The organism is Pseudomonas sp. LBUM1663, assembly GCF_059695905.1.
On sequence record NZ_CP166792.1, the window covers coordinates 2,739,797 to 3,201,169 of the forward strand.

Sequence of the window (461,373 nt, forward strand, 5' to 3'; positions counted from 1 at the left end):
CAGCGCCGTTGATGTGTTCGGAGATTGGCCCGACGTACAGCGGCGTGTTCATGAACGGAATCTGCACCGCGATCCCGATCGCATACGCTAACAATGCCTGCGGGTTGTAGCGTCCATAGATCCCGCCATCGACCTTGAAGATCGAGTTGATGTCGTACTGACCTTTGTGAATGGCATAGAAGTCGATCAGGTTGATCGCGGTCCACGGCACCAGCACCACGAGCAGCACCAGCACCATGTCGACGAAGTGGCCGATGAAGTTGGCGGAGGCGCCGACGGCGGCGAAGCAGCAGGCGGCGAGGACGATGACGGAGAGGACGGCGCGGCTTTTGGCGGTCGGGATCCAGCGGTAGGCGAAGGTTTGCACCAGGGTGATCAGCGACAGCACGGCGCCGTACAGGTTAAGGGCGTTGTGGCTGATGACGCTGAGCAAAAACAGCACAAGCATCAACGGGCCGATGGAGCCGGTGGCGAGCTTGACCGCATCCATGGTGTCCATGCCCACGGGTGTGGCGAGGACGGCGACGGCGCCGAAGATGAACGAGAGACTGGAGCCGAGCACGGTGCCCAGATACGTGGTCCAGAACGTCGCGGCCACGGGCACGTTGGCCGGCAGGTAGCGCGAATAGTCGGAGACGTAGGGCGCGAAGGCGATTTGCCAGAGCGCGGCGAGCGACACGGTGGCCAACCAGCCGGAGAGGTTGAAGCTGCCACGGGTGAGGAAGTCGGCGGTCTGCACGTGGGTGAAGATGTAGCCGAAACCGAGCACGATGCCGGCGCCGAGCACCCAGGTGCCGATGCGGTTGAGCACGTGGATGAACCGGTAGCCGATAATGCCGATGATGCCGGAACCGAGGGCGCCGATGACGATGCCCACGGGCACCGGGACGCTGTCGACCACGCCGTGCAGGGACTTGCCGGCGAGGACGATGTTGGAGGCGAAGAAGCCGATGTACATGATGCCGGCGATCAGCACCACCAGCAGGGCGCCGAGGGAGCCGAACTGGGCGCGGCTCTGGATCATTTGCGGGATGCCCATCTGCGGACCTTGCGCCGAGTGCAGCGCCATCAGCACGCCGCCGACCAAGTGGCCGACGAGGATGGCGACGATGCCCCACACCAGGTTGAGGTGGAACATCTGCACGCCGAGGGCGCCGGTGACGATGGGCAGCGGGGCGATGTTACCGCCGAACCAGAGGGTGAACAGGTCGCGGGTCTTGCCGTGGCGATCTTCGGGCGGCACGTAGCCGATGGTGTGTTTTTCGATGAGCGGGGCGGCGGTTGTTGCTGTGGTAACCATGACGGACTCCAAGGCAATTTGAGTACGTGGACGTACTTCGGTGAGCGCTGCACGGGGGCAACGCTTTTCTTGTTGGAGTGATGATGTGCGGTGGGGGCGGATAGATAAATTAGTAAGATTGTGGGTATAGACGTTAAAAAATGTATGCCGCCTTACACCCGAAAACCTGTGGGAGCTAGCCTGCTAGCGATAGCGATTTGACAGTCAAAACTGATTTGGCTGACAGATCGCTATCGCTAGCAGGCTAGCTCCCACAGGGATTTTTTGGGTGTTCGGAATCTTTGCTATTCAGTGATCGATAGCAGCATCCGTTGCAGCATGGCGTCGCAGGCATGGAGTTGTTCGAGGCTGACGAATTCGTCGGGTTTATGGCCCTGGTCCATGCTGCCGGGGCCGCAGACAACGGTGGGAATGCCGGCGGCGTCGAACAGGCCGCCCTCGGTGCCGAAGGCCACGGTGCCAAATGCTCGGGAACCGCAGAACATGGCGATCAACTCAGCCGCTTCGCTGTGCGCATCAGTCGCCAATCCGGGATATGCCGACAGCTGGCTGAATCTAATCTCGCTTTGTTCACTCACAGCACGCATGCGCGGCAACACCTGTTGCTCGGCATAGGCCTTCAACGCTTGCGCCACTTCACTTGGATCATGCGAGGGCAACGCGCGGATTTCGAAGTCGAAGCGGCAATCGGCGGGGACGATGTTCAAGGCCTTGCCACCGGAAATCACCCCGGTCTGCACGGTACTGAATGGCGGATCGAACCGCGCATCGTGATGCTCGGGGGCTTTGAGTCGGTTGCCGATCCGCCCCAGTTCACCGATCAGTTCGGCGGCGTATTCGATGGCATTGACCCCCAGCGGTGCGTAGGCGGAGTGGCACGCTTCACCGTGAACATCGCAGCGCATCGCCAGCTTGCCTTTGTGCCCGAGCACCGGTTTGAGTTCGGTCGGCTCACCGATAATGCACAGCATCGGTTTGACCGGGCGCTGCTCCAATTCTGCCAGCAACGAGCGCACGCCAAGGCAGCCGACTTCCTCATCATAAGACAGCGCAATGTGCACGGGCAGCCGTAGCCTCGCCTTCGCCAGCGACGGAACGAGTGCGAGAACACAAGCGATGTAGCCTTTCATGTCCGCCGTACCGCGCCCGAACAATTTGCCGTCGCGCTCGGTGAGTTCAAACGGCGCAACAGTCCACGGCTGGCCGTCGACGGGCACCACGTCGGTGTGCCCCGACAGCACGATGCCCGGCCGATCCACCGGGCCAATGGTCGCGAACAGATTGGCCTTGCTGCGCTGCTCGTTGTAGACCAGTTCGCACGGCACATCGAAGCCAGCGAGGTAGTCGCGGACGAACTCGATCAGGTGCAGGTTGGATTCGCGGCTGGTGGTGTCGAACGCCACCAGGGTTTCAAGCAAATCACGGCTGCCGCTCATCGGTCGTCTCCGGCGACGCCGTAGCCAGGGGACTTGTCGGGGGCGAGGGCGCGGTCGATGTAGTCCTGAACTTGTGGGCGATAAGCATCCCAGAGTTTTTCCAGTTGGCCGATCGGATTTTCATCCGCCCAATCGACCCGCAGGTTGATGATCGGCCAAGTCAGTTCGCCAACCACCACCATCGCCGCCGAATGCACCGGCCCGGCTTCGCCACCAGCGGCGATGGCGGCTTTCATCGCGGCGAGCAAGCGGTCGGCGAGTTGGCCTTCGCCGTGTTCGAACGCTTCGACCATGGCCTCGATCACCGCGCGGTCGGCGAGCATGTTGCCGGCGGCGACGCATTGTTCACCGGAGACGGCGTTGTGGTTGCCGAGGGTTTGCGCGCCGCTGAAATGCGCGGTCTGGCCGAGGTGGTCGATGGCGGTGATCTGACGGTACTGGCTGTAGCCGTTGCGGGTCAACACCTTGTCCAGCGCTTCGGCGGGCGCCAGGCCTTGCTCCATCAGGGCAAGCACTTCCGGGCCTAACGACGGCAGGGTGATGTTTTGTGTGGAGACAGCGCCGACGCCTGGCAGCAGCCAGGGGCAACGGGCACCGACGGCGATGCTGGAGGAACTGATGGCAATGCCGAACTGACCGGTTTCGGGGCATCGGGCGGCGATGGAGAAGGTCATGGGTTTTGCTCCTTGGTTGGCCTTGGCAAATGAGGTGTCTGTTTGGCCGCCATCGCGGGCAAGCCCGCTCCCACAGGGTTTTTTAGTGGCCGCAAAATTTGTGCACGACAACTAACCCTGTGGGAGCTGGCTTGCCTGCGATGGCCGCGACGCGGCCTACTTCTTTACTCAGGAATCACCGCAATCACATCAATCTCCATCAACCACTGCGGTTGCCCCAGCGCCGACACCACCAACCCGGTCGAAATCGGAAACACACCTTTCAACCACTTCCCGACTTCCTGATACACCGGCTCGCGATACCGCGGATCAATCAGATAAGTCGTGGTTTTGACGATGTGACTCAGGTCGCTGCCAGCCTCTTCCAGCAACTGCTTGACGTTGCGCATGGCTTGCTCGGCCTGGGCACGCGGGTCACCCAGACCCACCAGCCGGCCCTCGAAATCCGTCCCGACCTGGCCGCGAACATAAACGGTATTGCCGGCCCGGACTGCTTGGCACAGGTCGTTGTCCAGGCTCTGGTTCGGATAGGTTTCCTTGGTGTTGAACATGCGAATACGGGTATGGGTTGGCGTGGACATTTTTAGCTCCTGACAGAAAAAGGCTTAAGCACTGACCGTGGTTTTGAGGGCGACCGGGGCCTGTTCAGCCTCGCGTTGCGCCGCATCGTGGTAGTCGAGATAAGAGCGCTGAATCGCGATGTGGTCCGCCACGTACTTGGCGTCATGCCAGACACCCCAGATGAACGACGAGCCGCGACGGGACTGCCACGGCAGCCCGAGGAAATACACACCAGCCTCACTCGACACACCGCGCTGATGCTGCGGCTTGCCGTTATCGTCGAAGGCATCGACCTTGAGCCAGCTGTAGTCCGTGGTAAAACCGGTGGCCCAGATGATCGAAGTCACGCCGGCCTTGGCCAGATCGAGTTCAAGAATCGGGTGGGTCACGCACTCCGGATCCGGGAACACGTGGCGTGCTTCCGGTTCTTCCGGCAAGTCCAGGCCATTGCGTTCGATGTAGGCATCGGCGGCATTCAGCAGCGCCAGATAGTTCTCATCGCCACGCGCCAGGTTGTCGGCCAGGTTCGGCTGGAACGTTGCCACGCCACCGTTGAACGATTGAGTCAGACCGACCAGCGTCATGCCGCGATGGGCGAGTCCACGGAAGTCCACCGTGCGCCCGCCATGGGCGCCGCTGACCGCGATGGTCACGTGCTCCCGCCCCGGTTTCATCGCCGCCTGATCCCACTCGCCCAGCACACCCAGCCACCAGCAGAAATCACGGTTGCGGTAAGCGCGAGGAGGCCGGTCGTGGGCACCGACGGAGAGGTAAACCTTCTTCCCTGCACGCTGCAATTCATCGGCAATCTGCACGCCGGACGAACCCGCGCCGACCACCAGCACCGCGCCTTCAGGCAGTTGTGCCGGGTTGCGGTAGTCGGCCGAGTGGATCTGCATGAAAGGCTGATCTGTCGGCGCAATCGGCGGGATGACCGGACGCTGAAACGGCCCGGTGGCCGCCACCACGCGGTTGGCTTCAATCACGCCTTCAGAGGTTTCAATGGTGAAGCCCGGGCGACCGGCATTGCGCTCAACCTTCAGCACATCGACGCCGGTACGGATCGGCGCATTGAATTTCTTGGCGTAGGCCTCGAAGTAATCGGCAACGCGTTCTTTCGGGGCAAATTCGTCGGGACTGAGGTCGTCAAAATCAAGACCCGGGAACCGGTCATGCCACGCTGGACCATTCGCCACCAGCGAATCCCAGCGCCCGGTGCGCCAGCGCTCAGCAATGCGGCTGCGCTCCAGCACCAGGTGCGGCACCCCGAGTTTGCTCAAGTGTTCACTCATGGCCACGCCAGCCTGACCGGCGCCAACAATCAGCGTATCTGTTTTTATTTTTTCAGTGGTCATCTCAATACCCTTCGAAGTTGGAGTTAGGCCGCGAACGACCTGCCATTTCTTGGGCTCAAGACTAGGGATGACCCTGGTATCGGTAAAATATTATTAAGCTGGCATTTGAGTATAAATAACTGAGGCAGAGCGCTGTCTGGCGCTCGAGTCGATACGCCGTAGTGGTGCCGCGGGTTAACATGGCGCTTTATCAACCCACCAGACAACCGGTTCGGTACGTAATGGAGTGGATCGAGCATTGATCGAACGACGCCAATTCAGCGGAGGCATGAAGGGCAAGAACCTTCGCTATCTGAATGAACACCCTGATGGGACCCGGCAAACGGTCCGCGCAGGCTTTCTGCTGCTCGAACATTTCTCGCTGCCGGCGTTTACTCAAGCGCTGGATACGGTGGTCACGGCCAATCTGCTACGGCCTGAATCGTTCTCTTCCTGCACATTTGGTTTGAACGATGGCGAGGTCGTCAGCGATCTGGGCCTGGTCATTCGGCCCGATGCCCGTATCGATTGTGCAGCGGTCAAAGCGCTGGACCTGCTGGTGATCTGCGGAGGCTACAGGACTGAGCTCAAGGCCAGCGAAGGCTTGATCAGCCTGTTGCGGACCGCGTCAGATCAGGGTGTCAGCCTGGCCGGGTTGTGGAATGGTGCATGGTTCCTGGGGAAGGCGGGGTTGCTTGACGGATACCGTTGCGCGATTCACCCGGAACATCGCCCGGCGCTGGCGGATTTCTGCAAGGCGACGCAGGTCAGCAGCGAGCCCTACATCATCGATCGAGACCGGCTGACGGCTTCGAGTCCATCCGGGGCCTTCCACATGGCGCTGGACTGGATCAAAGGGCTGTACGGAAAAGCGCTCGTCGAGGGGATCGAGGACATCCTGGCGTTCGAGGAGTCCCGTTACCGACGGATCAAACCGACGGAAAATGTCTGTGTGAGCGCGCCGTTGCGCGAGGTGGTGAAGCTGATGGACGCCAACCTCGAAGAGCCGTTGGAGTTGGAGCAACTCGCGGTCTACGCGGGGCGTTCCCGCCGACAGCTTGAGCGTTTGTTCAAGGAGCAACTGGGCACCACACCGCAACGGTATTACATGGAGCTGCGGATTACCGAAGCGCGGCGGCTGCTTCAGCATACGGAGCTGTCCCAGGTGGACGTGCTGGTGGCGTGTGGCTTTGTGTCACCGAGCCATTTCAGCAAGTGCTACAGCTCGTATTTCGGCTACCGGCCTTCCAAGGAAAAGCGACTCGTCAAATAAGAGTCGCTCGGCCTGAGAAACCCTGATCCTTAATTGAATGCTGTCACTCAAAACAATGTTCAGCCGAGCATAAAACCTGTGGCGAGGGGGCTCTAGTGGCGAGGGGGCAAGCCCCCTCGCCACAAAAGCTCCACCAGGCCACAAATATGGGTGGCATTGCTTGGGAGAACAGCCTTAATGCATCTTGCTGTGATCAGCCATGCCCAGTGCCCGAGCCTCGGCGTCCACCTTGATCGTCTCTTTCTCGCCCTTGGCATTTTCAACGATCAAGGTCAGCGGGACTTTATCGCCTTCCTTCACCTGCGCCGTCAGGTCCATCAACATCACGTGGTAACCGTGGGGATCAAAACTCACCGGTTTGCCGGCCGGCAGCGCGACGGACTCGACCTGACGCATGCTCATCACATCGTCTTTCATGGTTGATTGGTGGATTTGTACGGTTTTGGCGACAGGCGATTGCACGCTGAGCAGCTTGCTGTCGCTGTCGGCTTGCAGCGTCATGAAGGCCCCGGTCGATGGCTGGCCGGCAACGGTCGCGCGGACCCAGGCGTCGTCCACTTTGGTTTGCGCCGATACCTGCCAGGCCATGCCGATCAGGGCGCATCCCAGGACCACTTGTTTTACACGTCGCGAGAAAACGGTGTTTGCGTGGATCGAATTCATCAGCAGACTTCCATGACGGTGAGCAGGTCTTCTGCGCACTCTTGAGCCGTAAGAGACGCGGACAGCCCCAGGCGCAAGTTGCCCCGGGAGTCGAAGACGTAGCTGGTCGCGGTGTGGGAAAGGGTGTAGGTCGAACCGCTCGGGATCTTTTCGAAGAACACGCCGAACTCCTTGGCGGTGGCGGCGGTTTCTTCCAGGGTGCCGTGCAGCGCCTCGAAACTCGGGTCGAACGTCTTGACGTAGGCGTCGAGCATTTGCGGTGTGTCGCGTTCCGGGTCGAGAGTGATGAAGATCACCTGCAGCTTCTCGCCGTCGCGGCCCATCAGTTTCTTGGCCTGTGCCGCGCGGGCCAGGGTCGTGGGGCAGACCGCCGGGCATTGGGTGAAACCGAAGAACACCATCGGCATCAGGCCGCGATAACTGGTGAGCATCTTCGTTTCGCCCTGGGCGTCCTTGAGCTTGAAGGTACGCCCCATGATCTTGTCGCTGAGGTCCTTGCCGTACTTGAACGACAGCTTGGAGCTGTCATCGCAGCCGGCGAGCAGGCCAAGACTCAACAAGCCCATACCGCGCAGGACCGTGCGGCGGGTAAACAACGTACTCATGGAAAAGCATTCCTGTGTTGCGACGGGAAATCTGTAGCGCCTGATGAGTCAAACGAAAAAAGCGCGTGGATATTAACAAACTGTGGCCGTGTTTCGCTCATTGTTGGACGAGGGGTGGTTTTGGTACAGGTGCAGAAACTGCTGAAAACTACGGATCAGCAGAAACGCCCGGGCCACTGACTACCCGGCCATAGCACGATCCTCTGTAGCCGCAGGCTTCGCCAGCTGCTACAGGTTATGCGTTGCGGTTGATGGCTGGTATTGGACACATTGTCGCGCGGACACATTCCAGATACATAAGTGCGCTTTCATGGGCGCGTCCCCCCATCACAATGAGAGCTTCGCCATGTTCCGTAAATTGCAGCAAGCCGCCCGCTTCCTCAGCCAGAGCGCGCGTTTGATGGTCGGCGTCCCCGATTACGACAACTATGTCGCCCAGATGGCGCTTAAACACCCGGACGAGCCGGTGATGAGCCATTCGGCGTTTCTTCGCGAGCGTCAGGAAGCCCGCTACGGCGGCAAGCAATGCACGACGCGTTGCTGCTGATTACTTGGGCGAACGCCGCGATCAACACAATATCCTCCCCATTTCGTTACGGCTGCTAAGCTTCGACGTTGCAGCGTCCGAGCCTTTGCGGGATCGGGCGTTGAGCGTGGCCATGGAGTACGACTTCAGTATCAATATCCACTTCTACATAGGTGGCGAGCGATTGTCGGTAACCTGCACGGAGGCAGGCAATGGTAATCAAGCACGTAGGCCATTCAAGTGCCGAGGGCGTTCCCGAGCCACTCGATCACGAAGAGATAGAGCGGGTGCTGGCGCTGTTGCTGGCCAGTCCGGTGTTTGCCAAGTCCAGGCGCATGGGCAGTTTGCTGCGTTTCCTGGTCGATCACGATCTTCAATTTTCCAATGTCCCGCTCACCGAGCATGCCATCGGCATCGCGGTGTTTCGCCGTGACCCGGCGGTTTACTGCACCGGCGACGATCCGGTAGTGCGCGTGCAGGTGGGCCGGTTGCGGCGCAAACTCGCGATCCATTACGCCACCCTGGGTCAGCAGGACCCGGTGCGCCTGAGCATACCCGCCGGTTGTTATCGGCTGGCTTACCAGCGGATCAGACCCAAAACCATCGCGACTCGCCATCCTGTTTTGCAGATTCAGCCATTTACCTGCATCACCCGCGACGGCGATGACTTCACCAAGGGCTTGTCTGAAGAATTGAGCTGCCGGCTGTTCGAGTCGTTCGAGCAGGCGCAAAGCCATGGCAACCACGTGTTGATGAAGGTGTCACACGCCAGCGTCAAGGCACTGGACGTTGTACGTGCCGGGCGCGGTAACTATTCCCTTGAGGGCAGCGTGCGGGTGGAACCGAGCCGTGTCCGGGCATCGGTGCGCCTGATTGATGTCGCACAGGGGCGGATCCGCTGGTCCGAGCAGTTCGATCGCAATCAACCTTACGGCATCGCGACCCAGGAAGATCTGGCGGAGTCCATCTGTCGGTCGTTGACGGGCTATTTCGCCCGGGGAAGTGGTGATGTTTTCTGAGTAGAAGGGGCAACCGCGAGGTTGCCCCCGGGTGAGACGATTACACGGTTTTCCATGCCCCGCCTTCGTAGAGGCGGGTTGCATCGTTAACGACAGTCAGGTCGATTTCGATGGCCTTGGACCGCGACGTGCTGAACATGGTGCTGGTCTGCACGTTCTGCTCGAACCACACGAGAATGGTCTCGACCGGGGTCAGAACAGTATTGCCGGTGACCACCTGGTTCGTGGCAACGTAGATCGGGGTGCTGACCTGCTTGCCGTCGATGCCGACCGACAACTGGTTGATGCCGGGGTGGATCGGGCCGTATTCGTTATCCAGAGTGATGGAAATGTCTGGGCCGCCGGTCACCGCATTGCCCAGCAAGCCTTCCGGGCTGAGTATCGATTGTTGCCCCAGACCAATCGTGACGATGTTGGTCGAGACCTTCACCGTCACGTCAGCCTGAAAAGTATTGGACCCGAACAGTTGGTATTGCGGGGTCCAGCTGAAGCCGTTGTTGCTCAGGTACTTGTCATAGGACTGCCAGACAACGTTATAGGCTTCGTTGCCGACCTTCTTGGCAAAGCACAGCTTGTAGCCTGACTGCTTGAGCAGAGTCAGGTCATCGGCTGCGATCTCGATGGTGACTGACTTTTGCGTGGCCGCCAGGGTCGACGTCAGCACCTTGCTGTAGTCCGACGTTTTCAGAGCCGTGGGGGCAATGCTCTGGAACGATTTGAGGGCCTCTTGCACATCATTGTGAAGTTGCAGAGCTTGCTTGCTTACAGCGCTCGACTTACTCATGGCTTTCCTCTTCCTTGGTTGTGTTAGGCAATCAATGGCCAGCGGGCAGCGAATCCGACAAGTGATCGGGGCAGCACCCTCTAAACACATTGACGGCTTTACAGTAGGCGCAGGATTCAGGGCGGCGAAGTGTCTTGGCGTTACAGCGGGGAGGGGTGTTAAACCAGCAAGGTAACAGCCTGCGTAACCGGGTTGTATCAAGGGATCCGCGAGGTGAACAGCGGGGCGGCCGTGCGCCCGCCCCGCCGTAGCCTTAATGCGCCGGTGTACTCACCTTCGCGTCGGCCCAGACAAAGTTCCAACTGGTTCGTTTGCCCTTGGCAATCTCGATCAGCTTGTTCTCATATACGGTGTGATTGACCGTGCCGGTGTACGTCAGCTTCCGGGCCGCGTTGTTCCCGGTGACTTCCCCGGGTTTGCCGCCAGATTCGGTCATGGCCTTTTTCATATCGGCTTCCGACGGGGCGCTGCTCTGGTTTTTTTCAACGGTTACGAAACTCATGGTGTCACCTCTTCCGTGATGGGGGGATCGGCGGACAGCCGCGTCGAGACGTTCTCGACCCGGCCAACACACCGAAGCCAATACTCTATTGGCTCGCCGGGCACCGCAGAAGTGACAACACGGTCGGTAAGGTAACACCGCAGATACAGCGAATAGCGCAATGTAACGGCGACGTATCAGCCAGCGACATCACTTCGCTTTCCAGTGACCACCGCCCGATTCGCAATCAATCTTCGATTGGGCCAAGTGTTCCGCGCCGTAGTAATACGTGGTGACCTGGGCATTGTCGGGGATGTTCAGCGACTTGCTGTTCTTGTCCTTGCTGGTGGAGTGAGGGTTGGCCAGGGATTCCTGGGTCAGGGTCGCGATGCAGGCGGCCTGATAATGATCGTCGCACTGTTCGACTTTTTTCTTGGTGCTGGTGAGCATCTCCTTGCTCTCGTTGCTGCATGACCAATCGATGGCATTCACCGCCATGCCTTCGTACTCATAGCAACTATGGGACTCGATCACCGGAACGGAGGGGCTTTGGGATCGGGTCAGGACGTCACAGCCTTCAGCGAATACCAGCGTGGGGCTCAGGCTGGCGAGCAGAAACAACAGTCTACGGTTCATCGGGAATTCCTCTCCAATGGCGCTGCTCGTGATCAAAGATCGGCGCTTATAGGGTTTCGAAAACACGATGAGGCGCGGGGTTCAATTCGTTTTACAAAGCGCTGGGGAATGTAGCAGCTGGCGAAGCCTGCGTTCGGCTGCGCAGCAGTCGTAAAACCTGAGCACGCGGTTCTCCTGAAACACCGCGTTTACCGATTTCACGACTGCTGCGCAGCCGAACGCAGGCTTCGCCAGCTGCTACGCAGGGGAAGTTGCGGTTCTACTGCGTAATAAATTCACGAATCACCTGAATGGTCGGCGTCGGCGCTTCTTCCATCAGCCAATGTCCCGCCCCTGGAATCACCACCTCGGTCACCTTGTCCGCCGCGTTGCGCATCACGATCGCTTCATTGTTGCCAAAGGATTTTTCCCCACCGATGGCCAGCACCGGCATGGTCAGGCGCGTTTTCATCGAGGCTTCGTTGTCCACCGCATCCTGACGAATACTGCGGAACTGGGCGAAAGCGGCGTGCATGGCGCCGGGGCGGGCATAGAGTTTGGCGTAATGCTGACGGGTGGCTTCATCGACCTTGGTCGGGTCGCCGGCGAACTCGTTCCAGAAACGGTCCAGGTAGATGCGTTCGCGACCGGCGACCAGGCGTTCGGCATCCGGCCCGCCAAAGTCGAAGTGCCAGAGCATCGGTGAGCGAACAATCTCGTTCCACGGTGGAATGCCCGGCACGGGCGCATCCATCACCACCAGGCGATCCGTCAGCTGCGGATAACGCGAGGCGTAGGCGAAGGCGACCATGGTGCCGATGTCGTGGCCGATGACCACCGCGTGCTCGATTTTCAACGCTGCCAGCACGCCACGAATATCCCCCGCCTGGGTCTTCTTGTCGTAGCCGCCGTCCGGGATCGACGACAAGCCCATGCCACGAAGGTCCGGCACCACGACGGTGTGGTCCTTGGCCAGATCGGCGGCCAGTGGCGCCCACATGTCGCCGGTGTCGCCAAAGCCATGCAGCATCACCACGGCAGGGCCCTTGCCGCCGACGCGCACATGAATCGTGGCGCCTTCGACCGGGATGTCCTGAACACGAAACCCGGCAGGAAAGGGCGTCACTCCGGCCAGGGCCGGAATGCTCAGTGCAAGCAAAAACGCGCTCAACAGGATACGAATCATCACCGGTGCCCCCGTCAGTATCCGGGGAAGGAACCCCGAAACAATATGGATGAGCGTAGACCGTTTGATCCGAAGCAGAAGTGCCCTCTCGCTCGCACGAGAGGACAGGTGCCAGCATCAGGTGTGATGAATCTCCCGATCCTTGGTTTCCGGCATGAAGAATATGCCCAGGACGGCCGTCATCACGGCGATGACAATCGGGTACCAGAGGCCGTAGTAGATATCACCCGTGGCCGCGACCATGGCGAACGCCACCGTCGGCAGGAAGCCGCCGAACCAGCCGTTGCCGATGTGGTAGGGCAGCGACATCGAGGTGTAGCGGATGCGCGCAGGGAACAGCTCCACCAGCCAGGCGGCGATCGGGCCGTAGACCATGGTCACGTAGATCACGAGGATGGTCAGGAGTAACAGCACCATCGGGTAGTTAGTTTTGGCCGGGTCGGCTTTCTCAGGGTAGCCGGCCTCTTTGAGCGCGGTGCCGAGGGCGGCGGTGAAGGCGTCGTTCTTGGCTTTGAAGTCGGCAACCGGCATGCCGGTGCCTTCGAAGCTCTGGACCACTTTGTCGCCGATGCGCACCTGCGCGACAGTGCCCGGTTCGGACTTCTCGTTCTTGTAGGGAATGGCCCGCTTCGCCAGCACTGTCTTGGCGAGGTCGCAGGAACTGGTGAATTTGGCCTTGCCCACCGGGTCGAACTGGAACGAGCACTGGTCGGGATCGGCGATCACCGTGACCGGGTTCTTCTCCTGCGCAACAAACACGTCGGGGTTACCGTATTGGGTCAACGCATGGAAGATCGGGAAGTAAGTCAACGCCGCGATAATGCAGCCGGCCATGATGATGCCCTTGCGGCCGATGCGATCGGACAGGCTGCCGAAAATGACGAAGAACGGCGTGCCGATCAGCAGCGAACCGGCTATCAGCAAGTTGGCGGTCTGCGGGTCGATCTTCAGCGTCTGCAGCAGGAAAAACAGCGCATAGAACTGCCCTGTGTACCAGACGACGGCCTGGCCGGCGGTGCCGCCGAGCAGCGCCATGATCACGATTTTCAAGTTGTCCCAGCGGGCGAAGGATTCGGTCAGCGGCGCCTTGGAGGACTTGCCCTCAGCCTTCATTTTCAGGAACACCGGCGACTCGCTGAGCTGCAAGCGGATGTACACCGAAACAATCAGCAGCAGGATCGACAGCAGGAACGGAATCCGCCAGCCCCAGGCCTCGAAGGCTTCGGTGCCGAGGGCGGTGCGACAGGCGAGGATCACCAGCAGAGAAAGGAACAGCCCGAGGGTCGCGGTGGTTTGAATCCACGAGGTGAAATAACCGCGCTTGCCTTTCGGCGCATGCTCGGCGACGTAGGTCGCCGCGCCGCCGTACTCACCCCCCAGCGCCAGGCCTTGCAAAAGGCGCAAGGTGATCAGGATGATCGGTGCCGCCACGCCGATGGTCGCGTAGCCGGGCAGAAAACCCACCACGGCCGTGGAGATACCCATGATCACAATGGTGATGAGGAAGGTGTGCTTGCGCCCGATCATGTCGCCCAGTCGCCCGAACACGATGGCGCCGAAAGGGCGCACCGCGAAGCCGGCGGCGAACGCGAGCAGCGCGAAGATGAAGGACGTTGTCTCATTGACGCCGGCGAAGAAGTGCTTGGCGATGATCGCGGCCAGGGAGCCATACAGGTAAAAGTCGTACCACTCGAACACGGTGCCCAGGGACGAGGCAAAAATGACTTTGCGCTCCTCCTTGGTGATGCCGTGGTGGGGCGCGCTGCCCGTGGAAGTGTTGTCGATTGCGGCCATGAGTCTTCTCCGTCGTTCTTGTTATAGGCCGGAGTCGCTCATTACCTTTTGCCGCACCCAGGCCCTTGGGCTGATGTCGTTGGAATACGGATTGCGCGAAGCATGCACACAGGTTGACGGCCTCGCATCACTGCAAGGTTTCCTGAAGCATAATCGGCTTCTCGCAGATATCCACTCGCCATCACGTTCAACCTCAGGGGCAGGCGCTGAGTCACCCTGACGCCTCACTTCGCAACCATTCGTTTAATCAATAATCACCATCAAGGAATGCAAGTTCTGTTTTTTTGTCATGAGAGGAGGATAGCGTCATACCAAAGTCGCCTCTGAAGGAACCTGCGCGATGAGAATCTCTACCTTGCTGGCCCTTGTCGCCGTATTGACCGGCAGTGTTGCCGCCACCGTGCCGGCCTACGCGGCCGACCCGTCCTGCCATTTCCTGCCGATGGCCGACAGCACCGCCCGCTTGCAGCACACTCAATCGGTGGGCGTGCTCTACAGCGAAAACACCCTCAACTCGATCGAATACCTTGAGCAGTACCATTCTGTCGCGCTGAAGGGGGCGAAGAACCCGGCGCTGGATTCGCGCATCAGCAACGCCTTCGTCAGCAGCTCCGATCCGAAACTGGCGATCAACTGGCTGATGGGCTCGCTGCAAAAACAATTCGCTTCGGTGACCGTCTACGACAATCTCGACGCCCTGGTGCAAGCCCACCCCGATGTGGTGGTGATGCTGGACACCTACAGCCGTCTGGTGTCCAAGCGTAACAACCAGGTCGAAGCGCGATTCCTGGCCAAGTTCTACGACTCGAACCTGCAATACATTGGTAAGGCTGAAGGATCACGTGAGCAGCAGATGCCTTCGGTCTGGGTTCATGGCAAAGCCGCCCCGGAGATTGCTGCGCAGATTGACCAGCAAAATGCGGTGCAGCTGAATGCGTTGAAGCAGTTTGATGCTTCGTTGAAGGCGTTGGTGACGCCCGGTGATGGGGCGCGAGTCGCTAGCAACTGACGTACATCCAAAGTGATCCATCAATCCGCCAAACTTATTTGTGAATTCCCCACATCGAGGTCTGACTGCCCTCGCCACAGCACTTTATGATCTCCACACATTGGTCTGATCGACCCCGTACCTGTGGCGAGGGAGCTTGCTTCCGCTCGGCTGCGCAGCAGTCGTGAGTCCAGTGCACGCGGTTTGCCTGAATGAATGCGGTGGCAGGTTTTGGGGCCGCTGCGCGACCCAACGGGAGCAAGCTCCCTCGCCACAGGACATTGGTGAATTCCACACACCGAGGTCTGATGGCCCCCTCGCCACAACACTTTATGATCTCCACACATTGGTCTGAACGCCCCCATACCTGTGGCGAGGGGGTTTACCCCCGTTCGGCTGCGCAGCAGTCGTAAATCCTGTGCCCGCCGTTTACCTGAATGAACGCGGCTGCCGTTTTTGGGGGCCGCTTCGCGACCCAACGGGGGCAAGCCCCCTCGCCACAGGTTTTGTGTGCTCGCCACATTAATGTCACCGCCCTTGGTGGGGGAGGCTGGTCAGATGATTTTCAGATTTATTCAAGTGCCGCGCTTATCAGGTGGCGCACGACCTCGGCCTCCACAGCGCCTTCGTTGCCACTTTCATCAAAAACCGCGCAACTCGCCGAACGGCCGCCATCAACGCAGCGGTAAACCGCAATGATGCTGCCCGGACCGGCTCCCGTGTGACCGCTCAAGGTCAGGCCACCTTCCACGCTGCTCTGCATCAGACCGAGGCCGTACCCCGGAACCACCCAGGGGCGTCCTGCCATCGGTCCGCCCAGTGCGCGTGCCGTTTGCATCTCTCGCAGCAATGATTGCGGCAACAGGTGCCCGCCCAATAAACGATCCAGGCACAGGGCCGCGTCAGCAACTGAACCGACCAGCAAACCGTGATAGACCCAGCCTGGGTCGTAAGTCGAGGCCGCTCCCATGTCCACGCCCTCCAGATCGCCTCGCGTGGTTGCAAGGCGCACCCGCGACAAACCGAGTGGAGACAACACACGTCGCGTCAGCGCTTCCCCAAGCGCGAGGCCAGTCACGCGCTCAATCAGTCTGGCGACGAACAAATAGCCGACGTTCGAGTATCGCCAACCGTCTCCCGGTGCATAACGCAAACGGGCAGCATCAAGCCGTTGCAGCATTTCAGCGGCTGACCAAGGTGCGTCATGGCGGGCCACGGCGGCGTGGTAGTCCGCGAGCTCACTGTAATCCGCCAATCCGGCTTCATGCCGCAGTAACTGGCGCAACGTGAACGGGCCTTCAGGCGCAACATCATCCAGACCGATCAACCCATCACGCACCAGCGACAATGCTGCGGCGGCGAGTACCGTCTTGGTGAAACTCCACCACGGCACGGTTGCGTCGGGCTGCTCAGGCGTGAGGAGTGAACCGTTTGAGACAAGGGCGAAATGCATGGGTTGACTGCTCTGGAGGGAGGCGCCGGGGGAGTTTGCCAGAAAACAAAACCGCGATTGTGTTTGTGCAATGGTTTGGCTAATCTCGCACAAACACGCAAAATCAGGCATAAACATGCAAGATCAGCATTCGGCAGCCGAGCTTCCTTCCGTGCGCCGGCAAAAAATCCTCCTGATCCTCGAACGCGACGGCAAGGTCATGGCCTCGGAATTGAGTCATCATTTCGCCGTTTCGGAAGACACCATTCGCCGCGATCTGTCGGAACTGCACAACGCCGGTCTGGTGCAACGCGTGCACGGTGGTGCGCTGCCTCGTCCCAAGGACACGGGCAAGGATTTCCTCACTCGAGTGGGTGAAACCGACGAGGTAAAAGTGAACCTCGCGAAACTCGCCGCGCGACACGTCCGGGACGGTCAGATCGTGATGTTCGATTCGGGAAGTACCACGCTGCAGATCGCCCGGTCCTTGCCTTCGAATATTTCCATCACGGCCATCACCACATCGCCATTGACCGCGATTACCCTCGCGCAATACCCAGGCATCAAGGTGATTCTGGCGGGAGGGCAACTTAACCTGGCGACGATGTCGGTCAGCGGTCACGAGACCGTGCGCTTGTTGCAGGGGATCAAGGCTGACGTGCTGTTTACCGGGGTGTGTGCGATTCATCCGGAGGTCGGCATCAGCTCGCTGCATTTTGATGAGGTGCCAGTGAAGCAGGCGCTGTTTGACAGTGCCTCTCAAGTGATCGCCGTCACCACGGCGGACAAACTGGGTGCGGTGGAGCCGTACATCGTCGTGCCGTGCTCACGTTTGCACACCCTGATTACCGAGCGTCACGTGGCGTCGGGCGACATCGATGACTATCGCAAGCTGGGCATCGAAGTGGTGCAAGCACGCGCCTGAGCGATCAGCCATGCCCCAGCGCAATCGCAAACGACACCACGATCAAGCACGCAAACGCAAAATTGATGTTCATGAAGCTTTCGCCCGAATTATCAGAGGTGGCGCCATCCTGAACTCGCCGCTGAAAAATAAAAAATTCGGTTTCATGATTTAAAAGATCAAAGCAATCGATAGCTGCGTAGCCCACACCTGCAAACAACCCGAAAGATCGCAGCCTAAACCAGGTATTTGTTGAACCAGGCCACGGTCCTGTCCCATGCGAGCTTCGCGGCAGCTTCATCGTAGCGAGGCGTGGAGTCGTTATGAAAGCCGTGATTGCAGCCTGCGTAAATGAACGCCTCGTAGGTGTTGCCCGAGGCTTTCAGCGCTTTCTCATACGCCGGCCATCCTTCGTTGATGCCCTTGTCCAGCTCACCGTAATGCAGCAGTAGCGGTGCCTTGATTTTCAGCACATCTTCAGCCTTGGGTTGGCGGCCATAAAAGGGCACGGCCGCCGCCAGTTCCGGGTAGGCCACCGCCGCCGCATTGGAGACACCTCCGCCATAACAGAACCCGGTGATGCCGACTTTTCCCGTGGTCTTGTCATTTTTCATCAACCAGTCAATGGCGGCGAAAAAGTCATTCATCAGTTTTTCCGGGTCGACAGTCGCTTGTAACGCCTTGCCTTTTTCATCGTTGCCGGGATAGCCGCCCACTGAACTCAGGCCATCGGGGGCGAGGGCAATAAATCCGGCTTTGGCGACGCGCCGGGCAACGTCCTCGATGTAAGGATTGAGCCCGCGGTTTTCATGCACCACCAGCACCGCCGGCACTTTTCCGGTGGCTTTGGCCGGGCGCACCAGATAGCCGCGGACATTGCCGTGGCCCTTGGGCGATGGATAGGAAATGTACTCGGGGAGGATGTCCGGGTCGGTGAATTCAACCTGCTCGGCGAGCGCGTAGTTCGGGCTCAGCGAGGCGAGGAGGGCGCTGGCCGTCAAACCGCCAAGGGTGAACAGCGCCGCTCGATCAAGAAACTCGCGCCGGTTGATCTTGCCGTGGGCGTAGTAGTCGTAGAGCTCCAGCATTTCCGGGGCGAAGTCTTTGGCGGTGAGACGGTCCATGGGGGCGCTTCCCGTTGATTCGAATTCTGAATCAGTAAAGCAGTGTTTGGCGCAGTGACTTAGTTTTCGAAGCACGACGCCAGGAACCCCCTCACCGCCTGCAACGACGTCGCAGTGATTGGCGATGACGTTCGTACTCAGCATCTGGTGCAGCCGTTGGTGTCGTCGCTGACGGAGGGGCGTCTGACTTGATCCGGCGTTGCAAGCCATAACCCGGGCTACTCGCCCGGGTTATAGACCGTTAGACGTCTAGCGCCCGCCCACCACCATACTGCTGAACGGCGCCACATACGCCTGCAACGTCACCAACCCACCGACCAATATCGCCAGCACAATCGAGTGGAAGAACACATAACGCAGAATCTCCCCTTCATGCCCGTACCAGCGAGTGGCCGTGGACGCGACCACGATCGACTGGGCGTCGACCATTTTGCCCATCACCCCGCCGGAACTGTTGGCCGCCGCCATCAGCACCGGGCTGATGCCCAATTGTTCGGCGGTCACTCGTTGCAAGCCGCCGAACAGCACGTTCGAGGCCGTGTCGGAGCCGGTCAACGCCACGCCAAGCCAGCCGAGGAGGGTGCCGAACATGGGGTAGAAGATGCCGGTCGCGGCGAAGGCCAGGCCCATGGTGGCGTCGAGGCCCGAGTAGCGGGTGAGGAAGCCGAGCGCGAGCATGGCCGCAATGGTGATGAGTGAGTAGCGCACCACCCACAGCGTTCGCAGGTATTGGCGCGCCAGTTGCGGGATGGAATAACCCATCAGCAGGCCGCCGACGATGGCCGCCAGGAGGATGCCGCTGCCGGTGCTGGTGAACCAGGTGAACTTGTAGATCGCTTCTTCGGTTTTAGGCACAGGCACCACCGGCGGCACCTTTTCGACCTGCTGGTGCAGGGTGGTAAAGGTCACGACTGGAGCGAAGATCGGATTCGCTTCGCGCATCGGTTTGCCTTGTGGATCGAGCTTGGCGGAGTTGGTCGCCGGATCGATCGCCGGGCGGGTATCGAACATGTTTTTGAAGCCCTGGGTGCCCCAGGCGAACACGAATACCGTGAGGATGATCCACGGCATCCACGCGCGCATCACCGCCGGTTTGGCATCGCTGGCAAAGGTCGCGTTGGCCTCGGTTTTTTGCTCATGTTCCGGGTCGATTTTCGAGTTGTCGACGCGCCCGGTCAGGGCGGCCGATGTGTGGATCGTGGCCGGTTTCCAGACCTTGAGGAAACCGGTCAGGCACGCCATGGAGATCAGCGCGGCGATCACGTCCACCAGCATCGGCCCGTGGTAGTTGGACACCAGGAACTGCGGCACGGCGAAACTGACCCCGGCGACCAGAATGGCTGGCCAGATTTCCAGCATTTTGCGCCAGCCGGCAAAGGCCCAGATCAACCAGAACGGCACGAGCACCGAGAAGAACGGCAACTGCCGGCCGACCATCATCGACAGCTCCATTTCATCCAGGCCGGTGACCTTGGCCAGGGTGATGATAGGCGTGCCCAGTGCACCGAACGCCACGGGCGCGGTGTTGGCGATCAACGCCAGGCCAGAGGCGGCCAGCGGCGAGAAGCCCAAGCCGATCAGAATCGCCCCGGTCACCGCCACTGGCGTGCCGAACCCGGCAGCCCCTTCAAAGAAGGCGCCGAAGCAGAAGGCAATCAGCAGCAGTTGCAGGCGTCGATCGTCAGTGATGCGCGCAAGGGAATCCTGCAGCACTTTGAACGAGCCGTTTTCGGTGGTCAGCCGATGCAGGAAGATGATGTTGAGCACAATCCAGCCAATCGGCAGCAGGCCGTTGGCGGCGCCGTAGAGTGCCGCCGAGCCAGCCATGTTCGCCGGCATGCCGAAGGCAAAAATGGCAATCAACAAAGCCGAGCCAAGGGCCAGCAAGGCCGCCAGATGCGCCTTGATATGGAAAAACGCCAGGGATGCCAGCATCACCACCACCGGTACCGCCGCCATAATGGTTGAAAGCACCGGGTTACCGAAGGGATCGTAAATTTGCTGCCAGACCATGTTCCACCTCTGCTTTTTATTGTTGGTTGTGCAGGCCCCGGGCGGGGTTGGTGGAATGGAGTATAGGTGGCATTACGCCGCTGTCCCGGGAGGTTCGTCGCAGCCTCGCGCTGCTCGGCAGCTGCTACAGGGGATGTGTGGAGTTAGAAAGGCCCGGAGTCGATTTCAATCGGGTGGGTCGCCATCCATTCCTTGAGATGAGCGACAAAGCTGCGGACAGTAGGGGCGATGTTTTCCCTTGAAGGGTAGACCGCATAGATTCCGCCTGAGGGCTCGACTGTCCAGTCAACGAACGCCTCCACCAGTTTCCCGGAGCGCAAGTCATCGCCGACATGCCAGTCCGCGAGCAGTGCGATGCCATGCCCGTCGAGCGCCATTTGACGCACGATTTCGCCCAGGCCGGATTCGAAACGGCTGCGCATTTTGACGGTTTTTTCGACGCCGTCTCGTGCCAGTGTCCAGCGATTTTCCTTGCCGATTATCAGCCCGTCATGCAGTGGTAACTCTTTTGGCGAGGTGGGCATACCGTGCTTTTCCCAATACGCCGGGGCGGCACACACCAGGCGCCGGGAGGGTGAAATCTTCTGTGCAATCAGGGTTGAGTCGGCCATGACGCCGTGGCGAATCGCGAGATCAACGCCTTCGGCCACCAAGTCGACCATCCGGTCCGTCGGGTCCAGGTCCACGATAACCTTCGGATAGCAACTCAGGTAGCTGCTAACGACGCCCGACAAGTAAACCAAGGCAAACGTGGCAGAGGCGGTGATTCTCAGGCGTCCGCTGATTTCGGTCTCATCGAACAAACCTCGTTCGGCGTCCTGGACGCTGGCGAGGATGGCTTGAGCATGCAGATAGAGTTTTTGCCCATCCGTCGTCGGGCTCAATTTTCGTGTGGTGCGGTTGAACAGCCGTCGGCCGACACGATCTTCAAGGGCGAGCAGGCGCTTGCTGCCGCCTGCGGCTGTCATGCCGAGGCGTTCAGAGGCGGCCCGGATAGAGCCTTCCTCAAAAACCGCGGTGAAAAGGCGCAATTCGTCGATGGAATCCAGCATTGGATTAACAACCATTAGGACCGAAAGATTCAATAACTATCGCCTATTGCTTTCGTTTTTTCGATGATAACTTTTATGCCAATGGCAACTGCCCAGTGAAACAATGAGGATCACGTCATGAGCAATACCCACGTAGCCCTGGTAGTCGGATCAAGCGGCATTATTGGCAGCGCGCTGGTTGAGGCACTGGTCAACGCCCCTGACTGGAAGGTTCGAGCCCTGCGCAAGACCTTCGTCGAAGGTGTCGAGACGATCGATTGTGACCTGAGTGATCCCCGAGCGACCCAGGCCGCACTGGCTTCTGCGTCTGACACCACTCACGTGTTTTACGCCGCGTTGCAGACCGACCCGGATCTGGCGCGCGAATCCGAGATCAATGCCGCCATGCTGCGCAACGTGCTGGATGGTTTGAAAGCGGTCGGCGCACCGCTTCAACGCGTGGTGCATTACCAGGGCGCCAAGGTCTATGGCGTTCATCTGGGGGCCAGCGTGGCGCCGTTTTACGAGGACGACCCACGCCACATTGCGCCGAACTTCTACTACGCGCAGGAAGATGTGCTGCGTGAACGTCAAGCCAGCGAAGGACTCGACTGGACCATTCTCAGGCCCGATGTGGTGGTGGGGGATATCGCCGGCAATCCGATGAACATTGCGATGGTGATCGGTGTGTTCGCAGCGTTGAGCAAGGCGGCCGGTGTTCCGTTGCGCTTTCCGGGTTCCATGCGTACCTACCGCGAAGTGGTCGCGCAAGTGACCGATGCCCATTGGCTCGCTCGCGCCAGCCTTTGGGCGGCCCTGGCACCGACGGCGCGCAATGAAGCGTTCAACCTGGTAGGCGAACCGTTCCGTTGGGAGCGCCTCTGGAGCAAAGCCGGGCATGCATTGGGTATGGACGTCGCGCCGCCTCAACCCTTTTGCCTCGCCAGGCACATGCCCGGCAAGGCAAAGGACTGGGAACGTCTGGCCAACGCCCACAACTTGAACCCGATGCCGTTCAACAAGCTGGTGGGTTGGCCGTTCGGTGATTTCATCTTCAACACCGAGTTCGACATGATTTCCGATATGAACAAGATTCGGCGTGCGGGTTTTACCGAAGTCGTCAACAATGAGGAGATCATGATCAACGCGTTGAAACGGCTTGCACAGAAGGGGGTTATTCCCGATTAACCCGTTACTCGGCTATCACCGACGAGAGGATGCAGCGATGACTGAACGCCATGAGGAACACAAGGAAACGCTTTCCAACGGATGCAGGATCGAGGTGAAAGCCGAGATATTGAGGGACGGCTCCCTGAAGATGTTCATCGGCGTTTACCGGCCGGATGGCTCGGTCATCGAAGAGGACAATGACCCGCGCCCGCATCTGTTGGACATGGAAGACGCTTTGGCGTGGGCAATCGAAAAAGCCAAAGACATCGGCAACCAACAACACACGTTGTAAGAGCGGTGAACCACCGCTCTGAACATCGCCCCTATTGCGTACCGAACATGGCTGTCCAGTAGATCCCGGCGTCACTCTTTGGATCAACCGCATAGGCCGCGCCCAGTTCGCGGAACTGTGGGTTCATCAGGTTGGCGCAATGCCCGGGGCTGGCCAGCCAGCCATCGACGACCTTGCGCGGGGTGTCTTGCCCGGCAGCGATGTTCTCGCCGACCTCCTGATAGTTGTAACCCGCCAGTTCTGCGCGATCCCCCGGTGTGCGGCCGTCGCGGTCCTTGTGGTCGAAGAAATTGTTATTGGCCATGGACCGGGTATGTTCCTGGGCCGCGGTCGCCAGCGTTGCGTTCCAGGCCAGCGGAGTGGTCGCGGCAAACGGTTGACGACCGCACTGGCGGGGTTGGGTACGGGCGGCGTTGAGCATTTCCAGGAGCTTCTGGCCTTCCACGGCGGCGTCGCCCAGGCGCGCGGTCAATAGCGGTCGCGCCAGCACAATGCGCCAGTCTCGACCCTCGTGGCTGACCCCGACATCGATGAATTGCGGGTTCAGCACCACTTGGCAAAAGCTCTCCTTGATCGCCGTGATGGCGGACTGCGCATCTCGCGGGCCGGACAAAGTGATCGCCTGCACGTTGACCATCGGGTACGACGCGCGGGCCATGGCCTGCTGCAACTCGACGGGCCCGCTGGCCGATAACACCAGACGCGAATCGCTCGTCAGCGGCGGCAATTCCGATGACGCCTGACCGGCGCAACGCTGCACCTGACTGCGGTAAACGTTGATCGACTCGACCAGTTGCGTCTCTTCGTTCGCCATGGCGGTGGCAGCGCACAGCAACCCCAGCGGCAACACGGCAAAACGCAGAGCGGATGACAGGACGCGCATGGAAATCTCCCTTGAATTGATTGCGCTCATGATGCGCGATTCCACCCCATGTCGCGCAATGCCTTTTTGCGCTTAGTTGTCCGCCTGCTGACATGATTTGGCTACTACACTTAAGCCAAGTCGCCAAACGGGCGCTTCCCTCGACGCCACACAGAGTGTCTCCGCCATGTTCCTCAAATGGTCAGCTACGTTTCTCGTCATTACCCTTATCGCAGGCCAGGTGATTGCCGACGACCAGCAGCAGAAAAAGGAAGTGGCTGAAGACAAGGCCCAAGTGCTTGAGCAGAAAGCCGCGGAGAAGGGCGGCGATCTGCCCGTACCGAAATCCGAGGCAATCACCCAACCTGAAGTCCAGGCGGTCGATCCTGTCGGCAAGTCACCGCTGGACGACCCCATCACCTGCATGGCTCGCTCCATTTACTGGGAGGCCAAAGGCAAGGACACCGCCGACATGGAAGCGGTCGCCAACGTGGTCATGAACCGCCTCGGCCACGCCGGTTTCCCCGACACCGTGTGCGCGGTGGTCAAGCAAGGTTCCGAGACCAAGAGCTGCCAGTTTTCGTGGTGGTGCGACGGGCGCCCGGACACGGTTCAGGAAGAGACGCAATATGCCTTGGCCAAGGAAATCGCGCGCAAGGCACTGAACAAGCAGCTCCCGGATCGCACCGGTGGCGCGATGTATTTTCATGACCGCACGGTGAAACCGGATTGGGCCAAGGAGTACATCAAAACCGCTGAAACCGGGATGTTCCGGTTTTACAAACCGCATGATGGGTCGGCGAAGTAGGTCGTCATTTAAAAGGCCATGGGCGCTCAATGGGCGCCCATGACATGCCGCTAGAACTTCGCGTAGTTCAACGCATCGACCAGTGCCGAACCCCCTATGCCGGTCAGTGACAACAACAGCGCTCTGACCAGGGGCTCTTCGGAGTAGCGTGAAAACGAACCGGTGTTGAGCGTCGCGATGCGGTCGCGGATCATCTGGAATTTTTCGTAGCGAACGGGATCGCGAGCTTTTGGCGTTTCCAGCAGATAGGTATCCAGACGACTCAATGCAACAGTACGTGCCTTTTCCGCCGCCCGGCGCAACGACAGCGCGGAGGCGAGCAGTATCAGCGCGGTCAGCAGAAAGGTGATGACGATACTGGGCGGTGTCGGCCAGTTATCGAACAAGCTGCTGCGAGACGCCAGCAGGATCAACATGACCACTGTCGGCGCATAAATCAGGCGGCTGACCGCCGAGGTGCGTTTGGCGATCAGCTGCAGATCCACCCACTCGTCGATGCAGGGATGCTTGAGCATGCCGAAGATTTTCTGATGTTCGCGCTGCAACGTTTTGGGCCAGATCGCATGATGCTCGCTCAGGTGGCGGATGAATCGCGTCAGCAGCAGATTGGCATCCACGACCCAGAACACCAGCACCTGAAAAACCAGGGTAGGAATCAGCCAACTGATGAGCCATCCCATCGATTCGCCACGTACGGGAATCCGCTCCATTGGCCAAATCACAAACAGCACACTGGTGACCACGACGAAAATCCACGTGGCGAGAAGGGCGCGCAGCATTCGGGCACCGAACGACCCGCAAATGCAATGCTCACCCCAGAAACGCGCGATGGAAATCATCTGCCGCCCGTCCCCGCAAGTGGCCTGTGGGGATGTGCAGGTCTTCGACCATTTGTCATTGGCGCTCATCAGCGGGAAAAAAATCAGTAGCAGGAAATGCCCCAGTTCGTTGCACCAGCGGCGCAAGTTCCAACGCCTGCCTCTGCGAATAAAACGTAGAACCTGCGCGCACAAACCTATTTGATATCGGCGCATGTAATTCAGTAAATGGTAGTTCTTTTCGATCTCGATCCTGTTGATGCGCAGGTTGCGCCAGCCCCATGCCAGTGCCGAGAGCGAGATCAGTACGGCGGCCACGCGCAGCGCCACGGTTGGCCAGGCACTGATGCCTTCAAACAGGAACATCGGTTCACCCAGCCCGTTGCCGGTCAATGTGCTGCGCATCTGATACGCCAGCATCAACGCAAGGATAAAGCCGACGAGGGGGACAACGATGTACCACGCCGAAGAGTCGTAAAAGCCACTGCCAGGTGTGGCAGTCGAGTCGTTGTGTGCCGACTGCTCGGAGCGGCGTGTCAGGTTCGAAGAAATAATTCCCAGCAGGATCAACACGAACGTGAACCAGAGAAACTCCGCGTGCCAGAAGCGAGTGGCAATAAATGCACAGGCTGCCGCGACCATATACAGCGTCATGGGCACACCGCGCACCCAGTCAAGCTTGGCGTCGGGCTCGACTTTCGTTCCCGAGATCCAGCGCCAGACAATGAACCCGGTGATTAAAAGCAGCATGAACGTCAGTGGCCCGGCCCAGAAGAACGATTGGGCATGCATGAATCGATCGCGCACGGACTGGGAGGCCACTGGATAGGGCGGGGGCGAGGGATCCTGAAGGCAGCGCAACGACATAAGGTCGTGTGGAAGTATGCCGTGGTCTGACTTGGATAAGAGTGTCGGCGCTTCGCAACTCGTGGGGCGTTTTAGCGTCACCGGGCTCGCCAGTGGGATAAAGCCGCTGATGCCGACTTCATAGATGCCGGGCGAGAGCAAATCCGATTTCGAGTAGTCGAATTTCGCTCGCTTGGCATCGAAGGATTGTGGCGCCAAGGCCGCCAGCACAGAAACAAACACCGAACTTTGCAGGCTGTCGCGAAACGGCGGCACGTCTTGTTGCAGGGCGCGTGTCAGCGCCAGTCCATAAGGTGCCGCCAGAATCAGGTTGCGGGTGGTTTCTGCCTGGCCTCGTTGCAACATGCGTGCGTCGAGGTCGGTGGAGAAGTACAACTTGTACGGCATGCGACTTTTGAGGGCCTGCAACACCAGCAGTTTGTCGTAGGCATCGACGCCCAGTATCGCGATGGCACCGATGCCGCTTTCGCCGTTGCGTCGATACGCTTCGTCCTCCCGGGCGATGTGGTCGGCGAGGCGTCGCAGGTAATCCAGCTGGGAATTGCCGTCGGCTTTCTCCAGTGGGCTGAGGTCGATTTTGCTCGCGTCTTTGGCGTTTTTGCTGGCATCGGTGCTGGCTGTTTTATCACTGCTCGCGGATTCCTCCGGGAGGCGTCCGTCCAGGCCTCGCAGATAGCTGAAGCGCAAGACCCATCTGTCGACCACCGTCTTGTCATCTTTCTCCGTCAGCCCGGCTTCACCCGCAACCCAGCCCTTGAAACTTTCGATCAGTGCCCGGCTGTAAAAACTGTCCCACTCGGAGATCAACGCGATACGGTCAGATGGCCGTGGCCAGCTTTCTTCCACGCATCTGGATTTGAATCGCTGCAAATTGTCTTTGCTGCAACGCAAACCGGCAGCCGGGTTTACGTCGCGCAGTTTCATTTCCTCCAGGATCAATTGCGTCATGGTGCCGTCGTCGCTGACAGTGCGCAGCAACTTCATGGGCAGTTTTTTTTGTGGTGGTGGCGTCGGAATGTTGATGCTGTTGTTGAGCGTTATGTTGTCGGCGGTGGCCAAGGGGGAGTAGATCTCGACATTGGCGGTTGCCTCGCCGTTGGCGTCATCCTGATACATGCCACGCAGGATGGTTGAGGTGGCGGGGCCGATGACTTTGAGGACGGTGTGATTGTCGGCCAGCGGGCAACCGTTCATCGCAGTCTTGCACACCAGGCTTTGGCGCAGTTTTTCCAGTTGCTTCAGCGGCTCTGAGCCCAGCGCGTCTTGTTTCAGCCAGAACACAACCGTCTGGTTCGCTGGCTTCGGACCTCCTTCAAGCCCTGCGGGCCGATCCAGTGGATTGGAGACAAAGATTTCATAGGGAACGTCCAGAAATTTATCGGTGGCCGAGGGATCAACCGAAAGGTCGGCCTTGAGTCTCAGACAATGGATGTACTGTTCCTGATCCGGCACCCTGTGCGAGTTCTTGAACCCGGCAAGCAGGGCATAGCGCGTACGACGCCGCCGCTCAACTTCGTCGGCATAAGGGCCACCTTCCACCAGCGCCACCATGATGTCCGGCGCAGAGGCTGTGTCAGCCGGCAAGGAAACTCCAGGCATGCAAAACTGCTTGGCATCCAGATTGTCGCTATCCTTCAGCTTCTTGCGATAACGCTCCAGCGCGTCGAACGGGTCCTGCCACAACCGCGCTTCAATGGGCAATTGCGCCTGAAACTGTGCACCGAGGGGCCGTGGTTCCAGAAACGGTTCACGGGTCAATGCAAACGTTGATACGACCAAACTGAGGATAACTGCGCTGCCTGGCAGCCAGAACGCCAGGTTAGTACCCGAATCCTTGTTGTTATCCATGGCCATTTCCTCGGAGTGTCGGCCGGTTGTTACTTTTAATGTATAGACCTGATCAAGATAGCGGGTGGCAGACTGAAAATAGTCTGCGTGTTGAGATTTTCGTTTCTGGCTGCTTTGTTGGGTGTGAATAAATGTCGGGGAAGTTGTCGGGTGTTAAACGAAGGCGCGATGTTTCGTGTTGAATGGTTACTGACTTAATACGTCGCTTGAATGGCGTGCCGGGTTAACCAGGGAAGGTCGAGTTGCAGTTCGTTGAGTGCTAATCAGAGTGCTTTGTAATCAGGCTACAAAATAATATTAGTGCGATGTCCAGTTTGATTTTTAGCGGGCTGCAGTGTGTCGGGCAGCGTTAGCGGGGCCGGTCTTGAGCCCGGCGCCTTGTCTTGCGACATTTCTTTAGTTTGGATTAATAAAGCTGTTGCACTGAGAGGGCGATTCCCGTTATCGGTGGGGCGTCGGGTTTTGAGTTGTACTTTTTGGATCCATTTCTGTCGGCGGCCAATCATACGTTTGTTACAGAAGTGTTGTGTAAAGCAGTCCATAGGAGATCGGTGCAAGTCCTTGTTAAATAAATATCCTGATTGTCAGAGCGTGAGTTTTATTTGGATCCACGGTGCTATCGGTAATGACCAATCGAAATATCGCTGACGGGCTGATTCCGAAATGTTCCATGGCCAATTCGGCGCGCTCCTATTATCACCACCATGATCGAAGTATGGGTGTGGTCATTTATCGAAACTCTGTAGCGTGCTATCTAAGTTTGGTTGTAACACCATCAAAACACTCGGTGCCGGGTTGAACTAGCCAACTTAATCAACGCACCGTCCTGCTACTGCGAAAAGAGGCGTGCAAACATGCCACACGGTTATCCCATCATTTACATCCGTGGTTACGCGATGACGGTCGACGAACGAAATGAAACCGCCGCGGATCCGTTCTGTGGTTTCAACGTCGGTTCAACGTTGTATCGCGCCACTGCCAATAAGGCTCAGCGACCCGAGAAGTTCGTTTTCGAATCGCCCTTGGTGCGCCTGACTACTGAATACCAATACCAGCATGTCTACCAGAATGGGCTGGACATCATGGATGAAGGGTGGGAACCGCCCAAGGATGACGAAGGCAAACCCATCCCCGGCATTCCTCCGCGCTCGATCGTGATACTGCGGTATTACGACGACGGATCGATTTATCTAGGGGATGGCAACGCTCGAAATATCGAAGAATATGCCAGACGGCTGAACGCCTTGATCCTCAAAATCAAAACCCTGGTGTGCCAGTATCGCGAGGCCGATGGTTCGGTCATGGACCCGAAAAAGTTTCAATGCTATCTGGTGGCGCATTCAATGGGCGGCCTGGTGGCCCGGGCATTCCTTCAAAGCATCGACTCGGACTTCGAAGAGGCACGCAAGACGGTCAACAAATTGTTCACCTTTGCCACGCCGCACAATGGCATCGATGTGCTTGGCTTGAACGTCCCCAGTTGGCTGACAGATGACCAGAAGAACACGTTCAACCGGGACATCATGGCGAGGTATCTGAATCTTCAGGATATTTCTCACAAGTTTAAGGGGCGGGTGGATCTGATACCCGCCAGTGCATTAAAACCGGAGCGGATCTTTTGCATGGTCGGCACCAATCGCGGTGATTACGAGGTGGCGCAAGGTGTCGTTCGGGCGTTTGTCGGCAACGGTTCCGACGGCTTGGTGCGAATTGACAACGCGTCCCTGTGGGGCTTGGATAAAAACCTTAAGCCGACCCAGGTAGCCACGGCTTATGCCTATCGCTCGCATTCCGGCTATTTCGGCATCGTCAACTCCGAGGAGGCTTATCAGAATCTGGTGCGTTTCCTCTTTGGAGACGTTCGGGTCGATATCAGCCTGTTGGTCGAGAGTGTTTCCTTACCCGCAGTCATTCAGGAAAAAGTGAATGATGGCGCAAAACTTGAAGCCGGTTATCAATTCGAATTTCGTGCCGCCCCCAAAGGCAAGCGCTGGTTTCTTACGCGGCGACAATCGATCGAAGACTCGCCGGCTTGTCGCTCGCATGAAGAGCTCACAGGCCCTGATAACGGTAAACGAACGGTGTATTTGTCCAGCGTATTTCTCTCCAAACGCGGAAAAGTTGATACGGACAAGGCACTTTCGTATGTGATGACCTTTGCCGCCAAAGTGCCGGACTACATCATCAATCATCGCTTCTGGCCCGATGCCCACTATGAAGGCACGGATCTTTTTCGAGGAACCGCCATCGTCAAGTTGACGCCACCCGAAAACGCGAACGGTGACTGGAATGTCAGCCTTGCCTGGATGGAAGACCCACACAGCGCAATCACTAAAACGGTCCATATAACAGGCGATGACTTTATCGAAATTGATCTGCCGTTTGATCAACCCCGAGCGCCCGGTATCAAGGGACTTCTGCGGTTGAAGGTCCGGCCGTGGGATTAATGCCCTGAGGAGGTCATCGACGGTTCTTACACAGCGCATGGCGACGGGCGTACAGTGCAGGTCGGCTGACTGTAAAGTCGGCACACCACCTTTAAGGTCATAAGGGGCCGTCGTCGTGCACACCATCGGACTCATCGTTTACCCCGGCTTCCAGGTGCTGGGCCTCGCCATGTGCGCCACCTTCGAGTTGGCCAATATGGCGGCCGACGAGCCGGTGTACAGCATCGCGTTGCTGTCCGAGCAGGGCGGCTCAGTGAAAACCTCTGCCGGATTCGGTGTGGAAACCAGCGCATTCGACCAACGCACGTTCGATACGCTGCTGGTGATGGGCGACAATCTGATCCGCCCGACATCGCCGGGCATGGTGGCGTTTTTGCGCAACGCCAGCCAGACCACCCGACGCCTGGGCTCGATCTGCACCGGCGCGATTGCGCTGGCGGAGGCGGGTTTGCTGGATGGTCGGCGGGCGACGACTCACTGGTGTCATGCGCCGGCCTTGCAGCGGGCGTACCCGAAAGTGAAGGTCGAAGAAGATCGCATCTTTATCAACGACGGCAACATCTGGACCGCCGCCGGCATGAGCGCTTGTGTCGATCTCGCACTGGCGCTGGTGGAAAAGGATCTGGGCGCCGAGGTCGCACGTGTGGTGGCCCGGCAACTGGTGGTGTATCACCGACGAGCAGGTGGGCAGTCGCAGTTTTCGGTGATGCTCGAACTAGAGCCCAAGACCGATCGTATCCAGGCCGCGTTGACCTATGCCAAACACAACCTCAAATCAGCGCTGTCGGTCGAAGAACTGGCCGGCGCAGCCAATCTCAGCCCACGGCAGTTCAGCCGGGTGTTCCATGCCGAAACCGGTCAATCCCCCGCCAAAGCCATCGAAAACCTGCGGGTGGAAGCCGCCCGGCTGATGATGGAAACCGGTCGGCACTCCATCGATGTGGTGGCCACCGACACCGGATTTGGTGATCGCGAGCGTATGCGCCGGGCGTTTATCCGGGCGTTCGGGCAGCCGCCGCAAGTGATCCAGCGCGCCAACCGAGCTTGACGCCGGACATGTCCTAAAAGGTGGTGAATTAGTCATTTGAGACGAAATATGATTGCCGTAATATTGATCTCGTTGAAGCCCATTCCCTCAGCGAGATCACCGCCATGTCGATTGTCAAAGCCGCCGCCGTCCAGATTGCTCCTGTTCTCTATAGCCGTGAAGGCACGGTAGAAAAAGTCGTTAACAAGATTCGTGAACTCGGCGAGAAGGGCGTGCAGTTCGCCGTTTTCCCCGAAACCATCGTGCCGTACTACCCCTATTTTTCCTTTGTGCAGAGCCCTTTCAAAATGGGTTCCGAGCACTACAAACTGCTGGAACAAGCCGTGGTTGTCCCTTCCGCAACCACCGATGCCATCGGCAAGGCAGCCAAAGAAGCCAACATGGTGGTGTCCATCGGCGTCAACGAACGCGACGGCAGCACGCTCTACAACACCCAGTTGCTGTTCGATGCTGACGGTACCTTGATTCAGGCGCGTCGCAAGATTTCGCCGACCTATCACGAACGCATGATCTGGGGCATGGGCGATGGCTCAGGCCTTCGTGCGACCGACAGCGCGGTCGGGCGTATCGGCCAACTGGCCTGCTGGGAACATTACAACCCGCTGGCCCGTTACGCCTTGATCGAAGATGGCGAACAGATTCACGCCTCGATGTACCCGGGCTCATTCGCCGGTCCGCTGTTCACCCGCCAGATGGAAGTCAGCATCCGCATGCACGCCCTGGAATCGGCTTGCTTCGTGGTGAACTCGACCGCGTGGTTGTACCCGGAGCAGCAAGCCCGAATCATGGCTGACACCGGCTGCGAGATCGGTCCGATCTCCGGCGGTTGCTACACCGCGATCATCGATCCTCAAGGTGAAGTGGTCGGCGCGCTGACGGAAGGCGAGGGCGAAGTGATCGCTGACATCGACCTGTTCCAGATCGAAATCCGTAAACGTCAGATGGACGGCCGCGGTCACTACAGCCGTCCGGAAATACTGAGCCTCAACATCGACCGTACGCCCCATCGCCATGTTCACGAACGCAACGACCAGCCGAAGCTGTCCGTCACTGCGCAAACGGAAGAGGTGTGATCATGAAAGTCATGGCCATCGGAACACTCAAACCCCTGACCGCCGAACAGCGCGTCGCTTACCTGCCCGCCGAAGTGCCCGCTACCTTGCAGCTGTACCTGGACGGCAAGATGGAACAGTTCTGGATGCGCGACAACGAAGCGGGGGTGATCTTCCTGATGACCGTTGATTCGGTCGATGAGGCTGATCGTTTGCTCAAGGCATTGCCGCTGGGGGCAGTCGATTTGCTGACCTTCGAACTGATGCCGATCGGGCCGCTGAGTCCGCTGGGGATGCTGATCAAGTAAGCGCGGTGCAAAAAAAAGGCACCTTCATCGCTTGATGAAGGTGCCTTTTGCGTTGGCGTCAGGCTTTACAACTCCTGCCCCAAAAAGATCAACGTATTGCCATGCGCCTCAGCCGCTGCACGCTGGTTGTAACTGTCGCGATGCGAGCAGTTGAAACCATGTTCGGCCTCCGGGTAGACAACAATTTCCACGTTGTCGTTGTTGTCGAAACGCTCGGCGATTTTTTCCACGGCTTCCAGTGAAATGTGGCTGTCCTGTTCACCGAAGTGCATCAGCAACGGCACCTCGATTTCGTCGGCGCGGTCCAGATGGTTCTGGATCCCGCCGCCGTAGTAGGCGACAGCCACATCCACCAGGCCATTGGTGGCGGTGAGGTAGGACAGCAAGCCGCCGAAGCAATAACCGATGGAAGCGATGCCGCCGTCCAGGCCAGGTTGCGCATCCAGCGCTTCGATGGCCAGTTTGATGTCGTTCTGCGCCTTGTCGATGTCGGTGGCGTTCATCAGTTCGACGGCGCGTTTCCAGCCAGCTTCGTCGTAAGTCAGTTCGATGCGGTGGCCATTGCGCCAGAACAGGTCCGGCGCAATCACCAGGTAACCATCGGCGGCGTATTGCTCCGCGACTGAACGGATGTGTTCATTCACGCCGAAGATTTCCTGGATCAGCACGATCCCCGGACCTTTGCGGGTATGCGGAATCGCCAGGTAAGCGCCGAAGGTGCCTTCGTCGCTGTCGATCTCGATCCATTGGGTGGTCACGCTCATGGTGGCTCCTGTCTACGCAAGTGAGTGGGGTTGAGGCTTATTTCGGCTGCGTGGCCTTATAGCTTGGCAGAGACTGCATACGTTTCCACCATCCGTCGAAACCGTCCACTGAAAACACCTGTGGCGCATCCGGCGTCATCGCGATGTAGGCGCAGCCTGGTGCCAGGTAAAAGTCACCGATACTGGGTTCAAGACCTGCGATATACGGATCGGTGCCTTTTATTTTCATCAGCTCGCGCAACACCCGTTTCGAGTTCTCGATCCCTTTGCGGCGCGACTCTTCATTCTGCCCGCCAATGAAGTCAGGAAAAAGATGGTAGCCGAACACCTGCACCAGGTTGCCGTAGCCATAGGAATCGTAGATGCCCTGGGCCATGTGGGTGCGAGCGCGGTCGTGGGCGTTATCCGGTGTGATGGAGGGCCCGGGCAGTACTTCGTCCAGATAGGCCACGATCGCGCCGGTTTCGATCACCCGGAAACCGTCATGGTCGATGACGGGTACCTTGCCGAAGGGGTGCCGCACCAGATGTTCCGGCAGGTGCGGCTCGCCTTTGATCACGTTGACCTGCACCTGGTCGAAGTCCGCGTCTTTCTCCGCAAGCAGCATTTTCACTGTGCGCACATAGGTACTGCCGTCAAAACCGTAGAGAGTGAGGCTCATGGCGATTGCTCCGTTTTTCAAGGGAGTGGAGGACGCGCCCGAACCTCTGGTCGGTCAATGCTGAGTGCGACGCCAGAAAAATCGGGCCAACAGTGCATCCAGGCTGAGCTTGCCGGCACCCGAGAGCAACAACGGCATCATGGCGGCGAGGTAGATCAGCGGCAGCTTAAAGTTGCCGTGACCCTTGTTGCTGATGGCGTAACCCTGGGCAAGCTCACTCAATGTAGACCAATCGGCCGGCCAGTGAACGGCAGCGGTCGCGACAATCGTAACAACGATCAGAATGATGGCCGATACCCGCGTTCCGAAGCCGACCAGGATGGCCAGGGCGCAGATCAGTTCGGCCCACATCGACAGTTCCCAGTTCAGCGTGGCCGGCACGTGGTTGAACGGAAACGGGAAGGCGTCCTGGATGTCGGCGAACCAGTTCTCTCCGTTCCATTTTTCCAGGCCCGACTCGAAGAATTCCCAGGCAATGAACAATCGCAGCGTCAAAGGCGCGAGCCAGCTGCCGGCACGGTCGAGGTTCAGGTGCAGGCCTTTCACGGCCGATGAAATTGAGGTGTTCATGAGCTTGATCTCCGTTCAGTCAGGAAGGCGGGGCAGCGGTTGCCCCGCGCAATCGGGTTACTCGCCGGCGCCGCACTTGCCTTCAGCGGGTTTTTCCGCAGTGTCGGCCTGGACCTGGCTGTAGCCGTGGGCCAGCTGTTTCATGCTGAACGCTTCGGATTCGGAAGCCGAAGCCACGTTGGACAGGGCCAGGCCGCCGGCGATGATCAGGCCGAGGGTCAGGGAAGAAGTCGAGAGCTTGAACATGGTGATACTCCGTAGCGTTGAGTGAGTTGAGCGCTTTGATCGGCTGGGCCAATCGACACGCACAGTTCATCAAGCGGGTGTATCTGCGATGTGTCTTTGGTCCGGGGTTTTATGGATGAGGTGTGTCGCAGGCGGGTCTGTACACACTCAGATACACAGCCCCTGGAACTCCTCAGCTAGAACGCAACCCTGTAGCAGCTGTCGAGCCCCAGCGAGGCTGCGTTCGGCGGCGAAGCAGTCGTAACCCCTGTGCATGCGATTCATCTGGACTACCGAGCCGCTTGTTCACGACTGCTGCGCAGCCGAACGCAGCCTAGCTGGGGCTCGACAGCTGCTACAGGGGTGGTGTTTCAGGAAACTGTGATCCAGCGCCGGCCAACAGCGTCTAGCCTCCGTGTCCCCGCAATCCCACGGGGCGAGACTTCGGAGCCCGGCATGCAAGCGCTGTTGAACGAGATCCTTGATGCTGTCCGGCCGCTGATCGGTCAGGGCAAGGTGGCTGACTACATTCCCGCCCTAGGCACGGTGCCGGCCAATCAGTTGGGCATTGCCGTGTATAGCAACGATGGCGAGCTGTATTGCGCGGGCGATGCCGACACCCCGTTCTCGGTGCAGAGTATTTCCAAGGTGTTCAGCCTGGTGCAGGCCATCGATCACTCCGGCGAGGCGATCTGGGAGCGCCTCGGACACGAGCCTTCCGGGCAACCGTTCAACTCGCTGGTGCAGCTGGAATTCGAGCGCGGCCGCCCACGCAATCCGTTCATCAACGCCGGTGCCCTGGTGATCTGCGACATCAACCAGTCACGCTTTGCCGCGCCGGCTCTGTCGATGCGCGACTTCGTCCGCCGGCTGTCCGGCAACCCGCAGGTAATGGTGGACGGCAAGGTCGCCGAATCCGAATATCAGCACCGCGCGCGCAACGCGGCCATGGCGTACCTGATGCAGTCGTTCGGCAATTTTCACAACGACGTCGAGGCCGTGCTGCGCAGCTACTTCAGCCATTGCGCGCTGCGCATGAATTGCGTGGACCTGGCCCGGGCGTTCTGCTTCCTGGCCAACGACGGGTTCTGCAAACACAGCGGCGAACAGATCCTCACCGCCCGCCAGACCCAGCAGGTCAACTCGATCATGGCCACCAGCGGGCTGTACGACGAAGCCGGCAACTTCGCCTACCGCGTCGGTTTGCCGGGCAAAAGCGGTGTGGGCGGGGGAATCGTCGCGGTGGTGCCGGGGCAGTTCACGGTGTGCGTCTGGTCACCGGAACTGAATGCCGCCGGCAACTCGCTGGCCGGTATGGCGGCGCTGGAATTGTTGAGCCAGCGAATTGGCTGGTCGGTGTTCTGAGGCATTAGGGCCTGAGCGGTTAATGACGCTCCGTGGATTTTCCTATACATTTTCCAGCCGCCCACAGCATGGTGAAACCGCTTCATGTCTTTTGCGCTCGAACGTCTAGTCGCTGGCACGCCGATCCCTTTTGCCGGTAATCGTGTCACTGTCGTCAGCCCCGAACTGGCCGCGCGCTTTCAGCCCGGGGACCATTTGCTGGTGGAGCAGGTCAGCGGCGAGTTGTTGCTGATCCCGGTGGCGGATCAGCAGGCGGCCGCCGTCGCCATCGAGCGCGCCGAAGCGGCGTTCAGCGCGCTGTCCAGCGTCTCGGATCAGGCGATCAGCACGTTCTTCGATCTGTTTGCCCAACGGCTGGAAACCCCCGATTGCTGGGCGCTGATCGAGGCCGCCAACCTGGCCGACATTGAGCGTGCCAAGGCCCGCGGGCGCTCCACCACGCGACTGCTGGCCGATGAGCGCATGCGCCGCGACATGATCGCCGGCCTGCGCGCCTGGCGCGATGCGTCGGCGACTCGCGGCAAGGTCATCAGTTGCGTCGAACACGACGGCTGGAAAGTCGAACAAGTGGTGTCGCCGCTGGGCATCGTCGCGTTTGTGTTCGAAGGCCGGCCGAATGTGTTCGCCGACGCCGCCGGTGTGTTGCGCACCGGCAACACTGCCGTGCTGCGCATTGGCAGCGATGCGTTGGGCACCGCTCAGGCCATCGTCACCCACGCATTGAACCCGGCACTCCGCGACGCCGGTTTGCCGAACGGCGCGGTGTCGTTGGTGGAAAGCGTCAATCACGCCGCCGGTTGGGCGATGTTCGCCGACCGTCGTTTGTCGCTGGCCGTGGCTCGGGGTTCGGGCCGGGCGGTCAGCCAACTGGGCAGCATCGCCCAACAGGCCGGCACCGCCGTCAGTCTGCACGGCACGGGTGGCGCCTGGCTGATCGCCGACAAAGACGCTGATGCCCAGCGCTTCGCCACCGTGGTGCGCAATTCTCTGGACCGCAAAGTCTGCAACACCCTGAACGTCTGCCTGATCCAGCGCGACCGCGCCGCTGAGCTGGTGCCGTTGTTTCTCGACGCCCTCCAGCAGGCCGGCACCGCCCGGGGCCAAGGCTGCAAGTTGCATATCGTCGAGGGCAGCGAATCGTGGTTGCCGACTGAATGGCAAACCGGCAGCGTTGAGGTGTATCGCGCCGAAGGCTACCAGACCGAGGCACTGGCCGAGCCGTTACCCGAGGATCAGTTGGGCCGCGAGTGGGAATGGGAAGAGACCCCGGAAGTCAGCCTGAAAATCGTTGACGACCTGGACAGCGCCATCGCCTTGTTCAATCGCTACAGCCCGCAGTTCACCGTGTCGCTGATCAGTGAAGACGGGGCGGCGCATGAGCGCTTCTACAACGCGGTCAACGCGCCGTTTGTGGGCAACGGGATTACCCGCTGGGTCGACGGCCAATATGCGCTGAACAAGCCGGAACTGGGGCTTTCGAACTGGGAGAGCGGTCGCCTGTTTGCCCGCAGCGCCATTCTTTCGGGAGACGGGGTGTTCACCATTCGCAGTCGTATGACCCAGACCGATCTGTCGGTCAAACGCTGAGCATTCCGGGCACAGGCAACGATCGCACTATAATTAAGGTGTGTTTGCGTCTGTGTTCCGAGTGAGGACTGCGTCATGAAACTTCATTCTTTTCGGCATTACTCCCACGATCTGGAAACGGTCGTGCACGACACATGGATTACCGGCCGGGTTAAGTCGGCCCTGGCCTTGGCCGAACCCAGCCTCGGCCTGCAGATCCATGTCAAAACCTTTGCGGGTACGGTGGCGTTGAGCGGTCGGGTCAACACCCATAAACAGTGTGAGCAGGCTGTTGCTCTGGCCCGTTCGGTGCCGGGCGTCGTGGAAATCGATGCCAGGGACTTGCTGACCCACGTGTTCACGCCGGGCAGTAATCCAGTTCCCCCTAACGCCGAAGAAACCGCCGAGCGTCGGCCATCATCGTCAGCAAAAGACGATCACTGATCAGGGCGACCTTGTGAGTGCAGCGCTCCCGTGGACCGGGAGCGCCGCGACGCGGGCATTTCAGATCAAGCAACAATCGACCGAATTTTTTGGGTTTCCCCCAGCTGAAGCAAAGGCCGAAAGGCTCGGTGAGCACCTTGCTGGAGGTGATTCGGCACACGGGCATCGCCACCATCCTCCCGGCACCCATCGCCACTCAGGACCGGGCTCTGCGCAAAATTCCATTGCTTGGGGATGCACCTACTCGCGGTGCGGCGCTGCTTCGGCGCAAGAACAACTATCACAGCGCGGCGTCAGTGGCGTTTATGAAACTGGTGTTAGGGGCGGTGGCGACGGAGTCAGTCGTCCAGTGATTGGCAGACGCCATTGGGGGCTTTGCCCGTGGAGCTCACGGTCACCGAGTCGTCATCGGCGAGAACGATCGAAATCGTGATGCCCGAACCCTTGGCTTCGAAGCGACGCTCGCTAATGGCTTTTGTGTCAGCTTCTTTGTTGTTGATCAACACCGGACCGTCCTGATCCGCGTGAATGATGATTTTTCCGGGGCATTCCACATCGAAAGAAGGAACACCTTCGACGCTGTTTGCTTGAGCAATAGTTGCGGTAGCCAGTAATAACAGGAAAGTCAGGGTACTTTTCATCGCAAGTCTCCATGGGCACAACAGCGAATACGCTTAACGATAGCTGTATTTACTACGCTCGCGACAAACAAAAAAAGGCCCCGCTCGATAGGACGAGCGGGGCCTTTTTTATTGATGAGCAGTGGGGGATATCAGTAGAACCGGTCAATCACCCGAACTTCGTTCTGGTTGTGCATCGAGGACCACGCCTGTTTCAGCGTTTGCAGAACATGACCGATGAAGTCCTTGTCAGCCGCGGCTTTTTTGCCGACATAGCCCTGGCCGCGACGGTACATCTTCAGTCGGGCCAACAGGTTCTGGTTGTTCTGGTCGAACTCCGCTTCATGGGCGTGCGGCGACAGGCAGTCGATTTGAACCTCGCCCGATTTGCTGATCCACAGAATGTGGCTGTCGTGGCTGTCTTTTTGCGTCGCGAACAGATGAGCCAGTTCATCGATAGTAGGTTGATTGTTCAGATTCATAATATGCCCCTTGACCAAGTTGGTGATCTTTCAAAGTTGATTCGCTAATACAGGTAGCCCATCGGTTAGTTGATCCCTGGCACCGAAACCAGGACGTCGGCGGTCGGCCGTCAATTCGACGGGGTCTCGCTTCTGTTGCATGTAGTCGTGTTGAATAACTGCTACGCAATAGCGTCACAACGAAGAGAAGCAGCGAAAACCTGGAGGCCACCGCCGACTTTTAAGGGTCGGCCACAAGCTTCATGAGGATTGATCGCCAGCGCTTCTCGTCCTTGTACTGGACGTTCGGGCCAGGTCAGCTTCTTCAATCTGCCTTGTGGGCAGCGTGTATCCGGGAAAAACAGCTCGGCGGTCAGACGAGCTTGCTCAAACATGTTGCTGTACTCCCGATCGGGGAGATGTCTGCATCATGCAAGGGCAAATCGGAGGCGTCAACCGTTATGTAGTGATTATTTTCAGTCACTACATATTGTCGGACAAAGCGCTTTGGAATTAAAAAGCAGCGCCGCAACGCCCTGGTCAGGACGATGGCAGAAGGTGTTGGAAGCGATAGAAGGTGCAGGGATAACCGTCTACCGACCGTTGATGCAGGGTGAATTCATCGCTTGCGAACTCGGGCATCACTTTGGCCCAGAAGCGCCGTGCAGGCGGGTTCGCGTCGATGTGGAAAATCTGCCATTGACCGGGGAACCGGCTCAAGAGGGTGGAAACGACAAACCTCGCGACACCTTGGCCACGAAAGCGCCGGCTGATGAACAAGTAGCCGATGTTGTGCTCGGCACCCTCGATATGAACGTCGTCGTCCACCGTCACGAAACCGGCGAGCTCTCCATCCACTTTGATCAGAAACGGCCGGGTTGCGGGGTTACGCCAGTAATCCAGAGTCGGCCGGATATTGAAGAAACCGTGCTCGCCGAGTTTCAGCGGTAGAAACTCGCTGAAGTCGTGCATATAGAACTGCATCAGGTTTTCGATCGTTTCCAGTTCGTCGCGTTGTGCGGCATGCAGTGCTATCGAGGGCATGCTGGGTTCTCTCCAGATCGAGGGCCGTCCGTGGCCCTTTCGGGATCACTCAGTGAGGCGCGAAGTCGTAAGTCCCGCCGGTCTTCAACGCAGCAACGTAAGCAGGGCGTGCCTGGAAACGTTCAACCCAGGCCGCTACATGAGGGTAGTTGCCCAGCTTGCCCTGGGCGCGGGCAATCTCGCCGATAAAGCTCATCTGGATATCGGCGGCGCTGAATGTGTCACCCAGCAAATAATCGGACTGGCTCAATGCCGTGTCGAGGTAGCCAAGGTAGTTGGCCACTTCGGAGTTGATGCGCGGATGCAGCGGTGCACCGGCTTCACCCAGACGCCCGACGTACAGGTTCAACATCAGCGGCAGCATGGCCGAACCTTCGGCGAAGTGCAGCCACTGGACGTATTCGTCGTAGGCGGGGGTAGAAGGATCGGGTTGCAGGCGCCCCTGGCCATGACGACGGATCAGGTAATCGATGATCGCGGAAGACTCGATCAGTTTCTGCGCGCCATCTTCGATGACCGGCGATTTGCCCAGGGCGTTGATCGCTTTCAATTCCGGCGGGGCCAGATTGGTTTTCGGGTCGCGTTGATAGCGTTTCAGCTCATAAGGAATGGCCAGTTCTTCCAGCAACCAGAGAATCCGTTGGGAGCGGGAGTTGTTCAGGTGGTGCACGATAATCATAAACAAGGTTCCTGTAGCAGCTGTCGAGTGAAACGAGGCTGCGATGCCTTTTCAGAAAAGGGGCCATCGCCGGGCTTGAAGAACACTAGACCATCACGGTCCATTCGAAGTGCCCTCAAGCTTTGCTGGCCGGTTTCGCCGCGCGTTTGGCGCCTGTCGACGGCTTGCGCTTGGCGGGTTTTCGTTTGTTTTTCCATGGGGTGGCGCCACGGCCGGCCGGGCTCGCCGGCCCACTGATGGTCAGGCTCAGGCCGGCGCAACGGGCGACCTGTTTGCTCATCCACGCGGCTTGTTTGGTGACGAATTCTTCCAGGCTCATCTCGCCGCTTTGCACCATGTCCAGCGCCTGTTCCCAGATGGCCGTGGTGCCGGGGTCGGCGATGGCGCGCGGTACGGCATCGATCAGGCTGAAGGCCGCCGGGGTCGCGGCCAGGGCCTTGCCGTTCTTGATCAGGTAACCGCGGTCGAGCAGGCCCTGGATGATAGAGGCGCGGGTCGCCTCGGTGCCAATGCCGGTGGTGTCCTTGAGCTTCTGTTTGAGCAGCGGGTCTTCCACCAGTTTGGCGACGTTCTTCATCGCTTTGATCAGGTCGCCTTCTGTGAACGGCTTGGGCGGTTGCGTCCAGAGGTCCTTGAGCTTCACATCGGCCACCGCGCAGTCACGGCCTTCGGCCAATGCCGGGAGTGTTTGCGGTGCCGGTGCCTCGCGACCCTTGGCCGGGGCGAGCGCCTCGGGCAGGGCGCGTTTCCAGCCGGGCTCGACGATTTGCTTGCCGACGGCGCGCAGGGCTTCACCGGCGCAGTCGAAGTCGGCCTGGGTGCGGTCGTATTCATGGTTGGGCAGGAACTGCGCCAGATAGCGCGCGCGGATCAGGGTGTAGACCGCCCGTTGCTTGCCCACCAGTCGGTCGAGATGCTTGGCCGCCGCCGTCGGGATGATGCCGTGGTGAGCCGTGACCTTGGCGTCGTTCCAGGCCCGTGAGCGGCGCTGTGGCTCCAGGAAATCGTTCAAGGCATTCAGCGACGGATCGGCTTGCCGGAGCGCGGCGAGAATGCCCGGGGCTTCGCTGTGCTGGCTCAGCGGCAGGAAACCGCAATCGCTGCGCGGGTAGGTGATGACCTTGTGGGTTTCGTAGAGCGCCTGGGCGATGTCGAGGGTTTCCTGGGCGCCGAGCCCGAGCTTCTTCGAACAGACTTCCTGCAAGGTGCCCAAGTCGAACGGCAACGGCGCGACTTCACGCATCCGCTCGGTGCGCAGCTTGACCACCCGGGCACTCGCCGCGCTGCTGATGGCCGCCGCCGCTTGCTGGGCCAGCGCCTGATTCAGGCAGCGATCCTGATCGTCACAGACGTCGGATGCCGCACGCCACTGGGCGGTGAACGCCGTGCCGTCGTGCAACAGCTGCACGTCGATGGCCCAATAGGCGACCGGCACGAAATCGGCAATGCTGCGGTCGCGATCCACCACCAGCCGCAAGGTCGGTGTCTGCACCCGGCCCACCGGCAACACGCCCTGATAACCGGACTGGCGGCCCAGCAAGGTGAACAAACGGCTCATGTTCATCCCGATCAACCAGTCGGCCCGGGAACGTCCCAGCGCCGAATGATAAAGGCTGAAGGTCTCGACCCCCGGTTTGAGCGCCGCCAGCGCCTTGCGTATCGACGCATCGTCCAGCGCCGACAGCCAAAGTCGCCGGATCGGCCCGCGATAGCGGCAATGCTCGACCAACTCCCGGGCAATCATCTCGCCCTCGCGGTCGGCGTCGGTGGCGATCACCAACTCATCAGCCTCGCCGAGCAGGCGTTTGACCGCCTTGTACTGGCTGGCGGTGCGCGGTTTGACCGTCATCTTCCACTTTTCCGGAATGATCGGCAGATCCGCCAGCACCCAGCGCTTGTAGCGCGCGTCGTAGGCATCCGGCGGCGCGGTTTCCAGCAGATGGCCGATGCACCAGGTCACCGTGACGTCCGTTCCCAGCCAGCAACCGTCGCCCCGACGCTTGGCGCCGAGTACCGCCGCGATGTCTTTGGCCTGGGAAGGTTTTTCACAGAGGTACAGCTGCATAACCACCATCGTTCATCAAGTGTGCAAGAGGCGCACAGAATGGCCGGTGATGAGCAATGGATCAATCATTATCTGTATGGATGTACAGCAAATCTGTTGCGTTTGTTTGCGCCAGTCAAAACGGCCCGTTCGGCTGCGAGGCCGTCGTGTCGGCGAATTTTGGGTTATACCTGACATTTCGCAGTCTCAGATTCTGGGGCCGCTGCGCAGCCCAGCGAGACGGTGCGGCTCTCCGACAAGCGCCCTCGCCACATGAGCGGGGCGCAAATCTTGTTCCCACAGGTCCATCACCGTCATGAGGAACGTATTCCATGAAAAGCTCCGGTCCCAGTCCTGTCATCACCATCGCCGAGCAGCCGGGCAGCCTGCTGGTGAAGTTTCATGGTATTCAGGTGGCCGCCTCCTCGCGTGCACTGGTGCTGCTGGAGGCCAATTATCCTCCGGTGTATTACGTTCCCTGGGAGGACATCGACGAACAGTATTTCGCTCGCACCGACCACACGACCTATTGCCCGTACAAGGGCGACGCCACTTATTACAGTTTGCAGATCCCGGGGCATGAGGGCGCTAACGCGGTGTGGCGCTATGAAGACCCCAAGGTGTCGGTCGAACAGATTCGCGGGTATGTGGCGTTCTATCCCGATCAAGTCAAGTTTGAGGTGCTCAAAGACGTTGAGTGAGGGTTCGTGTTGACGGTCATGCTGGTCACTCACGCGCGATGTTTCAGGCATACCTGCTTTTGTGGCGAGGGAGCTTGCTCCCGCTGGGCTGCGTAGCGGCCCCAAAAACGGGGCAACCCTACCGATTTTTGTGAGTGCTGCGCACTCAAGCGGGAGCAAGCTCCCTCGTCACAGGTTTTCATTGACTGAAGCGAGCTTAGGTGCACAGCTGCCCGTACTAATCGGGCGTGTTCACCTCAACGAACAGCCCCCACCAGCGTCGATTCATCAATCTGCCCAATCGAAGTCACCCCGGTCAGCGTCATGGCCACGCGCATTTCCTTGGCGAAAATATCCAGCATGTTTTCCACCCCGCGTTGCCCATCGGCCGCCAGCGCGTAGGCCATGGAGCGCCCCAGCAATATGCCTTTGGCACCCATGGCAAGCATCCGCACGACATCCAGCCCCGAGCGGATCCCCGAGTCGACCAGCACCGTCAAATCATTGCCCACCGCTTGCATGATCGGCGGCAATGCCTTGGTGGTGGACAGCACGCCGTCCAGCTGCCGCCCGCCGTGGTTCGACACCACAATCCCGTCCGCGCCAAAGCTGACCGCATCCTTGGCGTCCTGCGGGTCGAGGATGCCTTTGATGATCATCGGGCCTTTCCAGAAATCACGAATCCACTGCAGGTCTGCCCAGCTGATAGAAGGGTCGAAGTTGTTGGCCAGCCAGCCCATGTAATCTTCCAGGGTGACGGCCTTGCCCAGGTACTTCGAGATGTTGCCCAGGTCGTGCGGGCGGCCCATGACGCCGACGTTGAACGCCCAGTCGGGGCGGGTCATGGCCTGAAGCATTCGTCGCGACGATGCAAAAGGCCCGGACATGCCCGAATGCGCATCCCGGTAGCGGGCGCCCGGGGTAGGCATGTCGACGGTAAACACCAGGTTTTTCACCCCGGCGGCCTTCGCACGCTCCAGGGCGTTTTTCATGAAGCCCCGGTCTTTGAGCACGTACAGCTGAAACCAGATGGATTGCTGGCTCTGCGCCGCGACTTCCTCGATCGAACACACCGATACGGTTGAAAGGCACAGTGGGATGCCTTTTTTTTCCGCCGCTCTGACCGCCTGCACTTCACCTCGACGGGCGAACATACCCGTCAGGCCGACCGGTGCCAAAATGACCGGCATTGAAAGCGGTTGATCGAAGAGGGTGGTTTCAAGGCTTAGGGTTTCGACGTTTTTCAGGATGCGCTGACGCAGGCTGATACCCGTCAGATCAGCGCTGTTGGCCCGCAGCGTATGCTCGGCATACGCCCCGCCATCGATGTAATCGAACAGAAAACGCGGGAGTTTGCGACGTGCAGCCTCGCGGTAGTCGGATGCGGATGAAATGATCATGGGGCCTCGGTCTGTGGAATGGCGGGGCTGCCGATGTCGTTGAGCTTAACCTGTGGCGAGGGAGCTTGCTCCCGCTGGCCTGCGCAGCAGGCCTAAACCAGCCACCTCGGTGTCAGAACAATCGAGGCGGCTGGATCGGGGCCGCTTCGCGACCCAACGGGGATGAATCCCCTCACCACAGGGGATTGCAGTGACTTCAGTTGGTATCCAGATCCACGTTTTTCGTCTCACGCAGACAGATCATCCCCACCACCAGGCTCACCGCGGTAATCACCACCGGGTACCACAGCCCGTAGAAAATGTCCCCGGTATACACCACCAACGCAAACGACACGGTCGGCAGGAATCCGCCAAACCAACCATTGCCGATGTGGTACGGCAGGGACATCGAGGTGTAGCGGATGCGGGTCGGGAAGAGTTCGACCATCAGCGCCGCCAGCGGGCCGTAGCACATGGCGGAAATAATGATCAGCACCACCATCAGCGCCACGATCATGGCCTTGTTGACCTGTTGCGTGTCGGCTTGTGACGGATACCCCGCCAAGGTCACCGCGCCGCGCAGGGCGGCTTCATCATAGCCATCGATTTTCACGTCACCGACGCTGACCTGCACGCCGCTGCCGGCCGGTGCGGCTTCGGACTTGTAGGGCAGGCCCTGTTTCACGAGGAAGGTTTTGACCTTGTCGCACGGGCTGTCAAATTTCGCCTTGCCCACCGGGTCGAACTGGAAGGTGCAAGTGGCCGGGTCGGCCAGCACGGTGATCGGTGCCTGACGGCTGGCCTGGTCGATGGCCGGGTTGGCGTAGTGGGCGATGGATTTGAAGATCGGGAAGTACAACGCAGTTGCGAGCAACAGGCCGATCATCAGCACCGGTTTGCGTCCGACCTTGTCCGACAGCCAGCCGAAAAAGATGAAGAACGGCGCGCCGATGATCACGCTGACAATCAGCAGACTGTTGGCCAGGGCCGGGTCCATCTTCAGGAACTGCGTGAGGAAAAACAGCACGTAAAACTGCGCCGCATAAAAGGTCACCGCTTGCCCGGCGTTGATGCTGAACAGGGCGATCAGTACGACTTTGAGGTTTTCCCATTTACCGAAGGAATCGCGCAGCGGCGACTTGCAGAGCTTGCCTTCTTCTTTCATTTTCACGAAGGCCGGCGACTCGTGCAGGCTCAAACGAATCCAGGTCGAGATGCCCAGCAGCACGATGGAAAACAGAAACGGAATGCGCCAGCCCCAGACTTCAAACTGTTCGCCGGTGAAATAACGGCAACCGAGCACCACCAGCAGCGACAGCAACAGGCCGAGGGTGGCGGTGGATTGAATCCAGCTGGTGTGGAAGCCGCGTTTGCCCATCGGCGCGTGTTCGGCGACGTACGTCGCGGCACCGCCGTATTCACCGCCCAGGGCCAGGCCCTGAAGCATGCGCAGCAACACGAGGATAATCGGCGCGGCGATGCCGATGCTCGAATAGGTCGGCAACAGCCCAACGCAGAAAGTCGCCAGGCCCATAAGGATGATGGTCGCGAGGAACGTGTATTTACGCCCGATCATGTCCCCCAGCCGGCCGAACACCAGCGCGCCGAAGGGCCGCACGATGAAACCGGCGGCAAACGCCATCAGCGCAAAGATGAACGCCGTGGTGTCGTTGACCCCGGCGAAAAACTGCTTGCTGATTACCGCCGCGAGGGCGCCGTAGAGGAAAAAGTCGTACCACTCGAACACCGTCCCGAGTGACGACGCGAAGATGACTTTGCGAGTATCGGGGCTGGCGTCGACGCTGCGCGTGGCATCCAGGGGCTGAACATGTTCTGACATATCGGTATCCCTCACAGTGATTGTTTTTGTTGTTCCACTGGTGTTGCGTGTTCCTTGCAGCGGTGTTTCAACGTCCGTAAATCTTGCGCGATCCCCTGTGGGAGCGGGCTTGCTCGCGAAGGCGGTGGGTCAGTCGACACTTACGTTGAATGTAATGCCGCTTTCGCGAGCAAGCCCGCTCCCACAGGTTCGGTGTGTACCGCAGGGTTCAGGATCAGCTGCGCAGCCTTTTCGGCAATCATCAGCGTAGGCGAGCACGTATTACCCGAGGTAATGCGCGGCATGATCGAAGCATCGGCGACGCGGAGGCCGGGAATCCCGTGAACGCGCAACTCGGCATCGACCACCGCCTCCGCATCGTTGCCCATGCGGCAGGTGCCCACCGGATGAAAAATCGTCGTGCCTATCCGCGCCGCGGCTTCGTGCAGTTCTTCTTCCGTCTGCAAGCTGTCGCCGGGCAAATACTCAATAGGTTTGAACGCTCGCAGGGCCGGGGCGGCGACGATGCGGCGGGTCAGGCGGATGGCATCGGCGGCGACCCGCAAATCTTCCGGATGGCTCAAGTAATTGGGCTGAATCAGCGGCGCTTCCTGCGGATCGGCGGAGCGAATCTCCACGCGCCCCCGACTCTGCGGCCTCAAATCGCAAACCGACGCGGTAAAAGCAGGGAAGGCATGCAACGGTTCGCCGAAGCGTTCCAGCGACAGCGGTTGCACGTGGTATTCGAGATTGGCCGAAGTCTGTTCCGGCCCCGACCGGGCAAACGCACCCAGCTGACTCGGCGCCATCGACAGCGGGCCGCTGCGGTCGTACAGATAGCGCAGGCCCATGCCCATCTTGCCCCACACGCTGCCGGCGATCTGGTTCAGGGTGCGGGCGTTTTCCAGTTTGTAGATCAGTCGCAGTTGCAGGTGATCCTGCAGATTGCCGCCCACGCCGGACAGCTCATGAGCCACGCCGATCCCCAGTTTTTCCAGGAGTGGGCGAGGGCCGATGCCGGAGCGTTGCAGAATGCTCGGTGAACCGACGGAGCCCGCGCACAACACGATTTCCTTGCGCGCCTTGAAGGTTTTCGCCTGACCTTGGTAGCGGGTGCTGACCGCCGAAGCACGGCCGTTTTCCAGCTGCACGCGGTCCACTTCGACGTCGGTCAACACCGTGAGGTTGGGTCGATTGCGGATCGGTTTGAGAAACGCCTTGGCCGCGTTCCAGCGAATCCCGGCCTTCTGGTTGACCTGGAAATAGCCGCAGCCTTCGTTGTCGCCCTGGTTGAAGTCATCGATGCTGGCGATGCCGCTTTGTTCGGCGGCGCTGCGGAATGCATCCAGAATCGGCCAGGACAGCCGTTGACGCTCGACCCGCCAGTTGCCACTGGCGCCATGAAATTCCGAGTCGCCGGCAAAATGGTTTTCGCTTTTCTTGAACAGTGGCAACACGTCGTTCCAGCGCCAGCCCGGATTGCCGTCAGCGGCCCAGCCGTCATAGTCGCCGGCCTGGCCGCGCATGTAGATCATGCCGTTGATCGAGGAACAGCCGCCCAGCACTTTGCCGCGCGGGTAACTCAGGGCGCGACCTTGGAGGCCGGGTTGCGCTTCGGTCTTGAAGCACCAGTCGGTGCGCGGGTTGCCGATGCAGAACAGGTAGCCCACGGGGATGTGAATCCACGCGTAGTTATCGCGGCCGCCGGCTTCGAGCAGCAAGACGCGGTGTTGCGGGTCGGCCGACAGCCGATTCGCCAGCAAACAACCGGCCGGCCCGGCGCCGACCACGATGTAGTCGAATTCATCAAGGGAAGTCTGCATCCCTGACCTCGTATTGTTGTTCTTGTTGTCGGTCATCCTAGTTGTTAGCTTTCGTCAAAAGAATGTTAGTTTTTGCGCAGCCGCTGTGCGTTTTTAGACAGCGACTCACACAGCGTAACCCCAAGGACGACTCATGTTCGACTGGAATGACCTGCGGTTTTTTCTCGAGTTGCAGCGCAGCGGGCGTTTGCTTACCGCCGCCCGCCGTTTGAACACCACCCACGCCACCGTCGCCCGGCACATCGAGGCCATCGAAAAGAGCCTCGGCACCGCGCTGTTTGTCCAGCACGCCCAGGGCTACGAACTGACCCCGGCCGGCGAAGCGCTGCTCAAACACGCCGAAGCCATGGAAAACGTCGCGTTGCTGGCGCAAGAGGAAATCACCCAATCCACCGCGCCCCTGGGCAAAATCCGCGTCGGCGTCACCGAAGGGCTGGGCATCATGTTCCTCGCCAGCCGCATGAACGGCCTGTTCGAACGCTACCCCGGACTGGAAGTGGAACTGGTGGCGGTGCCGCGCTTCGTCAGCATCCTCAACCGCGAAGCCGAGATCAGCATCCACCTCGAACGCCCGGCCGCCGACATGCTGGTCACCCGCAAACTCACCGACTATCGCCTGGCGCTCTACGCCAGCCAGGCCTACCTCGACAAGGCACCCCCGCTGCACAGTCGCGAAGACCTCGGCCGCCACGCGTGGATCGGCTACGTCGACGACTTGCTGTTCAGCCAGGAACTGATGTTCCTCAACAGCTTCTGCCGCAACCCGCAGGTGGTCTTCCACAGCACCAGCGTCATCGCCCAGCAACAGGCGGCGCGCTCGGGGTTGGGGATTGCAGTGTTGCCGTGCTACATGGCCAGCGCCGATCCGCAGCTGGTGCCTCTGTTTCCCGATGAAACCATCGAGCGCAGCTACTGGATCAGCACGCGGCGGGAGTTGCACAAGTCGGTAAGGCTGCGGGTGATGTGGGATTACGTGGTGGAGTTGTGTGAGGCGGAGCAGGGGTTGTTGATGGGATAGCCTGGCAATTCATCACAAAACTCTGATCAGCCAAGCAATGAAGCAAACAATACAACCCCTGTGGCGAGGGAGCTTGCTCCCGCTGGACTGCGCAGCCATCCTGGCCTTCAATTCGAGGGATGACGACAAGGAGCGTTATCCGACACTCCGTCGCGAAACAGGGAGCTTGCAGCATGAGCGAAGATGCAAAAGTGAAAGGCCCGGCGTCGTACTTCCCGTCCATCGAGAAAAAGTATGGGCAGCCGATCAGCCATTGGCTGGAGCTGCTCGGGACGGTGAGTGGCAAGAAGCATATGGAAATGGTGGCTTGGTTGAAGGATGAGCATGGTGTGGGGCATGGGCATGCGAATGCGTTGGTGGCGCATTATTTGGCGAGTGCTAAAAAGTGAGGGAACTGTAAATGGCTTGCTGCGGGGTATGACTGTTAGAGGGAGGCTGGATGTGCCGCCGTCTTCGCGGGCAAGCCCGCTCCCACAGGGTTTGGTGTCGTTGTTGAGTGTTGCGGTCGACGCAAATCCTTGTGGGAGCGGGCTTGCCCGCGATGGCGTCAGCTGGCTCACCACATCCTGTCCGGATCACTCAAGCATTCGGCGGCAACTCGCGCGTGGTGCGTTGTAGCGGATCGCGGGGTTGGCTGTCGGGAATCGACAGCGTTGCGCGTAAGCCGCCTTCCGGGCGGTTGGTCAGGGTGATGCGTCCGCCCAGTCGGGTGGCGATGGTGTTGACGATGGTCAAGCCCAAACCCGCGCCATGGGCATTGCCACGGCTGTAGAACCGTTCGAACAATCTCCCACGATCCGCTTCGTCAATGCCGGGCCCCTGGTCCTCGACGCTCAGCGAATAGAAGCCGTCCGCCTGATTGAGCTGCACCGTGATCACCCCATGCTCAGGGGAAAAGTTGGCCGCGTTGCTGATCAGGTTGTTCAAGGCGATGTCGATGGCGGCGGCGTCGGCCACCACTTCAAAGGGGCGATCGGTGACCTCGAAGGCCAGTTCAAGGTTCTTGCTCAGCAACCACGGCGTGAGCTGCACGAGGCTGTCGCGCACGGTGTTGGCCAGGTCGATGCTGCGCAGTACCGGCGCGATGGCTTTGGGTTCGAGGCGGGCCATGGTCAGCAATTGATTGACCAGACGGCTGGTGCGGTCGACACCGGCAATCAAAAACTCCAGGGATTCGCGGCGCTCTTGCTCGGTGCCGGCCTCCAGCAGATTTTGCGCATGCACACGCAGCACGGCCAGCGGTGTGCGCATTTCGTGGGCGGCATCGGCGATGAAGCGCCGCTCGCGGCCCAGCACTTCCTGAATCTGCGCGAGCATGCGGTTGAGCGCCGCCTGCATCGGTTCCAGTTCACTGGGTAACGGGGTCAATTGCAGCGGCTCCAGCGAGCCGCTGTGCCGCGCGCGCAAGGTCGCCGCCATGTCTTCCAGTGGCTTGAGGCCCCAGCCGATGGCCATCCAGATCATCGCCGCCAGAATCAGACTGCCCAGCACATTGGGCCACAAGGTGTGCCGCACGATCCGGTCCACCAAGTCCGAACGCACGTCGTCCCGTTCGCCGACCCAGATTCTCAAGTCATTCTGTTTGTCATCCAGCAGGAACGCACGCCAGTGGCGGTTGTTCAGGTCGACCACGTCGCTGAAGCCGGGTTTGGTCGGCGGCGCGTTGAATGAGGGCGCACTGGCGGTGTGCACCAGCACTTCACCGTTGCGGTTCCACACCTGAAAGGCCATTTTCGATTCATAGGGATGGCCGTCAACCCGAGGCTCCGCTTCGCCCAGCGCCTTGTTGAAGGCCTGATAGAGATCGGCGTGTTCCTTGCTGGCCATCGGCATGCGCATCACACCCTGCAACAGCCGGGCGTTTTGCGCGAGTTGGGCATCGTAGACTTCGGCGATTTCGTGATTGCTGTCGTGCAGGTTGAACAGGCTGATCACCGCCACCCCCACCAGCATCAGGCCAATGATCAGCGTGAGGGTGCGGCGCCGGATTGACGTCATCGGCGCTCCTCCACCAGGTATCCGACACCACGAATGGTGCGGATCAGGTCGGTGGAGAATTTTTTACGCAGGTGATGAATGTGCACTTCCAGGGTGTTGCTTTCGGCTTCCTCGTTCCAGCCATACAGCAACTGCATCAGGTGATCGCGGGTCATGACCCGCCCCGGCGGCGAGAGCAATTCGTGGAGCAACTGATATTCCTTGGGCGTCAACGCCACCGGTTCGCCCAGGTAACTGACCTGCTGGGTGCCGGGGTTCAGGCTGATGCCGGCGTGTTCGATCAGCACCTGGGCGCGACCGGCACTGCGGCGCAACAAGGCCCGCAGGCGAGCCTTGAGTTCCGCCAGGTCAAACGGCTTAATCAGGTAATCGTCGGCCCCGGCATCCAGCCCGGCAATGCGGTCTTCGGTCGCGTCCCGGGCGGTGAGGATCAGCACCGGCAGGTTGGAGCCGCTGTCGCGCAAGCGCCGCAGCACTTCAAGCCCGTCCATGCGCGGCAGACCGAGGTCGAGTACCGCCAGGTCAAAGGTTTCACTGAGCAGCGCATGCAAGGCGCTGGTGCCGTCCTTCAGCCAGTCGACGGTGTAACCTTCGCGGCCCAGGGCTTGATGGATGCCCTCGCCGAGGGCCACGTCGTCCTCAATCAGTAATAAGCGCACACGGACTCCTGTCAGTCGATTTTCTTGTTCACGTCCACCAGCAACGTTTCGATCTCTTTGCGCCGCCCGGCGTCGGCGATTTCCCGGCCTGGTCTTGGGGCGGCTTGCAGGGCCTTTTGCAGCGCGACTTTAGCTTCGCTGTAACGTTTTTCACGGTAGAGGTGATCGCCCCAGAAGTACAGACTATCGATGCCGTTCGGGTTGAGTTGCAAGGCCTGCTTGAGTAACTGTTCGGCCTTGTCCGAATCACCGAAACCGATGGGCCAGCCGGGGACGCGGTCATACAACGCGCCGAGGCTGGTGTAGGCCGAGCCTTGCAGGGCTTTGGGGTCCAGCGCCATGGCTTTTTCCAGATCGGCTTTCGCCGCTTTCACCTTGCTCAGCGCACCGAGCCCACCCTGCGCACCGGCCCAACTGCTGCTGACGATACCGGACCAGATCCACGCTTCCGCCACCGATTGGCGTTCCTGGGTGAACGCCGAAGCCTGGGCCGCCAGTTTCTCGAAGGCTGCGGTGCGTTGCGCTTCCGGGACTTCGTATTGAATGTGCGCCCAGCTTTGCTGGATGCCCTGCAGGCGTTGCTGGTCGGCGGGCTCCAGCGCCCAGACGCTTTGGCTCAGAGCCCCCAGCAGCAGGCACGCGATGATGTTCTTCATGGTTTGAGGTTCTCGTTGTCGGGCTTCTGACTGAGGCGACGGATCAACGGCAATTGCTTGCGCAAGCCTCGGTCCACCAGATTGGGCAGCAGGCTGTTGAGGCGCACAAAAAAGCGCTCCGGCCAGCCGAGGTACAAGTCGCGCCGGTCACCGGCAATCGCATGCACCACCGCAGAGGCAACGGTTTGCGGGTCATCGACGTTAGCCTTGAGCGCATCGTTCAACGCCTGCGCCGCCGGGCTGTTCATGCTGGTGCGGGTGGCGCGTGGGGCGACGTAGAGCACGCTGACCCGGGTGTCCGCCAGTTCCCGGCGCAGCGCCTCGGAAAACCCGCGCAAGGCAAACTTGGTTGCGCAATAGCTGGCGTAACCGGGGTAGCCGATGGAGCCGTAAGTCGAACCGACGTTCACCACCATCGCACTCTCGGCTTGCTTGAGCAGCGGCAGCAGGGTTTTGGTCAGGCAGATCGGCGCGCTGATGTTCACCGCCAGCATGGCGTGGATGTCGCTGTCCTCCAGCTGTTCGAGCATGGCGAAATGATTGACCCCGGCGGCATTGATCAGCAAGTTGACCCCGCCAATCGCTTCGGCCGCGGTCAGCACCTTGCGTCGGTCGGACAGCACCGTCAGGTCGGCGCCGACCCAGCACAGGTGTCGCGGATAGCGTTCAAGCAAAGGCATCAGCGGTTCCTGATGCCGAGCCACCGCCAGCACCCGGGCGCCACTGGCACACAGGGCGGTGGCGATCGCCAGGCCGATGCCGCCGCTGGCACCGGTCAGCACCACGCGGGCTTCATGCAACTTCATGCAGGGCCTCCCCGTCACGCGGCAAGCCGCGGAACATGTCGGTGTAAAGCCGGTACACCACTTTGGAGGCGTGAATCACCGCCGCCTGGTCCGCCGGATCGTCGAGGGTATTCATCAACCGGCGATAGGTCTGCATGTGCTCAATGTCCAAAGAGCCATGGGAACTGAGGTAACTGAAGGCGCTCTCCGGCAAATCCAGACGCTCGCGGATGCTGCCAGCGGCGTGGGTGGCCAGGGCAATGCTGGTGCCTTCCAGCACGTTGACCATGCCGAACAGGCCGACCGGGTTGTCGCGGGCGATCAGGTCGTAGAGGTAGCTGACCATCAATTCAATCGGCAGGCTCGGACGACCGTCGCGCACGGCGTTGCGGTCACCGCCGCAGGCTTCGATGTCGTTGAGCACCCACTGTTCGTGACCGTATTCATCCTCGATGTACTCGCACACCGCTTCACGCAGCCATTCCAGGCGCGACGGCAATTTCGCACCGCAGGCCATCATCAACGGCACGGTATGGCGCACGTGGTAATAGGCTTGCGCCAGAAAAGCGCGGTAGCTTTCGAGGCTGACCTTGCCCTCAAGGGCATCGCGGATGACCGGCAGATTGAACAGTTCATGGCGTTCGTGTTGCGTGGCTTCTTGCAGCGTGTCGAAAAAACTCATGATGCGGATTCCTCGGAAAATACAGAGTCGGTCAGTTGCGCCCGGTAACGCTCGACGATGGCGTCACGGCGCGGGCGGCCATTGGCGGTGAGCAGGCCATTGGCGGGGGTGAAGGGTTGATCGAGACGGGTCCAGTGATGAACCTGGGCGTAACCGGGCAAGGCCTCGTTGGCCTCGGCGACGGCGGCAGCCAGTTCGGCGTCGGTGCAGTCCGGGCGATGGGGCCAGAGCAGCGCGTGGTTGTGCGGCATGGCTTCGCCGTAGACGAAGGCCTGGGCGATATCGCGGCGCTGGGTCAATTCGGCCTCGACCCATTCCGGGTTGACGTTGCGCCCGAAACTGGTGACGAATTGATGCTTCTTGCGCCCCTTGAGGTAGAGAAAACCGTCCGGGTCAAACTCGCCGAGATCGCCGGTCGGCCACCATTCATCGGTGTGCGGCGCCTCGCCCAGATAACCGAGCAAGCTCGAACCCTTGACCAACACTTCGCCGTCCTCGGCCAGGCGAATCGTTACGTGGGACAGGGGCTTGCCGACACTGCCGGGGCGGCGCGCTTCGGGGCGATTGAGGCACACCACCGAGGCGCATTCCGACAGCCCATAACCTTCGTAAACGGGTATACCGATGCGTTGTGCGCGATGCAGCAATTCCTCGGACACCCGCGCACCACCCACCGCCGCAAACCGCAACGAGAAAGGGCTGAAGGCTTTCTGCTCGGCGGCGCTGACCAACATCAGCAACAACTGCGGCACCAGGATCAGGCTCTCGGGCGCCCGGGTGGCCAGGCAACCGAGCAGACGCGGCACATCAACGCCGCTGGCCCCCTGAATTCCCAGGGTTTGCTGACTGGGCAAACTCAACGTGGCCCCGGCATACAACGCCGCATAGCAACCGAGGTTTTCCAGCAAAATCGCCAGGGGCAGCAGGGCCAGGTGATGCTGCGGATCGGTGGGTTTGCTGGCCTGATTCAGTTCGCGAGCGACCGTCAACAGGCTCTCGGCGCTGAGGCACACGCCTTTGGGCGTGCCCGTGGTGCCCGAGGTGAAGGTCAGTTTGGCGGTCCCTTCCGGCATACGGTTCGGGCCGCTGAACGTGCGGCGCCAGAACTCACCGGTTTTCTCGTAGCCGGCCGTTTGCAATTCGTCGTCCAGCGCGGGTTCGGCAATCACCCGTTCGGCCTGACTCTGTTCCAGGCAATGGGCGCGCTGAGCGGGGCTGAAAAACGGCGGCAGCGTCAGGCACGTCAAGCCTTCGAACAGCGCGGCCAAGTCCCAGAGCATCGCGTCGACGCCATTGTCCAACGCCAGCGCGATCACCTTGACCTGCTCATCGCGCAGGCGTTGCTGGCGATACACCACCTCGGCGTACAGCGTCGCGTAATCCACCGTCTGCTGGTCACCCCACAACGCGATGGCGCTGGTCTTGCGCTCGGCATGGCTGCGCAGGGTCTGTTTGAAACGCTCGGTTTCAGGCGACATGGCTGGATTCCTCAAGGGACGTCGGCAAACCCAGGCGATTGAACATCCCGATGTTGCGCAAATGAATGAAACCAGCGCGAATGTTGCCGACGTGCACCCACGGCTTGCTCTCGTAATAACTGCCCCAGTGCTGGCGCTCATCCCCCAGCCGCTCAGGGTCGGCCGCGCACAGCGTCACCGGTTCCAAGCCCAAGCGATGAAAGCTGTTCACCAGACCGATATTGCCGGTGAACGCCACCCATTCCAGTCCGCCCATGGCCAGCAAGTAAGTGATGGCGATGATGCTCATTCGCGCGCTGCCGGTGTCGCTGGCGGCCAGATTGCCGACCTCGACAATGCCGGCGCGATCCACCGGGCGGTCGGCCGCAGCACTGATCAGCGGCTCGATCGACTCATCCAGATAACGTTCCAGAAACAACGATTCGGCATTCGCCATGCGCACACCGGCCACCGCACACAGCGTGCCTTCAGCATCACGCATGCCAAACAGCTCCGGCATGAAATGCCGAATGTCGGCGCCATGGGCTTTACGAAAACGTTGTTGAATAAAGGCTTCGAAGACTGGTCGCTCGACGTCGTCCGGCAACGCTCTGGCCAGACTCATCGGCGGCGTTTCGGCCTGGCCGAAACGCAGGGGTAGAGGAATATTCCATTCAAAGTCAGGCATTGGAAGACGCCTCCCGGGTAAGTGTGGGAGAAGTATCGAAGGCATTTCTTAACGGAATCTGAAGGTGACAAAAAGATCATCTGCCGCTGTCTTCAGATTGTCTTAAGACTCGGCGGGCAGGGTGTGGCCCGTCGGTGCGGTAACACACCGCACCCCGGCCGCACGAATGACTCGGCAGCCGGCAATGACTTTTATGAGGCCCGTTATGACCCGCGACTCAGCAGTACAACGTTACGGAAAACTCTCGATCACCTTGCACTGGCTGATGCTGGCGTTGTTTGTGGGCGTGTATGCCTGCATCGAAATCAAAGGCCTGCTGCCCCGCGGCGGTCATTTGAGGGGAATGTTCCTCGGACTGCACGGCCTGTTCGGGTTGAGCATTTTCGCCCTGGTGTGGGTGCGACTGCTCGGACGCCTGACGCCTCGGCCACCGATTACCCCGGCACTGCCCAAATGGCAGACCGGCGTTTCGCACCTCATGCACCTGGCGTTGTACGTATTGATGATCGCCACGCCGTTATTGGCCTGGCTGATGCTGTCAGCTGGCGGCAAGCCGATGCCCTATTTTGAGTTCTACCTGCCATCGCCGGTGGCGGTCGATCCGGACCTGGCCAAGCAATTCAAGTACTGGCATGAACTGCTGGGTAGCGCGGGTTACTGGCTGATCGGCCTGCACGCAGCGGCGGGGTTATTCCATCACTACTGGGTCCGCGACAACACCCTGACCCGCATGCTGCCCGGCCGATCCAGTAATCCCATCAACCAGCGCCAGCGATAAACCCGAACCCGGTGTCGGCCAGACACCGGACGCGCTCATTACCACCCCGAGCCCCCGGACCTAACACAATCCCCTGTGGGAGCGGGCTTGCTCGCGAAGGCGCCAGACCAGACACCCCATATCCAAGCTCGGATGTTTTGCTCAACTGTTGATGCACTTAAACAGGTTTCAAAGCCCACGTTTAAAGACACTCAGTGTTACGTCCCAACGGCTACAACGCCTTGCGCCATTACCTACGCATACGCCAGAATCCGCCGGCTTGTGCGTCTAGGGCGTGGGTTCTATCGTGGTCTCGTCGCTGAAAAACAGCGATGGGTTTGGTAGACCCACAGCATCGACGCATAGCGTCACCTTCGGCGGTCCATTCTCAGGACTGCGATTTTATGGTGGTCAAGCGACGCTCGACGAGATTGAGACCTGTACCCCGTCGACTGCCAAAAGCGCAATCGACATTGCACGACTGACAAAACTGCATAGAAACCTGCCCAATGTTTGCTCTATTCAGAAGGAGCTATGAGCACGCAAAGAGCGTAGAGCGTATTTGGCGCTTGCAACATGGTTGGCCGCTCCTCTGCACGGAGCAAGAAAGTTATGCGCTGGACCTTCTGAATTCGCCGCATCCACCACTCAAGGTACTACGCCTGAATGTCTACATTTTCCAGGGCCGTAACTTGTGTGGTGCCGTCAAGTCTGATCGTATGAAGGTTTTGGTGCAGCGAGATGTAGGGATCTGCTCGCTCGCGGTTATTCATCGTTATTGATGCCAATCATCCCAATCTGCATCATCGCGTGAAACTGGTACTGGCCAAGTTGAGCATGTCCCTCATCTTCAACGAGACGCTTCCAAATCTCGTGGGCCTGCTCCGCGGACGCCTCGGCTCGTTCCACTTGACCGGCCCGGTTGAGCGCGTCAGCGAGAGTATAGTGCGCGAAGGCTAGGCGGTGGCGCGGTTCCCAATCGGCACCCACCGGCCGCTCCCAATGGAACCGATGATCCGCATCCTCTGCTTTTGGAGCGAGCCGCGAGGCGCGCGCGGCCACCACTGCCTCCAAGAGGAGGATTGAGCGGTCGGTGTCTCCCAGTTTGGTCAGCGTCACACCTAGGTTCAGCTTCGCAGACTCCAAATCCTCCGTCATCGCTTGAGAATTCTCGGCCGTTTCAAGGAGTCCGATAGCGCGCTCATAGTCCGCTATTGCGTTGTGGCTCTGACCGATACAGTCCAGCATGTTCGCTCGTTGCACGAGGGCGTTAGCCCGAAGCTTTGGTCCGATCAGGTCTTCTTCGACTTCGTTTGGCGGAATGTTGGCCTCAAACACGAACGCGAGTTCGAATGCTTCGAGAGCCTTGTCTGGTTCATCAGCGATGGAGAGCGCCACGCCACGGTCGACCAGCATCAAAAATTGCAGTCGGTAGAGACCTTCCTGGGCCGAAACCTTGGGTGGCACCGACCGCAGTGCGGCACCGAGTTCTTCAGTCGCCTTGTCGAGAATGGCGATCGCCTCGTGAGGCCGGCCCTCCATGTCAAGGCACACCGCCGCCTGCCGGAGAGACTCGTAGCGGTTGGCGATCAATCCAGCATCCGTCGTCACCGGAGTAGTGTCGGCCTCTGCGATCTGGGCCATCGCCTTCGCAGCCGCCTGTAGGTCTCCGCGTCGCTTGTGAAAATCGCTGAGGGCACGCGCCGCATGGGCGAGATCAGCGGTAAGGTCAATGCTGCCCAAGCGGATCAGCCCGCGATAGACCGCGCAGGCCCCTTCAAGCATCTCCAAGATTTTTAAGTCCTGAGCTGCAGCGGTCCGACCTGCGGACGCGGAGATAGCCGTCATGTCGTGAGGGCATACGTCCATGAGCTCGTTTAGGTGCTTCAGTCGGGCCTCATCCTGCACATCCTTTGACTCCTCTGCATCGATTTCGTCAAAGAGGAAGTCACCGCTCTGCAGCGCGATAGTGCGGGCCGCGTACCAATCCTGCGACAGCTCCTGGCGTGGCGCGTGCAGCACTGCTGGTCGTGCTCGGTCGTAGTCTCCGTCTGCCACCTGCGTCCATGCTTCGGACAGATCCGCTGCGATCTTCTCCAACGACACGCGGGCCGAGGCCTCTTCCTGCAAGCTTGTGAGGATCACCCGTGCCAAGCCGGGTGGCAGACCTTTTACCCAATCTTGCACTTCGACCCCGAGGCCGCGCCAGTCCGACCAATTCGCGTCGGGCATAGCAGCGGCGAGCAGGAGAGCGCCGAGGCTCCAGACGTCGGCAGCGACGTCCATCTCCTCCCCTCGAGCTTGCTCAGGCGAGGAGAAGGCAGGTGTGTGGCCGCGTGGCGCGTCCCAAAGGGTGTGATGCATCTTGTCGCCATCAATCGGGATTCGTCGAGATAGGCCGTAGTCGCAGAGCCGAGCCACCATGCCTTCGTCGTCAAGCAGCACATTGCTGGGTTTCAGATCACCATGCAGGAACCCAGCCTCATGCAGGGCAGCAAGCCCCCAGACGATCTGCATCCCGAGGTCGATGATCTGGGCGACGGGAAGCGGTCCGGCGCTCAAGCGGTCCGCAAGCGAGCCGCCTTTCACATACTCGGAGGCAATAAATAGCTCATCACCGGAGACCCGAAAGAATCGGTAGCGCAGCAGGTTGGGATGCTGAGGCAATTCACCCCAGGTACGCAATTCATGGCGTAGGGCGTGGATCGCAGCTGGATTAGCAGCACGGACGCGCTTTAGGGCGAAGGGAACGCCTATAACTGTATAGCGCATTCCCGCTCGACCTTGTGGCTTCATTTCAGCTAGGTATACCTCGCCGAAACCACCCGCCCCCAGGAGGCAGTTAATCTCATAGTCTCCAAAGATACTATCGCCGGGCCGCAGTGGGCCCACCTGCAGCACAGCAGTCTGAACTGGCGCGTCGGCGCTGACACCATCGTCTTCAAAGGAGACGTGCAGATCGGCAGTAGGCGGTGCGCTTGGCGAGCCAAGTCCCAATCGAGCGGAGATCTGACGCAGCCAACCCATTTTCATCCTCCTGACGGGTTAAACCCGAATGACTCGGTGAAGCTTAGCGGGTGGAGCCGAATTTGTTCGCGGGTGAAGTGTTGATACAACACCCGCCAGTAAAGAGATCGTTGATCACAAACTGTCTTCAGTTATAGGGAGGGGGAATAGTTGGACTTTGAACGAAGCTTCTAGGCCGTTCGGACTGAGCATAAAACAGTATTTTCTCCAGTTTCTCGGGCCCTAGCGCTCGGGCTAACACCGTTCTGGTGCCGCTTCGAGAGTCGTCAAAAAAGCTCATCAAGAGATGCCGTTCGTCAACAGTTGTCGCTCCCTCAGACATTGCAATTTCACGCGCTCTCGCGACGAGCGGATCGTCGAAAATCCTCCGGATCGGCGTGATCTGGCCAATCTCACGCTCATCCTCAGTTTGCTTTTGGATGGAGCGCCAGCACCAATCGGTCACTTTCTTGGCTGTTCCAGCACCTGCTGCGTCGAAGCAGTTCGCCGCAAACCTAGCGTTAGTGGACAGTAGAGCGAAAAGCTTGTGAAACGCACGAAACGGGACTTGTGCTACACGGCATGCGGACAACTGGTCGGTCAATCGACTTTCGATCTCCGAGGCAAGCTCAAGGCTCTTGCCGAGCGACTTAGAAAAATCATTCAGGAAGCGAACAAGAAGTCGATGCTGTAGCGCATCGGCGGAAGTCGGTTTTGCGATGGTGAAGTGGTTCGAGCCAGCAATCTTGACCGCGTCACCAAAATACTTGGCCCCCGCAAAGGGTTCGACTATCTGCTTACGGATCAGACCCGGCAGGAGGATGAACTTGTCTTCAATTAGCTCCTTTCCGACTATAGAAAGTCTCCGAGCTTCCTTGAGATTTGTGAACTCCTTGTCAAGGTCCATCAGCCAGGCATTCTGCTGTGAAAAGCGCAGGGCGTCGGCTTGTGAATGACCAAACAAACGTGCCAGTGGAGCGATGTAGTTCGCGTAGGATGAGCCGACTGACGGCGAAGCGACGAGAAATAGTCCAAGGGCGCAGTCGTGGAAGTCGTTTGCCCGTTCGACGAGGAGCTTTCTTGCGATAATGCCGCCCATGCTATGAGCGACAAAGACTATGCCCCGGCAATCAAAAATTCCGTCAAGCCGCATCAACTCCTTCAAAGTATCGACCACATCTCCTAGCCTATAGGAACCGCTGAAAATGCCCGTCTCGTAGCTAAATACATAGACGCCGATGCGTGCGAGAGCAGTCTCGTCTGCCAGGAGTGAAGGCCAAGAAGCTCCGGACGAGGCAGTCCAGCACGTATCTCCGGAAGACAGTACTCCGTGTAGGAAAATAACCGTCAGCCCATCAGATGGCTTCCTGATCCAAATACCTTGCATACAGTTGCACCTTCGAGAACTCGTGCGCAATTTCAAATAACTGTAGCTGACTTCGCCAGAAGGTTACGGTCAACCTTCTCGCAATGAAGATCGTTTTTTAGGAGCAATGACATCCAAGAGTAATCGGCCAGCCTTGGCTCCATATGTCATCGGCTTCGTTACATAGAGGGCGATGCCTGCCTCGTGGCAAGCCAGGATCTGTTCGCTTAAGTAACCTCGTTTAGCAACTACCGACAACGTATCTGACGCCATTGCTTCGCGGGCCTGCTTGGCCATCCGTGGCTATCAAGAAAGTTGTGAGCTTAAACCTATCTATCAAAATGGTTGGATTTGTAAATTGAGTTGGGGGTGTGATGGCGATGTTGAAATGCCATCACTGAAATAGTATGTTACTCAAAATCTAACTTCGGTCCACAAGGAAGACATCATGTCGCTCAAGGGAAAGATCATTTCCGGCTATCTCGTCATTGGCCTGATCTACGCGCTTTATTCCTGGATGTTCACCATCTACTCCCACGCCAGCTTCGCCTACAACCTGGGCAGAGGCCTGATCTGGCCGGCCGCAATGTTCCCTGCTTTCGGCGCGTTTATCGGCGTCATCGTCCTGCTCGTGGTCATCGGCGCGATTCACTTGAATCGTCGCTAAGCGATCCGCACCTCCAAACTCATCAAGGAAGAATGCTCATGAGCATGAGAAAGATAACGCTGGCTGTGTTGCTGGCAGCTGCACTGGCTGGCTGTGGAGCCAGTAAGGACAAGGCCGAGGAGCTGATCGAGACCAGCGGCCTGACCAAAAACTACAGCACCATCGTGGAAATGGCATCGGCCAGTTACGCTTCCCGCTACCCGATGCTGGAACGGGAACAGATTCGCAACGTCGTGCGGGACAAACTCGATCCGGACGAACTGAAAAGCGAAATGGTCGACATCTATGCCGATCACTTCGACAACGACGAACTCGATCTGATGATCCGTGCCAACAAGCATCCCGAACAAGCCATGGCCATCATCCTCGGCTCCAAACAAGGCCGAGCGCTCGCCGAAAAGGTGATGGAAGTCCAAAAAACCATTGCTCAAGACATGCAAGAGGCGATGGTGGACAGCGATGACGCAATCATCGATGAGCTGGATGATATGAAGGACGAGCTGAAGGGCTAAAGCTCATCATCGCGCCTGGTGTCTTGCACAGATGTCTTGCAGGATTTCCAGACCGTGGAAGTAGATGATCCGTATCCCGCTCGAAGTGGTGGGGCGGATTATCAATGCCCAGTCAGCGCAATGCGCCTGTAGCAGCTGTCGAGCCCGCGAGGCTGCGTCCGAGGGCGCGAGAATAATCCCGAACCCGATGCCGCCCAGACACCGGCCATACCCATTACCCCCCAAAACCTCGAATTCACCACAAGTCCCCAGTAGGAGTGAGCCTGCTCGCGATGGCGTCAAACCTGACACCATAAATTCCAGCCGAGAATTTTCCTCCCGATTTTTGATGCCTTAAACATGTTCAAGCGCACACGTTTAAAGACACTCAGTGTTACGTCCCAACGGCTACAACGCCTTGCGTCATTACCTACGCGTACGCCAGAATCCGCCGGCTTGTGCGCCTGTGGGGCGGGCTATATCGTTTCCCGGTCACTGAAAAACAGTGATCGGGTTTGGTAGCCCGGTTTCGTATCACGGCGCATAGCATCACCTTTTATGGTGGCCATGCGCGGGGTCCTTTCGAGGGCGCCGGGAACTGATACGACCGGTCTACCAACCCGCGTATGGCCGCCACCCATTCGTTGGTAGCGAGGGTGATGGCTCCCTTTTTTATAAACTCGTATCAGGAGTTTTATTCATGATCAAACCAACACCAAACCCACCGGACACCGATCCGGCATCCCCCTACGAATCCCTCGATTCCAAAAAACTCCACGAAGCCGCCGAACGCGCCCTCGACCACTACCTCAATCCAGGTGCCAACATCATGGCCAGCACCCACGAACCCGAACCCATGTTCCTCGCCAACCCCAAATACGACACCGAATCCCTTCTGGCCAACGCCAGCGAATCACTGGGCTCGGCGACGACCATGCTTAGCAACTTCGCGGCGTTGCTGGATAACTCACACCGCAAGACGTTGTTGGGTATTACGCAAGTGGTGATGTTGGGGGAATTGGCGGTGAATCAGGCGTTGGATAAGGTTGAGGTGAAGGAGTAAGGGCAATTCCCTCTGTGGTGGTGGGTTAGTCCGTCGTCACAGAGGGGAGGTTAGTAAGTCGGCATTAGTATTGTGACGCCTCCGCGTTCGGACGAAACCGGATCAGTACTGGCTTCAGCCAGCCAGTCGATATCGCGCCTCATGCCTATATCAACTAGGGATAATGCTTACTAGGTTGATGTTGTCCGGGTAGATAGTGGTTCGGTTCACGCCCTTATATGCGATTGTCGTATTATAAAACCGCTTGGTTTCCGCATCCTGACGCTCTGTGAATCCGTAACGTTGATGAGTGAAGGAACAAGCCACAAGGTATTTGTCTTCCTCCTCATCCCGGCCAACGATGCAAACCCAGTGATCACCCATTTTCCCATTCTCGGATTTCGCTTTGTCTGTCACGCAAATAACCACCACAGAATCGCTGAAATCAATGGTAGCCAGATCCGAAATTTCGACTTTCGATACTGAGGACTTATACCTGACGCCATCAGTCAGGGCTTCCATGCAAGTGCCGACAAATCTCTGTTTGAGTTTCGCATCAGTCGAATCTTTCAATTCACCAAAATCACTCCCTTCACCAAGGACGAAATTGTGCAGAGAGGGCGTACTACCGATAACCCGTCTCCAAGAATGTGAATTCTTCGATGCGAAATCCGAAGCTTTTACCTCGGGACTTTTGAGAGCCTTGTATCCATTGAACAAAGCGTAAATGAGGCAAAACCCATCAAAGTGACCTTGTGCAAGAATCCGCTGAATCTGTTTCAAAGCCGATACCCCTATGAATAAATGCAATTCCGACTGTTAAATTTCCCTAAAACCTTCACATATGGCCTATGGCGATACTGCTTCCCTTTCTGAAAGGCAGAAGACGACAAAAATTGCCTTTCGCGATCGCCAGTTATCGGCAGCAATCGGCCAAAAGCAGTTAATCGCCGCCTACAAAATGAAGGGCGATTCACAGCGCCCGCATATTGTTTACGTTAGGCGCAGCGACAATAAGCGCAATGCCCGCGGTGAAGCGTTGAAGCAGAGGGGCCAAGGATGAAGGACGAATATTTCTGCTCGGGCGTAGGGAAAGCTCATTGTTAGAGTGGATGTCCGCGTACTTATTCACATAGCCAGACGAGAACTCCACTCCATTTTGATACTTGTTCAAACGCGAGAATATCTATACACGCCTTTAATATTTTCCGCGAGATAACCTCCAACCGAGTCGGCATTTACCAACCCATTGAAGGCGCTTTGTGGTACATCGAAGTATTGGTAAAGCGTACCATTTTTAAACTCCACCTCTAAAGTTCCACTGTCTTCGTCGTAGCCTACAGACTCTACGTTTGCAGATGACACCGGGCTTCGTTCCATAATTACTCCTAAGGTTTTATCTTATCAATTCGGGGGTTCTGAGCTCGCCATGTTTCTACTAGTTCTTCATAGTTAGGACTGCCCTCCATTTTTATTCCCCATCCACCGGGAGAAAGAGATTCATCGATAGGAAACTCATCGTAAACTATAGGATCTTGGCTATCTGGTCGTCGATTTTTCGGCGGAGCTAGAATAGAGGTCCTCATAGGAAGCTTTACCGCCTCGCCTAAGATAATCGCCTCCCCTGTCCTCAAGATGGGCAGCATACTAGTCAATCCGTCCAGATTGTCTGAGAGTGCAGAGGTGATGTGCGCGCGATCTGTCGAATTGGTCAATCTAAGAGCAAAAAAGGTCCCGCACTGAGAAAGAATTGTAGGGTCTATTTCAGACGGACGTTGGCTGACGATCATTGCGCCTATACCGTATTTTCGCCCCTCTTTTACTATCCGCTGTACAATTTTAGAAGCCATACCCTTGAAACTGTCATTGAGATATATATGCGCTTCCTCCATGACGATTAATAAAGGACGGTGCCTGCCACCTTGAGATAGGTTTCTTGCCCAAAAAAGAGCTTCATACAGTATCCTTAGTACCGCCCCTATAGTGGTTTGCAATATATCTGGAGGGACGCCAGATAAATCTAAGATAGATATCGATTTTCTGCCAATCCAACTCTCAAGTAATTTGTCTAGATCAGTCACTACTGAACCGTCTGCTTCCGGCATCCAATCGCCGGGACGAAATATAAAGTCATACCTAGGTATTCGAAGTTTTGTGCCGAGCAGCAAAACATTTTTCCCTATGTTCAATGAGCCTGGCAGATAGTTGATTTTCTCCTCGTTGGCCTCGGTAACGATATTCTTGAATATTGGAGGTATCCCAGCAGCGGGATTTCCTCTTAGCTCCTTGCCAGCGGGGTCAAGTTCAAAGGCAAGATTATCCATCGGCTTTCCTGGGCGGCCTTTGTAGTAAGTTGCAAATGTCTCGATGAAAAGGTCGTACCACAGATGGTGAATACTAAAAGGAATAGGGGAATCAACACTAACCGAATCAAGGGACGCGCCAGTTCTTGGATACTTCGCGATCGACTCGGCTTTAAGTTTATGAACTCGCTCCATAACAACGTTTTTTTCTTTCTCGTTGCTGAACTCGCCAAAGCTAATTTCGCATAGCTCATCAAAATTTAACGCCCAGAATGGAATTCGCAGCTCGCTTTCTGCGAGTTTAGACGACTTAAATGAGTTTATTTTGAAGATGTCAGCCTTGTCTTTAAGGGCAGAACCATACTCCCCATGTAAGTCGAGCATAATAATTCGCGAGGAAGGGTATTTCTCAGTGTCGGACAGCGCATTCATAATGCTTGCCACCGTTGTGGACTTACCAGATCCTGTCGTGCCAACGATAGCGGAGTGACGAGTGACAAGCTTATTAATGTCAATCAGGGCCGGTATAGATTCAGCGTTTGAGATATGACCTAACTTTACGAAATATGGTCGATCTGGACGGCCATAAATTGTTTTTAGCTCCTTTTCGGATACTAAATGAACCTCATCCCCAATGGTGGGGTACTGTGATAGACCTCGTTGAAATGAACCATTTCTTTGACCCTCACCGACAAGCTGGATTCTCATCCATCTATTACTTTGATCGTCGATGCTGTTTTTATTTTCCGGTACAGCGCTTGCACCTACTTGACTGACAATTCCGAATAAATCAGAAAAGCCTATGGGTATTCTTACAAAACTACCAATCTGTCCGACCCTATATCCTTGGCCGTCGATATAAATGAAACCTGTTAATGACTGCTTGGATAATGAAATGCTAACCGCCGTCCCGTTTACATCTTGGACATCGCCCAAGTAGGTTTCTTTGCTAGCCATTAACTTCCCCCTGATGCTGAGCCGATTATCCTTTTCAAAAAGCTCGTAAAGACAGCAAAGTCACCAAGCTTGATAATGTTCTCTGTCTTGCCTGATGTGTTATCAATCTTGGTAGAAGTAATAAATGCTCTGATATCCAGGTCAGCATCGTCGTTTTCAGGAAATAGAGACCACCGCCCTGGGTTTGTACCAATAATGGCCTTGTTGAATGTCCAAATATTTAGATTGTGCTGGTTTTTTGCTAATCGATATGCCTCAGGGTACTTTTCTTTCGCTAACCCGTCAGGAAGCTGATCTTCGAAATTTCCATACATAAGCGCCAGCACCATCGCTGTAGGGTTTGCTTTTAGAGCGTTTATTATGGTGTCATTTAAATGGCCATCATTAAATGAGTAGCCTGACATTATGAGTAATGACGACTTTTTACGAATAAATCTATTTAGTTGATCTATGAGTGCGAGGTAAGGCATCTTCCGGCTTTCTTCATACTTCAAGTGCGAAGGATAAATCAGGTGGGATGCGTCCTCCTTTATCTCCGAAGATCGATAAACTTTCTTCTGGCCAGATACTTCTTCTTTGTACCAGTTAATTGATCCGTGAATTTTCCAAAGTCTAGACCAGTGAACGGGTATTAGATTGTCTTCTAGAGCTCGCAAGTCAAAAAACGATCTACGGGCACCCACGAACCCATCGAAATACTCGACCTCAAGATCCTCAAGTGATTGTTCCATAAGCAAGTCGTAATTCGTGGTAAATATTTCGACGGGAGTTTTTCTGTCTATAGAGCGTATCCACTTGCACAGCTGGTGATATGGAGTGTCTTGACTTGGAAGTAATACATCAATTTTTTTAACAATAATCTTGCAGATTTTTTTCTCAAGGTCTAAAAGACTAGCCTCACTTAAACCTCTAACGTCTCCGCCTTTGGATACAGTTAAGAGACTTCTTAAGAAGCTTAGTGTGTCTTCTATATTTTCAGAGTTTCGTTCTGCCTTAACCAGCTCAGCCAAAAGAATTTTATATTGAGCGTCTTTCACCAACTGACTGTTAATGTATTTTGTAAGGTTTGCTACATCAGGGATTAATGGCCATTCATCTGTTGGCATACTTACTGAGAGAGGACATCCCGCAGATAAAAAAAAGCCGATTGATTCATTATCTTGTGACAAAGATTGCCGAAGATATTTTAAATGCCTAATAGGATCATGAAAGCCTTCCATGTAACCGTTCCCCTCTGACATTGGTGTTTTGGCTGGTCACATTTTCAGAGGGGCGTAACATTGGCTTCCCGCCTGATGATTCCCTGCTTAGCCTGAACGTAGCAGGCAGCTAAAATAGACACAAGCGCTTTCATGGCTGGATGCCATCTACGACGGCCTATAAACTCGGTCATCAATGCGCGAACGCGCGAACTGATTGACGTATGGGCGACTTAGGAGGTGTCTAAAGCAGGGTTACACTCCCTGAAGTTTGAAGAAATCACCTTCAAAGGCACGGCTATCATCGATATTTTGAAGTGATCACGTGCCGCTTCGCCAAAGCCAGCTTAGTAAAGCGCCTAACGTAGGTACACGATGTCGGGCAGGCCTCAAAAAATCGCGCCAACAATTACCTCAATGCTCAGCTTGTCACCAATCACCAACTCGTTTAGTAGTACTGTCGACAAGCGAATTTCACTGACTACTTCTGGCCCTCAGCGGCGTAGTCGATCGTCCGCTTCTGGCCGATTGCTGCCTGTCGCGAAGCCTTGCAGCGTAATAGGAACAAAAAAAGGGGGACGGATGTATTTTCCAAAAGGGACGGAAAAAAACATTCGTCCCCTTTTTTGCCTCTCGCCTCCAGCCACCACCATGCCGAGTTAATGCCCCTCATGCCATGGCCATCAATCCACAGGTAGACTCCCTCACTTCTCATAGCATCGGAGGCATCATGAAGTACATTCTCTGGGTCGTTCTTAGCGGCGCGTCGCCCGTTGTATCGATTGATCATGCTGAGTACGAGAATCTGGAGGCATGTCAGTACGCAGCTGAACAGCTCAAGGAAGAAGTCGGGCAGGGTCAGATCGGTGTTCACACCAGATGCACACCCACGAAAAAGACAAAATAAAGCGCGACCATCAGGCGATGTTGTCATTTTTGATGTGCTGGCAAGATGGGGCTGGGAAGAGCGGGGTGGATTTACTTAACAGGCAATCGGTGCCGGTATGTGTAGCGGCTGCCGAGCAGCGCGAGGCTGCGTTTGAGGACGTGGTCTTCGCATGCCAGGAACGCGGTTTTTCTGAAAGAACCTGTTGCCTGTTCACGTCTGCTTCGCAGCCGAACGTAGCCTCGCGGTGCTCGGCAGTTGCTACAGGTTATGCGAGGACGAATAGAAGTCGCGAAGCCTGCCGATATCAAAAAATAAAACGTATTTAAGTCGGGGCCGAATTAGTTCCCGCATTTGGAATAGCCGACTCCCGTGATCGAACGGCATACAATGCCGCGAAGATGTCGCGGATATATTTTGGGCGTTCGGAGGCAGGAATGACCGGAAAAAAATCCAGCATGTCGATAATTGATTCATAGGCAAAACGCATTTCACGGTGATAACGCCAGCGGGCGCCGAACCCGAGGGCTCGCTCCATCGCAACAAATAGCCCAGCGAGGGCGGAGCACAAGGGCGCCACCCAAGCAGCGGCTGTGTTAGGAAGTAGTGTTGCCAGCGTCGTCAATAGCAACACCAGGATTGTGCCACCGTTAAACATGATTGGATCGGCCCAAACGTTATGTACCTTGGATGCGTCTATCAACCGCGCCTTCAACTGTTGAATCAATTCCGGGGGTAAGTCCTCTGCACCGCCTACATCGGGGGGGACGGGGACTTCAGGATTGGCGTCGTCTGCCATACGAATCGCTCCTATAGGAAGAGATCTATTCACCCGGCGGCAAAGTACCAGGCATGAGAATTCAACTATCGGGTGAGTGTAGATCATAGTGCGTCGAATGCGCTTCTTCGGCAGAGACCACGCTTCACGGTTGGTGTTGACTAGCACCTATCGCAGGTTGTACATCTCTCGCACTAAGCAATCATACACGTTGTCTAATAAAGTGAATCGGCCTTTGTTAATAGCAGGTTAGTGCATTATCGGGGCGCCGCATGAAGTGTTTATCCACTGCGCCGCCATATCAACGGTTTCTGGAATTTGGTAGATGCCATGCCTGTATCCGAGTCGAAAATTATCGACAGAGTTTCTACTCAAAAACACACCCTCGAACGGACAATCAATGGGGCCGTCTTCTACACTAAGATCAAGCGACGGTGAAAACAACATTAAGTCAAGTCCGAATCGTGTCGACGCCAAAGCAAGACCCATCGCAGATATCAGTATCACCAAAGCGGCGAGAGAATACTCCATCAGTATTACTATGAATGCAAATTGAGCGGGCAAGGTAAAGTAAAGCAATATGCGAATATTGTCATCTTTAGGGTTAAAAGAATCGATTGCGGGTCGAGTCAGTTCCAACAAATCGGGGCTATTTATAAATCCCATGAAAACAAGCAGAGGATAAAATTCCCAGATAATCGTAACAATAAACCAGAAGCTGTAAACTTTTTTCCATGCCCTGTTGAATATTGCATTGGCCAAATACGAAACCGCCGCGTATATCATCCGTTGAAAAAATTCTAACATTTGCCCAATCATTAAAGCTGTGTGGGCTTCATCCCCACTTGCACGAATAACAAGGCATCTGATTTTCAGATGTTGTTTTATTAAATACTCCTGCCAATCTGAATGCCACGTAAATAACTTGCTTGATCGCACTCGATTAATTAGGCGGAAAAATAATAGAATTGATAAAGCGAGAAGAATAAGAAAGATAAACATAGCGACGTAGTCGAGGCTGGTTTGTAGACTGGTAGGCCAGGTTGAGTAGTTAACGAGCTCTTTTGTCTTTTCCGCGAAACTGCTCAACACAACGAGTGGGAGAATGGTAAGCAAAAACAACGGGAACATAAGGATCTTTACAAAGCTGTTGTAAAGAAAACTCTCTTCGGGGGACTGTTTATGTGGGGATGCGCTAATAAAGGGCGTCGCCAAGGCAATTAATCCATCAATTGGTCTTTTCGTAACATTGCTGGCTGCTACGGCTACGTTGCCACCATGACTATGCGCAACCAAGAAAATCCGCTGGGCACCGGCGTCGTGTCGAGCATCAATAAGTTGGGCCAGTTTCACTGCGGCACCCCGCCTTGCGCGAATTCGGTTTTTTCCGCTCCATGCGAACTCCTCGATTTTAACGTTTAACTCGGAATCCAAAGCATGCTTCAAGTCCTCTGCGAATCGACCGGGACAGCTGCTCCAAATGGGACGTGGCGCCGAATGTGTTCGTCTAAAACAGCAAGTCAATCGACGCCAGATTGAAAAGAGAAAACCTCGGGGCCACGTACCGTGTACAAGAATTATGACTACGTCCACCAAGAGTTTCTCCTCGTAGGTAGTTTCTTCGGAGGCGACTTTACTTTTACTGGCTTATTCGTCGGCCGTCTGGGTGATGGAATTCGGATTTGTCGGATGCAATCTGCCGGCGCGGTATACGCTAACGACAGCAGGCATGGTGGGAGGGACTGCGCACGCTCCCACTGTATGCATCTGCAGATGCGATACATCGTTCCTGGCTCCGGCTGCTCACCCGGAGTTCCCACCTGATCCGTTACCTTGTCCGCCTTCTGGCGCCCAACGCAGTAGCGTAGTCCAAGAGTAACGAGATGCGTTTGAGGACGTGGTCTTCGCATGCCAGGGAACGCGGTTTTCCTGAAAGAACCCGTTGCCTGATTTTACGACTGCTTCGCAGCCGAACGCAGCCTCGCGCTGCTCGGCAGCTGCTACAAAAAAGTTAGGCGAGGATTTCGAAGGAGGTGGTGGCCAGGCGTTCGCCGTTTACCAGGATGTGCACTGCGTGTTTGCCCACATAGTGCTTCCGAGTGGTCAGCTCCTTAATCTGCTGCCCACGACTGACCCGTTCAGTCGCCTTGCCCGGTAGCGTCAACGCCTTCAGCTTGAACACCTTCGCCGAAGTGCTGCCATTGGCTTTGACGTAGTCAATCGCATAATCAATCACCAACCGCTGGCTCTCCGCCACCGTGGATTTCACCGCAAACGACAACATAATCTTCTCCCCCAACCGAATCACCGCCGGCTCTACCTTCACCCCAACAATCTCAACCTCCGCTTTACCACTCGCCCCAATAATCGCCAGCGCCCGCTGATTTCCCTGTTTGATCAAACTACGCAGCGCATGCTTGGTAATCCACGCGGTGTGCTTGTTCTCCAGCGACCACCCCTCAATCAAGTCCAGCACCCATTCCGGATGGTCCTTGGTAATGTCATTCAGGTGATTGGCCACGGACTTGCGCACGTAAAGGCTGTCATCCGCCTTGAGGTTGTCGAGAATCGCCGCCGCCAATGTCGGATCACTCTGAATCTGTTCCAACCGAAACGACCACGGCAACCGCGGTCGACTGCCTTCGCTGGCCAGGCGCCGAACATGCTCGTTCTCATCCCGAGACCATGCCTGCATCAGCGCCAACGACCGTTGCAGATCGCTGCGCAGAAAATACCGAATCGCAAATTCCGCAGAGCCAAACGCGGTGAAGTATTTGAGCGCTTCCATCGAGCGCTCGAAATCATGCGCGCCATACATCGCCACGTAATGCGGCAGCGAGATGCTGACAAATCCGCTGTTCAGGCGGGGGGCGAGGGCGCGCAGGACTTCGAGGGATTCGTCGTAGTCCAGCGGCAGCACGGCGTGCAGGCATTCGCTGACGCGGGCCATGCGTTGCATGATCGACAGGTCGGCGAGGCCGTCGTTGGCCAGTTTCAGGAAGGCTTTGGCGTTGAATGTCGGGTAGACCGACGTCATTTCGGTGGCGATGTGTTTGAGGCGTTCGGCGTTGAAGATTTCCTTCAGCGCCGGGGCGGGTTGTTCGGCGGCGGTCATGGTCGGGTCCGTTCGAGGGGGCCGGTCAGGTTATCGGGGTACTGATGAAGGCCTCAAGCTTTTCTGCTTGCGCGGTGAGTTCGGCGATATTTGCAGGATCATGGGTCAAATCATTCCGCGGGTGGACCGACGTTATATTCCTCGTCGGTGACCTTTTCCATCCAGACGACACTCACACCGTCCAGCGCTTCCTGGACTCCAATGTGGGTCATGGCGGTGGTGGCGCTGGCTCCGTGCCAGTGTTTGTGGCCCGGCGGGCACCAGATGACATCGCCGGCACGAATTTCTACGATCGGTTTGCCTTCACACTGCGTCCAACCACAGCCTGCGGTGACGATCAGCGTCTGACCCAGCGGATGGGTGTGCCAGGCGCTACGAGCGCCGGGTTCAAAGGTGACGCTGACGATGGACGCTCGGGCCGGTTCGGGAGGGGAGTTGAGTGGGTCCATACGGACGGTGCCTGTGAAGTACGCTTCAGGGGCTTTTATCGAGGGTTGCGAGCCTGCGCGCTTGAGGATCATGATCCGGTCCTATTGATAAATGAACAGGAAATTTGATGGGCCTCATGCTCCGCATACACTCTCTGCATGTCCTGGAGTAAAGCGACCCATGGAAGCCAACCGTTTTGGTGACATCGCTGCATTTGTCTGCGCCGTAAAGGCTGGAAGCTTTACCGCGGCGGCGGCCTCTCTCGGTCTGACCCGGTCGGCGGTGGGAAAAAGTATAGTTCGCCTGGAAAGCCGGATGGGCGCACGGCTTCTCAATCGCACGACGCGCAAACTGAGCCTGACGGACGAGGGGCAGGTCGCCTATGAGCGCTGGCGTCAGATTCTCGAAGACCTGGATGAAGTGGAAGCGACCATGGCCTTGCGCCGAGGGCGGCCCACCGGCACCTTTAAGCTCACGGCACCGCTGTCCTTTGGTCAGCGCCACATTCTGCCGATTCTGGATGCTTATCTGAAGCAGTGGCCTGAACTGCGGGCGGATGTCTGGTTTACCGATCGTTTTGTTGATCTGGTCGAGGAGGGCATCGACATCGCCATACGAATTGGCATGCCCAAAGATGACTCCCAATTATTTACCCGTACCGTGGCGTGGCAGCAATTCGCGACGTGTGCATCGCCTGCTTATCTGGCCCAACGCGGCGTGCCGCAAACGCCCGCTGACCTTGTCGGGCATGACACCATCGCGTTGTTCAGTGGCGAGCGGCCGACCGTCTGGCGTTACCAGACACCTGCCGGCCTTCATCTGTACGAACAGCCGGGGCGACTGAACATCGACAGTTCAGAAGCCACGCGAGAGGCGGCGCTGGCAGGCATCGGCCTGATTCATCTGCCGACCTACATTACGGGTAACGACCTGCGCGACGGCACGTTAGTTGAAGTGTTGAAATCCTTTCGCGCACCTCCTGATCCCATCAGAGTCGTCTACACCAGCAAGCGTCACCTGTCCCCCCGCGTTCGCAGGTTTATTGACCTGTTGATCGAGCGCTGGGAAACAGGCGTGCCTTGGGAAAGATAGCGATATTGGGGACTCAGTGGACCGTGTAACGGTCTCGAACTGCTGTTTATCGAGCCTGAGGAATCAATAAATATGTCAGTCATCGTCACTCACGGGACTGCCATCATGACTACCGCCACACACTTCTCGCCGCCAGCTCAACCTGCCACGTTACCGACCGCCCATCCTTCGCTTGAGCGCCATCCCGGGTTTCAACGCTTGTTTAAACCGCAAGCGCTTACGATTGGCCTGATTTTGCCCCTCGAAACCCACCCGGGCAGACCGGCGCCGACCATGCGTGATCACGTGGAGATGGCGCAACGCGCCGAAGCGCTGGGCTTTGGTGCCTTATGGATGCGCGACATACCTTTCTACGACCCGGATTATGGCGATGTGGCGCAGATCTTTGAGCCGCTGGTCTACATCGGTTACCTGGCCGCCGCCACCCGCAGCATTGTCCTGGGCACCACGGGTATTGTGCTGCCGACCCGTGATCCGATGTATCTGGCCAAGCAAGCGACGTCCCTCGATCAACTCAGTGAAGGTCGACTGGTGTTGGGGCTGTCCTCGGGTGATCGATACAGTGATTACCCGATGCTGGGCATCGATTATGAATCCCGTGGCGATCGCTACCGTGAAGCCTTTTCGGTGTTTCGAACCCTGATCGAGCAGAGCTTTCCGCGTTTCCGCTCCGAGCGATTCGGTGGCTCACACGGAAACCTGGACCTGGTGCCGAAAGCGCCGTATGGCCGCGTTCCCTCAATTGCTGTCGGCCAGGCGCAACAGAGCGTTGAATGGTTGGCTCAGCACCTTGATGGTTATCTTGCCGGCGTCCAAAGCCCAGAGCGGTTGGCATCGTTGGGCGAGAATTGGCACGCCGCCGTGCAGGAGGCCGAGAACCGCAACGCTTTCAAACCGTTGGGCCTGGGCGGCTATTTCGACCTCAGCGACAAGCCGGATCAGCCATTCCAGCGCATCCAGGGCGGCTTCCGGGCGGGGCGCAATGGCCTGCGCAATTACCTGGAGCACGCGCAATCTGCCGGTGTCTCGCATATCGCGCTCAACCCCAAGGTCAGCCGTCAACCCTATGGCGAAATCCTCGACGAACTCGGCGAGCACGTTCTGCCGTACTTCCCGTCACATGCCTGAGATCAGGCGGAGGAATCACTCATGTCATCACTTTTCGACTCTTATGACCTTGCGGGTCAGTTGCTGCCCAATCGCATCGTCATGGCGCCGATGACCCGCGCTCGCGTCGAGGGCACCGTGCCGTCTGAAGACATGGCGACCTACTACGCCCAGCGCGCCGGAGCCGGCCTGATCATCAGTGAAAGCGCGCAGGTTTCTCCGCAGGGACGTGGCTACCTGTATACCCCGGGGATCCACAGCGCAGCGCAAATTGAAGGCTGGAAGCGGGTGACTGATGCGGTTCATCAAGCCGGGGGACGCATGTTCCTCCAGCTCTGGCATGTGGGGCGCGTCTCGCATTCTTCATTGTTGGACGGATGCTCACCTGTCGCGCCTGTGGCCATGCCCGCCTCTCAAATGTTGGTGCATGCTTACGACAGCGACGGCAAGCCTGCGCAAGTTCCGGTGAGTGCGCCCGTGGCTTTGGATGCTGAGGGTATTCGGCAGGTCATTGCAGACTTTCGCCTGGCCTCGGCCAATGCCATGTCGGCAGGTTTTGATGGCGTCGAGATTCACGCCGGCAACGGCTATCTGTTTGAACAGTTCATCAACGGCGGCTTCAACACGCGTGAAGACCGTTACGGTGGTGCACCGATTGCGAATCGCCTGCGATTGCTGCTTGAGACGGTCGATGCGGTGAGTGCGCAGATCGGCAGTTCGAAGGTGGGTGTACGCGTGTCGCCTTTTGCCCACCTGGCGGACCTGCACCCGTTCGATGGCGAAGAGGCCACTTGGCTCGCTCTGGCCGGAGCACTGTCGCAACGCCAGATTGCCTACTTGCATGCGAGTCATCTCGGCACGCCGGACTTTCAAAAAGACTTCCGCGCAGCTTACGACGGCACCTTGATGGTGTCGGGCGGGTTCACCCTTGAAACAGCGCAGCAGGCCATCGAAGAAGGATTAAGCGACCTGGTTGTGTTTGGCCGGCCGTTTATAGCCAACCCCGATCTGGTCAATCGCTTGCGCCATGGCTGGCCACTGGCCGAAGCGGGAAGGGAGGCTTACTACGGCGGGGGAGCGCATGGCTACATCGATTATCCCGCGTACTCGTCGCCAGTCGCAGAAAGCGCATAGTGGACCCGTCGTGCAGCGCCGGGGCAGGTTGTTCGGCGGCGGTCATGGTTGGGTCCGTTCGAAGGGGCCGGTCAGGTTATCGGGGTACTGATGAAGGCCTCAAGCTTTTCCGCCTGCGCGGTGAATTCGGCGATACGCGGGAAGCGTGAGGCATCGACCTGATCCGGGGTCACGAGGTTGGTGAAGCTCCAGGCGACGGCGAGGGTGATGCCGTCTTGTCCGATCAAGGCGCCGTTTGCAAGTGGCTGCTTTTCCAGCTCGCGTTCAAGCGCTGAATAGGCTGCGGCGAGTTGGCCTTCAACGCGCTCAACCCACGGCTGGTATTGAATTTCGGCCGGACGCAGGTTGCGTTCGTAGTAAAGCTGCACTGACTTTTCGCACGCCGCCAACCCTAGCCCGATCAGGCGCCATGCGCGCAGCCGTTGCTTGAGGTCGCCGGGCATCAGGCTTTTGCCGGGGCCGGCCAGGGCTTCGAGGTAGTCGATGATCAGGGTCGAGTCGATCAGCACTTCGCCGTCGTCCAGCACCAGGGTCGGCGCCTTGACCACGGGGTTGATCTGCTGGAAGTGCTCGAAGTGGCGGAACACGGAAACCGATTCGTGCTCCAGGTCGATGCCCAGGTGCCGGGCGGAAATGGCCACGCGCCGCACGTAGGGCGAATCCAGCATGCCGATCAGTTTCATTGCGCCGCTCCTTCAGGTGTCCATGTCGGGATGGACTACCTTAGCTGAGGTTTTGCGACCTGCAAACGGCCTTGCTTAATCCTCGAAACCGACCTGCTCGTGTATCTCGTCGACCTTCAATTCCAGGCGATAGGCCACGGCGATGAACAGCGCCTGGCACAAGCACAACGTCGCGCTCAACGAGCGGAAGGCGAACGAGCTGCCTTCGTTGACCAGCAGCACGGTGTTGGCGCGTTTGGCCAGGGGCGAGAGGTTGCTGTCGGTGATGATCAGGGTTTTCGCCTGGTTGTGCTGGGCGATGCGCAGGCAGTGTTGGGTTTCCTTGCCGTACGGGGTGAAGCTGATGGCGATCACCAGGTCATTGGCGCGCACGCTGCGCATCTGCTCGCGGTAGCTGCCACCGAGGCCGGAGACCAGGTGGATGCGTTTGTTGGTGTGTTGCAGGTTGTAGACCAGGTAATCGGCCACGGCGAAGGAGCGGCGCACGCCGACCACGTAGATGTTGTCGGCGTTGACCACCAGGTCCACGGCTTTGTCGAAAGCCTCGTCATCGAGTTCTTGCCCCAGTCGCTCGATGCCGGACAGGGTCGCGTCGATGCACTCGCGGGCGAGGTCGCCGCCGCTGGCTTTCTGCGATTTGTTGGCGATCATGCTGCGAATGCGTTGCTGGTAGTTCTGCACCGGCGTGGTCTTGTGCGTGTAGGCCTCGCGGAACAGGGCCTGCATCTCGCTGAAACCGCTGAATCCGAAACGCTGGGAAAACCGCACGATGGCCGACGGGTGGACTTCGCACTCGCGGGCGATGTCGCTGATGCGGTCGACCATGATCCGGTCGCTTTGCTGGCTCATGTAGCTGGCGATGCGTTTGAGCTGGCGCGGCAGGCTTTCGTATTCGTTGGTGATCAGCTGCAACAGACGCTCGGCATTGATCGGGGGGCTGACGAGATCGCTGTCGGGCGTGCTCTCGGTCGTAGCCGGCTGATCGGTGCGGGACATAGGGAATCCTTCTGGCTTGTTCTTATAGGGCTGACATGTTTGTCGTCCCCTGACAATAGGTTGGCTGTGCGCAGTCTACAGGGTAGGCCGGAATAAAATCTTGAGCTTGCGGCCGGCGTGCGGTTTGCTGAAACGATGCACTGTGTCTGGAATGCTTTTGTAAAAGTTTATTGGAAAAAATATTCCACGTAAAAATTATTTGGAATAATTATTGATTGTTCGGTCCCGGTCGTTTTAGTCTGCATCCCACCAAGAGCGTTCGGCGCCTTCATCGCCCCGAACGCAGGCTGATAAAAATAACAGGAGCCAGCATGGGCCAGACTCGTTTTGCCAGTGGGCGTCAATTGGATCTGATTTGCCTGGGGCGCCTTGGCGTCGACCTCTATGCGCAGCAAGTCGGGGCGCGGCTGGAAGATGTTTCAAGCTTCGCCAAATACCTTGGGGGATCGTCCGCCAACATTGCGTTCGGCACCGCTCGGCTGGGGCTGAAATCGGCGATGTTAAGCCGGGTCGGGGACGACCACATGGGCCGGTTCCTGCTGGAATCCCTGGCGCGTGAAGGCTGTGACGTCAGCGGCGTCAAAGTCGATCCGGAACGCCTGACCGCCATGGTCCTGCTCGGTCTCAAGGACCGCGAAACCTTTCCTTTAGTCTTCTACCGCGAAAACTGCGCCGACATGGCGCTGCGGGCCGAAGACATCAGCGAAGCCTTTATTGCCTCCAGCAAAGCCTTGCTGATCACCGGCACGCATTTCTCCACCGACGGCGTCTACAAGGCGAGCATCCAGGCGCTGGATTACGCCGAGAAACACAACGTCAAACGGGTGCTGGATATCGATTATCGGCCGGTGTTGTGGGGGCTGGCGGGCAAGGCTGATGGGGAGACGCGCTTTGTGGCGGATCAGAACGTCAGCCAGCATGTGCAGAAAATCCTGCCGCGTTTTGATCTGATTGTCGGCACTGAAGAGGAATTTTTGATTGCGGGCGGTTCGGAGGATTTGCTCACGGCGTTGCGTAATGTGCGGCGTCTGAGCGATGCAACATTGGTGGTCAAGCTTGGCCCGCAGGGTTGCACGGTGATTCGCGGGGTGATTCCGGTGCGGCTTGAAGACGGGGCGATTTACCCTGGCGTTCGGGTGGAAGTGCTCAACGTATTGGGGGCCGGCGATGCGTTCATGTCGGGTTTCCTCAGCGGTTGGCTGGAGGACGCCAGCGATGAGCGTTGCTGCCAGTTGGCCAATGCTTGCGGCGGTCTGGTGGTGTCGCGCCATGCCTGCGCCCCGGCGATGCCGACCCGGGCCGAACTCGATTACCTGTTCAACAGCCCGGTGCCGATTACCCGGCCGGATCAGGACGAAGTGCTGCAGCGTCTGCATCAGGTCAGCGTGCCGCGCAAACAGTGGAAGCAGCTGTTCATCTTTGCCTTTGATCACCGTGGACAACTGGTGGAACTGGCGCACAAGGGCGGCCGCGACCTCAACGCTATCTGCGAACTCAAGCAACTCTTTATCAAAGCCGTGGAGCGGGTTGAAGCGGATTTGCGTGAGCAAGGGATCGAGGCTGATGTCGGCTTGCTGGCGGATCAACGTTTCGGCCAGGACTCGCTGAACGCCGCCACCGGTCGTGGCTGGTGGGTGGCGCGGCCGGTGGAAGTGCAGGGCTCGCGGCCGTTGGCGTTTGAACATGGACGCTCGATTGGCAGCAACCTGATTGCCTGGCCGCAAGAGCAAATCATCAAGTGCCTGGTGCAATTTCATCCCGATGACGAGCCGTTGCTGCGCCTGGAACAGGAAGCGCAGATCAAGGGGTTGTATCAGGCGTCCCAGGTCAGCGGTCATGAACTGCTGCTGGAAATCATCCCGCCGAAGGATCATCCGTCGACGTATCCGGACGTGCTGTATCGCGCGCTGAAACGCCTCTACAACCTGGGGATTTACCCGGCGTGGTGGAAGATCGAAGCGCAAAGTGCCGAGGAGTGGAAACAGCTTGATGAGTTGATTCAGGAACGCGATCCGTATTGCCGGGGCGTGGTGTTGCTGGGGCTGAATGCGCCGGCGGCGGCACTGGCCGAAGGGTTTCAGCAAGCGAGCCAGAGCCAGACATGCCGAGGTTTCGCCGTGGGCCGCACGATATTCCAGGAACCGAGCCGCGCGTGGCTGGCGGGTGAAATCGACGATGAAGCGCTGATCCGCCAGGTGCAGGACACCTTCGTCGAACTCATCGACGCCTGGCGCACCGCCCGCGCTTGAACAACGCACCTGATTAATGGAGCTGTTTGTGGCGAGGGAGCTTGCTCCCGCTGGAATGCGAAGCAGTCCCCATTCAACTGGCTCGGTGTATCAGCTAAACCGCATGCACAGGTTTTACGACTGCTTCGCAGCCGAGCGGGAGCAAGCTCCCTCGCCACAGGTGATCTGTTGAACATTTTAGAAAAAACAACAAAAGGTGCAGCCATGCCCGCTATCCGAATTGGCATCAACCCGATTTCCTGGAGCAACGACGACTTGCCGTCCCTCGGTGGCGAGACGCCGCTGAGCACCGCGTTGAGCGAAGGCAAGGAGATCGGCTACGAAGGTTTCGAACTCAACGGCAAATTCCCCAAAGATGCCAAAGGCGTCGGGGACGTGCTGCGGCCTTACGATCTGGCGCTGGTGTCTGGCTGGTATTCCAGCCGTCTGGCGCGCCGTTCGGTGGCCGAGGAAATCGACGCCATCGGCAGTCACGTCGAGCTGCTGGCGAAGAACGGCGCCAAGGTGCTGGTTTACGGTGAAGTGGCCGACTCGATTCAGGGTCAGCGCATCCCCTTGGTGGAACGCCCGCGTTTTCACACCGAGCAGGCCTGGCAGGAATACGCCGACAAGCTCACCGAACTGGCGCGTTTCACCCTGTCCCAAGGCGTGCGCCTGGCCTATCACCACCACATGGGCGCTTACGTTGAATCCCCGGCCGACATCGACAAGCTGATGGCATTGACCGGCAGCGAAGTCGGTCTGCTGTTCGATTCGGGTCATTGCTACATGGGCGGCGGCGAGCCGTTGCACGTCTTGCGCAAACACATCGAACGCATCTGCCACGTGCATTTCAAGGACGTGCGCAAACCGGTGGTGCAACTGGCGCGCAATAACTTGTGGAGCTTCCCGGACTGCATCATCAACGGCACCTTCACCGTGCCCGGCGATGGCGACATCGATTTCGCCGCGCTGCTCGATGTGTTGCTGGACAACGATTACCACGGCTGGTTGGTGGTCGAGGCCGAGCAAGACCCGGCCGTGGCGCCGAGCTATGTCTACGCGAAAAAAGGCTATGACACCCTGCGTGCGTTGCTCGACGAGAGGATTGCCTTATGAGCCTGCTGGTCAAAAGCAACGCCCGTGGCCGAACCATGGTCGAGTTGGGTAAAGATGAGCTGGAATACGTCGGCTTCGCTGCTTACCGCTTGAGCCTGGGCGAAACCTTGCCGGTGGCGGCGGGCGATAAAGAGCTGTGCCTGGTGCTGCTCAGCGGTCGGATCAGCCTCAAGGGCGAGGCGCCAGGGCAGGGCGCCTTCAATTGGGACAATATCGGCGATCGCCAGTCGGTGTTCGAAGACAAATCGCCGTTCGCCGCTTATCTGCCGCCGGGCAGTCAGGCTCAGGTCGTTGCGTTGAGCGATGTGCAGATCGCCGTCTGCGCCGCACCGGGCTCAACCGAAAAAGGCCTCGGCCCACGGCTGATCAAACCCGAGAGCATGAAGCGCAGCGTGCGCGGCAAGGGCGCCAACACCCGTTACGTCTGCGACATCCTGCCAGACACCGACCCCGCCCATTCGCTGCTGGTGGTGGAAGTGCGCACGCCGTCGGGACACTCGTCGAGCTACCCGCCGCACAAACACGACACCGACGACCTGCCGCACCAGAGCTTTCTCGAAGAAACCTATTACCACCAGATCAACCCGCCCCAGGGCTTCGTGTTCCAGCGCGTCTACACCGACGACCGCAGCATCGATCAAGCCATGGCCGTGGAAAACAGCGACCTCGTGATCGTGCCCAAAGGTTATCACCCGGTCAGCGTGCCCTACGGTTACGAGTCGTATTACCTGAACGTGATGGCCGGCCCGAAACGCGTCTGGCAGTTCCATAACGATCCGCAGCACAGTTGGCTGCTTGATCTCTGAATCTCACTTTCTGCACGGAGAACAAGAACAATGAGCAACGCCCCGGTCATCGGCCATTACATCGACGGTCAAGTGCAAGACAGCGGCAGCGAGCGGTTCAGCAATGTCTTCAACCCGGCGACCGGCGAGGTGCAAGCGCGCGTCGGGCTGGCCAGTTCGAAGACCGTCGACGATGCCGTTGCCTCGGCCCTGAAAGCGTTCCCGGCCTGGTCCGAGCAATCGTCCCTGCGCCGTTCGCGGGTGATGTTCAAGTTCAAGGAACTGCTCGACCGTCATCACGATGAACTGGCCGAAATCATCAGCCGCGAACACGGCAAGGTGTTTTCCGACGCCAAGGGCGAAGTCACCCGTGGCATCGAAATCGTGGAATACGCCTGCGGTGCGCCGAGCCTGCTGAAAACCGAGTTTAGCGACAATATCGGTGGCGGCATTGATAACTGGAACCTGCGCCAGCCACTGGGCGTGTGCGCCGGCGTCACGCCGTTCAATTTCCCGGTGATGGTGCCGCTGTGGATGATCCCGCTGGCGCTGGTCACCGGTAACTGCTTCATCCTCAAACCCTCCGAGCGCGACCCGTCTGCCAGTTTGCTGATGGCTCGCCTGCTGACCGAAGCCGGGTTGCCGGACGGCGTGTTCAACGTGGTCCAGGGCGACAAGTCGGCAGTCGATGCGTTGCTGCAACACCCGGACATCGAGGCGATTTCCTTTGTCGGTTCGACGCCGATTGCCGAGTACATCCACCAGCAGGCTACTTCGCGCGGCAAGCGGGTTCAGGCGCTGGGCGGGGCGAAGAATCACATGATCGTCATGCCGGACGCGGATTTGGATCAGGCCGCAGACGCCTTGATCGGCGCGGCTTTCGGCTCGGCCGGCGAGCGCTGCATGGCGATCTCTATTGCCGTTGCGGTGGGTGATGTCGGTGACCAGCTGATTGCCAAGCTGCTGCCGCGCATCGATCAGCTCAAGGTCGGCAACGGCATGCAGGGCGACAGCGACATGGGACCGTTGGTGACGGCGGAACACAAGGCCAAGGTCGAAGGCTTCATAGATGAAGGCGTGGCGCAAGGCGCGCAGCTGATTGTCGACGGTCGCGGGTTCAAGGTGCCGGGAGCCGAGAACGGCTTCTTCGTCGGCGCGACGCTGTTCGATCACGTCACGACCGAGATGAGCATTTATCAGCAGGAAATCTTCGGACCGGTCTTGGGCATCGTTCGCGTCCCGGACTTTGCCAGCGCCGTGGCGTTGATCAACGCCCACGAATTCGGCAACGGCGTGTCGTGTTTCACCAGCGACGGCGGCATTGCCAGAGCCTTCGCCCGCACCATTAAGGTCGGCATGGTCGGTATCAACGTGCCGATTCCGGTGCCTATGGCGTGGCACTCGTTTGGCGGCTGGAAGCGCTCGCTGTTCGGCGACCATCACGCCTATGGCGAAGAAGGCATCCGCTTCTACAGCCGCTACAAAAGCGTGATGCAACGCTGGCCCGACAGCATCGCCAAGGGCCCTGAATTCAGCATGCCGACGGCCAAGTGATTCACCTGTGCGGAGAACAACAATAATGAGCAAACCCCTGCGTTTCGCCCTGAACCGTATGGTCGCCCCACGCTTGTCCCTGCCCGCGTTCATCGACCTGGCGGTGGCCCTCAAGGCTGACGCCATCGAGATTCGCAACGACCTGCAAGGCGTCGAGATCGAAGACGGCACCGCGCCCGTGCACGTCCGCGAGTTGTGCGCGGCCCAAGGCATCAGCGTGCTGTCAATCAACGCGCTGTACCCGTTTGATGTGTGGAATGACGAGCGCCGGGCACAGGCCTTGAAACTGGCGGCTTATGCCCGGGATTGCGGCGCGCAGGGTTTGGTCATGTGTCCGCTGAATGATCGTACCGATATGCGCAGCGAAGCCGAACGCGCCGACGGGTTGCGCACTGCCTTGAGTGAACTGGCGCCGATCCTGCGCGATCACAGCATTCTCGGATTCATTGAGCCGCTGGGCTTCGAGGAGTGCTCGCTGCGTCTGAAGCGCACGGCGGTGGAGGCGATCAAGGCTGTCGGTGGGCTGGATGTGTTCCGGTTGGTACACGACACCTTTCACCATCACCTTGCGGGCGAGTCCGAGTTTTTCCCCGAACTGACCGGGTTGGTGCACCTTTCCGGCGTCGAAGATGCCGAGGCACCGTTGGCGACAATCCGCGACGGCCATCGGGTGCTGGTGGGCGAGGGCGACATCCTCGGTAACGCGGCGCAAATCGACACCTTGCTCAGCGGTGGTTACAGCGGCTACCTGTCGTTCGAACCGTTTTCCGACAGCGTCCATGGCCTGGCCGATATCGAACAGGCGATCGGCGCGAGCATGAACCACCTGCAAAAATCTCAAGGCTAATGAAGATCCCCTGTGGGAGCGGGCTTGCTCGCGAAAGCGGTGTGTCAGGCGACTTAGATGTTGAATGTGCCGCCGCTTTCGCGAGCAAGCCCGCTCCCACAAGGTTTCTTCGTGTATTGAAGGATCGGTTATGACCACAACAAGACTGACCATGGCCCAGGCCTTGGTGAAATTCCTCGATAACCAGTACATCGAGGTCGATGGCGTCCAGAGCAAATTCGTGGCCGGGATCTTTACCATTTTCGGCCACGGCAACGTGCTGGGCCTGGGTCAAGCCCTGGAGCAGGACAGCGGCGACCTGATCGTCCATCAGGGCCGCAACGAGCAAGGCATGGCCCACGCCGCCATCGGTTTCGCCAAGCAACAGCTGCGGCGCAAAATCTACGCCTGTACCTCGTCCGTAGGCCCGGGCGCTGCGAACATGCTGACTGCCGCCGCGACGGCCACCGCCAACCGCATCCCCTTGCTGCTGTTGCCCGGCGATGTCTACGCCTGCCGGCAGCCGGACCCGGTGTTGCAGCAAATCGAACAGTTCCACGACTTGAGCATCAGCACCAACGACGCGTTCAAGGCCGTGAGCAAATATTGGGACCGTATCAACCGTCCCGAGCAGTTGATGACGGCGGCGATCCACGCCATGCGCGTGCTCACCGACCCTGCCGAAACCGGCGCGGTGACTCTGGCCTTGCCGCAAGACGTGCAGGCCGAGGCCTACGATTACCCCGATTATTTCCTGCAAAAACGCGTGCACCGAATCGAGCGACGTCCGGCCACGGAAGCGATGCTTGGCGACGCCTTGGCGCTGTTCAAAGGCAAGCGCAAACCGCTGATCATTTGCGGCGGCGGGGTTCGTTATTCCGGTGCCAATGCAGCGTTGCAGGCGTTTGCCGAGCGCTTCGATATTCCCTTCGCCGAAACCCAGGCCGGCAAGAGCGCGGTGGTGTCCAGCCACCCGCTCAACGTCGGCGGGATTGGCGAAACCGGGTGCCTGGCCGCAAATCTGTTGGCCAAAGAGGCGGACCTGATCATCGGCATCGGCACCCGCTACAGCGATTTCACCACCGCGTCGAAATCCCTGTTTCAGCATCCGGACGTGCAATTTCTCAACCTCAATATCAGCCCGTGCGATGCCCTGAAACTGGATGGCGTGCAAGTGCTGGCGGACGCCAGAATCGGCTTGCAGGCCTTGGCCGAAGCCTTGAGCGATTACCGGTCCGCATGGGGTGATCAACCGCGTCAGGCCAAGGCTCAGCTGGATGAGGAAGTCGATCGGCTCTATCAGATCGAGTACCAGAGCCAAGACTTCACACCGGAAATCAACGACCCCATGGACCCGGCAGTCCTGCGCGAATTCATCGAGCTGACCGGTTCCTGCCTGACCCAGAGTCGTGTGCTCGGCGTGCTCAACGAAACCCTCGCCGATGACGCCGTGATCGTCGCCGCCGCCGGCAGCCTGCCCGGTGACTTGCAGCGCAGCTGGCGCAGCAAGGGCGTGAACACTTACCACGTCGAGTACGGATATTCCTGCATGGGTTACGAGGTCAACGCCGCCTTGGGCGTGAAACTCGCCGAGCCGGATCGCGAGGTGTATGCGCTGGTCGGCGACGGCTCTTACATGATGCTGCACTCGGAGCTGGCGACCTCGATCCAGGAGCGACGCAAGATCAACGTGGTGCTGCTCGACAACATGACCTTCGGCTGCATCAACAACCTGCAGATGGGTAACGGCATGGACAGCTTCGGCACCGAATTCCGTTTCCGCAACCCGGACACCGGCAAGCTCGATGGCGGGTTCGTGCCGGTGGATTTCGCCATGAGCGCGGCGGCCTATGGCTGCAAGACTTACAAAGTGAACACCGCTGACGAGCTGAAAGCCGCGCTGGCGGATGCGCGCTTGCAGACGGTGTCGACGCTGATCGACATCAAGGTCCTGCCCAAAACCATGATTCACGGCTATCTGTCGTGGTGGCGGGTCGGCGTGGCGCAAGTCTCCACCAGCGCCCGCACCAACGCAGTGGCCAAGACCCTGAATGAACGACTGGTCAAGGCCCGTCAGTACTGATTGCCCTGAATCGAACACCAAGGAGTCCTTACATGTCATTAAAGTTAGGCGTCATCGGCACCGGGGCCATCGGCCAGGATCACATTCGTCGTTGCAGCCAGACCTTGCTCAACAGCCAGGTGGTCGCCGTCACCGACATCAATTTGCAGCAAGCGGCCAAGGTCGTTGCCGACCTGAAACTGACCGCCGAGGTCTATCCCGACGGCCTGGCGCTGATCAACGCGCCGGAAGTCGAAGCGATCCTCGTCACCTCCTGGGGCCCGAGCCATGAAGCGTTTGTGCTGGCGGCGATTGCAGCGGGTAAACCGGTGTTCTGCGAAAAGCCCCTGGCCGTCACCGCTGAAGGCTGCCGCAACATCGTCGAGGCCGAAGTGGCCCACGGCAAGCGCTTGGTGCAGGTCGGTTTCATGCGTCCGTATGACGAAGGGTATCGCGCACTGAAAGCGGTGATCGACAGCGGTCAGATCGGCGAACCGCTGATGCTCCATTGCGCGCACCGCAACCCGACTGTGGGCGAGAACTACAAGACCGACATGGCCATCACCGACACGCTGATCCACGAACTCGACGTGCTGCGTTGGTTGCTCGACGACGATTACGTGTCGGTGCAAGTGGTGTTCCCGCGCAAGAGCAGCAAGGCCCTCGCGCATTTGAAAGACCCGCAGATTGTGTTGCTGGAAACCGCCAAGGGCACACGCATCGACGTGGAAGTGTTCGTCAATTGCCAATACGGCTACGACATCCAGTGCGAAGTGGTGGGGGAGACCGGCATCGCCAAACTGCCGGAGCCTTCGCAGGTTCAACTGCGCAGCGGGGCGAAGCTGTCGAACGCGATTTTGATGGACTGGAAGGATCGCTTCATTGCCGCCTACGACGTTGAGTTGCAGGCGTTCATTGATGGCGTGCGAGCGGGGCAGGTCGGTGGCCCGTCAGCATGGGACGGCTTTGCCGCCGCCGTCGCTGCCGACGCCTGCATCGAAGCCCAAAACAGCGGCCAGATCGTAAAACTCACACTCCCTGACCGCCCCCGTTTCTACGGTTGAGCACCGTCCCCTGTGGGAGCGAGCCTGCTCGCGATAGCGCCAGCACATTCAACATTAATGTCGGCTGACACTCCGCTATCGCGAGCAGGCTCGCTCCCACAGGGGGCGTGTATATCCGGCAGCTATTTATAAGGAGAACATTTTCATGCGCATCGGACTTGTCGGTTACGGCCATGGCGGCCGGTTTTTCCATGCTCCGCTGATCAGCAGTCTGCCAGCGGCGAAGTTCGTGGGCGTGGTCACTCGTTCCCCGGAACGCCGACAGTTGCTGGCGGCCGAACACCCCGGCGTACCGGCCTTCGACAGCATCGGCCAACTGGTGGAAGCCGGCGTCGATGTGCTGGTGATTTCCACACCGCTCAAGGGCCGCCCGGCATTGGTGCTCGATGGTATCGAACACGGCGTGGCGGTGGTCAGCGACAAGCCGTTTGCCGCCGATGCGCAGCAAGCCCAAACCCTGATCACCATGGCCGAGCGCCAGGGCGTACAGCTCAGCGTCTACCAGAACCGCCGCTGGGATTCGGACTTCCTCACCGTGCGCAAGCTCATTGAGTCCGGCGCCCTGGGCCAGGTCACCCGTTTCGAATCGCGGATCGAGCGTTACTCGCCGCAGTCGGTAAACAACGGCAGTGGCGGCGGCTTCCTGCGTGATCTTGGCAGTCATCTGGTGGATCAGGCGTTGCTGCTGTTCGGCCCGGTGAACCGGGTGTACGCCGAACTGGATTACCAGGAAAAAGGCCAGGCCTTCGACAACGGCTTCTTTGTGTCCCTGACCCACGCCAACGGAGTGGTCTCGCACCTCGGCGGCAGTTGCCTGCAAAACACCCCCGGCCCGCGTTTCCGCGTGACCGGCACTCAAGGTTGTTACAGCGTCGATGGTCTGGACGGGCAGGAAGCCTCGGCGCTCGCCGGGCTGTCGCCGAAATCCGAGGGTGAGCGCTGGGGCGTGGAAGAGCATCGCAGTTGGGGCTGGTTCGAACAGGGCGAAGTGCGCGAGCGCGTTCCCTCGGAGCGTGGGTGCTGGAATCAGTTCTATTTGCAGCTACAAACCGCGTTACAGAGCGGTGGCCCACTGCCTGTCGAAGCCCGTGATGCACTGGCGACCACCCGCGTTCTAGACGCTGCGCGGCTGAGCTTCGAGCGGCGTCAGGCGGTGGAATTAAACCCATTTGAGCGTCATGGAATAAAATCAGAATAAAATTCTAAAATGAGTTGATATAGAAATAATATTCCAATAAAGTCATTTCCAGCGAACTGCCTCGCACAGGTTTTAAACGCGTTTCCCGCTTGCCTGCTTACTGAAAATCGTCACGCCTCATCCATAAAACCAACAAGAATGTGGAGAAAGACTTTTCATGAAGACCAAGATCCGTTTTGCCTCACTGGCCTTGTCCCTGATGTTTGCCAGTGGCGCTGCACTCGCCGACATGAAGATCGGCGTCAGCATGTCCCAGTTCGATGACACCTGGCTGACCTACCTGCGCGAGTCCATGGACAAGAAAGCCAAGTCCTATCCCGATGGCGTGCAGCTGCAATTCGAAGACGCCCGCAGCGACGTGGTCAAGCAGTTGAGCCAGGTCGAAAGCTTCATCAGCCAGAAAGTCGATGCCATCGTGGTCAACCCGGTGGACACCGCCGCCACCAAGAAAATCACCGAAGCCGCCGTCAAGGCCGGCATCCCGCTGGTCTACGTCAACCGTCGTCCCGATGACCTGAAGCTGCCTAAAGGTGTGGTCACGGTAGCGTCCAACGACCTGGAAGCCGGTGAAATGCAGATGCAATACCTGGCCGACAAAATGGGCGGCAAGGGTGACATCGTGATTCTGTTGGGCGACCTCGCGAACAACTCCACCACCAACCGCACCAAAGGCGTGAAAGAGGTGCTGGCCAAATACCCGAACATCAAGATCGAGCAAGAACAGACCGGTACCTGGCTGCGGGATAAAGGCATGACCCTGGTCAACGACTGGCTGACCCAGGGCCGCAAGTTCGATGCGGTCGTGGCCAACAACGACGAAATGGCCATTGGTGCCGCGATGGCCCTGCAACAGGCCGGCGTCGACAAGGGCAGCGTGCTGATCGCTGGCGTCGACGGTACGCCGGATGGCTTGAACGCGATCAAGAAAGGCAGCCTGGCGGTCTCGGTGTTTCAGGATGCCAAAGGTCAGGCCGACGGCTCCATCGACACCGCTGTGAAAATGGCCAAAAACGAGCCGGTTGAACAGGCCGTGTGGGTGCCATACCGCTTGATCACGCCGCAAAACGTCGACACGTTCAAATAGGCCGTCCGCCCCATAACAACAATAAGCACGCAAGGTTGCCACCGCGACCTTGCTGATGGAGTACCTGATCATGTTCGCTTCAGCGACTGCTTCGAGCACCCCGTTGGTGGGTATCCAGCCAACCGCACTACCTGTCGATGAGCCGTACCTGCTGGAGATCATCAACGTCAGCAAAGGTTTTCCCGGTGTGGTGGCGTTGTCCGACGTGCAGCTGCGGGTGCGCCCCGGCTCCGTCCTGGCGCTGATGGGCGAGAACGGTGCGGGCAAGTCCACCCTGATGAAAATCATCGCCGGCATCTACCAGCCGGATGCAGGTGAGCTGCGCCTTCGCGGCAAACCGGTGGTGTTCGATACACCGCTGGCCGCGCTGCAGGCCGGGATCGCAATGATCCATCAGGAACTCAACCTGATGCCGCACATGAGCATCGCCGAGAACATCTGGATCGGCCGCGAGCAGCTCAACGGTCTGCACATGATCGATCACCGCGAGATGCACCGCTGCACCGCGAAACTGCTCGAACGACTGCGGATCAACCTCGACCCGGAGGAGCAGGTCGGCAACCTGAGCATCGCCGAACGGCAGATGGTCGAGATTGCCAAAGCCGTGTCCTACGACTCCGACATCCTGATTATGGACGAACCGACCTCGGCCATTACCGACAAGGAAGTCGCCCACCTGTTCTCGATCATTGCCGACCTGAAAAGCCAGGGCAAAGGCATCATCTACATCACCCACAAAATGAACGAAGTGTTCGCCATCGCTGATGAAGTGGCGGTGTTCCGTGACGGCGCCTACATCGGCCTGCAACGGGCTGACAGCATGGACGGCGACAGCCTCATTTCGATGATGGTCGGTCGCGAGCTGAGCCAGTTGTTCCCGGTGCGCGAGAAACCGATTGGCGATCTGTTGCTGTCGGTGCGCGACCTCAAACTGGACGGCATTTTCAAAGGGGTGTCCTTCGACCTGCACGCCGGTGAGATCCTCGGCATCGCCGGGTTGATGGGCTCGGGCCGCACCAACGTCGCCGAAGCAATTTTCGGCATCACTCCGAGCGACGGTGGCGAGATTCGCCTCGATGGCGAAGTGGTGCGCATCAGCGATCCGCACATGGCGATCGAGAAGGGCTTCGCGTTGCTGACCGAGGATCGCAAGCTCAGCGGCCTGTTCCCGTGCCTGTCGGTGCTGGAGAACATGGAAATGGCGGTGCTGCCGCATTACGCCGGCCACGGCTTCATCCAGCAGAAAGCTTTGCGGGTCTTGTGCGAAGACATGTGCAAGAAACTGCGGGTGAAAACCCCGTCGCTTGAGCAGTGCATCGACACCTTGTCCGGCGGCAACCAGCAGAAAGCCTTGCTGGCGCGCTGGCTGATGACCAATCCACGCATCCTGATCCTCGACGAGCCGACCCGCGGCATCGATGTCGGCGCCAAGGCCGAGATCTACCGGCTCATCTCCTACCTGGCCAGCGAAGGCATGGCGGTGATCATGATTTCCTCGGAGCTGCCAGAAGTGCTGGGCATGAGCGACCGGGTGATGGTCATGCACGAGGGCGACCTGATGGGCACCCTCGACCGCAGCGAAGCGACCCAGGAGCGAGTCATGCAACTGGCCTCGGGGATGTCCGCGGTTCATTAAATCAAAGGTGGGCACAGTTCTGTGGTGATTGAGTTTACTTGTGGCGCGGGAGCAAGCTCCCTCGCCACAGGCAATCACTGGTCACAGGGTATGTATTCGATGCCAGATTTCTATTGAAGGTGGGTTATGAACGCGATACTGGAAAACAAGCCAGCAACGGCACCGGTCAAGAGTCGCCGGCGCTTTCCGACCGAGTTGAGTATCTTCCTGGTGCTGATTGGCATCGGCCTGGTCTTCGAGGTCTTCGGCTGGATCGTGCGCGACCAGAGCTTCCTGATGAACTCCCAGCGTCTGGTGCTGATGATCCTGCAAGTGTCGATCATCGGCCTGCTGGCGATTGGCGTGACCCAGGTCATCATCACCACCGGTATCGACCTGTCCTCCGGTTCGGTGCTGGCGCTGTCGGCGATGATCGCCGCGAGCCTGGCCCAGACCTCGGATTTCGCCCGGGCGGTGTTTCCGTCACTGACTGACTTGCCCGTGTGGATTCCGGTGATCGCCGGGCTCGGCGTCGGGCTGCTGGCCGGCGCGATCAACGGCAGCATCATTGCCATCACCGGGATTCCGCCGTTCATTGCCACCCTCGGCATGATGGTCTCGGCGCGTGGCCTGGCGCGGTTCTACACCGAAGGTCAGCCGGTGAGCATGCTCTCGGATTCCTACACGGCCATCGGACATGGCGCCATGCCGGTGATCATTTTCCTGGTCGTCGCGGTGATCTTTCACATTGCCCTGCGCTACACCAAGTACGGCAAGTACACCTACGCCATCGGCGGCAACATGCAGGCGGCGCGCACCTCGGGGATCAACGTCAAGCGTCACTTGGTGATCGTCTACAGCATCGCCGGGTTGCTGGCCGGTCTGGCGGGTGTCGTGGCCTCGGCACGTGCGGCGACCGGGCAGGCGGGGATGGGCATGTCCTATGAGCTGGACGCGATTGCCGCGGCGGTGATCGGCGGCACCAGCCTGGCCGGTGGCGTCGGGCGCATCACCGGCACCGTGATCGGTGCGTTGATTCTCGGGGTGATGGCCAGCGGGTTTACCTTTGTCGGGGTGGATGCGTATATTCAGGACATCATCAAGGGGCTGATTATTGTGGTGGCTGTGGTGATCGACCAATACCGCAACAAGCGTAAACTCAAGCGCTGAGTCGTAGAACGGACAGCCAATGCGCCACGCCTGACCCGCGTGGCGCAGCCGTTTGTCTTCTCTATACAGCCGCTCGATTGAATTTCTTGCTATAAACGCACTCCGATAATCACCGCAGAGGCTGCCATAGAGCACTTTCCGGGCTTTGTCGGACAAATTCGCTGTCTTTTCAGTTGCTGAGGCCTCAAGTCGGCCTTAGACTGCCGGCCCTCGTAAATTGAGTGCCGGGTGGCGCTTGGAATAAACGGCGCCTTTCCGATGGCCAGACCTGGTCCACCGGAACGCTCCCTAATTCGCCTTAATGCACGTTTTTTTATAGAGATATCAATGACAAAGGACAAGTTGCTGGCCATGCCGGCGGATGACTACATGAATGCCGAGCAACATGCTTTCTTCTACGAGCTGTTGCAGAACATGAAAGTCGAAACCCATGAGCGCATCGAACAGAACCGCATCGCCATCGAGAGCCTGGACACTCCAGCCGATCCGGCCGACGCTGCTTCTGTCGAAGAAGAGCGCACTTGGCTGGTGAACGCGATTGATCGCGACCAGCGCATGCTGCCTCAGTTGGAACAGGCTCTGGAACGCATCAAAGAAGACAGCTTTGGCTGGTGCGACGACAGCGGCGAGGCCATCGGCCTGAAACGCCTGCTGATCAGCCCGACCACCAAATACTGCATCGAAGCGCAAGAGCGTCACGAACAGATCGACAAGCACCAGCGTCAGGCCTGATTCCGTAACGCTCCGCATCGCGGGCAAGCCACGCTCCCACAGGGTTCACATCGAACTTATGGGAGCGAGCTTGCCCGCGATGCTTTTTGTCGTCTGCGAAAACCTCAAGCACTTCTATTGATCTGCTGTAACGACCACTACTAATGGACCATAGATAATGGCCCTGTAGTGGCGTTTAATGCAGGCACAACAATTAGAAGGTACATGGGGTGACGAAGATGACGAGAGACGGATCTCTGGTTGCGGCAGTGCCTGCACCAGTGTTTTTGCCGAAAAACCTTTGGCTGACGCCAACCCTGCAAAGCATCGCCCTGATGCTCTTGCTGTGTGGCATGGCGCTGGGTGGCTGGTCGCTTTACCTTTGTCTGCCAATGGCGGTGCTGGTGATCTGGTTGCCTCGCCTGCGCTCGCGCGCCACGCCCGAAGCAACAACTGTCGACGGCGCCAGCGCCATCGCCGAGTTGACTCGCGATCTTTCCTATACCACCAGTCATAACGCCTTGTCGGCCGCGGGCGTGGCCTTTTCGGTCAAGCAACTGGCCGACAAACTGCAATCGCAACTCGACGCGGCGGCGCAAATCGTCAGCAATGCCGAAGTGATGATCGCGACCGAACAAGCCACTTCGAAACTCAGCCGCGAAGCCCTCAGTGCCGCCAGCGAAGCTCATCAGAGCAGCGCGGCAGGGCGCACGGAACTGATCGAGTCCATCAGCCGCATGCATCAGCTCAGTCAGCGCGCCAGTAACAGCCGTGAACTGATCGAAGCCCTGAGCCTGCGCAGTGACGATATTCAACGGGTCACCCTGGTGATTCAGTCCATCGCCAGTCAGACCAACCTGCTGGCCTTGAACGCCGCGATTGAAGCGGCTCGGGCTGGGGAACATGGTCGGGGGTTCGCGGTGGTGGCGGATGAGGTTCGCGGTCTGGCGGCGCGCACGGCGACGGCGACTGGCGAAGTCGGGGAGATGGTCGCCGATATCCAGCAACGCACGGCGCAGGTGGTGGAGCAGATCCGGCAACTGTCCAGCGATCTCGACACCGGTGTCGAGCAGGTCGAGCACACCGGCCAGCACCTGGAAAACATTGCGCGTCTGGCCGCTGGCGTCGAGCATCAAGTCGGGGAGATTGCCAAGGGGGCGGACACCAACCGCGAACAACTCGACAGCCTGTTCCACGCCATCGAACAGATGCGCAGCGACCTGGCGATCAGCGACCAACAGACTCAGCGCCTGGCTCAGGCAGCGGTGCAAATGGAGGGTCAGGCCGAAACCATCAGCGAGCGTCTGGCCGAAGTCGGACTGGATGACTACCACCAAAGGATTTATGACCTGGCCCGCGAAGGCGCCAGCCAGATTGCCGCACGTTTCGAAGCGGATATCGATCAGGGCCGTGTCAGCCTCGATGACCTGTTTGATCGCAGTTACCAGGCGATCCCGAACACCAGCCCGGCCAAGTTTCAGACGCGTTTCGATCGCTACACCGATCAGGTCTTGCCCGCCATCCAGGAACCGTTGCTGCCGCGCCACGAAGGCCTGGTGTTTGCCATCGCCTGCACTCAGCAGGGTTACGTGCCCACCCATAACAAAATCTTCAGTCAGCCGCTGACCGGCGATGCGCAGGTTGATACGCTACAAAACCGCACCAAGCGCAAATTCGCCGACCGCACTGGTATTCGCTGTGGGAGCCATCAACAGCCGGTGTTGTTGCAGACCTACACCCGTGACACTGGTGAACTGATGCACGACCTTTCGGTGCCTATCATGCTTAAAGGCAGGCATTGGGGTGGTTTGCGGTTGGGGTACAAGCCGCAGAGTCCTCGCTAGATGCTCAACCTGATAACCGGTGAGCAAGTCTGAAACTCAACTGTGGCGAGGTAGCTTGCTCCCGCTGGGCTGCGTAGCGACCCCAAGACGGGCCTGCTGCGCAGTCCAACGGGAGCAAGCTCCCTCGCCACAGGTTTATCGCAGACGGAAGACAGGCGAGCTAGTGAATCTGGTGCATGCGCAGGTTCAGGTCGTCGACCACCCGCGCCCAATCGGCGTCTTCACGCAATTGTTCTTTGAGGAAGCCTGCTTGTTGCGGCGTCCAGAACTCGGCATCGATGAGTTTCTTGTCGTCGGCCAGCGGCGAATGACTGGCGATGAAATCGTCGATGGCTTTCTCGCTGGAGTCCAGGCCGAGCTGGTCGAACAAGCCTTTCAAGTCGTGTGTAGGTGAATCCATCTTCATCTCCTTGCGGGTCGCGTCGAGTGCGAGATCTGAGGTGCGGCTTCATGGCATCTGAGGGGGCCGCGCTTCAGGAGTTCGATTGCGATGTGGGGAAGCAGGAGAGAGCATAGACTGCAAATCCGGCGATCAGGCTTTCAATGCACCTTCATCGACAGCAGTTTTCAGAGCCTGGGCAGCTTCTTTGGCGGCGATGGCGGCGACGTCCGAGGTCTTGAACCAGCGATCCTTCTCGACCTGGTGATACGTCACCGTGGTCAACGGCGGTTTGGCACGCATGACAATGACTGCCTGGAATTCGCCTTCGACCTCTCTGGCTTCGCCCCGGATAAAAAACTCACCGATATCAAATTCCGTCACGTAGCTGCCTTCCCTTGGAAATAGAGTGTTGTGTTGAATGCCGTCCGTCCTGGGGACGGATTTCATTGGTCGGGCAGTATGGCAGTAGTTGCCTGCCGGCGGCTGAGTTAAGTCGCCGGCATGACGAAACGTCTATAGACATGAAGGCAGGCGAGCGCGTCAGAGGCGAGATTCAAGTGAGCGGGCAAGTGCGCAGGCTTCGTTATGGCAGCCACGGAAACCTCTTACACGACCCGTGGAAATTTCCTTGATATGGAAGAAGGCGTTACCGGCCAGCACGACCTGGAAGCGTGGCAGCAGTAGGCTTTCAGGCTGCAATTGATGCGGCTGGAACGCCGCCGGGTGCAACGGGGCGTAATTGTTTGCGCGCGCTGCCTGGGGGGAAGCGAAGTGAGTCAGGGTGCACATGTGAAGTCCTTTTCATTGTTTTACCGACGTGTGTACGTCGTTTTGGGTAGTCTCGGTGAGCATCGCTGCTCTAGAATCACCTGCATTGGTGGGCGAACGGTGTTCATCTAAAGCAATTTTTTACTTGCGATATGTCGGAAAAGTGCTTTTTTTAGAGAGTTTTTTCCCTAAAGTTGGTAATCCGGTTTCCTCTGGCTGCAAGAAGGGCGTTTTCCTTCAACATCTGACGACTTTCACAGAGGACGGCGCGAGCGATATTCCAGTAATCTCAGTGACCTCGCGAGGCATGAGCGCTCTGCTCGGCTCAAGATTTCAACCCGGGTCTTACGGCAAAACTTCGGCATGGCCGCTTTTTTCTGCTGTGCGCCTTTTCTGCGTGCGGCATCATTTTCAGATGTGGGGATGTTTCCTTGGCAGTAAGTAATCTCGATATGCATGCTTTGTTCGTGCTGGGTGATTTGCGCGCAAAGCTGGTTAAACAGTTTCAGTCACGTTTCGTTTACATCACCGAACAGAACGCTGAAGGCATTTACATTGCCGAGATCGACACCGAAGATGCGCTGGTGGTCGATGACAAGCCGGGGCTGAAGCTCAAGGTCGGCGATCATTTCAGCGCTTCGGTTCTGCCCAGTCGTGAAGGCGGCAAGCTCGACATCAAGTTCCGTGAAATCAAACTGACGGTTTACGGGCTGGGCGATTACGCCTTTGTCACTACTGCGGAAGGTCACGCGATTGTGTTCAAGGAAGGTCATAGCGTGGTGATGGTCTTCGCCGCGCACCAGCAGTTGCAGGAAGGCCTGACCAAAACCCTGAAAGCCGTGACCGCCAAAGCCGCCAAGTGGCGCAAAGGCGAACTGATCACGTTCAAGGCCAGCGAGTAATGACCCTGACCCGCGCCGATTTCCACGAGCAGAACCAGGCCAGTGCGCACGTCGAAGCCCGACGACTGTTCGAGCACAAGGCTGTTCTGCAGGGGGGCTGGCTGACGTGGGTGGCGTCACAGATTTACACGCTGCGCCCGGCGGCTTACGCCAGCATGGTAAGAAGAGAGCTGGCACGCTTGCAGGAAACTTCCGAAAATTAAATCACACCCCTCGAAAGCAGGAACCTCTACTACAGTCAGTTGACTGAGTATTCAGAGGCTTGCGGTCTTCTGTCAGGCCATCCTGCTATTGCTGTGAACAGCACGAGGTGCAAAAGCATGAAAGGATTTCGACGGTTGTTGGCCGTTGCCCTGGCCACGTTAGGGGTGTTGAGTTCGCCCGTTCCGGTATCCGCTGCCCAGGCGCCGATCCACTTTGCCGACCTGAACTGGGAAAGTGGCAGCCTGATCACCGACATCCTGCGGATCATCGTCGAGAAGGGCTACGGCCTGCCGACCGACACCTTGCCCGGGACCACCATCACCCTGGAAACCGCCTTGGCCAATAATGACATTCAGGTCATTGGCGAGGAGTGGGCCGGTCGCAGCCCGGTCTGGGTCAAGGCTGAAGCCGAGGGCAAGGTCGTGAGCCTGGGCGACACGGTCAAGGGTGCAACTGAAGGCTGGTGGGTGCCGGAATATGTGATCAAGGGCGACCCGGCCAAGGGCATCAAGCCACTGGCCCCAGGTTTGCGCAGTGTCAGCGACCTGCCCAAGTACAAGGATGTGTTCAGCGATCCGGAAAGCCCGGGCAAGGGGCGCTTCCTCAACAGCCCGATTGGCTGGACATCGGAAGTGGTGAACAAACAGAAACTCACGGCTTATGGCCTGAACGACAGCTATGTGAATTTCCGCAGCGGTTCCGGCGCAGCGCTGGATGCAGAGATCAGTTCGTCGATCCGTCGTGGCAAGCCGGTGCTGTTTTATTACTGGTCACCGACGCCGCTGCTCGGGCGCTTCAAGCTGATTCAGCTGGAGGAGCCGCCCTTTGATGCCGAAGCCTGGAAAACCCTGACGGACGCTGACAACCCCAATCCGAAACCGACGCGCTCGCTGGCCTCGAAGCTGTCGATTGGTGTGTCTACGCCTTTTCAGAAGCAGTACCCGCAGATTGCTGATTTCTTCAGCAAGGTCGATTTTCCGATCGACCCCTTGAACAAGGCGCTGGCTGAAATGAGCGAAAAGCACACCCCGCCACGTCAGGCGGCGCAGGCGTTCATGAAGGCGCATCCTGAGGTGTGGCAGGCGTGGGTGCCGAAGGATGTGGCGGATAAAGTCTCCGCCAGTCTTCAGTGACTATTGTGGCGAGGGAGCTTGCCACAGGATTGGTGCCTGGCATCTGATCCTGTGGCATTCCGACAATGCTTTTAAAACCGGGTCTGAACCGCCAATTCAAAAGTCCGCGGTGTCCCGAGGTAATACGCCGGCGACACATGCGCAAACTCGGCATACACCTCATTGGTCAGGTTTCGCACCCGGCCGGTGACGGTGGTGTGCCGGTCGACCTTGTAACTGAGGAACGTGCCGTAAAGCGTGTACGACGGCACCGTCATAGTGTTGGCGCTGTCGGCGAACACCGAGGCCACATAACGCGCATCGACACCCCCTTGCCATTGCGGTGCGAAGTCATAGCTCAGCCACAGATTGCCGACCCGGTCCGGCACGTTGGTCGGCGTGTTGCCCTTGCGTGAAACCACCACACCGGCCGCATTCTTCTCGGTGAATTCGTCGTACTGCGCGTCAACCCATGCGAAGTTGCCCTCGGCCAACAGCTTGTCGGTGATCCGCAACGAGCTGGCCAATTCAATGCCTTTCGACGTCTGTTGACCCACCGGAATGCTGAGGGTCGGGTCCAATGGATCGGTCACTGCGAAATCCTTGCGCTCAATCGTGTACGCCGCCACCGTTGCCGAACCGCGCCCGTCCAGATAATCGAACTTGCTGCCGACTTCCCATTGCTTGCCCGTGGACACGTTGAAATCCTGCGTGCCATTAGGCTGTTCGGCGGCGGTGCTGTATTGCACGTAGACATTGGCGGACGGAATGAACTGGTAGGTCAAGCCGACCCGGCCGGTCACCGGATCCCAGCTGCGTTTCAAATGACGGGGATTGCTGGTGGTCACTGCCCGATGATTGGTCACGTCCAGATCGATGTCGTCGTAACGCACGCCGGTCAGTAACGCCAATTTGTCGGTCAGCGCCAGACGGTTTTCGGCGAACAGGGCTTTGGTGGTGACCTCGTTGGTCTTGTCGCTGACGAACCCCGGTCGGGTGCCGGGGATGTCATAGAAGTGCCCCGGCTGAAAGTTGTTCGGGTCGACGGTGCTGGCGCCTTTGACGTTCAGCGGCGAGTTGGTGGTCTGGTTGATCTTGTACTCGAAACCGCCAGACCAGGTGGTGTCCAGGCCAAACAGCGTGTTGTCATGGCGCAGTTCGAACTGGTTGCCGTTCTGCTCGCCCTGATGCCGGACCTGATACGCCGTGGAGCGATTCACCGCGCTGTTGTCGGCGTTGTACTGGTAAGTTTCCAGGTTGCGGTAATCGCGCTGGCTGTCGAGGTGGTACAGGGTGTTGCGCAAGGTGGTGCTGTCGTTGATCCGGTAGTCGATGATCGAGCGAACCCAGATCGTGCGTTGCTCGTAACGACCGTCTTCAACGTTGTAGTTGTTGAAGCGATTGTGCTTGTCGATCTTCAGCTCGCCGGCCTTGGGGTTGAGCACCGGCGTGCCCCAGTAAGGACTGTCTTCGTGCTCATCCTGATATTCCAGCGCCAGGGTGTGGGACAGGTTGGGCGTCAGGTCGCTGAGCAGCGAGAACGCGACGCTCCAGGCATCGCGCTCCTGACGGTCGATATAGCCATTGCCGGCGTTGTGGCTGACATCGAGCCGCGCGTAGTGCTGCACATCGGCGCCGGCTTCGCTGAGTGCGTGGTTGAGGCCGAACGCAGTCTCGGTGGTGTCATAAGTCCCGTAGCTGACGCGACCTTCGACCGCTTGTTCTTCGCGGGTCGCCAGTTTGGTCACGTAGTTCAATGAGCCGCCCACGGAGCCGGCACCATTGATCAGCGACGACGGGCCGCCCACCAGTTCGACCCGATCGTAAATCCACGCATCCACCGGCCGGGCGAGGCCGCTGGAGACGTTGATGCCGTTGAACATCTGGGTGATCTGGCTGCTGGTGAAACCGCGGTAGGAGATGAACCCGCCGAACCCCGGCGGTGCGCTGGCATTGACGCCGGGCAGGGTGTTGGCGGCGTCCTGGAAGTTTTGCGCGCCGTGGCGCTCGATGTCGTTGCGGTCGGCGATGGCCACCGAGGCGGGGGTTTCACGCACGCTCAGGCCCAGACGCGAGGCCATGCCGCTGGATTGATCAAGGCTCAACCCCGGCTCATCCGTCGCTTCGCCATCTATGGTTATGGGTGCGAGGTCGACGGTGGATTGCGCCCAGGCGTTTACAGACAGGCAGCCGCACAGGCTGGCCAGCAACGGGCTTACTAACAAAGAAGCATGTTTCATCGATGAATCCTGAAGACTTGTCTAGGAAACAGCGCACAGGCAAACGCCACGCGTTGGCGCAGTGGGCTGATCGGAAAAGGCGAAGAACTTCAGGCGAAAGGCGGGGCGCGAGGATTGGCCGAGGGCCAGGTGAGGCGGGCAGGTAGGTCGGCATTGGCGACGACAGCCAAGGGCGGGCTGTGTTGCTCCGGGAGGATCGCCAGCGTCAGGCTGGAGTTGAGCGCCGGGCCCATGCCGCCGGTGGAACATAGCGGGCAGCCGAAGGCTTTGGACAGGGTCGGCAGGTTGTCTTCGGAGGTGTTCGTTGAGGCCGGTGCCTGGGTGGCCGGATCAACCGAACAGAACTGGCCGCCGACGCCATTGAGTTGCATCCCGACCATTTGCCCGTGACCGATACTGCAGGCAAACACGTTGAACAGGACGCAGCAATAAAGCATCCAGGCTATCAATGTGCGGTCAGTTCGGGCGAGTTTCATGGAGCGGCACTTTACCACCGTCGATGACAAATACCCTTACAAAATCGTTCAATGAGGTTCATCCTGCTGCGACATTTCACGCTGGATGTCTGAATATGAGCCTAATGGTCGCGCAATGGATTGCTGCAATCTTTCTCTTGATCAGCCTGGTCCACCTGTACTGGGCGGCGGGCGGCAAGTTGGGTAGCGAGGCTGCGGTCCCGCGAATATCGCCAGAGGGTGGCGGGGAATCCAGGCCAGCGTTCAAGCCGTCGGGGTTTGCCACGTTGCTGGTCGCGGTGGGATTGCTGTTGATCGCGATGCTGGTGTGCCTGCGGGTCGGTTTGTACTTGCCGACGGTGCATCACTGGTCGCTGCAATGGGTAATCAGCGCCATTGCGATGCTGATGTTTGCCCGGGCGATCGGTGATTCGAATCTGGTGGGGTTCTTCAAGCAGGTCAAGGATTCGAAGTTTGCCCGGCTCGACACCTGGGCGTATTCGCCGCTGTGTGTGGTGTTGGGGGCGGGGTTGTTGGCAGTGGCCTGGATCTGAATAGCTTCGCGGGCAAGCCTCGCTCCTACAGGTTTTGGGTCGATCACACGTTGGTGATTTCCCACGATCCTGTAGGAGCGAGGCTTGCCCGCGAAGAGGCCCTGACATCCAACACAATTTTTCTGAACTAACTCCCGCTTTCCGTGCGCCGACTACTCACCTCAGCCGGCACATCATCCCCCGCCATGCGCTTGCGAAACAGCGCCGCCCGTGCCAGCAGCAACGTGGTCACCGGCACTGTGATCGACAACAGAATCGGAATCAGCCAGGCGTGCAGGACCGGCCCGGACTTGAGCGCCGAAAAATAAATGATCGAGGCCAGCGCCACGCACCACGCCCCCAAGGTCGAGGCCAGTGCCGGCGGGTGCATGCGCTGGAAGTAATCCTTCATCCGCACCAGGCCAATGGCGCCGATCAGCGCAAACAAACTGCCGAGCACCAGCAGGATCGCCACCGGAATTTCAACCCACAGAGACAGTTCCGCGTTCATTCGATCACCTCGCCACGCAGCAGGAATTTGGCCAGGGCAAACGAGCCGACGAAGCCGAACAGGGCGATCAGCAGCGCCGCCTCGAAGTAAGTGTCACTGGCGTACCGAATGCCCAGCGCCAGCATCATCAGCATCGCGATGATGTACAGGTAGTCCAGTGCCAGAACCCGGTCCTGGGCCGACGGGCCTTTGAACAGGCGAATCAGGGTCAGGATCATCGCCAGGGAAAAAATGAACAGGCTCAGCAGGATCGCGTTCGACAGCAATTCGCTCATTCGAAGATCTCCATCAAGGGGCGCTCATAGGTCGCCTTGAAGTGCTCGATAAACAGCGCTTCATCGTCCAGATCGAACACGTGCAGCAACAGGATGCTGCGGTCCAGCGCCAGTTCCGACCAGACCGTCCCGGGGACCACCGTGCAGATCATGGACAGCGCCGCGAGGCCATTGGCAGCGCGCAAGTCCAGCGGGACCTTGATGAACCGCGAGCGCGGTGGACGGCGACCGGCGTTGAGCACGCCCCAGGCCACGACGAGGTTGGACACCAGCACGTCGCGACCGACCAGGAAGAACAAACGCAGGATCACCCCCGGACGACGAATGCGGATCGGCAGCGGCCGCAGCTTGCGCATCATCAGTGGCGCGCAGAACCCCAATATTGCGCCGAGCAACAGGTTGCCGGGGCTCATCGACAGGTTCAGCACCAGCCACAACAGCCACAACGCCAGCGACAACCACGGTGCCGGAAACAGACGCTTCATGGCTGTACCTCCAGCATCGCCGCCTTGGCTTCCGGGCTCGGCACCACACGCGTGCCCAGCACCGCCATGACGTATTGCTGCGGGTTGTTCAACGCATCAGCGGCCGCCTGGGTGTAGCGCAGCAGGGGTTCGGCCTTGAAGGTCAGCGCGACGCTCAGCCCCAGCAGGACGATGATCGGCACGCATTCGAAGCGTCGCAGCAACGGTGATGGCCGCTCTTCGGGTGTCCAGAAACGCTGGATGCCCAACCGCGAGAAGGCAATCAACGACGCCAGTCCGGACAGGATCAGCAACGCCAGCAAACCCCACGCCGCGTTCGACACCGGCACATCGGTGCTATTGCCCAACCCCAACGGGTTGAGCAGGGCGCTCAGCAAGCCGAGCTTGCCAATAAACCCGGACAGCGGCGGCATGCCGATAATCAGCAGCGAGCAGGCAATAAAGCTCAAGCCGAGGAAAGCCATGGTCCAGGGAATCACCTGGCCGACCACGGCTTTCTGTTCGTCGTCGAGGTTGATGCCTTTGGGCGGTTGCAGGGATTCCATCGGGCGGGGCAGCAGGTCGCCGTCATCGAACAGCGGCATTTCATTGGCCGAGCGGGAGCGCTCGATCAACTCGGCCAACAGGAACAACGCACTCAACGCCAGGGTCGAGCTGACCAGGTAGAACAGCGCAGCGCCGATCAGGTTCGGCTGGGCAAAGCCGATGGCCGACAGCAGAATCCCCGCCGACACCAGAATGCTCAGACTGGCCATGCGTTCCAGCCGTTGTGCGGCGAGGATCGCCACGCCGGCGCAGACGATGGTCGCCATGCCGCCGTAGATCAGCCAGTCGCCACCAAAGTACGCCGACGCCCCGGCCTGGCCGGAGAACAGCAAGGTCCACAAGCGCAGCAAGGTGTAGACGCCGACCTTGGTCATGATCGCGAACATCGCAGCCACCGGTGCGCTGGCGGCGGAATAGGCCGGCACCAGCCAGAAGTTCAGCGGCCACATCCCGGCCTTGGCCAGGAACGCCACCGCGAGAATCCCCGCGCCGGCATGCAGCAGGCCGCGATCGGCTTCCGGCACCAGCGGGATTTTCAGCGCCAGATCGGCCATGTTCAGGGTGCCGGTAACGCCATAGATCAGCGCCGCGCCGATCAGGAACAGAGACGAAGCCAGCAAGTTGATCGAGATGTAATGCAAGCCCGACGACACCCGCGCCCGGCCCGAACCGTGGAGCATCAGCCCGTAGGAAGCCGCCAGCAATACTTCGAAGAACACGAACAGGTTGAACAGATCCGCCGTCAGGAACGCGCCGTAAAGGCCCATCATCTGAATCTGGAACAGCGCGTGGAAACTTGAACCGGCGCCGTCCCATCGCGCCATGGCGAACAGCAAGGCACTGACGCCGATGATCCCGGTCAGCACCAGCATCAACGCCGACAGGCGATCGACCACCAGCACGATACCGAACGGCACCTGCCAGTTGCCCGGCAGGTAGACGCCGATCGAACCGGGCACGCCCGTGGTTTGCGTCCATTGCAGCAACAGCACGGAAATCCCCAGGCCCAGAAGGCTGGAGAACAGGTTGATCTTGGCTTTCAACGGACGGTGTTTCTCGCCGAGCATCAGCATGAAAGCGGCGGTCAGCAGCGGCAGCAGAATCGGTGCGGCGATCAAGTGTGTCATCGCATTCATTCTTTAGGCTCCCGGCCATCGACATGGTCGGTCCCGGTCAAGCCGCGCGATGCCAGCAGCACCACCAGAAACAGCGCGGTCATGGCGAAGCTGATCACGATGGCGGTCAGCACCAGCGCTTGCGGCAGCGGGTCGGTGTAGTGCAACAAGTCCTGTGGCACGCCGTCCTTGATGATCGGCTCCTTGCCGATAAACAGGCTGCCCATGCTGAAGATGAACAGGTTGACGCCGTAGGACAGCAGGCACAGGCCCATCACCACCTGAAATGTCCGTGGTCGCAGGATCAGCCAGACGCCGGACGCGGCGAGTACGCCGATGGCGATTGCGATGACTTCTTCCATCAGACGGCTCCTTTGGTGGCGACGGATCTGGGCAGGGCCGCGGTCTTGTGACCCCGAACCGATTGGTGGGCGAGGGCGGTGAGGATCAACAGCGTCGAACCGACCACCACGGCGTATACGCCGATGTCGAAGAACAGCGCACTGGCGACGTGAATGTCGCCCAGCACTGGCAGTTCAAAATGCCAGGTGTGGGTGGTCAGGAACGGATACCCGGCCGCCATCGCGCCGAGCCCGGTGACCGTGGCGAACAGTAGGCCGGTGCCCATCCAGCGCAGCGGCCTCAGGCTCATTTGTGCCTCGACCCACTGGGTGCCGGCGACCATGTATTGCAGGATGAAGGCGACCGACATCACCAGCCCGGCGACAAAACCGCCGCCCGGTTGATTGTGCCCGCGCATGAACAGGTAGAAGGACACCACCACGGCAATCGGCAGCAGCAGGCGAACCAGCACTGCCGGGACCATCATGAAACCGAGTGCGGTGTCGCTGGCCTGGCGCGGGTTGACCAGGTCAGTGACCACGTCGGGCGCCAGCAGGCGTTGCTGGGCCGGCAATTGCAGGCTTTCTTTCGGCGGGCGGAAGCGGCGCAGCAGGGCAAAGACGGTCAGGGCCACGGCCGCCAACACGGTAATTTCACCGAGGGTATCGAAGCCACGGAAGTCCACCAGCATCACGTTGACCACATTGCTGCCGCCGCCCTCGGGCAGGGCGCGGCTGAGGAAGAACGAGGAAATGTGGTTCGGCGTCTGGCGCGTCAGCATCGCGTAGGACAACAACGCCATGCCGCCACCGACGACGGTCGACAGCAGCAAGTCGCGGATACGGCGGATGCGTGCCTTGCGCAGGGTGCTTGGCAGCGGCGACACCTCTTCGATCCGGCGCGGCAACCAGCGCAGACCGAGGAGGATCAGTACCGTGGTCACCACTTCAACCACCAGCTGCGTCAATGCCAGGTCTGGCGCCGAGAACCAGACAAAGGTCACGCAGGTCATCAGGCCGCAGACGCTGACCATGGTCAGGGCCGCGAGCCGGTGATACTTGGCCTGCCACGCTGCGCCGAGGGCACAGGCAATCGCCAACAGCCAGAGGGTCACGAATACGATCGAGCCGGGAATCTTCGGCCGGTCGCCCCAACTCAGGCTGCTGTGCAGCATCGGGATCAACCCGGCGAACACCGCCGCGAGGACCACCAGAAACAATTGGGTTTGCAGGCGCTTGGTGCCGATTCGCCGCTCCAGCCGACGGGCCAGGCGCATCATGATGACCAGGCTGCGCTCGAACAGGCGCTTGCCGTTGAACCGGCCAATGATCGGCGGGTATCTGAAACGCCCAAGCTTGAGCTGGTTGCGCAACAACAGATACAGCACGATGCCGCAGGACATGGCGATCAGGCTCATGATCATCGGCGCATTCCATCCGTGCCAGATCGCCAGGCTGTATTCAGGCAAGGTGCCGCCCACCACTGGCAGGGCCGCCGCGGACAACAACGGGCCGACCACCTGCGCCGGGAAAATCCCCACGACCAGACAGGCGAAGACCAGCAACTCAACCGGTGCGCGCATCCAGCGTGGCGGTTCGTGCGGGGTGTGGGGCAGGTCGGTGGCGGTCGGGCCGAAGAACACGTCAACGGTAAAACGCAGCGAGTAGGCGACGCTGAACGTACCGGCGATGGTCGCCACGATCGGCAAGGTCATCTCAACCCAGGCCGTGGCGTTGATGAACACGGTTTCGGCGAAGAACATCTCTTTCGACAGGAAGCCGTTGAGCAGCGGCACACCGGCCATCGAGGCGCTGGCGACCATCGCCAGGGTGGCAGTGAACGGGATCAGCTTGATCAGGCCGCTGAGCTTGCGGATGTCGCGGGTGCCACTTTCGTGGTCGATGATCCCGGCGGCCATGAACAGCGACGCCTTGAACGTGGCGTGGTTGAGGATGTGGAACACGGCGGCCACGGCGGCCAGCGGACTGTTCAGGCCCAACAGCAGGGTGATCAGGCCGAGGTGGCTGATGGTCGAGTAGGCCAGCAAACCCTTGAGGTCGTTCTGGAACATCGCGCAGTACGCGCCAAGCAACAGGGTGCAAGCCCCGGCGCCGCTGACAATGTAGAACCATTCTTCACTGCCGGACAGCGACGGCCAGAGCCGCGCGAGCAGAAACACCCCGGCCTTGACCATGGTCGCCGAATGCAGATAGGCCGAAACCGGTGTCGGCGCCGCCATCGCGTGGGGCAGCCAGAAGTGGAAGGGGAATTGCGCACTTTTGCTCAGGGCGCCGATCAGGATCAGGGGCAGCAGGATAGGGTAGAGGGCATGTGCGCGAATCAGGTCGCCGGCGGCCAGGACCTTGTCCAGGTCATAGCTGCCGACCACATGGCCGAGCAGCATGACCCCCGCCAACAAGCATAATCCGCCTGCACCGGTGACCATCAGCGCCATGTAGGCGCCGCGTCGTGCATCGGCGCGGTGGTGCCAGTAACCGATCAACAGGAAGGAAAAGAGGCTGGTCAGCTCCCAGAAAAACACGATCTGGATCAGGTTTCCGGAGATCACCAGCCCGAGCATCGCGCCCATGAACGCCAGGAAAAACGCAAAGAATCGCGGCACCGGATCGTCCGGCGACATGTAATAGCGGGCGTATAAAGAGACCAGCGTGCCGATGCCCAGCACCAGCATCGAGAACAGCCAGGCGAAGCCGTCCATGCGCAGGACGAAGTTCAGGCCCAGGCTGGGCAGCCAGAAAAATTCTTCACGAATGACGTCGCCATCGGCGATTTGCGGGTACAAGAGGGCAACCTGGATGGTGCCAATCAAAGCCACCAGGCCAGCCAACAAAGATTCGGTATTGCGCGCGTTGTGTGGCAGCAAAGCCGCCAGACAGCTGCCGATAAAAGGCAGAAGCAGTAGAACTATCAGGGACATAGGCTTCTAATCTGCGGAAGTTTGTGAAGCATCATACGTGCCAGCTCCCGGATCACCAAACGCCAAGCTGTCGCACAATCCTACAAAGGTAGATGGGAAAAGCCTGATTTACATTGTTTCAAAGGACTGTTTTAGCAGGTCCGGCCCCTTCGCGAGCAGGCTCGCTCCCACATGGATCTGTGCTGTGTTGAGGTTATGTGTACACAGCAGATCCCTTGTGGGAGCGAGCCTGCTCGCGATGAGGCCCTGACAGCCAACATCAATCCAAGCGATCAAATGACGACCGTTAGAGCTGCGCCCTAATCTGCCGCCCCAGTACATCCATCACATCACACCCATCCCGCAGCAACATTGCCGCAGCATGCGCGAGTTGCTGCACATCGGCCCCCTTGGCTTGAGTGATATCAAGACTGGCCAAGCTTTCCATCATTTGCGTCACAGCCAGAAACCGTGTGCCGCATTGCTGTGCAACACGTCCAGCGGCGCTTGAGTGGCGACCAGTAACACCGGTATGTCGCAGTCATTGTTGGTCATCGGCATATGCGGGTTCATACATCACCTCCCGCTTGGGTCGCGTGCATCCCGTCGATGGATGCTTGAACCAACGAGCGCGCAGTACCGAGCATTTGCTGGCTGGCCCAGCGTAATGAAGCTTTATGTTCCGGGCGGGTGGCGGAGGGGGCTTGATGGGCGAGGGCTTCGGCGCAGCTGAGGTAGACCGCGGCGTGTTCGAGGGCGTCGAGTAACGGGATGTCAGGTTGTACGGCGAAGAGGTGGTGGTCGACGTGGTCGCAGCGGGCGAAGGGGGTGGATTTGTGGTTGGGTTGGTCATGGGTGTAGCTCCTTGAGAAGAACAAGAGCTGCCACTAGATCGCCGTCAAACGAAATTAGGGTGGCAACTGCACGCAGGTTGACGGACCGGTCTCAAGGCACCCGGCGCATCCGAAGATGCCCCACGTACAGTTGCCATATGACTTTGCTGCGGACGATAAGGTACACGTGCAAAGTTAAGGAACTATACGTCTTGAGAGATACAGCCGAGCCGTTTTGACGCGTGGACTGACGTTGATACCCGTCACTCAAACGTGGCACTGAACCTGTGGCGAGGGAGCTTGCTCCCGCTGGGCTGCGAAGCGGCCCCAAAGAGGGACTGCTGCGCAGTCAGCGGGAGCAAGCTCCCTCGCCACAGGTTATTATTTTGATCAAGGACATAATCGTGGCGTTATAGGAAACAGGATGTTTACGAATAAAAAGTTGTTTTGCTGGTTGGGTGTTTTGTTACTGGTTAATGCGGCTGCACTGGCGTTTATTGCATCAAATGTGTCGAGGGCCCACGACCCGGAAATGATCAAGACTAAAGAGCCGTTGCTTATTGAGGGGCCGAATGGTGATGAAAACTACTACGTGCTTCCCCTCGGTACCACGCTTTATCATGACAAAAGCTTTCCTGAAGGGCATGACCGCTATGTCGTTTACTTGAATCACAAGGGGGCAATAGCACACGAAGAAGTGCCAATGAAGCCGGAATATGGAGGCTCGTTTATCGATCCGCTGTGGATGTCAAATATTGATGCCGATACGCTCAAGGAAATCTTCAAGCGCTTTCCGCTTTCCAAGGACGATGTGGCTGCGGCCATAAAATCCAACGGCTTCACCAGAGATGATCTCGCTGACATTATCCGGTCATTACCAGAGTAAGCGCGGGATCGGATTGATCCTGGAAAGTTGGAAGCTTGAACGTCGGTTGTGATGCTCATTCATTTGAATCGACGGGCTCGCTTTCCAACTCGTCCTCAATCATTTCGCGATCTTTACCCTTGGTCTTCAACTCACTCACAATCACCGCCGCCACAATCAACCCCGCACCCACCAGTGCAATCGCCGGCAACCGCTCCCCGGCGATCCTTCCGACAATCCCGGCCCAAACCGGCTCACCCGCATAAATCAACGTCGCCCGGGTCGGCGAAACGCTCTGCTGTGCCCAGTTCATCGCTACCTGAATCGCCGCGCTCGCGGCACCCAGGCCCAACGCGCTGCACAGCAACAACCATGAGAAATCCGGAATCACTTCCTGAGTCGGCACCACCATCAGGAATGCCAGCACCGACGTGGTCGCCAGTTGCACCACCGTCACCCGGCGCACATCGACCTGACCGGCATAGGTGCTGATCAGAATGATCTCCGCCGCAATCGCGACCGCACTGATCAACGTGGCGATTTCACCGGGGCTGAAGTTAAAGGAAGCGCCGGCCGGTCCGGACAACAGCATCAACCCGGTAAACGCCAGCATGATCCCGAAGCTCGGCATCAACCCCGGACGCCGCCCCAGCACCAGCCATTGCAGCAATGGTACGAAGGGTACGTACAGCGCGGTAATAAACGCCGACTGACTGCTGGGAATGCTCTGCAAACCCACGGTCTGCAAACCGTAACCGAGCATGATCGCCACGCCGATAAACGCCCCGGCCTTGAGTTCGAACAGGGTCAGGTCCCGCAGGTGACGCCAGGAGAACAGCGCGACAATGATCGCCGCCGCGGCAAAGCGCAGGCCGACAAAAAACATCGGCCCGCTGACCGTCATTGCATGCTGCACCAGCAAGAATGTCCCGCCCCAGACCATGGTGATCAGCACCAGCACGCACTCGGCTTTGCTGAACCGCGAGAAACGGGGAGAAGTGGGAGAGGCGTTCACAGACGTCATGACCTTGCGCGCTACCTGAGGGCGACGCACAATGCGCCGAATGTTGCGCAGTATACTGCCCAACCCTACCGAGTGAGCAATATAGTGCACAAAGATTCTACCCCGCGGGCTTCGGTCCTCCAGCACGTCAGCCAGAACGTCCGACGCCTGCGCCATGCCGCCGACATGAGCCAGACCGCGCTAGCCGAAAAGTCCGGGGTCAGCCGGCGCATGCTGGTGGCCATCGAGGCCGGCGAGAAGAACGTCAGCCTGACCACCCTCGACCGCGTGGCCGAAGCGTTGGACGTGGCGTTCAGCGATCTGATTCAAGCCCCGGATGCCCGCGACCCGAGCCGCATCAACGAAGTGGCCTGGGCCGGGAAAATTCCTGGCAGCAAAGCCGTCTTGCTGTCCAAGGCCACCGCCACCCGCGAGGTGGAACAGTGGGAATGGTGCCTGCAACCGGGGGAGGTATATCCGTCGCAACCGGATGCGGAGGGGTGGAGTGAGCAGATCTATGTGTTCGAAGGCTGCCTGACGTTGATGCTGGGCGACACGCCGCAGCACATTGCTGCCGGTGAGTTCTACATGTTCCCTAGCAACCAGCCCCATGGTTATCGCAATGATGGGCCGGTGGCTGCGCGGTTTGTCCGTAACGTGGTGATCTAACTGTTCGCCGATGAACACTGGACAGACACTTTGCTGTTCTGAAGCTACAAGTGCTTTTCTTAAAAATCTCCTAACCTGTTGAAATAAAACAGAATCAGGTTCGGGCACGACTTCTGCAAAGCTCTGGTGTATTCACCAGAACCCTGGAGTCGGCCCGTGACAACCCTAGCCCAACCATAACTTCGGCAAAGTCCTGAAGGACTGTAGTTTTGGCAATGCTTTCTCCAAGTCCAAATCCGAAAGCAAAAACGCTGGCGCCTTCGAAACGCGCATTCGCTCCGATCAAGACACGGCGCAAATCTACGGCAACAGGTTCTACGATACCGGCGCTGAAGACGCGTCCTACTTTGGTACTGCTTGATGAGCCTTCCATGGGTTTGGCGCCTATTATCGTCCAGGAGATTGTCGAGATCGTTGCGCAACTCAATCGTGACGAGCAGGTAAACATTGACCAGTGAGAACGCCATGACTCAAACCCAACGCGCACAGGCGACCGACGCCATCCGCCACGCGGACATCCTGATCGTCGGCGGCGGCCTCAGCGGCGCGATGCTGGCGGCGCAGTTGTTGCGATTGCCTGGCAAGCGTTCGGTGCTGGTGATCGAGCCGCGCGCCGAGCTTGGCCGGGGCGAGGCGTACAGCGCGGTCGAGCTGGGCCATACGCTCAACGGCAATGCCGCGCGCATGAGTGTCGACCCGGACAACGCCGATGACCTGACCCAATGGCTGACCGGGCACATCGCGGCCGGTGGCTGGCCGGAGTCCGATGAGCAACATGTTCCGGTCAGTGAGTTGTTTCCGCCGCGAGGGCTTTTTGGGGTGTACGTGCAGCAGCGTCTGGCAGAGTCGCAAGCGGTGGGGGCGGTGAACGGTTCGACGGTCGAGCATGTGCGGGCCGAGGTGGTTGATCTGCAAACCCGGGACGACTCGGTGCTGCTGACCCTGAGTGACGGGCAACGTTTGCAAGGCGCTTACACGGTGCTGGCCACGGGGATGTTTCCCGCTGCGCGCACACCGCAGACCGAGTCCAGCGGTTTGAACGCTGCGGCGCTTGATCCGTGGGATGTCGCGGCTATGCGCCGGTTGGATCCTCAGTCGACGGTGTTGATCATCGGTTCGGGCCTGACCATGGTCGATGCCGTGGTGTCGCTGGAGCAGGCCGGGCATCGCGGGCCGATCGAAGTGTTTTCCCGGCACGGCTTGCTGCCGCACGTGCGCCGGCAACCGCCGGCCTGGGGGGATTTTCTCGCCGAGGATCCGAGCATTCGCACGCCTCGTCAGCTGGTGCGCGAACTGCGCCGGCATTGCCGGGACGCCCTCGCTCAAGGCATCGACTGGCAGGCGCCGCTCGATACCGTGCGGGCGCATATCGGCCGGTTGTGGAATCAGGCGACGGACGTGCAGCGCCGACAGTTTGTGCGGCATGTGCGGCCCTGGTGGGAAAGCCATCACCACCGCTCGCCACCGTTGAGTGCAGAACTGGTGGCGCGGCTGCACAAGGAAGGGCGGTTGCGGATTCAGGCCGCGTCGTTCAAAGGGCTGGAATCGACGGTCGAGGGGCGGGTGAGCATCCGCATCCGCCGTCGTGGCAAGGTTGAAATCACGGTGGTCAGCGGCGCAGCGTTGATCAATTCCAGCGGCATCGAATACGACTGGCGCCGGGTGGCCCGACCGCTACCGCAGCAACTGCTGGCGCGCGGGTTGATTCGTCCGGGGCCGTTGGCGTTGGGGATTGCGGCTGCGGTTGATGGCGCCGTGCTGGACGCTGACGGACTGGTCGCCCAACGCCTGTTCGCCATGGGTCCGCCGTTGCGCGGCATGTGGTGGGAAAGCACGGCCGTCACCGACGTGGCCAGCCAGGCCAAAGCCCTCGCCGAACGACTCGCCCGGCCGCTGTAGCAGCTGTCGAGCTTGCGAGGCTGCGTTTGGCGGCGCAGCCGTCGTAAAACCTATAATTGCGGTTTACCTGAAACGCCGCATAGCCTGATTTCACAACAGCTGCGCAGCCAGTTCAGCTTCAGGTGCTTTGCACTATCCCAACCCCCTGCGGTCGTAATCTTCACAGGGCGGCGCGTCACTGCGCCGCCGCAACCTTGGAGATCCAATGAGCCAGGACGTCTTGACCACCGAAACCAATCGCCGTCAGTTGCAGCAGATCATCGCCGGTTTGTCCGATGGGGTGATTCTGCTGGAGCTCGATCAGACCATCCTGTGGGCCAATGAAGCCGCGTTGGCCATGCATGGCGTCAGTCGGGTCGGCGAGTTGGGCCTCAATGCCAAGGAATACGCCAAGCGTTTTGTCTTGCGTTATCGCAACAATCACCCGGTGCCACCAGAGAACTACCCGCTCAACCGCGTGGCCAAGGGCGAGACGTTTGCCGATGTCCTGGTTGAGGTGACTCCGACCCACGACGAAGAGCGCACCTGGGTTCACAACGTGCGCAGCATGGTGCTGGCCGACAGCGCCGGCGAGCCGGAGTCGCTGGTGTTGATCATGGACGATGTCACGGAATGGGCCAGCGCCGAGCAGCGTTTCGAAAAGACCTTCCACGCCAACCCGGCGCCGGCGGTGATCTGTCGTCTCAGCGATTTGCGTTACATCAAGGTCAATGCGGGCTTCCTGGAAATGACCGGCTATGCCCGCGACCAGGTGATCGGGGTTTCGACCTATGAACTGGACATTCTGGACGGGGCCGAAAAAAAAGACCTGGCCATCGAGCGTCTACGCGAGCACGCCACGATCCCGCAGATGCAGGCCGAGCTGAAGTTGCCTGACGGCGGCAGCAAGCAAGTGATCGTCGCCGGTCAACCGTTGGAGTTCAACGAGGAAGACTGCATGCTGTTTTCCTTCGTCGACATGGAGCCGCGGCACAAGGCCGAGGTTGCTCTGCGCCAGAGCGAGGAGCGATTTGCCAAGGCGTTTCGCCTGACGCCGGTGCCGACATTGGTTTGCGATGCGCAGGATCAGGTGGTGATCGACGTCAACGAAGCTTTCCTGGATACCCTCGCGTATCCGAGTGAAGAGGTGCTCGGAAAAACCGTTGCAGAGATCGACTTCATCGATGACAAAGGCGCGCGCACCCGGTTGTTTGCGGCGCTGGAGAAGGCCGGAAGCCTGGATCGGGTCGACGTCAAGGTTCGCAGGAAAGACTCGACCGTGATTGACTGCACGGTGTCGGCCGACACCGTGAACATTCAGGACAACCCTTGCTACCTGCTGGTGTTGATGAACATCACTGAACGCAAGCGCACCGAGCTGGAACTGGTGTCGGCGATCGAGGAGGTGATGAAAGATGCCTCCTGGTTTACCCGCACGCTGATCGAAAAACTCGCCAACGTGAAGAACATCAACTCGCCGCAATTACCCAGCGTGTCCTTCACCGACCTGACCGCCCGTGAGCGCGATGTGCTTGGCCTGATCTGCGAAGGCCTGGCGGACAAGGAGATCGCAGCACGCCTTAAACTGGCACCGAACACGGTGCGCAACCATGTGTCGACGGTGTATTCCAAGCTTGATGTGCACAGTCGCAGCGAGGCGATTGTGTGGGCGAGGGAGCGCGGTTTGTTCTCCAGCGAGTGGAGGCCGAAGGGGCAGCGATAAGGTGCAAATGCACTAGATGGGGCAGTGCAAATAGATGTTCTGGCGGGCGCTGACAATTCTTAGTCTTAAAGGGTGCGACACGGGTCCTTGACCGGTGTCGTGTCCTCTACGAAACAGCTTAAGGAACAGTCGCATGCTTGGCCAATTCAACAGGTTTCCAGTCGATGGGGTCAGCCGGCCCATGGGTGAATCGCAATGATTTATCTGACGCAATTGCGCGCGCAACTGGAACAGCACTTTTCCCCGCTGGCTTGTGAATGCAGCGTATCGGGTGACAACTCGGTGACGGTGAAACTGTATCACCCGGTGTCGGGGCAGGTGGATCTGGTGGTCAGTGGGTTGAATGTCGCGCACCTCAGGACCCCGGAAGCGATTACGGCGTTGATTGAGGAGCTGAGTTATGAGCTGGAGAGCAATAGTCTGGATCGGCGGTCGGATGCCGTTTCGTAGGAGCTGTCGTTTTTCAGCGTTGAAAAGGGGCTAAGTGCCTCATTTGCTGGCATTGGCAGCTGACTAGGCTATAAGAAATGCGAGGGTATTATTTTCTGTGACCAGTCCGCGGCTTCGCGGCAGGGGTGTCGGGTCGCGGAAAGTGTCGATGACTTATCGCGAGACAGCCTATGAACAGTCTTGGGAAACGTGCTTTTTCGCCTCTGTCGCTCGCCTTCTGCGTAGCGATTCTCAGCGGTTGCGCCAGTCCGCCACCTCCACCGCCCGCCGCTCCACCGCCTGTACCGCAGCGCACGTGTGAAACCAATGAACAAACCGATGTGATGGGCGACGCGAGAGTGACGGAGGAAGTGACCCGGCAAACGACGCTGACCCGTTGCGTCACTCAGTAGGTCTGAGCGACCGCATCGTTGCTTTCTTCGTCGCGTTGAGTACGGATTTGACCCGGCACCCTCACCGGTGCCGAAACCCGTGGGCGCCTGAACCTCAGACGTCCTCGATCCTGACCCAGCGTGATTCGCTTGCCGCCAACCGGATCGCGGTCGCCAGACGTTCCACTTCCCACGCTTGCTCAAAGTCAGTCCCACCCTGTGAAAGGCCGGCCAGGGCCATCACCACGTCATGTACTTCCAGCGTCTTGAGTTCGTTGTATCCCAACTGATGACCCGCAGCCGGGCTGAATGCCGCGTAACCCGGCAGGTTCGGCCCGGCGAGCAAGCGCTGGAAGCCGTCCTGGCCGGCGCGATACAGCCGCAGCTCGTTCAAGCGCTCCTGGTCAAACGCCAGTGTGCCTTCCGTGCCGCTGATCTCGAAACTCAGGTGGTTCTTGTAGCCATGCTTGAGCCAACTGCTGCTGAACGTACCGCGTGCGCCGTTGGCAAACCGCAGCAGCGCGTGGACCTGATCGTCGACCGCAATGCAACGTTGCTCCTGGCTGCCAGCCGTCGCAGGACGCTGCCGGTGTACGGTTTGAGCGTCGGCGCACACCGATTCGACATCGCCCACCAGATAGCGCGCCATTGCCAGCAAATGACTGCCTAGATCCGCCAGCGCGCCCCCCGCGTGCTCAGCATCACAGCGCCACGACCACGGTGAAGCAGGATCGGCCATGAAGTCTTCGCTGAATTCGCCCTGAAAACTGATGATCTGCCCCAGTTTGCCACTGTCGATCAGCTCCCGGGCCAACCCGATCATCGGGTTGTGCTGATAGTTGTAACCCACCCGCGTCACGACGCCCGCGACGATGGCGGCCTGACGCATGGCGTTGGCTTGCTGCAGATTCAACGCCAGAGGCTTCTCGCAATACACCGCTTTGCCAGCCGCGAGGGCGGCCATGGCCATTGGGTAGTGGAGGTGATTGGGGGTGGTGATGGCGACCAGATTGACCTTGGGGTCATCGATCAGATGTTGCCAGTCCGTGTGGGCGGCTTCGAAGCCCCAGGCGTCGGCGCAGTGCCGTGCGCGGTGTGGATCGGCGTCGGCCAGGGCGGTCAGTCTGAGCTTCAGCGGGAGCTCGAACACCGCGCTGACGTTACGAAAGGCCAGGGCGTGGGCGCGACCCATGAAACCTGTGCCGATGAGTCCGATGCCGAGTTCGCGCATAGCTGGGGCCTTTTGGGATTTTTGTTGTTGGGAATCTATTTATGGAATATAAATTCCCGTAAAGCAATCCTTGGAATAATAATTCGTTTAACGGTCTGTATAAGGGATCAGCGAAAGGGCGACAGCGCTGTGCGGTCAGGAAGAGTTGGCCGGAGGGGGGAGTCACTGGGAGCAAAATTCGGTGCATCGCCATTCCTGATCCTTATTGCCGCTTTGTCAGATTCTGAAATAACTCGTCTCGTATGAGGCGCTCCGAAACATTGTAGGATCTCATCCCCAATTTCTTTCAGGTCTATATGAGCACCCTCCTGGAACCTCCCAGTTGTTATTTTCAATCCGCACGCTGTATCCATTCGGTCTCCGCTATTCGGCGCAGGTCCCGTTTTCTAATATCGCTTAACCTCGAAATCCCGGCTGCAAGCTTCTCGGCGATGTCCTTCTCCAGGACTGACCGTGTCATCTCCAGGGCTTCACCTCCTTGCTTGCGCTCGGTGAAACCTCTCTTTCTTGCGCCTTCCCTGAACATCCAATTCGCTCCGTCGAGCAGGCGTTCGTGTGTTTCTGCCATTCACTCATTCGCCCCCACTCTACGAGAGACTGAATAATTCCTATGGAATGGATTGCTGATCCCACGGCATGGCTTGGCCTGCTGACCCTGATCGTGCTGGAGCTGGTGCTCGGCATCGATAACCTTGTGTTCATTGCCATCCTGGCTGACAAGCTACCGCCAGAGCAGCGGGATCGGGCGCGTGTCATCGGGCTGTCCCTTGCGTTGCTGATGCGTCTTGGCTTGCTGGCCAGCATCTCCTGGATGGTCACCCTGACCGAACCTTTGTTCGAGGTCTTCGACAAGACGTTCTCGGGCCGGGATTTGATCATGCTGTTCGGTGGTGTGTTCTTGTTGTTCAAGGCAACCATGGAATTGCATGAGCGACTTGAAGGGCATGTGACACAGCGTTCAGGCAATGCGGCCTATGCGATGTTCTGGCCTATCGTCGCGCAAATTGTGGTGCTGGATGCCGTCTTCTCGCTGGACGCTGTGATCACTGCCGTGGGCATGGTGGAACACTTGTCCATCATGATGATCGCGGTGATTTTCTCCATTGGCTTGATGATCATCGCGAGCAAGCCATTGACCAACTTCGTCAACGGACACCCAACCGTCATCATGCTCTGCCTGGGCTTCTTGATGATGATCGGCTTCAGCCTCACCGCTGAGGGCCTTGGCTTCCACATTCCGAAAGGCTATCTCTACGCAGCGATCGGCTTCTCGATCCTGATCGAGCTGTTCAATCAGGTGGCTCGCTCACGCCGCAAGAAGAACGTGCAAGGTCATCGCCCTATGCGTGAGCGTACTGCGCATGCCGTTTTGCGTTTGCTGGGTGGCCACAAGTTGGGGGCCGATGAAGTTGGCGAGGAAATCGCTGACATGCTGTCAGGCGCAGACGCCGAGCAGGTTTTCCATCGACGGGAGCGCGTCATGATCAGTGGCGTGCTGCAGTTGGCGGAACGCCCGATACGCGGTGTCATGACCCCGCGTGCGGAAATCGACCACATTGACCTGGCCGATTCCGCAGAAGAGATCCGCACCCTGCTGATGAACTCGCCGTACTCCAGATTGCCGTTGATCCGCGAGGGACGCGTTGATGAGCCTTTGGGGTTCGTCCACAAGAAGGAGCTGCTCAAAGAGCTGTTGGCCGGGCACCAGCCCAACCTGGAAACCATTGCCCGTCAGGCCATCAACTTGCTGGACAACTTCACGATTCTCAACGCACTGGAACAGATGCGCAAAGAGTCGACTCACATCGCGTTCGTGGTGAACGAATTTGGTGACTTCATGGGTATTCTGACCATGACCGACATCCTCGAATCCATCGCGGGTGAGTTGCCGGATGCCAGTGAAATCGAAGGCCCGAACATCGTTGCCGAGTCTGGAGGTTTCCTCGTCAGCGGTGCGCTGAATCTCAGCCAGATTCGCGAACACATTGGCTTCCAGGCTAAAGCGACGGATGACTATCAGACGCTCGCAGGGTTGGTCATGAGTTTGCTGGATCGTCTGCCGGTCATTGGCGACAAGCTCAATTGGCAGGAGTGGAGCATGACCGTTGTCGAGGTCGAAGAGCGGCGAGTGACAAGGGTGCGATTGCGTAAAGAGTGAGCCGGAACTTGCTCGGCAAAAGGCAGCCCTGAGGCTGCCTTTTGTTCATCCTGAGCACTGAATCAGGACAAGAACCCGCCATCCACGTTCAACGAAACCCCGGTGGTGTAGCTCGACGCATCGCTGGCGAGGTACAGCACCGCACCGGCCATCTCGCTCGGATCCGCTACTCGCTTGAGTGGGATCTGCTGCAACGCGGTCTTCAAGATCGCGTCATTCTTCACCAATGCCGACGCAAACTTGGTATCGGTCAGGCCAGGCAGCAGGGCGTTGCAGCGGATGCCGAACTGCGCGCATTCCTTGGCGAACACCTTGGTCATGTTGATCACGGCGGCCTTGGTCACCGAGTAGATGCCCTGGAAGATGCCCGGCGAGATGCCGTTGATCGAGGCGACGTTGATGATGCTGCCGCCGCCGTTTTCGCGCATCAGTTTGCCGGCTTCGACCGACATGAAGAAGTAGCCGCGGATGTTGACGTCGACGGTCTTCTGGAAAGCGCTGAGGTCTGTGTCCAGTACGTTGCAGAACTGTGGGTTGGTCGCCGCATTGTTGACCAGGATGTCCAGACGCCCGAACTGTTCCTTGATGCCGGCGAAGACCTGGCTGATCTGTTCCATTTCACCGATGTGGCAAGCGACAGCGGTGGCTTTGCCGCCGGCGGCGATGATTGCGTCGGCCACGTGCTGGCAGCCGTCGAGCTTGCGGCTCGAGACGATGACGTGGGCGCCTTGCTGGGCCAACAGTTTGGCGATGGCCTCACCAATGCCGCGGCTGGCACCGGAGACGAAGGCGATTTTGCCGTCGAGGTCGAACAACTGAGTCTTGGACATGTTTTTTCCTTGTTATTGGGCCAGGGAATGCAATCAGAGCTGCACGATCAGAGGCTGGATTTCGAGATGACTTGCAGGCTCATCTGCTCCAGCAGTTTGTTCATGTGAATGAACTGCGCGAAGCGTTTGTCCTGGGTCTGACCGTGGAAGAAGCGGTAGTAGATCTGCTGCACGATGCCGGCCAGACGGAACAGGCCGTAGGTGTAGTAGAAGTCGAAATTGTCGATCTGGATGCCAGAGCGCTCGGCGTAGTAATCGACGAATTCGCGGCGGGTCAGCATGCCCGGGGCGTGGCTCGGCTGGCGACGCATCAGTTGCACCGGCGCCGGGTCTGCGGCTTCGATCCAGTAGGCGAGGGTGTTGCCGAGGTCCATCAGCGGGTCGCCTAGGGTGGTGAGTTCCCAGTCGAGCACGCCGATGATTTGCATCGGGTTGTTCGGGTCGAGGATCACATTGTCGAAGCGGTAGTCGTTGTGGACGATGCTGGAGGTCGGGTGATCGGCCGGCATCTTGTCGTTGAGCCAGGCCTTGACCGCTTCCCACTTCGGCGCGTCCGGGGTCAGGGCTTTTTCGTAGCGATCACTCCAGCCTTTGATCTGCCGCGACACATAACCTTCGGGCTTGCCCAGGTCGCCCAGGCCGTAGGCCTCGTAGTCGACCCGATGTAGTTCAACGAACTTGTCGATGAAGCTTTTGCACAGGGCTTCGGTTTGCGCCGAGTCCAGGCCCAGTTCCGGCGGCAGTTCGGAGCGCAGGATGATGCCGTTGACCCGTTCCATCACGTAGAACTCGGCGCCGATCACCGATTCGTCGGTGCAGTGCACATAGGCCTTGGGGCAATACGGAAAACCGTCGCGCAGTTGATTGAGGATGCGAAATTCGCGGCCCATGTCGTGTGCGGACTTGGCTTTGTGACCAAACGGCGGCCGACGCAGGACGAACTCCTGCTCCGGGTATTCCAGCAGGTAGGTCAGGTTCGACGCACCGCCTGGAAACTGGCTGATCTGAGGCAAGCCACTCAAGCCCGGAATGTGGGCCTTGAGGTACGGATCGATCAGGCTGGCATCGAGTTCTTCGCCGGTGCGGATACGGGTGGACTGGTCAGTAAGCGCCATGCTTATCCCTTCTGCTTATTCTGGAGGCCTGCGATTATTGGCTAATCTAATGCGCGCACCCGGCACCCACAACCACGAACGGCCCTTATAGGTGAGCGTGTTGCCGGGCAATCATTGCTTTTGATACACCTGTTTGAATGGCCCTCAGGGCACAACGTTGCTCAGTGAGGCCGGCAGGGCAATGGGCGTCAACACGGGACTGCCGGAGAAGAACGCCACCAGGTTGCGCCCCACCAGTTCAACGGTGCCTTGGGTCGCTTCCGGGGACAACCCCGCGACATGCGGCGTCAGGATCACGTTGGTCAGTGCCTTGAATGCATCCGGCACATGAGGCTCGGCATCGAACACATCCAGCGCGGCTCCGGCAATGCGTCGCTGTTCAAGCGCGCTGACCAGGTCTGAGGTGGCGATCACCGAGGCTCGGGCGATGTTCACGACGAACCCCTTGGGGCCCAGGGCGTCGAGGACGTGTTTATTGATCAGGTGTTTGGTGCCCAGGCCGCCGGGCGTGGCAACGATCAAAAAGTCCGAGGCGCGAGCCAGTTCGGTTGGCGTCGAGCAGAAGGTATAAGGGACGTCGCTACGATGCTGGCGGTTGTGGTAACTCACGGTCATGTCGAAGCCGGCGGCGGCGCGTTTGGCGATGGCCATGCCGACCGCGCCGAGGCCAAGGATCCCCAGGCGTTTGCCGGCCAGGGAGGGGCGCATGATCTTCGGCCACTCGCCGCGGCGTACAGCGGCGTCGCAACGGGGAATGTCGCGAACCAGCGCCAGCAACATCGCCATGGCATGGTCGGCGACTGAAGAGGCGTTGACGCCAGCACCATTGGTGACGGTGATGTCCCGGTCGGCGGCGGCTTGCAGGTCGACGTGTTCGTAACCGGCGCCGATCACGCAGATGATTTTGAGGTTGGGCAGAGCGGCAATTTCATCGGCGTACAGGCCCAATGGACCGCGAGTCAGTACCGCATCAATCTGAGGGCCATGCCGTGTGATGGCGGCGGCGCGCTCGGGCGGCGTCGGGGCCAGAATCAGGTGAAAGCCCTGATGTTCGAGAATCGGCAAGTAATCGTTGATGGTTTCAACCAGTACCAGAACGGTTGCAGGCATGCTGGGCTCCTGTGGATATTGAATGTCGGATCTCGAATGTTGCTTCAGATTGCTGATTCCAGAGGAGTTTAGCAACGACCGGGGATTGCACACGCCGTTGATCAGACTGATTCATCTTGCGAGGTCAGAAAATGGCGGGCGGCGTCGAGAATCTCATCGGACAGACCATCCCCGCGTGTAGCGCGAGCCAGGGTCAGCGCACCGACCATCAAGGAATAATCCACCAAGGCTTGTTGGCGATTGGCTTCGGGCTGATCCGAACCCATCAAGGGGGTGAGCATCTGCAGCAAGGCTTCCAGCCCCTGAGTGTAGGTCTGGTGCAAACCGCTTTCGGCGGTTTCATGACACATGTCGCCGGCAAACGCCGTGACCGGGCAGCTTTCGCCCGGATTGTCGCGATTGGCCGCCGACAGGTAGGGCGCAATGATGCTCGTGCGGGCCGAAACGCTGTCATCGTTGGCGTCGATTTTCTGCTTCCAGCGTTCCATCGACTGGGTGAACGCCCGGGTGCAGGCCTCTTTCGCCAGCGCTTCCTTGGAGTCGAAATGACCATAGAACCCGCCATGGGTCAGGCCGGCCGCGCCCATCACGTCAACGACGCTGATCCCGTGCAGGCCGCGCTCGCGAAACAGCCGCGTGGCGGCTTCAACGATGATCTCGCGGTTGAGTTCGGCTTGTTTGCGGGAGACTCGAGGCATGGCGGCTCACAGGTAAGGAAGGTGTTTAGATGACTGGCATCATAAGGAACTGTAGGGCGCGTGTCAGTGAATGACTTTCGCGGCAACAGTCGGCCCGGTCGAAGGATTTTTCTTTCCCGATTGCAGGACGTATACGCCGCCGAGGATCAGCAGCATCGCCAGCAGGTCGAGGCTCTTGATCGGCTCGCCGACCAGCAGCGAGCCGATCAGCAAGGCAATCACCGGCGGTATATAGGTGACGCCCGAAGCGGCAAGGGCGCCGAGCCGTTGCACGATGAAGTAATAAAGGATGTAGGCGACACCGGTGCCGGCCAGCCCCAGGCCCAATATCACACCCGCCAACGCCACCGGGTCCAGCGAGATGCGCGCCATGTCGTGCATGTCGGTGATGAGCGTGATCAGCACCAGGGCGAAACCGATCTGATAGGTCGACAGCGCCAGCGGCGACAAACCCAGCGGCGTGATGAAGCGTCGGGCGTAGACAAACGAGCAGCCGACGCTTAGCGAGCCGGCGATCATGTACAGCACACCGCTGACATCGACACCGGTCGCCAGGCTGTTCCAGGGCCGGGCAATCAGAATCACGCCGACAAAACCAAGGAAGATGCCGAAAGCCGTGCGGGAATTAAGCGGTTCGGCACGCAGGAACAGCCACGCGGTGACGAAGGAAAACAGCGGAATTGCACCGCTGAGCATCCCGGCCACGCTGGACAGCAATAAGGAGGTGCCTTTGGCGAAGGCGTAGTAGTAAATCACCGTCGCCAACAGCGCCATCACCAGGAAATGATGGCTGTAGCGCAGGTGTGACCAACTCAGGCTTCGACGCGCAAGGGCGAATGCCAGGATCGGCAAGAACCCGAACAACACCCGCAGAAACACGATTTGGGTGGGCGTAATCCATTCTGCGGCCCACTTCATGAAAATGAAGTTGGTGCCCCAGATCAGGCCGAGCAGAGCGAACGCGATATACGCGGCCTGTTTCATGAGATGTCCTCCGGGGACCTTGTAAAACGCCAGGTGTGGCGACAATCAGTTGGCGTATTGAGCGATGCCATTGCCGAATGACCAGTTCTCGGGCTTGCCTTCCACCAGATTGATGAAGACATCTTCCAGGCGAACAGCCAGTTCAGCGTTGAGGCTTTCGGCGATGGTTTTGTAGAGCAGTTTTTTCTGCTCGAGGGTGCGGCCTTCCCGCAAAGTGATCTGGATGATCACCAGGTTGTCCGTGCGATTGATGCCCATGTAAACGGGGTCAAAGATGAAGTGGTTCTCGTCGTGTTCGGCGAGGATCTGGAAGTTATCGTTCTCGGGGACGCCAATAGTGGCATGCATGGCAGTGTAGATCAGTTTGCCGATGCGCTTGGCGAAGGTCGGGTCCTGGTTCTTCTTAATATCGACGCGAACGAGTGGCATGGGAGGTCTCCGTAAAAGAGGGCTGCCGGTCAGCAGGTGAATTGAAAATACATGGCGCCAATCCTTTGTTAAATAGATTTGTCAAAACATCTATTTAAAATCCGATCTAAGGCGGCCAAAGGTCGTGTGTGGCGAGAGGGCTTGCCCCCGTTGGGTCGCGAAGCGACCCCAAAAATGGGCCTGCTGCGCAGTCCAACGGGGGCAAGCCCCCTCGCCACAAAGATCTGATCCGCACAACCACTCCTCAGCTAAGTCTTTGCTTCTGTTCATTAATCCCGGACAATCGCGCCCCTGTTTCGGCCAGGGCGCTGCCCGTCGGATTTTTCCGACTCGTCCTGACCGGGTAGCAAATGACCGGAATGCGGAGATCCCATCGGATGAATGATCAGGCCAATAGCGTCGACGAACGCTATGTAGCGGCGACACCAGCGACTCTCACCAGCTGGAATCGCCATGACACCACCTGGATGCTCGGCCTGTTTGGCACGGCCATTGGAGCCGGTACCCTGTTTTTGCCGATCAACGCGGGCCTGGGCGGTTTCTGGCCGTTGCTGATCCTGGCGGTGCTGGCATTCCCCATGACCTTTTATGCGCACCGTGGCCTGACCCGCTTCGTGTTGTCCGGCCGCGAAGGCGCGGACATCACCGAAGTGGTGGAAGAACACTTCGGCATCAAGGCCGGTGCGCTGATCACCTTGCTGTACTTCTTCGCGATCTTCCCGATCCTGCTGATCTACAGCGTGGCCCTGACCAACACCGTGGGCAGTTTCCTCGAGCATCAATTGCACATCATGCCGCCACCGCGCGCCGTGCTGTCGTTGGTGCTGATCCTCGGCCTGTTGGCGGTGGTGCGTTGCGGCGAGCAGGTGATCGTCAAGGCGATGAGCCTGATGGTGTACCCGTTCATTGTGGCGCTGCTGTTCCTCGCGGTGTTCCTGATCCCGCACTGGAACGGCGGCATCCTGGCCACGGCGTCGACCCTGCCTGAACCGTCGGCACTGCTGCACACGCTGTGGCTGGCGATTCCGGTGATGGTGTTCTCGTTCAACCACTCGCCGATCATCTCGGCGTTTGCGGTGGACCAGAAGCGTCGTTACGGCGAACACGCTGAAGAACGCAGCTCGCAGATCCTGTCCCGCGCCCACATCTTGATGGTGGTGATGGTGATGTTCTTCGTCTTCAGCTGCGTGCTGACGCTGTCGCCGGGGCAACTGGCGGAAGCCAAGGCGCAGAACCTGTCGATCCTGTCGTACCTGGCCAACCACTTCAGCAATCCGACCATTGCCTTTGCCGCGCCGTTGATTGCTTTCGTGGCCATTTCCAAGTCGTTCCTGGGCCACTACATCGGCGCCAGCGAAGGCCTCAAAGGCTTGATCGTGAAAAGCGGCAAACGCCCGGCGCCCAAGACGCTGGACCGCATGACCGCCGCGTTCATGCTGGTGGTGTGCTGGATTGTCGCGACCCTGAATCCGAGCATCCTCGGGATGATCGAAACCCTCGGTGGTCCGGTCATTGCGGCAATCCTGTTCCTGATGCCGATGTACGCGATCCGCAAAGTGCCGGCGATGGCGCGCTTCCGAGGCCAGGCGTCCAATGTCTTCGTGACGGCGGTGGGCCTGGTGGCGATTTCGGCGTTGATCTTTTCCCTGAAAGATTCTTTGGGGTTTTGAGAGCGTCATCACGGGCAAGCCCGACTCCCACAGGAATTGCGCAGGACCTGTGGGAGCGTGGCTTGCCGCGATGAACGATAACGCGATCTCACGGAGTTAAAGCTATCAACAAACGCCGCTCATCTCTCGATGGGCGGCGTTTTTTATTGCGTAGAAGGACGCACCCCCTGACCCAGCGCAGCCGTTCCCCGGGATTAGCGGCTAAGCTTGCGGCTGCATCAGCGCGTCGTAGACCGTTTGCCGCAGGATTGCCCCTTTCTCTGGAGACGCTTTATGGCAGATGCCCACGGCGCATCGGTGCAACCCCGTGCCGATCCGCCAAACCGCTGGCTCGACGTTTTGGCCGGTGTGTCGATTGCCGGTTTGTTGTTGCCCGAGGCCGTTGCCTACTCCAGCATTGCGGCGCTGCCGCCCCAGGCCGGGGTGATTGCACTGTTTGCCGGGTTGCTGTGCTACGGACTGTTCGGCACCAGCCGTTTTGCCATTGTTTCCGCGACCTCTTCCTCGGCAGCGGTGCTGGCCGCCGCCACCGCCACGCTGGCCAACGGTGATTCAGGCCTGCGCATGACCCTGGCGATCGGCCTGGTGCTGGTGACCGGTGGTTTCTTCCTGTTGGCCGGGCTGTTCAAACTCGGCAGCGTGACGTCATTTATCGCCAAACCGGTACTGCGCGGCTTCGCATTCGGGCTGGCCGTGACCATCATCCTCAAGCAAGTGGCGAGCATCGTTGACGTGCGCTTGAGCAACGGCAATCTGATCCGTTTCCTGCCGCAATTGCTGGAGCAATGGCCGCAGTGGAATCGGGCTGGCTTGCTAGTCGCAGCGGTGGCTTTGCTGGTGTTGTGGGTGTGCGCACGTTTTCGGCGATTACCGGGAGGCCTGCTGGTGGTGGCACTCGGCATTGCCGCCGGGCAATGGCTGAACCTGCCGTCCTACGGAGTGAAACTGATCGGTGTGATCGACCTGAGCCTTGAAGTGCCCCGGCTGCCGGTGCTGCCGTTTGCGGACTGGCTGCACCTGGGGGAATTGGCGTTTGCCATGGTGATGATTCTGTATGCCGAATCCTATGGATCGATTACCTCGTTTGCACTCAAGCATGGTGACCGGGTTTCCTCGAACCGCGATCTGCTGGCCCTCGGTGCGGCCAATCTGCTGTCAGGCCTGTTCCACGGCATGCCGACCGGCGCCGGTTACTCCGCGACGTCGGCCAATGAGGCGGCCGGTGCCGGTTCACGCCTGGCCGGTGTGGTAGCGGCGGGGGTGGTGTTGCTGATTGTCTTGACCGTGTTGCCCTGGATTGCCTTGACGCCCGAACCGGTGCTGGGCGCCATCGTCATTCATGCACTGGCGCGCGGCTTGAGCCTGCAGCCATTGGGTCGGTATTTCATCTGGCGTCGCGACCGTTTGCTGGTGATCTGCGCGGTGGCCGCCGTGTTGGTGCTTGGCGTGCTGGACGGCTTGCTGGTGGCGGTGGTGATCAGCGTGGTGCTGATGCTCAAACAGATGTCATCGGCAGATATTCAAGTGTTGGGGCAAATGGGTGACGGCCATGATTATGTCGACCTGCAACGTCATCCCGATGCCCGGGCAATCCCGGGCGTGCTGATCGTGAGGCCCAGCGAGGCGCTGTTTTTCGCTAACGTAGAGCGCATTCTGGGCGGCGCACTGCATCTGGCCCGGCACGCGGAGCCGCCGGTGCATACCATCATTCTCAGCCTGGAAGAATCACCGGACCTGGACGGCACCAGCATCGAAGCGCTGGAAGCGTTCTTTTTGCAGGTGCGGGCGCTGGACATGCTGTTGATCCTGGCGCGGCTCAAGCACGAAGCCAAAGCCGTGCTCGCGAAATTACCGACGCAGGAACTGGAGCAGGTGATGCTCAGTGGCTTGAGCGTCGACGGCGCGGTGCAGCAAGCCCTCAATCCATCGCCATAACCTGTGGGAGCGAGCCTGCTCGCGATAGCGGTCTGGCAGCCACATCTATGTCGACTGACAGGCCGCTATCGCGAGCAGGCTCGCTCCCACAAGGGGGAATGTGCGAACCCAGCAGGCATAAAAAAACGCCGCTCATCTCACGATGGGCGGCGTTTTTTATTGCGTTGCAGCGTTAGGCTTGAACGACCGGGATGTTGGCGTTCGCAGCAGCTTCACGGAACTCGGCGATCTGGTCGAAGGACAGGTAGCGGTAAACATCAGCCGCCATGCTGTCGATCTTGCCAGCGTATTCCATGTACTCCTCGACGGTCGGCAGGCGACCCAGGATGGAAGCAACAGACGCCAGCTCGGCCGAGGCCAGGTAGACGTTCGCGCCGTCACCCAGACGGTTCGGGAAGTTACGGGTCGACGTCGACACCACGGTGGAGTTCGGCTCTACACGTGCCTGGTTACCCATGCACAGCGAGCAGCCTGGCATTTCCATGCGTGCGCCGGCCTTGCCGTAGATGCCGTAGTAGCCTTCTTCGGTCAGCTGGTGAGCGTCCATTTTGGTCGGCGGCGACAGCCACAGACGGGTTGGAAGCTGACCTTTGACTTGATCCAGCAGTTTACCGGCAGCGCGGAAGTGACCGATGTTGGTCATGCACGAACCGATGAACACTTCGTCGATCTTCTCGCCAGCAACGCTGGACAGCAGACGGGCGTCGTCCGGATCGTTTGGCGCGCAGAGCACAGGCTCTTTGATGTCGGCCAGGTCGATTTCGATGATTTCAGCGTATTCGGCGTCAGCATCGGCAACCATCAGCTCAGGGTTGGCAACCCAGGCTTCCATCGCTTGAGCGCGACGTTCCAGGGTACGTGCATCGCCGTAGCCTTCGCCGATCATCCAGCGCAGCAGGGTGATGTTGGAGTTCAGGTACTCGGTGATGGAATCTTTCGACAGCTTGATGGTGCAACCGGCAGCCGAACGTTCAGCCGAGGCGTCGGACAGCTCGAAAGCCTGCTCGATGCTCAGGTTGTCCAGGCCTTCGATTTCCAGGATGCGGCCGGAGAAGGCGTTTTTCTTGCCTTTCTTCTCGACGGTCAACAGGCCAGCCTGAATCGCGAAGTAAGGAATGGCGTGAACCAGGTCACGCAGGGTGACGCCCGGTTGCATTTTGCCTTTGAAGCGCACCAGGATCGATTCCGGCATGTCCAGCGGCATAACGCCAGTGGCGGCGGCGAACGCTACCAGGCCAGAGCCGGCCGGGAACGAAATGCCCATCGGGAAACGGGTGTGGGAGTCACCACCGGTGCCGACGGTGTCCGGCAGCAGCATGCGGTTCAGCCAGCTGTGGATGATGCCGTCGCCCGGACGCAGGGAAACGCCGCCGCGGGTCATGATGAAGTCTGGCAGGGTGTGGTGGGTGGTCACGTCGATCGGCTTTGGATAGGCCGCGGTGTGGCAGAAGGACTGCATGACCAGATCGGTCGAGAAGCCCAGGCACGCCAGGTCTTTCAGTTCGTCACGGGTCATTGGACCGGTGGTGTCCTGAGAACCGACGGTGGTCATCTTCGGTTCGCAGTAGGTGCCAGGACGAACGCCTTTGCCTTCTGGCAGACCGCACGCCTTGCCGACCATTTTCTGTGCCAGGGTGAAGCCTTTGCCGGTGTCGACAGGTGCTTCAGGCAGCTTGAACAGGTCGGTAGGGCCAAGGCCCAGTTCGGCGCGAGCCTTGTCGGTCAGGCCGCGGCCGATGATCAGCGGGATACGGCCGCCGGCACGAACTTCGTCCAACAGAACCGGGGTCTTCATTTCGAAGGTGGTCAGGACTTCGTCGGTGCCGTGTTTGCAGACTTTGCCAGCATGCGGGTACAGGTCGATCACGTCGCCCATGTTCATGTTGGTAACGTCGAACTCGATTGGCAGTGCGCCAGCATCTTCCATGGTGTTGTAGAAGATTGGAGCGATCTTGCTGCCGAAGCAGAAACCGCCAGCACGCTTGTTCGGCACGTTAGGAACGTCGTCGCCGAAGAACCACAGCACCGAGTTGGTCGCCGATTTACGCGACGAACCGGTACCGACCACGTCACCGACGTAGGCGATCGGGAAGCCTTGACCGCGCATTTCTTCGATCTGCTTCATCGGACCGGTGACGCCCTGGACGTCAGGCACGATGCCTTCACGGGCCATTTTCAGCATAGCGAGGGCGTGCAGCGGGATGTCCGGGCGGGACCAGGCGTCCGGAGCAGGGGACAGGTCGTCGGTGTTGGTTTCGCCGGTGACCTTGAACACGCGCAGGCTGATCTTGTCGGCCAGCACAGGACGGTTCTTGAACCACTCGCCGTCAGCCCACGACTGAAGCACGCCTTTGGCGTGTTCGTTGCCGTTCTTGGCTTTTTCCGCGACGTCGTGGAATGCATCGAACATCAGCAAGGTGTGCTTGAGTTGAGCGGCAGCAACTGGGGCCAGTTCGGCGCTGTCGAGCAGGTCAACCAGGGTCACGATGTTGTAGCCGCCCTGCATGGTGCCAAGCAGTTCAACAGCGCGTTTCTTGTCGATCAGAGGGGATTTTGCTTCGCCTTTGGCGAGGGCAGACAGGAAACCGGCCTTTACATAGGCTGCTTCGTCCACACCTGGCGGAATGCGATTGGTGATCAGGTCAACGAGGAAAGCTTCTTCGCCAGCCGGAGGATTCTTCAGCAGCTCGACCAGGCCTGCAGTTTGTTCGGCGTTTAGCGGCTGGGGAACGATACCCAGTGCTGCACGCTCTTCGATATGTTTGCGGTAGGCTTCAAGCACAGTTATTACCCTCATCAGTGGTCCCAAATGGGTGTCCGGGACGCTCATCCCGAAATTGCCGTACTCATGCGCTGCGTGGCGTTGTGGGCCACTTAGCCAGAATTACCGGCAATTCCTTACAGAAGCTGCTTTCAAAGTTTTACGCCTGCAGAACGGGGAGCTGATGAGGGTTGGCGTTGGGCTTTTCCCCGCTGGAAAAACCCATCGCCAACTCCGCTCTGAAGGAACGACTGTGCTCGTGACGCTTTGAAAACAGCTTCTAACGGACATTGGCGCCTTAAAAGGCTGGCTGATTCTACGGCAAAAAAAATATAAAGGTAAGTTAGCCCCTGAACTTTGAGGGGTGATGAATGTTAGACAAAGGGCTAACATGCCGGCCTGTTCTGCTTTCCCGTGTTCCCCTGACCTATGCCCAATCAGACCATCAAGACCCCCTGCGTCGGCCTCTGCTCCACTGTTTACGGTGATCTGGTGTGCCGTGGCTGCAAGCGTTTCCACCATGAAGTGATCAACTGGAATGGTTACAACGAGGAGGAAAAGCGCGCGGTGTGGCTGCGTCTTGAGCAGCTGTTGTCCCAGGTGATGGCCAGCAAGCTGGAAATCTTCGATCCCCAGCGCCTGCGCTTGCAACTGGAGCAGCGCAAGATCCGCTTTGTGCCCCATCAATCCGAGTATTGCTGGGCATATCAGCTGATCGCCCGTGGTGCGCGGGTGATCAACAACCTGGAAGCCTACGGGATGGTGTTGATGCCGGAGTTTCGCGACTGGAACCTGCCGGAATTGCGTGACGCCATTGATCGGGAATTCTTTTTGCTGTCGGAGGCGCATTACCAGCGCTACATCGCCCCCGGCTTCCTGAAAGACGCCTTCGGCGGTTGAACACATAACCTGTGGCGAGGGAGCTTGCTCCCGTTCGACTGCGCAGCAGTCGCAAATCGGCCAGTGAGTATTGTCTGAAACACTGCACCGGCTGATTTGGGGTCGCTTCGCAACCCAACGGGAGCAAGCTCCCTCGCCACAAATGCTTGTTGAATCTCAATGCTGAGTCACAATCTCCTCCAGATGATCCATGATCGTATCCGGCTTCAGCACCAGCACATCGCTCTCCACCGCATCCAACACCACCTCCGCCGTATTCCCGATCAACGCCCCGGACAACCCGGACCGCGCAACAGTGCCAATCACCGTCACCGCCGCCTGAAGCTTGTGCACCATGAATGGAATCAACACATCCGCCGGACCTTCCTCGATATGCAGGTGGTCATCATCGATATCGAACTCGGCCTGAAACGATCTGCACTGCTCGCGATAGCGCGCCTCGATGGTTTCGCTGAGCTGCAACGTCGGGTCTGCCGCCGACAGCATCGGTGACGGATGCGCGCTGACCACGTGTAACTTGGCCTTTGCCAGGCTGGCGATGTCGTAACCGTGATCGACGATCGCGGCGTGCAACGTGCGGTGGTCGCCATCGGTATTGCCGACGTCAATGGCCGCGAGAATGACCCCGCCGGTCCAGGGTTTCGAGGTTTTGACGAGCAGCACCGGCGTCGGGCAATAACGCAGCAGTTTCCAGTCCGCCGGGGTCAGCAGCGCTTTTTTCAACGGGCTGTCGGGGTAATGCTGTTTGACCACCAGCCCGCAGCCTTCCGCCTGCTGCACATCGACGATGGTTTCATGCAGGCTCTCATTCCAGGCCTGCTCGGTGGTGACGCTGTAGCCGTCCTCGATCAGGGCTGCCTTGAGCACGCCCAACATGCCGCTATGGTCATGCTTGCGATCGCACACCAGCAGATGCAGATGAGCCTGGGTTACGCCAGCAATCAGTTTGGCCCGTTTGAGCGCCAGGCTTTCCGAGTGTTCGGGTTCGATGACCACCAGGATGCTGCGAATGGCTTGCATGATCGGGATCTCCAGGAAGGTAAAAAATACTGCGTTGGACAACTATAGTTGTTCGTCGCCAACCCGGTACTTGATGCATATCAACGGCGGCGACTGGTGGTCTGGCGGCAGGCCGGTATAATCGGCGCCCTTCGATTCAGACCTTTTATTCCGTGAGCCCCATGATCCTTCCCGAAATTCACGAGTTCCTCGGCTGCCGAACCCCCGATGGCTGGGTCCAGGCCGCGCTTGCCGATCAGGAAACGTTGCTGATCGACCACAAGAACTGTGAGTTCAAGGCGGCCAGCACGGCGTTGAGCCTGATCGCCAAGTATCACTCCCATGTCGACCTGATCAACCTGATGTCGCGCCTGGCCCGGGAAGAGCTGGTGCACCACGAGCAGGTCATGCGCCTGATGAAAAAACGCAAGATCGAACTGCGTCAGCTGTCTGCCGGGCGTTACGCCTCGGGCCTGCGCAAAGTGGTGCGCAGCCACGAGCCGGTCAAGCTGGTGGACACGTTGGTGGTCGGCGCGTTTATCGAAGCCCGCAGCTGCGAGCGTTTCGAGGCACTGGTGCCGCATCTGGACGAAGAACTGGGCAAGTTCTATTTCGGCTTGCTGAAAAGCGAAGCGCGGCATTTCCAGGGTTATCTGAAACTGGCTTACCAGTACGGTGATGCCAAGGACATTGCCCAGGTCATTGACCGGGTCCGCGCTGCCGAGCAGGAGCTGATCGAATCACCGGACGTGGAGTTCCGTTTTCACAGCGGGGTCCCGGCAGCGGCGTGAAGATCTTTGCGTCTTAATTGTTAAAAACTCTTAAGAGTATGAAAGATCACTGAAAACCGGCCCGCGAGGCCGGTTTTTGCTGCCCTTCATCACCGTCCCGTCACCGATTGGCGCCATAATGCCGCCCACTTCACACAAGGGTTGGCAGACAGTCGTTATGGATAACCTGGGTTTTGGCAAAGTATTGCTGGTGGAAGACGACGAGAAGCTCGCCGGGCTGATCGCGCATTTCCTGTCCCAACATGGCTTTGAGGTCCGCCAGGTGCACCGCGGCGACCTCGCGTTGGCTGCATTCCTCGAATTCAAACCGAAAATCGTCGTGCTCGACCTGATGCTGCCGGGGCAGAGCGGCCTGCACGTGTGCCGCGAGATCCGCAGCGTGTCCGACACGCCGATCGTCATTCTGACCGCCAAGGAAGATGACCTCGATCACATCCTCGGCCTGGAGTCCGGTGCCGACGACTACGTGATTAAACCGATCAAACCGCCAGTGCTGCTGGCCCGCCTGCGTGCGTTGCAACGGCGTCAGGCGCCGGACAGCAGCGTGTACAGCGCCCTGGAGTTCGGCAACCTGAGCATCGACCGCAGCTGTCGCGAAGTGCGGTTGGCGGGCGAGCTCATCGAAATGACCACCATGGAATTCGAACTGCTGTGGTTACTGGCCAGTGCCGCCGGCAAGATTCTGTCCCGCGACGACATCCTCAACCGCATGCGCGGTATTGCGTTTGACGGCCTCAACCGCAGTGTCGACGTCTACATCAGCAAGTTGCGCGGCAAGCTCAAGGACAACCCGCGCGAACCGGTGTGCATCAAGACCATCTGGGGCAAGGGTTATTTGTTCAATCCGTTTGCGTGGGAGCTGTAAATGCTGCGGTTATTTCTTGGGCTGTTTCTGGTGATGACGGTCGGCCTGGTACTGGGGTTGCAAACGGTCGAGCGCACGTTCGATGCGCTTCTCGATGGTCAGATGCAGAGCTACAACCGCGAGGCGGTGCGTGGCCAAGCCTGGTCGCTGGCGGAGCAGTTACGCGATCTGGACAGCTCGGACCGGGAGCGCGAACTGGAAGCGGTGCGCCCGCACTATGGCTTGGGCCTGACGCTGGTCGAGAGCAGTCAACTGTCCCTGACCGATCAGGAGAAAGCCGAGTTGGCCCACGGGCTGCTGGTAATCCGTGACAAGTACACGCAGTTCATCTCGCGCATCGACGAGGGTTCGCAGTTGCTCAGCATCAAGCTGCCGGCCGAGCCCAGCCTGATGCCGTTCTACATTGCCGCGGCGTATCTGATGATCGCGGTGATGATCGGTTTGGTTTTGATGTTCTGGGTCCGCCCGCATTGGCGAGACTTGGAGAAACTGCGCCTGGCGGCCGAACGTTTTGGCGATAACGACCTGTCGTCGCGGATCCAGCTGTCCAAGCGTTCGAACATTCGTGACCTGTCCGGGCACTTCAACCTGATGGCGGCGCGCATCGAAGGCTTGATCGCCAATCAGCGCGAACTGACCAACGCGGTGTCCCACGAGTTGCGCACGCCGATTGCCCGGTTGTCATTCGAACTCGATCAGCTCAAGCAACAACCCGATCCGACCCAAAACCGCGAACTGATTGCCGACATGTACGCGGACCTTGGCGAGCTGGAAGAAATGGTTTCCGAGCTGCTGACCTACGCCAGCCTTGAGCGCGGCGCCACGGTCATCACCCGGGAAAACATCCAGGCCAACAGTTGGCTGGACAGCGTGGTCGGCAGCGTGGCCCTGGAGGCCGAGGCTGCCGGGGTGCAGTTATTGATTGTCGAGTGTCAGGTCGACGAGGTTCGTATCGAACCGCGCTTCATGGCCCGGGCAGTGATCAACCTGCTGCGCAATGCCATTCGTTATGCCGATGAGCGGGTGGAGGTGTCGTTGGTCCGTACCGGTGATCGCTACGAAGTGCGGGTCAACGATGATGGGCCGGGTGTGCCGGTGGACGGGCGCGAGAAAATCTTCGAACCTTTCTCGCGCCTCGACGCCAGCCGTGATCGCCGCACGGGTGGCTTTGGTTTGGGGTTGGCGTTGGTGCGGCGTGTGTCGCAATCCCATGGCGGGCAGGTGGAAGTGGGGGATTCGCCTTGGGGTGGGGCGTCGTTTCGCATGACGTGGGCGCATCTGGATTGATTGTGTTGAGCTCACCGGCCCCATCGCGAGCAGGCTCACTCCCACAGGGGAATGCATTCCAAGTGTGGGAGCGAGCCTGCTCGCGATGAGGTCATCAGCAAACCCGGATAGCTAAAAGGTGTACACCACCTGCCCACCGACCGAAGTCTGCATCCGCCGCTCGACAATCGGACTGTCCGCCGCATCACCCGCCAGATACTGCACGGCCAGCACCGTCGACACATTCCACTGCTCATCAATCGGCATCGACCAGGTCAACTCCGCCCCGCGACTTACCAGCCCGCCATGAGTGTCATGCGCCCTGAACTGACTGCGCGAAGCCTGGGCGGCGCTGACGCCATACCAGGTGCGCACGTAATGGCTGTCGCCAAACTGACTGTTCAGGCTGCCCGTGACCTTGCCGTAGTTACCCTCATAAAACGGTGCGCTGATGCTCAGCTTCAGGCGATTCCAGGCTGAGCCGGTGTCGTGATCGTCATCGTCCTTTTCCAGTGCATGCTCAAAACTGGCACCGAGAATGATCGGGCCCATGTGGTAAGTGCCGTCCAGACCCAGCGCCGGCCGCGACTTGATCGAGCCCATGCCGTTGAGCTCGTCCGAGCCTTCGAACCCGGTCTTGCGATCCTTGCGCACATCGCTCGCGCCGATGTACACGCTCAGGCCAAAGTCGTCTTCATCAAACGCCCAGCCCAATCCCTTTTCCGTGTCCAGAAAGAGGCCATAGGGACTGATCACCTTGGCGCCCAGCAGCGGCGCCACCACGCGCTCGTCGCTGCCGCTGTAACGCGGCACGCTGGCGGCACCGGCGCGCAAGGTGTATTGCCAGTCTTCAGCGCGTAATGAGTCGGCGGGAAGCAGCAGGCAAAACGAAGTCAACGACAGACACAGCGAACGTAACATGGGAGCACCCGAGGGGAGGTTGGATGCGCCCATGCTAGGCGGCTGCCGGCCGGCAATCTTTGAGAGCTTTGTCGGGAAACTGTCAAAGACTGTGAAGCGGCTTTAGCGGCTCAAACCCAGGCGTTCATGCCATTGGGCGATGGACTCCTCGGGGTAGACGTCGAATTGCTGGTCTGCAGGATGCGCATCGACTTCCACCCACGGCGCCTTGGAGCCGAGCATCAAGTGCGTGTGTTCCGGTGGCACCGGCAATGGAGTATCGATGGCCGAGGCAAACGGGTGGATCAGCTCAGGCCACTCAGGGCTGAACAGCCACAAACCTGACCCGCAAAGGCTGCAGAAATGCCGCTCGGCGCTGCTACTGTGTGCACGTTTGTCGCCTTCTTCCTTGAGTCGCGCGTGATAAATCGCGATGTGCTTGCGGCCGCGAACTTTCAGGCTCTGGGCATCGCCACCGAGGTTGATTGCATAACCGCCACCGCCTTGGGTCTTGCGGCAGATCGAGCAGTAGCAACGCTGATACGGGTAGGGGTGGGCACTGGTCAAACTGAACGACACAGCGCCGCAATGGCAGGCACCTTCGAGCTGCATGGGAACCTCCGACGAGGGTTGGTTTACCCCTGACAGCCTAGACCGTCAGCGAACGTCGACCGGCACCAGAATCGCATCGCCGGTCGCCACCAGTTTCAACTGGTCGCCGATTTGCGCGAACAGCTCGGCGCGGGCGAACACCTGTTTCTTGCCAGCCTTTACCACCCGGCCCCGAGCAATGAACACTTCACCGACGGCGGGCGCCAGGCAGTTGACCGAAAAGTGCGAAGCCAGCACGTTGCCAGCGACCGTCCCGGCTGCGAAACCACAGGCCGTGTCGAGCAGCGCGCCGATCAGGCCGGCGTGGAGGAAGCCGGCGTATTGCGCCATGTCGGCCTCGCGAAAAGCCAGGGTCAGTTCGGCTTCGCCGCTCGCGGCTGCGGTCACTTCGAAGCCGGCCCAGCGGTTGAAGGCTGAGGTTGAATTGATGTGCTTGAGTGCGTTTAGCATGTCGAATCCCTCCGGTTGAGACACCAACATGCGCCGGGTTTTGGGGGAAGTCATGGTGGATAAGGGCGGGTGATGGACCGCAGGATTTTTGGTGAATGTGCTGGCCTCATCGCGGTCCCGCTGGACGCCCACCCATGGCCCAAGGCAGCATGGTCGCCTTCACCACCGGGGCTGAACTCATGCGACGATTGCCTTCCCTGGCAGCACTCAGAACCTTCGAATGCGCTGCCCGCCATGCCCATTTCGGCCGGGCCGCCGCCGAGCTGTGCGTCACTGACAGCGCCGTCAGCCATCAGATCCGCCAGCTCGAAGAGCACTTGGGCGTCTCTTTGTTCATCCGCGAAGGCCGGCAAATCCGCCCGACCATGGCCGCGGGCCGGTTGATGCAAAGCCTGCAGCACGCCTTTGAACTGATCGGCGAAGCTTGCGATGAATTGCGCGACCCGTCGTCGCTGGCGGTGTTGCGCCTGGCGGTCACCGCCGAGCTCGCGCAAAAATGGCTGATGAGTCGGCTCACGGACTTCTATGCACGCTATCCGCACATCACCCTGCACCTCTACGAACAACCGATCGACGCCACGGCGCCGGGGGAAGACATCGATCTGGCGATCACCTACGGCACGGGCCCGGTCGACAGCAGCGCGTACTTCGTCCGTCCTTTGCCTGCGTTGCAATTCTTCCCGGTGTGCAGCCCCGGCCTGTTCAACCAGGGCACCCTGAAAACCCCGAAGGACCTGGCACGCCATTGCCTGCTGCACGACGATCAGGACGGCAAGACCTGGACCGCCTGGCTCACCAGTCATGCCGGCGATCAGCGTCCCGAACGCCAACTGTATTTCGCCCACGCGGGCCTGGCGCTCGAAGCGGCGGCGCAAGGGCAGGGCGTGGCCATGGGCGACAATCTGACCGCCCAGGAAGACTTGCTCAGCGGTCGTCTGGTCCGGCCGTTCACCGCCAGCATGACCGCGCTCGGGCAATATGCGCTGGTGTGCGAGCGAGTGCGCCTGGAGCGTCCGGCCGTGGCGCAGATGCTGGAATGGTTCAACGATCAGCTGATCGATTGATGAGTTGAATTCAAGTATTCCGAAATAATCATCGTTGGCGAGGAGGGCGCCGACGCCCTTAGCCTGTGGTCATTCCAACCCCCGCTGATGAGGTCTGACCATGGCACGTTTGCTCGATTCCACCCCGAAACTCGACGGCTTCCGCCTGCCCGGCGAATTCGAAACCAAGGCCGGTTGCTGGCTCGGCTGGCCGGAACGTACCGACGTCTGGCGCAACGGTGCCAAGCCTGCGCAGAAAGTCTGGGTGCAAATCGTCACCGCCATTGCCCAGAGTGAACCCGTGACGGTGTGTGCTTCCGCCGCGCAATTCGCCACTGCCCGCCGCCAGCTGCCGCCTCAGGTCCGGGTGGTGGAAATGACGTGCAACGACACCTGGTTCCGCGACAGTGGCCCGTGCTTTGTGGTCAACGACGACAGCGGTGAAGTGCGCGGCGTCGACTTCGAATTCAACGCCTATGGCGGTCTCGACGGCGGCTTGTATTACCCGTGGGACAAAGACGATCAGATCGCCAGCAAGATCCTCGAAATCGAACGCTTCGACCGTTATCGCGCGCCGTTGATTGCCGAACTGGGCGGGATCCAGAGCGACGGCCAGGGCAGCATCCTCACCACCGAGCAATGCCTGCTCAACCGCAATCGCAATCAGCATCTGGGCAAGGAAGAAGTGACCAGTCGTCTGATCGATTACCTCGGTGCCGAGCAAATTATCTGGTTGCCACGAGGGTGCAAGTTCGACGAAACCGACGGCCACGTCGACGATCTCGCCTGCTTCGTGCGCCCCGGCGAGGTGGTGCTGCAATGGACCGACAATCGCGATGACCCGCAGTGGGAAATCTATCAAGAGGCCTACGACATTTTGCGCAGCACCCGCGACAGCCGTGGCCGGGAGTTGATCGTGCACAAGCTGCCGCAACCGGATGTGCTGGAATGGACCGCTGAAGAAGCCGAAGGCCTGGACCAGCAAGACAGCACCCATAGCCGTCAGGCCGGGACTCAAATCTGTGCGTCGTACATCAATTACTACGCCGGCAACACGTCGATCGTGGTACCGCTGTTTGGTGATCGCAACGATCAGGCGGCGCAGGCGACGCTGGCCGAATTGTTCCCGAAACACACAATCGTCGGCATCGAAAACTCCCGGGAGATCCTCCTCGGTGGCGGCAACGTCGCCTGCATCACCATGCCGCAATACGCCGCCCCCGCCAGTAACAGGAAGGGAGTTTAAATATGGGCCTGCACAAACTGACTCAAGCAGTATTGCTGGTGCTTGCACCCTTGTGTGTGCAGGCCGCCGACACCGCGAAACCGGTGGTGAATCTGTACATCTGGGGCGAGTACCTGGCCCCGGATACCCTGACCAACTTCGAAAAGAAAACCGGCATCCATGTAGTGGTCGATCACTTCGACTCCCTTGAAACTGCCGAGACCAAACTGCTGACCGGCCGCAGCGGTTATGACCTAGTGCTGACGGCGGGGCAGCACCTGTCCCGGGCAATCCAGAGCGGGGCGATTCAAACACTGAACCTGCAACAGCTGCCGCACTTTGCCGGCGTCGGCGAGGAGTTCCGCCAGCACATGGCGGCGTTCGATCCCGGCAATCGTTACGCCGGGATCTACGCTTGGGGCACCACCGGCGTCGGCTATCAGGAAGAGGCGATCAAACAGCGTTTGCCCGACGCACCTCGGGACAGTTGGGCGATGCTGTTCGACCCGGCGGTGGTGTCGAAATTTGCCGATTGCGGGGTCAGTCTGCTAAACGATCCGAACGAGGTTTTCGCCGCAGTCATGAAGTACATGGGCCTGGACATCAACCGCCAGAACCTCGATGACCTGAAACTGGCCGAGCAACAATTGGCGAAGATCAGGCCATACATCCGCTACTTCGACAATGACCTGAACATCAGCGACCTCGCCAACGGCAATACCTGCGTGGCGATGTCGTGGAACGGCAACGTGGCCATCGCGGCCGGGCAGGCCGAGGCGGCGAACAAACCGTTCAAGCTCAGTTACCGGATCCCGAAGGAGGGCACGTTGATCTGGTTTGATGCCATGGTCATTCCCAAGGATGCCCCGCACCCCGAGGCCGGGCTGGCGTTGATGGACTACCTGATGACCCCTGAAGTGATTGCGCCGATCACCGACACCATTCACTACGCCAATGCGATTACGGCGGCGGACGGGTTGATTGATCCGGCGATTCGTAATGATCCGGGGACGTATCCGTCGGCGCAGGTGAGAGCCTCGTTGTATAGCAAGAATGACAATGGCAAGGCGTTCAACCGCGCGCTAATTCGGGCGTTTAGTCGGTTGAAATCCGGGTTGTGAGCGGCTTTGATTGATGCGGTGAATGGGCAATCGTCATCGCGGGCAAGCCCGCTCCCACAGGTTATGAGTCGGGCAACAGATGCTGCGTACACAAAAATCCTTGTGGGAGCGGGTTTGCCCGCGATGAACGATAACGCGGTCTACTTGCCGGTCATCCGCCACAAATACCAGGAAGCCACCGTCCGATACGGACGCCACGCCAAGCCAATCTCAACCATCTGCTTGCGCGTCGGCTGCACCTCCAGGCCCTTCAACCGGCGATACCCCTCACGCACCCCGAAGTCATCCGCCGGCAAAATATCCGGGCGATCCAGGCTGTAGATCAACAGCATCTCGACCGTCCAGCGCCCAACCCCGCGCAAGGTGATTAACCGCTCGATCAGCGCCTCGTCGTCCATCGCCAAAGCCGTGGCGTAATCCGGCACCACACCGTCCAGAGCCGCCTGCGCAATCCCTTGAATGGTCGCAATCTTGCCCGCGGAAAACCCGCAACTGCGCAGTGGATCAAAGCCTGTCGCCAGAATCTGCTCAGGCCTTGGAAACGTCGTCGACGGGAACAACGCTAGCAGCCGGCCGACAATCGCATCCCCGGCCTTGGCGTGCAGTTGCTGATAGGCAATCGCCCGCACCAGCGATTCATAAGGATCGCGAGCTGTGTGGGGCTCATGCAGGCAGGGGCCAACGGCGGCGATGTGGAGCCGCCAGTCGTCATCGATGGAAGATAGAAACTCGGTCGCGGGCAGGTAGGGATCGGGCATGACGATCAAGCGTTCCCGGCAGGTTTCAGCAGGGCGTTGATTTCCCCATACGTGAAGGCTTTGAGGTGGCTGCTGTCGAGCTTGCCGGTCTCCAGAAAACCTTTGGCCAATGAGGCCATGGCGCCATATAGAAATTCGGCGATGCCCGAGCCGGCACTCAGGCGCCGCACGCCGAGTGCTTGCAGCGCTTCAAGCGACGGCAAACCCGGCAGCCCGAGCACGTTCACCGGCAACGGTGTGCCCTGGCACAGCGCAGCGATCTCGTACTCCGCCGTGACGCCCGCCGCAAACAGCCCATCGGCACCCGCCGCCTGATACAACGCGGCGCGCTTGAGCGTTTCGGCGACGCGGTCTTCGGCAGGCACCAGGCCCCTTAAGTACACGTCGGTGCGGGCATTGATGAACAGTTTCACCTTGCGCTGATCGGCAATCTGCCGGGCGACTTCGATCTTGCGTGCCAGCAACTCAGGCGGGGCAGCACCGTCCTCGATATTGATCCCCACCGCACCGGCCGCGATCACCGCATCAACGACTTCGGCCACCCGCGTCAGTTCATCGGAATAACCGGCCTCGATGTCGACGGTCAACGGCACCGAGATCACCCGGGCGATGGATTCGACGGTTGATATCAGGCGTTCGAGGGGCAGGGCATTGCCGTCCGCATACCCATGCGCCCAGGCCACCGCCGCGCTGCTGGTGGCCACGGCTTTGCAGCCCAGTTGCTCGACGATGCGCGCCCCTGTGGCGTCGGCGACGTTGGTCAGAATCAACAAGCCGTCGTGGTGCAGTTGATGAAATGGCGTGTCCATCGAATGTCCTTCCTTATGACGTTTGCAGAAAATCAGGGGATCAGAATGCGAGTTGGTCAGTCACCTGCACGGCGGCTTTTTCCAGCCGGAGCAAAAACGCCTTGCGCGGTTGCCCTCCACCATAGCCCGTCAACGAGCCGTCTGCACCGATCACCCGGTGGCAGGGCAACACAATCGAAAGACGGTTATGCCCGTTGGCCAGGCCCACGGCGCGGCTGGCGCCGGGCTTGCCCAGTGTCGCGGCGATGGTGCCGTAGGTGCTGGTCTGGCCGTAGGGGATCTTCGCCAGTTCAGCCCAGACCTGCCGCGCAAATTCGCTGCCGGGCAAGTGCAGGGCAACGGTGAATTCAGTGAGTTTGCCGGCGAAATACTGCGCCAGCTCGGCTTCAATCTGCTGCAAATGGGCGTTGTGCCCCGGTGCTACGGCATAGCCATAACGGCTCTGCAATTCTTCGACTTCCCGGGTCAGCGCCGGTCGATCCAGAAACTCCAACAGCACCAGCCCACGGCGTTCGGCCATGGCGATCATCGGCCCCAGCGGCGTCGTCAGGCGCGTGAACAGCAGCGGCTCGCTGTTGGCTGCACGGCCCGGTGTGATGTGAAAGGATTTTTGAAACGCATCGCGAAAGCCGCTCAGGGATTCGTAGCCCGAGTCGAACGCCGCATTGTCGATGGAATCGCCTTGTTTGATACCGCCCAGCGCCATGCCCAGGCGACGGGTGCGCAACCAGGCGTGGAAGGTCATGCCGAAATGCTGCTTGAACCAGCGACGCAGTTTCAGCGGCTCGATGCCTTCGGCCACGAGCTGGGCATCGGTCCAGCGCTGGTCGGGATCGTTGTCGACCGACTTGAGCAACGCCTGCACCCAGTCCGGCGCAATGGCCGCGGCGTCCAGCGGTTTGCAACGCAGGCACGCTCGATAGCCCGCCGACATGCACTCATCGGCGTGAGCGAAGAACTCAACGTTCTCCGGCTTGGGCTTGCGCGCCGTGCAACTGGGGCGACAGAAAATCCCGGTGGTCTTGACCGCAGTGAAGAACACCCCCTCGTAGGCGGTGTCTCGTTCGAGCATGGCGCGAACCATCTCGGCGTGGGGCGGAAGCAAAGCGTTCTGTAGGTTCATGGGCTGAGCATAAGACGCGTTGACCGTCGCCTCCACCGGAAAATCGACAGGGAATTCCGCTGACTCAGATCGAACGTTGATTGACCCGCTTCGACAGTTCTTCGGCGCTCTCTTTACGTTCCGAATAACGGTCCACCAGAAAATCCTCGCGGCCACGCACCAGCAATGTGAACTTCATCAGTTCTTCCATCACGTCCACCACACGGTCGTAATACGCCGAAGGCTTCATCCGGCCAGCCTCGTCGAACTCCATGAAGGCCTTGGGCACTGACGATTGATTGGGGATGGTCAACATCCGCATCCAGCGGCCCAGCACACGCAGTTGATTGACCGTGTTGAACGACTGGGAGCCGCCACAGACCTGCATCACCGCCAGGGTTTTACCTTGGGTCGGACGAACCGCGCCCATCGTCAGCGGGATCCAGTCGATTTGCGCCTTGAACACAGCCGACATCGAACCGTGGCGTTCCGGTGAGCACCAGACCTGACCTTCTGACCAGAGCACCCGCTCGCGCAGTTGCTGGACTTTCGGATGGTCGCTGAAGGCATCGTCGGGTAGGGGGAGGCCGGAGGGATCGAATATCACCGTTTCGGCCCCCATCAGACGCAGAATTCGTGCGGCTTCCTCGGTCAGCAGGCGACTGAAAGAGCGTTCGCGCGTCGAGCCGTAGAGCAGCAGGATGCGCGGTTTGTAAGTGCTTTCGGTTGAAAGCGTCAGCAACTGCAGATCGAGATTGGGCAGGTCGTCGTTCATCACAGGGCTCCGATGCGGTCCAATTCGACTTTCAGTTCAACATCCGAAAGCCTTTGCAGATCCAGCGCGAAAAACGCTGCAAACCGCTGCTTGATCGTGTCGACGGTGGCGTTAAACGCGGCCTGAATCGCTTGCTCGGTGCCCTCCACGTCCGACGGATCGGCCAGGCCCCAGTGGCTTTTGATCGCCGGGCCCAAATACACCGGGCACGCTTCCCCGGCGGCTTTGTCACACACAGTGATGACGATATCGGGCGGGGAGTCGGCGAATACCGAAGAGTCTTTGCTGTACAGGCCTTCGGTCGAAATACCGAGGTTGTGAAGCGTTTGTACGGCCTGGGGATTGAGCCGGCCGCTGGGGAAGCTGCCGGAGCTCACCGCCGTAAAACCCACGGGTGCCATGTGATTGAACAGCGCTTCGCTCAACACGCTGCGGCAGCTGTTGGCGGTGCACATGAAGAGAACTGTGATGGGACGCATAGTCATTGCGGCGGCTCGTATATATGGATATCCGAATATACGGATGCTCGCGGAAAAAACCAACGCTCTTTTTCCACCTGCTAATGCTTGTGCCGGTGATGGATGTCCGGAAAGTGTGGATGGCTGTGGCGGATCGGCGTGTGCTGATGTTCGTGGCTGTGCGGTTCGGTCCCGTCCCACTGGAACGAATGCTCATGTTGATGATGCTCGTCATGCACATGCCGATGGCCATGGGTGAGTGCCACGTGCTGATGTTCGTGGGCATGATGTTCCCTGAGGTGTATCCAGACGCCCAGGCCCATCAGCAACGACGCGATCCAGAACGTCAGGGAAACCGTCTCACCGAACAGCAGAAGGGCCATTGCGGCGCCGAGAAAAGGCGCCGTGGAAAAGTAGGCGCCCGTGCGTGCGGTGCCCAGCCCGCGCAACGCCAGAACGAACAGCACCAGACTGATGCCATAACCGAAGAAACCGACGATCAATGTCGGCCCAAGCACCGTGATGTGGGGCAGTTTTGCGCCCAGCACCAGGGCCAGAGAGCAGTTCACCAGCCCGGCGGCCAAGCCCTTGATGCCTGCGATGAACACGGCATCCGACGCCGACACTTTGCGCGTCAGGTTGTTATCGATCGCCCAGCAGGCACAGGCCAGTGCTACTGCCAGTGGCCCGATCCAGCCTTGTGGCTGCACCGAATCGTGCGGCCACGCCAGGAGCAATCCGCCGGCGACAATAGCCAGCATCCCGGCGACGATGCGTCGGTCGGCATTCTCTTTGAACACCACCCAGGCCAGCACGGCTGTCAGAACCGATTCGAGGTTTAGCATCAACGAGGCCGTGGCGCCGGAGGTCAGCGTCAAGCCAAACATCAGCGCCACCGGCCCCAGCACGCCGCCAAAGGCGATGGCACCGATCAGCCAAGGCCATTCAGACGATTTGAGGCCGCTGGGCTGCCAGCCCCGGTCACGGATCAATCTGACAATTGTCAGGCCCAGTCCGCTGCCCAGATACAACAACCCGGCCAGCAGGACCGGTGAGAGGTTCAGGCCTAACACCTTGGCCAACGGGGTACTCGCTCCAAACAAGGCAGCGGCGCCCAGGGCATAGACAACGTTCAGGTTCATTCAAGGCTCGGCGAGAGTTGAGACGGGATGTAACGCAGTTTGAACCTGCGTTGCATCCCGTCAACCCCTGGAACTCAGGCCCGACGCGCCATCAACAGCACCGAAGCCGCCGCCGACAACAACCCCGCGCAGCATCGGTTGAATATCCGCTTGCCCCGAGGCTCGGCAAACCAGCGGCGCATGTGCAGGCCCATGTAGGCGTAGGCGCTGATGGCGATCCATTCCAGTATCAGGAACAACGCGCCGAGTAGCGCGAATTGCGGTGTCACCGCGCGGGTCGGGTCGACGAACTGCGGCAGGAACGCGGTGAAGATCAGGATCGCCTTGGGGTTGCCAGCCGCCACCAGAAACTCTTGTCGCGCCAGCGCCAACACGCCAACCGACGTTCCCGTCACCGCTTTCTCGACGCCCGGATCGGCGCGCCACAATTGCCACGCGAGGTAAAACAGATAGGCCGCGCCGACAATCTTTATGCCGTAGAACAGCAGTTCGGACGTTTGCAGCACCACCGCCAACCCGGCCGACGCCAGGGCAATCATCCCGGCAAACGCCAGCAACCGCCCGATCCCGGCCACGCACGAGATGCGATAGCCGTAACGGGTCGAGTTGCTGACCGACAACAGATTGTTCGGCCCCGGCGCCATGTTCAGGGCGAAGCAGGCGGGAAGAAACAGCGTGAGCGTGGCGAGGTCCATCACAGGTCTCCGGTAACGAGAGCGGTATTTTTATCATGAACGGCGAGGGGCTTTCCCCGTACAGCGGTGAACGCAAGTCGCCGTACACTTTCATTGCTCGCATTGAGTGCGCGCCCGTCATTCAACAGGATTTGAGGGTGCTTGTTTAAAACTCGTCGGGTTTACTTCCTGAAAGCTACAAATCCTTGCGCCGTTGCCTACGGCTGCGCCAGAATCCGCCGGCTTGTGTGTCGTAGCCCTTGGTTCTATCGTTTCCTTGCCGCTGAACACTCAGCGGTCGGGCTTGGAAACTCGACGGGTAAACGACACGAAAGCACCTCTTCATAACGTACTTTTTCGCACTATGTGCATTCCGTTATGGTGGCTGTGCGTGGGAGACCTTATAGGTCTGCCGGGCTCGTTTACCCTGGTTTTCCAACCCGCGTACAGCTGCCACCCCTTCGCTTGGAAACGAACGTGGCAGCTTCACCAGTAAACGAGGTTTCACCATGTTCAAAGTCACACCAAACCCGCCGGACACCGATCCGGTTTCCCCATACGAACCTGATTCAAAGAAGCTCAACGAGGCCGCCGAGCGGGCTCTCGACTTCCACTTCCCGTCGAATGCCGACATCAAAGCCACCCCGCGAATACGCAGCACGCTGTTTTCCGTAGACCCAGAGGCCACTGCCGAAACACTGGCGGTTTATCTGGTCGAGACTCTGGCCTCGGTCGACGTGATGGTGCACCAGTTGGTGGATCATCTGGAGGGTGAGTCGCGCTACGCGCTACTGGGCATTTCCAACAGCATCATGACGGCGGAGATCACGGCGAACCGGGTGTTGGATAAGATTGATCTGCCCAAGTATGTGCCGCTTCATGCGGTGACTGGCTAACTGATGTTTGGCTGTTAATCAGGGCACGAAGTGGCATAGCAGCGACTCGTGCGTTTCAAACGCGAAGAACCCCCAGTGGTCTGCCGATCACTGGGGGTTTTTGTTGGCCGCAAGACCGGCTGGCTTCATCGCCGGTCAAATGTTCCCTCGGTCACATGTTGCGTATCGCGTCGCTCTCGTCAAGCACGAACTCCAGTCCAATACCCACTTCCTTTAGGACCTCAGCAGCGCGGTCAATAAAAATCTCGCCTTGCTCTGGCAGCTCATACAAGCCGTTGATGCGAATGATGGGGTGCTTTCCAAGGGCATTGGGTATCTCGGTGTAGATCTCGCCGCTCTCGATGAACGCAACGTAGGTATTGAGTTTGTCCTGCAGCAATTGCAGATGCTCGCCTTGCTCAGCTTTGCCGCCCCATTCAAGGTGGTCAGAGATGAACAACACCACATTGTCAGGTTCCCAGGTAGGGATGGCCCAGATATCAATCACCTGTGGATTTGTAATGGACATGTCTGCTCCCTCAGGGTTTTGGCCGAACAATTTCGACTCTGGTCGGTGGAATCGTGGTGCGCCCCGGGAAACCGGGTTTACCTTTGCCTACGATGGTTGCTCCAGTTTTTTCTATCTCTGGAAAACCGAGCTTCTGGTTGCGCGTGAGTGGCGCTGTTTCAGAAGATTTGCATTCAATGCATGTGGTTTTTGCCATCGTCGTCACCGGCGTTTTTCAAAGTACTTGGTGCCGAAAAGAAATATTTCTCCTTGGAAGGCATGCGCAGGATTATTTTCGAGTAATAAGAGGCAAGATTTATTTGCGGTAGTGTTTAGAAATTTCCCGCCATATATATTTGTATCGAAACTCAAGCCAGTGTATTAGTAGTTTGTCTTTCTGGCGTCGTAGATAACTGTTTTCTCTGGCTTGCAACGAATTATTGATGTCAGCCTCCAAGTTTTCTAAATTGAAGGCTGACCATATCATGGGGATTACTGTCTCAAGATTTGTATGGCAGACAGGTGCTACTTCATGATAAAGAATTTTTTTGATCTCTTCAGGATCGTAGTCTTCGGTTTGGCGTGCAATGGTTTCATAGTCAATTTCCGTGTCAACAAACGCGTCAGACAGAGCCCAGTAAACATATGAACGCTCCTCGTCAGTCATTGAACGTCCCATGTCAGAAACTCCTCGAGTTCTTCGTCAAAACTATCCGCAACGTAGTCGCCAAGAATGCCGCCCGCAATACTGCCAGCGACCACGACAGCAATGGCACACACCGGGGCGGCAGGACCACACAGTAATGAGATACTTAGCCCAGCCAAAGCTCCACCGGCTGCGCCACCACCCAGGATTATTCCTTGTCTTCCGGCTTCCTTGGTTTTATTGTCGGCTTTGTATATTTCGGAGGCGGCAAAAGCCGCAGTCACAATCCACGCGACTTTGCCAGCCACATTCATTCTCTTGGTGCCGCGAGTAACTTTGCTGTTGTCCACGCCAGATTTTTTTAAAATCAAATAATGGACTTTGGATTTTTCTACATCGGTTAACAGATCAAAATTTTTCTTGTAAAGCGAGTGAGCGTACTTATCCAGAGTGGTTTGCAGGGTTGGCCCGTTCAGCTTGATATATTTCGCAACGGCAACACCTTGAGCAGATGTGAACTTCCGATGCTCGTTCATGATGTTGTTACGCATTTCTTGGCAATACGCCACGCCGTCCTTAGCGGTAACGTTGCCCGCAAGCACTTCGGCTTCAACCAGACGTGACATCTCTTTTATCTTGCTTTGGTACTTCAAGCGAGTATTGGCGTCCTTGATCGCGTCAGTGGCAAAACGTGCTGCTGCGCCTTCCATACCGGCAATCGCCATTTCCAAAGGTGAGCTATGTAGATCATGCTCTTTTTTCAAGAGATAACTGCCCGTAATGAGCATGGGTTCCGTCACGAGATGTTCCTTATCTCTGAATTGTGCTGAGGATGGATTCGAGGATCGAAGCGCTGTCGGAGGTTTCCTCGACGCCGTAATCGATTGCGGTACAGGTCTTGCCTGTGGGGTTGGAAAATGTGACGGTGTTTTTTGCATCAAACACACCTTGCATCACCGATCCGTCTTCGAAATGTGCAACGCAGGAAAGCCCTTCATAGCTTTCGACGGTCGGAATCTTAAAACCGATCCAGTTCCCGTGAATAACCATGGGCGTAGGCGGAGTAAAGGGGGTAGGGGTGTGGGAGCTTCCGATGATGACCGTACCCGAACCGCCGATCACGACGTCGCCATGGGTGCCGACAGTACCGACCAGTGCGGCATTTTTGCCGTTGATAAACACTGTGCCGGACACTTCCGAGGCTAGCGCACTACCGCAGGTACACGTGTCACCTTTGCGAGCGGCTGCAAGACCGTCAAAGAACACATCAGGAGAACCGGAGGCGATAGCTTTGGAACCGTGCCCCGGGATGGGACAACTGGTTGGGTCGGTGATTCGTGCAGCTGGCTTTGCCATGCTTGACTTCCTGTCAACGAATTTAAAGGGGGACGACTGTATCAGACTTGCTCTGAAAAATGGCTCGCGAAGCGGGGCATAAGGCGAGCTGAGCGACGGCTCCGCCGGAAAATTTGCCCTGGAACTCAGGCGCGACGCGCCATCAACAATACCGAAGCCGCCGCCGACAACAACCCCGCGCAGCAACGGTTGAATAGCCGCTTGCCCCGGGGCTCGGCAAACCAGCGGCGCATGTGCAGGCCCATGTAGGCGTAGGCGCTGATGGCGATCCATTCGAGCATCAGGAGCAACGCGCCGAGCAGCGCAAACTGTTGCGTCACGGCACGGGTCGGGTCGACGAACTGCGGCAGGAATGCGGTGAAGAACAGGATCGCCTTGGGGTTGCCGGCGCTCGCCAGAACTCCTGCCCGGAAGGTGGCGCCACTTGGTGGTAGGTGGGGCTATAGGCCGTCGTCTGGAAATAGTGGTTAGATTCCTGGCGCGCGACAAGCATCCGCGAATGCCTTACCTGCGATTGTTGGGTTCACTCTTCCATAGCTCTCACCGCCCCCCCACGTCATTGTTGGACGGATGCATCCCAAACGAGTTAGGTTGCTGAGCGACAGGACAACCTCTTCCGGCGGAAGTGATAACTCATCCTTCTCTACCGCCACACGGGCATGTGTCGGCAACTGAGCAGTGATTATGCCGTCGTGCTGACTCTGTTCGAAGGGTAGTGCTAAAAGCACGTCAAGGACCTGTGCGTCAAGAGGTGTTAGCTGCTCTAAGATCGTGGCATATGAGCGCCGAACTTCGCCCCTGAAGTTGGCATTGGCTGCGTTGACGAGGAGAGCAGCCCATCGATCTTGAAGGTCGTCATCCTCCTCCAGCGTTGCACCCTGCATTAGCGGTATCGCCAGGTTTAAAGGAACGGGTCGTGTCGGAGACGTGAGGCCCGCAAGACGAAGGAACTCTTGCGCTCTTTGCATGTAACGAACTTGACGCTCCCAGCGCATGTACTTTAAGCGGTCCTCAAAGATTCCAACTCCTTGTTCAAGAGGTCCAGAAACGTACCGCGCGATGAACCCCCCAGCTTCTCGTGCTGCGTCGATGGCTTGGCCGGCCGCCTTCGCCACTTCTTGTACTGCTTTGGATTCTTCTTCCATGGGCACTCCCAATTCAGTTCGAAACCTTCAACGCAGACACTACTGTTTAGCTAACAGGGTGTCCAGTTGCGGCCACTTGGCCGATAGTAGCCCATTCCATAAGGTGAATATTCATATTCAACATCGTGAGGGTTACTTGAGCCTAACCTGATTTCCAAGACTTGTGGATCTGGCCGGGGCTAGGTTGTATCTCGGCGAGCAGGGTTTTTCACTTTGAGGCTGTGTGATCGATGTGCACATCGACCACATGAGCAGATCAGATAGCTGTTAAGGGGGCAGTAGTTTCGTCCGCGCATTGGGGTGCCAAGACACTAATTATTCTGGGATCGTAATACGTCTTTCCATGCACTAGGAATCTCGCGCCCCCAAGCAGAGTAGATTGGAGCGAAAGCAATTTGCGCCTGATTCCGTAATGTTTCCGTTTCTGCGAGGGTCACAGCATCATTGTCGCGAATGATTTGGGCGTGCAGTTGTACCGGCTCACCGGTTTTACACACGAGAGTGGCCGTAAGAAACTCATTTTTGTCGGGTGCATCCACTGCTCGACGATAAGGTTTGCTCGGATCATAACGGGCTGACCAGACCTCACCGATGATGATTACAGCATCTGCTCCATGCTTGGTAACCTCATTTGCAAGCATTCTCATGACAAGGTACTTTTCCCCGTGTTCTTGAACGGCCAATGGCGACACCGTTACGATATCTGCGCCCTTAAGGAGGAATGCAATGGTGATGTGATGGCCATCTACTGTGAACATTTTGCGGGCAGTAGCGAATAGGTCATTTAGCTTCGATTCCGGCCCAGGAGCTGTTGATGGGAATATGTCCTTAGGATCAAACCCATACCTTTTGGAAGATTGCTCTGTTTCGGCTAAGTCGATCTCGATTTTTTCTTGTTTCAGCTCCATTGCCTGGCCCGTCGCAAGCCATATATCAGAGCTGCGTGCGTCGCCGTGACCAATCATGCAAGGTAGTCTACCCCCGCGCGATTCTCTGCCTGAAGTGTGATCAACGTCGCCGACCATTGTGGAAGGTGGTTCCAAGCCTAACTCACGGTGAGCGTCATCCACTAATTCGGCAATTTTTCCGTAAGCTATCCCTACGGCGTCTAGAAGCTCGTAGTCTGGCAAACTATTTTCAACCCAGCGTCGTTGGATACGCAGGATGCCGTCCTTGAACACATGATTCCGTAATTCTTCAGTTTGAATGCTATTAATCAGTTCTGCTGGGCTTTGGAAGAGCTCGGCGGGTACGTCAATGCGTGGGCCTTCTTCGTAGTATGACGCGACGATCTCAGCTCGAACAAAGCTGTGTGCCTCCAGATCTCCCTGTTTCTCGATCTTGTTTCGGGCATCCACCATCCAGCGCATTAATGGATCAGCGCGCAGCTTCAATTGCCAAGTCTCATACCAAGGGTCGAAGTTACTAAAAATCCGCTTGTTGCTCTGCAAGATGAAACTGACAGTGCGCAGCGTCTGAATTGCAGTCTGGATCGCAACCCTAAACGTGTCAGGGTCGAAATATCCACGCTCAGCCTCATGCCAATGGCGGTGTACATCACCGAGTCGGCGATCCACCGCACTCAATGGGCAGCGATATTCATGCTCTTCTTCCGTCATTTCAGAACCCTACGCAAAACTGGCCTAAAAAGTCATCGAAGCCGAATGGAGTAAGCTCGGTCTCACTACCTTGATCCTAGAGTGTCGATTGTCGACGAGAGATGTGCTGTTGTCGAATACCCGTCGCAAATCTAAAGCAGATTATTCGGGTATTTATATTGCCTATCGTTAGGATTGCCGGCCGCCACCAGAAACTCCTGTCGCGCCAGGGCCAACACGCCGACCGACGCACCCGTCGTGGCTTTTTCGACGCCTGGATCGGCGCGCCACAATTGCCACGCGAGGTAAAACAGATACGCCGCGCCAACGATTTTGATGCCGTAGAACAGCAACTCGGAAGTTTGCAGTACCACCGCCAACCTGGCCGAGGCCAAGGCAATCATCCCGGCAAACGCCAGCAACCGCCAGATCCCCGCCACGCAGGAGATGCGGTAGCCGTAGCGAGTCGAGTTGCTGACCGACAGCAGATTATTCGGGCCCGGGGCCATGTTCAGCGCGAAGCAGGCGGGGATAAACAGCGTGAGCGTGGCGAGGTCCATGACAGGTCTCCGGTAACGAGAGCGGTATTTTTATCATGGTCGGCGGGGGGCTTTCTCCGTACAGCGATGGACGCAAGTCGCCGTACACTTTTGTTGCTCGCCGTGAGTGCGCGCGCGCTCATTCAACATGATTTGCGGGGGCTTGTTTAAAACCCGTCGGGTTTACTTCCTGAAAGCTACAAATCCTTGCGCCGTTGCCTACGGCTGCGCCAGAATCCGCCGGCTTGTGCGCCTTGGGCCTGGGCTCTATCGTTTCCGGGTCGCTGCCAATTCAGCGTCCGGATTTGACCGTCCGATTCAATCAAGGCGCACCAGTGTCCAAAAAAAGCTTCGGCTTTTTTGCGGTGGCTGTGCGCGGGACATCTTCGGGTGTGCCGGATTCCTTGATTTCCGGTCGGTCAACCCGCGTACAGCTGCCACCTCTACTCGTTTGACCGCGAACGGTGGCGGCTCCACTAATCAAGGAGCATCACCATGTTCAAGGCCACACCTAATCCCCCGGAAACCGACGACGTTTCCCCTTACGAATCTACCGATTCCAAAAAACTCAACGAAGCCGCCGAGCGGGCACTCGACTTCCACTTCCCGTCGAATGCCGATATCAAAGCTACTCCGCGAATACGCAGCACCCTGTTTTCCGTAGACCCGGAGGCCACGGCCGAAACCCTGGCGGTTTATCTGGTCGAGACCCTGGCCTCGGTCGATGTGATGGTCCATCAGTTGGTGGATCATCTGGAGGGTGAGTCGCGTTATGCGCTGCTGGGTATTTCCAACAGCATCATGACGGCGGAGATCACGGCGAACCGGGTGTTGGATAAGATTGATCTGCCCAAGTAAGTGCTGCTTGCTGTGGTGAGTGGCTGACTGATGATTGGCTGTTAATCAGGGCCAGAAGTGACATAGCAGCGACTCGTGCGTTTCAAACGCGAAGAACCCCCAGTGGTCAGCCGATCACTGGGGGTTTTTGGTTGCCGCTAGTTCGGCCGGTTTCGCCGAGCACCGCCGGTTTACCTCGCAAACCTCCTCGCACCCACCACACACAAAATCACCGCAACAGTAACCCCCAGCATCCCGAGGCTGACCTGCTCGTGAAGCAACGTGGCCGCTAGCGCCAATCCAAAAAAAGGCTGTAGCAGCTGCAGCTGTCCAACGGCGGCAATCCCCCCTTGGGCCAGCCCGCGATACCAGAATACGAAGCCGATCAGCATGCTGAAGAGCGACACATACGCCAGGCTCAACCAGGCCGGCGCGCTGATGCCCGAGAACGAAGAGGGCGTCAGCCACCAGGTCAGCGGGGCCACGATTGGCAGCGACAATACCAGCGCCCAGGAAATCACCTGCCAGCCGCCCAGGGTTTTGGACAGTTTCGCGCCTTCGGCATAACCGAGTCCGCAGGCGAGGATGGCCAACAGCATCAGGATGTCGCCGGCCGGCGAAGCGGTGAGCCCCTGGGACACGGCGAACCCGACCACCAGCAAACTGCCCAGGACCGAGAAGAACCAGAACGCCGGCCGGGGACGCTCGCCACCGCGCAACACGCCGAATGCGGCGGTCGCGAGCGGCAACATGCCGACGAAGACAATGGAGTGCGCGGACGTCACATATTGGAGTGCCAGCGCCGTCAGCAGCGGAAACCCGACTACCACGCCCATCGCGACGATGACCAAGGGCAGCATCTGGTTGCGCGCAGGACGCTTTTCCTTGAACAGCCACAACATGCACAGCGCCAGTACGCCGGCGATGGTGGCTCGGGCGACGGTCAGAAAGACCGGGTCGAATTCCAGGACAGCCACCCGTGTCGCTGGCAGCGAACCGCTGAAGATCAGGACGCCGATGAGTCCATTGATCAACCCGCTGGTGTTCTTTTCCATGGTCTGGTTTTGCAGCTTCGATGTGCGTTCCATTGGGCGTTCACTCAAGGGGCGGGATTGCGTTCAGCGCATCGTATGGCTGACTATCGATACAATCAAAAAATTGTCATGGATACATTTCCCTATGCCTCGCTCCCGGTACAAGTCGCTGGTGGACGCCTTTGCAGCCGATATCCGCTCAGGGCGTTTGCCTCCCGGTACGCGCTTGCCGACTCATCGTCTGCTCGCCGCCAGCCATGGTTTGGCCTTGGTCACTGCCAGCCGGGTCTATGCGGAATTGGAGGCCATGGGCCTGGTCAGTGGTGAAACGGGGCGCGGGACTTTCGTCCGGGAGACTTCGCTGCCGCCCAGCCTGGGCATTCATCAGCCCAACGTCGCGGCAGGAATGATCGACCTCAATTTCAACTATCCCTCGGTGCCGGGGCAGGCCGATCTGCTGCGCAATGCCTTGCGTCAACTCGCGTTGTCCGGTGACCTGGAATCCCATCTGCGCTATCAACCGCATGCGGGCCGCCCCCATGAGCGGGCATCGGTCGCGCGTCATCTGGTGGCGCGCGGGCTGACGGTCCAGGCAGAACAGGTGTTGCTCGTCAGTGGCGCGCAGCATGGATTGACGGTGGCGCTAATGGCGTTGCTGCAGCCGGGTGATGTGATCGCGGCTGATGCGTTGACCTACCCTGGTTTCAAGGTGCTGGCTGAAACGCTGCATCTGGAAGTCGTGCCCATTCCCGGGACCGACACCGGTCCGGATCTAGAGGCGCTGGAAAAGCTCTGCCGAAGCCGATCGGTGCGCGCCGTGTACACCATGCCGACGCTGCACAATCCGCTGGGATGGGTGATGGCCGCCGATCAGCGTGAACGCCTGGTGGCGATTGCACGCCAGCATGACCTGCACATCATCGAGGACGCTGCGTACGCGTTTCTGGCCGAAGATTCGCTGCCACCACTTGCGCAACTGGCTCCCGAAAGAACGGTGTACGTTTCAGGGTTTTCCAAGAGCGTCGCCACCGGGCTACGCGTCGGATTCGTCGCCGCCCCCCTGCAAACCGTGCCCGCACTGGAACGGACGATCAGGGCGACCACCTGGAATACCCCCGGGGTGCTGACGGCGATTGCCTGCGCCTGGATCGATGATGGAACCGTCAGCCTACTGGAAGCGCAAAAGCGTGCAGACGCACAGGCCCGCCAGGCCGTGGCCGACCAGCATCTGGCCGGCCTGCACTTCGTGCGCCATCCATCCTCCTACTTTATCTGGCTGCCCTTGTCGGAAGACGCACGGGCCGACCAGATCGCCATGGCGTTGATGCGCGAGCAGGTGGCGGTCTCGACCGCTGAACCGTTTGCCACCTCGGTCCATGTGCCGCACGCGATCCGCCTGGCGCTGGGCTCGGTGGACATGGGCGCGCTTGGCGTAGCGCTGGAGAAAGTGAAGCGGGTGGTGGGGGCTTATACGTAGGGAAGCCATTCCGTGCGGCGTCATCTACACTTTCCTCTCGGTGACGGAGGCCAGCCGTTCGTGGAAGTTCTTGCGCTTGTCTATGACTACCTGTCTCTGTGGGTGATTACGCCGGTCACCGACCAGTTTCTTGGCATCTTCGATTTGAACGGCCGTTTCGGTCTGGTGTTTCTCCTTTCCTCCTACAGCGTTGCCTACGGCCTGTTTCGCTACCGCAAATCCCGCGGGCTGACCGACGCGCGTTCTTTCGGGCAATTCATCGGCGGCACCAAGGTGCATTTGCATCGCTCGGCGTTGCTGGACTACCGCTACTACTTCGTTCGCGCCATCCTGAAAGTTGCGCTGGTGGTGCCCATCGTCGGCCTGGTGGATCCGTACATTCTGCGTTCCGGGGACTACGTCCGTTTCATGACCAATCTGTGGGGCGCACGCGTGCAAGTGGGGGACCATCTCGCACTCTCGCTGCTGTATGGATTGGGGGTGTTTCTGGTCAAGGATTTTGCCAACTATTGGGGCCACCGGGCGTTTCATACTCGATGGCTGTGGGAATTCCACAAGGTCCATCATTCGGCTCCGGTCCTGGTCCCGGCCACCGCCAGCCGGGTTCACTTTGTGGAAAAAATTGTCGAGAAACTGACGAATACGGTCTGCATCGCCGCCTTTGCCGGGGTCTTCTGGTACGCCTGTGGCGGCGAGATCAGCCGTTACACCTTGTTTGGCGTGACCTGGCTGGTGCTGATCCTCAACGGTTTCGCCGCCAACCTGCGCCATACCCATGTCTGGCTGTCGTTCGGGCCGCTGTTCGAGCATGTGTTGAACAGCCCGGCGCAGCATCAGATTCACCACAGTGACGCGCCCCGACACATCAACAAGAACTTCGGCATCAACCTGTCACTCTGGGACTGGATGTTCGGCACGCTCTATGTCACCAACTCGAAACCAGAAGCCATCCGCTTCGGCACCGGTGAGCAGGATCACGAACGTTACCTGACGGTCTGCAGCCTGATCGTCACGCCGTTTGTGGACATCGCCCGCAAAGTCCGCCTGGCGAAACGCCCGCAGGCCACTGCGCCCGCCGCATTACACCCACCCACGTTGCCCGCCGAAGGATCTCGTAAAGCATTCAGCTGAGCGAAGGACGTCACCAATCAGAAGCATGACCTACGCTTGTTCACAGACGCATGTTCAGTGAGCAGGGTTTGCTCCTGAGCGAGATTCAATCGGCACCCACAAAAACAATATCGGGAGACTCCATATGCTCGCCTTGTTCCGTCGTTCCATTGCCGTGGCCATGACGGCTGCCGCGCTTTCTACACCCGCGTTTGCGCTGGACACCGTCAAGTTCATGGCCCCCGGCTCGGTCGGTGGCGGTTATGACCAGACCGCACGGGACCTGGGCAAGGCCCTGGTCGAGGCCAAGGCAGCCAAATCCGTCACCTTCGAGAACAAGGGGGGCGCCGGCGGTACGCTCGGGCTGGCGCAATTTGCCAACAGCACCAAGGGCGATCCGAATGCGCTGCTGGTGGTCGGCGCGATCATGGTCGCGGGGATTGAACAGAACAAGCCGCAAATTACCTTGAAGGACGTGACACCGATCGCCCGGCTGTTTACCGAATACAACGTGATTGCCGTGCGCAAGGAGTCCGAGTTCAAAACCCTGGAGGACTTGCTGAAAGCCTTCAAGGACAAACCGTCCAGCATCACCTGGGGTGGTGGCTCCAAGGGCTCGATTGATCACATCGGGATCGCCGACCTGGCCAGCAAAATGGGAATCCCCGTCAACAAGGTGAACTACGTGGCGTTCGCGGGTGGAGGTGAAGTGGTTGCTCAGGTTCTCGGTGGCCAGATCAAGGTGATCACCGGTGGTTATGCCGAGCTGGGCCAATACATCCGAAACGGCCAGTTCCGGGTGCTTGCCATCGGCGCGCCCGAGCGCATTGCCGGCATCGATGCACCGACGCTGAAAGAGAGTGGCTACGACGTGATCATCGGCAATTGGCGGGGTGTTTACGGTGCCGCGGGCCTCACACCCGAGCAACGCAAGGAAGTGACTGACGCCGTGCTGGCCGCCACCGCCAGCGATGGCTGGAAAGCCAATGTCGAGACCAATAAATGGGCCCCCAACGTTTTGACCGGCGATGAATTTGGCAAATTCGTCGACGAAGAACACGTGCGGCTGCATGGGATGCTGGTTGAGGTCGGGCTGATCAAATGAACCCGTCTCGTGGAGTCATGCCGGTACAACTGGCGATTGGCCTCGGTGTGGTCGCCATCAGTGCAGTGTTAGCAGTCGGCGCCTACCGGTTTCCCGAGGAGATGGGGTTCGTCATTCTCGGCGCTCACGTCTATCCCTACGCATTAGCGGTGTTCCTCGGCGTCGTCGGTCTGTTGCTGTGCTATCAGGCCGTCACCGGTGGTTTTCGCGAGCTGGCCGACCATGAGGACGAGTCTGCCAAAGCGCTGCCCGGCGGCAAACTCGGGGCTGCCTGGGTGACTGCGGGGTTGGTGGGTGTGGCGGTGTTGATCAACCTCATCGGTTTCGTGCTGGCAGCCGGGTTGTTATTCGTCTGTTCGGCGCGGGGGTTTGGCAGTCGCCGCCCGGTGCGCGACCTGGCCATCGGCATTGCCCTGACGCTGCCGATTTACTGGCTGTTCAATGCCGGGCTTGGCGTTTCCCTTCCGCCCCTGATCAACGCCTTGATCTGAGGAGATAAAACACGGTGGATATTCTCTCTAGCCTGGCCATCGGTTTTGCCGCCGCGCTGACGCCGATCAATCTGATGTGGGGATTTATCGGTTGTTTGCTCGGCACGGCCATCGGCGTCTTGCCGGGGATCGGACCGGCGCTGACCGTTGCGCTGCTGTTGCCGATCACCGCCAAGGTCGACCCTACCGGGGCGCTGATCATGTTCGCCGGGATCTATTACGGCGCTCAGTTCGGCGGCTCGACCACGTCTATCCTGCTCAATACGCCCGGGGAGTCGTCGTCCATGGTCACGGCCCTGGAAGGCAACCTCATGGCCCGTAACGGACGGGCAGGGCCGGCCCTGGCGACGGCAGCCATCGGGTCGTTTGTCGCCGGCACCATCGCGACGGTCCTGCTCACTTTGTTTGCACCCATCGTTGCTACGTTGGCGCTCAAGTTTGGTCCGGCGGAGTATTTCGCGATTCTGGTGCTGTCCTTCACGACCGTGTCGGCGGTGCTCGGCGCGTCGATGCTGCGGGGGTTCGCTTCGCTGGGGATTGGCCTGACCATCGGCTTGATCGGCCTCGACTCGACCTCGGGCATTGCCCGCTACACCCTGGGCGTGCCGGAGTTGGTGGACGGCATCGAGGTTGTGCTCGTGGCGGTCGGCTTGTTTGCCGTGGGCGAAGCGTTGTACAGCCTGCTGTATCAAAAAGAAGAGGCGTCCGGTCGGCACCGGCTGACGTCGTTGTGGATGACGCGCGCCGACTGGAAACGCTCGATTCCTGCCTGGTTGCGGGGCACGCTGATCGGTTTTCCTTTTGGCTCGATTCCGGCCGGTGGCGCGGAAATCCCGACCTTTTTGTCCTATTCGGCTGAACGCAAACTGAGCAAGTTTCCCAAAGAGTTCGCAGGCAGCAAGGGCGAGGGCGCCATCGAAGGAGTGGCCGGCCCCGAAGCCGCCAACAATGCCAGCGCCACCGGGTCCCTGGTTCCGCTGCTGACACTCGGCATTCCCACCTCGGCGACGGCGGCGATCCTGTTGGCCGCGTTCCAGAACTACAACCTGCAGCCGGGACCGATGCTGTTCCAGACCTCGGGCGATCTGGTCTGGACCCTTGTCGCCTCGCTGTACATCGGCAACGTCATCCTGCTGGTATTGAACCTGCCGTTGGTGGGGTTGTGGGTCAAGTTGTTGCAGATTCCCCGACCGTACCTGAACGCCGGCATTCTAGTGTTCGCCACCATCGGCGTGTACGGCATGCGCCACTCTTCATTCGACCTGCTGCTGATGCTGGCAATCGGTTGGGGCGGGGTGCTGATGCGGCGCTTCGATTTCCCCGTCGCGCCGGTGATCGTCGGCATGCTGCTGGGGCCGATGGCTGAGAAGCAACTGCGTAACGCGTTGTCCATCAGCGAGGGCGACTGGATGATTTTTCTGACGCAACCCATCGCCGCGTCGTTCCTCGCGCTGACCCTGTTGGTGTTGATCGTGCCGCATCTGCTGCACGCTCGGGGCATCAAGTTGCATGAGGATGATTGAGCGGCTGCCAATCACACCACGAATCCTGTAGCAGCTGGCGAAGCCTGCGTTCGGCGGCGAAGCCGTCGTAAAACCGGAGCATGTGGTTCCCCTGAAACACCGCATTGCCTGACTTCACGACGGCTTCGCCGCCGAACGCAGGCTTCGCCGCCGAACGCAGGCTTCGCCAGCTGCTACAGGAAGCGTGTGCCGCCGAACGGCGGTGCGCATTAGGCAGTTTTCTTCAATACGCAGGGCAAGGCGCTCAGTACCTTGGGCGCTGGTTTTCCTGAATTGAAGAAGGTGTGCGATGAGTCTGATTATCTCCATGGCGACATTTGCCCTGGTGGCGTCGATAACGCCGGGGCCGGTGAACATTGTCGCGTTGAGTTCGGGGGCGCAGTTCGGTTTCCGCGCCAGTCAGCGGCATGTGGCCGGGGCCACGTTGGGCTTTGTGTTGTTGCTGGTGTTGATGGGCCTGGGGCTGCATGAGGTGTTGCGCCTTTGGCCCGCGCTGACGCGGGTGGTGCAACTGGCGGGCGTGGCGTTTCTGTTGTTCATGGCCTGGAAGCTTGCGGCGGACGATGGTCGCATCGACGCGAAAGAGTCGCGTCGGGCACCGTCGATGCTGTACGGCGCGGTGATGCAATGGCTCAACCCGAAAGCCTGGCTGGCTTGTGTGGCGGGTATGGGCGCCTTCGTCGCGGACGGCGAGGCACGGTTGGTCTGGCAGTTCGCAGCGGTGTATCTGGTGATTTGCTACGTGTCGGTGGGGTGCTGGGTGTATGCCGGAACTTTCCTGCAGGGTTATCTGAATAACCCGGCAGGCATGCGCTGGTTCAACCGGGTCATGGCGCTATTGCTGGGGGCGAGTGCCGTGTATCTGCTGGCTTCCTAGCCCCCAGGCAACTCACCTCAATCGAGGCCGTGCAGCAAACTGAACTCGTTTTTTGTCAGCGGTGTGAAGCGGTTGTTTCGCAGTTGGCTGATGGCGTACAGCGCACGACCGGTACGACCGTTGCCGTCGCCCAAACCGTGGAATCCCACGACGGTCGCCAGCAAATGTTTGTCGAAATACTCATGGCCGGTGTCCAGTGTTTTCAGATGCTGTTCCATTGCGGCGAAGCCACTGATGTTGCTGGCGTACTTCTTGTCATTGACGCCAATGCGCACGATGTCCGAGGTTGCAGGGGCAATCCGTGCGTGCACCTCTTTGATCACCGCCGGATCGGTCAGCGATTTTTCGTTGCCCGCGTAGTCGCGCAGGACCTGAACGATGCTGTCAACGTCATTACCGGGGGAGGTCGAACCGTTGACAATCCAGGCGCCTGCCCGCTGCGAATTATCCGTAAAACCATTCGGGTTGAACGTTGATTCCGCCATGGCCTGGTTGAACGGCGCCTTGCCCAGGTCCTGCTTCAGCACGTTTTGCTGGTAACCCTTCATGTAATTGACGTTTTTTGCTTCGACCTGGGCAAAGGTGGCCAGTGTGTCGGCATAACCTTGGGCACCCGATGCGGAGCGTGCGGTGGTGTAGCCGTATTGCGATTTATCCAGGACCGCCGCGAACAGGTCATCGACCGCCATTCGACCAATCAAGGCCTCCAGATCTTGCGCTTGCTTGAATTGGGTCGCCGATTCGATGACCGCATTATTGAACAGATGCTCCAGTTCGAGGTGGGTTGCACTCTCGGGTAATCGAATGTTCTTGTCCCCCAGACGGGCCACAATCTGTTCGACAGTCTGAATGCTGTCGTCCTTGAACAGCGCTCGGCCATGGGCCACCGAGTCCAGCGACATGCGGATCCGGGGCGCCGCGCCGGTATGGTCGATGGCCTTGATCAGGTTGTAGCTGTTCGCGCCGGTGAGGTAACGCAGTTGCTGTCTGGCCGCGTGTGAAGCGGAAAGGGCGCTGCCGCTCAGTTTCGCCACGCTTCGGCCGAGCAGCCGGGCGCCACCCTTGAACAGCTGCGGTACGCCGCTGACCGGATTGACCAGGCTGACTGCGGTACTGGCCACGACTGTGGAGGCAGACAACAGCTTCGAAACCAGGGTCGTGGCTTTTGCACTGATTGCGACGACTTTTACGCCAATGATGGCGAATGACATGACCAGCGCCGCGGCGTCGATGACACACCCCAGAATCGCGCTCCGCTGTCTTGCTGGAACACCTGAGGAAAGGTCCTCGATGCACCCTTTGAACGGAATGATCAGGTTCAAAATGACATTGAATACGGCATCGGTACTGGCGATTGCTTTTTCGCGTTCCGTTTCGTCAAGGCTCAGTGTTTTCAGCGCGCCTTTGTTGAAGTACGGATTCTCCTTGGCAATAAAATCGCTGATTTCATTTTTCCGTTGGGAGCGGAAGTAGCGGTTCGGCGAGGTGGTGTCGGTATTGTCAGAGGGTATGTTGAACTCGCCGAGCTTATGGAAAATCACCTGGGAGCGCCGGTCACTACGGGGTGCCAGGTTTTTATAATAGGCCTCGTCGTCTATGGGGGCCTCGCTAAACAGTCTTTTTTCTGGATAGTTTTTTTCGAAGTCAACGTCGACGCCTTTTAACCAATACGCTTCAGTCAGTTGTTTGTTTACGACGCATTCCATTCTGAGTGGAAAAAGCTCATAGCAGCGAATTTGCGAGTCCTTTCGCGCATAGATAATGGTTCCGTAAGGACCTCTTTCGCCCAATGGAACGACGCCGTCAAGTCCTCCTGGTCCCCACGAATTAACCTGATAGATTGCCAAATGCCCCTCTTCGATAAACTGCCTGTCCTGTGGTCGAAGTTGCGAAAAAGCAACTTTGATCGAGGCGGATAACGCATGGGTCATTGCATCGATATGGTCGTCAAAGACGGGCTCGTACAGTTCGGCAACAGGCGGCATACGGACTAAGTGAGGGAAAGACTTATAAATGCTTTCCCCATGAGTCCGGTCCCACTCCTCGGTGTGAAGTTCATCGCCCATATAAAGGTCTATCACCGATACCTTTCTTCCAGCCCCTCCACCGGTACCGCGATGCTTGACCAACAACTCCTCCGGGTCGCAGTCCACTTCCCAGGATTTCAGCTCCTTCAGCGCAAGCGGCTTGCGATGGGGTAATGGTTTGCCCAATTGATTCACGGCGCTGTTGATCATATCGACGTGTTGTTGATATTCATCCATGGCCAGCGTCACGGCTTCCGCGCTCAGGTTGCCTTCGGCGTCCCGGGTGACAAGCCTGTTCATCAAGGCCCAGGTGATGACCGGGTCGACCGATACCGTTGTCGACAGGGTTTTGATGGTCGGGCTCAATTCCGCTATCCGGCCAAAACCGAGCAAATGCTGATATGTCATGTTGCGCGAGACGCCGGGAACAATCGACTCGGCGAAATGGACGGCTTGGGTGAACACAACCCAGCCGGGCGTTCCAAGACGTAATTCGGGCGGCAGATCACGGACCAGATATTCCGGCGCCATGCCGCCCAGGATCAGTTCTGCCACCAGCGGCGCAAAGAGTTCATAGAGTTTGCAGGCTGAAACCAGATGCTGTTCAAGTTGCTTGCGCACCTCTGCCGGACTGGCCAGCAAGTAACGTTTCGAATAGAGGTCGAAGCCGGCAAATGTGGTACTGGCCCGGTCAGCGTCAGGGTCCAGGTCAAGCAGCATCGCCGCAATGATCAACTGCTCAATAAACGGCTCAGTGGGTTTGGGGGCCGTTTCTTCCGCGAACCATCCCAGGGCATCGATGTATTCTTGCCCATTGTCGGCGGCCCACACGGCGATATCGATCAGCCTTGCCATTCGGTAGCCTTGGCTGGTGGGCAATCCATCGGCGGAGCCGCTTTCGAGTCTCAGCGAATCTCCCAGCAGGTTCACCAGTGGAACTTCGCCTGCCGTCTGGTCCTCGGAGATACGGCGAATGATTGCGCGGTTTTCTTCCGTGAGATTGAACGGAGAGTCTTCCGGGGTATTGAGCAGTTGCCAGTAATCTTCGTACGTCGGGCTGTCCGGCAATGTCGAGTGATTGATCAAGTCGATCAACTCTTTGGCGCTTTCTACGGTGCCCGGCAGTGCCAGGCCGTGAACGCGCAACCACTGACTGACCGCCATTTTTTCGGTAGCGGTCACCCATCCGCCGGTCAACCTGGCCATGCTTGCCAACAGTTGAAGGTCTTCCTCGAACGATTGATGGCCGGCGAGCGCGTGAGTAATGTCTGTGCGGGTAGAGAAGTAGCCGACGGTGACAACCTCGGAATCGACAGTACGGCTGCTGACGTTCTCATGGGTGTAATAGAGATGACCCAACTCATCGACTTGAAAGGAACTTGTCGCAGGGATGGAGTGTTCGGAACGGATCTTTAAAAAGTCAGGATGGCGGATAAGTCTCGACAGACACAGGGCGGCGGGGCGATGCAAGTTATCAAAGTGGGAGTCGGTCGTGCGTGTGACCGATAAGCGGTCCCAGGACCATTCAATAGTATTCATGACATCGTCATCACTGAGGAAGTGCGTAATGGCGTCAGTGACTGATTGTTTTTCTCGTTGGTTGTTGGAACGAAACAGGTTGTTATATGAATTGCTCAAGTGAGAAGCTCCATCTTCTAGTGTCAAGTTGGTGGGTGATTTGAAGGGAGCATAAATAAGAGATAACTACGTTGTCATTTAAGTTATATGTCGTTGTGTGTTTTTTAGAGTGTGCGAGGTCTGCATAATTGCTATGTAAATAAAATAACTCGCTAACGAATTAACAGTTTTGGCTTAGCCGCGGTACTGTCCCGGCGTCGCCGCCAAGTGCTGTTTGAATACCCGCTGAAAATGCGCCTGATCGGCAAAACCCGCTTCCAGTGCTACATCCGCAATCAACTTGCCACTGCGCAATTGATCACGGGCGAACTGGATACGCCGGTTGACCAGAAAGGCATGGGGCGTCATGCCGTAATGGTGCTTGAAGGCGCGAATCAGGTAGGACGGCGACAGTTGAGCCGCGTCGCAAATGTCCTCGAGTTTGAGCGGCTGTGTGCAGTTGTCGCGAATGTAGTCGGCGGCCCGTTCCAGCTTGAAATTGGGTTCGCGCAGCGCTTGATCGATCGGGTTGAGCCGCTGTTGCACCTCGGTAAAAAACTCCACCGCCGCACTGTGTTTGCGCAGCACGTCCTGCCAGGGGTCAACCAGTATTTCGTACAGGCCGTTGAGGCCGGCAAACAGGTTGCCATCGCGGGTGTGGGTGACGGAAAACCGCCTGAAGGCCGAGTCCTGGCTGAAACCGAGCTGATGTTGCAGATCGGTCAGCCAGGGCGTTTCGACGTACAGCATCAGGTACGACCACGGCTGGTCGTCGATCGGATTGCAGGCATGCACATCATCGGGGTTCATCAACACCACGGTGCCGGCGCTGACCTGAAACTGCGCTTGCTCATGGAGGTAGGTGCTGCGCCCGGCGGTGATCGCACCGATGGAAAAGTGCTCGTGGGAATGCCGGGTGTAGCAGACCTCGCGGCCGTCGGCGATGGAACGGGCTTCAATAAAGGGCAGGGCATCGTCACGCCAGAAGCGGGGTGCTGTGTCAGCGTCTTTGGCAACGGTGTGCTTCATCGTCAGTGTCCTCGGCAGGCCAGCAACGGAGTGTATTAGCTCTCGCCGTCAAAGGCTCGCCGCAACGCGGCAATGTCGAGTTTTTTCATCTGCATCATGGCTTGCATCGCGCGTTGGGATTTCTTCGTGTCGGGGTCTTTGAGCATGTCCATCATGGCGACCGGCACGATCTGCCAGGACAGGCCGAACTTGTCCTTGACCCAACCGCACTGTTCGTTCTCCGAATGGGCGGAAAGCGAGCCCCAGAAATAGTCGACTTCTTCCTGGGTCTGGCAGTTGACCTGAAAGGAAATCGCTTCGCTGAACGTGAACAACGGACCGCCATTGAGTCCCGTCATGGGCTGTCCGTCGAGTTCGAAACTGACCGTCAGCACCGAGCCTTCGGGCATGCCATGAACCTCTTGGCCGGCCTTGCCGTAGTGAGTGATGGCGGTGATTTTCGAGTGATCGAAGATCGAACAGTAAAACGTCGCCGCCTCTTCGGCCTGATTGTCGAACCAGAGGCAGGGAGTCAGTTTTTGCACGCGTTGCATGGTGATGCTCCTCTAGGGTGATTCATGCTGGATTATCAGCGTAGCCACCTTGCCGTCGATTGGCTGGACCGTAGATCGACATTTGCCCTCAGGCATTGGCGTGATCGAGTCAAAATGACAATGATTTGAGTCATATCGACCATTAAAGAAAGTTGTCGTTATGACTCATGTCGCTTCAAGGTACTGATTTAAATGGACTAAATAGCTGGCACGAGACTTGATAAGTAAAACGTACAACTGAACTGCTTCAGGAGTACGGAAAAATGTTCGAGTTCTTCAACAATCCTCAGAACGTTCTGCACCTGTCGAGTCGCGTGCTGGTCGCGGGTCTGGCGCTGCTTTTGGCGGGCATCTACGGCGCGTATCTCTACGACGGCCATGTGCCAATCGTGGCGCTGGTGACGATGCATGCCATGACCATCATCGGGCCGACCTTGCTCAAGATCGGCTACGTGATGCGACTGCTGGCCCAGCATCGGTTGAGTACAGGTTTGGCCAGGGCGGTGGCCTGATGCGCAGACTCGCCGCTGCGCCCCTCTTCAGTCTTGGCTTTCGACCCTTCTTTCTGGCAGGCGCCGGGTTCGCTGCGATCGCGGTGGCGATCTGGGCGCTTTGGTTGTACGGGCGACTGCCGGGCGCGCAGCCTGTTGGCGGGATGTTGGCTTGGCACCGGCATGAAATGCCGTTCGGTTTTGCCACGGCAATCATCGCCGGGTTCCTGTTGACCGCAGTGCCCAACTGGACAGGGCGCCCAAGCCTTAACGGCTGGCCCTTGATGGGGCTGGTGCTAGTCTGGCTGCTGGCGCGACTGGCCTGGTTGCTGCCCATTTCCGATAGCCTGTTGCTAGCCTCGCAAGTGCCTTTTCTCCCACTGCTGGCCTGGGCGATCGGACGGGATCTGGTGGCCGCCGGCAAGCGCGAAAACTACCCGATTCTGCTGGTCATCACGTTGATGGCCAGCTGTCAGGCCATGACGCTGTGGGGCATCGCGATCGATGACGCGGGCCTGCAACGGCGTGGCGTGTTGGCAGCCTTGTGGCTGGTGGCGGCGCTGATGACGGTGATTGGCGGCCGAGTCATTCCCTTTTTCATCCAGCGTGGCTTGAACCGTCCTGCAGCACCCGCCGCGCACGCGTGGCCAACCAGAGTGTTGTTGCTGAGTAGCCTGCTCGCGGCGATGTCCTTTGCCAGCGGGTTAAACGATGCGCCCAGACCTTGGCTGGCCACGTTATTTCTGCTGATGGGTGCGTTGCACGGGCTGCGGCTGTGGCGCTGGCATGATCGGGGTATCTGGCGCGTGCCGTTGCTCTGGTCGCTGTACCTCGCTTATGCCTGGCTGGTGGTTGCTGCGCTGGCGATGGCGTTGTGGCACGCAGGCGTTATGCCGCAGCAAAGTCTGGCCACGCACGCCTTGGCGGTCGGCGGAATCGGCGGGTTGATTCTGGCGATGATTGCACGGGTCAGCCTGGGTCATACCGGGCGACTGTTGCAGCCGTCGAGCGCCGTGGTACTGGGATTTGCCTTGCTGGTGATCGCCGGTGGGAGCCGGGTGTTTCTGGTACCGTTTTCCGCGTGGGGGCTGGGCCTTTCGGCGTTGCTGTGGAGCAGCGCTTTCGCTCTGTTTCTCATGCACTACACCGGCATCCTGCTTAAGCCGAGACTCTAACGCCCAAGGCCACCGCGATCAGCGATCCACTGCGTGACCATGTCGATGAACGCGCGCAGTTTCGGTTGAGTCTGGGTGCGGCTGGGGAAGTACAGGTACAACGCCGAACTCAGCGGCACAAACGGCTGCAGCACTCGCTCCAGCTGACCGTTCGCCAGCTCGTCGATGATCTCCAGGTTGCAGGCGTAAGCTAATCCGAGCCCGTTTCGGGCGGCGCTGATCAGTAGCTTGCGATCATTGACGAGCACGCTACTCTCGACGCCCACCGTGAAGTCTCGCCCGTCGCGGCGAAATTCCCAGCGATGCGCGTTGCCGGAGTTGGCAAAGCGGAAGCCGATGCACGCATGCCGGGTCAGGTCTTCCGGGCTGAGCGGTTTGCCGGCCCTGGCGAAGTACGCTGGTGAACCCACCACCGACCATTGCAGGTCCGGTGTCAGGCGCACGGCGATCATGTCTTTCTCGATGGACTCTCCCAGCCGGATCCCGGCATCGAAACCGCTTTCCATGAGGTCGACCGTGGCGTCGTCCAGGGAAATGTCGAGGCTGACCTGCGGATAAGCCTCACGAAACAGCGGCATCAGCGGCTCGATCAACAAGGCGCCGGACAGGCGCGGCGCGGTGATACGCAACGTGCCCATCGGTTGGTCGCGGAAACCGCTGAGCACCGCCAGCGCCTCGTCGATTTCACTGGCCGCCGGTCGCAGACGCGCGAACAGGCTGGCGCCGGCCTCGGTCAACGCCACCCGGCGCGTGGTGCGCTGGAACAGCAACACGCCGGTGCGCCGCTCCAGCAGTTTGATCGCATGGCTGACCGCCGTGGGCGTCACCGCCAACCGGGTGGCGGCGAGGGTGAAGCTTTTGTGCTCGGCCACCGCCAGAAACTCGGTCAAGCCATCGAAAGGATCGTGATTCATCTCGGCGCCATTATGAAAGACAGTTTCATAGTGCTTGTAACACGAGGGCATTTTTCCGACCAATCTTCCTGCGTACCTTGTGCTCACCCCAACCCAAACAAGGAACTCGATCATGACAACTTCCCACACTTTCAAACGTGTCTGGCTCATCACTGGCGCTTCCCGGGGTATCGGCGCCAAGATCGCGGCGGCCGCACTGGCCAATGGCGACGCCGTAGTGGCCACCGCCCGTGATGCCAGCAGCGTCACCCAACGTTTTGGCACTCAACCCGCGTTGCTCGCCATGTCTCTGGATGTCACCAACGAAGCCCAGGGTGTTGCGGTCGCCAAGGCGGCCATCGAGCACTTCGGGCGCATCGACGTGCTGGTCAACAACGCCGGCTTCGGTTTGCTGGGCGCGGTGGAAGAAGCCAGCGCCGATGAAGTGCGCCGCGTGTACGAAACTAACGTCTTCGGTTTGCTGAACATCACTCGGGCCGTGTTGCCATATATGCGTGCCGCCCGCAGTGGGCATGTGATCAACCTGTCTTCGGTGGGCGGTTACAGATCGGGGCCGGGCTTTGGCGTCTATTGCTCGACCAAATTTGCCGTCGAAGGCCTGAGCGAGGCGCTGCACGCAGAGTTGGCGCCGCTGGGTGTCAACGTCACCGTAGTCGAGCCTGGTTATTTCCGGACCGAATTCCTCGAGGGCAATTCGCTGGTTGAATCCCCAGCCACGATTGCCGACTACGACGGAACTGCGGGCGAAGTGCGCAAAATTGCCAAGGCCGTGACCCTGAATCAACCGGGCGACCCGGACAAGCTCGCCCAGGTCATGATCACCCTGGTGGAAGCCAAAAAAGCACCGCTGCGCTTGCCGCTGGGCAGTGACTGCGTCGCGGCGATCGAAGCCAAGAACGTCTTCGTCGCCGATGAGTTGCAGACGTGGCGCGAGGTGTCGGTGTCTACCGACTTCTAAGTCTCAACACGATCCGTAGCAGCTGCCGAGCCTGCGAGGCTGCGTTCGGCGACGCAGTCGTCATGAAGTCAGACGCCGCGGTGCATCAGGAAAACCGCGTTCGCAGGGTTTACGACGACTGCGTCGCCGGACGCAGCCTCGCAGGCTCGACAGCTGCTACAAAGCAATCCCGTTCACCTTCATTGGGTTACCGGTGGTCGATGAACCGGTCTCCCCCGGCATTTTGCGCTTAGCTGTAGGGATAACCGGAGGCGCGCGTAGGCATTCCGTGTCACAGCGACGCCCCTTCAGAACACCGAGAGTCTGAGGAAATTCGCAATGCTGACCCTGAACATCAATGGCAAGGATCAGGAGTTGGATGTCCCCGCGGACATGCCGCTGCTCTGGGTCCTGCGCGATGTCGCGCACCTGACCGGGACCAAATTCGGTTGCGGCATGGCCCAGTGTGGCGCCTGCACCGTGCACGTCGACGGCGCGCCGTTGCGCTCCTGCATCACGCCCGCCACCGCGGTGGCCCACGGGCAAAAAATCCTCACCATCGAAGGCTTGTCCACCGACGGTTCGCACCCGGTGCAGCAAGCTTGGGCCGAACTCGACGTGGTGCAGTGCGGTTACTGCCAGTCCGGGCAAATCATGTCCGCCGCCGCGCTGCTGGCGAAGATCCCCCAACCCACCGACAGCGACATCGATCAGGCGCTCTCCGGCAATATTTGCCGCTGCGGCACCTACCCAAGGATCCGTGCTGCGGTCAAACGCGCTGCCGAAATCGGTTGATGCCACGTCGAAGGGAGTCTGAACCATGAACAGCATCAACCCTGTGTCACGTCGCGGTTTTCTCAAAGGCAGCGCGTTGTTGGGCGGAGGTCTGGTGGTGGCGTTCGTCATTCCCGGCGCGCATCGCTTTGCTGTGGGGGCGGAGAATGAAGGCAACGTGTTTGCGCCCAATGCGTTTTTACGGATCGGCAACGACAACGTCGTCACCGTACTGCTCGGTCACTCGGAAATGGGCCAGGGCATCTGGACCGGCCTGACGATGTTGATCGCCGAAGAACTGGACGCCGACTGGTCGAAAATCCGCGTTGAACATTCACCCGCGTCGGCGGCTGACTAAGGCATGGCGGGTTTCGGCGGGATGCAGATCACCGGCGGCTCGACCTCGACCTGGATGGAGTTCGATCGCTATCGGCAGGCCGGCGCGGCAGCGCGCCTGATGCTGATCGATGCGGCCGCCAAGCGTTTCAACGTCGCGCCCTCGGCGATTCACACCGAGTCAGGCGTGGTCATCGCCGGCGACAACCGCGCGACCTACGGCGAACTGGCAGACGATGCCGGCAAGCTGCCGGTGCCGGATCCGGCCTCGATCAAATTCAAGGAGGCCAAGGACTGGAAACTGATCGGCAAACCCACCAAGCGCCTGGACACACCGGAGAAAATCACAGGCCGGGCCAAGTTCGGCATGGACGTGCAATTCGATGGCTTGATGACGGCCATGGTTGCCCGTTCGCCGGTGTTTGGCGGCAGCGTCAAATCTTTCGAAGGTGCCGAGGCGCTGGCCGTGCCGGGCGTGCACAAAGTGGTGCAGGTGCCCACTGGCGTGGCGGTGATTGCCGAGCATTACTGGGCGGCGAAGCTGGGGCGCGATGCGCTGAAAATCGACTGGGACCTGGGACCGAACGCCGGCCTCGACAGCCAGAAATTACTGGAAAGCTTCCGCAAACTCGCGGCCACGCCTGGCGTCTCGGCCAGCAAGGCCGGCGATACCACCGCAGCACTGGGCAAGGCGGCGAAGACCGTCGACGTCGAGTACAGCGTGCCGTACCTGGCCCATGCGCCGATGGAGCCGCTCAATTGCACGGTGAAAATCAGCAAGGAGAAATGCGAGATCTGGACCGGCACGCAGTTCCAGACCCTGGATCAAATGATCGCGGGCAAGATTACCGGGCTCAAGCCCGAGCAGGTTGAAATCCACACCGAATTCCTCGGCGGCGGCTTCGGTCGTCGGGCCAATCCGACCTCGGACTTTGTCGCTGAAGCCGTGCAGGTCGCCAAGGCGGCCGGCGGGCCGGTGAAAACCGTTTGGTCCCGGGAGGACGACGTCCGCGGCGGTTACTACCGCTCGGCGTTCCTGCATCAGGCACGCATCGGCCTGGACGCTGGCGGCATGCCCGTGGCCTGGAAGCATGTGATGGTCGGTCAGTCGATCATGGAAGGCACCGCGTTTGCGGCGACCATGGTGAAGGACGGTGTCGACAAAACCTCGGTCGAAGGCGTCGCCGACAGCCCGTACCTTGAAGACCTGGCCAACCACCAGGTGGAACTGCACTCGCCGAAAACCGGCATCAGCGTGTTGTGGCTACGTTCGGTGGGGCACAGCCACACGGCGTTTGTCATGGAGTCGTTGATTGATGAACTGGCGGAGGCGGCTGGCAAGGATCCGGTGGAATACCGACGAACCCTGCTCAAGGCGCACCCGCGACATTTGGGCGTGCTGAACCTCGCCGTCGAAAAAGCCAACTGGAAGGCGGAATTACCGGACGGCCACGCCCTGGGTGTGGCGGTGCATGAATCCTTCGGCAGTTACGTCGCGCAGGTTGCTGAGGTGTCCCAGGACAACTTGAAAATCCGCGTGCACCGGGTGGTGTGCGCGGTGGACTGCGGGATCGCGGTCAACCCGATGAGCATCGCGGCGCAGATGGAGTCCTGCATCACCTTCGGCCTCGGCTTTACCTTGTACAGCAAACTGACGTTCAAGGATGGCCAGGTGGTGCAATCCAATTACCACGACTACCCAGTGCTGCGGCTCAACGAAATGCCGGTGGTCGAAGTGCACATCGTGCCGAGCACCGAAAGGTCCGGCGGTATCGGCGAGGCCGGTGTCCCACCCACGGCGCCGGCAGTGGCCAACGCGGTGTTCGCCCTAACCGGGCAGCGCTTGCGGGAACTGCCGTTGCAACTGTCGGGGGTGTGACATGAAACGACATCTGATTCTGGGCGCGGTGGTATTGATCGGCCTGGTCGGCTACGCCGAGGACCTGTTTGCTGACGATAAGGAAGCCATCAAGGCGTTTGATACGGTGCAGAAGGTCTTCCAGAGTCCGCGCTGCCAGAACTGTCATATCCCGGGCGATTCGCCGCTGCAGTTTGACGCTGGAATCCCGCACGCGATGAATGTTGTGCGCGGCATGGACGGCAAGGGCGCAGCCGGTTTGCCCTGCGCGACCTGTCACGCCGAGGCCAATCCGCCCGCCAGTTACGGGCCGCATGCACCGCCGGGAGCGCCGCACTGGAGCTTGCCGCCGGCGGCGCACAAGATGGCCTGGATCGGTCTGCCGGCCGACCAGTTGTGCGCGATGATCAAGGATCGATCCAGTAATGGTGACCGTGATTTCGCGGCCCTGATCAAGCACGTCAGCGAGGACAAGCTGGTGCTGTGGGGCTGGAATCCGGGTGAGGGAAGGGCGCCGGTGCCGGTGCCGCACGACATTTTCGTCACCCAGTTCAAGCTGTGGGCGGACGCTGGAGGCCCGTGTCCGGTGCAGGGCAGTTGACCGGCGGTCCGTTAACAGGGAGTCAAACCGGATATGCACGACTCTAAAGTACGTATCCGCCAATGGAGTGAGTCATGCTGATCCCAGGCAAACCGGTCAAGCGCGGTGCTTGTACAGACCCGTTACGTTCGCCATTGCAGGAGCGTGAGCTGCTGCGTGACCTGGCCCGCAAGGCCGAGCAAGAACTGATGGGCGTGCAGATGGCAAGCATGGACGAGTTGACGCTGCTGCCCAACCGTCACGGTTTTACAGCGCTGGCCCAACAGGGGATGGACGCCTGCCAGCAGCTGGGATTGCCGGCGACGCTGCTGTTTTTCGACCTCGATAACTTCAAGCGAATCAACTATCTGTACGGGCGCGCCGAAGGCGACCACGCCCTGAAGACCTTCGCTGACGTGCTGCGTATCGCCTTTCGCGAAAGCGATGTGATTGGTCGACTGGGCAACGATGAGTTTGTCGCCCTGTTGACGGGTGCAAGCATTGTAGAGCTGTCCGCGATCAAGGCCCGGCTCGAAGAAATACTCGCCGAGCGCAATGCCACGGCCAATCGCAGCTTTGCCATTCACTTCAGCATTGGCCAGGTCGAGTTTGATGCTCGGCTAAACCCGACAGCGGAAGACGTGTTGGCCCTGGCCGATAAGGCGATGAACGACACGGGTCATTGTTGAGCGGCGCCTTGCAACGCTGCGGCAACGTAGGCGGCCGTTCGCAACAGTCGGCCATCGTCCCTGAACTTTCCGATGATCTGTAGCCCGACCGGCAACATCGGTTGGGGGCGTACCAGCGGGATGTTCACCTGCGGCCAGCCAAACGCCCCCCACAACTTGATGAAATCCGACGGTCCGGTGCTTTCCAGACCCATCGGCGCGACCATCCCGCAAGAGGCGCCGAGCATGGCGTCGAACGGTTGGCAAAGCTCATTCAAACGGGGCGCAAGCATGGCCAGGCGCGCCTTGGCAGCGGATTCCTGCTCCCAGGTGGTCGCCGCCGCTCGCTCGAACATGGCCAGTGTCGAAGGGCTCAGTTGAGCACGGTGGCGTTGGAATTCCTTGGCCAGCGAGCGGGCACCTTCGCAATCGTTGATCAGCTGGTGATCGTCGAACACTGCGGCAAACTCATCGGGCAGCTCCAGTTCGCTCACATCATGGCCGGCGCTGCGCAACTGATCCGTGGCCTGCTCCAGAGCGCAGGCCACCTCGGCGTCCACCTGATTCCAGCGTGAGGTTCGGCAGAAACCCAGCCGCAGTGGACGCCGCTCGACGTCTGGCACTACAAAACCGGGAATTAACACGCGTGCCACGAGGTGCAGATCGCGCACCGATCGTCCATACCAACCCACGGTATCGAAGCTCGGCGCCAGTGGCTTTACACCTTCCAGCGACACCAGTCCCAAAGACGGTTTGTAGGCGAAGAGGCCGCAATAGGACGCCGGCTTGAGCAGCGAGCCAGCCGTCTGGGTGCCCAGCGCCACCGCAAAGAAACCCGCTGCCATCCCGGCCGCCGAACCCGCGCTGGAGCTGCCCGGCGTGCGAGCGAGGTCGTGAGGATTTCGGGTCGGGCCGGTGTGCATGTAGGCAAATTCGGTGGTGTGGGTCTTGCCCATGATCAGCGCGCCGGCCTGGCGCAGCAGCGCCACGACGTGGGCATCCCGTGACGGTTGATGGTCGGTGTAGATGGGCGAGAAGAATTGCGTGGGGTAGGCGGCGGTGTCGAAGATATCCTTGATGCCAACGGGGACGCCGGCCAGCAGGCCGCGCCCGGTGTTCTGCGCAGCATCGGCACGCACCTGCCGGTCGTCGAACGAGACGAACGCCTGGATATCCGGCTCCCGCGCCTGAATGCACTCAAGAAAGGATTCGGCGATGGCGGCAGCGGTCGTATCGCCATTGACCACCGCTTCACTGAGGGTGGTCGCGTCAAGGGCCGGGCGGGTCATTTGGCGAACAACTGGCTGATGTTTTTAAATGCCTTGAACTCCAAAGCGTTGCCGCAAGGGTCGAAGAGAAACATTGTGGACTGCTCGCCCACCAATCCCTGGAAGCGGATGCCTGGCTCGATCACGAAGCGTGTTCCAAGGCCTTTCAAGCGCTCGGCCAGCGCCTCCCATTCCGCCATCCCCAGCACCACACCGAAATGCGGCACCGGTACGTTATGACCGTCCACGGCATTGGTGTGCGCCGCTTCCTGAGAAGCGTTTTTCGGTGCCAGGTGAATCACCAGTTGATGGCCGAAAAAGTTGAAGTCGACCCAATGCTCGCTGGAGCGGCCTTCTTCCAGGCCGAATATGTCGCCGTAAAAGCGTCGGGCAGCCGCCAGATCGTAAACCGGTACGGCCAAGTGAAAAGGGGAGAGTTGCATCGGGTTCGCCTCAGATTCTCAGGAGTTGAAGCAGAGTTTAGCGCTATGAATTTTGATTGAAAGACGATAGTTTTTGCGTCGAGCTCAAATTATTTCGATCAATCGAGAATGCTTATGTTGCGCGAATTGAAAACCTTCATCGCCGTGACGCGCTACGGCACGTTCGCGGCTGCCGGCATGCACATTGGCCTTACGCAGTCGGCGGTCAGCGCACAGATGCGCAATCTGGAACAGGCGCTGGGTATCCGCTTGTTTGATCGCACCGGGCGTCAGGCGATTCTCAATGCCGCGGGGCAACGGGCGTTGCCGATGGCGCAGCAGATCCTCGACACGTTTAGCCGGATGGCCGTCAGTGATGATGTCAGCGAGTACCGTGGCGAGTTGAAAATCGGCGCAGTGGCCACGGTCCAGACCGGGTTGTTGCCTCAGGCATTTTTACGGTTGAGGGAGCAGGCACCGCTGCTGGAGCCGAAACTGGTGCCGGGCGTGTCGATGAGTTTGTTGAGTCAGGTCGATACCGGTGAGGTGGATCTGGCGATATTGATCAAGCCGCCATTTGAACTGCCCAAAGAGCTGTCGGCGCAGGTGATTCGCCGGGAACCGTTTGTATTGATCGTGCCGATGGACCTTGAGGGTGATGATCCGTTGCAGATCCTCGCGAGCTATCCGCACGTGCGTTACGACAGCAACTCATTCGGTGGACGCCTGATAACGCGATTTTTGCGTGAACAGCAGATTGATGTGCGCGTGGCGATGGAGCTGGATGAGCTGGAAGCCATCGTGAAGATGGTCGAATGCGGGTTCGGCGTTTCACTGCTGCCCGAGGCCGGGCTATGGCTTGAACATGGGGCGAAGGTCAGGATTATCCCGTTGGGCGAGTTGACGTTCTACCGCGAAATCGTGCTGCTGCAGCGCTACAGCCAGCGCACACAGCCGATCCAGCAGTTGTTTGCCAAGTGCCTGACGCAACCTGCCGGTTAAAGCAGGCGTGGCAGATTATGTGCTGTAAAGAATGGATTTTGGCTCTTGAAGACAGTAATACTGTTATTTATGACAGTGATATCTGTTTCGGCTTTCGCACTATCGTGGCGCTGTCAAACGGATCCGGCTGTCGGGATGGATGTTTGTTGGCATTCCCCTGATTGCATGGAGCCCTTACTTCAGGAGGATAACGGCATGACAGCGCAAGCCAACACGCAGCAACAAGCACCAGGTGATGTGGATGTGGGATTTGCTGACAACGGGATGATCAATATTCCGCAAGACTCCTCTCAATGTGTCGTTGAAACATCTGCCGGGAAACTTCTTTACGTGGCTCAAAAAGGCAGTGTCTCATGGGTTTATCGAGCCATGGCTGATGGCACTTCCGATCCGACCTTCCCACCGTTCCCGTGGGACTTCGCCAAAGGTCAATTTGAAAGGACCACACGTTTACTTGCTCGAGAAGATGGCAAATTCCTGTTGATTGGTGACACGGGTAGTGACCCCTTTACCCGGCAGGCTGCGATTACGCGATTCAACGACAGAGGAGTTCCTGATTTAGTCTTTGGCACAAAAGTGTTGCCTTTACCCATCGATCCCGTCCCTCCGGGGCAGAGTTTGCAGACTTACGAACCTACGGGATGCCTCGCTGCTGACAACCATGTTTTAGTGGCCGAAAGTTACCAATTGGCTGACAACGACGGCGCAACTATCGATTCGGCGGGTAGCGTATACAGCCTTGATGACCAAGGTAATCTCGATACCGGTTTTGAAGTCAGGTTCAAGGGGCCGATTACGACGATCTATAGCATCGGCGTCCTGTCAGACGAACGCATCGTTGTGTTTGGGATTGTTGGCCATCCATCATCAGACTCGAACGCGGTCTTGGCTTGCTATAACCGAGACGGCACGTTGAACAAAACCTTCGGCATTGACGGATTTTGGGAGAACAACGATTCCACTAATTTTGGTGCGATGGTGGTGGATGATGACAAGATAATCATCGCAGTTGTCACGTCGATTAATAACGATGGCAAACGTTATATTGCCGTGCAACGAGTATTGGGTGATGGCACTTCGGATAATACCTTCAACAATGGAGCGCCGTTGGTGGTTGATCTGGGTACCAGCTTTTTAAACATCCCCTCCATCACCGTACAACCAGATAAAAAAATCGTGGTTGGAGGGAGTGAGGATTTTCCTGAGCAGAAGCTGTACTGGCTGCGCATCACAGAAGGCGGTGCGCTCGACACTTCTTTTGGTAACTCCGGGGTGGTTCGACAGCAAGCAGGCCGCGTGAATGACATTATTGTGCAACGCACCGGTAATCGAATCATCCTCGCGGTTGATCTGGACTCCGGTGCAGGTCGAGATCCGAAAGTTTTGGGTATCCTGAGCTAATAGTGTTTTTGCGCACACGCAAGCAAAACAACCCGCCAAACGAGGCGGGTTGTTTAATGGCCAAGCGCACCCAAAGGGGATTTGCTTCAGGCCTGATAATGCAGGCATAAAAAACCCGCCAGAACCGGCGGGTTTTTTATGGGCTAGCAGAAGATTACTCTTCCAGGCTACCCATCGCAGTGGTGTTGAAGCCACCGTCTACATACATGATTTCGCCGCTGATGCCGGACGCCAGGTCCGAGCACAGGAAGGCGCCGGCGTTGCCGACTTCGTCGATGGTGACGTTGCGACGCAGCGGGGTTTGCGCTTCGTTGGCGGCCAGCATCTTGCGGAAGTTCTTGATGCCGGAAGCGGCGAGGGTGCGGATCGGGCCAGCCGATACGCAGTTGACGCGGGTGCCGTCCGGGCCCAGGGAGCCGGCCAGGTAACGCACGCCAGCTTCCAGCGAAGCCTTGGCCATGCCCATTACGTTGTAGTTCGGCATGGTGCGCTCGGCGCCCAGGTACGACAGGGTCAGCAGGCTGCCATTGCGGCCTTTCATCATTTCACGGCCAGCTTTGGCCAGGGCCACGAAGCTGTAGGCGCTGATGTCGTGAGCGATGCGGAAACCTTCACGGGTGGTGGCTTCAGTGAAGTCGCCGTCCAGTTGGTCGCCCGGGGCGAAGCCGACGGAGTGCACGATGCAATCCAGGCCGTCCCACTTCTTGCCCAGCTCAACGAAAACCTTGGCGATTTCTTCATCGCTGGCCACGTCGCACGGGAAGCACAGGTCAGGGTTGGAACCCCAGCTCTGTGCAAACTCTTCGACACGACCCTTGAGTTTGTCGTTCTGATAAGTGAAGGCAAGCTCAGCGCCCTCGCGATGCATGGCGGCAGCGATGCCGGATGCGATGGACAGCTTGCTGGCGACACCGACGATCAGTACGCGCTTACCGGCGAGAAAACCCATGTGTTGCTCCTCTCTTTCAGGTTATTGCGCAGTGGCCGGAGCCAGGAAAGCGGCTTCCAGCAACTGCTGTGTATACGGATGTTGGGGGGCGGCAAAGATACTTTGCGCGTCTCCCTGTTCGACCACTTGGCCTTGCTTGACCACCATCAGCTGGTGGCTCAGCGCCTTGACGACAGCCAGGTCATGGCTGATAAACAGATACGTCAGGTTGTACTTGGTTTGCAGTGAACGCAGCAGCTCCACCACTTGGCGTTGTACGGTGCGGTCTAGAGCCGATGTCGGCTCGTCCAGCAAAATCAACGCCGGTTTTAGCACTAATGCCCGGGCAATGGCGATTCTCTGCCGCTGCCCACCGGAAAATTCGTGGGGGTAGCGGTTCCGGGTTTCCGGGTCCAGGCCTACCTCCTTCAATGCCGCAATAATCGCTTGTTCCTGTTCCGCCTCGGTGCCCATCTTGTGGATCCGCAGGCCTTCGCCGACGATCTGGCTCACGCACATCCGCGGGCTCAGGCTGCCGAACGGGTCCTGGAACACCACCTGCATCTCCCGGCGCAACGGCCGAACCTCGGCCTGCGTCAGGCAGTCTAGCTGCTTGCCTTCAAAACGGATGGCGCCTTTGCTGCCGATCAGCCGCAAAATCGCCAGACCGAGCGTCGACTTGCCCGAACCGCTTTCTCCCACAATCCCCAGGGTCTGTCCCTGGGGCAGGCTGAAATTGATGCCGTCCACCGCTTTGATGTGGTCGACGGTCTTTTTCAGAAAGCCTTTCTTGATCGGGAACCAGACTTTCAAGTCCTCGACCTGCAGCAGCGGCGGGCCGATAACGTTGGTCGCCGGCTTGCCGCTGGGCTCCGCTGCCAGCAGTTCCCGAGTGTACGGATGCTGCGGCGCGCGGAACAACTCTTCGCACGATGCCTGTTCGACGATGCAACCGCGCTGCATGACACATACGCGATGCGCAATTCTTCGCACAAGGTTCAAATCGTGACTGATCAGTAGCAATGCCATGCCCAGACGGGCCTGTAATTCCTTGAGCAATTCGAGGATTTTCAGCTGAACGGTCACGTCCAGCGCGGTGGTCGGCTCGTCGGCGATCAGCAGTTCGGGCTCGTTGGCCAGCGCCATCGCGATCATCACCCGCTGACGCTGGCCGCCGGACAATTCGTGGGGCAAGGCCTTGAGGCGCTTGTGCGGCTCAGGAATGCCGACCATCTCCAACAACTCCAGCGTGCGCTTGGTCGCCACTTTGCCGACCAGGCCCTTGTGGATGCCCAGCACCTCGTTGATCTGCTTCTCGATCGAGTGCAGCGGATTGAGCGAGGTCATCGGCTCCTGAAAGATCATCGCGATCCGGTTGCCGCGGATGTGGCGGATGGTTTTCTCCTTCAGACTCAGCAGGTCTTGCCCCGAATACTCGATGGTCCCGGACGGATGCCGGGCGAGCGGGTAGGGCAGCAGGCGCAGGATCGAATGCGCGGTCACCGATTTGCCAGAGCCGCTTTCGCCGACCAGGGCCAGGGTTTCGCCGCGCTTGATGTCGAAGCTGACGCCTTCCACCACTCGCTGACAGTGATCCCCGACGACGAATTCGACGGCCAGGTCGCGCACTTCGATCAGATTGTCCTGATTCATTTCACTTCCTCGGGTCGAAGGCATCGCGAGCGGACTCGCCGATGAACACCAGCAAACTCAACATCAGTGCCAGCACGGCAAACGCGCTCATGCCCAGCCACGGTGCTTGCAGGTTGGATTTGCCCTGGGCCACCAGCTCACCCAACGACGGCGCGCCCGGCGGCAGACCGAAGCCCAGGAAGTCGAGCGCGGTGAGGGTGCCGATGGCGCCGGTCAAAATGAACGGCATGAAGGTCATGGTCGAAACCATGGCGTTGGGCAGGATGTGGCGGAACATGATCGCCCCATTCTGCATCCCCAGCGCCCGGGCCGCGCGTACATATTCCAGGTTACGCCCGCGCAGGAACTCGGCGCGCACCACGTCCACCAGGCTCATCCACGAGAACAGCAGCATGATGCCCAGCAGCCACCAGAAGTTCGGCTGCACGAAACTGGCGAGGATGATCAGCAAATACAACACCGGCAGCCCGGACCAGATTTCCAGGAAACGCTGCCCGGCCAGATCCACCCAGCCGCCATAGAACCCCTGCAAGGCCCCGGCAATCACGCCGATGATCGAGCTGAGAATGGTCAGCGTCAGGGCAAACAGCACCGAAATGCGGAAGCCGTAAATCACCCGCGCCAACACATCGCGGCCCTGATCGTCGGTGCCCAGCAGGTTGTCGGCCGAAGGTGGCGCCGGCGCCGGGACTTTCAGGTCGTAATTGATGCTTTGGTAGCTGTAGGGGATCGGCGCCCACAGCACCCAGGCATCCTTGGCCTTGAGCAATTCACGGATGTACGGGCTCTTGTAGTTGGCTTCCAGCGGAAATTCGCCACCGAACGCGGTTTCCGGGTAGCGCTTGAGCGCCGGGAAATACCAGCCGTTGTCGTAATGCACCACCAGCGGTTTGTCGTTGGCGATCAATTCGGCGCCAAGACTCAGGCCGAACAGCACGAGAAACAGCCACAGCGACCACCAGCCACGCTTGTTGGCCTTGAACAGTTCGAAACGCCGGCGATTGAGCGGGGACAAATTCATCTCAATGCTCCCGGCTTTCGAAGTCGATGCGCGGATCGACAAAGGTGTACGTCAAATCGCCAATCAGTTTCACCACCAGCCCCAGCAACGTGAAGATAAACAGCGTGCCGAACACCACCGGGTAATCGCGGTTGATCGCTGCTTCGAAACTCATCAAACCGAGACCGTCCAGGGAGAAGATCACTTCCACCAGCAGCGAGCCGGTGAAGAAGATTCCGATAAACGCTGAAGGGAACCCGGCGATCACCAGCAGCATGGCGTTGCGGAACACATGGCCGTAAAGCACGCGGTGATTGGTCAGGCCCTTGGCCTTGGCGGTGACCACGTACTGCTTGTTGATTTCATCAAGGAAGCTGTTTTTGGTCAGCAGGGTCATGGTCGCGAAGTTGCCGATCACCAGCGCGGTCACCGGCAATGCCAGGTGCCAGAAGTAATCGAGGATCTTGCCGCCGGTGCTCAGCTCATCAAAGTTGTTTGAAGTCAGTCCCCTGAGCGGGAACCAGTCCAGATAGCTGCCGCCGGCAAACACCACGATCAGCAGGATCGCAAACAGAAACGCCGGGATCGCGTAGCCGACGATGATCAGCGAACTGGTCCAGACGTCGAAGTGGCTGCCGTGTCGCGTTGCCTTGGCGATCCCCAGCGGGATCGACACCAGGTACATGATCAGCGTGCTCCACAGCCCGAGCGAGATCGACACCGGCATCTTTTCCTTGATCAGGTCGATGACCTTGGCGTCGCGGAAAAAACTGTCGCCGAAGTCCAGGGTGGCGTAGTTCTTGATCATGATCCACAAGCGTTCCGGCGCCGATTTATCGAAGCCGTACATGTGCTCGATTTCCTTGACCAGCATCGGGTCCAGGCCCTGCGCGCCACGATAGGACGAGCCGGCCACCGAGACTTCGGCACCGCCGCCGGCAATGCGGCTGGTGGCGCCTTCGAAGCCTTCAAGCTTGGCGATCATCTGCTCCACCGGCCCACCGGGGGCTGCCTGGATGATCACGAAGTTGATCAGCAAAATGCCGAGCAAGGTGGGGATGATCAGCAGCAGTCGCCGAAAAATATACGCCAGCATCTGATTACTCCGTGCCCGCAGGGTCGGCTTGCAGTTTGGTTTCGACTTCTACCGCAGGTTTCGCATCAGGCTTGACCCACCAGGTCGTGGTGCCGATGTCGTACTTGGGAGAGACTTTCGGGTGACCGATGTGGTTCCAGTACGCCACGCGCCAGCTTTTGATGTGCCAGTTGGGGATCACGTAATAGCCCCATTGCAGCACGCGGTCCAGTGCCCGGGCATGGGCCACCAGGCTTTTGCGCGAATCGGCGTTGATCAGTTGTTCGACCAGTTGATCGACCACCGGGTTCTTGAGGCCCATGGAGTTGCGGCTGCCGGGTTTGTCGGCCGCGGCGGACATCCAGAACTCGCGCTGTTCATTGCCCGGCGAGTTGGATTGCGGGAAGCTGCCGACGATCATGTCGAAGTCCCGTGAACGCACGCGGTTGATGTACTGCGAGACATCGACCCGGCGGATCACCAGGTCAATGCCCAGGTCGCTGAGGTTGCGCTTGAACGGCAGCAGCACACGTTCGAATTCGGTCTGGGCCAACAGGAACTCGATGGTCACCGGTTTGCCGTTGGCGTCGACCATCTTGTCGTCGACGATCCGCCAGCCGGCCTCTTGCAGCAGTTGGTAGGCCTTGCGCTGCTGGGTGCGGATCATGCCGCTGGCGTCGGTCATCGGGTTCTGGAACGCTTCGCTGAACACCTGCTCGGGGATCTTGCCGCGGAACGGGTCGAGGATCGCCAGTTGATCGGCGTCGGGCAGGCCGGTCGCGGCCATTTCCGAGTTTTCGAAGAAGCTGCGGGTGCGCACATAGGCACCGTTGAACAGTTGCTTGTTGGTCCATTCAAAGTCCAGCAGCAATGTCAGCGCCTGACGCACGCGCACGTCCTGGAACACCGGGCGGCGCAGGTTGAACACAAAACCCTGCATGCCGGTGGGGTTGCCGTTGGGGATCTGTTCCTTGATCAATCGACCTTCGGTCACGGCCGGGATGTTGTAGGCGTTGGCCCAGTTTTTCGCGGTCATTTCCAGCCAGTAATCGAACTGCCCGGCCTTGAGGGCTTCCAGCGCGACGGTGTTGTCACGGTAGTAATCGGTGGTCATCACGTCGAAATTGTAGAAGCCCCGGTTGGCCGGCAGGTCCTTGCCCCAGTAATCCTTGACCCGCTCGTAGCGTATCGAGCGGCCGGCCTTCACTTCGGTCACCTTGTAGGGGCCGCTGCCCAGCGGCATTTCAAGGTTGCCCTTGTTGAAGTCGCGGTTCGCCCACCAGTGCTTTGGCAACACGGGCAACTGGCCGAGGATCAGCGGCAGTTCGCGGTTGTTGGTGTGCTTGAACTTGAACAGCACGGTGAGCGGGTCTTCGGCGACCGCTTCCTCGACGTCGCTGTAGTAACCGCGATAGAGCGGGGCGCCGTCCTTAGTCAGCGTCTGGAAGCTGAACACCACGTCTTCGGCGCGCATCGGATGACCGTCGTGGAAGCGCGCTTCAGGGCGCAGATAGAAACGCACCCAGCTGTTGTCCGGGGCTTTCTCGATCTTGCCGGCGACCAGCCCGTATTCGGTGAACGGTTCGTCCAGGCCCTGTTTGGCCAAGGTGTCGTAGATCATGCCGATGTCGTCGGCCGGTACGCCTTTGCTGATGAACGGGTTGAGGCTGTCGAAGCCGCCGAACCCGGCCTGGCGAAAGATCCCGCCCTTGGGCGCGTCGGGGTTCACGTAATCGAAATGCTTGAAGTCGGCCGGGTATTTCGGCGGCTCGTTGTACAGGGTCACGGCATGTTGCGGGGCGGCGCAGGCCAGCCCGGCGAACAGCAGACCGCTGGCCTGCAACAGCAGGGCGCTCAGGGGTTTCATCGATCCTTCTCCGAAGATTTCAGCCACCACGCGGACAGGCCCAGGGTGTAGGGCGGCGTGGTGACAAAGGCGAACCGGTTGCGGTAGGCCAGGCGGTGATAATTGAGGTACCAGTTGGGAATGATGTAGTGCTGCCACAACAAGACCCGGTCCAGGGCTTTGCCGGCGGCCACTTGTTCGTCGCGGGTTTGCGCGGCGAGCAATTGTTCGAGCAGGTGATCGACCACCGGGTTGGCGATGCCGGCGTAGTTTTTACTGCCCTTGACCCCGACCTGGCTGGAATGGAAATACTGCCATTGCTCCAGGCCCGGACTGAGCGTCTGGTTGAGCGTCATCAGGATCATGTCGAAATCGAACTGATCGAGGCGTTGTTTGTACTGGGCGCGATCGACCGTGCGCAGCCGCGCGTCGATGCCAATGCTGGCGAGGTTCTCGACGTAAGGCTGAAGGATGCGCTCAAGGTTCGGGTTGACCAGCAGGATCTCGAGTTTGAGCGGTTGGCCGTTGGCGTTCTCGATCCGTTGTCCATTGAGCTTCCATCCGGCCTCGGCCAGCAGCGCCAGGGCCTTGCGCATGGTTTCCCGGGGGATGCCGCGTCCTTCGGTCTTTGGCAGGCTGAACGGCTCGGTGAGGAGCTTGGCGGGCAACTGCTCGCGATACGGCTTGAGCAACAGCCATTCGTGACCGACCGGCAGGCCCGTGGCGGAGAATTCGCTGTTGGGGTAGTAACTCATGGCGCGTTTATAAGCGCCGCTGAACAGGGTGCGGTTGGTCCATTCGAAGTCGAACATCAGCCCCAGTGCTTCACGGACTTTGGTCTCGGAGAAGGTCGGACGCCGGCTGTTCATGAACAGGCCCTGGGTCTGCGTCGGAATCTGGTGCGGGATCTGCGCCTTGATCACGTCGCCGCGGCGCACGGCCGGGAAGTTGTAACCGTTGTCCCAGTTCTTCGCCTGGTGCTCGATGTAAATGTCGAATTCGCCAGCCTTGAAGGCTTCGAACGCCACATCGCTGTCGCGGTAGAACTCGACTTCCATGCGGTCGACGTTGTACTTGCCGCGATTGACCGGCAGGTCCTTGCCCCAGTAATCCTTGACCCGTTCAAAAATGAGCTGGCGTCCGGGGGTTACCGACGTAATGCGATACGGCCCGCTGCCCAGCGGCGGTTCGAAGGTGGTGGCCTTGAAATCGCGCCCTTTCCAGTAATGCTGCGGCAGCACCGGCAATTCACCCAGGCGCAGGATCTGCAACGGATTGCCGGCGCGCTTGAAGACGAATCGAATGCGCTGCGGGTTGAGGATGTCGACCCGCAACACTTCCTGGAGGCTGGTGCGGTACTGCGGATGACCTTCCTTGAGCAGCAAACGGTAGGAAAACGCCACGTCGTAGGCAGTAATCGGCGTGCCATCGTGGAACCGCGCTTCGGGGCGCAGGTTGAACACGACCCAGCTGCGGTCTTCGCTGTATTCCACCGATTGGGCGATCAGGCCATAACTGGAGGTCGGCTCATCGCCGGACGGCGCGTACTGGCCGGTGCCGACCATCAACGGTTCGTTGAGTTCGTTGATGCCGTATTGCAGGAAATTGGGGGTGGAAACCGGGCTGGAGCCCTTGAATGTGTAAGGGTTGAGCGTATCGAAGGTGCCAAACGCCATCACCCGCAAGGTACCGCCCTTGGGCGCTTGCGGGTTGACCCAGTCGAAGTGGGTAAATCTGGCCGGGTACTTGAGCGTGCCGAACTGCGCATAACCATGGCTTTCGCTGATCGTCGCGCTTGCGGTGGAGCTCAAGGCCAGGCTGATCAGGAAGAGGAGGAGGGGGCGCTTCAAGTCAGAGATCCGATCCAGGCGGCTTGGGCTTTGTGGGCCGTACAGTAACAGCTTGTATCGACAGGAAAAAGACAGGGGGTTAATGCGTTGTTAATTGCCGGGGTGACGGTGCGGCAGGCGCAGAACCTGTGGGGAGGGAGCAAGCTCGCTCGCCACAACTGTCATTGCAGCCACAGCTTCGAAAGCCCTCAAATCACAGGCAAAAAAAGGTCTGCATGCGGGCAGACCAGGGGTATTACTTCAAAGGAGTGGCTCACTGTAAGGCGTATGTTGTGAACGTTACGTGAAAATAGGATCGCAAAAAAAAGCCCAGCGCCAGGCCGGGTGGGGTGTGAAGCGCACGATAATCAGACAGGCACGGGTGCGGTGACGATGAAGTCGCCGTTCATGCGTCCTGAATCAGGCCGTTTCTCGAATCGCGCGTCCAGATCGAATCATCTGAACCGCGGAAGAGGCGGGTCGACAGGTTTTAACGAAGACAAGGTGTTTCGAATCAGTGGCGCGTCTTTTTCGATGTCGTTCAGGCGGTCGCGAATTCTGAGGGCTGTCGGGTGCCCCCCTTGATGATCCACCCAGTCGGCAATCTCCTTGCAGGCTGCGGCAAGTCGAGCTTGGCGGGAGTCGAGCAGGGTAAGCAGGGTGGTGATGGACTCTTTTTCGGACATGGCAAACACCTCCGTTCAAGAAACCTGACAAATAGCAGCAAAAAGCCCGCTGGGTGCGAGCTTTCTGCCGATGGGGTCACTGGTCCTTCAGCTGATTTCAGTATAGACCCGGACTTCAGGCCTGTCGGGCCGTCACTTGGGACCTGGCATTGAGCTGCTGGCATTCACGTCGGGCATCTTCTTCAAGATCGAAGCCGTCACCAATGAAGCCCTGGGTGCGGGTGTCGGCGATGCGAAACCAGACTTCAGCGTCGGGTGGCGGGTGGCCGGCTTCTCCGGCCCGGCGGCCATGAATGATGATCTTGTTGCAACGCTTCACAACGAAAATGTCTTCCATGGCGTCACCGCAGCTGATTCGTATCCACATCAACTATAGAAGTTCTTTGTGATCGTGCAAAAAATGGACAGTCAGTTCGTCGGTTCGGCCGCCGCGATCATTTTTTCCAGAAACATGGCCAGTCCGACTTCCTCCGCCCTGAGGCCTTTACGCAGCCTCGGCCGGGGCAGTTGGGCCAATGCGCCGAGCATAAAACCTTCGAGCACCGCCGGGTGGATGTAGCACTTGCGGCACACCGCCGGGGTGTTGCCGAGTTGCCTGGCAACGTTCTTGACCATCTCGACCACATGCCGCTTCGCGTCCGACTCAGGCTCCCACTGCAACTCGCGCAGCACCGACAATGCCAGGGCGCTCCCGGCCCAGGTGCGGTAATCCTTGGCCGTGAAGTCGGCGCCCGTGAGGGTTTTCAGGTAGGCATTGACGTCTGAGGAGCTGACGGTGTGTCGCTCACCATTTTCGTCCAGGTATTGGAAGAGGTCTTGCCCGGGAATCTCCAGGCAGCGCTTGATGATGCGCGCCAGGCGTCGGTCTTTCACGGTGATCTGGTGCTCGACACCACTCTTGCCGCGAAACTGGAACAGGATCGCGCTGCCGTTGACCTCGACGTGACGGCTGCGCAGGGTGGTCAGGCCATAGGAGCGATTTTCCCGTGCGTATTGGGTGTTGCCGACCCGGATCAGCGTCGCATCGAGCAAGGTAATCACGGTGGCCATGACTTTATCTCGGCTGAAACCCGGAGCGTCCAGCAGCGTTTCAAGCTGTTTGCGCAGTTTCGGCAGCGCCAGGCCAAAGTCCCGCAGGCGTGAGTATTTGTCGACATCGCGCACTTCGCGCCAACGTGCGTGATAACGGTATTGCTTGCGACCGCGAGCGTCACGTCCGGTGGCTTGCAAATGGCCACGTGGGTCGGCGCAGATCCAAACATTGGTATAGGCCGGCGGCACGGCAAGGGCGTTGAGGCGTTTGATTTCGTCAGGATCGGTAATGCGTTTGCCCGCCGGGTCGAAGTAGCAGAATTTTCCACGCAAGAGTTTGCGGGTGATTCCAGGCTGCGTGTCATCGACATAGTGCAGGTCGGGTGGCAGCACATCGGGCAGCGCGGTATCGGACATGGCGAGAGATCCTTGGCGATGAAGTCAGGGGGCCTGTACAGCCATTGACCGCGCCCGCTCGCCGTGGTGCCGAAGAATTTAAGCCAGCACGGCCACCGCTTTAATCTGCGCCCAGAGTTGCTGGCCGGGGTGCACGCCCAGTTGGTCCCGGGAGTAGCGGGTGATGCGCGCCAGCAGCGGCGTGCCGGCAGCATTCAGGCGGATCAGCACGTGGGCGGCGTTATCGGCGCCGATTTCACTGATCACCGTGACCGGCAAGCGATTGAGGATGCTGCTGTGCTCGACGCCTTGCAGGCTCAGGCTGACATCCCGTGCCTGGACCTTGCAACGCAGTGCCTGACCTTGGGTCATCGGAGCGTGCGCCACCCGAATGCTCAGGTCGGTATCGGGCAGTTGCAACGTCAGTAACTGATAGTGCGGGTCATAGGCACTGACATGGCCTTCAATCACCACGCCCGCATCGTCGCCCAGCGCCAGGGGTAAATCGAGTCGCGCCAGGGTTTCGCCGATAGGTCCGCTGGCCAGTGCCTTGCCGTCGCTGAGCAGGACGATGTGGTCGGCCAGTCGGGCGACCTCATCCTGTGAGTGGCTGACGTACAGCACCGGGATATCAAGTTCATCGTGCAGGCGTTGCAGGTAAGGCAGGATTTCGTTTTTGCGCTGGCTATCCAGCGCCGCCAACGGTTCGTCCATCAGCAACAGTTTCGGGCTGGTGAGCAGCGCGCGGGCGATGCCGACTCGCTGCCGTTCGCCGCCGGACAGGTGCTGCGGATGGCGGTCCAGCAGGTGACCAATGCCCAGCAGTTCAGTGGCATGCGCCATGTCGACCCGGCGTTGCGGCTTGGGGATGCGCTTCAGCCCGAATTCCAGATTGGCCAGCACCGAAAGGTGAGGAAACAGGCTGGCCTCCTGAAAAACATACCCCAGCGCACGTTTATGCGGCGCTACGAAAATCTTCTTGTCACTGTCCTGCCAGACTTCATCGTTGACCTGAATAAAGCCCTGTTCGGCCTGCTCCAGACCTGCGATACAGCGCAGGCACGTGGTCTTGCCTGAACCGGAATGGCCGTAAAGTGCAGTCACTCCGCGGCCGGGCAATTGCAGATCCACCTTCAGGGTGAACCCCGAATAACTCAGTTTCAGGCGCGTATGAATCATCGATCAGCTCCAGCCCGCTTTGGTTTTACGGCTGGAATAGAGCGCCAGCAATACGGCAAAGGAGAACACCAGCATCGCCCCGGCCAGCCAATGGGCCTGGGCATATTCCATGGCTTCAACGTGATCGTAGATCTGCACCGAGACCACGCGGGTCTTGTCGGGAATGTTGCCGCCGATCATCAGTACCACGCCGAATTCGCCGACGGTGTGGGCGAAACCGAGAATGGCCGCGGTGATGAAGCCGGGCCTGGCCAGCGGCAGAATCACGCTGAAAAAGGTGTCCCATGGATTAGCGCGCAAAGTCGCAGCCACTTCCAGCGGGCGGGAGCCAATGGCAGAAAAGGCGTTTTGCAGCGGCTGGACCACGAACGGCATCGAGTACAGCACCGAACCGATCACCAGACCCGCAAAACTGAATGTGAGCGTGCCGAGTCCCAATGACTGGGTGAATTGGCCGACAAAGCCGTTAGGGCCGAGGGCCAACAACAGATAAAAGCCAATCACCGTGGGCGGCAGGACCAGGGGCAGGGCGACGATTGCCCCGACCGGGCCGCGCAACCACGAGCGGGTGCGCGACAGCCATAACGCAATCGGAGTGCCGATGATCAACAGGATAACCGTCGTCAGGGACGCCAGTTTCAGGGTCAGCCAGATGGCGGAAAAATCGGCACTCGTCAGCGTCATTTAGAGTTGGTAACCGTAGGACTTGATAACAGCGGCGGCTTTCGGCCCCTTGAGGTAGTCAACCAGCGCCTTGGCGGCCGGGTTGTCCTTGCCCTTGTTGAGGATCACCGCGTCTTGTTTGATCGGGTCGTGCATGTCGGCCGGAACGATCCAGGCCGAACCGCCGGTGACTTTGCCGTCTTTGTAGATCTGCGACAAGGCCACGAAGCCGAGTTCAGCATTGCCGGTGGAAACGAACTGAAAGGCCTGTGTGATGTTCTGGCCTTCAACGAGCTTGTCCTTGACCTTGTCGGTCAGGTCCAGTTTGGCCAGCACCTGAGTGGCGGCAAGGCCATAAGGCGCGGCTTTCGGGTTGGCGATGGAGAGGTGCTTGTATTCGTTCTTTTTCAGCACATCGCCCTTGGCGTCGACGTAACCTTCCTTGGCTGACCAAAGTGCCAGCGTGCCAATGGCGTAGGTGAAGCGCGAACCCTTGACGGTGTCGCCTTCAGCTTCGAGTTTTTGCGGGGTGGTGTCGTCGGCCGAGAGGAACACTTCGAATGGCGCGCCATTCTTGATCTGGGTGTAGAACTGGCCGGTTGCACCGAAGGAGGTGACCAGTTTGTGTCCGGTGTCTTTTTCGAAATCGGCGGCGATGGCCTGGATCGGCGCGGTGAAGTTGGCGGCGACGGCCACCTGGACTTCGTCCGCCTGGGCGGAACCGAAAGCGAAGACGGCGAGCAGGCTTGCGAGGCAGGTCGGGGCAAAACGTAAGGCACGCAGGGTCATGAAACGGCTCCGTGATAGGCGAATGCAACGAGGGAGTGAAACGCTATATATCGGAATATATAGCGAAATGCCTGCAAACGGAATGTGTCGGTACCGAGATTGCTCGGGACCTGTTGCCCACGGCGAGGGGATTTATCCCCGTTGGGCTGCGAAGCAGCCCCCTGTGTCCGTTCAAACAGTGAACTGTCAGGATTGACGACTGCTACGCAGCCGAACGGGGATAAATCCCCTCGCCACAAGGCTGCTGCTACAACAGCGTGACTTACCGACGGAGTAACTTGGCCAAACCTTCCTCCGCCAGTCGCCGAGTCAGCTGCGCCGTGCTCATTTCAACGCCCAACGTGAATGCCTGCCCAGCCCAGAGATTGCTGAAATCCGCTTCACCCTTGGCCCGCAACGGCATCAACGCACCACCGGCCAATGGGAAGGCCGGGGCTTTATCGCTCATGGGTCCGAGTTCGCGCATCACCCGATTGAGGATTCCTCGTGCCGGGCGGCCGGTGAAAAGATTGGTCACTGCCGTCTCGCTTTCCTTGGCCGTGCGCAGTGCCTTGTGGTGAGACGCGCTGACCTTGGCCTCTGGCGTGAACAGGTAAGCCGTCCCCACCTGCACCGCCGAAGCGCCCAACAGAAAAGCTGCCGCCACCCCCCGCGCATCGCTGATCCCGCCCGCTGCAATCACCGGCACTTTCACCGCATCGACGACTTGAGGCACGAGGGCGAATGTGCCCACTTGGCTGCTCAAGTCATCGCTGAGGAACATCCCGCGATGTCCACCTGCCTCGTAGCCCATGGCGATGATCGCGTCGCAGCCATGTTGTTCCAGCCAGACGGCTTCTTCGACGGTAGTCGCCGAGGAGAGAATTTTCGCGCCGGTGGCTTTTACCCGATCCAGCAGTGATTTTTCCGGCAGGCCGAAGTGAAAACTCACGACTTCGGGGCGGAAATCTTCGAGCACATCGCAGGCGGCGTTATCGAAAGGCGCGCGATTGGATACTGGAGTGGGCGCTTCGAAATCGACGCCCAGTTCCCGATAGTACGGTTCCAGCAAATGTTTCCAGTCCCGAGCGCGTTGCTCATCGGCCGCTGGCGTCTGATGGCAAAAATAGTTGATGTTGAACGGTCGCTGGCTGTGTTGGCGGATGGTTTTCAGCTCTTCGCGCAACTGCTCGATGCTCAGCATCGCAGCGGGCATCGAGCCCAGGCCGCCGGCGTTACTCGCAGCGATGACCATGGCCGAGCCAGTAGCGCCGGCCATGGGAGCCTGGATGATCGGCAGTTCGATGCCGAGCAGGTCAAGAATACGGGTGTCTGGCCATTGGCTCATTTCAATGATTCTCCGACGGGTAGAACCGGTTTTTTACCAGCAATGGTTGACGCAGAGCCAGTCGACTTTTGTATCCGGGACGTTTTCCGTTATTCCAGGCCCCCACAAAAAAAGGCATAGCCACACGTCATGGAAACGCTCGGCGCTTTGTTCGTTTGGCTAAAGTCTTGTACGGCGAGATGTTTCTTTGTGTTATTTCAATGCCCCCACAACCGGATTGATTCCATTGAGAGGCAATGATGTTCAAAGGTATTTTGATCGACAAAGACGACAGCGGTTACCGGGCCACACTGCAAGAGATCAATGACGATCAACTGCCCGAAGGCGATGTGACGGTGCGCGTCGCGTATAGCACGCTGAACTTCAAGGATGGCCTGGCGATCACCGGCAGCAGCCCGGTGGTCAGGAAATTCCCGATGGTGCCGGGGATCGACCTGGCCGGTACGGTCGAAGTCAGCGAGCATCCGGACTACAAGGTCGGTGACCAGGTCCTGCTCAATGGTTGGGGCGTGGGCGAAGGGCACTGGGGCGGACTGGCGCAAAAAGCACGTCTGAAGGGCGACTGGCTGATTGCGCTACCCAAGGAGTTCACCGCGGCTCAAGCCATGGCAATCGGTACGGCCGGTTACACGGCGATGCTGTGCATCCTGGCGCTGGAACATAACGGTGTAACGCCTGAGCAGGGCGAAGTCCTGGTCACCGGTGCCAACGGCGGCGTGGGCAGTTTCGCCATCGCGCTGCTAAGCAAGCTCGGCTATAAAGTCGTAGCGTCCACGGGCCGCACCTCAGAGCACGATTACCTCAAGCAATTGGGTGCCAGCGAAATCATTGATCGCGCGACGCTGTCCGAGCCGGGCAAACCGCTGGCCAAGGAGCGCTGGGCGGCGGTGATTGACTCGGTCGGCAGCCACACGCTGGCCAACGCTTGCGCCAGCACCAAGGCCAATGGCACGGTCGCCGCCTGTGGTCTGGCACAAGGCATGGATTTCCCGGCCTCCGTCGCGCCGTTCATTTTGCGTGGCGTGACGTTGGCCGGGATCAACAGCGTGACCCAACCCAAAGCCAAGCGGGTGGAAGCCTGGAATCGGCTGGCCAAGGATCTGGACTTCGCGTTGCTGCCACTGATCAGCCATGAAATCGGCTTGAGCGAAGCCATCGACGCCGCGCCGCGTTTGCTCGCCGGGCAATTGCGTGGGCGGGTTGTGGTCGATGTGAATCGCTGATTACAAGGTTTCGCGTTCAAGCAACTGACGCTTACGCTCGACACCCCAGCGATAGCCCGAGAGGTTGCCGTCGCTGCGCACCACGCGGTGGCACGGGATCGCCACTGCAATACTGTTCGCGCCGCAGGCCTGGGCCACGGCGCGCACGGCTTTGGGCGCACCAATACGTTGAGCGATATCGGCGTAGCTGGCGGTGCTGCCCGCAGGAATCTCCCGCAGCGCCTGCCAGACCCGTTCTTGAAAAGCGGTGCCGCGCACGTCCAGCGGCAAGTCCAGACCAATCGCCGGGGCTTCGATAAAACCGACCACCTTGGCAATCAATTGCTCGAACTCGTGATCGGCGCCAATCAGATTGGCACGCCGAAACTTGTCCTGTAGATCGCAGACCAGTTGATGCGGATCTTCCCCCAACAGAATCGCGCAAACGCCACGTTCACTTTGCGCCACCAGAATCGCGCCCAAGGAACACTGGCCAACGGCAAAACGGATGTCGTTGTTCTGGCCCGCCGCGCGGTAATCCCCCGGCTTCATGCCCAGCAGATGATCGGCCGATTCATAGAAGCGGCTGTTGGAGTTGAAACCGGCGTCATACAGGGCGTCGGTGACCGAGCCGCCGTCGGCCAAGCGTTCGCGAACCTTGCGTGAGCGATGGGCTGTGGCGTAACCCTTGGGTGTCAGCCCTGTCACCGCTTTGAATACGCGATGGAAGTGGAAGCTGCTCAGGCCCGCTGCCTGTGCCAGTTCATTTAACGCAGGCGGATTTTCGGCGGATTCGATGTGGCGGCAGGCGGCAGCGACGGTTGCCGCGTGTTGTGCGGCGACGTCGCTTTGATCTTTTGTGGCCCGTTTACTCGGACGATAACCCGCCGCTCGGGCTTGTTCCGCCGTGTCGAAAAATTCGACGTTCTGCGGTTTCGGCAAGCGCGCCAGGCTGCTGGGGCGGCAATAGATTCCGGTGGTTTTCACGGCATAGACAAACTGCCCGTCGGCGCCGGGATCCCGTGCAACAACGGCGGCCCAGCGAGGATCGTCCTCGGCGGCAATGTTTGTCGAATGAGTTGTCATGGCTTCATGTCCGTTGACCCGTTTTTTTCAGATTAACCAGCCCGCAACGCCGCCGCACTCCGAGTCTTGCGGTTGAATTCGAGGGTGTCATCCGGCAGTGCGAAAGGTGAAGTTGATCCGTTGCTCGCCCAGTCGCGGGTGATGGCCGTCCTTGATCGGCAAGACGCCGTGATAACGCAAACGATCGACGCCGCCCCAGACCACGATATCGCCATGCAGCAACGGTATGCGCTGGCTTTTATCGCTTCGTTCAAACCCGCCGAACAGGAACATGGCCGGCAATCCCAATGACACCGACACGATCGGTGCGGCGTAGGAACCTTCGTTCTTGTCCTGGTGCAATGACATCTTGGCGCCGGGGGCATAACGGTTGATCAGGCAGGAATCAGGGACAAAATCTGCAAATCCCGCTTCCCGTGCCGCCGCTTGTGCCAGTTCGAAAAACACGTCGGGCATTTCGGGCCAGGGTTGCCCTGTCTGTGGGTCATTGCGCGTGTACCGGTAGCCGCTGCGGTCAGTGGTCCAGCCCCAAGTGCCGCAACTGCTCAAGGCCACCGACATGGTAAAGCCGCCGGGCGTGATCATCTGCCGGAACGGTGCAGCTGTCAGAACCGCTTCCAGTGCCGACAGCAACCGATCGAGCCGGGACAGGGCAAAGCCGCGCAAGACGCAGGACTGTTCACCGATCTGCTCACGCCTGGGCTCCTGCTCGGGTTCGGCATCGGCAAACAGATCGAAGGTGGTCGGACTCATGGGGTCATAACGCATCGTGAAAGATGATTCCAAGGGTATGTCGTTTTCCACTGTGAAGGCGACTCACGCCGTGACGCATCGTCACTCTGTAATAGCCGCGAACGCCTTTGACCGGGCGCTGGCTCACGGCAAAGATCACACCATCGCCTTTCTTCAGGCCGATCACCTGCGGGCGTGACTGCATCCGCGGGCGTTGTTCGGTCAGCACAAACTCGCCGCCGGTAAAATCTTCGTCCGGTTCTGACAGAAGAATCGCCACTTGCAGCGGGAACACGTGTTCGCCGTACAGGTCCTGATGCAAACAGTTGTAGTCCTGCGGGCCATATTGCAGCAACAACGGCGTCGGGCGCTCCTGACCGGCGGCATGGCAGCGTTGCAGAAATGCTTCGTGGGTTCCTGGGAAACGGGTCGGCAGGTCCATGCATTCGTACCAGCGATTGGCGATCGGTACCAGTCGAGGGTAGAGCGTACTGCGCAAGCGGGCGACCGTGTCCGGCAAGGGGTAGTTGAAATACTTGTACTCGCCCCGGCCAAAACCGTGACGCGCCATGATCACTTGAGAGCGAAAAAGCGCTGACTGGGCGTAGAGGGCGCTGACGTCATCGCACGCCTGCGCACTCAACAGCGACTTGATGATCGCGCAGCCATCCTGATCGAGTTGTTGCTCCAGGGCTGCCCAGTCCAGCGCATCGAAGGTGGGCTCTCTCATCGCTGAGCCTCGCGATCCAGCAACTGCCGTTTACGCTCCATTCCCCAGCGATAACCGCCAAGGCTGCCGTCCTGGCGCAGCACCCGATGGCAAGGCACGATAACGGCCACCGGGTTGGCTCCACAGGCATTCGCCACCGCCCGAGAAGCGCTGGGCTGACCGAGGCGTTGGGCGATATCACGGTAGCTGGCGGTTTCGCCGACAGGGATTTGCCGCAGGACTTCCCAGACTCGCCGTTGAAATACGCTGCCGGTCAGGTGCAGCGGCAGATCGAGTACGGTGTGTAGATCTTCGAGGTGGCGCAGGGTTTGCTCCAGGGCTGGCATCAAACCCTCATCGCGCTGCGGGGTTGGCGGGCCAGGGAAACGCCGCGCCAGATCGCGTTCGAGCGTGATCAAGTTGTCGCCGAGCAGCAGCGCGCACAGGCCCTCGGCACTGAACGCCAACAACAAGACGCCAAGGCTGGAAGTGCCGCTGATGTAGCGAATCGGGGAAGTAGACATGTTCTGACTCCTTAACCAAAGGTCGAGGTGATCAGTCTGGGGCGTGCCAAGGGAGTGAACACTCCGGCGCTTGCGGTCGAATTCAAAACGGGCGCGGAGCATGACGTCCTTGTTGTCGCTCCGGGTGCCGGGTCGCGTTACAGCGCTTTGCTGACGGCGATGTCGCTGATGACGTCTTCGCTCGAACCATGAATGGCGTCCAGCGCGGCCTTGGCTTCTTCTTCAGTGCCTTTTTCGAGCTGGGCAAATTCGAAGCGGCGTTCGCCGTTGAGTTTGTATTTGATGACGTACTTGGTCGTTTGGGCCACGGTCATACCTGCTTTTATTCGTGTGGGAACGTAGCTCAGCTCAGTTTCGTGCTGGAGCGACGGATGATCTTGATCGAGTGTGTCAGGGTCGGTTTGCGGGTCACGCTGATCGGCCGGCGGTTGACCGTGTCGATGGTGATGTTCCAAAAACCGGTGCTCGGCGCAGTAATCCGGGCCGGGAAAGTATCGAACGCACCGCCGTGATAAGTGTGACGACCGCCGTTCTTGAAGCTGCGGAAGTTGGCGTCGTTCATCAAGCGGATGTTGCATGTTTGGGAGCACTGGATGACGACGATGTCGTCTTCGTTGAGGTGCTCGCGCTGGTGGATAAATTTCATGAGGCGCCTCCAGAAGGGCTTTTTCTACAAAATCAAAACGATAGCATGGGCGATTGGCGCAGTTTATCAGCCCGAACAGGTTATTATCCGGTCGTCGAGGTTCGCTTTGACAATTAAAAACAGTTATTCGGAATTCAATGAGCGATAAACGCAATGAACCTCGGAGAAAATCAGCATTTGTGCTGTCGGAGGGTCTTTATCGGAGGTTTTGTATGAAGTGGGGTGTGTTGGCCTTGCCGTTGGCATTGGTAGTGAGTGGCTGTGCGAGTGTTTCGGAGATAAACGAGACGCTGCCTACCATGAACGTGATCTCAGGCAAAAAGCCCAATGAATACGCGCAATGCCTGGTTGAAAAACTGGCTGACAGTCGTGGCGCCCTGCAACTGGAGTCAACCAAGGACGGGATGCGCGTGATCGTGCCGGCGAAATTCTCGTCGGCCCCGGCAGCCGTATTCGACATCGAAGATCGCTCGGGTGGCAGTGGTATCAAGCTGCATGAGCGTATGTCCAATGTGCCGGTGCGCCCTAAAGACGTGCAAAAAGCCGCCAATGTCTGCATTTCCGGCTGATAGACTAGCCACCGTTCACACCGATGCCGTCAAAGTCATGCTTTGGCGGCATTGTCTTTTCTGGAGTCGAGCATGAAGCGAGAGCAGGTACGGGAACGCCATACAGAGGGACTGATCTCTGCCACCCACGTCATTCAAAATCCCGCGAACCCGGGGGAATGGATCGTGTTTTTCAAGAAAAGCGCCGGGCGCAGCTATTTTCTGGTGGATGATAACGATGAGGTCGAGTCGTTTGCTCGTCTCGACGATTTGATCGAGACCGTGCGTGGTCTCGGAATCAAATTTGCGGAAATTCACATGTAGGGCAGGGCGCCCTACTTGCAGACCACCACGACACTGCGGTTCTTGAAGTTGCCGACATCGACCCCCAGGGTTTTGTCGCTTTCCTTGGTGGAAGGCGTTCCGTCGGTACCGACGATCCGGTAGCCGGTGCCCGCGCAAGAGGCATCGGCCTTTTCATAGCACGTGGCCCAGGAATTGGCTTCGCCGGAACAGTCTATTTCCAGACCTTGCTCTCCGTTGTTCAGGTACATTTTCTCGGAAGTGGCGCAGCCGCTCAGGGCCAGGATTGCAATCAAGGGCAAAAATTTAGTCATGTCGTTGTCGTCGTCAGGATGATGGGGCTAAGCGCTGTGACAGCGCAGGCATCAAAAGGTTATAGCGAATGGCCACTTGTTTGCACCCGGCCACAAAAAAGCCCTGCTGGATGGCAGGGCTCTGCGTATGCCGCAGGAGATCAGTCCTGACTCTTGCCGCGTCGCTTCGGCGCGGGGGGGGTGTAGTCGAGCACCGACGCCACTTCAATCGCCATCGCTTCGCTGGGTAACGGACCGGAAACATCTTCGCCATTCGCGGCGGTAATGTGCCACTGGCCATCTTTTCCTTTGTCGACCGTGTACCCGTTGATGATTTTTGCTACGGTCATCTATCTGTCTCGTTCACTGGTTCAAAGTCGCCATGATACCGGCAAATGCTCGCATTGGGGGGCGATAAGCGTATGGTGGTTCAGTTTGTCGGCCTCTTTGAGCTACGCTGATTTGACCGCGCAAAAATCTGGATGGAACTATCCGCGGGAATATTTCTCTATGATGGCATCGGTTAGCCAGCGCGGGGCATTGTAAGGTGCACGCCGCCTGATTAGACTGCGCCGAAACTCGTACACACAGCCCTTTCAAGGACTTATATGATCAAGAAATGCTTGTTCCCAGCAGCCGGTTACGGTACTCGCTTCCTGCCAGCGACTAAAGCCATGCCCAAAGAAATGCTGCCGGTGGTAAACAAGCCACTGATCCAGTACGGCGTCGAAGAAGCACTGGACGCTGGTTTGACTGAAATCTCCATCGTCACCGGTCGCGGCAAACGCGCCCTGGAAGACCACTTCGACATCAGCTACGAGCTGGAAAACCAGATCAAAGGCACCGACAAAGAGAAGTACCTGGTCGGTATCCGCAAGCTGCTCGACAACTGCTCGTTCTCCTACACCCGCCAAACCGAAATGAAAGGCCTGGGCCACGCGATTCTGACCGGTCGCCCACTGATCGGCGATGAACCGTTCGCCGTGGTGCTGGCGGATGACTTGTGCGTCAACCTCGAAGGCGACGGCGTCCTGACCCAGATGGTCAAACTGTACAAGCAGTTCCGCTGCTCGATCGTTGCCATCCAGGAAGTCGACCCGCAAGAAACTCACAAGTACGGCGTGATTGCCGGTGAGATGATCCGCGACGACATCTACCGTGTTCACAGCATGGTCGAGAAGCCAAAACCTGAAGATGCACCGTCGAACCTGGCGATCATCGGCCGTTACATCCTGACCCCGGACATCTTCGACCTGATCGAACAGACCGAGCCAGGCAAGGGTGGTGAAATCCAGATCACCGACGCCCTGATGAAGCAAGCCCAGAACGGCTGCGTCATGGCTTACAAGTTCAAAGGCAAGCGTTTCGACTGCGGTGGCGCTGAAGGCTACATCGACGCGACCAACTTCTGCTTCGAAAACTTCTACAAGACTGGCAAGGCTTACTGATAGCGTTTGACCTGCTTGTATTGAAAAGCCACCTTCGGGTGGCTTTTTCATTTTCCGCCCCCATATCGCTTGCAGCGCTTGCCCAGCGGATGTCTGCGGGTATGCTGGTTGCCTGCCGAGGAGATTGAAAATGGCCTACGATTTTGACCTTTATGTGATTGGCGCCGGTTCCGGCGGTGTACGGGCTGCGCGTTTCGCTGCCGGTTTTGGCGCGAAAGTGGCTGTGGCTGAAAGTCGTTACCTGGGTGGTACGTGCGTGAACGTCGGCTGCGTGCCGAAGAAGTTGCTGGTCTACGGCGCGCACTTCGCCGAAGACTTCGAGCAGTCTTCCGGCTTTGGCTGGACGTTGGGTGAAGCGAAGTTTGATTGGGCAACGCTGATTGCCAACAAGGATCGCGAGATCAATCGCCTGAATGGCATTTACCGCAACTTGCTGGTCAACAGCGGTGTGACCTTGCATGAAGGCCACGCCAAAATCGTCGACCCGAACACGGTCGAAATCAATGGCGAGCGCCACACAGCCAAGAACATCCTGATTGCTACCGGCGGCTGGCCGCAGATTCCGGAGATTCCGGGGCATGAACACGCGATCAGTTCCAACCAGGCGTTCTTCCTCAAAGAGCTGCCCAAGCGCGTTCTGGTGGTGGGCGGCGGTTACATCGCTGTCGAGTTCGCCGGGATCTTTCACGGGCTGGGCGCCGACACCACGCTGTTGTATCGCGGCGAACTGTTCCTGCGCGGCTTCGACGGTGCGGTGCGCAAGCATTTGCAGGAAGAGCTGACCAAGCGCGGCATGAACCTGCAATTTAACGCCGACATTGAGCGTATCGACAAACAGTCCGATGGCAGCTTGAAGGTGACACTCAAGGACGGTCGCGAACTGGAGGCGGATTGTGTGTTCTACGCCACCGGGCGCCGGCCGATGCTTGACAACCTCGGGCTGGAAAACACCGGCGTCAAACTCGACAAGAAAGGTTTCGTCGAGGTCGATGATCAGTATCAGACTGCGGAGCCGTCGATCCTGGCGCTTGGCGATGTGATCGGCCGTGTCCAACTGACCCCCGTCGCTCTGGCTGAAGGTATGGCAGTGGCGCGCCGCTTGTTCAAGCCGGAGCAATATCGTCCGGTGGATTACAAGATGATCCCGACTGCCGTGTTCAGCCTGCCGAACATTGGCACTGTCGGTTTGAGCGAGGAAGAGGCGCGCGAAGCTGGTCACGAGGTGCAGATTTTCGAAAGCCGTTTCCGTCCGATGAAGCTGACGCTGACTGAATGTCAGGAGCGCACGCTGATGAAGCTCGTGGTGGATGCGAAGACCGACAAGGTTTTGGGTTGCCACATGGTCGGGCCGGATGCCGGTGAGATCGTTCAGGGCTTGGCGATTGCCTTGAAGGCTGGCGCAACCAAGCGCGATTTCGACGAAACCATCGGCGTGCATCCTACTGCCGCCGAAGAGTTCGTCACCATGCGCACACCGGTTGCCGGTTAATCGTTCTTTTCGCGCACTGATGCGTCTGGCGCTGTTGCAATGACAGCGGCCAGGCGCAGGCTTTCATCGAGGCTCGCCTGGGTCTTGAGCAAATCGATTTCCAGCGCTTTGTTTAACTGCGACTGCTCGTCGACGCTCTGCTTGAGCGACTGACTTTCCAGCAGGGCGGCGCGCAAGCGTTCCTGGAGGAGGGTGCGTTCGCTGTCGATGCGGTTGACCTGCTCCAGCAATTGATCCTGACGGCTGTGGGTGTGCTTGAGCTGCTCCTGCAACAGCCCCAGTTCCCGCAGCGTCCCACGGTTCTCGGTGAGCAAGCGCTCGTTGTCGCGGTGCAGTTGAGTAATCTCATCCTGACGCACCAATGCGCTTTGCTGGGCCTGGCGCAATTCCATCTGAATCTGCTGCACTTGGCCTTCGTGGCGGCTCTGCTCCTGCTCGCGCTGTTCCTTGACGGCGTTGCGGTAGTGTTCCAGCGCATCGCGTGCGTGCAGGTGCTTTTCTTCCAGTGAGCGGATTTGCTCATCCTTGTCTTGCAAGCGCAGTTCGAAATCGGCCAGCGCCTGATTCAGCCCGGCGTTGCGGGTTTGTTCCGCCTGCAGCATGGAGCGGGTTTCTTGCAGGGCCTCGGACTCTTGAGTCAGGGCCAGGCTCTGAATTTCGTATTGCTGGTGTATTTCAGCGTTGTCTTGTCGGGCCGCAGTCAGCTGGATTTCCAGCTCCTTTCGTTGCTGATCGAACTGCGCGCGTGCCTGGTCGATGGGTTCTTGCGCCTGCTCCTTGAGGCGCTGCGCCAAGCGCGAGACCAAGCCTGCCAGCTCATCATCGATGGGCTCTGAAGGTGTTTCGATACGTTCGCCGCCGTCATCCAACTCCTTCAGATAGCGGTGAATGGTGGTTTTTGAGCCGGTATTTCCCATCTCGATCCGTACTGCATCGATGCTGGGGTTTTCGCCACGGGCAAGAATTGCCAAACGTGCCGCCTGCACCACCGCTTTATTTACGCCGCCACGAGCCATGTGTTCTCCTACGATTTCGTACTGTGGTACATGCCACTAAAGTACGCAGTGTACCATCATCAATAAAAAGATAAAAAATGTAAGTTATTGATGCGGGATATACTGGTATTACCCCGTGTGATACGCCGCGTTACAGGTTTTACTTCACCAAAGCGGTACATTTTCGAGAGATGAGCCCATGACTGATCTGGATCGCTACCTGCAAGCCGCCACCCGCGACAACACGCGTCGCAGCTATCGGGCGGCCATCGAGCATTTCGAAGTCAATTGGGGAGGTTTCCTGCCGGCGACGAGTGACAGCGTGGCGCGTTACCTGGTGGCCCATGCGGGCGTGCTGTCGATCAATACGTTGAAGCTGCGCTTGTCCGCGCTGGCGCAGTGGCATAACAGCCAGGGTTTCGCCGACCCCACCAAGTCGCCGGTGGTGCGCAAGGTCTTCAAGGGCATCCGTGCGCTGCACCCGGCCCAGGAGAAACAGGCCGAGCCATTGCAGCTTCAGCATTTGGAGCAAGTGGTGGCATGGCTGGAACAGGAGGCGCAAAACGCCAGGGCGCAAAACGATCAGCCGGGTTTGCTTCGCGCCAGACGTGACACTGCGCTCATCTTGCTGGGCTTCTGGCGTGGCTTTCGCAGTGATGAGTTGTGCCGCGTACAGATCGAACACGTGCAGGCGAGCGCCGGCTCAGGCATCACCCTCTACCTGCCACGCAGCAAGAGCGATCGCGAGAACCTCGGCAAGACTTACCAGACCCCGGCCCTGCAGCGCCTCTGCCCGGTGAACGCCTACATCCAATGGGTCACGGAAGCTGCGCTGGTCCGTGGGCCGGTGTTCCGCGGAATCGACCGCTGGGGCCATTTAAGCGAGGAGGGCTTGCACGCCAACAGCGTGATCCCTTTGCTGCGCCAGGCCCTGGAACGCGCCGGCATTTCGGCCGACCACTACACCAGCCATTCCCTGCGACGCGGTTTTGCCAGTTGGGCCCATCAGAGTGGTTGGGATCTGAAATCGTTGATGAGTTATGTAGGTTGGAAGGATGTGAAGTCAGCCATGCGCTATGTTGAAGCCAGCCCGTTTCTCGGAATGGCCCGAGTCGCTGAAAAGCCATTGGCGCGCTAGATACCGTTTTCTTCTATTAATACTGTCTGCTAATAGCGAAAACCAATCAGCAGCATGAGCTTTGCCAATGAGCCAGGCGGCGATCGAGTGGGTAGGATTCACCCCATCAACTTCTCAACCAAACTTTTCAACCCTGACGGAGAGTCATCGATGCCTATCATCAACAGCCAAGTTAAACCGTTCAAAGCTGACGCCTTCAAAAATGGCGACTTCGTAAAAGTGTCGGACGCTGACCTGAAAGGCAAGTGGTCTGTCGTGTTCTTCTACCCAGCCGACTTCACCTTCGTTTGCCCGACCGAACTGGAAGACCTGGCTGACAACTACGACGCGTTCCAGAAACTGGGCGTCGAGATCTACAGCGTTTCCACCGACACCCACTTTGCCCACGCTGCCTGGCACAACACTTCGCCAGCCATCGGCAAAATCCAGTACACCATGATCGGCGACCCGACTCACGCCATCTCCCGCAACTTCGACGTGCTGATCGAAGACGCAGGCCTGGCTGACCGTGGCACCTTCGTGATCAACCCTGAAGGCCAGATCAAAATCGTTGAACTGAACGATGGCGGCGTTGGCCGTGACGCTTCCGAGCTGCTGCGCAAAATCAAGGCTGCCCAGTACGTCGCTGCTCACCCAGGCCAGGTTTGCCCAGCCAAGTGGAAAGAAGGCGAGGCCACTCTGGCTCCGTCCCTGGACCTGGTTGGCAAGATCTAAGTCTGTGAAAGCATCATCAGGGCGGGTTTCCGCACCTAAGTAAGCTGCAACCGCCCAAATAAAAACGCCCGGGCGAGATTCGCTCGGGCGTTTTTTTTCGTCTCAGTCTCTTCACCAAACAGCATGGAAATCGCCCGTATGTTGGACGCCACTCTTAAAGCCCAGTTGAAATCGTACCTGGAACGGGTCACCCAGCCGATCGAGATCGTTGCCTCCCTCGACGACGGTGCGAAATCCCAGGAAATGCTCGAACTCCTGAAAGACGTTGCAAGTCTTTCCAGTCAGATTACTTTGCTCGATAACGGTGACGATGCACGCAAACCATCGTTCTCGATCAATCGCCCGGGTGCCGATATCAGCCTGCGTTTTGCCGGCATCCCGATGGGCCATGAATTCACTTCGTTGGTGCTGGCCTTGCTGCAAGTGGGCGGCCACCCTTCGAAGGCCAGTGTTGAAGTGATCGAACAGATCCGTTCGCTCAAAGGTGAGTTCAGCTTCGAGACCTATTTCTCGCTGTCCTGCCAGAACTGCCCGGACGTGGTCCAGGCGCTGAACCTGATGGCGGTATTGAACCCGAACATCCGCCACGTCGCCATCGACGGCGCGTTGTTCCAGGCCGAAGTCGATGATCGTCAGATCATGGCCGTGCCAAGCATTTACCTCAACGGTGTGAACTTCGGCCAGGGCCGCATGGGCCTTGAAGAAATCCTCGCCAAGATCGACACCAGCGGCATCGAGCGCCAGGCCGAGAAAATCAGCGCCAAGGAAGCCTTTGACGTATTGGTCGTCGGCGGTGGCCCAGCCGGTGCTTCGGCAGCGATCTACGCTGCTCGTAAAGGCATTCGCACCGGTGTGGCGGCTGAGCGTTTCGGTGGGCAGGTGCTCGACACCATGGCCATCGAAAACTTCATCTCCGTGCAGGAAACCGAAGGCCCGAAACTGGCGGTAGCGCTGGAAGAACACGTCAAGCAATACGACGTCGACATCATGAACCTGCAGCGCGCCGACAAACTGGTGCCGGGCAAGAACGGCGAGCTGCACGAAGTCCACTTCGCCAGCGGCGCGACCTTGAAAGCCAAAACTGTGATCCTCGCAACCGGTGCGCGGTGGCGTGAAATGAACGTCCCGGGCGAGCAGCAATACCGCAACAAAGGCGTGGCGTACTGCCCGCACTGCGACGGTCCGCTGTTCAAAGGCAAGCGCGTGGCGGTGATTGGCGGCGGTAACTCCGGCGTCGAAGCGGCCATCGACCTGGCGGGCATCGTGTCTCACGTCACGTTGCTGGAGTTTGACGTACAACTGCGCGCCGACGCGGTCTTGCAACGCAAGTTGCACAGCCTGCCGAACGTCACCGTCATCACCAGTGCGCAAACCACTGAAGTGTTGGGCGACGGTCAGAAGGTCAGTGGCCTGCGTTACAAGGACCGTCAGTCTGACGAGTCACGGTCTGTCGAGCTGGAAGGGATCTTTGTGCAGATCGGTTTGCTGCCCAACACCGATTGGCTTAAAGGCACCATCGAGCTGTCGCCTCGCGGCGAGATCATCGTCGATGCCCGTGGTGAAACGTCGATGCCTGGCGTGTTCGCTGCCGGTGACGTCACCACCGTGCCGTACAAGCAGATCGTGATTGCAGTGGGTGAGGGCGCCAAGGCTTCGCTGAGCGCATTCGATCACCTGATCCGCACCTCCGCGCCGGCTTAAACGCCAACGCTGAAAACACAAAAACCCCATGAGCGATCGTGGGGTTTTTTGTGCCTCACACATTCCCAATGTGGGATGTGTGGTGGGGCTTAGAGCGGAGCTGGCTGGATGATTTCAACCCAGTAAGCATCCGGGTCCTTGATGAACGCCAGGCTCTTCATGCGCCCGTCGTTCAGGCGTTTCTGGAAATCGCAGCCCAGCGCTTCGAAACGTTCGCAAGCCGCTCGGATGTCCGGCACGGAGATGCAGATATGGCCGAAGCCGCGCGGGTCGGTGTTGCCGTTGTGATAGGCGAAATCCGCGTCGTTCTCGGTGCCGTGGTTGTGGGTCAGTTCGAGAATGCCGGGGATCGATTTCATCCATTCGGTACGGGCAGCAGCGTCGGCCGGAATCTGGTCTTTATCAACCAGCGCCAGGAAATACAGACTGAATTCGGCTTCCGGAAAGTCGCGTTTTTCCACTAGCGAAAAACCCAGGATGCGCGTGTAGAAGTCCAGGGACTTGGTGATGTCCTTGACCCGCAGCATGGTGTGGTTGAAGACGAACTTCTGGGTGGCGGTGTCAGGTTGAGCAGTCACGCCGGGGAAAGTGTTCAATTCGTGCAGGCTCATGGGCCCTCCGGAAAATAAAGTGGGGCTAACGAATGGCGACAATGATACGCAAGGGCTCTGACATCACCAAACCCAAACCGTCGGCTATTGCCTGACAGACGGGTGAGGCTCAGACTTTACGGTTAAATCCGTGAGTGCTCATTGCAATGATCCGATTCCGTAAATCGACCTTCGTCCTGTTCTGCCTGCTGTCAGCTGTCACCAGCGCTCATGCGGATGCACCGGTGGTGACCTGGCCGAGCGGCTGGGAGGTCGAAGCCGTTCCGCAAGATGATGCCAAACCAGGGGTTTCCCGGCAGCGCGCGGTGAAAGTCGACCAGGGCGGCACGCCGGTAATGGTGATGGAATTGACCATGACTCAAGTAGAAAGCGGTCATCAGGTCAATCTGGAGGGCGTGTTGCTGGAAATGCGCAAGTCGGTGCAGAAGGACTTTTTTCAAGGCGGCTATCAAAGTGTCTGCAACAAAATTCATCCAGCGACCTTGAGCCGCTTATCGGGATTGGAAACTACTTGCACGATTACACAGAACGGTCGACATGTGCTGTCGCAAACATTGGTCGCGGCGGTGGATGCCGATAAGGCCTATGTTTTTTCCTACGCGGGGCAGGCTGAGGCTTATAAGGCAAGTGAGCATGAAATTGCGGCGGCTCGTAACAGCTTGAAACTTTAGTTGAGGGTTTGCGTGACTGCAGATTTCAGCGCGATCTGAAATTTTTAGATACCCAAACGGATTAAGCATAAAGTTTAGTCGGTAAGTAGCGAGTTGAACGACTCCCCTCGTTGCGTTTAAAGGCCGTTCATAAAAAAAGCCCTGCATTGGCAGGGCTTGTTTTATCACCGCGAGTGCTTAGCCTCGCAGCCAGGAATCTACGGTAGCGGCACCGTACTGTTCCTTCCAGGCTTTCAGGCCGCGGTGGTTGCCGCCCTTGGTTTCAATCAGCTCGCCGGTGTGCGGGTTGTGATAAACCTTGACCACACGAGCGCGGCGGGTTTTAGGGGCTGCTGCCTGCAGACCGGATTTTGCCGGGTTCGGATCGAGAATGGCGATGATGTCGCGCAGGCTTTTGCCGTAGGTTTTCATCAGCCCCTGGAGCTTTTCTTCGAATTCGATTTCTTTCTTGAGCCCGGCATCATTCTTCAGCGATTCCAGCTGCTTGAGCTGTTCTTGAAGGGCCTTTTCAGCGGCACGAAATTCAGCGAGTCTGGACAAATTCATTACTCCAATAGTGTGTTTGGCTGATACCAACCGCAAACAAAGCTATAAGCCAAGAGCCTTGAAGCGACTCGGTGATAGTGGCTCACCTGCCAATCTTGCACAGGCATGAAAAATTGTAGTAGTTAATTGGCCAAGAGTAAATCATGTCTTTTTCTTCATGTAACTACAGTAGTCTTTTGATTCAATTTGGTGCGCCGCTTCGTTGCCTCGTCGCGTAAACCGCAGGTTAATGGCGCCTTAATGCATTAATGAATTCGGCACCGGGCATCGGTCGACCGAACAAATAACCTTGCAGAAAGTTCACGCCGTGTGCGGCCAGATAGTCACTTTGCTCCTCGGTTTCCACGCCTTCGGCGACGATCCCCAGATCGAGCTTGGCCGACAGTTCGATAATGCTGTCCAGAATGTGCCGGGAAAGCGCGTCAACGCCGATCATCGCGACAAAACTCTGATCGATTTTCAGGAAGTCCACATTGAACTGGCGCAGGTAACCGAGGCTTGAGTGACCCGTGCCAAAGTCATCGATAGCGATCATTACGCCCAAGGCGTGAAGCTGCTCGAACAATTGGTGCGTGATGGCCGTCGGCTCGATCAGTTCGCGCTCGGTCAACTCCAGCACCAGGTTGATGGCGCCCGGCGCAAAGGCACTGAGAAATTTCCGGCAATCCTCGACCAGTTCCAGGTCCTGGCAGTGGCTGGCGGTGATGTTGATGCCAATGTGAAACGGCCCGTCGAACGAGGCAGCGACAGGCGCCAACAGCGCAGAGGTCTGTCGCATCAGGGCGCGGGTCATCGGCACGATCAACCCGGAATGCTCGGCAAACGGAATGAACAGGTCAGGGCGCACCAGGCCTTCCTTCGGGTGATTCCAGCGCATCAACACTTCAGCGCCGGACCAGGTTTTAGTATCGCCATGTACCACGGGCTGAAAATACGGAATGAACTCGGCGGCCTCCAGTGCGCGCTGCATTTCATGGCTGGGGGACGACGAGCGCATTTGCAGAACATGTCCGATTGCGCCCGCGACCACGCCGAAGAAGATAAGCAGACTGAACAGCGGCGGGTACTCGCTGCTCATGTAGCGCCAGGTTTCACCCTTGGGGAAACCGGCTGCGACCGTAAAGCCATAACGCGTGGACGTCAGTTTGCTTTCGGCCACGGGCAGGACGGGAAGGGCGACATCGTGAACCTTGCCGTCGGCGGATAACCAGTTGGGACCGACTTGCAGCAACAGGATCGTCTTGCGACCAATCATGCGCAGCACGTTGCTCAGGTGATAACCGTCCAGCGTACTTAAAGCTCCCTGTTTTCCTTCGCCCAGTCGATACACCAGTATCGCGGTGTCAGGCGTGACCAGGTTGCCTTTCATCAGTAGCAACCGGCCTTTGGAGTAGTCGCCGGCACTGAGCTTTTCGTGGTAGTCACCGAACAAAGAACTGCAATAAATGCTGTCGTCCCACACCAGATTCGTCGCGCGCACGAATGGACCGCGGGTGACCTGTTCACGCAGGGCCAATTTGACGTCATTGCAGCTTTGACCGGCCAGCGGCAGCAGTTCTCGTGCCGCCTGGGCGTTACTATCGAGCATCAATTCGAATTGGCGGATGGCTTCTTCGGCCGTCAGCGTGGTGCTCTGCTTGAGCGCACGCTCGGCCTGCATATAGAGAATGACGCTCCCCAGCAGCACTGGAAGCACCCCGCTCAGGAGGGTTACAGCCATTCGTTTGCCGCGTTTGTGGGTCTTGGCGTTCAGTGGCATTCGCAAAGCCTGTGACGATGAAGGACGGCTCTCAAATGCTGGGAGGGCAACGGCACGTCTCCCATAAAGAGTTCAGGTAGTGGGCATGATAGATGGCCGTCGGGACTTATGCCGCTCAACGATAATCAAGGCTTGAAGCCAGCTGGATAAACGCCAGCGTTGCGGGCGACGATTGACGTTGGTCGAGCACTGCCAGGCCCACCTGCCGATTGACGGATGGCGACAGCGGTTTTTTCACGTAGCGGCTGTCGTTGTCGTCGGGCAACGAACCTTCGGCGACCACGGTCACGGCATTGCCTCGGCCTACGGTGTCGAGGGTGCTGATCAACTGCGAGCAGCGATAACGGATGTTCGGTGTCAGCCGGGCCGCACTGAACAGCCGTGAAACCAGCTCCGAAGACCCGGCTTCGGTCAGCACGAACGGGTCGTGACACAAGTCGCTCAAGCTCAAGCTGTCGCGACCCGCCAGCAGATGATCGGAGGGCAGCAGCGCGACCATCCGGTCTTCGATCAGCGTGAAAGTATCGAAGCGATCTTCGGGCAGCACCACGAAACCGATATCGATTCGTCGTTCTTCCAGCCACTGGATAATCAGCCGGTCCGGGCCTTCGTCGATGTGGACTTCGATACCGGGGTGAGCGGCGCGGTAGTGCTGCAGGATCTGCGGCAGCAGTTTGATCGATGAGGTGGGGCCGAACGAGCCGATGCGCAGAGTGCCGCGCTTCATCCCGCGAGCATCGGCCGCTTCCTGGCGCAAGGTGTTGGCCAACCCGAGCATGGCCCGGGCGCGCAATAAGAGCTGGAGACCGATGTCGCTCGGTTCGACTTGGGACTGGTGGCGCCGGAATAACTCGACACCCAATTCCTGTTCCAGCGACTTTAAGGCATGCGACACCGCCGATTGGGAAATCCCCAGCCGATTGGCCGCCGCCGTGAAACCACGCAGTTCGGCGACCAGCGAAAAAATCTCGAGTTGTGTCAGGGTCATGAGTCTTTACTCATTTTACGATGATCGTGCATTAGTCGAATGATACGTCATCTACCCTGACTGAAGTCCTTACGCCTCATGAATGCTTATGCGCAAACAGCCTCATCGGATGTGCCGGTTTACCTGAAACTCGCCGCTGTCACCATGATCTGGGGCGGGACGTTCGTGGCCGGCCGGTTTCTCGCGGACAGCCTAAGCCCATTGTTCGCCGCCAGCCTCAGATTCCTCCTGGCCAGCGTGGCGTTGCTGCTGTTTTTGCTACTGGCCCGCGTGCCACTGGCGAAACCGAGCCCCAGGCAGTGGCTGCAACTGGCGCTGTTGGGGTTCTTCGGCATCTTCTTCTACAACCTGTGCTTCTTTTATGGACTGCATTACATCAATGCGTCCCGTGCGTCGTTGATTGTGGCGCTAAACCCCGCCGTGATCGGGCTGGCGTCGTGGCTGCTGTTCAAGGAGCGTATGAGTCGGGCGAAGGTTATCGGCATCGCGATCTGTATCGCCGGGGCGAGCCTGGTGATCGTCAGTCGCAACTCGCAGTTGCTGGCCGGCAACGCCGACGCCTGGATCGGTGACCTGCTGATTTTCGGCTGCGTGATTGGCTGGGGGATTTACTCGCTGTTCTCCAAAGACTTGAACCACTCGCTGGGGCCGGTGCAGACGGTGACGTATTCGATTCTGCTCGGCACCGTGATGCTGTGCGTGGCTAGTGCGATACACGGTGAACTGAGTGTCAGCGCGCTCATCAGCCTCGGTCCTCAGCAATGGTTGAGCCTGATGTACCTGGGCGTGTTGGGCTCGGCGCTGGCCTACATCGGTTATTACGATGGTATTCGCCGAATCGGGGCAACGCGTTCGGGGGTGTTCATTGCCCTGAATCCGCTGACCGCCGTGATCCTCGGTACGCTGTTGTTAGACGAGCAGTTGACGCTGGCGATGTGCCTGGGAGGCGGGCTGATTCTCGCGGGGATTTTCCTGTGCAACAAACCCCTTGCGCGAGCAGGGAAAAAGGGGATTTGATACAGAAGGCGGACAAACCTATTTACGCTGTGTAGAATCGGGTTACGCATACAATAATAATCGTCTTCTGCCTGCAGAAGACTCGCCCGCATCAGCCTTGGGTCGACAATGAAAAGTTTCGGGTTTCAATTGATCTACGGTGACTTCCTCGCCCGCAGCGTGCGGGGCATCTCCTGCGCGCCACCCGCCGGCTTCAGCATTCTTAGCAACTAACGTTCCGTTAATTCTAAAAAATGATGAGGCGCCAAAATGGCAGATTTATACGAAAACCCAATGGGCCTGATGGGCTTTGAATTCATCGAGCTTGCATCGCCGACCCCGAATACCCTGGAGCCGATCTTCGAGATCATGGGCTTCACCAAGGTCGCGACCCACCGCTCCAAAGACGTGCACCTGTATCGCCAGGGCCAGATCAACCTGATCCTCAATAACGAACCGCACAGTGTTGCTTCGTACTTCGCGGCCGAGCACGGCCCGTCGGTGTGCGGTATGGCGTTTCGCGTCAAGGATTCGCAACTGGCCTACAAGCGTGCGCTGGAAATCGGTGCCCAGCCGATCCACATCGAAACCGGGCCGATGGAACTGAACCTGCCGGCGATCAAAGGCATTGGCGGCGCGCCGCTGTACCTGATCGACCGTTTTGGCGAAGGCAGCTCGATCTACGACATCGACTTCGTGTTCATCGAAGGCGTTGACCGCAACCCGGTCGGCGCCGGTCTGAAAATCATCGATCACCTGACCCACAACGTGTATCGCGGTCGCATGGCGTACTGGGCCAATTTCTACGAAAAGCTGTTCAACTTCCGCGAGATCCGTTATTTCGACATCAAGGGCGAATACACCGGCCTGACCTCCAAGGCCATGACCGCCCCGGACGGCATGATCCGCATCCCGCTGAACGAAGAGTCGTCCAAGGGCGCCGGGCAGATCGAAGAGTTCCTGATGCAGTTCAACGGTGAGGGCATCCAGCACGTGGCCTTCCTCAGCGATGACCTGATCAAGACCTGGGATCACCTGAAAAGCATCGGCATGCGCTTCATGACCGCGCCACCGGAAACCTACTACGAAATGCTCGAAGGCCGCCTGCCGAACCACGGCGAGCCGGTGGATCAGCTGCAATCGCGTGGGATCCTGCTGGACGGTTCGTCCGAGTCCGGCGACAAGCGTCTGCTGCTGCAGATCTTCTCGGAAACCCTGATGGGGCCGGTGTTCTTCGAATTCATCCAGCGTAAAGGCGACGATGGTTTCGGCGAAGGCAACTTCAAGGCACTGTTCGAATCGATCGAGCGTGATCAGGTTCGTCGTGGCGTGCTTGCTACCGAATAAGCCGGCTCACCGCTAAACCTGTGGGAGCGGGCTTGCTCGCGAAGGCAATTGTTCATTCAACATCTGAGTTGACTGATACGACGCCTTCGCGAGCAAGCCCGCTCCCACATTTGTTTTTGTGTGCGGCTTAAGGTTTGCGATGCCGGACCAGATGCTTGAACCCTTCGAACACCAGCACCACTACTGCCAGCCAGATCGGAATATAGGTCAACCATTCCCCGGGCTTGATGCTTTCCCCAAGCAGCAACGCAACGCCCAGCAACAACACCGGTTCTACATAACTCAACAGCCCGAACAGACTGAACGGCAACAACCGGCTGGCGATGATGTAGACCACCAGCGCCGACGCGCTGATCACCCCGAGTATCGGGATCAGCAGCGATAACCACGGGTGTTGATCAAACACGCCGAAACCCTGTTCGCCACTCTGCACGAACCAGAACGCCACCGGCAGCGTCAACGCCATGTCCAGCCATAAACCGCCAAGGTTGTCGGCGGCCAGGCGCTTGCGCAGGATGAAATACAGCGGATAGCCGATGCAGACCAGCAAGGTTGCCCAGGAAAAACCACCGACCTGATACACCTCGTTGATCACGCCAAGACAGGCCAGTACCACGGCGATTTTTTGCAGATACGAGAGGCGCTCGCCATAGGCGATCCGCCCGGTCAGCACCATGGTCAGCGGCAACAGGAAATAGCCGAGCGACACATCCAGGCTGTAGCCGTTGAGCGGCGCCCACATGAACAGCCAAAGCTGCACGCCGAGCAGGGCGGAGGAGGCGATCAGGCCGGCGATCAGTTTCCGATTCCCGGCGATGCGCCGAAAAATTTCGACCACGCGTTTCCATTCGCCGGAAACCACCATGAACACGGTCATGCACGGTACGGTCAGCAGCATGCGCCAGCCGAAAATCTCCACGCCGCTCAAGGGGGTGAGCAGCGAGGTGTAGTAATACATGACGGCAAACAGCACCGAGGCCGAGACCGATAAAGCGATACCTTTAGACAAACTGCCCTCGCGAGGTTGGACGTGAAACGGGCGCAGAGGATACGTGGTTTTCGCGTTCAGTATTGACCAACATCGATCGAGTGCGAGAGCGGCGCTGCGGTCCTAGCTCAGAAGACGAATCGGCTCACCCGACGACCACGCTTGAATGTCCTCGATCATTTGCGAAAAGAACTGATGGTAGTTCTGTTGACTGACATACCCGACATGCGGCGTCGCCAACACGTTGTCCAGCGTTCTGAACGGATGATTTAGCGGCAGAGGTTCCACGTCGAACACATCCAGCGCCGCCCCCGCCAGCCGATTCTTCTGTAATACCTTGATCAGCGCAGCCTCATCGACAATCGGTCCGCGAGCGGTGTTGACCAGCAGCGCCGTGGGTTTCATCCAGTTCAGCGCCTGGGCGTCGACCAATCCCCGGCTGCGATCACTGAGCACCAGATGAACCGACAGCACATCGGCCTGCTCGAACAGTTCCTGCTTGCTGACATAGGTCACGCCCACTTCAGCGGCACGTTCGGCGGTGAGGTTTTCGCTCCACGCGATCACGCGCATCCCGAACACCTGACCGAACTGCGCGACACGTTGGCCGATACTGCCAAGGCCGAGGATTGCCAGCGTCTTGCCGTGCAAGTCGCCACCCAGGCCTTGCTGCCATTTCCCTGCGCGCAAGGCATTGGCTTCGACCACGAGATTGCGGGTCGCCGCCATGATCAGTGCCCAGGTCAGTTCTGGAGCCGCGTGTTTGTAGCTGTCGGTGCCACTGACCTGGATGCCCAGTGCCGTAGCGGCTTTGAGGTCCAGCGCGGCATTGCGCATGCCGCCGGTGACCAGCAGCTTGAGTGTCGGCAATTGGCGCAGGAGGTCTTCATCGAACCGGGTGCGTTCGCGCATCACACAGATCACTTCGAATTTACCCAGACGCTCCGCCAGGGTTGCGTTGTCGGCGGGGTAATCATGGATAAAGCTCACCTCGCCGAGGCTGTCCAGCACGGACCAGTCGACCACGTCACGGGCCACGTCCTGCCAATCATCGATCACCGCAATCTGCACCGCCATCAGCCTTACCTCATCAACGCACGGGATTGGTTTTGTTCAGCCAGTCGAGCAATGCCTGGTGGAATTTCGCCGGTTCTTCCATCTGCGGCGCGTGGCCCATGCCGGGGAATTCAACCAGTGTGGACTGCGGAATCAGTTTTGCCACTTGCTTGCCGAGCACGTCGTAATGACCGAGTTTCGCCTTGACCTCCGGGGAGGCAATGTCACTGCCGATGGCCGTGGTGTCGGACGTGCCGATCAGCAACAGCGTCGGCATCTTCAGGTCCTTGAACTCGTAGTACACCGGCTGGGTGAAGATCATGTCGTAGATCAACGCCGAGTTCCAGGCGACTTGCGTGTGCCCCGGGCCTTTGTTCAGGCCGGCCAGCATATCGACCCAGCGATCGAATTCGGGCTTCCAGCGGCCACCGTAATAGGTGTTGCGTTCATAGGTACGGATGCCGTCGGCGCTGAGCTTGAGTTCGCGCTCGTACCATTGATCGACGGAGCGATAGGGCACGCCAAGGGCTTTCCAGTCTTCCAGGCCAATGGGATTGACCAGCGCGAGTTGTTCGACCTGATCGGGGTATTGCAGCGCATAGCGCGTGGCGAGCATGCCTCCGGTGGAGTGCCCGAGCACGCTGGACTTCTGGATGCCAAGGGCTTTGAGCAGGTGCTGGGTATTGGTCGCCAGTTGCTGGAACGTGTACTGATAGTTGTCCGGTTTACTGGAGGTGCAGAAACCGATCTGGTCCGGCGCAATCACCCGGTAACCGGCTTCGCTCAGGGCTTTGATCGAACTGTCCCACGTGGCGCCGCAGAAGTTTTTGCCATGCATCAACACCACGCTGCGCCCGTTGGCCTTGCCGTGGGCGGCGACGTCCATGTAACCCATTTGCAGGGATTTGCCCTGGGACTCGAACGCGAAGTGCTTGACCGTATAGGGGTACTCAAACCCTTGCAGTTCCGGCCCGTATTCCGGGCCTTCGGCATGAGCCAGAACAGGCAGGGCAGCGGTCAGAAACAGGCCGGGCAGCCAGCGGGAAAGGGGACGGGACATGGGTGAACTCCATAGAAAACCCGCCGATGCTGGATCGGCATGATTAGGGTGACATTAAACACAGGCAATCGCTGCCGCCGATCGTTCAACCGATCCAGCCCAGCGTGGCCAGGGCCAGCACGCCATAACGAGCACCTTTGGCGAGGGTCACGATCAGCAGGAACCGCCCAAGCGGCTCGCGCATGACGCCGGCCACCAGCGTCAGCGGGTCACCGATGATCGGCACCCAACTCAGCAGCAATGACCAATGACCATAGCGTTGATAGTGTTTTCGGGCCTGTTCCAGATGGCGCGGGCTGACCGGAAACCAGCGCCGGTCGCGAAACCGCTCGATGCGACAGCCTAGCCACCAATTCACCACTGAACCGAGGACGTTGCCCAGCGTTGCGATGGCCAGCAGCGACCATAGCCAATACTGCTCGCTGAGCAACAGCCCGACGAGCAGCGCTTCGGATTGCAACGGCAGCAGGGTCGCGGCACCGAATGCCGCGAAAAACAGCCCGATGTAGGCGCCGCCGATCAATGGGCCGGGTAGTCCGCCACCACCACGTCAGTGCCGTCCTTTTTCAGGCCGATCACTTGCCAGGCATCGCTCATGCCGTCCATTTCCATGCCGGGCGAACCCATGGGCATGCCCGGCGCCGCAACACCCAGCAAGTCATCACGTTTGCTCAAGGCCAGGACTTGATCCGCAGGCACATGGCCTTCGACGAATTTGCCGTTGATCAGACCGGTGTGGCAGGACGCCAGGCGCGGCGGCACGCCGTGCTGTTGCTTGAATTCGCTCATGTTGGATTCGACGTGGTCTTCAACCTTGAAACCGTTGGCCTCGAGGTGGCTGATCCATTTTTTGCAGCAACCGCAGTTGGCGTCACGGTGGACTTCGATCGGGACCAGGTCGGCGGCCTGAGCCAGGGAGGAGATAAAAAGGGCGCTCAGGGCGACCAGACGCAGGTGGGTTCGCATGGGGGACTCGTCTCGGGTTGCGGCCAAAAAAGATGCATTTTGACCATTTTTTGCCGCGAAGAGATACGAGGTTGTTTCGAATTAATACAGGTCTGCCAAACTTTTGTGGCGAGGGAGCTTGCTCCCGCTGGGCTGCGCAGCAGACCCAAAAGCGACGACTGCTTCGCAGCCGGACGGGAGCAAGCTCCCTCGCCACAAAGGCTCCTCACCACAACAGCTCCCCGGCCACAGGGAGCTGGTGTCATTCAGCAGCAGTCAACGAACCTTGAACCGCCCCATGATCGAGCTGACACGCGCATTGGCTTGCAGCAGTTGTTGGGTATTGAGCTCGCTGGCCTGGCCGCTTTTTACCAGCTCATCCACCATGTGGCGGATCTGCACCATGCTGCGGTTGATCTCTTCGGTCACCGCGCTTTGCTGCTCGGCGGCGGTAGCGATCTGTGTACTCAGGCTGTTGATGTGGCTGACCGAGCCGGCCATCTCATCCAGCCCCGTGTTGACTCGCGCCGTGGCATCGGCCGCAGACTGGCAACTGGCCTGGGTATTTTCCATCGCGGTGACAGACGAACTCACGCCTTGGGTCAGGCGCTTGAGCATTTCATTGATTTGCGAAGTGCTGGCCTGCGTGCGGGCGGCGAGGGCGCGGACTTCATCGGCGACGACCGCGAAACCGCGACCTTGCTCACCGGCCCGGGCCGCTTCGATCGCGGCGTTGAGCGCCAGCAAGTTGGTCTGCCCGGCAATGGCGCCAATCACCCCGAGAATCTCGGTGATGCGTTGCGCATCCTCCTGCATGCTTTCGACTTTATGGGTGGCGCTTGCCACTTCATCGATCAAGGCGATCACGCTGCTGGACGCTTCACCGACCACGACCCGTGAACGGTCGGCGTTTTCATTGGCGCGCTGGGTGAAAGCGGCCGTTTCGGCGGCGTTCTGCGCGACGCTTTCGGCGGTCGAACTCATTTCGGTGATCGCCGTGACCGTCTGATCGGTTTCAGACGCATGACGCACCAGAATCTGGCTGGTGTGGGCGGAAGTCCGTTGCAGGTTGTCCAGGCTGGACGCCATGGCGCCGGTGGCCTGGGTGACTTCGCCGATCATGTTCTGCAAGTAAATGATGAAGGCGTTGACCGAGTGGCCGATGGCGCCCAGTTCGTCTTCGGCGCGGATGGTGATGCGCTTGGTCAGGTCGGCATCGCCCGCGGACAGGGCGTCGATGTTGGCTTTGAGGATTTTCATCCGCTGGATCAGTTGGCGAATCGCATAGATTTGCAGCAACACCAGCAGGATTACCATCGGGATTTGCAGCAGGCTCAGTGTGCTGAGCACATCGTCACGCTGGGCGGTGATCAGCTTGGTCGGCAGGGCCGTGGCGAGGAACCACGGCGTGCCTTCGATCGGGCGCATGAAGAAGGTGTTGGCTTCACCGTTGTTGTCGAACTCGACCCGCTGCGACTGATCACGGTTTTGCAGGCCGGCCTTCACTTGACTGGCGAACGGCGAGTTGCCGGCCAGCTCACTGATGTTCTTCAGCACGATCGGCCCACTGATCCGCGAGCTGTTGCTGATGATCTTGCCGTCGGCTTCGACGATCAGCATTTCGGCGCCGAGGTCTTTTTCCTTGCGGGCGATCAAGTCATTGAAGAAGCCCAAGGTCACGTCGATGGTCGAGACGCCATACGCCGCGCCATTTTTCTGAATGGCCATGGCGCAGTTGGTCCGTGGCTCGGCGCTGGCGTCATCTTTATAGGCAGCGGCCCAGGCGCATTGGCCGCGCGGGGTTTGCATGCCGCCCTTGTACCAGGTCTGGTCGTAATAGTTGGGAGCGGCGTCACTGTTCCAGAACGTATTGACCGCCAGCTTGCCCGAGGCGTCGCGGTGCCAGAAGGTGCTGAACTTGTTGCGCCCGGCCTCACGCTGGCCGGGTAACGGCCAGATACCGCCTCCGAACACTTTCAACTCGCCGTACTGATCGACCAGGCCTGGCAGCACCGTGTCGATGGCGGCGCTGTCGAGCAACGGAATGGTCTGGGTGATGCTGCGCTGTTGCGCTTGGACCTTGTTCAGTTCGCCCTGGATTTGCTCGGCGACTTCAGCGATGCGGTTGAGGGCCACCTGTTCTTCGGTGTGGCGAAGCTTGGGGGCGACCAACTGGCTGATGCCGACCACCGTCAGGATGAACAACAGCAGGATAAAAAGGACCAGAAACAGCGTGTAGCGAGCCTGGATGGTACGGAATGCGGGCATGGGACCGGTCCTTGTGCAGCGTTCTTATTGTGGTTTTCGCTCGGAAAATTCGGCGCTTCGAAGGCTATCGGCCTGCACTTGGCGAGCTTTAGGTACGAGCGTGCTAGAAAGGGGCAGGGTGACGAGCGGTCAGGGGCCGGACAGTGTCGATGTTGATACAAATAAACTAACCAAGACGTACAAGAGGCTGATTAGTTGGCTAGACCACTTTTAAAAAGTTTGTGTAGACCAATGAAACCAGGCACTTGGTGCTTTGTATCTAATATGTACAAAAATTGTAAAAACTGGAAATAGTTGTTGGTATGGCTAGTTGCCAGGTTGATACTCGCTCGCTCTAAAACTGGACTAAACAAGGAATTTTTTATGGTCACGCGGTCGGGAGTTCATTCATGACTATCGGCTACACAGGGGCCTGGACACCCAAGGCAGGGTTGCTGGTTCAGGATACGGGCGGGGGCAAACCTGTCACCCACAGCGCCAGGGTCAAGCAGATGCTGGCACTGGTGGGGACCAATCCAAACGCGCTGAACACGGCGAAAATGGATGAGCAGAAAATCCACCGAAACGTGAAAGGTTTCGATCCGGAAAATGTATCGGCCAAACAATTGGGCAATCTCAGTGCCTTCCTCAAAGGACGAGGCCTGATTTCCGATATTACGGCGATGACGCTAATGAATGCCGGTGACAAATTTAACCGGTTCGGGGTGCAGAACGACCCGGATGCAAAATTCAATGCGCTGGAGTATTTCGCCACGCAACTCGACACCATCCAGAACAACAGCATCAAGGGCGACAAGTACGCCGTTGGCCTGATCCCGGAATACAAGACGGCGATTTACGTTCTGCAGAACTTGCACACTTACGGCAAGGGCAATGGCACGACGGTGCCTACCGACAAGGGCGTCAACGCCAAGGCCTGACGTTTTTAGCGCTGGCCCACTCAACATCCCGAGTGGGCCGGCGTCGGTTACTGGTCAAGCAACTTCATGACTTCCTCCGGGTAACGCAAGCCTGCGGTGGCATTGGCCGGGAAGATCGCTTCCAGGGCCTGCAATTCGTCGCGGCTAAGCTTGACCTCCAGTGCAGCTACGTTCTCTTCAAGGTATTTACGCTGTTTGGTTCCGGGAATCGGGATCAGGTAGTCACCTTGCGCCAGCACCCAGGCCAACGCCAATTGGCCCGCCGTCACACCTTTGTCGGCTGCCAAGGCTTGTACCTGCTGCACCAGCAACAGATTTTTCGCGAAATTTTCCCCTTCAAAGCGCGGGCTGAAGCGACGGTAATCGTCGGCGGCAAAGTCATTCGGGCTTTTCAGTGCGCCCGTCAGAAAGCCCCGGCCCAATGGGCTGTAAGGGACAAAGGCAATGCCCAGACGCTGGCACGCGGCCAGGCAACCGTTCTCTTCCTGATCGCGGCTCCACAGCGAATACTCACTTTGCAGGGCGCTGATCGGATGAACCTTGTGCGCCCGTTCCAGCGTGGCCACTGACGCCTCACTCAAACCCAGAAAACGCACCTTGCCGGCTTTGACCAACTCGGCCATGGCGCCGACGGTTTCCTCGATGGCCACCTGCGGGTCGATCCGGTGCTGGTAGTACAAATCCAGGGTTTCAACGCCCAGTCGTTTGAGCGTGCCGTCGATAGACGCGCGAATGTAGTCCGGTCGGCCGTTGACGCCCCGGGCGCCGGGGTTGGACGGATCGCGGACGATGCCGAACTTGCTGGCCAGGAACACTTGCTCGCGCTTGCCGATGATGGCCTTGCCGATCAGCTCTTCATTGGTGTGCGGGCCGTACATGTCAGCGGTGTCGAGCAGGTTGATCCCCAACTCCAGCGCCCGATGCAGGGTGGCGGTGGCTTCGCGGGTATCGATACCGGTCGTATAGAAATCGGTCATGCCCATGCAGCCCAACCCGATGGCAGAAACCTGCGGGCCGTTTTTGCCCAATTGACGTGTTTGCATGAAATCAACTCCCTGTGGTGTAAGACCGTAGTGTTGACCTCGACAGAACCAAGATAAACCGGCTAAAACTGCTATCACTGTTTGCAATTTCTAAATAATCAACCGGATCGCCTGACAATGGACCGTTTTAACGCCATGCGCGTGTTCACCCGGATCGTCGAGCTGGGCGGCTTTGCCAAAGCGGCGGACAGCCTGCAATTGCCCCGCGCTTCGGTGACCATCCTGATTAAGCAACTTGAGGCTCACCTTGGCGTGCAACTGCTGCAACGGACCACGCGGCAGATCAGCCTGACCCTCGACGGCGCAGCCTATTACCCCCGTTGCGTGCGGTTGCTGGCCGATCTGGAGGAAACCGAAGCGGTGTTTTCCGCCGCCCGCCACAATCCAAAAGGCCTGCTGCGAGTGGACATGCCGTCCGGGATCGGGCGTTTGATCGTGATTCCGGCATTGCCGCAATTCACCCGTCGCTATCCATTGATGGAGCTGGACATCGGTTTGAATGACCGACCTGTCGACCTTATTCGTGAAGGCGTCGATTGTGTGCTGCGCGGGGGGGCGGCGCTGGATGATTCACTGGTCGCGCGGCCGCTGGTCATGCTTGACCAGATCACCTGCGCCAGCGCCGAGTACCTGGCGCGTCATGGAACCCCGCAACATCTGGCTGACCTTGAGGGCCATCAAATGGTGGAGTATTTCTCCAACACTACCGGCAAGCGGTTCGGGCTGGAGTTCATGGTCGACGATCAAGTCAGGTTGATTGACCTGCCCAAGCACGTATCGGTCAACAGTGCCGACGGTTACCTGGCCGCTTGTGAGGCGGGTTACGGACTGATCCAGACGCCGTACTACCACGTCGCCCGCCAATTGAAGGAAGGGCGTTTGTGCGAAGTGTTGAAAGCGACGCCGCCCCCCGGGATGCCGCTGACGGCGCTCTATCCCCCACACCGCCAGTTGTCCCGGCGGGTGAGGGTGTTTGTCGACTGGCTGGTGGAGCTTTGCGCGCAGCCAGGCAATGAGTTTTACCGAAAAGACTCAAGCGGCTGAGCGAGCGCGGCCCAGTGCTTCGGTGTTTCGCTGCAAATCGTCGTGCAACTGTTGCATGTAGGGGCAATGCAGATTGAGGGACCGAGGCCGCGCCCCTCGATGAAACAGGGCAAACCATCCATGACTGCCGGGAGCAGGCATCAACCCGGTGAAGGTGAAACCAAGCGTGGTCAAACTGCGAAGGTCCTCGGCGAAGTGTCGCGACAACGCAAGTTGGGCAGAGATCATCCAGTGACCGGGCAATTGCCGGATCTGGTCGAGCAGACGTTTGGTCAAGCGGTGAATGACCATGTCGAAGCGGTGATGGTGCTGCTTGATCTGCAAGGGTATCGAAGGTTGTGTGGTCATTTCTGGATGGGTGCCGAACAGCGAACTCAGGTGCTGCATAAACCCCCGGTAGCGTTCGGGCCAGGGGATGTCGGGAAGTGGGCGCGCCTGTCCTTCGACCACGTGGCAACCCATCACAATGGTTTCCGGGTGCGGTTCGGCGAAGGGCGAAGGAACGTAGTCGGGCAGCACTCCCGTGCTGTGGAAGCCGATGTTTGCGGCCATGCGTTGCGTGTACGGATGGTGGGTCACTTGCTTGATCAAGACGCTCTTGAAGCCCAGTGCTCCGGCCTGCAACAGTAACTCCCGGCCCAGGCGGGTCGCGATACTTTGCCCCTGCGCGGCGGGATGCACCACGCTGAGAGCCAGTTCCGCGTTCTGCGGGGACGATTCGTGGCACAACGCGGCATGCCCCAGAACACGTACTTCATCCACCGCCAGCATTGATTTCCAGCGACCGTCGGCGGTGTGCTGACTGATCATGTCCGGTAGGTAAACATCCGGTTGAACGTAATGATCGCCATAAACCTCGCGAAACAATTGGCTCACAGCGCGGGCATCGGAAGGGCGGTAGCGTCGAAAAATCAGATGAGGCATCACGCAGTCTCCGGCGATGGCGCGTCATAGGTGCGCAAATCCAGAACCCGCATCTGCTTGCCGGAACGTGGGTGCAGCTTCAGGTCGGTGACGTTGCAGGACAGCACTCGCAACTCCAGCAGCCCTTCGCGATTCAGATGCTCGAGCGCGGTGTAATGGGCCACAAGCGCTTCATACAGCGCCTGGCATCGCGGTGCGGTGGCCACGGCGTTAGCGTCAGGCACCCATTTCACACTGACGATGTCCTTGTATCCGTCATGTTCGATGCGCAATTGCCATTGGTCGGTGCCAGCAACGCGCTGGACAATCTGGAGCATTTCGTCGATCAACAACGACGCCGACCCCACACGAACCCGCTGACTATGGGCGCTACGTCCCTTGAGGGCGAATTTGCGCATTGGGGTGTTGCCGGGCTCACACCAGCAGGCGCGGTCGCCCACCGGATAACGCAGCAGCGGCATGAGTCGGCGGGTCAGGTTGGTCACCACCAATAATCCGGTGCGGTCGCATTCTTCAATGACTTCACCGGTCAGTTCATCGACGATTTCCAGCAGGGTTTGGGGTTCAAATACCCGATGCTCGCCCAAGGCGCAGTCGAGGCTCGTAGCGCCGATCAGGCCCGCATCGACGCTGGCATAGCCGATTGAAGCGATGCGCACGTTGGGAAATACCTGGGTGAGGATGGCCAATTGCGGGCCGAACAGACTTTCGCCGCCGTACAGCAACGTATCAACCCCACACAGCACCCGTTGATGCTGGGTCAGGTACGCCGCGAATCGCAACAACTGCGCCGGTACGCCGACCAGCACGTTGATCCGGTGCTGATCCAGCGCATCCGCCAAGACATCCATGCTGACTTCGCCGGTGAACGGAAACTCACAGATGGAACGTTTGACGTGCGCCAGCGAGTCATGAATGAACAGAAAGCTGGCGTAGAGATCGCCGGAAAAGAACAGGTTGGCGACCCTGTCACCGTCCTTCAGCTGAGAGGAAACACTGTTTCCAAACGTACTGACCAAGGCTTGCCACTCGCCGGTCGAGTAAACCGTCAGTTTGCCCTGGCTGGTAGATCCGCCGGTTTTAAACACCAACGCGTCTTCGATGTCCCCGGTCAACACAGGCCAATGATTAAGGTCGTTACTGTCAGCCCAATAGTCGGCCACATTGGTTAACGGCAGGTCTTTTAGCGTAATACCTTCTGCCGGTAAGTGGTTCAGGCGGGTGCGGTAAAAGTTTGAGTGTTGCCTTATATAAGGCAACAGTTGTTCAAGCGAATAAGTTGTTTTCACTGGGTTCTCTTTTTTATCAGGCGTTGTGAGAATTAAAAATCAAACGATATGTTTAATGTCTGTTGTCGATAACCAACGGTATTTTTCCGCTGTGTTTGTTTTTGGTGAATTCGGATTCGGCACACTCGTGAACTTCTACCGTGATGAGCGCGGCGTTCACGGCATTGGTCAGTGCGGCGTGGGTGAGTAACTTTTCATAAGCCTTTTCGGCCTTCAGGTTCACTAAAACCTTCAGCCGTTCGCTGCCATCGCAGGCGTGGTCCAGAACAAATTGAACAGGTAGGTCGAGGCTGTCCTGCAGCGCCGACGGTGAAATGAATTCCGTGCCTATCCGTATCAACTTGCCGTGGCGCTGCAGTAATTCGAATCGCGGTGACTCGAGCCCGCAAGGGCAGGCTCCGGTTATCCAGCGACCGGTGTCTCCCACGTCATACCGGCGCACGGCCTGGCCTTGCCTGGCCCGGGAGGTGAACAGCAGCCGGCCGATCTCATTGGCTTGCACCGGGTAATCGTGTTCGAGATGCACGATTTCCAGATGCTGGGTGTCGCACATCAAATGAAAGATGCCGTCTGCCGTTGCCGTGCAGGCATGCCCCAGCGGGCCGGCATCGACCGAGCCATAAATCGCGGAGCGAATCGTCGAGACTCCGCAGCTTTCCATCAGGCGCAGGCTGGCCTGGCCCGGGTGCTCACCGCCGAGGAACACTTTGCTGATGCCCGAGTACGCGCGAAGCTGGCTCTGTTCGTTGGAAAACAAGCGATGCAACGTACTCGGCATGCCGATTAGCACGGTGACGCGATGATCCACGATCATTCGGGCCATTTCGCTGAAGTCATCATCGTGCGGCGCCCCCATGGGGAAATGCGTAACGCCCATCAATTCCAGGACTTTGGTGAAGCTGGAGAAGCCCCCATACAGGCTGCCGCCGTAAAACAGGTTCATCACCCGATCCGTTGACGGGTCGAGACCGGCGGCGAACAGGCCGTCAGCCGCTGCGCGCATCTGCCGTTGGAAGTCCTGATAGCTGAACCCGGCCAGGGCAGGCGTGCCGCTGCTGCCCCCTGAGCGGAAAAACAGCTGTGCCATGGCGTTGACCGGCTGGGTCATGAATGTGTTTTTGTCCATGATCGGCTCATGGCATGTATCCGCAGCGGTCGGCAGCGCGTCGAGCGTTGTCCGGCCAGGCACTGTCTCAGGCGACAGACTCACCGACAGGCGACGACTGAAGCGCGACAGCGCGTAGACGCCGTCATGGGGCTCTCCGGGGTAGCCGTCATGAATCAGCCCGCACGGGGCGGTACGCGTGACGCCGGCATTGACCAGCGTGCGCACCAGCCCGGGCGTCTGCTCTGGAGAACACATCAACGCGCAGCTTTGCAGGACGGTGCGCCAAGGCAATAGCGTCTCGGCGATCAAGTGTTGCGGCACCGGTTTGAGCAGCAGGGTACGAAACAGCGGCGAGGGCGCGAGCGTCTGGTGGTGATCCCAGATGACGTTCCATCCCGGGCCGGTCCAGACCTGACCGGTCCGCTGCGCAAAGCAGTGTTCCAGCCTCGCCATCGCGGTGCGGGTGGTGATTTCCGAAGCCTCCTGGTCGGTAGGAATCAGCGCCGGCCAGTGTGAGGCGCGACGTGTGAAGGCCTCGGCCAGGCGTTCACCCAGGTCCAGCAAAACCGCCGGATCGTTGCTGTCCACCAACAGCCATTGCGGGCTGGAGCATGCCTGCTGATCCAGACTGCACACTTCATCCACCAGAGAGTCCAGCGTCGAAGCACTCGCCGCGTCGGGCGACAGGTAGGCGAAGCTGATCCTGTGGCCCCAATCGATCCAGCGACACCCGGCCGGAATCTGCTGACGAATTGCCTTTAGCGCGTTTTCGCCGCCCCAGGCGGCGACGCCATCGGCGCGGGCGCAGAGTTGCGCTATCTGAGCCGTGCTGACCGGCAGCACCGCGATGAAATCAGCCAACTGGCCACGGGTGTCGCAATGCACCAGCGCCGCGAGTAACCGGGCGGTCAATCCTTCATCGCTGGAGCTGGGGCGCAACCAGTTGATGTTGCCGGCCAACAGGCTTTCCAGGACCGCGCAGAACGCCAGCATCGGCGCATTGCCCGGCGTGATATGCACCACCAGTCCCAGCGGATGCCAGCTTTCGAAACAGGCTTGCCGGTAATCGATACGCCGCAACGAACGCGGTTGAACCCCCAACTCACGTTCAAGCTTGGTGGCAAGGTTGCTGCGCTGGCAGAAGTCGACAAGCCCCGATCGTTGATCGTTGTCGAGGGGCACATCCAGCCTTCCGGCTTGCAATTGCAGGGCAAATCGAGCCGCTGCGTCGATGACGGTGTCGCTGTCGATCGGTGCATTCAGCAGTCGTGGCAGTTGTAGGTGCAGTTGCTCGAGGGCTGTCTCGAGGGTGACATCGTCCCGCAGTTCACCATTGATCAAGTACATGTCACGCCCCTCCCATCAGTTCAGATGCGGCCATTGCGCAGCTTCGGCTGGCGGTCGTGCCGGCGCGTCCATGCAGTTCAAACCAGTCGGTCTGCAAGCCGCATCCGCAGATGGCACCGGGGTGCAGCGTCGCCAGGTCCCCCATGACCACGGCGTGCGCGGGGCTGGAAGAAATGTACGGCGACACGAACTCCAGCAAGCCGCGCTGACCGTAGGGTTGAACAGTGAAATTGGATGGATTGCGCACAAAGACCTTCGAATAAACCGGCACATGGAAATGCTGCCGGGCACACTGGATGTAGGGCACGGCATGCTCGACAGCGCCGTAACCGTCCCGGCAGCGGGACAGGTCGATGCCCAATTGGCGATGGATGCGTGCATACAATTGCGACAAAGGAATTTCCTGTGCAGCCTGGGTTTTCCAGCCACCCCCGAGAAACACCAGTGACTCGGCCGGAAGATTCAGATCCGCGACGCCGGTGTCTTCCATGTGCTGCAACGCCTGGGACAGGAGCGCCGGGAAGCCGAGAATGCGTACCGGCAAACCTTCTTCGGCGAATTCTTGCAAGGCGCGGATCACCCCAAACACATCGAACGCGTGACCGTTGCCCGTCAGGCGAAATCCATAGGCGATGCGGTTGACCGGCGCATAGCTGCACAGAAACTGGTCGGTGTAGGCGGTGCCCAAGGTGATCGCTGCCTTGGGTTCATAGCTCAGCAGCAAGTAGTTGCAGGGACTGTCCTGAGTGTCCCAGCCGTAATGGCGAAAAATATGGCTCACCATGCCTTGGGCGGCGGCCATGCTGCGCTGGTCATAGCGCAGGCGACTTTTCTGGCCGCTGGTGCCGGACGATGTCAACTCCAGCGCGCCTTCGCCCGCAGGGCCGAACAACAGGTGACGTTTGAAGTATTGAGCGAAAATCGGCGGCAGTCTTGACCAGTCATCCAGTGTCTCCAGGTCTTGTGCGACGAGCCCGTTGCTGTTGAGCCAGCGCTCATAGCCAGGCGTGTGGTGACAGTGAAACAGGCTGATTTCCCCCATGGCCCGGTCGAACAGGCCTTCAGGCACGGAGTCCAGGCAATAGGGTTGCGTTAACGCGCAAAGCGCATCGGTGTGGGGTAAATGAATCATCAAAGGACCTATCGGGTGGAGTCAGGCAGCAAGCGGGAGGTGGGACCGCCGCAGAAAAAGGCGCAAGGGCAGCAGGCACACGAGCCCTGCAATAGCCGCCATCAGGGCGAAGGATTCGTGGCTGTCACCGGCGCCGGCCGCTGCGATCAACGAGCCGCCGCCGCCCATGACGGCGATAGAGATCATGCCGATCATGGCCGAGACCAGGCCTTTGCTGTCGTCGCTTGAAAACAGCGCGAGCCGGTACAGTGCGGCGTTGCTCATGCCAAGGCCGATGGCGTAAAGGGCCAGGGCGCTGATGAGTAAAGGCGTAGACGCCCCGTAGAAACTGCTGGCGAGCAAGGCGATGAGTCCGCCGCAAAACGGCCACAACGCGTATCGAATCAGTTGCGGCAATTCAGTGTTGGCGATCAATCGATTGAGTATCAGGTTGCCGAGAATGACGGCCGCAAACACCGGGATCTGCCACAGGCCGTACTGCAAGGGTGATAGTCCCTGATTGTGAATCAACAGGAGCGGCGCCAGCCCGATCCACGCAATCAAGGGCAGGCTCATGACCCCCAGCGCGACCGAGGCGCTGAGGAATCGCGGGTTGCCGAGCAACGCGGCATAACGGCGCACGGTGCCGCGCCATTCGAACGGCACCGCTGCCAGTCGCTGGCCGTCTTGACGCAAGGTGCCCACGGTTTCCGGCATGAACAGGTAAAGCCCGAGCCACACCAACAGGCCGCCGATACCCAGCAGTAAAAACAGCTCCCGCCAGGACAACCACTCCAGCAGCAGACTGCCGAGCAACGGCCCCAGCAGCGGAGAGAGCAATGCAACGTTGCCCAGCAACGCCATGATTTTTACCGCATCGGCTTCGCAGAACACTTCTTGCAAGGCTGGATAGCTGACCGCGATGACAAATCCCAGCCCCATGCCCTGAATCAGCCGCAAACCGTTGAACGCATAAATGCTGTGCACGCTGAATGCCGCGGCACAGGCCAGGGCGAATAACGCACAACCGATGAGCAACATCGGTCGACGACCGAACCGATCCGACAGTGGACCAATAAGCCATTGCAGAAGAATGCCGCCCGCCAGATAGAGATTGAAGGCATAGGGGACGTGACTCCCGCTGGCATTCAATTCACGAGTAACGGTCAACATGGCCGGCATGATCATGTCGCTAGCCATATACGTCAGAAGTTCAAAAAAAGTGATGGCAAGGCAAAAGCCTAATACCTGATAGGGCCTGATGTTTATGAGCGGTTGGTGCATGGCATCCCTGTTCTTCTTCGTGAAGTTATATAGTGGGTCTTATTGCGATGCGCCAAGATTAATCAAGCGAGTATGAATACCTCAAACGGACTATTAAGACTGAAAGCTTCAATAGTTTTCGCCAAGTTTCGATGAGGGGCGGGCAGTAAAAAACAAGTGAAAGTGCATGTACGAAAAATGCCCGCGACGGGGCGGGCATTGGTTTAGCAATGACGGAATATGCGTTTTTCCTACAAGTGGATGTTCAAATACTTACGGGTCATACGTTATCGATGCTGGTAATAACCCGGTCCACCGCGATCGTAATGGTGGTCGCCGTGCCAGCCGCCGTGGGGGAAAACGATGCAGCCGCTCAGCGTCAGCAGCGCGAGCAGGGGAATCAACCGTGTGATTCGACGGAACATTTGAAAATCCTCATGGTTATCGCCGCAATAAAGCCAAATCTCTTCATCGGCTGTAACATGAGACCCCGTTTGCAGCGTCCCATTCCCGCATAAAGGTAGGGGCTTGGCATGCTTTCGGATACAAACCGGACACATTTTTCAGGTTCAGGAATTCGCAATGACTCAGTCGCAACGTTTGAAATACTCGATTCTGATCTCCCTGGTGGTATTGGGGATCATGTTCGGCCTTTCGTATCTGCAAAACGCAGGCGTCATCAGCGAGAAGCTGTTTCAGTACATCGCCATCGGCGTGGCGGTGATCGTGGTGGTGGTCAATGGCGTGATGCGTCGCAAGGTCAAGCCTTGATCGACGCACCTTGAGCTGATCAGTCGCGATGGAGCATGGCTACAGCGTGCGGGTGCAGGCTGTAGCTTTTATCCGCATTGAGTGTGATCACGCCTTCGCTACACAAGCGTTTCAACACCTCTCGCACACTGAGGAAGGACAGGGGAATATCCAGGTCCAGCAAATGGCTGTGCACGCCGCGAACACCCAGGCTGCGCTCACTTTCGGCGGCGCTCAGCAAGGCGTCGATAACCTTGAGGCGAATCAGGCTGGTTCGCAGACCATAGCTCTTGAGCAGCAATCTGATCCGTTCGTTACCATTGCGCTCGCCTCGTTGACTGAAAACACCAGAGCCCATGGCTGAGCCTTTTGGCGCGTGACTACCGTCCATTGGCAGTTGCGAGTTGTACATGCAAAAACTCCTTTTCCGAGCCGGCCAGGAAATGTGATGGGTGCTCTCATTCAATAAGACGTATGAGCACCGCAAATAATGAAGGCTCGAATGTAGAAAATTCGTCACCGTCATGTCATTGCCCTGTGAGAAGGCGGGATAAAGTGCCTTTTGCGGCCTAAATTTTTGTTGTGGGTTTCGTTCCTAGGGGAAGGCGCGATGCGTGTTTGACGCAGGGTGTTTGTCTTTTCGATCAGGAGCGAGCGTGATTATTTCCAGGCAATTAACCAGGTTGAGCCTTGCGGGCATGTTGGTGGGACTGAGTCTTGCGGCAAATGCACGCAGTGCGCCGGAGCAGGCCAACGCCGACATTCGCCGCACCAGTTTTGGTGTGCCGCATATTCGTGCCGAAAACGAGCGTGGGCTCGGCTATGGCATCGGTTACGCCTACGCCCAGGACAACCTGTGCTTACTGGCCAATGAGATTGTCACCGTCAATGGCGAGCGTTCACGCTATTTCGGCCCGGACCAACTGACGGTCGAGGAACGCGAGAACCAGGTCAGCGACCTGTTTTTCACCTGGCTCAATACCCCTGAAGCCGTCGCCGGGTTCTGGAAGGCGCAAACCCCGCCAGTGCGTGATCTGGTCGAAGGTTATGTCGCCGGGTACAACCGCGCGCTGGCCGAGCGCCATGCACAAGGTTTGCCGCAGCAGTGCCAGGGTGAATGGGTACGTGACATCACCTCGCAGGATCTGGTCAAGTTGACTCGCCGCCTGTTGGTGGAAGGTGGAGTAGGGCAGTTCGCCGAAGCGCTGGCGGGGGCGAGGCCACCCAAGGCCGTTGCTCGGGCAGTGGGCGAGGGGTCGTCGTTTCAGCTGGCGGCTACGCGCATGCAACGGTTCGCGCTGGATCGCGGCAGCAACGCAGTGGCGGTCGGCAGCGAGCGTTCGTTCAATGGCCGCGGGATGTTGCTGGCCAATCCGCATTTCCCGTGGATTGGCGGGATGCGTTTCTACCAAATGCACCTGACCATTCCCGGCAAGCTGGACGTGATGGGCGCGGCGTTGCCGGGTCTACCGATGATCAATATCGGTTTCAACCAGCACTTGGCGTGGACCCACACCGTGGACACGTCCAAGCACTTCACCCTGTATCGCCTGCAACTTGATCCCAAGGATTCGACCCGTTATCTGCTCGATGGCAAGTCGCTGCCGATGAACAGGCAGACCGTGACGCTGAACGTGAAACAGCCTGATGGCCAAACTAAAGCGGTGTCCCACGTGGTCTACAGCTCGCAGTTCGGTCCGATCGTGCAGTGGCCCGGAAAACTTGACTGGGACAATCAGTACGCCTACAGCCTGCGCGATGCCAACCTGGAAAACGACCGGGTGTTGCAGCAGTGGTACGCCATGAATCAGGCCACCAGCCTCAAGGATTTGCAGGCCTCGGTGCACAAGACTCAGGGCATTCCGTGGGTCAACACCCTGGCGGTGGATGATCAGGGGCAGACGCTGTACATGAACCTGTCGGTGGTGCCGAACGTCAGTGCCGACAAACTCGCCAAGTGCAGCGACCCGCGTGTCGGGTTGCAGTTGATCGTGCTCGACGGTTCCAACAGCGCCTGTGCCTGGGACATCGACCCGAACGCGGCGCAAAAAGGTATTTATGCGGCGGACAAGTTGCCGCAACTGCTGCGTAAAGACTACGTACAACACTCCAACGATTCAGCGTGGATGGCCAACCCGGCGCAACCGCTCACCGGGTACTCACCCCTGATCAGCCAGGAAGGCCAGCCACTGGGTTTGCGCTCGCGGTTCGCCCTGGACCGCTTGAGCACGCTGAGCAAGGCAGGCCCAGTCTCGGCGGCGGATCTGCAACGGTTGGTGATGGACGATCAGGTGTACCAGGCCGGGCAAGTGATGCCGGACCTGCTGCAATTTTGCGCCAGCGATCTGGGCGCCGATGCCGCCACGCTCGCTCCGTTGTGTGCCAGTCTCAAGGCGTGGGACCGCAGCGCGAATCTGGACAGCGGACTCGGCTTTGTACACTTCCAGAACGTCATGGAACCGTTGCAGCAAGTCCCGGACATCTGGCGAGTGGCGTTCGATCCGAAAGATCCGCAGCACACGCCGCGTGGCTTGGCGCTCGATAATCCGCAGGTCACCCAGGCGATTCGCGAGGCGATGCTGGCGTCGGTGGAGCAGGTCACAAAACTGGGACTCAAGGATGACAGCCGCTGGGGTGATATTCAGGTGATCAGCAGCGGCGGGCAACAGACACCGATCCACGGCGGGCCAGGCACCCTGGGCGTGTACAACGCCATTCAAAGCGTGCCGAGAAGCGATGGCAAACTCGAAGTCATCAGCGGCACCAGCTATTTGCAAGTGGTGACCTTTGATGACAAAGGGCCGCACGCCCAGGGGCTGCTGGCATTCTCGTTGTCCAGCGACCCGACGTCGAAGTATTCACGGGATCAGACCGTTGCCTTTTCGAAGAAGCAGCTGAGCCCGTTGCCGTTTACCGAGCAGCAGATCACGTCAGATCCGCAGTACCAGGCGCAGACGATCCGCGAGCAGGATGAAAAAGCCGGGAAGGTGGCCGCTCAGTAAGAGGGCGATTCAAGCAGTAAAAAAGGCCGCATCCCCTTGAGGGTTGCGGCCTTTTCAGCTTTTAGGGGCTTGTTGCGGGATCGCATTGAGTACCGGATTACCTTCCTTGTTACGGGTCAGGTAGACCGGCAGCACCTTCGGCAGGGAAGCCACCAGGTTGTTCAGTTCCTTGATGTTGTAGATGCCACCCAGGCGAATCGTGCCGGTGCTGTGGTCGGCGACCATGATCGGTTTGCTCAGGTACCGGTTGATCAACGGCAGGGCATCGTTCAGCGCCAGATCATCGAGCACCAGTTTGCCACTGCGCCACGCCAGGGAATTGTCGTTGGGGTAGGTCTGATTGATCTGCGGGGTGAAGTCGCCGTGTTTATAACGCGCCTGCATCGACGGCCCCAGGCGCAAGCCATCCCCCGAAAGGTCATCGTTGCTGCTGACCAGAACCGAGCCTTCAATCAGGTTCACGCGTACCTGATCCTCGTACATCCAGACGTTGAACTTGGTCCCGGTGACGCGAATCCTGCCGTCCGCTGCCCTGACAACAAAAGGGTGAGCCAGGTCGTGGCTGACGCTGAAGAAGGCTTCGCCTTTTTCCAGCGTGACCCGGCGCTGATCCTTGTAGTTGCTGAAGGTCAGCTCGCTGCCCAGGTTCAGTTCCACTTGGCTGCCATCGCTCAGGGTGATCTGACGGACCGTGTCACTTGCTTCGAAATGCTGATACGAATTCGGTAGCCAGCCCATGTTCCAGCCGCTGTACGCCGCCAGTGGCAACGCGAGGGCGCACACGGCGGCGGCGATGCCGACCGTGCGCCAAGGCGTGGCCGGTTTGAAGCGAGCCACCGATGTAACGGCCTCGGGACGCGGTAAGTCTCCCGCGACTACCCAGATCTCGAGCATGGCTTCGTACTCGAACGCATGCAGCGGGTGAACATCACGCCAATGTTCGAAGGCGATCCGCTCTTCGGCGGTGCAGTCGACGGCGTGCAGACGCATGCACCAGTGCGCAGCGGCATCGGTGATGGCGTCATATTCGGCTTGCGAGAGAGAGTTGTCGGTCATTGACTCATCCTGATTTCCTGCATTCTAACCTTGAGGGGAAGCCTGCGAGAACAGCCGTCATGGCAATTAACCATCAAATGAGAATTATTTTTGACGTCAGGGCGTGCTGACGTGCAGTTCACGGCCCAGATGACTGACCAACCAGGCCACGCTGTCGGCATTATTCAACTGTACGGTCAGCCTGACCAGCGGGTTTTTCTTGAACGTTTCGCGGGCTCCGCTCAGGTTTTCCGCGCCGGTCAACGCCAGAATACGGTCCTTTATGCGATCGGATTCCTCGTAGGAGGTACTGCCCGGATCTTCCCACACACCGGTATCAGGATCCTGGCTCATGAACAGCCGGGTATAGGGGGTCTGGATCGAGAGTGCCGTTTTCTGCACGTTGGCCAAGGCGCGTTTGAGTTCAGCCGCAAGGGGGGTGGCTGTTCCAATCAGATCGGTGAACGGTCTGCCGGGGTCAAGATAAGAAATGTCCTCGGTTTGACAGGCCATGTGCGACAACTCATGAATCAAGGTCACCGCCCGTGCATGGGTGTCGATCGGAAAGGCCGCGTCGGTCAGGTGTTGGCGGTAGTGGTCGAATCCAAGATTGAAGAATTTTTCTGCAAGGTGAATTCTCCGGTTTGTGTCGTTCGCCACGATGAAGGCAAAGGTGTTTTGTGCGTCGTCGGTCACCCTGCCGACGGCAAAACGGCTGGACTTTGGTTTTCTCAGTGAGGGCTCCAGCAACGCTGTGAAAACGTCGCCCATGACTTTTTCAATCTTCTCGACATATGCGGGCAGCACGTGCGGCACACCCAGGAAATCCATGATGAGTTGATGCACCGGAGTGAGGGTGTCGTCGGAGCTTTTGAGCAGTTGCAGATTTCGATAGCTGTTCCAGGCATAGGTGGTGGCCAGGTCCAGCGCTTCGTCAATCTGACGGGCCTTCTGCGGAAACAGTCGACGGATACGGGACATGCCCATGGCATCGACGTTCATGCCGTCAAAAACCGATATTGCAGTATCCACCCGTCCAAACAGACTGAAGCGAGGTGCCGATTCTCGCCCATCAAGCAGCCATTGCTTCGATTCGTTCTGGCGCAGACGAGGGCCCAGCGTGTGAGTGTCGCCGATGCGCCAGCGGTTGCCGCGCTTGATGACTGGAAACACCTTTCCCTCAACCGGCCCGTAGTGTTGTTTTGTCGTCGGATGGGTGTACAGCCCAAGCGTTGCGTCTGATGTCAGCGAACCCAGATCGACATTGATGCTTTCGTGGCGCTTGCGCTGCGTACGTTCGGGCCCTGTGACGTCGATGTCTCGCCATTTGAGCCGGGTATCGGGTTGTTCCGGTGCCGGTAGGGCCGGTGTCGAAGACAGCAGCGTTTGATCCCCCAGTGTTTGGCGCAGCGTGGAGAGTTCGGCCATGCCGCTGATGAACTCTTTGATGGCGGCGCCCCATTTATGGGTTTGCAGGTCTTCGGCGGATTGCTTGATGTCGCGGTAACTGCGCCACACCGTCTCCGGGTAGGCGAGTTTGCCCATGAAAAATGTATAGGCCTCGTGCAGGTCTTCGCCCAGCACATGTTTGATGGTTGCCCATTCGCCCTGTTTTTGGTCATCGGACTGGCAACCGAGCAATCGGCCCAGCAAGGCGGCGTTGTCATTGAGCAGGTGTTTGAACAGATTCCCCTTGATCGGATGAGAGGCCAGTGTGGTGGTACTCGACGACGCGGTTCTGGCAACGCGGTGATGGGTGGTCGCCATCCTGGTTTCCAGCAATGTCCGGTCAGGGTTCTGCAGATTCAGGAGCAGCCAGTCGAGTAGCGGTCCGCGGGTCTTCAGTTCTGTCAGCAGTTGGGCTTCATTTTCATACTCTTTGACCCCGTGCCCAAGGCTGTGAGGCGCAATCAGCACTTGGGGTGCAGTGCGATCCGCCGTTGAGCCGATCAGATAAACACCGGGCACTTTGATCGATTGGCCCTGCTTGATACCGAGGAACTCAAGCGGACGGATGATTGCGTGGGCACCGTCGACCGCTGCACGGGCGAGGGCGTCTGGCATGTCCATGACTTGTTGGATCAGATCAAACCCGGTCTCGCTCAGACGCTCCTGCAGTTTTTCCGCGTGGGCGTAGTGCATCAACTGCCAGGGCAATTGTGTGTAGAAGCGCTTCCTGCGGTCTGCGTTCCCCGGGGTGTCCGCCAGGGCTTCGCTCACTAATTTCTGCTGATGCTCGCCCGGTTTCAGGTTGCGGATCAGGTCTTTGATGTAGCGTTCGTCCATGCCCTCGGGAATCACGGTGCTATCAAGCGATAACAGCTTGAAATGGAGCTGATCCAGCGTCTTGAAGTGAGTCAAGGCAAAGTCGGTCAGTGTTTGAGTGCGGGCCGCTGATGTCGGGCGCACACTGATTTGCACCTGGACGTTGTCTGGGTCGATGTTGAAGGTGTCTGCCTTGAGTTGTTTTTCAAGTTCATGGTGTGCCGTGCGTTGCAGTGACCGTATGCCGGTCAGGTAATCCTGGTCGTCTTTAACGTTGTCGAGGTATTGCTGAAGCAGTTCGGCGTGCACTATCAGGTCTTTCACGGACGCCTGGGCCAGCCATGCCGGCAGCTTTTGTCGGGTCGTCAGTGACCGCGCTATGTCGATGGCACGGTCGAGCCCTGTCATCGGTTTACGCAGCGAGACGAGGTTCAGGAGATGGGTCAGCGGCGTGACGGAAAGCTTTGTCGCCAGGGCATCGGTCAGAAACGCCGGGTTCAGGTGCACATAGGGTTTTTGCAGATAATCAAGAAAGTGCCCATAAACCCGCTGCAGGGGCGCCAACGTGTAGGTCTTGCCAGGCAAGCGCTCGTTGCGGCCAAGGTTCTCCAGCAGCGTTGAGCGATGGTTGACGTCGGCAACGCGTCGACCGAGTTCGGTCAGCAACGGGGTTAACGCCTTGAAGGCTTCAAACCCCAACGCGGGTGTCCACAAAATCGCCTTGCCCGAATGCACTGGGTCCAGGCCACCTCGTTCAGTCAACACAAAACAGCTGGCCAGTTTCAACGGATCCGCCGCGTCGCCGGCCTTCAGCGCCAGGGAAAACACGTCAGGCAAAAAACCGTTCAATGCCGCTCTTTGCAGATGTATCGGGCTATCGAGCACGGTTTTGATGATCGCCTGTTCCGTCGTACCCAACGTGCGCGATACGGCCCGCAGCTTCAGTTCACTGCGCAATGCCGTTGACAGCGTGTGAGTAAACGCCGATTGCAAGCTCGCCACGGAGGACCCCAGGACGCGCTCCGCGTCGGCGATCGTGCGAGTTGCCGTGGAGATGGCCGGGTGTTTCTTCAGGAGTTGATCGAGCGCCTGCTCGACGGAGTTGAGCAGCGACAGCTCCTCTTTGGCCGACTCGGCGCGCACAGTGGCCGGTTGCGCGCTGCCGCGCCGATCCACGCGTGTACTCCAGCGTCCTGAAGGGTCGGGGGCCAGCAGACGGTCATCGATCAATCCCCGGACATCCAGGGCGCTGTCGAGCAAGGCATTGGGGTCGAGCGTACCTTCACTTTCGCGCAAGCGGCTCAGCGCATGGGACAGGTTGTCCCGTTGCTTGCCAAGGATGTCGGCCATCAAATGTGTGAACACCGGGCCGATGACCGGTTTGCCATCAATCAGGCGCTCAATCGGCTCCAACGCCAGAAAGGTGGCGCGTTCGTCCAGCGACATGAAGTTGAGCAAGGTGTCTTCATGCCCTTCGGTTTTCATCATCTCCAGCACGATTTTTTTGACCGCCGGCAGATTGCTCGTCGCTTCGATACCTCGGGAAGGGGAGTACAGAAATCCCAAGGTGTTGGTGCCGCCGATCATCAAGGTCGAGGCCAGCTCCGCAAAGTGCCTGAAGGGCGCGGTTACGCGTATTTTCTCAATGCGAAGCGGATCGTGCGCGTCAGGCGGGAGGCTGACGTTCATCAGTCGCAGGTATTCCTGCGTGGTTAAAATGCCGTTCTGGCGCTGCTGCAGAAGCTTCAGGTGAAAGGTGTCGCGCAAGCCCTCGGTGAAAAACGCCAAGCGGGAGAGGCCTGTGCTCATGGGCGTGTTCCAGAACAAGGCGAGCAGGCTGTGCAAGTGCGGCGTGAAGCTCTGCGCGATTTCTTTTACCGCGCTTTCCCACGTCTGGTTATCAGCGTCGCTGCTGACGCTATGCTCGGGATTGGCGACGACCCTTGAATCGCCGGCTGGCCACTGATTGGTGAGGTAGAAGTGCAGAAGTGCATCGCTCAGAGGGATCGAGGAAATCGTGTGCAGGTCTTCGTTACCGTCGAAGGCGGAAGTTGTCTTCACGAAGCTCTTCAGTCGGGTCAGGCGGTGGTCCAGCGTGGGGAATGCCTTGTGCAACGCGTGCTTGAGCGTGTCGTCCAGCATCGATTGCAGGGTTGGCGTCTTGAGCAGCTCAGCCTTCATCGCCTTGATGTTCTGTTCCTGATTGTGATCGAGGGTCAGTTGCTGGTCCTGGAACACCGCGCCTTCGATGTCTTTCGTGGCAATGTCGGGAGCGGTGGCGACGGCTAGAGCACTGCGTTGTTCGATGGAGAGAAAGCGCAATAGCTCGCGCTTGCCATCGGCCTGCACCAGCCATTGTTTGAGTTTGCTTTTGAGGCTGGCCATGTCCGCAAACTTGATCAAGCCCTTCCACGGTGTGTAGAGCGTGACCTCTCCCTCATTGGGCCGACTCATGGCAAAGGCGCCGGCCAATGGAATATCCGTTTTGCCCGTCACCTTCAGCAACAGTTGGCAGACGTGCATTGAATCTTTTTGCGCGATACGGGCAGCGTCGGTGGCCAGATAGACGTGCTTCAACCATTTAAGGTCGCCGAGGGTGAAGTTCAGCGCGTTTTCGCGCTCGCCAGGTTGTCTGGCAGTGGCTGCGCGTTCTGCCTCGTCAAAAAAATACGGCGTTATGGGTTCAGTCATGGTTTTTCCTCATTGGCTGCAATCAGCAGCCATCGCAGGCTATTGGTTGAGGAAAAACACTAAGGTCAGCGGAGTGCTTCGGTGCGGTACATATTGCTTGAGCCGAACAGGCGCACGAGACTTGACAGGACGCCGGTACAACAGCGCTTAATCGAGGCCTGCTGTTGGTTGCCGAGCAACCTCGTTTCCCCTGGTGCCCGTATTCAATAATAAAACTGGAGCTTCAGATGACCGCAACGCCCGAAGTGGCCGTCAGTTCGACCACCCCATCGCTCGATTTCGACGCGCTCGTTGTATTGCTTGAGCAAATATTCCTGCGTCACGGCACCTCCGCCGAGGTCGCCAAGACCCTGGCGTTGAACTGCGCCGGTGCTGAACGCGATGGCGCCCACAGCCATGGCGTGTTTCGTATTCCAGGTTACGTCTCGACGCTCAAGAGTGGCTGGGTCAACGGCCAGGCCGTGCCCGTGGTCGAGGACGTTGCTTCGGGATTTGTCCGGGTCGATGCCGGCAATGGTTTTGCCCAGCCTGCACTCGCGGCGGCCCGTGCATTGCTGGTGGAAAAAGCCCGCAGCGCCGGAATTGCGGTGCTGGCGATCCGTAACTCCCACCATTTCGCGGCGCTATGGCCGGATGTCGAGCCTTTTGCCTATGAAGGGCTGGTGGCGTTGAGTGTGGTCAACAGCATGACCTGTGTGGTGCCACACGGCGCCGACCGCCCACTGTTCGGCACCAACCCGATCGCCTTCGCCGCACCCCGGGCTGACGGTGAGCCGATTGTCTTTGACCTGGCCACCAGCGCCATTGCCCATGGCGATGTACAGATTGCCGCGCAAAAAGGTGAACGCTTGCCGGCGGGCATGGGCGTGGACAGCCTTGGCCAGCCGACTCAGGATCCGAAGGCGATCCTGGAGGGTGGCGCATTGCTGCCGTTTGGTGGGCACAAGGGTTCAGCATTGTCGATGATGGTCGAACTGTTGGCGGCGGCACTGACCGGCGGTAACTTCTCCTTCGAGTTCGATTGGTCGAACCACCCGGGAGCCAAGACGCCCTGGACCGGCCAACTGCTGATCGTGATCGACCCGAGCAAGGCCGCCGGGCAGAATTTCGCCGAGCGCAGCCAGGAACTGGTGCGGCAGATGCACGGCGTGGGGCTCAAGCGCCTGCCGGGTGATCGACGTCATCACCAGCGAGCTCAGTCCAACGCTCAAGGCATTCAGCTGAACGCTCAGACGCTAGCAAACCTGCGAGAACTGGCAGGGCGCTGAGACTTTTTTTGTAGGAGCCAGGCTTGCCGGCGAAGGCGATTTCAAATACGCCTTCGCCGGCGAGCCTGGCTCCTACGGGTTCGATGTGTTTCTGCTTAACGGCGGCCCAGCAACAACCCGACCACCAGGCCGAACCCGGCGGAGATGGCGACGGTTTGCCATGGATGGCCACCGATGTAGGTCTCGGTCGCGTCGACCACCGGTTTTGTGCGCTCACGAACACTGGTGACCGAGTCCCGGGCCTGCTGGAGTTTCTGGGCGATTTGCCCGCGAAGGGTCTCTGCTTCCTCACCCACCAGTGAAGCGCTGCTTTTCAGCAGTTTTTCCGACTCTTCGATCAGGGCTTGAAGTTCGCTGAATGCCTGATCCTTGATCTGGTCATTGGCGACTTGTGCGGCGGTTTTCCGGGCCATTGGGTACTCCTTGCAGGTAAATGGGCAGTGAACAATGGAGTCTGCGGCGACTGAAAAAGTTGCAGCGAATTTGCGCATTGACTGTACGCCGAGAAAAAATCCCGAGTCGGACATTTCGTCCTACAGTGTAAGATGTCGCCTATTTTACGCAGCAGGTAATTCCCATGAGCTTCAATCTGGCCGACAAACCCCTGGCTGAGCGCGCCGCGCTTGAAGATGAGAAATCCCGTCTGTTCGACCTCTGGCAAAGCAACCTTGGTAAATCCAAGGGCGAGGCCGCGCGGTTGTTTGGCGAACGTGCCAAGCGCAAAGGCAAATGGGCTGAATGGGTCCGCGCCGAACTCGATGGCATGTCGCCGCCGGAATTCGCGAACATGGTGCGCAGCGAAGTGAACCGCTTGATGGCTGCCAAGTAAGGCTTGGCTCAGGCAAAACTCGCGACAATGGCCTCGCGCACTTTCAACACCACCGGATCGAGCAGCGTGTTGGTGCGCCAGCCCAGTTCGATCGGGTAGCGTGGTAATGCCAAAGGGCAGGGCAGCAGCGCCAGGCCGCAGAGCGCGGCGATGCTTTGAGCGGCGTGGGCCGGAATGGTCGCCACCGCCTGGCTGCCCTTGAGCAAGTGCGGCAACGCCGCAAAGTGGGTGGTCGAGGCGCACACCCGTCGACTCAGCCCGAGCGCCGCCAACCCCTCATCGGTGATCCCGATAAAGCCACCGGACGACACCAGAATGTGCTCGCGGGCGACGAACTCCTCAAGCGTGAGGGTCTGTTGCCCCGGGGCCAGGCTGAGTGGGTCCACCAGGCACAGATAACCGCCTTCACCCAGTACCTGACGACTGAGCAACCGTTCGCTGAACCCGCCCGCCGTGATTGCCAGATCAATGCTGCGCTCCATCAACGCTTGGGCGACGATCTGGCTGTGGGTTTGCCGAAAGATCAGGCGTAACTTCGGTGCACTGCGCGCAATCGTCTCGATCAATCGCCGTCCGTAGGCCACCTCGAAATCATCCGATAACCCCACCGTGACCGAACGCCCGTCGTAATGATCGGCCGCCGGATCGACCATCGCCAGGCTCTGACGGCATTTGTTCAGCGCATCGCTCACTACCGGTTTCAACTGATTGGCCTTGAGCGTCGGCGCCAGGCCACGGCCGGTGCGCACAAACAATTGATCGCCATACAACTCGCGCAGCCGCCGCAGCGCCGCGCTGACGGCCGATTGCGTCACGCCCAGGCGCAACGCCGCACGGCTGGCGCTGGACTCTTCATGCAGCGCTTCGAAAACTTTGAGCAGGTTGAGGTCAACGGTGGCGATATTCATTTGGTTTATATCATTCAGCAGTGAATCGGGCTTTATTCATGATCCCGTGGCGCAGGAGAATGGGCAACACCTCAGCGCTTTCGGAGAGATCGCCATGCCCAAATCCATTGTTGCCGCGTTGCAAATCGGCGCCTTGCCCGGCGGTAAGGCCGAGACCCTTGAACAGATTCTTGCCTGGGAAAATGCAATTATCGAATCCGGCGCCGCGCTGGTGGTCATGCCCGAAGCGTTGCTCGGTGGTTACCCCAAAGGCGAGGGCTTTGGCACGCAACTGGGCTACCGTTTGCCGGAAGGTCGCGAAGCGTTTGCCCGCTATTTTGCCAACGCCATCGATGTGCCCGGGGCCGAAACCGAAGCCCTGGCCGGGCTGTCGGCGCGCACCGGGGCCAACCTCATAATCGGCGTGATCGAGCGCGCCGGCAGCACGTTGCATTGCACGGCGCTGTATTTCGATCCTCAGGCCGGGCTGGTCGCCAAGCACCGCAAATTGATGCCCACGGGCACCGAGCGATTGATCTGGGGCAAGGGCGATGGCTCGACGCTGCCGGTAATCGACAGCCAGGTCGGGCGGATCGGCGCGGTGGTGTGCTGGGAAAACATGATGCCGCTGCTGCGCACTGCGATGTACGCCAAAGGCATCGAGGTCTGGTGCGCGCCGACGGTGGATGAGCGGGAGATGTGGCAGGTCAGCATGCGACACATCGCCCATGAAGGCCGTTGTTTTGTGGTCAGCGCTTGCCAGGTTCAGGATTCACCGCAAGCCCTGGGCGTGGAGATTGCCAACTGGCCGGCGGATCGGCCGCTGATTGCGGGCGGCAGCGTGATCGTCGGGCCCATGGGCGACATTCTGGCGGGGCCGTTGCGTGACGGCGCGGGGTTGCTCACCGCTGAAATCGACACTGACGACTTGATCCGCGCCCGTTACGACTTCGACGTGACCGGTCACTACGCGCGCCCGGACGTGTTTGAGCTGAGCGTCGATGAACGGCCTAAACCGGGTGTTCGCTTCACCTCATGACCCTCCTGCGGGAGCGATGGGGGCGATCACAAATCTCCCGGCCGGCCAGCAACCCTGTGGGAGCGAGCTTGCTCGCGATGAGGCCGGCACATCCCACATTGATGTCGCTTGACACATCGCTATCGCGAGCAAGCTCGCTCCCACAATGGGATGTTCAGCGTTGCTGATCCTTCAGTATTACCGCGTTCCGACGGTCGCCCCCGGTAAGCTCAGTTTGCCCGTATCGACAAATCGCATCGTGCCAAACAAACCGCCCGCCAGTTTGCCGCGTAATACGTAGGGAAGATTATTCAGCGTTTGTGTCTGGCTCAGGCCCAGGGTCTGGCGTATCACCGAGAACGCCGAAACGCTCACCGGTACGGTCAGCACAGTTTCGGAAAAGCGTGCAATCGAGCCCGATTGATCGCTGACCCCGGAGGCCAGCGGCTGGCCATTGACCTCCAGGTCCAGCGCCACGCCGTCGTAGTCGATCGGCGTTTCGTTGGGGTTCTGCACGCGGATCTTCACGGCAAAGCGCACTTCCATGTCCTGGCTTTGCAGCGGCTCGATGCCGACGACATTGATGTTCAACGGGTCGCGATTGGGGAAAAGGGCGCAGGCGCTCAGGGAGAGCAACAGCAGGGAAAGGATGACGGCGTGGATGCTGCGCATGTAGACGCTCTCATAAAGAAAAGGGCTGAACCGCCACCGGCTCAGCCCTCGAGCCTTTCTAGCGATTCAACTGTGCGACCGCCGCAGGCCGTGCGGGTTCACCCTTGGCCGGGACATCGGGGTTTTCCATGACCTGCAAGATCGAAGCTTCCGGGTCGAAATCGTCCTCTTCCAGCTCGATGAACTCCTCGGGTAGGAAGATGTTCAGCACGATAGCGCACAACGCACCGACGGTAATCGGTGATTCGAAGATGTTGTGCAGCGCCTTGGGCAGCTCGCGCAGCACTTCCGGCACCGCTGCGACCCCCAGCCCCATGCCGATGGAAATCGCCACGATCAGCATGTTGCGCCGATGCAGGCCGGCTTCGGCGAGGATCTTGATGCCGGCCACCGCCACGGTGCCGAACATCACCAGCTCTGCGCCGCCGAGCACCGGTTTGGGCATCAATTGCAGCACCGCGCCGATCATCGGGAACAACCCGAGCAGCACCAGCAGCCCCGCGATGAAGAACGCCACGTAACGGCTGGCCACGCCGGTGAGCTGGATCACGCCGTTGTTTTGCGCGAAGGTCACCATCGGCATGCTGTTGAACACCGCCGCCATGGCCGAGTTCAGGCCGTCAGCCAGCAGGCCGGACTTGATCCGGCGGATGTAGATCGGCCCCTTGACCGGCTGCCGGGAAATCATCGAGTTGGCGGTCAGGTCACCGGCGGCTTCCAGCGGCGACACCAGGAAAATCACCGCCACCGGCACAAACGCCACCCAATCGAAATTGAAGCCGTACTTGAACGGCATCGGCACGCTCATCAGCGGCACGTCGGGCAGGCTGGCGAAATTGACGTCGCCCATCAGCCAGGCCACGACGTAACCCAGCGTCAGGCCAATGACAATCGCCCCTAGGCGCAGAAAGGGCACATCGACCCGGTTCAGCACCACGATCGTGCCGAGTACCAACGCCGCCAACGCCAGATGACTGGCCGCGCCCAGGTCCGCTGCGCCGAAGCCGCCGGCGATGTCGGTCATGGCGACCTTGATCAGCGACAAGCCCATGAGGGTAATGATGGTGCCGGTCACCACGGGGGTGATCAGCATCCGCAGCTTGCCGATGAACTGGCTCAACACCACTTCGATAAACGCCGCGAAAAAGCACACGCCGAAGATCGTCGAGAGGATTTCATCGGTGCCGCCACCCCGGGCCTTGACCATGAACCCGGCGCTGAGGATCACGCTGATGAACGAGAAGCTGGTGCCTTGCAGGCACAACAGCCCGGAACCTATCGGGCCGAACCGACGCGCCTGAACAAAGGTGCCCAGGCCCGAGACAAACAGCGCCATGCTGATCAGGTACGGCACTTCGCTTTGCAGACCGAGTGCCCCGCCCATGATCAGGGTGGGCGTGATGATGCCGACAAAACTCGCCAGCACATGTTGCAGGGCAGCGAAGACCGTGGCGGTAAGGTGTGGGCGATCGTTAAGGCCGTAGATCAGATCGGAGCGGGGCTGGGGTTTTGCGTGTTCGGATGAGGTCACGAGGAAAGCGCCAGGGGCCAGGTCAAAAAATGGAGGCGCAGGATGCCAGCAGCGCGCACCGAGGGCAAACGATACGCACGGAGCTGTGGCGAGGGAGCTTGCTCCCGCTCGGCTGCGCAGCAGTCGCAATACAGACTCAACTCCGCGTCAGCCGATTTGGGTCCGCTTCGAAGCCCAGCGGGAGCAAGCTCCCTCGCCACAGGTTCGTGCGTGTTCATTCAAACGCGGCGAGCAGATCCTCTTCAAACGCTTTCTGCGCATCCCCCGGCACCTGCGCACGATGGCGCGCCAGATGAAACGCCACATCAAAACTCATGTCATCCCGGCGCACGGCACGCAGCAAGCCTTTGTCTTCCCAACTGCGGGCAAAGTGATCGGGCAAATAGCCGACATGCTTGCCGGACAGGATGAAGGCGAGGGTGCCTTCGACCTGCTCGGACCTTGCCGAACATAATTTGCCTTGAAATGGCTCGTCACTGCGCAGAAAACGATAGGGATGATCGACGCGGTCGCACGCCTGCAACGCCTGATCGTCTGGCGCATCGTCGGTGAACAGCGGATGCCCGGGGGCGCAATACAAGTGTTGGGTTTCGGTGAACAGTTCGCGGTAGTCAAACGCGCTTTGCACTTGGGAGAAATAGCCGATCGCCAGGTCCAGCCGTTGTTGCAGCAGCAAGCGTTCCATGTCACCGGGCATGGCGCTCATCAATTCGATGCGCACCGATTCATCCCGCTCACGAAACCGGCGGATGGCACCGGCGACTTTTTGCAGCACCGATTGATCGAGGGCTTCTGACAAGCCCAGGCGCACTTCGCCGATCAACCGACCCGCCACGCCGTTGGATTGATGACGGAACGCTTCGATGGATTCAAACAGTCCACGCGTCGCGCTAAGCAACTGTTCGCCCTTGGGCGTGACCCGGAATCCACCCTTGCCGCGACTGCACAAACGATAGCCGAGCCGGGTTTCGAGTCTGGCCATTTGTTGGCTGATGCTCGACTGGCTCAAACCCAATTCCCCTTGCGCCGCGCTGAACCCGCCGCACTCCACCACGCGCACAAACAAGCGCAGCAGTTGCAGGTCGAGGTCGTGGAGTTGACCGAGCATCAAACATTACTCCGCAATAAAGTCAGGTTAATAAACTTGATATTTCGCCAATGTATCCGAGCGCGCACGCTGCAACCACTTCCTCTGGTCAGGTGTTCGTCATGGCTCCCGTATTCAAACTGTGTTTACCCGCGCTGTTTATCGCCATGGCCGCGTCGGCCCAGGCAGAGGAAAAAACCCTCAACCTCTACAGTTGGGCCGATTACGTGGCGCCTGAAACCTTGCAGCGTTTCGAAACGGAAACCGGCATTCACGTGCGTTACGACACGTTCGACTCCTCGGAAGTGCTGGAAACCAAACTGCTCACCGGCGGCAGCGGTTATGACGTGGTGGTGCCGTCCTCCAGCGTGTTGGCCCGTGGTCTGGCGGCCGGCGCGCTGAAGGAAATTCCTCACGAAGGGCTCAAGGGCTACGCCAACCTCGACCCGGACCTTCTGGAAAAACTGGCGGCCGTCGACCCCGGCAATCGTTATGGCGTGCCGTATACCTGGGGCACGCTGGGGCTGGGGATGAACGTCGAGGCAGTGCAAAAACGCTTGCCAGATGTGCCGCTCAACAGCCTCGATCTGCTGTTCAAGCCGCAATACGCCGGCAAGCTGAAGGACTGCGGGATTGCGATTCTCGATTCGCCACAGGAAGTGATTGGCCTGGCGTTGCACTATCTCGGTAAAGATCCCTACAGCACCGACAAGGCAGATCTGACCGCCGCCGAGGCGTTGTTGCATCAGTTGCAGCCCAATGTGCTGTACGTCGCCACCGGACGACAGATCAGTGATCTGGCCAACGGCAGCGTGTGCCTCGCCTTGACCTACAACGGCGACGCCAGCATGGCCGCCGACCAGGCGCGCAAGGCCAACAAACCGTTCGAGGTGGCCTACCGGATTCCAAAGGAAGGCACGCTGGTCTGGCAGGACAACCTGGCGATTCCCAAGGACGCGCCGCACCCCGAAGCGGCTCGGGCATTCATAGAATTCATGTTGCGCCCCGAATCCGTGGCGGCGTTGACCAACACGCTGTTCTTTGCCACGGCCAACCAGGCAGCGACGCCGCTGGTGGACGAAGCCGTGCGGACCGACCCGGACATCTACCCCCTGGCCGACACCCGCGAACGGCTGTACGCCGACCGCAGCATGAGCCTCAAGGACATGCGCTCGCGCACTCGCCTGTGGACCACTTTCCGTAGCCGCCAATAAATAATAGGAGATCACCATGGACGTCCCGATGCAAAACGATCAGGCCATGACCCGCGACAGCCTCTTTGGTACTGCCGCCGAAAGTACCTACGCCGGTATCACCAGTTTCATGCGTCGTCGCTACAGCCGTGATTTGCGCGGCGTCGACGTGGTGGTCAGCGGTGTGCCGTTCGACACCGCTACCAGCAACCGTCCCGGTGCGCGTTTCGGACCACGCGGCATTCGTGCCGCGTCTACGGGCATCGCCTGGGAACGCCACTGGCCGTGGACCTTTGACCCGTTCGATCATCTGGCGGTCATTGACTACGGCGATTGCGCCTTCGATTACGGCTCGCCGCACTCGGTGCCGGAAAGCATCGAGGCCCACGCCGAGCACATCCTGAACGGCGGTTGCGCGATGCTGACGTTCGGCGGTGACCACTTCATCAGTTATCCGCTGCTCAAGGCCCATGCGCGCAAACACGGTCCGTTGTCGCTGATTCACTTCGACGCCCACAGCGACACCTGGCCGGACGAAGAGGGTAAGCGCGTCGACCACGGGACGATGTTCTGGCACGCGGCCAAGGAGGGGCTGGTGGATCCGTCGCGCTCGGTGCAGATCGGTTTGCGCACCACCAATGATGACCACCAGGGCTTTCAGGTGCTGGATGCGCGGCAGGTGCATCGGCAGGGTTGCGAGGCGATCGTCGAGGCGATTCGCGCGCGGGTGGGGGATAACCCGGTGTACCTGACGTTCGACATCGATTGCCTCGACCCGGCGTTCGCACCGGGCACCGGAACGCCGGTGTGCGGCGGTTTGAGTACGGTGCAGGCGCTGGAAATTCTCGGCGGGTTGCGCGGGATCAATCTGGTGGGGATGGACGTGGTGGAAGTCGCGCCTGCCTACGACCATGCGGACATCACCTCACTGGCGGCGGCGACATTGGCGATGGAGATGCTGTGCCTGTATGCGGCCAGGCACAAAATAGACCGGTAAAACGCCTTCGCGGGCAAGCCTCGCTCCTACAGATTTGCGGCGAACACAAACTCGGTGAACGCTACAAATCTGTAGGAGCGAGGCTTGCCCGCGAAGCTTTTTCAGGCCACTGGAATGATTGGCAGGTCGAGGGTTTCACCGCCGGTATACCGCGCTGCCGAACCGGCAATCGTTTCATGCGGCACCCCCTTCGGCACGTCACTGACCCCATCAAGCCGCGACAATTGCTCCGCGCTCAATTGCACGGTCAACGCGCCCAATGTCGCATCCAGTTGCTCACGAGTGCGCGAGCCCAGAATCGGGATCAGCGCCGTCGTCGAGCGCTTGGCCTTTTCCCGCAGCCAGGCAATGGCCACGTGGGTCGGCGTGGCTTCAAGCTCCGCCGCCACTGCGAGCAAGGTGTCGAGCAGGGCGGTTTGGTGGGCGCTTTTCTCGGTGTGGATCAGCATGCCGAGTTTGGCGGCGCGGTTGTTGTCATCATTGCTGCGGTACTTGCCTGTGAGAAACCCGCCACCTAACGGCGACCAGATCGTAGCCGCCAGCCCCAAGGCTTCGGCCATCGGTAGCAACTCACGTTCGGCGGTGCGTTCGGCCAAGCTGTATTCGGCCTGAATCGCTGCAATCGGCGCAAAACCACGAACTTCGGCCAATACGTAGGCACGGGCGATGCGCCAGGCTGGGAAGTTCGACAGCCCGGCGTAGTGAATCTTGCCGGCACGCACCAGGTCGTCGAAGCCACGCAGGATCTCTTCCATCGGTGTCACGCCGTCACTGATGTGCGCCCAGAACAGGTCGATGTGATCGGTGTTGAGTCGTTTCAGGCTTTCTTCTACGGCACGAACCATGTTCTTGCGGCTGTTGCCGGTGTGGGAAATGCCTGCGGCTGGCGTGGTGCCCATGGTGTATTTGGTGGCGATGACCAGGCGATCGCGTTCCGGCGCGATGAACTCACTGAGCATGGCTTCCGACTGGCCGGCCTGATAACCGTTGGCAGTGTCGATGAAGTTGCCGCCGGCTTCCAGGTAACCGTCGAAAATGCGCTTGGCTTCGTCACGTTCGGCGCCATGCCCCCAACCGGTGCCGAAATTACCGGCGCCCAGCGCCAGTTCCGAAACCCGCAAGCCGGTTTTGCGGCCGAAGACTTTGTAATGCATGAGGTAACTCCTGAAGAATGACGCTGGGGCAATTTAAATGTTTAGCAACATGTATTTAATATGATGCGAGTAATATGGCCCGTCAAGACGCTTTTTCATTCAGGGCAAAAGGGCCGACCGCCGGGGCATTGTTATTCACTCTAGACATCGTCAGTCGGGCCATTACCTGTGGCGAGGGAGCTTGCTCCCGCTTGAGTGCGCAGCACTCACAAAATCTTCATTGTTGTTACATATTGCGGCCGCTACGCAGCCAGCGGCAGCAAGCTCCCTCGCCACAAAGGTGTGCCGGAGTGTCCGCACAGCATGACGACAGCCAGTGCTTTGCTCCTGCCAATTTCTGACAGCAGCCTCTGCTAAGCTCCGACGACTTTTCAGGAAAGAGCCTGCCGATCGTGTCGCGTACCACTCGTTTACTCACGTTGCTGCAAGTGCTTCGAGGCAAAAGTCGTCCGGCCACGGCCGCGACGCTCGCCGGGGAATTGCAGATTTCCGAACGCACGCTGTACCGCGACATCGCCGAGTTGACGGCGCTGGGCGCACCGATCTTCGGCGAAGCAGGGGTCGGCTACGTGTTGCGCAGCGGGTTGTTCCTGCCACCTTTGATGCTCAATGCCGACGAAACCGAAGCCATCGTGCTTGGATTGCGTTACGTCGATCAGCGTGGCGACGAGGTCTTGAGCAAAGCCGCGGCCGATGCCCTGGCGAAGATTGCCGCCGTGTTGGCCCCTGAAGCTCAAGATGCATTGCGCAACCCGACGGTGCTGCCGGGCCCGCGCGGCTATGGATATCCGCAAAATGCTGTGCCGTTGAACGTGTTTCGCCAGGCGATTCGCGATCAATCCAAGCTGAACATCGATTATGCGGACGCTCAACAGGTGCCCAGTCAGCGACTGATCTGGCCATTGGCGCTGGGTTTTCTCAATGAAGTGCGGATCATTGTCGCCTGGTGTGAATTGCGCAGTGCCTACCGCACGTTTCGCACCGACCGTATCTCGGCCGCTCAAGAGCAGGGCGAGCGTTATCCTGGGCGGCGCAGCGACCTGCTGCGCACCTGGCGCAAGCACATGCAATTGGATGAAGCTGGGCGTTTCACTCCTGACAAGAACTGACACAGACCTGTTCTAGCATGGCTCCAGAATCGATCAACAAGGAGCCGCACCCATGTCCAATCCAGCCTCTTCACTGGCGCCCGCCATCGCCGCCTACATTGCCGCCGCCAATGCCCGCGACACCTCGCGGGTCGGCAGTTTTTTTGCCGAGGATGCCAACGTGTTCGATGAGGGCCAGCACCGGATCGGCACGCAAGCCATCGCCCAGTGGATGCAAGACACCGCGCAACGTTATGAACCCCGGGTCGAAGTGCTCGACGTTCAGCAGCGCACCGGCAAAGTGCTGGTGCACAACCTGATTTCCGGGACCTTTCCTGGCAGTCCGCTGGAACTGCGCTACATGTTCCGCCTCAACGAGCAGGGCAAGATCGCCCGGCTGGACATCTCTCTGTAAACCCGAGCGCATGGCATACTGCCGCGCATGAATGTCGACTCTCCCCTAAGCGCCTGGCAACACGCCATCGAACAGAAGGGCTTCGTCCAGGACGAAGCCCAGGAACATGCCGTGTGGGCGCTGCAAAAATGCCACGAAGCCCTGCATGAAGGGCGCACGCCGATCACGGGTGTTTACCTTTGGGGGCCGGTCGGGCGGGGCAAGACCTGGTTGATGGATCAGTTCTACCAAAACCTCAAGGTCCCGGCCCGACGCCAACACTTTCACCACTTCATGGGTTGGGTGCATCAGCGCTCGTTCCAGCTGACCGGCACCGCCGACCCGTTAAAGGCGCTGGCCCGTGAGTTGAGCGAAGAAGTGCGGGTGCTGTGTTTCGACGAGTTGTTCGTCAACGACATCGGTGATGCAATCATTCTCGGGCGTTTGTTTCAGGTGATGTTCGAGCAGGGCGTGGTGGTGGTTTGCACCTCCAATCAGCCGCCGGACCAACTGTACGCCGACGGCTTCAACCGCGACCGTTTCGTGCCCGCCATCGAAGCGATCAAAAAGCACATGCAAGTGATCGCGGTGGATGGCGGCGAAGACCATCGCCTGCATCCTGGCGCGGGTCTGCAACGGTATTGGGTGGCGGCGCCCGGGCAGCCCAGCGCGCTCGGTGAAGTGTTCAACGCGTTGACCGCAGGCCAGCCCACGTCCAGCGATCCGATCACGGTCGGTTACCGCTCGATTAACGTGGTGCAGGCCAGTTCGACGGTGCTCTGGTGCCGTTACGCCGACCTGTGCGAACAACCGTTCGCCGCCATGGACTTCATGGCGCTGTGCGACACGTTCAGCGCTATTCTGTTGAGTGAAGTGCCAAATCTGAGCGCACAGAAACGCGAAGGACGCATCGCCCGAGGCACGGAAGACGGTGCCGAACGGGTCGTCGCCGGTGATCGCGAGCTGCCGCAATTATCGGTGCATGACGACGGTGTCCGGCGTTTCATTGCCCTGGTGGACGAGTGCTACGACCGCAAGGTGCCGCTGTACCTCGAAGCGCAGGTGCCGATGGCGGCGTTGTACACCGAGGGTTATCTGGAATTCCCGTTCCGCCGCACGTTAAGCCGGTTACAGGAAATGCAGCTGCAACGTTTCGCCGAAGCCTGATGGCTGGGAGCCGCGAATATGAATCAGCCTCTGTCTCATCATTTGCTGACCATGGCGTATCAGAATGCCTGGGCCAATTATCGACTCGCCAAAGCCTGGAATCAGCTGAGCCCGGCGGAACTGGCGGCACCGCGAGTGAGCTTCTTCCCCAGCCTCATCGCCACCCTCAACCACATCCTGACCTGCGACTGGTTTTACGTGGATGCGCTGGAGCGGGAGTTGCGCGGGGACGATCCGCATCCTGATTGTTATGTGTTTTTCACCGAGGACGAACCGTTCGCGGCGGCCGTCGACCTGCAACTTGAACAAGCGCATGTTGATCGTCGCCTGATTGCCTACTGCGAACAATTGCGCGACGCCGACCTGGGGCGAATCGTGACCATTGCCCGGGACACGCCGCAACATGACAGCCGTTTGCGCCTGCTGTCGCACCTGTTCGAACACCAGCTTCATCATCGCGGTCAGGTTCACGCCATGCTCAGCGGCACCTCAGTCAAGCCGCCGCAACTGGACGAGTTTTTCTGCATCGGTGAATCGCAGCTGAGGGCCGAGGATTTTGCCGAATTGGGCTGGACCGAAACGCTGATCTGGGGCGTTTGAGGCAGGTTCGGGTTGTCGCCGATTGCGCCTCGCGATAATGTCCGTCGACCTTCCGGCGCGAGCGACGCGTCGGGACAACTTGACGGGACGTTGACGATGGGAATGGAATCCACAGAAATTCTGGTGCTTCAGGCCAGCTATACCAATGCCCTGCATGCCGAGGCGATCGGTGTGGTACTCAATGCCTACGCCGAAGACCCGATGGGCGGCGGGCAGCCATTGCCCGAAGACATCCTGCGCCAACTGCCGGGGGAACTGGCCAAGCGTCCTCATGCGTTCAGCGTATTGGCGTTTGTCGGCGGCGCGCCGGCCGGGCTGGTCAATTGCTTTGAAGGTTTCTCGACGTTTGCCTGTCGGCCGCTGGTCAACGTGCACGATGTGTCGGTGGTGCCCAAGTTTCGCGGCCAGGGGTTGAGCCAGAAGATGCTGCAAAAAGTAGAAGACATCGCCCGGCAACGCGGCTGCTGCAAGATCACCCTGGAAGTCCTCGAAGGCAATGCCGTCGCGCAGGCGTCTTATGGCAAGTTCGGATTTGCACCCGGCATGTTCGACCCGGCCCATGGCCGAATGCTGTTCTGGGCCAAGGACCTTTAACGCCACATGAACAGCCTCGATGACGCGCAGGGCAGGGCACCCGTGACAACAGACAAGGCGTGGGTGATTTTTCTGATCTTCCTGCGCCTGGGGCTGACCTCGTTTGGCGGTCCTGTCGCGCATCTGGGTTATTTTCGTAGCGAGTTTGTGGCGCGTCGGCGCTGGTTGAGCGAAGCCGCTTACGCCGAATTGATTGCCCTGTGCCAGTTTTTGCCGGGGCCGGCGAGCAGTCAGGTGGGCATGGCGCTGGGTTTGTCCCGCGCCGGCTATTCGGGGGCATTGGCGGCGTGGGCAGGGTTTACCTTGCCCTCGGCGCTGATCCTTTCGCTGCTGGCATTCGGCATCACCCACGGAGGCTGGGCGTTGCCGCCCGGTTTGATTCACGGGCTGAAAATTGTCGCCGTCGCCGTGGTTGCCCAAGCGGTGTGGGGCATGGCCCGCACGTTATGCCGAGGTCCGGTGCAAGTGGGCATCATGCTGGTGGCGACTGCCGGGGTTTTGCTCTGGTCATCGACTGGCGGGCAGTTGACGGTGATGGCCGTGGCGGCGGTGATCGGCCTGGCTTTGCTGCACAACACACATGCAGCGCAAAGGGAGGGCCTGTCGATTCGGGTCAGTCGACGGGCAAGCTGGCTGGCGATTGGAATGTTCGTGGCGCTGTTGCTGGGTTTGCCGCTCATCGCGCATCACTGGCCGGACTCGCTGACCAGCCTGTTCGACAGCTTCTACCGCACGGGGGCGCTGGTGTTCGGCGGTGGTCATGTCGTGTTGCCGTTGTTGCAAGGCCAGGTGGTGAGCACGGGATTGCTGAGCAATGACGTGTTTCTCGCCGGTTACGCCGCTGCGCAAGCGATGCCGGGGCCGTTGTTCACGTTCGCGGCTTTTCTCGGCGCGTCCATCAGTGGCTGGAGTGGTGCGCTGGTGGGCGTCCTGGCGATTTTCCTGCCGTCGCTGCTGTTGGTGATCGGCGTCCTGCCGTTCTGGCAGCGCTTGCGCGGCAATGGCCGAGTGCAAGCGGCGCTGGCTGGGGTGAATGCGGGGGTGGTCGGGTTGTTGCTGGCCGCGTTGTATCAGCCGTTGTGGGTCACTTCGATCCTCAGTCCGCTGGATGTTCTGTTGGCGGTCCTGGCGTTGATGGCGCTGCTGTTCTGGCGATGCCCGCCCTGGTTGCTGGTGCTGCTGGGCGGGATTTGCGGTGTGCTGCTGGGCGCGTGAGACCTTTCGAACAGGCATAAAAAAGGGCGTCCATCAGGACGCCCGTTTGCCATCGTTTATTTCGGCCGATAGGTTTCGGTCACTTGTGCGGTTTGATCGTTCGGAACCCTCAGTTCAATAGATCTGGTTTCGACGCCATTAGCCTGCTGTTGTTTGAGGTGCAGGGTTTCGAAGTAATACCTCATGCGCTCGGCGCCGCCTTCGGCAAAGGCAGCGGTCGAACCGAACATCATCAGACTGGCGAAGATCAACGCGGTACGTTTCATGGTTTGCCTCCCACTACGGATATCGGGTGCCTTCCATCCATGAAGCAATGTTGCCGGGCCATTATCCGCCGATTCCGTTATTTGGGAATTACCGCGTCAGAGCTTCCAGTCCAGGCTCAGCGTGACTGTGCGCGGGTCACCCCAATAGACGCCGTTGTAGAAGCCGACGTTGTCGTAATACTTCTTGTCGAACAGGTTATCGACGTTCAGCGACGCCGACAGGTGCTTGTCGAACTGGTAACGCGACATCAGCTTGACCACGGTGTAAGCCTCCTGACGGATGTTGGTGCTGGCGGTGATGATCTCGCCATCGGCGCCACGACCGACCGGGCGTCTGGCGGCGCGATAGACGTCGCTTTGCCAGTTCACCGCGCCGCCCACGGTCAGCGCCTGCCAGTCGCCGGGCAAACGATAGGCGGTGGAGAAGCGGAACATGTTCAACGGCTGGTTGGTGTTGTTGCGCTGCTTCTCGCCATTGGCCGAATGGGTGTAGGTGTAGCCGGCCGTCATGTTCCAGCCCTCCATCACTTCGCCGGAGACTTCGGCTTCGAAACCCTGGACCTTGTTGCCTTTGCCCCCCGACTTGAAGAACTCCTCATTGGTGACCGGGTCTGGCGGTACGGAATCATCCAGTTCGGCGACGTTGTCCTGCTTGCTCCAGAACACCGCAGTGGCGAGGTTGAGTCGCTCTTCCAGCAGGCTGCCCTTGAGCCCCAGCTCATAGTTGCTGCCGACCACCGGCTCGAGGTATTTGTGATTGCTGTCACGGTCGTCTTGCGGCTTGAAAATGTCGGTGTAGCTGACATACGCCGTGTACTCGGGCGTGATGTCGTAGAGCACCCCGGCGTACGGCGTCCACATGTCGTTGTGCTGCTGGCTGGTGGTCTCGACACTGGTCAGTTGCAGATTACCGTCGTACTTGTTGGCCGTTTTCGAGATTTCCCAGGTGCCGTAGCGACTGCCGAGCACCGCGTGCAGGTCGTCAGTCAGGGTCAGGCGCGTGGCCAGGTAACCGGCCTTTTGCCGGGTGCTTTCATCGGAGCCTTTGAGGCCGGTGACGGTGTCCGGGAATTTGGGAATGCCGCCCATGTACTTCCAGTCGGGGACTTTCTCGTAATCCGGCGACCGTGGGCCGTCTACCGTGTAAGGGTTGTCTTCGCTGCGTTCGGCTTCGCCATAGCCGATCATCATTTCGTGCTCACGCCCGAACAGCGAATAAGGGCCGGACACATTGAAGTCATAGGCCTTCATTTTCTGCGTGCCGACCATGTGGCTGACGTTGGCGAACATGCCGCTGCGATCCGCCTCGGGGAAGCCGCCACCGCCGTAGTAGATCTTGCCGTCGGTGTCGCTCTCGCGGTGGGTATAGGCCGCCTTGAGGTGCCAGCCGGCGCCCAGTTGCTGGTCCAGCGTGGCAAACGCGGTCTTGTCCTTCAGCGGCCAGGAACTCCACGGTGTGGCCATGTTGGTGGAGCGTCTGAGGTTGGCTTTGCTGCCGTCAGCATTCCAGTAGGGCACGGTGCCCCAGGACGTGCCTTGCACCTGCTTGTCCTGATAGTCGTAACCCACGGCCAGCACGGTGTCGTCGGTCAGGTCGGCTTCGAGAATGCCGTAGCCGACTTCCCGTTGCAGCGCGTACTTGTCACGGTAGGAACCGCTGTCGCGATAAGCCAGCACACCGCGACCGCGCAGGCGGCCATCGAAAGCCAGCGGTCCGCCGACATCGACGTAACTGTAGTAATCGTCATAGCTGCCACCGCTGACACCGGCCTGGGCCTCCCATTGTGCGGTCGGCCGTTTGCGCACCATGTTGATCGTCGCAGAAGGGTCGCCGGCGCCCGTGGTCAGGCCGGTCGCGCCGCGAACCACTTCGATGCGGTCGTAGATGATGGTGTCGGAATCGGACTTCATGTAGCTGAAGGTGTTGAGCATCCCGTCGATCTGGAAATTGTTGATCGAGTAACCGCGGGACGAATAGCTGACGCGATCCGAGTCGTTGTGCTGGACCACCACGCCAGTGGTCTGGCTCATGGCTTCGGAGAGCGTGCCGAGTTTGAAATCGTCCATCTGCTGGCGCGTGACCACGGACACCGATTGCGGCGTTTCTTTGATCGACAGGTTGAGCCGCGTGGCGGTGCTCATGGCGCCGGTGGTGTACGACTCGGTGTTTTCGGTGGTGCTGCCCAAGCCCTGTGCGGTCACATGGGTGGCACCCAGTTCAAGGGTGCGGCTCGGCTCTTGATCCGGGACGGTTTCAGCCAGCAGGTCGGGGCTCAGGGCAGCACTGCACAGGCCCAGGGTAAAGGTCATGGAACGGGTGATAGGCGCGAACATCGCAGCCGACTCCTTGTCTTCGAGGGAAAAATTCCGTTTGTTCAAAGACGAAGGGGGGAGAGGGGATTTAGGTCTAAACGAGAATTATTGTCATTTTAAGATGTTTCGGGGGCGCTAACGTGCGGGAACAACGGGCTGGCGCAATCCCATGTGGGAGCGAGCCTGCTCGCGATAGCGGTCTGACATTCAACACTTATGTTGACTGATAGGGCCTCATCGCGAGCAGGCTCGCTCCCACAAGTTCCTCGCTTATTGAAAGACCGGAGCCGGTCTCTCAAAAGATTACTTATGCGCGACTGCCGGATCGGCCGGCGTGCTTTTCGGTTTCATCAGGCTGAAGTCGATCAACGGACGAGTCTGACGCTCATACGGGTTGCCGATCATCAACGGCCGCGGTTTGAAGCTGTCGCTGACCAGGCTTTTGCTGCGGTCCAGTTCATCGAAACTCAGACCCGCCAGGTCGGCCCAGGTGTGGATCAGCTGCGAACTGCTGTAAGGACGCCCCAAGTCACCGGCAAAACTCCAGTCGTGGGTTTCACGCCATTTCGGCGAAGCCCAGGCCATGAATGGAATGGTGTACATCGGCGCCGTCGGTTTGGCTTCGTTGCGCCCCAGCGTGCTGTGGCCCGCGGAGTCGAAGACATCTTCGCCGTGGTCCGAGAGGTACATCAGGAAGCCATTAGGATCGGACTTGGCGTAGTCCTTGATCAGGCTCGACACCACGAAGTCGTTGTACAGCACGGCGTTGTCATAGCTGTTGTACGTCGGCACCTGATCGTCCCGCACGCCGTCCGGTACACCTTTGCGATCGGTGAACTTGTTGAAGCTTGGCGGGTACCGGTACTGATAGCTCATGTGCGTGCCGAGCAAATGCACCACGATCAGCTTGCGCGGCGCGGCGTCTGTCAGGGCCTTGTTGAACGGTGCGATCACGTCGCCGTCGTACTGCGCGGCGTTCTGGTTGCGGTTGTTGTTCAGGTACACCTGCTCGTCGGCCTGTTCGGAGAACGTGGTGAGCATGGTGTTGCGCTTGGTCATGGTTTGCTGGTTTGTGATCCAGAAGGTCTTGTAACCCGCCTGTTTCATCATGCTGACCAGGGACGGCGTGGACAGATAAAGGTCCGGGTTTTCTTCGTCAGCGAACGTCAACACCTGCTGCAACGCCTCGATGGTGTACGGGCGCGGGGTGATGACGTTGTCGAAGACCGCCATCTGATCCTTGAGCTTGTCCAGTTCCGGGGTGGTTTCACGCGGGTAGCCGTAGAGGCTCATGCGCTGACGGTTGGTGGACTCGCCGATCACCAGCACCAGGGTCGCTGGCTGGTTGGCCATCGTGTCCTTGAGGTTCTTGAGCGGTGGGATCTTGCTCGCGCTGTCGAGCATGTCTTGCATACCGGCCAGGGTGTCGAGGTAGCGGTGATACGCCACTGCCATCTGCCAAGGCACCGCCGGCTCGATACGGGTTTCGAATTTCTCGAAGCCGTCAGCCAGGCTGCCGGTGCGCGCGGTTTGCTTGATCAGCGGGTAACCGACCACGGCCACCAGAATGGCCGTCGCAGCAACCAGCGCCCGCCCGCGGGGCATGTACACCGGGCGCAAGCGAGTCCACAGGAAATAGGAGAAAAGCGTGTGGGCGAGGAACGCCGCCACCATCCACCAGGCGAAATACTGGGTCATGTACTCGCCCGCTTCACTGATGTTCGATTCGAACATGATGAAGATGACGCTCTGGGAAAATTCCTGCTGATAGATGAAGAAGTAGCCGAGGCTGGCCATCGAGCAGGCCCACAACACCACGCCGATCAATGCGGCCATGACGCGTGTCTGTCTAGGGAACAACAGCATCGGCGCGAGCCAGATAGCGCTCATCACAAAGGCCTGGCGGAACCCGGTGAAGCCCGAGGTGCCCGTCAGTTGGATCAGCAGTTGGGTAATACCGGAAAAATACCAGAAGAACAGGAACAACCAGAGAAATCCTGCCCAATCGAAACCTTTCGCAGTCGTAGTGCTGCGTTTAAACACCGTCATTCAGCGCTCCAGCAAGGAAATCACGTCGACACGTCGGGAGCCTTCCATGTTGCCGACGAACGGAAGCCGCGCGGATACCGAGCGGCCATAATGACCTCGATTATCAACACTTCGATGTGAAAACTTTGTGAGTTGCCGCAAACGGCAAGGCGGAGAAGCGGTGTCGGAAACAGCAGAAGGCTGTTTCCGAATCAAACGTGGAGATCAGGCGTGAGGCGCGCGCGAAGTGACAGGCAAGGGTTGAGCCGAAGAGCTTTGTGTGAGTAAGCGCAGCTGCGCGAGCTCCTGCTTCAACAGGTCGCGCTCTTCTTTCAACTGGCGCAATTCATCACGACGAATCGTGACGTAAAGGGTTTGTGCTGGCCGTGCTGCTTGTACTGTGCCCATTGCTCACCTCGCAAATGGCTTACATCAACTGTAAAACCGCCCCGACATCGGGTGCTGAATTACTATCGGCGCCAATTTTGATTTCTTTTGCCCCTGAAGGGAACTTTTTTATTTTTCATGGTCGTTGTGTCTTGAGTTCGATTTCCGACGTTATCAGTCAGGATCGGGCACAATGCCCGGAAACTTCACGCCAACGCTCTGGACTAACCCACATTAGTCGCGTTGGGCTATAACCTTTGACACACATTATTTGTAGTAGGGAGCATCAGCACATGCAACTCGGGATTATTGGACTGGGCCGCATGGGCGGAAATATTGCGCGTCGCCTGATGCTCAACGGGCATACCACCGTTGTTTACGACCGCAATACCGCCTTCGTCGACACCCTGGCCGCAGAAGGCGCCAAGGGCGTCATCGACTTGCCGGCGCTGGTCGCAGGCCTGGCCAAGCCACGTGCGGTGTGGGTCATGCTGCCGGCCGGCGCGCCGACCGAAGACACCATCGACTCCCTGAGCACCTTGCTCGAAGCCGGTGACACCATCATCGACGGCGGCAACACCTTCTATAAGGACGACATCCGCCGGGCGAAAAACCTGTCGGAAAAAGGCCTTCACTACATCGACGTCGGTACATCCGGCGGCGTCTGGGGCCTGGAGCGCGGGTACTGCATGATGATCGGCGGCGAAGCCGAGGTGGTGAAGCGCCTTGATCCACTGTTCGACAGCCTGGCCCCTGGCATGGGCGACATCCCGCGCACCAAGGACCGCAAGTCGGAAGACGATCGCGCCGAGCGCGGTTACATCCACGCCGGTCCTGCGGGCTCTGGCCATTTCGTGAAGATGATCCACAACGGCATCGAGTACGGAATGATGCAGGCCTTCGCCGAAGGCTTCGACATCCTCAAGACCAAGGCCAGCATCAACCTGCCGGAAGATCAGCGTTTTGACCTGAACGTGGCCGACATCGCCGAAGTCTGGCGACGTGGCAGCGTCGTGTCGTCGTGGTTGCTCGACCTGACCGCCGACGCACTGGCCAGCGATCCGAAACTCGACGGGTACGAAGGTGCAGTGGCTGACAGCGGTGAAGGCCGCTGGACCATCGAAGCCGCCATGGAGCAATCGGTGCCTGTACCGGTGCTGTCGAACTCGCTGTTCTCGCGCTACCGTTCGCGCGGCCAAGGCACCTTTGGCGACAAAATTCTCTCGGCCCAACGCTTCGGCTTCGGCGGCCATGTGGAGACTTCGAAAAAATGACTCGTCTGATCCGCAATAAATCCAAGGCAGAACCCGCACCACCGACCACGCTGTTTTTGTTCGGTGCCCATGGTGACCTGGTCAAGCGCTTGCTGATGCCGGCGCTGTACAACCTGAGTCGCGACGGTCTGCTAGGCGATGGACTGCGGATCATCGGCGTTGACCACAACGCCATCAGTGACGAAGCCTTTGCGCAGAAGCTCGAAGATTTCATTCGGACCGAAGCGGCCACCAAAGTCGGCAAGGGCGATGAAGCCCTTGACCCGACGCTGTGGGCCAAACTGGCCAAAGGCATCAGCTACGTCCAGGGCGACTTCCTGGACGACAGCACTTATCAAGCGCTGGCGGCGAAAATCGCCGGCAGCGGCACGGGCAACGCGGTGTTCTACCTAGCCACCGCGCCACGTTTCTTCAGTGAAGTGGTGCGCCGCCTCGGCACCGCCGGCTTGCTGCAAGAGACGCCCGAAGCCTTCAGGCGGGTGGTGATCGAAAAGCCGTTCGGCTCCGATTTGCACACCGCTGAAGCGTTGAACGCCTGTTTGCTCAAGGTCATGTCCGAAAACCAGATCTACCGGATTGATCACTATCTGGGCAAGGAAACCGTGCAGAACATTCTGATCAGCCGGTTCTCCAACAGCCTGTTCGAAGCGTTCTGGAACAACCATTACATCGACCACGTACAGATCACCGCCGCCGAAACCGTCGGTGTGGAAACCCGTGGCAGTTTTTATGAACACACCGGCGCCTTGCGGGACATGGTGCCCAATCACCTGTTTCAGTTGCTGGCGATGGTGGCGATGGAACCGCCGGCAGCCTTTGGCGCCGATGCGGTCCGTGGCGAGAAAGCTAAAGTGGTCGGCGCGATACGCCCGTGGACCACGGAAGAGGCGCGGGCCAACTCGGTGCGTGGCCAATACGCGTCCGGCGAACTCGATGGCAAACCCCTGGCCGGTTATCGCGAGGAAGCCAACGTCGCGCCCGACAGCAACACCGAAACCTACGTCGCGCTCAAAGTCATGATCGACAACTGGCGTTGGGTCGGCGTGCCGTTTTACCTGCGCACCGGCAAACGCATGAGCGTGCGTGACACTGAGATCGTCATCTGCTTCAAGCCTGCGCCCTATGCGCAGTTCCGCGATACCGAGGTCGATGAGCTGCAACCGACCTACCTGCGGATTCAGATTCAGCCCAACGAAGGCATGTGGTTCGACCTGTTGGCCAAGCGGCCCGGGCCGGCCCTGAAAATGGCCAACATCGAATTGGGTTTTGCCTACAAGGATTTCTTTGAAATGCAGCCGTCCACCGGCTACGAAACGCTGATCTACGATTGCCTGACCGGCGATCAGACGCTGTTCCAGCGCGCCGACAACATCGAGAACGGCTGGCGCGCCGTGCAGCCATTCCTCGATGCCTGGCAGCAGGACGCGAGCGTACAGCGCTATCCGGCGGGCGAGAACGGCCCGCAGGCGGCTGATGAACTGCTGGCCCGCGACGGTCGCGTCTGGCACAGCCTCGGATGAGTGACGTCACGCCACAACCCATCCGTTTTCTATTGAGCGACATGGACGGCACGTTGCTACTGCCCGATCACAGCCTCAGTCAGCGCACCATCGAGGCCGTCCGTTCGTTACGTGAGGCCGGCGTGCTGTTCAGCCTGGCCAACGGGCGTCCACCGAAAGCCATGCTGCAGCAGATCGAAGCCCTCGGTGTCGACCTGCCGACGGCGGCATTCAATGGCGGCACCATCGTCCATCCGGACGGCAGTTTGCTGGTCGCGCATTATTTGCCGGCCACCGCTGCGCTGACGGCGTTGGCGCTGTTTGCCGATCAGCCGGACGTTGAAGTCTGGGTGTTCAGTGGCGGGGATTGGTTGCTCAAGGACCCGAACGGACCGATGGTCCCGCGCGAGCAGCACGGCCTCGGCTATCCGCCGGTGGTGGTCGAGAGTTTCGAGCCGTATCTGACGCGCATCGACAAGATCGTTGCCACCAGTAACAACACGCAACTGTTGATTGAGCTGGAAGCGCAGCTGCTGCCGAAAGTTGAAGGCCAGGCACAAGTCTCTCGGTCGCAACCGGTGTATCTGGACGTGACGGCGATGCAGGCCAATAAAGGCGCAGCATTGGCGACACTGGCGGAGTTTCTCGGCGTACCGCTGGAGCAGACTGCCGCGATGGGCGATGGTGGCAATGACCCCGCGATGTTTCATCGCGCCGGCTTGTCGATTGCCATGGGGCAGGCGGAAGAAGCGGTGAAGCGCCAGGCCGACGTGGTGACAGGTGCCAATACCGAAGACGGCGCGGCCCAGGCGATCGAGCAATACATCCTCCCCCGGTAAGTGCACAAAACCAATGTGGGCGCGGGCTTGCTCGCGAAAGCGGTGTGTCATTCAGCACGGATGTCGACTGATATACCGCATTCGCGAGCAAGCCCGCTCCCACATTTTGCTCGGTGTCTACAGCCAGAAACTGACGGCGTACCAACCCAGCACACCCATCACCACCGTGTACGGCAACGCCATCCACACCATCCGCCCATACGACAGGCGAATCAGCGGCGCAATCGCCGACGTCAGCAAAAACAGAAACGCCGCCTGCCCATTAGGCGTCGCCACACTCGGCAGGTTGGTGCCGGTATTGATCGCAATGGCCAGCGTTTCGAAGTGCTCGCGGCTCATGTGACCGGAGATGAACGCCTGTTTCACTTCGGTGATGTAAATGGTCGCCACAAACACGTTATCGCTAATGGCCGACAGCAAACCGTTGGCAATGAACAACATGCCCGGCTGCTGATCGGCCGGCAGCGCCAGCACCCACTGGATCAGCGGCGTGAACAGCTGCTGATCGTGGATGACCGCGACCACAGCAAAGAACACCACCAGTAACGCGGTGAACGGCATGGCGTCCTTGAACGCGTTGCCGATGCGGTGCTCGTCGGTGATGCCGGTGAAGGCGGTGATCAACACGATCACCATCAAGCCGATCAGGCCGACTTCAGCCACGTGAAACGCCAGGCAACCAATCAGAATCAGCGCCGCCAACCCTTGAACGATCAAGGCAGCGCGTTGGCGTGAGGTGCGTTCAGCGTTGTCTTCGGCCGCATAGTTTGCCAGCACCACGCGCACGTTGTCCGGCAGCAGCGTGCCGTAACCGAACCAGCGCAGTTTCTCCAACAGCACGCAGGTCACCAGGCCTGCTGCCAGCACCGGCAGCGACACCGGGGCAACCTTCAGGAAAAACTCGGCGAAGTGCCAGCCCATTTCATGGCCGATCAACAGGTTCTGCGGTTCGCCGACCAGCGTGCAGACGCCACCCAATGCCGTGCCCACGGCACCGTGCATCAGCAGGCTGCGCAGGAACGCACGGAACTGATCGAGGTCGTTGTGGTGCAGTGTGGGCAGGTGCTGGTCGTCACTGAACTCACTGTCCTGACGCGGATCATTGCCCGAGGCGACGCGGTGATACACCGAATAAAACCCTACGGCGGCACTGATGATCACCGCCGTCACCGTCAGGGCATCGAGGAACGCCGACAGGAACGCCGAAAGAAAGCAGAACATCAAGGCCAGCAGGGCCTTGGAGCGAACCCCCAGCAGCAGGCGCGAGAACAGAAACAGCAGCAGGTCTTTCATGAAGTAGATGCCCGCCACCATGAACATCAGCAGCAGGATCACCGGAAAGTTGTGCACCAGTTCGTCATAGAGTGCCTGGGGTGTGGTCATTTTCAGCAGCAGCGCTTCAATCAGCAGCAAGCCGCCGGGCATCAGCGGATAACATTTGAGCGCCATGGCCAGGGTGAAGATGAACTCCAGCACCAGCAGCCAACCGGCCGCCACCGGACCGACCGTCCACAACACCAGGGCGTTGAGAATCAGGAAGCCGACAATGGTCGCCTTGTACCAGCGGGGGGAGTGGCCTAGAAAGTTGTGCGCGAAAGCCTGGGCCATTGAACCGGACATCGGCTACTCCTTGTATTAAGAAGCGCGCAACTTGCCGTAAGCCGAAGGGAAGATCAAGTGTGGGAAAAGTCGTTGGTTTAACCGAGATAGCGCACCACAACCGCCCGGTAGGTGCCGTCCAGCGAATAACCGCCTACGACGATGCCTCCATCCGGCTGAACGGCCACTGACGTGGCGGTGTCCAGGCTGCGGCCCAGACGGGTACGAACCCAGCAAGTGCCCTCGGCAAAACCAGGATCGAGTTGTCCGCCGGGTAAATACCGGGCCAGCAGAAAGTCGGCTTCGACGCCGCCAATCGTGGCGCCAACCGCCAGCACGCGACCGTCCGGTTGGAGTCGGGCTGCGTTCCACTGGCAGCCGCTGCGCCCGATCTTCAGCAGGTGTGGCTGGCCGCCGTTGCAATGAGTGTTCGGGCGACCGTTGCAGTGCAGTGTCAGCGCCAGGCAATGCATCGGGTCGCGACTGCTGCCAAAACAATGCAAATCGCCATTGTCCTGCTGGACGATCTGGCTGACCTGAGCGCTGTGCCCTTGGACACTGAAAGTCATGAAACCATCCACGGCGAAGTGATCATCCAGGCTGCCGTCGGGGAGGTAGCGCGCCAGCAAGCCTTCTTCAGGGAAATTGATCGATCCGCCCACCATGATCCGACCGTCCCGCTGCACCATCAGGCTGCTGAGCCAGGAGTTCATCAGCAAATGCCTGACCATGACAAAGCCGCGGCCGTTGAAGGAGGTATCGAGCTCGCCAGTGTCGGTGAGGCGAATCAGCACGCCCACATGATCGGCCAGTTCGAAAGGGTGATTGGCCAGCAGCAAGATTCGGCCGTCAGCCTGTACCTGGACGTCGCAGGCTTCGGCCCCCGGCACGCCGGGAGGAAGCCAGGCGTCGCGCACGCCATGCGACAGATTCCCCGGCAGGCGTATGACGCAGCAGCCATTGTCGCCAAAGTCCCTGACCGGGTGACCTTGCGCGTCGAACAGCGCCAAGGCCGGCAGCGTCCGGTGAGCGTCTTCATAGTGCAGGCCGGCGACCAGGATGTTCCCGTCGTCCAATAAGAGGACTTTACCCGCCATGGCCTCATGGCCGCGCTCAAATTGCCCGATGACGCTGCCATGAGCGCCGAATGCCAGGTCTGCCGAACCGTCTTCAAGCAAGCGAGCCAGGCCAAAGCAATGGCCGCTTCGAGTGCCGACTTTGGCTGCCACCAGAACGCGACCGCTCGAATCGATCGCCACGCCGTTGGCGATGCTCGACGTACTGCCGGCGAAATACACCTGGGTTTTGCCATTGGAGGCGAAGCTTTTATCGAGGTGCCCCGTCGTGTACTGAACGGCAGGCCGGGCAAAAGCAGTCTGGTTGGGCATGCGCGCGTCTCCTTGCGAGCTGACCGGAACCCGGGGACCGGGAGGGCAACTGCGTGTGCAAAACATTCAAACCCTGAACGCTCGATTGCACAACTGTCACAACTAACAGGTGGAGGGTCGCTTTGTGCCAGAACAGTGTCTTTTCGAACCACTGAAAAGCCTGCCAAGTAATTCGTGACGGGCAAGTTGGAAGGTGGGCGCAGTGACTACCGAAGGAGTCCGCTAAAAGACAGGCGGATGACACTTAAGTCATCCGCCAGCGTTCTTAGTGCGGCATCGACCACGATTGCAGCGTGTAACCTTCCTCGCTCAATTCGGCGCGAGCTTGCTCCAACAGAAGTTCAAGTTGCGCCGGGTCTTTGTAGGCACTGCACGGAATCTGTGCACGGCGGATATGAGTATTGGTGCGGTCGATGATGGTCAGGCTGAGTTCGCCATTGCCGTCTTGTGGGGCCCAGGCCACGCATTGAAAAGGTTGGAATGCGCGGTCGGCAATCAAAAGAGCTTCGTTGATACGGAGCGGGGCGGTCATGGGATCTTTCTCTCTATATGCCCAATCAAGTGACAGGCCGTCGGTTGGGCTTACCGTTCGGCTGGTTACTTGTACTGATGCCCTCAACCGGGGGTCAGGTCACACACAATCAAAAGAAATTTCAACTTTCTTTCATATACTCAATGCAGGGTCGATTGCTGAAAGCTGGATGAAAGGTTGAACTCGTTAGGTAACTAACAAACTCGTTCTTATAACTAATAATGCAACGTCCCTATAGTCAAACGGTACAAGGGTGCGTCAAATTCTTGCTAATGTTACAGCCAGATCCGCCAAACGACTGTTTTTAATAATATTTCCTAAAGTTTGGCGTCAAGGAACAGTCATGATCGAAACGCCTGCGTTACGACGTCTGTTAGTAGTGGATCCCTGTGACGACTGCCATCGTCTGTTGCCGGGTCTTCGCTCTGTGGGCTGGGACGTTGACAGCTGTTCCCTGGAAAACGCCGGCGACCGGACGTGCGACGTTGGCCTCCTGCGATTACAACCTTTTCATCTGGAACGCCCGGAAGCCGTCAAAGAACTGATCAGCCGCAGCGGTACCGAATGGATTGCCGTGCTCAACCAAGAAGTCCTGCGCCTGCAAAATGTCGGGGATTTTGTGTGCGAATGGTTTTTTGACTTCCATACCTTGCCGTTTGACGTCTCCCGGGTGCAAGTCACGCTGGGCCGGGCGTTCGGCATGGCGCGCCTGCGTGGGCAGGGCACGATTCATATCGATCAGCCTGAGCACGAGCTGCTTGGCGACAGCAAGCCGATACGCGAGTTGCGCAAATTACTGAGCAAGCTGGCGCCCACGGAGTCTCCGGTATTGATTCGTGGTGAAAGCGGTACCGGTAAAGAACTGGTCGCCCGCACGCTCCATCGACAATCCCAGCGTCACGGCAAACCGTTCGTGGCGATCAATTGCGGGGCAATTCCAGAACACTTGATCCAGTCCGAACTGTTCGGCCACGAGAAAGGCGCCTTTACCGGCGCCCACCAACGCAAGGTCGGTCGAATCGAAGCGGCGAATGGCGGCACACTGTTTCTCGATGAGATCGGTGACCTGCCACTGGAGTTGCAAGCCAATCTGCTGCGTTTCCTGCAGGAAAAACACATCGAGCATGTCGGCGGCAGCCAGCCGATTCCGGTGGACGTGCGGGTGTTGGCGGCGACTCACGTCGATCTTGAATCGGCGGTCGAGAAAAAAAGCTTTCGTGAGGATTTGTACTACCGCCTTAACGTATTGCAAGTCGTCACCGCGCCACTGCGTGAGCGCCATGGTGACTTATCGATGCTGGCCAACCACTTTTCCCATTTCTACAGCCATGAAACCGGCCGCCGCCCCCGCAGCTTCAGCGACGACGCCTTGATTGCCATGGGCAAGCATGACTGGCCGGGCAATGTTCGCGAGCTGGCCAACCGGGTACGTCGCGGGCTGGTACTGGCTGAAGGCCGGCAGATCGAAGCGCGAGACCTTGGGCTGATCAGCCAGCACGTCATTCCTGCGCCGATGGGCACGCTGGAAGACTACAAGACCCGCGCTGAACGCCAAGCCTTGTGCGATGTACTCAACCGCCACAGCGATAATTTGAGCATTGCCGCCAAAGTGCTGGGGATATCCAGGCCGACCTTCTACCGTTTGTTGCACAAACATCAGATCCGTTAGAGGCAGATTTAATGCTCCACACACAAAAGCCCCGCTGGGATTGAAGTCGCAGCGGGGCTTTGTTGTTGTGGATCAGAAGTAGTACGGGAATTTCAGGCTGAAGGAGAAGTCTGGCGAGTCGTCGGTCAGGCCGATGGCCAGGTTGGGGACGATCGTCAGGTTATCGGAGGCGGCCAGGGTCATGCCGATGTTGAAGTTGGCCGAGTTGTAATCACTGTTGGAAATCGACTGCCAATCACCACCGTCCGGCCTGATCTTGCTCTTGCGGGCGAACTGATCGGTGAACGAGAACGACATACTCATCTTCTCGTTCAAGGCGAAGGCAATACCGGCGCCGACCTGCCATGAATCGCCCAGCTTCACGTCCCCTTTCACCTTGGAGCCGACCTGAGGGCTGATGTCGCTGAAAGAGTCCTGCACGTTGTAGGTGTAGGACAGGCTGCCGAACAGCACGGCAGGGTCGAAGGTCTTGACCAGCGAGAGACCCGGGGTGATCGACCAGACACCATTACCGGTAGGCAAGTCCTCTGGTACCGCGAGGTTGTCGTTGTTCGGATCTTCGACCAGCTTGATGCCGTAGGGGTCCTTGCCGGTCGGTGCCTTGACGCGCAGAGTAGCGACCGCGTCGGGCAGGTTGGCCGACTCATCCAGAAACTTGTAGGCCACGCCAACGTTCACATCGCCGATGGTTGGGTCGCGAGTAACGGTTGCGTCAGACGTCACCGGGCCTGCGCCACCCGCGCCACCGGAGGAATACGTCGATTCGCGATAGACAACGGGGACGTTAATGTCGAACTGCCAGCGCTGCGCCACGTTGTAACGGGCGGTCAGGTCCAGGGTCCAGTTGTCGGCCTTGATGCGGTCGAGGTTGATGTTGCCGAGAAAAATCGAGTCCAGTGCAAGGAAGCCGTTGAGCGTTAAGGCGCGGGTATCGTAGTGCGTGTAGGTCAGGCCGGTTTCGACGCTGAACTTGCCGCCCCCGAAGAAGCCGCTGGCTTCGTCATACAGGTTGGAAACGCTTTGCGCAGGCTCCGAATCGTCCTTGAGCGATTGGCCGTATGAGCTTCCGGTGGTTCCCGGCGCACCGGCGGCTACCGCCTGGCCACCCCTGACGGGTTCGGCGGGGGATTTGGTCAGACGTTTGGGAGCCGGTGTCGCAGGTGCTTCTTCGACTTGACGAACGCGTTGCTCAAGTACCATCAACGCGTTCTGCTGTGCTTCGTAACGCTGTTTCAACTCCATGAGTTCTTGTTTTAGGATTTCGACCTGGGGATCCGGTGCCGCGTATAGCATTGTGGCCGGGGCCAGGCTACTCAAACAGACCAAAGCTCTGAACGTTAAAGATCGTTGCATGGGTTAGCCGTCCCTTCTGACTACATCTGATGAGACTGAGCGTAGATCAGAATCCGATAGTGCGAAGACCTTTGAGTTGGTCCAGATTGCCGCTCACTGATCCCGCTGTCGGCACGTTGTCACGCAACACAACATTGAAGGACGTGAGGTTGCGGACCTGATTGCTACTGCCGAGCAACGTCGTGTTCTGCATCAGCCCACCCTGGGCCAGGCGTTGTACGGTACTGCCCTGATTGTTGTTGGCCACGATGTTGAATTGCACACCCGTACCGGTCGAAGAAACGCTAAGCGAGCCCGCGCCATTGGCGCCGACCAACGTCGAGCCTGAGGCCAGTGCCTGTCCCTGCTGTTGCGTTGCTGGAGCCTGGTTGGCCTTTGTGACGTTGATATCAACGTTGTTGTAGGCCGTATTGTTGTCACCGGCAGCCCGCACGACTTGAGTTACGCCTTCGGTGGTATTGAGGCCGCTGCCGCCAGTGACGGTACCGGTACCGGTGCCCGTGCTCGCACCTTGCGAGCGCGTTGAGCCATTACCTTTTTCATCGATCATCGATACATAGAACTGCGGCTTGATAGTCGATTGTTGAATTTGCATCGAGGAAGTTGCCCCGATCACTTCACCATTGGCATTTTGCCAAGTGCTGGTCATGGCAATGCCGAAACTGATGATCCGTCCCGGCATGACATAGCGGCCACGCAGGGTTGCCAACTCCTGATCCTTCAGTTCAATGGGTTTGAACGTCTGCGCTTGTGTCGGCAGGCTGGCGGCCAGGCAGACCACGGCCAGCCAGATTGGAGTCTTCATGGGATGCTCCCGGAGCGTCGTGCTCCCTTGTTATTAGAAGAAGTCGCTTTGGATGAATCCAAAATCCATCAACTCTGCGTCTTGCACCGGGCTGAAGGCGTTGACGCGGTTCCTGGCGGTCAACGGCATGGGCGGGTCGAGTAACGCATTGGTTTTGTCGTAGCCCTGGCCAATGATGGCAAAGACGATGCCGTTCCAGCCTTTGATAAAGTCGTCGACTTTGTAGCGTTTATGACCGAGTACCGGATCTCCGATATAGACCCAGCCCTTATGGACCCTTTGCATGACCACAAAGTGTTTGTAGCCACGGATATCCATGAGGACCACTACCGGGATTCTGATTTCACTCAACGTTTCCGGTGCTACTCGATAGCCACGGGCTCGCATGCCGATGCTCTCCACGTAACGCTTCATGTCGAGCATGGAGAAGCCCTGGACACGGACAAGATCTTGATCGGAGTGTGCCAGCATGCCTTCGATGATCTGTTCTTCATTCACGTCCAGCCAATAGGCCTGGCGCAAGATGGTTGCCAGCGCAGCAGCGCCGCAACTGAAGTCGGTTTTCTGTTGTACCAGATCGGCAAATTTTCTCTCGCGAACGCTCTGGATCGGCTTGTACACCAAGGCGCCGCCCGGCAGGATGGACAGCGGCATCTGTGCTGCCTCGATCACAGTGGCCACGCAAAGCAGAAATGCCAAGGCGAGAATACGCATGATTGGACGCCCTCTGGTGGTGTTGAAAAAGGCCCCCGTAAGGGGGCCTCCAGAGACAGCATTAGAACGAGTTGTTGGAAATGGCCAGCGAGTTGCTTTGTTGGTTGCCCACACCAGCAGACACGTTGACGCCCAGGTTGCCACTGCCGCCATTCACCGAACCGGTCAGGGTTGCAGTGTTGGTCACAGGGTTGGCCCAGCCAGTTGGAGTCAGCACTTGATAGGAGTAGGTGTTGCTCAAATCATAAGAGCTGCTTTCACTGAAGCTTTTCGCTTTGTCATACGCAGACTCGGACGATTGACTGCCCGATTTTTCGTACGAGGAGTCAGACGACTTCGTATACGACTTGTCGTACGATTTTTCGAACGACGAATCGCGAGATCTGTCGTACGAGGAATCGCGCGATTTGTCGTACGAGGATTCGTGCGATCTGTCGTACGATTTGTCTATCGATGCATCAAGCGTCGCGTCGAGCGATGCGTTAAACGATGCGTCGGAAGAACTGCTGCGAGTGCGGTCGCCCCAGCCATTATTGACGGTAGAGGAGTTGGAAGCCGCCGCAGTAGCGTCCAACGTAGCGTTCAACGAAGCACTCAAAGAAGCGCTCGAAGAACCGCTTGCACTGCTGCTGTTGGAACCGCTGGCATTGCTGCTGTTGGAACCGCTCGCATTACTGCTGTGAGAACCGCTTATATCAACGCTTTTTGAACCGCTGGCGTCATAGCTTTTGGAACCGGCCTTGTTCCAGCTGGAAGAAGCGCTTTGACTGCCGCTCGCTTCGAACGACTTATCTTTGGAGAAACTGCCGCTCGCCGTATTGGTAACGGTGATGGTATCCACGCGATAAGTCCGATCGGCGCTGTTATTCACAGTAAGGCCAGGACCTTGTTGATCGGCAGAGGCGGTGGCTGTTGCATTACCGAGTGGAGCATTGGTATTGGCAATGGCCATGGTGTTTTTCTGTTGGTTCAGGTCGCCGCCGGCAACGTTGATCCCCATATTGCCACTGCCGTTATTGCCCGATCCGCTCATCGCGCCAGTGTTTGTGACACCGTAGTTGTCGACCCGGTTATTGTTGCTGTATTGCCGAACGCTAGCGGTAGCAGAGGCAGTGCCGAACACGAAGCTGTTATCGGTGGCTGCAGCTGCAGCGTTTGCGATAGCGGCCGCGTTGTCTTGTTGGTTGCCGCTGCCTGCTGCCACGTTGACACCGACGTTGCCGCTGGTGCCTGTGGCAGAGCTGCTCATACTTGCATCGTTAACAGTCCCTTCGTTACGGATACGGTTGCCAGTGCTGCTCTGGTTATCCCAGGCATTGGCAGTCGCGTAAACAGGGATCTTTGTTGGAGGAGGGGTGTGTTGACCGTTGTTATTATGGCCGCCATTGTGGTGGCCATTGTGGTGGTCGTCACGCTGCCCAGCTTGTACAGCAACAGCCATGACCGCAGCAATTGCGAAAACCAGAGGCTTGATTGCCATCGAAGGTTTCATGGTGATTCTCCGTACTTATTTTAGGTTAAGTGTTGTTTCTTACCTTTTCGGGTCAATCCGCGACCCTTACGCTTAGGGTGTTTGCCATTCGGTTTCCCACCCCGGCGCTCTGATTCAACTGGATCACCCCACGGCTACCGGTGAATGCCTGGTCACTGGTAGTGACCTGGCGATAGCCTGGTGCAGAGTCAGTTGGATCGGAGTTGTTGAGCAGCGCCACGTTCTGTTGCATGAGGACGCTGTCGTCGATACTTTGCGGCTGAGCACTGATGCTGATACGCAGTGCGTTGGCTTGCTGGTTACTGGCGCCCGCACTCTGGTTGACACCCAGTACGCCGTTGCCGTGACTGAAGGAGTCGCCCTGTATGTTGGACTGGGCATCAATTCTGGGGTCGACTTGGGTGCGCAAACGCTGGCGAATCTGAGTGGTCGCACTGGCGTTGGTACCAATGGCGATGGCCCGGGCGTTGGCCTGTTGCTGAAAATCGCCCGCCGCCTGGTTGACCGTGAGGTTACCTTGGTACTGCATGCCTGAACCGTCGATGTCGGCGTTATTGATGACGGGAGGTTGGGCAAAGGTCGATGCACTGCAAAACATGGCGATCATTAGCAGCGAACGATTCATCTTAACGGTCTCCCGTTATGATTTTCAGAGCACCCAGGCCCTGCTGGACGTTTGAATTGACCATGTTGGCAATCCCGTTGCCCGAATTTCCCGAACGTCCGGCAGGGAGGTTGGAAAGTTGGCTCTGGTTGCTGATGTTGCCGCCCAGGTTGTTGGTGTTTTGAGTGACCAGGCGGTTGATGCCTGCACCACTGGCGACGTTGGCAAAGTCGCCGTCGCTCAACTCGTTCGTTTGCTGGAGGATTTGTCTCGACGGGTTGGCATTGACGGTCGTGGGGTTAGGGTCGGGGATTACCGGCGGAATGGTTGCGTTGCGGGTCTGGACATCACGTTTGATAGTTATGATGCCGTTGTCAGCCTGTACGGGTAGGCAAACTGTTAAGCCCAGTGCGCATCCGAACAACAGGAGGCTAAAGATGCTTCTATCAAATTTCCCCACGGCGGCAATTCCTTCTGTAATTGGAACGCTGGCCCTTATCAGCGTTGCGAGGTAGAGAGCAGAAGGTGTGCCGCTTTCTGTTTTTCCTTAAAAAACAGTTGGTTGAATTAAATTGTCGGGGTGGTCAAAAAAATTGTGTAACGCCACTGAGACAGAGCTGCGCAAAAACGCAGTCCATGCGGGCGGCGGTGCACGCTGGGGGCATTGAAGGCAGGTTGTATCAGTGGCTTAACATTTTCTTGCGGGAACGCTCGGGCCGCTTTAGATCGCGGGTTTGCGCAGGAATGAGTGTTTCAGGAATGGACAGGTGCGGCGGGGAGGGAGGCCCCGGTCAGGCGTTGAGCAAGCGCGTCACCGCCTCGAATGCCGCGTCCTTGCGCTGTTGCCAGTCACCTTGCAGTACCTGACAAGGTTGACGGTGCAGGTCAAGCCATTCATGGCTGGCCTGGAAAAACGCCTGGCGTTCTGTCAGTTGTGGCTGGCAACGTTGCCCATCGTCATGCCAAGCCACGATTTCAGGGCTCAGCAGCAAATGCAGGTCGTAGTGCCGGGACAGCAATGCTTGCTCGATCCATACCGGGCAATCGCCAAACAACGTGCGACTCCAAAGGATATTGCTTAAGAGGTGCGTATCGAGGATCAGCAGTGACGGTTGCCTGGCGCGTGCTTCGTCCTCCCACATAAGCTGGCCATGAGCTATCGAGGTAATGTCATCGTAGCGGGTTTCACGGGCTTCGCTTTCGATAAAGTGCCGAACGTATTCATTGACTAATATGCCGCCAAAATTGGCGTGAATCTCGCCCGAAAGCCAGCTTTTACCGCTGGATTCCGGGCCCGCGAGCACCAGCACTTTCATGCGCGCAAGGCCGGGTCGGCGCGCCATTCGCGCCAACCTTGAACGGCCAGCAGCAGGAACAGTGCATAGAGTGCGGCGGTCAAGTACATGTCTTTATAGATGAACAGCCCGACGAAAATCACATCGACGGCGATCCACAACGGCCAGCATTGCACGCGCTTTTGCGCCATCCATAGTTGCGCCACCAGACTGAACCCGGTCAGCGCAGCGTCAAGCCAGGGCTGCGCGGCATCTGTCCAGTGCGCCATGGCGGCGCCCAGCAGCAGACTGCCGATGGCGCCGGCCGCAAGGCCGATGGCGATCGATTTCCCCTCAAGCCGGCTGACCTGCCGGCCGGTATTCGCCTCACCCGCGCGGGTCCATTGCCACCAGCCGTAGAGCTGCAACGCGGCGTAGATCACTTGCAGGAGCATGTCCGAATACAGCTTCACTTCAAAAAAGATCCAGCTGTAAAGCAGCACCATGACCAGGCCGATCGGCCAGCACCAGGGGTTCTGTTTGACCGTCAACCAGACGGCAATCACGCCGAGGGTGGCAGCAAACAGTTCAAGGCCGGACATGGGGGTTCCTTGGGGAAACGAAAGAGGGGGGCGGATTGTACCCAGAGGCAAGGCAAGGTGCGACCGGAGGCTGGAGTTTGAAACATCATTGCGGCGAGGGAGCTTGCTCTCGCTCGGCTGCGAAGCAGTCGTAAAGGCACTATCGCGGTTTATCTGAAAAAACGGGATTGCCTATTTCAGGGCCGCTTCGCGGCCCAGCGGGAGCAAGCTCCCTCGCCACAGGGGATGTGTTCGCCTTGCAGGTTTTTACACGCGGAACTGTTTGAGCAGGCCGTTCAACTGCTCGCTCAAATCCTTGAGCCGCACACTGGCCACACTCGACTGCTCCGCCGCCAGCGCAGTGCTGTGGGACAACCCCGCGGCCTGGGTGACGTTCTGATTGATGTCTTCCACCACATGGGCTTGCTGCAGGGTCGCGCTGGCGATCGATGCATTCAGCCCGTTGAGGTTGCGCAGCGCCTGGCCGATTGCATTCAGGCTGGCACCGGCCAGACCGGCCTGTTCGATGGTCAGTTGCGAAGCTCGGCTGCTGTCGCCGATCACTTTCACCGCCGCTTCGGAGTGAGTCTGCAGGCGTTCGATCATCGACTGGATCTCCGCCGTGGACTTCTGGGTGCGCTGGGCCAACAGGCGCACTTCATCGGCCACCACCGCAAAGCCTCGGCCTTGCTCACCGGCGCGGGCAGCCTCGATGGCCGCGTTGAGCGCCAGCAGGTTGGTTTGCTCGGCGATGGAACGGATCACCTCCAGCACGCTGCCAATCTGGGTGCTTTCAGCGGCCAGGGTGCGAATCACTTCCACGGCTTGATCGATGGTGCCGGACAGTTTGTCGATCTGCTGCAAGCTGCCATCAATGTTGATCTGCCCCTGCTGCGCCTGGGATTCGGCATCGCGCATTTCGCTGGCCGCATGCTCGGCATTCTTGGCCACGTCCTGCACACCGTAAGTCACTTCGTTGATCGCCGTCGCCACCAACTCCATCTGCTGAGACTGTTGTTGACTGCGTTGCTGGGCCTGGGCGGCATCGTTGCCCAGCTCGCTGGACGACTGGCCCAGGGCGCTGGCGGATATTTGCAGCTCGCTGATCACCCCTCGCAGTTTGGCGGTAAAGGCATTGAAGTGCCGTGCCAGCTGCGTGACTTCATCCTGGCCACGGGTGTCGAGGCTGCGGGTCAGGTCGCTTTCACCGCTGGCGATATTGGCCATGGCGTTCACCGTGTCCTGAAGCGGGCGCACGATGCTGCGAGCGATCATGATCACCAGCAACGCCATGATCAGCGCAATCACCAGGCCGAGGAACGAAGCCTTCCAGACTTGGCCGTAGAACTCGGCCTGCATGTCGTCGATGTACACGCCCGAGCCGATCACCCAGCCCCAAGGCTCGAACAATTTGACGTAGGAGGTTTTCCCGACCGGGTCGCTGGCGCCCGGTTTAGGCCAGCGGTAGTTGACCGTGCCGGCGCCCTTGGCCTTGGCGACGGCCACCATTTCGTTGAACAGCGCAAAACCGTCCGGGTCGCGGATTGCCGAGAGGTTCTGCCCATCGAGTTTAGGGTTGGCCGGGTGCATCACCATCACCGGCGTCAAGTCGTTGATCCAGAAATAGTCGTTCTGGTCATAGCGCAGCCCGCGCACAGCGGTCAGTGCCTGCTTCTGCGCGGCATCGCGGGTGAGCGTGCCGGCGGTTTCCAGGCCGTGGTAGTAAGTCAGAATGCCGCTGGCGGTTTGCACCACGTGCTGGGTTTTCTGGGCTTTTGCCTGGTACAGGTCGCTATGGATCTGCTTGAGCATCAACACGCCCAAGGTCAATAACATCAACACCGAAACAATCAAGATGAGCCACAAGCGTCGGCTGATCGACACACTGCGCAAGCTGTTCATAACGCTGTCACTCCGATTTCTTCTTCTTGTAATAAACGATTGCCAGCATCCAACCACGCTTTGCCGGTCGGGCATATGCGACCCAAGTCTCATTACGCAGCAGCGTTATCAGGGCTTGTCTGATAGGATTTCGGCCCCGCGCGGAAAAACCTGAATCCAAGTTGATTTTTCACGGAATTTTTACGGTTTCGTCTGGATCCTTTGTGCGCGGGACTTCGGCTACGCTTGGCGCAGTGAACGACTAAAAAACTAACGGGGCATGCCTTGGCGCATCGCCTTTGGGGGATTGATGGATCTTTGGACCGCCTTTCAGGCATTGATTCTTGGGGTTGTAGAGGGGCTGACGGAGTTTTTGCCCATTTCCAGTACCGGTCACCAGATCATTGTGGCTGACTTGCTCAACTTCGGTGGCGAACGCGCCATGGCCTTCAACATCATTATCCAGCTCGGGGCGATCCTGGCAGTGGTGTGGGAATTTCGCCGCAAGATTTTCGACGTGGTTGTCGGCTTGCCAACGCAACCAAGTGCCCGGCGCTTTACCGCAAACCTGTTGATCGCTTTCCTGCCTGCCGTGGTGTTAGGGGTGATTTTTGCCGATCTGATCCACGAATACCTGTTCAACCCGATCACCGTGGCCACGGCCTTGGTCGTGGGTGGGGTCGTGATGTTGTGGGCGGAACAGCGCCAGCATGAAGTACACGCTGAAACCGTCGACGACATCACCTGGAAAGACGCCTTGAAAGTCGGCTTCGCCCAGTGCCTGGCGATGATTCCCGGGACCTCGCGTTCCGGCTCGACCATCATTGGCGGCTTGCTGTTCGGGCTGTCGCGCAAAACCGCGACCGAGTTCTCGTTCTTCCTGGCGATGCCGACCATGGTCGGCGCAGCGGTTTACTCGGGCTACAAGTACCGCCACCTGTTTGTCCCGGCTGACTTCCCGGTGTTCGCGATCGGCTTCGTCACAGCGTTCATCTTCGCGATGATTGCGGTCCGGGGCTTGCTCAAGTTCATCGCCAGCCACAGCTACGCAGCGTTCGCCTGGTACCGCATTGTGTTCGGTCTGCTCATCCTGGCGACCTGGCAGTTCGGTTGGGTCGATTGGGCCGCTGCACGCCCATGAATGACTCCAGCGCGCGCAACAACCCCGGACGCAGGTCCGGGGGAGAGAAGATCCAGCGTCCACGCCTGAAATTGCTGGTGCTGGCGATCCTCTGCGCGCTGCCGCTGTTCGGCTCGGTTTCGTTGTGGGTGCGCGGGGTTTCACTGATCCCACTGGCGGCCTACGGCCTCGTCAGCGTGCTGGCGTTCTTCCTTTACTGGAGCGACAAGCGCAAGGCGCGCGCCGACAGCTGGCGGACACCGGAGAACGTGTTGCACGCGGTGGAGCTGGCGGGTGGTTGGCCGGGGGCCTTGCTGGCCCAGCAAGTGTTTCGGCACAAGACTCGCAAGGTCTCGTTCCAGCTGGTGTTCTGGCTCATTGTGCTGATGCATCAGGTGTTCTGGATCGACCAGCTGTTCCTCGGCGCCCACCTATTTGCGCTGTTTTAAAGCAGCAGGCTAACCTGGGTGCGCTTGGGCAGCTTGCTCACCACCAATTGGTGGGAGCGCTGCAATAACCCTTGCAGCTCTTCGCGACCCAGCGGGTAGGGCGTTTGCATGATGATCCACTGGGCCCGCGCCAGGTACGGCGCCGGGTGAATGCCCGGGCGGTCGCAATGCCCGAGGAACAGGTCCTTGTCGACTTTGAAGGCCAGGGAATCGCCGCGCAGATTCTGCAAGGCGAACATCTTGTTCCCGGCAATCGAAAACACCCGAACGCCTCCCCACTTGTAGTCTTCCCGCGCACCGGGCAGCGCGAGACAGAATTGCGCGACGTCCTCTTCGCTCATGCGTCCAGCCTTCATATCAATCGGTCCCCACAGGCATTGAATGATTCGATCAAATGGTCGAGCCAGGCCCGCACGGCCGGCATCACCCCGCGCCGATGAGGGTAGACCGCTTGCAGCCAGCCGCCAGGCAATGACCAGTCGGGCAGCAACTGCACCAGCGACCCATTTTCGAGTTCCTGTTCGCAATACATCATCGGCAGCATGGTGAACCCCTGGCCGGCGAGCGTGCAGGCCTTGCGCACGATGAAATCGTCGATGCCCAATCGCGCTTCCAGGCTCAAGTCGTAGCTTTTGCCCTGCTGATCGAGCATGCGGATGTGCACCATGCGGTCAGCTTCCAGCGCGCCGAGCACCGGCAGGGTTTTCAAGTCTTCGGGGTGATTGATATCGCGTCCGTGCAGGAAGGCCGGGCTGGCGACCATCGCCATCTGTGCCTGGCGCAAGCGGCGGGTCACCAGCAGCGGATCTTCATCGCCCAACTCCCGGACCCGCAGCGCGACATCGACGCCTTCGGTCACCAGGTCGACCCGACGATTGAGCAACATGACTTCCAGTTGCACCTGGGGATGCTTTTCGAGGAATCGGCTGATCACCGTCGGCAGCATTTCGTGGGCCAGCCCGACGGGGCACGACACCCGCAAGCGTCCCCGAGGTTCGCTGGACATACTGGCCACGGCTTCATCGGCCATTTCGGCTTCCAGCAGCATCGCCTGACAGTGCCGCAGGTAACGTTCGCCCACCGCCGTCAACTTCAGCTGTCGAGTGGTACGTTGCAGCAGCCGCGCGCCGAGGCGTTCTTCCAGCTCGGCAATGCGTCGCGACAACCGGGATTTGGGAATCCCCAGCAAACGCCCGGCGGCAGCGAATCCGCCGGCTTCGACCACCTTGGCAAAATAGTAGAGGTCGTTGAGGTCTTGCATGATTGAAATCCGATTGTTCTATCAGTGGGACGAACTATCGCATTGTTGCGGGCTAATCAGCTATTGGTTTCATCTGTAGGATCCTCCCCATCAGATCGCCCGGTGGCGATCCTCACCTGGAGATCCCTTATGAAACTGTTGCATATCGATTCGAGCATTCTTGGTGACAACTCGGCTTCCCGTCTGCTGAGCAGCGAAGTCGTCAAAGCCTGGCAAGCAGCCGAGCCAACCGCCGTAGTGACCTACCGTGACCTGGCCGCCGATGCCATCAGCCATTTCTCCGCCACCACCCTGGTTGCTGCCGGCACCACCGCTGAACTGCGCAACGCCGCGCAACAGCACGAAGCCGAACTGAGCGCCACCACCCTGGCCGAATTCCTCGCGGCCGACGCCGTTGTTATTGCAGCGCCGATGTACAACTTCACCATTCCGACCCAACTCAAGGCCTGGATCGACCGCATTGCCGTTGCCGGTCAGACCTTCCGTTACACCGAAGCCGGTCCAGAAGGCCTGTGCGGTGGCAAGAAAGTGGTGATCGTCTCCACTTCCGGCGGTCTGCATGCCGGTCAGGCGACTGGCGTTGCCCACGAAGAGTACTTGAAGGTGCTGTTCGGCTTCATCGGCATCACCGACATTGAGTTTGTTCGCGCCCACGGCCTGGCCTACGGTGACGAAGTGCGCACCAAAGCCATGAGCGACGCTCACACGCAAATCAGCGAGCAACTGTTCGCCGCTGCGTAAGACTTGCGTAAAGAGTTCAAACAGCTCAGGCACCACCCAAAAAACTCTGTATTCTGATCACGCAAGTGCCAGATACGGAGTTTTTTGTTTCTGGTCATTACAGATTGTGGCCCGGGTTATGCAGTCGAGGGTTACCGACTCCGGTCCAGTAACAAGGTGGGGCATCCCATGGTGCGTCTTTGTGCAACGTTTCTGATTTGCCTGCTCAGCAGCCTGAATTCAGTGCACGCCGCGCCTGCGCCGCATCCTCACTGGAGCGTCGGCTTCCATGAGATGAGTTTTCTCGACCCCTTGGATTTGCAGCCGATGCGCGCCATCGCGTTCTACCCCTCCAGCGACCGGGAACACACCAGCAAAATCGAGGGATACACCGTCGAGGCAGGCGAGGACACCCGCGTCGCCATGGGGCGTTTCCCGATGCTGATGCTGTCTCACGGCAACACCGGAACCCCGCTGGCCCTGCACGACCTCGCCACCTCGTTGGCGCGCAAAGGGTTTGTGGTGGTGGCGGTGATCCATCCCGGTGACAACTCCAAAGACCACAGCCGCCTTGGTACGTTGAGTAACCTTTACGGCCGGCCCATCCAGATCTCCGAAGCCATTACCGCAACCTTGGGCGATCGCATGCTCGCGCCTTTCGTCAATGCCGATCAGGTCGGTGTGATCGGGTATTCGGCAGGGGGCGAAACGGCGCTGATCCTCTCCGGCGCAACGCCTGACCTGGATCGTCTGCGCCGTTACTGCCAGGAACGCCCGGACGACCGCGACGCCTGCAACACCCAAGGCGAACTGATTGTCGACCGCGATGACTTGCAACCCGTGGCAGATCCACGGGTGCATGCTTTGCTACTGATGGCGCCGCTGAGCCTGAAGTTCGGCCGCCACACACTGGCTGACGTGCATGTGCCGGTGCTGCTCTACAGTGGCGATGGCGACAAACTGGTGGCGTTCGACAAAAATGCCGCTGCCCTGGCACGCAAGCTGCCGATCGCACCGGACTTCAAATTGCTGGCGGGGGCAGGGCACTTCGTATTCATGGCGCCGTGCAACGAAGAGCAGATCGCCGCCATGCCGGCGCTGTGCACCGATGCCGACGGCGTTGACCGCGAGGACATCCATCGCAACATGGTGTCTGAAGCCGGGCGGTTCTTCTCGCACGCTTTGGGCAAGCCTACCCGCGCTGGAATGCAAACCGCCGATCAGTAATCGCCGCCCATCAGGCCATTGCGCGGCGTTTGAGTATCAAGGTCAAACCCAGCCCGGTCACCGACAACAGCGCTGCACTGAAGAAGATCCACGAATACCCCAGGTTCAACGCCACCGCGCCCATCAACGGCCCGGCAATCGCCAGTGCCAGATCAAAAAACACCGCATAAGCACTCAAACCCGCGCCGCGACTGGAGTTGGGCACTTGCTTGATCGCTTCAACCCCCAGCGCCGGATACACCAGCGACAGGCCGAACCCGGCCAGGCCCGCGCCGATCAGCGCATAGGCGGTGGAGGGTGCGAGCCACAGCAGCACCAGGCCCACCGTTTCAATGCTCATGCAGGCAATCGCCGAGGTGAAACCGCCGAAGCGGCTGATCGCGGAGATAAACAGCAAGCGCGACACAATAAAGCAGATCCCGAAAACCGTCAGGCAGTAGGCCGCGCCGGTCCAGCCACGGCTGACGTAATACAAGGTGATAAAGGTCGTCAGGGTGCCGTAACCGATGGAGGCCAGGCTCAGGCTGGCACCGAAGGGCGCAATGCGCCCGAACACCGCCCAGAACGGCAGGCGTTCGCCACGAATCACCGGCACCGAGGGCTTATTGCGGATCAGCAACAGGGCGGCGAGGGCCAGCAGTGACAGCGCGATCCCCAAGCTGGCAAAGCCGTACTCGGCGACCATCACCACGCCCAGCGGCGCCCCGATCGCAATGGCGCCGTAAGACGCAATGCCGTTCCACGAAATCGAGCGCGCGGTGTGCTCCGCACCGAATTGGCCCATGCACCAGCTGATCGTGCCCACGCCAATCAAGCCCTGGGCGATGCCGAGCAACAAGCGACCGGCGATCAGGATCAACAGGCTCATCAGTGGAAAGCTTTGCAGCAAAGTTGAAATCAACGTCAGCACACCGCTCAGCACAATCCCCGACAGGCCGTAGACAATCGCCCGTTTGGTGCCAATGGTGTCTGACATACGCCCGGCCATTGGGCGGCTGAGCAGGGTGGCCAGGTATTGAGAGCCGATGGTCAGTCCCGCGATGATTGTGCTGAACCCCAGCTGTTCGTGGACATACCCCGGTAACACCGCAATCGGCAGGCCGATGCAGAGGAACGCAATAAAGGTATAGAAAACGATGGAGACGATCTGCAGGGTGATCGCCATGGAGCTTTGCGGTGGCAGTTGCTGCACAGACATGACGGCTCGTTCGCGGGCGGCGGTGGGAGAGCTGCATCATGGCTTGGGTGGGAAATAAAAGGAAGCAGGCTAACTATATTCGTTGAGTTCGACGGCCCTTTCGCGATCCGACTTGCCCCCGAAGGGGCCATAGGCACCCAAATCCATTCAGCCTCGAATGCAAAAAGCCCCGTCACCAGGACAGGGCTTTTACTTGCCGCTTGCAGCTTGCAACTAATAGCTGCTCTTAAAACACAACGCCCTGGCTACGCAGATAGTCATCATAAGTACCGCTGAAGTCGATCACGCCGCTAGGGCTCAACTCGATGATGCGGGTGGCCAGGGACGATACGAACTCACGGTCGTGGCTGACGAAGATCAGCGTACCCGGGTAGTTCTCCAGCGCCAGGTTCAGCGCCTCGATGGATTCCATGTCCAAGTGGTTGGTCGGTTCGTCCATGATCAGCACGTTCGGCTTTTGCAGGATCAGCTTGCCGAACAGCATGCGACCTTGCTCACCACCGGAGATAACCTTGACCGACTTGAGGATCTCGTCGTTGGAGAACAGCATGCGGCCGAGGGTGCCGCGAACGATTTGCTCGCCGCCCTGGGTCCACTGGCCCATCCAGTCGAACAGGTTGCAGTCGTCTTCGAAGTCGTGCGCGTGGTCCTGGGCGTAGTAGCCCAGTTCTGCGGCGTCGGTCCACTTCACGGTGCCGGCATCCGGGGTCAGTTCGTTGACCAGGGTGCGCAGCAGGGTGGTTTTACCGATACCGTTCGGGCCGATGATCGCGACGCGTTCGCCAGCTTCAACCTGGAAGCTGAAGTCCTTGAACAGCGGCTTGCCGTCGAAGCCTTTGGCCATGCGCTCGACAATGACCGCCTGGCGGTGCAGCTTCTTGGTTTGTTCGAAGCGGATGAACGGGCTCACACGGCTCGAAGGCTTGACCTCGGCCAGCTGGATCTTGTCGATCGCCTTGGCGCGGGAAGTGGCCTGCTTGGCTTTCGAGGCGTTGGCCGAGAAGCGGCTGACGAACGATTGCAGTTCCGAGATCTGTGCCTTCTTCTTGGCGTTGTCCGACAGCAGTTGCTCGCGGGACTGGGTCGCCACGGTCATGTACTCGTCGTAGTTGCCCGGGAACAGGCGCAGCTCGCCGTAATCCAGGTCAGCCATGTGGGTGCACACGCTGTTCAGGAAGTGACGGTCGTGAGAGATGATGATCATCAGGCTGGAGCGCTGGGTCAGAATATTTTCCAGCCAGCGGATGGTGTTGATGTCCAGGTGGTTGGTCGGTTCGTCGAGCAACAGCACTTCAGGATCGGAGAACAGCGCTTGAGCCAGCAAGACGCGCAGTTTCCAGCCCGGGGACACTTCGCTCATCGGGCCGAAGTGCTGCTCGATGCCGATACCCAGGCCCAGCAGCAATTCACCGGCACGGGATTCGGCGGTGTAGCCGTCCATCTCGGCGAACTCGGTTTCCAGCTCGGCCACGGCCATGCCGTCTTCTTCGGTCATTTCCGGCAGCGAGTAGATGCGGTCGCGCTCGGCTTTAACCTTCCACAGCTCTTCGTGACCCATGATCACGGTGTCGATCACGGTGAATTCTTCGTAGGCGAACTGGTCCTGGCGCAATTTACCCAGGCGCACGTTCGGTTCGAGCATGACCTGGCCGCCGGACGGCTCAAGGTCGCCGCCGAGGATTTTCATGAAGGTCGACTTGCCGCAACCGTTGGCGCCGATAAGACCGTAGCGGTTGCCCGCGGCGAATTTGACCGAAACGTTTTCGAATAGCGGCTTGGCGCCGAACTGCATCGTGATGTTAGCTGTAGAGATCAAAGGTTTTTCCTGCGAAGCATTCAGAGTAGCTAGGGTTGCGGCAGTACCGATTCAGTACCCGTTTCCGGTATCCGAACCACGGGAAATGCATCCCGGTCAGAAGCGGAAGGTCCATCTGGCAATAAGTGGACAGCAGCATATGGAGCGCTTGGCCCGAGTCAAAGTGCGCTGAGACGGGGTTCATTCCCGTCATCAACCAAGGGGGGCGCGTAATGTTTGGCGGCGATTGTACTGGTCTGGCTCTTTAAACGATAGGGCGTTGAGGCCGCACGGGCGCTTTGGTGGCATCAACGGACAGATTTTCACATTTGAAGGTTAACTATTGGTTACAAAATGAGACTAAAATGCCACTTTTCACTTGGCGCCGATCATCGGCAGAGGCTCAAGGACGCGCCACCGGGACCGCTTTTTCGTATTCAGACGCTGCGCAAAATCCCTGGGCCGCTGGGTGGGCGGGGGACGCAGTTTGTTCATTTCTGACGTGTGACGATTTCTGTGAAACTGATCATTGCTGCTGTTTATGTAGTATCCATTGCCTACGTCCACCTGCGCGGTCGGGTGCGCCACAAGCTAGGGCGCCAGCTGAGTGATCACTCGTCATTTCTGGCGCCGATCAATTGCTTCCTTTATCTGTTCTCGAAAATCCCCAACAAGCCTTACCTCGATCCAGCCGATTTTCCGGACCTGAGTCCGTTGCAGGCGCATTGGGAAGAAATTCGCAAGGAGGGTCAGAACCTGCTCAGGGCCGGGGAGATCAAGCGCTCGAACCAATACGACGACGTCGGTTTCAACTCGTTCTTCAAGACCGGCTGGAAGCGCTTCTATTTGAAGTGGTACGGCGACAGCCATCCTTCGGCGACGAAACTCTGCCCGCGCACCACTGAACTGGTGCAAAGCATCGGGTCGATCAAAGCCGCGATGTTCGCCGAATTGCCGCCGGGGTCCAAACTGGTCCGCCACCGCGATCCCTACGCAGGCTCTTACCGTTATCACCTGGGCCTGGAAACGCCCAACGATGCCGGTTGCTACATCAACGTCGATGGTGAGAACTACCACTGGCGCGATGGTGAAGCGGTGATGTTCGACGAGACCTTCATTCACTACGCCGAAAACACTACCCAGCAGAACCGTATCATTCTGTTCTGCGACGTCGAGCGGCCGATGAAGTATCGCTGGGCGGCGGCGTTCAATGGCTGGTTCAGCCGTAACGTGATGTCGGCGGCGGGCGCCCCGAATGATGCGGGGGACAAGACCGGTGGCATTAACCGCCTGTTTGCCAAAATCTACTCGATTCGGCTGCGGGGCAAGGCGCTGAAGAAGCGTAATCGCAAACTTTACTATCTTGAGAAGTGGGCGATTTTTGGTGGGTTGCTGGCGGTTTTTGTGCTGATCTGAATGATGTGTTGCGGCGTAGGGCCTCATTGCGGGCAAGCCCGCTCCCACAAGGTTCAGCGGTTGCCGCCAATTAATGCGCGGACACTGAACCCTGTGGGAGCGGGCTTGCCCGCGAAGAGGCCGGCACTTTCACAGCAGAACTCATGGATGCCCCTATAAACAGTCAGCCACTGGAACGCTTCGTGGCTTTCTTTTCCGCCGCTGGTTTGGCAGCGGTTTTACTTTTAGAAGCAGGCTTGCTTGCGGCCTTGCCGGCACTCTTGCCTCCAAGGCTACGCTTCAGCAACTCGGTCAAATCAATCACATCCGCCGTCTTGCGTTCCTCTTCACCCGTCGCCGTTTCCACATCCTCGATCTTGCCTTCGTTCGCCTTCTTCTCGACCAGCGCCATGATCTTGTCTTCAAAACTGTCGCGATAATCCTCGGGCTTCCAGTCGGCGCTCATGTCCTGCACCAGACGCTTGGCCATGTCGAGTTCGCCCTTGGCCAGTTCGGGTTTGGTCACCTCAGTGCCTAACTCCAGGGTATCCAGACTGCGCACTTCCGCCGGCCAACGCAGCATCACCAGCACCATCGCCGATTCCAGCGGCATCAGCGCCGCCAGGTGCTGGCGGGTATGCAGCACAACGTGGGCGAGGGCGACCTTGTTGGTCTTGCTGAGGGTTTCGCGCAACAGCGCATAGACTTTGCCGCCGCGTTTATCCGGCGCCAGGTAGTAGGGCGTGTCGATGTTTTGCAGGGGGATCTGTTCGGCGTCGACAAAGGAAAAGATGTCGATGGTCTGCGTGGACAGCGGGTGCGCCGACTTGATCTCTTCCTCGCTGAGGACCACGTAACGACCTTTTTCGTACTGCACACCTTTGACGATGTGTTCCTTGGTGACTTCCTTGCCGGTGACCTTATTGACGCGCTTGTAACCCACCGGGTCCATGCTGCGACTGTCGAGCCAGTCGAAATCCACCCCTTGGGAAGACGTCGCCGAAACCAGCGCCACAGGGATATGTACCAGCCCGAAACTGATTGCGCCTTTCCAGATTGCCCGTGCCATGGTCGTCTACTCGCGAGTGATGTGTTCAGGTGACCCGCGGCGCGGCGCAAAAGTTTCAGCGGGCTGCGGCCCGGTCCTGCTGGGCCGTCAACTGGTGTTACATCTTATGAAAGAGGTTTTAGTTAACAAATCCGAACCCCGGGCGTAGCGTGCTATCGAAGATTCTATCCACGCTGAGGCCCAGAGGCTTCCCATGAACAGATTCGTGCTCGCCTGCACCGTACTGGCATTCAGTGGCCTGATGAGTCAGCTGGCCCAGGCATCGCCACCTTCGTTAATGCTGCTGGCCCAGAGCCCCACGGGCAATTCCAGTAACCCCTACAACAGCCCGATCCGCCGGGCCAATCCCAATAGCATGCAAGGCACACAACCCGCAGCTCCGGTCATTCGCGGGCCAAATACCGTCCCGGTGCCGCGTCCACCGACCCTTGATAACGGCGGCGTCGGTAATCGCTATCCCCAGGACCGAACCGCTCCCGCCAGCCCGCCCAAATTCATTCCCAATCCGCCTCATCGTGATGCAGACACCAGCAACCGTTGAACGGCAGAACAGCGTCTTGCCGGCCATTCGAACGACAAAAGGAATCGTGCATGTTGCGTAAAACCCTATTGGCTGCTTTCTGCGCCAGCGTCCTGATCACCGCCACTGCACCCGTTCTTGCGGCACCGCCCCAGGATATGAAAAGCGAGCAGGGCACCCTTGAGGTCTGGCAAGTTGCCAAGGGCCTGGACCATCCGTGGGCCCTGGCGTTCCTGCCCGATCGCAAGGGCATGCTGGTCACCGAACGGCCCGGCAACCTGCGGGTGGTGGATTACGATGGCAAGCTCTCGGCACCGATCAATGGGGTGCCAAAGGTCTGGGCCAAGGGGCAGGGCGGTTTGCTGGACGTGGTCCTGTCGCCCGACTTCAAGCAGGACCGCACGGTTTATCTGTCCTACGCCGAGGGCGGTGGTGCGGGCGACAAGGCCGGCACGGCGGTCGGGCGAGGCCAATTGTCCGAGGACCTGAAAACCCTCAAAGACTTCAAAGTGATTTTCCGTCAGGAGCCCAAACTGTCGGTCGGCAACCACTTCGGCTCACGATTGGTCTTCGATCGCGACGGCTATCTGTTCATCACGTTGGGCGAAAACAATGATCGGCCGACCGCCCAGGACCTCGACAAGCTGCAAGGCAAGGTTGTGCGGATCTACCCGGACGGCAAAGTGCCGGACGATAACCCCTTCATCGGTCAGTCCGGCGTGCGCCCGGAAATCTGGTCCTATGGCCAGCGCAACCCGCAAGGCGCGGCGCTCAATCCGTGGACCGGGGTGCTTTGGGAGAACGAGCATGGCCCGCAGGGAGGTGATGAGATCAACATCATCGAACGCGGCAAGAATTACGGCTGGCCGTTGGCAACCCACGGCATCAACTATTCCGGCCAACCGATCCCGGAAGCCAAGGGCAAGACCGCTGAAGGCGCAGTGGGGCCGCACCATGTCTGGGAAAAGTCCCCCGGCCTCAGCGGCATGGCGTTTTACGACGCTGATCGCTTCAAAGTCTGGCAGCACAACGTGTTCATCGGTGCGCTGGTGAGCCAGGAGTTGATCCGCTTGCAGTTCGATGGCGACAAAGTGGTTCACGAAGAGCGCTTGCTCGGCGAACTCAACAAGCGCATCCGCGATGTGCGGCAGGGGCCGGATGGGTATTTGTATGTGCTGACCGATGAAGATGACGGCGGGCTTTACAAGATCGGCCTGAAGTAACCCGATCGACCTCTCTGGGGATTTTGTGGCGAGGGAGCTTGCTCCCGTCCGGCTGCGGAGCAGTCGCTTGAATGGGGCGCTTCGCACCCAGCGGGAGCAAGCTCCCTCGCCACAGGTCTATTTTCGGCAGTAGATAATCACCGCCGCCCGAAGCTTGCCCCGGCCAAAGCTGCACATCTTGTCGAACTCCCCATGGCTGACCGGCAAATGCTGGCAGTCCATCGGTTGGCGATGTTGGCTGTGGTCCACATCCGGGTCGTGCAGGTAGACAAATTCGTCATCGCAATCGGTGACGATCACCCAATGCGGCGCCTTGGAGCGGGTCAGCCGATAGCTGCTGATCAGCACCAGCGGTTGCCCGCCATCGTCCAGTAGCCGAGGGAGGTTCAGCGGGCCTCCGATCACTCGCTCCACATCGGTCTCGAGCAATTGCGTGGTGAATTCCTCGTGCACCAGGCGCATTACGTCTTTTTTATGCTCATCGCGCACGCCATCGAGAAATAGCGGCCCTTCCATGCTCAGTTGCAGACGCACCCGAAAGCCCCGGCGCCATGCCGCCAGCGCCAGGCCTTGAGGGCTGCAGCCGCCATGGCCTGCGGTCATGAACACCGTTGTCGCCTCACGCCAGATTTGCAGCTCTTCTCGACGCTCCAGCCATCGATCACCTTGCAGCGCCCCCATGGCCATCAACAGGCAGGCCGGGCCGCAGGTGAAATCGGTGGTCTGCCGGTACCACGGGACCTGGATGTTGCGCGAATCACGGTGTTCAAGAATGCGCTTTTCCAGGCGCAGCGCATCGGCATGGTCCTGGTAATAATCATGGATCAGCGCGAAACGCCGGTAACCATTGCGCTCATACAAGGCAATCGCCGCGGGGTTGTCGATCCGCACTTCAAGCCGCAAGTAGGCGCAATCATGTTCAAGGGCGCAGGATTCGATGCGTTCGAGCAACTGCTTGCCCAGTCCGCTGCCGCGCGCCTCGGCCGCGATCGCAATCGAGTAAAGCCGCGCCAGCGAAGTGCCCCGGTGAAACAGCACCACCGCATAGCCGACCAAATGCTCCCCACGTTGGGCCACCAACAGCTGGCCATGAGCCCGAGTAATCATCCACAGAAAGCTGCGACTGTTGAGCCGGTCCGTGGTGAAACATTGCTGTTCGAGTTCCAGCAGCGCGGGTAAGTCTTCAACTACCGCCAAGCGAAAGACAGTGTTCATATGACCGCCGTAAAAGTTGCGTAACGAAACGGGACTTTCGAAAAAGTTCGTGCTTAATAGGAAAGGTCTTGTTCTCCAACGGATCAATCACTATGTCAGCGGTACAAGGTCATTGGCGCGAAGTATCCGAGCAAACTTTGCCGGCAGCAACTTATTTAAATGACGCAGGCAGAACTTCAAGTCAGTTGATAATCATCGTCGAACGCAAGGAAGACTGGGCCTCGTATTTCCCCAGCGAGGACATCGTCAGCGCTCAGGAATACCTCGAACAGACGCGGGACAACGAACAGGGCAAACGGGTCCAGGTGATCAACCTGTGCCGCAGCTACAAGTACCTGGGGCACGGCTATTACTGCTCGTTGCTGGCCGAAGCGCGGGGGCACAAGGTCATTCCGTCGGTGCGGACCATCAGTGAGCTGACCAAAAAATCCCTGTACGGCCTGGCGCTGGATGATTTGGACAAGCCCTTGGAAAAAGCCCTCAGTAATCATCTTTACAGCGACACCGAAGGTTTTACCCTGACGTTGTACTTCGGCAAAACCAATATAGAACCTTTGCAGGATCTGGCACGTCAGTTGTTCGAAGTGTTCCCCTGTCCGATCTTGTTAGTTGAGTTCCGCAGAACCAATGGCTGGCACATCGAAGGTATAAAGTCCGGCGCCTTGCATAAGTTGCGCGAAGATCAGGAAGATCAATTCGCCAACTCTCTGGACAGTTTCAGTCGCAAGATCTGGCGCGTGCCGCGCTCACGACGGCTGGCCCGTTATGACCTGGCGATCCTGCATGACCCGCAAGAAGCGTTGCCGCCTTCCAACGCGAAGGCGCTGGATAATTTCGTGCGCGTCGGCAAGACCTTGGGCATTGATGTCGAGCTGATCGAGCGTAAGGACTACGCGCGCATTGCCGAATACGACGGCCTGCTGATCCGCGAGACCACAAGCGTCGACAACCACACCTATCGATTTGCCAAAAAAGCCGAGAGCGAAGGGTTGGTGGTGATGGACGACCCGGCGTCGATCCTGCGCTGTACCAATAAGGTCTACCTGACCGATCTGCTCAAGAGCCATCAACTCGGCATGCCTGCCACCGAAATCCTCTACAAGGACCGGCCGGAAGATTTCGAACGGGTCGGCGAACGGCTGGGTTTTCCCTTGGTGCTGAAGATCCCCGACGGATGTTTCTCCCGGGGCGTGATCAAGGTCGAAAGCCAGCAAGCCTTGCTCGAAGCGACGGCCGAACTGTTCGAACACTCGGTGCTGTTGCTGGCACAGGAGTTCTTCTACACCGAATACGACTGGCGTATCGGCGTACTGAATCGCAAACCGATCTTCGCCTGCCAGTACTTCATGTCCAAGGGCCATTGGCAAATCTACAACCACAAGGCCAAGGGCCAGGACATCAACGGCGAATGCCGCACCCTGGCGGTCCACGAAGCCCCGCGAGCCGTAGTGGACCTGGCCGTGAAAACCGCCAACCTGATCGGCGACGGCCTATACGGCGTGGACCTCAAGCAGTCCGGCGACAAGGTGGTGGTGATCGAAGTCAACGACAACCCGAACATGGACGCCGGTATCGAAGATGCGTACTTGCAGGACGATTTGTATTCGCTGGTACTGGAAGAGTTCGTCCGTCGCCTGGAACTGAAACGTCGCGGCCAGGCCTGGTGAACGGCCGATGATCAGAAGCTTTCAACTGGCCGGTGGCGCGCTGCAATCGGTGGAACGTCTGGATGCCGAGGTGATGCTGTTCAGCAACCCCGATGCCGCCGAGCGAGATTTGTTGCACAGCCACTTCAAGCTCGATGAGCACGCCCTGGCCTCGGCCCTGGACCCCGATGAGGTGTCGCGCATCGAGTTCCACCCCGACAACCTGTTTCTGATCTGGAAGCGCCCGGAGAATTACTCCGGCGCCGGCAGCCTGGCTTTTGAAGTGTCGTCTTGTGGCTTGCTGTTTTCTGCGCAGCGATTGCTGGTGATCGCCACCGACGATTCGCCGTTGCACGGGCTCGGCACCCGGCAGCGGTTGAACACGCCGCTGGATGTGTTGCTCGATCTGCTGTTCAACAACATCCATCACTATCTGGGTCACCTGAAGGTGATCAAGCTGGTTGCCCGGGAGTTGCAGCAGAAATTCAACGCGTCGATGCAGAACCAGCACCTGATCCAGATGTTCAACCTCAGCGAAAGCCTGATCTATTACATCAACGCGATTCACAGCAACGGCGCGGTGCTGACACGACTGCGCAATCATGCCGCCAAGGAACATTTCAGCGCCGAAGCCATCGGCCTGATCGACGACCTGATCATCGAAAACAACCAGTGCTACAAACAGGCGGAAATCTACTCCACGGTGTTTTCCGGGCTGATCGACGCCCGGGGCAACCTGATGAACAACAGCATGAACAACCTGCTGCGCAAACTGACGTTAATCAACGTGGTGTTTTTGCCGCTGAATCTGATTGCGAGTATTGGCGGCATGTCCGAATTCAGCATGATGACGGCGGGCACACCGTGGTGGGTGTCGTATCCGTTGTTTCTGACGGCGATGATGATTGGGGCGGGGGCGATGGTGCTTGGGCTCAGGCGGCTGGCGAAATGACGGTGTCGGCCTTCAGGCCGCCTTCGCGGGCAAGCTCGCAAAGGCGACCAAGGCAATGAGGGGTAGGGCGACAGACTTCATGATTTCCTTCCTTGGGATGATCAGCAGAGGGGGGCAGCGTGCGTCTTGGTCACTCCTGAACAGCTTTCTCAACCTTGCTCGACGCCGACCAGATCCGATAGCGGACTTCGACGTCCTTGGGCACGTAGAGCACGATCGGCAACTTGCTGTTGTAGCGAAGCATGAATCCGTCACCGACCACCGGTACGAACTCCTTTTTAGGCTTTCCGTCGGGGCAGGCCATCATCGTGCTCATCGGGCCAATGACTTTTTCCAGGCGGTAAAAGGGATAACCCCAGCCTTCAAGGTTTTTTTCCTCAAGGATGCCGCCCAAGCGTTGGCGATTGCAGTCCACGGTCAGCGTCTTGCCAGCCAGCACCTCAACCTGGAAGTTTTCTTCCTGTGGCTGCGGCGCTACTTGAATAACCTGGCGGGTAAAACCGCTCTCCGGTTTAGGAAACGGCGCGACGGTTTCGAGCTTTGCCGCATAGGCCACGCTTGAAAGACTGGCAATAATCAGCCCGACGGTATTGATACAGGTCAAAGAACCCATGATGCCTCCTTGCGTGTGAGTAGGGTCAGCGGATACTGGATTGACAGGCGCATTCTTACCGCCGACCGCCACCAATGCAAACCTGCTCGAGAATGTATGCAAATTGCAGGGCTGAAGCTGCCCTTTCTTGCAGATTGCATGAAGCCATTTTCAGGCACGTCCGTTAAATCATTGATTTACCGATGAACTGCACGGCGAAATTTGCGGCATGTTTTATGCTCAAGCAGATCTTAAGTTGACCGGCACATTAACGAGTCAGCTCAGAACGCGAGAACGGTCTGGTGCTTGGAGCGTATAAACCCTGCATAAGGAAGAAACGCGGGAGATTTCAGCACGGACCGACGTTGAATTTTTTGGCAGTCTCACAGTTAGGAGAGGGTCGCCATGTTTCTTTCTGCCTTGGAACTACGCAACATCATTGAAAGCAGTTTTCTGCCGAAACGTTGTCAATGCACGCTGTCGCCGGACTTGTCGATGACCGTCAAGGTGTATTCAGATCGTGAAACCGATCACCTCGATTTGATAAAGACTGGGATAAATGCCAAACACCTGAATGGTTGCCGGGAAATAAATGAGTTGATCGCCGAATTGCGCTCTGACATGCAGAACCGGGCAGCGAATCTGCCACTGCATCCCGACAGGAAAGCGCTTTAACCTGCAGTTTCGAGTTCTGCGGACACGCGCCGGGCCTGGACAAACGCCAGTCCCAGCGCTGACTCAACCACCACGGCCAGCAAAATGCCCGGCCCGGCATGGCCATTGAGCCATTCGCCGAAACCTAGTATCGCCAATCCAATACAACCCACCGTGAACCCGGTGCTCAGCGCATTACGGGTGTCGGACGGCGCCTCGTTTCTGACCAGATAAAACATCACGCCCAATGCCGCGAACAGCACCGCACTGCGCCTCGCCACAAAACCTGCCGCAGACGAATACTCAATACTCCAGATCGCCAATAACCAATCCGGCATCAAACCCCAGACCAGGGCCAGCAATAAACACAAAAGGGAAGTGAAGGTCGACACGGTGCGAAACGATAACTGCATGGCGAATCCTTGCGGCAGTGAGGGAGGCGCCAAAGCATAGCGCCAGATCCCTCTCAGGAGTACCGCAAAGTGCAAAATAAGACCTTTCAGTCAGTTCTGATAACTGCACGCGTCAGAAAGCTTCCGGTAGCTGATTTCTTCAGGCTTGCCTGACGTATCGATGTACTTCATGTCGGCCGTGATCACTTTGCATTCCAGTGTGTTCGGCTCAGTCAGCGCGACCACTTTGCCGATGTTCAGCGGCATGCCGTAGTGATAGGGGGTGGCTTGCGAGGACGACGTCTCGTTGGCCTGCGCAAGACCGGTAAACGCGGTGCAGGCGAGGGCGGAAGTCATCAGCAGCGTGCGGATGTTCATGGGGCGATCTCCAGTGCAGACATTGAGTCAGCTCGACGGTTGAGCGTCGAACCTGCCGCACTGGGCGTCAGAGGAACCTGAGGGCGTGCGGTCCAGTAAAGTCTTGGACCGCGCGGTTAACGGATGGTTAACCCGGCTGAACGCCGCCTGTCGCGAGGATGTTTCTGTCAGAGGTTTCACGTGGGAAACGATCTACGGGATCTTCGGCTTGGTCCTACAAGGTCAGACGCCTTGTCGACTTTCGCCGGATGGGGTGCGGCGTTTACTGTTTGGGCTCGCTGCAAAATCAGCGGACAGGTTTGGTCACCTGATAACACCGCACATATATGTGCCATGATTCGCGCCGCGGACTTCTACGTCCTCGTGGTGCGTTGCAATGGTGGCTGTGTGCGGGACGCCTTAGGGCGAGCCGATTGGGTGTTGTCGGTTGACCAAGCCTGTACACAGCCGCCTCCCACCGTTTGGTCACGGTGCTGGCGATTACTAATTAATACCCGAGTAATTACTATGCCCACGCTAAACCCGTTTCCCGATCGCTACCGTTCATTCAACAGCAACGTCACCGACTCAAGTCCTTTGGTGATCGACACCGAAGCCAATCCCCAAGACATTCTCGAAGCCGCCTTACAGCGGGTCCGGGCCGCCAGCCAGCTACTTGAAACCCTTCACTGCCAATGCTTCAAGCACGGGGATGTTCAAGATATCCCGCACATTACCCATGCGCTTTATCTGCTGACTCAGGATGGTTTTGATCTGTTGCAGGTGGCTCAGCAGCGGATGATGGGGTGGAAGGCGCCGGTCTGACGTCGTACCTGCAAAAGCGAGCCTGCCTCTTGGGGGCAGGCTTTGAGGCCTCACCAGCCGTCACGAGGTGGGGGTGGGTGCTCTGCTTAGAAACAGTTTCAAGCCTTGCTGATATTGCTCTGCGTCCATGGCATCGCTGTGTCTGGGGATGAGATATGCCTTTCCCTTACGATCCAGTTCGGCGCAAGAAATAAAGTAGAAATCAAAACTCTCCTTCACGCGCACAACCTGTCCCCATGCTAAACCGCTCTTGATGCCCTTGGGGTTGATCATGGTGAAACCCTTGTCATCGAGTTGGAGGCGATAATCACCTTCAGTGGCTTCGAGGTTTGTGCGTAGCCTGGTTTCGATAAGACGCTGGTTCAAGCCACGCAAAGGTGCTCGCGGCTTGGTACGGTTGGCGGCCATGCGTGTACTCAGGTACCCCAGCAGACGACCTGAGAAAAACCACCAGAACGGGACGAAAACCACCCCGAATAAAACCATCGAAATGATTTTTTCGGAAGTGAGTTGACGTTCGGGGAAATAAATCGCCAGCGCGCCGGCTCCAAGACACAGTGCAAACAGCAACGGAGATAGCAAACGATCCTGCACACGCTCGACGTAACCGAGTAATTGAGTCTGCTGCTGATCATGCTTGAGCATTTCGCGCTCCAGCAGTACAGCCAAGCGGATTTGGGTATGGGCTGGGCTTATGGTGAAATGAAGTTCCATGAACTGAGTTCGACGCCCGTTTCTGAAGTGGGGCACGAGCTTATGCGCGCGCGGTTTATTGTCTGAGCCGGTCATTCGATGCTGAATGGCACCTGGCGTAATCGACTAGATCTCTGGGGTAGACCATGTGATCTATTTTGCTGTCATCAATACCGTATAAAAAAGCAATGGCCCCGGCCTCGAAAGCCCAGTATCCAACATAACTTCCTTCGTCTCCTTGCAAATGTGAATCGTGCCAAGGGGCTTGTTTGAACGCGGCGTACCACTGTTTGCAGTAATTATCCAGGAGCTGTGATGCTTCCTCTTTCTCATCGGCGTATATGGCTTGAATTAAAGGGGTGTATACATCGTGAAACCATTCATCTACATCATAGCGATCAGGTAAGAGTTTGCGGAGCAGGTCTTCATAAAGAGTGTCTTCGCCTTTGTAGTTTGCAGCATCCAAAAGCTGAACGAATCTCTTAAGTAGATCTGTTCTGTGCAGCAGAATGCATAGGCTAAAAACTTGAATGCATTCCTCGAACTCATCTGGCCAGTCGTCAATAGCGAGTGGTGAGATATTTTCAAGAGCTTCAGAAGCTGAAAGCTTGCTTTGACTCTCTTCGTATTTTGATATCAGGTCTTCAATCAATGGCTCTAGCGAAGCTATTTCAGCTCCTGCTGTATAAGATATAAATAATTTCTTAAGTGCAACATTCTTAAAGTGACTTGCTCTCAGTGACTCCTCTTGTGCAGGAGAGTCTGACTCAAACTTGTTGATTTTCCAGAATTCTTTCGTTTCCTCGCTGTAATCCAAGAAGTCTTGGTATCTGGTCTGAGTAAGAAATTCTTGTCTTTTTATCATGTTAACCATTTTCGGTGATCGGCGAAGGTGGTTGTGACTGGCTTCGCTGGTGACGTTGTTGCCGAGTACTAGCAGTTGCCAGCCTTCGCGCACAACTTCGAGCAATAATAAGATGTTCTTCCATTTGGAACGTGGGTTTTCGCTCAGGGCATGAAGTGGCGGCTGAGCGGAAATTGTAGACGATTTTACTCTTCACTCGACCAATACCAAATAGTATCTCCCCAATGGGAGTCACTGAACCCAGGCATTATCTCGCCTTGATTGAAGTGACGGCGAGACTCTGCTTTTGCTGGAGTAAACCAATAGCCGGTTCTATTGCACGGTTGCCCTGCGTCTACACGAGCAACCTGCGATCCATTAGTCGGTCGATAATTTCTGGCGTATTCAACCAAGTCTTTTGGATAAACCATATGATCTATTTTGCTGTCGTCTATACCGTACAAAAATGCGACAGCTCCTGCTTCTATAGCCCAATAGCCGATGTAATTACCATTTTCTCCCTGCAAATGAGTGTCATGCCATGGTGCTTGTTTAAATGCGGAATACCATTGGCTGCAGTATTTTTTCAGATGCGTTGACGCTTCCTCTTTGCTTTCTGCGTAAATTGCCCTAATCAAAGGTGAATACACGTCGTGAAACCATTGGTCTACATCGTGTCTGTTCGGAAGTAATTTGATGAGCAGATCTTCGTATAGAGTATCGTCCCCGGCGTAGCCCGCTGCATCTATTAGCTTGACGAAACGCTGAAGTAAATCAGTGCGATGTAAGAGAATACAAAATCCTATGACCTGCACGCATTCTTCATATTCGTCAGGCCAATCATTTATCGCAAGCGGAGATATATCAGGTGTTTTCTGGTATTCGGCGAGTTTGGCTTGTCGAGTTTCGTACTTGATTATCAGATCTTCAAGTAATGGTGTTAGAGTGCTTATTTCTTCTCCTGCAGTATATGCAGCAAAAAGCCTGTCGAATGCAAGTTGCTTGAAGTGTGTTGCGCGCAGTGTCGCTTCTTCCTCTGGTGAGTCAGATTGAAAAGTATTTGTTTTGAAAAACTCAGTTACCTCGTCATGCTCTTTCAGGAAAATACGGTATTGATATTCACTAAAATATTTTTGTCTGATTATCATGGTGGTCAATATATGGGTTGCATCCTGTTTTGTCCTGTAGGCCAAGGGTTCCACTAGTGGGTGGGCGGCATTCACCCACCATAGCCAACATCTGCTTACTATCTAATCTATGTTGTTATTCTTCGCCTGACCAATACCAAAGCGTATCGCCCCATTTCGAATCACTGAAACTCGGCATGATTTCGCCTTGTTGAAAGTGACGTCTGGAGTTGGCCTGTGCCGGGGTGAACCAATAGCCTGTCTTACTGCACGGTTGTCCTGCTTCTACACGAGTAACTTGAGATCCATTAGTCGGCTGATAATTTCGGGCATAATCGACTAAATCCTTTGGATAAACCATATGATCTATTTTGCTGTCTTCTATGCCATACAAAAATGCAATTGCACCGGCTTCAAATGCCCAGTAACCGACGTAAGTTCCTTCATCTCCTTGAAGGTGAGTGTCATGCCAAGGAGCTTGCTTAAAGGCTGGATACCATTGCAGGCAATATTTTTTCAGAAGTTTCGGCGGTTCTTGTTTGTTATCGGTGTAGATTGCTTGAATAAGTAACGTATAGACGTCGTGATACCATTCGTCTACATCGTGCCGATGAGGCATTACTTTGTTTAGCAAGGCTTCATAAAGGGTGTCCTCACCTGCATATCCTGCGTCGTCAATGAGTTTGACAAAGCGCGGAAGCAAGTCGGTTCGGTGTAGAAGTATACACAGACTGATCACTTGGACGGCTTCTTCGTATTGGTTCGGCCAGTCGTCTATTGCTAATGGCGATATGTTCGGGACGCCCTGATACTCGGCCAAGGCTTTTTGGCGGATCTCGTACTTTTCCACCAGGTCTTCAAGCATAGGAGCAAGGGCATCAATGTTTTCACCCGCCGTATAAGTTGCGAGTAATTTATCTAAAGCAAGAGTCTGGAAGTATTTGGCGCGTTGAGACGCTTCCTCCAAAGCAGAGTCGGATTTAAATTTATTTATTTTGAAGAACTCTATTAGCTCATCGTGTTCTCTGAGAAAGTTCTCGTAGTGTTTGGTGCTAAAAAAATTCTGTCGCATGTTCATGGGTGTCAAACCTCAATCTTTAGTGTATCCAGTGCGCCATACTTTTTGGTCAGGGACTTTTTGCGTTTGTTTACAAACGCTTTAACTTCTGCTTCGTTGTAATGAAAGGCTTTGTGAGCATGGTGTTCACTTTCATTTGAGTTTTTTATTCTGGCCTCAGCATGCTCTTTTGGGCTGGAGCTCGGGTGGTAAAGTGGGGAGTAAAATAAATGTCGACTATAAGAGGTTTCTACTTGGGCGGCGAGTATACGATTGCCGACAGCTTTTTGGAGGTTACTAAGTATCCATTCCACGCTCATCTGTACGAGTATTTCTTTGGTTTTGGTCGTACTGATTTTTGAGCTTTTAGAAGGCGACGTTTTTGATCTGCCGGTGGTTTTGGTAGTCGCGCTTTTTTTACCATTTGCATCTTGTTCGTTTTCGATGGGTTCAAGCAGTGTGCTTGGATCGCCCAATCCGGATACGCCTAGCTTAGAGCCAACACTAGGTTTACGTGTATTGTTGGGTTTACGCATGAATTTCGGCGCGTCTTCATCTTTGCTTGCCTTTGCCTCAACAACGGCAAATTTCTCGCCTCCATTGTTGGAAGGAGTGGCGCGCCAGACGGCATCGATCCCCGTCCCATTCGCACCATCCGACAGCTTGTAAAGCACGTGACTTGCCTTAGGACTCCCCCCCGCCGAGAGCTTCCCCGTCTTACTCGCACTAGGCACACCCTCAAGCCACTTCCCATCCGCGCCCTTGTCATGCCCATCCCAATCCTTGCCCCAGCCAAACTCCACTGCGCAGATGTAGTCGGCAATGTGCTCCCCACTCACCCCCAATCCTTCATTCAAAATGCTGGACGGGGCCTGAAGGCCTACCTTGGAGGCTTCGACCTGGTTGGAATGGGTGCCGCTCGCGCCATCGGTTCCCTTTGCCGCAACGGCCGAGTCTTTGTTGGCAGGCTTTTCAGCTCTTTTCGGGTGGCTTGAGCCGGAGGAGGCCGCAGAACTGTTGCGCTGCATGCCTTTCCATTTAAGCAGCCGCTTCTCAACGATGCCGACCATGGCCGGCATGTTGTCACGGGAGGCTGCGAGGACGGTGACGACCGATGTTTTGGCCCAGTTGGGCAGGCTCTGGAATGTAGAGGAGCCTTTCACGCCGGTGATGATTTCGTCGAGTTCGGCACGCAGCTTTCCAGCGTCGAAAATCTGTTTGAGCAGCTCTTCAGGGCTGGTTTTAACCCCGCATTCCTGGAGGACGAAGCGAAGTAGGTCGAACAGGACCGGGGCGTAGCGTTGCGGGTCTTTGTTGACGATTCGCAAGCTCTTCTTCAGGCCGTCGCCCGGTCCTGGAACCCAGCCGATCACGGCCATCAACAGATCGAATTGCGCGTCTTCCTTACCATCCGTTGACTCTGCGTTGTAGAGAACGATAGAGGATTCGATGGTGTCGTAGGCGTCGATGGCCTGGCCCAGAAACGGCACTGCGCCGAGCGCGATACCTTTTGCCAGTTCAACCGCGGCCTCTTGATAGGCGGCGCTACGGTCTTCGCCACCCTCGTTTGCGCTCTCAGCTACTGCCTCGCTCATGTCAGCCTCCCTGCGGCTTTCTCCACTAATGCTTGTAAATCAACCTGATCCGGGTCCAGGCCGAGCTTGCGTAAATCTTCGTTAACTTTCTCGTCCGAGTTCTGCACGACCGTTACGCTTTCACGATTGAACGGCCTCGGATCCTCGCCGTAATACACTTTGGCCGGTCCTTTCGGCACATCCTCCAACCGGGCGAAGCCGTCGTCATCCAGCACGCCTTCACGCGTGGAGCCATCGGCGAAGTCAACGCGGTACGACGCACCCGGCACCGGCTCAAGGTTATCGTAGTGCAGGTTCAGTTCCAGCCAGGTCGGATTGGGCTTGGCTTGTTGCATCAGGTGCCCGGCGATATCGGCGGCGGCGAGGCCGGGTATGAGTGGGGCGAGGATTCCAATCCCGGTCCCCACCCCTGGCGAGCCACCGGTATTCACCTTCACCTCAGCCCCACTGATCGTCACCCCCCCCGCATCAACCTTGACGAAACTCCCACCAGCCTTGGCCGTCAGTTCCATCCCACCTTCAACCACCACCTTCTTCCCCGCGTGGTAATGAATCTCCTGACCCGCCTCGACAAACTGCGCCGTCCCCACCTTCACATGCCGGGTGACCGCCACGGTCAGGTGATCATCCGCCCGCGCTTCGGTCTTGCGGTCCAGATGGGTGATGCGATGCTCTTCAACCTTGAACTCGCTGAAAACATTGGCTTCAACCGTGTCATGGCGTTCATTGCCGATGCGGATCTTCTGGTCGTGCTCAATGTTTTCGTCCCAGTCGCGCTGGGCATGCAGGTAGATCTGTTCCGCACCTTTCTTGTCTTCGATGCGGAACTCGTTGTAACCCTTGCCGCCCGGGGAGCTGAGGGTTTTGAAGGTGCTGCGGGTCTTGTTCGCCGGCAGGTCGTAGGGGACGACGTTTTCTTTGTGGAACAGGCAGCCGGTGATCAGTGGTTGGTCGGGGTCGCCTTCGAGGAAGGTGACGAGGACTTCCATGCCGACGCGTGGGATGGCGATGCCGCCGTAGGCGCTACCGGCCCAGCCGGTGGCGACGCGCAGCCAGCAACTGGTGTTGTCGTTGGCCTGGCCGTCGCGGTCCCAGTGGAATTGCACTTTGACACGGCCGTATTCGTCGCAGTGGATTTCTTCGCCGGGAGGGCCGGTGACGATGGCGGTCTGGCTGCCCAGGACTTTCGGTTTCGGGTGTTCGAGGGCAGGGCGGAAGTGCGCGTCCCACGGGGTGGAAAGGAAGGTGTTGCGGTAGCCCTGATGGAAATCGTCTTTATTGTGGGTTACGTCGCTGGTGACGTTTTTGCCGAGCACTTGCGGCTGCTTGCCTTCGTGCACGACTTCGAGCAACAGCCAGAGATCGTTCCACTCGGCGCGCGGGTGTTCGCTCAGGGCCATGAAGTGGCCGCTCACCAGGGTGGGCTCGTCGCCTTTGCCTTCGGCCAGTTGGTAATCGCTGCGATGGCGTTCCAGCGCACGGGTTGCCAGTTGTTTGCCGCGTTCGCGGGTCACGAAGCGGCCGGGGTAGTCGTAGTCTTCGAGGTCCGGGGCGAAGGTGCTCTTGGCGGTGCCTTCAGGCAGGATGCTTGGTTTCTCGAAGTCGTAATCGCGGCGGCTGACGCGGGAGGTCCGGGTTTCCAGGCGCAGGTTGAAGCGCTTGATCACCGGTTTCGTGGCGGCCATGCCGGAGTCTTGCTGGTAGGCCACGGGTGCGAGTTTGCGGAACACCGTCTGGTCATCGCCGAACACCAGTTTGTGGCCGCTTGTGCTGTGCTGGAAGTGGAAGTGAATGCCTTCCTCTTCACACAGGCGCTGGATGAAGTGCAGGTCGGACTCGTCGTACTGCACACAGTAATCGCGCTCGGGGTAGATCGCGCCGAGCTGGAAACTGTAGGCGTCGGCCAGGATGCCGCGCGCCTCCAGTACCTGGGCGATGATCTTCGGCACACTTAAATGCTGGAAAATCTGCTGGTCATGGTTGTGGCGCAGGTAAGCGAGTTGCGGAACCAGGCTGATGCTGTAGCGCGTCAGGCTTTTACCGGAGTCGCCTTGCTCGATGCGATAGACCAGACCGTGGATGATGCCCTTGCCGGTGGCGCCGAAGGTCAGGCAGCCAGGCTTGTGCAGCAGCTCTTCGAGTTTCAGGTCGGGACGGGCGCTGACCAGTTCGATGTCGAAACAGAACGGCTGATTGAGGGTTTCGCGACCGACGAAGCTGAGCACTTGCAGGTCAACGGAAACGCCTTCCAGCGTCAGGGAAATATGGGTTGCGTTCGCGTCCAGCATGCCTTTAATTCCGTCCTTTGAATAAGCTGGTGCGGATGGTGCAGCATTAAACCGACTCGTTCAAGGCGCAAATGGCGTAGGTGTGGAGGCCTTGGGCTATCGGGAAAACCCTTAGATACGGGGTTTTGGCCAATGGATGCGGGGGATACTTCGTCATTCGTTCCTGAACAAGACAGCGTCACACCTTGCGGCGATCCGGAATTGGCCGTCGTTTTCAGGCTTTCGGTGGTGTGACCGTTGGATTGGCGGCGTGTGTTACACCGCCATCGCGAGCAAGCTCGCTCCCACATTGGATTGTTGTCGAGCACAAAACCTGTGTCCGCTGGAGATCACTGTAGGAGCGAGCCTGCTCGCGATGAGGGCCTTACATTCAGCGTATTTCCAACTGTTGCCGATACGGCAAATCCGGCCCGGTCTTGCTGCACGTCAGCGCCGCTGCCTGCACCGCAAATTTCAACATCCCGTCAATTTGCCCGCGCTCAAGGGATTGCACGCCCTCAACCGAATCCAGTTGCTGCTCGGTCAACCAGGTAATCAATGCCGCCTGAAACGTATCACCCGCGCCCACGGTATCGGCGATTTTCACTGCGCTCGCCGGCACCGACCACGAACCGTGTGCACGGCTGAACACCGTTGCACCCTCGCCACCACGGGTCAGGAACACCAACTGACAACGATGCTGCAGCCAGCCTTCAATCACTCGCTGCGGATCCTGTTCGGGATACAACAGACTCAAATCTTCATCGCTGACTTTGATCAGATCCGCCAACTCAACCAGCGTCGCAATCCGCGAGCGCCACAGGTCGATGTTCGGCTCAGGATTGAGTCGTACATTAGGATCAAGGCTGATCAGGCGTTTGCCGCTTTCACGCTGCACCAACGCCAGTAAGGTGTCGGCAATCGGTTGCACCACCAGCGAAAACGAGCCGACGTGCAAACCGCGCACTTCCGGCCCCAGCTCAGGCAAATGCTCAGGTTTGAGCTGCCGATCTGCGCAACCTTCACCGCGAAAGCTGTAGTGAGGCGAGCCATTGGCACCGACAGCGACCATCGCCAGCGTGGTCGGTGCGGCGAAATCCACGAGGAAATCCGGGCGTACACCTTCATCCTGCAGCACTTGCTGCAAGCGTCGCCCAAGGTAGTCGGTGGACAACCCGGCAAACAGCGCCGCCTCCACGCCCAACCGACGAAGTCCAACCGCCACATTGAACGGCGAACCGCCGGCAATCGCCTTGAAATTCACTTTTGAAGCCAGGCCGCTGGCGTCGTCTTCACTGAAGAAATCGAACAGCGCTTCGCCACACACCAGATACATAGTTGTTCGCTCTTTAAAGGGTTGCGACATGTTGTTGATAGCGTTCATAGGCCTGCTGACAGGCCGCCACATTTTCCGCAATCGGTAAGGTTTCACTGGCCGGATCGAGCTTTACGCAACGCTCGCAAAGGTCCGCCAGACTGTCCTCGTGGCCGTTTGCCCAAGACTTGCACCACGCCGCTTGAATCGCCGCGCCGAGGGCTGCCGCTTCGCTCTGCTCGGTACAGATCACCGGGGTGTTCATGATGTCGGCGACGATCTGCCGCCACACCGGGCTTTTAGAGCCGCCGCCGATCAGGCAAATGCTGCGGCTTTGTAAGCCATTCTGGCGCAGCAGGTCCAGTCCATAACGCAAACCGAAGGTCGTGCCTTCCACCACCGCGCGGCACAGGTTGGCCTGGGTCAGGTTGGTCATGGTCAAGCCCAGCAGGCTGCCGGTGGCATGGGGCAAAGCGGGGACGCGTTCGCCGTTGAGGAACGGCAGCATGCACACGCCTTCGGCACCGATGGGCGCCTGTTCGACCAAATCGGTGAAGTGTTCGATATCAAGGTCGAACAGCTCGCGAATGACCCCCGTGGCGTTGGTCAGGTTCATGGTGCAGATCAGCGGCAGCCAGCCCCCGCTGGAAGAACAGAACGTCGCGACCGACGCATCCGGGCTGACTTTCGGCTGGTCAGCATAGGCGTACACCGTCCCCGAAGAGCCGAGGCTCATGGTGATTGCGCCAGGCTTGATGTTGCCAGTGCCGATTGCGCCCATCATGTTGTCGCCGCCACCGCTGGACACCAGCGCCTGCGGGTTGATGCCCAGGTGTTCGGCGATGCTCGGCAGGATCGTGCCGACCGCTTGATGCGCATCGATCAACTCCGGCAACGCGGCTTGCAGGCGTCCGGTCGGGTCGATGTCTCGAAGCAACTGCAAATCCCATTGGCGGGTCCGCACGTTGAAATACCCGGTGCCGGAGGCATCGCCGTACTCGCTGCAACTGCGGCCGGTGAGCCAGTGGTTCAAGTAGTCGTGGGGCAGGAGGATGCGGGCGATCCGGGCGAAAATGTCCGGGTGCTGTTCTTTGATCCACAACAGCTTTGAAACGGTGTAGCCCGGCGCAATGACCACGCCGAGGCGCTCCAGTGAGCCTTTTTCGCCGCCGAGGTGGTCTAGCAGGCGATCGTTTTCCGGGGTGGATTCGGTGTCGCACCAAAGTTTCGCCGGTCGCAGCACTTGGCCTTGGTCGTCGAGCAGCACCAGGCCGTGTTGCTGACCGGAGACGCCGATGCCAAGGATGTCCTGACCGTCGACTTTCGCCGCGAGTAACGCACGGCGGGTGGCCAAGGTGAACGCTTCCAGCCACTGACCGGTGTCTTGCTCGCGACGACCGTTGGCGCCGCTGATCAGGCTGTGCTCGGCTGCGCCCTGTCCCAGGACCTGGCCACTGTGGGCGTCGAGGATCACGGTTTTGGTGCCTTGGGTGCCGCAGTCGATGCCGAGGAATAATTGTTGGTTTGTCATGGCAGATCCTTGGTGTGTCAGGTCGATCTTGGTGAAGCCATTCGCGGGCAAGCCTCGCTCCTACAGATCCGGAGTCGACCATCAAAATATGGCTCGACACTAACGTTGTAGGAGCGAGGCTTGCCCGCGAAGACGGCAGTGGTTTCACCGCCGCACTTACTCCAACACCCGCTCCAACGTCCGCGTCACGCCCACTTCCCGCAAGCTGTTGCAGCACCATTCAAACGCCGCCACAAACTCCGGCGAACGGGGAATCGCCGTACCAAAAATCTCCTCAACTCCCAGCAAACGCTGCGTGATCAACGCATCATCCGCTACCAAGGCCTGGCAGAACGTCGCCCGAGGGTCGGGAATCGAGTAGGTATCGCCATTCTCATCCACGCCCTTCAAATACAACGCCCAGGCCGCCACCACCAACGCGGCCCGCTTGGTCTCCTGGCCATCGGCAATCAGGCGATTGATGGTCGGAATGGTGAACTTGGGAAACTTCGACGAGCCGTCCGAACACACTCGCTCCAGTTGATCGGCAATCGCCTGATTGGAGAAACGCGCCACCAGCGTGTTCTTGTAATCCGTCAGATCAATCCCCGGCACGGGCGACAATTGCGGCGTGACATCCAGATCCATGTAGGCACGCACATAGCGCACAAACAGCGGGTCATTCATGGTCTCGTGCACGAAGCGATAACCCTTCAGGAACCCCAGATACGTCAGGGCCAGATGACTGCCGTTGAGCAGTTTGATCTTCATCTCTTCATACGGCGTGACGTCGTCGGTGAATTGCACGCCGACTTTTTCCCAGGCCGGACGCCCGTTGACGAACTTGTCTTCCAGCACCCACTGCACAAAAGGTTCGCAGACCACCGGCCAGGCATCGTCGACGGCATGTTTGTCGTGAAGTTGCAGCTTGTGTTCAGTGCTGGTCATTGGCGTGATTCGGTCGACCATCGCGTTGGGGAAGCTGACGTGGGTGGCGATCCAGTCACGCAGATCGGCATCGCGCAAAGCGGCGAAGGCCAACAAGGCTTTGCGGGTGACGGCGCCGTTGTGCGGCAGGTTATCGCAGGACATCAAGGTGAACGCGGGCGTGCCGACGGCGCGGCGTCTGGCCAGCGCGGCGCAGAGGAAGCCAAACACGGTTTTCGGTGCGTTCGGGTTCGCCAGGTCGTGCTGGATTTGCGGCAGGTGGGCCATGAACTCGCCGTTGCTGTCGTCGATGCAATAACCGCCTTCGGTGATGGTCAGCGAGACGATGCGGATCTCTGGACTGGCGAGTTTGTCGATCAACGCTGCAGCGCCGTCTTCGGCCAGCAGCATGTCGCGAATCGCGCCGATGACCCGGACTTCGGTGTCGTCGGTGTCGCCCAGTTCGAACAGGGTGAAGAGGTAATCCTGCTCTTTCAGATCGTCCCGGGCGCGGCGGTCTTCGGCGCGCAGGCCGACCCCGCAAATCGCCCAGTCCAGGCCTTCGCCGGTATTCATCAGCGCGTCGGTGTAATACGCCTGATGGGCGCGGTGAAAACCACCGACGCCGATGTGGGCGATGCCCTGGCGCGTATCGCTCAGGGTGTAGGCGGGCAGGACCACCTCGGGAGCGAGGCGGTTGAGGTTCTGTTGGTTGAGTTTCATCACAGGCTCTCTAAATCAGGCCGCTGCACGCAGCGGGCGGGTCAGCGCCACGCCGTCGGCATCGAATAAATGGCAGTGTTCGGCGTCCAGGTGCAGGCTCAAGGCTTCGCCGTAACGGCTGGCAAGGTCGCCACGAACGCGCATGGTCAACGCTTCGCCGGAAGCGGTCACGACGTGGCAAAAGGTGTCGCTGCCCAGGCGTTCGCTGACGTCAGCGGTGACCTGCAAGGTGCAGTCGCCGGTTTGTGCGAGGTTGAGGTGCTCCGGACGAATGCCTAGGGTCACCGCGCCGCCGACGTTCAGCTGGGCACCGCTCAGCGGCAGGGTGATGCGGGTGCCGGCGTCCAGCAGGACTTCACAGCTTTGGCGCTCGACGCGGGTGACTTTGCCTTTGAGGAAACCCATTTTCGGCGTGCCGAGAAAGCCGGCGACAAACAGGTTGGCCGGCTGGTGATACAAGTCCAGCGGCGAGCCGACCTGCTCGATTTTGCCGCCGTTGAGGACGACCACTTTGTCGGCCATGGTCATCGCTTCGACCTGGTCGTGGGTCACGTAAATCATCGTCGCTTGCAGGTCTTTGTGCAGGCGCAACAGTTCCAGGCGCATTTGCACGCGAAGCGCGGCGTCGAGGTTGGACAGCGGTTCATCGAACAGGAAAATTTTCGGGTTGCGCACAATGGCGCGGCCGATTGCGACGCGTTGACGCTGGCCACCGGACAATTGCTTGGGCTTGCGCTCCAGCATCGGTCCCAGCTCCAGGATGCGCGCCGCTTCGCCGACTTTCTTCTCGACTTCAGCCTTTGGTACGCCGGCCAGATCAAGGGCGAACGACATGTTCTTTTTCACGGTCATGTGCGGGTACAGGGCGTAGGTCTGGAACACCATCGCCAGGTCGCGCTTGGCCGGGCTGACTTCTGTAATGTCGCGGCCATCGAGTTCGATGGTGCCGCCGCTGACTTCTTCCAGGCCGGCGATCAAGCGCAGCAGGGTGGATTTGCCGCAGCCCGACGGGCCGACGAAGACCACGAATTCCTTGTCGTTCACTTCCAGATCGATGCCTTTGATGATGGAAAAGCCTTCGAAGCCTTTTTGCAGATTCTTGATTTTCAGGTTGGCCATGATGATGGGCCTCCACGTGTTGTTATTCAGTTGAGCCGGGCGGGCTTTTCTGTGGGAGCGAGCCTGCTCGCGATTGCGGTGTATCAGAGGCATTAATGCTGAATGACACTCCCTCATCGCGAGCAGGCTCGCTCCCACAGGGATTTGCATGTCGGCAGGTCATTTCACGGCGCCAAACGACAGGCCGCGGACCAATTGTTTCTGGCTGATCCAGCCGAAAATCAGGATCGGCGCGCAGGCCAGGGTCGACACCGCCGACAACTTGGCCCAGAACAGACCTTCGGGACTTGAGTAGGAGGCGATCAGCGCAGTCAATGGCGCAGCTTTCGACGAGGTCAGGTTCAGCGACCAGAACGCCTCGTTCCAGCACAGGATCAGCGACAGCAAAACGGTGGAGGCCAAACCGCCCTTGGCGATCGGCAGCAGCACCCGGACCATTTCCTGCCACAGCGTGGCACCGTCGAGGCGCGCGGCTTCGAGGATGTCTTTGGGGATGTCTTTGAAGTAGGTGTAAATCATCCAAACCACGATCGGCAGGTTGATCAGCGTGTAGATCACGATCAGCGCGATGCGCGTATCGAGCAGGCCGAAGCTCTTGGCCAGCAGGTAGATCGGCATCAGCACGCCCACCGGCGGCAGCATTTTGGTGGAGAGCATCCACAGCAGCGTGCCTTTGGTGCGTTGGGTTTCGTAGAACGCCATGGAGTAGGCCGCCGGCACCGCGATCAGCAGGCACAAAGCGGTAGCGCTGAAGGAAATCACCACCGAGTTCCAGGCGAAACTGAAGTAGTCGCTGCGCTCGTTGATGTGTAGGTAGTTCTCCAGCGTCGGCGTGAAGATGAACTGCGGCGGCGTGGCGAAGGCGTCGATTTCGGTTTTGAAACTGGTCAGCACCATCCAGAAGATCGGGAAGAAGATCAGGATCGCGATGGCCCAGGCCAGGGTGCCGAGCAGCAGGCTTTGCAGACGGCGGGATTGTTGAAGGGTCATGGCGCAGGCCTCAGGTCTTGTCTGTCAGGTTTTTGCCGATCATGCGCACCAGCACGATGGCCGCGATGTTGGCGATCACCACTGCGATCAAGCCGCCGGCGGACGCCATGCCGACGTCGAACTGCACCAGCGCCTGGTTGTAGATCAGGTACGCGAGGTTGGTCGAGGCATAGCCGGGACCGCCGTTGGTGGTGGTGAAGATTTCGGCGAAGACCGAGAGCAGGAAGATGGTTTCGATCATCACCACCACCGCAATCGGGCGGGCCAGGTGCGGCAGGGTCAGGTGCCAGAAAATCGCGATCGGCCCGGCCCCGTCGAGGCGCGCGGCTTCTTTCTGTTCCTGGTCGAGGGACTGCATGGCGGTCATCAGGATCAGGATCGCGAAGGGCAGCCATTGCCAGGACACGATGATGATGATCGACAGCAGCGGGTAGTGCGCCAGCCAGTCCACCGGCTGTGCGCCGAACAGCTTCCAGACGTAGGCGAGAATCCCCGACACCGGATGGAAAATCAGGTTCTTCCAGATCAGCGCACCGACGGTGGGCATGATGAAAAACGGCGAGATCAGCATCACCCGCACGATGCCGCGACCGAGGAATTCGCTGGCCTCCAGCAAGGCACTGATCAGCACGCCCAGCACCACGCTGATCAGCAGCACGCTGCCCACCAGCAACAGGGTGTTGGTGGCGCCGGGCATGAACCCGGAGTCAGTCAGGAAGTACGTGAAATTCTCCAGCCCGACAAATTCGTTTTCGCCGGGATAGAGCAGGTTGTAGCGGATCATCGAAAAGTAAACGGTCATGCCCAGCGGCACGATCATCCACAGCAGCAATAACGCCACCGAGGGGCTGACCAGAAACCAGCCGGGATTGGCCAGCCGGCTTTTACGCACCGGTTGGGGGATGTCCATGTGAGCTTTGGCAGTTGAAATATTCATGGCATTTAACCGATTAGGACAGACAGACGAAGATCAAAATGTGGGAGCGGGCTTGTGTGGCGAGGGAGCTTGCTCCCGCTCGACTGCGCAGCGGTCGCAAAGCTTTTGGGGGCGCTTCGCACCCCAGCGGGAGCAAGCTCCCTCGCCACAAAAGCCAGCTCCTACATAGAGTGCGTCAAACCTGTGGGAGCGTGGCTTGCCCGCGATGGAGGCAACTCGGTATCTCAGACAAACCAGCACCGTTGCCCCCACCGCCCGTTGCTATTTGGGATAACCGGCGCGCTTCATCTCGCGTTCGGTGGTTTGCTGGGCCGCCGTTAGCGCCTGGTCGACCGTGGTCTGGCCAATCAGCGCCGCCGAGAACAACTTGCCGACTTGGGTGCCCACCGCCTGGAATTCAGGAATGGTCACCAACTGGATGCCGATGTAGGGCACAGGCTTGAGGGTCGGTTTGCTCGGGTCCGCCGCTTTCAGCGATTCCAGCGTCACCTTGGCAAACGGAGCGGCGCTCATGTAAGCCTCGCTGTACGTCGAGGCCCGAGTGCCAGGCGGCACATTGGCGATGCCGTCTTTTTCGGCGACCAACGCGCCGTATTCCTTGGAAGTGGCCCAGGCACTGAAGGTTTTAGCCGCGTCCTTGGCCTTGGAACTGGTCGGGATCGCCAGCGCCCAGGAGTAGAGCCAGGCCGAACCTTTGTCGGTGGTCTCGTGAGGTGCATAGGTAAAGCCGACGTGATCGCTGACCTTACTTTGGGTCTTGTCGGTGACGAAAGAGCCGGCGACGCTGGCATCGACCCAAATTGCGCACTTACCACTGTTGAACAGCGCCAGGTTTTCATTGAAGCCGTTGCTGGAGGCACCCGGCGGGCCGGATTTCTTCATCGTATCGACGTAGAAATTCAAGGCGTTTTTCCACTCGGGGCCGGTGAATTCCGGTTGCCATTTCTCATCGAACCAGCGCGCACCATAAGCGTTGGCCACGGTGGTGATCAGCGCCATGTTCTCGCCCCAGCCGGCCTTGCCACGCAGGCAGATGCCGTACTGTTCTTTGTCTTTGTCTTTGTTTGTGAGCTTGCTGGCGAATTCGCCGATCTGGGTCCAGGTCGGGTGCTCGGGCATGGTCAGCCCGGCGTCCTTGAACAGGTCGGTGCGGTAATAGGTGATGGAGCTTTCCGCGTAAAACGGCAGGGCGTAGAGCGAGCCCTTGACCGAAAGGCCTTCACGCACCGATGGGAAGACATCGTCGAGGGCGTAGTTGGCCGGCAAGTCCTTCATCGGCTCCAGCCAGCCCTTGGCACCCCAGAGTGCGGCTTCGTACATGCCGATGGTCAGCACGTCAAACTGCCCGCCCTGAGTGGCAATGTCGGTGGTCAGGCGTTGGCGCAGGACGTTTTCTTCCAGCACCACCCAGTTGAGCTTGATGTCCGGATGCTCGGCCTCGAAGGTCTTCGAGAGCTTTTGCATACGGATCATGTCGCTGTTGTTGACGGTGGCGATGGTCAGGGGCTGAGCGCCGAGACTGACGCTGCTGAGGGTCATGCAGGTGAGGGCAAGCAGAGCTTTTACCGAAGGTTGCATCGTGCACTCCTTTTCTGCACCCGATGGGGGACAGAAGGACAGTTATTGTTTTTGTGTCTTCCGAGGGCAGGAAGAATGTGCACTGATTACAGCCTTCAATTGAGGATGTGACAAATCATCCGTCGCACTTGAATCGATACTATTTTGCACTGGATTCTGAAAAGGCAAGAATTAACACCGGACATCCTGTAGCCGCTGCCGAAGGCTGCGTTCGAGTGCGCAGCACTCGCTGGCGCAGAGCGTGCGGTGATCCTGGGGAGGCAGAGTGGCAGATTTTGCGACTGCTTCGCAGTCGAGCGCAGCCTTCGGCAGCTGCTACACGGATTGCTGTCAGTGCTGATTCTGCTCAGTCAACCGCTGCACCGCCAGCCGTCGGTAATGCGAAGGCGTCATGCCCTTGAGCTGCTGGAATCGCCGATTGAAGTTGGAAATATTGTTGAAGCCCGATTCGAAACACACATCGGTCACCGGTTTGTCGCCATCGGCCAGCAACTCGCAGGATTTGCTGATGCGCAGGCGATTGACGAACTCGATGAAGCAGCGCCCGGTGGCTTGCTTGAACACCCGGCTGAAATACGTCGGCTTCATGCCCAAATGCTCGGCGACCTCCTCGAGCGGCAGGTCCCGGGCGTAATGCGCAAAAATGTAATCCACCGCTCGGTTGGTGCGATCGATGTTGTGTTCATCCGCCAGTTGCGGCGTGGTGGCACCCGACAGCAACTGAAAATCGTCAGAAGCCGCGAGCAGCTCCAGCAGTATGAAAAAGTGCCCGAGCCGGGTGACGCCTTTAGTGTCAGCGATGCGTTGCATCAACGTCATGGCCTGGCGGATGGTGCGCTTGCAACGAAACTCGATGCCGTACTGCGCGCGCTCCAGCAGAGGCGCTAGGGTCTTGAGTTCCGCGAATACCTGATGACCGCTCTCGAACAATTCATCCGTGAAGTTGACCAGCATGTCGCGCTTGGGCACTACCTCGTCTTCGGCCACCTGGCTGATCCAGTTGTGAGGCAGATTCGGGCCAGTCAGGAACAGGGTTTCCGGGTAGAAGTTGCCAATGTAATCGCCGATGAACACCTTGCCGGAACTGGCGACGATCAGGTGCAGCTCGTATTCCTTGTGGAAATGCCAACGCACCAAAGGGCAGGGGAATCCATGCTGGCGATAGATGATCGACAACCCGTTGTGGTCGTCCATCAGTTCATAGGAAGGATCGGTGACTCTCGCGGTTCGGGTCATGTCAGGGCGCTTTTTATTGTCATTGCGCCCTGATCATGCCTCTTTCCAGGCTTGTAATGCCAGCGTGCTAAGCACAGGGCGTCAGGCCGGTGCCCGCTCATGCAAGGCATGGCCGTAAACGGCTTTCATGCTGGTGGCGGTCCAGCAATAACGAACGATCTCTGACTCGTCGAAAAAGTCGGTATTGATGATGCTGCAACGCGTCACCCAATCCCGGGTGGGATTGAACCAGTCATTGATCTGGTTTTTGATGTCTTGAGGCCCTCCCAGAAACGCGTAGCGGGTGGCCGATAACGACCGTAGGAACGTTTCGTAAGGCGCGTCTTCGAGCGTACTGGAAATGTGGGTTTTCAGATCCTCGGTGTCGGTGAACCTTTTGTCGATCCACTTGTGTGGGATGCGCGGCCAGAAGTAATCCTCATCCAGTTCCCGCCGTCCATGCGCCGCCAACACCACCCGGCGGCGAGTACTGATCCGCTTGAGCTCGCCGATGGTTTTTGTGGCATCGTCGGGGGGATCACTCGCTGTCCGAGTCGACTCACCAGAAGATCATTGAGTTTCTGGTAGTCAAAAGGTTTGGCCCCGTCGCGAGTTGGTGGAAATCCAGCACGATGAACTCATCCGGATTACGGTCGAGAAACGCTGATACGTCTGTAATCAGTTCATCGAGGACCCTATGGGACTGGTATCCGTTGTGATGAAAATAGAAGACCGACTGGTCTGCGCCCTCGGTGTAGCCCAGCCGGATATCAAAGGCCCGGGCGCCATTGGACAGTTGCCAGGCAAATGAACCGTTTTGACACGTCGTCCAGTTACCGATAACCACATCATAATTGGGCGCCTGTTTATCCATGCCGGCGTTGTGTGCGCCGGGCCAGACAATATCGGTCAGCTTTAATCGGTGGATATCCAGAACGTTACTCATCCACTTTTTTTTGTCCAGCGCACCTGTTGTGTTATGGGTCATGACAGTTCCTTGTCGTTAAGGCGCCCACTCCGTGGGGCGACGAAGTTTAGGTATCAGCGTTGGCTGCAAGCCACATCTGTGTTGATCGCCCTGCGTGAAAGGCTTTCATGACCCAGCATAGAAGTGCGCAACAAGATTGCCAGTCACAGAAATAGTTGCACATATATAGCCATTTAATGGCGGGCCGACTAATTGGTTCGCTTGTTGGCTTTATGCAAGTTTGCGGTTCGGCAATATGAAACAATTCGCGATTCTTCAATGAAGTCGACGTTGATGATGTTGCACTTTGCCGCCCAGTCGCTTTTTTCCGGGTCGAACCACGCATCAAGCTCATTATGTATATCCACGGGGCCGCCGAGGGCACTGTAACTGGTCGCGGACAACGACCATGGGGCCCATGTGCCTGGCGGATGTGTCAGCACACTCGTAATGTGTTTTTTCAAGTCGGCAGCACTCGTGATGCCCTTGCCGGACCATTTGTGTTCAATTTGCTCAAGGAACACGTTTCGATCAAGCTCCCAATGCCATGGGGCCGCGACTAGAACCCTTTGTTCAGAACTGATTTGTTTGAGTTGACGGAGACTCATAGACCAGTTTTGAGTGGGGATTATTTTATGACCCATAAGATGGATCATCATGTCGTTGAAAAAAGTGAAGTCAAACGCATCCCCTTGCAGTTCGTGAAAGTCCAGGACAATGAATTCATCAGGATTCTCCTCAAGAAATTGTCTCACGTCGGTCAACAAGTTCCCCAAGGTGCGATTGTTGCGGTTGCCATTGTGGTGCATCCGGAATTTTCCAAGCCCAGGTGCCTTGGCGTCGAACGCGAGGCGGATATCCAACGCTCGGGAGCCGTGGCACAACTGGGAATAAAACGATTGGTGCTGACAGGCGAGCCAATGGGCGCCTGGAATCAGAGGCCATGACGCTTTCCAGTCGCTACCTGCGTTATGGGTGCCCGGCAGGGTTAATTCACGGAGCGACAAAGTGTCAATGGCCGGCGTGCTGGCCATCCAGTTGTTAAGTTTCAGGTTTGTTTGAGCAATGGTGTTCATTTAATGCATCCTTGCATTGATTGTTGGTTTGAATAAGTTGTGCCGAATGAGTTAATTCAACTTTAATCCGGCAGATTATATATAAAGTGGGTTGCTGGCGTGGTCAATGAGTGTGGCAATGCAAAGTGTGTATAGGTCATGCCTGACATCTAGTTGGCGCGGTTTTTTGCCTCAATCCACTGTGCCATATATTGCGTACTTTTGTGGTGGTGGTGACGCAACATGCTGCCGGTAAAGTTGTCACTTCTAAGTTGTGCGAGATGCTGTTGGCAGTGCAATAACTTTTCAATCAGTGCCGGGCCATGTTCCGACTGTCGATAACGATCCGCCAGTAACGCCTGTCCCATGGATTGGGCGTTCGCCCAGAGTGCTTCATCCTTGTACAACCGCACCGCGTGATCGGCGAATTTACGTGCCGTCCGGGTCACGGCGCCAGGCCAGGGATGCTGACCGTGCATCGCTTCTGCACCGATAGGTGTTGTGACTGTGGGCGTGCCACACAGCATGGCGTCGATTATCTTGCCCTTGATGCCCGCACCGAAACGCAGCGGTGCCAGACACACGCGCGCAGCCGACATCACTTGCAAGGCGTCTTCCGCCCAGTTCATGACATGGAAACCCTGGGCCGGGTTATGCAGCGCAGTGGCCTTGGGCGGCGTGTAAGCGCCGTAGATGTGCAACTGAGCGCTGGGCAGTTGTTCACGGATCAACGGCCAGATCGCCGTTTTCATCCAGAGCACCGCATCCCAGTTCGGCGCATGTCGAAAGTTACCAATGCTGAGAAAGTGCGCCCGATCTTCAAAGGCGGCCGGCACCACGCTCGACGGTTCGACCATCAACGGACACCAGTGCAGCAAGTTGCGCGGCATCTTGAACTGCTCGACCAGCAACTCGATTTCCACTTCAGAGATCATCAGGTTCAAATCGCAACGATACAGCGCGGCAATTTCCCGTTTGGCCAGATCGGTATCGGCCATCAACTCGAACTCTTCGCGCAATGCCGGTGCGAACAGGTCGCTGAAATCATTGTTGTCGTCACTGGCCTTCAAGCGGTCCTTGAGGCGCTGATGCCGGGCGTGCCGCAGGCTTTGCAGATCCGAAGTTTCAAGCACACGCAAGGCATCAGGGCAGTGCTTTTCTACACGCCAGCCGAACTGCTCTTCCATCATGAACTGGTCAAACAGCACGATGTCCGGGGCCAGTTCACTGATAAACGCGTCGAAACTGCTGTTGTTCAACTCGATAGGCACTTCGCGAATGCCCAGCGCCGTCAGATCAGCCCGATGTTCACCGGTGCCTGCCGGGCTGCTGAAAGTAATGTCCCAGCCTTGTTGCAGAAACGTATCCAGAATCTGCATCACATGCCCACTGGCGGCCGATGACCGAGGCTCGGGCCAGACGTAACCAATGACGAGGACTTTGGTTGCGCGGGGCTGGCTCATGAACGGTATTTCCTTGACTCGGTCTGTGGGCTGAGTGATGCGAGAGGCGCGCAATTAAACCACAACAAGGTCGATGTTGGACTGAAACACCGCCGCTGCAGAGCAGGCGGCGGCGGCGGTCGTGTTGTTACACCGTATTGAGTTTCACCAATACATCAGCGCCGATGTAGCTGTTGCGGCTTCGCTCAAGCGCCGATTGCATGGTTTTTATATTTTCCAGGTAGACCGGTCGGTTGGTTGCCAACTGGCTCAGCAACGAGGTCGTAATGGCGAACGAGTCTGCATTTTTTAGGGCTGTGGTGCTTTTAAGGTAGACAGGCGGATATTTTCCCGGAATCGCAGGTGCATGACCGGAAGCGAGGTTCAGCAAAGGACCTACGTCAAGTTGTTGGTAACCTTTTTGAAACATATCCGGGTCCAGTGCATAGTTGAAGTCTTTTGTATTAGGCGCACCGTGAAACATCTCGTGAACTAAAGCGTCTGCCGTGGTGCCCGGATTGAAAAACTCCTTGCGGTAGTTATCGTTGAAATTGTGAGTGTTGATGATGATAAATTTCTTGTGCGTTGCCTCAGTAGTATTTGCAGCTTTCCATTCGTTGTATAAAGTCGGGTTTAACGCTGCGAGCGCGTCGGCATTTTTGGAACCGTCAAAAATGACGTTACTGGGACTGATCTTCGTAAAATCTGCGTTGACCTCATTCAAGTAGGTGAGGTATTGATGGCGGGTTTGCGGCGAGGCGTCTCCTAAAAGCAGCTTGAGCACCAGGTTTGCGTCATCTTCTAAACGGGTGTCAGACATAACACTGATCGCAGTGTCAACTTTCTTACGCGCCAGAGGCAGACCTTCCTTGATGATGCTTTTAGCGTAGCTTTCGGGCATTAATTTATGAAGCCCTGGAAGGTGGAAGTTTGCGGTCGGCTTGAAGTTCTTCAACTTTCTTCCCCAAGGCTCGCCAAGCCGGTTGAGTGCATACCAATCGTCATTCCTGCGCACCGCTGAAAGTAAGAATGCGTCCGCAACAACATCTGTCTGGCGCCAGATACCTTGCCCGAAATCCGTTCGTTGCGCAGCCTTTATAAGGTCGTAGGATTGAGCACTACCGGTCAGTTTTCGTAGTTGATGGGTAGCATTTTCCAAAGAGTGAAGTCCGACCCTGCCAATACTCAATACACCTTTCTTCAGATATTTTCCGGCACCCAAAAGCAATTCAGGTGTTCCATCCAGTGGGTTGAACGCCGAATTGAGGAAGCCAAGACCGACCTTGGCCAGCGCTCTCGATTTTGAGGCGGTGGAGACGGCCTTGCCGGCGATGCTAACGGCCTTTGCGACTACACCCACCACCAACAAAACGTTAATTGCGAGTTCAATCGTGCAGGACAGCGCGCTTCCTTTATTACGGTCCGGATCATCGGACGTAAAGTCCTCGTAGCAGGCCTTGAACGGCACGATGATATTGATAAAGGTGTCGAAGTATTCCTCTTCTTTGGCGAGTTTTATTTCCAGTTTTGTTCGGCCCCGCGAGTCTTCCAGTAGCTCTTCGTAAGTCCAGACAGGTCGAAGCTTCAAGATGAAGTTCACCAGCGAGTTAAATTGTCCGCTATAAAAACTCTTGTAATGGCCTTGCTGAATTTCGCTCGAGTTTCTTCCGGAGACAGGGAATGTGCCCAGTTTATCCATTGCCCCATGACTGGACAGTACAGCGCCGTGAGGAACGCCATGGGTATAGCTTTCAATATCGGTCGGGAAAAAATGTATGTTGGCAGCGTTGCTCAAGCTATTAATATGACCGGTAAAATCGATCCGTGCGGGTTGCTGTAGCAGACTTTCCTTGTGTATAAGCGCTGCCAGTTCAGGGTTTTCTCGACATAGGCCCTGTAACGTGAACAACTCATAACAGTACAGTCGGCCTTCATACTTCGCACACATCACTACGCCGTAGCGCCCCGTCGCGGCATCCTTGTCTTTCTGTTTTTCCTGAGGAAACACTTCTGGGGGCTGGATGAAGGCAACCGATGGGCGAAGGGTAAAGAGAGTAACCTCACCGCACAGAAGACGAGTGCGGTCAATGGGCGCTAATGCCGACAAAACGAGGTTTAGTGTTGTGGCCATCGCTTTTTCCAATGGCGCATAGGCTTGGTCAAAGCGCTGCTTGAAGACCCCCTCCGCAGAAACCAGGTTAGGCAACAGGCGAGGAAAGCGCTGATAAATGCTGGTTCCTTTTTTCAAGTCCCAGTCACGTGTCCCAAGATGATTGGACATGTTAAGTTCGACCATAGACATGGCCAATGGCACGAAATTGTTAAACTCATGGAATCCCCGTTGTTTTTCGTAGAGTATTTTTTCCTCCAGAAAATCGCAGTCCGGAACAATATGCTGGAGTATTTCCAACGATATCGCTTTTCGGGAGGGTAGCGGGGTGGCCAAGGATTTTGCGTTCTGCGTGTATAGATCTTCGAACTTTTGATAGGACGCGATGGCAGCGTCAACGGCGGCCTGATAGTTACTGTTGACACGCTCAAGCGTAAAAATATTGTTCAACAAGGCCCAATCAATGATGGGATCAACCGCTAACACGCTATGCAGAATTTCCAGGTTCTTGTTGACCGGCTCAATCTCCTCGAGTTGCATGACCTCCGAATAAGTCATGGAGAGCGCAGACCCAATTGCGTTCGCCTCTGCCAAGGCGACGCCCCGACAGAATGTGATCCATTCAGATGTGCCCAGTAGCAGCGAATCGGGTTGTTCTTTGACCAGGAGCTCTGGAGCCCTGCCTGCCAATAGCAAGTAAGCAGACAAGGTCGCGACGTATGCCGGGACTTTGTGGCTTTCTTCAAGATGCTTCTCAAGTTCGACGATTATTGCTGAAGCTGACTTCTCAACATTCTCGGGTGCGTAAAGATTGTAACCGGCCACATGATTGCGAGGTTCATCTTCACCTGCTGCGGGGTAAATATCCAGAATGATGGCGGTTATCAGGACCTGTTCCGCGTACAGGTCAGAGATTTCTTCTCCCGAATTGGAACCGTACCAGCCCAGTTCATCGATATACGCTTTAGCCCAGAACTGCAAGAAGGGGGGAGTGCCAAACTCGTGCAAAAGTTGACGGTAGTTCATTAGAGTCACACGATTGGCTGTGTGCCAGTTGGGCCCCAATACGATCTGCCATAGAACCGTCAGGAGTTTTTGTTTGCGCCCGGTAAATTGCCCCGTCAAAGCGATGATCTTGCTTCGTTCAGCAGGCGATAATACGGCGGACTGATCGTCGCCGGGTGAAATCATTCCCCAGTAATTACCGAGAGAAGGACTGGGGTTGTATTTAAACTGCAGATGTTTGATCAGGTTTTTTATGTCTTTTACATCTTTAGGTAGCTCGAATTCGTGAAACGCCATCCACTGTTTGACACCGACAGTTTCGCTAACGGAAACAACGCCCCCAATCGCTGACGCGATTTCAGTGAGCACTGCCAAATCATCACTGAGATCAGGATCAAGATTTATCGCGGCGGTGACGCGGCCTGCCTGGTCAGGAGGTAATACGAAGATCTCCCCTTCGGGGAATACAACGAACGAAGAGCCTGCTTTAACGCCATGTTGTTCGAGAATGCGTTTAAAGGCTGGCTTGTCCATCATTCGCTGCAACAGGACAGCACCGGGTTGATGCGCCTGCTCGAAAGATGAGTTCTTCTCCACCGAGATAAAGATACCATCCCAATGCACGGGGTGATCGTCGTCCGTTTTAGTGATATTTTTTTTCAGCAGTGTGAGAATTTGTTGTCGCTCTATTTCGTCACTTTTAATATTTTTGTCAGGGGCATTGAAGAGGCGATACGGTTTAGAGAAACGCGCATCGGAAGTGACTGCAATGTCAGAGTCTTTCATTAATAAATCCATTTATAAGTCGTTACTATTAGGTTTGGCAATCCTCTTTTAGTTAAGGTGATTAAGCAATTCAGCTTGTGTGAGTACGTGTTACTTGCTTGCAGAAAGTTATGGGTTTTGCTTGGCTGGTATTAAAGCAACAAGCACCGCTCTCTTTAGAGTTCGGTGCCTTTTAAGACGTGTCTTTGTTTATTTATGCGAGCATGCCTTTAACCTTGTCCCGCAACTGATCAATGGAAAACGGCTTGCCAATCACCTGCATGCCTGCAGGCACCTCGATGCTCTCGGCATAACCGCTGGCAAACAGAATGGGCAGTTCAGGGCGCAGCATCCGCGCCTGTGTCGCCAGTTCTCGGCCGTCCATCACCGGCAACCCCACATCGGTCATCATCAAATCGATGTGTTGATCTTCATCGTTGAGAAATTCCAGCGCCTTTTCGCTGCCATCGGCCTCAAGGACCTTGAACTCCAGTTCCTCCAGTACATCGACGATCAGCATGCGCACGATGGCATCGTCTTCTACTACCAGGATGATGGACGGGTCGGAGGACATAAGAGGGCTCTCAAGTTAAATTCAGGGTCGCAGGTCGATCGAAATCGCCGGGCTCTAGCATGAGTAAGTGGCAGATCCCGACAAGTTCCCGGCGTTGTGCAAAAAAGAATAGCTGTACAACAGGCGGCAGGATAACCGCTCCTTTGAACAAGAGCAGCTAAATGCGGGGATTTGCCCGCAGACACCTCAGAAAATTGGATCAATGTGCCAGTTTTGGGGCAAACTCCTTGGTTTTGAACAGTTCGACAAGGCCTTCCCATGACCCCTGCGTCTTCGGTTGATGAGCAACGATTCCGTAAACTCCTGAGCCGCAACATCAGCCTGCCGTTGGGCGTCGGTGTGCTCAGTGCAGTGTTCTTTGTCTCGCTGATCACTTACCTGCTGTCGGTGATCCAGTGGGTCGAACACACCGACCGGGTGATCAATAACGCCAATGAAGCGGTGAAGCTGACCGTTGATCTGGAAACCGGGATGCGTGGCTTTTTGCTCAGCGGCGATGAGCATTTCCTCGACCCTTACGAGACGGCCAAGCCGAGAATCGCGGTCGCGCTCAATACCTTGCTCGAACTCACCGCCGACAACCCGGTTCAAACCGACCGTCTGCACCGGCTCCAGGCCTTGCAGTTGGAGTGGGCCAGCTACGCGCAATCAATGATCGATCTGCAGCGCGCCAGCGGCGATTACCGCAGTGCCGTCAGGGCTGGGCGCGGCAAACGGCTGACCGATGAGATCCGCAAGCAATTCGAAGAAGTGATCGACATGGAGCAGCAGTTGCGCACCACGCGCAACGAGGACGTGCGCCGCACCACGATCTGGAGCATCACTCTTTACCTGTTGTTCATCCTCGGCATCAGCGGTTTGCTGGCCTACATCGGCCGTCGCGATTTGCTCAACCTGTCCCAAAGTTACAGTGCCAACCTCGCCGCGCAACAGGCCAGCGCCTGGCGTCTGGAACAGCAAGCGTGGCTGCGCAACGGCCAGACCGAACTGGCAGAGCAGGTATTGGGGCAACTGTCCCTCAACCTGTTGGGGCGCAACATCCTCCAGTTCTGCGCGCAATACCTGGACTCCGCCGTCGCCGCTATTTATGTACGTGAAGAGCACGGCGGCCTCAAGCGTGTCGCGTCTTACGGTTTCTCCCGCGAGCAAGAAGAGCGCGACCAGCAGATTTACAGCGATGAGGGGATTGTCGGCCAGGTGGCGCAACAGGCTCGCCTGATCCGTCTCGATAATGTTCCAAGCGACTACTTCAAAGTCAGCTCCGGCTTGGGCGAAGGCCTGCCGCAAAGCGTGCTCGTGGTGCCCACCAGCGACGATGATCGGGTCAACGGTGTAATCGAACTGGGCTTCCTGCGCCCCTTGGAAGACCGCGACATTGAGTTGCTTGAGTTGATCGCCGGCAACATCGGTACGTCGATCGAGGCCGCTCGTTATCGTCAGCGTTTGCAAGAAGTGCTGGCCGAAACCCAGCAGCTCAACGAGGAGCTGCAAGTTCAGCAAGAAGAACTCAAGACCGCCAACGAAGAGCTCGAAGAGCAGTCGCGGATTCTCAAGGAATCCCAGGCGCACCTGGAAACCCAGCAAGTCGAGTTGGAGCAGACCAACGAACAACTCGCCGATCAGGCGCAGATCCTGGCCGATCAGCGTGATGCGATGGACTTGAAAAACACCGAGCTCAATCAGGCCCAGGCCCAGCTTGAAGAGCGCGCCGAAGAGTTGCAGCGCTCGAGCAAGTACAAGTCCGAATTCCTCGCCAACATGTCCCACGAACTGCGCACGCCGTTGAACAGTTCGCTGATCCTGGCCAAGTTGCTGGCAGAAAACCCAAAGGAAAACCTCAGCGCCGAGCAGGTGAAGTTCGCCGAGTCGATCTATTCCGCTGGGAATGACTTGCTCAATCTGATCAATGACATTCTCGATATTTCCAAGGTCGAGGCCGGCAAGTTGGAAATGCACCCCGAGAACACCAGCGTTGTGCGTCTGGTGGATGGACTGCGTGGGATGTTCGAGCCGATGGCCGCTGACAAGAAGTTGAAATTCGAGGTCGACTTGCAGCCCGGTTCGCCAATGATGCTGTTCACCGACCGCCAGCGTCTGGAGCAAGTCATCAAGAACCTGCTGTCGAACGCAGTGAAATTCACCGAAAAAGGCACCGTCAGCCTCACGGTGGCGTCCCAGCCAAACGACGGCATCGCCTTTATCGTCCGCGATTCCGGGATCGGCATCGCCGCCGACCAGCAGGAAAGCATTTTCGAAGCCTTCCGCCAGGCCGACGGCACCACCAATCGCCGTTATGGCGGCACGGGCTTGGGCTTGTCGATTTCCCGCGATCTGGCGGCGTTGCTGGGCGGTTCGATCAGTGTCACCAGCGAGCCGGGGCAGGGCAGTGTGTTCACCCTGGTGCTGCCGCAGCAATACGTAGAACCGGATGATGCGCCGGTCGCGCCGATGCAGGCTACCCCGGTCGCCGCAAAACCGAGAGTGGCAACGCCCCCGTTGGTGCCGCTGATCGCCGAAGTCGACATTCCGCGTTTCGACGATGACCGCAACAAGGCGCCATTCACCACCCGTTGCATCCTGGTGGTGGAAGATGAGCCGAACTTTGCAAGCATTCTCTACGATCTGGCCCACGAACTGGGTTACCAGTGCCTAGTCGCCCACGGGGCCGATGAAGGCTACGATCTGGCCAAAGAGTTCATTCCCGACGCGATTCTGCTGGACATGCGCCTGCCGGACCATTCCGGGCTGACCGTATTGCAGCGTCTGAAAGAACATGCCGAAACCCGCCATATTCCGGTTCATGTGATTTCAGTGGAAGACCGGGTCGAGGCGGCCATGCACATGGGCGCGATCGGTTATGCGGTCAAGCCGACCACTCGCGAAGAACTCAAGGACGTGTTTGCCCGCCTCGAAGCCAAGCTGACCCAGAAGGTCAAGCGGGTGCTGCTGGTCGAAGACGATGATTTGCAACGCGACAGCATTGCTCGCCTGATCGGCGACGAAGACATCGAGATCACCGCCGTCGGCTTCGCCCAGGAAGCGCTAGACCTGCTGCGCACGACCATTTTCGATTGCATGATCATCGACCTGAAGCTGCCGGACATGCTCGGCAACGACCTGCTCAAGCGCATGTCCACCGAAGATATCTGCTCGTTCCCGCCGGTCATCGTTTACACCGGACGCAACCTGACCCGGGACGAAGAGGCTGAACTGCGCAAGTACTCGCGCTCGATCATCATCAAAGGCGCTCGCTCACCCGAGCGTTTGCTGGATGAGGTCACACTCTTTCTGCACAAAGTCGAATCCAGGTTGTCCCATGAACGCCAACGGATGCTCAAGACCGCGCGTAGCCGCGACAAAGTCTTCGAGGGCCGCAAAGTGCTGCTGGTGGACGACGATGTACGTAACATCTTCGCCCTGACCAGCGCTTTGGAGCAAAAGGGTGCAGTCGTGGTCATCGGCCGGAACGGTCGTGAGGCGATTGAAAAACTGAATGAAGTCGAGGACATCGATCTGGTGTTGATGGACGTGATGATGCCGGAGATGGATGGTTTCGAAGCCACCATCGAGATCCGCAAGGACCCGCGCTGGCGCAAGCTGCCGATCATTGCGGTGACGGCCAAGGCCATGAAAGACGATCAGGAGCGCTGCCTGCAAGCCGGCTCGAACGATTACCTGGCCAAGCCCATCGACCTGGATCGCCTGTTTTCGCTGATTCGCGTGTGGTTACCGAAGATGGAACGCATTTAGTGGAACGCATTGAAACAGTGGCGCGAAACAGCGAGATCGAATTGCGGTTGTTGATCGAGGCGATCTACCTCAAGTACAGCTACGACTTTCGCGATTATTCCGGCGCTTCGATCAAGCGCAGGGTCAATCATGCGTTGGCGCAATTCGAGTGCAATACCATTTCGGCCCTGCAAGAAAAGGTGCTGCACGATCCGACCGCGTTCATGCAATTGCTGCAATTGCTGACGATTCCGGTCAGCGAAATGTTTCGCGATCCTTCGCACTTCCTGGCAATCCGCAAGGAAGTGGTGCCACTGCTCAAGACCTATCCGTCGATCAAGATATGGATCGCCGGTTGCAGCACGGGCGAAGAAGTTTATTCGATGGCGATTCTGCTGCGCGAAGAAGGCTTGCTCGATCGCACGATCATTTACGCCACCGATATCAATCCGCGCTCGCTGGAGAAGGCCAAGCAGGGGATTTTCTCCATGGAGAATGTCCGCGCCTACACTCATAACTACCAGCAGGCCGGTGGCCAGCGTTCGTTCGCCGACTACTACACGGCGGCGTATGGCTACGCGATTTTCGACAAGACGTTGTGTGAGAACGTGACGTTCGCCGATCACAGCCTGGCGACGGACAGCGTCTTTTCAGAAACCCAATTGATTTCGTGTCGTAATGTTTTGATTTATTTCAATAAAAAGCTACAGGATCGTGCGTTCGGTTTGTTCCATGAATCCCTTTGTCATCGTGGATTCCTGGTGCTGGGCAGTAAGGAAACCCCGGATTTTTCCGCCTTCGGCAATCAGTTTGCGCCCTTGGTCAAACAAGAACGGATTTACCGTAAATCATGAACAGTGAAGCGGATTTGCCTTCGATAGAAGCTATCGTGATCGGCGCTTCGGCCGGTGGAGTGGAGGCATTGCTCAACATTCTCAGTCCGTTGCGTAAAGGTTTCGTCCTGCCGATCATCGTAGTCCTGCATCTGCCCGACGAGCGTCGCAGCCAACTGGCCGAGGTCTTTGCCCGCCGGGTTTCGATGCCTGTCAGGGAAGCCGGCGACAAAATCCATGTGGAAGCAGGAACCTTGTATTTCGCCACGCCGGGTTATCACTTGTCGGTGGAGCAGGACCGCAGTTTTTCCCTGAGCCTGGAGGATCGCGTGCATTACTCGCGGCCCTCCATTGATTTTCTGTTCGAGTCGGCTGCCGATGTCTATGGCTCACGCCTGGCAGCCGTGCTGCTAACCGGCGCGAATCGCGACGGCGCCCGAGGGCTGGCCCAAGTCAAATATTCTGGTGGCCTGACCATTGTGCAGGACCCGGACGAAGCCCAGGTCGCGACCATGCCCTTGGCGGCGCTGGATACTCATCAGCCAGACCACATTCTCCCTATACGCGGCATCAGCCGTCTGCTTGTCGAGCTGGAACGAAGAGCATGCTAAGTAACATTCAAGCCAAATTGCTGATTGTCGACGATCTGCCGGAGAACCTGCTGGCGCTCGAGGCACTGATCAAGCGTGAAGACCGCATAGTCTACAAAGCCTTGTCCGCAGACGAAGCCTTGTCGTTGCTGCTGCAACACGAATTCGCCATGGCCATTCTCGACGTGCAGATGCCGGGTATGAACGGCTTTGAACTGGCCGAGTTAATGCGCGGCACGGAGAAAACCAAGAACATCCCGATCGTGTTTGTCAGTGCCGCGGGCCGCGAGCTGAACTACGCGTTCAAGGGCTACGAAAGCGGGGCGGTGGACTTCCTGCACAAGCCGCTGGATATTCACGCCGTCAAAAGCAAGGTCAACGTTTTCGTCGACCTGTACCGCCAAAGCAAGGCGATGAAGCAACAGGTTGAAGAACTGGAACAGGCTCGCCGCGAACAGGAAGCGCTGCTCAAGCAGTTGCAGACCACCCAGAATGAACTGGAGCAAGCGGTGCGCATGCGTGATGACTTTATGTCGATCGTCGCCCACGAAGTCCGTACGCCGCTCAATGGCCTGATCCTCGAAACCCAGTTGCGCAAGATGCACCTGGCCCGGGATAACGCCTCGGCGTTCACCCTCGACAAGATGCACGCCATGGTCGACCGTGACGAGCGGCAGATCAAAAGCCTGATTCGTCTGATTGAAGACATGCTGGATGTGTCACGCATCCGCACCGGCAAGCTGTCGATCCGGACGACGAAATTCGACCTCGTGCAATTGGTCAGCAACCTGTTGCAAAACTTCGCGCCGCAGGTCGACGCCGCCGAGTGCTCCGTGACGTTTACCGCCGAACAGCCAGTGGTCGGCAACTGGGACGAATTTCGTATCGAGCAAGTGATTTCAAATCTGCTGACCAACGCCTTGCGTTATGGTGGCAAGAGCCGGATCGATGTGAGGGTCTACAGTCACGAGGGTCAGGCACAGGTCGAAGTGCAGGACCGCGGGATCGGTATCAGTGAAGAAAACCAGAGGCGTATTTTTCAGCAGTTCGAACGGGTGTCAGCCAAGACCGTGGTCGCGGGGCTGGGACTGGGGCTGTTTATTTCCGAGCAGATCGTCGCCGCCCATGGTGGCTCCATCGCCGTCGAGAGCAAGATCAACGAGGGCGCCTTATTTCGCGTTTGCCTGCCGCTGTAGGAAAACAGCCGGATAAACGCAACCTCTGATCGACCCCATGGTCGTATCAGCAGCTACTGACCGAACAAAGGCTTCCCATGAGTGAAGATGCACAAGATGTAGTACTCATTGTCGAGGATGACCCCTCGATTCTGATGGTATTGTCCGCTTACTTGTCGGGTGAGGGTTACCGGGTGCTGCAGGCCGAAAACGGCGAGCAGGCCTTCGAAATACTGGCGAGCAAGCCGCACCTGGACATGATGATCACTGACTTTCGCCTGCCCGGCGGGATCTCCGGCGTGCAGATCGCCGAGCCTGCCGTGAAGCTGCGACCGGAACTCAAAGTGATTTTTATCAGCGGTTATCCGCAGGAAATCCGCGAGACCGACAGCCCGATCACGCGCAAGGCGCCGATCCTCGGCAAGCCGTTCGATCTGGATGTGTTGCAAGAGCTGATGCAGGAAATGCTGTCGTAAACAGCCCGAAGCCCCCGTCATGGGGGCTTTCAGATTCGGATCATCTCCCGCACCTTGGCCGTCAACAGGTCGAAGGTGAACGGCTTGGTGATCATCTGCATGCCAGGGTCAAGGAATCCACCGCGCACCGCCGCGTGTTCGGCATAACCGGTGATGAACAATACTTTCAGATCAGGCCGGTACTGCCGACCGATTTCCGCCAGTTGCCGTCCATTCATCCCTGGCAATCCCACATCGCTGATCAACAAATCGATACGCTGGCCGGAATCGAGAATCGGCACCGCGCTGTCGGCATCGCCTGCTTCGACGAAGGCGTAGCCCAACTCGCTCAATACCGCACTGACCAGCACCCGTACCGCCGGATCATCCTCGACGATCAGCACGGTTTCACCGTCCTGGGCATGAGGCGCGTGTGCGATATCTTCCAGCGTGTCCTCAACTAGCGCACCGTTGTAGCGCGGAAGATACAGGCTCACCGTCGTACCGTTGCCCACTTCGCTCTCGATGGTCACGTGGCCGTGGGATTGCTTGCTGAAACCGTAAATCATCGACAAGCCCAAACCCGTACCTTGCCCGATCGGTTTGGTCGTGAAGAACGGATCAAAGGCCCTGCTTATGGTGCCTTCGGGCATGCCGCAGCCAGTGTCGGTCACGCGCAGCACGACGTAATCTCCCGGTTGCAGGTTGCTGTGAACCTGCGTGAAACCTTTGTCCAAGCGTTGATTCGAGGTGTTGACCACCAGTTTGCCGCCTTCGGGCATGGCGTCGCGGGCGTTCAGCACCAGATTGAGGAGGGCGCTTTCGAGCTGGTTGGGGTCGGCCTCGGCCACCCACAAGTCCTCGCTCAATTGCATGTCCAGTTGAATGCTTTCGTTGATGCTGCGCTGCAAGAGTTCGCCCATGGACACCACGAGGGTGTTCATTTCCACGGGTTTGGAATCCAGCGACTGGCGTCGGGAAAACGCCAGCAGACGATGGGTCAGACCTGCCGCGCGATTGGCCGAGGTCACCCCCAGATCGATCAGGCCGTCCAGGTCATCGGTGCGACCCCGGGCCAGGCGTCGACGTAGCAACTCGAGGCTGCCGATGATGCCGGTCAACATGTTGTTGAAGTCGTGGGCGATGCCGCCGGTGAGTTGGCCGACAGCCTCCATTTTCTGCGACTGTCTGAGGGCTTCTTCGTTGTGTCGCAGTTGAGCGGTACGTTCCTCGACCTGTTGCTCGAGGGTTTCCAGCGTATTTTGCAGACGCAGTTCGCTTTGGCTCAGGTCGATCAACCGGTCCCTGGCTTCATACTGCCGTCGTCGCCCACGCAACGCGGTAGTGACCAGGCTGATCAATGTCACCGGATGAAACGGGCGCTCGAGGAAGGTCACGTTGCCCAATTGCGGGCCGAGACGTGACGCAGGGTTCTGTTCCGGGCCGCCGTGGTGGGTCAGCAGTACGATTGGCAGGTCTGACCAGGCCGGCTGTTCCTCGATCAAGCCCAGCAGCGGTTCTAGATCGCAACCCAGCAAGGCTTCCGAAGAAATCAACAGCAGGCCGGCGCCTTGTGCCAGCTCGCTGCACAGCGTGACCAGATCCCGGGTCACAAGGCCTTCGAATCCCGCCTCGTTAAGCATCATCAGCGCAATCTGGCTGTCACGTCCCAGCGGCGCGAGAATAATTGCGCGCTCGGACATCGCCTCGGCAACACTCACCGGTCATCCTCCTCGAGGAGTGGCTGGCTGGCACCCAGATAGGTCGGCACGCCGCGCAACACACCCTGGAATGCATCCAGTGGCTCGCCAATCGTCATGCCTCGGCTACCGATTCGATATTCGCGGATGGTCGATTCGTGGCTGCCGGTGCGTTTCTTGATAATTGAAATGGCCCGGCGAACCTTGCCTATCGCTTCGAAGTAGCGCAACAGAATCACCGTGTCAGCCAGATAGGTAATGTCGACCGGGGCCTGCATGTCCCCGACCAGCCCATGTTGGGCCACGGTCATGAACGTCGCGGCGCCTCGGCGATTGAGGTACAGCAGCAACTCGTGCATGTGCAGCACCAGCGCGCTTTCCTCAGGCATTGCGGCCTGATAGCCATTGATGCTGTCGATCACCACGGTTTTGATGTTGCGCTCATCGACGCAACGACGAACCCGGTGCGAGAACTCGCCGGGAGACAGTTCGGCAGCGTCGACTTGCTCGATCAGCAGGTTGCCGGTGTCTTGCAGCGCCTGCAGGTCGATGCCCATGTTTTTCATGCGCTCGAACAGCAGTCCCAGTTCTTCATCGAAGATAAACAGCGCGGCTTTCTCGCCACGGGCGACGGCTGCCGCGGCGAAGATCATAGAGATCAGCGACTTGCCAGTGCCGGCCGGGCCGAGAATCAGCGTGCTGGAGCCGGTCTCGATGCCGCCGCCGAGCAGGGCGTCCATTTCCTTGATGCCGCTGGTCAACTGCTGGCGGATGTAACCGCCGCGGTGTTCAGCGGCGACCAGGCGAGGGAACACGTGAACGCCGTCGCCCATAATCGTGAAGTCATGAAACCCGCCACGGTACTTTTGACCGCGGTACTTAACGATCCGGATCCGCCGACGTTCGGCGCCATAGTTAGGCGTCAGTTCTTCCAGGCGAACCACCCCGTGCGCCACACTGTGCACGGTTTTATCGAGGGATTCGGTGGTCAGGTCATCGAGCAACAGCACGGTCGCGTCGTAGCGCACGAAGTAGTGCTTGATCGCCAGAATTTGCCGGCGATAACGCAGGGAACTCTGGGCCAGCAGGCGGATTTCGGAAAGGCTGTCGAGGACCACCCGGGTCGGCTTGACCCGTTCGACTACTTCGAAAATCTGCTTGGTCGCTTCGCCCAGCTCAAGGTCCGAGGAATACAGGAGGCTTTGCTGATGCTCGGCATTGAGCAGGCTTTCTGGCGGGGTCAGTTCGAAGATATGAATGTTTTCATCCAGCTCCCAACCGTGGGACAAAGCCCCTTGGCGCAGTTCGCGCTCGGTTTCTGAAAGCGTGATGTACAACGAGCGCTCGCCAGCGCGGGCGCCAGCCAACAGAAAATGCAAAGCGACGGTGGTTTTGCCGGTTCCGGGTTCACCCTCCAGCAAAAACACATGGCCGCGGGACAATCCACCGGCCAGGATGTCATCCAGACCTTCGATGCCGGTGGCGGCTTTTGCACTGAACAACTCGTTAGATGTAGACAAAAATAACCCTCTCATGACTAGGGGAAGCGAGGCAGCAGGCCTGAAGTGCCTGAATGGACTGCCTGATCACTTGACCTTTTGCCGTGGTGACGGTTCAACCTTTTTGCTGGACTGCCAGAGGGTGGACGTTACAAGCCTTGCTGCAACGCCGGATCATCGGGGTTGAGCTGTTCGAGTTGCGCGAGAAGGATCTGCACGTTCTGCAACTGTCCGCTTTCTTTCCAGTAATTGATCAGCAGCACCCGCGCCTTGCGATCCGCCGGATGGCGCTGAACGATTTCCTGCAACTGTTTTTGCGCCGCTTCCAGCTCTTGCTCACCGTGCAATGTGGTCGCCAGGTCGTAGCGGTAATCCTTGTTGTTCGGCTCGATCTCGACCGCTTTGGACAGCCCAAGCAGGGCAAACTCACTTTGCCCGTGATGCAGCAACCAAAGCCCCAAGGCATGTTGCAGGTAGGCCGAGTCGGGTTGAGCCTTCAACTGTTTCGCCAGCAATTGCCGGGCTGCGTCGCTCTGGCCTTGCTTATCCAGCACTTCGATCTGCATCACCAGCGCCGGCAGATTGGCTGGGTCCAGTTGCAGTGTGCGTTCCAGGGCCTGTTGCGCTTCTTTCAGTTCGGCATTGTGCAAGTACAGACGGGCCAGTTGGTATTGGGTTTCGGCGCTTTCCGGCAGGCTTTTCAGGTCCCGTTCCCAAGCATCGATGGCTTGCTGCAAAGGCCCGAAATACAAGCCCAGGTTATCCGGCGACAAACCCAGCAGCGCGTTGATCGCGGCAGACCGGACGCTTTGTTCGCTGTCATCGAGTAAGGGGCCGATCAGCAGACTGCGCTGCCCATTGGGCACCAGGCCGCCAATGCTTTTGATGGCTGCAATGCGCACGTCGGCCGAAGGGTTTTGCAGGTCTGCATCCGCCAGTTTCAGGGCTTGCGGGCTCGGGTAATTCGGAAGTTCGGCATGCAGCCAGACACGGCGCTTGGGCGACAGGTCAGGGCGACCCAGTTGCTGGTAGAGCACCCGTGCGGCCCCCGGTTGCCCGGCGCGCGCCTGGGTCAACGCTTCGCTGTAACCGCGCTTGATGGCTTGCGGCACCACAGGGGTCGTACTGCGCAGAAAAAACCAGGCAAGAACGATGGCGAACAGCACACAGAGGCTGATGAGCAAGTAGCGGCGGGACTGGGGCATGCAGGAATCCGGGGCTGGCAGCTTTTGCAAAGTTGTCAGCTTCGGTCAGCTGGGCGTGTGAGTCAAACCCTGACTCAACACGATGCTGGCGATTTTGCCTACAAGTCGCGTCGACATTGAAACCCGTCGAAGCCATGAACCAGTGACTACGCTTGCTGGAGATGACTCGAAGAGTGTTCCCATGCAACCGCTGCTCCAGTACTTCAAGGCAATGCTCAACCCCGGACAAGGGGTGCTGCTGTTCGCCTTGAGAACCATCGCGGCCGGGCTGCTGACACTGTACCTGGCCTTTCTGTTTGACCTTGACCAGCCCAAGTGGTCGATCATGGCGGTGGTCATCGTCAGCCAGCCATTGGGTGGCATGGCCCTGGCCCGTAGTTTTGGCCAGGTCATCGGCACCACCCTTGGCGCGGCAGTCGCGGTGTTGATCATGGCAATCTTTCCCCAGGCGCCGATGCCTTTCATTATTACGCTGGCCTTGTGGCTGGCGCTGTGTACCGCCGGCGGCACCTTATTGCGCTACACCAGCTCCCAGGCCTTTGTCCTCAGCGGTTACACCGCGGTCGTTGTCGCGTTGCTGGCGGTGCCTGACCAGGACGGCACGTTCCTGCTGGCCGTCACCCGTGTTACCGAGACGCTGCTGGCGGTGGCCTGTGTCTGCGTTGTCAGTCTGCTGACCGCGCGCCCGGAGACCGTGGCCCGGAGCTACTTCGCCAAGATTGATCATGTCATCAAGTTGCTCGCGACCCACGCAGCGGCGGTCATTCGAACCGAAGAGAGCGAAGGTGATTTCCATCGCAGGCAGATGCAATTGTTGGGTGAGATCAGCGCCCTTGAAGGCTTGCGCCGGCATCTGTATTTCGATGCCCCACGGTTACGCAGTGCCAATGGAATGGTGCAGTTGCTCGGCAATCAACTGGTGCTGCTGACCTCACGGCTGACGGCGCTGCGCCACCAGCGCGAACTGCTGACCGAGCGCTGGAAAGGCGAGTTACCCGAAGAGATTCAGCTTCTACGCGCCGAAGAACTGGCCTTTCTCGATGAGTTGGCCGTGAAGGGACGCACGTTGTCGGCCGATGCGCGGCAGCATTTCGCGGCGTTGCAACAGCGTTTCGATGACCAGGCCTATAAGGCCGAACAACTCACCGAGACGATGCCTGCCACCCTGCGTTCACTGGCATGGGCGCTGCGCTGGGAGCAGGCGCGGATGTTGGAGCAGCTGGGGCAGATTCTGGAGCTGAGCGACGCGATCCAGGATGGCCGCGAGGCCAGTTGCGTGTTCCGCGGCCAGGAGAATCCATTGCATCTGGACTTCACCTTGGCGGCGATGAACGCGATCCGGGCCTTTGTCGCATTGCTGGTGGCCGGCCTGATCTGGATCGAGACCGCTTGGGACGGGGCCCGTGGCGGGATGATCGTGGTGGGGATTCTCTGTTCGCTGATGGCGACGTTTCCCCGTCCGTTGCTGGCCGCCCAGAGCTTTGCCAGGGGACTGGGGCTGGCCTTGGTGGTGTCGGCGTTGTATCTGTTCATGCTGGTACCGATGATCAGTGACTTCGAGCTGCTCGCCTTGTTGTTGGCTCCGTTGCTGTATGCCGTCGCGGTGGGGCTGTCCAGTCCGCCAACCACCGGGACAGGCATTGGTCTTGGCCTGACGACCATGCTGTTGCTGGGCCCGCAGAATGTAGGCGTTGGCCAAAATACCGCCATTCTGTGGTTCGAGTTTGCCGGTGCGTATACCTGCGCCGCCGCGCTGGCGCTCAGTGTCTATGCGTTGATCTTCCCGTTCAGGCCGGTTTTGCGGATACGCCGACTGTTCAATGAGAACGGTGAGCAGGTCTACGCCTTGCTGAAGACGCCGGCCACCGATGAACAGCAGTTTGCGTTTGAAAGCCGCATGGTCGACCGCCTGACCATGATGTTGGGCTTGTTGCCGGCCACCAATGACAAGCAATCCAGCGAGCTGTTCGAAGTCAGCCTGGGGTGCATGGCACTGGGCGTTGCGTTGAACCAGCTCAGGCAACAGGGGCAGAGCAACACCTTGCTCAGTACCGAGCAACAAAACCGGTTGCAGGCCTCGGTCCGGGAGACCGGCAGGTTTGTCGCCAGGCGACCGGGTGTCGACGTTGACCGGCTGCTCGGACACTTGCATGCCCTGGGCGATGAGATGGATGCCTTGCAGTTAGTGGTTCATGAACACCTGTGGTCGGTATTCCGGATGCGCGTGGCACTGTTGATCGTGGTGTCGTTTCTCGAGCGACATCGCCAATACTTTCAAGCCAAAGAACCGGAAGGAGTGCCGGCCCTTGCCCATTGATCTGGAAATAGGTGGCGTCTACCTGCCGCCAATCGCCCAGGCCTTGCTGCTGGCCTTGCCGATTTTTCTGCTGCTGGACTGGATTTTGAGACGCCTGGGAGTGCTGCGTTTCGTCTGGCATGAAGCCTTGTTCGAGGGCGCGTTGTACGCCTGTGTGTGTGCAACGCTGATCCTGGTGATAGGAGCCTGATGCCTTGAAGAAGATCCTTGCCCGACTCGCGACTGTTGCAGTGGTGTTGCTGGCCTTTGTGCTTGGCTGGTTCGCCTGGGAACATTACACCCGCGCGCCCTGGACCCGCGACGCGCGAGTGCGCGCCGATGTGGTGACGTTGTCCGCCGACGTGTCGGGGCGCATCGTCAGCCTCGGCGTTCAGGACAACCAGCATGTTGACAAGGGCCAGTTGCTGCTGGAGATCGACCCCGCGCGCTACAGCCTGGCGGTAGACCATGCCAAGCGCTCGGTAGAAGTAGCGAAAGCCTCCCTCGGACAGTCCGAAGCGACGATTGTCGCCAGTGGTGCGTTGCTCAGACAACGTCAAAGCGAAGAGCGCCGACGCCGCACCCTTAAGGAACGCGCCGCTATCTCTGGCGAGGAGTGGGAAAAATCCAGCACGGACGTGGCGGTGGCACAGGCCGAGTTGCTGCGTAATCAGGCCAATCTCGGTTTAGCTCAGGCCAATGTGCAACTCGCCATCGCTGCTTTGACCCAAGCTGAACTCGACTTGCAGCGCACCCGGGTCGAAGCCCCCGTCAGTGGTTACGTGACCAACCTGCTGACCCGACAGGGCGACTACGCCACGGCGGGGGGCGCACTGCTGGCATTGGTCGACAGCGATTCGTTTTACGTCAGTGGCTACTTCGAAGAAACCAAGTTGCCGCGAATCGGGGAGGGCGATCGGGTCAGGATTGAGTTGATGAGTGGCGAAACCTTCGGCGGCACCGTGCAAAGCATTGCCTTTGCCATTGCCGATCGGGAGAACCTGCCTGGCAACCGTCTGCTGGCCAACATCAACCCCAGTTACACCTGGGTCAAACTGGCGCAACGGGTGCCGGTGCGGATTCAGATTGATGCCGACTATGTTGCCAAGAACCGCCTGCGTGCAGGGACTACCGCTACCGTAACCATCCTGGAAAACCACAAATCTCAAGGTCAACCCTAACCCTAACCCTGTGGGAGCGGGCTTGCCCGCGATGACGGTCGAACATTCAACATTGATGGCGGCTGACCCACCGCAATCGCGGGCAAGCCCGCTCCCACAGGGATTCGCGTTGCATTCGGAACAAGCAAAAAAAAGCCCCGCGACCGAATGAGGCGCAGGGCTAAAAAATTGGTTGGTTGCGGCCAACCAAAGGAGCTCTTTAAAAACTTACTTGCTGGCGACTGTCTCTGGTTGCCAGCCACCGCCAAGGGCTTTGTAAATCGCGACAATGCCGCGATAAAGATCGGTTTCCGCCGAGGCCTGGGTATCTTCGGCCGCCAGACGCTCACGTTGGGCATCCAGCAAGACGAGGAAGTCCACGGTGCCTTCGCGGTAGCGAATCTCGGCCAGGTCTGCGGCTGAACGGCTCGCTTCGCTTTGACGAATCAGCGAGATCAGCCGTTGCTGACGTTTGCCGTAGTCGCTGAATGCGTTTTCCGACTCTTCCAGCGCTAGCAGCACTTGCTGCTCGTAGGTCGCCAGCGCGCCTTCTGCATCGGCATCGGCGCCGCGCAGACGAGCTCGCACGCTGCCCAGGTCGAACGCAGCCCAAGTGATGCTCGGGCCAAGCGCCCAGGCATTGGCAGCCGCGGAACCGATCTGCGAGCCACGGCCGGCAGTAAAGCCAAGGAAACCGCTGAGGCTGACCCGAGGGAACAGATCAGCCTTGGCCACGCCGATACGGGCGGTGGAGGAAGCCAGTTTGCGCTCGGCACTGAGGATGTCCGGACGACGTTGCAGCAATTCACCCGGGTCACCGATCGGCAAGGCTTTGGCAATCGCCGGTAGGTCTTTTGGGCTCAAGTCGACAGTCAGCTTGTCCGGACGCTCACCCAACAGGGTGGCAATACGGTTTTTCTGCCGAACCTGTTCGGCCTGCAACTGCGGCACGCTGGCTTCGACCGAGGCGAGGCGTGCATCGGCACGCTCCACGTCCAGTTGATCGCCGACGCCGGCATCACGCAGGCTTTCGGTGATCTTGCGTGATTCCTGCTGGTTGTTCAGGTTGGCCAGGGCAATCTTTTCGCGCAACTGTGCGCCGCGCAATTGGCCATAAGAATCCACCAGTTCGGCAATCATGGTGACTTGCAGTTGGTACAGATCGGCTTCGAGCGCCTGTTGTTCGGCATCGGCGGACTCGAGGTTGCGCTGGATACGACCAAACAGGTCGATCTCCCACGCCATGTCGAGGCCGAGGTCGTAACGTTCGCTGTTGACCCGTTTGGTGGTCTGGCCTGGAATCTGACCTTTACCCAAGTCACTGCTGGCGCGGCTGGTGATGGTGGGCATGGCGTCATTGCTGACGTCATCGCGAATCGCCCGGGCCGCTTTCCAGCGGGCGAAGGCCACGCGCAGATCACGGTTGCCTTGCAGCGATTGAGTCACCAACTGGTTGAGAGTCGGGTCTTCGAACTGCTGCCACCAGATGCCTTCGAAACGCGAGCGGTCGAAGTTTTTCTGACCGGCAGCGCCGTCGGTGGCGGTGGTGATGTTGGCCGGCTCGGTGGCTGGGGTCTTGTAGTCCGGGCCGACGGCACAGGCACTCAGGGCCAGTACCAGAAGGCTCGGCAGGAAGGCTTTCAGGCTCATTGTTGCGCCTCCAGTTTCAGGGCCTTGGCCGCTTTGCGCTTTTCACCGCGCTCCACAAAGTTACGAATCAATACGTAGAACACTGGCGTCAGCAACAGACCGAAGAAGGTCACCCCGAGCATCCCGGAGAACACCGCCACACCCATGGCGTGACGCATTTCGGCACCGGCACCGCTGGAGAAGACCAGAGGCACAACACCCATGATGAACGCGAAGGAGGTCATCAGGATCGGACGCAGACGCAGACGGCAAGCTTCGAGCACTGCGGCGAGTGGGCTGAGGCCCTCATCCTGCTGTTTATCCTTGGCAAACTCGACGATCAGAATCGCGTTCTTACACGCAAGTCCCACCAGTACGATCAATCCGATCTGGGTGAAGATGTTGTTGTCGCCTCCGGAAGCAATCACACCGGTAATGGCCGACAGCAGGGTCATCGGTACGATCAGAATCACCGCCAGTGGCAGGCTCCAGCTTTCGTATTGAGCCGCGAGCACCAGGAACGCCAGCAATACGCAGAGCGGGAACACGAACAGCGCGGTGTTGCCGGACAGAATCTGCTGGTAGGTCAGGTCGGTCCATTCGTAGGTCATGCCGTTTGGAAGTTCTTCCTTGAGCAGTTTCTCGATCGCTGTCTGAGCCTGGCCGGAGCTATAACCCGGGGCTGCCGCACCGTTGATTTCAGCGGTGATGAAGCCGTTGTAGTGCATCACGCGGTCCGGACCCGAGGTGTCGCTGACCTTGATGAAAGTCGCCAGCGGGATCATCTCGCCTTTGTTGTTACGCACTTTCAGCTGACCGATCTGGTCCGGTTCGAGACGGAACTGCTGTTCAGCCTGGACGTTGACCTGATAAGTACGACCGAAGCGGTTGAAGTCGTTGGCATACAGCGAACCCAGGTAAATCTGCAGGGTGTCGAAGATGTCGCTGACGGCCACGCCGTGGGTCTTGGCTTTTTCCCGGTCGATGGCGGCATCGACCTGTGGCACGTTCACGGTGTAGCTGGTGAACAGGGCGGCCAGTTCCGGCACGTTGTGGCTCTTGGTGATGATGTTCATGGTTTCTTTGTACAGCTCGTCGTAGCCCAGATTGCCCCGGTCTTCGATCTGCAGGCGGAAGCCACCGATGGTGCCCAGGCCTTGTACCGGCGGCGGCGGGAAGATCGCCATGTAGGCTTCCTGGATCCCGGCGAACTGGCCGTTCAATGCACCGGCAATCGCACCGGCCGACATGCTCGGGTCTTTGCGCTCGTCGAACGGTTTCAGGGTCACGAACACAATGCCGGCATTCGGGCTGTTGGTGAAACCGTTGATCGACAGGCCCGGGAACGCTACCGCACTTTCCACGCCAGGCTGTTTCAGGGCCAGGTCGGACATGCGTTTGATCACATCTTCGGTACGGTCCAGGCTCGAAGCGTCCGGCAGTTGCGCGAACGCCACCAGGTATTGCTTGTCCTGGCCGGGTACGAAGCCGGTCGGGGTGTGGGCGAAACCGAAGAAGGTCAGCACCATCAGGCCTGCGTACAACAGCAGGGCAATACCGCTGCTGCGGATAACCCGGGCTACGGTGCCGACATAGCCATGGCTGGCGCGCTCGAAGAACCGGTTGAATGGACGGAAAAGCCAGCCGCCCAATAGTTTATCAAGCACTTTGGTAAAGCGATCTTTCGGCGCATGGTGGCTCTTGAGCAGCACGGCGGCCAGGGCAGGGGACAGTGTCAGCGAGTTGAACGCCGAGATCACGGTCGAGATGGCAATGGTCAGGGCAAACTGTTTGTAGAACTGGCCGGTGAGTCCGGAAATGAACGCCGCCGGGATAAATACCGCACACAGCACCAGCGCCGTCGCGATGATAGGCCCGGTCACCTCTCGCATGGCTTTCTTGGTGGCTTCTACGGGCGTTTCTCCCAGCTCGATGTGCCTTTCCACGTTCTCCACCACCACGATGGCGTCGTCCACCACGATACCGATGGCCAACACCAGGCCGAACAGTGACAGGGCGTTCAGAGAGAAGCCGAACAGGTGCATCACCGCAAACGTACCGATCAGCGAAACCGGCACCGCCACCAACGGAATGATCGAGGCGCGCCAGGTTTGCAGAAACAGGATCACCACCAACACCACGAGGATCAGTGCTTCGAAGAGGGTGTGGACTACTGCCTCGATGGAGCCGCGCACGAAGATCGTCGGGTCATAGACGATGCTGAAGTCCATGCCTTCCGGGAAGTTCTTCTTCAGCTCCGCCATCTTGTCGCGCACTTCGTTGGAGATCTCGATCGCGTTGGAACCAGGGCGCTGGAAGATTGGGATTGCCACCGCCGGCTGGTTGTTCAGCAGCGAACGCAATGCGTATTGGCTGGAGCCCAGCTCAACGCGAGCGATGTCTTTCAGGCGCGTGATTTCACCGTTGTCGCCGGAGCGAATGATGATGTTCTCGAACTCTTCTTCAGAAACCAGACGGCCCTGAGTGTTGACCGACAGCTGGAACGCAGTGGCATTCGGCGCAGGGGGTGCACCCAGTGCACCGGCAGCGACTTGACGGTTTTGTTCACGAATCGCCGTTACCACATCGGTGGCAGTCAGGTTGCGTGAAGCGGTCTTGTTCGGATCGAGCCAGACCCGCAGCGAGTAGTCGCCCATACCGAACAGCTGTACATCACCGACACCGCCCAGACGCGCCAGCTCATCCTTGATGTTGAGCAAGGCGTAGTTGGACAGGTAGAGCATGTCGTAGCGTTTGTCCGGCGAGGTCAAGTGCACAACCATGGTCAGGTCGGGCGATGCCTTGTCGACGGTGATACCGATGCGCGTCACTTCTTCTGGAAGTTTCGGTTCGGTCCGGGTCACGCGGTTCTGAACCTGCACCTGTGCGTTGTCCAGGTCGGTGCCCAGGGCGAAGGTGATGGTCAGGGTGATCTTGCCGTCAGCGGTGGATTGCGAGGACATGTACAGCATGTTCTCGACGCCGGTAATGGCTTGCTCCAAGGGAGCGGCCACGGTTTCACCGATGACTTTTGGGTTGGCGCCGGGGAAGTTGGCACGGACCACAACGGTCGGTGGGACGACTTCCGGGTATTCGCTGATCGGCAACTGGAACAGCGCAATGGCACCGGCGATCAGGATCAGCAGCGAAAGCACCGCTGCGAAGATCGGCCGTGAAATGAAGAATTGGGAAAAATTCATCGGAGTTGTCGTCCCTTAACCGCGTGGAGTCGCAGCAGCCAGTTTCACAACCGAACCCGGCGCGACCTTGGCAGGTGCGACTTGGGGCAGGTTGCTGGCTTCCAGCGCTTGTCGTTGTTGTGCGAGTGCCGCGAGGGTTTGTTCGCTGGCCATCGGGATCACTTCAGGGGTGACCGGCGAGCCAGGGCGAACCCGTTGCAGACCCTTGACGATGACGGTGTCATCCTTGTTCAGGCCGCTGCGCACGATGCGCAAGCCTTCGATCTTCGGCCCCAGTTCGACGGAGCGATAGGCCGTCTTGTTGTCGGCATCCATCACCAGCACGAATTTCTTGCCCAGGTCGGTTCCGACTGCTTCGTCGTTGATCAGCACGGCGGAGTAGGTGCCGCTGCCGACCAGTTTCAGACGGGCATACAAGCCAGGGGTGTACTGTCCATCGGCGTTATCAAAGACCGCGCGACCGCGGATGGTGCCGGTTTTCGGGTTGACTTGGTTGTCGACGAAGTTCATCACGCCCTGGTGCGGGTTGCCGTCTTCGTTGGACAGGCCGAGGTAAACCGGCGTGGTTGCACCGCGTTTGCCCTGGCGAGCGAGCTGGGTGTATTTGAGGAACACACGTTCGTCGGCGTCGAAGTAGGCGTAGACCTTGTCGGTGGAAACGACGCTGGTCAGCGCGGTGGTGTCGGCGGTCACCAGGTTGCCGGCGGTGATTTCCGCACGGCTGACGCGACCGCTGATGGGGGCGGTGACACGGGTGAAACTTAGGTTCAGTTTGGCCAGGTCCAGTTGAGCCTGGAGGGCGCCGACGGCCGCACGGGCTTCCTGGGAAGCGCTGGTGCGCGAGTCGGCGAGTTCAGCAGAGATGGCGTTGCTGGTGCGCAAGCGTTCGCCGCGCTGGGCTTCGTTTTCGCTGCGGGTGGCGTTGGCGCGACCTTGGGCAACCAGTGCTTCGAGGCGGCGGACCTCGGCCTGGAAGGGGCGTGGGTCAATCTGGAACAGCAGGTCGCCTTTCTTGACCAGTGCGCCTTCGGTGAATGCCACTTCATCAATCTGGCCGGAGACCCGTGGACGAATTTCTACGGTTTCTGGCGCTTCAAGGCGCCCGGTGAATTCGTCCCACTCATTGACCGGTTGTTCCAGGACCTTGGCGACGCTGACTTTGGCCGCGGGCATGGTAGCGGCAGACTCCGGCGCCTTGCCGCAGGCGCTCATCACCAGTACGGCCAACATGGCCAATGGGAAGCGCAAATGTTTGAGTGACTGTTCCATGGATGCATCCGCCAATGTATTGAGATGGGCGGATGATGAGCGGCGGGCTGGTATCGCACGAATCGAATGAAGCGAAGGTAACTATCATTCAGAATGATATAAGTCTGAAGCTAGCCCTCTAGCATGCGCCTTACATTAAACGGCGATCAATTGGGTTGATGACAATTCTGTATTGCGGGGAATGCAAGGAATTGGCTTGAGACCGAGTCGCGGCCTTCGCGGGCAAGCCACGCTCCCAGAAGGAAATGCATTCCAATGTGGGAGCGGCCTTGCCCGCGAAGAGGCCATCAGCCTCAACAACGCTTCAGGATCAGGCCAAACTATCCGGATCCCCAAAGAACATTTGTATACGCGACCGCAGCCAACGCTCACCCGGGTCATTATCCTGCGAACCACGCCACGCCATGTGCAATTCAAAGCTACGCACCGGCAGGGGCGGATCTTCAGCCCGGACACCGCCAGCCGCCGTCAACGCGTCAGCGGTGTAGTCCGGCACCGTCGCGACGATATCGGTCCCGCTGATGAGCGTGCTGAGCCCGTTGAACTGCGGCACCGCAAGCACTACATGGCGCTTGCGCCCGAGCTTTTCCAGTTCTTCATCTATAAAGCCGCTCAGGTCACCGGCAAACGACACCAGTGCATGGGGCCGGGCGCAGAAGTCATCCAGGCTCAATGGCCCCGGCACCGTATCGGCGCGCAACAACTTCGGCATGCTGCGGCGCAGTACTTTGCGCTTGGCGTTGGCTGGCAGGTCGGCGGTGTAACTGACGCCGATTGAAATCTCCCCCGAGGCCAACAGGCTCGGCATCAGGATGTAGTTGGCCCGACGCACCACCAATACGATCCCCGGCGACTCCGCACGCAAACGCTTGAGCAGCATCGGCAGCAGCGCGAACTCGACATCGTCCGACAGGCCAATACGAAACACCGCCGTACTGGTCGCCGGGTCGAATTCTGCCGCACGGCTGACAGCAGTAGAAATCGAATCCAGAGCAGGAGAGAGCAGGGCGAAGATTTCCACCGCGCGGGCGGACGGCTCCATGCTGCGCCCGGTGCGCACGAACAACGGATCATCGAACAGCCCGCGCAGGCGTGAGAGCGCCGCACTGATGGCCGGCTGGCCGAGGAACAATTTCTCCGCAGCGCGGGTCACACTGCGTTCGTGCATCAGTGTTTCGAAAACGATCAACAGGTTCAGGTCGACACGACGCAGGTCATTACGATTCATCTGGAGTCCTGGCAGAGTCATCAAGCTTGACGAGAGCGGCCATATGAGAACAATGGCCGGCATGAATCTTACGGGGAAAGGCTGCTACTCTGCACCGAATAATTCAGTTTCCCTTGAACGGCTACTGCAGATTTTTACGACAACCGTTGATCCAATGGATGCTGCGGAATCAATGACAGGCATGTCGACTATTAATAGCCACTGATAGTCTTGGGTAGAAAGCCCAGATAGAGTTCAGGGCATTAGAGGTTTCTTTGACGAGGTTTGCGATGTCCCGCACGATTCGTTTTCACAAGTTTGGTCCAGCCGAGGTGCTCAAATGCGAAGAGCATGCGGCCGCTCTCCCTGCTCCGGGCGAAGTGCAGGTGCGCGTCGAGGCGATTGGCATCAGTTGGTACGACATTCTCTGGCGCCAGAACCTGGCCTCATCCCACGCTCGCCTGCCTTCTGGCCTTGGCCATGAAATGTCCGGCGTCGTCACGGCGGTCGGCGAGGGTGTCGATGACTTGGCAGTCGGTGACAAGGTCGCCAGCTTCCCGGCTGAAAGCCCCAACGACTATCCGGTCTACGGCGAGCAGATCGTTCTGCCTCGCTCGGCACTGACCCGCTACCCGGATGTGCTGAGCCCTATCGAAGCCAGCGTGCACTACACGCCGCTGTTGATCGCCTACTTCGCTTATGTTGATCTGGCGCGGGTCAAACCCGGGCAATTTGCCTTGGTGACCGACGCGAGCCACTGTGCCGGTCCGTCCTTTGTACAACTGGGCAAGGCGCTGGGTATTCGGGTCATTGCCGCGACCAAGTCGGCGGAGGAACGTGAATACTTGCTGTCCCTCGGTGCCGAGAAAGTCATCGTCACCGAAGAACAGGACTTGCTGATGCAGATCAACAAGATCACCGATAACCGCGGCGTGGACGTGGTGTTCGATGGTCTTGGCGGTCCGCAGATGTCGATGCTCGGCGATGTGCTCGCGCCTCGTGGCAGCCTGGTGCTGTACGGCCTGCAAGGTGGTAACCAGACGCCGTTCCCGGCCTGCGCAGCGTTTCAGAAGAACATTCAGTTCTTCGTTCACTGCATCGGCAACTTCACCGGCAAGCCGGAGTTGGGCATCATCCAGGACCAGGTCGCACTGCAACGTGCCTTGCGCGACATCAACCAACTGACCGCTGACCGCGTGCTGCTGCCACTCAAGACTCGGGTCTTCCCGTTTTCCGAGTTTGTCGAGGCGCACCGCTACATGGACGAATGCCCGTGTCGCGAACGGGTTGCACTCCAGGTCGAACCTGCGTAACACCGCTGAAAAAAGTCCGTGCTTGCACGGACTTTTGCATTTCCCCCTCCGAAAATCCGAGACGTTCCGTCAATCTGCGACGGGTCAGTTCAGCAACTGAACTGGTTTTTGCTCTCAATCTGTATCTTCTAATCACCCTATAAGCCCCGATAATTGAATGATTACTTTCATCTCAAGGAATGAGCTATGGCTGGGTATTGGATAGATAGTGTTCGTTGCGCTCCGGCAATACAAACTCAACAAATAGCGTGTTATCGATCAATTGCCGAAAAAATAATGGCGACTTCTTTCTTTATTTCTCGTGCTACCTGTCTGTGGGACGCCGTCGGACATTTCCTAGGATCCCTCGTTCGGTCGCAGGGCGCTTGTTCTGCGGGGCTCTCCTGCAATCGTGAGCGGACGTGATCACAAGTAAGCTCGATTCATTTCAAATAATTACTCAAAACTAAGTGTTAGCATTTGATATCAAGCGCAACACTTTAATCATGTCAGGCAGCCGTTTGTGCAATGCATACAGTTGTTTGCGTGAAATCGAACCTATGCGTAACAGGTAAGCAATGATGACCCATACCCATGAACAGGCAATGAACTATGTTTATCAGCAAGTATTGCAGCGATTGCTGAGTTTTTTCTCGCGCGCCGAGCGCACGGCATTGCAGTTGATGATTCAGCGTCTGGTGGTCGCCGCAGGTGGCATGGACCGTATCGGCGAATACAAGGTATTGGCGATCCAGTCCGGGACCCGCAACAGTTGCTACACGCTTGCATTGCTGCGCGCCGCACAATTGAGCATCGCCGGCCGGGCACCTGCGACGTTTCAGCTGCGAGTCGCGACCTTGCGCGCGAACGGCGCAAGCTCGACGACTCTTGAAAACATCCATCGCAGTTGCAGTGCGTTGTTTCTCTACGACGATCCTCGGGTCGAAGTGGTGATGGTCGATAACCGGGAAGTCCTGCCATTCAACCACCTGGTGCCGGTTTCCGATGCAGGCCGCGAGTCGAATCGTCTCAATCTGTTGATGGTTGGTCACCGGCGAACTTGGAACGGACCGCTCCATCTGTGGGATGACGGGTACCTGGCAGCGGGCGAGTTTTATGGGCAAATCTGCCGTTGGGACCGAGGTGTCGATGCGTTTGTCAGCAGCGATACGCCTCGTCAGCAAAAGCAGTTCATGGATGGATTGACCCGAGCGGCGCAAAAGGCCGGTCTCAAGGCATCGATTTGCCCTGAATCCGGTTACGAGGAGCTGTTCGCACGACTGGATGAACTGGGCAGTGATTGCTACCGCGAGTTTTATCCTGAACATGGCCAGGCCGAGTGGCGGCCGGCCGAATCATTTGAGGCGTGTCGGCGCACGACCTTCATCGATATTCACGACATGCTGGTCAGTAATCTGGAAGATCGCTGGCCACTGCTCACCGATTTCCTCGGGTTTCAGCCTGACGAACTGGCCGCACAGCTTAGCGATAATGAATGTGTCAGCCTTTCGATTTCCGCGCACGTTCGGGGACTGGAGGCCTGTTTTGTTCACGGCCGTACCTATGAAGCGGGCGTTGCTGAATACGTGCAGCAGGCTTTGGTCATGATGCGTCGCAAACAACTTCCCGAGCGCTTTTGCGAGCAGGCAATGGAGACGTTCGGCCACCCGACGGCAATGTCCGAACAGCGTGAATTGGCGGCGGCCGAGGCCCAGAAAAGCCTCGGCTTGAGCGAGGCTCAACTGGTGTGCTTGCTGTTCGCGCCCTTTGTCGAGAATGGAGCCTCGCTTGAGCGTTTTCTACGTCAATGTCATCCCGGCATGCTCGTCGCGTTACCCGATCTGCACCGGGCGATGCAGGGCAAGCCGGCGCCCGAGCAGGTGCTGCAATGGATGGTCGACGTCAGCGGGTTGCCCGTCAACTTGACCGGCACGCTTTACCGGATGGGGCCGGTGGCGAGGGGCGAGGGGCCGGAAGTCGGTGATGCGAATGAGCAGGCGCTGGACCTCGACGCGGGCAACGCCGCAGATGGCGAACGGTCAACGGGTCGTTGAAAATGCCCGGGGTTACCGCGTTCATCCACCCACCCCACGCGACGCGTGGCGTGTTCGGCCATTACCCATGAAAGGACCACGCGAAACCGACTTTGCCTACCAGGCGGTATACCGTTACCTGACTAACCTCATCAACGAGCCCGTCAGCGACACGCGGGTCCGTCTCCCTTCATTGAGGCAGTTGGCGGACCGTTTGAGTGTATCGATTTCGACGATTCAGTACGCCTATTCGCTGTTGGAAAAAGAAGGGCGGGTGTATTCGGTCGCCAAATCCGGCTATTACGCGCTGCCCGTGTCGTCCATTCGCCCGCTCAGCAGCGGCAATGACCTGCTCGAGACTGTTTATGTGAACGCCAGACGGCCGGGAATGCTGGTGTTGAGCGCGGATGAACCCGCGTTGTTGCAGCCTCTGGACAGCCCGCTATTGCTGCTTGAAAGAGAACTGCTGCGTCAGTATCCGCGTCAGCCGCAACCGACTTCACAACCTTGTGGTGAACTGGAACTGCGCGCCGCACTGGCCGCACGCTATACCTCGTCTCCGGCACGTTGCTGGCACGCCGATGATGTCTATATCGGCGCCGATTTGCGTGGGGTGCTGGAGATACTGATCGCTGTGCTGTGTCTCAAGGAAGCCACGGTCGTCGTCGAATCGCCCTGCGACTGGATGATCCTGCGTTTGCTCCAGGACGCTGATGTCCAGGTCATCGAGTTGCCCTTGCAAGCCAATGGCGGCCTGGACCTTGAGCAGCTCAAGCAACTGCTGGAGACCAAGCCGGTGCGGCTGGTCATGCTTTCTTCCAGCCTCAACATGCCGCGCGGCAGCGTGGCTTCCCACAGCAACAGGCAGTCAACCGCTGAACTTCTGGAGCGTCATGGCAGTTGGGTGTTGGAGAACGACTGCTACGGCGAGCTCGCATTCGAGCCCGACGGCCTGCGGTTTCGCGATCTGCTGAACCCGGATCGGCTGATCGTTTTCTCCACCTTCGAAAAATCCATCGGGCCGGAAGCGCCTTATGGTTATCTGCTCTCGCGCCAGTTGAGCGTCGAACTGCAGCGGCATTTCCTGTTGCGTTCATTCCGGTTGTCGCCGATTCGCCAGAAAGCCATCGCACGGCTATACAGCAATGGACGAATCGATCAGCACTTGCTGGTATTGCGGCGACTGCTCAAGGACCGCAAGGTGCACATGACCCAGCTGTTGCAGGAGCGTCTGGGGGATGCCTTGCACTTTGTCGAACCCTTGGGCGGAGCGACGATCTGGGTGCGGTCGTTGCGTCAGGTCGATGTGCGTCGGGTGTTCCAGCGCCTGCTCAGGCACCAGGTGGTGATTGCGCCAGGAGAACTGTTCAGCCTGCAGGGGTTGCACGCGCAACACCTGCGTCTGAGCCATACCTTCGGCGGCGACCACGACCTCGCTGCGGCCATGGGTTTGTTGGGCGATGCCTTGCGCCTGGAATCGATCGATTGAGCACGTGCGGGGCTTTGGCGATAGATAACATTTCGCCCGGGATCGATAACGTCGCGCTGCGGTCAAACTGCCAGTAAACTGCGTTCCTATTCCTGAACCACTCTATTCCAGAGGTTTTGCATGACACTCAGTCCTTTTGCGGGCAAACCGGCACCGGCAGAATTGTTGGTCGACATCCCGCGACTGGTAACGGCCTATTACACCGGCCAGCCTGATGCCGCCATCTCTACCCAACGCGTAGCCTTCGGCACGTCCGGACACCGAGGCAGCTCGTTCGACCTGAGTTTCAACGAATGGCACGTTCTGGCGATCAGTCAGGCGATCTGCCTGTACCGCGAAGCCCAGGGCATCGACGGTCCGCTGTTTGTCGGTATCGACACTCACGCACTGTCCACCCCGGCCGGCGCGAGCGCCCTGGAAGTGCTGGCCGCGAACGGCGTCACCGTGATGATCGCCGAGGGTGATGAATACACGCCGACCCCGGCGATTTCCCACGCGATTCTTTGCTACAACCGCGGCCGTACTTCGGGCCTCGCGGACGGAATCGTCATCACCCCGTCGCACAATCCGCCGCAAAGCGGTGGCTACAAATACAACCCCACCAACGGTGGACCGGCCGATACCCACATCACCAAGTGGATCGAGGCCAAGGCCAACGAGCTGCTGGGCAACAAGCTGGCCGGTGTCAAACGCATCAGCTACGAGCAGGCACTGAAGGCCAGCACGACCCATCGTCACGATTACCTCAACACCTACGTCGCCGACCTGATCAACGTGATCGACTTCGACGCCATCCGTGATGCCAAGCTGCGTCTGGGTGTCGATCCGCTGGGCGGAGCAGGGGTGCGCTACTGGTCGGCGATTGCCGAGCATTACCGTTTGGACCTGGAAGTAGTAAACAAACAGGTCGACCCGACGTTCCGTTTCATGACGGTCGACTGGGACGGGCAAATCCGCATGGACCCATCCTCAAGCCATGCCATGCAAGGCCTGATCGGTCTGAAAGAGCGCTTTGACGTAGCGTTTGCCTGCGACCCGGATCACGATCGCCATGGCATCGTGACCCCGTCCGGTGGTCTGCTGGCACCGAACAGCTACCTCGCCGTTTCCATCGACTACCTGTTCCAGAACCGTCCGCAGTGGCGTGCTGATGCTGCCGTGGGCAAAACCGTGGTCAGCAGCGGCCTGATCGATCGCGTGGCCAAGCGCCTGGGTCGTCGCCTGTACGAAGTGCCGGTCGGTTTTAAATGGTTTGCTGACGGTCTGTTCGACGGTTCTCTCGGCTTTGGCGGCGAGGAAAGCGCCGGTGCCTCGTTCCTGCGCAAGGATGGCGGCGTCTGGTGCACCGACAAGGACGGCTTGATTCCGGCATTGCTGGCGGCAGAAATGACCGCTCGCACCGGTCGCGACCCGAGCCAGGCCTACCGAGCGTTGACCGACGAACTCGGCGAACCGTTCTCGGTGCGCGTCGACGCCAAGGCCAACCCTGAACAGAAGACCTTATTGAGCAAGCTGTCGCCGGATCAGGTCACCTCGACCCAACTGGCGGGCGAAACGATTCAAAGCATCCTCAGCCACGCGCCGGGCAACGACCAGGCCATCGGTGGTTTGAAAGTGATGACCGAGAACGGCTGGTTCGCGGCACGGCCTTCGGGGACAGAAGACATTTACAAGATCTACGCTGAGAGCTTCGTCAGTGACGAACATCTCAAGCAGTTGGTGGCTGAAGCTCAGACCCTGGTGGATGGCGCTATTTCGGCGAAGTGATTGAGGGACTGTGGCGAGGGGGCTTGCCCCCGTTGGGTCGCGAAGCGGCCCCCGGCATTTCCCCAGCTATAACGTGATATAGACCTGACGACTGCTTCGCAGCCGAACGGGGCGATGCGGCGTTCCGACAAGCCCCCTCGCCACAAAGATTCAGATGTAAAAAGGGGCGACCATCAACGGTCGCCCCTTTTTTTGCCCTGCATTTACCCGATCAAGCCAGATCCACCAACACAATTTCACTGTCCTCAATCGCGGTAACCCGCAACACCTGCTCATCTGCCACTGCCACGCCGTCTCGAGCTTGTGCACGCAGGCCATTGACTTCAATGACTCCCGTAGCCGGAACCAGATAAGCGCGACGGCCACTGTCCAGGCGATATTCGGCGGACTCACCGGCCTTCAGATTGGCGGCAACCAGCCGTGCATCGGCACGGATTCGCAGGCTTTGATCGTCGCCGGCTTTGCCGCTGGCCAACGTCACGAAGCCTTCACGCTGGCCTTTCGGGAAAGGCTTGGCGCCCCAAGAGGGGGCCAGGCCGGATTCGTTCGGGATGATCCAGATCTGAAAGATCTTGGTTTCGCTCGCTTCCAGGTTGTATTCGCTGTGGGCGATCCCGGTGCCGGCGCTCATGACCTGAACGTCGCCCGCTTCGGTACGACCCTTGTTGCCAAGGTTGTCTTCGTGAGTAATTGCACCTTCACGAACGTAGGTGATGATTTCCATGTCCCGGTGCGGGTGTTTTGGAAATCCGGTGCCCGAGGCAATCACGTCGTCGTTCCATACCCGCAGGTTGCCCCAATTCATGCGTTTCGGATCGTGGTACTCGGCGAACGAAAAGTGGTGATGCGCATCCAACCAGCCATGGTGGGCGCCGCCCAGGGAGTTGAAAGGTCTGAGTTCAAGCATGATCGTCTCCTGAAAAGGTTCGTCATGGGGCAGAGCGCCGAGCCACGAAACGAGAACCGGTGGTTGATGGCGGGCATCATCTATCAGGCACCAATCGATAAAAAGCGTAAAAAATGCCTCAATATGATCGATTAAGTTGATATCAAATAACCTCGAAACATTCTCACTCGGCCTTCACTTCATCGTATAAGCCAATGACCTGTAAGCATTTCACTAGAACTCAACGGCAAATACGGACACCATAGCCCTCAACAGCCTCACACCCTGGAGTCAGTCCGCGTGCCGCAACACACCCCCGATCTTCCTCCCGAACTCCGTCCCTTGGCCGAGATGCCATTGCTCAAGCGCCTGGCCGCCCGATTCTTTGGTCATGGCCTGACCCGTCTGCGTGCGCAACACCGTGCATCGTGGCTGCACGGGCAAGCCGATGGTTTTCGCAGCGGCCACAGCGCCGGGGTGGATTACGGCTATAAGGAAGGGAAAGCCGACGGGCTGGAAGAAGGCCGGCAGGTGCTGTTGATCCGAGATTCGCGTTCGACCGAGCATAGGCCGCCGAATGTCGACGACAATTTGTTCGACGATTGGCGCCTGCCCTTGAGCGCCGAACTGAAGAAGCGCATGAAGGCCGATGTCGCCCGACTGCTGCCACCGCACGCCCAGCCCAGTGCCGCCCAGTGGAAGATGATTTTCAGCGAAACGCCTTCGACATCGGTAATTGCTGGGGCCGGCGCGGGCAAGTCGACGACGCTGGTATTGCGTATCCTGCTGCTGACCCATTATCTGGGGTTCGAGCTGAGCTCTATGACCGTGGTGACCTTCACCCGCGAGTCGCGCAAAGACTTCATTAATAAGCTGATCGAACTCTTTGCATTGTGGGGCCGGGCGCTGAGCCTCAAAGAGGCGCGGGATCTGGTGCGTACCTTCCACTCGCGCATCCTGCCAATGGTTCGCAGCCTGCCTGGCTTCGAGCGTCTGCAAGCGTTCGAAAACCTCAGCAATCGCGCGCAAAACGGCGATGAGGAGGTCGACAGCAATCCCTTCGACCTGCGCATCAACGACGCCCAGCGACAGCAACTCAATGCCTGTTTCCACAGCCTGCACACCCGTGATGAGCGTTTTCGCGAGCTGATCAAGCCGTTGTCCCGTCACGCCCTGCAGCTCAAGGAGCTTGAGCGCGATCACCCCGATGTGCAGAAACGCATGGCGGTGACCGAGTTGGCGGCCAAGCGTGACGACGAGCTCTGCGACACGATTGAAGACCTGTGGTTTCGCGCCGGCGCTTGGCCAATCAAAGGCATTGAGCCCAATCGCCAAGTGTTCGACATCAATGGTGCGACCTTCCATTGTCACGGCTACATCCCGACGCTGGATGCCTGGGTGGTGCTCGGTTTTGACCCACGGGAAAACCCTCAAGTCAGCCGCCCGAATGCCAAGTTAACGGTTCGCGCGGAATGGGCGGTGAAGCGAACCCTTTTTCAAGCTTTCTGTCGTAAGCCATTGATATGGCTAGATAGTTACGAATCTTCAAAACGCGTACTGGCTTCCTTGGCAGGGGATGCCAGCGCCGGCCCGGGCTTCGATTACAAGGTCAAGGGTGAGCTGGGGTCAGCGCCCTTGCTGGACTGCTTTGTGGCTGCCGCCGGGTTTATCGAAAACCTCGGCCTGGATGTTCCGAATGCCGTTGGCCAGATGAGTTTCGCCAAAGATGACCCGGACCGGTATTTCTTCGAGGCTCTGAGCCTGTTCTGGCGCGCCCTGGAAGATCATTTACTTGATCAAAAGCCACCGGTGATGACCTACAACCGAATGTTTGCCTTATTCAGCGAGCATTCCCCGGAAAATCTGAAGCTGCTGAGCGATGAGTTGCTAAGGCCTTTGTCTCATCTGATGATCGACGAATTTCAGGACGTATCGCCGCAGATTGTCTCCTGGATTCGTGCCAGCCTCGCAGAGATCCGCAGTCGCGGCCCGGCGATGCACGTGGGGCGAGGTGCGCAACGTTCGTCCTTGCTCTGCGTCGGCGATGACTGGCAGTCCATTTATGGCTGGCGCGGCAGTTCTCCGACGTATTTCATGGAGTTCAACAAGGAGTTTCCGTCACCGAGCACGACGAAAGTGATGCTCAGTGACAACTACCGCAGCCATCAGCACATCATTGATGCGGCCGAGCATATCGTCCGCGCAGCGCCGTCGATTGCAGGAAAGAAGGCCAAGGCCAGCGGTGAACCCAAGGCGCTGTTGCCGGTGAACGTCATGGATCGCGACGATCAGGGCATGGCTCAACGCCTGATCCAGCATTACCGACAAGGTGACTCCATCTTGATGCTTTATCGAAAAAGCAGCGATAAGTTATTGATTGAAAAGCATATTCAGTCTGTAGTTAATGTGGATTCTAGCTTGCCTTATGAAGCTCGGCGCATCAAACAGCTGACGTATCACAGCGCCAAGGGCTTGCAGGCCGACGCAGTGTTCTTGCTCGGTGATTGCCAGCACCTGACCAGTTCTCCCTACAAGAATCAGGTTTACCGGATGGCGGGTCTTGGCAAGACGGGCGACAACGAGCCATACGACAACGCGCAGAAAGACGAAATCCTGCGACTGGCTTACGTCGGCATCACGCGAGCGGTGAGTCATTGCTACTGGTATGTCGATGGGCAGGACACTCAGGCGGCGAATATGCCCAAGGCGTCTGACCGAATTGGCAAGGACAAGCCGTTCTTCTCTGATCACCGTCAAGGTCAGGCACTGGCCTGAACCCGAGCCCACAAAAAAAGCCCACATATTGTGGGCTTTTTGTTGGGTGGTTGACCTTCAGGCATAACTCTTGAGGGCCACGGGAGGAATGAAACACTCAAGTTCGTCTTCCACGGCCTCGATTATTCGTTCTACGTCCGCGGCATTCATCACGGTTGCGCAAGGAATGCCTGCAATGGCGATCATGGTCTCGCCACTGGCACGGTCAAACAGACGGGCAATCATGCTGCCCGGCGCGTCCATGCTCGCCTCGAATCCCATGGGATGAAAATGCCAGCGCATCAGCTGGCAGGCGTTTGGAAACGTAACTTTGCTGAAAGACCCTTTATTCATGTGTTGCCCGCCTTCTTCATCGAGCGCTTCCTTTAGCTCATGTTAGGAGGGAAGAGCCTTCAATGGCTCAACCGGTGACTGCCTTTAAAAGTAGCATCCAGATGTGAAAACCATGTGATTTTTTTCAGTCCGTTTGGCGATTGCTACCGTTTTTTTGATGTGGATCACGTGCCGGGCCTTGCTCGGCGTTACGGCGATTCGGTCTGGTCATTGAAGCCGTGGCCGAACTTCGGCAAGCTCCGTTTTTTTCGTCGAGTCCCTTATGCACGCCGATGATGATGGCCCGCTGCAAACCCAGGTCACGGGCGAGACGGTCATGCGCTACCACTTGTGCTGGAAACACCGGGATCTGGACGGTGTCATGGCGCTTTATCACCCGGACATTCAGTACAACGATTTTTTCCAGAACCGGGTCATGGGCCTGGATGAGTTGCGCGAGTACGTGCGCGGCAGCATGCCGCGTAACCCGGACGAGGCGCTGGAGCATTCCGATCGCATACGCCTGGACGGCAACACTGCGTTCATCCAGTACCAGATGACCTTGCGCGGCGGCGAAGGGCTGGTGTCGTTCCGTTCCAGTGAAGCGATCACGGTGCGCGACGGGTTGATCTGGCGGGTCAACGAATACGCGTCCCTGGTGCGCGAACAACCGCAAAGCAACACCGCTGCGAACTTGCGCCCGGCCGCCAGTCGGCTCGGGCTTTCACCGCGCCAGCTGAGTTTCATGGCTGACGACCTGCAACAGTATTTCCAGCGCCAGCAGCCTTATCTGGACCCCGAGCTCGATCTGCAGCGGGTGGCGCAGGAGTGCGGGTACAGCCGCAATCAGATTTCCTATCTGCTGAATCAAGTGTTGGGCCAGAGCTTCTATCGCTACGTCAACCAGGCACGGCTGCAGCATTTACTCGCGGCGCTGGACGCCGCCACGCCACCGTTGCGCGTTGATGAGCTGGCGTTTGCCGCCGGCTTCAACTCCTTGTCGGCGTTCTACAGTTGTTTCCGCCAGCACACAGGGCTGTCGCCCAAGGCTTACGTCAAACAAATTTCTTTGCGTGCACGCGCGCACGACAGTCCCTGAGCCCACGCACTAGGATCGACGCTATCGAAGTTTGAGTGGCGGAGTCTGGCATGTCGGCGTGGCGCACTATCAGTTTGTGGATGGACCAACTCGACGAGCCGTTGCTGGCGCGTCCAGCGCTGGAGCACGATCTGGACGTCGACGTGGCCATCATTGGCGCGGGCTACACCGGGCTCTGGACCGCGTATTACCTCAAGCGTCTGGCGCCAGGCCTGGACATTGCCATCGTCGAAGCGCAAACCGCCGGTTTTGGCGCGTCGGGCAGAAACGGCGGCTGGCTGATGGGTAACTTGCTGGGCGAGGACCGTCTGTTGGCCGGTCTGCCGCCAGACCAACGTCGCGCCTCTTTCGATCTGCTGCACAGCATTCCTGATGAAGTCGAGATTGCCATCGAACGTGAGGGCATCGACTGCGATTATCGAAAAGGCGGGGTGCTGTACTGTGCAGCGCGCTATCCCGAGCAGGAAGCCAGCCTGCGCGGCTATCTGGACAAGCTTTACCGCCAAGGCCTGACCGAAAGCGATTACCGCTGGCTCAGCCCGGAGCAACTGGCGCAACAGATCAGAGTTGCGAAGCCTTATGGCGGTATCTATGCACCGCACGTTGCGACCATTCACCCGGCAAAGTTAGTGCGAGGTCTGGCAGAAACGGTCGAGCGCATGGGTGTCAAAATCTACGAAAACAGCGCGGTCACGCAGTGGCAGTCGGGGAGTTTGCGTACTGCCAAGGCTCAGGTTCGCAGTCGCTGGATCGTGCCAGCGGTAGAAGGTTATTCGGTCACGTTGCCACCCCTTGGCCGCTATCAGTTACCGGTCCAAAGCCTGATTGTCGCCACCGAACCACTGTCTGCCGCGACCTGGGACGAAATCGGCCTGAGCCGCGGCCAGGCGTTCAGCGAAAGCAGCCGACAGGTCACCTACGGCCAGCGCACGGCGGATAACCGCCTGGTCTTCGGCGCCCGGGGCGGCTATCAGTTTGCTGGCAAATTGCGCCATGACTTTGACCTGACCACCAGCGAAGTGGAGTTGCGGCGCTACCTGTTCGGCGAACTCTTCCCACAACTCAAGAACGTGCAGATTACCCACGCGTGGGGCGGCAACTTGGGCATGTCGCGGCACTTCAAGCCGCACATGCTCTGCGATCAGGCCAGCGGCATTGCCTTGTCCGGCGGTTATGGCGGCGAGGGCGTCGGCGCCAGCAACCTGGGCGGCAGAACCCTGGCGGATCTGATTCTTGAGCGCGATACCGAACTGGTTCACCAGCCTTGGGTCATGCCTCAAGGCGGTCTGGAAACGCTCCGGGCCTGGGAGCCGGAGCCCTGCCGCTGGCTGGGTTACAACGCGATCATCCGCAGCTTCGTCCACGAAGACCAGACCCTGGCCAACCCGGCTACGGCTCCCTGGCGCCGCAAGCTGGCGAGCAAGGTGGCAGGGTTCATGGAAGGTTTCATGCAGTAAACGGCGCGTTCTTCATCTATAGGCTCAATCGACAGGTACTCCCATGGGCATCACGCAATTCAAGAACACCGCAACACTGGAACTGGAAGCGTCGAACCCCGTCGCCGTGCCGTTGGGAGCGCCGGTAGCAGTGGCTTCGACCACCAGCGTCGAACGCGACGACGGCGTCGAAACCGGCGTCTGGGAATGCACGCCCGGCCGCTGGCGCCGGCAGATCGTTGCGCAGGAATTCTGTCACTTCATCCAGGGACGCTGCACTTTCACCCCGGACGACGGTGAAATCCTCTATATCGAAGCCGGCGATGCACTGATGTTGCCGGCCAACAGCCTCGGCATCTGGGACATCCAGGAAACCGTGCGCAAGACCTACGTTTTGATTTTTTGATTTTGATCTTTTGATTGCCTGCCAGCCCTCCAATAAAAAGCACAACAGCTCATACAGGAATCGACTCATGATCCGAAAGACACTGACTCTGGCACCCCTTGCGCTCGTCGCGTCCCTCAGTCACGCCGCCGAGACCGCCAAGATCTATAACTGGTCGGACTACATCGCGCCGGACACCACCAAAAACTTCCAGAAAGAAACCGGCATCGCTTTCAGCTACGACGTCTACGACAGCAACGAAACCCTTGATGGCAAGTTGATGACCGGCAAATCCGGGTACGACGTGGTATTCCCGTCCAACCACTTCATGGCACGGCAGATTCAGGGCGGGGCGCTGAAGAAGCTCGACAAGCGCCAGCTGCCGAACTGGAAGAACCTCAACCCGGTATTGCTCACGGCATTGCAGACCAACGACCCGGGCAACGAACACGGTTTCCCGTACCTGTGGGGCAGCACCGGCATCGGCTACAACATCGCCAAGGTCAAGGCCGTGCTGGGCGACAACGCGCCCGTGGATTCCTGGGACCTGATCTTCAAGCCCGAGAACATGGCCAAGCTGCAAAAGTGCGGTGTCGCCATCCTCGACAACGGCCCAGAGCTGCTGCCGGCCGCGCTGAACTACCTCGGGCTGCCGCACCACAGCAAGAACCCGGACGACTACAAAAAAGCTGAAGCGCTGCTGATGAAAGTCCGGCCCTACGTCAGCTATTTCCACTCATCCAAATACACCAGCGACCTGGCCAACGGTGACATCTGCGTGGCCGTCGGCTTCTCCGGCGACATCCTGCAAGCCGAAAACCGTGCCAAAGAAGCCAAGAACGGCATCGACATCGGTTACGCCATTCCCAAGGAAGGTGCTGCCATCTGGTTCGACATGGTCGCCATGCCCGCCGACGCCCCGGACGAAAAGGCCGGCTACGCGTTCATGAACTACCTGCTGCGCCCGGACGTCATGGCCAGCATCAGCAACTACGTGCACTACGCCAACGGCAACCAACAGGCCGACAGCCTGATCGACCCGGCCATCAAGAACGACACCAAGGTTTATCCGAGCCCGGAAATGATGGGCAAGCTCTTCGCCCTGGAGGCGATGCCGCTGAACATTGACCGGATTCGGACGCGGGTGTGGAACAAGATTCGGACGGGGAGTTGAGGGTTCATGTTTTGTAGCTATTGCGGCGGGTCGGGCTTGATGGCGACGCTGTAGATTCCGCGCCTCCTTTCAATGGATCAGGAGGCATGGAATGCCTGTTTGTTCAAATGCGGGCCTGCTACGCACCGGCCGTTTTTCTGAGCCAGGACGTATTTATCTGCTAACGGCTGTCGTTGACCACGGCAGCCGTTTTTTGCGGATTGGCGGTTGGGAAGGTTGGTCGTTCGGGAGTTGCGTATGGCACAGGAGGAGGGTTGGGCGGAGTTTTTAACGTGGGTTGTGATGCCGGATCATATGCACTGCCTGGTGCAACTGCACGACAAGACACTGGCGGAGATGATGTGCCGGATAAAATCCCGGAGTGGTTTGGCGGTCAATCAGGCATTGGGGCGGCGAGGGCGGTTATGGCAAAAGGGGTATCATGATCGCGCTGTGCGGCAGAAGGAGGACGTGAAAGATCTTGCTCGGTATGTCGTCGCCAATCCGATACGCGCGGGGCTAGTGACGCGGGTTCATGATTATCCGCTGTGGGATGCGTGTTGGTTATGAGTGCCTGACGACTGCTTCGCAGCCTCGCGCTGCTAGGCATCTGCTACACGATCCGTGTACACCGCAATCTTTGTAGCAGCTGCCGAGCAGCGTTCGGCTGCGTTCGGCTGCGAAGCAGTCGCCAAAATGTCATATCCAATATAACTCCGTCTGATATCAATCCACTGGCACTCATATTGATAAGTCCGGAAAAGTGAGACGCCTTCGACAAAAAACAACTTACCCCTATTTAATATTTAAATACGCAATTGTCAGACAATTAGTCCGAAACCATCAACTTAAAACTATATTTCGACAGCGCAGGCATTGTTTCCGGGTACTTGCCGGGGCAGAACAATTTGACGTCAAAAAAAATGTAGACGTTTGATTTCGAATTGTGTCAGTTTTCTTTCGCCTTCATTGGGCGAGTGATAGGACGATCTCGCCAGAGATTGTCGCTATCTGACAAAAACTGTTCCATTGCTAAACAAGGAAGTGTGTTTATGTCGAAAGTTAAAAACAACGCTATTGATCTTGCCGAACAGGCCTTTTCGCCATTGCAAGCATTGGCTGCGCCCAGTTCCGCGTACAACCAGATCGACAGCTTCAGCCATCAGTATGACCGAGGTGGCAATCTCACGGTCAATGGTAAACCTTCCTACTCCGTCGACGAGGCAGCGACCCAATTGCTGCGCGATGGCGCTGCCTACCAGGACAAGGACGGCAGCGGCAAAATCGAACTGACCTACACGTTCCTGACCTCGGCGTCGTCGAGCACCATGAACAAGCACGGGATTACCGGCTTCAGTCAGTTCAGCGCTCAACAGAAAGCCCAGGCCGCGCTCGCCATGCAATCCTGGGCCGATGTGGCCAAAGTCACTTTCACCGAGAAGGCCACGGGCGGCGACGGTCACATGACTTTCGGCAACTACAGCGGCGGCCAGGACGGCGCAGCGGCATTCGCCTACCTGCCTGGCACCGGTGCCGGTTATGACGGTACTTCGTGGTACCTGACCAACAGCAGCTACACGCCCAACAAGACGCCGGACCTGAACAACTACGGTCGTCAAACCCTGACCCATGAAATCGGTCACACCCTGGGCCTCGCCCACCCCGGCGACTACAACGCCGGTGAAGGCGCGCCGACCTACAACGACGCGACCTACGGGGAAGACACCCGCGGTTACAGCCTCATGAGCTACTGGAGTGAAAGCAATACCGACCAGAACTTCAGCAAGGCCGGCGTGGAAGCTTATGCATCCGGCCCGCTGCTGGACGACATTGCCGCCATCCAGAAGCTCTACGGTGCCAACACCACCACCCGCACCGGTGACACCACCTACGGTTTCAACTCCAATGCCGGTCGCGATTTCCTGAGTGCGTCTTCGTCGTCGGACAAGGTCGTGTTTTCGGTGTGGGATGCGGGCGGAAAAGACACGCTGGACTTCTCCGGCTTTACCCAGAACCAGAAGATCAACCTCAATGAAGCCTCGTTTTCCGACGTTGGCGGCATGGTTGGCAACGTTTCCATTGCCAAGGGTGCAACCATCGAGAACGCGAATGGCGGTTCGGGTAACGACCTGCTGATTGGTAATGGCGTATCCAACGAACTGAAGGGTGGTGCCGGCAACGACATCCTCTTCGGCGCGGGCGGTGCGGACAAGCTGTGGGGCGGTACCGGCTCGGACACCTTTGTGTTCGCGGCCAGCAGCGACTCCAAGCCCGGTGTGGCTGATCAGATCCTCGATTTTGTCAGCGGCCTGGACAAGATTGACCTGACCGGCATCACCAAAGGCGCGGGCCTGCACTTCGTGAGTTCGTTCACCGGTGCGGCAGGCGATGCAGTGTTGACCTCTTCGGGCGGTAACAGCCAGTTGTCGGTGGACTTCTCCGGGCATGGCGTGGCTGATTTCCTGGTCAGCACCGTTGGCCAGGCGGCGTTCTCGGACATCGCTGCGTGATGTAACGCGATAAGGAGGGCGGCGCCAACGCGCCGTCCTCTGTGCCAAAGGCCACCAGCCGGAGTACAACGACCTATGGCCCATAAAGCCTTTACCCACCGAACAACCGCGTGGCTCCTGGCGACGTTGATGATTTTTTTTGGAGAGACAGCCATGGCGAGCAGCCTGAAATTAGCAGATCCCTCGGAACTGGCCGGCAAATGGCAGGCGACCCTGAGCGCCAAAAACGACTCGCCCGAGTCCCAGGTGTTGCAAGACAAACCCTCCAATGTGTGCGTCATCGACTTTCAGCCAACGCAGACATTGGGTGAGGGCGCCGATTGCCTCAGCGCCTGGCTGAACGGCGAAACCGCTATCGGTTGGTTCCCGGAACCAGATGGACTGGCCATAACGGGCAAAGAAGGTTCGAAGATTCTATTTCTCAGCCGTCAACGTGATGGCGCTTATAAAACCACATTGAAATCCGGGCTGGTCATAACACTTGTGCGTCAGGCGCAGCAATGAAAAGGCTGCGGCGAAAAGAGTAGCGGTCATTATCGTTATAAGCACCAAACCAGATTAAAAATTGTTATTGGTTTGTAAGCGCTAGTGCGCCAAACCTATCTGCGCCTATAGGCGGACAGTTAATGGAAACTTCGTCAGGCATGACGAGGAATAACATCTCAGGAAGAACCCATGAAGATGGAAAAGAGCCCGGCCACCGCACCGTTATTCAAGGCATTGGGCGACTATAAGAGCATCCTGATCAGCGTCGGTTGTTTTACCGCTTTAATTAACGTGCTGATGCTGGTCCCGTCGATTTACATGCTCCAGGTCTACGACCGCGTGTTGTCTTCGCAAAACGAAACCACCCTGGCCATGTTGTCACTGATGGTGGTCGGATTTTTCGCCTTCATCGGTTTGCTCGAGATCGTGCGCAGCTTCATCGTCATCCGCATCGGCAGCCAACTGGAGCGCCGTTTCAACCTGCGGGTGTATCAGGCCGCGTTCGAGCGCAACCTGCTCAAGGGCGAGGGCAATGCTGGTCAGTCCCTTGGCGATCTGACCCACATTCGCCAGTTCGTCACCGGTCCTGCGTTGTTTGCCTTCTTTGACGCGCCGTGGTTTCCGGTCTACCTCTTCGTGATCTACCTGTTCAACGTCTGGCTCGGTGTGTTCGCGACTGTGGGCGCGGTGGTGCTGATCGGCCTCGCTTGCCTGAACGAGGCAATGACCAAAAAGCCCTTGGGCGAAGCCGCCGGGTTCTCCCAGAAGTCAAGCCAACTGGCCACCAGTCACCTGCACAACGCCGAAACCATTCAGGCGATGGGCATGCTCGGGGTGCTGCGCAAGCGCTGGTTCCAGGTGCACTCGCGTTTCCTCGGCCTGCAGAATCAGGCCAGCGACACCGGCGCCATCATCAGCTCCCTGAGCAAAACCTTGCGCCTGTGCCTGCAATCCCTGGTCCTGGGCCTGGGCGCGTTGCTGGTGATCAAGGGCGACATGACCGCCGGGATGATGATCGCCGGCTCCATTCTGATGGGCCGCGTCCTGAGCCCCATCGATCAACTGATCGCGGTGTGGAAACAATGGAGCGGTGCCAAGCTCGCGTACCGTCGTCTTGATTCGCTGCTGCAAGCCTTCCCACCGAGTGACGAAGCCATGGCGCTGCCGGCGCCGAAAGGGCAGATCACCTTCGAACAAGTCAGCGCCAGCCCTCCGGGGCAACGCGCGGCGACCCTGCACATGGTCAATTTCAGCCTGGGTGCCGGCGAAGTGTTGGGCGTACTCGGCGCCTCCGGCTCCGGCAAATCGACCTTGGCCCGGGTGCTGGTCGGCGTCTGGCCAACCCTCGGCGGCACCGTGCGGCTCGACGGCGCGGATATCCATCTCTGGAACCGCGACGACCTGGGTCCTTACATCGGTTACTTGCCCCAGGACATCGAATTGTTCAGCGGCAGCATCGCGGAAAACATCGCCCGTTTTCGCGAAGCGGATCCGCAAAAAGTCGTCGAAGCGGCGCAACAGGCGGGCGTCCATGAGCTGATCCTGCGCATGCCGCAGGGCTACGACACAGTGCTGGGTGAGGACGGCAGCGGCTTGTCTGGCGGTCAGAAGCAACGGGTGGCATTGGCCCGCGCGCTGTACGGCAAGCCAAGCCTGGTGGTGCTCGATGAACCCAATTCCAACCTCGACACCGTGGGCGAAGCGGCGCTGGCCGGCGCCATCGCGCAGATGAAGGCCCAGGGCACCAGCGTGATTCTGGTGACCCATCGCTCCTCGGCGCTGGCTCAGGCCGACAAATTGCTGGTGCTCAACGACGGTCGTTTGCAGGCCTTTGGCCCCAGCCAGGAAGTGCTCAAGGCACTCTCCGGCGCCCAGGAACAACAACGTGAAAAACCGGCGCAAGCACCGGGTGGGCTCAGCATGAGTCGCCAGTATCAGCCTACGACAAGGAATTCGGGTGTATGACCAGCGCTCGCATGAACACTGAAAACGAAGCGACGATGGAACACGATTACATCGCCGAACGCCCTGAGCGTGATGCGCGTTTCTTTGCCCGCATGGGCTGGATTCTGGCGATCGTCGGCGCCGGCAGTTTCTTCACCTGGGCCAGCCTGGCGCCGCTCGACCAAGGCATCCCGGTACAAGGCACAGTCGTGGTCTCGGGCAAGCGCAAAGCCGTGCAATCGATGAGCAACGGCGTGGTCAGCCGGATTCTGGTGCGCGAGGGCCAGGTGGTAAAGCAGGGCCAGCCGCTGTTCCAGCTCGACCAGACCCAGGTCGCGGCCGACGTGCAATCGCTGCAAGCGCAGTACCGCATGGCCTGGGCCAGCCTGGCGCGTTGGCAGAGCGAGCGGGACAACCTCAAGCAAGTGATTTTCCCCGCTGAACTGAGCAACGATCCCGACCCACGCCTGGCCCTGGTCCTCGAAGGCCAGCGGCAATTGTTCAGCAGCCGCCGCGAAGCGTTTTCCCGTGAGCAGGCGGGTTTGCGCGCCAGTATCGAAGGCGCCAGCGCGCAATTGGCCGGCATGCGCCGCGCGCGCACGGACCTGACGGCTCAGGCCAGTTCGCTGCAACAACAACTGAGTAACCTTCAGCCCCTGGCAGACAACGGCTACATCCCGCGCAACCGCTTGATGGAGTTCCAGCGGCAACTGTCGCAGGTGCAGCAGCAATTGGCGGAAAACAGCGGTGAAAGCGGCCGGGTCGAGCAGGGCATCCTCGAGTCGCGCCTGAAGCTGCAACAGCACATCGAGGAATATCAGAAAGAAGTCCGCACGCAACTGGCCGACGCGCAACTCAAAAGCGTGACCCTGGAAGAGCAACTGACTTCCGCCGGGTTCGATCTGCAACACAGCGAGATCATCGCCACCGCCGACGGTATCGCGGTCAACCTTGGCGTTCACACCGAAGGTGCGGTGGTCCGCCAGGGCGAAACCTTGCTGGAGATCGTGCCGCAAGGCACCCGCCTGGAAGTGGAAGGGCACTTGCCGATCAACCTGATCGACAAGGTCGGCACCCACTTGCCGGTGGATATTCTGTTCACCGCGTTCAACCAGAGCCGAACGCCACGCGTACCCGGCGAAGTCAGCCTGATTTCCGCCGACCAGATGGTCGACGAGAAAACCGGCGCGCCGTACTACGTGCTGCGCAGCAGCGTCAGCGAACAGGCCATGGAAAAACTCAACGGTCTGGTGATCAAGCCCGGCATGCCGGCGGAAATGTTCGTGCGTACCGGTGAACGCTCACTCCTCAACTATCTGTTCAAACCGCTGCTCGACCGGGCAGGTTCCGCGTTGACCGAGGAATAAGGATGTTCGGCTGTATGAATAAGCTTTCAATGCTCGCAGCCACCCTGGCGTTGCTGACGTGCAACAGTGTGATGGCCGCCATGGGGCCGTTCGAGATCTACGAGCAAGCGTTGCGCAATGACCCAGTGTTCCTTGGTGCCATGAAGGAACGCGATGCCGGCCTTGAAAACCGCATCATTGGCCGGGCCGGGTTGTTGCCCAGGATCGGTTACACCTACAACAAGGGGCGGAACACCTCCAAGGTCACCCAAATTAACGAAGGTCGGCCGGATTTCACTGAGGACCGCAACTACAGCAGCTACGGCTCGAACCTGACCCTGCAACAACCATTACTCGATTACGAAGCCTATGCGGCGTATCGAAAAGGCGTGGCGCAATCGCTGTTTGCCGACGAAGCTTTTCGCGGCAAGAGCCAGGAGTTGCTGGTTCGTGTGCTGGAAAACTACACCCATGCGTTGTTCGCTCAGGATCAGATCGACATCGCGCTGGCGAAGAAGAAGGCCTTCGAGCAGCAGTTCCAGCAGAACGAGCAGATGTTCCGCCAAGGCGAGGGCACGCGCACCGATATTCTTGAGGCCGAGTCTCGCTACGAACTGGCGACCGCCGAGGAAATCGAGGCACGCAACGAGCAGGACGCGTCCTTGCGCGAACTGGGTGCGCTGATTGGCGTGCCGGCCGTCGACATTACGGACCTGGCGCCGCTGGACCAGAACTTCCAGACCTTCAGCCTGCTGCCGGCCAACTACGACACCTGGCACGAGATGGCCGTGGCCAACAACCCGAACCTGGCCTCCCAGCGTCAGGCGGTGGAAGTCGCGCGGTATGAAGTCGAACGCAACCGCGCCGGACATCTGCCGAAAGTCAGTGCCTACGCTTCGGTGCGCCAGAACGAATCGGAAAGCGGCAACACCTACAACCAGCGTTACGACACCAACACCATCGGCATTGAAGTCAGCGTGCCGTTGTACGCCGGCGGTGGGTTGTCGGCGTCGACCCGTCAGGCCAGCCGGACCATGGAACAGGCCGAGTACGAACTCGATGGCAAGACCCGGGAAACCCTGATCGAGCTGCGTCGGCAATTCAGTGCCTGCCTGTCGGGGGTGAACAAGTTGCGCGCTTATCAGAAAGCCCTGAAATCGGCGGAAGCGCTGGTGGTCTCGACCAAGCAAAGCATCCTGGGCGGTGAGCGGGTGAACCTGGATGCGTTAAATGCCGAACAACAACTATTTACCACCCGCCGGGATTTGGCTCAGGCAAGGTATGACTACTTGATGGCCTGGACCAAGTTGCATTACTACGCCGGGACGTTGAGTGAGCAGGATCTGGCCAAGGTGGACGAGGCATTCGGCCAAGGCCCGAGGCCCCAATGATTTCCTCAAGAAACACCCCTGTGGCGAGGGGATTTATCCCCGTTCGGCTGCGCAGCAGTCGTCAATCCTGAAGTGCGTGTAGATAACGAACTGCTGGGGCCGCTTCGCAGCCCAACGGGGATAAATCCCCTCGCCACATTGAGCCAAATGCTACAGATGCGTTGCAGCCCCTAATGGGCAACCAGAATTCTAAAAACGCCAAAAAAGCGAGAAGTTGAACATGGACGTACAGATCAAGCCGATGTCGGTCGGCACGCTGTTGCTCTGGATTTCAGTAGCGCCAGGCTCGGCCCAGGCGCTTTCTCAGGAAAACGGCACCCTGGGCGATGCGGCCAGTTGGCGCTCGGTGGAATTTCAGCGCGACTGGGGACTGGCCCGCATGCAGGCCGACCAGGCCTACGCCGCCGGCATCACTGGCAAAGGTGTGAAAATCGGCGAGCTCGATTCAGGCTTCGATGCAGCCCATCCCGAATTCGCCACCGACCGTTACCACGCGGTGCTGGCCAGCGGCAGCTACGTCGACGGCTCACTGTTCAATGTCGACGGCACCCTCAACGCCAACAACGACTCCCACGGCACCCACGTCGCTGGCACCCTTGGCGCCTCCCGCGATGGCACCGGCATGCACGGTGTGGCGTACAACGCGCAGGTCTACGTCGGCAATACCAACAAGAACGACAGTTTTCTGTTCGGCCCCAATCCTGATCCGCGCTACTTCAAAGCGGTCTATAACGCCTTGGCCGACGCCGGTGTGCGGGCAATCAATAACAGTTGGGGCAGCCAGCCACCGGACGTCAGCTATCGCACCCTCGACGACTTGCACGCCGCTTACGCCCAGCACTGGAACAAAGGCACCTGGCTCGATGCGGCGGCTGATGTTTCCCGTCGCGGTGTGATCAACGTGTTCAGCGCCGGCAACAGCGGTTACCCCAATGCCAGCGTGCGTTCGGCCTTGCCGTACTTCCAGCCGGACCTGGAAGGCCACTGGCTGGCGGTGTCGGGGCTGGATCAAAGTAACCAGCAGAAGTACAACCAGTGCGGGATCGCCAAGTATTGGTGCATCACCACCCCCGGCGCGAAGATCGACAGCACCATCCCCGACGCCGGTTATGCGATTAAGTCCGGCACCTCCATGTCCGCACCGCATGCCACTGGCGCCCTGGCATTGGTGATGGAACGCTATCCGTACATGACCAACCAGCAGGCGCTGGAAACCCTGTTGACCACCGCCACCCAACTCGACGGTTCCGTCACCCAGGCGCCCAATACCCGAGTCGGCTGGGGCGTGGCCAACCTCGAACGGGCAATGCGCGGACCGGGGCAATTGCTCGGGCGCTTCGACGCCAATCTGGGGGCAGGGCAGAGCGATGTCTGGAGCAACGACATCTCGGACAACGCGCTGATCCAGCGACAAAGTGAAGACGCGGCCGAACGCAGTGCCTGGCAACAGACGTTGAGCACCAAAAGCTGGGAGAACGGCGTGCCGGCCGGTGCCAGCCAGCAGGATCAGACGGATTACGCCGTCGGCATGGCGCGCGATCTTGCCGCCAGCACCCGGGTATACGAAGGCAGCCTGATCAAATCCGGTGCCGGACGGTTGATGCTGACCGGCGACAACACCTGGCGCGGGTCGACCACGGTGAATGGCGGCCTGCTGTCGGTCAACGGTTCGTTGGCTTCGACGGTGACCGTCAATGACAGCGGCACGCTGGGCGGTTCAGGACGAGTCGGCGCACTGACGGCCAACCGCGGCGCTATCGTTGCGCCGGGCAATTCCATTGGCACCTTGCAGGTCGCCGGCGACGTCACGTTTGCACCCGGCTCGACCTACGCGGTGGAGCTGTCGCCGACCGACAGTGACCGAATCATCGCGGGCGGAACGGCCACGGTCAGCGGCGCGACGGTCAGCCTGTCATTGGAAAACAGCCCGACCTTGCTCAGCACTCAACAAGTGCAAAGCCTGCTCGGTCATCAGTACAACATTCTGCAGGCGGCCGGTGGTATCCAGGGGCAGTTCGGCGCGGTGTTGCCCAACTATCTGTTCATCGGCGGCAGCCTCGATTACGCCGCCACCGGTATTCAACTGAGTGTGGCGCGTAACGACACGACATTCGCCAGCGTCGGCCAGACGCCGAACCAACGCGCCGTCGCTTCCGCCGTGGAAGGGCTTGGGGCGGGGAGTGCGGTGTACGAAAGCCTGTTGCTGTCGCCCACCGCGACGTCCGCACAGCAGGCGTTCCAGCAGTTGTCGGGGGAAATCTACCCGGCGTTGGGTTCGGTCCTGATTAACGACAGTCGTTACCTGCGCGATGCAATCGGTGAGCGACTGGTTGACGCCAAAGGCGCGCAAAGCAATGGCTGGATCAAGGCATTGGGTGCCTGGGGCAAGACCGATGATCGCTATGACACCGCCGGTTACACCACCTCGATTGGCGGCTTGCTCGCTGGTGTCGATGGCGCGATTGACGAGCAAACCCGGATCGGCCTGGTCACGGGTTATAGCGATAGCTCGGTGAGCATGGGCTCGGGCACTCATTCATCAGCCAAGGTCGACAGCTATCACTTGGGCGCTTACGCCGGCCGCGAAGTCGGTGCCTGGCGCCTGAATGCCGGCGGTGCCTACAGCTGGCACCGCGCCGACGTCAAACGTGACCTGCAATACGGTGACGTCAGCGCCAGGCAGAAAGCCAAGGTCGATGCCGGCACCACTCAAGTGTTCGGTGAAGCGGCGTATCGCCTGAACCTGCAACCGCTGGCGCTCGAACCTTTTGCCAATCTGTCCTACGTCCACCTCGACACCGAAGGTTTCACCGAGAAAGGTGATGGCGCCGCACTGAAAAGCCGTGGCGACACGCGTGAGGCGGTGCTCAGCACGTTGGGCGTGCGCGCATTGAAAACGGTGAACCTGTCCGGCCAGCAGCAGCTTGACCTGGGAGCGAGCCTCGGCTGGCAGCACAACCTGAGTAATACCGACGCAGAGGAACACCTGGCGTTCGCCAGCGGCAGCACGGTGTTCTCGGTGGAGAGTTCGCCGATGGTGCGTGATGCGGCGTTGGTAGGCGCTCACGCCAGCCTGGCCCTGAGCCGGGACATCCGCGTGAACCTCGATTACACCGGCCAACTGGCCAGCCGCGAGAAGAGCCATGGTGTAGGGCTGAGCCTCAACTGGCAGTTTTAACGCGGTAAGCAACAAATGCGGCAAACATTAAATGTGGCGAGGGAGCTTGCTCCCGCTGGGTGGCGAAGCCGCCCCAACACCAGCAACGGTGATTCTTCAGGGATAACGCACCAGCCGATTTGCGACTGCTGCGCAGCCGAGCGGGAGAAAGCTCCCTCGCCACAGGGATTTTGGCAAGACAACTAAGGATGGTCGCTGGATGAAAGTTAAGAACAACAACCTATTCGCCTTGAAAGCACTCAACCGAGCCCTGCTTTGTGCGCTGGCCTCGATAGGCACCGCGCAAGCCGCGCCCTACGTGGAAAACGGTCGTGCAGGCGATCCCAACAGCTGGCGCAGCGCTGAGTTCAACGCTGACTGGGGGCTGGGCGCCATCAATGCCCAGGAAGCCTACGCCGCCGGTTACAGCGGCAAAGGCGTGAAACTGGGGATCTTCGATCAACCGGTTTACGCCCAGCATCCGGAGTTTTCCGGTGCCAACAAGGTCGTCACTCTGGTCACCAGCGGTATCCGCGAGTACACCGACCCGTACATCCCGGTCAAAGCCGGCGATGCGTTTCGGTATGACGGTTCGCCCACGGTCGGCTACGACGGCAAGCTCGGCTCCCACGGCACTCACGTCGGCGGGATCGCCGCGGGCAGCCGTGACGGCAACCCGATGCACGGCGTGGCGTACAGCGCGCAAATCATCAGCGCCGACAACGGCGATCCGGGCCCTGAAGACGGCATCATCCTCGGTAACGACGGTGCGGTGTACAAGGCTGGTTGGGATGCGTTGATCGCCAGCGGCGCGCGGATCATCAACAACAGTTGGGGCATCGGCATCACCGATCGCTTCGACCTGGGCGGCCGCGACCCGGCGTATCCGCACTTCACCGTGCAGGACGCGCGACTGCAGTTCAATCAGATCCAGCCCATCCTCGGCACGCGCCAGGGCGGCGCTTATGACGGTGCGATCGCGGCCGCTCGCAGCGGCATCGTGACGATCTTCGCCGCCGGCAACGACTACAACCTCAATAACCCGGACGCCATTGCCGGCCTCGGTTATTTCGTTCCCGAAATCGCACCGAACTGGATGACTGTCGCAGCCTTGCAGAAGAACCCGGACCTCAACAGCCCGGACCTCTACAACATCAGCACCTTCTCGTCGCGCTGCGGCTACACCGCGAGTTTCTGCGTGTCGGCACCCGGCAGCAAGATCTTCAGCGCAATCATCGGCGGCACCAATGCCGATAACCTGACCGTGGGCTACGCCAACAAAAACGGCACTTCCATGGCGGCGCCGCACGTCGCGGGCGCGGTGGCGGTGCTGATGGAGCGCTTCCCGTACATGACTGGCGCCCAGGTTGCCAGCGTGCTGCGCACCACCGCCACCGACATGGGCGCACCCGGTGTGGACGCGCTGTACGGCTGGGGCATGATCAACTTGCGCAAAGGCATCGATGGCCCGGCGATGTTTGTCACCGAGCAAGACATTCCCGAGGAGTTCCGCATCCAGGGTGCCTACGGCTCCAGCCAGTTTGTCGCGGACTTGCCGGGCATCGGCGCGATTATCGACGCGGGCAAACCGACCGAACGGGTGTGCAACGACGTGCAGTGCGGGCGGGACGTCTGGCGTAACGACATTTCCGGCCACGGCGGCCTGACCAAGCAGGGCATCGGCACACTGGTGCTGACTGGCGCCAACACCTACGCCGGCCCGACGCTGGTCAATCAGGGCCGATTGGCGATCAACGGCTCGCTGCTCTCGGCCGTGACCGTCAACGACAGCGGGATCCTCGGCGGTAACGGCCGCATCGGCGCATTGACCGCGAAAAGCGGCGGCACCGTGGCGCCGGGCAATTCCATCGGCACCTTGCAGGTGGCGGGCGATGTGACCTTCGAGCCTGGCTCGACCTACGCGGTGGAGCTGTCGCCCACCAGCAGCGACCAGATCATCGCGGGCGGTAAAGCCGTGATCGACGGCGCGACCGTCAGCCTGTCCCTGGAAAACAGCCCGACCTTGCTGACCACCAGCGAAGTGCAATCCCTGCTCGGCAATCAATACAACATTTTGCAAGCGGCCGGCGGGATTGAAGGGCGGTTTGGCGCAGTCCTGCCAAACTACTTGTTCATCGGCGGCGCACTCGACTATTCGGCCACGGGTATCCAACTGGCGGTAGAGCGCAACGCAGCATCCTTCGCCAGCGTCGGCCAGACTCCGAACCAACGCGCCGTCGCTGCCGCTGCCGAGCAGCTTGGCGCCGGTAATCCGCTCTATGAAACCTTACTGTTGTCGCCGACGGCGGCGGTCGCGCAACAAGCCTTCCAGCAACTGTCCGGTGAGATTCATCCGGCGATCGGCACGTTGCTGATCAATGACAGCCGTTACCTGCGCGATGCCGTCGGCGAACGTCTGCGTGAGCGGGATCTGTTCGATGCCGCGGCACCAACCGATGACCGCAGCAATGCCTGGGTCAAAGTCCTCGGCGCCTGGGGCAAGAGCGACGGCGGGCATGACAACGCCAGTTCCAACAGCTCCATCGGCGGCTTGCTGGCCGGTGTCGACGGTCTGATCACTGAAGATACGCGGCTGGGTTTCGTCACCGGGTATAGCGACAGCTCGTTGAGCATGGGCGATGGCACGCATTCGTCAGCCTCGGTCGACAGCTACCACTTGGGCGCCTACCTGGGCCATGAAATCGATGCACTTCGCTTGAGCGTCGGCGGCGCTTACAGCTGGCATCGCATCGATGTGAAACGTGACGTGCAATTCGGCGACGTCAGCGGCAAACAGAAATCCAAGCGCGATGCGACCACCGCCCAACTGTTTACCGAAGCGGCGTATCGCCTGGACCTGCAACCGCTGGCCCTGGAACCGTTCGCCAACCTGGCTTACGTGCACCTCAACAGCGACAGCTTCACCGAGAAAGGTGATGCCGCCGCGCTCAAGGGTGGCGAAGCCAACCGCGACGCCGTGCTCTCGACCCTCGGTGTGCGGGCGAGCAAAGCCATTGCACTGTCGGACAAACAGCAGCTGGAACTGTCCGGCACCCTGGGTTGGCAGCACAACCTGAGCAACACCCGTTCCGAATATCATCTGGCCTTCGCCAACGGCAACACCGGGTTCAGCGTGCAGAGCGTGTCGCTGGATCGTAACGCCGCCGTCATTGGTGCGCGGGCCGGTCTGGCGGTGGCTAAGGATGTGCGTGTGAGCCTGGATTACAACGGACTGCTGGGCTCCAACGAGAAAGACCACGGTGTAGGTCTGACACTCGACTGGCAGTTCTGATTTAACGCAAAGGAAGCAAACAACATGGGACTGTTTGATTACAAAAATGCAGACAGCAAGGCGCTGTACAGCGACGCCATCGCCCTAACGCTGTATGCGTACACGCCAACCGGTCAGCCGCTGCCGGCCACCGCTTGGGCGCCGATTGGCGCTACGCAGCTGGGTTATCAAGGCAAGGTCGGCGCCCAGTGCACCTTCTTTGGCGAGAAGGACGGTTTCACCAGTGCCGAAGCCGAAGTGCTCGGCAAGTACGACACGGCGGGCAAGCTGATCGGTATCGGCATTGCCTTCCGGGGCACCGGAGGCCTGGGGTACAGCGACACCTTCGGCGACATAAAAAACAACTTGCTGGCCGCTATCGGCCCGGTGGATTACGCGACGAACTACGCGAAAAACGCCTTCGACACTTTGCTCAAGGACGTTGCCGCGTTTTCCATCGCCCATGGCCTGAGCGCCAAGGACGTCATGGTCAGCGGCCATAGCCTCGGCGGGTTGGGGGTCAACAGCCTGGCCGAGTTGAGCGGCAACAACTGGGGCGGGTTCTTCAAGGACGCCAACTACATCGCGTTTGCCTCACCGACTCAGAGCGCCACCGGCAACAACGTGTTGAACATCGGCTACGAGAACGACCCGGTGTTCCGGGTGCTCGACGGCACCACGTTCAGCACAGGTTCGCTGGGCAAGCACGACGGCTATCAGGATTCGGCGACCAACAACATCGTCAACTTCAATGACCAGTACGCGTCCACCGCACAGAACCTGGTGCCGTTCAGCATCCTCAATCCGCTGAACTGGTCGGCCCATGGCTCGTTGGGCTATGCCGACGGTTTGAACCGGGTGATCGACTCGCGGTTCTACGACCTCACCGACAAGGACTCGACGCTGATCGTCTCCAATCTGGTGGAATCGTCCCGGGGTAAAACCTGGGTCGAGGACCTCGGGCGCAGCGGCGAGCCCCACACGGGCAGCACCTTCATCATCGGCACCGACAGCAACGATTTGCTCAAGGGCGGTGCTGGCAATGATTTCATCGAAGGCCGCGACGGCAACGACCGGTTCCGCGATGACGGTGGCTACAACCTCCTGCTGGGCGGCAAGGGCAGCAACACCTTCGAGTTACAGAAGCCGTTGCAGAACTTCAGTTTTGCCAACGATGGCGACGGTACGCTGTATGTGCGTGACGCCTATGGCGGCATCAGCATGACCCGCGATATCGGCGCGCTCGTGAGCAAGGAGTCGGGGTCATGGTGGGGGAGCAAGGAGGTGACTTACAGCGTCACCGCCAACGGCTTGCTCAATGGCAGCGAGCTGACCCACTACAACCACTCGCTCAACGGTGACGCCTACGGCAACACACTGGCGGCCAGCGTCGACGGCGACTGGTTGTTCGGTCATGCCGGCGACGACCTGCTGCGCAGCGACAAAAGCCAGGTGACCTTCGTCGGTGGCGCGGGCAACGACGTGATGCAGGGTTCGGGTGGCAACAACACCTTCCTGTTCAGCGGCGCCTTCGGTTTTGACGCGATCAATGGCTACCAAGGCAGCGACAAGCTGGTGTTCCTCGGCGTTCAGGGCGCGGGGCAGGGCTATGACTACAGGCAACACGCTTCGCAGTCGGGCCATGACACGGTGCTGAAGGTGGGCGATTTTGCCGTGACCCTGGTGGGAGTGGGACTGGACAGTCTGTCGGCTTCAGGCATCACGTTTGCGTAAGGGCTGCATGCACTAAATGCTCCGGGGCGCCTCGTGAGCGAGGCGTCCTGGTTGTGAGCTATCTCTGACAATTCCAACAAAAGAGAGGCAATACCAATGGGTGTTTATGACTACAAAAACTTCGGCACAGCCGATTCCAAAGCGTTATTTACCGACGCGATGGCGATCACGCTGTATTCCTATCACAACCTCGACAATGGCTTTGCCACCGGTTACCAGCACAACGGCTTCGGCCTGGGCTTGCCGGCGACCCTGGTTACCGCGCTGCTGGGTGGCACCGATTCCCAGGGCGTGATTCCCGGCATTCCCTGGAACCCCGATTCGGAAAAAGCCGCACTGGAGGCTGTGCAAAAAGCCGGCTGGACGCCCATCACGGCCTCGCAACTGGGTTATGACGGCAAGGTCGACGCGCGCGGAACGTTCTTCGGCGAGAAGGCCGGGTACACCAGCGCGCAGGTCGAGATCCTCGGCAAGTACGATGCTCAAGGCCATCTCAGCGAAATCGGCATCGCCTTTCGCGGCACCAGCGGCCCGCGAGAAACCTTGATCGGCGACTCCATCGGCGATGTAATCAACGATCTGCTGGCCGCGTTCGGTCCCAAGGATTATGCGAAAAATTATGTGGGCGAAGCCTTCGGCAATCTGCTCGGCGACGTCATGGCATTTGCCCAGGCCAATGGCCTGTCAGGTAAAAACGTGCTGGTCAGCGGCCACAGCCTCGGCGGGCTGGCGGTCAACAGCCTGGCGGACTTGAGCACAGATAAGTGGTCCGGGTTCTACAAGGATTCCAACTACATCGCCTATGCGTCCCCGACCCAGAGCAGCAACGACAAAGTGCTCAACGTCGGCTATGAAAACGACCCGGTGTTTCGGGCCCTCGACGGTTCATCCTTCAACCTGTCGTCGGTGGGTGTGCACGATGCCGCCAAGGCCTCGGCGACCGATAACATCGTCAGCTTCAACGACCACTACGCCTCGACCGCGTGGAATGTGCTGCCGTTCTCCATCCTCAACATCCCGACCTGGATCTCGCACTTGCCGACCGCCTATGGCGACGGCATGAACCGGGTGATCGAATCGAAGTTCTACGACCTCACCAGCAAAGACTCGACGATCATCGTCGCCAACCTTTCGGACCCGGCGCGCGCCAATACCTGGGTTCAGGATCTGAATCGCAACGCTGAAACCCACAAGGGCAGCACCTTCATCATCGGCAGCGACGGCAATGACCTGATTCAGGGGGGCAAGGGCAACGACTACCTGGAGGGGCGTGACGGTAACGACACCTTCCGTGACGGTGGCGGCTACAACATCGTATTGGGTGGCAAGGGCAGCAACGTGCTGGACTTGCAGCAGTCGGTGAAAAATTTCAACTTTGCCAACGATGGCGCCGACAACCTCTACGTCCGTGATGCCAATGGCGGCATCAGCATCACCCGGGACATCGGCAGCATTGTCACCAAGGAACCGGGGTTCTTGTGGGGGCTGTTCAAGGATGACGTTACGCACAGCGTGACGGCCAAGGGTCTTTCCGTTGGCAACAACCTGACTCAGTACGCGTCATCGATGAAGGGCGGTGCGGGGGCCGATACGCTTAAGGCACATGCGACGGGCGACTGGTTGTTCGGTCTGGACGGCAACGATCATTTGATCGGCGGCCAGGGCAACGATGTGTTTGTGGGCGGGGCGGGGAATGACCTGATGGAATCGGGGGGCGGGATTGATACGTTCCTGTTCAGCGGTGCGTTTGGGCGGGACCGGGTGGTGGGGTATCAGGCGAACGACAAGCTGGTATTTCTCGGGGTTCAGGGGGTCGTGCCGAATGATGACTATCGGGCTCATGCCTCGGTGGTGGGGCAGGATACGGTGCTGACGTTTGGCGGGGATTCGGTGACGTTGGTGGGGGTTGGGCTGGACAGTTTGTCTGGTTCCGGGATCGTAATCGCCTGACGTTGATGTGGCGCCGGTAAGGGCCTCTTCGCGGGCAAGCCTCGCCCCTACAGGGTTGTGCGAATCCTTGTAAGAGCGAGGCTTGCCCGCGAAGAACGATAATGCGGTTTTCAGTCTTCCTCGCGAACCGTGGCTACATCTTTGGCATTGACCTTCACCTTCGCGCCGGAAATATCCTCAAACTCGTAAAATCCGTCCTTGGTCTTGGTTTTCGGCATGTCTTCGGTCAAATACTGGGTGCCGTTCTGCAACGTCACGACCGTTGGCGTGGAGCAACCGGCCAGGGCCAGGAAGGCCGCTGCTGCCAAGGGCAAACCCAGAGTCTTGATATTCATACCCACCTCTCAACTGCATAAAAAAAGCCGCTATGCCGGTTGGTGCCATGGATCGGCAGAAAGTTCGATGGTCGCTCGAAAATAGCCAAATAGCGCCGCCGCTTATCCTTTTCCGTTTGCACCGGATACACCGGAGCTGGTATCTGTACGCATAACCAGTACTCGCTCGCCATGGCCCTTTTTCCCTGTGACTGCAAATCCTCTCGACGACCCGTTCTATTACCTGAACAACTTCATGCAAGTGCTTGATTGGCTTGAGCATCGTTATGCCGATGTGCTGAGCGTCGAGGAGCAGGCCTTCATCCGCGATTTCAGTCGGCAGCCCCGCGAGTCCCGGGCGCTGCTGGTCAGGATGGTGATGCGCAAGGGCCTGCATTTCAGGGCCGGCAAATTGAGTTACGTCGAGATTGGCGACATTGCCAGTGCTGCCGAGCCATTGCTGACGTCAGGCTGGATCTCTGCGCAATCGCCGCTACAGCTCGAGGAGCTGTTCGACGTTCTGCTCAAGGCCGAGATTCTTCATTGCTTCGGTACCGCCATCGATCAACCCAAAGGCAAGAAGACCGAATGGCTGGCGTCCCTGAGCGAGCAGTTCTGCGAGGAACAAAGCTTCGCGCAATGGTGCCCGCAACTGAACGACCGGCTGTTCACGCTGACCATCATGGACCTGTGCGACCGCTTGCGGCTGATGTTCTTCGGCAACCTGTATCAGGACTGGTCGGAATTCGTGCTGGCCGATCTCGGTATCTTTACCTACGAGAAAGTCGAATTCTGTGCCGAATCCCGGGGCCTGCGCAGCCGTGAAGACGTGGACGCCTGCCTGTACCTGCACCACTGCCAGCAACGTTTCGAGGCCGGTGAAGATGTGGCGGACATTGTCGAGCAGGTCAACGAGGTGCTACTCGACAACTCGTGGTTGCAACGACGTCGCGGCAAGTTGTTGTTCCAGATTGGTCAGCATTGCGAACGCATCACGGATTTTTCCATGGCGTTGACGATTTACCGCGACTGCGCCTATCCCGGCGCTCGGGTGCGCCTTATCCGTGTGCTGGAGCGTTGTGGCGAATATCAGTTGGCCCTGCATCTGGCCACGCAGGCGGAGCAATCGCCGGAAAGCGCCACCGAGCATCAGCATGTGCTGCGTGTGTTGCCCAGGCTGCGGCGCAAACTGGGCGGCCCGGCGATGAAACGGCCATCGCCCCGGGAAATGCTGCGACTGGACCTGCACTTGCCCAGGACAGACCCGGCGCTGTCGGTCGAATTTCATGTGCAGGCGCACCTGGCGGAGGATTTGGCGCCGGTGCATTACGTCGAGAACAGTCTGATCAACTCGCTGTTCGGCCTGTTGTGCTGGCCGGCGATTTTTGCTCCGTTGCCGGGGGCGTTTTTCCACCCGTTCCAGCGCGGGCCGGTGGACCTGCTAAACGAAGACTTCCATGCACGTCGAGCGGATGAGTTCCAGGCCTGTCTGGCCGAACTCGATGACGGGCGTTATATCCAGACCATCCGTGAACGTTACGTCGCCAAGTGGGGCGTGCAGTCACCGTTCGTGTTCTGGGGCGCGCTGAGCGAAGCACTGCTGGATCAGGCGCTTGACTGCCTGCCCGCCGAACACCTCAAGCACTGGTTCAATCGCCTGTTGCTGGACATCAAGGCCAACCGGGCCGGCATGCCCGATCTGATCCAGTTCTGGCCGCAGCACAAGACCTACCGCATGATCGAAGTCAAAGGCCCCGGCGATCGCCTGCAAGACAACCAATTGCGCTGGCTGGAGTTCTGTCACGAACATCAGATGCCGATCGCCGTCTGCTACGTGCAATGGGCGGAGCAGAGCGCTTGAGCTACGGCATTGCGGTGCGGGCGCTGTGTGAATTCACCGCCAAGGTCGGCGACCTCGACCTGCGTTTCACGCCGTCGCCAACCGCGCTGGAAGGCATCGTCGGGCACCGCACCGTGGCCTCGCGACGAAGCGAGGGCTATCAAAGCGAAGTCGCCCTCGAAGGCCAGTACAAAACCTTGAAGGTCAAAGGCAGGGCGGACGGCTACGACCCGGCGCAAAACTGCCTGGAAGAAGTCAAAACCTATCGCGGCGACCTGAGCAAGCAACCGGCCAACCACCGGCAATTGCACTGGGCGCAAGCGAAGGTCTACGGATGGCTGATGTGCCAGAAGCTGGAACTGGTGCAGATCAATCTGGCGCTGGTGTACTTCGACATCGTCAGCGAAAAGGAAACCTGCCTGGTCGAGGCCTTCAGCGCGGGGGAGCTGCAGTCGTTCTTCGAGCATCATTGCGGGCTGTTCCTGCAATGGGCCGAGCAGGAAATGGCCCATCGCGACGCGCGCAATCACGCAGCGCAGCAATTGGCGTTTCCCCATGCCGACTTTCGTCCGGGGCAACGGCACCTGGCGGAATCGGTGTTCAAGGCCGTCAGCACCGGTCGTTGTCTGATGGCTCAGGCGCCGACCGGCATCGGCAAGACCGTGGGCACGCTGTTTCCGATGCTCAAGGCCCTGGCGCCGCAGCAGTTGGACAAGGTGTTCTTTCTGACGGCGAAAACACCGGGGCGCAAACTGGCGCTGGATGCCGCGCAAGTCATCCTGGAGAGCGCCGATGCGCCGCCGCTGCGGGTGTTGGAGATGATCGCCCGGGACAAAGCCTGCGAGCACCCGGACAAAGCCTGTCACGGTGAATCCTGCCCGTTGGCCCAGGGCTTTTATGACCGTTTGCCGGCTGCCCGCCAGGCCGCCAGCGGACTCAGCCTGTTGAAGCAGGACGCCTTGCGCCAAGTGGCATTGGCGCATGAGGTCTGCCCTTATTACCTGAGCCAGGAAATGGCTCGCTGGGCCGATGTGGTGGTCGCCGACTACAACTACTATTTCGATTTCAGTGCGTTGCTGTTCGGCTTGGCCCAGGCCAATAACTGGAAAGTCGCGGTGTTGGTGGATGAGGCGCACAACCTGGTGGAGCGCGGCCGGCAGATGTACAGCGCCACGCTCGATCAATCGACCCTCAACGGGGTACGAAAAACCGCGCCGGACGCCCTGAAAAAACCGTTGCAACGGGTCAATCGAGAGTGGAATGCCCTGCATAATCTGCAATTGGCGCCGTATCAGGCCTACGACAAGGCACCGGAAAAGCTCCTCCAGGCGCTGTCGTCGTGCAGCGCGAGCATCGGCGATTATCTCAACGATCATCCTCAGGGCCTGGACAGCGCCCTACAGAATTTTTACTTCGACATGCTGCAGTTTTGCCGGGTGGCCGAACTCTTCGATGAGCAGTTTCTGTTCGACATCAGCAAGCGTGACCTGGAGCGCAAACAAAACCTGTCGCAACTGTGCCTGCGCAACGTGGTGCCGGCCGGTTTCATCCGCCCGCGCTTGACCGCTGCGCGCAGCACGGTGCTGTTTTCCGCGACGCTCAGTCCTCGGCATTATTACGCGGACCTGCTGGGTACGCCGCCGGACACGGTGTGCATCGATGTCGAATCTCCGTTCCATGCCGACCAGTTGAAAGTGCACATCGTCAGCCAGATATCGACCCGATTCGTCCACCGCCAGGCGTCCCTCGAACCGATCGTCGAGCTGATCGCCCGGCAATTCAGCCAACGCCCCGGTAACTACCTGGCATTTTTCAGCAGCTTTGATTATTTGCAGCAAGTTGCGCAGTTACTGGCCGAGCGACACCCGCAGATCACCCTGTGGTCGCAGTCCCGGGGCATGGCGGAAGGGCAACGCCAGGCCTTTCTCGATCAGTTCACGACGCACAGCCAAGGCGTTGGTTTTGCAGTGTTGGGCGGAGCGTTCGGTGAAGGCATCGACCTGCCCGGCGCACGCCTGATCGGTGCATTCATTGCCACCCTGGGGCTGGCGCAACTCAATCCGGTCAACGAACAGATGAAGCATCGAATGGCGGCGATTTTCGGCGCCGGTTATGACTACACCTACTTGTATCCCGGCGTGCAGAAAGTGGTGCAGGCGGCAGGAAGGGTGATCCGCACTCAGCAGGATCAAGGGGTGGTGATGTTGATTGATGACCGGTTCGGTGACAGCAAGGTCAAACACTTGCTGCCGCGTTGGTGGTCGGTCGAGCAGGCGCATCTAGCGTCTGGTGTGTAGGATTATTTACCTTTTAAAACAAATACATATCTTGAAAGACACACGCATTTGAACAAACGCGGAAACAGCGCTTTATTCAAAGGGCAGGCATTACTTTCAGCCGCTCTTTGATAAGGAAATCAAGGTATGTGCTCCGCACCGAACTACATCTATTCCCCTGAGCAGGTCACTGCTGCGTTCAATGTCATCAAAACCTCACTGTTTCGCGGTATCACGGCCGAGGAAACGCCGAAAATCCTGGTAGTTGCCGGGCTTCAAGGCTCGGGTAAAACCTTCCTGCTGGAAAACACACTCCTGCCGACCAGGCGCTACGACAAGTATGTTCGTCTCTACCTGCCCGAATACCGACAGAAACATCCTCAATACGCGGAGATGATCAAGCTTGGCGTGCTGCATGCCTATGAACATACCGAAGCTTTCGTCCGAGAGCTCTGCGCCAAAATCTTCACCGAAGCCTTCACACTCAAATACAACATCATCATGGAGTGTGCGTTCGACAGCATCGATTTCGCGGCATTTCCACCACTCGCGACGGCGGCCGGTTATCAGTTCGAAACGCATATCATTGGCTGCACGCTGGAGTTCGCTCACGTTTCGAGCATCAAAAGAGCCTTCAAAAGCCTGGAAAACTGCGAGCTGGAAAGGTTTGTCACGCGATCAACGCTGGAGGCCGCCATGAGGCATGAGCAAGCGGTCATCCTGGCCTTCGAAACCGCCTCGAAGGCGGTCGATCGCTCACAAATCACGGTGTATGAACGCGGGTTCGGGGCGCTGAAAGAACGCGTCTCGCGTGCTCATATCACCTACACCACAACCGCTGGCGTGACGCCCTCTACGACGCCAACGGTGTACAGCGCCTATGACAGCATCATCAATAATCATGTCCACACCCTGAGTGAGCGTGACGAGGTGGTAAAAGAATGCCACCTGGCGTTACTCAAAACCCAGACATACGCCGAGGTTGTCCCTGATTATGTCTACAACGATCTGTACGCCTGCATCGTCAAATACGTGAACCGATAACCAGGCGAACCCATTCGGCGGCGAAGCGATGACAGTCTCCCGGCCAGCGAGCGGTCAGCAACTGGCCATCGCGGACGACGAAACCTCTTTGTGGCTGGTCCGCCGAATCACGCACCGCCAGGAATGGCCCGCGCAGGAAATCCATCGGGCTGGACAGGGCGGCGGTGACTTCCGCTTCGACGGTTTGAGGATAGGTCCGGTAATAGCGTCCGAGCCAGGCCGCGGTGATTGCCCAGGCAGGCAGCTCCATGGTGTTGGCTACCAGGGCGGTGACCTTGCGACCCCGCAACACCGAAAGTCCGCTGTCAGGGTCGAGGGTGCGGGCAAGCACCAGCACGCCGTGACAGACCGCTGCCACCGGTTTGTCTGCCTTGAAAAAGTGCAGGGCGATCCGTCGGGCCTGCTCGGAATCCAGCAGGCTGCGCATGCCCTTGGCATGCCCGCCGGGAATCAGCAGCCCTTGGAACTCGCTGGGGTCGACATCGTCATAGGACAGCGGTTGGCGAAATGACGGGGCTTCGATCATCCGGGCGTAGCTGGCAAGGTCGGCCTTGCGCGTCATCAGCAACGGGTTCAACGGGCCAAAACCGATGTCCACCAGGCGCGAATCGGCGTAGGCCGGCAATCCCTCGGGCGACGCAAAGCGCACTTCAATACCGGCCTGGCGCATGGCTTGCCATGGAACGCTGCTCTCTGTGGGATCGTAGTCAGACGTGGGTAACAGAATCAGGATCATCGGGGACGCCTTGAACCCGCCAGGAATGGCGTTTGGCGTCGAGAATAGGCGGTCACAACGTTATGCTCCAGTACATGATTGTTTTCTGGCTCACCAAAGCCACGGTTTGTCGCATACTCAACAAAACAATAATCACGGGTGTGATCGATGAGTGATAACCAGTCCAAAACCAACTCCATCGAGGAAATGCGCTTTCGCCTGCTGATTGATGCCGTGGTGGACTATGCGATCTACATGATTGACCCCGATGGCATCATCTCCAGCTGGAACGCTGGCGCCAAACGTTTCAAGGGGTATGAGGAGGCGGAGATCCTCGGTCAGCATTTTTCGCGTTTTTATACCGAAGAAGATCGCTCTATCGGTCTGCCCCAGCGTGCACTGGACACGGCGATCCGCGAAGGTCGTTTCGAGGGCGAAGGCTGGCGGGTTCGCAAGGACGGCACGCACTTCTGGTGCCATGTGGTGATCGATCCGATTATCGATCCGACCGGCAAGCTGCTGGGCTTCGCCAAGATCACCCGGGACCTCACCGACCGCAAAATGGCCGAAGAGACCCTCAAACAAAGCGAGCAGCAGTTTCGGTTGCTGGTTCAAAGCGTCACTGACTACGCCATCTATATGCTTGCCCCGGACGGACGCCTGACCAACTGGAATCAAGGCGCCCAGCGCATCAAGGGCTACCGGCCCGAAGAGGTCATTGGCCAGCACTTTTCGATCTTCTACACCCCTGAGGACCGCGAAGCGGGGGAACCGCAACGTGCGTTGGAAACGGCTACGCGGGAGGGACGCTTCGAAAACAAGGCTTGGCGCGTGCGCAAGGACGGCACACGGTTCTTTGCCCATGTCGTGGTCGATCCGATCTGGGGCGAAACGGGTACGTTGCTCGGCTTTGCCAAAATTACCCGGGACATTACCGAGGCCACGCTCGCACAGAAAGCGCTTGAGCAAACCCGTGAAGCGTTGTTCCAGGCGCAGAAGATGCAGGCCATCGGCCAACTGAGTGGCGGGATCGCCCACGATTTCAATAATCTGCTGACCGTTATCCTTGGCAACCTGGAAATCGTCCGTAAACGCGTGGGAGACAATCCGAAAGTCACTCGATTGGTGGACAACGCCACCCAGGGTGCCTTGCGTGGTGTGTCCCTGACTCAACGCATGCTGGCTTTCGCCAGACGTCAGGAGCTCAAGTCCGAATCTGTCGAGATACCCGTGCTGATAGAAGGGATCAGCGGCCTGTTACGCAGCTCCCTCGGGCCTTCCGTGCAGCTCGAAACACGCTTTTCCCCCGACCTCGTTCCGGTCATGGCCGATGTCAATCAACTCGAACTGGCCGTGCTGAACCTCGCCACCAATGCCCGGGATGCCATGCCCAACGGCGGCAAAATCGTCATCGGCACCCGGACAGAAGAAATCCCCGATCAATCAACGTTATTGCTGGAGCGCGGCCGCTATGTGTGCCTGAGTGTCGCCGATACGGGAGAGGGCATGGATGAGGCCACCCTGGCCTCGGCCATGGACCCGTTCTTCACCACAAAAGGCGTGGGCAAAGGCACGGGGCTGGGGTTGTCGATGATCCATGGCTTTATCGAACAATTGGGCGGGCGATTCGTTCTCAAGAGCCAGAAAGACATCGGCACGGTCGCCGAACTATGGATACCCGCGGCCACGACTGCTGCGCTCAACCAACCCGCTTCAGCGGAAGTGGAAGCACCGCCAGTGGCTCAATTGTGCGTAATGGTGGTGGACGATGACAGCCTGGTGTTGACCAGTACCGGCCTGTTGCTTGAGGACCTCGGCCACCGGGTGATCAGTGCGGTGTCTGGTGCACAAGCGCTTGAGCTGTTCGAACACGAGCAGAATATTGACCTGGTCATTACCGACATGGCCATGCCACAAATGAATGGCGCGCAATTGGCGCAGGCCATTCGGACGTTGAAGCCGGACGTGCCGATCATTCTCGCCACGGGTTATGCCGAGCGCCTTGAAGGCTTCGCGACCGCGCTCCCGCGCTTGTCCAAACCGTATACCCAACTCAATCTGGTGGAGGTCATTGCCCAGGCCATGAAATGACTGGCGCTGCGCTCAGCCGTTGGCGTTCTTCCTGAAACCGCGCAAGTTCATGGCACACAGGCAAAACTGCAACACGATTAACGCATAGGCGTGGGTGTGGTAACCCCAAATCACCCACAAGAGGTTGCTGACGATAAAGCAGCTGAAACCCCACACCCTGCGCGAGGGTGATTGCGAGCCTATCAGCCACGCCGCCAGCACCGTGACCAGCATCGCCGGCCATTGCAACCAATCGAGAGAGTCCATGCGTGGTCCTTAAAGTTAGAGTCTGTATCTGAAGGACCACGGCGGCGAAGTAGCGTTCGAGCGAGGCGCATTGAATCCGGCTGAACTTTGCCCGGGAAGGTTTCTTCTAAACGCTTTCACAGCCCAAGTGTATGCCCCGTGCCCAGAATACTGACCGAACCTGCCGCCGAAGAAGTCTTGTCCGAACACAACGCCAAAATGTTCGGTTCGCCCAAGGAGCGCCTGGATTTCTACCGTCGGGAAATTCAATACGAAACCAGCATCCTCGCCAATCGAACCGATGCTTATCTGGCTGCGCAATCGTTTCTTGTGATTGCCTTCGCGTCCTGCATGTCCAACCTCAATCCCGAGTGGGGAAAACTCTTTACCCTGGTGGTGCCGCCGTTTCTCGCGCTGCTTGGGTTGCTCAGTTCGCTGAACGCCTGGCCGGGGATCCGTGCGGCCTATGACATCATTGATCACTGGCACTTCAAGCAAAGTGAGTTGCTGCGCAGCGAGCCATTGATGGGGCTGGCTTACGATGAGTCGCCGCTGTTCAGTGAAATGGAATCGTCCCACAAGGGGTATCGCAAATCGCTGCTGTTTTCCGTGCGCACGCCATGGATCTTCGCCACCTTCTGGGTGTTGCTGGGCAGCTACGCAGTATTCATCCAGGTGACTAACCCGGGCGGCTGATGTGCACCTGCAAAAAGCCCGGCAGATGCCGGGCTTCTTTACATCAGCCAACCGAATCATGCTGCCAGATTAGGCGTGCTCATTTCTTTCTTGTACTGAGCTTTCAGCGTTTCCATTTGCGCACCCAATTCTTCCAGGGTGGCTTTACCCAGGAGCTTTTTGGCTTGAGGGAACATTTCGGTTTCCTCTTCTTCGATGTGGTGCTCCAGCAATTCCTTGACCACTTTCACGCGACCTGCGAATTCCGGGGTGGAAGGGTCGGTGACTTTCAGGTCCGGCAGCACCAGCGAATCCACGGTGCGGTGTTCTTCCTTGGCTTCGTAGTACATGACGTCCTGTTCTTTGCCTCCGGCCTTTTTGTACGCTGGATACAAGACTTCCTCTTCGAGGCGGGTATGGATGGCAATTTCCATTTCAAGCTTGGCCAGCAGATCGGTGCGTTTTTTAACGCCACGTTCGGTGGACTCGCTCAGCTGGGTCAGGATGCCCTTTACGCGTTCATGGTCGGCTTTCAACAGGTCGATGGCGTTCATGGTCGAATCTCTCAAATAGTCACGGGGATGGGCGCAAACGGTCTCATGGCCGTAGATCGCTCATTGTCCTGGAGCATTTGTCGTGCCCACTTCAGCGCTTGAAGTAACTCTATATAAAACAAAAGGTTAAGAAGACTGATGGCGAAATGAAGTCGTGCAGGCTGCATGAGTCCGGAAATTGACTCATGCAGTTCGCGGCAAGATTTTTTTGCCTCTAAAAACTGAATTATCGGCGTCGTACCGTCGATCAGATTCGCCTCGGATGTAACTGAACTCGCTCACCGCTCGCCCTCCCTTAATACAGACAAACGAGGTCTTTTAACCAACCCGCGAGGATGCCGCCATGCGCGCAATGACTTATCACGGAGCTCACGATGTCAGGGTAGAAAACGTTCCCGATCCCACCCTTGAAGCCGCTGACGACATCATTTTGCGGGTAACCGCGACGGCGATCTGCGGATCCGATTTGCATCTTTATCGCGGCAAGATTCCGACGGTGGAGCATGGCGATATCTTTGGCCACGAGTTCATGGGCATCGTGGAGGAAACCGGTACAGCCGTTACCGCCGTGCAGCGCGGCGATCGTGTGGTGATCCCGTTCGTGATTGCTTGTGGTGAGTGTTTCTTCTGCCAGATGGACTTGTTTGCCAGTTGTGAAACCACCAACTCGGGACGGGGCGCAATTATCAATAAAAAGGCCATTCCACCGCCGGCTGCGTTGTTTGGGTTCAGCCGGCTCTATGGCGGCATTCCAGGTGGGCAAGCGGAATCACGACTATCGGCTGGCCTATGCGCAGCGCACCTACGGCGTGATCCCGATCAATTTTGATGACGATGACGACCCGGCGGATACGATCATCCGCCAGACAGCAGGCAGCCGCGGGGTGGACGGCGTGGTCGATGCGGTGGGGTTTGAGGCCAAGGGCAGCACCACCGAAACCTTGCTTGCCACCTTGAAACTGGAGGGCAGCAGCGTCAAGGCGCTACGCCAATGCATCGCTGCCGTTCGCCGTGGTGGCGTGGTCAGCGTGCCCGGGGTCTATTCCGGGTTCATCCACGGTTTCCTGTTTGGCGATGCCTTCGACAAAGGCCTGACATTCAAGATGGGCCAGACTCACGTGCAACGCTATTTACCGGAGCTGCTGGGGCACATTGAAACCGGACGCCTGCAACCGGAGGCGATCATTACGCATCGCTTGTCACTGGAGCAGGCCGCCGAGGGTTACAAGATTTTCGAATTTGCCGGGCCTTTCAGTCAGTGAGCTCCCTCGCCACAGAATCAGGTGTACTTGGCGGAGGCGGGTTTAAGCCCGATCCTCGAGCTGCTGGCGCAACCGCTGGGAGTTGTTCACCGACATCGGGATCGGTGGGAAATCCTCGTTGAGCACGCGCAGATGCTCGATCGCTTCCTGAAACTTCAGATCAGCCTTCCTGCGCATCGCCCGATAGCGCTCAAACCGTTCCATGTCCATATCGCCGCCTTCAAGCATCTCAAAGGCGTAGCGGCTCAGCGCCTGGGCGTCTTCAAACATCTGGCGATTGCATTCCAGAGCGAATGCCCGGCAGGCTTTGATTTGATTGGGAGTTGAACAGTGGATCATGACCGGCACCTTTAACTTTCCGAGGTCCCTTTTGAAGGCATCGTCGCCACAGTGGAACCGAATCTGTCGGGTCCCGCCGTGTTGAAAAAATCAGGCGGAATTAAGGTTGTGACTGCCGGGGTGCACAGGGATTTCAAATATCTGAATGCGAAAACTCGATGAATCCAGCCATGAACATTTGGCCAAAAAATCAAATAATCTGTTTCTTGTGCCGTTCATAGCGGGCGAGGGTGGGTTGCGTGCTGATCCCGTGGATCAGAATACTCAACGCGACCACGGACAAGGTCAGGTCCATACACAACGTCGCCACCGACTGGCCCAGCCCGTGATTCAAGGCATAGAACAGGTAATACAGACTGCCGATGCCACGTATGCCAAACCAGCCGATCAACATTCGCTGGCGCCAATCGAGCAATCGACCCCACGGCATCACAGCGACACTCAAAGGGCGAATAACGCAAAACAACACACCGCCGACCAGCAGGGCGCGCCAGTCCCAGTGAGCGATCAGCACGACGCCGAGCAGCGTCACCAGAAACACTTCCATGGCCCGTTCCACCAGACTGCCGAAGGCGAGCATGTCACCCATCATGATGCCCGCAGCCACCTGAGTGTCTTCAAGGTTGTCGGTGTCGCCATGCACCGCGTGTTGCGGTTCGACGTTCTGATGGCCGACCACCGGCTGGACCAAATGCTCGGCCGGCAGTTCGTCATTGGCGGTGGAACTGACTTCTTCCTGACGCAATCCGAGGCCGGCAGCGAACACTGACAGAAACCCGTAGGCGTGGATCGACTCAGCCCCGACATACGCCAACGCAATCAAGGCGAGGGCGAGGTAATCGTTCGGGGACAGCGTGCTGTCGTCGTTCTTGATCCGCAGCGCCAACGTCAGGCGCCCGATGCCGCGTCCCATCCAGTAACCCGTCAGCAAACCCGCCGGTACGGCCCAGATCACACTGCGCAGCACCCAGTCGCCAAACCAGCCGGGGTTGCCGTCGTGTTGCAGCATAAGCAGGCCAAGAATCACGAACGGAAAGGCAATCCCGTCATTGAGCCCGGCTTCACCGGAAAGGCCGAACCGCACGCTGTCTTCATCCCGTGCGTCGTTGACCTGAACCAGCGCGGCGAGCACCGGGTCGGTCGGCGCCAGGATCGAGCCGATCAGCATCGATGCGCCCCACGACACTTGCAGCCCGTAATGCAGCAATAAGCAGATGCCCACAATGGTCAACAGCATGACCGGGCCAGCCAGGCCGAAGGCGACCCTCCAGTTTTTATGCTTGAGGTGCGAGCGCAATTTCAGGCCACAGACAAACAACGAGAAGAGCACTGCGACTTCCGTCAGGTGCTCCATCCAGATCGAAGCGTCAGCGGTGTCCAGCTTCAACAGCCCGAACCCCGCCGGCCCGATGGCGGCACCCAGCACCAGGCACACCGCTGAGGTGGTCACCGGCATCCAGCGCAGATAGGACGAGGTCAGCGCCAGCGTCAGCAACACGGCACCCAACACGGCCACCCATAAAATGAAACTCATGCTCGGTACTCGATGGGGGTGGGCCGGGTTTGTGGGCCTCTGGAGATCAACCGACTGTCGCGCGCAAGTATTCAGGCGTCAGCACGTTGAACCACAGCAGAATCATCTCAACCAGAATAGTCACTAAAACCAGAAGACCGACGCCCCAGACACACGCCGCATTCAGCAGGCCTTGTTCCTTGCGTTCATGCATGAACGTCGGCAGGCCGACAAACAGCAAAAACGTCGAGTAGAGGGAGGCGGCGCCCAATACCGCAATCGCCAGCCAGCGACTGGGGTACAGCCCGGCAAACCCGGCCAGGAAAAACGGCGTTGCGGTGTAGGCGGCAAAACCGATGCATTGATTGAGGGTCGGCCGTGCGTCGAAGGTGCGCGACATCCAGCGGATGAATCCCCCCATCACAGCCACGCCGGCGATGATGGTGACGTACAGCAGCACGCAGAGTTGCAGGCACTTTGGGAGCTGAGTTTTACGGTTTCGTTCTCGGCCAGGCTCCAGCCGACATAGGTGGTGCCGATGAACAGGCAGACGGCGGGGATCAACGCGAGCAGCAGCAAATGCGCGAGGTAATGGCGCGGATGTGCTTCCTCTTCGCGGCGAATATCCGTCCAGGCGAATTTGGGCTGGGTGAAGAGCTTGAGGATAGGTGCGGACATGACCGTCTCCTCGAAAGGCCCGTGATGGGGGGGCTTAAACGTATTGAGCGGGGAGATTTGTCTGGGGTTCATTTTTTTCAGCGTCCACTGAGGTACTTGTAGCAGCTGCCGAAGGCTGCGTTCGGTTGCGCAGCAGTCGTAAACCCGGCATGCACGGTTTACCAGAAACACCGTGGTTGAATGGTTTTACGACTGCTGCGCAGCCGAACGCAGCCTCGCGTTGCTCGGCAGCTGCTACAAGGGATCGGTCACAGCATCGGTTTGCCACCGGTCACGCCATAGCGCTGGCCTGTGATGTAACTGGCCTCGTCCGACGCCAGCAGCACGTAAATCGGTGCCACTTCCACCGGTTGCCCTGGCCGGCCCAGCGGGGTTTGCGAGCCGAAGTTCTGCACCTCTTCATCGGGCATGGTCGAGACGATCAGCGGTGTCCAGATCGGCCCCGGCGCCACGCAGTTCACCCGGATGTTTTTCGGTCCGAGCATCTGCGCCAGGCCGCCGGTGAAGTTGGCGATCGCGCCCTTGGTCGTGGCGTAGGCGAGGAGGGTGGGTTTGGGCATGTCCGAGTTGACCGAACTGGTGTTGATGATCGAGCTCCCGGCCTTCATGTGCTTCAGCGCGGCCTGGCAGATCCTGAACATCGCCGTGATGTTCACGTCGAAGGTCATCACCCATTCTTCGTCCGGGATGTCTTCTAAGTTTTCGTGCGTCATCTGGAAGGCGGCGTTGTTGACCAGGATATCGATCCGGCCAAAACGTTCGACCGTCTTGTCCACCAGGGCCTGGCATTGCGCTTTCTGCGCGATGTCGCCGGGCAGCAGCACGCATTGGCGTCCGGCCTGTTCGACCCAGCGTGCGGTTTCCTGCGCGTCTTCATGTTCATTGAGGTAGGCGATCGCAACGTCGGCCCCTTCACGGGCGAAGGCGATGGCGACTGCACGGCCGATGCCGCTGTCGGCCCCGGTGATCAGGGCGATCTTGCCGTCGAGTCGGCCGGAGCCTTTGTAGCTTTTTTCGCCACAGTCAGGGTACGGGTCCATTTTCTTTTGGGAACCGGGGACGGGCTGGCGTTGCTTGGGGAAGGGTGGTTTTGGATAGTCAGTCATGGCAAATCTCCGATCTCGAGGCACAGGATTCAAAGGGTTGACCCTGGTGTTTTGCCTTGAGTTCGGTTGGATTTCAGTGCGTCCACAAAACACCGAATCCACGTAATTCCCTTGTAGGAGCGAAGCGTGCTCGCGAAGGCGGTGTGTCAGTCATACATGTGTCAACTGGCACACCGCCTTCGCTCCTACAGGGGGATTTGTTGTGTTGTCAGGCCTTGAGGTTGAGCAAGCTGCGCTCCATACGCGCCAAACCTTCTTCCAGCAACGCCCGTGGGCAGCCGAAGTTCAGGCGCACGAATTGCCGGGCGTTATCGCCGAAATCCAGGCCGGGGCTGAGGCCGACCTTGGCCTGGTCGAGGAAGAACTGCTGCGGGTTGTCCAGTCCCAGCGCCGAGCAATCGAGCCACGCCAGATACGTGCCCTGCGGGATGTTCATCGTCACACCCGGCAAACGCGTGCGAACCGCTTCCACCAGATAATCCCGATTGCCTTGCAAGTACGCCTTCAACCCGGCCAGCCACGGGCCGCCTTCGCTGTAGGCCACACGCGTCGCTTCCATGCCCAGCGGGTTGACGCTGTCGACCATGCCGCAACGGGCATGATTGACCCGCGCACGCACCGCCGAGTCTTGAATAATCATGAAGGAGGTTTTCAGACCCGCGATGTTGTAAGCCTTGCTCGCCGACATCAGGGTGATGGTGCGCTTGGCGATCTGCGGGCTGAGCGATGCCGTTGGAATGTGCACGCGGCCGTCAAAGCACAGCTCAGCGTGGATTTCGTCGGAGATGATCCACGCGTTGTGTTCCAGGCAAATGTCGGCCAGCGCTTGCAGTTCTTCCCGTGGGAAAACCTTGCCCAGCGGGTTATGCGGATTGCTCAGCAACAGCGCGCCGCCGCCGGTCAGTGCCTGGCTCAAGGCTGTGAGCGGCGTGTCATACGTGCCGTCAGCCAACGCGTCGAATTGCAGTTCAACCTTGTTCAAGCCCCAATGACCTGGCGCATGACGCAGCGGCGGGTAGTTCGGCACCTGAACCACGACGTTCTGTTGCGGCTCGACCAGCGCCTTCAGCGCCATGTTGAACCCCGATTCCACACCCGGCAGGAAGATCAGTTCCTCCGGCAATACGCGCCAAGCGTATTTGTTCCAGAGGTCGGCGACGATGGCGGCGCGCAGATCTTCCTGAGGCACGCTGTAACCGACCATCGGGTGTTCCAGGCGTTTACGCAGGGCTTCAAGGATGACCGGCGGTGCGGCGAAGTCCATGTCGGCAACCCACATCGGCAACACGTCGGCCGGGTAGCGGCTCCACTTGGTACTGCCGGTGTCGTGGCGGTCGAACACCTGATCAAAATCGAAGGTCATGCTCAGTCTCATAAAGGCCGGTTGGATATGGCGCCCATGATAATCGCCAAGCCCCGTGGGAGCGAGACGGTAATAGTCCGACCACCACAAATCCCTGTGGGAGCGAGCCTGCTCGCGATAGCGGAGGGTCAGTTAGTATTAATGTTGGTTGTGCCGACCTCATCGCGGGCAAGCCCGCTCCCACAGGTTTGGGGTGATGGCTGAATTCGGCGCATTGCCCGATGGTCGGTTTTCAGGCAGTCAGTTCTCCCATTGTCTAGAGTTTCAGGTGTCGGTAGCCACGCTGCCGCCACCGTGATCGTCCAGAAAAACCCGGCAAAAGTACCGGGTCTCCACCTGATCAGGAGTGCACGATGGACCTCAACCGTCGTCAGTTCTTCAAGGTCGCTGGTATCGGCCTTGCGGGCTCGAGCCTCGGCGCGCTGGGCATGCTCCCTGCGCCTGCCTTCGCCGAGCAGGTACGCCATTTCAAACTCGCCCACACCCATGAAACCCGCAACACCTGCCCGTATTGCTCGGTCGGCTGCGGGTTGATCATGTACAGCCAGGGTGATACCGCCAAGAACGTCGCGCAAAGCATCATTCACATCGATGGCGATGCCGACCACCCGGTGAACCGCGGCACCCTGTGCCCCAAAGGCGCCGGCCTGCTGGACTTCATTCACAGCCCCGGGCGCCTGCAATATCCCCAGGTGCGCAAGCCGGGCAGCGCCGAATGGACGCGCATCTCCTGGGATGAAGCGCTGGACCGCGTCGCCGACCTGATGAAGGCCGACCGCGACGCCAACTTCATCGAGAAGAATGACAAGGGCCAAACGGTAAACCGCTGGCTGACCACCGGTTTCCTCGCGGCCTCGGCGGCGTCCAACGAAGCGGGTTACATCACCCACAAGGTCATTCGCAGTCTCGGCATGCTGGGGTTTGATAACCAGGCGCGTGTCTGACACGGCCCGACGGTGGCAAGTCTTGCCCCGACGTACGGCCGTGGTGCCATGACCAATCACTGGACCGATATCGCCAACGCGAATCTGATCCTGGTGATGGGCGGCAACGCAGCAGAAGCGCACCCGTGCGGTTTCAAATGGGTGACCGAAGCCAAGGCGCACAACAAGGCGCGGCTGATCGTTGTCGATCCGCGTTTTACCCGGACCGCCTCGGTGGCCGACTATTACGCGCCGATTCGCACCGGCACCGACATCGCCTTCATGGGCGGGCTGATCAATTACCTGCTGACCGAGGACAAGATCCAGCACGAATACGTGCGCAACTACACCGACGTGTCGTTCATCGTCAAAGCCGGGTATGGCTTCGAGGACGGCATCTTCAGCGGATACGACGCCGCCAAGCGGGCGTATACCGACAAATCCGGCTGGGGGTACGAGCTGGGCGAGGACGGTTTCGTCAAAACCGACCCGAGCCTGCAAGACCCGCACTGCGTGTATCAGCTGATGAAGCAGCATTACAGCCGCTATAACATCGAATTGGCGAGCCAGATTTGCGGCATGCCGGTCGATGCCATGCAGAAGATCTGGGAAGAAATCGCCACGTGCTCGCAACCGGGCAAGACCATGACGATTCTCTACGCGCTGGGCTGGACCCAGCACTCGATCGGCTCGCAAATCATCCGCAGCGCGGCGATGGTGCAACTGCTGTTGGGCAACGTCGGCATGCCGGGCGGGGGCGTCAATGCCTTGCGCGGGCACTCCAACATCCAGGGCCTGACCGACCTCGGCTTGCTGTCCAACTCGCTGCCGGGCTACCTGACCCTGCCTGGCGACGCCGAGCAGGATTACGCCGCCTACATCACCAAGCGCACGCAAATGCCGTTGCGTCCGGGGCAGCTGTCCTATTGGCAGAACTACAGCAAATTCCACGTCAGCCTGATGAAAGCCTGGTACCGCGACAACGCCACGCTCGAGAACAACTGGGCCTACGACTACTTGCCGAAACTGGACATTCCCAACTACGACATCCTCAAAGTGTTTGACCTGATGGGTCAGGGCAAGGTCAACGGTTACCTGTGCCAGGGCTTCAACCCCATCGCGGCGCTCCCCGACAAAAACCGCGTGATGGCGGCACTGGCCAAGCTGAAATGGCTGGTGGTGATGGACCCGCTGTCCACCGAAACCTCGGAGTTCTGGCGCAATGTCGGGCCGTACAACGATGTGGAAACCGCCGGTATCCAGACCGAAGTGATTCGCCTGCCCACCACCTGTTTCGCCGAGGAGGACGGCTCGCTGGTCAACAGCAGCCGCTGGCTGCAATGGCACTGGAAGGGCGCCGACGGACCGGGTGAAGCGCGCACCGACGTGCAGATCATGAGCGAGCTGTTCCTGCGCCTGCGCCAGCGCTATCAAGCCAAGGGCGGCGCCTATCCCGACCCGATCCTCAAACTGTCGTGGCCGTACAAGATCGCCGACGAACCCTCGCCGGAAGAACTGGCGCGGGAAATCAACGGCTATGCCACCGCCGACTTCACCGATGCCACCGGCGCGACGATCAAGAGCAACGCGCAACTGGCCGGTTTCGGCCAGCTCAAGGATGACGGCAGTACGGCATCGGGCTGCTGGATTTTCTGCGGCAGCTGGACCGAGACGGGGAATCAGATGGCCCGGCGCGACAACAGCGACCCCTTCGGCATGCATCAACATCAAGGCTGGGCCTGGGCCTGGCCAGCCAACCGGCGCATTCTCTACAACCGTGCTTCAGCTGACCCGCAAGGCAAGCCATGGGATGAGAAAAAGCGCCTGGTATGGTGGAACGGCAAAGCCTGGGGCGGCACCGATGTGCCGGACTTCAAGGCTGATACGCCGCCGGAAGCCGGGATGAATCCGTTCATCATGAACCCCGAAGGCATCGCGCGGTTTTTCGCCGTCGACAAGATGAACGAGGGCCCATTCCCCGAGCACTATGAGCCGTTTGAAACGCCGATCGGCATCAACCCGTTGCACCCGGAAAACAAGAAAGCTACCAGCAACCCGGCGGCGCGGATCTTCGATTCAGTGTGGGATTCCCTCGGCGTGGCCAAGGACTACCCGTATGCCGCCACGAGTTATCGGCTGACCGAGCATTTCCACTTCTGGAGCAAGCATTGCAAGCTCAACGCAATTGCCCAACCCGAGCAATTCGTCGAGATCGGTGAAGTGCTGGCCAAGGAGAAAGGCATCGTGGCCGGCGACCGGGTCCGCGTCAGTTCCAAGCGCGGGCACATCGAAGCGGTGGCGGTGGTGACCAAGCGGATTCGTCCGCTGCAGGTCAACAATCAGGTGGTGCACCAGATCGGCATCCCGCTGCACTGGGGCTTTACCGGTCTCACGCGCCACGGTTACCTGACCAACACCCTGGTGCCGTTCCTCGGCGATGGCAACACACAGACCCCGGAATCCAAGTCATTCCTGGTCAACGTGGAGAAAGTCTAAATGGCCAGCCAAGACATCATCGCCCGTTCGGCCACCACCACGGTCTCGCCATCGGTGCGCAATCAGGAGGAAGTGGCGAAGCTGATCGACACCACCAAGTGCATCGGTTGCAAGGCTTGCCAGGTCGCCTGCTCGGAATGGAACGAGCTGCGCGACGAGGTCGGCCACAACCTTGGCACCTACGACAACCCTCAAGACCTCAGCGCAGAAACCTGGACCTTGATGCGCTTTACCGAGCATGAAACCGACGCCGGCAACCTGGAATGGCTGATCCGCAAGGACGGCTGCATGCACTGCGCCGAGCCCGGTTGCCTGGCGGCGTGCCCGAGTCCGGGGGCGATCATCAAGCACGCCAATGGCATCGTCGATTTCGATCAGGACCACTGCATCGGCTGCGGTTATTGCATCACCGGTTGCCCATTCAACATTCCGCGGATCTCTCAGAAGGATCACAAGGCCTATAAATGCACCTTGTGTTCGGACCGGGTGGAAGTGGGGCTGGAACCGGCCTGCGTGAAAACCTGCCCGACCGGGGCCATCGTGTTCGGCAGCAAGGAAGACATGAAAGAACACGCCGCCGAACGCATCGTCGACCTGAAAAGCCGCGGCTTCGATCAGGCCGGCCTGTACGACCCCGAAGGCGTTGGCGGCACACACGTCATGTATGTGCTGCATCACGCGGACACGCCGACGCTCTACGCCGGTTTGCCGAGCAGCCCGACGATCAGCCCGTTGGTGGAATTGTGGAAGGGCGTTAGCAAACCCTTGGGATTGTTGGCCATGGGCCTGGCGGTGCTGGCCGGGTTCTTCCATTACGTGCGCATCGGGCCGCAGTTGGTCGAGGAGGATGAATTACCGCCGCTCAAGGACCCAGCGGTGCATGAAGTCGATCCGTCGGTGCACACCTATGATCCGAAGCAGGGGGACAGACCATGATCCGCAAGCAGATCCTGCGCTACACCTCGAACCAGCGCACCAATCACTGGCTGGTGGCGATCCTGTTTTTCATGGCAGCCCTGTCAGGCCTGGCGCTGTTCCATCCGGCGTTGTTCTGGCTCAGTAACCTGTTCGGAGGCGGGCCGTGGACGCGCATCCTGCACCCGTTCATGGGCGTGGTGATGTTTGTGCTGTTTCTCGGCCTGGTGATTCAGTTCTTCAGGGCGAATTTCTTTATCAGCAATGACCGGTTGTGGCTCCGGCGCGTCGGGCGGGTGATCCGCAATGAGGAGGAGGGCGTGCCACCGATCGGCAAGTACAACCCGGGGCAGAAGCTGCTGTTCTGGACCTTGCTGCTGTGCATGCTGGTGTTGTTGTTCAGCGGGCTGGTGATCTGGCGTGCGTATTTCAGCGAATACTTCGGCATCACCTCGATTCGCTGGGCGATGCTGCTGCATGCCTTAGCCGGTTTTGTGCTGGTGTTGAGCATCATCATCCACATCTACGCGGGTATCTGGATCAAGGGCTCGATCAGCGCCATGGTGCATGGCTGGGTCAGCCGCGCCTGGGCGAGGAAGCACCATGAACTCTGGTATCGGGAAGTGACCCGAGACGAGCACCCTGAGCGGCCGATCAGCAAAAAAGGATAAGCCCTTTGGCAACCATTCTTGAGCCTGGACAGATCGAAGCGGCGGCGGGTTCTCCGCCGTTCCTGCATCTGCCACCGAACAACCTGTTCGCGCTGCGGGCGCAGCGCCTGGAAAAAATGGCGGACGGGCACCCACTGGCCGATTACCTGCGGCTGGTGGTCGACCTGTGCCGTGTTCAGCAGGACCTGCTGGACAATCCACCTGAAGCGGCGCCGCTCGACCCCGAGCGCCTGCGAATGTGCCAGCAACACGGTTTGCCACCGTTCGCCGCCGACAGCCTGGTGCGCGAGGACACCTGGTTGGCATATCTCGACGCTTTGTTGCAGCGATACTCGCCACCGCCACACTCTGCCGTCGACAACGCCGTTGCCACCTTGCGCAACGCCAATAACGGGCAACGCAAAACCTGGGCGATCGCCTTGGTCAGCGGCCAGTATTCGCTGCTGCCGGCGGCGCTGGTGCCGTTTCTCGGTGCGGCGTTGCAGGCCGCCTTCAGTCATTGGCTGCTGAACACGCCAGACCTTGCGCTGAAACCTGGCGAGAGCCTCATCCAATGCCCGGCCTGTGGTTCGCCGGCCATGGCCGGGGTCATTCGCCATCGCGGCAAACACAACGGTTTGCGTTATCTGGTGTGCTCGTTGTGCGCCTGCGAATGGCACGTGGTGCGGGTCAAATGCGTGTACTGCGAACAAAGCAAAGGCCTGGAATACGTCAGCCTCGATGACGACCGCCATGCCGCCAATCAGGCACCGTTGCGCGCCGAAACCTGTCCCGGCTGCCGCAGCTACCTGAAACTGCTGTACCTGGAAAACGATGCCGAGGCCGAAGCGCTCTCGACCGACCTGACCAGCCTGATGCTGGACATGCGTCTGGAACAGGAAGGTTACCTGCGTCCGGCACCGAATCTTCTGCTCGCTCCGGGAGGCGATTAAGCACAACGGCTACACTCAGGCGCGACAGTCAACGTTTGCGGGAGCGCTTGATGCCTGCCAGATCCGCCAGCCCAGCCTTGCGGCTGCCTTCCATCGACAGTTTGCTGCGCCATCCGGCGTGCCTGCCTTTGGCCGAGCGCTATGGGCGTGACGCGCTGCTGGCCACTCTGCGGCAGTTGCTGGATGACCTGCGCGAACCGGTGCTTTTGAGCCAACTCGACGCCGTTGAAATCACCCCCGAAGTGTTGGCCGGCAGAGCGGGCGAGCGCTTGGCCCTGCAGCATCGCAGCCACGTGCGCCGGGTGTTCAACCTCACCGGCACGGTGCTGCACACCAACCTCGGTCGCGCGTTGTTGCCGGACGAAGCCATCGAAGCCGTGCAAATGGCCGCCCGCTACCCGCTTAATCTGGAATTCGACCTGCAAAGCGGCAAACGCGGCGACCGTGACGACCTGATCGAAGGCCTGATCCGTGAGCTGACCGGCGCCGAAGCCGTGACTGTGGTCAATAACAATGCTGCCGCTGTGCTGCTGACGCTCAACAGCCTGGGCGCACGCAAGGAAGGGATCATTTCCCGGGGCGAGCTGATCGAAATTGGCGGCGCCTTCCGCATTCCCGACATCATGGCCCGGGCCGGAGTCAAACTGCACGAAGTCGGCACCACCAACCGTACCCATGCACGGGATTACGAGGCAGCGATTGGCCCGCGCAGTGGTCTGGTGATGCGGGTGCATGCGAGCAATTACGCCATTGAAGGCTTCACCGCTCGAGTGCCGACGGCCGAGTTGGCTGAACTGGCGCACAAACACGGGCTGCCACTGCTCGAAGACCTTGGCAGCGGCAGTTTGCTGGACCTGACCCGTTGGGGTTTGCCCGCCGAACCCACGGTGCGCCAGGCATTGGTCGATGGCGCGGACATCGTCACCTTCAGCGGCGACAAGTTACTGGGCGGTCCCCAGGCCGGGTTGATCGTCGGCCGCAAAGACCTGATCGCGAAGATCAAAAAGAACCCGCTCAAGCGTGCGTTGCGGGTCGACAAGCTGACATTGGCGGCGTTGGAAGCGGTGTTGGGTTTGTACCGCAATCCTGATCGGCTGGCCGAACGGCTGCCGAGTCTGCGCCTGCTGACCCGACCGCAAGCCGATATCCTTGCCCAGTCGGAACGCTTGCAACCGTCATTGGCGCAGGCCGTGGGCGATGGCTGGAATGTCAGCGCGGTGGCGGCGCTGGGGATGATCGGCAGCGGCAGCCAACCGGTGGCTCGTTTGCCGAGCGCGGCGTTATGCCTGCGGCCCAATGTGTCCAAGCGCCTGCGTGGACGGCAATTGCTCGGGCTGGAGGCAGCGCTCCGTCAGCTGACCATTCCAGTGCTGGGCCGAATTGACGACGACGCGCTGTGGCTGGATTTGCGCCAACTGGATGACGAAACCGCGTGGCTGGCGCAACTCGATCAATTGCAGGTGCCGGGGTGATCGTCGGCACCGCCGGGCACATCGACCACGGCAAGACGGCGTTGCTCCAGGCATTGACCGGCCAGGCCGGCGACCGTCGGCGCGAAGAACGCGAGCGTGGCATGACCATCGACCTCGGTTATCTCTACGCAGCGCTGGAACCGGGCGCTGCATTGACCGGTTTTATCGACGTGCCCGGTCATGAACGCTTCACCCACAACATGCTGGCCGGGGCCCAGGGTATCGATCTGGTGTTGCTGGTGGTCGCTGCGGATGACGGCGTCATGCCCCAGACCCGCGAACATCTGGCAATCGTCGAACTGCTGGGTATTCCTCGGGCCTTGGTGGCGATCAGCAAATGCGACCGGGTCGATCCGGGCCGGGTGCAGGTGGTGCACGAACAAATCGAAAGCTTGCTCGCGCCCGGACCGTATGCAAGCGCGCCGCAGATTGCGCTGTCGAGCGTGACCGGGGAGGGTATCGAGACACTGCGTCAGGCCTTGCTGGATGCGCAGCGGGATGTGCTCCAACGCAGCACCCGTGGCGGTTTTCGTCTGGCGATCGATCGTGCCTTCAGCGTCGCCGGCGCCGGTATTGTGGTGACCGGCACGGCGCTGTCCGGGCAGGTTGCCGTGGGCGATACGCTGATGCTCGGTCCGCTGGGCAAAACCGTGCGCGTGCGCGGCTTGCATGCGCAAAACCAGGCCGCAGAGATCGGGGTTGCAGGTCAGCGAGTCGCGCTGAACCTGAGTGCCGAGCGCTTGGCACTGGAGCAGATTCACCGTGGGCACTGGCTGGTGTCCGAGTGGCTGTATGCACCGACGCAGCGCCTGGACATCGACATGCGGTTGCTGGCCAGCGAAGCCAGGGCGTTCGTGCATTTTCAACCGGTGCATGTTCATTCCGGGACGCAGGACGTCACGGGGCGAGTGGCGCTGCTGGAAGGTTCCAGCGTTGCGCCGGGTGAGCGGATGTTCGCGCAGATCCTGCTGAATGCGCCGGTGCAGGCGGTGAAGGGCGATCCATTGATTCTGCGAGACCAGAGCGCCCAACGGACTCTCGGCGGTGGCCGGGTGCTCGACCCGTTTGCGCCGACCCGACACCGTCGCAGTCCCGAGCGATTGGCGCAGCTCCATTCACTCGCCGCCCGTAAAGATCTGGAAGACGTCCTGCCTGCGCTATTGCTGAACAGCGAAACAGGGCTCGATCCACAGCGCCTGGAGCGTCAGTTCAACCGGCCGCGTGACACCTGGGTGCTGCCCGCCGATGTGCGTTTGATCGATACACGCCAAGGACTGTTGTTGTTCAGCGCTGACCGTTGGGAGTCCCTGAAAACGCCGTTGTTGGAGCATCTGGCACGCTTTCACCAAATCGAGCCGGACCAGATGGGCCCCGACCGGGATCGCTTGCGGCGCTTCACCGGTACTGCGTTGGACCGTCCGACGTTCATCAGCCTGCTCGACGAACTGCTGGCCAGCGGTGCTCTGCTTGCCAGCGGGCCGTGGCTGCATCTGCCCGAGCATCAGGTGCGCCTGAACGAAGGCGATGAAGCCCTATGGCAACAACTGCAGCCGTTGTTTGAACAAGCCGGGTTCAATGCGCCTTGGGTGCGCGATCTTGGCCATGACGAAGTGGCGGTGCGCCTGCTGCTGCGCAAAATGGCGAGGTTGGGGTTGGTGCATCAAGTCGTCCGCGACCTGTTCTACCCCGACGCAACCCTCCGCCGATTGGCGGCTATGCTTGTGCAACTGGGCGCGCAGAACCCGGTGATTCAGGTCACGGCGTTTCGCGATGCCGTGGGCCTGGGGCGCAAGCGCAGCATCCAGATCCTCGAATACTTCGACCGGCTGGGCCTGACCCGACGCTTTGGCGACAAGCGCCATCTGCGTCAAGACAATGCCCTGGCCCAAAGCAAAGACAACTGACTTCAAGGAAGGCAATCGCGCCCGGTGGCGCGGCCGGGCTTCAAACCCGGTTGGGGACGGCATCCGTTCCCGGGCAGGTTCGACTCCGGCTGCCTTCCGCCATTTTACGGGGTTCTAGGTTTGGTCACTGATCAAGACATCGACGGCGGTGACCAATTGCTGCTTGGCGAATCTTCATCGTCAGGATCGAACGACGCATCTACCCGACCATCCGGATAGCTAGTCCCATGTTCTGCGTAGTAATCTTTTATTTGCTGCTCAAGTGCATAGCTGTAATCACCACCACCAGCAGTCACGATCAAGAGCTTCGAAGGTAATACATCTCGATAATTTGATGACAGCACACTTAACGCGTCCTCTCCCGGCAAAAGGGATTTGCCGATTCCACTGGAAGGGTTACACATTCCAAAAGCAATGAAACAGGACCAATCGAACCCATAGTCTCTGGTGCGCACTTCTACTTTTTGTGCCGCACGATCAGTACAGTCAAAAATCAAATCTCTTACCCGCGATACAGTAGGGCCGGGGCAAGAGGATTGACGCACGCGACGATGATAAAAGACATAAAAATCCCTTTCCGGATCACTCAGCTTTTCAAGCTGGGTCAGATCCTGTGGGCCGGTACGATTACTTCCTATGTTGGCACAGCCGTTATAGCTGACCTTGCTTTGCAGGAGCGCAACCTTGCGAACAACTAGCCCCCCTACGTTGATGTCGATGATGATTCCAAAGTCCGCCCCGGTCCTGCTTTCGCCCTTGGTACTGCCCAAGCCAAGCGTGCCAAAAATGGATTTAACTGTTGGATAACCCATTTGATCAATTCTTGGCCCTGCCCATAGCTTGGCCTCATTTCGAATCGTTTTGAGAAACTCACCTGTGCAGCTTTCTTCGTTGAAATCGGTATCTGCGTTGTCCTTAACAAAATCTTGGGACGACCGGAAGCTTGCCCAGTAGATCGCCCAGAGTACCCAATGTGCAATATTGTCCGGTTCAGTCAACTGATGGATTAGGTTAAACCAGCGGTCTGATAAGTCTGAATCCAATTGCACAATATCTGCGGCTTCTACCGAGAGGCAAGGTAATGCAAGGCTGGTCGAATCGGAAATAATCCCCCCGAAGTTGGCTGTTGCAGTAATTCCAGTACCGCCAATAGCGCGCGCCTCATTGTAAATGGCATCACTTTCATCTTGCCATATCTGAATGCGCTCAAGAGATGGCATCATTTGAAAGATGATTGATTTGGTAGAATTAAGAGCGTCTTCAATATTGCCATGGCTTAAGGCTTTAAGAACCGAAGCCAAAATAGAGTGCGAGTCAGTTTTACGCCAGCCGTGACGGCGAACATTATCATCGATTGGAATGAGCGCCTTCCGAAGTAGCCCCGCGTTGGCTTCAGCTAAAGCTTGGCTGCGGAGAATTTCTGTTAATGCGTTCTTTTCGTCATGTATGTCTTCAACGTTCCTGTTGTGTTCTTCAATTCTTATGCTGTAAGCATTAAGCCAGGCTGCATTTTTTGTGCGGGATTGGCATTCATCGAGTTTTTTTTCTGCTGTTTCAACGTCGCTCTTTGCTTCTCGATAAGCCGCACGAAAAATAGCGAACGTATTATCATCTTTTACTTTTGAAAGTTTAGATTCGGCTGCTTCAAGTGATTTACGGGCTGCTGAGATAATCCGATCAACCTCTTCGTTGACTGTGGTTTTTCTTTTGTGCGGGAGCTTTTTGATTCTGGCTGCAGCTTCCTCATGTTTTAACTTGGAATTTTCCGAAAACCTTAGCAGCGTTCTGTGAATTTTTTCCAGCAATACGAGCGCAGTGGGGGAGACTGTATCCATACCGTACGATTTTCCGTCGTTGACTGTTCAAGTGAGCGGTCACTTTATCGGATTGGCGTGATCGGATGGAGCCCCTGCATCAATATGTGCATCCCTCCGGTTCCCGGGCAGGTTCGACTCCGGCTGCCTTCCGCCATTTCCCGTTCAGAGAGGCCCGAAGCTCAGCGGGTACTGAATGACCACATAAACCCGGTCAATATCATCGCCTGCCTGCGCCGCATTGGCCCGATGCGACACATGGGACAGTTGCAGCGATAACCCCTTGGCCGCGCCGGATTGCACGATGTAGTGCAGGTCGATGTCGCGCTCCCAATGCCGGCCGCCATCGCCTTGTTGCGGCACGTATTCGCCGATGGACGCATCAAAAGGGTTGTAGGCGCCACCCTTGGGCGCATGGGTGCCGTCGATCTGGCTGCCCGTGACGTAACGCGTCATGAAGTTCAGGCCGGGTATGCCGAAGGTGCTCAAATCGAGGTCGTAGCGTGCCTGCCATGAGCGTTCGTGGGCGCCGTTGAAGTCGGCGTACTTGATTGAGTTGGCGAGGTAGATCGAGTCGCCGCCGACAAAATCGAACGGCGTGTCGCCATTGATTTTTTGATAGGCCAGGGTGAAGGCATGCGCCGCGACGGTGTACTTGCCCGACAGGCTGAACGCAGTGTTGTCGATGGGGCCGGCCAGCGCTTTGCCGGTGTCTTGCGTGTGGTAGAGATTGGCGTCGAGGAACACCCCGGGCTGCTTCAGGTGCAAGTTGGCGTAGTACTGATGCCAGGTGTCGGTGAGTTCTGAGGCATAGAGCGCGCCGCCGACGGGGCGTTGGGTGAACAAGTCAGCGCCCAGAAACGTGATGCCGCCGGCTTCGGTGTTGGCGCCGTAGCCGTAGAAGTTGCCTTTGCTCGAAGAACTGTCCTGGTTTTTGAACGCGGTGAAATGCCCGGCCAGCAGATTCACGTCATCGATTTCGCGGCTATTCAACAGAAAACCTGTGGCGTATTCCGGTTGCAGGCGTTTGTCTGCGGTGTCGAACACCGGGGTTTCCACCATCATTTCGCCGTAGGCCAAGGTGGTTCGGGAGGCTCTGATTTTCAGTGCGCCACCGCCACTGGAATAGTTGTCTTCACTACGGCCGTCATCATTCACGGGCAGCAATCCGGTCCCGGAATGTCCCTTGCCGCCATCCAGCTTCAGTCCCAGAAAGGCGTGGGCGTCGAGGCCAAAGCCGAGCGTGCCGGGTGTGAATCCGGATTCAAAAGCGCTGATAAAGCCTTGAGCCCATTCTGCTTTATAGCTTTTACCTGTCGACGAAGGGGACCGGTAGTCGCTGTTGAGGTAGAAGTTGCGGCTGAGCACGTCAAACGTTGCGCCGTCCAGAAAACCTTGTGCGGGTTCATCCGCCCAGGCTGTCCCGGCGAACAGCACCGACAACCAAAAGGGCAACCCGGTGCGAAGGTCTTGCTTGCCAAACTTCATCGTCAATCACCATGCAGCAGCGACTGCGCAAAGTGCGCAGTCGCTCGCTTTTAGAGAAATACCACTTAATGGCCTTCCGAGGCACCGAACATGGTTTTGGCGTAGATCAGGCCAAGACCGTAGGAACCACCGTTGGCAATCGAGGTTTTCACGGTTTCATCGTAGGTGTCGGTACGCGCCCAATCGCGTTGCAGTTCGAGCAGGTATTGCAGCGAGGTCATTGGGCGGGCGCCGATCTGGATCATGCGCTGCATGGCCATTTCATGGGCCTCGGTGCTGACGTCGCCACAGGCATCGGCAATCACGTAGACCTCGAAACCCTGGTCGATGGCCGACAGCGCCGGGCCGACGATGCACACCGAGGTCCACAGGCCGGCGAGGACGATTTTCTGTTTGCCGAACGTGTTGACTTCGACCGCGATGCGCTCGTCTTCCCACGTGTTCATGCTGGTGCGGTCGATGACGTTGTGTTCCGGGAACACCGACTTGATTTCGTCGAAGATCGGCCCGGAAAAGCTCTTCTCCGCTACGGTGGTCAGGATGGTCGAGACCTTGAAGCCCCGCGCAGCCTTGGCCACGAGGGCGGCGTTGTTGCGCAGGGTGACGGCGTCGATCGACTTGGTCGCAAAGGACATCTGCGACTGGTGATCGATCATGATCAGGGTGTGGTCGGTCGGGGTCAGCAGGGTTTTGCCGGGTACAGCTTTGGCGATGGCCATGGCGAGGTCCTTACGGGTGAGTGAGGAGACCATGGTTGCGCAGATTCAGGCGGGAATATTGAAGCGATGTGCTGTGTTTGGGTTTTTGCGAGGCCGCGCGAAGAACGGCCCCGCGCAATACCGGTCAGTGCGCGGGGCCGTCTGTCATTGCATCACATAATGCCCGGGCGCCGATTCCAGCGCCGGGTATTGCGCGTTGCCGGTGTGCAGCACGGAAGGCTGGCGCTCGCCGGACTGATCTGCCAGCCAGACGAACCAGTCATTCCACCAGCTACCGGCATGCTCCTGGGCATTCATGAACCAGGTGTCGGGCTCCTTCGAAACCCGATTGTTGGTCCAGTAATGGCGTTTTTCCCTGGCTGGCGGGTTGATCACCCCGGCGATATGCCCCGAGGCCCCCAGCACAAAGCGCTTGGTCCCGGAGAGCAGTTGGGTGCTGGCATAAGCGCTGCGCCACGGCACGATGTGATCGTCGTGGGTGGCGAGGATGTACGCCGGCGCATCAATGGCGCGCAGGTCGAGTTTGACCCCGCAACAGTCCAGCTCACCGGATTTCAAGTCGTTCTGCAGGTAGGTGTGACGCAAATACCAGCAGTACATCGGCCCCGGAAGGTTGGTGCTGTCGTTGTTCCAGAACAGCAGGTCCAGGGGAATCGGCTTCTGGCCCTTGAGGTATTTGTCGACGTTGTAGTTCCACCACAAATCATTCGGGCGCAGCAGTGAGAAGGTGTTGCCCATGTCCTCGCCCTTGAACAGGCCGATGGGGCCGTCCAGGCCGCCGATGGTGCGCTCGCGGTAGGCCACCAGTTGCTCGTCGACGAAGATGTCGATAGGGCCGGTGTCGAGGTAATCGAGGAAGGTGGTCAGCAGGCTCACGCTGCCGATGTCCTTGTCGCCGCGCGCCGCCAGCACGGCCAGCGCCGAACTCAACAGCGTGCCGCCGATGCAGAAGCCTACGCAGTTGGGGCGTTGCTCGCCGCTGATCTCGCGGGTCACTTGCAGGCCTTTGATGATGCCGGTTTCGATCAGGTCATCCCAGGTGGTGCCGGCGTGCGCCTGATCGAAGTTGCGCCACGACATCAGGAACACCGGGTGGCCTTGTTGCAACAGATGGCGAACCATCGAGTTGTCCGGGCGCAGGTCGAGGATGTAGTACTTGTTGATCGACGGCGGGACGATGAACACCGGGCGCCGGTACTGGGTTTCACTTTGTGGGTAGTACTGAATCAGTTGGAACAGTTCGTTCTCGAACACCACCTCGCCGGGCGTATTGGCCAGGTCGACGCCGACGGTGAAGGCGCCGCTGTCGCACTGGCGCATCTTGCCTTCCTGCAGGTCGCTGGCCAGGTGCAACAGGCCGGTGAACAGGCTGCCGCCCTGGGTGTCGACGACGCGTTGCAAGGCATCGGGGTTGCTCGCCAGAAAGTTGCTGGGCGCCCCGGCGGCAATCGCTTGCTCCACGAGGTACAGCAGACGCTGGCGGGGTTTCTTGTCTTTGATCGGCAGTTTATCGAGCAGCTTCAGCAGAAAACCGGCATTGAGCAGGTAGAACGCGGCGAGGGAGCCGAACAGTGGCGTGCTCCAGTTGCCGCTGGCAAAACGCCGATCTTCAAAGGAGAACGGTTGGCCGGTCAGCAGGCGCTGGCCCAGATCACCCCATTGGGTTTGATACTCGGTTTGCAAACTTTCCAGGGTGGTGCGTGGCAGGTCGAACCACTTCTCGTATTCCTGGCCGGTGAACCAAGGATTGGTGCTGACCCACAGGCGTAATTGTTGCACTGCAAAGGAGGCAATGAACGGGACCTGCCCGGACCAGAAGGTGTTGAAAGTGTGCGCGTTATTGTCCATGGAACTCCTTGCCCACATCGGAAAACCGGGCAGAAAAAAACCGCGGTGCCGGAATTCGGCACCGCGTCAGCAGTCAAGCAAGCAGTCCTGTGTTTCTTATTTTTATCGTTCGATGACCAGGCTGACACCTTGGCCGCCACCGATGCACAACGTGGCCAGGCCTTTTTTGCCGTCACGGCGAATCAGCTCGTGCACCAACGACACCAGAATCCGCGCGCCCGACGCGCCGATCGGATGCCCCAGCGCAATCGCGCCACCGTTGACGTTGACCTTGGCAGTGTCCCAACCCAGTTCCTTGCCGACAGCCAGTGATTGCGCGGCGAACGCTTCGTTGGCTTCGATCAGGTCGAGGTCGTCCAGGCTCCAGCCGGCTTTCTCCAGCACCAGACGGGTGGCCGGCACCGGGCCGATGCCCATGATCGACGGGTCCACGCCCGCGCTGGCGTAAGCCTTGATGCGCGCCAGCACCGGCAAGCCGAGGGCCTGGGCCTTGGCGGCGCTGGCCAGCAGCAACACGGCGGCACCATCGTTGAGGGTCGACGAGTTGCCGGCGGTCACGCTGCCGTCTTTCTGGAACGCCGGTTTAAGGTTGCTCAACGCTTGCAGCGTGCCGCCCGGGCGCGGTTGCTCATCCGTATCGAACACCAGTGGATCGCCCTTGCGCTGAGAAATCAGGATCGGGGTGATTTGACCCTTGAAGTAGCCCGCTTCGATGGCGGCGGCGGCTTTCTGTTGCGAGGTGGCGGCGAAGACGTCCTGATCTTCGCGGCTGAGGCTGTACTGCTTGGCCAGATTCTCAGCGGTGATGCCCATGTGGTAGTCGTTGAAGGCGTCCCACAAACCGTCCTGAATCACGCTGTCTTGCAATTGCGCATGACCCAGACGCAAACCGGTGCGTACCTTGGGCAGCACATAAGGGGCCAGGCTCATGTTTTCCTGACCGCCGGCAATCACCAGTTCGGCGTCGCCGCAACGGATCGCCTGAACGGCCAGTTGCACAGCCTTGAGGCCTGAACCGCAGACCTTGTTCAGGGTCAGGGCCGGGGTGCTAAACGGCAGGCCGGCCTTGATTGCCGTCTGGCGTGCCGGGTTTTGCCCCGAGCCTGCGGTGAGCACTTGGCCGAGGATCACTTCATCGATCTGCGTGCCGTCCAGGCCGGTTTCCTCCAGCAGACGGCGGATCACCGCGGCACCCAGCTCTGTGGCTGGAATCGCAGACAAGGCACCTTGAAAACTGCCTATGGCGGTACGAGTAGCGGCAACGATTACGACTTCGTTCATGCGTGACCTCATTAAGATTTTGTCGAGCGGGAGCAGGGCGTCCTTGCCCTGATCGGTCTACTGCATGTTCATGCCGCCGTTCACCGAGAAGTCGGCGCCGGTGCTGTAGCCCGATTCATCGGAGGCCAGCCAGGCAACGATCGAGGCGATTTCTTCAGGTTGGCCGAGGCGCCCGACGGGGGTGGCCGCGATCATGGTGTCGAGGATGTCCGGGCGGATGGCCGCGGTCATGCTGGTCTGGATGTAACCCGGGGAGACGGTGTTGACAGTCACGCCCTTGCCGGACACTTCCCGCGCCAGAGCCATGGTGAAGCCGTGGATGCCGGCCTTGGCCGCGCTGTAGTTGGTCTGGCCGAACTGGCCGCGTTGACCGTTGATCGAGGAGATATTGATCACCCGTCCCCAACCTTTGGCCAACATCCCTTCAATCACCTGCTTGGTGGTGTTGAACAAACCTGTCAGGTTGGTGCCGATGACCGCGTTCCAGTCTTCGTGCGTCAGCTTGCGAAAGGAGGCATCACGAGTGATGCCGGCGTTGTTGACCAGCACATCGACCGGGCCGAATTGTTCCCGTGCCATCTCGAATGCCTTGCGCGTCGACTCCCAATCGGTGATGTCGCCGTAGATGCATTCGAACTGATAACCCGCCGCGAGTTGACCGGCAATCCAGTCGTTCTTGCGCGCGGAATCAGCGCTGCAACCGACGATGACTTTGAATCCTTCCTTGTACAGGCGCTGGCTGATCGCCGTGCCAATCCCACCCATACCACCCGTGACCAACGCAATACGACCAAGCGACTTCATAAGCTTCGTTCCTTTATTTGTTTTGCGCTGCAAGATGGGGGGGATTGTTCGGTATTGGCGGGGGATGCGGAAGTGTTGGGAGGTGACGGGCTGGTGTCCAAAGGTGCCATGTCCGGTTTAGTTGCATCCGGGCGACGAATGGTCAGGAACAGTGGCTAAAAATGAGGATTACCTATACTGGGATCAATATTGGCAACTGAACCACCCGTTAATCTTTGATTCATCGCAGATCAGTTATGGCTCCGGACAGGATGTTCGGTTCCACAGGTCATTGAGGACGCCATGTATAGAATGAGTTCAGGCTATGCCAGCGTGCTGGTAAATACGCTCTCGGCTCAAGGACTGGATGTTGCCAGTCTGTGCCGGGAGGCTGGACTAGACGTTAATCTCGCGGACCAACCAGGAGCGTTTTGCGAGCGAAAGACCATTTATCGACTATGGGAACTCGCCGCTGAGGCCTCGGGCGACCCAGACATTGGCTTGAGGGCCTATGGCAGTTTCCACCCCGGCAGCTTTCAGATCATCGGCTACACCATGATGTCCAGCCTGAATCTGAAAAAGGCCCTTGAACGCCTGGTCCGTTTCAGTCCGTTGATCGGCACCGGGTTCAGCCTTTTCTTTACCGCCGAACAGCAACATTACCGCTTGTCCAGCCTCGACCATCAACAGCATGGTTCGGTCAAACCGCGCCAGTACACCGATGCCGCGCTGGCGTCATTGCTGAGTTTCTCCCGCAAGTTGTTGGGCGGCGACGCACCGCATCCCTTGAGCGTAGAATTCACCTATCCCGAGCCCGAAGACATCTCCGAGCATCGGCGCCTGTTTGGGCCCAATCTGCAATTCGACGCGCCTTACGACAGTATTTTGTTCGACGGACAGGAGCTGTTGCGGCCGTTGAGCATGGCCAATGAAGCGTTGGCGGTGCTGCATGACAGTTTTGCCGAGGCGCAACTGGACCTGCTGTTTGGTTTTTGCATTGTCGGGCGGATTCGCGCGCTGATTACCCAGCGCCTGAGTCAAGGGCAGGGGCAATGCGACATGGAGTCGATTGCGGCAGCCTTGAACATCAGCAAGCGAACGCTGCAACGGGCGCTGGAAAAAGAAGGGACGCAATTCAAGGACGTGCTGAATGCGGTACGCCGACAACTGGCCGATTTCTACCTGCGCCATTCTCACTTCAACATGAAGCATGTCGCCTATCTCCTTGGTTTTCATGACCACAGCAGTTTCAACAAAGCCTGTAGCCGCTGGTTTGGCATGACACCGGGGCAGTACCGGTCCGATGAATCTTTTGAGATCGAGGAAGCCGCGCCGGTGTGATGCGGTGCTCTTCAGAGCTTGAGCCTGCTCCAATATGTTGTGAGCAACGAATTCCCTGTGGAGCGGGCTTTTGTGGCGAGGGAGCTTGCTCCCGCTCGGCTGCGAAGCAGTCGCATAGCTTTTGGGGCCGCTTCGCGACCCAGCGGGAGCAAGCTCCCTCGCCACACACATAGGCTCGCTCCCACAGGTTGCTCATCACGGTGCAGGAGGTTTCTTCGCGGCTTTTTTGCCCTTGGTCGGTTTGCGCGTTTTGGTCGGCGTTACCGGAGCAATCGGTTCAGAGACGACCACCGGGGCCTTTTGTTTAACAGGCTCTGTTACGACCACCGGAGTTTTCCGCTTGATCGGCGCCGGGGTTATCGCCGGGGCTTTCTCCTCGACAACATCGGCTTCACCCGGAGGTTGAGTCAGGCTGAAACCCGGCAGCGGCACATCGAGCAGTGTGTGCAGCTCACACCAGAACGGGTTGTCTGCGCCGCTGGTCAGCAACTCCGGCAGCAAATTGGCAACGGCCGCCAGCACTTGTTGGCGTTCTTCGACCTCGGTCAGCATCAGGGGCAAGCTGTGCAGGCTTTCCTGCGGGTGGGTGGCGACCAGCAGTTTTTGCAGGCGCAGGGTTTCGCGCAGGTCCAGTGGCTCGACACTGTAACCCTGCAGCAGCACTTGCAATTGCAGGATCAGTTTCTCGACGCTTTGCTTGCCCGGCTCGTCGCTGTCGCGGCCCAGCAGGAACAGGATCCGGATCAAGGCTTCCATCAAGCCGCCGAGGGGCAGGGCGTCCTGAAGGCGTTCGATCAGGACTTTATCGTGCTGCTCGGCGTGCGCCTGGAGATTGCGTGCCGGTGCATTGCCGGTGAGGCTGATGAGCGCGCCATACACGCCGTAAAAACTCATTTCCTGAGCGGCATCACGCAGGTCCCGATAGCCGTTCAAGGCATCCTGTATCTGGTTGGAAAACAATGCCTGCCAAGCCAGCAATGGATTGGATGGGCTTGCCGGGTGTCGATCCTTGCTCACCTGGGCGGCGCTGCCTGCCAGCCACCAGAGCGCCGGGTTCAAACTGTTCCACATCACTTGTTGCTGATGGAACGGGTGGGCCTTGCGCATCAGTTCGGCGGTGGGTTCGTTGATCAACTGACGCAACCACGGCCGTACAAATCCGTCGTAAAGCGTGTTGTTGAAATCAGAGGCACGCTCGACCAGCGCGAATTCGCGGTCGTCGTCACGGGGCGGCTGCACCTCACCGTGGATGTCGGCGATACGTCGTCGCTCAAAACGCACGGCATAGGGCGTTGGCGAATGGTCCGGCAGGTCCTCGATGAGCATTTCATAGAGCCCGCCCGGCAGTTCGTTGATTGCTTCGACGGCGCCCAGCAACTCACGGTGCTCACGCCGCGCCACTTCACCGGACACGAAGATGCCCAGATGACCGATGCTCGCGTGCCGCAGGTAAACGATGGTGCGCCCGGCATTTTGCAGGGCGAGGTCGCTGGGATAGACGTCGGTGATCCAGTCCAGCGCCTGTTGCGGCGAGGTGATGTTGTCGCCATAGGAGCAGAACACCACCACTGGCACTTCGATGCGTTTGAGGTCGAGTCCGCTGCTTTTGCGCCCGAGGCCGCCGGACAGCTGGTTGCCGATGAACAGGTCGTCGACAATCATCTCGATTTCTTCGCCATTGAGCAGAGTCGGGCTGCCCCACCAGCGTTCGAAATCCAGGAAGCGCGGGGCCTCGCTGTCGACTTCGCTGAACAAGTGGTAGTACTTGCCCCACAAGGCGTTGGCCGGGTCGAGGCTTTCGAAATTGCTCACCAGCCAGGTGCCGTCGAACCGATCGTTACCCAGGTCGCTGCCCAGGCGTGCCATCCAGCCGCCGCCCAGCAAACCGCCGGTGTAGCGCATCGGATTGCGGCCATTGACGCCGGCCCAGTACGACAGCGGCGCGCCATTGACGATAATCAGTCCCGGCAACTCCGGGCGGGTCGCCGCGAGGCCCATCAAGGCCCAGCCGGCCTGGCAGTTACCGATGACCACGGGTTTGGCGCTGGCGGGATGTCGCGAGCTGACCTCTTCGATAAATTGCGCCTGGGCTTCAACGATGTCCGCCAGGGTTTGCCCCGGGCGTGGCGAATGGCTGAACGAGATGAAATAGGTCGGGTGGCCGGCGCGCAAGCTTTCACCGATGACCGAATCCTGTTTGAAACCGCCGATCCCCGAGCCGTGGCCGCCGCGCGGGTCAATGATGATCACCGGTTGTTTTTTGCTGTCGAGCTGTTGCCCGGGGCCCGCAAGGATCTGCAGCAGCGAGTAGTTGACCGGGCGCGGCAGGTCTTCACCGGCAATCAGGGTTTCATGATTGAACTTGAGCAGCAGCGGATACCCGGCGCGTTCGTGGGCCAGGGTGTTGTCGCCGCGCTGACGCAAGGTGTCCCAGAACAGCACGCTGCGTTGGCCAAGGTCGGTGAAGTAGTCCTGCCAGTCAGCGGCGGTCGGCTGTCTGAGCTGTTCAAGGCTTGAAGCTGCGTAGGTTTTGGCCTGGCGCTGTTGCACGGCGTCGAGAACGTTGCGGGTGTTGAGGCGCTGCAGATGGTTCAGGTGCTCGAACAAACCGGACGGAGTCGAAAGCCCCTCATCTTGCAGCGCAATATTTTCTTCCTGACCCATCGTGAACTCCTGACGCCATGCGTGGGAACGTCGCCATGGCTAATAGAAGCCAAGCCGGCCGTTCGATTTTCACGAGTGTATAGGGAATAGCGGTCAAGGAAGCGAACTTTATTGTGCGCCGCACAAAATAGCCGTTGCTAAATAGTTTTGTGCGCTGCAATATTCAGCCTAACGCGATGGCTGGCAGGATCGCTTCGCGTCCTCAGGTCCATCCGGGCCTTTCAGTACCAGGAGATTCAAGCATGTCTTTTTTCAATTCGGAAAAACTGCAAACCGCTCAGAAAGCCAACCTCGATCTTTTGCAGCAGATCAGCGGCAAAGTCTTCGCCAGCGTTGAACAGCTGAGCCAGTTGCAGTTCAAGGCACTGCGCGACTCCACCGAAGAGCACTTCGAAGGCGTGCGCAAGCTGCTGGCCGTTCGTGATCCACAAGGTTTTGCCGATTTGCAGGCGTCGTTCACCCAGCCGAGCGCGCAGAGCGAACGTCTGGCCGAGTTCAATCGTCAGGTTCAAGCGCTGATCGTGGGCACGCAATCGGACATCGCCAAACTGACGTCGAGTCAGATCGAGGCGGGCACCCAGCAAGTGAATGAGTTTGTTGAATCGATCAGCAAGAATGCACCGGCCGGTTCCGAGCCAGTCGTGGCTGCCTTCAAGTCGGGCCTGGCGAATGCCAGTACTGTGTTCGAAAGCGCACAGAAAGCCGTGAAACAGGCTTCCGATGTGGCTCAGAGCAATTTTGACGCCGCCACTGCCGCTGCCGCCAAAGCAGCACCGGAAGCGGGCGCCAAGGCTACCAGCGGTAACAAGTAAGTCATATCAGGCCAGCGGCACAAACAATGGCGATGGGTTTATTCCCCATCGCCATTTTTTTTCGTCCCGCTATCGGTGGCGGGCTTGGCGCCAAACATGCCGAACAGGTTCTGGGTATTGAGGTACAAGGCCTTGGACTGGTCGACATACTGGCGCATCAGGTCCTGCATGACCGGAGCCTGTTGATGCATGAAGTCGCTCCACGCTTCGGACGATTGCGCGCCGGTCTGCGACTGGATGTCGATGACGGTCTGGATGCTTTTGTCCAGGTAGCTGCCGAGCACGCCCTGATAAGGACCGTAGAACTGGATAATCCCCATCAGCATCTCGCTGGTGAAGATCGGCTCTCCGCCGCTTTCGGCTTCCAGAATCACTTGCAGCAGGATGCTGCGCGTCAGGTCTTCGCCGCTCTTGGCATCGACCACCTGAAACGCAACTTTATCGACGACCAATTGGCGCACATCCGCCAGCGTCAGATGACTGCTGGTGTGGGTGTCATACAGTCGGCGATTGGGATATTTCTTGATCAGACGGGGCGTGTTCCGACTGTTATCTGGCATGCGGGGCGTCTCGTGGCGAGCCTGGTTTGCACGCATCTTAACCTACTATGGCCACTGCCGCGGGATGGTGTCGGGGGGAGAGAAAGGTCGGGGCCGACATTCCTGGTGTCATTGAAGGCCCCTTCGCCAGCAAGCCGGCTCCTACAGAATCGGGCTATGCCGATGTTTTATGAACGACACAAACCTTGTAGGAGCCGGCTTGCTGGCGAAGCGGTGGTGGCCGTTATGCAGTTTTACCAGATCGGCAAGGTGTAACTGACGATCAAGCGATTCTCATCCAGATCACTGCCGAAGTTGGTCGAACGCACCGTCGCATTACGCCATTTCACCCCGACATTCTTCAGCGGACCGCTCTGCACGACATAACCAATGTCGGTATCACGCTCCCATTCCTTGCCTTCGGGACGGTTGCCGCCCAGGTCGATATTGTCCCCAGTGATATAGCGCGTCATGAAGGTCAGCCCCGGCACGCCCATGGCCGCAAAGTTGTAGTCGTAACGTGCCTGCCAGGACTTTTCGTCCTTGCTGGCGAAGTCACCGATCTGCACGAAGTTGACCAGAAACGCATCGGTGCCGTTGATGTAGGCGTAGCCGGTGTCGCCGCTCATGCCTTGATAACCGAGGCCCAACGCATGCCCGCCGAGGCTGTAGGTGAACATGGCGCCAATCGCGTTGTTGTCGACATTGCTGCCGCCATCATCCGTGGAGCGGGCAAAGCGCAGGTCTGTCTTGAACGATTGCCCCGTCGTCACCGGCATCACGTAGGTCAGGTTCACCAGGTGCTGACTGTAGAAATTGTCGAGGTGACCGTAGCTGTAGCCGGTGGCGAGGTTGCTGGTCCATTTGTAGTTCAGGCTGGCGAAATCAAAGCTGTCGCTGTCGAGATGCCGCGTGGTGATGCCTTTGGCGCCGGTCCGGGTGATGCCCATGTCCTCGTAGTCCGAAGAATCACGTTGATTGACCTGGGTCAGCCGTCCGGCATCCACGGTCAAGCCTTCAATCTCCAGCGAGTTCAACTGACCGCCCTTGAAGGTTTGTGGCAACAGTCGTGAATCGTTGGCCAGTACCGTCGGCAGTTTTGGCAGCAACGTGCCGAGTTTCAGCGTGCTTTTGGAGGCGCGCAGTTTGGCGGTCAATCCCAGTTCGCCGTACTCGTCCTGAGCGCCTTTGCTTGTATCGCGATGGCGTTTGAGCAGGCCGGAGCCGGCGCGGTCAGGACTCGAATCGAGCTTGACGCCGACCAGGCCAATGGCATCGAAACCGACACCGACCAAACCGTCGGTGAAGCCCGACTCATAGCGCAGCAGAAAACCCTGGGCCCATTCCTCTTGTTTGGATTGGGCGGCGTTGTCCTGGCGATAATCCCGGTTGAAATAGAAGTTGCGCAGCTCGAGACTGGCCTTGCTGTCTTTGACAAAGTCCGCAGCTGCGGGGGCCGAGAGGCTGATGACGCCGCCAGCCAGTAACAGTCGGGTAGCGAGGGTGCGGGTGTTGCGGTCCATGGTGAAGCCCCTTTGTTTTTATTATGGAAAGACAGGTCCCGCGGCCCTCGCCAGACAGGCGAGGGCTTATCAATAAAAAAACGCGGACACCGAATCGAGAGGAGCGTGGCGCCGCGTCGGTTCAATCGTTAGAACTGTTCGGCGCTCAGGCCGTACAACGAGGCGCTGCCGGCGAGAATGGAATGCTCCAGGCTCAATGTGCGCGGGAGCAGGCGACGGATGTAGAAATCGGCGGTGGCGATCTTCGCGCCATAGAACGTGGGGTCGTCGCTGAGTTTTTTCTTCGCGACCTGGGCCATGCGCGCCCAGAGCCAGGCGTAGGCGACGTAACCGAACAGGTGCAAATACTCGACCGAAGCGGCGCCGATTTCGTTGCGATTGGTCGCGGCCTGGTCTTGCAGCCAGTCGCTGAGGTTTTCCAGACGCTGCACGGCATCGAACAGTTGCACGGAGTAGGGCGCGTCGGGCTGATGGGCGAAACGACGGATCTCCCCAGTGAACTGACGCAGCGCGAAGCCGTTATCGGCCAGCACCTTGCGACCGAGCAGGTCCAGCGCCTGAATACCGTTGGTGCCTTCGTAGATCTGCGCGATGCGCACGTCACGGACCAATTGTTCCTGGCCCCATTCGCGGATGTAGCCATGCCCGCCGAAGACTTGTTGGCCGTTGATGCAGCTTTCCAGGCCGGTGTCGGTGAAGAACGCTTTGGCCACTGGCGTCAGCAGCGCGACCAGGGTCTGGGCGCTGTCGCGCTCCTTGGCGTCATCGGAAAACTTCGCAAGATCGAGTTGCTGCCCGACATAACTGGCAAACGCACGGCCACCTTCGGTCATGGCTTTCATGCTCAGCAGCATGCGGCGCACATCCGGGTGGACGATGATCGGGTCAGCCATTTTGTCCGGGGCAATCGCACCGGTCGGGGCGCGGCTCTGCACACGTTCACGGGCATACGCCACGGCGCTCTGATAGGACGCTTCAGCACAGCCAATGCCCTGAATGCCGATGGACAGGCGCTCGTAATTCATCATGGTGAACATCGCCGCCAGGCCTTTGTTGGCCTCGCCGACCAGCCAACCGCTGGCACCGTCGAAGTTCATCACGCAGGTGGCCGAGGCCTTGATGCCCATCTTGTGTTCGATCGAACCGCAGCTCACGGCGTTGGCATCACCGAGGGAACCGTCGGCATTGACCAGCACCTTGGGCACGACAAACAGCGAGATGCCTTTCGGCCCCGCAGGCGCGTCCGGCAGTTTGGCCAGCACCAGATGCACAATGTTTTCAGTCAGGTCCTGATCACCGCCGGTGATGAAAATCTTGCTGCCGGTGATGCTGAAACTGCCGTCGGCCCGGGGTTCGGCGCGGGTGCGGATGATCCCCAGGTCAGTGCCAGCGTGGGCCTCGGTCAGGCACATCGAGCCGGCCCAGCGACCTTCGTACATCGGCGGCAGGTAGCGTTTTTTCAAGGCTTCACTGGCGTGGGCATCCAGCGCCAGGCAAGCCCCGGAACTCAATGCCGAATACAGAGCGAAGCTTGAGTTGGCGCCGTAGAGCATTTCTTCGAATTGCACGGCAAGCATTTTCGGCATACCCATGCCGCCGAAATCGGCGTTACCGGAAAGGCCCACCCAGCCGCCTTCAATGAAGGTGGCATAAGCCTGTTTGAAGCCGATCGGCGTGCTGACCTGGCCATCGAGCCACTGGGCGCCTTCTTCGTCGCCGCTGCGATTCAACGGCGCAATCAGGTGCGAGGTGACTTTCGCCGCTTCCTCAAGAATGGCGTCAGCGGTGTCGGCGTCGACGTTGTCAGCCAGGGCCGGCAAGCGCGCCCACAGGGCCGGGGCGTCGAACACTTCATGCAGCACGAAGCGCATGTCGCGCAGCGGGGCGTTGAATTCGGGCATAACGTGAACCTCAAAAGGTGTGCGATGGGCACGGCGCCGTTACGGCAGGCCGTGCCCTTTCAATCAATGAGCGGAAGCGCTGGCGGCGCCGAGGCCGGTCTGGGCACGAACGAACTGGTCGGCGTAGGCATTACGTTCCTTGTCGGCGCGCACGCTGCGGTCGAGCTTCGACACCACCACGATCACGAAGAACGCCAGCGGCATGGAGAACAACGCCGGGTGGTCATAGGGGAAGATCGCGTGAGCGTGACCGAGCACGGTGACCCAGACCGCTGGCGACAGGACCACCAGCACCAGTGCGCAGATCAGGCCGGCGAAACCGCCGAGGATCGCGCCTTTGGTGGTCAGGCCTTTCCAGTACATGGCCATGATCAGCACCGGAAAGTTGGTCGACGCGGCGATGCCGAAGGTCAGGCCCACCAGAAACGCGACGTTCATCTTCTCGAACAGAATGCCCAGCAGAATCGCAATGATGCCCAGGCCTACGGTGGCCATGCGCGTCACGCGCATTTCCTGTTTCTGGCTGGCTTTGCCTTTCTTGAACACCGTGGCATAGAGGTCATGGGAAATCGCCGAGGCACCGGCCAGGGCCAGCCCGGAGACTACCGCCAGAATGGTGGCGAAGGCCACGGCCGAGAGGAAACCGAAGAACAGGTTGCCACCGACTGCTTTGGCAAGGTGCATGGCAACCATGTTGCCGCCGCCGATCAAGGCGCCGCCGACTTCACCGTTGACGTAGTACTGCGGATCGGTGCCGATGATGACCATCGCGGCAAAGCCCAGGGTGCAGACAACCAGGAAGAAGAAACCGATAAAGCCTGTGGCGTAGAACACCGACTTACGCGCTTCCTTGGCGTTAGGCACAGTGAAGAAGCGCATCAGAATGTGCGGCAGACCGGCGATCCCGAACACCAGGCCCAGCGACATCGAGGCGGTGTTGATCGGGTCGGCGAGCATCGAGCCTGGGCCCATAATGTTCCAGCCGCTGGCGTGGGCCTGGACGGCTTTATCCGCGAGGGTTTCGTAGCTGAAACCGAACTGCGACATGGCCATGACCGCCAGGGTGGTGCCGCCGGCCAGCAACAGCACGGCCTTGATAATCTGCACCCACGTGGTGGCAATCATGCCGCCGAAGATGACGTAGACCAGCATCAGCGCACCGACGATCACCACGGCAACCGGGTAATCGAGACCGAACAGCAATTTGATCAATTGACCGGCCCCGACCATCTGCACGATCAGGTAGCAGCACACCACCGTCAGCGAACCGAAAGCGGCGAAAATCCGCACCTTGTTCTGGTCCAGTCGATAGGAAACGATGTCGGCGAAGGTGTAGCGACCCAGGTTGCGCAGACGCTCGGCCATCAGGAAGGTGATGATCGGCCAGCCGACGAAGAAGCCGATGGTGTAGATGAAGCCATCGTAGCCCTTGGCGAACACCAGGCTGGACAGCCCCAGCAGCGTGGCGGCGGACATGTAGTCACCGGCAATCGCCAGACCGTTCTGGAACCCGGTAATGCCACCGCCCGCGGTGTAGAAGTCCGACGTCGATTTGGTTTGCCGTGCGGCCCACCAGGTAATCGCCAGGGTGCCCAGCACGAAGACGAAGAACATGCCGATCGCATGCAGGTTCAGCGGTTGTTTTTCCACTGCGCCTATTGTCGGGGCCGCGAGGACGATGGAGGCCGGCAACAGGCCGGCAGCGGCGAGGATGAGCTTACGAAGCAGGTTCATCACTTGCTCTCCTCAAGAATGGCGGCGCCCAGTGCATCGAAACGCGTGTTGGCGCGGTAGACGTACCAACCGGTCAGCAACCAGGAAAAAATGATGATCGCCGCGCCCACCGGCATGCCCAGAGTCAACATCCGATGTTCGGCGAGCGGCGCATGCAGCCATTGCGGGGCAAACGCCACCACCAGCATGAACGCGTAGTAAGTGCCCAGCACGGCGGCACTCAGCGACCAGGCCAAACGCGAACGGCTGCTGACTAATTGCAGGAACTTCGGATTGGTCCGAATGCGCTCGCAACGTTGGGTATCGGTTGAATGGATGTCGATCATGGGTGGCTCCACATTTGTTGTTATAGGCGTTTTGACGGGGCTGAATTCGGCGTGCACGAGCCCGAAGCGGCAGGTAAAACACCTGCCGCCGGGTGGGTAAAACGTCAGTTCGGGTTAGAGTGCTTTAGCCCTGTCGCGCAGGACGTACTTCTGGATCTTGCCGGTGGACGTCTTCGGCAACAGGGTGAAGATCACCGTGCGCGGGACTTTGAAACCCGCCAGATGCTCGCGGCAGAAACTGATGATGTCGGCCTCGCGAACGTCCTGGTGGTCAGCCTTCAAGGTGATGAACGCACAAGGCGTTTCTCCCCATTTTTCATCGGGACGGGCGACCACAGCCGCTTCCATCACACCCGGATGGCGATACAGCACGCCTTCCAGTTCGATGGTGGAAATGTTCTCGCCACCGGAAATGATGATGTCCTTGAGTCGGTCCTTGATCTCGACATAACCATCGGGATGACACACCGCCAAGTCACCGGTGTGGAACCAGCCGCCTTCGAACGCTTCGGCCGTGGCGGTCGGGTTTTTCAGGTAGCCCTTCATCACGGTGTTGCCGCGCATGAAGATCTCACCGATGGTCTGACCGTCCCGCGGGGTGGGTTCCAGCGTCTTAGAGTCGCCGACCATCACGCCTTCGAGCGTCGGGTAGCGCACGCCCTGACGGGACTTGATTTGCGCCCGTTCATCCAGCGGTAACTCATCCCATTCGGCATGCCAGGCGCAAAGCGTCACCGGACCGTAGGTTTCGGTCAGACCATAGACATGGGTGACCTTGATGCCCATTTCTTCCACGGCGCCGATGACTTTGGCGGGCGGTGCAGCACCGGCAACCATGGCGTTGACCGGGTGGTCGATGGCCGCTTTTGCCGATTCCGGCATGTTGACCAATGCATTGAGCACAATAGGCGCAGCACACAGGTGCGTGATCTGGTGCTCGCGGATCAGCGTGAGGATTTTCTGCGGATCGACCCGGCGCAGGAACACATGCACACCGGCCATGGCGGTGATGATCCACGGGTAGCACCAACCGTTGCAGTGGAACATCGGCAGTGTCCAGAGGTACACCGGATGGTTGCCCATGGCCCAGGTCATCTGGTTGCCCAGTGAGTTCAGGTACGCGCCGCGATGGTGATAAACCACGCCTTTGGGGTTGCCGGTGGTGCCGGACGTGTAGTTCAGCGAGATGGCTTGCCACTCGCTATCCGGCCATTGCCAAGCGTAATCCGGATCGCCTTCGGCCAGTAGCGCTTCATAGTCCAGATCGCTGACGGCCTGGCCTTCACCGTATTCCGGGTCATTGACGTCGATGACCAGCGGTGGGTGATCGAGCATGCCGATGGCCGCGTGAATCACGTCATGGAATTCGCGGTCGGTGATCAGCACCTTGGCTTCACCGTGCTGCAGCATGAAGGCAATGGCTTCGGCATCGAGGCGCACATTGAGCGGGTTGAGTACCGCACCGATCATCGGCACGCCGAAATGCACTTCAAGCATCTCGGGAATGTTGGGCAGCATCACCGCCACCGTGTCGTTCTTGCCAATGCCACGACCGGCCAGCGCCGAAGCCAGACGCCGGCAACGGGTGTAAGTCTGCGCCCAGGTACGACGGATCGAACCGTGGATCACGGCCGGGTAGTGGGGGTAAACGCTGGCAGTGCGCTCGATGAAGCTGAGCGGCGACAAAGCAATGTGATTGACAGCCGAAGGGCCTAGCCCTTGTTCATAGATCGACATGACGGGTACTCGGTGGCTGATTGTTAGCTCTATGGATGGCCTGTTCAGCGTAGCCGCTGAGGCCATCCTTTATGTCCGGTCTGCTTTATATAACAATCTGCCATGCGTATGGAAGTACAACCTACGCAGTATAGTAGTTATACTATATTTGATTCTTCTGATTCCAAATGAGTGCGGCTATACCTCTGGCGCCGGTATATTCTTGGCTCCCCCGACAACGCGGACCTGTGATGACCCTGACTCCCGTTCGATTGCACAGCTGGTTGCGCCTGCAACGCGAGGGCGTGTCCCTGGCCGCTCGTGCGGATGCGTTGTGCCGTGCGTTACAGGAATGTCCCGAGGTGCGGCGGGCGGTTTACCTGAGCTGGCAACCCACAGCGCGCATTTACAGCCACGAAGGCGCCGCCCAGCATTTCCCGCCGGGGCTGGGCGATCCGTCGCTGGCCAGCGATCAACTGCTGTTTGATCGGCTGGGCGAGACCGGGCGCCTGGACCTGGCCCAGGTCCGGCAACTCGATTGCTGGCTGTCCGGCCGATTGCGCCGCGCTGCCATCAGCCATGGCCAGGTGTTTGATCTGGCCTTGCAGGCGGGGCAGGCAGGTCTCTTGCTGGTGGAAGTCTGTGACGGTGTGAGCCTCGACTGGCTGGGCTGGGTCCAGGATTTGCTGACCACCTTGCTCAGTAGCGTCAACGGCATGCTGCGGGGTTCACCGCTGTTGGGCCACGATCCGCAACCGAGTCTGTTGCTCGATGCACAGGGCCGGCCGCTGGAGTTCAACGCGGCGCTGCTGGCCTTGCTCGCGGAAAAGCCGTTGACGGACGTGCTGGGTTTTCTGCCGGTCAATCACCGCGTGTTGGTGCGCGCCTGCCTCGACCAGCAGCGCGCTATCGAAGGGGTCGAAGCTCAGTTCGAGGCGCAGATTCTGATCTGGACATTTATCCCCGACCCCCAGGACAACCGCGTGCTCGCCCGATGCCGCGACGCCACGGTACAAGTGCTGGCCGAACGCGAAGCCGCCACGGCACGCCGGTTGTATCGGCTGATCATCGAGAACACCACCGACCTGATTTCCCGGCACACCCCGGACGGGCGTTTTCTCGATGCCTCGCCGGCATCCTGGACATTGCTTGGCTACTGGCCCGAAGAACTACGCGGACAAATGGCCCAGGGTCTGTTCCACGGCCAGGACCTCGCCAACCTGGTGCAGCGTGCGCGGGACGCGCTGGAGCAGGACGGTTATCACACCATGACGTACCGCATTCGCCACCGTGCTGGGCATTACCTGTGGTTTGAAACCGCCAGCCGGGCGATTCGTGAAACCTACACCGGCGCGGTGGTCGAGGTGGTCAGCGTGTCTAGGGACATCACGGCCCGGGTGCAGGCCGAAGAGAACAAGCGGCGCCTGGCGGAAGTGGTCGAGGCCAACACCGATCCGGTGTTGTTCATCGACCCTGACGGGCAAGTCACGTACCTCAACCCGGCCGCACGGCGCATCCTCGATATCGACGAGCAACAACCGATGCCGGCCCTGGCGCAGTTATTCGCCAACGCTGACCTGACGCGCCTTCAACGTGATGGCTGGAGCAGCGCTGAACGCGACGGCGTGTGGAGCACCGATGCACGGTTGCAGCCCCCCGGTGGCGGTACTTCAGTGCCGGTGTCGCTGGTGCTGCTGGCGCACCGTTCGGCCGGCGGCGAGCGCTATTACTCACTGGTGGCGCGGGACATGACCGAGCGTGAGTTGCGCGAGGTGCAACAGCGCCGCCATCAAGACGAACTGGCGCACACCGCACGGCTGGTCACGCTGGGCGAGCTGGCCTCGGGCATTGCCCACGAAATCAACCAGCCGTTGGCCGCCGTGGTCAATTACGCCAATGCCAGCCAGCGCTATCTACAGACTCTCGATTCCAACCCGCAGGCCGCCGAACGAGTGGCCCAAGGGCTGCAACGCATCACCCTTCACGCCACCCATGCCTCGGAAGTGATCAAGCGGTTACGGGCGTTTCTGCGCAAAGGCCAGCGGCGCATGCAGGCGCTGAATTTTACCGATGTCGCCCGTGAGGCCGTGCGTTTGTGTGCCTGGGAGGCGAGCAATTGCCAAGTGACAATCGAGGATCGACTGCCGGATAATCTGCCGCCCGTTTATGCCGACCGGGTGTTGCTGGAGCAGGTGCTGCTCAATCTGTTGCGCAATGCCATCGACGCCAACCGCGAACAACATCCGGGGCAGCCCTCGCTGATCGTGATGACGGCGGAGCAGGGCGGTGGTGCAACCGTGGAAATCCGCGTGCAAGACCAGGGGCCGGGCGTCAGCGAGCCCGAACTGGAACAGATCTTTACCCCGTTCTATACCAGCAAGGCCGATGGCCTGGGCCTTGGCTTGTCCATGAGCCGCAGCATCATCGAAGGTTTCGGCGGTGAATTGCAGGCCCGGCGCCAACCGGTCGGGCTGCTGATGGGTTGCCGCTTGCCGCTTGCCGGCCCAACAAAACAACAACAGGAATAATGCAATGGCAGGTGTGACGGAGCACGTGGTGTATGTGGTCGATGATGACCAGGGCATGCTCGATTCAACGGTCTGGCTGCTGGAATCGGTCGGGCTCAAGGCTTTGCCGTTTACCAGTGGTGTGGAGTTTCTCAGTGCCTGTGATGCCACGCTCGACGCCTGCGTGCTGCTGGATGTGCGCATGCCCGGCATGGGCGGGTTGAACGTGCAGGAAGAAATGCGCGCTCGGGAGCTGAACCTGCCGATCATCTTCGTCAGTGGCCACGCCGATGTGCCCATCGTGGTGCGTGCGTTCAAGGCCGGCGCCCATGACTTCATCGAGAAACCCTATAACGAGCAGTTGTTGCTGGACAGCGTGCAACAGGCGCTGAGCAACTGCGCGGCCAACCGTTCGGGCAATCAGGGCCATGACGCCTTGCAGGCCCGTTTGCTGACACTGACCCCCCGCGAGCGCGATGTCTTGCTGCCGCTGGTGCAGGGTTACACCACCCGGGAAATCGCCGAGCAACTGGGGGTCAGCGCAAAAACCGTCGACCTGTATCGCTCGCGCGTGATGAAGCGCATGCAGGCCAACACCCTGCCGGACCTGGTGGGCATGGCTATTGCTGCCGGACTGGTAGATCCACTGAAACTGCGTTGAGGCCTCGCGCCGGGTATTGAACGTCTATGCTGGGCTAACCGATCCGCTACCGTTGCAGTGATCTGCAAGGAGGCATCCGTGGAGCCCACGCCCTTTACCGAGAAAACGCTCACCCTCACCCTGCTCGATGTACTGATTCGCGCCGGGTTGATCGCGGTTCTGGTGCTTTTTTGTTTCGAAATCTTCAGCCCGTTCCGCGACTTGATGCTGTGGTCGCTGATCCTGGCGATTACCCTCTATCCGCTGCAAGATCGACTCAGGGGGAGCCACAAACCAGGGCACGTCGCGACGCTGATCATTCTGATAGCCATTGTCATCCTGATGGTGCCGATCTACCTGCTGGGCACCTCGATTGCCGATTCGGTCGAACGGGCGATGGAAGCCGTCAAGGGCGGCGGCTTTCACATTCCGCCGCCGGCCGAGTCAATCGCCAGTTGGCCGGTGGTGGGCCAGCCACTCTCTGATCTGTGGCTTCAAGCCTCCACCGATCTTCCCGACCTGACCGCGAAATACGTACCGCAAATCAAACACGTCAGCCTGGGCCTGTTGGGCAAACTCGCGGGCGTTGGCATGGGTTTCCTGACGTTCATCTTTGCCTTGATCATTGCCGGTATTTTCATGGCCCATGGCGAAGGCGGCAGCCGCGCCGCAGTCCAAATTGCCTCGCGAGTCAGCGGTCCGGCCCGGGGGCCGAAAATCGCCGAACTGTGCACTGCCACCATCCGGGCGGTGGCGCTGGGCGTAGTCGGCATCGCGTTCATCCAGATGCTGCTGGTGGGCCTCGGTTTTGTTCTCAAGGGCGTGCCCGGTGCCGGTCTGCTGGCCCTGGCGGTGCTGCTGCTCGGCATCATGCAGTTGCCGGTGACGCTGATTACGCTGCCGGTGATTGGCTTCGTCTTTGCCACCGAAGGCGCCAGCACCGTGACCATTATTTTCGCCATCTATGTGTTCATTGCCGGCCTGGTGGACAACGTCCTCAAACCCTTGTTGCTGGGGCGCGGTGTCGATGTGCCGATGCCGGTGGTGCTGATTGGCGCTTTGGGCGGCATGGTCACCAGCGGCATCATCGGGCTGTTCATCGGGCCGGTGGTCCTTGCCGTCGGCTATCAATTATTCTGGCAGTGGGTGCAGGATCGACCATTGGAAACAGGAGGGCCGCCACTGTGAATGCGCAGGATCATCAACTGCTGGATCAGGTGCTGATCGCCCATGGTGGTCTGGACCGCTGGAACAGCTTCAATACCGTGCGCGGCACCCTCGTGACCGGTGGCTCGCTCTGGGGCGCGAAAGGGCTGACCCAAGACAGCGCACCCCGCCAGATGACCGTTTGGCTGCACGAACAGAAAGCCTCGGTGACCCCCTTCGGCGGGCCCGACAAGCGGACGGCGTACACACCCGACAGAATCGCCATCGAAACCACCGACGGGCAGGTGATCGCCGAGCGCCAGGCGCCCAGGGAATCCTTCCGCGACCACACCGAAAACACCCCGTGGGATCCACTGCATCGCGCCTACTTCAACGGCTATGCGCTCTGGTCCTACCTGACCATGCCTTTCCTGTTCACATGGCCAGAAGTGGTGACCGAGGAAATCGACCCCTGGCTGGAAGGCGCACAGCACTGGCGCCGTTTGCGGGTGCGCTTTCCCGAGCGCATCGCCACGCACTGCGCCGAACAGGATTTCTACTTCGGCCAAGACTTCCTGCTGAGACGACACGACTACAACGTAGACGTCAGTGGTGGTATGCCTGCCGCCCAGTACGTGTCTGACTACATCGAGGCTGACGGGCTGCGCATGCCCGGCAAGCGTCGTGCCTACCGACGCGGGAAGGACGGTCAGGCCGACATGGATGCCTTGCTGGTGGCCATCGATATCAGCGAAATCGGCTATTTCTGATGCGCTGCGGAGGGATCAATCATGACCCTACATGCCTTGGAAAAACTCTACCTCGATGACCTGAGACTGGGTCAGCAGTTCGAAAGCGACAGCCTGCACGTGAGCCGAGCCTCAATGCTGGCCTTTGCTCAGGAGTACGACCCGCAACCGTTTCACCTCGATCCTGAAGCCGCCGAGCTGAGCCTGTTCCGCGGCCTGGCCGCCAGTGGCTGGAACACCGCCGCCCTGACCATGAAACTGCTGGTGGAAAGCGTTCCGTTGGCGGACGGCATCATTGGGCTGGGTATCGAGCTGAGTTGGCCGACGCCGACGTATCCCGACGACCTGCTGCGCCTGCAATGCACCGTGCAGTCGATCGAACCGTCCAGCACCAAGCCCGACCGGGGCGTGGTGACGATGTTCATGGAAACCCTCAATCAGAATGACAAGGTGGTGCAGCGAGCCACCGGCAAACTGCTGGTCTTCAGGAGACCGCCGCCTGACTGAAAAGTAGTCATGGTTTTTTGGGCGCGCGCATGATGGCGAAGGCCGGTTTTCACCCAGTCAGTCGAGTGCGCTCTGTCGATGGCAGGGAACGGAGGAGGCGTTGTGAAACCATTTCTGCCCAGGCCCAGCGCCTCAACGATGAACATGTTGCGTGAAGGGTGCCTGCAACGCCGTGATGCGGTGCCGCAAGAGCTGACGGAACAAGCGGTCATCCCGGGCATCCCGAATGCGCGCTACTGGCTGGACCGGGACCTGACGGCGTTCATCGTGGATGCGAGCCTGGCCAACGATCGCGAGGTCGAGGCGCTCGCCGACAAAGACTTGCCGACCGACGCGCTGCCACTGGCCTACTATCTGGCCATTTCGGGGGGCGGCGACGCCGGCACCTTCGCGGCGGGCATCATCGCCGGCTGGACCTTGCATGGGAGCCGACCGGCTTTCAAAGTCGTCACCGGCATCAGCGCAGGTGCCCTGGTCGCTCCGTTCGCTTACCTGGGGCCTGAGTATGACCCGGTCATCCTGGGAATCTGCAGCGCAATCGGTCCGAAAGACGTTTTCCATGCGCGAAGTGTGTTGACCCGCCTGGCCAGCGACGGCATCGCGGACAGCAAGCCCCTGGCGCGCCTCATTGCCAAGTACATCACCGCCGACGTGCTGGCGGCCATCGCGGCGCAATACGCCAAGGGACGGCTACTGATGATCGGCACCACCGACCTCGATGCCGGGCGGCCCGTCACCTGGAACATGGGTGCGATTGCTTCCAGCGGAGCTCCGGGAGCGCTGCACCTGTTTCGCAACATCATGATCGCGTCGATGAGCATTCCCGGCGCCGTTTCACCGGTCATGATCGATGTGGAGGTCGACGGCCAACAGTTTCAGGAAATGCATGTGGACGGAGGCGTCCTCACCCAGGTGTTCCTTTATCCGCCGGGCACCGTGATGGCGCTGAACAGTGTGGCCGGCGCGCGTATCCGCCGGGCCCGACACTTCTATGTCATTCGCAACGGCAAACTGGAACCGCAGTGGTCCGGCACCAAGCGCCGGACCTTGAGCATCGGCGGGCGAGCGATCAGCACCTTGATCCAGACCCAGGGGATCAGCGACCTCAATCACATTTACCGGATCGCCCAGCAGGATGGCGCAGACTTCAATCTGGCGTACATCGGCGCGGATTTTATCTGTCCGCGCAATCAGAAATTCGATGGCGAGTACATGAAGCGTCTGTTCGATTACGCCTTTCAACTCAGCGCGCAAGGCTACCCGTGGCATAAATCGCCGCACACCTGAGTTGCCTGCATGAAATAAATGCTGTAGTTTTTCATGAAATTATAAAAAGATAATTTCATGAGGCTTGTATGTTTCAGCAGTCCACGCAGCATGTCGCCAGCTATTACGCCCACAGTTGCGCTGATCGCCTGACCACCCGACCGGCGCTTGCCGGTGAGCAAACCACCGAGATCGTTATCATCGGTGCCGGTTTTAGCGGCCTGCATACTGCGTTGCGCCTGGCCTTGGCCGGCAAGCGTGTGACGCTGCTGGAAGCCAGCCGCGTGGCGTGGGCAGCCTCGGGGCGCAATGGCGGTCAGGCGATTCTCGGCTGGTCGTGCGACATGCCGCCGCTTGAAGCGGCGCTGGGCTACGAACGCGCGCGACGGTTGTGGAACGGCATGCGCTGGGCCGCGCAAGAACTGCGTGAGTTGCCCGCTCGCCATGGTTTCGACTGTGATTATCGCGCTGGTCATTTGTGGACATCGGTCATGCCCCGTCGAGTGGGTCTGCTGACCGAATGGCAGCACGAAGCCAGTCACAAGTGGGGCCACAACGGCTTGCAGTTCATCCGCCGTGAACAGTTGCCGGAATGGCTCGCCAGCGAGCGCTACCAGGCCGGGCTTTATGACCCTGAGGGCGCGCACCTGAATCCACTGAAACTGGCCCTCGGCCTGGCCGCCGCCATCGAACGTGCGGGCGGCCGGATCCATGAACAAAGCAAGGCGTTGAGTTATCGAGAGGAGGGCAGTCAGTTTCTGGTGAACACCGAGCGCGGGTCGATTCGCGCGGATGTGCTGGTCCTGGCCTGCAATGCTTATCTCGACGAGCTTGACCCGCAGTTGGCCAGTTGCGTGTTGCCGGTGGGCACTTATCAAGTCGCCACCGCACCCCTGACGGCCGAGCAGGCCACGGCGCTGTTGCCTAGCAATGTCTGCGTCACCGACAACCAATTCGTCCTCGACTATTTCCGTCGCACGCCGGACAACCGCCTGCTGTTCGGCGGTGGCTGCACGTATCTGGGCGGTATGCCCAGGGACATTGCCGGCGCAACCCGGCCGTTTCTGGAACGGGTTTTCCCGCAGCTCAAAGGCGTGAAGCTGGAGTTCGCCTGGGGCGGGCACATCGACCTGACACTCAAACGCACACCGGACATTGGTCGCCAGGGTGATCGCTACTGGCTTCAGGGGTATTCCGGGCATGGCGTGCTGCCCACGCTGGCCGCCGCCCGCGCCGTGTCCGACGCGATTCTCGGCCAGAGCGATGAACTGGCGTTGTATCAGGGCTTGAGCAACCCCAGCTTCCCCGGCGGTAAATACCTGGCGGCGCCGCTGGAAGCCATCGGCAAGGCGTGGTATCGACTGCGCGACAGCATTTGATGAATCACTTGGCGGAATTCCAGGCATGAACAAGCAAGAAGAAATCGCCGCGCTGGCGATCCTGATCCACGACCTGCGCAAGCACAAGAAATACACCTTGAAGGACCTGGCCGACCAGATCGGTCGTTCCGTTGGCTTTCTCTCGCAGGTCGAACGCGGCCTGTCACGGCCCACCGTGGCCGACCTGACGGCGATCAGCGAAACCCTGGGCGTGCCGACCACCTATTTCTACAGCCTGCCCAAACCCAAGGAACTGCCGTGGGTCACCCGGCCGGATGAACGCCGCACGCTGTATTACGCCAATGGCATCACCGACATTCTGGTGTCGCCGAAAATGCGCGCGTCGTTTTCCATGCTCGAAAGTCACCTCGAAGCCGGCGCCAGCAGCGGCGAGCGGCACTTGAGTGACAGTTCGGAGCAGGGCGGCTACGTGCTCGAAGGCGAGTTGACGCTGTGGTTGGGCGATGACGAGGCCGTCACCTTGCACGCTGGCGACAGCTTTCAGTTCGACAGCCATACCCGATGCCGCTACGGCAACCTCACCGAGCAGCTCACGCGAGTGCTCTGGGTCTACACCTGATCATCACAATAGGACTAACCATGATGGACGCTGATCTGCTGGCCGAGGTGCGCGCCTTTCGCCAACGCTACCCTGATGTACGTTACGTCGACCTGATTTCCCTGGACATTCCGGGGCACTTCTACGGCAAGCGCTATCCCGTGGAGATGCTGGAAAAGGTCGCGGCTGGCAGCGCGCTCAAGCTGCCGCAAAACTGTGTGCTGCTGGGCGTGCAAGGCGGATTGTTCAAGATTGGCGACTACTGCTTTAACGACGGTGACCCGGACGCGCTGCGCCGCTTGGTGCCCGGCACACTCAAACCGGTGAGCTGGGAAGCGCAACCGTTGGGGCAAATGCTGATCACCTCGGACGGCACCGAGCAGCCGATCGTGTTCGAACCGCGCCAGGTCCTGGCGCAGGTGTTGGACCGCCTCGCGGGCAAAGGCATTCATCCGGTGGTGGCGTTCGAACTGGAGTTCTATCTGTTCGATAAAAAGCTGCGCGATGGACTGCCGCAATTCCCCCGGGATGGCCTGACTGACGATGCCGATGATCAACCGAACATGCACATCGAGCGCCTGTCGCGCTTTGCGCCGGTGCTTGACGAGATGGTCGAGGCGTCGCGGGCCCAAGGCATCGATACCACGGTGATCACCGCCGAACTCGGCCCGGGTCAGTTCGAGATCAATTTCGGGCATCTGGATGATGGCTTGCGCGCAGCGGACTGGGCGGCCTTGTTCTGTCGCAGCACCCGTGGCGTTGCCCTGAAACACGGTTACCGCGCCAGTTTTATGGCCAAGCCTTACTTGCAGCACCCGGGCAGCGGTATGCATGTGCACGTCAGCCTGTATGACGCCGCCGGTAATAACATCCTCGCGGCGAACCAGCAGCAGTCACTGCGCCATGCCGTGGCCGGCTGCCTGGAATTGCTGCCGCATTGCATGCCGATCTTCGCGCCGAACCAGAACGCCTTTCGGCGGTTGGGCGGTACAACCAACATCGCCACCCGGGCGAGCTGGGGCTTCGAGGATCGTGATGCGTGCCTACGCATTCCGGAATCGGATGCAAAAAACCTGCGCATCGAATACCGCCTGGCCGGCGCCGATGCCAACCCGTACCTGGTGCTGGCGGCGATTCTGGTGGGACTCGAACAGGGCCTGGAAGCAGGCAACGAACCGATCCAGCCGCTCAATGAAGACCGCAACAGTGGGGTCGACTTCCCGCTGGAGATGCTCGAAGCGGTGCGCGCCATGCAGCATCAACCGCAGTTGCGCGAAGGGCTGGGGGCAGAGTTCGTGGACGTGTATTGCGAGAACAAGCGCCAGGATCATCTGGCGTTCATGCAGGAGATCAATGCGCGGGAGTATCGCTGGTATCTATAAGCCAAGCGCGCGAATGCACTTTAATAAAGCTTTCGTGCGGCGGCATGCACTAAGCCAAGGCAGAAATCGCAACATTCATCTCCGTAAAGCCCCGGAAGGCGCCGTAAAACACTGACATTCAGCGCTTGGCACAATCGCTGCATTACATCGATCAGGCCCACCGTGAACGCAGTCGAGTGGGCAGCCCCCTCGGTCAACGACGATCGATTCGTGGGCAACATCGGTGATGTCAGGCATAGACGTCTGGTTTCAACACCGCAAAAGAACAGGCAAAGACGCCTGGAACCGCAAGGTTTCAGGCGTTTTTTTTTGCTTTTTGAACCGTGATGGGCTTAGTCGGGTACTTCTTATGAATTCCAATGTCGCCGCGTTGAACAAGCTGCAAACGCTGATCGTGATCGGTAATGGCATGGTCGGACATCATTGTGTCGAACAGCTGATCGAGCGCGGTGCCCTTGATCACTATCGGCTGCACGTTTTCAGCGAGGAGCCGATGCGTGCCTACGACCGCGTGCACCTTTCCGAATACTTCACCGGGCGTGACGCCGAGTCGCTCGCCTTGGGTGAAGCCTCGTTCTACCAAACCCCGGGCGTCACCTTGCACTTGGGTGTGCCGGTCCTGGAAATTGACCGCGCCCGGCGCCAGGTAATCACCGCGCAAGGCTGCGTCGCTTACGACAAACTGGTGTTGGCCACCGGGTCTTACCCGTTTGTACCGCCGATCGAAGGCGCCGAGGGCGATTCGCGCCTGGTGTACCGCACCCTAGAAGACCTCGATGCCATCCGTGCCGCTGCGTCCAATGCCCGACGTGGCGTGGTCGTCGGTGGTGGCTTGCTCGGTCTGGAAGCCGCCAATGCCCTGAAAAGCCTGGGCCTGGAAGCTCACGTGGTGGAATTCGCCCCGCGCCTGATGCCGGTGCAACTGGACGAGCAGGGCGGTCGTGCGCTCAAGGCACAGATCGAACGCCTCGGTGTCGGCGTGCACCTGTCGCGCGGCACTCAGTCGATCAGCCCAGGCGAGGAATATCGCTACCGGATGAATTTCGCCAATGACGAATTTCTTGAAGCCGACCTGATCGTGTTTTCCGCCGGTATCCGCGCCCAAGACACCTTGGCCCGCCAGTGCTCGCTGGAAGTCGGTCCGCGCGGCGGCGTTGTGATTGATGACCAATGCCTGAGCAGCGATCCGCACATCTATGCCATCGGTGAATGCGCCGCGTGGAACGGCAGCATTTTTGGCCTGGTCGCCCCGGGTTACCAGATGGCGCGCGGCGTAGCGGCATTGCTGTGCAACGAAGCTGCCGAGCCGTTCATGGGCGCGGACATGTCGACCAAGCTCAAGCTGTTGGGCGTTGACGTCGGCTCCATCGGCGATGCGCACGGCAGCACGCCGGGTTCGCGCAGTTATCAATTCATCGACGAAACCACCGCCAGCTACCGCCGATTGGTGGTGGACGCGACGGGCAAGCATGTACTCGGTGCGGTACTGGTCGGTGACAACAGCTATTACGACACGCTGCTGCAATACATGCAGAACGCGATTGCCTTGCCGGCGGAACCTGCCAGCCTGATTCTGCCCTCGTCCGAAGGCGCGCCGACCCTGGGCCCGGGCGCGTTGCCCGAATCGGCCACGGTGTGTTCGTGCCACAACGTCACCAAGGGCTCCATTTGCTCGGCCATCGACGGTGGTTGCACCGACCTCGGCCTGCTCAAGTCGCAAACCAAGGCCTGCACCGGCTGCGGCGGTTGTGCCGGGTTGCTCAAGCAAGTGTTCGAGCATGAGCTGATTACCCGTGGCGTCAGCGTCGATAAAAGCCTGTGCGAACACTTCGCCTATACCCGTCAGGAGCTTTACGCATTGGTGCGGGTTGAAGGCGTCATCACCTTCGAAGAACTGTTGGCCAAACATGGCCGTGGCCACACCGGTTGCGACGTGTGCAAACCGACGGTGGGCTCGATCCTCGCATCGTGCTGGAACCAGCCGATCATGGACGCCTCACTGGTGCCGTTGCAGGACACCAACGACACGTTCATGGCCAACATGCAGAAAAACGGCACCTATTCGGTGGTGCCGCGCATCCCCGGTGGCGAGATCACGGCCGACAAACTGATCGCCATCGGCGTGGTGGCGAAGAAATACGACCTCTACACCAAAATCACCGGCGGCCAGCGTATCGACCTGTTCGGCGCGCAGTTGCACGAGTTGCCAGACATCTGGGCCGAGCTGATCGAAGCCGGTTTCGAAACCGGGCATGCCTACGGCAAATCGACCCGCACGGTGAAGTCCTGCGTCGGCAGTACCTGGTGCCGTTATGGCGTGCAGGACAGCGTGAAAATGGCGCTGGCCATCGAGGACCGCTACAAGGGCCTGCGTTCGCCGCACAAGCTCAAATTCGCGGTGTCCGGTTGCACCCGTGAGTGCGCCGAAGCCCAGAGCAAAGACGTCGGCGTGATCGCCACCGAAAAAGGCTGGAACCTGTACATCGCTGGCAACGGCGGCATGCGCCCGCGTCACGCCGAGCTGTTCGCCACCGACCTCGACGATGAAACCCTGATCCGCTACATCGATCGCTTCCTGATGTTCTACATCCGCACCGCCGACAAATTGCAGCGCACCTCGGTATGGCGCGAAAGCCTGGAGGGCGGCCTCGACTACCTCAAGGACGTGATCATCCACGACAGCCTCGGCCTGGGCGAAGAGCTCGAATCGCAGATGCAATTGGTGGTCGACCGCTATGAATGCGAGTGGGCCAACGCCCTCAAGGACCCGAAAAAACTCAAGCGCTTCCGCACCTTCGTCAACGACAAACGCCCGGACCCGGACATCCACTTTGTCCAGGAACGCGGTCAGCGACGCCCGATCATGGCCGCCGAACTCAACCTTATCCCTGTCACCGAGGAGATTGCCTGATGAGCCAGCCCACCACCCGACGCATCGCGCCCCTGGAAAATACCGACGCCTGGCAAACCGTCTGCGAGCAACAGGACCTGGTCAGCAACTCCGGCGTCGTCGTCTGGCTCGACGGCGCACAAGTGGCGCTGTTTTACCTGCCAGGCGCTGATGGCAAAACCCTTTTCGCCATCGACAACCATGACCCGCAATCCGGGGCGAATGTCATCGGTCGCGGCCTGATTGGCAGCATCAAGGGTGATCTGGTGGTGGCCTCGCCGATCTACAAGCAGCATTTCCGGCTGGCGGACGGCAGTTGCCTGGAGTATCCGCAACAGCGCTTGCGGGTCTGGCCGGTGCGGTTGAACGGAGGGAGGGTGGAAGTCGGGAGTGTTTGAGAGCGGGTCAATCAACTGACCGGCTCGACCGTACAACTCATTTCCCGTGAACCTGGCTTCTGGAAAAGCACCGCGTCACCGTCTTGCCAGAAGCTGTAGTTGCCCTGGTAATCCTTGCCGGTGTAACGGGTGCCCGACTCGCTCGGCACCTGGTTCAGGGTGATCGCGGTGTTGGCCCATTTCAGGTACACGACACCCGGCTGCGTGCTGAAGAAAGTGGCGGCAATCAGCGCGTTGAACCCTGCGCAACGATACGTCAGGGGGCCTTCGGTGAGTCGGTCCGGGTCCTTGGTCCGGACTATGGCCGAGCCTTGGCGCAATTGATGCGCGCGCTCGGCATAACTGCGGATGATGCACGCCTTTTGCTCATGTCCCGCAGCACAGTCGTTGCGGGCAGCGACCCAGAACCGCTGGTCGATGATAACGTTGTCCGGGGGCGGAACCGAGTGTTCATCCGTGAGCGCGAGGCGATAAAGACGCGTCAGTTCATTGTCCATCTGCATCAGTTGCGGATCGCGACAGATGAGCTTTTCGACGGAGACCTTTGCCTGGGCGCAGTCGATGCCGGGAGGAGGCGCAGCATTGGCACAGGTGCTCGCCGCCGCGCACACGCTGGCAGCGAACAGACAGGTGAAAAGGGCCGTGACCGTTTTCATGTTGGCTTCACCCAGATCATTACTTGATGCCCGGATTGCCGTGGGATTTATCGATCCGTTGAACAGTCATTGGTTCGCATGGGTGTACGCAGTGTAAGTCAGTGCTCAAAACTTGCCACACCCGCCCGGCGGCGGGTGTTTTTCAGAATCGGTCCAGCCTGTACGGATCAATGGCTGGTAACCCTTGGGAAGGAAGGGCGGTCTCGGGCGAAGCCAGTTGCGCGATGAGTTCGGCAGTGACCGCAGCCTGCGTCAGCCCCAGGTGCTGGTGACCGAAGGCGAGCAGCACCTTGCCGTCGCACACCCGGTCGATGATTGGCAGGGAATCCGGCAAGGACGGGCGAAACCCCATCCACGGCGTGGCCGCCTCAGCGTTCAAGTCACACTTGAACAGGCCTTCACTCAATCGGTGCAACTGCCAGGCACGCGCCATCAGCGGAGCTCGGTCGAGGCCGGCGAACTCGACGGTGCCGGCCAATCTCAGGCCATCGTCCATAGGGGTCATGATGAACTTGCGCTCCAGCGAGGTGACGGCGAACGGCAACCGCCCGTGTTCATGGGGCAACATCAGGTGATAGCCGCGCTCGGTATCCAGCGGTACTTTTTTGCCGGTCAGCGCTGCCGTCAGCTTCGCGGAGTGGGCGCCGCAGGCGATCAGGGTTTGGCGGGCGGTGAATCGACCCTGGTCGGTGATGAGCGAGACACCGTGCTCCTGCAGGTGTGCGCCCAGGACCTGTTGCTTGAAGAAGTGCACGCCGCTGGCTTTGGCGGCATGGACCAGTTCGCAGACCACCCTGTAAGGGTCGAGAAAATGCCCGGTGCGCGGGAAGAACAAACCGCCCTGAATCCGCTCGCTGAGTTGTGGCGCCGCCTCGCGCACCGCGTTGGCGTGCCAGTAGTCGATCGGTACGTGTTGATGGCGCATCCGTGCCTGTAGCGCTTCGATTGCTTTATGCGAGTCGGCCCGTTCGAACACCAGCAACGAGCCGTCTTCGCGCAGCAGATTGGGGCGGGCAATGTCCTCCAGCAGTCGGTGCCAGGCGCCCAGGCTGCTTTCGTTGAGTGCGCGCAGCCCGGCGACGGTCCGCTGGAAAGGGGCATGGCGCAGGTTCAGCAACAGGCGCGTGAACCAGGGCAGGGCGCGCGGCAGGTATTTCCAGTCCAGGCGCAGCGGGCCCATCGGGTCCATGAGCATGGTGGGCAGGCGCTTGAGGATGGACAGGTCGGCGATTGGGAACACCTGTTCGGTCGCCAGATGCCCGGCGTTCCCGAACGAGGCGCCCCGGCCAGGCTCTTGCTGGTCGATGACCACCACTCGCAGGCCTTGGCGTGCCAGCCGCAAAGCGCAGGCAACACCGATAATGCCGGCGCCGACCACGGCAATGTCCGCGTTGTCGTGCGGGTTATGTGCAGCAGGCAGAGTCATGGCGCTTCCTGGAAAAAGTGGCCCCGATTGCAAAACCGTGCGGTTTCATAGCGGGCGCAGTCAGGGTGAGGTCAGGCGACGTTCTGTTCGGCCGACCAGTTTTTGTACCACTGGCGGAACAAACCGTACTGGGTCTCGGCATAGCGCCGTTGGGCATCGCTGAGCGCATCGGTTTCGTTGAAGTGCAGGGCGTATTCCTGGTCGCCATTGAGCACCATCAGGTGCTTGTAATAGAGCACCAGATCGCAGCCCTCATCGAAGGACGACAGCACATGCAGCGCAGATTCCAGCTCTCTGGCCAGGCGGCGAGACTTGGCGTCCCCCTTGGCCGCCTGCTTGCTCAGGGCCACCAATTGCAGCACTTCGCGCGGCAGCGCGTTACCGATACCGGTGATGGCGCCGGTGGCGTTGCAGTTGACGAAGCCATGCACCACTTGGGTATCGACACCGACCATCAGGGTGACGTCGTCGTCCTTCGAGGTGATATTTTCGGCGGCGTAGCGCAGGTCGGCAGCACCGCCGAACTCCTTGAAGCCGATCAGGTTCGGGTGATCGCGGCGCAGTTCGAAGAACAGATCCGCACGGGTCGCGAAGCCATAGTACGGACTGTTATAGATTACCGCCGGCAGATTTGGAGCAGCCTCCAAGATCGCCGCGAAGTGAGCTTTTTGCGCGGCCGGCGAGGCACCGCGGGAGAGCACGCGAGGGATGACCATCAGGCCCTGGGCACCGACCTTGGCCGCATGCGCCGCGTGGGAAATCGCTTCACGGCTGTTGACGGCGCCGGTCCCGACAATGGTCGGAACGCCGGCGGCGACCAGACGGGCCACGCCGTCCTGGCGCTCGGCTTCGGTGAGCAAGGGCCAGTCACCCATGGAACCGCAATACACGACAGCGCTCATGCCGATATCGATCAGTTCGCGACCTTTGGCCACCAGCGCGTCGAAGTCCGGTTTGCGCTCGGCAGTGCAGGGGGTCATCAGTGCAGGCATGCAGCCCGTGAAGATGTTGGCGCTCATTGTTGTCACTCCTTGCAGCGTTCATTCAATGTGTTTGAGGGGGAAGTGCAGCGTGTTCGCTCAAATGCCCCACGCGAAGGGATCCTGTTCGTCGATCAGCAGCGTGCTATCGGCGGTCATGAAGGCCTGGCCGGTAATGAACGGGCGGACACGTTCGCCTTCCCATTCGTAGCTGCCGACGAATTGACTGGCGGTGATGCTCGCTTGGACCCAAGGCTCACCGGCGGCCAGTTTTCCATCTGCCGCCAGGCACGCCAGTTTGGCGCTGGTGCCGGTGCCGCAGGGCGAGCGGTCGTAGGCTTTCCCCGGGCACATGACGAAGTTGCGGCTGTCGGCCTGGTCGTCGTCGGCAAACAGTTCGACATGGTCGATGAGAGCGCCGTCCTCGCCATGAATGCCCTGGGCTTCGAGGGCTTTGAGCATCGCCCAGGTGTACTCAGTGAGCGCTTCGACGTTATCGAGTTGCAGCACGTGCCCGTGGTCGGACACCAGGAAAAACCAGTTGCCGCCCCAGGCGATATCGCCATAAACGCTGCCGTGCCCGGGGACGTCCACCGACACCTGTTGGCGATAGCGGTAGGCGGGCACATTGCGCAGGGTCACGGTACCGTCTTCATGCAGCGTCGCGCTGACCGGGCCGACCGGCGTGTCTATCTTGTGCACACCCGGAGCGATGTGCCCCAGGTAGTGCAAAGAGTTGACCACGCCGATGGTGCCGTGACCGCACATGCCGAGGTAACCGGCATTGTTGAAGAAGATCACGCCGCAGGTGGCATCCGGCGAGACCGGCTCGCAATACAGGGCGCCGACCAGTACATCGTTACCCCGGGGCTCCAGCAGACAGGCCCTGCGCCAGTGGTCATGCTGATCGCGCAGGGCATCACGCTTCTCGATCATGGTCTGGCCGGGCAGTTGGGGGAAACCACTCATCACCAGGCGAGTCGGTTCGCCGCCGGTGTTGGAGTCGATGACATGCACTCGTTTCATCTACCTGTCCTTTCGAAGTGTGCCGGTCCGTCGGTTGCCACCATCAGGCCACCGAAGCTGCGGATAGAGTGAGCGCGTCAGGGACGATTGCGATTGATGTTTTCCATGGCTGCAAATGACGAAATCAGCACAATGCCGAGGTTCTCGACACGGGGTAGACCTTGGGGCAATCTGCTTGCGCGCGCCTCGACACTGGCTCCGAAGTGAAGGCCAGCTGCGGAGCGGAGAGGGCGCAAGGGAGGATTTTTGCTTGTCCGCGGAGAGGGAGAACTAGCGTCATGACGCAGAACGCATTGGCAGTCCTGTACCAAGGAAACGACCTGAATCGCCCCGATACACTCGAAGAATTACTGGCGAGCGTGGCACTACTGTTGCCGATGCTGGACGTAATCCCCAATGCCGCGATCTTTATCAAGGACTTGAAGGCGCGTTATGTCATGGCCAATAGCACGCTGGTTCAGCGTTGCGGGTTGAAGCAGTTGCAACCGCTGCTTGGAAAAACCAGTGCCGAAGTCTTTCCAGCACAACTGGGGCCTGGCTACACCGAACAGGATCGTCGTGTACTGGAGCAAGGCTTTGTCCTGGAAGACCAACTGGAGTTGCACTTATACGGCAGTCGAGAGCCAGGTTGGTGCCTGACGCATAAGCGCCCGTTATACAACCGCAGCGGTGAAATCATGGGCCTGGCCGGGATTTCGGTCGACCTGCAATCGGCCAGTGACGCCCACCCGGCCTATCAGCGCCTCGCAGCAGTGGATAAATATATTCGCGCGCATTTCAACCGCCGTATCACCTTGGGTGAACTGACGCGGATCGCTGGCATTTCAGTGGCGCAACTGGAACGGTATTGCAAGCGCGTGTTCCACCTGACGCCGCGGCAGATGATTCAAAAGGTTCGCCTGGAACACGCTCACCGACTGCTGCACACCGAGGTCCCCATCACCGAAGTCGCACTGCAGTGCGGCTACACCGACCACAGTGCGTTCACACGACAGTTCAAGGCATTGACCGGTTTCACGCCGCGGCAGTATCGGCAGGCGACGGGTATTGAGTTGGCGTGAACGTCCGACCTGCCGGCGATGACGTTCTTGAGGGCGATTTCGTCGCGAGGTCGCCGTTAGCCGGTAAAAATTCCATTTGTGGGAACTGCAAATGGGAAAATCATCCCTTTTAAGCAATTTGAGGCAAAAAGCGCGATCCGTTTCTGGGACGATGTGGGTAGTTTATATATGCACTAAAAAATTACTCCAGCGGGAACATTATGCTGCCACTTAATTATTTATGTTGGTTGCCGGATCGTGTTTCATTAGAACCCTTGAGCACGCTTGAGAAATCCCATGATTTAAAGCCGGGTGCTTGCAAGGTATTACAGCGTTATTATTCTTTACACTCCGTCGGGATGTCTTCCAGAACGCACGCAGAGATGCTTGTCGATACGCTGTGCGCGCTGATTATTGCAAATCCTCATGTGAAAGAAGTCAAGGGGTGCCTGGTGTATGCCAAAACACAAACGCATAACACATTCTTTGATAATCATTGGCTTGAGGATGTTGCCGAGGCATGCGGGATAGGGCATTGGGAAGTACTCAGCGTCAGCTTGAACCATTGCTCGTCTGCCTTATCGGCGATTCACTTATTAAAAAGCAGATCGATTAAGCGGGGCGAGCCAATGCTCCTTCTTACGGGGGAGAAGGCTTTTCATAGTGCTGTTAATCGACTGGACAATAGCGTGTTGGCCGAAATACCGGCGGCGATGCTGCTCAATGCGGGGCCTGCCCAGTGGAATTTGAAGCATACAGCCGTCAGGCACATGTCCTCTTTTTATGACAATCACCGGCATGAGTCTGCTGCGCGCCGGCGCGAGTTATATACGTCGCTGGAGCAGGCTTATCATGATTTTTATCTGTACGCGCTGGATAAATTCAATGTTCCAGCTGAAAGCATCGACGCAATCGTTCCATGCAATCTGGATCTGCCGATGCTTAAAAGAGTCGCCGATAAATTGAATTTCAAAGGCATCCTGTTTGCCGAGCATATTGGTGAGTATGGGCACGCTTATTGTTCGGATGTTTTATTTAACTTGTCGGCCCTGTTGGAGAACTTCACAGGGAACAGAATTCTCTGCCTCACCATGGGCATGGGCGTTACGCTGTCATGCGTTTTAATTGAAAAAAATGAAAATAGCGAGGGTTTATATGTCAAGTCTTCTGTCCGCGGTTAATGAAGCACTCAACGATATTATGTCTTCGGCCGTGTCGGTCAGTCTGGAAACCGATTTCAACGAAGACTTGGATCTGGATTCGGTGTTGTTTGTGCAGTTTCTATTGACACTCGAAGAAAAAGTCCCTGGGTTAATGTTTGAGCCTGATCAAATCGATCAGGATGCATTTACCACGGTCGGTAAGTTGATCAGTTGGATTGAGCAGCACGTGCAGTTGGAGAACTCATATGCCTGAGGGTTCGTTTAACAGAATTTATCAGCTGTTTGCGGGCAATGAGCCCGCAGAAGCAGTGCGGCAATTGCGTCTAGAGTCGCCCGATAAAACCAGGCGGGTGTTCAGCCAAGGCTATCAACTCGTACCGGATGAGCGAGAGGTCACGGCCGGTCAATCAACGCAGGCGGATCGGGTGCTTGCCTCTATTGGCCTGGATCTTCAACACCTGGGAGGGGAGCAGGCGGTAGCCGCCGATGACACCTCACTCATTGTCTCCGTCGCCGCGCGTTTGGGGCTGTTGATGCGCATGTTGGGCATGAGCTGGACGCATTTGTCCGCACGCCGCAGCTTTGGTGTGAAAACCACCCGGCATCAGCTGATTAAAGCCGAGTTTGCGGATGTGAGCAGTCACTGCAGCCTGCTGGCGTTGCAATGGGAAATGCGCATCGCGGCGCAGGATTTTCAGGACGCTGAAGAAGACCATTGGCAGATCACCCAGCTGACCAACAGAGCGGAGAAATTGATGGGAGGCCATGGCTATCTGCTTGGCGCGACGCACACGCTGTCTTATCTCTCGATGATGATTTATAGCCTGTATGGCAAAACGACGGGGCATTACGCCATGCCACGGCGCGATAGCTTGGGGGAGATCGTGTGAACACATCACCGGGCCTGGTTCTGTCGCAACGCCAGGGGGCAGGCCGGGATATTGCGGATCTGCTCAAGCTTGCCTGGCCAATGATTGTCGTGGCTATCGCAGTGTCTTTTTCACAAAACATCCAGACCGCTATTTTGGGACATGGCGCTGAGACAACATCGATTTACTGGTTGTCGATGATCCAGCCGTTCAGCTTTTTGTTCCTGGCGATTCTCGAATGCCTGGCTATCAGTAACCAGGTATTCAGCGCCAGGTCTTTGAACCTTTGGTCAAAACAGAAAGTGCTGACGGCCACGTCCATTTTATCCGTGCTGGGCGTCCTCGTTGTGGCCTTGCTCAGTGGGACGATCGCACTCTCTTCGCCTTGGCTGGAGAAGCTGCTTCCCGTGTCTGGTGGGCGCTTTTATCATGAGGCACTTCCCCTCTACTTCCTTTCGATGTTGCCGTTCATTCACCTGGAAATGTGTAACAGCGCCCTGCGAGGGCAGGGCAAGAGTGCGTTGAGCATGTTCCTCGTGATTGCCTATATCGTCCTGAACGCCGGTATTTGCTATACCAGTTACCACGTCTACGGCTTGGGCTTCTATTCCATTATCGTGGCCAATGCCTTGGCGTCCGGCCTGCTGATCCCGGTTGCGACGTGGCTGGTATGGCGTGTCGGCCGTCAGCAGCAGGACGACCGCCCGCAAGCGTTCATTGCGCGATTAAAAGGCCTGCTCCAGCAGGTTGGCTTGCCGATCTTTGCGTCTTTTATCGTGGTGTTTTTCAGTTCGCTGCTGGTGTTTCCCCTGATTGGAACGCTGGGTGAACAATACGTCGCCGCGTTCCTGATTATTACCAAGATCAGGATGTTTATTGTTATTCCCGCCGTGGCATGCGGCTCTGCACTGGCAATACTGATAAACCAACGTTTGACGATCAGTGGCGGTGAGGAATTGAAACGGCTCCTGCATCGTGGGCTGATGTTTATTGGTGGGCTTTATCTGGTGCTCACCGCCGGGGTCTACTTTAGTGAAGAAGCGCTGATCGGCATTCTTTCAGGTGACGGGACGATCAGGGAAGCCAGTAGACAGATGATGCTGATTTTATTACCGACGTTCTTCCTCACGGCGTTCGTAGCGTCTTTGCAAGCTTTACTTGAGCAACTTGATCAGGCGCGTCGTGTATTGATTTTGACGGTGATCATCGAGCTGCTCATGGTGATCGTTTTATTGGCCGGCTGGGAACGTTTCTCTAACTTGAGCGCGATCATGAGCATCATCATTATGTTCAGTACAATTAACTTTTTGGCATTTGCCAACGAGTATTGGCGGCTCGCGAATAAAATCGGAAATGAGCATGTTCTTTAGTGTTATCTATCCCCTGTTGCTGATCGTTTCGCTGATCCACCAAAATTACTTTCGCGTGCTGGTGGTGATGCGGCTTCGGCCTACATTGTTAATGAAGGCCCGAGTCAGGCCGACGACTCACTATGTCCGCGTGTGCCGTTTGATAAGGATGTTCGACCTCTATTCGTTGGACATGATGTCTTCCTATCTTTCAGCGCTGTATGCATTGCACCTGTTTGAAAAAACCCGACCGTTGCCCTATAAGCCCGCAGAGATGATGCTGCTCAGCCAGTGCCGGCAGGAAAATTTCACCTGGCGGCACACCTTCGTGAAGATGTTTATTTACCCTCAATCAGTACAGCAAACAGAGAAAGTATTGCTGTTGCATGGCTGGGATGGGCGAAGCATCATGCTCAGGCACCTTGCCCAGCGTTTGCAGGCAAAGGGATACACCGTCTTTGCACCTGACCTGCCGGCACATGGAGTGTCCCCGGGGAAGGGCGTGTCTTTTTACGATCTGTCCAGGGCAGTCATCGATATAGAGCGACAATACGGTCCTTTCTCAGTGGTTCTCGGACACTCGTCCGGCGGGTTGGTAGGCTGCATGGCCGCATTACAAGGGCTGTTTTTCAAAAGAATGATCTTGATCAGCAGTCCTTGCAGTTTCGGCGAAGTGCTGGATAATTTTGTTCTTGGTAATAAACTACCCCGGCATATTGCAACGTCGATGAAAAAGCTCTACCAGTTACGTTATGGCGTGCACCCCGATAAAATCGGGCCCGAATTAATCGCAAAAATAAAACAGCCAGTTCTGATATTGCATGACAAGGGAGATGTGAGTGTCGATTTGGAAGAGGCCATGGTACTTAACCATGTTCTGGACAAAAGCAAACTGATTGTAACCGAAGGCAAGGGGCACAATGGCGCCTTGCGCGATGCTACGGTGTTTAGCCGTATTTCTAAATTTCTGGACACTACCGCGCAGGAAGATTATTTCGCGATGGTTGATCCTGTACTGCGCTTGCGCGCCACCATCAATATAGGTCTCAAGCGTTCAAAGCGTTAGCTTTATGTTCGCTGTCGCGGGTGATCACTAAGATAACTGAGTGCCACCTCTGCGTTTCTCTGCCTTCCCCTCAAGCGCTCGCCACTCTTTTTAGCCGAGTTTGACTATCGCCTCAACTGTCGCTTCTGCTTTTACCCGGTAATAGAGGGCAACAGCTGCACAGTGTCGCTGATTTTTTCGTGCCTTTCGATTGTACGAGCGACCTGAGGTTCGTGCGTATTCAGCTGGTTTGTTGATTATAAAAAGTTGATGTTGTTGAGCAGCATGCTGCGTGAGAAATCATTTCGTTGCACACCAAAGATAAAATCATACTCAGAAGACTCTTTCGTTGCTCTCTGCCTGGTCGACTTCATCACGTATTGTTTGAATTTTAGCGGTGTTTCATTATAGGTTTTACTGAAGCTTCGAGAGAAATGCGGCAGGGAAGAAAAACCGCAGGCGTAGCTGATGTCGGTCAATGACCATTCCGGGGCCAAGTGAATGAACTCCTTTGCCAGTGCCAGTCGGACTCTCCACATCCACTTTATCGGTGTTACGTTGTAAAACAGGTTGAACATTCGACATATATCAAACCGGGTTTTACCACAGATTTTTTCCAGGTCTTCCAAGGTAATCTCCTCTGAAATATTCTCTACGATGTAGTTAATAACTGTGACGATGCACAGCGCTTTTTCTGTATGCGCATGTTTGCCATAGATCTCAAAATGACGTGTATACAGGTCGTCCATTATTTTTTTTGTAAAGAGGGTCGTTTCAGCGTTCGAGATTTTAAGATCCCACATACAGACTCCGTTCTGCAGCGCTCAATGGCGTAGATTTTTATTGTTGGGATAGGCTTTTAACTCACACATGAATAGGCAATTGCTATGCCAGATTTTTAGCGGGCTCAAGTAGTTGTTTTGGTAAGTATTTTTTAAGCATTTCTCAATTTAGGGAAAGTAAAATCCCATTTCCGAAATTTTTTTCGCAGGCTGCTATCTTGCGTCCCATTATTGGGATTGCTAGTGTTCGTGCGGATTGCCTATGGAAATCAGCTAATAAGAAGTGCACGTTTTGCTGCCGTTCCGAAAATGAGACGCCCCGTGATGGACATCATGTCGCTCACAGCTTGCCTTTATTATTATTGCTTAAACATCAGATAGTTACATGATTTTTACGTTTTGGCATGGAATGTGCAGCTGATTATTCAGATTGTTAATATTGGTATTATTATGGATATTTCGATCCCGCAGCCGGGAAGTAAACATGTACTGAAAAAGCACAGTAAGGCCATTGCGTGTGGCGTCTTTTTGCTGGCGCTGTTGCTGATTATCTATAACTATCGGTTCTCACCTTACCAAGTTGCTCGTAGTAGCGTGACGGTTGCCGAGGTCAAGTACGGTGATTTCGCCGTTGAGGTTCGGGGCAATGGCGTACTGTTACCGTGGGACATCAACTGGGTCGCGGCGAACGTTGATGCTCGGGTGGAGGAAGTCCTTTATAAAGCCGGGACGAAAGTCAGCAAGGGTGAGTTACTGGTTGTCATGAGTAATCCGACGTTGGAACAGCGACTTCAGGAGAACCAGCTGGAACTTAACGCACGCCGGGCAGAAACCGAGGCCAAAAATGCTGAACTGCAAAATAAAATTCTCAATCAAGAGGCGTTGATGATGGACGCGAAGAGTCGATTACTTGCATCTACATTGCGTCTTGCTGCCCAGAAAAAATACATTTTGGCCGTACCGAGGCTGGAATATGAAACCACGCGCATTCTGACTGAACAGTATACTCAGCAAGTCGGTTTTGAAGAGCGACGGTTAAAGACGCTTAAGCTCAGCGTCCAGGCGGATATAAAGGCCAATTTTATGCGCCTTAACAAAATGGAGTCACAGGTTGCACTGAGTCAGCAGGAGGTAGATTCGCTCAAGGTTAAATCGCCGATAGATGGCATTTTGCAGGATGTGAAAGTCCAGGTCGGACAGCGGGTAACGGTAGGCAGTGATATTGCGCGCCTAGCCAAAGAAAAAGAGCTGTATGCCGAGCTCAAAGTGCCGGAATTGCAGTCGCGCGACCTCGCGGTCGGGCAAGCAGTCACGATTAACACGGGCCGGAGCCGGTTTACGGGTGTGTTATCGAGGGTTGATCCTGCGGTTACCAACGGTACGGTCAAGGTGGATGTGACGTTCAATCAGCCGCTGCCACAGGAGGCGCGCCCTGATCTGAGTGTCGATGGATTGATTGCGGTGACGAAAATCAATAATTCGTTGTATGTCGAACGGCCCCCATTCGCGCAGAATAACTTGCCCTCTATGCTCTACCGGCTGGATGAAAAAGATCGTTCCGCGACCAAAATGAAAGTGGATTTCGGGCAGGGTTCTGCTGACTACATTCAAATCACCAGCGGGCTTAAAGCTGGCGACAAAATAATTCTCAGTGACAGCACCGCCTGGCAGGGTGCCGAACAAATTGAAATTGCCAATTGATACAGCTCGCGCCTGCTACCGGAACAATGCCCTGGAGATAGTAAAGATGGAACCTTTGGTAGAACTGACTGACGTAAACAAAATTTTCCTGACCGATGAAGTCGAAACCCATGCGCTAAGCAAGATCACGCTCACCATTTCCAAGGGTGAGTACGTGGCCATATCGGGGCCGTCAGGTTGTGGTAAATCGACTCTGCTCTCAGTCCTGGGGCTGCTGGATACGGCGTCGAGCGGCACTTATCAGTTGGCCGGCCACAATGTTGAAAACATTTCCAAAAAACAGCGTGCGCAGGTGCGTAATCGAGACATCGGCTTCATCTTTCAGTCGTTCAACCTCATCAGCGATTTGACGATTGAAGAAAATGTCGCACTGCCACTGACCTACCGCAGCGACATATCCAAGACGGAACGACACCAGAGAGTCGCCGAGGCCCTGGCCAAGGTCAATATGTCCCACCGTAGCCGTCATTATCCTTCACAACTCTCCGGCGGGCAGCAGCAGCGCGTCGCAGTGGCCCGGGCCATTGTCGGTAAACCGTCTATCCTGCTTGCGGACGAACCCACCGGTAACCTGGATTCACACAACGCCGAAGCGGTGTTGAATATCCTCGATAAGCTGCATCAGGAGGGTGCCACGATCTGCATCGTGACCCACGATCCTCGCTCGGCCGAGCGTGCCCAGCGCAGTATTGTCCTGTCTGACGGAAAGGTTGTCGGCGATGGGGAACCGGCTCGGCAACTGACCTTGGTGAAGGAAGCATAAGATGCTTTTTGACATTCGTTATGCCTTGCGGTTACTCCTGAAAAGCCCCAGCTTCACTTTTGTCACCGTGCTGATCATGTCCTGTGGGCTGGCGTTGACCCTGTATATGTTTTCGGTGATCAATACCATCATGTTCACTCCGCTTCCTTACCCGGACGGAAAAAGCATGGTGCTGGTCAATCCGACCGTGAATGGTGTCAGCCTGAGCGATTCCGGGCTGAACTTTATGGACTATAGCGATATCAAGGCGCGCTCTACCCAGCTTGAGGATATGGGTTATTTCTACGCCGAGCGCGCGGATCTCAGTGATGGCAGCAAGGCCGTTTCCTATATGGCCATCAGAAACACCGCGCAAATGTTCTCCTATGCCGCTGTTCAGCCATTTCGAGGGCGTGTGCTGAATCAGGAAGACGTTCAGTCGGGGGCCGAGCCTGTCGCGGTGATCAGCTACGCAATGTGGCAGAACTACTTTGCTTCCGATGCGCAACTCATTGGCCGCGATATCAAGATCAACGGCATACATACCCGTATCGTCGGTATCATGCCGCAAAATTTTGCCTTCCCTTTCTTCCATGACCTGTGGCTGCCTTCACGGCTTGAGCCTTCGCAGTACCTGGTGCGTAAAGGCGCTCCGGAAGTGTCGGTGTATGCAAGGTTGAAGCCCGGTGTGACCCTTGAGGATGCCAACCGCGACCTCGACAGGGTGATGCAGTCACTGGCACTGGAGCACCCGGAAAGTAATAAAGGGCTTTCCGCCCAGGTACTGACGTTCCAGGAAAACTTCATGGGGGAGGAGACCAGGCCGATCTTTATCGTCATGTTGCTCGCCGTCAGTTTTGTGCTGCTATTGGCTTGCTGTAACGTCGGAAATCTATTGTTGGCAAGAACGACTGAGCGCTCCAAAGAGATCGCGATCCGGGTGGCACTCGGATCTCCTGCGGGCCGCCTGGTACTGCAAATGATGCTGGAAAGCTTGTTTATCTGTTTTTTGTCCGGTGTAGTGGCGGTCCTGCTGGCTGCATGGGGGCTGGAGATAACCAATACGATACTGCCTGGTTTCGTACCCAATAAGATCCCTTTCTGGTGGCAGCTGTCACTCGATAATGTGTTGGTCTTCAATGCCCTTGTCCTGGTGATCATCACGGCTGTGCTCACCAGTGCATTGCCGGCCTGGAAAATCATCCGTGGCAATTTCAATGATGTGCTGCGTGATGGCACCCGTGGTGCGCAGAGCCGTGGCGCAGGTCGGGTTTCGCGGATACTGGTTATCTTTGAAGTGGGGCTCTCCTGCTCAATCCTGTGTATCAGTGCGCTGTTCGCATTACTGGTCTACCAGGCGACCCGCGCTGATTACGGTGTCGACACCAGTAACTACCTGACCGCGCAAATCCACCTCAACGCTAATAATTACCCTGATGATGCAAGCCGTATCCTGTTTTACCAGCGTCTGCAGGACGCTGCTGCTGCGATTCCCGGGGTTGAAAGCGCAGCATTGACCACCAGTGCCGTGGGACAATTCACCATGCCGCGCCAGGTGGATGTCGACTCGTCGACCAACAACAGGAACGAGCGCTGGTCTTACCCGATGGTCAATGATGTGCAGGTCATGCCGGGCAGCCTGTCGGCGATGGGTATTACCCCGATGGCGGGCAGGGAGTTCGCCCACGGTGATACTCAGGACTCACAACAGGTGGTCGTCGTCAGCCAGTCCTTTGCCGAACAGTTCTGGCCGGGAGAGCGTGATGTGATTGGCAAGCGCCTGCGATTTCGCGATACCGATGACCAACGCTGGTACACCGTAGTAGGGGTGACGCCCAGCGTTATTCATGGGCGGCCTTTCAGCGCATTCCGCCACCGCGCCACGGTGTACCGCTCTCTGGAGCAGCAAACCGCGCCCTCGTTGATGCTGGTGCTGCGAGCCCCCCATCCTGAAACGGTCGGGCCCGCCCTGATCAACGCGGTCCGTCAGGTGGACAGCAATCTTTCCGTCAATCAGATCCAGACGTTGAATGAACGCTTGGCCCGTAATACGGCTGGCTTGCATTTTATTGCCAACCTTTTCATGTTGTTCGGCCTGGTGGCGATGATACTGGCTGCAACGGGTATTTATGCGGTGATGTGCAACTTGATTAATCAGCGTACCCAGGAAATTGGCTTACGCATGGCCATGGGAGCCACTGAAAGTAATTTGTTACGTATGCTAATGATCCAGGGCGGCAAGCAGTTATTGATCGGCCTTGTCATCGGCTTGCCTCTGGCATTCTTTGTCGCTCCCAAACTGACGCGCGTTCTGGGTAACGGAAACACTCCTTTTGTGCTCCTGTTCTGGATGGTGGCGCTGATGATTACGCTGGTTGTGGCGCTGGCGGTCTGGCTTCCTTCCCGACGGGCAACCAATATGTCGCCCGCCGACGCGATTCGTTATGAATAAACGACCGCCGTGCTCCCCGGGCACGGCGCTCCAAGCTGGATGCTTGAAATGAACGATAAGAAACACATCCTTGTTATAGACGATGACGCTGGAATTCTGACCAGCCTCGATATCTTGTTTCGCATGCAAGGGTACGACGTGACCCTGGAAACCCAGGCCGATCGCCTGCTTGCACATTTGTCCGCCAAGCCTGTTGATCTGGTATTGATGGACATGAACTTTCAGAAAGACACCACGTCAGGCATGGAAGGGTTGCAGTTGCTGGCCGAGATGAAGAAGTTCGATGATTGCTTGCCGGCTGTCGCGATGACGGGGTGGGGAAGCGTCGACATTATTGTCAACGCCATGCGGGGAGGGGCGGCCGATTTTATTCAAAAGCCTTGGGATAACGAGCGTTTGCTGAGCATCGTTCAGCAGCAGATTGCCATGAGTCAGGCGCGTCGGTCAGGCAATTGCCTGCGCGAAGAAAACAAGCTGCTCAAACTGGCGCTCGAAGATGATATGGACAGCGAATGGGTTGTCCGCTCACCGGCGATGAAGCGTCTGATCGGCGTGGTGGAAAAGGTCGCGGTGACCGATACCAGCGTTCTGATCCTGGGCGAAAATGGCACCGGTAAAAGCCTGCTCGCGCGTTATATCCACCAGATTTCCTCGCGCTCCGAACACAGTATCGTCGAAGTGAATATGGGGTGTATTAACGAGCAGTTATTTGAAAGCGAGATGTTTGGCCACGTAAAAGGCGCCTTTACTGATGCGCGGGAGAACCGTATCGGCCGCTTTGAATTGGCGGACAAGGGAACGCTGTTCCTCGATGAAATCGGTAACCTGCCCCTGACCCAGCAAGTGAAACTGTTAAGGGTGCTGGAAGAGCGGCAGTTTGAGCGCGTCGGATCTTCGCGTACCCAGACCACTCAATGCCGGATCATCGCCGCCACCAATTCCGACCTGGAAAAGGCCGTGGCAGAGGGGCGGTTCCGTCAGGATCTGCTTTACCGCATGAACCTGATTCAAATCCAGCTCCCGCCGCTTCGCGAACGCCTGGAAGATATCGAACCGTTGACTGAGCGCTTCCTGAAACGATTTGCGCGTAAATACAACAGACCCCGGCCGGTGTTATTGCCCCAGGCACGCCAGGGGCTGCTGGATTATTCATGGCCTGGAAATATCCGCGAGCTTAGCCACCTGTTGGAACGCGCCGTATTGCTGTGTCGCGCCAATGTGATTGATCTGGAAGACCTCTGCCTGCCGTTTTCGGTGTCATCTCAGAACGCGACGGGCCAAGTCACCGATTTGTCATCAGGGGTGACGGACGGATGCACCTTGGCCGAAGTCGAAGAAACCCTGCTGTTACAGCGCCTGCGTCAGTATGACGGCAATGCGGTCAAGGCCGCGGAATCCTTGGGACTCAGCCGCAGCGCTTTTTATCGCCGGCTTGAAAAACTAAAAATATGCCATGAGTAAGTTATTCCAATCATTTGAAATACGTCACCTGCTGCTGTGCAGTCTGGCACCGATAGGCGGAATTATTGCTTACCTGCTGCTTTGGCTTTTTCCGCACCAGTCCATTTACCTCAAGTTTTTCACCCTGTTTGTGCTGTGTGTGACGCTGGTGTATTTCAGCTATCACTTTTTTCAGCAACTGATTTATAAAATCAACGTCATATCCAACTTGCTGGAAGCGGTGGAACAGGAAGATTTCAGCCTGCGCGGGGTGACCACCGGGGCGGGGGCCTTTGAGGGGGTCATTGCGCAAATCAACGATATTTCCAGCCAATTGTCGCGCCACCGCCAACAGCAGCGGGAGATGGATTTCCTGCTGCAAAAAGTGATCTCCAATATCACGGTTGCCATCTATGCCCTGGACGGCAACCATCGCCTGATCTGGTGTAATAACGCAGCTTCGCGCATGTTGGGCACCTCCCTGGAAAAGTTGATTGGCGAGAAGGCCAGTACCTGGCAGCTGGATAATCTTTTGCACAATGCCAACACCGAATACCCTGTGGTGTCCGATCATGAAGGGCGACCGGGTCGGTACAAAGTGACCAGTGACACCTACATGGTAGATGGCGTCCAGAACGCGCTGTTGTTTGTCAGTGATGTTGACGACATGTTGCGTCAGGAAGAGCAGAAAGCCTGGCAAGATCTGTTACGCGTGATAAGCCACGAAATCAACAACTCCCTCAGCCCCATCGCCTCCATCAGCCAAATGCTGCAACAACATTACCGGCATCATTCTGACAACCTGCCTCCCGGTTTTACCGAAGGCATCGATCTGATTAACCGGCGGGCACGGGAGCTGATCGCGTTCATCAGCAGCTACAGGCAGTTGGGGAAACTGGCGCCGGCGCTGAAGGAGCGCGTGGATTTGACGGCCCTGGTGGCCGAGCTGCCGCTGCTGTTCTGTCACCGTGTGATTACCCTGAGCGGGCCACGTCCGATGATGGCCAGCCTCGATCGGGTACAGGTCCATCAGTTGCTGATCAACCTGATCAAGAATGCCGATGAGTCGATGGGCAGCAGCACTGACAGCATCGATATCGAGTGGGCCGAGGAGAAGGGGCGCTTATTGATCACCATCCTGGATCGTGGGGTGGGGCTGACTAATCCGAAGAATCTGTTCGTGCCGTTCTACACCACCAAACCCAATGGAACCGGCATCGGCCTGATTTTGTGCCGGCAAATTGCTGAAAGCCACGGGGGATACTTGTCCCTGGAAAATCGCCATGAGCACACCGGTTGCAAAGTCACCATCAATTTACCGTTGCAATCCCCTGCCTGAGTTGATCGAAGGCCGGGGTGTCTGCCTGTTGCAGCACTTTAACGATCGGCTGCCGGAAATGACGGTTCGCCAACGTGCGCAAGGTTGGTTGCACCAGGTGCTGGCTGCCTACTTGGCGATCCCGATTGATCAAGTGCGAATCGACAGAACCGCTACCGGCAAACCCTGGCTGCCCGAGCAACCCTGGCTGCGTTTCAACTTGAGCCATAGCGGTCATTCGGCCGCCATCGCCCTGTGCCGGAACTATGAGGTCGGGGTCGATCTGGAAGCCGTCAGCGGAAAAGTCGCAGTAAAAAAAGCCATCGCCCAACGCTTTTTCCACCCGGATGAGCAACGCTGGTTGGCGCTTGACGAAGCCAACTACCTCACTCGATTTACGCAGCTCTGGAGTATCAAGGAAGCCTGGCTGAAGGCCCGAGGGACGGGGCTGACCCAATCGCTTGCCGGCTTTTGTGTCATCCCTCAGGCTGGCGCCAGCGGGGTGGCGCAGGTCGTGGTTGAACCCCCTGCCAGTCGTGGGCAGATTCATTATTGCCAGGTGCAAGGGGAAGGGGTTTTCTGTCTGGCCTACGGTGCGATCCTGGCCTCGCAGCACCCATCAGTTCAATGGCAGCTCGGTTGCCATCAAACTGAGGGTTGAGCTGTTTACGAACAATCAGAGGTTGAAATTTCGCTGGCGAAAGAGCCCGTGGCGCCGGTATCGACCTGAGCCGATGGGCTGACGGACATGCGTGCGCCGGCAGACAGGCTGCCGTTGATCCGGGGAATATGGCACAGGGATGATTCCGCTCCCATGCTCATGCGGACATTCGCCACCTGCGCCGTGAAGGGCAGCGGTTTTTTGTTGAAAGTGCCGCCCATTGCCAGGTCAAGTACCAGCTCTCCCGTCTTGCCCTCGATCTGAATGTCTGCGCCCATGCTGCCGGCAACCGTCAGCTTGGACTGATTGACAGCACACGCCGGCGCCACGATTTTTACCCCTGCCTTGCCTGTCAGCCCCGTCAGTGGCTCGCTGGTATACAGCGTAATATCCAGCGCATGGGAGACAAAGCGATCATTCTCCGCAGCGGCGTTGACCAGCAACAACGCCTTATCGTTCGTGGTCACCTGGAGCTTGTTCAGCGTGTCCGCTGAGCCTGAGACCACCATTGAAGGCGTTGCAGCGCATTTGATCCACAGGTTGATGCCCTGGCGGATTTCTACGCTGCTGAAGGCGGTCAGCGGAAAGGTTTTCTCTGCAGCCAGTGCAGAGTAACCGGTCGTGCTGGCCAGCAGCGCAAGCATCAGCTTCATGGTATTCATGTTGTTCATACAACTCCTTATTTCACAGTAGTGTCGCCAGTGTGCGCAGCGTTGTTTCAACACTGTCCTGAGGCATGCCAAAGTCCACCAGCCCTGCCACTTCGTCGATGCCTTCACGTTTGAGCTGTTTCAGTTGCTCCAGGCACTCTGCGGCAGAGCCAAACAATCCGTAGTGGTTGAGGTATTTTTCTACTCCCCATTTAAGGGTGTAGGCCTGCTTTTTGTCAGTTTTCTCCTGTTCAAGCGCCGAAGGTTGACTGAGATTGTCAGACAGCTGCATAAAAGCGCGCAGGTAACCCGTCAGGGCCGGCCGTAGACGTGGCAACAGCGATTCCCGATCTTTTCCGGCTTGGGTATGCATCATCAGCGTGATCTTTCCGCCCGCCGGATCCAGCCCGGCGTCCTGGCGTGCAAGGCGATAGCTGGCGCAGTTTTCCTGAAGCTGTTCACGGGTTTGTGAAATCAGGTGCGTCAGCACATTCAGGCCGCGTTTTCCGGCCTCGCTGAATAACAAGGGATTGCTTCCCGTCGTGACCCAAACCGGAATGGCGGCTTGATAGGCGGGCGGCCAGGTTTGCAACGTGACCGGTTCTGGATGTCCCGGCAGGGACAGTTCGTGGCGCGTCACGGATTCGCCGCGCCATAGCGCCTGAATCTGCTCCAAAGAGGAGAAGAGGACCTCATGGCGCTGGTGGTAATTCTGCGCCTGGAGCACGAAGTCATTACGTTGCCAACCCGCAGAAAATGCAACGCCGACCCGGCCGCGAGAGAGGTTATCCACCAGCGCCCATTCTTCAGCGACGCGCAGCGGATCATGCAGGGGGAGCACCACGCTGCCCGCGCGTAGTGCGATTCGCTGTGTACTGGCGGCCAACGCGGCGCTGACAACGGAGGGATTAGGAAACATCCCACCGAACGTGTGGAAGTGTCGTTCAGGTGTCCAGATAGCATGGAAGTTGAGCTCATCCGCCAGCCTGGCGGTGCTCAGTAACTGTTCATACTTTTCCGCAAAGCTGTCCCGGGCCACGTCAGAAAAACAGAATACGCTGAGTTGCGGGATGGCATCTCCCGCCAGGTTAGGCGATGCATTCATGCTGAGTGACCCTGTCCACGGATTCGATGGTGAAACTGATAGCGCCTCTGGGCATCACATTCAGCCCGTATAGCGGTGTGAGTGCGGCGGGGGCGGTCGATGCCGCCAGGGTGAAATGGCAATGGCTGCACAGCGTTTCAACGGCTGTGGTGAGTTGGTCCAGCGCGAGCGCCATGCCTACGCAATTGCGCTTCCCCACGCTGAAGGGCACAAAGTGCTCCCGTGCAATTTTCCGGCCTTCAAGAAAACGTTCTGGCCTGAAGTTCAGGGGCTCTGACCAGTAAGCCGCATTGCGATGGACCAGCCAGGGTGAGAACAGCACTTTGGTTCCGGCCGGCACGCTGACACCGTCGATCTGCAGCGGGGCCAGGGTGCCACGCTCGAAAAACGCTGTAACCGGGGTCATGCGCAGCGATTCCTTGACGATGGCGCTGGCCATGTCGCGCGTCCCGTGGCGGGCCTCTTCACGCACCTGATTCTGGTAATGCGGGTGTTGTGACAGGTGGGTCAGGCACCACAGCAGTGCGATACCGGTGTTATCCACGCTGGCGACCAAGTTGCCCAGCAACATGCTGATCGCCCGTTCCCGTTCCTGGGGATTGGCCTTGATATCGAGCGCCTGGCAAAAGCGTTGCAGCATGTCGACGTTCCCGCCGCCGTCGCCAGTAATCAACGGCCCGATCATTGCCTCAAGTTCCTCGCGGAACGCGGTCAGGGCCGGGTGTTGGCATAATGCGGCATAATCCTCTGTCGGCTCATCGACAATCAGTTGCAGGTAGATCCTGCGAAAGTGATTGATCAGGCTATTCAGTTGCAGAGGACTGAGCGTGGAGCCGACGAACCCTTGCGCAACGCACATCAGTGCCCATTGTAGGCAGATCTCCTGCATGGAATCTTTCTCCGGGTCCTGGAGAGTGTCCACCAGCCACTGAGCGGAGTGTTGGGTGCCTTGTTTGAGCAACGCTGATTTGGGATTGACCAGCGGTGCGGTCAGCTTTCTGGCCAGGTGCCATTCTTCACCTTCCCTTGCCGTGATCAGCGACTGGCCCAGCAGTAACCGCCTGGCTGAATGGCCATTGTCGAGCTCCTTGTGAAAGCTGCTTTCGTTCTCAAGGAAAAAACGGATATGTCGGGCGCCCGCCAGCAGCAGCACTTCATCCTTTTCCTCACCGATCCAGACCTTGTCCCCGTGCTGGCGAACGGCACTTTCAGCAATTTTCAGAAAGCCCAGCTGCGCAAACCTGGCCGCGGACGGCTTGACGATCGCAATAGCATTGGCGTTATTGAGCATGGACTGCCTCCGGCAAGGCGTCTGAGGTAATGGCGGCGCAACCTACCCAGCCGCCCAGGCCCACCGACAGCAGCAGGGCGGGGCGGCCAGTATCCTGAGGGGCGTAGCGGTCGAGCAGTAACAGAGGGTCCGCGGTATAACAGTGCCCGCATTGGCTCAGCAGGTCGGTGGCGACCGATCGGTCGCGGTTTTCTGGATGGCGCAACCAGGTTTGCCAACTGAGGCGGTTGATATTGTGCGGCAGCAGCCAGGCACGCTTGCGCACGTCTTCGGGGTAGGACGACAGGGCATGCTCGACCAGATGGTTGTGGGACTGATAGAAGCGTTTGGTGTCCTCGCGAGTACCGTCCAGGCCTTGCCAGAATCCGGGGTGATAAAAGCACTGGATGCCCGACACCCTGCGTTGACCGCCACCTGGTTTGAGCAGGGCGGCCACGAAGCCGTCGGCAATCATTGTGCAGCCCGGGATATAGCGCTCGGCCAGGTCAAAGTCGGCGAGCGTATCGCCCGCCAGCAGTGCCACGCAGCGGTGCTTGCCGCTTGCCAGCAACCGTTCGGCCAGCCGCAATCCCCAGAACAAGGTGGCGCAGTTTTGCTGGTTGAGGGTCAGCAACGGTGCATCCACGTCGATAAAATTTGAACGCTGCCGCAGGGATGGCAGGTTGACGCTTTGGCGCAAGGAGGGAGAGGGCAAGCCCTGGATCAAGATGATCGCATCAATCTTTTCCCCTTCCTCCAGGCTGTCACCCAGTTGCTGGAGCAAGGCGTGAAAGCAGCCCTCGGCGCTTTCTTCATCCGCCAGGGTTGATGCCTCTCGCATGCCGAACAGTTGGCCAAATGTTCGGGCTTCTGACGGGCTGCCGCCGCGATGCGCGACGACCTCGTCGAGGGACACGCGGGCAGGTGGAATATAAGTGGCCAGGGAAGCAATGTTCATCGTGGACCCTCTTCGGCTGCGAGCCCGCACAGGCTGATCCCGTTATCATTTTCGCTGATCAGCAGGTAGTCACGTTGCGGCTCCCAGAAGGTGCGCAGCGCAACGAAAGGACCCGCGCACAGCAACCTCGGGTTGACGGCAAACGAGCGAGCGCCGGCAGGCGCCGCCTCCAGTAGACGGGATGGGCCGATCAGGGTCAGGCGTTCCTTGGTCAACCCCAACTGCTCAACGGCGTGCGAAAGGTAATCGCTGGACCATTGCGCAAGGCGCGCGCGCCTGAACCCCCGGTAGCGCAAGCCGCGTTGCTGCTTGTTGAACAGGCAAACGCAGGCATTGTTTTCCGGTTGCAGGGCCGCCATCAGCGGCGAGAAATACATCAGGTTTTTCTGCTCGGCAATCAGCAAAAGTCCGTCCTCGTCTTTGCCGGCCAGGCAGTCATTGAGACCGTCCAGCGCATACAGACCTGCGTCCGGTCCGCGATCGCTGATCGCCAATGCCAGGCAGGCTGAAAGTCCCAGTTGATGGATGGCGGCATTCACCACCGAACTGCCCATGTGCAGGTCTGGCGTCCAATGCGCCATCAGCACGGTTTTCACCCGCGCAGGTTGGATGACGGTGGCCAGCCGGGGCAGCAGCACAGCGATCATATCGCTGAAGGAGGCGCGCTCCGTGCTGGTGACCCACTCCAGCGCCCGATCGTCCTGCGGGCTGAGCGTCTTACCGTTGGCCCGAAAGAAATGCTGCGTATAAGAACGCCAGTGCGGGATATGGGGGTCCGACTCGGGCATGGCCGGATCAGTATGGTGAAACGACTGGAACACGATATCGGCAGGATCGAGGCAGAGTGTCACAGGCTGGTCCCTTGGGTTGCGGGCGGACGGAAGCTATTGAGCAGGTGGATGTTGCTGGTGCCCTCCATGTACTCGAACGCAAAGCTGTCGCGATAGCGCTTGCGCAGCAAGCGATCTTCCAGCCAGTCGTCGTGATTGAGCCAATGGGGCAGGTGGCACGCGGTTTCCTCGACCAGGCGGGTGGCATTACGCTTGAGCTGGCTGGTAAGGGCATGCTGATGCTGGCCGTTGCTGTAGCCTTCTGCCACGGTCAGCATTTGCTGGTAGATCACATGATATTTTCGCCACAGCCGCGCGACCGAGCGCCGTGCCATGGCCGGCAAGGGACGGGTGTCGAGGGTGGTAAGCAGGCCAAATGTGGTGCCCAGCGCCATGGCGGCCACCATTGGCCGATGACGCTCGAATACCAGACTCAGGGAATTGAGCCCTTGCAGGAGTTCGCGGCGCTCGTGCCCCAGGATGTCGTCTTCCTGGACGCGATAATCCTTGAACGTCAAGCGCGTTAAACCGGCGCCCGCCAAACCGACGGTGCCCAGTGGCTCGCGCAACAAGGCAGGCTCGGCTTCATCA

At 58.7% G+C, this 461,373-nt stretch carries 405 protein-coding genes, 1 tRNA gene and 15 pseudogenes (2 of these 421 only partly in view); 185 read left to right on the plus strand and 236 right to left on the minus strand.

Annotated elements, in window-relative coordinates:
* From ACA075_RS12525 to ACA075_RS12545, 5 genes are all read right to left on the minus strand, one after another.
* On the minus strand, nt 1–1,300 hold the 5' portion of the coding sequence (locus tag ACA075_RS12525) for a purine-cytosine permease family protein (RefSeq protein ID WP_497298740.1). It extends 116 nt beyond the left edge of the window; only the first 1,300 of its 1,416 coding nucleotides appear in the window; the start codon lies at nt 1,298–1,300; its stop codon lies off the left edge, out of view.
* 284 nt (nt 1,301–1,584) lie between these two features.
* Nucleotides 1,585–2,736 (minus strand): acetylornithine deacetylase, encoded by a 1,152-nt coding sequence (argE, locus tag ACA075_RS12530; RefSeq protein ID WP_497298741.1) that lies wholly within the window; start codon nt 2,734–2,736, stop codon nt 1,585–1,587.
* Nucleotides 2,733–3,410 (minus strand): DUF1028 domain-containing protein, encoded by a 678-nt coding sequence (locus tag ACA075_RS12535; protein WP_497298742.1) that lies wholly within the window; start codon nt 3,408–3,410, stop codon nt 2,733–2,735. The genes argE and ACA075_RS12535 overlap by 4 nt, the downstream gene beginning before the upstream one ends.
* 164 nt (nt 3,411–3,574) lie before the next feature.
* Nucleotides 3,575–3,991: a RidA family protein gene (locus ACA075_RS12540; RefSeq protein WP_017338215.1), complete on the minus strand. Its 417-nt coding sequence runs from the start codon at nt 3,989–3,991 to the stop codon at nt 3,575–3,577.
* Nucleotides 3,992–4,015: 24 nt separating this feature from the next.
* Entirely contained in the window at nt 4,016–5,326 is a 1,311-nt protein-coding gene (locus tag ACA075_RS12545) for a flavin-containing monooxygenase (protein WP_497298743.1), read from the minus strand.
* A gap of 268 nt (nt 5,327–5,594) precedes the next feature.
* Here ACA075_RS12545 and ACA075_RS12550 point away from each other — a divergent pair, with 268 nt between their 5' ends.
* Nucleotides 5,595–6,578 carry a GlxA family transcriptional regulator gene (locus ACA075_RS12550; protein ID WP_219096725.1) on the plus strand — a complete coding sequence of 328 codons (984 nt, stop codon included), beginning with the start codon at nt 5,595–5,597 and terminating at the stop codon, nt 6,576–6,578.
* Between the two features lie 174 nt (nt 6,579–6,752).
* On the opposite strand, the gene ACA075_RS12555 is transcribed toward ACA075_RS12550, so the two are convergent.
* Together ACA075_RS12555 and ACA075_RS12560 are read right to left on the minus strand one after the other, a co-directional pair.
* Nucleotides 6,753–7,241: a copper chaperone PCu(A)C gene (locus ACA075_RS12555; protein ID WP_497298744.1), complete on the minus strand. Its 489-nt coding sequence runs from the start codon at nt 7,239–7,241 to the stop codon at nt 6,753–6,755.
* Nucleotides 7,241–7,846 (minus strand): SCO family protein, encoded by a 606-nt coding sequence (locus ACA075_RS12560; RefSeq protein WP_497298745.1) that lies wholly within the window; start codon nt 7,844–7,846, stop codon nt 7,241–7,243. Before ACA075_RS12560 ends, ACA075_RS12555 begins: the two co-directional genes overlap by 1 nt.
* Nucleotides 7,847–8,192: 346 nt before the next feature.
* On the opposite strand from ACA075_RS12560, the gene ACA075_RS12565 reads away from it, so the two are divergent.
* Together ACA075_RS12565 and ACA075_RS12570 are read left to right on the plus strand one after the other, a co-directional pair.
* Entirely contained in the window at nt 8,193–8,393 is a 201-nt protein-coding gene (locus ACA075_RS12565; protein ID WP_497298746.1) for a YbdD/YjiX family protein, read from the plus strand.
* 191 nt (nt 8,394–8,584) lie between these two features.
* The gene (locus tag ACA075_RS12570) at nt 8,585–9,391 is read left to right on the plus strand and encodes a hypothetical protein (RefSeq protein WP_497298748.1); all 807 of its coding nucleotides are present in this window, start codon (nt 8,585–8,587) and stop codon (nt 9,389–9,391) included.
* Between the two features lie 40 nt (nt 9,392–9,431).
* Here the strand turns inward: ACA075_RS12570 and ACA075_RS12575 are convergent, their stop codons facing one another.
* The 5 genes from ACA075_RS12575 to ACA075_RS12595 form a co-directional block, all read right to left on the minus strand.
* On the minus strand, nt 9,432–10,175 hold the full coding sequence (locus ACA075_RS12575) for a hypothetical protein (RefSeq protein ID WP_497298749.1): 744 nt from the start codon (nt 10,173–10,175) through the stop codon (nt 9,432–9,434).
* 253 nt (nt 10,176–10,428) lie between these two features.
* A complete protein-coding gene (locus tag ACA075_RS12580; RefSeq protein WP_497298750.1) occupies nt 10,429–10,677 on the minus strand; it encodes a hypothetical protein in 249 nt (82 codons plus the stop codon).
* 189 nt (nt 10,678–10,866) lie between these two features.
* Nucleotides 10,867–11,292, minus strand: a complete 426-nt coding sequence (locus ACA075_RS12585; protein ID WP_497298751.1) for a hypothetical protein — start codon at nt 11,290–11,292, stop codon at nt 10,867–10,869.
* A gap of 259 nt (nt 11,293–11,551) precedes the next feature.
* Nucleotides 11,552–12,457, minus strand: a complete 906-nt coding sequence (locus tag ACA075_RS12590) for an alpha/beta fold hydrolase (RefSeq protein WP_497298752.1) — start codon at nt 12,455–12,457, stop codon at nt 11,552–11,554.
* A gap of 117 nt (nt 12,458–12,574) precedes the next feature.
* On the minus strand, nt 12,575–14,251 hold the full coding sequence (locus ACA075_RS12595; RefSeq protein ID WP_497298753.1) for an MFS transporter: 1,677 nt from the start codon (nt 14,249–14,251) through the stop codon (nt 12,575–12,577).
* Nucleotides 14,252–14,591: 340 nt separating this feature from the next.
* Between ACA075_RS12595 and ACA075_RS12600 the strand changes: the two genes are divergently transcribed.
* Nucleotides 14,592–15,260 (plus strand): ATPase, encoded by a 669-nt coding sequence (locus ACA075_RS12600; RefSeq protein ID WP_497298755.1) that lies wholly within the window; start codon nt 14,592–14,594, stop codon nt 15,258–15,260.
* Nucleotides 15,261–15,810: 550 nt separating this feature from the next.
* On the opposite strand, the gene ACA075_RS12605 is transcribed toward ACA075_RS12600, so the two are convergent.
* Complete coding sequence (locus ACA075_RS12605) at nt 15,811–16,692, minus strand: serine hydrolase domain-containing protein (RefSeq protein WP_497298756.1); 882 nt, start codon at nt 16,690–16,692, stop codon at nt 15,811–15,813.
* A 115-nt stretch (nt 16,693–16,807) separates the two neighbouring features.
* Between ACA075_RS12605 and ACA075_RS12610 the strand changes: the two genes are divergently transcribed.
* Both ACA075_RS12610 and ACA075_RS12615 read left to right on the plus strand, forming a co-directional pair.
* Entirely contained in the window at nt 16,808–17,596 is a 789-nt protein-coding gene (locus ACA075_RS12610; RefSeq protein ID WP_497298757.1) for a DeoR/GlpR family DNA-binding transcription regulator, read from the plus strand.
* 10 nt (nt 17,597–17,606) lie between these two features.
* On the plus strand, nt 17,607–17,750 hold the full coding sequence (locus tag ACA075_RS12615; protein ID WP_497298758.1) for a hypothetical protein: 144 nt from the start codon (nt 17,607–17,609) through the stop codon (nt 17,748–17,750).
* A gap of 61 nt (nt 17,751–17,811) precedes the next feature.
* Here ACA075_RS12615 and yghX read toward each other — a convergent pair whose 3' ends face one another.
* From yghX to ACA075_RS12630, 3 genes are all read right to left on the minus strand, one after another.
* Nucleotides 17,812–18,699, minus strand: a complete 888-nt coding sequence (yghX, locus tag ACA075_RS12620) for a YghX family hydrolase (RefSeq protein WP_497298759.1) — start codon at nt 18,697–18,699, stop codon at nt 17,812–17,814.
* Nucleotides 18,700–18,948: 249 nt separating this feature from the next.
* Nucleotides 18,949–20,712 carry an L-lactate permease gene (locus tag ACA075_RS12625; protein WP_497298760.1) on the minus strand — a complete coding sequence of 588 codons (1,764 nt, stop codon included), beginning with the start codon at nt 20,710–20,712 and terminating at the stop codon, nt 18,949–18,951.
* 143 nt (nt 20,713–20,855) lie between these two features.
* Nucleotides 20,856–21,764 (minus strand): LysR family transcriptional regulator, encoded by a 909-nt coding sequence (locus ACA075_RS12630; protein WP_497298762.1) that lies wholly within the window; start codon nt 21,762–21,764, stop codon nt 20,856–20,858.
* A 117-nt stretch (nt 21,765–21,881) separates the two neighbouring features.
* Between ACA075_RS12630 and ACA075_RS12635 the strand changes: the two genes are divergently transcribed.
* Nucleotides 21,882–22,931, plus strand: a complete 1,050-nt coding sequence (locus tag ACA075_RS12635) for an SDR family oxidoreductase (protein ID WP_497298763.1) — start codon at nt 21,882–21,884, stop codon at nt 22,929–22,931.
* A 37-nt stretch (nt 22,932–22,968) separates the two neighbouring features.
* Entirely contained in the window at nt 22,969–23,205 is a 237-nt protein-coding gene (locus ACA075_RS12640; protein ID WP_497298764.1) for a hypothetical protein, read from the plus strand.
* A gap of 31 nt (nt 23,206–23,236) precedes the next feature.
* Here the strand turns inward: ACA075_RS12640 and ACA075_RS12645 are convergent, their stop codons facing one another.
* Nucleotides 23,237–24,088: a CAP domain-containing protein gene (locus tag ACA075_RS12645; protein ID WP_497298765.1), complete on the minus strand. Its 852-nt coding sequence runs from the start codon at nt 24,086–24,088 to the stop codon at nt 23,237–23,239.
* 166 nt (nt 24,089–24,254) lie between these two features.
* Here ACA075_RS12645 and ACA075_RS12650 point away from each other — a divergent pair, with 166 nt between their 5' ends.
* Nucleotides 24,255–24,875 (plus strand): cell wall hydrolase, encoded by a 621-nt coding sequence (locus tag ACA075_RS12650; RefSeq protein ID WP_094467789.1) that lies wholly within the window; start codon nt 24,255–24,257, stop codon nt 24,873–24,875.
* A gap of 50 nt (nt 24,876–24,925) precedes the next feature.
* Here the strand turns inward: ACA075_RS12650 and ACA075_RS12655 are convergent, their stop codons facing one another.
* Nucleotides 24,926–28,408 carry a hypothetical protein gene (locus ACA075_RS12655; protein WP_497298766.1) on the minus strand — a complete coding sequence of 1,161 codons (3,483 nt, stop codon included), beginning with the start codon at nt 28,406–28,408 and terminating at the stop codon, nt 24,926–24,928.
* Between the two features lie 854 nt (nt 28,409–29,262).
* On the opposite strand from ACA075_RS12655, the gene ACA075_RS12660 reads away from it, so the two are divergent.
* The 4 genes from ACA075_RS12660 to ACA075_RS12675 all read left to right on the plus strand — a co-directional run bounded on the left by ACA075_RS12660 (nt 29,263) and on the right by ACA075_RS12675 (nt 33,263).
* Nucleotides 29,263–30,855 carry an esterase/lipase family protein gene (locus tag ACA075_RS12660; RefSeq protein WP_497298767.1) on the plus strand — a complete coding sequence of 531 codons (1,593 nt, stop codon included), beginning with the start codon at nt 29,263–29,265 and terminating at the stop codon, nt 30,853–30,855.
* A gap of 115 nt (nt 30,856–30,970) precedes the next feature.
* The gene (locus tag ACA075_RS12665) at nt 30,971–31,903 is read left to right on the plus strand and encodes a GlxA family transcriptional regulator (protein WP_497298768.1); all 933 of its coding nucleotides are present in this window, start codon (nt 30,971–30,973) and stop codon (nt 31,901–31,903) included.
* A gap of 104 nt (nt 31,904–32,007) precedes the next feature.
* Complete coding sequence (locus tag ACA075_RS12670) at nt 32,008–32,976, plus strand: nitrilase-related carbon-nitrogen hydrolase (RefSeq protein ID WP_497298769.1); 969 nt, start codon at nt 32,008–32,010, stop codon at nt 32,974–32,976.
* A 2-nt stretch (nt 32,977–32,978) separates the two neighbouring features.
* Entirely contained in the window at nt 32,979–33,263 is a 285-nt protein-coding gene (locus ACA075_RS12675; protein WP_219096690.1) for a hypothetical protein, read from the plus strand.
* 65 nt (nt 33,264–33,328) lie between these two features.
* Here ACA075_RS12675 and ACA075_RS12680 read toward each other — a convergent pair whose 3' ends face one another.
* Genes ACA075_RS12680 through ACA075_RS12695 form a run of 4 tightly spaced genes read right to left on the minus strand, consistent with a single transcriptional unit; the run spans nt 33,329 to nt 35,504 of the window.
* Nucleotides 33,329–34,027 carry a dienelactone hydrolase family protein gene (locus ACA075_RS12680; protein WP_497298770.1) on the minus strand — a complete coding sequence of 233 codons (699 nt, stop codon included), beginning with the start codon at nt 34,025–34,027 and terminating at the stop codon, nt 33,329–33,331.
* 37 nt (nt 34,028–34,064) lie between these two features.
* Complete coding sequence (locus tag ACA075_RS12685) at nt 34,065–34,688, minus strand: glutathione S-transferase family protein (RefSeq protein WP_094467786.1); 624 nt, start codon at nt 34,686–34,688, stop codon at nt 34,065–34,067.
* 54 nt (nt 34,689–34,742) lie between these two features.
* Entirely contained in the window at nt 34,743–35,258 is a 516-nt protein-coding gene (locus tag ACA075_RS12690; RefSeq protein WP_497298771.1) for an HvfX family Cu-binding RiPP maturation protein, read from the minus strand.
* A gap of 57 nt (nt 35,259–35,315) precedes the next feature.
* The gene (locus ACA075_RS12695; protein ID WP_497298772.1) at nt 35,316–35,504 is read right to left on the minus strand and encodes an HvfA family oxazolone/thioamide-modified RiPP metallophore; all 189 of its coding nucleotides are present in this window, start codon (nt 35,502–35,504) and stop codon (nt 35,316–35,318) included.
* 435 nt (nt 35,505–35,939) lie between these two features.
* On the opposite strand from ACA075_RS12695, the gene glsB reads away from it, so the two are divergent.
* The 4 genes and pseudogenes from glsB to ACA075_RS12715 all read left to right on the plus strand — a co-directional run.
* Nucleotides 35,940–36,848, plus strand: a complete 909-nt coding sequence (gene glsB / locus ACA075_RS12700) for a glutaminase B (protein WP_497298773.1) — start codon at nt 35,940–35,942, stop codon at nt 36,846–36,848.
* Nucleotides 36,849–36,932: 84 nt separating this feature from the next.
* Nucleotides 36,933–38,435 (plus strand): aldehyde dehydrogenase family protein, encoded by a 1,503-nt coding sequence (locus ACA075_RS12705; RefSeq protein ID WP_497298775.1) that lies wholly within the window; start codon nt 36,933–36,935, stop codon nt 38,433–38,435.
* Nucleotides 38,436–38,510: 75 nt separating this feature from the next.
* On the plus strand, nt 38,511–38,858 hold the full coding sequence (locus ACA075_RS12710) for a BON domain-containing protein (RefSeq protein ID WP_497298776.1): 348 nt from the start codon (nt 38,511–38,513) through the stop codon (nt 38,856–38,858).
* A 125-nt stretch (nt 38,859–38,983) separates the two neighbouring features.
* Nucleotides 38,984–39,211, plus strand: a pseudogene (locus ACA075_RS12715) (transcriptional regulator CynR); the annotation flags it as partial.
* Here ACA075_RS12715 and ACA075_RS12720 read toward each other — a convergent pair.
* From ACA075_RS12720 to ACA075_RS12745, 6 genes are all read right to left on the minus strand, one after another.
* Nucleotides 39,197–39,499, minus strand: coding sequence for a hypothetical protein (locus ACA075_RS12720; RefSeq protein ID WP_497298778.1), 303 nt, complete (start codon nt 39,497–39,499; stop codon nt 39,197–39,199). The pseudogene ACA075_RS12715 and the gene ACA075_RS12720 sit on opposite strands and share 15 nt — an antisense overlap.
* Before the next feature lie 131 nt (nt 39,500–39,630).
* Nucleotides 39,631–39,960, minus strand: coding sequence for a hypothetical protein (locus ACA075_RS12725; protein WP_497298779.1), 330 nt, complete (start codon nt 39,958–39,960; stop codon nt 39,631–39,633).
* A gap of 161 nt (nt 39,961–40,121) precedes the next feature.
* On the minus strand, nt 40,122–40,334 hold the full coding sequence (locus ACA075_RS12730) for a hypothetical protein (RefSeq protein WP_462026805.1): 213 nt from the start codon (nt 40,332–40,334) through the stop codon (nt 40,122–40,124).
* A gap of 145 nt (nt 40,335–40,479) precedes the next feature.
* Entirely contained in the window at nt 40,480–40,983 is a 504-nt protein-coding gene (locus ACA075_RS12735; RefSeq protein WP_497298780.1) for a GNAT family N-acetyltransferase, read from the minus strand.
* Nucleotides 40,984–41,032: 49 nt separating this feature from the next.
* On the minus strand, nt 41,033–41,662 hold the full coding sequence (locus ACA075_RS12740) for a glutathione S-transferase family protein (protein ID WP_497298782.1): 630 nt from the start codon (nt 41,660–41,662) through the stop codon (nt 41,033–41,035).
* 115 nt (nt 41,663–41,777) lie between these two features.
* The gene (locus ACA075_RS12745) at nt 41,778–43,727 is read right to left on the minus strand and encodes a DNA topoisomerase III (protein WP_497298783.1); all 1,950 of its coding nucleotides are present in this window, start codon (nt 43,725–43,727) and stop codon (nt 41,778–41,780) included.
* Between the two features lie 311 nt (nt 43,728–44,038).
* Here ACA075_RS12745 and ACA075_RS12750 point away from each other — a divergent pair, with 311 nt between their 5' ends.
* Nucleotides 44,039–44,407, plus strand: coding sequence for a DUF427 domain-containing protein (locus tag ACA075_RS12750; RefSeq protein WP_497298785.1), 369 nt, complete (start codon nt 44,039–44,041; stop codon nt 44,405–44,407).
* A gap of 236 nt (nt 44,408–44,643) precedes the next feature.
* On the opposite strand, the gene lldD is transcribed toward ACA075_RS12750, so the two are convergent.
* The 3 genes from lldD to ACA075_RS12765 form a co-directional block, all read right to left on the minus strand.
* Nucleotides 44,644–45,786 carry an FMN-dependent L-lactate dehydrogenase LldD gene (gene lldD, locus ACA075_RS12755; RefSeq protein WP_497298786.1) on the minus strand — a complete coding sequence of 381 codons (1,143 nt, stop codon included), beginning with the start codon at nt 45,784–45,786 and terminating at the stop codon, nt 44,644–44,646.
* A 196-nt stretch (nt 45,787–45,982) separates the two neighbouring features.
* Complete coding sequence (locus ACA075_RS12760; RefSeq protein ID WP_497298788.1) at nt 45,983–47,605, minus strand: MFS transporter; 1,623 nt, start codon at nt 47,603–47,605, stop codon at nt 45,983–45,985.
* A 140-nt stretch (nt 47,606–47,745) separates the two neighbouring features.
* Nucleotides 47,746–49,407 (minus strand): GMC family oxidoreductase, encoded by a 1,662-nt coding sequence (locus ACA075_RS12765; RefSeq protein ID WP_497298790.1) that lies wholly within the window; start codon nt 49,405–49,407, stop codon nt 47,746–47,748.
* 133 nt (nt 49,408–49,540) lie between these two features.
* Between ACA075_RS12765 and ACA075_RS12770 the strand changes: the two genes are divergently transcribed.
* Entirely contained in the window at nt 49,541–50,425 is an 885-nt protein-coding gene (locus ACA075_RS12770) for a LysR family transcriptional regulator (protein WP_497298791.1), read from the plus strand.
* Between the two features lie 173 nt (nt 50,426–50,598).
* Nucleotides 50,599–50,814 carry a DUF4287 domain-containing protein gene (locus tag ACA075_RS12775; protein ID WP_497298792.1) on the plus strand — a complete coding sequence of 72 codons (216 nt, stop codon included), beginning with the start codon at nt 50,599–50,601 and terminating at the stop codon, nt 50,812–50,814.
* A 190-nt stretch (nt 50,815–51,004) separates the two neighbouring features.
* Here ACA075_RS12775 and ACA075_RS12780 read toward each other — a convergent pair whose 3' ends face one another.
* The 7 genes from ACA075_RS12780 to ACA075_RS12810 are packed head-to-tail and all read right to left on the minus strand — an operon-like array spanning nt 51,005 to nt 57,350.
* Nucleotides 51,005–52,423, minus strand: a complete 1,419-nt coding sequence (locus tag ACA075_RS12780) for an ATP-binding protein (protein ID WP_497298793.1) — start codon at nt 52,421–52,423, stop codon at nt 51,005–51,007.
* Nucleotides 52,420–53,082, minus strand: coding sequence for a response regulator (locus tag ACA075_RS12785; protein WP_497298794.1), 663 nt, complete (start codon nt 53,080–53,082; stop codon nt 52,420–52,422). The genes ACA075_RS12780 and ACA075_RS12785 overlap by 4 nt, the downstream gene beginning before the upstream one ends.
* Before the next feature lie 11 nt (nt 53,083–53,093).
* Complete coding sequence (locus tag ACA075_RS12790; RefSeq protein WP_497298795.1) at nt 53,094–53,738, minus strand: tetratricopeptide repeat protein; 645 nt, start codon at nt 53,736–53,738, stop codon at nt 53,094–53,096.
* A complete protein-coding gene (locus ACA075_RS12795; RefSeq protein WP_497298797.1) occupies nt 53,735–54,544 on the minus strand; it encodes an SDR family oxidoreductase in 810 nt (269 codons plus the stop codon). The genes ACA075_RS12790 and ACA075_RS12795 overlap by 4 nt, the downstream gene beginning before the upstream one ends.
* The gene (locus ACA075_RS12800; RefSeq protein WP_497298798.1) at nt 54,531–55,205 is read right to left on the minus strand and encodes an iron-containing redox enzyme family protein; all 675 of its coding nucleotides are present in this window, start codon (nt 55,203–55,205) and stop codon (nt 54,531–54,533) included. The genes ACA075_RS12795 and ACA075_RS12800 overlap by 14 nt, the downstream gene beginning before the upstream one ends.
* On the minus strand, nt 55,202–56,683 hold the full coding sequence (locus ACA075_RS12805) for an AMP-binding protein (RefSeq protein ID WP_497298799.1): 1,482 nt from the start codon (nt 56,681–56,683) through the stop codon (nt 55,202–55,204). The genes ACA075_RS12800 and ACA075_RS12805 overlap by 4 nt, the downstream gene beginning before the upstream one ends.
* Nucleotides 56,673–57,350 (minus strand): thermostable hemolysin, encoded by a 678-nt coding sequence (locus ACA075_RS12810; RefSeq protein ID WP_497298800.1) that lies wholly within the window; start codon nt 57,348–57,350, stop codon nt 56,673–56,675. The genes ACA075_RS12805 and ACA075_RS12810 overlap by 11 nt, the downstream gene beginning before the upstream one ends.
* 205 nt (nt 57,351–57,555) lie before the next feature.
* Here ACA075_RS12810 and ACA075_RS12815 point away from each other — a divergent pair, with 205 nt between their 5' ends.
* Entirely contained in the window at nt 57,556–58,128 is a 573-nt protein-coding gene (locus ACA075_RS12815) for a cytochrome b (RefSeq protein WP_497298801.1), read from the plus strand.
* A 744-nt stretch (nt 58,129–58,872) separates the two neighbouring features.
* On the opposite strand, the gene ACA075_RS12820 is transcribed toward ACA075_RS12815, so the two are convergent.
* From ACA075_RS12820 to ACA075_RS12830, 3 genes and pseudogenes are all read right to left on the minus strand, one after another.
* The gene (locus ACA075_RS12820; RefSeq protein WP_497298803.1) at nt 58,873–61,134 is read right to left on the minus strand and encodes a serine/threonine protein kinase; all 2,262 of its coding nucleotides are present in this window, start codon (nt 61,132–61,134) and stop codon (nt 58,873–58,875) included.
* Nucleotides 61,135–61,261: 127 nt separating this feature from the next.
* Nucleotides 61,262–62,500 (minus strand): esterase/lipase family protein, encoded by a 1,239-nt coding sequence (locus ACA075_RS12825; protein WP_497298804.1) that lies wholly within the window; start codon nt 62,498–62,500, stop codon nt 61,262–61,264.
* Between the two features lie 129 nt (nt 62,501–62,629).
* Nucleotides 62,630–62,776: pseudogene (locus ACA075_RS12830) on the minus strand (IS5/IS1182 family transposase); the annotation flags it as partial.
* Nucleotides 62,777–62,927: 151 nt separating this feature from the next.
* Between ACA075_RS12830 and ACA075_RS12835 the strand changes: the two are divergent.
* The 3 genes from ACA075_RS12835 (at nt 62,928) to ACA075_RS12845 (ending at nt 64,700) form a co-directional block, all read left to right on the plus strand.
* Nucleotides 62,928–63,146, plus strand: a complete 219-nt coding sequence (locus ACA075_RS12835; protein WP_083376958.1) for a hypothetical protein — start codon at nt 62,928–62,930, stop codon at nt 63,144–63,146.
* A gap of 38 nt (nt 63,147–63,184) precedes the next feature.
* Nucleotides 63,185–63,658 (plus strand): DUF2059 domain-containing protein, encoded by a 474-nt coding sequence (locus ACA075_RS12840; protein ID WP_497298806.1) that lies wholly within the window; start codon nt 63,185–63,187, stop codon nt 63,656–63,658.
* Between the two features lie 679 nt (nt 63,659–64,337).
* Nucleotides 64,338–64,700 (plus strand): DUF6124 family protein, encoded by a 363-nt coding sequence (locus tag ACA075_RS12845; RefSeq protein WP_497298807.1) that lies wholly within the window; start codon nt 64,338–64,340, stop codon nt 64,698–64,700.
* A 150-nt stretch (nt 64,701–64,850) separates the two neighbouring features.
* Here ACA075_RS12845 and ACA075_RS12850 read toward each other — a convergent pair whose 3' ends face one another.
* Nucleotides 64,851–65,462, minus strand: a complete 612-nt coding sequence (locus ACA075_RS12850) for a hypothetical protein (RefSeq protein WP_497298808.1) — start codon at nt 65,460–65,462, stop codon at nt 64,851–64,853.
* Nucleotides 65,463–65,523: 61 nt separating this feature from the next.
* Here ACA075_RS12850 and ACA075_RS12855 point away from each other — a divergent pair, with 61 nt between their 5' ends.
* Nucleotides 65,524–65,742, plus strand: coding sequence for a hypothetical protein (locus ACA075_RS12855; RefSeq protein ID WP_497298809.1), 219 nt, complete (start codon nt 65,524–65,526; stop codon nt 65,740–65,742).
* A 107-nt stretch (nt 65,743–65,849) separates the two neighbouring features.
* Here the strand turns inward: ACA075_RS12855 and ACA075_RS12860 are convergent, their stop codons facing one another.
* From ACA075_RS12860 to ACA075_RS12895, 8 genes are all read right to left on the minus strand, one after another.
* Nucleotides 65,850–66,059: a KTSC domain-containing protein gene (locus tag ACA075_RS12860; protein WP_497298811.1), complete on the minus strand. Its 210-nt coding sequence runs from the start codon at nt 66,057–66,059 to the stop codon at nt 65,850–65,852.
* A gap of 8 nt (nt 66,060–66,067) precedes the next feature.
* Nucleotides 66,068–67,939, minus strand: a complete 1,872-nt coding sequence (locus ACA075_RS12865) for an ATP-binding protein (RefSeq protein WP_497298812.1) — start codon at nt 67,937–67,939, stop codon at nt 66,068–66,070.
* A complete protein-coding gene (locus ACA075_RS12870) occupies nt 67,939–69,159 on the minus strand; it encodes an SIR2 family protein (protein ID WP_497298813.1) in 1,221 nt (406 codons plus the stop codon). The genes ACA075_RS12865 and ACA075_RS12870 overlap by 1 nt, the downstream gene beginning before the upstream one ends.
* Before the next feature lie 460 nt (nt 69,160–69,619).
* On the minus strand, nt 69,620–70,012 hold the full coding sequence (locus ACA075_RS12875) for a hypothetical protein (protein WP_497298814.1): 393 nt from the start codon (nt 70,010–70,012) through the stop codon (nt 69,620–69,622).
* Nucleotides 70,013–70,349: 337 nt separating this feature from the next.
* On the minus strand, nt 70,350–70,823 hold the full coding sequence (locus ACA075_RS12880) for a hypothetical protein (RefSeq protein WP_497298815.1): 474 nt from the start codon (nt 70,821–70,823) through the stop codon (nt 70,350–70,352).
* Between the two features lie 228 nt (nt 70,824–71,051).
* The gene (locus ACA075_RS12885) at nt 71,052–72,155 is read right to left on the minus strand and encodes a lipase family protein (RefSeq protein WP_497298816.1); all 1,104 of its coding nucleotides are present in this window, start codon (nt 72,153–72,155) and stop codon (nt 71,052–71,054) included.
* 658 nt (nt 72,156–72,813) lie between these two features.
* On the minus strand, nt 72,814–73,917 hold the full coding sequence (locus tag ACA075_RS12890; RefSeq protein WP_497298817.1) for a DNA alkylation repair protein: 1,104 nt from the start codon (nt 73,915–73,917) through the stop codon (nt 72,814–72,816).
* Nucleotides 73,918–74,027: 110 nt separating this feature from the next.
* Nucleotides 74,028–74,438: a (R)-mandelonitrile lyase gene (locus ACA075_RS12895; RefSeq protein ID WP_497298818.1), complete on the minus strand. Its 411-nt coding sequence runs from the start codon at nt 74,436–74,438 to the stop codon at nt 74,028–74,030.
* Nucleotides 74,439–74,526: 88 nt separating this feature from the next.
* Here ACA075_RS12895 and ACA075_RS12900 point away from each other — a divergent pair, with 88 nt between their 5' ends.
* From ACA075_RS12900 to ACA075_RS12910, 3 genes are all read left to right on the plus strand, one after another.
* Complete coding sequence (locus ACA075_RS12900) at nt 74,527–75,438, plus strand: LysR family transcriptional regulator (RefSeq protein WP_497298819.1); 912 nt, start codon at nt 74,527–74,529, stop codon at nt 75,436–75,438.
* Nucleotides 75,439–75,543: 105 nt separating this feature from the next.
* Nucleotides 75,544–76,566 (plus strand): LLM class oxidoreductase, encoded by a 1,023-nt coding sequence (locus tag ACA075_RS12905; RefSeq protein ID WP_497298820.1) that lies wholly within the window; start codon nt 75,544–75,546, stop codon nt 76,564–76,566.
* Nucleotides 76,567–76,587: 21 nt separating this feature from the next.
* Nucleotides 76,588–77,679 carry an alkene reductase gene (locus ACA075_RS12910; protein WP_497298821.1) on the plus strand — a complete coding sequence of 364 codons (1,092 nt, stop codon included), beginning with the start codon at nt 76,588–76,590 and terminating at the stop codon, nt 77,677–77,679.
* A 71-nt stretch (nt 77,680–77,750) separates the two neighbouring features.
* Here the strand turns inward: ACA075_RS12910 and ACA075_RS12915 are convergent, their stop codons facing one another.
* Nucleotides 77,751–78,362: a glutathione S-transferase gene (locus ACA075_RS12915; protein ID WP_497298822.1), complete on the minus strand. Its 612-nt coding sequence runs from the start codon at nt 78,360–78,362 to the stop codon at nt 77,751–77,753.
* Nucleotides 78,363–78,437: 75 nt separating this feature from the next.
* Nucleotides 78,438–79,358, minus strand: coding sequence for a MurR/RpiR family transcriptional regulator (locus ACA075_RS12920; protein ID WP_109629879.1), 921 nt, complete (start codon nt 79,356–79,358; stop codon nt 78,438–78,440).
* A 311-nt stretch (nt 79,359–79,669) separates the two neighbouring features.
* Between ACA075_RS12920 and ACA075_RS12925 the strand changes: the two genes are divergently transcribed.
* From ACA075_RS12925 to ACA075_RS12985, 13 genes are all read left to right on the plus strand, one after another.
* Nucleotides 79,670–81,607 carry a bifunctional 5-dehydro-2-deoxygluconokinase/5-dehydro-2-deoxyphosphogluconate aldolase gene (locus ACA075_RS12925; RefSeq protein ID WP_497298823.1) on the plus strand — a complete coding sequence of 646 codons (1,938 nt, stop codon included), beginning with the start codon at nt 79,670–79,672 and terminating at the stop codon, nt 81,605–81,607.
* Nucleotides 81,608–81,811: 204 nt separating this feature from the next.
* Nucleotides 81,812–82,705 (plus strand): myo-inosose-2 dehydratase, encoded by an 894-nt coding sequence (gene iolE / locus ACA075_RS12930; RefSeq protein WP_497298824.1) that lies wholly within the window; start codon nt 81,812–81,814, stop codon nt 82,703–82,705.
* The gene (iolB, locus tag ACA075_RS12935) at nt 82,702–83,511 is read left to right on the plus strand and encodes a 5-deoxy-glucuronate isomerase (protein WP_497298825.1); all 810 of its coding nucleotides are present in this window, start codon (nt 82,702–82,704) and stop codon (nt 83,509–83,511) included. Before iolE ends, iolB begins: the two co-directional genes overlap by 4 nt.
* 30 nt (nt 83,512–83,541) lie before the next feature.
* Nucleotides 83,542–85,044, plus strand: coding sequence for a CoA-acylating methylmalonate-semialdehyde dehydrogenase (locus ACA075_RS12940; RefSeq protein WP_497298826.1), 1,503 nt, complete (start codon nt 83,542–83,544; stop codon nt 85,042–85,044).
* A 25-nt stretch (nt 85,045–85,069) separates the two neighbouring features.
* Nucleotides 85,070–85,891 (plus strand): TIM barrel protein, encoded by an 822-nt coding sequence (locus tag ACA075_RS12945; protein ID WP_497298827.1) that lies wholly within the window; start codon nt 85,070–85,072, stop codon nt 85,889–85,891.
* 130 nt (nt 85,892–86,021) lie between these two features.
* Nucleotides 86,022–87,953 (plus strand): 3D-(3,5/4)-trihydroxycyclohexane-1,2-dione acylhydrolase (decyclizing), encoded by a 1,932-nt coding sequence (iolD, locus tag ACA075_RS12950; protein WP_497298828.1) that lies wholly within the window; start codon nt 86,022–86,024, stop codon nt 87,951–87,953.
* A 32-nt stretch (nt 87,954–87,985) separates the two neighbouring features.
* On the plus strand, nt 87,986–88,996 hold the full coding sequence (iolG, locus tag ACA075_RS12955) for a bifunctional inositol 2-dehydrogenase/D-chiro-inositol 1-dehydrogenase (protein WP_497298829.1): 1,011 nt from the start codon (nt 87,986–87,988) through the stop codon (nt 88,994–88,996).
* A 145-nt stretch (nt 88,997–89,141) separates the two neighbouring features.
* The gene (locus tag ACA075_RS12960) at nt 89,142–90,194 is read left to right on the plus strand and encodes a Gfo/Idh/MocA family protein (protein ID WP_497298831.1); all 1,053 of its coding nucleotides are present in this window, start codon (nt 89,142–89,144) and stop codon (nt 90,192–90,194) included.
* Between the two features lie 157 nt (nt 90,195–90,351).
* On the plus strand, nt 90,352–91,278 hold the full coding sequence (locus ACA075_RS12965) for a sugar ABC transporter substrate-binding protein (protein ID WP_010459630.1): 927 nt from the start codon (nt 90,352–90,354) through the stop codon (nt 91,276–91,278).
* A gap of 70 nt (nt 91,279–91,348) precedes the next feature.
* Nucleotides 91,349–92,914: a sugar ABC transporter ATP-binding protein gene (locus ACA075_RS12970; RefSeq protein ID WP_497298832.1), complete on the plus strand. Its 1,566-nt coding sequence runs from the start codon at nt 91,349–91,351 to the stop codon at nt 92,912–92,914.
* A gap of 126 nt (nt 92,915–93,040) precedes the next feature.
* Nucleotides 93,041–94,063: an ABC transporter permease gene (locus ACA075_RS12975; protein ID WP_461958470.1), complete on the plus strand. Its 1,023-nt coding sequence runs from the start codon at nt 93,041–93,043 to the stop codon at nt 94,061–94,063.
* Nucleotides 94,064–94,390: 327 nt separating this feature from the next.
* Nucleotides 94,391–94,795 (plus strand): TraR/DksA family transcriptional regulator, encoded by a 405-nt coding sequence (locus tag ACA075_RS12980; RefSeq protein ID WP_010459637.1) that lies wholly within the window; start codon nt 94,391–94,393, stop codon nt 94,793–94,795.
* A gap of 599 nt (nt 94,796–95,394) precedes the next feature.
* Nucleotides 95,395–96,618, plus strand: a complete 1,224-nt coding sequence (locus ACA075_RS12985; RefSeq protein ID WP_497299245.1) for a methyl-accepting chemotaxis protein — start codon at nt 95,395–95,397, stop codon at nt 96,616–96,618.
* A 160-nt stretch (nt 96,619–96,778) separates the two neighbouring features.
* Here the strand turns inward: ACA075_RS12985 and ACA075_RS12990 are convergent, their stop codons facing one another.
* The 3 genes from ACA075_RS12990 to ACA075_RS13000 all read right to left on the minus strand — a co-directional run bounded on the left by ACA075_RS12990 (nt 96,779) and on the right by ACA075_RS13000 (nt 97,789).
* Complete coding sequence (locus ACA075_RS12990) at nt 96,779–97,018, minus strand: DUF2789 domain-containing protein (protein ID WP_033057641.1); 240 nt, start codon at nt 97,016–97,018, stop codon at nt 96,779–96,781.
* Between the two features lie 132 nt (nt 97,019–97,150).
* Complete coding sequence (locus tag ACA075_RS12995) at nt 97,151–97,381, minus strand: hypothetical protein (RefSeq protein WP_010459643.1); 231 nt, start codon at nt 97,379–97,381, stop codon at nt 97,151–97,153.
* 159 nt (nt 97,382–97,540) lie between these two features.
* Complete coding sequence (locus tag ACA075_RS13000) at nt 97,541–97,789, minus strand: hypothetical protein (RefSeq protein ID WP_497298834.1); 249 nt, start codon at nt 97,787–97,789, stop codon at nt 97,541–97,543.
* A 410-nt stretch (nt 97,790–98,199) separates the two neighbouring features.
* Here ACA075_RS13000 and ACA075_RS13005 point away from each other — a divergent pair, with 410 nt between their 5' ends.
* The 3 genes from ACA075_RS13005 to ACA075_RS13015 all read left to right on the plus strand — a co-directional run bounded on the left by ACA075_RS13005 (nt 98,200) and on the right by ACA075_RS13015 (nt 100,007).
* Nucleotides 98,200–98,670 carry a hypothetical protein gene (locus ACA075_RS13005; RefSeq protein ID WP_497298835.1) on the plus strand — a complete coding sequence of 157 codons (471 nt, stop codon included), beginning with the start codon at nt 98,200–98,202 and terminating at the stop codon, nt 98,668–98,670.
* Nucleotides 98,670–98,873, plus strand: coding sequence for a hypothetical protein (locus ACA075_RS13010; protein WP_403097083.1), 204 nt, complete (start codon nt 98,670–98,672; stop codon nt 98,871–98,873). The genes ACA075_RS13005 and ACA075_RS13010 overlap by 1 nt, the downstream gene beginning before the upstream one ends.
* Nucleotides 98,874–98,990: 117 nt before the next feature.
* Nucleotides 98,991–100,007, plus strand: coding sequence for an ABC transporter substrate-binding protein (locus tag ACA075_RS13015; protein WP_219093896.1), 1,017 nt, complete (start codon nt 98,991–98,993; stop codon nt 100,005–100,007).
* Between the two features lie 71 nt (nt 100,008–100,078).
* Here the strand turns inward: ACA075_RS13015 and ACA075_RS13020 are convergent, their stop codons facing one another.
* Both ACA075_RS13020 and ACA075_RS13025 read right to left on the minus strand, forming a co-directional pair.
* Nucleotides 100,079–102,226: a TonB-dependent receptor gene (locus tag ACA075_RS13020; protein ID WP_497298836.1), complete on the minus strand. Its 2,148-nt coding sequence runs from the start codon at nt 102,224–102,226 to the stop codon at nt 100,079–100,081.
* Between the two features lie 89 nt (nt 102,227–102,315).
* Entirely contained in the window at nt 102,316–102,702 is a 387-nt protein-coding gene (locus ACA075_RS13025) for a DUF2946 domain-containing protein (protein WP_497298838.1), read from the minus strand.
* A gap of 95 nt (nt 102,703–102,797) precedes the next feature.
* On the opposite strand from ACA075_RS13025, the gene ACA075_RS13030 reads away from it, so the two are divergent.
* Entirely contained in the window at nt 102,798–103,235 is a 438-nt protein-coding gene (locus ACA075_RS13030; protein ID WP_497298839.1) for a DUF3995 domain-containing protein, read from the plus strand.
* Nucleotides 103,236–103,362: 127 nt separating this feature from the next.
* Here the strand turns inward: ACA075_RS13030 and ACA075_RS13035 are convergent, their stop codons facing one another.
* The 7 genes from ACA075_RS13035 to ACA075_RS13065 form a co-directional block, all read right to left on the minus strand.
* Nucleotides 103,363–103,725, minus strand: coding sequence for a Na+/H+ antiporter subunit G (locus ACA075_RS13035; protein WP_010459660.1), 363 nt, complete (start codon nt 103,723–103,725; stop codon nt 103,363–103,365).
* Nucleotides 103,722–104,000 carry a K+/H+ antiporter subunit F gene (locus tag ACA075_RS13040; RefSeq protein WP_007935991.1) on the minus strand — a complete coding sequence of 93 codons (279 nt, stop codon included), beginning with the start codon at nt 103,998–104,000 and terminating at the stop codon, nt 103,722–103,724. Before ACA075_RS13040 ends, ACA075_RS13035 begins: the two co-directional genes overlap by 4 nt.
* Nucleotides 103,997–104,485 carry a Na+/H+ antiporter subunit E gene (locus tag ACA075_RS13045; RefSeq protein ID WP_497298840.1) on the minus strand — a complete coding sequence of 163 codons (489 nt, stop codon included), beginning with the start codon at nt 104,483–104,485 and terminating at the stop codon, nt 103,997–103,999. The genes ACA075_RS13040 and ACA075_RS13045 overlap by 4 nt, the downstream gene beginning before the upstream one ends.
* Entirely contained in the window at nt 104,482–106,167 is a 1,686-nt protein-coding gene (locus ACA075_RS13050; protein WP_497298841.1) for a monovalent cation/H+ antiporter subunit D, read from the minus strand. The genes ACA075_RS13045 and ACA075_RS13050 overlap by 4 nt, the downstream gene beginning before the upstream one ends.
* Nucleotides 106,164–106,508, minus strand: coding sequence for a Na+/H+ antiporter subunit C (locus ACA075_RS13055; protein WP_007986256.1), 345 nt, complete (start codon nt 106,506–106,508; stop codon nt 106,164–106,166). The genes ACA075_RS13050 and ACA075_RS13055 overlap by 4 nt, the downstream gene beginning before the upstream one ends.
* A complete protein-coding gene (locus ACA075_RS13060) occupies nt 106,508–109,426 on the minus strand; it encodes a monovalent cation/H+ antiporter subunit A (RefSeq protein WP_497298842.1) in 2,919 nt (972 codons plus the stop codon). Before ACA075_RS13060 ends, ACA075_RS13055 begins: the two co-directional genes overlap by 1 nt.
* A 548-nt stretch (nt 109,427–109,974) precedes the next feature.
* Entirely contained in the window at nt 109,975–110,283 is a 309-nt protein-coding gene (locus ACA075_RS13065) for a DUF3077 domain-containing protein (RefSeq protein WP_497298843.1), read from the minus strand.
* 379 nt (nt 110,284–110,662) lie between these two features.
* Here ACA075_RS13065 and ACA075_RS13070 point away from each other — a divergent pair, with 379 nt between their 5' ends.
* Nucleotides 110,663–111,124, plus strand: a complete 462-nt coding sequence (locus tag ACA075_RS13070; RefSeq protein WP_497298844.1) for a hypothetical protein — start codon at nt 110,663–110,665, stop codon at nt 111,122–111,124.
* A 55-nt stretch (nt 111,125–111,179) separates the two neighbouring features.
* On the opposite strand, the gene ACA075_RS13075 is transcribed toward ACA075_RS13070, so the two are convergent.
* Nucleotides 111,180–112,217, minus strand: coding sequence for a DMT family transporter (locus ACA075_RS13075; protein WP_497298845.1), 1,038 nt, complete (start codon nt 112,215–112,217; stop codon nt 111,180–111,182).
* Between ACA075_RS13075 and ACA075_RS13080 the strand changes: the two genes are divergently transcribed.
* From ACA075_RS13080 to ACA075_RS13105, 6 genes and pseudogenes are all read left to right on the plus strand, one after another.
* The gene (locus ACA075_RS13080) at nt 112,212–112,775 is read left to right on the plus strand and encodes a helix-turn-helix domain-containing protein (protein ID WP_497298846.1); all 564 of its coding nucleotides are present in this window, start codon (nt 112,212–112,214) and stop codon (nt 112,773–112,775) included. The two genes, ACA075_RS13075 and ACA075_RS13080, sit on opposite strands and share 6 nt — an antisense overlap.
* A gap of 181 nt (nt 112,776–112,956) precedes the next feature.
* Nucleotides 112,957–113,106: pseudogene (locus tag ACA075_RS13085) on the plus strand (SfnB family sulfur acquisition oxidoreductase); the annotation flags it as partial.
* A pseudogene (locus ACA075_RS13090) lies at nt 113,102–113,221 on the plus strand (ABC transporter ATP-binding protein); the annotation flags it as partial. The pseudogenes ACA075_RS13085 and ACA075_RS13090, both read left to right, overlap by 5 nt.
* Before the next feature lie 19 nt (nt 113,222–113,240).
* Nucleotides 113,241–114,674, plus strand: a complete 1,434-nt coding sequence (locus tag ACA075_RS13095) for an FAD/NAD(P)-binding protein (RefSeq protein ID WP_497298847.1) — start codon at nt 113,241–113,243, stop codon at nt 114,672–114,674.
* A gap of 205 nt (nt 114,675–114,879) precedes the next feature.
* Nucleotides 114,880–116,376: a helix-turn-helix transcriptional regulator gene (locus ACA075_RS13100; RefSeq protein WP_497298848.1), complete on the plus strand. Its 1,497-nt coding sequence runs from the start codon at nt 114,880–114,882 to the stop codon at nt 116,374–116,376.
* A 195-nt stretch (nt 116,377–116,571) separates the two neighbouring features.
* Nucleotides 116,572–116,826, plus strand: coding sequence for a DUF1652 domain-containing protein (locus tag ACA075_RS13105; protein WP_497298849.1), 255 nt, complete (start codon nt 116,572–116,574; stop codon nt 116,824–116,826).
* Nucleotides 116,827–117,312: 486 nt separating this feature from the next.
* On the opposite strand, the gene ACA075_RS13110 is transcribed toward ACA075_RS13105, so the two are convergent.
* A complete protein-coding gene (locus tag ACA075_RS13110; RefSeq protein ID WP_497298850.1) occupies nt 117,313–118,428 on the minus strand; it encodes a Gfo/Idh/MocA family protein in 1,116 nt (371 codons plus the stop codon).
* A gap of 331 nt (nt 118,429–118,759) precedes the next feature.
* Nucleotides 118,760–118,996, minus strand: a complete 237-nt coding sequence (locus tag ACA075_RS13115; protein ID WP_497298852.1) for a hypothetical protein — start codon at nt 118,994–118,996, stop codon at nt 118,760–118,762.
* A 42-nt stretch (nt 118,997–119,038) separates the two neighbouring features.
* On the opposite strand from ACA075_RS13115, the gene ACA075_RS13120 reads away from it, so the two are divergent.
* Nucleotides 119,039–120,586, plus strand: a complete 1,548-nt coding sequence (locus ACA075_RS13120) for a TerC family protein (protein ID WP_497298854.1) — start codon at nt 119,039–119,041, stop codon at nt 120,584–120,586.
* Nucleotides 120,587–120,648: 62 nt separating this feature from the next.
* Here ACA075_RS13120 and ACA075_RS13125 read toward each other — a convergent pair whose 3' ends face one another.
* From ACA075_RS13125 to ACA075_RS13150, 6 genes are all read right to left on the minus strand, one after another.
* The gene (locus tag ACA075_RS13125; RefSeq protein ID WP_219093920.1) at nt 120,649–121,416 is read right to left on the minus strand and encodes an SDR family oxidoreductase; all 768 of its coding nucleotides are present in this window, start codon (nt 121,414–121,416) and stop codon (nt 120,649–120,651) included.
* A gap of 47 nt (nt 121,417–121,463) precedes the next feature.
* Nucleotides 121,464–122,531, minus strand: a complete 1,068-nt coding sequence (locus ACA075_RS13130) for a phosphotransferase family protein (RefSeq protein ID WP_497298855.1) — start codon at nt 122,529–122,531, stop codon at nt 121,464–121,466.
* A gap of 144 nt (nt 122,532–122,675) precedes the next feature.
* Complete coding sequence (locus tag ACA075_RS13135; RefSeq protein ID WP_497298856.1) at nt 122,676–123,641, minus strand: 2-hydroxyacid dehydrogenase; 966 nt, start codon at nt 123,639–123,641, stop codon at nt 122,676–122,678.
* Nucleotides 123,642–123,742: 101 nt separating this feature from the next.
* Entirely contained in the window at nt 123,743–124,339 is a 597-nt protein-coding gene (locus tag ACA075_RS13140; protein ID WP_497298857.1) for a TetR/AcrR family transcriptional regulator, read from the minus strand.
* A 63-nt stretch (nt 124,340–124,402) separates the two neighbouring features.
* Entirely contained in the window at nt 124,403–125,323 is a 921-nt protein-coding gene (locus ACA075_RS13145) for a DMT family transporter (protein ID WP_497298859.1), read from the minus strand.
* A gap of 45 nt (nt 125,324–125,368) precedes the next feature.
* Nucleotides 125,369–125,752, minus strand: coding sequence for a tautomerase family protein (locus ACA075_RS13150; RefSeq protein ID WP_094467717.1), 384 nt, complete (start codon nt 125,750–125,752; stop codon nt 125,369–125,371).
* Between the two features lie 377 nt (nt 125,753–126,129).
* Here ACA075_RS13150 and ACA075_RS13155 point away from each other — a divergent pair, with 377 nt between their 5' ends.
* Together ACA075_RS13155 and ACA075_RS13160 are read left to right on the plus strand one after the other, a co-directional pair.
* Entirely contained in the window at nt 126,130–127,422 is a 1,293-nt protein-coding gene (locus ACA075_RS13155) for a serine/threonine transporter (protein ID WP_497298860.1), read from the plus strand.
* A gap of 273 nt (nt 127,423–127,695) precedes the next feature.
* Complete coding sequence (locus tag ACA075_RS13160) at nt 127,696–129,357, plus strand: SulP family inorganic anion transporter (RefSeq protein ID WP_497298861.1); 1,662 nt, start codon at nt 127,696–127,698, stop codon at nt 129,355–129,357.
* Between the two features lie 172 nt (nt 129,358–129,529).
* Here ACA075_RS13160 and acnB read toward each other — a convergent pair whose 3' ends face one another.
* Nucleotides 129,530–132,139: a bifunctional aconitate hydratase 2/2-methylisocitrate dehydratase gene (acnB, locus tag ACA075_RS13165; protein ID WP_497299246.1), complete on the minus strand. Its 2,610-nt coding sequence runs from the start codon at nt 132,137–132,139 to the stop codon at nt 129,530–129,532.
* A gap of 408 nt (nt 132,140–132,547) precedes the next feature.
* Here acnB and ACA075_RS13170 point away from each other — a divergent pair, with 408 nt between their 5' ends.
* Nucleotides 132,548–133,018: a DUF1289 domain-containing protein gene (locus tag ACA075_RS13170; protein ID WP_010459705.1), complete on the plus strand. Its 471-nt coding sequence runs from the start codon at nt 132,548–132,550 to the stop codon at nt 133,016–133,018.
* A gap of 156 nt (nt 133,019–133,174) precedes the next feature.
* Here ACA075_RS13170 and uspL read toward each other — a convergent pair whose 3' ends face one another.
* A complete protein-coding gene (uspL, locus tag ACA075_RS13175; protein WP_497298862.1) occupies nt 133,175–134,038 on the minus strand; it encodes a universal stress protein UspL in 864 nt (287 codons plus the stop codon).
* Nucleotides 134,039–134,199: 161 nt separating this feature from the next.
* On the opposite strand from uspL, the gene ACA075_RS13180 reads away from it, so the two are divergent.
* The 3 genes from ACA075_RS13180 to ACA075_RS13190 all read left to right on the plus strand — a co-directional run bounded on the left by ACA075_RS13180 (nt 134,200) and on the right by ACA075_RS13190 (nt 136,960).
* Nucleotides 134,200–134,808, plus strand: coding sequence for a MiaE family protein (locus ACA075_RS13180; RefSeq protein WP_105345386.1), 609 nt, complete (start codon nt 134,200–134,202; stop codon nt 134,806–134,808).
* 157 nt (nt 134,809–134,965) lie between these two features.
* Nucleotides 134,966–135,673 (plus strand): response regulator, encoded by a 708-nt coding sequence (locus tag ACA075_RS13185; RefSeq protein ID WP_497299247.1) that lies wholly within the window; start codon nt 134,966–134,968, stop codon nt 135,671–135,673.
* Nucleotides 135,674–136,960: an ATP-binding protein gene (locus tag ACA075_RS13190; protein WP_497298863.1), complete on the plus strand. Its 1,287-nt coding sequence runs from the start codon at nt 135,674–135,676 to the stop codon at nt 136,958–136,960.
* Nucleotides 136,961–137,071: 111 nt separating this feature from the next.
* Here ACA075_RS13190 and ACA075_RS13195 read toward each other — a convergent pair whose 3' ends face one another.
* From ACA075_RS13195 to ACA075_RS13205, 3 genes are all read right to left on the minus strand, one after another.
* Nucleotides 137,072–137,860 (minus strand): MipA/OmpV family protein, encoded by a 789-nt coding sequence (locus ACA075_RS13195; RefSeq protein ID WP_497298864.1) that lies wholly within the window; start codon nt 137,858–137,860, stop codon nt 137,072–137,074.
* A 102-nt stretch (nt 137,861–137,962) separates the two neighbouring features.
* Nucleotides 137,963–138,451 carry a GFA family protein gene (locus ACA075_RS13200; protein WP_497298865.1) on the minus strand — a complete coding sequence of 163 codons (489 nt, stop codon included), beginning with the start codon at nt 138,449–138,451 and terminating at the stop codon, nt 137,963–137,965.
* 45 nt (nt 138,452–138,496) lie between these two features.
* A complete protein-coding gene (locus ACA075_RS13205; RefSeq protein WP_497298866.1) occupies nt 138,497–138,901 on the minus strand; it encodes a PaaI family thioesterase in 405 nt (134 codons plus the stop codon).
* 179 nt (nt 138,902–139,080) lie between these two features.
* Here ACA075_RS13205 and ACA075_RS13210 point away from each other — a divergent pair, with 179 nt between their 5' ends.
* The 3 genes from ACA075_RS13210 (at nt 139,081) to ACA075_RS13220 (ending at nt 142,290) form a co-directional block, all read left to right on the plus strand.
* Nucleotides 139,081–139,965, plus strand: a complete 885-nt coding sequence (locus ACA075_RS13210) for a LysR substrate-binding domain-containing protein (RefSeq protein WP_077750496.1) — start codon at nt 139,081–139,083, stop codon at nt 139,963–139,965.
* Between the two features lie 100 nt (nt 139,966–140,065).
* Nucleotides 140,066–141,190: an agmatine deiminase gene (gene aguA / locus ACA075_RS13215; RefSeq protein WP_497298867.1), complete on the plus strand. Its 1,125-nt coding sequence runs from the start codon at nt 140,066–140,068 to the stop codon at nt 141,188–141,190.
* Nucleotides 141,191–141,192: 2 nt separating this feature from the next.
* Nucleotides 141,193–142,290: an extracellular solute-binding protein gene (locus ACA075_RS13220; protein WP_497298868.1), complete on the plus strand. Its 1,098-nt coding sequence runs from the start codon at nt 141,193–141,195 to the stop codon at nt 142,288–142,290.
* Between the two features lie 140 nt (nt 142,291–142,430).
* Here the strand turns inward: ACA075_RS13220 and ACA075_RS13225 are convergent, their stop codons facing one another.
* From ACA075_RS13225 to ACA075_RS13255, 7 genes are all read right to left on the minus strand, one after another.
* Entirely contained in the window at nt 142,431–143,048 is a 618-nt protein-coding gene (locus tag ACA075_RS13225) for a DNA-3-methyladenine glycosylase family protein (RefSeq protein WP_497298869.1), read from the minus strand.
* Nucleotides 143,049–143,053: 5 nt separating this feature from the next.
* Nucleotides 143,054–143,857 (minus strand): isocitrate lyase/PEP mutase family protein, encoded by an 804-nt coding sequence (locus tag ACA075_RS13230; RefSeq protein ID WP_497298871.1) that lies wholly within the window; start codon nt 143,855–143,857, stop codon nt 143,054–143,056.
* 40 nt (nt 143,858–143,897) lie between these two features.
* Nucleotides 143,898–144,980, minus strand: coding sequence for a bifunctional transcriptional activator/DNA repair enzyme AdaA (locus ACA075_RS13235; protein ID WP_497298872.1), 1,083 nt, complete (start codon nt 144,978–144,980; stop codon nt 143,898–143,900).
* A gap of 64 nt (nt 144,981–145,044) precedes the next feature.
* The gene (gene arsH, locus ACA075_RS13240) at nt 145,045–145,734 is read right to left on the minus strand and encodes an arsenical resistance protein ArsH (RefSeq protein ID WP_497298873.1); all 690 of its coding nucleotides are present in this window, start codon (nt 145,732–145,734) and stop codon (nt 145,045–145,047) included.
* Nucleotides 145,734–146,204: an arsenate reductase ArsC gene (locus ACA075_RS13245; protein ID WP_497299248.1), complete on the minus strand. Its 471-nt coding sequence runs from the start codon at nt 146,202–146,204 to the stop codon at nt 145,734–145,736. Before ACA075_RS13245 ends, arsH begins: the two co-directional genes overlap by 1 nt.
* 89 nt (nt 146,205–146,293) lie before the next feature.
* The gene (locus ACA075_RS13250; protein ID WP_497298875.1) at nt 146,294–147,334 is read right to left on the minus strand and encodes a DMT family transporter; all 1,041 of its coding nucleotides are present in this window, start codon (nt 147,332–147,334) and stop codon (nt 146,294–146,296) included.
* Nucleotides 147,335–147,408: 74 nt separating this feature from the next.
* Nucleotides 147,409–148,029, minus strand: a complete 621-nt coding sequence (locus ACA075_RS13255; protein ID WP_497298876.1) for a LysE family translocator — start codon at nt 148,027–148,029, stop codon at nt 147,409–147,411.
* A gap of 488 nt (nt 148,030–148,517) precedes the next feature.
* On the opposite strand from ACA075_RS13255, the gene ACA075_RS13260 reads away from it, so the two are divergent.
* The gene (locus ACA075_RS13260; protein WP_497298877.1) at nt 148,518–148,904 is read left to right on the plus strand and encodes a DUF6124 family protein; all 387 of its coding nucleotides are present in this window, start codon (nt 148,518–148,520) and stop codon (nt 148,902–148,904) included.
* A 151-nt stretch (nt 148,905–149,055) separates the two neighbouring features.
* Here ACA075_RS13260 and ACA075_RS13265 read toward each other — a convergent pair whose 3' ends face one another.
* The 9 genes and pseudogenes from ACA075_RS13265 to ACA075_RS13305 form a co-directional block, all read right to left on the minus strand.
* The gene (locus ACA075_RS13265; RefSeq protein ID WP_497298878.1) at nt 149,056–149,412 is read right to left on the minus strand and encodes a DUF6572 domain-containing protein; all 357 of its coding nucleotides are present in this window, start codon (nt 149,410–149,412) and stop codon (nt 149,056–149,058) included.
* A gap of 10 nt (nt 149,413–149,422) precedes the next feature.
* Nucleotides 149,423–149,596: pseudogene (locus ACA075_RS13270) on the minus strand (S-type pyocin domain-containing protein); the annotation flags it as partial.
* Between the two features lie 111 nt (nt 149,597–149,707).
* Nucleotides 149,708–150,058: a DUF7079 family protein gene (locus ACA075_RS13275; RefSeq protein WP_497299249.1), complete on the minus strand. Its 351-nt coding sequence runs from the start codon at nt 150,056–150,058 to the stop codon at nt 149,708–149,710.
* Nucleotides 150,055–150,837, minus strand: a complete 783-nt coding sequence (locus ACA075_RS13280; RefSeq protein ID WP_497298879.1) for a hypothetical protein — start codon at nt 150,835–150,837, stop codon at nt 150,055–150,057. The genes ACA075_RS13275 and ACA075_RS13280 overlap by 4 nt, the downstream gene beginning before the upstream one ends.
* A gap of 10 nt (nt 150,838–150,847) precedes the next feature.
* A complete protein-coding gene (locus ACA075_RS13285) occupies nt 150,848–151,393 on the minus strand; it encodes a PAAR domain-containing protein (RefSeq protein WP_311099789.1) in 546 nt (181 codons plus the stop codon).
* 125 nt (nt 151,394–151,518) lie between these two features.
* Nucleotides 151,519–151,824, minus strand: a pseudogene (locus ACA075_RS13290) (LysE family translocator); the annotation flags it as partial.
* 36 nt (nt 151,825–151,860) lie between these two features.
* Nucleotides 151,861–152,538 carry an Abi-alpha family protein gene (locus tag ACA075_RS13295; RefSeq protein ID WP_497298880.1) on the minus strand — a complete coding sequence of 226 codons (678 nt, stop codon included), beginning with the start codon at nt 152,536–152,538 and terminating at the stop codon, nt 151,861–151,863.
* Between the two features lie 311 nt (nt 152,539–152,849).
* Complete coding sequence (locus tag ACA075_RS13300) at nt 152,850–154,157, minus strand: Ea47 family protein (protein ID WP_497298881.1); 1,308 nt, start codon at nt 154,155–154,157, stop codon at nt 152,850–152,852.
* A 170-nt stretch (nt 154,158–154,327) separates the two neighbouring features.
* Nucleotides 154,328–154,696, minus strand: a pseudogene (locus ACA075_RS13305) (LysE family translocator); the annotation flags it as partial.
* Between the two features lie 474 nt (nt 154,697–155,170).
* Here ACA075_RS13305 and ACA075_RS13310 point away from each other — a divergent pair.
* Nucleotides 155,171–155,533, plus strand: a complete 363-nt coding sequence (locus ACA075_RS13310; RefSeq protein WP_497298882.1) for a DUF6124 family protein — start codon at nt 155,171–155,173, stop codon at nt 155,531–155,533.
* 170 nt (nt 155,534–155,703) lie between these two features.
* Here ACA075_RS13310 and ACA075_RS13315 read toward each other — a convergent pair whose 3' ends face one another.
* Complete coding sequence (locus tag ACA075_RS13315) at nt 155,704–156,600, minus strand: DMT family transporter (protein WP_497298883.1); 897 nt, start codon at nt 156,598–156,600, stop codon at nt 155,704–155,706.
* 91 nt (nt 156,601–156,691) lie between these two features.
* Here ACA075_RS13315 and ACA075_RS13320 point away from each other — a divergent pair, with 91 nt between their 5' ends.
* From ACA075_RS13320 to ACA075_RS13345, 6 genes are all read left to right on the plus strand, one after another.
* On the plus strand, nt 156,692–158,023 hold the full coding sequence (locus tag ACA075_RS13320; RefSeq protein WP_497298884.1) for an aminotransferase-like domain-containing protein: 1,332 nt from the start codon (nt 156,692–156,694) through the stop codon (nt 158,021–158,023).
* 60 nt (nt 158,024–158,083) lie between these two features.
* Entirely contained in the window at nt 158,084–159,154 is a 1,071-nt protein-coding gene (locus ACA075_RS13325; RefSeq protein WP_497298885.1) for a sterol desaturase family protein, read from the plus strand.
* Between the two features lie 124 nt (nt 159,155–159,278).
* Nucleotides 159,279–160,238, plus strand: coding sequence for a Bug family tripartite tricarboxylate transporter substrate binding protein (locus ACA075_RS13330; protein ID WP_497298886.1), 960 nt, complete (start codon nt 159,279–159,281; stop codon nt 160,236–160,238).
* Nucleotides 160,235–160,729: a tripartite tricarboxylate transporter TctB family protein gene (locus ACA075_RS13335; protein WP_497298887.1), complete on the plus strand. Its 495-nt coding sequence runs from the start codon at nt 160,235–160,237 to the stop codon at nt 160,727–160,729. Before ACA075_RS13330 ends, ACA075_RS13335 begins: the two co-directional genes overlap by 4 nt.
* Nucleotides 160,730–160,743: 14 nt before the next feature.
* Entirely contained in the window at nt 160,744–162,252 is a 1,509-nt protein-coding gene (locus ACA075_RS13340; RefSeq protein WP_094467690.1) for a tripartite tricarboxylate transporter permease, read from the plus strand.
* A 289-nt stretch (nt 162,253–162,541) separates the two neighbouring features.
* Complete coding sequence (locus tag ACA075_RS13345) at nt 162,542–163,129, plus strand: LysE family translocator (RefSeq protein ID WP_497298888.1); 588 nt, start codon at nt 162,542–162,544, stop codon at nt 163,127–163,129.
* Nucleotides 163,130–163,146: 17 nt separating this feature from the next.
* Here the strand turns inward: ACA075_RS13345 and ACA075_RS13350 are convergent, their stop codons facing one another.
* The 3 genes from ACA075_RS13350 to ACA075_RS13360 all read right to left on the minus strand — a co-directional run bounded on the left by ACA075_RS13350 (nt 163,147) and on the right by ACA075_RS13360 (nt 168,335).
* Nucleotides 163,147–166,794: a hypothetical protein gene (locus tag ACA075_RS13350; protein ID WP_497298889.1), complete on the minus strand. Its 3,648-nt coding sequence runs from the start codon at nt 166,792–166,794 to the stop codon at nt 163,147–163,149.
* A 174-nt stretch (nt 166,795–166,968) separates the two neighbouring features.
* Complete coding sequence (locus tag ACA075_RS13355; RefSeq protein ID WP_497298890.1) at nt 166,969–167,802, minus strand: AraC family transcriptional regulator; 834 nt, start codon at nt 167,800–167,802, stop codon at nt 166,969–166,971.
* A 35-nt stretch (nt 167,803–167,837) separates the two neighbouring features.
* Entirely contained in the window at nt 167,838–168,335 is a 498-nt protein-coding gene (locus tag ACA075_RS13360; protein ID WP_497298892.1) for a VOC family protein, read from the minus strand.
* Between the two features lie 263 nt (nt 168,336–168,598).
* On the opposite strand from ACA075_RS13360, the gene ACA075_RS13365 reads away from it, so the two are divergent.
* Nucleotides 168,599–168,847 carry a transmembrane sensor/regulator PpyR gene (locus ACA075_RS13365; protein ID WP_497298893.1) on the plus strand — a complete coding sequence of 83 codons (249 nt, stop codon included), beginning with the start codon at nt 168,599–168,601 and terminating at the stop codon, nt 168,845–168,847.
* Nucleotides 168,847–170,001 carry an NnrS family protein gene (locus tag ACA075_RS13370; RefSeq protein WP_497298894.1) on the plus strand — a complete coding sequence of 385 codons (1,155 nt, stop codon included), beginning with the start codon at nt 168,847–168,849 and terminating at the stop codon, nt 169,999–170,001. Before ACA075_RS13365 ends, ACA075_RS13370 begins: the two co-directional genes overlap by 1 nt.
* On the opposite strand, the gene ACA075_RS13375 is transcribed toward ACA075_RS13370, so the two are convergent.
* Nucleotides 169,998–170,915, minus strand: coding sequence for a LysR family transcriptional regulator (locus ACA075_RS13375; protein ID WP_497298896.1), 918 nt, complete (start codon nt 170,913–170,915; stop codon nt 169,998–170,000). The two genes, ACA075_RS13370 and ACA075_RS13375, sit on opposite strands and share 4 nt — an antisense overlap.
* A 112-nt stretch (nt 170,916–171,027) precedes the next feature.
* Between ACA075_RS13375 and ACA075_RS13380 the strand changes: the two genes are divergently transcribed.
* The 5 genes and pseudogenes from ACA075_RS13380 to ACA075_RS13400 all read left to right on the plus strand — a co-directional run bounded on the left by ACA075_RS13380 (nt 171,028) and on the right by ACA075_RS13400 (nt 176,089).
* Nucleotides 171,028–171,873: an oxidoreductase gene (locus ACA075_RS13380; RefSeq protein ID WP_497298897.1), complete on the plus strand. Its 846-nt coding sequence runs from the start codon at nt 171,028–171,030 to the stop codon at nt 171,871–171,873.
* 318 nt (nt 171,874–172,191) lie between these two features.
* Nucleotides 172,192–172,647: a (2Fe-2S)-binding protein gene (locus ACA075_RS13385; RefSeq protein WP_094467681.1), complete on the plus strand. Its 456-nt coding sequence runs from the start codon at nt 172,192–172,194 to the stop codon at nt 172,645–172,647.
* A gap of 25 nt (nt 172,648–172,672) precedes the next feature.
* A pseudogene (locus ACA075_RS13390) lies at nt 172,673–174,841 on the plus strand (xanthine dehydrogenase family protein molybdopterin-binding subunit).
* A 1-nt stretch (nt 174,842) separates the two neighbouring features.
* A complete protein-coding gene (locus ACA075_RS13395) occupies nt 174,843–175,421 on the plus strand; it encodes a hypothetical protein (protein ID WP_497298898.1) in 579 nt (192 codons plus the stop codon).
* 74 nt (nt 175,422–175,495) lie between these two features.
* Nucleotides 175,496–176,089 (plus strand): GGDEF domain-containing protein, encoded by a 594-nt coding sequence (locus ACA075_RS13400; protein ID WP_497298899.1) that lies wholly within the window; start codon nt 175,496–175,498, stop codon nt 176,087–176,089.
* Here the strand turns inward: ACA075_RS13400 and ACA075_RS13405 are convergent.
* Complete coding sequence (locus tag ACA075_RS13405) at nt 176,080–177,357, minus strand: amidase (protein WP_497298900.1); 1,278 nt, start codon at nt 177,355–177,357, stop codon at nt 176,080–176,082. The genes ACA075_RS13400 and ACA075_RS13405 overlap by 10 nt on opposite strands.
* Complete coding sequence (locus ACA075_RS13410; protein ID WP_497298902.1) at nt 177,354–177,779, minus strand: VOC family protein; 426 nt, start codon at nt 177,777–177,779, stop codon at nt 177,354–177,356. The genes ACA075_RS13405 and ACA075_RS13410 overlap by 4 nt, the downstream gene beginning before the upstream one ends.
* A gap of 114 nt (nt 177,780–177,893) precedes the next feature.
* On the opposite strand from ACA075_RS13410, the gene ACA075_RS13415 reads away from it, so the two are divergent.
* Entirely contained in the window at nt 177,894–178,760 is an 867-nt protein-coding gene (locus ACA075_RS13415; RefSeq protein ID WP_497298904.1) for a LysR family transcriptional regulator, read from the plus strand.
* A gap of 195 nt (nt 178,761–178,955) precedes the next feature.
* Nucleotides 178,956–180,161 carry an NHL repeat-containing protein gene (locus ACA075_RS13420; protein ID WP_497298905.1) on the plus strand — a complete coding sequence of 402 codons (1,206 nt, stop codon included), beginning with the start codon at nt 178,956–178,958 and terminating at the stop codon, nt 180,159–180,161.
* Nucleotides 180,162–180,315: 154 nt separating this feature from the next.
* On the opposite strand, the gene fabI is transcribed toward ACA075_RS13420, so the two are convergent.
* The 13 genes from fabI to ACA075_RS13485 form a co-directional block, all read right to left on the minus strand.
* Complete coding sequence (gene fabI / locus ACA075_RS13425; protein ID WP_008152082.1) at nt 180,316–181,110, minus strand: enoyl-ACP reductase FabI; 795 nt, start codon at nt 181,108–181,110, stop codon at nt 180,316–180,318.
* A gap of 21 nt (nt 181,111–181,131) precedes the next feature.
* Nucleotides 181,132–182,742, minus strand: a complete 1,611-nt coding sequence (locus tag ACA075_RS13430) for an ABC transporter ATP-binding protein (RefSeq protein WP_131062917.1) — start codon at nt 182,740–182,742, stop codon at nt 181,132–181,134.
* Nucleotide 182,743: 1 nt separating this feature from the next.
* The gene (locus tag ACA075_RS13435; RefSeq protein ID WP_010459784.1) at nt 182,744–183,763 is read right to left on the minus strand and encodes an ABC transporter permease; all 1,020 of its coding nucleotides are present in this window, start codon (nt 183,761–183,763) and stop codon (nt 182,744–182,746) included.
* Between the two features lies 1 nt (nt 183,764).
* Complete coding sequence (locus ACA075_RS13440; RefSeq protein WP_497298907.1) at nt 183,765–184,838, minus strand: microcin C ABC transporter permease YejB; 1,074 nt, start codon at nt 184,836–184,838, stop codon at nt 183,765–183,767.
* A gap of 4 nt (nt 184,839–184,842) precedes the next feature.
* Nucleotides 184,843–186,684, minus strand: a complete 1,842-nt coding sequence (locus ACA075_RS13445) for an extracellular solute-binding protein (RefSeq protein WP_497298909.1) — start codon at nt 186,682–186,684, stop codon at nt 184,843–184,845.
* Nucleotides 186,681–188,489: an extracellular solute-binding protein gene (locus ACA075_RS13450; RefSeq protein WP_497299250.1), complete on the minus strand. Its 1,809-nt coding sequence runs from the start codon at nt 188,487–188,489 to the stop codon at nt 186,681–186,683. Before ACA075_RS13450 ends, ACA075_RS13445 begins: the two co-directional genes overlap by 4 nt.
* 458 nt (nt 188,490–188,947) lie before the next feature.
* The gene (locus ACA075_RS13455) at nt 188,948–189,178 is read right to left on the minus strand and encodes a hypothetical protein (RefSeq protein WP_010460746.1); all 231 of its coding nucleotides are present in this window, start codon (nt 189,176–189,178) and stop codon (nt 188,948–188,950) included.
* A gap of 115 nt (nt 189,179–189,293) precedes the next feature.
* A complete protein-coding gene (locus ACA075_RS13460) occupies nt 189,294–189,515 on the minus strand; it encodes a hypothetical protein (protein ID WP_497298910.1) in 222 nt (73 codons plus the stop codon).
* Nucleotides 189,516–189,586: 71 nt separating this feature from the next.
* Entirely contained in the window at nt 189,587–190,627 is a 1,041-nt protein-coding gene (locus ACA075_RS13465; RefSeq protein WP_497298911.1) for a DNA topoisomerase IB, read from the minus strand.
* Between the two features lie 78 nt (nt 190,628–190,705).
* Nucleotides 190,706–191,785 carry a molybdenum ABC transporter ATP-binding protein gene (gene modC, locus ACA075_RS13470; RefSeq protein ID WP_497298912.1) on the minus strand — a complete coding sequence of 360 codons (1,080 nt, stop codon included), beginning with the start codon at nt 191,783–191,785 and terminating at the stop codon, nt 190,706–190,708.
* 3 nt (nt 191,786–191,788) lie between these two features.
* The gene (gene modB / locus ACA075_RS13475; RefSeq protein WP_219093967.1) at nt 191,789–192,469 is read right to left on the minus strand and encodes a molybdate ABC transporter permease subunit; all 681 of its coding nucleotides are present in this window, start codon (nt 192,467–192,469) and stop codon (nt 191,789–191,791) included.
* On the minus strand, nt 192,470–193,237 hold the full coding sequence (modA, locus tag ACA075_RS13480) for a molybdate ABC transporter substrate-binding protein (protein WP_497298913.1): 768 nt from the start codon (nt 193,235–193,237) through the stop codon (nt 192,470–192,472).
* Nucleotides 193,238–193,499: 262 nt separating this feature from the next.
* A complete protein-coding gene (locus ACA075_RS13485) occupies nt 193,500–194,564 on the minus strand; it encodes an NAD(P)H-dependent flavin oxidoreductase (protein WP_497298914.1) in 1,065 nt (354 codons plus the stop codon).
* 239 nt (nt 194,565–194,803) lie between these two features.
* Here ACA075_RS13485 and acuI point away from each other — a divergent pair, with 239 nt between their 5' ends.
* The gene (acuI, locus tag ACA075_RS13490) at nt 194,804–195,787 is read left to right on the plus strand and encodes an acrylyl-CoA reductase (NADPH) (RefSeq protein ID WP_497299251.1); all 984 of its coding nucleotides are present in this window, start codon (nt 194,804–194,806) and stop codon (nt 195,785–195,787) included.
* Here acuI and ada read toward each other — a convergent pair whose 3' ends face one another.
* The 6 genes and pseudogenes from ada to ACA075_RS13520 form a co-directional block, all read right to left on the minus strand.
* Nucleotides 195,788–196,852, minus strand: coding sequence for a bifunctional DNA-binding transcriptional regulator/O6-methylguanine-DNA methyltransferase Ada (ada, locus tag ACA075_RS13495; RefSeq protein WP_497298915.1), 1,065 nt, complete (start codon nt 196,850–196,852; stop codon nt 195,788–195,790).
* A gap of 87 nt (nt 196,853–196,939) precedes the next feature.
* Complete coding sequence (gene alkB, locus ACA075_RS13500) at nt 196,940–197,620, minus strand: DNA oxidative demethylase AlkB (protein ID WP_497298916.1); 681 nt, start codon at nt 197,618–197,620, stop codon at nt 196,940–196,942.
* Entirely contained in the window at nt 197,610–198,314 is a 705-nt protein-coding gene (locus ACA075_RS13505) for a 2OG-Fe(II) oxygenase (protein WP_497298917.1), read from the minus strand. Before ACA075_RS13505 ends, alkB begins: the two co-directional genes overlap by 11 nt.
* Nucleotides 198,311–198,592: pseudogene (locus ACA075_RS13510) on the minus strand (methylated-DNA--[protein]-cysteine S-methyltransferase); the annotation flags it as partial. The gene ACA075_RS13505 and the pseudogene ACA075_RS13510, both read right to left, overlap by 4 nt.
* Nucleotides 198,593–198,954: 362 nt before the next feature.
* Complete coding sequence (locus ACA075_RS13515; RefSeq protein WP_094467298.1) at nt 198,955–199,131, minus strand: hypothetical protein; 177 nt, start codon at nt 199,129–199,131, stop codon at nt 198,955–198,957.
* A 29-nt stretch (nt 199,132–199,160) separates the two neighbouring features.
* Complete coding sequence (locus tag ACA075_RS13520; RefSeq protein ID WP_007946189.1) at nt 199,161–199,463, minus strand: DUF1883 domain-containing protein; 303 nt, start codon at nt 199,461–199,463, stop codon at nt 199,161–199,163.
* Nucleotides 199,464–199,675: 212 nt separating this feature from the next.
* On the opposite strand from ACA075_RS13520, the gene ACA075_RS13525 reads away from it, so the two are divergent.
* Both ACA075_RS13525 and ACA075_RS13530 read left to right on the plus strand, forming a co-directional pair.
* Nucleotides 199,676–200,032, plus strand: coding sequence for a hypothetical protein (locus ACA075_RS13525; RefSeq protein ID WP_497299252.1), 357 nt, complete (start codon nt 199,676–199,678; stop codon nt 200,030–200,032).
* Nucleotides 200,033–200,104: 72 nt separating this feature from the next.
* Nucleotides 200,105–200,335, plus strand: coding sequence for a hypothetical protein (locus tag ACA075_RS13530; RefSeq protein ID WP_497298918.1), 231 nt, complete (start codon nt 200,105–200,107; stop codon nt 200,333–200,335).
* An 11-nt stretch (nt 200,336–200,346) separates the two neighbouring features.
* Here the strand turns inward: ACA075_RS13530 and ACA075_RS13535 are convergent, their stop codons facing one another.
* Nucleotides 200,347–200,628, minus strand: coding sequence for a hypothetical protein (locus ACA075_RS13535; RefSeq protein ID WP_094467302.1), 282 nt, complete (start codon nt 200,626–200,628; stop codon nt 200,347–200,349).
* 140 nt (nt 200,629–200,768) lie between these two features.
* Nucleotides 200,769–200,957, minus strand: a complete 189-nt coding sequence (locus tag ACA075_RS13540; RefSeq protein WP_094467303.1) for a hypothetical protein — start codon at nt 200,955–200,957, stop codon at nt 200,769–200,771.
* Nucleotides 200,958–201,215: 258 nt separating this feature from the next.
* On the opposite strand from ACA075_RS13540, the gene galU reads away from it, so the two are divergent.
* Both galU and gorA read left to right on the plus strand, forming a co-directional pair.
* Nucleotides 201,216–202,055 (plus strand): UTP--glucose-1-phosphate uridylyltransferase GalU, encoded by an 840-nt coding sequence (galU, locus tag ACA075_RS13545; protein WP_010460715.1) that lies wholly within the window; start codon nt 201,216–201,218, stop codon nt 202,053–202,055.
* Between the two features lie 130 nt (nt 202,056–202,185).
* A complete protein-coding gene (gene gorA, locus ACA075_RS13550) occupies nt 202,186–203,544 on the plus strand; it encodes a glutathione-disulfide reductase (RefSeq protein ID WP_497298919.1) in 1,359 nt (452 codons plus the stop codon).
* Here gorA and ACA075_RS13555 read toward each other — a convergent pair.
* Complete coding sequence (locus ACA075_RS13555) at nt 203,541–204,560, minus strand: DNA-binding protein (protein WP_497298920.1); 1,020 nt, start codon at nt 204,558–204,560, stop codon at nt 203,541–203,543. The genes gorA and ACA075_RS13555 overlap by 4 nt on opposite strands.
* Before the next feature lie 178 nt (nt 204,561–204,738).
* Between ACA075_RS13555 and ACA075_RS13560 the strand changes: the two genes are divergently transcribed.
* The 3 genes from ACA075_RS13560 (at nt 204,739) to ahpF (ending at nt 208,092) form a co-directional block, all read left to right on the plus strand.
* Nucleotides 204,739–205,677 carry a site-specific integrase gene (locus ACA075_RS13560; RefSeq protein WP_497298921.1) on the plus strand — a complete coding sequence of 313 codons (939 nt, stop codon included), beginning with the start codon at nt 204,739–204,741 and terminating at the stop codon, nt 205,675–205,677.
* Between the two features lie 150 nt (nt 205,678–205,827).
* The gene (gene ahpC / locus ACA075_RS13565) at nt 205,828–206,391 is read left to right on the plus strand and encodes an alkyl hydroperoxide reductase subunit C (RefSeq protein ID WP_010460707.1); all 564 of its coding nucleotides are present in this window, start codon (nt 205,828–205,830) and stop codon (nt 206,389–206,391) included.
* A gap of 138 nt (nt 206,392–206,529) precedes the next feature.
* A complete protein-coding gene (gene ahpF, locus ACA075_RS13570; protein WP_497298922.1) occupies nt 206,530–208,092 on the plus strand; it encodes an alkyl hydroperoxide reductase subunit F in 1,563 nt (520 codons plus the stop codon).
* A gap of 89 nt (nt 208,093–208,181) precedes the next feature.
* Here ahpF and gloA read toward each other — a convergent pair whose 3' ends face one another.
* Nucleotides 208,182–208,703: a lactoylglutathione lyase gene (gloA, locus tag ACA075_RS13575; RefSeq protein WP_497298923.1), complete on the minus strand. Its 522-nt coding sequence runs from the start codon at nt 208,701–208,703 to the stop codon at nt 208,182–208,184.
* Nucleotides 208,704–208,849: 146 nt separating this feature from the next.
* Between gloA and ACA075_RS13580 the strand changes: the two genes are divergently transcribed.
* The gene (locus ACA075_RS13580; RefSeq protein ID WP_497298924.1) at nt 208,850–209,374 is read left to right on the plus strand and encodes a DUF4946 domain-containing protein; all 525 of its coding nucleotides are present in this window, start codon (nt 208,850–208,852) and stop codon (nt 209,372–209,374) included.
* A 177-nt stretch (nt 209,375–209,551) separates the two neighbouring features.
* On the opposite strand, the gene ACA075_RS13585 is transcribed toward ACA075_RS13580, so the two are convergent.
* From ACA075_RS13585 to ACA075_RS13595, 3 genes are all read right to left on the minus strand, one after another.
* On the minus strand, nt 209,552–209,914 hold the full coding sequence (locus tag ACA075_RS13585; protein ID WP_077747869.1) for a histone-like nucleoid-structuring protein, MvaT/MvaU family: 363 nt from the start codon (nt 209,912–209,914) through the stop codon (nt 209,552–209,554).
* A gap of 232 nt (nt 209,915–210,146) precedes the next feature.
* Nucleotides 210,147–211,679, minus strand: coding sequence for an EAL domain-containing protein (locus tag ACA075_RS13590; RefSeq protein WP_497298925.1), 1,533 nt, complete (start codon nt 211,677–211,679; stop codon nt 210,147–210,149).
* Between the two features lie 115 nt (nt 211,680–211,794).
* On the minus strand, nt 211,795–212,667 hold the full coding sequence (locus ACA075_RS13595; protein ID WP_497298926.1) for a LysR family transcriptional regulator: 873 nt from the start codon (nt 212,665–212,667) through the stop codon (nt 211,795–211,797).
* Between the two features lie 78 nt (nt 212,668–212,745).
* Between ACA075_RS13595 and ACA075_RS13600 the strand changes: the two genes are divergently transcribed.
* Nucleotides 212,746–213,684 carry a DMT family transporter gene (locus ACA075_RS13600; RefSeq protein ID WP_497298927.1) on the plus strand — a complete coding sequence of 313 codons (939 nt, stop codon included), beginning with the start codon at nt 212,746–212,748 and terminating at the stop codon, nt 213,682–213,684.
* Nucleotides 213,685–213,933: 249 nt separating this feature from the next.
* On the plus strand, nt 213,934–215,010 hold the full coding sequence (gene hppD, locus ACA075_RS13605; protein WP_219093983.1) for a 4-hydroxyphenylpyruvate dioxygenase: 1,077 nt from the start codon (nt 213,934–213,936) through the stop codon (nt 215,008–215,010).
* 127 nt (nt 215,011–215,137) lie between these two features.
* On the opposite strand, the gene rarD is transcribed toward hppD, so the two are convergent.
* From rarD to ACA075_RS13640, 7 genes and pseudogenes are all read right to left on the minus strand, one after another.
* Nucleotides 215,138–216,019 (minus strand): EamA family transporter RarD, encoded by an 882-nt coding sequence (gene rarD, locus ACA075_RS13610; protein WP_497298928.1) that lies wholly within the window; start codon nt 216,017–216,019, stop codon nt 215,138–215,140.
* A gap of 102 nt (nt 216,020–216,121) precedes the next feature.
* Entirely contained in the window at nt 216,122–217,075 is a 954-nt protein-coding gene (locus ACA075_RS13615; protein ID WP_497298929.1) for a D-2-hydroxyacid dehydrogenase family protein, read from the minus strand.
* 13 nt (nt 217,076–217,088) lie between these two features.
* Nucleotides 217,089–218,114, minus strand: a complete 1,026-nt coding sequence (locus ACA075_RS13620) for an alpha/beta fold hydrolase (RefSeq protein WP_497298930.1) — start codon at nt 218,112–218,114, stop codon at nt 217,089–217,091.
* A gap of 85 nt (nt 218,115–218,199) precedes the next feature.
* A complete protein-coding gene (locus tag ACA075_RS13625) occupies nt 218,200–218,634 on the minus strand; it encodes a YqaA family protein (protein ID WP_497299253.1) in 435 nt (144 codons plus the stop codon).
* Entirely contained in the window at nt 218,634–219,080 is a 447-nt protein-coding gene (locus ACA075_RS13630) for a DUF411 domain-containing protein (protein WP_497298931.1), read from the minus strand. Before ACA075_RS13630 ends, ACA075_RS13625 begins: the two co-directional genes overlap by 1 nt.
* Before the next feature lie 255 nt (nt 219,081–219,335).
* Nucleotides 219,336–219,860, minus strand: a pseudogene (locus ACA075_RS13635) (methyl-accepting chemotaxis protein); the annotation flags it as partial.
* Between the two features lie 339 nt (nt 219,861–220,199).
* Nucleotides 220,200–221,327 (minus strand): annotated as a pseudogene (locus ACA075_RS13640) (HAMP domain-containing protein); the annotation flags it as partial.
* Nucleotides 221,328–221,716: 389 nt separating this feature from the next.
* Between ACA075_RS13640 and ACA075_RS13645 the strand changes: the two are divergent.
* Nucleotides 221,717–222,247 carry a hypothetical protein gene (locus tag ACA075_RS13645; RefSeq protein ID WP_497298933.1) on the plus strand — a complete coding sequence of 177 codons (531 nt, stop codon included), beginning with the start codon at nt 221,717–221,719 and terminating at the stop codon, nt 222,245–222,247.
* Nucleotides 222,248–222,294: 47 nt separating this feature from the next.
* On the opposite strand, the gene ACA075_RS13650 is transcribed toward ACA075_RS13645, so the two are convergent.
* A complete protein-coding gene (locus tag ACA075_RS13650) occupies nt 222,295–223,290 on the minus strand; it encodes an aldo/keto reductase (RefSeq protein WP_497298934.1) in 996 nt (331 codons plus the stop codon).
* 117 nt (nt 223,291–223,407) lie between these two features.
* Between ACA075_RS13650 and ACA075_RS13655 the strand changes: the two genes are divergently transcribed.
* Nucleotides 223,408–224,334: a LysR family transcriptional regulator gene (locus tag ACA075_RS13655; RefSeq protein WP_497298935.1), complete on the plus strand. Its 927-nt coding sequence runs from the start codon at nt 223,408–223,410 to the stop codon at nt 224,332–224,334.
* Here ACA075_RS13655 and ACA075_RS13660 read toward each other — a convergent pair.
* From ACA075_RS13660 to ACA075_RS13685, 6 genes are all read right to left on the minus strand, one after another.
* The gene (locus ACA075_RS13660; protein WP_497298936.1) at nt 224,323–225,258 is read right to left on the minus strand and encodes a GNAT family N-acetyltransferase; all 936 of its coding nucleotides are present in this window, start codon (nt 225,256–225,258) and stop codon (nt 224,323–224,325) included. The two genes, ACA075_RS13655 and ACA075_RS13660, sit on opposite strands and share 12 nt — an antisense overlap.
* A complete protein-coding gene (locus ACA075_RS13665) occupies nt 225,258–226,547 on the minus strand; it encodes a phenylacetate--CoA ligase family protein (protein WP_497298937.1) in 1,290 nt (429 codons plus the stop codon). Before ACA075_RS13665 ends, ACA075_RS13660 begins: the two co-directional genes overlap by 1 nt.
* A gap of 52 nt (nt 226,548–226,599) precedes the next feature.
* On the minus strand, nt 226,600–229,002 hold the full coding sequence (locus tag ACA075_RS13670; RefSeq protein WP_497298938.1) for an aldehyde dehydrogenase family protein: 2,403 nt from the start codon (nt 229,000–229,002) through the stop codon (nt 226,600–226,602).
* A 1-nt stretch (nt 229,003) separates the two neighbouring features.
* Nucleotides 229,004–230,134 carry a LuxE/PaaK family acyltransferase gene (locus ACA075_RS13675; protein ID WP_497298939.1) on the minus strand — a complete coding sequence of 377 codons (1,131 nt, stop codon included), beginning with the start codon at nt 230,132–230,134 and terminating at the stop codon, nt 229,004–229,006.
* A 21-nt stretch (nt 230,135–230,155) separates the two neighbouring features.
* The gene (locus ACA075_RS13680; protein WP_497298940.1) at nt 230,156–231,397 is read right to left on the minus strand and encodes an MFS transporter; all 1,242 of its coding nucleotides are present in this window, start codon (nt 231,395–231,397) and stop codon (nt 230,156–230,158) included.
* A 266-nt stretch (nt 231,398–231,663) separates the two neighbouring features.
* Nucleotides 231,664–231,801, minus strand: coding sequence for a hypothetical protein (locus tag ACA075_RS13685; RefSeq protein WP_176457653.1), 138 nt, complete (start codon nt 231,799–231,801; stop codon nt 231,664–231,666).
* 157 nt (nt 231,802–231,958) lie between these two features.
* Here ACA075_RS13685 and ACA075_RS13690 point away from each other — a divergent pair, with 157 nt between their 5' ends.
* Nucleotides 231,959–232,147 carry a hypothetical protein gene (locus ACA075_RS13690; protein ID WP_010460665.1) on the plus strand — a complete coding sequence of 63 codons (189 nt, stop codon included), beginning with the start codon at nt 231,959–231,961 and terminating at the stop codon, nt 232,145–232,147.
* A gap of 19 nt (nt 232,148–232,166) precedes the next feature.
* Here the strand turns inward: ACA075_RS13690 and ACA075_RS13695 are convergent, their stop codons facing one another.
* Nucleotides 232,167–232,538, minus strand: coding sequence for a fe2+ zn2+ uptake regulation protein (locus ACA075_RS13695; RefSeq protein ID WP_219093996.1), 372 nt, complete (start codon nt 232,536–232,538; stop codon nt 232,167–232,169).
* A 244-nt stretch (nt 232,539–232,782) separates the two neighbouring features.
* On the opposite strand from ACA075_RS13695, the gene pvdQ reads away from it, so the two are divergent.
* Nucleotides 232,783–235,128 (plus strand): bifunctional acylase PvdQ, encoded by a 2,346-nt coding sequence (gene pvdQ, locus ACA075_RS13700; RefSeq protein WP_497298941.1) that lies wholly within the window; start codon nt 232,783–232,785, stop codon nt 235,126–235,128.
* Nucleotides 235,129–235,182: 54 nt separating this feature from the next.
* Here the strand turns inward: pvdQ and ACA075_RS13705 are convergent, their stop codons facing one another.
* Both ACA075_RS13705 and ACA075_RS13710 read right to left on the minus strand, forming a co-directional pair.
* On the minus strand, nt 235,183–236,184 hold the full coding sequence (locus ACA075_RS13705; protein ID WP_497298942.1) for a FecR family protein: 1,002 nt from the start codon (nt 236,182–236,184) through the stop codon (nt 235,183–235,185).
* 96 nt (nt 236,185–236,280) lie between these two features.
* Nucleotides 236,281–241,119, minus strand: coding sequence for a dermonecrotic toxin domain-containing protein (locus ACA075_RS13710; protein ID WP_497298943.1), 4,839 nt, complete (start codon nt 241,117–241,119; stop codon nt 236,281–236,283).
* Between the two features lie 227 nt (nt 241,120–241,346).
* On the opposite strand from ACA075_RS13710, the gene ACA075_RS13715 reads away from it, so the two are divergent.
* Complete coding sequence (locus ACA075_RS13715; RefSeq protein ID WP_497298944.1) at nt 241,347–242,387, plus strand: Ldh family oxidoreductase; 1,041 nt, start codon at nt 241,347–241,349, stop codon at nt 242,385–242,387.
* 95 nt (nt 242,388–242,482) lie between these two features.
* Here ACA075_RS13715 and ACA075_RS13720 read toward each other — a convergent pair whose 3' ends face one another.
* The gene (locus tag ACA075_RS13720; protein ID WP_497298945.1) at nt 242,483–242,800 is read right to left on the minus strand and encodes an ElaB/YgaM/YqjD family protein; all 318 of its coding nucleotides are present in this window, start codon (nt 242,798–242,800) and stop codon (nt 242,483–242,485) included.
* Nucleotides 242,801–242,964: 164 nt separating this feature from the next.
* Here ACA075_RS13720 and ACA075_RS13725 point away from each other — a divergent pair, with 164 nt between their 5' ends.
* Nucleotides 242,965–243,216 carry a hypothetical protein gene (locus tag ACA075_RS13725; RefSeq protein WP_008155229.1) on the plus strand — a complete coding sequence of 84 codons (252 nt, stop codon included), beginning with the start codon at nt 242,965–242,967 and terminating at the stop codon, nt 243,214–243,216.
* An 8-nt stretch (nt 243,217–243,224) separates the two neighbouring features.
* On the opposite strand, the gene ACA075_RS13730 is transcribed toward ACA075_RS13725, so the two are convergent.
* Nucleotides 243,225–244,133 (minus strand): LysR family transcriptional regulator, encoded by a 909-nt coding sequence (locus ACA075_RS13730; RefSeq protein ID WP_497299254.1) that lies wholly within the window; start codon nt 244,131–244,133, stop codon nt 243,225–243,227.
* 85 nt (nt 244,134–244,218) lie between these two features.
* On the opposite strand from ACA075_RS13730, the gene ACA075_RS13735 reads away from it, so the two are divergent.
* Nucleotides 244,219–245,142 carry a carbon-nitrogen hydrolase family protein gene (locus ACA075_RS13735; RefSeq protein ID WP_497298946.1) on the plus strand — a complete coding sequence of 308 codons (924 nt, stop codon included), beginning with the start codon at nt 244,219–244,221 and terminating at the stop codon, nt 245,140–245,142.
* Nucleotides 245,143–245,319: 177 nt separating this feature from the next.
* On the opposite strand, the gene ACA075_RS13740 is transcribed toward ACA075_RS13735, so the two are convergent.
* The 3 genes from ACA075_RS13740 to ACA075_RS13750 all read right to left on the minus strand — a co-directional run bounded on the left by ACA075_RS13740 (nt 245,320) and on the right by ACA075_RS13750 (nt 248,432).
* On the minus strand, nt 245,320–245,793 hold the full coding sequence (locus ACA075_RS13740; protein WP_497298947.1) for an LEA/WHy family protein: 474 nt from the start codon (nt 245,791–245,793) through the stop codon (nt 245,320–245,322).
* A gap of 58 nt (nt 245,794–245,851) precedes the next feature.
* Nucleotides 245,852–247,324, minus strand: a complete 1,473-nt coding sequence (locus tag ACA075_RS13745; protein WP_497298948.1) for a nucleobase:cation symporter-2 family protein — start codon at nt 247,322–247,324, stop codon at nt 245,852–245,854.
* A 214-nt stretch (nt 247,325–247,538) separates the two neighbouring features.
* Nucleotides 247,539–248,432, minus strand: coding sequence for a LysR family transcriptional regulator (locus ACA075_RS13750; RefSeq protein ID WP_497298949.1), 894 nt, complete (start codon nt 248,430–248,432; stop codon nt 247,539–247,541).
* A 101-nt stretch (nt 248,433–248,533) separates the two neighbouring features.
* Here ACA075_RS13750 and ACA075_RS13755 point away from each other — a divergent pair, with 101 nt between their 5' ends.
* Both ACA075_RS13755 and speB read left to right on the plus strand, forming a co-directional pair.
* On the plus strand, nt 248,534–249,625 hold the full coding sequence (locus ACA075_RS13755; protein WP_497298950.1) for a polyamine ABC transporter substrate-binding protein: 1,092 nt from the start codon (nt 248,534–248,536) through the stop codon (nt 249,623–249,625).
* A gap of 16 nt (nt 249,626–249,641) precedes the next feature.
* Complete coding sequence (speB, locus tag ACA075_RS13760; RefSeq protein WP_094467347.1) at nt 249,642–250,601, plus strand: agmatinase; 960 nt, start codon at nt 249,642–249,644, stop codon at nt 250,599–250,601.
* Nucleotides 250,602–250,702: 101 nt separating this feature from the next.
* On the opposite strand, the gene ACA075_RS13765 is transcribed toward speB, so the two are convergent.
* A complete protein-coding gene (locus ACA075_RS13765; protein ID WP_497298951.1) occupies nt 250,703–251,755 on the minus strand; it encodes an aldo/keto reductase in 1,053 nt (350 codons plus the stop codon).
* 392 nt (nt 251,756–252,147) lie between these two features.
* Here ACA075_RS13765 and ACA075_RS13770 point away from each other — a divergent pair, with 392 nt between their 5' ends.
* The 6 genes from ACA075_RS13770 (at nt 252,148) to chrA (ending at nt 256,813) form a co-directional block, all read left to right on the plus strand.
* Nucleotides 252,148–252,864 carry a helix-turn-helix transcriptional regulator gene (locus tag ACA075_RS13770; protein WP_219094010.1) on the plus strand — a complete coding sequence of 239 codons (717 nt, stop codon included), beginning with the start codon at nt 252,148–252,150 and terminating at the stop codon, nt 252,862–252,864.
* A gap of 52 nt (nt 252,865–252,916) precedes the next feature.
* A complete protein-coding gene (locus ACA075_RS13775) occupies nt 252,917–253,258 on the plus strand; it encodes a nuclear transport factor 2 family protein (protein ID WP_077747789.1) in 342 nt (113 codons plus the stop codon).
* Between the two features lie 27 nt (nt 253,259–253,285).
* Nucleotides 253,286–254,404, plus strand: a complete 1,119-nt coding sequence (gene zapE, locus ACA075_RS13780) for a cell division protein ZapE (protein WP_497298952.1) — start codon at nt 253,286–253,288, stop codon at nt 254,402–254,404.
* Nucleotides 254,405–254,422: 18 nt separating this feature from the next.
* Nucleotides 254,423–255,004, plus strand: a complete 582-nt coding sequence (locus ACA075_RS13785) for a DinB family protein (RefSeq protein WP_497298953.1) — start codon at nt 254,423–254,425, stop codon at nt 255,002–255,004.
* A 102-nt stretch (nt 255,005–255,106) separates the two neighbouring features.
* Nucleotides 255,107–255,598 (plus strand): GNAT family N-acetyltransferase, encoded by a 492-nt coding sequence (locus tag ACA075_RS13790; RefSeq protein WP_497298954.1) that lies wholly within the window; start codon nt 255,107–255,109, stop codon nt 255,596–255,598.
* Nucleotides 255,599–255,604: 6 nt separating this feature from the next.
* Entirely contained in the window at nt 255,605–256,813 is a 1,209-nt protein-coding gene (gene chrA / locus ACA075_RS13795) for a chromate efflux transporter (RefSeq protein WP_497298955.1), read from the plus strand.
* 56 nt (nt 256,814–256,869) lie between these two features.
* On the opposite strand, the gene ACA075_RS13800 is transcribed toward chrA, so the two are convergent.
* The 4 genes from ACA075_RS13800 to ACA075_RS13815 form a co-directional block, all read right to left on the minus strand.
* Complete coding sequence (locus tag ACA075_RS13800; protein WP_497298956.1) at nt 256,870–257,079, minus strand: hypothetical protein; 210 nt, start codon at nt 257,077–257,079, stop codon at nt 256,870–256,872.
* 96 nt (nt 257,080–257,175) lie between these two features.
* Entirely contained in the window at nt 257,176–259,413 is a 2,238-nt protein-coding gene (locus ACA075_RS13805; RefSeq protein WP_497298957.1) for a TonB-dependent siderophore receptor, read from the minus strand.
* Between the two features lie 282 nt (nt 259,414–259,695).
* Nucleotides 259,696–261,441 (minus strand): phosphoethanolamine transferase CptA, encoded by a 1,746-nt coding sequence (locus ACA075_RS13810; RefSeq protein ID WP_497298958.1) that lies wholly within the window; start codon nt 261,439–261,441, stop codon nt 259,696–259,698.
* A gap of 204 nt (nt 261,442–261,645) precedes the next feature.
* Complete coding sequence (locus tag ACA075_RS13815) at nt 261,646–261,828, minus strand: DUF6026 family protein (RefSeq protein ID WP_094467358.1); 183 nt, start codon at nt 261,826–261,828, stop codon at nt 261,646–261,648.
* Between the two features lie 272 nt (nt 261,829–262,100).
* On the opposite strand from ACA075_RS13815, the gene gnd reads away from it, so the two are divergent.
* Genes gnd through ACA075_RS13830 form a run of 3 tightly spaced genes read left to right on the plus strand, consistent with a single transcriptional unit; the run spans nt 262,101 to nt 265,419 of the window.
* The gene (gnd, locus tag ACA075_RS13820) at nt 262,101–263,081 is read left to right on the plus strand and encodes a phosphogluconate dehydrogenase (NAD(+)-dependent, decarboxylating) (RefSeq protein WP_497298959.1); all 981 of its coding nucleotides are present in this window, start codon (nt 262,101–262,103) and stop codon (nt 263,079–263,081) included.
* Complete coding sequence (gene zwf / locus ACA075_RS13825; protein WP_497298960.1) at nt 263,078–264,601, plus strand: glucose-6-phosphate dehydrogenase; 1,524 nt, start codon at nt 263,078–263,080, stop codon at nt 264,599–264,601. The genes gnd and zwf overlap by 4 nt, the downstream gene beginning before the upstream one ends.
* Nucleotides 264,598–265,419 carry an HAD family hydrolase gene (locus ACA075_RS13830; protein WP_497298961.1) on the plus strand — a complete coding sequence of 274 codons (822 nt, stop codon included), beginning with the start codon at nt 264,598–264,600 and terminating at the stop codon, nt 265,417–265,419. The genes zwf and ACA075_RS13830 overlap by 4 nt, the downstream gene beginning before the upstream one ends.
* 117 nt (nt 265,420–265,536) lie before the next feature.
* On the opposite strand, the gene nhaB is transcribed toward ACA075_RS13830, so the two are convergent.
* The 3 genes from nhaB to ACA075_RS13845 all read right to left on the minus strand — a co-directional run bounded on the left by nhaB (nt 265,537) and on the right by ACA075_RS13845 (nt 268,938).
* Nucleotides 265,537–267,039: a sodium/proton antiporter NhaB gene (nhaB, locus tag ACA075_RS13835; RefSeq protein ID WP_497298962.1), complete on the minus strand. Its 1,503-nt coding sequence runs from the start codon at nt 267,037–267,039 to the stop codon at nt 265,537–265,539.
* 77 nt (nt 267,040–267,116) lie between these two features.
* Nucleotides 267,117–268,406 (minus strand): NHL repeat-containing protein, encoded by a 1,290-nt coding sequence (locus ACA075_RS13840; protein ID WP_497298963.1) that lies wholly within the window; start codon nt 268,404–268,406, stop codon nt 267,117–267,119.
* Nucleotides 268,407–268,671: 265 nt separating this feature from the next.
* Entirely contained in the window at nt 268,672–268,938 is a 267-nt protein-coding gene (locus ACA075_RS13845; protein WP_094467364.1) for a hypothetical protein, read from the minus strand.
* A gap of 343 nt (nt 268,939–269,281) precedes the next feature.
* On the opposite strand from ACA075_RS13845, the gene ACA075_RS13850 reads away from it, so the two are divergent.
* Nucleotides 269,282–270,607: a sigma-54 dependent transcriptional regulator gene (locus tag ACA075_RS13850; protein WP_497298964.1), complete on the plus strand. Its 1,326-nt coding sequence runs from the start codon at nt 269,282–269,284 to the stop codon at nt 270,605–270,607.
* Between the two features lie 72 nt (nt 270,608–270,679).
* On the opposite strand, the gene fapF is transcribed toward ACA075_RS13850, so the two are convergent.
* The 9 genes from fapF to ACA075_RS13895 form a co-directional block, all read right to left on the minus strand.
* Entirely contained in the window at nt 270,680–271,960 is a 1,281-nt protein-coding gene (gene fapF, locus ACA075_RS13855; protein ID WP_497298965.1) for a fibril amyloid transporter FapF, read from the minus strand.
* A gap of 46 nt (nt 271,961–272,006) precedes the next feature.
* Entirely contained in the window at nt 272,007–272,765 is a 759-nt protein-coding gene (gene fapE / locus ACA075_RS13860) for a fibril amyloid subunit FapE (RefSeq protein ID WP_497298966.1), read from the minus strand.
* A 33-nt stretch (nt 272,766–272,798) separates the two neighbouring features.
* Nucleotides 272,799–273,479 carry a fibril amyloid maturation endopeptidase FapD gene (gene fapD / locus ACA075_RS13865; protein WP_497298967.1) on the minus strand — a complete coding sequence of 227 codons (681 nt, stop codon included), beginning with the start codon at nt 273,477–273,479 and terminating at the stop codon, nt 272,799–272,801.
* A gap of 61 nt (nt 273,480–273,540) precedes the next feature.
* A complete protein-coding gene (gene fapC, locus ACA075_RS13870) occupies nt 273,541–274,971 on the minus strand; it encodes an amyloid-like fimbrin subunit FapC (RefSeq protein WP_497298968.1) in 1,431 nt (476 codons plus the stop codon).
* A 52-nt stretch (nt 274,972–275,023) separates the two neighbouring features.
* Nucleotides 275,024–275,596 carry a fibril amyloid subunit FapB gene (gene fapB, locus ACA075_RS13875; RefSeq protein WP_094467370.1) on the minus strand — a complete coding sequence of 191 codons (573 nt, stop codon included), beginning with the start codon at nt 275,594–275,596 and terminating at the stop codon, nt 275,024–275,026.
* A 1-nt stretch (nt 275,597) separates the two neighbouring features.
* Complete coding sequence (fapA, locus tag ACA075_RS13880; protein WP_094467371.1) at nt 275,598–276,035, minus strand: functional amyloid chaperone FapA; 438 nt, start codon at nt 276,033–276,035, stop codon at nt 275,598–275,600.
* A gap of 331 nt (nt 276,036–276,366) precedes the next feature.
* Nucleotides 276,367–276,891, minus strand: coding sequence for an AAA family ATPase (locus ACA075_RS13885; RefSeq protein WP_497299255.1), 525 nt, complete (start codon nt 276,889–276,891; stop codon nt 276,367–276,369).
* Nucleotides 276,888–277,451: a nicotinamide riboside transporter PnuC gene (gene pnuC, locus ACA075_RS13890; protein WP_497298969.1), complete on the minus strand. Its 564-nt coding sequence runs from the start codon at nt 277,449–277,451 to the stop codon at nt 276,888–276,890. The genes ACA075_RS13885 and pnuC overlap by 4 nt, the downstream gene beginning before the upstream one ends.
* A gap of 246 nt (nt 277,452–277,697) precedes the next feature.
* A complete protein-coding gene (locus tag ACA075_RS13895; protein ID WP_497298970.1) occupies nt 277,698–279,332 on the minus strand; it encodes a methyl-accepting chemotaxis protein in 1,635 nt (544 codons plus the stop codon).
* 289 nt (nt 279,333–279,621) lie between these two features.
* Between ACA075_RS13895 and ACA075_RS13900 the strand changes: the two genes are divergently transcribed.
* Together ACA075_RS13900 and ACA075_RS13905 are read left to right on the plus strand one after the other, a co-directional pair.
* A complete protein-coding gene (locus ACA075_RS13900; protein ID WP_497298971.1) occupies nt 279,622–280,452 on the plus strand; it encodes an undecaprenyl-diphosphate phosphatase in 831 nt (276 codons plus the stop codon).
* Complete coding sequence (locus tag ACA075_RS13905; RefSeq protein WP_497298972.1) at nt 280,449–280,880, plus strand: DUF1294 domain-containing protein; 432 nt, start codon at nt 280,449–280,451, stop codon at nt 280,878–280,880. The genes ACA075_RS13900 and ACA075_RS13905 overlap by 4 nt, the downstream gene beginning before the upstream one ends.
* Here the strand turns inward: ACA075_RS13905 and ACA075_RS13910 are convergent.
* Nucleotides 280,877–281,236, minus strand: coding sequence for an MmcQ/YjbR family DNA-binding protein (locus tag ACA075_RS13910; protein WP_497298973.1), 360 nt, complete (start codon nt 281,234–281,236; stop codon nt 280,877–280,879). The two genes, ACA075_RS13905 and ACA075_RS13910, sit on opposite strands and share 4 nt — an antisense overlap.
* Nucleotides 281,233–282,141 carry a LysR substrate-binding domain-containing protein gene (locus tag ACA075_RS13915; protein WP_497298974.1) on the minus strand — a complete coding sequence of 303 codons (909 nt, stop codon included), beginning with the start codon at nt 282,139–282,141 and terminating at the stop codon, nt 281,233–281,235. The genes ACA075_RS13910 and ACA075_RS13915 overlap by 4 nt, the downstream gene beginning before the upstream one ends.
* A 129-nt stretch (nt 282,142–282,270) precedes the next feature.
* On the opposite strand from ACA075_RS13915, the gene ACA075_RS13920 reads away from it, so the two are divergent.
* Entirely contained in the window at nt 282,271–282,882 is a 612-nt protein-coding gene (locus ACA075_RS13920; RefSeq protein WP_077747806.1) for an FMN-dependent NADH-azoreductase, read from the plus strand.
* A 168-nt stretch (nt 282,883–283,050) separates the two neighbouring features.
* Nucleotides 283,051–284,088 (plus strand): alpha/beta hydrolase family protein, encoded by a 1,038-nt coding sequence (locus ACA075_RS13925; protein WP_497298975.1) that lies wholly within the window; start codon nt 283,051–283,053, stop codon nt 284,086–284,088.
* 10 nt (nt 284,089–284,098) lie between these two features.
* On the opposite strand, the gene ACA075_RS13930 is transcribed toward ACA075_RS13925, so the two are convergent.
* Both ACA075_RS13930 and ACA075_RS13935 read right to left on the minus strand, forming a co-directional pair.
* Nucleotides 284,099–285,286 (minus strand): MFS transporter, encoded by a 1,188-nt coding sequence (locus tag ACA075_RS13930; protein WP_497298976.1) that lies wholly within the window; start codon nt 285,284–285,286, stop codon nt 284,099–284,101.
* Nucleotides 285,287–285,512: 226 nt separating this feature from the next.
* Nucleotides 285,513–287,102, minus strand: a complete 1,590-nt coding sequence (locus tag ACA075_RS13935; protein ID WP_140668786.1) for an ABC-F family ATPase — start codon at nt 287,100–287,102, stop codon at nt 285,513–285,515.
* Nucleotides 287,103–287,597: 495 nt separating this feature from the next.
* Between ACA075_RS13935 and lpxO the strand changes: the two genes are divergently transcribed.
* Nucleotides 287,598–288,497: a lipid A hydroxylase LpxO gene (gene lpxO / locus ACA075_RS13940; protein ID WP_497298977.1), complete on the plus strand. Its 900-nt coding sequence runs from the start codon at nt 287,598–287,600 to the stop codon at nt 288,495–288,497.
* A gap of 163 nt (nt 288,498–288,660) precedes the next feature.
* Here the strand turns inward: lpxO and ku are convergent, their stop codons facing one another.
* Nucleotides 288,661–289,545, minus strand: a complete 885-nt coding sequence (gene ku / locus ACA075_RS13945; RefSeq protein WP_497298978.1) for a non-homologous end joining protein Ku — start codon at nt 289,543–289,545, stop codon at nt 288,661–288,663.
* A 193-nt stretch (nt 289,546–289,738) separates the two neighbouring features.
* Here ku and ACA075_RS13950 point away from each other — a divergent pair, with 193 nt between their 5' ends.
* Together ACA075_RS13950 and ACA075_RS13955 are read left to right on the plus strand one after the other, a co-directional pair.
* Complete coding sequence (locus ACA075_RS13950) at nt 289,739–290,086, plus strand: hypothetical protein (RefSeq protein WP_497298979.1); 348 nt, start codon at nt 289,739–289,741, stop codon at nt 290,084–290,086.
* 50 nt (nt 290,087–290,136) lie between these two features.
* Nucleotides 290,137–291,288 carry a PQQ-dependent sugar dehydrogenase gene (locus ACA075_RS13955; protein ID WP_497298980.1) on the plus strand — a complete coding sequence of 384 codons (1,152 nt, stop codon included), beginning with the start codon at nt 290,137–290,139 and terminating at the stop codon, nt 291,286–291,288.
* A gap of 117 nt (nt 291,289–291,405) precedes the next feature.
* Here the strand turns inward: ACA075_RS13955 and rimI are convergent, their stop codons facing one another.
* On the minus strand, nt 291,406–292,503 hold the full coding sequence (gene rimI, locus ACA075_RS13960; protein WP_497298981.1) for a ribosomal protein S18-alanine N-acetyltransferase: 1,098 nt from the start codon (nt 292,501–292,503) through the stop codon (nt 291,406–291,408).
* 92 nt (nt 292,504–292,595) lie between these two features.
* On the opposite strand from rimI, the gene ACA075_RS13965 reads away from it, so the two are divergent.
* A complete protein-coding gene (locus ACA075_RS13965; protein WP_497298982.1) occupies nt 292,596–294,170 on the plus strand; it encodes a RimK family ATP-grasp domain-containing protein in 1,575 nt (524 codons plus the stop codon).
* Between the two features lie 7 nt (nt 294,171–294,177).
* Nucleotides 294,178–295,101: a magnesium transporter CorA family protein gene (locus tag ACA075_RS13970; RefSeq protein WP_497298983.1), complete on the plus strand. Its 924-nt coding sequence runs from the start codon at nt 294,178–294,180 to the stop codon at nt 295,099–295,101.
* Between the two features lie 130 nt (nt 295,102–295,231).
* Here the strand turns inward: ACA075_RS13970 and eco are convergent, their stop codons facing one another.
* Complete coding sequence (eco, locus tag ACA075_RS13975) at nt 295,232–295,714, minus strand: serine protease inhibitor ecotin (RefSeq protein WP_497298984.1); 483 nt, start codon at nt 295,712–295,714, stop codon at nt 295,232–295,234.
* A gap of 384 nt (nt 295,715–296,098) precedes the next feature.
* Between eco and ACA075_RS13980 the strand changes: the two genes are divergently transcribed.
* Nucleotides 296,099–296,368, plus strand: coding sequence for a DUF1652 domain-containing protein (locus ACA075_RS13980; protein ID WP_497298985.1), 270 nt, complete (start codon nt 296,099–296,101; stop codon nt 296,366–296,368).
* On the opposite strand, the gene ACA075_RS13985 is transcribed toward ACA075_RS13980, so the two are convergent.
* Both ACA075_RS13985 and ACA075_RS13990 read right to left on the minus strand, forming a co-directional pair.
* Nucleotides 296,365–296,760, minus strand: coding sequence for a hypothetical protein (locus ACA075_RS13985; protein ID WP_497298986.1), 396 nt, complete (start codon nt 296,758–296,760; stop codon nt 296,365–296,367). The two genes, ACA075_RS13980 and ACA075_RS13985, sit on opposite strands and share 4 nt — an antisense overlap.
* Before the next feature lie 90 nt (nt 296,761–296,850).
* Nucleotides 296,851–297,117, minus strand: a complete 267-nt coding sequence (locus tag ACA075_RS13990; protein WP_154911667.1) for a DUF2790 domain-containing protein — start codon at nt 297,115–297,117, stop codon at nt 296,851–296,853.
* A gap of 507 nt (nt 297,118–297,624) precedes the next feature.
* On the opposite strand from ACA075_RS13990, the gene ACA075_RS13995 reads away from it, so the two are divergent.
* The gene (locus ACA075_RS13995) at nt 297,625–297,921 is read left to right on the plus strand and encodes a hypothetical protein (RefSeq protein ID WP_497298987.1); all 297 of its coding nucleotides are present in this window, start codon (nt 297,625–297,627) and stop codon (nt 297,919–297,921) included.
* 60 nt (nt 297,922–297,981) lie between these two features.
* Here the strand turns inward: ACA075_RS13995 and ACA075_RS14000 are convergent, their stop codons facing one another.
* The 19 genes and pseudogenes from ACA075_RS14000 to ACA075_RS14090 all read right to left on the minus strand — a co-directional run bounded on the left by ACA075_RS14000 (nt 297,982) and on the right by ACA075_RS14090 (nt 323,736).
* Nucleotides 297,982–298,635, minus strand: coding sequence for a YcxB family protein (locus ACA075_RS14000; RefSeq protein ID WP_497298988.1), 654 nt, complete (start codon nt 298,633–298,635; stop codon nt 297,982–297,984).
* A 55-nt stretch (nt 298,636–298,690) separates the two neighbouring features.
* Complete coding sequence (locus tag ACA075_RS14005; protein ID WP_497299256.1) at nt 298,691–299,479, minus strand: PoNe immunity protein domain-containing protein; 789 nt, start codon at nt 299,477–299,479, stop codon at nt 298,691–298,693.
* A 185-nt stretch (nt 299,480–299,664) separates the two neighbouring features.
* Nucleotides 299,665–300,606 carry a PoNe immunity protein domain-containing protein gene (locus tag ACA075_RS14010; protein WP_497299257.1) on the minus strand — a complete coding sequence of 314 codons (942 nt, stop codon included), beginning with the start codon at nt 300,604–300,606 and terminating at the stop codon, nt 299,665–299,667.
* Nucleotides 300,607–300,721: 115 nt separating this feature from the next.
* Complete coding sequence (locus ACA075_RS14015; RefSeq protein WP_497298989.1) at nt 300,722–301,663, minus strand: PoNe immunity protein domain-containing protein; 942 nt, start codon at nt 301,661–301,663, stop codon at nt 300,722–300,724.
* Between the two features lie 5 nt (nt 301,664–301,668).
* Nucleotides 301,669–303,237, minus strand: a complete 1,569-nt coding sequence (locus tag ACA075_RS14020; protein WP_497298990.1) for a hypothetical protein — start codon at nt 303,235–303,237, stop codon at nt 301,669–301,671.
* Entirely contained in the window at nt 303,234–305,525 is a 2,292-nt protein-coding gene (locus tag ACA075_RS14025) for a type VI secretion system Vgr family protein (RefSeq protein ID WP_497298991.1), read from the minus strand. The genes ACA075_RS14020 and ACA075_RS14025 overlap by 4 nt, the downstream gene beginning before the upstream one ends.
* Nucleotides 305,526–305,895: 370 nt before the next feature.
* A complete protein-coding gene (locus ACA075_RS14030) occupies nt 305,896–306,840 on the minus strand; it encodes a carbohydrate kinase family protein (protein ID WP_497298992.1) in 945 nt (314 codons plus the stop codon).
* A gap of 13 nt (nt 306,841–306,853) precedes the next feature.
* Nucleotides 306,854–308,350 carry a xylulokinase gene (xylB, locus tag ACA075_RS14035; RefSeq protein ID WP_497298993.1) on the minus strand — a complete coding sequence of 499 codons (1,497 nt, stop codon included), beginning with the start codon at nt 308,348–308,350 and terminating at the stop codon, nt 306,854–306,856.
* A gap of 156 nt (nt 308,351–308,506) precedes the next feature.
* Nucleotides 308,507–309,979 carry a mannitol dehydrogenase family protein gene (locus ACA075_RS14040; RefSeq protein WP_497298994.1) on the minus strand — a complete coding sequence of 491 codons (1,473 nt, stop codon included), beginning with the start codon at nt 309,977–309,979 and terminating at the stop codon, nt 308,507–308,509.
* 15 nt (nt 309,980–309,994) lie between these two features.
* Nucleotides 309,995–311,098: an ABC transporter ATP-binding protein gene (locus ACA075_RS14045; protein WP_497298995.1), complete on the minus strand. Its 1,104-nt coding sequence runs from the start codon at nt 311,096–311,098 to the stop codon at nt 309,995–309,997.
* A gap of 159 nt (nt 311,099–311,257) precedes the next feature.
* A complete protein-coding gene (locus ACA075_RS14050; protein ID WP_007936731.1) occupies nt 311,258–312,088 on the minus strand; it encodes a carbohydrate ABC transporter permease in 831 nt (276 codons plus the stop codon).
* A gap of 10 nt (nt 312,089–312,098) precedes the next feature.
* The gene (locus ACA075_RS14055; protein WP_109631004.1) at nt 312,099–313,025 is read right to left on the minus strand and encodes a carbohydrate ABC transporter permease; all 927 of its coding nucleotides are present in this window, start codon (nt 313,023–313,025) and stop codon (nt 312,099–312,101) included.
* Between the two features lie 261 nt (nt 313,026–313,286).
* A complete protein-coding gene (locus ACA075_RS14060; RefSeq protein ID WP_497298996.1) occupies nt 313,287–314,603 on the minus strand; it encodes an ABC transporter substrate-binding protein in 1,317 nt (438 codons plus the stop codon).
* A 330-nt stretch (nt 314,604–314,933) separates the two neighbouring features.
* Nucleotides 314,934–315,839 (minus strand): AraC family transcriptional regulator, encoded by a 906-nt coding sequence (locus ACA075_RS14065; RefSeq protein WP_219094078.1) that lies wholly within the window; start codon nt 315,837–315,839, stop codon nt 314,934–314,936.
* Nucleotides 315,840–315,920: 81 nt separating this feature from the next.
* Nucleotides 315,921–316,806: pseudogene (locus ACA075_RS14070) on the minus strand (phosphatidylinositol-specific phospholipase C domain-containing protein).
* A 188-nt stretch (nt 316,807–316,994) separates the two neighbouring features.
* Entirely contained in the window at nt 316,995–317,861 is an 867-nt protein-coding gene (locus ACA075_RS14075; protein ID WP_497298997.1) for a phosphatidylinositol-specific phospholipase C domain-containing protein, read from the minus strand.
* A 149-nt stretch (nt 317,862–318,010) separates the two neighbouring features.
* Nucleotides 318,011–319,303, minus strand: coding sequence for a glycosyltransferase (locus ACA075_RS14080; RefSeq protein ID WP_497298998.1), 1,293 nt, complete (start codon nt 319,301–319,303; stop codon nt 318,011–318,013).
* 127 nt (nt 319,304–319,430) lie between these two features.
* The gene (locus tag ACA075_RS14085) at nt 319,431–323,183 is read right to left on the minus strand and encodes a hypothetical protein (RefSeq protein WP_497298999.1); all 3,753 of its coding nucleotides are present in this window, start codon (nt 323,181–323,183) and stop codon (nt 319,431–319,433) included.
* Between the two features lie 193 nt (nt 323,184–323,376).
* Entirely contained in the window at nt 323,377–323,736 is a 360-nt protein-coding gene (locus ACA075_RS14090) for a response regulator (protein ID WP_497299000.1), read from the minus strand.
* Between the two features lie 258 nt (nt 323,737–323,994).
* Between ACA075_RS14090 and ACA075_RS14095 the strand changes: the two genes are divergently transcribed.
* The 5 genes from ACA075_RS14095 (at nt 323,995) to ACA075_RS14115 (ending at nt 330,539) form a co-directional block, all read left to right on the plus strand.
* The gene (locus ACA075_RS14095) at nt 323,995–327,486 is read left to right on the plus strand and encodes a response regulator (RefSeq protein ID WP_497299001.1); all 3,492 of its coding nucleotides are present in this window, start codon (nt 323,995–323,997) and stop codon (nt 327,484–327,486) included.
* Nucleotides 327,486–328,319 (plus strand): CheR family methyltransferase, encoded by an 834-nt coding sequence (locus ACA075_RS14100; protein WP_497299002.1) that lies wholly within the window; start codon nt 327,486–327,488, stop codon nt 328,317–328,319. Before ACA075_RS14095 ends, ACA075_RS14100 begins: the two co-directional genes overlap by 1 nt.
* Nucleotides 328,316–328,909: a chemotaxis protein CheB gene (locus tag ACA075_RS14105; protein ID WP_497299003.1), complete on the plus strand. Its 594-nt coding sequence runs from the start codon at nt 328,316–328,318 to the stop codon at nt 328,907–328,909. The genes ACA075_RS14100 and ACA075_RS14105 overlap by 4 nt, the downstream gene beginning before the upstream one ends.
* Nucleotides 328,903–330,084 (plus strand): hybrid sensor histidine kinase/response regulator, encoded by a 1,182-nt coding sequence (locus ACA075_RS14110; RefSeq protein WP_497299004.1) that lies wholly within the window; start codon nt 328,903–328,905, stop codon nt 330,082–330,084. The genes ACA075_RS14105 and ACA075_RS14110 overlap by 7 nt, the downstream gene beginning before the upstream one ends.
* Nucleotides 330,085–330,161: 77 nt before the next feature.
* On the plus strand, nt 330,162–330,539 hold the full coding sequence (locus ACA075_RS14115; protein WP_059405185.1) for a response regulator: 378 nt from the start codon (nt 330,162–330,164) through the stop codon (nt 330,537–330,539).
* Nucleotides 330,540–330,568: 29 nt separating this feature from the next.
* Here the strand turns inward: ACA075_RS14115 and ACA075_RS14120 are convergent, their stop codons facing one another.
* From ACA075_RS14120 to ACA075_RS14130, 3 genes are all read right to left on the minus strand, one after another.
* Nucleotides 330,569–332,221, minus strand: a complete 1,653-nt coding sequence (locus tag ACA075_RS14120) for an ATP-binding protein (protein WP_497299258.1) — start codon at nt 332,219–332,221, stop codon at nt 330,569–330,571.
* Between the two features lie 14 nt (nt 332,222–332,235).
* Nucleotides 332,236–333,738, minus strand: a complete 1,503-nt coding sequence (locus ACA075_RS14125; protein WP_497299005.1) for an ATPase domain-containing protein — start codon at nt 333,736–333,738, stop codon at nt 332,236–332,238.
* A 128-nt stretch (nt 333,739–333,866) separates the two neighbouring features.
* On the minus strand, nt 333,867–334,922 hold the full coding sequence (locus ACA075_RS14130; protein ID WP_497299006.1) for a tetratricopeptide repeat protein: 1,056 nt from the start codon (nt 334,920–334,922) through the stop codon (nt 333,867–333,869).
* Between the two features lie 181 nt (nt 334,923–335,103).
* Between ACA075_RS14130 and ACA075_RS14135 the strand changes: the two genes are divergently transcribed.
* The 3 genes from ACA075_RS14135 to ACA075_RS14145 are packed head-to-tail and all read left to right on the plus strand — an operon-like array spanning nt 335,104 to nt 338,399.
* Entirely contained in the window at nt 335,104–337,239 is a 2,136-nt protein-coding gene (locus ACA075_RS14135) for an FUSC family protein (protein ID WP_497299007.1), read from the plus strand.
* Nucleotides 337,229–337,429, plus strand: coding sequence for a DUF1656 domain-containing protein (locus tag ACA075_RS14140; protein ID WP_497299008.1), 201 nt, complete (start codon nt 337,229–337,231; stop codon nt 337,427–337,429). Before ACA075_RS14135 ends, ACA075_RS14140 begins: the two co-directional genes overlap by 11 nt.
* A gap of 4 nt (nt 337,430–337,433) precedes the next feature.
* Nucleotides 337,434–338,399, plus strand: a complete 966-nt coding sequence (locus tag ACA075_RS14145; RefSeq protein WP_497299009.1) for an HlyD family secretion protein — start codon at nt 337,434–337,436, stop codon at nt 338,397–338,399.
* A 207-nt stretch (nt 338,400–338,606) separates the two neighbouring features.
* On the opposite strand, the gene ACA075_RS14150 is transcribed toward ACA075_RS14145, so the two are convergent.
* The 4 genes from ACA075_RS14150 to ACA075_RS14165 all read right to left on the minus strand — a co-directional run bounded on the left by ACA075_RS14150 (nt 338,607) and on the right by ACA075_RS14165 (nt 345,704).
* Nucleotides 338,607–340,028 carry an efflux transporter outer membrane subunit gene (locus ACA075_RS14150; RefSeq protein WP_497299010.1) on the minus strand — a complete coding sequence of 474 codons (1,422 nt, stop codon included), beginning with the start codon at nt 340,026–340,028 and terminating at the stop codon, nt 338,607–338,609.
* Nucleotides 340,025–343,207, minus strand: a complete 3,183-nt coding sequence (locus ACA075_RS14155; protein ID WP_497299011.1) for an efflux RND transporter permease subunit — start codon at nt 343,205–343,207, stop codon at nt 340,025–340,027. The genes ACA075_RS14150 and ACA075_RS14155 overlap by 4 nt, the downstream gene beginning before the upstream one ends.
* A gap of 15 nt (nt 343,208–343,222) precedes the next feature.
* On the minus strand, nt 343,223–344,476 hold the full coding sequence (mexE, locus tag ACA075_RS14160; protein WP_497299012.1) for a multidrug efflux RND transporter periplasmic adaptor subunit MexE: 1,254 nt from the start codon (nt 344,474–344,476) through the stop codon (nt 343,223–343,225).
* A 310-nt stretch (nt 344,477–344,786) separates the two neighbouring features.
* Nucleotides 344,787–345,704, minus strand: a complete 918-nt coding sequence (locus ACA075_RS14165; protein WP_257605177.1) for a LysR family transcriptional regulator — start codon at nt 345,702–345,704, stop codon at nt 344,787–344,789.
* Nucleotides 345,705–345,973: 269 nt separating this feature from the next.
* On the opposite strand from ACA075_RS14165, the gene ACA075_RS14170 reads away from it, so the two are divergent.
* From ACA075_RS14170 to pgm, 4 genes are all read left to right on the plus strand, one after another.
* A complete protein-coding gene (locus ACA075_RS14170; RefSeq protein WP_497299013.1) occupies nt 345,974–346,996 on the plus strand; it encodes a zinc-dependent alcohol dehydrogenase family protein in 1,023 nt (340 codons plus the stop codon).
* 560 nt (nt 346,997–347,556) lie between these two features.
* Nucleotides 347,557–349,029 carry a hypothetical protein gene (locus ACA075_RS14175; RefSeq protein ID WP_497299259.1) on the plus strand — a complete coding sequence of 491 codons (1,473 nt, stop codon included), beginning with the start codon at nt 347,557–347,559 and terminating at the stop codon, nt 349,027–349,029.
* A gap of 67 nt (nt 349,030–349,096) precedes the next feature.
* The gene (locus ACA075_RS14180) at nt 349,097–350,497 is read left to right on the plus strand and encodes an aminotransferase-like domain-containing protein (RefSeq protein ID WP_497299014.1); all 1,401 of its coding nucleotides are present in this window, start codon (nt 349,097–349,099) and stop codon (nt 350,495–350,497) included.
* Between the two features lie 120 nt (nt 350,498–350,617).
* Complete coding sequence (gene pgm / locus ACA075_RS14185) at nt 350,618–352,264, plus strand: phosphoglucomutase (alpha-D-glucose-1,6-bisphosphate-dependent) (protein ID WP_497299015.1); 1,647 nt, start codon at nt 350,618–350,620, stop codon at nt 352,262–352,264.
* Between the two features lie 211 nt (nt 352,265–352,475).
* On the opposite strand, the gene ACA075_RS14190 is transcribed toward pgm, so the two are convergent.
* Nucleotides 352,476–353,171, minus strand: coding sequence for a pirin family protein (locus ACA075_RS14190; protein WP_219094106.1), 696 nt, complete (start codon nt 353,169–353,171; stop codon nt 352,476–352,478).
* A 279-nt stretch (nt 353,172–353,450) separates the two neighbouring features.
* Here ACA075_RS14190 and ACA075_RS14195 point away from each other — a divergent pair, with 279 nt between their 5' ends.
* A complete protein-coding gene (locus ACA075_RS14195) occupies nt 353,451–355,925 on the plus strand; it encodes a UvrD-helicase domain-containing protein (RefSeq protein ID WP_497299016.1) in 2,475 nt (824 codons plus the stop codon).
* A gap of 57 nt (nt 355,926–355,982) precedes the next feature.
* Here the strand turns inward: ACA075_RS14195 and ACA075_RS14200 are convergent, their stop codons facing one another.
* A complete protein-coding gene (locus tag ACA075_RS14200) occupies nt 355,983–356,258 on the minus strand; it encodes a DUF1652 domain-containing protein (RefSeq protein ID WP_219094110.1) in 276 nt (91 codons plus the stop codon).
* A gap of 262 nt (nt 356,259–356,520) precedes the next feature.
* On the opposite strand from ACA075_RS14200, the gene ACA075_RS14205 reads away from it, so the two are divergent.
* The 14 genes and pseudogenes from ACA075_RS14205 to ACA075_RS14270 all read left to right on the plus strand — a co-directional run bounded on the left by ACA075_RS14205 (nt 356,521) and on the right by ACA075_RS14270 (nt 378,099).
* Complete coding sequence (locus ACA075_RS14205; protein WP_497299017.1) at nt 356,521–357,336, plus strand: helix-turn-helix domain-containing protein; 816 nt, start codon at nt 356,521–356,523, stop codon at nt 357,334–357,336.
* A gap of 50 nt (nt 357,337–357,386) precedes the next feature.
* Nucleotides 357,387–358,793, plus strand: a complete 1,407-nt coding sequence (locus ACA075_RS14210; protein WP_497299018.1) for an NAD(P)/FAD-dependent oxidoreductase — start codon at nt 357,387–357,389, stop codon at nt 358,791–358,793.
* A gap of 43 nt (nt 358,794–358,836) precedes the next feature.
* Entirely contained in the window at nt 358,837–359,178 is a 342-nt protein-coding gene (locus ACA075_RS14215; RefSeq protein WP_497299019.1) for a cupin domain-containing protein, read from the plus strand.
* Between the two features lie 67 nt (nt 359,179–359,245).
* Nucleotides 359,246–360,331 (plus strand): polyamine ABC transporter substrate-binding protein, encoded by a 1,086-nt coding sequence (locus ACA075_RS14220; protein WP_497299020.1) that lies wholly within the window; start codon nt 359,246–359,248, stop codon nt 360,329–360,331.
* A 91-nt stretch (nt 360,332–360,422) separates the two neighbouring features.
* A pseudogene (locus ACA075_RS14225) lies at nt 360,423–360,880 on the plus strand (REP-associated tyrosine transposase).
* A 482-nt stretch (nt 360,881–361,362) separates the two neighbouring features.
* Nucleotides 361,363–362,820, plus strand: a complete 1,458-nt coding sequence (locus ACA075_RS14230) for a serralysin family metalloprotease (RefSeq protein WP_497299021.1) — start codon at nt 361,363–361,365, stop codon at nt 362,818–362,820.
* Nucleotides 362,821–362,895: 75 nt separating this feature from the next.
* Nucleotides 362,896–363,324 carry an AprI/Inh family metalloprotease inhibitor gene (locus tag ACA075_RS14235; protein ID WP_497299022.1) on the plus strand — a complete coding sequence of 143 codons (429 nt, stop codon included), beginning with the start codon at nt 362,896–362,898 and terminating at the stop codon, nt 363,322–363,324.
* Nucleotides 363,325–363,495: 171 nt separating this feature from the next.
* Complete coding sequence (locus ACA075_RS14240) at nt 363,496–365,271, plus strand: type I secretion system permease/ATPase (protein WP_497299023.1); 1,776 nt, start codon at nt 363,496–363,498, stop codon at nt 365,269–365,271.
* Nucleotides 365,268–366,617 carry an HlyD family type I secretion periplasmic adaptor subunit gene (locus ACA075_RS14245; protein ID WP_497299024.1) on the plus strand — a complete coding sequence of 450 codons (1,350 nt, stop codon included), beginning with the start codon at nt 365,268–365,270 and terminating at the stop codon, nt 366,615–366,617. Before ACA075_RS14240 ends, ACA075_RS14245 begins: the two co-directional genes overlap by 4 nt.
* 2 nt (nt 366,618–366,619) lie before the next feature.
* On the plus strand, nt 366,620–367,987 hold the full coding sequence (locus ACA075_RS14250) for a TolC family outer membrane protein (protein ID WP_497299025.1): 1,368 nt from the start codon (nt 366,620–366,622) through the stop codon (nt 367,985–367,987).
* 220 nt (nt 367,988–368,207) lie between these two features.
* Complete coding sequence (gene eprS, locus ACA075_RS14255) at nt 368,208–371,165, plus strand: autotransporter serine peptidase EprS (protein ID WP_497299026.1); 2,958 nt, start codon at nt 368,208–368,210, stop codon at nt 371,163–371,165.
* Nucleotides 371,166–371,364: 199 nt separating this feature from the next.
* On the plus strand, nt 371,365–374,436 hold the full coding sequence (locus tag ACA075_RS14260) for an autotransporter domain-containing protein (protein ID WP_497299027.1): 3,072 nt from the start codon (nt 371,365–371,367) through the stop codon (nt 374,434–374,436).
* Nucleotides 374,437–374,460: 24 nt separating this feature from the next.
* Nucleotides 374,461–376,149, plus strand: a complete 1,689-nt coding sequence (locus ACA075_RS14265) for a polyurethane esterase (RefSeq protein ID WP_497299028.1) — start codon at nt 374,461–374,463, stop codon at nt 376,147–376,149.
* A gap of 96 nt (nt 376,150–376,245) precedes the next feature.
* Complete coding sequence (locus ACA075_RS14270; protein WP_497299029.1) at nt 376,246–378,099, plus strand: polyurethane esterase; 1,854 nt, start codon at nt 376,246–376,248, stop codon at nt 378,097–378,099.
* 110 nt (nt 378,100–378,209) lie between these two features.
* Here the strand turns inward: ACA075_RS14270 and ACA075_RS14275 are convergent, their stop codons facing one another.
* On the minus strand, nt 378,210–378,434 hold the full coding sequence (locus tag ACA075_RS14275) for a YgdI/YgdR family lipoprotein (RefSeq protein ID WP_010460381.1): 225 nt from the start codon (nt 378,432–378,434) through the stop codon (nt 378,210–378,212).
* Nucleotides 378,435–378,621: 187 nt separating this feature from the next.
* On the opposite strand from ACA075_RS14275, the gene ACA075_RS14280 reads away from it, so the two are divergent.
* From ACA075_RS14280 to ACA075_RS14290, 3 genes are all read left to right on the plus strand, one after another.
* Nucleotides 378,622–380,274, plus strand: a complete 1,653-nt coding sequence (locus ACA075_RS14280; protein ID WP_497299030.1) for a VRR-NUC domain-containing protein — start codon at nt 378,622–378,624, stop codon at nt 380,272–380,274.
* Nucleotides 380,271–382,550: an ATP-dependent DNA helicase gene (locus tag ACA075_RS14285; RefSeq protein ID WP_497299031.1), complete on the plus strand. Its 2,280-nt coding sequence runs from the start codon at nt 380,271–380,273 to the stop codon at nt 382,548–382,550. The genes ACA075_RS14280 and ACA075_RS14285 overlap by 4 nt, the downstream gene beginning before the upstream one ends.
* A 126-nt stretch (nt 382,551–382,676) precedes the next feature.
* Nucleotides 382,677–383,573, plus strand: a complete 897-nt coding sequence (locus tag ACA075_RS14290) for a zeta toxin family protein (RefSeq protein ID WP_497299032.1) — start codon at nt 382,677–382,679, stop codon at nt 383,571–383,573.
* Here ACA075_RS14290 and ACA075_RS14295 read toward each other — a convergent pair.
* Nucleotides 383,554–384,309 (minus strand): DJ-1/PfpI family protein, encoded by a 756-nt coding sequence (locus tag ACA075_RS14295; RefSeq protein WP_497299033.1) that lies wholly within the window; start codon nt 384,307–384,309, stop codon nt 383,554–383,556. The two genes, ACA075_RS14290 and ACA075_RS14295, sit on opposite strands and share 20 nt — an antisense overlap.
* A 147-nt stretch (nt 384,310–384,456) precedes the next feature.
* Between ACA075_RS14295 and ACA075_RS14300 the strand changes: the two genes are divergently transcribed.
* Complete coding sequence (locus ACA075_RS14300; protein WP_497299034.1) at nt 384,457–386,379, plus strand: hybrid sensor histidine kinase/response regulator; 1,923 nt, start codon at nt 384,457–384,459, stop codon at nt 386,377–386,379.
* A 12-nt stretch (nt 386,380–386,391) separates the two neighbouring features.
* Here ACA075_RS14300 and ACA075_RS14305 read toward each other — a convergent pair whose 3' ends face one another.
* Nucleotides 386,392–386,625: a hypothetical protein gene (locus tag ACA075_RS14305; RefSeq protein WP_497299035.1), complete on the minus strand. Its 234-nt coding sequence runs from the start codon at nt 386,623–386,625 to the stop codon at nt 386,392–386,394.
* A gap of 138 nt (nt 386,626–386,763) precedes the next feature.
* Here ACA075_RS14305 and ACA075_RS14310 point away from each other — a divergent pair, with 138 nt between their 5' ends.
* The gene (locus tag ACA075_RS14310; RefSeq protein WP_497299036.1) at nt 386,764–387,300 is read left to right on the plus strand and encodes a hypothetical protein; all 537 of its coding nucleotides are present in this window, start codon (nt 386,764–386,766) and stop codon (nt 387,298–387,300) included.
* A gap of 56 nt (nt 387,301–387,356) precedes the next feature.
* Here ACA075_RS14310 and ACA075_RS14315 read toward each other — a convergent pair whose 3' ends face one another.
* Nucleotides 387,357–387,833 (minus strand): PA2171 family ribosome-binding persister protein, encoded by a 477-nt coding sequence (locus tag ACA075_RS14315; protein WP_497299037.1) that lies wholly within the window; start codon nt 387,831–387,833, stop codon nt 387,357–387,359.
* A gap of 343 nt (nt 387,834–388,176) precedes the next feature.
* Between ACA075_RS14315 and ACA075_RS14320 the strand changes: the two are divergent.
* Nucleotides 388,177–389,095: pseudogene (locus ACA075_RS14320) on the plus strand (alcohol dehydrogenase catalytic domain-containing protein).
* Nucleotides 389,096–389,137: 42 nt separating this feature from the next.
* On the opposite strand, the gene ACA075_RS14325 reads toward ACA075_RS14320, so the two are convergent.
* The 5 genes and pseudogenes from ACA075_RS14325 to ACA075_RS14345 form a co-directional block, all read right to left on the minus strand.
* Nucleotides 389,138–389,434: a hypothetical protein gene (locus ACA075_RS14325; protein WP_497299260.1), complete on the minus strand. Its 297-nt coding sequence runs from the start codon at nt 389,432–389,434 to the stop codon at nt 389,138–389,140.
* A 190-nt stretch (nt 389,435–389,624) separates the two neighbouring features.
* Nucleotides 389,625–390,968, minus strand: a complete 1,344-nt coding sequence (locus ACA075_RS14330; RefSeq protein WP_497299038.1) for a cation:proton antiporter — start codon at nt 390,966–390,968, stop codon at nt 389,625–389,627.
* A gap of 46 nt (nt 390,969–391,014) precedes the next feature.
* Nucleotides 391,015–391,625: pseudogene (locus ACA075_RS14335) on the minus strand (Yip1 family protein).
* A 248-nt stretch (nt 391,626–391,873) separates the two neighbouring features.
* On the minus strand, nt 391,874–392,731 hold the full coding sequence (locus ACA075_RS14340) for an SDR family oxidoreductase (RefSeq protein WP_497299039.1): 858 nt from the start codon (nt 392,729–392,731) through the stop codon (nt 391,874–391,876).
* Nucleotides 392,732–392,939: 208 nt separating this feature from the next.
* Nucleotides 392,940–394,094 carry a MalY/PatB family protein gene (locus ACA075_RS14345; protein WP_497299040.1) on the minus strand — a complete coding sequence of 385 codons (1,155 nt, stop codon included), beginning with the start codon at nt 394,092–394,094 and terminating at the stop codon, nt 392,940–392,942.
* 353 nt (nt 394,095–394,447) lie between these two features.
* On the opposite strand from ACA075_RS14345, the gene fdnG reads away from it, so the two are divergent.
* The 7 genes from fdnG to ACA075_RS14380 all read left to right on the plus strand — a co-directional run bounded on the left by fdnG (nt 394,448) and on the right by ACA075_RS14380 (nt 403,509).
* Entirely contained in the window at nt 394,448–397,513 is a 3,066-nt protein-coding gene (gene fdnG, locus ACA075_RS14350; protein ID WP_497299041.1) for a formate dehydrogenase-N subunit alpha, read from the plus strand.
* On the plus strand, nt 397,514–398,449 hold the full coding sequence (fdxH, locus tag ACA075_RS14355; protein ID WP_497299042.1) for a formate dehydrogenase subunit beta: 936 nt from the start codon (nt 397,514–397,516) through the stop codon (nt 398,447–398,449). It begins immediately after the preceding gene.
* Nucleotides 398,446–399,099: a formate dehydrogenase subunit gamma gene (locus tag ACA075_RS14360; RefSeq protein ID WP_497299043.1), complete on the plus strand. Its 654-nt coding sequence runs from the start codon at nt 398,446–398,448 to the stop codon at nt 399,097–399,099. The genes fdxH and ACA075_RS14360 overlap by 4 nt, the downstream gene beginning before the upstream one ends.
* A 5-nt stretch (nt 399,100–399,104) precedes the next feature.
* The gene (gene fdhE / locus ACA075_RS14365; RefSeq protein ID WP_497299044.1) at nt 399,105–400,031 is read left to right on the plus strand and encodes a formate dehydrogenase accessory protein FdhE; all 927 of its coding nucleotides are present in this window, start codon (nt 399,105–399,107) and stop codon (nt 400,029–400,031) included.
* 50 nt (nt 400,032–400,081) lie between these two features.
* Entirely contained in the window at nt 400,082–401,503 is a 1,422-nt protein-coding gene (selA, locus tag ACA075_RS14370; protein ID WP_497299045.1) for an L-seryl-tRNA(Sec) selenium transferase, read from the plus strand.
* Complete coding sequence (gene selB, locus ACA075_RS14375) at nt 401,500–403,407, plus strand: selenocysteine-specific translation elongation factor (RefSeq protein ID WP_497299261.1); 1,908 nt, start codon at nt 401,500–401,502, stop codon at nt 403,405–403,407. Before selA ends, selB begins: the two co-directional genes overlap by 4 nt.
* A gap of 6 nt (nt 403,408–403,413) precedes the next feature.
* Nucleotides 403,414–403,509, plus strand: a tRNA-Sec gene (locus tag ACA075_RS14380).
* 29 nt (nt 403,510–403,538) lie between these two features.
* Here ACA075_RS14380 and ACA075_RS14385 read toward each other — a convergent pair.
* The 6 genes from ACA075_RS14385 to phbB form a co-directional block, all read right to left on the minus strand.
* The gene (locus ACA075_RS14385; RefSeq protein ID WP_497299046.1) at nt 403,539–405,242 is read right to left on the minus strand and encodes a BAR domain-containing protein; all 1,704 of its coding nucleotides are present in this window, start codon (nt 405,240–405,242) and stop codon (nt 403,539–403,541) included.
* A gap of 144 nt (nt 405,243–405,386) precedes the next feature.
* A complete protein-coding gene (locus ACA075_RS14390; protein ID WP_497299047.1) occupies nt 405,387–406,709 on the minus strand; it encodes an OprD family porin in 1,323 nt (440 codons plus the stop codon).
* A 65-nt stretch (nt 406,710–406,774) separates the two neighbouring features.
* Nucleotides 406,775–407,428, minus strand: a complete 654-nt coding sequence (locus ACA075_RS14395) for a hydrolase (RefSeq protein WP_497299048.1) — start codon at nt 407,426–407,428, stop codon at nt 406,775–406,777.
* Nucleotides 407,429–407,572: 144 nt separating this feature from the next.
* Nucleotides 407,573–409,276: a class I poly(R)-hydroxyalkanoic acid synthase gene (gene phaC / locus ACA075_RS14400; protein ID WP_497299049.1), complete on the minus strand. Its 1,704-nt coding sequence runs from the start codon at nt 409,274–409,276 to the stop codon at nt 407,573–407,575.
* 102 nt (nt 409,277–409,378) lie between these two features.
* Nucleotides 409,379–410,557, minus strand: a complete 1,179-nt coding sequence (locus ACA075_RS14405; RefSeq protein ID WP_497299050.1) for an acetyl-CoA C-acetyltransferase — start codon at nt 410,555–410,557, stop codon at nt 409,379–409,381.
* 57 nt (nt 410,558–410,614) lie between these two features.
* On the minus strand, nt 410,615–411,361 hold the full coding sequence (gene phbB / locus ACA075_RS14410) for an acetoacetyl-CoA reductase (protein ID WP_140668638.1): 747 nt from the start codon (nt 411,359–411,361) through the stop codon (nt 410,615–410,617).
* 282 nt (nt 411,362–411,643) lie between these two features.
* Between phbB and ACA075_RS14415 the strand changes: the two genes are divergently transcribed.
* On the plus strand, nt 411,644–412,681 hold the full coding sequence (locus ACA075_RS14415) for an AraC family transcriptional regulator (protein WP_497299051.1): 1,038 nt from the start codon (nt 411,644–411,646) through the stop codon (nt 412,679–412,681).
* Nucleotides 412,682–412,876: 195 nt separating this feature from the next.
* Here ACA075_RS14415 and ACA075_RS14420 read toward each other — a convergent pair whose 3' ends face one another.
* Nucleotides 412,877–415,345 carry a DUF3141 domain-containing protein gene (locus tag ACA075_RS14420; protein ID WP_497299052.1) on the minus strand — a complete coding sequence of 823 codons (2,469 nt, stop codon included), beginning with the start codon at nt 415,343–415,345 and terminating at the stop codon, nt 412,877–412,879.
* Nucleotides 415,346–415,587: 242 nt separating this feature from the next.
* Between ACA075_RS14420 and phaP the strand changes: the two genes are divergently transcribed.
* On the plus strand, nt 415,588–416,157 hold the full coding sequence (gene phaP / locus ACA075_RS14425; protein WP_497299053.1) for a TIGR01841 family phasin: 570 nt from the start codon (nt 415,588–415,590) through the stop codon (nt 416,155–416,157).
* Nucleotides 416,158–416,195: 38 nt separating this feature from the next.
* On the opposite strand, the gene phaR is transcribed toward phaP, so the two are convergent.
* From phaR to ACA075_RS14455, 6 genes are all read right to left on the minus strand, one after another.
* The gene (gene phaR / locus ACA075_RS14430) at nt 416,196–416,717 is read right to left on the minus strand and encodes a polyhydroxyalkanoate synthesis repressor PhaR (protein ID WP_497299054.1); all 522 of its coding nucleotides are present in this window, start codon (nt 416,715–416,717) and stop codon (nt 416,196–416,198) included.
* 233 nt (nt 416,718–416,950) lie between these two features.
* Nucleotides 416,951–418,219, minus strand: a complete 1,269-nt coding sequence (locus tag ACA075_RS14435; protein ID WP_497299055.1) for an OprD family porin — start codon at nt 418,217–418,219, stop codon at nt 416,951–416,953.
* A 128-nt stretch (nt 418,220–418,347) separates the two neighbouring features.
* A complete protein-coding gene (locus tag ACA075_RS14440) occupies nt 418,348–420,120 on the minus strand; it encodes an acyl-CoA dehydrogenase C-terminal domain-containing protein (protein WP_497299056.1) in 1,773 nt (590 codons plus the stop codon).
* 63 nt (nt 420,121–420,183) lie between these two features.
* On the minus strand, nt 420,184–421,854 hold the full coding sequence (locus tag ACA075_RS14445) for a cation acetate symporter (protein ID WP_497299057.1): 1,671 nt from the start codon (nt 421,852–421,854) through the stop codon (nt 420,184–420,186).
* Entirely contained in the window at nt 421,854–422,180 is a 327-nt protein-coding gene (locus ACA075_RS14450) for a DUF485 domain-containing protein (RefSeq protein WP_497299058.1), read from the minus strand. Before ACA075_RS14450 ends, ACA075_RS14445 begins: the two co-directional genes overlap by 1 nt.
* A gap of 114 nt (nt 422,181–422,294) precedes the next feature.
* Nucleotides 422,295–423,917, minus strand: coding sequence for an acyl-CoA synthetase (locus tag ACA075_RS14455; protein ID WP_497299059.1), 1,623 nt, complete (start codon nt 423,915–423,917; stop codon nt 422,295–422,297).
* A gap of 230 nt (nt 423,918–424,147) precedes the next feature.
* Between ACA075_RS14455 and ACA075_RS14460 the strand changes: the two genes are divergently transcribed.
* From ACA075_RS14460 to nirD, 11 genes are all read left to right on the plus strand, one after another.
* Nucleotides 424,148–426,424 (plus strand): PAS domain-containing sensor histidine kinase, encoded by a 2,277-nt coding sequence (locus ACA075_RS14460; RefSeq protein ID WP_497299060.1) that lies wholly within the window; start codon nt 424,148–424,150, stop codon nt 426,422–426,424.
* Nucleotides 426,425–426,428: 4 nt separating this feature from the next.
* The gene (locus tag ACA075_RS14465) at nt 426,429–427,064 is read left to right on the plus strand and encodes a response regulator transcription factor (protein ID WP_094467474.1); all 636 of its coding nucleotides are present in this window, start codon (nt 426,429–426,431) and stop codon (nt 427,062–427,064) included.
* Between the two features lie 78 nt (nt 427,065–427,142).
* Entirely contained in the window at nt 427,143–428,231 is a 1,089-nt protein-coding gene (locus ACA075_RS14470; RefSeq protein WP_497299061.1) for an AI-2E family transporter, read from the plus strand.
* A complete protein-coding gene (locus ACA075_RS14475; protein WP_497299062.1) occupies nt 428,228–428,959 on the plus strand; it encodes a hypothetical protein in 732 nt (243 codons plus the stop codon). Before ACA075_RS14470 ends, ACA075_RS14475 begins: the two co-directional genes overlap by 4 nt.
* 21 nt (nt 428,960–428,980) lie before the next feature.
* Nucleotides 428,981–429,445 (plus strand): MaoC family dehydratase, encoded by a 465-nt coding sequence (locus ACA075_RS14480; RefSeq protein WP_497299063.1) that lies wholly within the window; start codon nt 428,981–428,983, stop codon nt 429,443–429,445.
* A gap of 102 nt (nt 429,446–429,547) precedes the next feature.
* Nucleotides 429,548–430,732, plus strand: coding sequence for a patatin-like phospholipase family protein (locus ACA075_RS14485; protein ID WP_497299064.1), 1,185 nt, complete (start codon nt 429,548–429,550; stop codon nt 430,730–430,732).
* A gap of 68 nt (nt 430,733–430,800) precedes the next feature.
* Nucleotides 430,801–432,090, plus strand: coding sequence for an NAD(P)/FAD-dependent oxidoreductase (locus tag ACA075_RS14490; protein ID WP_497299065.1), 1,290 nt, complete (start codon nt 430,801–430,803; stop codon nt 432,088–432,090).
* Between the two features lie 25 nt (nt 432,091–432,115).
* Nucleotides 432,116–432,670: a helix-turn-helix domain-containing protein gene (locus tag ACA075_RS14495; RefSeq protein WP_497299066.1), complete on the plus strand. Its 555-nt coding sequence runs from the start codon at nt 432,116–432,118 to the stop codon at nt 432,668–432,670.
* Nucleotides 432,671–432,690: 20 nt separating this feature from the next.
* Nucleotides 432,691–434,031: a glutamine synthetase family protein gene (locus ACA075_RS14500; protein WP_497299067.1), complete on the plus strand. Its 1,341-nt coding sequence runs from the start codon at nt 432,691–432,693 to the stop codon at nt 434,029–434,031.
* 349 nt (nt 434,032–434,380) lie between these two features.
* Complete coding sequence (nirB, locus tag ACA075_RS14505; protein ID WP_497299068.1) at nt 434,381–436,942, plus strand: nitrite reductase large subunit NirB; 2,562 nt, start codon at nt 434,381–434,383, stop codon at nt 436,940–436,942.
* On the plus strand, nt 436,942–437,319 hold the full coding sequence (gene nirD, locus ACA075_RS14510; protein ID WP_497299069.1) for a nitrite reductase small subunit NirD: 378 nt from the start codon (nt 436,942–436,944) through the stop codon (nt 437,317–437,319). Before nirB ends, nirD begins: the two co-directional genes overlap by 1 nt.
* 11 nt (nt 437,320–437,330) lie before the next feature.
* Here nirD and ACA075_RS14515 read toward each other — a convergent pair whose 3' ends face one another.
* The 4 genes from ACA075_RS14515 to ACA075_RS14530 form a co-directional block, all read right to left on the minus strand.
* Nucleotides 437,331–437,975 (minus strand): MliC family protein, encoded by a 645-nt coding sequence (locus tag ACA075_RS14515; RefSeq protein ID WP_497299070.1) that lies wholly within the window; start codon nt 437,973–437,975, stop codon nt 437,331–437,333.
* 142 nt (nt 437,976–438,117) lie between these two features.
* Complete coding sequence (locus tag ACA075_RS14520) at nt 438,118–439,401, minus strand: NAD(P)/FAD-dependent oxidoreductase (RefSeq protein ID WP_497299071.1); 1,284 nt, start codon at nt 439,399–439,401, stop codon at nt 438,118–438,120.
* 71 nt (nt 439,402–439,472) lie between these two features.
* A complete protein-coding gene (locus tag ACA075_RS14525) occupies nt 439,473–440,420 on the minus strand; it encodes a dihydrodipicolinate synthase family protein (RefSeq protein WP_497299072.1) in 948 nt (315 codons plus the stop codon).
* Between the two features lie 60 nt (nt 440,421–440,480).
* Nucleotides 440,481–441,407, minus strand: a complete 927-nt coding sequence (locus ACA075_RS14530; protein WP_497299073.1) for a 4-hydroxyproline epimerase — start codon at nt 441,405–441,407, stop codon at nt 440,481–440,483.
* A 278-nt stretch (nt 441,408–441,685) separates the two neighbouring features.
* Here ACA075_RS14530 and ACA075_RS14535 point away from each other — a divergent pair, with 278 nt between their 5' ends.
* From ACA075_RS14535 to ACA075_RS14560, 6 genes are all read left to right on the plus strand, one after another.
* Nucleotides 441,686–442,468: a helix-turn-helix domain-containing protein gene (locus ACA075_RS14535; protein WP_497299074.1), complete on the plus strand. Its 783-nt coding sequence runs from the start codon at nt 441,686–441,688 to the stop codon at nt 442,466–442,468.
* A gap of 200 nt (nt 442,469–442,668) precedes the next feature.
* Nucleotides 442,669–443,628 (plus strand): 3-oxoacyl-[acyl-carrier-protein] synthase III C-terminal domain-containing protein, encoded by a 960-nt coding sequence (locus ACA075_RS14540; RefSeq protein ID WP_497299075.1) that lies wholly within the window; start codon nt 442,669–442,671, stop codon nt 443,626–443,628.
* Nucleotides 443,603–443,863, plus strand: coding sequence for an acyl carrier protein (locus ACA075_RS14545; protein ID WP_219094154.1), 261 nt, complete (start codon nt 443,603–443,605; stop codon nt 443,861–443,863). The genes ACA075_RS14540 and ACA075_RS14545 overlap by 26 nt, the downstream gene beginning before the upstream one ends.
* The gene (locus ACA075_RS14550) at nt 443,856–444,500 is read left to right on the plus strand and encodes a hypothetical protein (protein ID WP_497299076.1); all 645 of its coding nucleotides are present in this window, start codon (nt 443,856–443,858) and stop codon (nt 444,498–444,500) included. The genes ACA075_RS14545 and ACA075_RS14550 overlap by 8 nt, the downstream gene beginning before the upstream one ends.
* Entirely contained in the window at nt 444,497–445,849 is a 1,353-nt protein-coding gene (locus tag ACA075_RS14555) for an MATE family efflux transporter (protein WP_497299077.1), read from the plus strand. The genes ACA075_RS14550 and ACA075_RS14555 overlap by 4 nt, the downstream gene beginning before the upstream one ends.
* Nucleotides 445,839–446,894, plus strand: a complete 1,056-nt coding sequence (locus tag ACA075_RS14560) for an alpha/beta hydrolase (protein ID WP_497299078.1) — start codon at nt 445,839–445,841, stop codon at nt 446,892–446,894. The genes ACA075_RS14555 and ACA075_RS14560 overlap by 11 nt, the downstream gene beginning before the upstream one ends.
* A 236-nt stretch (nt 446,895–447,130) precedes the next feature.
* Here ACA075_RS14560 and ACA075_RS14565 read toward each other — a convergent pair whose 3' ends face one another.
* Nucleotides 447,131–447,676, minus strand: coding sequence for a helix-turn-helix transcriptional regulator (locus ACA075_RS14565; RefSeq protein WP_497299079.1), 546 nt, complete (start codon nt 447,674–447,676; stop codon nt 447,131–447,133).
* 390 nt (nt 447,677–448,066) lie between these two features.
* Between ACA075_RS14565 and ACA075_RS14570 the strand changes: the two genes are divergently transcribed.
* The 6 genes from ACA075_RS14570 to ACA075_RS14595 are packed head-to-tail and all read left to right on the plus strand — an operon-like array spanning nt 448,067 to nt 455,969.
* Entirely contained in the window at nt 448,067–449,356 is a 1,290-nt protein-coding gene (locus ACA075_RS14570) for an efflux RND transporter periplasmic adaptor subunit (RefSeq protein WP_497299080.1), read from the plus strand.
* A gap of 46 nt (nt 449,357–449,402) precedes the next feature.
* Nucleotides 449,403–450,119: an ABC transporter ATP-binding protein gene (locus ACA075_RS14575; RefSeq protein ID WP_497299081.1), complete on the plus strand. Its 717-nt coding sequence runs from the start codon at nt 449,403–449,405 to the stop codon at nt 450,117–450,119.
* A gap of 1 nt (nt 450,120) precedes the next feature.
* Nucleotides 450,121–452,550: an ABC transporter permease gene (locus ACA075_RS14580; protein ID WP_497299082.1), complete on the plus strand. Its 2,430-nt coding sequence runs from the start codon at nt 450,121–450,123 to the stop codon at nt 452,548–452,550.
* Between the two features lie 48 nt (nt 452,551–452,598).
* Nucleotides 452,599–454,011, plus strand: a complete 1,413-nt coding sequence (locus tag ACA075_RS14585) for a sigma-54-dependent transcriptional regulator (protein WP_497299083.1) — start codon at nt 452,599–452,601, stop codon at nt 454,009–454,011.
* A complete protein-coding gene (locus ACA075_RS14590; RefSeq protein ID WP_497299084.1) occupies nt 454,004–455,329 on the plus strand; it encodes a sensor histidine kinase in 1,326 nt (441 codons plus the stop codon). The genes ACA075_RS14585 and ACA075_RS14590 overlap by 8 nt, the downstream gene beginning before the upstream one ends.
* Before the next feature lie 28 nt (nt 455,330–455,357).
* Nucleotides 455,358–455,969 (plus strand): 4'-phosphopantetheinyl transferase family protein, encoded by a 612-nt coding sequence (locus tag ACA075_RS14595; RefSeq protein ID WP_497299085.1) that lies wholly within the window; start codon nt 455,358–455,360, stop codon nt 455,967–455,969.
* Between the two features lie 5 nt (nt 455,970–455,974).
* Here the strand turns inward: ACA075_RS14595 and ACA075_RS14600 are convergent, their stop codons facing one another.
* The 6 genes in view from ACA075_RS14600 to ACA075_RS14625 are tightly spaced (at most 59 nt apart) and all read right to left on the minus strand, a layout consistent with a single transcriptional unit that may run on beyond the window.
* Entirely contained in the window at nt 455,975–456,640 is a 666-nt protein-coding gene (locus ACA075_RS14600; RefSeq protein WP_497299086.1) for a GIN domain-containing protein, read from the minus strand.
* Nucleotides 456,641–456,653: 13 nt separating this feature from the next.
* Complete coding sequence (locus tag ACA075_RS14605; protein ID WP_497299087.1) at nt 456,654–457,724, minus strand: MupA/Atu3671 family FMN-dependent luciferase-like monooxygenase; 1,071 nt, start codon at nt 457,722–457,724, stop codon at nt 456,654–456,656.
* Nucleotides 457,708–459,015: a cytochrome P450 gene (locus tag ACA075_RS14610; protein WP_497299088.1), complete on the minus strand. Its 1,308-nt coding sequence runs from the start codon at nt 459,013–459,015 to the stop codon at nt 457,708–457,710. Before ACA075_RS14610 ends, ACA075_RS14605 begins: the two co-directional genes overlap by 17 nt.
* Nucleotides 459,005–459,952: a beta-ketoacyl-[acyl-carrier-protein] synthase family protein gene (locus ACA075_RS14615; RefSeq protein WP_497299089.1), complete on the minus strand. Its 948-nt coding sequence runs from the start codon at nt 459,950–459,952 to the stop codon at nt 459,005–459,007. The genes ACA075_RS14610 and ACA075_RS14615 overlap by 11 nt, the downstream gene beginning before the upstream one ends.
* A complete protein-coding gene (locus tag ACA075_RS14620; RefSeq protein WP_497299090.1) occupies nt 459,949–460,740 on the minus strand; it encodes a hypothetical protein in 792 nt (263 codons plus the stop codon). The genes ACA075_RS14615 and ACA075_RS14620 overlap by 4 nt, the downstream gene beginning before the upstream one ends.
* A gap of 59 nt (nt 460,741–460,799) precedes the next feature.
* Nucleotides 460,800–461,373, minus strand: partial view of an acyl-CoA dehydrogenase family protein gene (locus tag ACA075_RS14625; RefSeq protein ID WP_497299091.1) — the 3' portion only. The gene runs 545 nt beyond the window's last position; 574 of the gene's 1,119 nt are visible here — the last part of the coding sequence; its start codon lies off the right edge, out of view; its stop codon occupies nt 460,800–460,802.

Coding starts and splice junctions, on each gene's coding strand:
- argE (WP_497298741.1), bottom strand. CDS start 2,736: ATGAGCGGCAGCCGTGATTTGCTTGAAACCCTGGTGGCGTTCGACACC.
- ACA075_RS12535 (WP_497298742.1), bottom strand. CDS start 3,410: ATGACCTTCTCCATCGCCGCCCGATGCCCCGAAACCGGTCAGTTCGGC.
- ACA075_RS12540 (WP_017338215.1), bottom strand. CDS start 3,991: ATGTCCACGCCAACCCATACCCGTATTCGCATGTTCAACACCAAGGAA.
- ACA075_RS12545 (WP_497298743.1), bottom strand. CDS start 5,326: ATGACCACTGAAAAAATAAAAACAGATACGCTGATTGTTGGCGCCGGT.
- ACA075_RS12550 (WP_219096725.1), top strand. CDS start 5,595: ATGAAGGGCAAGAACCTTCGCTATCTGAATGAACACCCTGATGGGACC.
- ACA075_RS12555 (WP_497298744.1), bottom strand. CDS start 7,241: ATGAATTCGATCCACGCAAACACCGTTTTCTCGCGACGTGTAAAACAA.
- ACA075_RS12560 (WP_497298745.1), bottom strand. CDS start 7,846: ATGAGTACGTTGTTTACCCGCCGCACGGTCCTGCGCGGTATGGGCTTG.
- ACA075_RS12565 (WP_497298746.1), top strand. CDS start 8,193: ATGTTCCGTAAATTGCAGCAAGCCGCCCGCTTCCTCAGCCAGAGCGCG.
- ACA075_RS12570 (WP_497298748.1), top strand. CDS start 8,585: ATGGTAATCAAGCACGTAGGCCATTCAAGTGCCGAGGGCGTTCCCGAG.
- ACA075_RS12575 (WP_497298749.1), bottom strand. CDS start 10,175: ATGAGTAAGTCGAGCGCTGTAAGCAAGCAAGCTCTGCAACTTCACAAT.
- ACA075_RS12580 (WP_497298750.1), bottom strand. CDS start 10,677: ATGAGTTTCGTAACCGTTGAAAAAAACCAGAGCAGCGCCCCGTCGGAA.
- ACA075_RS12585 (WP_497298751.1), bottom strand. CDS start 11,292: ATGAACCGTAGACTGTTGTTTCTGCTCGCCAGCCTGAGCCCCACGCTG.
- ACA075_RS12590 (WP_497298752.1), bottom strand. CDS start 12,457: ATGATTCGTATCCTGTTGAGCGCGTTTTTGCTTGCACTGAGCATTCCG.
- ACA075_RS12595 (WP_497298753.1), bottom strand. CDS start 14,251: ATGGCCGCAATCGACAACACTTCCACGGGCAGCGCGCCCCACCACGGC.
- ACA075_RS12600 (WP_497298755.1), top strand. CDS start 14,592: ATGAGAATCTCTACCTTGCTGGCCCTTGTCGCCGTATTGACCGGCAGT.
- ACA075_RS12605 (WP_497298756.1), bottom strand. CDS start 16,692: ATGCATTTCGCCCTTGTCTCAAACGGTTCACTCCTCACGCCTGAGCAG.
- ACA075_RS12610 (WP_497298757.1), top strand. CDS start 16,808: ATGCAAGATCAGCATTCGGCAGCCGAGCTTCCTTCCGTGCGCCGGCAA.
- ACA075_RS12615 (WP_497298758.1), top strand. CDS start 17,607: ATGCCCCAGCGCAATCGCAAACGACACCACGATCAAGCACGCAAACGC.
- yghX (WP_497298759.1), bottom strand. CDS start 18,699: ATGGACCGTCTCACCGCCAAAGACTTCGCCCCGGAAATGCTGGAGCTC.
- ACA075_RS12625 (WP_497298760.1), bottom strand. CDS start 20,712: ATGGTCTGGCAGCAAATTTACGATCCCTTCGGTAACCCGGTGCTTTCA.
- ACA075_RS12630 (WP_497298762.1), bottom strand. CDS start 21,764: ATGCTGGATTCCATCGACGAATTGCGCCTTTTCACCGCGGTTTTTGAG.
- ACA075_RS12635 (WP_497298763.1), top strand. CDS start 21,882: ATGAGCAATACCCACGTAGCCCTGGTAGTCGGATCAAGCGGCATTATT.
- ACA075_RS12640 (WP_497298764.1), top strand. CDS start 22,969: ATGACTGAACGCCATGAGGAACACAAGGAAACGCTTTCCAACGGATGC.
- ACA075_RS12645 (WP_497298765.1), bottom strand. CDS start 24,088: ATGCGCGTCCTGTCATCCGCTCTGCGTTTTGCCGTGTTGCCGCTGGGG.
- ACA075_RS12650 (WP_094467789.1), top strand. CDS start 24,255: ATGTTCCTCAAATGGTCAGCTACGTTTCTCGTCATTACCCTTATCGCA.
- ACA075_RS12655 (WP_497298766.1), bottom strand. CDS start 28,408: ATGGATAACAACAAGGATTCGGGTACTAACCTGGCGTTCTGGCTGCCA.
- ACA075_RS12660 (WP_497298767.1), top strand. CDS start 29,263: ATGCCACACGGTTATCCCATCATTTACATCCGTGGTTACGCGATGACG.
- ACA075_RS12670 (WP_497298769.1), top strand. CDS start 32,008: ATGTCGATTGTCAAAGCCGCCGCCGTCCAGATTGCTCCTGTTCTCTAT.
- ACA075_RS12675 (WP_219096690.1), top strand. CDS start 32,979: ATGAAAGTCATGGCCATCGGAACACTCAAACCCCTGACCGCCGAACAG.
- ACA075_RS12680 (WP_497298770.1), bottom strand. CDS start 34,027: ATGAGCGTGACCACCCAATGGATCGAGATCGACAGCGACGAAGGCACC.
- ACA075_RS12685 (WP_094467786.1), bottom strand. CDS start 34,688: ATGAGCCTCACTCTCTACGGTTTTGACGGCAGTACCTATGTGCGCACA.
- ACA075_RS12690 (WP_497298771.1), bottom strand. CDS start 35,258: ATGAACACCTCAATTTCATCGGCCGTGAAAGGCCTGCACCTGAACCTC.
- ACA075_RS12695 (WP_497298772.1), bottom strand. CDS start 35,504: ATGTTCAAGCTCTCGACTTCTTCCCTGACCCTCGGCCTGATCATCGCC.
- glsB (WP_497298773.1), top strand. CDS start 35,940: ATGCAAGCGCTGTTGAACGAGATCCTTGATGCTGTCCGGCCGCTGATC.
- ACA075_RS12705 (WP_497298775.1), top strand. CDS start 36,933: ATGTCTTTTGCGCTCGAACGTCTAGTCGCTGGCACGCCGATCCCTTTT.
- ACA075_RS12710 (WP_497298776.1), top strand. CDS start 38,511: ATGAAACTTCATTCTTTTCGGCATTACTCCCACGATCTGGAAACGGTC.
- ACA075_RS12720 (WP_497298778.1), bottom strand. CDS start 39,499: ATGAAAAGTACCCTGACTTTCCTGTTATTACTGGCTACCGCAACTATT.
- ACA075_RS12725 (WP_497298779.1), bottom strand. CDS start 39,960: ATGAATCTGAACAATCAACCTACTATCGATGAACTGGCTCATCTGTTC.
- ACA075_RS12730 (WP_462026805.1), bottom strand. CDS start 40,334: ATGTTTGAGCAAGCTCGTCTGACCGCCGAGCTGTTTTTCCCGGATACA.
- ACA075_RS12735 (WP_497298780.1), bottom strand. CDS start 40,983: ATGCCCTCGATAGCACTGCATGCCGCACAACGCGACGAACTGGAAACG.
- ACA075_RS12740 (WP_497298782.1), bottom strand. CDS start 41,662: ATGATTATCGTGCACCACCTGAACAACTCCCGCTCCCAACGGATTCTC.
- ACA075_RS12745 (WP_497298783.1), bottom strand. CDS start 43,727: ATGCAGCTGTACCTCTGTGAAAAACCTTCCCAGGCCAAAGACATCGCG.
- ACA075_RS12750 (WP_497298785.1), top strand. CDS start 44,039: ATGAAAAGCTCCGGTCCCAGTCCTGTCATCACCATCGCCGAGCAGCCG.
- lldD (WP_497298786.1), bottom strand. CDS start 45,786: ATGATCATTTCATCCGCATCCGACTACCGCGAGGCTGCACGTCGCAAA.
- ACA075_RS12760 (WP_497298788.1), bottom strand. CDS start 47,605: ATGTCAGAACATGTTCAGCCCCTGGATGCCACGCGCAGCGTCGACGCC.
- ACA075_RS12765 (WP_497298790.1), bottom strand. CDS start 49,407: ATGCAGACTTCCCTTGATGAATTCGACTACATCGTGGTCGGCGCCGGG.
- ACA075_RS12770 (WP_497298791.1), top strand. CDS start 49,541: ATGTTCGACTGGAATGACCTGCGGTTTTTTCTCGAGTTGCAGCGCAGC.
- ACA075_RS12775 (WP_497298792.1), top strand. CDS start 50,599: ATGAGCGAAGATGCAAAAGTGAAAGGCCCGGCGTCGTACTTCCCGTCC.
- ACA075_RS12780 (WP_497298793.1), bottom strand. CDS start 52,423: ATGACGTCAATCCGGCGCCGCACCCTCACGCTGATCATTGGCCTGATG.
- ACA075_RS12790 (WP_497298795.1), bottom strand. CDS start 53,738: ATGAAGAACATCATCGCGTGCCTGCTGCTGGGGGCTCTGAGCCAAAGC.
- ACA075_RS12795 (WP_497298797.1), bottom strand. CDS start 54,544: ATGAAGTTGCATGAAGCCCGCGTGGTGCTGACCGGTGCCAGCGGCGGC.
- ACA075_RS12800 (WP_497298798.1), bottom strand. CDS start 55,205: ATGAGTTTTTTCGACACGCTGCAAGAAGCCACGCAACACGAACGCCAT.
- ACA075_RS12805 (WP_497298799.1), bottom strand. CDS start 56,683: ATGTCGCCTGAAACCGAGCGTTTCAAACAGACCCTGCGCAGCCATGCC.
- ACA075_RS12810 (WP_497298800.1), bottom strand. CDS start 57,350: ATGCCTGACTTTGAATGGAATATTCCTCTACCCCTGCGTTTCGGCCAG.
- ACA075_RS12815 (WP_497298801.1), top strand. CDS start 57,556: ATGACCCGCGACTCAGCAGTACAACGTTACGGAAAACTCTCGATCACC.
- ACA075_RS12820 (WP_497298803.1), bottom strand. CDS start 61,134: ATGGGTTGGCTGCGTCAGATCTCCGCTCGATTGGGACTTGGCTCGCCA.
- ACA075_RS12825 (WP_497298804.1), bottom strand. CDS start 62,500: ATGCAAGGTATTTGGATCAGGAAGCCATCTGATGGGCTGACGGTTATT.
- ACA075_RS12835 (WP_083376958.1), top strand. CDS start 62,928: ATGTCGCTCAAGGGAAAGATCATTTCCGGCTATCTCGTCATTGGCCTG.
- ACA075_RS12840 (WP_497298806.1), top strand. CDS start 63,185: ATGAGCATGAGAAAGATAACGCTGGCTGTGTTGCTGGCAGCTGCACTG.
- ACA075_RS12845 (WP_497298807.1), top strand. CDS start 64,338: ATGATCAAACCAACACCAAACCCACCGGACACCGATCCGGCATCCCCC.
- ACA075_RS12855 (WP_497298809.1), top strand. CDS start 65,524: ATGGCCTATGGCGATACTGCTTCCCTTTCTGAAAGGCAGAAGACGACA.
- ACA075_RS12860 (WP_497298811.1), bottom strand. CDS start 66,059: ATGGAACGAAGCCCGGTGTCATCTGCAAACGTAGAGTCTGTAGGCTAC.
- ACA075_RS12865 (WP_497298812.1), bottom strand. CDS start 67,939: ATGGCTAGCAAAGAAACCTACTTGGGCGATGTCCAAGATGTAAACGGG.
- ACA075_RS12870 (WP_497298813.1), bottom strand. CDS start 69,159: ATGGAAGGCTTTCATGATCCTATTAGGCATTTAAAATATCTTCGGCAA.
- ACA075_RS12880 (WP_497298815.1), bottom strand. CDS start 70,823: ATGGCAGACGACGCCAATCCTGAAGTCCCCGTCCCCCCCGATGTAGGC.
- ACA075_RS12890 (WP_497298817.1), bottom strand. CDS start 73,917: ATGACCGCCGCCGAACAACCCGCCCCGGCGCTGAAGGAAATCTTCAAC.
- ACA075_RS12895 (WP_497298818.1), bottom strand. CDS start 74,438: ATGATCCTCAAGCGCGCAGGCTCGCAACCCTCGATAAAAGCCCCTGAA.
- ACA075_RS12900 (WP_497298819.1), top strand. CDS start 74,527: ATGGAAGCCAACCGTTTTGGTGACATCGCTGCATTTGTCTGCGCCGTA.
- ACA075_RS12905 (WP_497298820.1), top strand. CDS start 75,544: ATGACTACCGCCACACACTTCTCGCCGCCAGCTCAACCTGCCACGTTA.
- ACA075_RS12910 (WP_497298821.1), top strand. CDS start 76,588: ATGTCATCACTTTTCGACTCTTATGACCTTGCGGGTCAGTTGCTGCCC.
- ACA075_RS12915 (WP_497298822.1), bottom strand. CDS start 78,362: ATGAAACTGATCGGCATGCTGGATTCGCCCTACGTGCGGCGCGTGGCC.
- ACA075_RS12920 (WP_109629879.1), bottom strand. CDS start 79,358: ATGTCCCGCACCGATCAGCCGGCTACGACCGAGAGCACGCCCGACAGC.
- ACA075_RS12925 (WP_497298823.1), top strand. CDS start 79,670: ATGGGCCAGACTCGTTTTGCCAGTGGGCGTCAATTGGATCTGATTTGC.
- iolE (WP_497298824.1), top strand. CDS start 81,812: ATGCCCGCTATCCGAATTGGCATCAACCCGATTTCCTGGAGCAACGAC.
- iolB (WP_497298825.1), top strand. CDS start 82,702: ATGAGCCTGCTGGTCAAAAGCAACGCCCGTGGCCGAACCATGGTCGAG.
- ACA075_RS12940 (WP_497298826.1), top strand. CDS start 83,542: ATGAGCAACGCCCCGGTCATCGGCCATTACATCGACGGTCAAGTGCAA.
- ACA075_RS12945 (WP_497298827.1), top strand. CDS start 85,070: ATGAGCAAACCCCTGCGTTTCGCCCTGAACCGTATGGTCGCCCCACGC.
- iolD (WP_497298828.1), top strand. CDS start 86,022: ATGACCACAACAAGACTGACCATGGCCCAGGCCTTGGTGAAATTCCTC.
- iolG (WP_497298829.1), top strand. CDS start 87,986: ATGTCATTAAAGTTAGGCGTCATCGGCACCGGGGCCATCGGCCAGGAT.
- ACA075_RS12960 (WP_497298831.1), top strand. CDS start 89,142: ATGCGCATCGGACTTGTCGGTTACGGCCATGGCGGCCGGTTTTTCCAT.
- ACA075_RS12965 (WP_010459630.1), top strand. CDS start 90,352: ATGAAGACCAAGATCCGTTTTGCCTCACTGGCCTTGTCCCTGATGTTT.
- ACA075_RS12970 (WP_497298832.1), top strand. CDS start 91,349: ATGTTCGCTTCAGCGACTGCTTCGAGCACCCCGTTGGTGGGTATCCAG.
- ACA075_RS12975 (WP_461958470.1), top strand. CDS start 93,041: ATGAACGCGATACTGGAAAACAAGCCAGCAACGGCACCGGTCAAGAGT.
- ACA075_RS12980 (WP_010459637.1), top strand. CDS start 94,391: ATGACAAAGGACAAGTTGCTGGCCATGCCGGCGGATGACTACATGAAT.
- ACA075_RS12985 (WP_497299245.1), top strand. CDS start 95,395: ATGATCGCGACCGAACAAGCCACTTCGAAACTCAGCCGCGAAGCCCTC.
- ACA075_RS12990 (WP_033057641.1), bottom strand. CDS start 97,018: ATGGATTCACCTACACACGACTTGAAAGGCTTGTTCGACCAGCTCGGC.
- ACA075_RS13000 (WP_497298834.1), bottom strand. CDS start 97,789: ATGTGCACCCTGACTCACTTCGCTTCCCCCCAGGCAGCGCGCGCAAAC.
- ACA075_RS13010 (WP_403097083.1), top strand. CDS start 98,670: ATGACCCTGACCCGCGCCGATTTCCACGAGCAGAACCAGGCCAGTGCG.
- ACA075_RS13015 (WP_219093896.1), top strand. CDS start 98,991: ATGAAAGGATTTCGACGGTTGTTGGCCGTTGCCCTGGCCACGTTAGGG.
- ACA075_RS13020 (WP_497298836.1), bottom strand. CDS start 102,226: ATGAAACATGCTTCTTTGTTAGTAAGCCCGTTGCTGGCCAGCCTGTGC.
- ACA075_RS13025 (WP_497298838.1), bottom strand. CDS start 102,702: ATGAAACTCGCCCGAACTGACCGCACATTGATAGCCTGGATGCTTTAT.
- ACA075_RS13030 (WP_497298839.1), top strand. CDS start 102,798: ATGAGCCTAATGGTCGCGCAATGGATTGCTGCAATCTTTCTCTTGATC.
- ACA075_RS13035 (WP_010459660.1), bottom strand. CDS start 103,725: ATGAACGCGGAACTGTCTCTGTGGGTTGAAATTCCGGTGGCGATCCTG.
- ACA075_RS13040 (WP_007935991.1), bottom strand. CDS start 104,000: ATGAGCGAATTGCTGTCGAACGCGATCCTGCTGAGCCTGTTCATTTTT.
- ACA075_RS13045 (WP_497298840.1), bottom strand. CDS start 104,485: ATGAAGCGTCTGTTTCCGGCACCGTGGTTGTCGCTGGCGTTGTGGCTG.
- ACA075_RS13050 (WP_497298841.1), bottom strand. CDS start 106,167: ATGAATGCGATGACACACTTGATCGCCGCACCGATTCTGCTGCCGCTG.
- ACA075_RS13055 (WP_007986256.1), bottom strand. CDS start 106,508: ATGGAAGAAGTCATCGCAATCGCCATCGGCGTACTCGCCGCGTCCGGC.
- ACA075_RS13060 (WP_497298842.1), bottom strand. CDS start 109,426: ATGTCCCTGATAGTTCTACTGCTTCTGCCTTTTATCGGCAGCTGTCTG.
- ACA075_RS13070 (WP_497298844.1), top strand. CDS start 110,663: ATGTTTACGAATAAAAAGTTGTTTTGCTGGTTGGGTGTTTTGTTACTG.
- ACA075_RS13095 (WP_497298847.1), top strand. CDS start 113,241: ATGACTCAAACCCAACGCGCACAGGCGACCGACGCCATCCGCCACGCG.
- ACA075_RS13100 (WP_497298848.1), top strand. CDS start 114,880: ATGAGCCAGGACGTCTTGACCACCGAAACCAATCGCCGTCAGTTGCAG.
- ACA075_RS13105 (WP_497298849.1), top strand. CDS start 116,572: ATGATTTATCTGACGCAATTGCGCGCGCAACTGGAACAGCACTTTTCC.
- ACA075_RS13110 (WP_497298850.1), bottom strand. CDS start 118,428: ATGCGCGAACTCGGCATCGGACTCATCGGCACAGGTTTCATGGGTCGC.
- ACA075_RS13115 (WP_497298852.1), bottom strand. CDS start 118,996: ATGGCAGAAACACACGAACGCCTGCTCGACGGAGCGAATTGGATGTTC.
- ACA075_RS13120 (WP_497298854.1), top strand. CDS start 119,039: ATGGAATGGATTGCTGATCCCACGGCATGGCTTGGCCTGCTGACCCTG.
- ACA075_RS13125 (WP_219093920.1), bottom strand. CDS start 121,416: ATGTCCAAGACTCAGTTGTTCGACCTCGACGGCAAAATCGCCTTCGTC.
- ACA075_RS13130 (WP_497298855.1), bottom strand. CDS start 122,531: ATGGCGCTTACTGACCAGTCCACCCGTATCCGCACCGGCGAAGAACTC.
- ACA075_RS13135 (WP_497298856.1), bottom strand. CDS start 123,641: ATGCCTGCAACCGTTCTGGTACTGGTTGAAACCATCAACGATTACTTG.
- ACA075_RS13140 (WP_497298857.1), bottom strand. CDS start 124,339: ATGCCTCGAGTCTCCCGCAAACAAGCCGAACTCAACCGCGAGATCATC.
- ACA075_RS13145 (WP_497298859.1), bottom strand. CDS start 125,323: ATGAAACAGGCCGCGTATATCGCGTTCGCTCTGCTCGGCCTGATCTGG.
- ACA075_RS13150 (WP_094467717.1), bottom strand. CDS start 125,752: ATGCCACTCGTTCGCGTCGATATTAAGAAGAACCAGGACCCGACCTTC.
- ACA075_RS13155 (WP_497298860.1), top strand. CDS start 126,130: ATGAATGATCAGGCCAATAGCGTCGACGAACGCTATGTAGCGGCGACA.
- ACA075_RS13160 (WP_497298861.1), top strand. CDS start 127,696: ATGGCAGATGCCCACGGCGCATCGGTGCAACCCCGTGCCGATCCGCCA.
- ACA075_RS13170 (WP_010459705.1), top strand. CDS start 132,548: ATGCCCAATCAGACCATCAAGACCCCCTGCGTCGGCCTCTGCTCCACT.
- uspL (WP_497298862.1), bottom strand. CDS start 134,038: ATGCAAGCCATTCGCAGCATCCTGGTGGTCATCGAACCCGAACACTCG.
- ACA075_RS13180 (WP_105345386.1), top strand. CDS start 134,200: ATGATCCTTCCCGAAATTCACGAGTTCCTCGGCTGCCGAACCCCCGAT.
- ACA075_RS13185 (WP_497299247.1), top strand. CDS start 134,966: ATGGATAACCTGGGTTTTGGCAAAGTATTGCTGGTGGAAGACGACGAG.
- ACA075_RS13190 (WP_497298863.1), top strand. CDS start 135,674: ATGCTGCGGTTATTTCTTGGGCTGTTTCTGGTGATGACGGTCGGCCTG.
- ACA075_RS13195 (WP_497298864.1), bottom strand. CDS start 137,860: ATGTTACGTTCGCTGTGTCTGTCGTTGACTTCGTTTTGCCTGCTGCTT.
- ACA075_RS13200 (WP_497298865.1), bottom strand. CDS start 138,451: ATGCAGCTCGAAGGTGCCTGCCATTGCGGCGCTGTGTCGTTCAGTTTG.
- ACA075_RS13205 (WP_497298866.1), bottom strand. CDS start 138,901: ATGCTAAACGCACTCAAGCACATCAATTCAACCTCAGCCTTCAACCGC.
- ACA075_RS13210 (WP_077750496.1), top strand. CDS start 139,081: ATGCGACGATTGCCTTCCCTGGCAGCACTCAGAACCTTCGAATGCGCT.
- aguA (WP_497298867.1), top strand. CDS start 140,066: ATGGCACGTTTGCTCGATTCCACCCCGAAACTCGACGGCTTCCGCCTG.
- ACA075_RS13220 (WP_497298868.1), top strand. CDS start 141,193: ATGGGCCTGCACAAACTGACTCAAGCAGTATTGCTGGTGCTTGCACCC.
- ACA075_RS13225 (WP_497298869.1), bottom strand. CDS start 143,048: ATGCCCGATCCCTACCTGCCCGCGACCGAGTTTCTATCTTCCATCGAT.
- ACA075_RS13230 (WP_497298871.1), bottom strand. CDS start 143,857: ATGGACACGCCATTTCATCAACTGCACCACGACGGCTTGTTGATTCTG.
- ACA075_RS13235 (WP_497298872.1), bottom strand. CDS start 144,980: ATGAACCTACAGAACGCTTTGCTTCCGCCCCACGCCGAGATGGTTCGC.
- arsH (WP_497298873.1), bottom strand. CDS start 145,734: ATGAACGACGACCTGCCCAATCTCGATCTGCAGTTGCTGACGCTTTCA.
- ACA075_RS13250 (WP_497298875.1), bottom strand. CDS start 147,334: ATGAACCTGAACGTTGTCTATGCCCTGGGCGCCGCTGCCTTGTTTGGA.
- ACA075_RS13255 (WP_497298876.1), bottom strand. CDS start 148,029: ATGGACCTCGCCACGCTCACGCTGTTTCTTCCCGCCTGCTTCGCCCTG.
- ACA075_RS13260 (WP_497298877.1), top strand. CDS start 148,518: ATGTTCAAAGTCACACCAAACCCGCCGGACACCGATCCGGTTTCCCCA.
- ACA075_RS13265 (WP_497298878.1), bottom strand. CDS start 149,412: ATGTCCATTACAAATCCACAGGTGATTGATATCTGGGCCATCCCTACC.
- ACA075_RS13275 (WP_497299249.1), bottom strand. CDS start 150,058: ATGACTGACGAGGAGCGTTCATATGTTTACTGGGCTCTGTCTGACGCG.
- ACA075_RS13285 (WP_311099789.1), bottom strand. CDS start 151,393: ATGGCAAAGCCAGCTGCACGAATCACCGACCCAACCAGTTGTCCCATC.
- ACA075_RS13295 (WP_497298880.1), bottom strand. CDS start 152,538: ATGGAAGAAGAATCCAAAGCAGTACAAGAAGTGGCGAAGGCGGCCGGC.
- ACA075_RS13300 (WP_497298881.1), bottom strand. CDS start 154,157: ATGACGGAAGAAGAGCATGAATATCGCTGCCCATTGAGTGCGGTGGAT.
- ACA075_RS13310 (WP_497298882.1), top strand. CDS start 155,171: ATGTTCAAGGCCACACCTAATCCCCCGGAAACCGACGACGTTTCCCCT.
- ACA075_RS13315 (WP_497298883.1), bottom strand. CDS start 156,600: ATGGAACGCACATCGAAGCTGCAAAACCAGACCATGGAAAAGAACACC.
- ACA075_RS13320 (WP_497298884.1), top strand. CDS start 156,692: ATGCCTCGCTCCCGGTACAAGTCGCTGGTGGACGCCTTTGCAGCCGAT.
- ACA075_RS13330 (WP_497298886.1), top strand. CDS start 159,279: ATGCTCGCCTTGTTCCGTCGTTCCATTGCCGTGGCCATGACGGCTGCC.
- ACA075_RS13335 (WP_497298887.1), top strand. CDS start 160,235: ATGAACCCGTCTCGTGGAGTCATGCCGGTACAACTGGCGATTGGCCTC.
- ACA075_RS13345 (WP_497298888.1), top strand. CDS start 162,542: ATGAGTCTGATTATCTCCATGGCGACATTTGCCCTGGTGGCGTCGATA.
- ACA075_RS13355 (WP_497298890.1), bottom strand. CDS start 167,802: ATGAAGCACACCGTTGCCAAAGACGCTGACACAGCACCCCGCTTCTGG.
- ACA075_RS13360 (WP_497298892.1), bottom strand. CDS start 168,335: ATGCAACGCGTGCAAAAACTGACTCCCTGCCTCTGGTTCGACAATCAG.
- ACA075_RS13365 (WP_497298893.1), top strand. CDS start 168,599: ATGTTCGAGTTCTTCAACAATCCTCAGAACGTTCTGCACCTGTCGAGT.
- ACA075_RS13370 (WP_497298894.1), top strand. CDS start 168,847: ATGCGCAGACTCGCCGCTGCGCCCCTCTTCAGTCTTGGCTTTCGACCC.
- ACA075_RS13375 (WP_497298896.1), bottom strand. CDS start 170,915: ATGAATCACGATCCTTTCGATGGCTTGACCGAGTTTCTGGCGGTGGCC.
- ACA075_RS13380 (WP_497298897.1), top strand. CDS start 171,028: ATGACAACTTCCCACACTTTCAAACGTGTCTGGCTCATCACTGGCGCT.
- ACA075_RS13385 (WP_094467681.1), top strand. CDS start 172,192: ATGCTGACCCTGAACATCAATGGCAAGGATCAGGAGTTGGATGTCCCC.
- ACA075_RS13395 (WP_497298898.1), top strand. CDS start 174,843: ATGAAACGACATCTGATTCTGGGCGCGGTGGTATTGATCGGCCTGGTC.
- ACA075_RS13400 (WP_497298899.1), top strand. CDS start 175,496: ATGCTGATCCCAGGCAAACCGGTCAAGCGCGGTGCTTGTACAGACCCG.
- ACA075_RS13405 (WP_497298900.1), bottom strand. CDS start 177,357: ATGACCCGCCCGGCCCTTGACGCGACCACCCTCAGTGAAGCGGTGGTC.
- ACA075_RS13410 (WP_497298902.1), bottom strand. CDS start 177,779: ATGCAACTCTCCCCTTTTCACTTGGCCGTACCGGTTTACGATCTGGCG.
- ACA075_RS13415 (WP_497298904.1), top strand. CDS start 177,894: ATGTTGCGCGAATTGAAAACCTTCATCGCCGTGACGCGCTACGGCACG.
- ACA075_RS13420 (WP_497298905.1), top strand. CDS start 178,956: ATGACAGCGCAAGCCAACACGCAGCAACAAGCACCAGGTGATGTGGAT.
- fabI (WP_008152082.1), bottom strand. CDS start 181,110: ATGGGTTTTCTCGCCGGTAAGCGCGTACTGATCGTCGGTGTCGCCAGC.
- ACA075_RS13430 (WP_131062917.1), bottom strand. CDS start 182,742: ATGAATCAGGACAATCTGATCGAAGTGCGCGACCTGGCCGTCGAATTC.
- ACA075_RS13435 (WP_010459784.1), bottom strand. CDS start 183,763: ATGAATTTGTCCCCGCTCAATCGCCGGCGTTTCGAACTGTTCAAGGCC.
- ACA075_RS13440 (WP_497298907.1), bottom strand. CDS start 184,838: ATGCTGGCGTATATTTTTCGGCGACTGCTGCTGATCATCCCCACCTTG.
- ACA075_RS13445 (WP_497298909.1), bottom strand. CDS start 186,684: ATGAAACCCCTGAGCGCCCTGCTGTTGCAGGCCAGCGGTCTGCTGTTC.
- ACA075_RS13455 (WP_010460746.1), bottom strand. CDS start 189,178: ATGTCCGAAAAAGAGTCCATCACCACCCTGCTTACCCTGCTCGACTCC.
- ACA075_RS13460 (WP_497298910.1), bottom strand. CDS start 189,515: ATGGAAGACATTTTCGTTGTGAAGCGTTGCAACAAGATCATCATTCAT.
- ACA075_RS13465 (WP_497298911.1), bottom strand. CDS start 190,627: ATGTCCGATACCGCGCTGCCCGATGTGCTGCCACCCGACCTGCACTAT.
- modC (WP_497298912.1), bottom strand. CDS start 191,785: ATGATTCATACGCGCCTGAAACTGAGTTATTCGGGGTTCACCCTGAAG.
- modB (WP_219093967.1), bottom strand. CDS start 192,469: ATGACGCTGACGAGTGCCGATTTTTCCGCCATCTGGCTGACCCTGAAA.
- modA (WP_497298913.1), bottom strand. CDS start 193,237: ATGACCCTGCGTGCCTTACGTTTTGCCCCGACCTGCCTCGCAAGCCTG.
- ACA075_RS13485 (WP_497298914.1), bottom strand. CDS start 194,564: ATGAGCCAATGGCCAGACACCCGTATTCTTGACCTGCTCGGCATCGAA.
- acuI (WP_497299251.1), top strand. CDS start 194,804: ATGTTCAAAGGTATTTTGATCGACAAAGACGACAGCGGTTACCGGGCC.
- ada (WP_497298915.1), bottom strand. CDS start 196,852: ATGACAACTCATTCGACAAACATTGCCGCCGAGGACGATCCTCGCTGG.
- alkB (WP_497298916.1), bottom strand. CDS start 197,620: ATGCGTTATGACCCCATGAGTCCGACCACCTTCGATCTGTTTGCCGAT.
- ACA075_RS13505 (WP_497298917.1), bottom strand. CDS start 198,314: ATGAGAGAGCCCACCTTCGATGCGCTGGACTGGGCAGCCCTGGAGCAA.
- ACA075_RS13515 (WP_094467298.1), bottom strand. CDS start 199,131: ATGACCGTGGCCCAAACGACCAAGTACGTCATCAAATACAAACTCAAC.
- ACA075_RS13520 (WP_007946189.1), bottom strand. CDS start 199,463: ATGAAATTTATCCACCAGCGCGAGCACCTCAACGAAGACGACATCGTC.
- ACA075_RS13525 (WP_497299252.1), top strand. CDS start 199,676: ATGAAGTGGGGTGTGTTGGCCTTGCCGTTGGCATTGGTAGTGAGTGGC.
- ACA075_RS13530 (WP_497298918.1), top strand. CDS start 200,105: ATGAAGCGAGAGCAGGTACGGGAACGCCATACAGAGGGACTGATCTCT.
- ACA075_RS13535 (WP_094467302.1), bottom strand. CDS start 200,628: ATGACTAAATTTTTGCCCTTGATTGCAATCCTGGCCCTGAGCGGCTGC.
- ACA075_RS13540 (WP_094467303.1), bottom strand. CDS start 200,957: ATGACCGTAGCAAAAATCATCAACGGGTACACGGTCGACAAAGGAAAA.
- galU (WP_010460715.1), top strand. CDS start 201,216: ATGATCAAGAAATGCTTGTTCCCAGCAGCCGGTTACGGTACTCGCTTC.
- gorA (WP_497298919.1), top strand. CDS start 202,186: ATGGCCTACGATTTTGACCTTTATGTGATTGGCGCCGGTTCCGGCGGT.
- ACA075_RS13555 (WP_497298920.1), bottom strand. CDS start 204,560: ATGGCTCGTGGCGGCGTAAATAAAGCGGTGGTGCAGGCGGCACGTTTG.
- ACA075_RS13560 (WP_497298921.1), top strand. CDS start 204,739: ATGACTGATCTGGATCGCTACCTGCAAGCCGCCACCCGCGACAACACG.
- ahpC (WP_010460707.1), top strand. CDS start 205,828: ATGCCTATCATCAACAGCCAAGTTAAACCGTTCAAAGCTGACGCCTTC.
- ahpF (WP_497298922.1), top strand. CDS start 206,530: ATGTTGGACGCCACTCTTAAAGCCCAGTTGAAATCGTACCTGGAACGG.
- gloA (WP_497298923.1), bottom strand. CDS start 208,703: ATGAGCCTGCACGAATTGAACACTTTCCCCGGCGTGACTGCTCAACCT.
- ACA075_RS13580 (WP_497298924.1), top strand. CDS start 208,850: ATGATCCGATTCCGTAAATCGACCTTCGTCCTGTTCTGCCTGCTGTCA.
- ACA075_RS13590 (WP_497298925.1), bottom strand. CDS start 211,679: ATGCCACTGAACGCCAAGACCCACAAACGCGGCAAACGAATGGCTGTA.
- ACA075_RS13595 (WP_497298926.1), bottom strand. CDS start 212,667: ATGACCCTGACACAACTCGAGATTTTTTCGCTGGTCGCCGAACTGCGT.
- ACA075_RS13600 (WP_497298927.1), top strand. CDS start 212,746: ATGAATGCTTATGCGCAAACAGCCTCATCGGATGTGCCGGTTTACCTG.
- hppD (WP_219093983.1), top strand. CDS start 213,934: ATGGCAGATTTATACGAAAACCCAATGGGCCTGATGGGCTTTGAATTC.
- ACA075_RS13615 (WP_497298929.1), bottom strand. CDS start 217,075: ATGGCGGTGCAGATTGCGGTGATCGATGATTGGCAGGACGTGGCCCGT.
- ACA075_RS13620 (WP_497298930.1), bottom strand. CDS start 218,114: ATGTCCCGTCCCCTTTCCCGCTGGCTGCCCGGCCTGTTTCTGACCGCT.
- ACA075_RS13630 (WP_497298931.1), bottom strand. CDS start 219,080: ATGCGAACCCACCTGCGTCTGGTCGCCCTGAGCGCCCTTTTTATCTCC.
- ACA075_RS13645 (WP_497298933.1), top strand. CDS start 221,717: ATGACTATCGGCTACACAGGGGCCTGGACACCCAAGGCAGGGTTGCTG.
- ACA075_RS13650 (WP_497298934.1), bottom strand. CDS start 223,290: ATGCAAACACGTCAATTGGGCAAAAACGGCCCGCAGGTTTCTGCCATC.
- ACA075_RS13655 (WP_497298935.1), top strand. CDS start 223,408: ATGGACCGTTTTAACGCCATGCGCGTGTTCACCCGGATCGTCGAGCTG.
- ACA075_RS13660 (WP_497298936.1), bottom strand. CDS start 225,258: ATGCCTCATCTGATTTTTCGACGCTACCGCCCTTCCGATGCCCGCGCT.
- ACA075_RS13670 (WP_497298938.1), bottom strand. CDS start 229,002: ATGTACTTGATCAATGGTGAACTGCGGGACGATGTCACCCTCGAGACA.
- ACA075_RS13675 (WP_497298939.1), bottom strand. CDS start 230,134: ATGATTCATTTACCCCACACCGATGCGCTTTGCGCGTTAACGCAACCC.
- ACA075_RS13680 (WP_497298940.1), bottom strand. CDS start 231,397: ATGCACCAACCGCTCATAAACATCAGGCCCTATCAGGTATTAGGCTTT.
- ACA075_RS13685 (WP_176457653.1), bottom strand. CDS start 231,801: ATGTTCCGTCGAATCACACGGTTGATTCCCCTGCTCGCGCTGCTGACG.
- ACA075_RS13690 (WP_010460665.1), top strand. CDS start 231,959: ATGACTCAGTCGCAACGTTTGAAATACTCGATTCTGATCTCCCTGGTG.
- ACA075_RS13695 (WP_219093996.1), bottom strand. CDS start 232,538: ATGTACAACTCGCAACTGCCAATGGACGGTAGTCACGCGCCAAAAGGC.
- ACA075_RS13705 (WP_497298942.1), bottom strand. CDS start 236,184: ATGACCGACAACTCTCTCTCGCAAGCCGAATATGACGCCATCACCGAT.
- ACA075_RS13710 (WP_497298943.1), bottom strand. CDS start 241,119: ATGACTGAACCCATAACGCCGTATTTTTTTGACGAGGCAGAACGCGCA.
- ACA075_RS13715 (WP_497298944.1), top strand. CDS start 241,347: ATGACCGCAACGCCCGAAGTGGCCGTCAGTTCGACCACCCCATCGCTC.
- ACA075_RS13720 (WP_497298945.1), bottom strand. CDS start 242,800: ATGGCCCGGAAAACCGCCGCACAAGTCGCCAATGACCAGATCAAGGAT.
- ACA075_RS13725 (WP_008155229.1), top strand. CDS start 242,965: ATGAGCTTCAATCTGGCCGACAAACCCCTGGCTGAGCGCGCCGCGCTT.
- ACA075_RS13735 (WP_497298946.1), top strand. CDS start 244,219: ATGCCCAAATCCATTGTTGCCGCGTTGCAAATCGGCGCCTTGCCCGGC.
- ACA075_RS13740 (WP_497298947.1), bottom strand. CDS start 245,793: ATGCGCAGCATCCACGCCGTCATCCTTTCCCTGCTGTTGCTCTCCCTG.
- ACA075_RS13750 (WP_497298949.1), bottom strand. CDS start 248,432: ATGCTCGGTCAACTCCACGACCTCGACCTGCAACTGCTGCGCTTGTTT.
- ACA075_RS13755 (WP_497298950.1), top strand. CDS start 248,534: ATGGCTCCCGTATTCAAACTGTGTTTACCCGCGCTGTTTATCGCCATG.
- speB (WP_094467347.1), top strand. CDS start 249,642: ATGGACGTCCCGATGCAAAACGATCAGGCCATGACCCGCGACAGCCTC.
- ACA075_RS13765 (WP_497298951.1), bottom strand. CDS start 251,755: ATGCATTACAAAGTCTTCGGCCGCAAAACCGGCTTGCGGGTTTCGGAA.
- ACA075_RS13775 (WP_077747789.1), top strand. CDS start 252,917: ATGTCCAATCCAGCCTCTTCACTGGCGCCCGCCATCGCCGCCTACATT.
- zapE (WP_497298952.1), top strand. CDS start 253,286: ATGAATGTCGACTCTCCCCTAAGCGCCTGGCAACACGCCATCGAACAG.
- ACA075_RS13785 (WP_497298953.1), top strand. CDS start 254,423: ATGAATCAGCCTCTGTCTCATCATTTGCTGACCATGGCGTATCAGAAT.
- ACA075_RS13790 (WP_497298954.1), top strand. CDS start 255,107: ATGGAATCCACAGAAATTCTGGTGCTTCAGGCCAGCTATACCAATGCC.
- chrA (WP_497298955.1), top strand. CDS start 255,605: ATGAACAGCCTCGATGACGCGCAGGGCAGGGCACCCGTGACAACAGAC.
- ACA075_RS13800 (WP_497298956.1), bottom strand. CDS start 257,079: ATGAAACGTACCGCGTTGATCTTCGCCAGTCTGATGATGTTCGGTTCG.
- ACA075_RS13805 (WP_497298957.1), bottom strand. CDS start 259,413: ATGTTCGCGCCTATCACCCGTTCCATGACCTTTACCCTGGGCCTGTGC.
- ACA075_RS13810 (WP_497298958.1), bottom strand. CDS start 261,441: ATGACGGTGTTTAAACGCAGCACTACGACTGCGAAAGGTTTCGATTGG.
- ACA075_RS13815 (WP_094467358.1), bottom strand. CDS start 261,828: ATGGGCACAGTACAAGCAGCACGGCCAGCACAAACCCTTTACGTCACG.
- gnd (WP_497298959.1), top strand. CDS start 262,101: ATGCAACTCGGGATTATTGGACTGGGCCGCATGGGCGGAAATATTGCG.
- zwf (WP_497298960.1), top strand. CDS start 263,078: ATGACTCGTCTGATCCGCAATAAATCCAAGGCAGAACCCGCACCACCG.
- ACA075_RS13830 (WP_497298961.1), top strand. CDS start 264,598: ATGAGTGACGTCACGCCACAACCCATCCGTTTTCTATTGAGCGACATG.
- nhaB (WP_497298962.1), bottom strand. CDS start 267,039: ATGTCCGGTTCAATGGCCCAGGCTTTCGCGCACAACTTTCTAGGCCAC.
- ACA075_RS13840 (WP_497298963.1), bottom strand. CDS start 268,406: ATGCCCAACCAGACTGCTTTTGCCCGGCCTGCCGTTCAGTACACGACG.
- ACA075_RS13845 (WP_094467364.1), bottom strand. CDS start 268,938: ATGACCGCCCCGCTCCGTATCAACGAAGCTCTTTTGATTGCCGACCGC.
- ACA075_RS13850 (WP_497298964.1), top strand. CDS start 269,282: ATGATCGAAACGCCTGCGTTACGACGTCTGTTAGTAGTGGATCCCTGT.
- fapF (WP_497298965.1), bottom strand. CDS start 271,960: ATGCAACGATCTTTAACGTTCAGAGCTTTGGTCTGTTTGAGTAGCCTG.
- fapE (WP_497298966.1), bottom strand. CDS start 272,765: ATGAAGACTCCAATCTGGCTGGCCGTGGTCTGCCTGGCCGCCAGCCTG.
- fapD (WP_497298967.1), bottom strand. CDS start 273,479: ATGCGTATTCTCGCCTTGGCATTTCTGCTTTGCGTGGCCACTGTGATC.
- fapC (WP_497298968.1), bottom strand. CDS start 274,971: ATGAAACCTTCGATGGCAATCAAGCCTCTGGTTTTCGCAATTGCTGCG.
- fapB (WP_094467370.1), bottom strand. CDS start 275,596: ATGAATCGTTCGCTGCTAATGATCGCCATGTTTTGCAGTGCATCGACC.
- ACA075_RS13885 (WP_497299255.1), bottom strand. CDS start 276,891: ATGAAAGTGCTGGTGCTCGCGGGCCCGGAATCCAGCGGTAAAAGCTGG.
- pnuC (WP_497298969.1), bottom strand. CDS start 277,451: ATGTCCGGCCTTGAACTGTTTGCTGCCACCCTCGGCGTGATTGCCGTC.
- ACA075_RS13895 (WP_497298970.1), bottom strand. CDS start 279,332: ATGAACAGCTTGCGCAGTGTGTCGATCAGCCGACGCTTGTGGCTCATC.
- ACA075_RS13900 (WP_497298971.1), top strand. CDS start 279,622: ATGGATCTTTGGACCGCCTTTCAGGCATTGATTCTTGGGGTTGTAGAG.
- ACA075_RS13905 (WP_497298972.1), top strand. CDS start 280,449: ATGAATGACTCCAGCGCGCGCAACAACCCCGGACGCAGGTCCGGGGGA.
- ACA075_RS13910 (WP_497298973.1), bottom strand. CDS start 281,236: ATGAAGGCTGGACGCATGAGCGAAGAGGACGTCGCGCAATTCTGTCTC.
- ACA075_RS13915 (WP_497298974.1), bottom strand. CDS start 282,141: ATGCAAGACCTCAACGACCTCTACTATTTTGCCAAGGTGGTCGAAGCC.
- ACA075_RS13920 (WP_077747806.1), top strand. CDS start 282,271: ATGAAACTGTTGCATATCGATTCGAGCATTCTTGGTGACAACTCGGCT.
- ACA075_RS13925 (WP_497298975.1), top strand. CDS start 283,051: ATGGTGCGTCTTTGTGCAACGTTTCTGATTTGCCTGCTCAGCAGCCTG.
- ACA075_RS13930 (WP_497298976.1), bottom strand. CDS start 285,286: ATGTCTGTGCAGCAACTGCCACCGCAAAGCTCCATGGCGATCACCCTG.
- ku (WP_497298978.1), bottom strand. CDS start 289,545: ATGGCACGGGCAATCTGGAAAGGCGCAATCAGTTTCGGGCTGGTACAT.
- ACA075_RS13950 (WP_497298979.1), top strand. CDS start 289,739: ATGAACAGATTCGTGCTCGCCTGCACCGTACTGGCATTCAGTGGCCTG.
- ACA075_RS13955 (WP_497298980.1), top strand. CDS start 290,137: ATGTTGCGTAAAACCCTATTGGCTGCTTTCTGCGCCAGCGTCCTGATC.
- rimI (WP_497298981.1), bottom strand. CDS start 292,503: ATGAACACTGTCTTTCGCTTGGCGGTAGTTGAAGACTTACCCGCGCTG.
- ACA075_RS13965 (WP_497298982.1), top strand. CDS start 292,596: ATGTCAGCGGTACAAGGTCATTGGCGCGAAGTATCCGAGCAAACTTTG.
- ACA075_RS13970 (WP_497298983.1), top strand. CDS start 294,178: ATGATCAGAAGCTTTCAACTGGCCGGTGGCGCGCTGCAATCGGTGGAA.
- eco (WP_497298984.1), bottom strand. CDS start 295,714: ATGGGTTCTTTGACCTGTATCAATACCGTCGGGCTGATTATTGCCAGT.
- ACA075_RS13980 (WP_497298985.1), top strand. CDS start 296,099: ATGTTTCTTTCTGCCTTGGAACTACGCAACATCATTGAAAGCAGTTTT.
- ACA075_RS13985 (WP_497298986.1), bottom strand. CDS start 296,760: ATGCAGTTATCGTTTCGCACCGTGTCGACCTTCACTTCCCTTTTGTGT.
- ACA075_RS13990 (WP_154911667.1), bottom strand. CDS start 297,117: ATGAACATCCGCACGCTGCTGATGACTTCCGCCCTCGCCTGCACCGCG.
- ACA075_RS13995 (WP_497298987.1), top strand. CDS start 297,625: ATGCCCACGCTAAACCCGTTTCCCGATCGCTACCGTTCATTCAACAGC.
- ACA075_RS14000 (WP_497298988.1), bottom strand. CDS start 298,635: ATGGAACTTCATTTCACCATAAGCCCAGCCCATACCCAAATCCGCTTG.
- ACA075_RS14005 (WP_497299256.1), bottom strand. CDS start 299,479: ATGATAAAAAGACAAGAATTTCTTACTCAGACCAGATACCAAGACTTC.
- ACA075_RS14010 (WP_497299257.1), bottom strand. CDS start 300,606: ATGATAATCAGACAAAAATATTTTAGTGAATATCAATACCGTATTTTC.
- ACA075_RS14015 (WP_497298989.1), bottom strand. CDS start 301,663: ATGAACATGCGACAGAATTTTTTTAGCACCAAACACTACGAGAACTTT.
- ACA075_RS14020 (WP_497298990.1), bottom strand. CDS start 303,237: ATGAGCGAGGCAGTAGCTGAGAGCGCAAACGAGGGTGGCGAAGACCGT.
- ACA075_RS14025 (WP_497298991.1), bottom strand. CDS start 305,525: ATGCTGGACGCGAACGCAACCCATATTTCCCTGACGCTGGAAGGCGTT.
- ACA075_RS14030 (WP_497298992.1), bottom strand. CDS start 306,840: ATGTATCTGGTGTGTGGCGAAGCGCTGTTCGATTTCTTCAGTGAAGAC.
- xylB (WP_497298993.1), bottom strand. CDS start 308,350: ATGACAAACCAACAATTATTCCTCGGCATCGACTGCGGCACCCAAGGC.
- ACA075_RS14040 (WP_497298994.1), bottom strand. CDS start 309,979: ATGAAACTCAACCAACAGAACCTCAACCGCCTCGCTCCCGAGGTGGTC.
- ACA075_RS14045 (WP_497298995.1), bottom strand. CDS start 311,098: ATGGCCAACCTGAAAATCAAGAATCTGCAAAAAGGCTTCGAAGGCTTT.
- ACA075_RS14050 (WP_007936731.1), bottom strand. CDS start 312,088: ATGACCCTTCAACAATCCCGCCGTCTGCAAAGCCTGCTGCTCGGCACC.
- ACA075_RS14055 (WP_109631004.1), bottom strand. CDS start 313,025: ATGAATATTTCAACTGCCAAAGCTCACATGGACATCCCCCAACCGGTG.
- ACA075_RS14060 (WP_497298996.1), bottom strand. CDS start 314,603: ATGCAACCTTCGGTAAAAGCTCTGCTTGCCCTCACCTGCATGACCCTC.
- ACA075_RS14065 (WP_219094078.1), bottom strand. CDS start 315,839: ATGACCCGAACCGCGAGAGTCACCGATCCTTCCTATGAACTGATGGAC.
- ACA075_RS14075 (WP_497298997.1), bottom strand. CDS start 317,861: ATGAACACCATTGCTCAAACAAACCTGAAACTTAACAACTGGATGGCC.
- ACA075_RS14080 (WP_497298998.1), bottom strand. CDS start 319,303: ATGAGCCAGCCCCGCGCAACCAAAGTCCTCGTCATTGGTTACGTCTGG.
- ACA075_RS14085 (WP_497298999.1), bottom strand. CDS start 323,183: ATGAAAGACTCTGACATTGCAGTCACTTCCGATGCGCGTTTCTCTAAA.
- ACA075_RS14090 (WP_497299000.1), bottom strand. CDS start 323,736: ATGTCCTCCGACCCGTCCATCATCCTGGTAGTAGAAGACGATGCCATC.
- ACA075_RS14095 (WP_497299001.1), top strand. CDS start 323,995: ATGACCCCTGCGTCTTCGGTTGATGAGCAACGATTCCGTAAACTCCTG.
- ACA075_RS14105 (WP_497299003.1), top strand. CDS start 328,316: ATGAACAGTGAAGCGGATTTGCCTTCGATAGAAGCTATCGTGATCGGC.
- ACA075_RS14110 (WP_497299004.1), top strand. CDS start 328,903: ATGCTAAGTAACATTCAAGCCAAATTGCTGATTGTCGACGATCTGCCG.
- ACA075_RS14115 (WP_059405185.1), top strand. CDS start 330,162: ATGAGTGAAGATGCACAAGATGTAGTACTCATTGTCGAGGATGACCCC.
- ACA075_RS14120 (WP_497299258.1), bottom strand. CDS start 332,221: ATGTCCGAGCGCGCAATTATTCTCGCGCCGCTGGGACGTGACAGCCAG.
- ACA075_RS14130 (WP_497299006.1), bottom strand. CDS start 334,922: ATGCCCCAGTCCCGCCGCTACTTGCTCATCAGCCTCTGTGTGCTGTTC.
- ACA075_RS14135 (WP_497299007.1), top strand. CDS start 335,104: ATGCAACCGCTGCTCCAGTACTTCAAGGCAATGCTCAACCCCGGACAA.
- ACA075_RS14150 (WP_497299010.1), bottom strand. CDS start 340,028: ATGAGCCTGAAAGCCTTCCTGCCGAGCCTTCTGGTACTGGCCCTGAGT.
- ACA075_RS14155 (WP_497299011.1), bottom strand. CDS start 343,207: ATGAATTTTTCCCAATTCTTCATTTCACGGCCGATCTTCGCAGCGGTG.
- mexE (WP_497299012.1), bottom strand. CDS start 344,476: ATGGAACAGTCACTCAAACATTTGCGCTTCCCATTGGCCATGTTGGCC.
- ACA075_RS14165 (WP_257605177.1), bottom strand. CDS start 345,704: ATGAATCGTAATGACCTGCGTCGTGTCGACCTGAACCTGTTGATCGTT.
- ACA075_RS14170 (WP_497299013.1), top strand. CDS start 345,974: ATGTCCCGCACGATTCGTTTTCACAAGTTTGGTCCAGCCGAGGTGCTC.
- ACA075_RS14175 (WP_497299259.1), top strand. CDS start 347,557: ATGACCCATACCCATGAACAGGCAATGAACTATGTTTATCAGCAAGTA.
- ACA075_RS14180 (WP_497299014.1), top strand. CDS start 349,097: ATGAAAGGACCACGCGAAACCGACTTTGCCTACCAGGCGGTATACCGT.
- pgm (WP_497299015.1), top strand. CDS start 350,618: ATGACACTCAGTCCTTTTGCGGGCAAACCGGCACCGGCAGAATTGTTG.
- ACA075_RS14190 (WP_219094106.1), bottom strand. CDS start 353,171: ATGCTTGAACTCAGACCTTTCAACTCCCTGGGCGGCGCCCACCATGGC.
- ACA075_RS14200 (WP_219094110.1), bottom strand. CDS start 356,258: ATGAATAAAGGGTCTTTCAGCAAAGTTACGTTTCCAAACGCCTGCCAG.
- ACA075_RS14205 (WP_497299017.1), top strand. CDS start 356,521: ATGCACGCCGATGATGATGGCCCGCTGCAAACCCAGGTCACGGGCGAG.
- ACA075_RS14210 (WP_497299018.1), top strand. CDS start 357,387: ATGTCGGCGTGGCGCACTATCAGTTTGTGGATGGACCAACTCGACGAG.
- ACA075_RS14215 (WP_497299019.1), top strand. CDS start 358,837: ATGGGCATCACGCAATTCAAGAACACCGCAACACTGGAACTGGAAGCG.
- ACA075_RS14220 (WP_497299020.1), top strand. CDS start 359,246: ATGATCCGAAAGACACTGACTCTGGCACCCCTTGCGCTCGTCGCGTCC.
- ACA075_RS14230 (WP_497299021.1), top strand. CDS start 361,363: ATGTCGAAAGTTAAAAACAACGCTATTGATCTTGCCGAACAGGCCTTT.
- ACA075_RS14235 (WP_497299022.1), top strand. CDS start 362,896: ATGGCCCATAAAGCCTTTACCCACCGAACAACCGCGTGGCTCCTGGCG.
- ACA075_RS14240 (WP_497299023.1), top strand. CDS start 363,496: ATGAAGATGGAAAAGAGCCCGGCCACCGCACCGTTATTCAAGGCATTG.
- ACA075_RS14245 (WP_497299024.1), top strand. CDS start 365,268: ATGACCAGCGCTCGCATGAACACTGAAAACGAAGCGACGATGGAACAC.
- ACA075_RS14250 (WP_497299025.1), top strand. CDS start 366,620: ATGTTCGGCTGTATGAATAAGCTTTCAATGCTCGCAGCCACCCTGGCG.
- eprS (WP_497299026.1), top strand. CDS start 368,208: ATGGACGTACAGATCAAGCCGATGTCGGTCGGCACGCTGTTGCTCTGG.
- ACA075_RS14260 (WP_497299027.1), top strand. CDS start 371,365: ATGAAAGTTAAGAACAACAACCTATTCGCCTTGAAAGCACTCAACCGA.
- ACA075_RS14265 (WP_497299028.1), top strand. CDS start 374,461: ATGGGACTGTTTGATTACAAAAATGCAGACAGCAAGGCGCTGTACAGC.
- ACA075_RS14270 (WP_497299029.1), top strand. CDS start 376,246: ATGGGTGTTTATGACTACAAAAACTTCGGCACAGCCGATTCCAAAGCG.
- ACA075_RS14275 (WP_010460381.1), bottom strand. CDS start 378,434: ATGAATATCAAGACTCTGGGTTTGCCCTTGGCAGCAGCGGCCTTCCTG.
- ACA075_RS14290 (WP_497299032.1), top strand. CDS start 382,677: ATGTGCTCCGCACCGAACTACATCTATTCCCCTGAGCAGGTCACTGCT.
- ACA075_RS14295 (WP_497299033.1), bottom strand. CDS start 384,309: ATGATCCTGATTCTGTTACCCACGTCTGACTACGATCCCACAGAGAGC.
- ACA075_RS14300 (WP_497299034.1), top strand. CDS start 384,457: ATGAGTGATAACCAGTCCAAAACCAACTCCATCGAGGAAATGCGCTTT.
- ACA075_RS14305 (WP_497299035.1), bottom strand. CDS start 386,625: ATGGACTCTCTCGATTGGTTGCAATGGCCGGCGATGCTGGTCACGGTG.
- ACA075_RS14315 (WP_497299037.1), bottom strand. CDS start 387,833: ATGAACGCCATCGACCTGTTGAAAGCCGACCATGAACGCGTAAAGGGC.
- ACA075_RS14325 (WP_497299260.1), bottom strand. CDS start 389,434: ATGATCCACTGTTCAACTCCCAATCAAATCAAAGCCTGCCGGGCATTC.
- ACA075_RS14330 (WP_497299038.1), bottom strand. CDS start 390,968: ATGAGTTTCATTTTATGGGTGGCCGTGTTGGGTGCCGTGTTGCTGACG.
- ACA075_RS14340 (WP_497299039.1), bottom strand. CDS start 392,731: ATGACTGACTATCCAAAACCACCCTTCCCCAAGCAACGCCAGCCCGTC.
- ACA075_RS14345 (WP_497299040.1), bottom strand. CDS start 394,094: ATGACCTTCGATTTTGATCAGGTGTTCGACCGCCACGACACCGGCAGT.
- fdxH (WP_497299042.1), top strand. CDS start 397,514: ATGGCCAGCCAAGACATCATCGCCCGTTCGGCCACCACCACGGTCTCG.
- ACA075_RS14360 (WP_497299043.1), top strand. CDS start 398,446: ATGATCCGCAAGCAGATCCTGCGCTACACCTCGAACCAGCGCACCAAT.
- selA (WP_497299045.1), top strand. CDS start 400,082: ATGCCTGCCAGATCCGCCAGCCCAGCCTTGCGGCTGCCTTCCATCGAC.
- ACA075_RS14385 (WP_497299046.1), bottom strand. CDS start 405,242: ATGGATACAGTCTCCCCCACTGCGCTCGTATTGCTGGAAAAAATTCAC.
- ACA075_RS14390 (WP_497299047.1), bottom strand. CDS start 406,709: ATGAAGTTTGGCAAGCAAGACCTTCGCACCGGGTTGCCCTTTTGGTTG.
- ACA075_RS14395 (WP_497299048.1), bottom strand. CDS start 407,428: ATGGCCATCGCCAAAGCTGTACCCGGCAAAACCCTGCTGACCCCGACC.
- phaC (WP_497299049.1), bottom strand. CDS start 409,276: ATGGACAATAACGCGCACACTTTCAACACCTTCTGGTCCGGGCAGGTC.
- ACA075_RS14405 (WP_497299050.1), bottom strand. CDS start 410,557: ATGAACGAAGTCGTAATCGTTGCCGCTACTCGTACCGCCATAGGCAGT.
- phbB (WP_140668638.1), bottom strand. CDS start 411,361: ATGAAGTCGCTTGGTCGTATTGCGTTGGTCACGGGTGGTATGGGTGGG.
- ACA075_RS14415 (WP_497299051.1), top strand. CDS start 411,644: ATGTATAGAATGAGTTCAGGCTATGCCAGCGTGCTGGTAAATACGCTC.
- ACA075_RS14420 (WP_497299052.1), bottom strand. CDS start 415,345: ATGGGTCAGGAAGAAAATATTGCGCTGCAAGATGAGGGGCTTTCGACT.
- phaP (WP_497299053.1), top strand. CDS start 415,588: ATGTCTTTTTTCAATTCGGAAAAACTGCAAACCGCTCAGAAAGCCAAC.
- phaR (WP_497299054.1), bottom strand. CDS start 416,717: ATGCCAGATAACAGTCGGAACACGCCCCGTCTGATCAAGAAATATCCC.
- ACA075_RS14435 (WP_497299055.1), bottom strand. CDS start 418,219: ATGGACCGCAACACCCGCACCCTCGCTACCCGACTGTTACTGGCTGGC.
- ACA075_RS14440 (WP_497299056.1), bottom strand. CDS start 420,120: ATGCCCGAATTCAACGCCCCGCTGCGCGACATGCGCTTCGTGCTGCAT.
- ACA075_RS14445 (WP_497299057.1), bottom strand. CDS start 421,854: ATGAACCTGCTTCGTAAGCTCATCCTCGCCGCTGCCGGCCTGTTGCCG.
- ACA075_RS14450 (WP_497299058.1), bottom strand. CDS start 422,180: ATGATCGACATCCATTCAACCGATACCCAACGTTGCGAGCGCATTCGG.
- ACA075_RS14455 (WP_497299059.1), bottom strand. CDS start 423,917: ATGTCGATCTATGAACAAGGGCTAGGCCCTTCGGCTGTCAATCACATT.
- ACA075_RS14460 (WP_497299060.1), top strand. CDS start 424,148: ATGACCCTGACTCCCGTTCGATTGCACAGCTGGTTGCGCCTGCAACGC.
- ACA075_RS14465 (WP_094467474.1), top strand. CDS start 426,429: ATGGCAGGTGTGACGGAGCACGTGGTGTATGTGGTCGATGATGACCAG.
- ACA075_RS14480 (WP_497299063.1), top strand. CDS start 428,981: ATGACCCTACATGCCTTGGAAAAACTCTACCTCGATGACCTGAGACTG.
- ACA075_RS14490 (WP_497299065.1), top strand. CDS start 430,801: ATGTTTCAGCAGTCCACGCAGCATGTCGCCAGCTATTACGCCCACAGT.
- ACA075_RS14495 (WP_497299066.1), top strand. CDS start 432,116: ATGAACAAGCAAGAAGAAATCGCCGCGCTGGCGATCCTGATCCACGAC.
- ACA075_RS14500 (WP_497299067.1), top strand. CDS start 432,691: ATGATGGACGCTGATCTGCTGGCCGAGGTGCGCGCCTTTCGCCAACGC.
- nirB (WP_497299068.1), top strand. CDS start 434,381: ATGAATTCCAATGTCGCCGCGTTGAACAAGCTGCAAACGCTGATCGTG.
- nirD (WP_497299069.1), top strand. CDS start 436,942: ATGAGCCAGCCCACCACCCGACGCATCGCGCCCCTGGAAAATACCGAC.
- ACA075_RS14515 (WP_497299070.1), bottom strand. CDS start 437,975: ATGAAAACGGTCACGGCCCTTTTCACCTGTCTGTTCGCTGCCAGCGTG.
- ACA075_RS14520 (WP_497299071.1), bottom strand. CDS start 439,401: ATGACTCTGCCTGCTGCACATAACCCGCACGACAACGCGGACATTGCC.
- ACA075_RS14525 (WP_497299072.1), bottom strand. CDS start 440,420: ATGAGCGCCAACATCTTCACGGGCTGCATGCCTGCACTGATGACCCCC.
- ACA075_RS14530 (WP_497299073.1), bottom strand. CDS start 441,407: ATGAAACGAGTGCATGTCATCGACTCCAACACCGGCGGCGAACCGACT.
- ACA075_RS14535 (WP_497299074.1), top strand. CDS start 441,686: ATGACGCAGAACGCATTGGCAGTCCTGTACCAAGGAAACGACCTGAAT.
- ACA075_RS14540 (WP_497299075.1), top strand. CDS start 442,669: ATGCTGCCACTTAATTATTTATGTTGGTTGCCGGATCGTGTTTCATTA.
- ACA075_RS14545 (WP_219094154.1), top strand. CDS start 443,603: ATGTCAAGTCTTCTGTCCGCGGTTAATGAAGCACTCAACGATATTATG.
- ACA075_RS14550 (WP_497299076.1), top strand. CDS start 443,856: ATGCCTGAGGGTTCGTTTAACAGAATTTATCAGCTGTTTGCGGGCAAT.
- ACA075_RS14560 (WP_497299078.1), top strand. CDS start 445,839: ATGTTCTTTAGTGTTATCTATCCCCTGTTGCTGATCGTTTCGCTGATC.
- ACA075_RS14565 (WP_497299079.1), bottom strand. CDS start 447,676: ATGTGGGATCTTAAAATCTCGAACGCTGAAACGACCCTCTTTACAAAA.
- ACA075_RS14575 (WP_497299081.1), top strand. CDS start 449,403: ATGGAACCTTTGGTAGAACTGACTGACGTAAACAAAATTTTCCTGACC.
- ACA075_RS14580 (WP_497299082.1), top strand. CDS start 450,121: ATGCTTTTTGACATTCGTTATGCCTTGCGGTTACTCCTGAAAAGCCCC.
- ACA075_RS14585 (WP_497299083.1), top strand. CDS start 452,599: ATGAACGATAAGAAACACATCCTTGTTATAGACGATGACGCTGGAATT.
- ACA075_RS14590 (WP_497299084.1), top strand. CDS start 454,004: ATGAGTAAGTTATTCCAATCATTTGAAATACGTCACCTGCTGCTGTGC.
- ACA075_RS14600 (WP_497299086.1), bottom strand. CDS start 456,640: ATGAACAACATGAATACCATGAAGCTGATGCTTGCGCTGCTGGCCAGC.
- ACA075_RS14605 (WP_497299087.1), bottom strand. CDS start 457,724: ATGAATGCATCGCCTAACCTGGCGGGAGATGCCATCCCGCAACTCAGC.
- ACA075_RS14610 (WP_497299088.1), bottom strand. CDS start 459,015: ATGCTCAATAACGCCAATGCTATTGCGATCGTCAAGCCGTCCGCGGCC.
- ACA075_RS14615 (WP_497299089.1), bottom strand. CDS start 459,952: ATGAACATTGCTTCCCTGGCCACTTATATTCCACCTGCCCGCGTGTCC.
- ACA075_RS14620 (WP_497299090.1), bottom strand. CDS start 460,740: ATGCCCGAGTCGGACCCCCATATCCCGCACTGGCGTTCTTATACGCAG.